Annotated in this window: 403 protein-coding genes, 7 tRNA genes and 11 pseudogenes (2 of these 421 running past the window's edge); 162 read left to right on the top strand and 259 right to left on the bottom strand. The window is 45.7% G+C overall.

What is annotated here, in order from left to right; all coding sequences use genetic code 11:
* The 3 genes from IPJ71_05920 to IPJ71_05930 form a co-directional block, all read right to left on the bottom strand.
* Positions 1–127: the 5' end (the start) of a hypothetical protein gene (locus tag IPJ71_05920; GenBank protein ID MBK7843221.1), read on the bottom strand. Its footprint begins 992 nt before the window's first position; only the first 127 of its 1,119 coding nucleotides appear in the window; its start codon is at positions 125–127; its stop codon lies beyond the left edge, outside the window.
* A gap of 107 nt (positions 128–234) precedes the next feature.
* Positions 235–936, bottom strand: coding sequence for a hypothetical protein (locus tag IPJ71_05925; protein ID MBK7843222.1), 702 nt, complete (start codon positions 934–936; stop codon positions 235–237).
* Between the two features lie 18 nt (positions 937–954).
* Entirely contained in the window at positions 955–2,385 is a 1,431-nt protein-coding gene (locus IPJ71_05930; protein ID MBK7843223.1) for a hypothetical protein, read from the bottom strand.
* Between the two features lie 225 nt (positions 2,386–2,610).
* On the opposite strand from IPJ71_05930, the gene IPJ71_05935 reads away from it, so the two are divergent.
* From IPJ71_05935 to IPJ71_05965, 7 genes are all read left to right on the top strand, one after another.
* Positions 2,611–2,823: a hypothetical protein gene (locus tag IPJ71_05935; GenBank protein MBK7843224.1), complete on the top strand. Its 213-nt coding sequence runs from the start codon at positions 2,611–2,613 to the stop codon at positions 2,821–2,823.
* Positions 2,824–2,925: 102 nt separating this feature from the next.
* On the top strand, positions 2,926–3,747 hold the full coding sequence (locus IPJ71_05940; protein MBK7843225.1) for a hypothetical protein: 822 nt from the start codon (positions 2,926–2,928) through the stop codon (positions 3,745–3,747).
* Between the two features lie 259 nt (positions 3,748–4,006).
* Entirely contained in the window at positions 4,007–5,359 is a 1,353-nt protein-coding gene (locus IPJ71_05945) for a S8 family serine peptidase (protein MBK7843226.1), read from the top strand.
* Between the two features lie 321 nt (positions 5,360–5,680).
* Positions 5,681–6,208 carry a hypothetical protein gene (locus tag IPJ71_05950; protein MBK7843227.1) on the top strand — a complete coding sequence of 176 codons (528 nt, stop codon included), beginning with the start codon at positions 5,681–5,683 and terminating at the stop codon, positions 6,206–6,208.
* Between the two features lie 5 nt (positions 6,209–6,213).
* Positions 6,214–7,317, top strand: coding sequence for a hypothetical protein (locus tag IPJ71_05955; protein ID MBK7843228.1), 1,104 nt, complete (start codon positions 6,214–6,216; stop codon positions 7,315–7,317).
* Entirely contained in the window at positions 7,314–8,861 is a 1,548-nt protein-coding gene (locus tag IPJ71_05960; GenBank protein MBK7843229.1) for a DUF1501 domain-containing protein, read from the top strand. The genes IPJ71_05955 and IPJ71_05960 overlap by 4 nt, the downstream gene beginning before the upstream one ends.
* An 18-nt stretch (positions 8,862–8,879) precedes the next feature.
* Positions 8,880–9,419: a hypothetical protein gene (locus tag IPJ71_05965; GenBank protein MBK7843230.1), complete on the top strand. Its 540-nt coding sequence runs from the start codon at positions 8,880–8,882 to the stop codon at positions 9,417–9,419.
* 147 nt (positions 9,420–9,566) lie between these two features.
* Here the strand turns inward: IPJ71_05965 and IPJ71_05970 are convergent, their stop codons facing one another.
* The gene (locus tag IPJ71_05970) at positions 9,567–10,466 is read right to left on the bottom strand and encodes a hypothetical protein (protein ID MBK7843231.1); all 900 of its coding nucleotides are present in this window, start codon (positions 10,464–10,466) and stop codon (positions 9,567–9,569) included.
* Positions 10,467–10,517: 51 nt separating this feature from the next.
* Between IPJ71_05970 and lnt the strand changes: the two genes are divergently transcribed.
* Both lnt and IPJ71_05980 read left to right on the top strand, forming a co-directional pair.
* On the top strand, positions 10,518–12,098 hold the full coding sequence (lnt, locus tag IPJ71_05975; GenBank protein ID MBK7843232.1) for an apolipoprotein N-acyltransferase: 1,581 nt from the start codon (positions 10,518–10,520) through the stop codon (positions 12,096–12,098).
* Positions 12,076–14,406: a Smr/MutS family protein gene (locus tag IPJ71_05980; protein MBK7843233.1), complete on the top strand. Its 2,331-nt coding sequence runs from the start codon at positions 12,076–12,078 to the stop codon at positions 14,404–14,406. The genes lnt and IPJ71_05980 overlap by 23 nt, the downstream gene beginning before the upstream one ends.
* Here the strand turns inward: IPJ71_05980 and IPJ71_05985 are convergent.
* Complete coding sequence (locus IPJ71_05985; GenBank protein MBK7843234.1) at positions 14,396–15,319, bottom strand: hypothetical protein; 924 nt, start codon at positions 15,317–15,319, stop codon at positions 14,396–14,398. The genes IPJ71_05980 and IPJ71_05985 overlap by 11 nt on opposite strands.
* Before the next feature lie 206 nt (positions 15,320–15,525).
* Here IPJ71_05985 and IPJ71_05990 point away from each other — a divergent pair, with 206 nt between their 5' ends.
* Positions 15,526–16,353 (top strand): hypothetical protein, encoded by an 828-nt coding sequence (locus IPJ71_05990; protein ID MBK7843235.1) that lies wholly within the window; start codon positions 15,526–15,528, stop codon positions 16,351–16,353.
* 21 nt (positions 16,354–16,374) lie between these two features.
* Here IPJ71_05990 and IPJ71_05995 read toward each other — a convergent pair whose 3' ends face one another.
* Entirely contained in the window at positions 16,375–17,274 is a 900-nt protein-coding gene (locus IPJ71_05995) for a peptidase (GenBank protein ID MBK7843236.1), read from the bottom strand.
* Positions 17,275–18,031: 757 nt separating this feature from the next.
* Here IPJ71_05995 and IPJ71_06000 point away from each other — a divergent pair.
* The 5 genes from IPJ71_06000 (at position 18,032) to IPJ71_06020 (ending at position 22,874) form a co-directional block, all read left to right on the top strand.
* On the top strand, positions 18,032–18,973 hold the full coding sequence (locus tag IPJ71_06000) for a hypothetical protein (GenBank protein ID MBK7843237.1): 942 nt from the start codon (positions 18,032–18,034) through the stop codon (positions 18,971–18,973).
* Positions 18,974–19,238: 265 nt separating this feature from the next.
* Complete coding sequence (locus tag IPJ71_06005; protein MBK7843238.1) at positions 19,239–20,261, top strand: hypothetical protein; 1,023 nt, start codon at positions 19,239–19,241, stop codon at positions 20,259–20,261.
* Positions 20,233–20,715 carry a hypothetical protein gene (locus tag IPJ71_06010; protein ID MBK7843239.1) on the top strand — a complete coding sequence of 161 codons (483 nt, stop codon included), beginning with the start codon at positions 20,233–20,235 and terminating at the stop codon, positions 20,713–20,715. Before IPJ71_06005 ends, IPJ71_06010 begins: the two co-directional genes overlap by 29 nt.
* A gap of 74 nt (positions 20,716–20,789) precedes the next feature.
* Entirely contained in the window at positions 20,790–21,191 is a 402-nt protein-coding gene (locus tag IPJ71_06015; protein MBK7843240.1) for a hypothetical protein, read from the top strand.
* A 120-nt stretch (positions 21,192–21,311) separates the two neighbouring features.
* Entirely contained in the window at positions 21,312–22,874 is a 1,563-nt protein-coding gene (locus tag IPJ71_06020; GenBank protein MBK7843241.1) for an Hsp20 family protein, read from the top strand.
* 5 nt (positions 22,875–22,879) lie between these two features.
* Here the strand turns inward: IPJ71_06020 and IPJ71_06025 are convergent, their stop codons facing one another.
* Complete coding sequence (locus IPJ71_06025) at positions 22,880–23,671, bottom strand: undecaprenyl-diphosphate phosphatase (GenBank protein ID MBK7843242.1); 792 nt, start codon at positions 23,669–23,671, stop codon at positions 22,880–22,882.
* A gap of 208 nt (positions 23,672–23,879) precedes the next feature.
* Between IPJ71_06025 and IPJ71_06030 the strand changes: the two genes are divergently transcribed.
* The 3 genes from IPJ71_06030 to IPJ71_06040 all read left to right on the top strand — a co-directional run bounded on the left by IPJ71_06030 (position 23,880) and on the right by IPJ71_06040 (position 25,776).
* Positions 23,880–24,611: a MotA/TolQ/ExbB proton channel family protein gene (locus IPJ71_06030; protein MBK7843243.1), complete on the top strand. Its 732-nt coding sequence runs from the start codon at positions 23,880–23,882 to the stop codon at positions 24,609–24,611.
* A 21-nt stretch (positions 24,612–24,632) separates the two neighbouring features.
* Positions 24,633–25,169 (top strand): biopolymer transporter ExbD, encoded by a 537-nt coding sequence (locus tag IPJ71_06035; GenBank protein MBK7843244.1) that lies wholly within the window; start codon positions 24,633–24,635, stop codon positions 25,167–25,169.
* An 88-nt stretch (positions 25,170–25,257) separates the two neighbouring features.
* Positions 25,258–25,776, top strand: coding sequence for a biopolymer transporter ExbD (locus IPJ71_06040; protein ID MBK7843245.1), 519 nt, complete (start codon positions 25,258–25,260; stop codon positions 25,774–25,776).
* Positions 25,777–25,781: 5 nt separating this feature from the next.
* On the opposite strand, the gene IPJ71_06045 is transcribed toward IPJ71_06040, so the two are convergent.
* From IPJ71_06045 to IPJ71_06055, 3 genes are all read right to left on the bottom strand, one after another.
* Entirely contained in the window at positions 25,782–26,021 is a 240-nt protein-coding gene (locus IPJ71_06045) for a hypothetical protein (protein MBK7843246.1), read from the bottom strand.
* A 166-nt stretch (positions 26,022–26,187) separates the two neighbouring features.
* Positions 26,188–26,505: a matrixin family metalloprotease gene (locus tag IPJ71_06050; protein MBK7843247.1), complete on the bottom strand. Its 318-nt coding sequence runs from the start codon at positions 26,503–26,505 to the stop codon at positions 26,188–26,190.
* 22 nt (positions 26,506–26,527) lie between these two features.
* Positions 26,528–26,809 (bottom strand): hypothetical protein, encoded by a 282-nt coding sequence (locus IPJ71_06055; protein ID MBK7843248.1) that lies wholly within the window; start codon positions 26,807–26,809, stop codon positions 26,528–26,530.
* A gap of 206 nt (positions 26,810–27,015) precedes the next feature.
* Here IPJ71_06055 and IPJ71_06060 point away from each other — a divergent pair, with 206 nt between their 5' ends.
* The gene (locus IPJ71_06060; GenBank protein ID MBK7843249.1) at positions 27,016–27,183 is read left to right on the top strand and encodes a hypothetical protein; all 168 of its coding nucleotides are present in this window, start codon (positions 27,016–27,018) and stop codon (positions 27,181–27,183) included.
* Positions 27,184–27,261: 78 nt separating this feature from the next.
* Here the strand turns inward: IPJ71_06060 and IPJ71_06065 are convergent, their stop codons facing one another.
* Both IPJ71_06065 and IPJ71_06070 read right to left on the bottom strand, forming a co-directional pair.
* Positions 27,262–27,720 carry a response regulator transcription factor gene (locus IPJ71_06065; GenBank protein MBK7843250.1) on the bottom strand — a complete coding sequence of 153 codons (459 nt, stop codon included), beginning with the start codon at positions 27,718–27,720 and terminating at the stop codon, positions 27,262–27,264.
* A gap of 53 nt (positions 27,721–27,773) precedes the next feature.
* Positions 27,774–27,962 (bottom strand): response regulator, encoded by a 189-nt coding sequence (locus IPJ71_06070; protein ID MBK7843251.1) that lies wholly within the window; start codon positions 27,960–27,962, stop codon positions 27,774–27,776.
* 304 nt (positions 27,963–28,266) lie between these two features.
* On the opposite strand from IPJ71_06070, the gene pruA reads away from it, so the two are divergent.
* Positions 28,267–31,230 (top strand): L-glutamate gamma-semialdehyde dehydrogenase, encoded by a 2,964-nt coding sequence (gene pruA, locus IPJ71_06075; protein MBK7843252.1) that lies wholly within the window; start codon positions 28,267–28,269, stop codon positions 31,228–31,230.
* Between the two features lie 9 nt (positions 31,231–31,239).
* Here the strand turns inward: pruA and IPJ71_06080 are convergent, their stop codons facing one another.
* From IPJ71_06080 to IPJ71_06090, 3 genes are all read right to left on the bottom strand, one after another.
* Positions 31,240–32,187 carry a rhomboid family intramembrane serine protease gene (locus tag IPJ71_06080; GenBank protein MBK7843253.1) on the bottom strand — a complete coding sequence of 316 codons (948 nt, stop codon included), beginning with the start codon at positions 32,185–32,187 and terminating at the stop codon, positions 31,240–31,242.
* Entirely contained in the window at positions 32,184–34,163 is a 1,980-nt protein-coding gene (locus IPJ71_06085) for an RDD family protein (protein MBK7843254.1), read from the bottom strand. Before IPJ71_06085 ends, IPJ71_06080 begins: the two co-directional genes overlap by 4 nt.
* Positions 34,164–34,268: 105 nt before the next feature.
* Positions 34,269–34,802: an FMN-binding protein gene (locus tag IPJ71_06090; GenBank protein MBK7843255.1), complete on the bottom strand. Its 534-nt coding sequence runs from the start codon at positions 34,800–34,802 to the stop codon at positions 34,269–34,271.
* Positions 34,803–35,426: 624 nt separating this feature from the next.
* Here IPJ71_06090 and IPJ71_06095 point away from each other — a divergent pair.
* Positions 35,427–36,392, top strand: coding sequence for a tetratricopeptide repeat protein (locus tag IPJ71_06095; protein ID MBK7843256.1), 966 nt, complete (start codon positions 35,427–35,429; stop codon positions 36,390–36,392).
* A 14-nt stretch (positions 36,393–36,406) separates the two neighbouring features.
* Here IPJ71_06095 and IPJ71_06100 read toward each other — a convergent pair whose 3' ends face one another.
* From IPJ71_06100 to IPJ71_06125, 6 genes are all read right to left on the bottom strand, one after another.
* On the bottom strand, positions 36,407–37,660 hold the full coding sequence (locus IPJ71_06100; GenBank protein MBK7843257.1) for a hypothetical protein: 1,254 nt from the start codon (positions 37,658–37,660) through the stop codon (positions 36,407–36,409).
* Between the two features lie 132 nt (positions 37,661–37,792).
* A complete protein-coding gene (locus IPJ71_06105; GenBank protein ID MBK7843258.1) occupies positions 37,793–38,224 on the bottom strand; it encodes a hypothetical protein in 432 nt (143 codons plus the stop codon).
* A gap of 265 nt (positions 38,225–38,489) precedes the next feature.
* Positions 38,490–39,725, bottom strand: a complete 1,236-nt coding sequence (locus IPJ71_06110) for a hypothetical protein (protein MBK7843259.1) — start codon at positions 39,723–39,725, stop codon at positions 38,490–38,492.
* Positions 39,726–40,047: 322 nt separating this feature from the next.
* Positions 40,048–40,500, bottom strand: a complete 453-nt coding sequence (locus IPJ71_06115; GenBank protein MBK7843260.1) for a hypothetical protein — start codon at positions 40,498–40,500, stop codon at positions 40,048–40,050.
* Between the two features lie 56 nt (positions 40,501–40,556).
* The gene (locus IPJ71_06120) at positions 40,557–40,811 is read right to left on the bottom strand and encodes a hypothetical protein (protein ID MBK7843261.1); all 255 of its coding nucleotides are present in this window, start codon (positions 40,809–40,811) and stop codon (positions 40,557–40,559) included.
* 21 nt (positions 40,812–40,832) lie between these two features.
* Positions 40,833–41,366 carry an NYN domain-containing protein gene (locus tag IPJ71_06125; protein ID MBK7843262.1) on the bottom strand — a complete coding sequence of 178 codons (534 nt, stop codon included), beginning with the start codon at positions 41,364–41,366 and terminating at the stop codon, positions 40,833–40,835.
* Positions 41,367–41,566: 200 nt separating this feature from the next.
* Here IPJ71_06125 and ptsP point away from each other — a divergent pair, with 200 nt between their 5' ends.
* Both ptsP and ptsG read left to right on the top strand, forming a co-directional pair.
* Positions 41,567–44,131, top strand: a complete 2,565-nt coding sequence (gene ptsP, locus IPJ71_06130; GenBank protein ID MBK7843263.1) for a phosphoenolpyruvate--protein phosphotransferase — start codon at positions 41,567–41,569, stop codon at positions 44,129–44,131.
* Between the two features lie 136 nt (positions 44,132–44,267).
* Positions 44,268–46,001: a PTS glucose transporter subunit IIBC gene (gene ptsG, locus IPJ71_06135; protein MBK7843264.1), complete on the top strand. Its 1,734-nt coding sequence runs from the start codon at positions 44,268–44,270 to the stop codon at positions 45,999–46,001.
* A 59-nt stretch (positions 46,002–46,060) separates the two neighbouring features.
* Here ptsG and IPJ71_06140 read toward each other — a convergent pair whose 3' ends face one another.
* Positions 46,061–47,251 carry a hypothetical protein gene (locus IPJ71_06140; GenBank protein ID MBK7843265.1) on the bottom strand — a complete coding sequence of 397 codons (1,191 nt, stop codon included), beginning with the start codon at positions 47,249–47,251 and terminating at the stop codon, positions 46,061–46,063.
* Entirely contained in the window at positions 47,238–47,624 is a 387-nt protein-coding gene (queF, locus tag IPJ71_06145; GenBank protein ID MBK7843266.1) for an NADPH-dependent 7-cyano-7-deazaguanine reductase QueF, read from the bottom strand. The genes IPJ71_06140 and queF overlap by 14 nt, the downstream gene beginning before the upstream one ends.
* A gap of 161 nt (positions 47,625–47,785) precedes the next feature.
* On the opposite strand from queF, the gene IPJ71_06150 reads away from it, so the two are divergent.
* Complete coding sequence (locus tag IPJ71_06150; protein MBK7843267.1) at positions 47,786–48,355, top strand: DUF2799 domain-containing protein; 570 nt, start codon at positions 47,786–47,788, stop codon at positions 48,353–48,355.
* Positions 48,356–48,411: 56 nt separating this feature from the next.
* Here the strand turns inward: IPJ71_06150 and IPJ71_06155 are convergent, their stop codons facing one another.
* A complete protein-coding gene (locus IPJ71_06155) occupies positions 48,412–49,173 on the bottom strand; it encodes an RNA methyltransferase (GenBank protein ID MBK7843268.1) in 762 nt (253 codons plus the stop codon).
* A 148-nt stretch (positions 49,174–49,321) separates the two neighbouring features.
* Between IPJ71_06155 and IPJ71_06160 the strand changes: the two genes are divergently transcribed.
* From IPJ71_06160 to IPJ71_06180, 5 genes are all read left to right on the top strand, one after another.
* A complete protein-coding gene (locus tag IPJ71_06160; GenBank protein MBK7843269.1) occupies positions 49,322–50,209 on the top strand; it encodes a glycosyltransferase in 888 nt (295 codons plus the stop codon).
* Between the two features lie 6 nt (positions 50,210–50,215).
* Complete coding sequence (locus tag IPJ71_06165) at positions 50,216–51,598, top strand: AarF/ABC1/UbiB kinase family protein (GenBank protein MBK7843270.1); 1,383 nt, start codon at positions 50,216–50,218, stop codon at positions 51,596–51,598.
* Between the two features lie 230 nt (positions 51,599–51,828).
* The gene (locus tag IPJ71_06170; protein ID MBK7843271.1) at positions 51,829–52,542 is read left to right on the top strand and encodes a DUF4097 family beta strand repeat protein; all 714 of its coding nucleotides are present in this window, start codon (positions 51,829–51,831) and stop codon (positions 52,540–52,542) included.
* Between the two features lie 343 nt (positions 52,543–52,885).
* A complete protein-coding gene (locus tag IPJ71_06175; protein ID MBK7843272.1) occupies positions 52,886–53,866 on the top strand; it encodes a hypothetical protein in 981 nt (326 codons plus the stop codon).
* Positions 53,867–54,235: 369 nt separating this feature from the next.
* On the top strand, positions 54,236–54,790 hold the full coding sequence (locus IPJ71_06180) for a hypothetical protein (protein ID MBK7843273.1): 555 nt from the start codon (positions 54,236–54,238) through the stop codon (positions 54,788–54,790).
* Between the two features lie 77 nt (positions 54,791–54,867).
* Here IPJ71_06180 and IPJ71_06185 read toward each other — a convergent pair whose 3' ends face one another.
* From IPJ71_06185 to IPJ71_06195, 3 genes are all read right to left on the bottom strand, one after another.
* Entirely contained in the window at positions 54,868–55,674 is an 807-nt protein-coding gene (locus IPJ71_06185) for a hypothetical protein (protein ID MBK7843274.1), read from the bottom strand.
* A gap of 186 nt (positions 55,675–55,860) precedes the next feature.
* Complete coding sequence (locus tag IPJ71_06190) at positions 55,861–57,006, bottom strand: acyl-CoA dehydrogenase family protein (protein ID MBK7843275.1); 1,146 nt, start codon at positions 57,004–57,006, stop codon at positions 55,861–55,863.
* Positions 57,007–57,104: 98 nt separating this feature from the next.
* Complete coding sequence (locus tag IPJ71_06195) at positions 57,105–59,336, bottom strand: vitamin B12-dependent ribonucleotide reductase (protein MBK7843276.1); 2,232 nt, start codon at positions 59,334–59,336, stop codon at positions 57,105–57,107.
* A 94-nt stretch (positions 59,337–59,430) separates the two neighbouring features.
* On the opposite strand from IPJ71_06195, the gene IPJ71_06200 reads away from it, so the two are divergent.
* The 4 genes from IPJ71_06200 (at position 59,431) to IPJ71_06215 (ending at position 64,650) form a co-directional block, all read left to right on the top strand.
* Positions 59,431–60,612: a cysteine desulfurase gene (locus IPJ71_06200; GenBank protein ID MBK7843277.1), complete on the top strand. Its 1,182-nt coding sequence runs from the start codon at positions 59,431–59,433 to the stop codon at positions 60,610–60,612.
* Positions 60,613–60,753: 141 nt separating this feature from the next.
* Complete coding sequence (locus IPJ71_06205; protein MBK7843278.1) at positions 60,754–61,080, top strand: iron-sulfur cluster assembly accessory protein; 327 nt, start codon at positions 60,754–60,756, stop codon at positions 61,078–61,080.
* A 524-nt stretch (positions 61,081–61,604) separates the two neighbouring features.
* Positions 61,605–61,958: a winged helix-turn-helix transcriptional regulator gene (locus tag IPJ71_06210; GenBank protein MBK7843279.1), complete on the top strand. Its 354-nt coding sequence runs from the start codon at positions 61,605–61,607 to the stop codon at positions 61,956–61,958.
* A gap of 247 nt (positions 61,959–62,205) precedes the next feature.
* Positions 62,206–64,650 (top strand): hypothetical protein, encoded by a 2,445-nt coding sequence (locus IPJ71_06215; protein MBK7843280.1) that lies wholly within the window; start codon positions 62,206–62,208, stop codon positions 64,648–64,650.
* Positions 64,651–64,804: 154 nt separating this feature from the next.
* Here the strand turns inward: IPJ71_06215 and IPJ71_06220 are convergent, their stop codons facing one another.
* The 8 genes from IPJ71_06220 to IPJ71_06255 form a co-directional block, all read right to left on the bottom strand.
* Positions 64,805–65,401: a 2Fe-2S iron-sulfur cluster binding domain-containing protein gene (locus IPJ71_06220; GenBank protein MBK7843281.1), complete on the bottom strand. Its 597-nt coding sequence runs from the start codon at positions 65,399–65,401 to the stop codon at positions 64,805–64,807.
* Entirely contained in the window at positions 65,398–66,624 is a 1,227-nt protein-coding gene (locus IPJ71_06225; GenBank protein MBK7843282.1) for a tyrosine--tRNA ligase, read from the bottom strand. The genes IPJ71_06220 and IPJ71_06225 overlap by 4 nt, the downstream gene beginning before the upstream one ends.
* A gap of 19 nt (positions 66,625–66,643) precedes the next feature.
* Entirely contained in the window at positions 66,644–68,227 is a 1,584-nt protein-coding gene (gene rny / locus IPJ71_06230; protein MBK7843283.1) for a ribonuclease Y, read from the bottom strand.
* Between the two features lie 16 nt (positions 68,228–68,243).
* Positions 68,244–68,849: a 5-formyltetrahydrofolate cyclo-ligase gene (locus IPJ71_06235; GenBank protein ID MBK7843284.1), complete on the bottom strand. Its 606-nt coding sequence runs from the start codon at positions 68,847–68,849 to the stop codon at positions 68,244–68,246.
* A gap of 207 nt (positions 68,850–69,056) precedes the next feature.
* On the bottom strand, positions 69,057–69,371 hold the full coding sequence (locus tag IPJ71_06240; GenBank protein ID MBK7843285.1) for a cell division protein ZapA: 315 nt from the start codon (positions 69,369–69,371) through the stop codon (positions 69,057–69,059).
* 114 nt (positions 69,372–69,485) lie between these two features.
* Complete coding sequence (locus IPJ71_06245) at positions 69,486–71,120, bottom strand: Na/Pi cotransporter family protein (protein MBK7843286.1); 1,635 nt, start codon at positions 71,118–71,120, stop codon at positions 69,486–69,488.
* Between the two features lie 207 nt (positions 71,121–71,327).
* On the bottom strand, positions 71,328–72,104 hold the full coding sequence (locus IPJ71_06250) for a hypothetical protein (protein ID MBK7843287.1): 777 nt from the start codon (positions 72,102–72,104) through the stop codon (positions 71,328–71,330).
* On the bottom strand, positions 72,065–72,673 hold the full coding sequence (locus IPJ71_06255; protein ID MBK7843288.1) for a hypothetical protein: 609 nt from the start codon (positions 72,671–72,673) through the stop codon (positions 72,065–72,067). The genes IPJ71_06250 and IPJ71_06255 overlap by 40 nt, the downstream gene beginning before the upstream one ends.
* Before the next feature lie 579 nt (positions 72,674–73,252).
* On the opposite strand from IPJ71_06255, the gene IPJ71_06260 reads away from it, so the two are divergent.
* Entirely contained in the window at positions 73,253–73,750 is a 498-nt protein-coding gene (locus IPJ71_06260; GenBank protein ID MBK7843289.1) for a hypothetical protein, read from the top strand.
* Positions 73,751–73,850: 100 nt separating this feature from the next.
* Here the strand turns inward: IPJ71_06260 and IPJ71_06265 are convergent, their stop codons facing one another.
* From IPJ71_06265 to IPJ71_06290, 6 genes and pseudogenes are all read right to left on the bottom strand, one after another.
* Positions 73,851–74,237: a hypothetical protein gene (locus IPJ71_06265; protein ID MBK7843290.1), complete on the bottom strand. Its 387-nt coding sequence runs from the start codon at positions 74,235–74,237 to the stop codon at positions 73,851–73,853.
* 477 nt (positions 74,238–74,714) lie between these two features.
* Complete coding sequence (gene ftsY, locus IPJ71_06270) at positions 74,715–75,782, bottom strand: signal recognition particle-docking protein FtsY (GenBank protein MBK7843291.1); 1,068 nt, start codon at positions 75,780–75,782, stop codon at positions 74,715–74,717.
* Positions 75,783–75,938: 156 nt separating this feature from the next.
* Entirely contained in the window at positions 75,939–79,556 is a 3,618-nt protein-coding gene (smc, locus tag IPJ71_06275; protein MBK7843292.1) for a chromosome segregation protein SMC, read from the bottom strand.
* Positions 79,553–82,271: pseudogene (locus IPJ71_06280) on the bottom strand (pyruvate, phosphate dikinase). Before IPJ71_06280 ends, smc begins: the two are co-directional and overlap by 4 nt.
* An 18-nt stretch (positions 82,272–82,289) precedes the next feature.
* Entirely contained in the window at positions 82,290–83,627 is a 1,338-nt protein-coding gene (locus IPJ71_06285; protein MBK7843293.1) for a glycine--tRNA ligase, read from the bottom strand.
* Positions 83,628–83,776: 149 nt separating this feature from the next.
* Positions 83,777–84,361, bottom strand: coding sequence for a hypothetical protein (locus tag IPJ71_06290; protein ID MBK7843294.1), 585 nt, complete (start codon positions 84,359–84,361; stop codon positions 83,777–83,779).
* Here IPJ71_06290 and IPJ71_06295 point away from each other — a divergent pair.
* Entirely contained in the window at positions 84,355–85,224 is an 870-nt protein-coding gene (locus IPJ71_06295; GenBank protein ID MBK7843295.1) for an Mrp/NBP35 family ATP-binding protein, read from the top strand. The genes IPJ71_06290 and IPJ71_06295 overlap by 7 nt on opposite strands.
* A 34-nt stretch (positions 85,225–85,258) precedes the next feature.
* On the opposite strand, the gene IPJ71_06300 is transcribed toward IPJ71_06295, so the two are convergent.
* The 11 genes from IPJ71_06300 to IPJ71_06350 all read right to left on the bottom strand — a co-directional run bounded on the left by IPJ71_06300 (position 85,259) and on the right by IPJ71_06350 (position 97,963).
* Positions 85,259–86,116 carry a hypothetical protein gene (locus IPJ71_06300; protein MBK7843296.1) on the bottom strand — a complete coding sequence of 286 codons (858 nt, stop codon included), beginning with the start codon at positions 86,114–86,116 and terminating at the stop codon, positions 85,259–85,261.
* 419 nt (positions 86,117–86,535) lie between these two features.
* On the bottom strand, positions 86,536–88,044 hold the full coding sequence (locus tag IPJ71_06305) for a LysM peptidoglycan-binding domain-containing protein (GenBank protein MBK7843297.1): 1,509 nt from the start codon (positions 88,042–88,044) through the stop codon (positions 86,536–86,538).
* A gap of 144 nt (positions 88,045–88,188) precedes the next feature.
* On the bottom strand, positions 88,189–90,132 hold the full coding sequence (locus IPJ71_06310; GenBank protein MBK7843298.1) for a transglycosylase SLT domain-containing protein: 1,944 nt from the start codon (positions 90,130–90,132) through the stop codon (positions 88,189–88,191).
* On the bottom strand, positions 90,113–90,475 hold the full coding sequence (locus IPJ71_06315; GenBank protein MBK7843299.1) for a hypothetical protein: 363 nt from the start codon (positions 90,473–90,475) through the stop codon (positions 90,113–90,115). The genes IPJ71_06310 and IPJ71_06315 overlap by 20 nt, the downstream gene beginning before the upstream one ends.
* The gene (locus IPJ71_06320) at positions 90,475–92,388 is read right to left on the bottom strand and encodes a protein BatD (GenBank protein MBK7843300.1); all 1,914 of its coding nucleotides are present in this window, start codon (positions 92,386–92,388) and stop codon (positions 90,475–90,477) included. The genes IPJ71_06315 and IPJ71_06320 overlap by 1 nt, the downstream gene beginning before the upstream one ends.
* A complete protein-coding gene (locus IPJ71_06325) occupies positions 92,372–93,115 on the bottom strand; it encodes a tetratricopeptide repeat protein (GenBank protein ID MBK7843301.1) in 744 nt (247 codons plus the stop codon). The genes IPJ71_06320 and IPJ71_06325 overlap by 17 nt, the downstream gene beginning before the upstream one ends.
* Positions 93,112–94,182 (bottom strand): VWA domain-containing protein, encoded by a 1,071-nt coding sequence (locus IPJ71_06330; GenBank protein ID MBK7843302.1) that lies wholly within the window; start codon positions 94,180–94,182, stop codon positions 93,112–93,114. Before IPJ71_06330 ends, IPJ71_06325 begins: the two co-directional genes overlap by 4 nt.
* Positions 94,182–95,186, bottom strand: coding sequence for a VWA domain-containing protein (locus IPJ71_06335; GenBank protein MBK7843303.1), 1,005 nt, complete (start codon positions 95,184–95,186; stop codon positions 94,182–94,184). Before IPJ71_06335 ends, IPJ71_06330 begins: the two co-directional genes overlap by 1 nt.
* Positions 95,183–96,100 carry a hypothetical protein gene (locus tag IPJ71_06340; protein MBK7843304.1) on the bottom strand — a complete coding sequence of 306 codons (918 nt, stop codon included), beginning with the start codon at positions 96,098–96,100 and terminating at the stop codon, positions 95,183–95,185. The genes IPJ71_06335 and IPJ71_06340 overlap by 4 nt, the downstream gene beginning before the upstream one ends.
* Positions 96,097–96,972 carry a DUF58 domain-containing protein gene (locus IPJ71_06345; GenBank protein ID MBK7843305.1) on the bottom strand — a complete coding sequence of 292 codons (876 nt, stop codon included), beginning with the start codon at positions 96,970–96,972 and terminating at the stop codon, positions 96,097–96,099. The genes IPJ71_06340 and IPJ71_06345 overlap by 4 nt, the downstream gene beginning before the upstream one ends.
* Before the next feature lies 1 nt (position 96,973).
* Positions 96,974–97,963: a MoxR family ATPase gene (locus IPJ71_06350; protein MBK7843306.1), complete on the bottom strand. Its 990-nt coding sequence runs from the start codon at positions 97,961–97,963 to the stop codon at positions 96,974–96,976.
* A 291-nt stretch (positions 97,964–98,254) separates the two neighbouring features.
* On the opposite strand from IPJ71_06350, the gene IPJ71_06355 reads away from it, so the two are divergent.
* From IPJ71_06355 to IPJ71_06375, 5 genes are all read left to right on the top strand, one after another.
* Positions 98,255–99,097, top strand: a complete 843-nt coding sequence (locus IPJ71_06355; protein ID MBK7843307.1) for a M48 family metalloprotease — start codon at positions 98,255–98,257, stop codon at positions 99,095–99,097.
* Positions 99,098–99,162: 65 nt separating this feature from the next.
* A complete protein-coding gene (locus IPJ71_06360; GenBank protein MBK7843308.1) occupies positions 99,163–99,438 on the top strand; it encodes a DUF1844 domain-containing protein in 276 nt (91 codons plus the stop codon).
* A 161-nt stretch (positions 99,439–99,599) separates the two neighbouring features.
* Positions 99,600–101,072 (top strand): Do family serine endopeptidase, encoded by a 1,473-nt coding sequence (locus tag IPJ71_06365; protein MBK7843309.1) that lies wholly within the window; start codon positions 99,600–99,602, stop codon positions 101,070–101,072.
* A gap of 326 nt (positions 101,073–101,398) precedes the next feature.
* On the top strand, positions 101,399–101,701 hold the full coding sequence (gene spoVG / locus IPJ71_06370; protein MBK7843310.1) for a septation regulator SpoVG: 303 nt from the start codon (positions 101,399–101,401) through the stop codon (positions 101,699–101,701).
* An 89-nt stretch (positions 101,702–101,790) separates the two neighbouring features.
* Positions 101,791–101,865 (top strand) — tRNA-Gln (locus tag IPJ71_06375).
* Positions 101,866–102,032: 167 nt separating this feature from the next.
* On the opposite strand, the pseudogene IPJ71_06380 reads toward IPJ71_06375, so the two are convergent.
* The 3 genes and pseudogenes from IPJ71_06380 to IPJ71_06390 all read right to left on the bottom strand — a co-directional run bounded on the left by IPJ71_06380 (position 102,033) and on the right by IPJ71_06390 (position 103,216).
* A pseudogene (locus IPJ71_06380) lies at positions 102,033–102,389 on the bottom strand (transposase).
* The gene (locus tag IPJ71_06385; protein MBK7843311.1) at positions 102,335–102,625 is read right to left on the bottom strand and encodes a transposase; all 291 of its coding nucleotides are present in this window, start codon (positions 102,623–102,625) and stop codon (positions 102,335–102,337) included. The pseudogene IPJ71_06380 and the gene IPJ71_06385 overlap by 55 nt, the downstream one beginning before the upstream one ends.
* Positions 102,626–102,637: 12 nt before the next feature.
* Entirely contained in the window at positions 102,638–103,216 is a 579-nt protein-coding gene (locus IPJ71_06390) for a transposase (protein ID MBK7843312.1), read from the bottom strand.
* A 77-nt stretch (positions 103,217–103,293) separates the two neighbouring features.
* On the opposite strand from IPJ71_06390, the gene IPJ71_06395 reads away from it, so the two are divergent.
* Positions 103,294–103,485 carry a hypothetical protein gene (locus tag IPJ71_06395; GenBank protein ID MBK7843313.1) on the top strand — a complete coding sequence of 64 codons (192 nt, stop codon included), beginning with the start codon at positions 103,294–103,296 and terminating at the stop codon, positions 103,483–103,485.
* 78 nt (positions 103,486–103,563) lie between these two features.
* Here the strand turns inward: IPJ71_06395 and IPJ71_06400 are convergent, their stop codons facing one another.
* Positions 103,564–105,147 carry a hypothetical protein gene (locus IPJ71_06400; protein ID MBK7843314.1) on the bottom strand — a complete coding sequence of 528 codons (1,584 nt, stop codon included), beginning with the start codon at positions 105,145–105,147 and terminating at the stop codon, positions 103,564–103,566.
* 339 nt (positions 105,148–105,486) lie between these two features.
* Between IPJ71_06400 and IPJ71_06405 the strand changes: the two genes are divergently transcribed.
* Positions 105,487–106,872 carry a radical SAM protein gene (locus IPJ71_06405; protein ID MBK7843315.1) on the top strand — a complete coding sequence of 462 codons (1,386 nt, stop codon included), beginning with the start codon at positions 105,487–105,489 and terminating at the stop codon, positions 106,870–106,872.
* A 472-nt stretch (positions 106,873–107,344) separates the two neighbouring features.
* Here the strand turns inward: IPJ71_06405 and IPJ71_06410 are convergent, their stop codons facing one another.
* A complete protein-coding gene (locus tag IPJ71_06410) occupies positions 107,345–108,931 on the bottom strand; it encodes a GMC family oxidoreductase (protein MBK7843316.1) in 1,587 nt (528 codons plus the stop codon).
* 143 nt (positions 108,932–109,074) lie between these two features.
* Complete coding sequence (locus IPJ71_06415; GenBank protein MBK7843317.1) at positions 109,075–111,645, bottom strand: erythromycin esterase family protein; 2,571 nt, start codon at positions 111,643–111,645, stop codon at positions 109,075–109,077.
* A 340-nt stretch (positions 111,646–111,985) separates the two neighbouring features.
* On the opposite strand from IPJ71_06415, the gene IPJ71_06420 reads away from it, so the two are divergent.
* Genes IPJ71_06420 through IPJ71_06430 form a run of 3 tightly spaced genes read left to right on the top strand, consistent with a single transcriptional unit; the run spans position 111,986 to position 114,696 of the window.
* Positions 111,986–112,495 (top strand): hypothetical protein, encoded by a 510-nt coding sequence (locus tag IPJ71_06420; protein ID MBK7843318.1) that lies wholly within the window; start codon positions 111,986–111,988, stop codon positions 112,493–112,495.
* Between the two features lie 51 nt (positions 112,496–112,546).
* Entirely contained in the window at positions 112,547–113,269 is a 723-nt protein-coding gene (locus tag IPJ71_06425; GenBank protein ID MBK7843319.1) for a lytic polysaccharide monooxygenase, read from the top strand.
* Between the two features lie 47 nt (positions 113,270–113,316).
* A complete protein-coding gene (locus IPJ71_06430) occupies positions 113,317–114,696 on the top strand; it encodes a TIGR01777 family protein (protein MBK7843320.1) in 1,380 nt (459 codons plus the stop codon).
* A 99-nt stretch (positions 114,697–114,795) separates the two neighbouring features.
* Here IPJ71_06430 and IPJ71_06435 read toward each other — a convergent pair whose 3' ends face one another.
* Complete coding sequence (locus tag IPJ71_06435; protein MBK7843321.1) at positions 114,796–114,948, bottom strand: hypothetical protein; 153 nt, start codon at positions 114,946–114,948, stop codon at positions 114,796–114,798.
* Between the two features lie 40 nt (positions 114,949–114,988).
* On the opposite strand from IPJ71_06435, the gene IPJ71_06440 reads away from it, so the two are divergent.
* Both IPJ71_06440 and IPJ71_06445 read left to right on the top strand, forming a co-directional pair.
* Complete coding sequence (locus IPJ71_06440) at positions 114,989–115,909, top strand: AraC family transcriptional regulator (GenBank protein ID MBK7843322.1); 921 nt, start codon at positions 114,989–114,991, stop codon at positions 115,907–115,909.
* Between the two features lie 71 nt (positions 115,910–115,980).
* Positions 115,981–116,223: a response regulator gene (locus tag IPJ71_06445; GenBank protein ID MBK7843323.1), complete on the top strand. Its 243-nt coding sequence runs from the start codon at positions 115,981–115,983 to the stop codon at positions 116,221–116,223.
* Between the two features lie 177 nt (positions 116,224–116,400).
* Here IPJ71_06445 and IPJ71_06450 read toward each other — a convergent pair whose 3' ends face one another.
* From IPJ71_06450 to ahpC, 4 genes are all read right to left on the bottom strand, one after another.
* A complete protein-coding gene (locus tag IPJ71_06450) occupies positions 116,401–116,682 on the bottom strand; it encodes a hypothetical protein (GenBank protein ID MBK7843324.1) in 282 nt (93 codons plus the stop codon).
* Positions 116,679–117,506 carry a prohibitin family protein gene (locus IPJ71_06455; protein MBK7843325.1) on the bottom strand — a complete coding sequence of 276 codons (828 nt, stop codon included), beginning with the start codon at positions 117,504–117,506 and terminating at the stop codon, positions 116,679–116,681. The genes IPJ71_06450 and IPJ71_06455 overlap by 4 nt, the downstream gene beginning before the upstream one ends.
* A gap of 163 nt (positions 117,507–117,669) precedes the next feature.
* Positions 117,670–119,235, bottom strand: a complete 1,566-nt coding sequence (gene ahpF, locus IPJ71_06460) for an alkyl hydroperoxide reductase subunit F (protein MBK7843326.1) — start codon at positions 119,233–119,235, stop codon at positions 117,670–117,672.
* A gap of 67 nt (positions 119,236–119,302) precedes the next feature.
* A complete protein-coding gene (gene ahpC / locus IPJ71_06465) occupies positions 119,303–119,869 on the bottom strand; it encodes a peroxiredoxin (GenBank protein MBK7843327.1) in 567 nt (188 codons plus the stop codon).
* 190 nt (positions 119,870–120,059) lie between these two features.
* Between ahpC and IPJ71_06470 the strand changes: the two genes are divergently transcribed.
* Entirely contained in the window at positions 120,060–121,022 is a 963-nt protein-coding gene (locus IPJ71_06470; GenBank protein ID MBK7843328.1) for a hydrogen peroxide-inducible genes activator, read from the top strand.
* Positions 121,023–121,062: 40 nt separating this feature from the next.
* Here IPJ71_06470 and IPJ71_06475 read toward each other — a convergent pair whose 3' ends face one another.
* From IPJ71_06475 to IPJ71_06485, 3 genes are all read right to left on the bottom strand, one after another.
* Positions 121,063–122,001, bottom strand: coding sequence for a hypothetical protein (locus tag IPJ71_06475; protein MBK7843329.1), 939 nt, complete (start codon positions 121,999–122,001; stop codon positions 121,063–121,065).
* A 268-nt stretch (positions 122,002–122,269) separates the two neighbouring features.
* Positions 122,270–123,586, bottom strand: coding sequence for an immunoglobulin domain-containing protein (locus tag IPJ71_06480; protein MBK7843330.1), 1,317 nt, complete (start codon positions 123,584–123,586; stop codon positions 122,270–122,272).
* 169 nt (positions 123,587–123,755) lie between these two features.
* On the bottom strand, positions 123,756–124,547 hold the full coding sequence (locus tag IPJ71_06485; protein ID MBK7843331.1) for a hypothetical protein: 792 nt from the start codon (positions 124,545–124,547) through the stop codon (positions 123,756–123,758).
* A 261-nt stretch (positions 124,548–124,808) separates the two neighbouring features.
* Here IPJ71_06485 and IPJ71_06490 point away from each other — a divergent pair, with 261 nt between their 5' ends.
* Together IPJ71_06490 and IPJ71_06495 are read left to right on the top strand one after the other, a co-directional pair.
* On the top strand, positions 124,809–125,711 hold the full coding sequence (locus tag IPJ71_06490) for a hypothetical protein (GenBank protein MBK7843332.1): 903 nt from the start codon (positions 124,809–124,811) through the stop codon (positions 125,709–125,711).
* A 46-nt stretch (positions 125,712–125,757) separates the two neighbouring features.
* Positions 125,758–126,708 (top strand): pyridoxal-phosphate dependent enzyme, encoded by a 951-nt coding sequence (locus IPJ71_06495; protein MBK7843333.1) that lies wholly within the window; start codon positions 125,758–125,760, stop codon positions 126,706–126,708.
* A 48-nt stretch (positions 126,709–126,756) separates the two neighbouring features.
* Here IPJ71_06495 and IPJ71_06500 read toward each other — a convergent pair whose 3' ends face one another.
* The 3 genes from IPJ71_06500 to IPJ71_06510 all read right to left on the bottom strand — a co-directional run bounded on the left by IPJ71_06500 (position 126,757) and on the right by IPJ71_06510 (position 131,277).
* Complete coding sequence (locus IPJ71_06500; GenBank protein MBK7843334.1) at positions 126,757–128,481, bottom strand: protease-like activity factor CPAF; 1,725 nt, start codon at positions 128,479–128,481, stop codon at positions 126,757–126,759.
* A 157-nt stretch (positions 128,482–128,638) separates the two neighbouring features.
* Positions 128,639–130,294: a S8 family serine peptidase gene (locus tag IPJ71_06505; GenBank protein ID MBK7843335.1), complete on the bottom strand. Its 1,656-nt coding sequence runs from the start codon at positions 130,292–130,294 to the stop codon at positions 128,639–128,641.
* A gap of 215 nt (positions 130,295–130,509) precedes the next feature.
* A complete protein-coding gene (locus tag IPJ71_06510) occupies positions 130,510–131,277 on the bottom strand; it encodes a hypothetical protein (GenBank protein MBK7843336.1) in 768 nt (255 codons plus the stop codon).
* 69 nt (positions 131,278–131,346) lie between these two features.
* Here IPJ71_06510 and IPJ71_06515 point away from each other — a divergent pair, with 69 nt between their 5' ends.
* Positions 131,347–132,087: a hypothetical protein gene (locus IPJ71_06515; GenBank protein MBK7843337.1), complete on the top strand. Its 741-nt coding sequence runs from the start codon at positions 131,347–131,349 to the stop codon at positions 132,085–132,087.
* A 40-nt stretch (positions 132,088–132,127) separates the two neighbouring features.
* On the opposite strand, the gene IPJ71_06520 is transcribed toward IPJ71_06515, so the two are convergent.
* Together IPJ71_06520 and IPJ71_06525 are read right to left on the bottom strand one after the other, a co-directional pair.
* Complete coding sequence (locus IPJ71_06520) at positions 132,128–132,817, bottom strand: PilZ domain-containing protein (protein ID MBK7843338.1); 690 nt, start codon at positions 132,815–132,817, stop codon at positions 132,128–132,130.
* An 18-nt stretch (positions 132,818–132,835) separates the two neighbouring features.
* Positions 132,836–134,194: a hypothetical protein gene (locus IPJ71_06525; protein ID MBK7843339.1), complete on the bottom strand. Its 1,359-nt coding sequence runs from the start codon at positions 134,192–134,194 to the stop codon at positions 132,836–132,838.
* A gap of 513 nt (positions 134,195–134,707) precedes the next feature.
* Between IPJ71_06525 and IPJ71_06530 the strand changes: the two genes are divergently transcribed.
* From IPJ71_06530 to rdgB, 3 genes are read left to right on the top strand one after another with little or no spacing between them, the layout of a single operon-like run.
* Entirely contained in the window at positions 134,708–135,511 is an 804-nt protein-coding gene (locus IPJ71_06530; protein MBK7843340.1) for an N-acetylmuramoyl-L-alanine amidase, read from the top strand.
* Positions 135,512–135,547: 36 nt separating this feature from the next.
* On the top strand, positions 135,548–136,270 hold the full coding sequence (gene rph / locus IPJ71_06535; protein MBK7843341.1) for a ribonuclease PH: 723 nt from the start codon (positions 135,548–135,550) through the stop codon (positions 136,268–136,270).
* 9 nt (positions 136,271–136,279) lie between these two features.
* Positions 136,280–136,879, top strand: coding sequence for an RdgB/HAM1 family non-canonical purine NTP pyrophosphatase (gene rdgB, locus IPJ71_06540; GenBank protein ID MBK7843342.1), 600 nt, complete (start codon positions 136,280–136,282; stop codon positions 136,877–136,879).
* Positions 136,880–136,957: 78 nt separating this feature from the next.
* Here rdgB and IPJ71_06545 read toward each other — a convergent pair whose 3' ends face one another.
* Complete coding sequence (locus IPJ71_06545) at positions 136,958–137,401, bottom strand: STAS domain-containing protein (protein MBK7843343.1); 444 nt, start codon at positions 137,399–137,401, stop codon at positions 136,958–136,960.
* Between the two features lie 101 nt (positions 137,402–137,502).
* On the opposite strand from IPJ71_06545, the gene IPJ71_06550 reads away from it, so the two are divergent.
* The 5 genes from IPJ71_06550 (at position 137,503) to IPJ71_06570 (ending at position 141,567) form a co-directional block, all read left to right on the top strand.
* Positions 137,503–138,450, top strand: coding sequence for a ribose-phosphate pyrophosphokinase (locus tag IPJ71_06550; protein ID MBK7843344.1), 948 nt, complete (start codon positions 137,503–137,505; stop codon positions 138,448–138,450).
* Positions 138,451–138,464: 14 nt separating this feature from the next.
* Positions 138,465–139,166 carry a 50S ribosomal protein L25 gene (locus tag IPJ71_06555; GenBank protein MBK7843345.1) on the top strand — a complete coding sequence of 234 codons (702 nt, stop codon included), beginning with the start codon at positions 138,465–138,467 and terminating at the stop codon, positions 139,164–139,166.
* 47 nt (positions 139,167–139,213) lie between these two features.
* Positions 139,214–139,777: an aminoacyl-tRNA hydrolase gene (locus IPJ71_06560; GenBank protein ID MBK7843346.1), complete on the top strand. Its 564-nt coding sequence runs from the start codon at positions 139,214–139,216 to the stop codon at positions 139,775–139,777.
* 17 nt (positions 139,778–139,794) lie between these two features.
* Positions 139,795–140,895: a redox-regulated ATPase YchF gene (gene ychF, locus IPJ71_06565; protein ID MBK7843347.1), complete on the top strand. Its 1,101-nt coding sequence runs from the start codon at positions 139,795–139,797 to the stop codon at positions 140,893–140,895.
* Between the two features lie 162 nt (positions 140,896–141,057).
* The gene (locus tag IPJ71_06570; protein ID MBK7843348.1) at positions 141,058–141,567 is read left to right on the top strand and encodes a hypothetical protein; all 510 of its coding nucleotides are present in this window, start codon (positions 141,058–141,060) and stop codon (positions 141,565–141,567) included.
* Between the two features lie 25 nt (positions 141,568–141,592).
* Here the strand turns inward: IPJ71_06570 and IPJ71_06575 are convergent, their stop codons facing one another.
* The 10 genes from IPJ71_06575 to IPJ71_06620 all read right to left on the bottom strand — a co-directional run bounded on the left by IPJ71_06575 (position 141,593) and on the right by IPJ71_06620 (position 166,673).
* Complete coding sequence (locus tag IPJ71_06575; protein ID MBK7843349.1) at positions 141,593–142,495, bottom strand: hypothetical protein; 903 nt, start codon at positions 142,493–142,495, stop codon at positions 141,593–141,595.
* 5 nt (positions 142,496–142,500) lie between these two features.
* Positions 142,501–144,600 carry a polyphosphate kinase 1 gene (gene ppk1, locus IPJ71_06580; GenBank protein MBK7843350.1) on the bottom strand — a complete coding sequence of 700 codons (2,100 nt, stop codon included), beginning with the start codon at positions 144,598–144,600 and terminating at the stop codon, positions 142,501–142,503.
* A gap of 124 nt (positions 144,601–144,724) precedes the next feature.
* Positions 144,725–146,197 (bottom strand): hypothetical protein, encoded by a 1,473-nt coding sequence (locus IPJ71_06585; protein MBK7843351.1) that lies wholly within the window; start codon positions 146,195–146,197, stop codon positions 144,725–144,727.
* Positions 146,198–146,216: 19 nt separating this feature from the next.
* Positions 146,217–147,722, bottom strand: coding sequence for a hypothetical protein (locus IPJ71_06590; GenBank protein ID MBK7843352.1), 1,506 nt, complete (start codon positions 147,720–147,722; stop codon positions 146,217–146,219).
* Between the two features lie 14 nt (positions 147,723–147,736).
* Entirely contained in the window at positions 147,737–149,242 is a 1,506-nt protein-coding gene (locus IPJ71_06595) for a VWA domain-containing protein (GenBank protein ID MBK7843353.1), read from the bottom strand.
* A gap of 21 nt (positions 149,243–149,263) precedes the next feature.
* The gene (locus tag IPJ71_06600; GenBank protein ID MBK7843354.1) at positions 149,264–149,851 is read right to left on the bottom strand and encodes a hypothetical protein; all 588 of its coding nucleotides are present in this window, start codon (positions 149,849–149,851) and stop codon (positions 149,264–149,266) included.
* A gap of 81 nt (positions 149,852–149,932) precedes the next feature.
* Positions 149,933–150,574, bottom strand: coding sequence for a hypothetical protein (locus tag IPJ71_06605; protein MBK7843355.1), 642 nt, complete (start codon positions 150,572–150,574; stop codon positions 149,933–149,935).
* 79 nt (positions 150,575–150,653) lie between these two features.
* Positions 150,654–156,800, bottom strand: coding sequence for a hypothetical protein (locus IPJ71_06610; GenBank protein MBK7843356.1), 6,147 nt, complete (start codon positions 156,798–156,800; stop codon positions 150,654–150,656).
* A gap of 22 nt (positions 156,801–156,822) precedes the next feature.
* Entirely contained in the window at positions 156,823–162,009 is a 5,187-nt protein-coding gene (locus IPJ71_06615; protein MBK7843357.1) for an FG-GAP repeat protein, read from the bottom strand.
* 11 nt (positions 162,010–162,020) lie between these two features.
* Positions 162,021–166,673, bottom strand: a complete 4,653-nt coding sequence (locus IPJ71_06620; protein ID MBK7843358.1) for an FG-GAP repeat protein — start codon at positions 166,671–166,673, stop codon at positions 162,021–162,023.
* A gap of 280 nt (positions 166,674–166,953) precedes the next feature.
* On the opposite strand from IPJ71_06620, the gene IPJ71_06625 reads away from it, so the two are divergent.
* Both IPJ71_06625 and IPJ71_06630 read left to right on the top strand, forming a co-directional pair.
* Positions 166,954–167,931: a hypothetical protein gene (locus IPJ71_06625; GenBank protein MBK7843359.1), complete on the top strand. Its 978-nt coding sequence runs from the start codon at positions 166,954–166,956 to the stop codon at positions 167,929–167,931.
* A gap of 74 nt (positions 167,932–168,005) precedes the next feature.
* Entirely contained in the window at positions 168,006–169,685 is a 1,680-nt protein-coding gene (locus IPJ71_06630; protein MBK7843360.1) for a hypothetical protein, read from the top strand.
* Between the two features lie 59 nt (positions 169,686–169,744).
* Here the strand turns inward: IPJ71_06630 and IPJ71_06635 are convergent, their stop codons facing one another.
* A complete protein-coding gene (locus IPJ71_06635) occupies positions 169,745–170,380 on the bottom strand; it encodes a hypothetical protein (GenBank protein MBK7843361.1) in 636 nt (211 codons plus the stop codon).
* A gap of 39 nt (positions 170,381–170,419) precedes the next feature.
* The gene (locus IPJ71_06640) at positions 170,420–171,271 is read right to left on the bottom strand and encodes a hypothetical protein (protein MBK7843362.1); all 852 of its coding nucleotides are present in this window, start codon (positions 171,269–171,271) and stop codon (positions 170,420–170,422) included.
* Positions 171,272–171,391: 120 nt separating this feature from the next.
* On the opposite strand from IPJ71_06640, the gene IPJ71_06645 reads away from it, so the two are divergent.
* The gene (locus IPJ71_06645) at positions 171,392–172,027 is read left to right on the top strand and encodes a hypothetical protein (protein ID MBK7843363.1); all 636 of its coding nucleotides are present in this window, start codon (positions 171,392–171,394) and stop codon (positions 172,025–172,027) included.
* On the opposite strand, the gene IPJ71_06650 is transcribed toward IPJ71_06645, so the two are convergent.
* On the bottom strand, positions 172,008–173,042 hold the full coding sequence (locus tag IPJ71_06650) for an OmpA family protein (GenBank protein ID MBK7843364.1): 1,035 nt from the start codon (positions 173,040–173,042) through the stop codon (positions 172,008–172,010). The two genes, IPJ71_06645 and IPJ71_06650, sit on opposite strands and share 20 nt — an antisense overlap.
* A complete protein-coding gene (locus IPJ71_06655) occupies positions 173,032–173,757 on the bottom strand; it encodes a MotA/TolQ/ExbB proton channel family protein (protein ID MBK7843365.1) in 726 nt (241 codons plus the stop codon). Before IPJ71_06655 ends, IPJ71_06650 begins: the two co-directional genes overlap by 11 nt.
* A 275-nt stretch (positions 173,758–174,032) precedes the next feature.
* Here IPJ71_06655 and IPJ71_06660 point away from each other — a divergent pair, with 275 nt between their 5' ends.
* Positions 174,033–174,764 (top strand): hypothetical protein, encoded by a 732-nt coding sequence (locus IPJ71_06660; protein ID MBK7843366.1) that lies wholly within the window; start codon positions 174,033–174,035, stop codon positions 174,762–174,764.
* On the opposite strand, the gene IPJ71_06665 is transcribed toward IPJ71_06660, so the two are convergent.
* Complete coding sequence (locus IPJ71_06665; protein MBK7843367.1) at positions 174,758–175,927, bottom strand: acyl-CoA dehydrogenase family protein; 1,170 nt, start codon at positions 175,925–175,927, stop codon at positions 174,758–174,760. The two genes, IPJ71_06660 and IPJ71_06665, sit on opposite strands and share 7 nt — an antisense overlap.
* Positions 175,928–176,058: 131 nt before the next feature.
* Here IPJ71_06665 and IPJ71_06670 point away from each other — a divergent pair, with 131 nt between their 5' ends.
* Together IPJ71_06670 and IPJ71_06675 are read left to right on the top strand one after the other, a co-directional pair.
* Positions 176,059–178,269: an MFS transporter gene (locus IPJ71_06670; protein ID MBK7843368.1), complete on the top strand. Its 2,211-nt coding sequence runs from the start codon at positions 176,059–176,061 to the stop codon at positions 178,267–178,269.
* Between the two features lie 318 nt (positions 178,270–178,587).
* Complete coding sequence (locus IPJ71_06675) at positions 178,588–179,304, top strand: ACP S-malonyltransferase (GenBank protein MBK7843369.1); 717 nt, start codon at positions 178,588–178,590, stop codon at positions 179,302–179,304.
* Between the two features lie 9 nt (positions 179,305–179,313).
* Here IPJ71_06675 and IPJ71_06680 read toward each other — a convergent pair whose 3' ends face one another.
* Together IPJ71_06680 and IPJ71_06685 are read right to left on the bottom strand one after the other, a co-directional pair.
* Entirely contained in the window at positions 179,314–181,221 is a 1,908-nt protein-coding gene (locus IPJ71_06680; GenBank protein MBK7843370.1) for a ferrous iron transporter B, read from the bottom strand.
* Positions 181,206–181,448 carry a FeoA domain-containing protein gene (locus IPJ71_06685; protein MBK7843371.1) on the bottom strand — a complete coding sequence of 81 codons (243 nt, stop codon included), beginning with the start codon at positions 181,446–181,448 and terminating at the stop codon, positions 181,206–181,208. Before IPJ71_06685 ends, IPJ71_06680 begins: the two co-directional genes overlap by 16 nt.
* A 253-nt stretch (positions 181,449–181,701) precedes the next feature.
* On the opposite strand from IPJ71_06685, the gene IPJ71_06690 reads away from it, so the two are divergent.
* The 3 genes from IPJ71_06690 to IPJ71_06700 are packed head-to-tail and all read left to right on the top strand — an operon-like array spanning position 181,702 to position 183,260.
* A complete protein-coding gene (locus IPJ71_06690) occupies positions 181,702–182,256 on the top strand; it encodes an FMN-binding protein (GenBank protein MBK7843372.1) in 555 nt (184 codons plus the stop codon).
* Positions 182,257–182,284: 28 nt separating this feature from the next.
* Complete coding sequence (locus IPJ71_06695) at positions 182,285–182,785, top strand: hypothetical protein (protein MBK7843373.1); 501 nt, start codon at positions 182,285–182,287, stop codon at positions 182,783–182,785.
* Positions 182,778–183,260: a hypothetical protein gene (locus tag IPJ71_06700; protein ID MBK7843374.1), complete on the top strand. Its 483-nt coding sequence runs from the start codon at positions 182,778–182,780 to the stop codon at positions 183,258–183,260. The genes IPJ71_06695 and IPJ71_06700 overlap by 8 nt, the downstream gene beginning before the upstream one ends.
* On the opposite strand, the gene IPJ71_06705 is transcribed toward IPJ71_06700, so the two are convergent.
* The 6 genes and pseudogenes from IPJ71_06705 to IPJ71_06730 all read right to left on the bottom strand — a co-directional run bounded on the left by IPJ71_06705 (position 183,198) and on the right by IPJ71_06730 (position 190,467).
* Positions 183,198–184,232 (bottom strand): FAD:protein FMN transferase, encoded by a 1,035-nt coding sequence (locus IPJ71_06705; GenBank protein MBK7843375.1) that lies wholly within the window; start codon positions 184,230–184,232, stop codon positions 183,198–183,200. The two genes, IPJ71_06700 and IPJ71_06705, sit on opposite strands and share 63 nt — an antisense overlap.
* A gap of 9 nt (positions 184,233–184,241) precedes the next feature.
* A complete protein-coding gene (locus IPJ71_06710) occupies positions 184,242–185,186 on the bottom strand; it encodes an ABC transporter permease (protein MBK7843376.1) in 945 nt (314 codons plus the stop codon).
* Positions 185,183–186,200 (bottom strand): annotated as a pseudogene (locus IPJ71_06715) (ABC transporter permease). The gene IPJ71_06710 and the pseudogene IPJ71_06715 overlap by 4 nt, the downstream one beginning before the upstream one ends.
* 86 nt (positions 186,201–186,286) lie before the next feature.
* Positions 186,287–187,564: a peptide ABC transporter substrate-binding protein gene (locus IPJ71_06720; protein MBK7843377.1), complete on the bottom strand. Its 1,278-nt coding sequence runs from the start codon at positions 187,562–187,564 to the stop codon at positions 186,287–186,289.
* Between the two features lie 31 nt (positions 187,565–187,595).
* The gene (locus tag IPJ71_06725) at positions 187,596–187,895 is read right to left on the bottom strand and encodes a hypothetical protein (GenBank protein ID MBK7843378.1); all 300 of its coding nucleotides are present in this window, start codon (positions 187,893–187,895) and stop codon (positions 187,596–187,598) included.
* A 91-nt stretch (positions 187,896–187,986) separates the two neighbouring features.
* The gene (locus IPJ71_06730) at positions 187,987–190,467 is read right to left on the bottom strand and encodes a transglycosylase SLT domain-containing protein (GenBank protein ID MBK7843379.1); all 2,481 of its coding nucleotides are present in this window, start codon (positions 190,465–190,467) and stop codon (positions 187,987–187,989) included.
* A gap of 228 nt (positions 190,468–190,695) precedes the next feature.
* On the opposite strand from IPJ71_06730, the gene radA reads away from it, so the two are divergent.
* Positions 190,696–192,165: a DNA repair protein RadA gene (gene radA / locus IPJ71_06735; GenBank protein ID MBK7843380.1), complete on the top strand. Its 1,470-nt coding sequence runs from the start codon at positions 190,696–190,698 to the stop codon at positions 192,163–192,165.
* Between the two features lie 8 nt (positions 192,166–192,173).
* On the opposite strand, the gene IPJ71_06740 is transcribed toward radA, so the two are convergent.
* The 10 genes from IPJ71_06740 to glpK all read right to left on the bottom strand — a co-directional run bounded on the left by IPJ71_06740 (position 192,174) and on the right by glpK (position 208,110).
* Positions 192,174–194,459 carry a hypothetical protein gene (locus IPJ71_06740; GenBank protein MBK7843381.1) on the bottom strand — a complete coding sequence of 762 codons (2,286 nt, stop codon included), beginning with the start codon at positions 194,457–194,459 and terminating at the stop codon, positions 192,174–192,176.
* Complete coding sequence (locus IPJ71_06745; protein MBK7843382.1) at positions 194,446–195,657, bottom strand: hypothetical protein; 1,212 nt, start codon at positions 195,655–195,657, stop codon at positions 194,446–194,448. The genes IPJ71_06740 and IPJ71_06745 overlap by 14 nt, the downstream gene beginning before the upstream one ends.
* A gap of 7 nt (positions 195,658–195,664) precedes the next feature.
* Positions 195,665–196,747: a phytanoyl-CoA dioxygenase family protein gene (locus IPJ71_06750; protein MBK7843383.1), complete on the bottom strand. Its 1,083-nt coding sequence runs from the start codon at positions 196,745–196,747 to the stop codon at positions 195,665–195,667.
* Positions 196,748–196,981: 234 nt separating this feature from the next.
* Positions 196,982–198,148: a hypothetical protein gene (locus tag IPJ71_06755; GenBank protein ID MBK7843384.1), complete on the bottom strand. Its 1,167-nt coding sequence runs from the start codon at positions 198,146–198,148 to the stop codon at positions 196,982–196,984.
* Positions 198,121–200,205 (bottom strand): hypothetical protein, encoded by a 2,085-nt coding sequence (locus IPJ71_06760; GenBank protein MBK7843385.1) that lies wholly within the window; start codon positions 200,203–200,205, stop codon positions 198,121–198,123. The genes IPJ71_06755 and IPJ71_06760 overlap by 28 nt, the downstream gene beginning before the upstream one ends.
* 42 nt (positions 200,206–200,247) lie before the next feature.
* Positions 200,248–201,843: a hypothetical protein gene (locus IPJ71_06765; GenBank protein ID MBK7843386.1), complete on the bottom strand. Its 1,596-nt coding sequence runs from the start codon at positions 201,841–201,843 to the stop codon at positions 200,248–200,250.
* 241 nt (positions 201,844–202,084) lie between these two features.
* Complete coding sequence (locus IPJ71_06770; protein ID MBK7843387.1) at positions 202,085–203,098, bottom strand: hypothetical protein; 1,014 nt, start codon at positions 203,096–203,098, stop codon at positions 202,085–202,087.
* A gap of 118 nt (positions 203,099–203,216) precedes the next feature.
* Positions 203,217–203,954 (bottom strand): hypothetical protein, encoded by a 738-nt coding sequence (locus IPJ71_06775; GenBank protein ID MBK7843388.1) that lies wholly within the window; start codon positions 203,952–203,954, stop codon positions 203,217–203,219.
* Positions 203,955–204,179: 225 nt separating this feature from the next.
* The gene (locus IPJ71_06780) at positions 204,180–206,483 is read right to left on the bottom strand and encodes a hypothetical protein (protein ID MBK7843389.1); all 2,304 of its coding nucleotides are present in this window, start codon (positions 206,481–206,483) and stop codon (positions 204,180–204,182) included.
* A 121-nt stretch (positions 206,484–206,604) separates the two neighbouring features.
* Positions 206,605–208,110: a glycerol kinase GlpK gene (gene glpK / locus IPJ71_06785; protein ID MBK7843390.1), complete on the bottom strand. Its 1,506-nt coding sequence runs from the start codon at positions 208,108–208,110 to the stop codon at positions 206,605–206,607.
* A 36-nt stretch (positions 208,111–208,146) separates the two neighbouring features.
* Between glpK and IPJ71_06790 the strand changes: the two genes are divergently transcribed.
* Together IPJ71_06790 and IPJ71_06795 are read left to right on the top strand one after the other, a co-directional pair.
* Positions 208,147–208,926: an acyltransferase family protein gene (locus tag IPJ71_06790; GenBank protein MBK7843391.1), complete on the top strand. Its 780-nt coding sequence runs from the start codon at positions 208,147–208,149 to the stop codon at positions 208,924–208,926.
* A gap of 101 nt (positions 208,927–209,027) precedes the next feature.
* On the top strand, positions 209,028–209,231 hold the full coding sequence (locus IPJ71_06795; GenBank protein MBK7843392.1) for a class III signal peptide-containing protein: 204 nt from the start codon (positions 209,028–209,030) through the stop codon (positions 209,229–209,231).
* A gap of 164 nt (positions 209,232–209,395) precedes the next feature.
* Here the strand turns inward: IPJ71_06795 and IPJ71_06800 are convergent, their stop codons facing one another.
* From IPJ71_06800 to IPJ71_06830, 7 genes are all read right to left on the bottom strand, one after another.
* A complete protein-coding gene (locus IPJ71_06800; GenBank protein MBK7843393.1) occupies positions 209,396–209,893 on the bottom strand; it encodes a CreA family protein in 498 nt (165 codons plus the stop codon).
* A 132-nt stretch (positions 209,894–210,025) separates the two neighbouring features.
* A complete protein-coding gene (locus IPJ71_06805) occupies positions 210,026–210,448 on the bottom strand; it encodes a hypothetical protein (GenBank protein MBK7843394.1) in 423 nt (140 codons plus the stop codon).
* Between the two features lie 103 nt (positions 210,449–210,551).
* Positions 210,552–211,766 (bottom strand): imidazolonepropionase, encoded by a 1,215-nt coding sequence (locus IPJ71_06810; protein MBK7843395.1) that lies wholly within the window; start codon positions 211,764–211,766, stop codon positions 210,552–210,554.
* A gap of 231 nt (positions 211,767–211,997) precedes the next feature.
* The gene (locus IPJ71_06815; GenBank protein MBK7843396.1) at positions 211,998–212,885 is read right to left on the bottom strand and encodes a hypothetical protein; all 888 of its coding nucleotides are present in this window, start codon (positions 212,883–212,885) and stop codon (positions 211,998–212,000) included.
* The gene (locus IPJ71_06820) at positions 212,864–213,583 is read right to left on the bottom strand and encodes a hypothetical protein (GenBank protein ID MBK7843397.1); all 720 of its coding nucleotides are present in this window, start codon (positions 213,581–213,583) and stop codon (positions 212,864–212,866) included. The genes IPJ71_06815 and IPJ71_06820 overlap by 22 nt, the downstream gene beginning before the upstream one ends.
* A gap of 864 nt (positions 213,584–214,447) precedes the next feature.
* Positions 214,448–215,221, bottom strand: coding sequence for a hypothetical protein (locus IPJ71_06825; GenBank protein ID MBK7843398.1), 774 nt, complete (start codon positions 215,219–215,221; stop codon positions 214,448–214,450).
* Positions 215,222–215,264: 43 nt separating this feature from the next.
* Positions 215,265–215,402: a hypothetical protein gene (locus IPJ71_06830; GenBank protein ID MBK7843399.1), complete on the bottom strand. Its 138-nt coding sequence runs from the start codon at positions 215,400–215,402 to the stop codon at positions 215,265–215,267.
* A 210-nt stretch (positions 215,403–215,612) separates the two neighbouring features.
* Between IPJ71_06830 and IPJ71_06835 the strand changes: the two genes are divergently transcribed.
* Together IPJ71_06835 and IPJ71_06840 are read left to right on the top strand one after the other, a co-directional pair.
* Positions 215,613–215,780 carry a hypothetical protein gene (locus IPJ71_06835; protein ID MBK7843400.1) on the top strand — a complete coding sequence of 56 codons (168 nt, stop codon included), beginning with the start codon at positions 215,613–215,615 and terminating at the stop codon, positions 215,778–215,780.
* Positions 215,781–216,127: 347 nt separating this feature from the next.
* A complete protein-coding gene (locus IPJ71_06840) occupies positions 216,128–216,592 on the top strand; it encodes an Hsp20/alpha crystallin family protein (GenBank protein ID MBK7843401.1) in 465 nt (154 codons plus the stop codon).
* A gap of 228 nt (positions 216,593–216,820) precedes the next feature.
* Here the strand turns inward: IPJ71_06840 and IPJ71_06845 are convergent, their stop codons facing one another.
* Complete coding sequence (locus tag IPJ71_06845) at positions 216,821–218,026, bottom strand: ammonium transporter (protein ID MBK7843402.1); 1,206 nt, start codon at positions 218,024–218,026, stop codon at positions 216,821–216,823.
* 407 nt (positions 218,027–218,433) lie between these two features.
* Between IPJ71_06845 and gltB the strand changes: the two genes are divergently transcribed.
* Together gltB and IPJ71_06855 are read left to right on the top strand one after the other, a co-directional pair.
* On the top strand, positions 218,434–223,008 hold the full coding sequence (gene gltB / locus IPJ71_06850; protein MBK7843403.1) for a glutamate synthase large subunit: 4,575 nt from the start codon (positions 218,434–218,436) through the stop codon (positions 223,006–223,008).
* The gene (locus IPJ71_06855; GenBank protein MBK7843404.1) at positions 223,001–224,443 is read left to right on the top strand and encodes a glutamate synthase subunit beta; all 1,443 of its coding nucleotides are present in this window, start codon (positions 223,001–223,003) and stop codon (positions 224,441–224,443) included. The genes gltB and IPJ71_06855 overlap by 8 nt, the downstream gene beginning before the upstream one ends.
* Here the strand turns inward: IPJ71_06855 and IPJ71_06860 are convergent.
* The 8 genes and pseudogenes from IPJ71_06860 to IPJ71_06895 form a co-directional block, all read right to left on the bottom strand.
* Positions 224,440–224,745 (bottom strand): hypothetical protein, encoded by a 306-nt coding sequence (locus IPJ71_06860; GenBank protein MBK7843405.1) that lies wholly within the window; start codon positions 224,743–224,745, stop codon positions 224,440–224,442. The genes IPJ71_06855 and IPJ71_06860 overlap by 4 nt on opposite strands.
* Positions 224,746–224,865: 120 nt before the next feature.
* A complete protein-coding gene (locus IPJ71_06865) occupies positions 224,866–225,729 on the bottom strand; it encodes a MipA/OmpV family protein (GenBank protein ID MBK7843406.1) in 864 nt (287 codons plus the stop codon).
* Entirely contained in the window at positions 225,720–227,369 is a 1,650-nt protein-coding gene (hutU, locus tag IPJ71_06870; protein MBK7843407.1) for a urocanate hydratase, read from the bottom strand. Before hutU ends, IPJ71_06865 begins: the two co-directional genes overlap by 10 nt.
* Positions 227,363–228,895, bottom strand: a complete 1,533-nt coding sequence (hutH, locus tag IPJ71_06875; protein ID MBK7843408.1) for a histidine ammonia-lyase — start codon at positions 228,893–228,895, stop codon at positions 227,363–227,365. The genes hutU and hutH overlap by 7 nt, the downstream gene beginning before the upstream one ends.
* Positions 228,885–229,338 (bottom strand): annotated as a pseudogene (locus IPJ71_06880) (ribulose-phosphate 3-epimerase). Before IPJ71_06880 ends, hutH begins: the two are co-directional and overlap by 11 nt.
* 10 nt (positions 229,339–229,348) lie before the next feature.
* Positions 229,349–230,299: a methionyl-tRNA formyltransferase gene (locus IPJ71_06885; protein ID MBK7843409.1), complete on the bottom strand. Its 951-nt coding sequence runs from the start codon at positions 230,297–230,299 to the stop codon at positions 229,349–229,351.
* Positions 230,296–230,889: a peptide deformylase gene (gene def / locus IPJ71_06890; protein ID MBK7843410.1), complete on the bottom strand. Its 594-nt coding sequence runs from the start codon at positions 230,887–230,889 to the stop codon at positions 230,296–230,298. Before def ends, IPJ71_06885 begins: the two co-directional genes overlap by 4 nt.
* A 119-nt stretch (positions 230,890–231,008) precedes the next feature.
* Positions 231,009–232,166 carry a hypothetical protein gene (locus tag IPJ71_06895; protein MBK7843411.1) on the bottom strand — a complete coding sequence of 386 codons (1,158 nt, stop codon included), beginning with the start codon at positions 232,164–232,166 and terminating at the stop codon, positions 231,009–231,011.
* 29 nt (positions 232,167–232,195) lie between these two features.
* Here IPJ71_06895 and IPJ71_06900 point away from each other — a divergent pair, with 29 nt between their 5' ends.
* From IPJ71_06900 to IPJ71_06910, 3 genes are all read left to right on the top strand, one after another.
* Complete coding sequence (locus tag IPJ71_06900) at positions 232,196–232,747, top strand: hypothetical protein (protein MBK7843412.1); 552 nt, start codon at positions 232,196–232,198, stop codon at positions 232,745–232,747.
* An 84-nt stretch (positions 232,748–232,831) separates the two neighbouring features.
* On the top strand, positions 232,832–233,941 hold the full coding sequence (locus tag IPJ71_06905; protein ID MBK7843413.1) for a hypothetical protein: 1,110 nt from the start codon (positions 232,832–232,834) through the stop codon (positions 233,939–233,941).
* A 114-nt stretch (positions 233,942–234,055) separates the two neighbouring features.
* Positions 234,056–236,968 (top strand): hypothetical protein, encoded by a 2,913-nt coding sequence (locus IPJ71_06910; GenBank protein ID MBK7843414.1) that lies wholly within the window; start codon positions 234,056–234,058, stop codon positions 236,966–236,968.
* 15 nt (positions 236,969–236,983) lie between these two features.
* Here IPJ71_06910 and aguB read toward each other — a convergent pair.
* The 3 genes and pseudogenes from aguB to lptG form a co-directional block, all read right to left on the bottom strand.
* A pseudogene (aguB, locus tag IPJ71_06915) lies at positions 236,984–237,840 on the bottom strand (N-carbamoylputrescine amidase).
* A gap of 68 nt (positions 237,841–237,908) precedes the next feature.
* Positions 237,909–238,990, bottom strand: a pseudogene (locus tag IPJ71_06920) (agmatine deiminase family protein).
* Positions 238,991–239,084: 94 nt separating this feature from the next.
* Positions 239,085–240,164, bottom strand: a complete 1,080-nt coding sequence (gene lptG, locus IPJ71_06925; protein MBK7843415.1) for an LPS export ABC transporter permease LptG — start codon at positions 240,162–240,164, stop codon at positions 239,085–239,087.
* A gap of 235 nt (positions 240,165–240,399) precedes the next feature.
* On the opposite strand from lptG, the gene IPJ71_06930 reads away from it, so the two are divergent.
* The 8 genes and pseudogenes from IPJ71_06930 to pepN all read left to right on the top strand — a co-directional run bounded on the left by IPJ71_06930 (position 240,400) and on the right by pepN (position 248,434).
* Positions 240,400–241,683 carry a response regulator gene (locus tag IPJ71_06930; protein ID MBK7843416.1) on the top strand — a complete coding sequence of 428 codons (1,284 nt, stop codon included), beginning with the start codon at positions 240,400–240,402 and terminating at the stop codon, positions 241,681–241,683.
* A 12-nt stretch (positions 241,684–241,695) separates the two neighbouring features.
* Positions 241,696–242,523, top strand: a pseudogene (gene nadC / locus IPJ71_06935) (carboxylating nicotinate-nucleotide diphosphorylase).
* A gap of 42 nt (positions 242,524–242,565) precedes the next feature.
* Positions 242,566–243,276, top strand: coding sequence for a hypothetical protein (locus IPJ71_06940; GenBank protein ID MBK7843417.1), 711 nt, complete (start codon positions 242,566–242,568; stop codon positions 243,274–243,276).
* Between the two features lie 24 nt (positions 243,277–243,300).
* The gene (locus tag IPJ71_06945; protein MBK7843418.1) at positions 243,301–243,852 is read left to right on the top strand and encodes a thioredoxin family protein; all 552 of its coding nucleotides are present in this window, start codon (positions 243,301–243,303) and stop codon (positions 243,850–243,852) included.
* Complete coding sequence (locus IPJ71_06950; GenBank protein MBK7843419.1) at positions 243,840–244,457, top strand: hypothetical protein; 618 nt, start codon at positions 243,840–243,842, stop codon at positions 244,455–244,457. Before IPJ71_06945 ends, IPJ71_06950 begins: the two co-directional genes overlap by 13 nt.
* A gap of 84 nt (positions 244,458–244,541) precedes the next feature.
* Positions 244,542–245,081 (top strand): hypothetical protein, encoded by a 540-nt coding sequence (locus IPJ71_06955; protein ID MBK7843420.1) that lies wholly within the window; start codon positions 244,542–244,544, stop codon positions 245,079–245,081.
* A gap of 62 nt (positions 245,082–245,143) precedes the next feature.
* A complete protein-coding gene (locus IPJ71_06960) occupies positions 245,144–245,692 on the top strand; it encodes an AraC family transcriptional regulator (protein MBK7843421.1) in 549 nt (182 codons plus the stop codon).
* A gap of 9 nt (positions 245,693–245,701) precedes the next feature.
* Positions 245,702–248,434: an aminopeptidase N gene (gene pepN, locus IPJ71_06965; GenBank protein ID MBK7843422.1), complete on the top strand. Its 2,733-nt coding sequence runs from the start codon at positions 245,702–245,704 to the stop codon at positions 248,432–248,434.
* 21 nt (positions 248,435–248,455) lie between these two features.
* On the opposite strand, the gene IPJ71_06970 is transcribed toward pepN, so the two are convergent.
* From IPJ71_06970 to IPJ71_06985, 4 genes are all read right to left on the bottom strand, one after another.
* Entirely contained in the window at positions 248,456–250,714 is a 2,259-nt protein-coding gene (locus IPJ71_06970) for an aconitate hydratase (protein ID MBK7843423.1), read from the bottom strand.
* A 78-nt stretch (positions 250,715–250,792) separates the two neighbouring features.
* Positions 250,793–251,959, bottom strand: a complete 1,167-nt coding sequence (locus IPJ71_06975; GenBank protein ID MBK7843424.1) for a DNA topoisomerase VI — start codon at positions 251,957–251,959, stop codon at positions 250,793–250,795.
* Positions 251,960–251,971: 12 nt separating this feature from the next.
* Positions 251,972–253,816, bottom strand: a complete 1,845-nt coding sequence (locus IPJ71_06980) for a DNA topoisomerase VI subunit B (GenBank protein MBK7843425.1) — start codon at positions 253,814–253,816, stop codon at positions 251,972–251,974.
* Between the two features lie 135 nt (positions 253,817–253,951).
* Complete coding sequence (locus IPJ71_06985) at positions 253,952–254,254, bottom strand: HNH endonuclease (protein ID MBK7843426.1); 303 nt, start codon at positions 254,252–254,254, stop codon at positions 253,952–253,954.
* Positions 254,255–254,509: 255 nt separating this feature from the next.
* On the opposite strand from IPJ71_06985, the gene IPJ71_06990 reads away from it, so the two are divergent.
* Together IPJ71_06990 and grxD are read left to right on the top strand one after the other, a co-directional pair.
* Positions 254,510–254,740: a BolA family transcriptional regulator gene (locus tag IPJ71_06990; GenBank protein ID MBK7843427.1), complete on the top strand. Its 231-nt coding sequence runs from the start codon at positions 254,510–254,512 to the stop codon at positions 254,738–254,740.
* Positions 254,741–254,754: 14 nt separating this feature from the next.
* The gene (gene grxD, locus IPJ71_06995; GenBank protein MBK7843428.1) at positions 254,755–255,099 is read left to right on the top strand and encodes a Grx4 family monothiol glutaredoxin; all 345 of its coding nucleotides are present in this window, start codon (positions 254,755–254,757) and stop codon (positions 255,097–255,099) included.
* Here the strand turns inward: grxD and IPJ71_07000 are convergent.
* Both IPJ71_07000 and IPJ71_07005 read right to left on the bottom strand, forming a co-directional pair.
* On the bottom strand, positions 255,059–255,838 hold the full coding sequence (locus IPJ71_07000; protein ID MBK7843429.1) for a hypothetical protein: 780 nt from the start codon (positions 255,836–255,838) through the stop codon (positions 255,059–255,061). The two genes, grxD and IPJ71_07000, sit on opposite strands and share 41 nt — an antisense overlap.
* Before the next feature lie 54 nt (positions 255,839–255,892).
* The gene (locus IPJ71_07005) at positions 255,893–256,072 is read right to left on the bottom strand and encodes a DUF2892 domain-containing protein (GenBank protein ID MBK7843430.1); all 180 of its coding nucleotides are present in this window, start codon (positions 256,070–256,072) and stop codon (positions 255,893–255,895) included.
* A 69-nt stretch (positions 256,073–256,141) separates the two neighbouring features.
* On the opposite strand from IPJ71_07005, the gene IPJ71_07010 reads away from it, so the two are divergent.
* From IPJ71_07010 to IPJ71_07035, 6 genes are all read left to right on the top strand, one after another.
* Positions 256,142–257,575 (top strand): MFS transporter, encoded by a 1,434-nt coding sequence (locus IPJ71_07010; GenBank protein ID MBK7843431.1) that lies wholly within the window; start codon positions 256,142–256,144, stop codon positions 257,573–257,575.
* A 281-nt stretch (positions 257,576–257,856) separates the two neighbouring features.
* Positions 257,857–258,564, top strand: a complete 708-nt coding sequence (locus tag IPJ71_07015; GenBank protein ID MBK7843432.1) for a response regulator — start codon at positions 257,857–257,859, stop codon at positions 258,562–258,564.
* A gap of 14 nt (positions 258,565–258,578) precedes the next feature.
* Positions 258,579–258,956, top strand: a complete 378-nt coding sequence (locus IPJ71_07020) for a response regulator (protein MBK7843433.1) — start codon at positions 258,579–258,581, stop codon at positions 258,954–258,956.
* Entirely contained in the window at positions 258,953–260,320 is a 1,368-nt protein-coding gene (locus IPJ71_07025) for a HAMP domain-containing histidine kinase (GenBank protein MBK7843434.1), read from the top strand. The genes IPJ71_07020 and IPJ71_07025 overlap by 4 nt, the downstream gene beginning before the upstream one ends.
* A complete protein-coding gene (locus IPJ71_07030; GenBank protein MBK7843435.1) occupies positions 260,317–260,664 on the top strand; it encodes an Hpt domain-containing protein in 348 nt (115 codons plus the stop codon). The genes IPJ71_07025 and IPJ71_07030 overlap by 4 nt, the downstream gene beginning before the upstream one ends.
* A 56-nt stretch (positions 260,665–260,720) precedes the next feature.
* Positions 260,721–262,106: an FAD-binding oxidoreductase gene (locus tag IPJ71_07035; GenBank protein ID MBK7843436.1), complete on the top strand. Its 1,386-nt coding sequence runs from the start codon at positions 260,721–260,723 to the stop codon at positions 262,104–262,106.
* Between the two features lie 25 nt (positions 262,107–262,131).
* On the opposite strand, the gene serA is transcribed toward IPJ71_07035, so the two are convergent.
* Entirely contained in the window at positions 262,132–263,352 is a 1,221-nt protein-coding gene (serA, locus tag IPJ71_07040) for a phosphoglycerate dehydrogenase (GenBank protein MBK7843437.1), read from the bottom strand.
* Between the two features lie 183 nt (positions 263,353–263,535).
* On the opposite strand from serA, the gene IPJ71_07045 reads away from it, so the two are divergent.
* The 5 genes from IPJ71_07045 (at position 263,536) to IPJ71_07065 (ending at position 269,565) form a co-directional block, all read left to right on the top strand.
* Positions 263,536–264,882: a sigma-54-dependent Fis family transcriptional regulator gene (locus IPJ71_07045; GenBank protein ID MBK7843438.1), complete on the top strand. Its 1,347-nt coding sequence runs from the start codon at positions 263,536–263,538 to the stop codon at positions 264,880–264,882.
* The gene (locus tag IPJ71_07050) at positions 264,879–265,805 is read left to right on the top strand and encodes a phosphatidate cytidylyltransferase (GenBank protein MBK7843439.1); all 927 of its coding nucleotides are present in this window, start codon (positions 264,879–264,881) and stop codon (positions 265,803–265,805) included. The genes IPJ71_07045 and IPJ71_07050 overlap by 4 nt, the downstream gene beginning before the upstream one ends.
* A complete protein-coding gene (locus IPJ71_07055) occupies positions 265,802–266,605 on the top strand; it encodes a 1-acyl-sn-glycerol-3-phosphate acyltransferase (protein ID MBK7843440.1) in 804 nt (267 codons plus the stop codon). The genes IPJ71_07050 and IPJ71_07055 overlap by 4 nt, the downstream gene beginning before the upstream one ends.
* Before the next feature lie 138 nt (positions 266,606–266,743).
* A complete protein-coding gene (locus IPJ71_07060; GenBank protein ID MBK7843441.1) occupies positions 266,744–268,543 on the top strand; it encodes a 2-oxoacid:acceptor oxidoreductase subunit alpha in 1,800 nt (599 codons plus the stop codon).
* A complete protein-coding gene (locus tag IPJ71_07065; protein ID MBK7843442.1) occupies positions 268,540–269,565 on the top strand; it encodes a 2-oxoacid:ferredoxin oxidoreductase subunit beta in 1,026 nt (341 codons plus the stop codon). Before IPJ71_07060 ends, IPJ71_07065 begins: the two co-directional genes overlap by 4 nt.
* Here IPJ71_07065 and IPJ71_07070 read toward each other — a convergent pair.
* Together IPJ71_07070 and folE are read right to left on the bottom strand one after the other, a co-directional pair.
* The gene (locus IPJ71_07070) at positions 269,562–270,497 is read right to left on the bottom strand and encodes a hemolysin III family protein (GenBank protein ID MBK7843443.1); all 936 of its coding nucleotides are present in this window, start codon (positions 270,495–270,497) and stop codon (positions 269,562–269,564) included. The genes IPJ71_07065 and IPJ71_07070 overlap by 4 nt on opposite strands.
* 111 nt (positions 270,498–270,608) lie before the next feature.
* Positions 270,609–271,271, bottom strand: a complete 663-nt coding sequence (gene folE / locus IPJ71_07075) for a GTP cyclohydrolase I FolE (protein ID MBK7843444.1) — start codon at positions 271,269–271,271, stop codon at positions 270,609–270,611.
* Positions 271,272–271,541: 270 nt separating this feature from the next.
* Here folE and nhaA point away from each other — a divergent pair, with 270 nt between their 5' ends.
* Entirely contained in the window at positions 271,542–272,954 is a 1,413-nt protein-coding gene (gene nhaA, locus IPJ71_07080; GenBank protein MBK7843445.1) for a Na+/H+ antiporter NhaA, read from the top strand.
* A gap of 74 nt (positions 272,955–273,028) precedes the next feature.
* Positions 273,029–273,105: transfer RNA gene (locus IPJ71_07085), tRNA-Arg, on the top strand.
* 49 nt (positions 273,106–273,154) lie between these two features.
* Here the strand turns inward: IPJ71_07085 and IPJ71_07090 are convergent.
* Genes IPJ71_07090 through IPJ71_07100 form a run of 3 tightly spaced genes read right to left on the bottom strand, consistent with a single transcriptional unit; the run spans position 273,155 to position 274,337 of the window.
* The gene (locus IPJ71_07090; GenBank protein MBK7843446.1) at positions 273,155–273,370 is read right to left on the bottom strand and encodes a transposase; all 216 of its coding nucleotides are present in this window, start codon (positions 273,368–273,370) and stop codon (positions 273,155–273,157) included.
* Between the two features lie 17 nt (positions 273,371–273,387).
* On the bottom strand, positions 273,388–273,636 hold the full coding sequence (locus tag IPJ71_07095; protein ID MBK7843447.1) for a transposase: 249 nt from the start codon (positions 273,634–273,636) through the stop codon (positions 273,388–273,390).
* Positions 273,603–274,337 carry a transposase gene (locus IPJ71_07100; GenBank protein MBK7843448.1) on the bottom strand — a complete coding sequence of 245 codons (735 nt, stop codon included), beginning with the start codon at positions 274,335–274,337 and terminating at the stop codon, positions 273,603–273,605. The genes IPJ71_07095 and IPJ71_07100 overlap by 34 nt, the downstream gene beginning before the upstream one ends.
* A 220-nt stretch (positions 274,338–274,557) precedes the next feature.
* On the opposite strand from IPJ71_07100, the gene IPJ71_07105 reads away from it, so the two are divergent.
* A complete protein-coding gene (locus tag IPJ71_07105) occupies positions 274,558–275,136 on the top strand; it encodes a nucleotidyltransferase domain-containing protein (protein MBK7843449.1) in 579 nt (192 codons plus the stop codon).
* Entirely contained in the window at positions 275,123–275,566 is a 444-nt protein-coding gene (locus IPJ71_07110) for a hypothetical protein (GenBank protein ID MBK7843450.1), read from the top strand. Before IPJ71_07105 ends, IPJ71_07110 begins: the two co-directional genes overlap by 14 nt.
* Before the next feature lie 353 nt (positions 275,567–275,919).
* On the opposite strand, the gene IPJ71_07115 is transcribed toward IPJ71_07110, so the two are convergent.
* Positions 275,920–276,891: an amidohydrolase family protein gene (locus IPJ71_07115; protein MBK7843451.1), complete on the bottom strand. Its 972-nt coding sequence runs from the start codon at positions 276,889–276,891 to the stop codon at positions 275,920–275,922.
* Between the two features lie 774 nt (positions 276,892–277,665).
* Between IPJ71_07115 and IPJ71_07120 the strand changes: the two genes are divergently transcribed.
* Genes IPJ71_07120 through IPJ71_07130 form a run of 3 tightly spaced genes read left to right on the top strand, consistent with a single transcriptional unit; the run spans position 277,666 to position 283,415 of the window.
* Positions 277,666–280,761, top strand: coding sequence for a hypothetical protein (locus IPJ71_07120; GenBank protein ID MBK7843452.1), 3,096 nt, complete (start codon positions 277,666–277,668; stop codon positions 280,759–280,761).
* On the top strand, positions 280,740–282,209 hold the full coding sequence (locus IPJ71_07125; protein MBK7843453.1) for a hypothetical protein: 1,470 nt from the start codon (positions 280,740–280,742) through the stop codon (positions 282,207–282,209). The genes IPJ71_07120 and IPJ71_07125 overlap by 22 nt, the downstream gene beginning before the upstream one ends.
* Positions 282,210–282,212: 3 nt before the next feature.
* On the top strand, positions 282,213–283,415 hold the full coding sequence (locus IPJ71_07130; protein MBK7843454.1) for a hypothetical protein: 1,203 nt from the start codon (positions 282,213–282,215) through the stop codon (positions 283,413–283,415).
* A gap of 156 nt (positions 283,416–283,571) precedes the next feature.
* On the opposite strand, the gene IPJ71_07135 is transcribed toward IPJ71_07130, so the two are convergent.
* The 5 genes from IPJ71_07135 to IPJ71_07155 form a co-directional block, all read right to left on the bottom strand.
* Complete coding sequence (locus IPJ71_07135) at positions 283,572–284,525, bottom strand: hypothetical protein (GenBank protein MBK7843455.1); 954 nt, start codon at positions 284,523–284,525, stop codon at positions 283,572–283,574.
* 25 nt (positions 284,526–284,550) lie between these two features.
* The gene (locus IPJ71_07140; GenBank protein MBK7843456.1) at positions 284,551–287,064 is read right to left on the bottom strand and encodes a homocysteine S-methyltransferase family protein; all 2,514 of its coding nucleotides are present in this window, start codon (positions 287,062–287,064) and stop codon (positions 284,551–284,553) included.
* Between the two features lie 106 nt (positions 287,065–287,170).
* Positions 287,171–288,652, bottom strand: a complete 1,482-nt coding sequence (locus IPJ71_07145; protein ID MBK7843457.1) for a DUF4445 domain-containing protein — start codon at positions 288,650–288,652, stop codon at positions 287,171–287,173.
* Positions 288,636–290,489 carry a bifunctional homocysteine S-methyltransferase/methylenetetrahydrofolate reductase gene (locus tag IPJ71_07150; GenBank protein MBK7843458.1) on the bottom strand — a complete coding sequence of 618 codons (1,854 nt, stop codon included), beginning with the start codon at positions 290,487–290,489 and terminating at the stop codon, positions 288,636–288,638. The genes IPJ71_07145 and IPJ71_07150 overlap by 17 nt, the downstream gene beginning before the upstream one ends.
* 39 nt (positions 290,490–290,528) lie before the next feature.
* Positions 290,529–291,926 carry a mannose-1-phosphate guanylyltransferase/mannose-6-phosphate isomerase gene (locus IPJ71_07155; protein MBK7843459.1) on the bottom strand — a complete coding sequence of 466 codons (1,398 nt, stop codon included), beginning with the start codon at positions 291,924–291,926 and terminating at the stop codon, positions 290,529–290,531.
* 248 nt (positions 291,927–292,174) lie between these two features.
* Here IPJ71_07155 and IPJ71_07160 point away from each other — a divergent pair, with 248 nt between their 5' ends.
* Entirely contained in the window at positions 292,175–293,269 is a 1,095-nt protein-coding gene (locus IPJ71_07160; protein ID MBK7843460.1) for a DegT/DnrJ/EryC1/StrS family aminotransferase, read from the top strand.
* Between the two features lie 16 nt (positions 293,270–293,285).
* On the opposite strand, the gene IPJ71_07165 is transcribed toward IPJ71_07160, so the two are convergent.
* The 8 genes from IPJ71_07165 to IPJ71_07200 form a co-directional block, all read right to left on the bottom strand.
* Positions 293,286–293,768, bottom strand: a complete 483-nt coding sequence (locus IPJ71_07165; GenBank protein ID MBK7843461.1) for a hypothetical protein — start codon at positions 293,766–293,768, stop codon at positions 293,286–293,288.
* Between the two features lie 264 nt (positions 293,769–294,032).
* The gene (locus tag IPJ71_07170; GenBank protein ID MBK7843462.1) at positions 294,033–294,281 is read right to left on the bottom strand and encodes a hypothetical protein; all 249 of its coding nucleotides are present in this window, start codon (positions 294,279–294,281) and stop codon (positions 294,033–294,035) included.
* Between the two features lie 11 nt (positions 294,282–294,292).
* Positions 294,293–297,295 (bottom strand): hypothetical protein, encoded by a 3,003-nt coding sequence (locus IPJ71_07175; GenBank protein MBK7843463.1) that lies wholly within the window; start codon positions 297,293–297,295, stop codon positions 294,293–294,295.
* 226 nt (positions 297,296–297,521) lie between these two features.
* On the bottom strand, positions 297,522–297,962 hold the full coding sequence (locus tag IPJ71_07180; protein MBK7843464.1) for a hypothetical protein: 441 nt from the start codon (positions 297,960–297,962) through the stop codon (positions 297,522–297,524).
* Between the two features lie 8 nt (positions 297,963–297,970).
* Positions 297,971–298,603 carry a hypothetical protein gene (locus tag IPJ71_07185; protein ID MBK7843465.1) on the bottom strand — a complete coding sequence of 211 codons (633 nt, stop codon included), beginning with the start codon at positions 298,601–298,603 and terminating at the stop codon, positions 297,971–297,973.
* 91 nt (positions 298,604–298,694) lie between these two features.
* Positions 298,695–300,653 carry a hypothetical protein gene (locus tag IPJ71_07190; protein ID MBK7843466.1) on the bottom strand — a complete coding sequence of 653 codons (1,959 nt, stop codon included), beginning with the start codon at positions 300,651–300,653 and terminating at the stop codon, positions 298,695–298,697.
* Between the two features lie 132 nt (positions 300,654–300,785).
* Entirely contained in the window at positions 300,786–301,361 is a 576-nt protein-coding gene (locus tag IPJ71_07195) for a hypothetical protein (protein MBK7843467.1), read from the bottom strand.
* A 64-nt stretch (positions 301,362–301,425) separates the two neighbouring features.
* Entirely contained in the window at positions 301,426–302,418 is a 993-nt protein-coding gene (locus IPJ71_07200; GenBank protein MBK7843468.1) for a hypothetical protein, read from the bottom strand.
* A 352-nt stretch (positions 302,419–302,770) separates the two neighbouring features.
* On the opposite strand from IPJ71_07200, the gene IPJ71_07205 reads away from it, so the two are divergent.
* On the top strand, positions 302,771–306,694 hold the full coding sequence (locus IPJ71_07205) for a DEAD/DEAH box helicase (GenBank protein MBK7843469.1): 3,924 nt from the start codon (positions 302,771–302,773) through the stop codon (positions 306,692–306,694).
* Between the two features lie 28 nt (positions 306,695–306,722).
* On the opposite strand, the gene IPJ71_07210 is transcribed toward IPJ71_07205, so the two are convergent.
* Positions 306,723–308,207: an O-antigen ligase family protein gene (locus IPJ71_07210; protein ID MBK7843470.1), complete on the bottom strand. Its 1,485-nt coding sequence runs from the start codon at positions 308,205–308,207 to the stop codon at positions 306,723–306,725.
* A gap of 44 nt (positions 308,208–308,251) precedes the next feature.
* A complete protein-coding gene (gene mtnA, locus IPJ71_07215; protein ID MBK7843471.1) occupies positions 308,252–309,253 on the bottom strand; it encodes an S-methyl-5-thioribose-1-phosphate isomerase in 1,002 nt (333 codons plus the stop codon).
* 848 nt (positions 309,254–310,101) lie between these two features.
* Here mtnA and IPJ71_07220 point away from each other — a divergent pair.
* From IPJ71_07220 to IPJ71_07230, 3 genes are read left to right on the top strand one after another with little or no spacing between them, the layout of a single operon-like run.
* Entirely contained in the window at positions 310,102–310,800 is a 699-nt protein-coding gene (locus tag IPJ71_07220) for an SIS domain-containing protein (GenBank protein MBK7843472.1), read from the top strand.
* Positions 310,797–311,672 carry a glycosyltransferase family 2 protein gene (locus IPJ71_07225; GenBank protein ID MBK7843473.1) on the top strand — a complete coding sequence of 292 codons (876 nt, stop codon included), beginning with the start codon at positions 310,797–310,799 and terminating at the stop codon, positions 311,670–311,672. Before IPJ71_07220 ends, IPJ71_07225 begins: the two co-directional genes overlap by 4 nt.
* 2 nt (positions 311,673–311,674) lie before the next feature.
* Positions 311,675–313,180, top strand: coding sequence for a hypothetical protein (locus IPJ71_07230; protein ID MBK7843474.1), 1,506 nt, complete (start codon positions 311,675–311,677; stop codon positions 313,178–313,180).
* Between the two features lie 99 nt (positions 313,181–313,279).
* Here IPJ71_07230 and IPJ71_07235 read toward each other — a convergent pair whose 3' ends face one another.
* Both IPJ71_07235 and IPJ71_07240 read right to left on the bottom strand, forming a co-directional pair.
* The gene (locus IPJ71_07235) at positions 313,280–313,837 is read right to left on the bottom strand and encodes a hypothetical protein (protein MBK7843475.1); all 558 of its coding nucleotides are present in this window, start codon (positions 313,835–313,837) and stop codon (positions 313,280–313,282) included.
* A 114-nt stretch (positions 313,838–313,951) separates the two neighbouring features.
* Positions 313,952–314,728, bottom strand: a complete 777-nt coding sequence (locus IPJ71_07240; protein MBK7843476.1) for an FkbM family methyltransferase — start codon at positions 314,726–314,728, stop codon at positions 313,952–313,954.
* Between the two features lie 204 nt (positions 314,729–314,932).
* On the opposite strand from IPJ71_07240, the gene IPJ71_07245 reads away from it, so the two are divergent.
* From IPJ71_07245 to IPJ71_07290, 10 genes are all read left to right on the top strand, one after another.
* Positions 314,933–315,991 (top strand): glycosyltransferase, encoded by a 1,059-nt coding sequence (locus IPJ71_07245; protein ID MBK7843477.1) that lies wholly within the window; start codon positions 314,933–314,935, stop codon positions 315,989–315,991.
* Positions 315,992–316,114: 123 nt separating this feature from the next.
* Positions 316,115–317,437, top strand: a complete 1,323-nt coding sequence (locus IPJ71_07250) for a glycosyltransferase family 4 protein (protein ID MBK7843478.1) — start codon at positions 316,115–316,117, stop codon at positions 317,435–317,437.
* Positions 317,438–317,678: 241 nt separating this feature from the next.
* Positions 317,679–318,506 carry a hypothetical protein gene (locus IPJ71_07255; GenBank protein MBK7843479.1) on the top strand — a complete coding sequence of 276 codons (828 nt, stop codon included), beginning with the start codon at positions 317,679–317,681 and terminating at the stop codon, positions 318,504–318,506.
* Positions 318,507–318,562: 56 nt separating this feature from the next.
* Entirely contained in the window at positions 318,563–319,165 is a 603-nt protein-coding gene (locus tag IPJ71_07260; protein ID MBK7843480.1) for a glycosyltransferase, read from the top strand.
* 1 nt (position 319,166) lies between these two features.
* The gene (locus tag IPJ71_07265) at positions 319,167–319,964 is read left to right on the top strand and encodes an ABC transporter permease (GenBank protein ID MBK7843481.1); all 798 of its coding nucleotides are present in this window, start codon (positions 319,167–319,169) and stop codon (positions 319,962–319,964) included.
* 1 nt (position 319,965) lies between these two features.
* Complete coding sequence (locus tag IPJ71_07270) at positions 319,966–320,739, top strand: ABC transporter ATP-binding protein (GenBank protein MBK7843482.1); 774 nt, start codon at positions 319,966–319,968, stop codon at positions 320,737–320,739.
* Between the two features lie 145 nt (positions 320,740–320,884).
* Positions 320,885–322,237: a glycosyltransferase gene (locus IPJ71_07275; GenBank protein MBK7843483.1), complete on the top strand. Its 1,353-nt coding sequence runs from the start codon at positions 320,885–320,887 to the stop codon at positions 322,235–322,237.
* Complete coding sequence (locus tag IPJ71_07280; GenBank protein ID MBK7843484.1) at positions 322,221–323,321, top strand: glycosyltransferase; 1,101 nt, start codon at positions 322,221–322,223, stop codon at positions 323,319–323,321. The genes IPJ71_07275 and IPJ71_07280 overlap by 17 nt, the downstream gene beginning before the upstream one ends.
* Positions 323,305–323,682: a hypothetical protein gene (locus IPJ71_07285; protein MBK7843485.1), complete on the top strand. Its 378-nt coding sequence runs from the start codon at positions 323,305–323,307 to the stop codon at positions 323,680–323,682. Before IPJ71_07280 ends, IPJ71_07285 begins: the two co-directional genes overlap by 17 nt.
* Entirely contained in the window at positions 323,657–324,637 is a 981-nt protein-coding gene (locus IPJ71_07290; GenBank protein MBK7843486.1) for a glycosyltransferase family 9 protein, read from the top strand. The genes IPJ71_07285 and IPJ71_07290 overlap by 26 nt, the downstream gene beginning before the upstream one ends.
* Before the next feature lie 15 nt (positions 324,638–324,652).
* Here the strand turns inward: IPJ71_07290 and IPJ71_07295 are convergent, their stop codons facing one another.
* Together IPJ71_07295 and IPJ71_07300 are read right to left on the bottom strand one after the other, a co-directional pair.
* Complete coding sequence (locus IPJ71_07295) at positions 324,653–325,639, bottom strand: glycosyltransferase family 2 protein (GenBank protein ID MBK7843487.1); 987 nt, start codon at positions 325,637–325,639, stop codon at positions 324,653–324,655.
* On the bottom strand, positions 325,639–326,751 hold the full coding sequence (locus IPJ71_07300) for a DegT/DnrJ/EryC1/StrS family aminotransferase (protein MBK7843488.1): 1,113 nt from the start codon (positions 326,749–326,751) through the stop codon (positions 325,639–325,641). The genes IPJ71_07295 and IPJ71_07300 overlap by 1 nt, the downstream gene beginning before the upstream one ends.
* A 98-nt stretch (positions 326,752–326,849) precedes the next feature.
* Between IPJ71_07300 and IPJ71_07305 the strand changes: the two genes are divergently transcribed.
* Both IPJ71_07305 and IPJ71_07310 read left to right on the top strand, forming a co-directional pair.
* On the top strand, positions 326,850–327,917 hold the full coding sequence (locus IPJ71_07305) for a Gfo/Idh/MocA family oxidoreductase (protein ID MBK7843489.1): 1,068 nt from the start codon (positions 326,850–326,852) through the stop codon (positions 327,915–327,917).
* On the top strand, positions 327,914–328,534 hold the full coding sequence (locus IPJ71_07310) for a transferase (GenBank protein MBK7843490.1): 621 nt from the start codon (positions 327,914–327,916) through the stop codon (positions 328,532–328,534). The genes IPJ71_07305 and IPJ71_07310 overlap by 4 nt, the downstream gene beginning before the upstream one ends.
* Here IPJ71_07310 and IPJ71_07315 read toward each other — a convergent pair.
* The 16 genes from IPJ71_07315 to IPJ71_07390 are packed head-to-tail and all read right to left on the bottom strand — an operon-like array spanning position 328,506 to position 345,809.
* A complete protein-coding gene (locus IPJ71_07315; GenBank protein ID MBK7843491.1) occupies positions 328,506–329,840 on the bottom strand; it encodes an oligosaccharide flippase family protein in 1,335 nt (444 codons plus the stop codon). The genes IPJ71_07310 and IPJ71_07315 overlap by 29 nt on opposite strands.
* A gap of 36 nt (positions 329,841–329,876) precedes the next feature.
* Positions 329,877–330,569 carry an acylneuraminate cytidylyltransferase family protein gene (locus IPJ71_07320; GenBank protein ID MBK7843492.1) on the bottom strand — a complete coding sequence of 231 codons (693 nt, stop codon included), beginning with the start codon at positions 330,567–330,569 and terminating at the stop codon, positions 329,877–329,879.
* On the bottom strand, positions 330,569–332,152 hold the full coding sequence (locus tag IPJ71_07325; GenBank protein MBK7843493.1) for a B12-binding domain-containing radical SAM protein: 1,584 nt from the start codon (positions 332,150–332,152) through the stop codon (positions 330,569–330,571). The genes IPJ71_07320 and IPJ71_07325 overlap by 1 nt, the downstream gene beginning before the upstream one ends.
* A 25-nt stretch (positions 332,153–332,177) precedes the next feature.
* On the bottom strand, positions 332,178–333,215 hold the full coding sequence (locus IPJ71_07330) for a DUF115 domain-containing protein (GenBank protein ID MBK7843494.1): 1,038 nt from the start codon (positions 333,213–333,215) through the stop codon (positions 332,178–332,180).
* Positions 333,178–333,414 carry a hypothetical protein gene (locus IPJ71_07335; GenBank protein MBK7843495.1) on the bottom strand — a complete coding sequence of 79 codons (237 nt, stop codon included), beginning with the start codon at positions 333,412–333,414 and terminating at the stop codon, positions 333,178–333,180. Before IPJ71_07335 ends, IPJ71_07330 begins: the two co-directional genes overlap by 38 nt.
* 50 nt (positions 333,415–333,464) lie before the next feature.
* Positions 333,465–334,133 carry a PIG-L family deacetylase gene (locus IPJ71_07340; protein ID MBK7843496.1) on the bottom strand — a complete coding sequence of 223 codons (669 nt, stop codon included), beginning with the start codon at positions 334,131–334,133 and terminating at the stop codon, positions 333,465–333,467.
* Positions 334,130–335,017, bottom strand: coding sequence for a formyl transferase (locus IPJ71_07345; GenBank protein ID MBK7843497.1), 888 nt, complete (start codon positions 335,015–335,017; stop codon positions 334,130–334,132). Before IPJ71_07345 ends, IPJ71_07340 begins: the two co-directional genes overlap by 4 nt.
* Positions 335,014–336,186 carry a UDP-N-acetylglucosamine 2-epimerase (hydrolyzing) gene (gene neuC / locus IPJ71_07350; GenBank protein ID MBK7843498.1) on the bottom strand — a complete coding sequence of 391 codons (1,173 nt, stop codon included), beginning with the start codon at positions 336,184–336,186 and terminating at the stop codon, positions 335,014–335,016. Before neuC ends, IPJ71_07345 begins: the two co-directional genes overlap by 4 nt.
* A 52-nt stretch (positions 336,187–336,238) precedes the next feature.
* Complete coding sequence (locus IPJ71_07355; GenBank protein MBK7843499.1) at positions 336,239–339,064, bottom strand: hypothetical protein; 2,826 nt, start codon at positions 339,062–339,064, stop codon at positions 336,239–336,241.
* Positions 339,065–339,079: 15 nt separating this feature from the next.
* Entirely contained in the window at positions 339,080–340,147 is a 1,068-nt protein-coding gene (locus tag IPJ71_07360; GenBank protein ID MBK7843500.1) for a nucleotidyltransferase family protein, read from the bottom strand.
* Complete coding sequence (locus IPJ71_07365) at positions 340,144–340,800, bottom strand: acetyltransferase (protein MBK7843501.1); 657 nt, start codon at positions 340,798–340,800, stop codon at positions 340,144–340,146. Before IPJ71_07365 ends, IPJ71_07360 begins: the two co-directional genes overlap by 4 nt.
* Positions 340,794–341,873 carry an N-acetylneuraminate synthase gene (gene neuB / locus IPJ71_07370; GenBank protein ID MBK7843502.1) on the bottom strand — a complete coding sequence of 360 codons (1,080 nt, stop codon included), beginning with the start codon at positions 341,871–341,873 and terminating at the stop codon, positions 340,794–340,796. The genes IPJ71_07365 and neuB overlap by 7 nt, the downstream gene beginning before the upstream one ends.
* A gap of 4 nt (positions 341,874–341,877) precedes the next feature.
* Positions 341,878–343,071 carry a LegC family aminotransferase gene (locus IPJ71_07375; protein MBK7843503.1) on the bottom strand — a complete coding sequence of 398 codons (1,194 nt, stop codon included), beginning with the start codon at positions 343,069–343,071 and terminating at the stop codon, positions 341,878–341,880.
* Positions 343,071–343,715, bottom strand: a complete 645-nt coding sequence (gene hisH / locus IPJ71_07380) for an imidazole glycerol phosphate synthase subunit HisH (GenBank protein MBK7843504.1) — start codon at positions 343,713–343,715, stop codon at positions 343,071–343,073. Before hisH (IPJ71_07380) ends, IPJ71_07375 begins: the two co-directional genes overlap by 1 nt.
* Positions 343,712–344,479 (bottom strand): imidazole glycerol phosphate synthase subunit HisF, encoded by a 768-nt coding sequence (gene hisF / locus IPJ71_07385; protein ID MBK7843505.1) that lies wholly within the window; start codon positions 344,477–344,479, stop codon positions 343,712–343,714. The genes hisH (IPJ71_07380) and hisF (IPJ71_07385) overlap by 4 nt, the downstream gene beginning before the upstream one ends.
* 10 nt (positions 344,480–344,489) lie before the next feature.
* A complete protein-coding gene (locus IPJ71_07390; protein MBK7843506.1) occupies positions 344,490–345,809 on the bottom strand; it encodes an N-acetyl sugar amidotransferase in 1,320 nt (439 codons plus the stop codon).
* A 308-nt stretch (positions 345,810–346,117) separates the two neighbouring features.
* On the opposite strand from IPJ71_07390, the gene IPJ71_07395 reads away from it, so the two are divergent.
* From IPJ71_07395 to IPJ71_07420, 6 genes are all read left to right on the top strand, one after another.
* Entirely contained in the window at positions 346,118–347,284 is a 1,167-nt protein-coding gene (locus IPJ71_07395) for an N-acetyl sugar amidotransferase (GenBank protein MBK7843507.1), read from the top strand.
* A 9-nt stretch (positions 347,285–347,293) separates the two neighbouring features.
* Entirely contained in the window at positions 347,294–347,911 is a 618-nt protein-coding gene (gene hisH, locus IPJ71_07400) for an imidazole glycerol phosphate synthase subunit HisH (GenBank protein ID MBK7843508.1), read from the top strand.
* Positions 347,912–348,673 carry an imidazole glycerol phosphate synthase subunit HisF gene (gene hisF / locus IPJ71_07405; GenBank protein ID MBK7843509.1) on the top strand — a complete coding sequence of 254 codons (762 nt, stop codon included), beginning with the start codon at positions 347,912–347,914 and terminating at the stop codon, positions 348,671–348,673.
* Positions 348,670–349,668: an SDR family oxidoreductase gene (locus IPJ71_07410; GenBank protein MBK7843510.1), complete on the top strand. Its 999-nt coding sequence runs from the start codon at positions 348,670–348,672 to the stop codon at positions 349,666–349,668. Before hisF (IPJ71_07405) ends, IPJ71_07410 begins: the two co-directional genes overlap by 4 nt.
* Before the next feature lies 1 nt (position 349,669).
* On the top strand, positions 349,670–351,142 hold the full coding sequence (locus tag IPJ71_07415) for a hypothetical protein (protein MBK7843511.1): 1,473 nt from the start codon (positions 349,670–349,672) through the stop codon (positions 351,140–351,142).
* A 380-nt stretch (positions 351,143–351,522) separates the two neighbouring features.
* A complete protein-coding gene (locus IPJ71_07420; protein MBK7843512.1) occupies positions 351,523–351,849 on the top strand; it encodes a hypothetical protein in 327 nt (108 codons plus the stop codon).
* Positions 351,850–351,857: 8 nt separating this feature from the next.
* Here the strand turns inward: IPJ71_07420 and IPJ71_07425 are convergent, their stop codons facing one another.
* Together IPJ71_07425 and gmd are read right to left on the bottom strand one after the other, a co-directional pair.
* Positions 351,858–352,775, bottom strand: a complete 918-nt coding sequence (locus IPJ71_07425; protein MBK7843513.1) for an NAD-dependent epimerase/dehydratase family protein — start codon at positions 352,773–352,775, stop codon at positions 351,858–351,860.
* A 2-nt stretch (positions 352,776–352,777) separates the two neighbouring features.
* Positions 352,778–353,752 carry a GDP-mannose 4,6-dehydratase gene (gmd, locus tag IPJ71_07430; protein MBK7843514.1) on the bottom strand — a complete coding sequence of 325 codons (975 nt, stop codon included), beginning with the start codon at positions 353,750–353,752 and terminating at the stop codon, positions 352,778–352,780.
* 609 nt (positions 353,753–354,361) lie between these two features.
* Here gmd and IPJ71_07435 point away from each other — a divergent pair.
* From IPJ71_07435 to IPJ71_07450, 4 genes are read left to right on the top strand one after another with little or no spacing between them, the layout of a single operon-like run.
* Positions 354,362–355,108, top strand: a complete 747-nt coding sequence (locus IPJ71_07435) for a glycosyltransferase (protein MBK7843515.1) — start codon at positions 354,362–354,364, stop codon at positions 355,106–355,108.
* Positions 355,080–356,342, top strand: a complete 1,263-nt coding sequence (locus IPJ71_07440) for a DegT/DnrJ/EryC1/StrS family aminotransferase (protein ID MBK7843516.1) — start codon at positions 355,080–355,082, stop codon at positions 356,340–356,342. Before IPJ71_07435 ends, IPJ71_07440 begins: the two co-directional genes overlap by 29 nt.
* 16 nt (positions 356,343–356,358) lie before the next feature.
* Positions 356,359–357,786 (top strand): glycosyltransferase family 39 protein, encoded by a 1,428-nt coding sequence (locus tag IPJ71_07445; protein MBK7843517.1) that lies wholly within the window; start codon positions 356,359–356,361, stop codon positions 357,784–357,786.
* Positions 357,779–358,849, top strand: coding sequence for a hypothetical protein (locus IPJ71_07450; protein MBK7843518.1), 1,071 nt, complete (start codon positions 357,779–357,781; stop codon positions 358,847–358,849). Before IPJ71_07445 ends, IPJ71_07450 begins: the two co-directional genes overlap by 8 nt.
* A 107-nt stretch (positions 358,850–358,956) precedes the next feature.
* Here IPJ71_07450 and IPJ71_07455 read toward each other — a convergent pair whose 3' ends face one another.
* The 3 genes from IPJ71_07455 to IPJ71_07465 are packed head-to-tail and all read right to left on the bottom strand — an operon-like array spanning position 358,957 to position 362,171.
* Positions 358,957–359,706 (bottom strand): glycosyltransferase, encoded by a 750-nt coding sequence (locus IPJ71_07455; GenBank protein ID MBK7843519.1) that lies wholly within the window; start codon positions 359,704–359,706, stop codon positions 358,957–358,959.
* A gap of 42 nt (positions 359,707–359,748) precedes the next feature.
* Entirely contained in the window at positions 359,749–360,735 is a 987-nt protein-coding gene (locus IPJ71_07460) for a GHMP kinase (protein MBK7843520.1), read from the bottom strand.
* The gene (locus tag IPJ71_07465; protein MBK7843521.1) at positions 360,732–362,171 is read right to left on the bottom strand and encodes an HAD-IIIA family hydrolase; all 1,440 of its coding nucleotides are present in this window, start codon (positions 362,169–362,171) and stop codon (positions 360,732–360,734) included. Before IPJ71_07465 ends, IPJ71_07460 begins: the two co-directional genes overlap by 4 nt.
* Positions 362,172–362,409: 238 nt before the next feature.
* Here IPJ71_07465 and IPJ71_07470 point away from each other — a divergent pair, with 238 nt between their 5' ends.
* The 5 genes from IPJ71_07470 (at position 362,410) to IPJ71_07490 (ending at position 366,960) form a co-directional block, all read left to right on the top strand.
* On the top strand, positions 362,410–363,489 hold the full coding sequence (locus IPJ71_07470) for an oligosaccharide flippase family protein (GenBank protein ID MBK7843522.1): 1,080 nt from the start codon (positions 362,410–362,412) through the stop codon (positions 363,487–363,489).
* 508 nt (positions 363,490–363,997) lie between these two features.
* Positions 363,998–364,330, top strand: a complete 333-nt coding sequence (locus IPJ71_07475; GenBank protein MBK7843523.1) for a helix-turn-helix transcriptional regulator — start codon at positions 363,998–364,000, stop codon at positions 364,328–364,330.
* Positions 364,317–365,567: a type II toxin-antitoxin system HipA family toxin gene (locus IPJ71_07480; GenBank protein ID MBK7843524.1), complete on the top strand. Its 1,251-nt coding sequence runs from the start codon at positions 364,317–364,319 to the stop codon at positions 365,565–365,567. The genes IPJ71_07475 and IPJ71_07480 overlap by 14 nt, the downstream gene beginning before the upstream one ends.
* 30 nt (positions 365,568–365,597) lie before the next feature.
* Entirely contained in the window at positions 365,598–365,837 is a 240-nt protein-coding gene (locus IPJ71_07485; protein MBK7843525.1) for a hypothetical protein, read from the top strand.
* 154 nt (positions 365,838–365,991) lie between these two features.
* Entirely contained in the window at positions 365,992–366,960 is a 969-nt protein-coding gene (locus IPJ71_07490) for a hypothetical protein (protein ID MBK7843526.1), read from the top strand.
* A 121-nt stretch (positions 366,961–367,081) separates the two neighbouring features.
* On the opposite strand, the gene IPJ71_07495 is transcribed toward IPJ71_07490, so the two are convergent.
* The gene (locus tag IPJ71_07495) at positions 367,082–368,488 is read right to left on the bottom strand and encodes an exopolysaccharide biosynthesis polyprenyl glycosylphosphotransferase (GenBank protein ID MBK7843527.1); all 1,407 of its coding nucleotides are present in this window, start codon (positions 368,486–368,488) and stop codon (positions 367,082–367,084) included.
* A gap of 181 nt (positions 368,489–368,669) precedes the next feature.
* On the opposite strand from IPJ71_07495, the gene IPJ71_07500 reads away from it, so the two are divergent.
* Entirely contained in the window at positions 368,670–368,984 is a 315-nt protein-coding gene (locus tag IPJ71_07500; protein ID MBK7843528.1) for a nucleotidyltransferase domain-containing protein, read from the top strand.
* On the top strand, positions 368,971–369,369 hold the full coding sequence (locus tag IPJ71_07505; GenBank protein ID MBK7843529.1) for a nucleotidyltransferase substrate binding protein: 399 nt from the start codon (positions 368,971–368,973) through the stop codon (positions 369,367–369,369). Before IPJ71_07500 ends, IPJ71_07505 begins: the two co-directional genes overlap by 14 nt.
* Here the strand turns inward: IPJ71_07505 and IPJ71_07510 are convergent.
* Complete coding sequence (locus IPJ71_07510; protein MBK7843530.1) at positions 369,359–369,520, bottom strand: hypothetical protein; 162 nt, start codon at positions 369,518–369,520, stop codon at positions 369,359–369,361. The genes IPJ71_07505 and IPJ71_07510 overlap by 11 nt on opposite strands.
* A 123-nt stretch (positions 369,521–369,643) precedes the next feature.
* Here IPJ71_07510 and IPJ71_07515 point away from each other — a divergent pair, with 123 nt between their 5' ends.
* The 7 genes from IPJ71_07515 to IPJ71_07545 all read left to right on the top strand — a co-directional run bounded on the left by IPJ71_07515 (position 369,644) and on the right by IPJ71_07545 (position 374,793).
* Entirely contained in the window at positions 369,644–370,039 is a 396-nt protein-coding gene (locus tag IPJ71_07515) for a nucleotidyltransferase substrate binding protein (protein MBK7843531.1), read from the top strand.
* The gene (locus IPJ71_07520; GenBank protein ID MBK7843532.1) at positions 370,036–370,353 is read left to right on the top strand and encodes a nucleotidyltransferase domain-containing protein; all 318 of its coding nucleotides are present in this window, start codon (positions 370,036–370,038) and stop codon (positions 370,351–370,353) included. The genes IPJ71_07515 and IPJ71_07520 overlap by 4 nt, the downstream gene beginning before the upstream one ends.
* 48 nt (positions 370,354–370,401) lie before the next feature.
* Positions 370,402–371,634: a hypothetical protein gene (locus tag IPJ71_07525; GenBank protein MBK7843533.1), complete on the top strand. Its 1,233-nt coding sequence runs from the start codon at positions 370,402–370,404 to the stop codon at positions 371,632–371,634.
* A 249-nt stretch (positions 371,635–371,883) separates the two neighbouring features.
* Positions 371,884–372,024 (top strand): hypothetical protein, encoded by a 141-nt coding sequence (locus IPJ71_07530; protein ID MBK7843534.1) that lies wholly within the window; start codon positions 371,884–371,886, stop codon positions 372,022–372,024.
* A 37-nt stretch (positions 372,025–372,061) separates the two neighbouring features.
* Positions 372,062–372,373: a hypothetical protein gene (locus IPJ71_07535; GenBank protein MBK7843535.1), complete on the top strand. Its 312-nt coding sequence runs from the start codon at positions 372,062–372,064 to the stop codon at positions 372,371–372,373.
* On the top strand, positions 372,357–372,776 hold the full coding sequence (locus IPJ71_07540; protein MBK7843536.1) for a DUF4143 domain-containing protein: 420 nt from the start codon (positions 372,357–372,359) through the stop codon (positions 372,774–372,776). The genes IPJ71_07535 and IPJ71_07540 overlap by 17 nt, the downstream gene beginning before the upstream one ends.
* Positions 372,777–373,488: 712 nt before the next feature.
* Positions 373,489–374,793, top strand: coding sequence for a hypothetical protein (locus IPJ71_07545; GenBank protein MBK7843537.1), 1,305 nt, complete (start codon positions 373,489–373,491; stop codon positions 374,791–374,793).
* Here the strand turns inward: IPJ71_07545 and IPJ71_07550 are convergent.
* Positions 374,770–375,573: a hypothetical protein gene (locus IPJ71_07550; GenBank protein MBK7843538.1), complete on the bottom strand. Its 804-nt coding sequence runs from the start codon at positions 375,571–375,573 to the stop codon at positions 374,770–374,772. The genes IPJ71_07545 and IPJ71_07550 overlap by 24 nt on opposite strands.
* Before the next feature lie 82 nt (positions 375,574–375,655).
* Positions 375,656–376,822 (bottom strand): hypothetical protein, encoded by a 1,167-nt coding sequence (locus IPJ71_07555; protein MBK7843539.1) that lies wholly within the window; start codon positions 376,820–376,822, stop codon positions 375,656–375,658.
* A gap of 78 nt (positions 376,823–376,900) precedes the next feature.
* Here IPJ71_07555 and IPJ71_07560 point away from each other — a divergent pair, with 78 nt between their 5' ends.
* The 4 genes from IPJ71_07560 (at position 376,901) to IPJ71_07575 (ending at position 380,411) form a co-directional block, all read left to right on the top strand.
* A complete protein-coding gene (locus IPJ71_07560) occupies positions 376,901–377,278 on the top strand; it encodes a hypothetical protein (protein ID MBK7843540.1) in 378 nt (125 codons plus the stop codon).
* Positions 377,279–377,330: 52 nt separating this feature from the next.
* Complete coding sequence (locus IPJ71_07565; protein ID MBK7843541.1) at positions 377,331–378,821, top strand: hypothetical protein; 1,491 nt, start codon at positions 377,331–377,333, stop codon at positions 378,819–378,821.
* Between the two features lie 12 nt (positions 378,822–378,833).
* On the top strand, positions 378,834–379,775 hold the full coding sequence (locus IPJ71_07570; GenBank protein MBK7843542.1) for a hypothetical protein: 942 nt from the start codon (positions 378,834–378,836) through the stop codon (positions 379,773–379,775).
* A gap of 240 nt (positions 379,776–380,015) precedes the next feature.
* On the top strand, positions 380,016–380,411 hold the full coding sequence (locus tag IPJ71_07575; GenBank protein ID MBK7843543.1) for a hypothetical protein: 396 nt from the start codon (positions 380,016–380,018) through the stop codon (positions 380,409–380,411).
* A gap of 51 nt (positions 380,412–380,462) precedes the next feature.
* On the opposite strand, the gene IPJ71_07580 is transcribed toward IPJ71_07575, so the two are convergent.
* The 4 genes from IPJ71_07580 to IPJ71_07595 form a co-directional block, all read right to left on the bottom strand.
* Complete coding sequence (locus IPJ71_07580) at positions 380,463–381,152, bottom strand: hypothetical protein (protein MBK7843544.1); 690 nt, start codon at positions 381,150–381,152, stop codon at positions 380,463–380,465.
* A 68-nt stretch (positions 381,153–381,220) separates the two neighbouring features.
* The gene (locus IPJ71_07585; GenBank protein MBK7843545.1) at positions 381,221–381,511 is read right to left on the bottom strand and encodes a hypothetical protein; all 291 of its coding nucleotides are present in this window, start codon (positions 381,509–381,511) and stop codon (positions 381,221–381,223) included.
* 131 nt (positions 381,512–381,642) lie between these two features.
* Complete coding sequence (locus tag IPJ71_07590; protein ID MBK7843546.1) at positions 381,643–385,578, bottom strand: AAA family ATPase; 3,936 nt, start codon at positions 385,576–385,578, stop codon at positions 381,643–381,645.
* A gap of 500 nt (positions 385,579–386,078) precedes the next feature.
* The gene (locus tag IPJ71_07595; GenBank protein ID MBK7843547.1) at positions 386,079–387,074 is read right to left on the bottom strand and encodes an NAD-dependent epimerase/dehydratase family protein; all 996 of its coding nucleotides are present in this window, start codon (positions 387,072–387,074) and stop codon (positions 386,079–386,081) included.
* Between the two features lie 305 nt (positions 387,075–387,379).
* Here IPJ71_07595 and IPJ71_07600 point away from each other — a divergent pair, with 305 nt between their 5' ends.
* The 3 genes from IPJ71_07600 (at position 387,380) to IPJ71_07610 (ending at position 390,457) form a co-directional block, all read left to right on the top strand.
* Complete coding sequence (locus IPJ71_07600) at positions 387,380–387,907, top strand: TIGR03546 family protein (GenBank protein MBK7843548.1); 528 nt, start codon at positions 387,380–387,382, stop codon at positions 387,905–387,907.
* A 64-nt stretch (positions 387,908–387,971) separates the two neighbouring features.
* The gene (locus IPJ71_07605; protein MBK7843549.1) at positions 387,972–389,942 is read left to right on the top strand and encodes a TIGR03545 family protein; all 1,971 of its coding nucleotides are present in this window, start codon (positions 387,972–387,974) and stop codon (positions 389,940–389,942) included.
* Positions 389,939–390,457: a GNAT family N-acetyltransferase gene (locus IPJ71_07610; protein MBK7843550.1), complete on the top strand. Its 519-nt coding sequence runs from the start codon at positions 389,939–389,941 to the stop codon at positions 390,455–390,457. Before IPJ71_07605 ends, IPJ71_07610 begins: the two co-directional genes overlap by 4 nt.
* A 10-nt stretch (positions 390,458–390,467) precedes the next feature.
* On the opposite strand, the gene IPJ71_07615 is transcribed toward IPJ71_07610, so the two are convergent.
* The 66 genes and pseudogenes from IPJ71_07615 to clpB all read right to left on the bottom strand — a co-directional run bounded on the left by IPJ71_07615 (position 390,468) and on the right by clpB (position 445,701).
* A complete protein-coding gene (locus IPJ71_07615) occupies positions 390,468–391,112 on the bottom strand; it encodes a TlpA family protein disulfide reductase (protein ID MBK7843551.1) in 645 nt (214 codons plus the stop codon).
* Between the two features lie 53 nt (positions 391,113–391,165).
* Positions 391,166–392,173, bottom strand: coding sequence for a hypothetical protein (locus IPJ71_07620; protein ID MBK7843552.1), 1,008 nt, complete (start codon positions 392,171–392,173; stop codon positions 391,166–391,168).
* Entirely contained in the window at positions 392,170–393,918 is a 1,749-nt protein-coding gene (locus IPJ71_07625) for a hypothetical protein (GenBank protein MBK7843553.1), read from the bottom strand. Before IPJ71_07625 ends, IPJ71_07620 begins: the two co-directional genes overlap by 4 nt.
* Complete coding sequence (locus tag IPJ71_07630) at positions 393,915–394,640, bottom strand: outer membrane beta-barrel domain-containing protein (protein ID MBK7843554.1); 726 nt, start codon at positions 394,638–394,640, stop codon at positions 393,915–393,917. Before IPJ71_07630 ends, IPJ71_07625 begins: the two co-directional genes overlap by 4 nt.
* 30 nt (positions 394,641–394,670) lie before the next feature.
* Entirely contained in the window at positions 394,671–395,495 is an 825-nt protein-coding gene (locus IPJ71_07635; protein ID MBK7843555.1) for a hypothetical protein, read from the bottom strand.
* Entirely contained in the window at positions 395,492–396,022 is a 531-nt protein-coding gene (locus tag IPJ71_07640; protein ID MBK7843556.1) for a hypothetical protein, read from the bottom strand. The genes IPJ71_07635 and IPJ71_07640 overlap by 4 nt, the downstream gene beginning before the upstream one ends.
* A 16-nt stretch (positions 396,023–396,038) precedes the next feature.
* On the bottom strand, positions 396,039–397,334 hold the full coding sequence (locus IPJ71_07645) for an AgmX/PglI C-terminal domain-containing protein (GenBank protein ID MBK7843557.1): 1,296 nt from the start codon (positions 397,332–397,334) through the stop codon (positions 396,039–396,041).
* Between the two features lie 63 nt (positions 397,335–397,397).
* Positions 397,398–397,718, bottom strand: coding sequence for a hypothetical protein (locus tag IPJ71_07650; GenBank protein ID MBK7843558.1), 321 nt, complete (start codon positions 397,716–397,718; stop codon positions 397,398–397,400).
* A gap of 2 nt (positions 397,719–397,720) precedes the next feature.
* Entirely contained in the window at positions 397,721–400,795 is a 3,075-nt protein-coding gene (locus IPJ71_07655) for a tetratricopeptide repeat protein (protein MBK7843559.1), read from the bottom strand.
* A 20-nt stretch (positions 400,796–400,815) separates the two neighbouring features.
* A complete protein-coding gene (locus IPJ71_07660) occupies positions 400,816–401,313 on the bottom strand; it encodes a biopolymer transporter ExbD (GenBank protein ID MBK7843560.1) in 498 nt (165 codons plus the stop codon).
* Positions 401,314–401,333: 20 nt separating this feature from the next.
* Entirely contained in the window at positions 401,334–401,789 is a 456-nt protein-coding gene (locus IPJ71_07665; protein ID MBK7843561.1) for a biopolymer transporter ExbD, read from the bottom strand.
* 54 nt (positions 401,790–401,843) lie between these two features.
* Positions 401,844–402,569, bottom strand: coding sequence for a MotA/TolQ/ExbB proton channel family protein (locus tag IPJ71_07670; protein ID MBK7843562.1), 726 nt, complete (start codon positions 402,567–402,569; stop codon positions 401,844–401,846).
* A 385-nt stretch (positions 402,570–402,954) separates the two neighbouring features.
* On the bottom strand, positions 402,955–403,458 hold the full coding sequence (rplQ, locus tag IPJ71_07675; protein ID MBK7843563.1) for a 50S ribosomal protein L17: 504 nt from the start codon (positions 403,456–403,458) through the stop codon (positions 402,955–402,957).
* 36 nt (positions 403,459–403,494) lie between these two features.
* Complete coding sequence (locus IPJ71_07680) at positions 403,495–404,553, bottom strand: DNA-directed RNA polymerase subunit alpha (GenBank protein ID MBK7843564.1); 1,059 nt, start codon at positions 404,551–404,553, stop codon at positions 403,495–403,497.
* A 78-nt stretch (positions 404,554–404,631) separates the two neighbouring features.
* Positions 404,632–405,042, bottom strand: a complete 411-nt coding sequence (gene rpsK / locus IPJ71_07685) for a 30S ribosomal protein S11 (protein ID MBK7843565.1) — start codon at positions 405,040–405,042, stop codon at positions 404,632–404,634.
* A 13-nt stretch (positions 405,043–405,055) separates the two neighbouring features.
* On the bottom strand, positions 405,056–405,430 hold the full coding sequence (rpsM, locus tag IPJ71_07690) for a 30S ribosomal protein S13 (protein MBK7843566.1): 375 nt from the start codon (positions 405,428–405,430) through the stop codon (positions 405,056–405,058).
* Between the two features lie 3 nt (positions 405,431–405,433).
* Positions 405,434–405,547, bottom strand: coding sequence for a 50S ribosomal protein L36 (gene rpmJ, locus IPJ71_07695; protein ID MBK7843567.1), 114 nt, complete (start codon positions 405,545–405,547; stop codon positions 405,434–405,436).
* A 155-nt stretch (positions 405,548–405,702) separates the two neighbouring features.
* Positions 405,703–406,347: an adenylate kinase gene (locus IPJ71_07700; protein MBK7843568.1), complete on the bottom strand. Its 645-nt coding sequence runs from the start codon at positions 406,345–406,347 to the stop codon at positions 405,703–405,705.
* Positions 406,344–407,672, bottom strand: coding sequence for a preprotein translocase subunit SecY (gene secY / locus IPJ71_07705; protein MBK7843569.1), 1,329 nt, complete (start codon positions 407,670–407,672; stop codon positions 406,344–406,346). Before secY ends, IPJ71_07700 begins: the two co-directional genes overlap by 4 nt.
* Entirely contained in the window at positions 407,672–408,106 is a 435-nt protein-coding gene (gene rplO / locus IPJ71_07710) for a 50S ribosomal protein L15 (protein ID MBK7843570.1), read from the bottom strand. The genes secY and rplO overlap by 1 nt, the downstream gene beginning before the upstream one ends.
* Before the next feature lies 1 nt (position 408,107).
* The gene (gene rpmD, locus IPJ71_07715) at positions 408,108–408,293 is read right to left on the bottom strand and encodes a 50S ribosomal protein L30 (protein MBK7843571.1); all 186 of its coding nucleotides are present in this window, start codon (positions 408,291–408,293) and stop codon (positions 408,108–408,110) included.
* Positions 408,294–408,349: 56 nt separating this feature from the next.
* Positions 408,350–408,805, bottom strand: coding sequence for a 30S ribosomal protein S5 (rpsE, locus tag IPJ71_07720; protein MBK7843572.1), 456 nt, complete (start codon positions 408,803–408,805; stop codon positions 408,350–408,352).
* An 11-nt stretch (positions 408,806–408,816) separates the two neighbouring features.
* Complete coding sequence (locus IPJ71_07725) at positions 408,817–409,203, bottom strand: 50S ribosomal protein L18 (protein ID MBK7843573.1); 387 nt, start codon at positions 409,201–409,203, stop codon at positions 408,817–408,819.
* 20 nt (positions 409,204–409,223) lie between these two features.
* Positions 409,224–409,769: a 50S ribosomal protein L6 gene (rplF, locus tag IPJ71_07730; GenBank protein ID MBK7843574.1), complete on the bottom strand. Its 546-nt coding sequence runs from the start codon at positions 409,767–409,769 to the stop codon at positions 409,224–409,226.
* Between the two features lie 12 nt (positions 409,770–409,781).
* Positions 409,782–410,171 carry a 30S ribosomal protein S8 gene (gene rpsH, locus IPJ71_07735; protein MBK7843575.1) on the bottom strand — a complete coding sequence of 130 codons (390 nt, stop codon included), beginning with the start codon at positions 410,169–410,171 and terminating at the stop codon, positions 409,782–409,784.
* A gap of 21 nt (positions 410,172–410,192) precedes the next feature.
* Entirely contained in the window at positions 410,193–410,735 is a 543-nt protein-coding gene (rplE, locus tag IPJ71_07740) for a 50S ribosomal protein L5 (GenBank protein MBK7843576.1), read from the bottom strand.
* 21 nt (positions 410,736–410,756) lie between these two features.
* Positions 410,757–411,125, bottom strand: a complete 369-nt coding sequence (gene rplN / locus IPJ71_07745; protein MBK7843577.1) for a 50S ribosomal protein L14 — start codon at positions 411,123–411,125, stop codon at positions 410,757–410,759.
* Positions 411,122–411,421: a 30S ribosomal protein S17 gene (gene rpsQ, locus IPJ71_07750; GenBank protein MBK7843578.1), complete on the bottom strand. Its 300-nt coding sequence runs from the start codon at positions 411,419–411,421 to the stop codon at positions 411,122–411,124. Before rpsQ ends, rplN begins: the two co-directional genes overlap by 4 nt.
* Before the next feature lie 10 nt (positions 411,422–411,431).
* Entirely contained in the window at positions 411,432–411,623 is a 192-nt protein-coding gene (gene rpmC, locus IPJ71_07755; GenBank protein MBK7843579.1) for a 50S ribosomal protein L29, read from the bottom strand.
* A 4-nt stretch (positions 411,624–411,627) separates the two neighbouring features.
* Positions 411,628–412,035, bottom strand: coding sequence for a 50S ribosomal protein L16 (rplP, locus tag IPJ71_07760; protein ID MBK7843580.1), 408 nt, complete (start codon positions 412,033–412,035; stop codon positions 411,628–411,630).
* A pseudogene (rpsC, locus tag IPJ71_07765) lies at positions 412,022–412,686 on the bottom strand (30S ribosomal protein S3). The gene rplP and the pseudogene rpsC overlap by 14 nt, the downstream one beginning before the upstream one ends.
* Before the next feature lie 18 nt (positions 412,687–412,704).
* Positions 412,705–413,037: a 50S ribosomal protein L22 gene (rplV, locus tag IPJ71_07770; protein MBK7843581.1), complete on the bottom strand. Its 333-nt coding sequence runs from the start codon at positions 413,035–413,037 to the stop codon at positions 412,705–412,707.
* 13 nt (positions 413,038–413,050) lie between these two features.
* Positions 413,051–413,335 (bottom strand): 30S ribosomal protein S19, encoded by a 285-nt coding sequence (gene rpsS, locus IPJ71_07775; protein ID MBK7843582.1) that lies wholly within the window; start codon positions 413,333–413,335, stop codon positions 413,051–413,053.
* Between the two features lie 14 nt (positions 413,336–413,349).
* Complete coding sequence (gene rplB, locus IPJ71_07780) at positions 413,350–414,174, bottom strand: 50S ribosomal protein L2 (GenBank protein ID MBK7843583.1); 825 nt, start codon at positions 414,172–414,174, stop codon at positions 413,350–413,352.
* Positions 414,175–414,176: 2 nt separating this feature from the next.
* Positions 414,177–414,455, bottom strand: coding sequence for a 50S ribosomal protein L23 (rplW, locus tag IPJ71_07785; GenBank protein MBK7843584.1), 279 nt, complete (start codon positions 414,453–414,455; stop codon positions 414,177–414,179).
* Positions 414,456–414,457: 2 nt separating this feature from the next.
* Positions 414,458–415,087, bottom strand: coding sequence for a 50S ribosomal protein L4 (gene rplD, locus IPJ71_07790; protein ID MBK7843585.1), 630 nt, complete (start codon positions 415,085–415,087; stop codon positions 414,458–414,460).
* Positions 415,088–415,089: 2 nt separating this feature from the next.
* The gene (gene rplC / locus IPJ71_07795) at positions 415,090–415,761 is read right to left on the bottom strand and encodes a 50S ribosomal protein L3 (GenBank protein MBK7843586.1); all 672 of its coding nucleotides are present in this window, start codon (positions 415,759–415,761) and stop codon (positions 415,090–415,092) included.
* 20 nt (positions 415,762–415,781) lie between these two features.
* A complete protein-coding gene (gene rpsJ / locus IPJ71_07800; GenBank protein MBK7843587.1) occupies positions 415,782–416,099 on the bottom strand; it encodes a 30S ribosomal protein S10 in 318 nt (105 codons plus the stop codon).
* Between the two features lie 255 nt (positions 416,100–416,354).
* Complete coding sequence (gene fusA, locus IPJ71_07805) at positions 416,355–418,448, bottom strand: elongation factor G (protein MBK7843588.1); 2,094 nt, start codon at positions 418,446–418,448, stop codon at positions 416,355–416,357.
* A 30-nt stretch (positions 418,449–418,478) separates the two neighbouring features.
* Positions 418,479–418,952 carry a 30S ribosomal protein S7 gene (gene rpsG / locus IPJ71_07810; GenBank protein ID MBK7843589.1) on the bottom strand — a complete coding sequence of 158 codons (474 nt, stop codon included), beginning with the start codon at positions 418,950–418,952 and terminating at the stop codon, positions 418,479–418,481.
* Positions 418,953–418,978: 26 nt separating this feature from the next.
* On the bottom strand, positions 418,979–419,353 hold the full coding sequence (locus IPJ71_07815) for a 30S ribosomal protein S12 (protein MBK7843590.1): 375 nt from the start codon (positions 419,351–419,353) through the stop codon (positions 418,979–418,981).
* 189 nt (positions 419,354–419,542) lie between these two features.
* Entirely contained in the window at positions 419,543–423,691 is a 4,149-nt protein-coding gene (rpoC, locus tag IPJ71_07820; GenBank protein ID MBK7843591.1) for a DNA-directed RNA polymerase subunit beta', read from the bottom strand.
* A 16-nt stretch (positions 423,692–423,707) separates the two neighbouring features.
* Positions 423,708–427,862 carry a DNA-directed RNA polymerase subunit beta gene (gene rpoB, locus IPJ71_07825; GenBank protein MBK7843592.1) on the bottom strand — a complete coding sequence of 1,385 codons (4,155 nt, stop codon included), beginning with the start codon at positions 427,860–427,862 and terminating at the stop codon, positions 423,708–423,710.
* Between the two features lie 114 nt (positions 427,863–427,976).
* Positions 427,977–428,351, bottom strand: a complete 375-nt coding sequence (rplL, locus tag IPJ71_07830) for a 50S ribosomal protein L7/L12 (protein MBK7843593.1) — start codon at positions 428,349–428,351, stop codon at positions 427,977–427,979.
* Positions 428,352–428,401: 50 nt separating this feature from the next.
* On the bottom strand, positions 428,402–428,929 hold the full coding sequence (locus IPJ71_07835; protein ID MBK7843594.1) for a 50S ribosomal protein L10: 528 nt from the start codon (positions 428,927–428,929) through the stop codon (positions 428,402–428,404).
* A gap of 206 nt (positions 428,930–429,135) precedes the next feature.
* Entirely contained in the window at positions 429,136–429,837 is a 702-nt protein-coding gene (locus tag IPJ71_07840; protein ID MBK7843595.1) for a 50S ribosomal protein L1, read from the bottom strand.
* A gap of 13 nt (positions 429,838–429,850) precedes the next feature.
* Positions 429,851–430,273, bottom strand: coding sequence for a 50S ribosomal protein L11 (gene rplK / locus IPJ71_07845; protein MBK7843596.1), 423 nt, complete (start codon positions 430,271–430,273; stop codon positions 429,851–429,853).
* A gap of 53 nt (positions 430,274–430,326) precedes the next feature.
* A complete protein-coding gene (gene nusG / locus IPJ71_07850) occupies positions 430,327–430,866 on the bottom strand; it encodes a transcription termination/antitermination protein NusG (GenBank protein ID MBK7843597.1) in 540 nt (179 codons plus the stop codon).
* Positions 430,867–430,879: 13 nt separating this feature from the next.
* A complete protein-coding gene (gene secE, locus IPJ71_07855; protein MBK7843598.1) occupies positions 430,880–431,257 on the bottom strand; it encodes a preprotein translocase subunit SecE in 378 nt (125 codons plus the stop codon).
* Positions 431,258–431,282: 25 nt separating this feature from the next.
* Positions 431,283–431,359 (bottom strand) — tRNA-Trp (locus IPJ71_07860).
* Between the two features lie 63 nt (positions 431,360–431,422).
* Positions 431,423–432,616, bottom strand: a complete 1,194-nt coding sequence (gene tuf, locus IPJ71_07865; GenBank protein ID MBK7843599.1) for an elongation factor Tu — start codon at positions 432,614–432,616, stop codon at positions 431,423–431,425.
* A gap of 203 nt (positions 432,617–432,819) precedes the next feature.
* Positions 432,820–432,894 (bottom strand) — tRNA-Thr (locus IPJ71_07870).
* Positions 432,895–432,901: 7 nt separating this feature from the next.
* Positions 432,902–432,978 (bottom strand) — tRNA-Gly (locus IPJ71_07875).
* Between the two features lie 40 nt (positions 432,979–433,018).
* A tRNA-Tyr gene (locus tag IPJ71_07880) sits at positions 433,019–433,104 on the bottom strand.
* A gap of 37 nt (positions 433,105–433,141) precedes the next feature.
* Positions 433,142–433,217, bottom strand: a tRNA-Thr gene (locus tag IPJ71_07885).
* A gap of 106 nt (positions 433,218–433,323) precedes the next feature.
* Positions 433,324–433,983: an RNA methyltransferase gene (locus tag IPJ71_07890; protein ID MBK7843600.1), complete on the bottom strand. Its 660-nt coding sequence runs from the start codon at positions 433,981–433,983 to the stop codon at positions 433,324–433,326.
* Between the two features lie 247 nt (positions 433,984–434,230).
* Positions 434,231–434,937, bottom strand: a pseudogene (gene pyrF / locus IPJ71_07895) (orotidine-5'-phosphate decarboxylase).
* Positions 434,922–436,379 (bottom strand): proline--tRNA ligase, encoded by a 1,458-nt coding sequence (locus IPJ71_07900; protein MBK7843601.1) that lies wholly within the window; start codon positions 436,377–436,379, stop codon positions 434,922–434,924. Before IPJ71_07900 ends, pyrF begins: the two are co-directional and overlap by 16 nt.
* The gene (locus IPJ71_07905; GenBank protein MBK7843602.1) at positions 436,297–436,677 is read right to left on the bottom strand and encodes a hypothetical protein; all 381 of its coding nucleotides are present in this window, start codon (positions 436,675–436,677) and stop codon (positions 436,297–436,299) included. The genes IPJ71_07900 and IPJ71_07905 overlap by 83 nt, the downstream gene beginning before the upstream one ends.
* Positions 436,678–436,715: 38 nt before the next feature.
* Complete coding sequence (locus IPJ71_07910; GenBank protein MBK7843603.1) at positions 436,716–438,077, bottom strand: sigma-54-dependent Fis family transcriptional regulator; 1,362 nt, start codon at positions 438,075–438,077, stop codon at positions 436,716–436,718.
* Complete coding sequence (locus IPJ71_07915) at positions 438,074–440,335, bottom strand: PAS domain-containing protein (GenBank protein ID MBK7843604.1); 2,262 nt, start codon at positions 440,333–440,335, stop codon at positions 438,074–438,076. The genes IPJ71_07910 and IPJ71_07915 overlap by 4 nt, the downstream gene beginning before the upstream one ends.
* A gap of 15 nt (positions 440,336–440,350) precedes the next feature.
* Positions 440,351–440,590 carry a hypothetical protein gene (locus IPJ71_07920; protein ID MBK7843605.1) on the bottom strand — a complete coding sequence of 80 codons (240 nt, stop codon included), beginning with the start codon at positions 440,588–440,590 and terminating at the stop codon, positions 440,351–440,353.
* A 12-nt stretch (positions 440,591–440,602) separates the two neighbouring features.
* Positions 440,603–441,088 (bottom strand): 6,7-dimethyl-8-ribityllumazine synthase, encoded by a 486-nt coding sequence (locus IPJ71_07925; protein ID MBK7843606.1) that lies wholly within the window; start codon positions 441,086–441,088, stop codon positions 440,603–440,605.
* Positions 441,085–442,281 (bottom strand): 3,4-dihydroxy-2-butanone-4-phosphate synthase, encoded by a 1,197-nt coding sequence (gene ribB / locus IPJ71_07930; protein ID MBK7843607.1) that lies wholly within the window; start codon positions 442,279–442,281, stop codon positions 441,085–441,087. The genes IPJ71_07925 and ribB overlap by 4 nt, the downstream gene beginning before the upstream one ends.
* A complete protein-coding gene (locus IPJ71_07935) occupies positions 442,278–442,910 on the bottom strand; it encodes a riboflavin synthase (GenBank protein MBK7843608.1) in 633 nt (210 codons plus the stop codon). Before IPJ71_07935 ends, ribB begins: the two co-directional genes overlap by 4 nt.
* Before the next feature lie 211 nt (positions 442,911–443,121).
* Entirely contained in the window at positions 443,122–445,701 is a 2,580-nt protein-coding gene (clpB, locus tag IPJ71_07940; GenBank protein ID MBK7843609.1) for an ATP-dependent chaperone ClpB, read from the bottom strand.
* A gap of 109 nt (positions 445,702–445,810) precedes the next feature.
* Between clpB and IPJ71_07945 the strand changes: the two genes are divergently transcribed.
* Both IPJ71_07945 and IPJ71_07950 read left to right on the top strand, forming a co-directional pair.
* Entirely contained in the window at positions 445,811–446,059 is a 249-nt protein-coding gene (locus IPJ71_07945; protein ID MBK7843610.1) for a hypothetical protein, read from the top strand.
* Positions 446,060–446,660: 601 nt separating this feature from the next.
* Positions 446,661–447,494: a flagellin FliC gene (locus tag IPJ71_07950; GenBank protein MBK7843611.1), complete on the top strand. Its 834-nt coding sequence runs from the start codon at positions 446,661–446,663 to the stop codon at positions 447,492–447,494.
* A 184-nt stretch (positions 447,495–447,678) separates the two neighbouring features.
* Here IPJ71_07950 and IPJ71_07955 read toward each other — a convergent pair whose 3' ends face one another.
* Together IPJ71_07955 and IPJ71_07960 are read right to left on the bottom strand one after the other, a co-directional pair.
* A complete protein-coding gene (locus IPJ71_07955) occupies positions 447,679–447,999 on the bottom strand; it encodes a hypothetical protein (GenBank protein MBK7843612.1) in 321 nt (106 codons plus the stop codon).
* A 360-nt stretch (positions 448,000–448,359) separates the two neighbouring features.
* The gene (locus IPJ71_07960; protein ID MBK7843613.1) at positions 448,360–449,427 is read right to left on the bottom strand and encodes a sigma-54-dependent Fis family transcriptional regulator; all 1,068 of its coding nucleotides are present in this window, start codon (positions 449,425–449,427) and stop codon (positions 448,360–448,362) included.
* A 192-nt stretch (positions 449,428–449,619) separates the two neighbouring features.
* Here IPJ71_07960 and IPJ71_07965 point away from each other — a divergent pair, with 192 nt between their 5' ends.
* From IPJ71_07965 to IPJ71_07980, 4 genes are all read left to right on the top strand, one after another.
* Positions 449,620–450,600 (top strand): tyrosine-type recombinase/integrase, encoded by a 981-nt coding sequence (locus tag IPJ71_07965; GenBank protein ID MBK7843614.1) that lies wholly within the window; start codon positions 449,620–449,622, stop codon positions 450,598–450,600.
* Between the two features lie 74 nt (positions 450,601–450,674).
* Positions 450,675–451,301, top strand: a complete 627-nt coding sequence (locus IPJ71_07970) for an HAD family hydrolase (GenBank protein MBK7843615.1) — start codon at positions 450,675–450,677, stop codon at positions 451,299–451,301.
* Positions 451,302–451,450: 149 nt separating this feature from the next.
* Positions 451,451–452,770 (top strand): FecR domain-containing protein, encoded by a 1,320-nt coding sequence (locus IPJ71_07975; protein ID MBK7843616.1) that lies wholly within the window; start codon positions 451,451–451,453, stop codon positions 452,768–452,770.
* A 212-nt stretch (positions 452,771–452,982) separates the two neighbouring features.
* Complete coding sequence (locus tag IPJ71_07980) at positions 452,983–455,142, top strand: hypothetical protein (protein MBK7843617.1); 2,160 nt, start codon at positions 452,983–452,985, stop codon at positions 455,140–455,142.
* Between the two features lie 41 nt (positions 455,143–455,183).
* Here the strand turns inward: IPJ71_07980 and IPJ71_07985 are convergent, their stop codons facing one another.
* From IPJ71_07985 to IPJ71_07995, 3 genes are read right to left on the bottom strand one after another with little or no spacing between them, the layout of a single operon-like run.
* Positions 455,184–455,603 carry a DNA repair protein RecO C-terminal domain-containing protein gene (locus IPJ71_07985; protein MBK7843618.1) on the bottom strand — a complete coding sequence of 140 codons (420 nt, stop codon included), beginning with the start codon at positions 455,601–455,603 and terminating at the stop codon, positions 455,184–455,186.
* On the bottom strand, positions 455,600–455,773 hold the full coding sequence (locus tag IPJ71_07990; GenBank protein ID MBK7843619.1) for a recombination protein O N-terminal domain-containing protein: 174 nt from the start codon (positions 455,771–455,773) through the stop codon (positions 455,600–455,602). The genes IPJ71_07985 and IPJ71_07990 overlap by 4 nt, the downstream gene beginning before the upstream one ends.
* Positions 455,770–456,759 (bottom strand): flippase-like domain-containing protein, encoded by a 990-nt coding sequence (locus IPJ71_07995; GenBank protein MBK7843620.1) that lies wholly within the window; start codon positions 456,757–456,759, stop codon positions 455,770–455,772. The genes IPJ71_07990 and IPJ71_07995 overlap by 4 nt, the downstream gene beginning before the upstream one ends.
* An 84-nt stretch (positions 456,760–456,843) precedes the next feature.
* Here IPJ71_07995 and IPJ71_08000 point away from each other — a divergent pair, with 84 nt between their 5' ends.
* Both IPJ71_08000 and IPJ71_08005 read left to right on the top strand, forming a co-directional pair.
* On the top strand, positions 456,844–458,148 hold the full coding sequence (locus IPJ71_08000; protein MBK7843621.1) for a UDP-glucose/GDP-mannose dehydrogenase family protein: 1,305 nt from the start codon (positions 456,844–456,846) through the stop codon (positions 458,146–458,148).
* Positions 458,149–458,237: 89 nt separating this feature from the next.
* Positions 458,238–458,825 carry a hypothetical protein gene (locus IPJ71_08005; protein MBK7843622.1) on the top strand — a complete coding sequence of 196 codons (588 nt, stop codon included), beginning with the start codon at positions 458,238–458,240 and terminating at the stop codon, positions 458,823–458,825.
* A gap of 58 nt (positions 458,826–458,883) precedes the next feature.
* Here IPJ71_08005 and IPJ71_08010 read toward each other — a convergent pair whose 3' ends face one another.
* The 3 genes and pseudogenes from IPJ71_08010 to nuoF form a co-directional block, all read right to left on the bottom strand.
* Complete coding sequence (locus IPJ71_08010) at positions 458,884–459,408, bottom strand: NADH-quinone oxidoreductase subunit I (protein MBK7843623.1); 525 nt, start codon at positions 459,406–459,408, stop codon at positions 458,884–458,886.
* A pseudogene (locus IPJ71_08015) lies at positions 459,405–460,964 on the bottom strand ((2Fe-2S)-binding protein). The gene IPJ71_08010 and the pseudogene IPJ71_08015 overlap by 4 nt, the downstream one beginning before the upstream one ends.
* Positions 460,951–461,373, bottom strand: a pseudogene (gene nuoF, locus IPJ71_08020) (NADH-quinone oxidoreductase subunit NuoF) (it continues 865 nt past the right edge of the window). The pseudogenes IPJ71_08015 and nuoF overlap by 14 nt, the downstream one beginning before the upstream one ends.

The raw sequence follows: 461,373 nt of genomic DNA on the forward strand, positions 1-461,373 counted from the left end.
TCAAAAGCCCTGAAAATTTGAGCAATCCCGACGATAGAAATTCACGACGAGTTGTAGGAACTCCATGACCTTCTAAAATTTTGAAATGACCTTCCTTGATTAGCTTTTCAATATCAGACTTCTTCACATCCCTCTCCTTGGTATGTATCCCCATTGCTCTTCGAACTTCATCTCTTCAATCTATCAAAACACATCACAAACATTTCGGAATTCCTCTTTTATAAAATTCCCCTTCTACAAGGTAAACGCATCCAAACTCGCTATCATCGCCGAGCACAAATAGAGCGCAACAACTTCAGTATCCTTCGCTGCTGTTCCTCCGGCGCTCACCGCCTCAGCTAGGGCAGATTGCAATATCTGAAGCTCAGCATCTGTCTCATTTCGCCCCCAAAATGAGCGCGCCAGTCGACGGATACTATCTGCGCGGCCAGCATTGCTAAAGTTTGTCGGACCGGAACTAAAATTAACTTGAACGTAAATCCTTCTGTCAGCAGCTGCCTTTGCCTTTTCTTGAACTATTAAATCGCTGCAAACTTCGCCCCCCACGGAAGCAAGTGCCATGACAATCGGAGCATTCACTGAATTTGCCCTGCCGTTCTCAGAAAATGTGGTTTTCTTAAGGTCGTACATAGCCACAGTGGCCGCACTAGGCACATCGACTCCGGCAACTGACATCATATTTTGTAGTACCTGCCCTGAATGCAGAACAGCCACAGTGCGAGCGCCTTCAACGATCTTGAGGTCACCGTTTGTATTCGACCCTTGCTGAGGAGGAGGATCCTCAATTTCCTCTTGGACGATTTGGGCCTTCGGCTTTTTATAATGGTGAATAAAGCTATTGTTACAGCCCATAGCGAACAAGACAAAAAATGTCCATACGTAGGTCTCGATTTGAAGATTCTGTCTCATTGTTTGCAGTTCTTCTCTACCTTCCATGATTATACTCCCTTTCCTCTACTGACCGAGACAGGAACCTTGAATGGCAATTCGCTCAAACAGCCACTTAAGATTGTATTTATTGTTCTCAAATGCCTCCGCAGTATCTGCAATCAGCTGACTCTCCTCAACCGTCGGATGCCGCTTACAAACTGAAGAATAAACTTTATTTACAATACATCGACTAAAGGCACGTGAATTTGAAACCATTGTTCCAAAGGATTTTATCCCCGAGCCTTGAATAGCGCCTCTCCATCCAAAGTATTTAAGATTCGATCCACGAACTGCCTGATTAACCCAAGATGCGTCTTTTGTTTCGTATCCATCCGGGAACACGTCCGCATTCGCATTGAGTTTATTTGAGACTCCAGTTGATGATCGTTTCATTTGATTTTCCCCGTTTCCTGCGGACAGGATCTGTCCGTACTTTACTCTGTTGTTCTCAAAATCTACTTGAGCAAAAGCACCTCTCAAAGGATCCATTCCGGTATGACATCCTTTGCAAGTCGTTTGATACTTGATATTTGAACCACCCGGATAGCGATCCACATCTCTTCCAATTCTGGCATCTGAAGAGGAGGTGTCCGCCCACTGCTCGATCGGCACGCACAAAAATTCCCGAAACGTGAATTCAACCAAGCGCCGATTTGTCCCCGCAACAGCGTGAGCGGCCAACCACCCGCGAGAGGTCAGTATCCCCGCCGGGTCGGGGTTGGCGACGGGAGTACCTTGGGGGCCAATCACCTGCTGCCCATCCACTCGTTGAATCACAGTTCCCAATGATAGACCCAAGCGATCAATTGCTTCGTAATGCAGGTTCGATAGCAACAGATCTCTAGCCACATCCTGCGGTACATTGGTAGCCAATGAAGCATCAGCTTTATAGTAAAAATTCCCACTCAACAGAAGGCGCGCATCAAGCTGATCACGAGTTGCGCCAACCACTGTTGCAACAAAATCAGTCAGGGGAGCTCTGAGGGTCTCCTCCCTCGTAGACATGAGAGCAGCGAAGTCCCTGGCTGTGATATCATAAAAACTCACTTCTTTAGTGATAAGAGCGGCGGCCTGACTGTCCATTTTATTTAACAATAGATCTTCTACTTCATCGAGAATCGGGTGGTCGATGGGAACGCGAACACCGGCCAAGCGGTGATACAATATAGCTGCCTTGAGGCGCGTAGAACTAATTGCCTCATTTGGCTTGGGAGTCACTTGTCCAAAAGACAGTCCGAATAGGCTCGCAGAGGCCAATTGAAAAAGTGAAGACAATGAAAGCTCGCCCGGGATATCTCTGTTCTCCAAATTTTGCGCCTGGACTTGAATGCATATGACGAATCCAGCAAAAGCCGTGCAAATTAGATGACGATGGCCATTCTCTCGATCTCTGCCTTTGCTTGAATCGATGCCTTCGCGATTTTCTATCTCTATCAAACGTCTGTTGCCTTCCATAGCAAACCTCTTTCATCCCTAATTTTTTTTGGACAAAAGGGTTTTCTTCCCGGTTGTCCATGTACAAAAGCCTGAGATGTACGCCTTTTATTAGTGCACATCTCAGTCCACCCCCAAATAAAAAATAAGAGGAAATGAAATGAAAGTAGCTAGACAGTGTCTGGAATCCATACAGAAAAAGCTTGGAATTTTAGAAATTCTCTGTCGATATTTTAGGCGATATCCTTGAAAGCGATCAACAACTGGGTACGCACTCGCTTTCGCGGCGACATCCTCGAGTTTATCGAAGACATCCCTTATGAAGAAACTCGCTCCTATGTTCGCCTCGTCCTTCGCAATCTCGTTTTTTACAGCCTCATCAATTCCGGAGGAAAGGCGATTTCATTCCCTGAATGGACACTGGCATTGAGCACTCCCTCGTCACAGAGAAGTCCATGAATCTTCTCGTTCAACCAAATGAGTTCATGAGACTTGTTTGCCTAAAAAGAGCACCTTAAGGTAGCCCTGCAATTTGGCATTATTTTTGAGTGATCCATAAGCATGATTTATTTTCCTGCTAAGAACATAAGCGGAGCTCTCCTTACTTTCTACATCCTGATCAATTCCCAAACAGCTTTTGGCATAGCACAATGTAGTCGAGTACTGATTGAGCTTGAAGGGAAAGAAACCCTAAATCACCACGATGACTTAATTTTTAACGAAAGCCCCAAGAGGATCATAACGTACTCTAAAAATTCGAAGGATTGGGTTGAAGCGAATTCTACTCAGCTCATTGAAGCATTTAGACTTATCAGGAAGGCAGAAAACTTCAGAGACAAACAGTGCAAAGGGAAGCGAGGAGCACGAGAATCTCTCCCCAAAGAGTGGGAGTCCAATGGCATAAGAGTCTCTTTATTTCAATCAAGATTTTTTAAGGTAGTTATTGGAGAAAAGGTTCTTTTTGTTAAACCTAAGAAGCTTAGCTACCTCAATCAATGGCACAATGGAGTTGATGAATTCATTTCGGCACATCGAGCTAGAAATTTGATAGAAACCGCCCCTGCGAATTTACAAGAGCTTAAATTTTATGAGCCCATTTTTGCATATGAAAGTAAGATTACGGGAAGAAAGTATATTGCATCATCCTTTATTGATTTGCAGATTTTGGCTACACATGAGGAAAATATTGATCTCCCCGAACATAGAGAAATCCTCAAGGTAAGTGATGAATTGTTGGCCTATCTAAATGCACATGAAAAGGCAGATGGGACAGGCATGGAATATGGTGATATGGGCTCAGCCAATATCTTGTATGACCCTTCATCGGGGCAAGCCACTTTAATTGATGTGAATAGGTTCCCAGATAGATCTGATTGCAATTGATATTTTATCTACGGAAAAGTCCCTCAACAGAGATCGAGAAATTTCTCATCTTCTAGAAACGGCGTGAAGAGTAACAGGCGGGGCTCTGTCTAAACTCTCGACAGTTCTCAGACAAATAACCAATTTCTTGATCCTATCTGCAAATAATTACTTCATAAAATCAGCGACTTAGTCGCCTGCCCGGACGGCACCAGCCTTGCTCTTACTCAAGTTAACGAAATGAAATAAACCTGTGCCCACATTTGGGAGAGAGCGCAACATGACAACCAAATTCAAATATTTGAGCTTCCTCACCCCGATTGTCATGCTCGTTTCAACCGGTCTTTACTTCCAAATTCAAGAGGTCCATCAAGCCGAAATGACAGATTCTCCAAGCAAATCAAGCCAGCGTCAAACCGAGCTTGGAAATGCCATTCAAAAAAAGAATCGAGCCTCAAAAACTGAGAAAAATCTCATGATGAATGACCAAGCCGTTGCCCAGAAGTGGGGAATTGACCTGACTCACGCAACAAAAGCTTGGGAGAAATTAAATGCCCGAGGCGAAGGGGTTGTGATTGCAGTAATTGATACGGGAATCGACACTCGGCATCCAGCTCTACAGTCCAACTTGTGGGTGAATGCCGGTGAAATCGGTTTTGATTCTAAGGGAAAAAGCAAATCATCTAACGGAATTGATGACGATAAGAATGGTTATGCGGATGATGTCCATGGTTGGAATTTTGTTAGCAATACAGCCGATCTCACCGACAATCATGGCCACGGCACTCATATAGCAGGAATCATCGCAGGAGAGGGAGGAGACAGCCAAAGTTTGTTTGGTGTGGCCCCCAAATCAAAAATAATGGCCCTTAAATACTATGATCCCGGCGCTCCCGGATTAAATAATTTAAAAAATACCGTTCTCGCTATCAAATATGCCATCGCGATGAAACAGAAAAATAATATTTCAAAATTAATAATTAACTACTCGGGTGGAGGATTAGAGCCTAGTTCCGAAGAGAAAGCAGCTGTGGAACTCGCTCAAAAAAATGGAATTTTATTTATCGCTGCGGCAGGAAATGAACGTTCAAATTCAGATCAAAAGCCCTATTTCCCCGCTGATTATGGTGTATCAAATATTATTTCTGTAACGGCTATTGACCGAGATCGCAATATATTACCTAGCAGCAATTTTGGCGCTCACAGCGTCGATCTTGCCGCTCCCGGAAATGATATCTATTCATCTCTGCCAAATGGACAGTATGGCTTCATGACTGGAACTTCTCAAGCCACTGCCTTTGTAACGGGAGTTGCAGCTCTCATCATGTCCTATAATCCTGACTTCAAGCCTGATCAAGTCCGTAAATATCTCACCCAAACCGGGGATCTTGATCCAAAACTCGAGGGAAAGACGATCTATCGTAAACGCCTAAATACCTACAACGCTCTTGTTACTCTCGACCAAGGAGTTGGTCTGACGGGAGTTATTGCTGAAAATTCTGTGAATATGAAACCCTTCCAATTTTCTGCAGATCCGCAGGCCCTCGAGGATGAAGTCAAAACAAAAAGACCCAGCGAACAGTTTGTAATTTCCGGTCGAGCAATTATGCAAAAAATTATTAAGTCCAATTGAGTTAATTCATTTTGATTTAATTCAATTTAATTCAATCAAATTCAATTTAATTCTGACATAATTCTATAGAGAGTTCGGATTGTCGTCTGTCTCAAATTGAAACATTTATTTCTCTAAATGAAATGAATCCAAGTGATCTCAAAAAAAGGCTAATCTCGCTAACCGATCTTGTTTTTGTCACTAGACGATTTCGTACACATTCTTCCTGTTGGTATGCGCCCCAATGAGGCCAATTTTGGCATGGTGGTTGCTTTTTAACCTATATAAAGACTGCCTATTGGGGAAATGGTGAATTAATTGCTGAAATCGTACGCACTTCTTTTGAGTTCAATTTTGGTACTGGGTTGTGGAAGGAATTTCCTTCCAAGGTCTTCTCAATCCACAAACGGAGAAAATGGCGTCCAATTCGAGCCTCCATTGGCGCCAAAATCATTTCTGATTGCACGCGCTGATGTGCGCCTCATTCCTTATAAGTCGATTGAATCGAAAATCAAGTATTTGATCGCCGACCTTCCTGCATCCGTTCTACAGCCCATGAGAGCCATTAATTTTCAAATGAGTGATTATGATTACTCCCAGGGGATCTCCCCCGAATCTTCCTGGGGAAGAACCAAAATGTCAGACTGGATGACTGCCCTGATGCCAATTTGTCAATCTGTCCAACTCCACCAACAGTACACCTTCCCAGCCCAAGCGATTGGCTTTATTGAGCGGGCTTATGGCCGAAATAAGTTGGCGACTGACGATCAACTCATAACCGAGGTCACAGCAATTGCAACCAATAACGACGAAAAAATCGAGCTCCTGTGTGTCATCGTTCTGAGCTCAGCAGAATTTGTAGGTCAATAATGAGAATGATCAATCTGATTGTCTATTTTTTCTCTCTGGCTCCGCTCATGGCCGCTGTTGAGTCTAGAGCTGAAGAGGCCAAGGTATATCCGAGCGAGGCCATTGCGTTCTATTTGAGGCAAGTATCCAGTACGATCATTGGAAGACCACTTAACCCTGAAGAAAAAAAGCTCATTGAAGAAAAGCGAATTGAGGCAGTCGCAGAGATTATTGACCAGTGGATGTCCTCTGGTTTTTTCATCACCTCTGTTCGATCAATGCTTGAAACTCAACTGTCCGTAAGCGGGAAGGCAAATGGAGTTAATTTTAGTCTTCCCGGAAATCTAGCAGCTTACCTAGCTCAAAATAAACTTCCTTACTCATCTATTCTCACAGCTGACTATTGCATCGGAGATGATGGAAAGAAAACTCCCTGCGATACAGGAGCCCCTTTTTCAGCAGGAGTGCTAACGACAAAAGCCTATATGGTAAATGGCAAGGGTCGATTTAATTTGCGGCGAGCTCGAAAAATGCTCAAGCAGTTTGCTTGCAAGCAGTATCCCTTGAACCGAACATTGCAAATTCCGATTTTGAAACAAGATTTAATCACAATGTTTCAGGATGATCAACCGCCAAACACGGGAGAACAATTCGGAAACGGTACGGCTTGCTATAGCTGTCACGCACAGTTTGGCGCTCATGCGCAATTCTATGTAAAATTTGATTCATTTGGAGTCTACCAGGCCTCCGCGACAGGAGCTCAGGATACAACTCCGGGAGTCGAGGCAGGTCGCTCGAAGAACAATCTCTACACGTCCCACCTCAATACATCTGCAAAGTCATCTGAGGAGTCTCAAATGTTTGGCCACAATGTGAGTAATCTCGCTGAGGCGGCCAAGGTGATGAGTGAAAGTCCCCTCTTCCTCCAGTGTGGAATTCGCAACGTACTTCAGTATTATTTGCGCCTTTTACAGAATGAAGCTGATGATATCAATGATGACCTCATTGAAACTATCCACCAAAAAGTATTGAGCGAATCCAAAGATCCGACGTTTCAACAGATCATAAAACAGGCTCTCATTCATCCATTGGTCATTGAATCAGTACTTAAGGCAGGGAGAGATAAATGAAATTTCCTCCGTTTGAGAACATGGCTCCAAATGATCGTCGCGATTTTCTGAAAGCACTGGGAACTGTTTTAGCACTTCCTTTTACTCCAAAGGCAGTGCAGGAAGGTATTTCAGAAATTCTTTTTGGCTCAACCTGCTATGCTCAAAGCTTTCCAGAGAACCAAGCTACTTATTTTATCGAGATAAATCTTCGGGATCAATTTGATATTGGCCACGCCATTGTACCACCAGGCATTGCAACACACCCAGGGCTTAAGCGAGGAAGTCTAGACAATCAAGTGGTTCTCTATGACAATCCCAGCAGCCTATTGAGCGCCGGGAATAGATTTTTCCTTACAACCGAAGGCCGAGCCCTTCAGCCATACCTGGACAATATTGCTGTGATCGATACTTGCGAGTTGGGAATTGGAGTCATTCACGGACATGAAGCCTCAAGTGCACTGCGCTCGCCGGGTCGCAGTTTTACTGCCGGCGCCAATCGAGCTCCTATGTTTAACTTAGACACTGCTGATGGAGATGGCGGAAACCAACAACATTACAGTGCTACACCGACCCCCGCTGTTCTCCACAACTATTATCAAAAGCAGCTCAACTCGCAAATTAAAAATGCAGTTGCATACAAGGGAGTGAGGCGACCTGATCACACGATCTACCATCATTCGGCAAATCTTTCCAACGCCCAACCCGATCGCTATCAGTCAACGGCGACCTTCTTGGCAGCTTTTAATGGTTTGACAAATACCACCGAAACGATTCTCTCAAAACACGGGGCGACTATTGCAAACCTACTAAAGAAAATTGACGAGAATTTTCTCGCAAGTTTGAAATACGGAGAACAGGCGAAGATCAATCATGGACAACAAATCACAGGTCTAGGAGTTGATCTCAAAAATCGTACAAATGTCACTCCGATTAACATTGCCCTATCTCCTGAAGAAGTTAGTTTTTGGAGCACGGGAATCACTGATATTCCTCGGGCAGATTATGGACCAAAAGCGCCTCTCTGGGAACAGACCGCTTATGCTACCAAACTGATTCAGAACAATGTGGTAAAGACAATTGCGCTCGAATATTGCTACATAGACGTTCACGAAGATCGCAATGAAACAATTTTGCGATCGCAGGCAACCCAATTTGCACTTCCACTGGCCAGAATGATTCAAGAACTTAAGAAAGTCGGAAAATTTGATAAAACCGTGATCGCTATTTATACAACAGACGGCAGTAGATCTCCAGCCAGCGAATCCTATGGAACCAACAGTAAAAATAGCGTTATTCTGGCAGGCGGTCGCATTCGAGGTGGTTATTACGGCGACGTAAAGGTTGCCGGTGATCTTGGAAACGGACATCAATTTAGCTATCACAAGCCAAATGAAGCAAATGGTGTGGCTGTTGCCGTTGGCGACACTGCTGGTGGAGGGCGCACTTCCGGAGCCAGTGTTTGGAAAACTGTCGCTAAGGCTCTTGGCATTTCTTCAACGCTTTATAACAGTTACACAGATGTGCAGAACGCCCCGAGTTTGGATTTTTTACTTCGTACCTAAAGTCAGGGGGAAGACCCGGTGCAAAGGACAAGATTAGTTATATTTATTTTGGGATGGATCGTTCTGAATATCTTTGTGTCTTGTGATGCTCATCACGAAGCACAACAACTGAAACTGACTAAGGAACAACTCCAGACCAAATCAATATCGATTCTTCAAAAAGAATGCGGGGCCTGTCATGAGAGGGGTTCGACTTTTAGCAGTTTTCAGAGTATTTCGAGCATTGAAGAAATGGAGCAACTCTCATTCTTAGTTCCTGGAAAACCCGCAGAGTCGCCCCTCTACACATCAATCACAACTGGGTATATGCCCCCAGGTTCAAAATTATTCATTGAGGATCAAAAGACACTGCAATTGTGGATCGAATCACTGGCAGGGGATGATCCCAATCCCTCCTATGATCCCACAAAAAATTTTGGCAAAATTTATGTTGGTGTTATCGAAGCCTATCAGTGTCTCAAATGTCACGCTCAAGGGGCAAAACAGATCTTTACAGTTACAAAAGTATATCCAATTACATCGTTCCTTTGGCTCCCGAATTCAGCCAACTCTACGTGACACTAAAAACTCCCGATGGCGCCGACCACACGGTCTCCAAAACAGATTTGGACGCCATTGAGCAATGGATTCTTGATGGAGCTTCGTTTCTTTAGCGAAAATCAAAAAGCAAGCTCCCGCCGCCTCGATACATCAAAATGAGAATTCTCATCTCTTGGCAAAGGCCAATGTAAAGAAGATGAGAGCAACCCCCACGCCGACCATATTTCTCCATGGCTCTAAAAATAAACCAACAGTGATAAGGATCACGCTTAAAAGAATAATAAAATTGGAGAGATTCCAAGAGTACCTATTCAGAACTGCCTTTTTCTCCCCCCTGATTGCCGCGGCCGACAACTGACTGAGAGCAAGAATTTGAGTTCGCATTTTATTTGCAGTCTCATCTCCCGAATAGGCCGCCAGTATTTTTCCATATTGCCGAGAGGCATAAACCAGATTTCTCTCGCCCTGACAGAGACGAATGAATTTTTGGTGGCATTCTTGATCATCATACTTATCAATCAGTGTTGCCCAATAGGCCCGGAGTTCCTTCGAAGCTGGAAAGCCCTGCTCTTCTTCATCACGTAGCTTCTGGAATGCTAAAAACTTCTGGACCAATATCCCACAATGAGGACACTCCTGAATTCCACGAATGATTGGAACCTTGCATTTGGGACAAGGATCCGTAGATAAATCAGGGCTCTTGTTTGCCGGCTTACCCAACAACGGAGGTCCCGGGCTTTTTTCAGCTGGAACTTCAGGCTCTACAGCCTCCTTCAAATCATGACGTGGCGCATTTTTTTGAATTTCAGATGGCGGTTTTGGCCCCTTTTCCTGCCACTCGAGCCGATTGCCAATGATCTCACCCGTCCGTCCCACCGATTCTGGAAAGGCCATCCAGAACTTGGTTTTGCAATGAATGCACTGAAACTTTGGCTTTGAATTCATGATCTCTTCCGGGTCAATTGCATAGAGCTTTAAGCATTCCGGACAACGAATCTTTATGGGACTATAGACACCTGGAGGCTGCGGCATATTTTCTGGAGATGATGGATAAAGGTTTTCCAACTGACGACCCCTTCCCTTTGGTGTAGATCTATACCTATGATTGGAAATATTATGGAAAAAATCAAATCATCACTGATTTTTTTTCGCCTACCCCTCTTAAGTGGTCTCCTTATCGGAGTGAGCTATATCCCCTTTCCTCCCTGGGCTGCGCTTTTTGGCCTCGTTCCTCTCTGGTACTTCTGGTGGCAAAATCCCAGACCTCGAATTGCTTTTTGGGGTGGATGCGTAACTTCCTTTGTTTTTACTCTGATTGGTTTCCACTGGGTTGCCCATACCTTCCATGAGTTTGGCCATATACCTTGGGTATTGTCCCTCTTAATCCTTCTACTTTTTTGTTTTTTGGGCCACCTCCATTTCGCCCTCGCTGGATGCTTGTGGGCCTTTTTGATCGGCTCTCACCGCTCACGAGTCTCTGTGAGGCTCATCCTACTGCTTCTTCCCGTATTGACAATTCTTTGTGAGCACTACTATCCAATGATTTTTGCTTGGAATTTCGGCTACACCTGGCTTTATTCTCGAGTCCCACTCTATCACACAGCAGAATGGATCGGTTTTTCAGGACTGAGCGCCTGGGTTATTTTCACCAATTTGGCCTTCTTCGTTGGACTTCTTCGTCTCAAATCGGCTCGGCCCTGGTGGCCCCCCATTGGCATAGCGGTGGGACTCTTTTGCGTCATGATTTTGGTCGGACTTGCCTTGGAAAAGCGGTTGCCGACACCCGACAAGAAAGTTGGAATACTGACAGTTCAGGCCAACATTGGAAATCTCGAAAAACAGTACGCTGAAAGGGGTTGGGGATTTCGTGACCATATAATCGACCGCTACACACAACTCAGCCTCAAGGGACTCGCTGCTTATCCTCGGGAGGAAATTGATTTTGCATTGTGGCCGGAAACGGCCTTCCCCGACCAAATTGTGCCGAGGTCACTTGAACGCGGGTACTCTGCTCGACTCACAGATTTTTTGAGGAAGAATTCGCTTGCCTTGGTAACGGGGGCCTACAGCGAAGATCTTATTCAACGAAAGCCAACCAATTCGCTTTTCTCTTTTACGGCAAATGGCAGCCTCACAAACCCACCTTACCACAAGACCTTGCTATTGGCTTTCGGAGAATACACTCCCTTCGGAGACATGTTCCCAGCTCTCAAGCGAGCACTCCCTCAAGTTTCAGATTTTGCCCGCGGATCGGGGCCCACTTTGCTTGAACAAAACGGAGTGCACCTGGGCGCCCAAATCTGTTACGAAGGGCTTTTCCCAGAATTCACTCAGGGGCTGGCCAATCTCGGGGCCCAAATAATTATCAACGTCACAAATGATTCTTGGTATGGAAAATCCTCTCAACCTCACCAACATCTCTATATGACGCTGGCTCGTGCCATCGAGTTTCGACGTCCGATCGTCCGTTCAACCAACACGGGCTTTACCACTGTTGCCCAGGCAAATGGTGAAATCATGGAGATCTCTCCCCTTCATCAGGAATGGTTTCACCTATTTCGAATACCTTATCGCGAATTTCCTTCTTCGACCTTTTTTCAGACGACAGGTATCTATCTGATTCCCACGATAATCTGGATACTTTTTTTTATTTCACTTGGAGGAATTTTTTACTGTGTCCGATTTAGAAACAATTGATTGGCAATACATCGTTGAACGATTGGAAAAATTAGCTACTTCAGAAGCTGGAAGGGCGGACCTGTCCCGAACGAGTCCCTTGGCAAGCCCAGCTTCAGCTCAAGAAAGCTTTCAAGTTATCAGCGAAGTTCAAAATATCATTGAGCAAGGACAACGTCCCTTTATGGAGAGCCTTGATCTGTATGCGACCTGGTTTCCTCGTCTCAAAAAAAATGCCACATTAAAAACTCTGGAACTGAAGGACGTCAGGCATTTTTGCATAGAAGCCATCGCCCTCAAGGAAATTCTTGAACCATTTCATGGTTCTTGGGTCACCCAGAAAAAATCTGAAATATTTGATGCTGAAAAACCACTTTCGGCTATTGATCAAATCATGACACCAGATGGAGATATTAAAACTGAAGCAAGTGAAGAGTTAGCAAGGCTCTATCGCGAAAAAAACCAACTCAGCCAAGAAATCCAAAATCTGTTAGACAGACTCGTCAAGCAACACGAACTCGAGGGAATCCTCCAGGATCGGTACGTGACAACCCGTGAGGGACGTTGGGTCCTGCCGGTCCGAAGTGGTATGCAGGGACGCTTTGAGGGAATTATTCACACTTCCAGCCAAAACAAACAGACTGTTTTTATGGAGCCCAAAGAAATTATCGCTCAAAACAATCGCATTCGCGAACTGGAAGTTGCGATAGAAGACGAGATTGAGAGGCTTTTGAGAAATCTCACTGATCTTCTTGCCAGCCTCGCCCTTGCAATTGATCAAACAAAAGGAATCATGGCTGAGTCCGATGTGAGGTTCGCTCAAGCCCACTTTGCGAACCAAATGCACGCTTCAGCTCCGCGATTTTCAGACAACTCCATTGAACTGGTTGAAGTACGACATCCTATGCTGGTTCTCAATAACGAAAATGTCGTCGCCAATTCCGTTCGCCTCAACCAAGCGGAACGAATTTTACTCCTCTCTGGACCCAATGCCGGCGGAAAAACTGTGCTTCTCAAGGCCATAGGTCTGGCCGCTCACATGGCTCGTTGCGGATTATTGATCTGTGCCGAACCCGGCTCAAAACTCCCGTTTTTTACCAAAGTCAATATTGCGGTTGGAGACTCCCAAAGCGTTGACTCTCATCTGAGTACTTTTGCCGCCCACATTAATATATTAAATGCTGCGACTCAAGCCGATGGCCTTAACCACCTTCTCCTGATTGATGAGATCTGTGGATCGACTGACCCCGAAGAAGGATCTGCACTTGCTCGCTCCTTTATCGAAACTTACTGCAAGAACTCTGTCTTTGGAGTGATCACATCTCACCTAGGTCCCTTGAAAACGGGTTGGAGTGAAGACAGTGGAGTCATTCACGGAAGTCTTGAATATGATAGCTCTACCAGCCAACCCACCTACCAGCTCATTATCGGGGTCCCCGGCCAATCACTCGCTATCCAAACAGCGCGTCGAGTGGGCGTGAATGAAGTTATTATAGAAAGAGCCCTCCAGTGCCTGAGTCCGGAGAGGAAAGCATTCCAGCAGCAACTGGAAAATCTTGAGTCCGCAAATTCCGAAATTGAAAGAATAAAAAAGCGGCTCCAAGATGAGTTTCGAGAAACTCAAAAATCAAAATCAAAATACGAAGCTCTCGTTCAGAAATTTCAGAGAGACCGAGAATCGATGCTAAGCCAGGCCCTCAAAAGAGCTGAACAAAAAGTAGAAAGAATGATTGAAGTTGCACAAATCGATCAGACTTTTAAAAAACATGAATCTCTTCAAAAAATAAAGAGCCACCTCCCCAATGTCATTAAAGCCACGGCGAATTCGACATCAATTCAACGAATCGAAAGTCCTGAAGAATTCTCCCGCAGGTTTCCTCCCGGTAGTCGAGTTTTCGTACAAAGTGTAGGTCGGGATGCAGTTATTCAGGGAGCTCCAAACGCCAAAGGGGAAGTTCCAATTCTTTCAAATTCGATGCGCTTGATGGTTCCCTGGCAATCGCTTCACATCCCTCAGCAAGCTCAGAATCCAACCGCCGATGTAATCAGAAAAACTGCTAAGTTCTCTTATTCAGCCAAAGATGGAGACCGCATCGTAGACCTACGCGGGCTGACTGTCGAAGAGGCTCTCAACCAACTTGAGCTCCAACTGGATACGGCTGCCTTAAATAAGGAGGAACGGGTGAAACTGGTTCATGGCCACGGCACTGACACTTTAAAAAGAGCCATTCGCAGCTATCTTTCTCGAAGCGTGTACATCAAAAAATGGAGTGCAGGAACTCAGAACTTAGGAGGCGATGGAGTCACTTGGGCCGAACTCAACGACTAGTAGCCTCATTGGACAAAAACTGGGGACTGAATTTTTCAGGATTGCAAGCTTCAGCTTTTATTTTAAATCCTTGCACGACAATCGGAGGCTCCACAATTTGACCGACCATGCAGGAAAACACTCTCAAAAAGCTATGTCCCATGAGCATGGCCTCTTTGTTGGCTACGCGCATAGCAACGACAGTGCCCTGGTCGATTGAAAAAAGCAATCGGCCGGATATTTCATTCTGAAACTTAACCTCTTTCATTTTTGCATCTATTATTGCGACCTCGCCGGATATTTCAAGTTCGGCGCATCGGCCTTTTCCGCATTGATGCAAACCCTTAAAAATGAGAGTCAGGTCAGCTCTCAATGGCACTCCGTTTTTCATGCTGATCCACTCGTGCTGAATCGTCCAAGTATCTCCTATAAGAACGGCCTCCCGAGACAACGGAACAGGAGGAACAAAAAAGACGCTGGTGGGGGGATAAAAGCCCGCCTGTAAAACCTCTCCCGATTCCTTGAGTTTGAATTCAATTAATTCGTTTAGCTCGGGAAATGCTAAGTCATGCAAATCAACCTGACCATCTTTCTCAATCGTCTCCGCATCGAAAACAATCACGCCGTCTGCTTGACTCTTGAAACGAGACTCCACCGTAAACGCGACAGCTTCTTCCTTGCGCCGAACGATCTGACCGTCTTCATGAGTCTCGGCGGTTGAGGCAGAATAGTACCAAGACTTCTCTTTTCGCCCCACCACACCTTTTAACTTGAGAGGAATGGGTTGCTTCTCTTGAAGGCCCCGAGGGCCTTCGCCGGCCGTATCGCCATTCTCCACAGAACCACCGCGAGGCAGGCTTGCGCAGCCAGCAAAAATCGTCACGCAACTGACCAGAACTGCTGCAAAAGCAAAGAAAGGCAATCGATTACACACGTTTAAGCTCCTATGAATGAGGCCAAACCGAGAGTATTCTGGCGATCGAAAGGGGTCAATCTGATTAGAAATCGGAGCGTCTCAAGATGAGACACCTAGTTATTCTATAACACATTGAAATTATTCGTTTATTTTAATTTTAGAGATGGCATCGACATTGCTTTTGTAATGCTTGAAAGTTGAAAGATTGAACTGAGGAGATAGAAATGCCTACGACAGATCAGAAGCACCAGGGACAAAAAAGATCCAATTTGAACTCCCCTCAACTGGCCTTGCTGGCTTCGCTCTTTGCTCTCTTTAGCACGACGTCCTGTGGCCCATCTAAGTCAGCCTTACCTGCTTCCAGCACCACTCAAGGAAGCCGCCTCCCAAGCACTCCTCCTACCAACGGTAACGCCGCCGTAGCCGACTGCAATGGAGCGACAAACGCCTCCCTTGAAATGGAATTCCAATTGAGCTCCTATTATATTCCAGGAACCGGTCAGGCCTCTATGGACTTGATTCGAATGAATTTCAGTCAAATTCCCGGTAAAATCATCACCTCCGATACCCATTATATTCAGTTCTTTCGATGGTATGAGGATACCCCAGGACAAAGAGTTCTCAACTCAGCACCGGTTAAATTCTATTTTCAAAGCAGAACCACCGGAAATCTAATTAATAGCGATGATCCTCAGGACAGAATCTCCAAAGCCATCATTCAGAATATGATCGTTAAGGAGAAGGACAGAGGGGGAGCCGCAGGAGTCTCGCTCAATAATTTCTTTCAGGCCTATATTGTACTTCTCACTGCCATGGACATTCAATTTGATGCAATGACAACAGCCCTTTACAACACAGACAAGGGAACCACGGCCATTGGCTGGCAGGATGCACTCATCCCTGGATTTCATTCCAACCCAAACACTTATGCGGCATCTCACTCGGCTCCAAGCCTGCAAGAGCTGCATCCAAACTGGGCCTCCCGGCAGTCCAATTTGTCCGAGCAGGATTATTTCAATAATACGGAAAAATTCTGTCAGAAATTTCTATAGAAATTGATAGATTTGCCCCTTTTAGTGGCTCGATTCCTGAACGACTTCTTCGGCCTGCAAATTCTCCCCGTGACGATAACGATCCACCAAGCTGCGATCTCGCGTTGGAAAAGAAAACAAAAGGGCATGACTATTGGAAGGTCCATCCTCTATCGTCACGACGATATACCACAGATCTGACTTGCCCCCTTCATCTGGATACTCCTTGATAAAATTGACAAGTAAATTTCCCGTGGAATCCGCAGAACGCCAGATTTCATCGGCCTCCTCAACTGTATTCTCGCGCAAATGGGCAAAAAGGACAAACTCACTTTCCCTTATGTCCTTATCTATACGCAACTTCTGCATCGCCTCATAAAGTCCCTTTGCCAAGTCGTCGTTCTCAGAGAGAGCATCTCCCTCTAGGGCGCCCATCGGTATATTTTGTAGAGACCGATCGTAGACCAATTCTCCCCGACAGTACTTTTCCACCAAATCAATATCCCGCGATGGAAAATGCAAGTAAACAAAACTCGGTATGTTGTTGGTGACGTAACATATGGCCACGTGAAATAAGAGCTCATCGTTTTTTTCAACAGCCCCTCTCTTGACCTTTTGAGAACCTTTAACTGGCTCTGAGAACTCCTTTATATAGACCATGAGGGTCTTTCCAGAGATTGTTTTCTTGTCCTCCCAGACCTCGTCGGGGGCTTCTAGAGTCAGGCTCAGGTTCTTTTCATAGGAAGAAAAATCACCTTCAGATATGTCGCGAGCGGGTTTCCTCAATTTAAAAAATTCAGTTTCAAGAAACCTGATCTCGCGGTGGAAGTGGTTATAGAGTTCATCCTCAGAACCAAATACCAAGCCCTGTTCCTCATCTATGATAATCTTGGATGCCGCCAGATCGGCACTAGCTGAACTCTGCCGACTGTGTTTGGACATGACACACCTTCCTCTCGCTGATCACTGAACTGCCTCATAATGAAACAGTCCCTTTTATACTCTACCCCCCCTGGGTGCCCACTTACTATTTTAGGGTTACCGACAATACATGTCAAATTCCCTGGTTTTCTCTTGCAAGGAATCGCGAAAACGAATGAAATCCAGATGAGAATCAACCATAGGAAGGTTGGCTTCCTATGCTTCCAGAAGAGACATCATTGGACGAAATTGAGACATTGTTAAACCAGTCTGTATGCGGTATCCACGCGCTTTTTGATCATCAGCGCATTGCCGAAATCATGAGAAAACCCACCGAAAATCTCGATTTTTTCCGGTTTTCTAACCTCGAAAAGATTCAAACGCTATTTTCTCGGTTTGCAGTTTGTCGAACATTTTTGGAGAGACAGCAATTTCTATTGCACCTGCCCACAGAGGACTACGAGACCTTCGTCCGGATCTACTTCCATATTCTCGAAAACACCGTGCTCGCTAGATCCAACTTTCGCCACTAGCCACTGGCCGAAGTGACCGCTCCTGATTCTGTAAAGAATCCTCACTCGGCTAGATCGCTAACACCTCTTGAATCTCTCATTTACGGGACTGACGAGCAAACCGCATGGTGCGATTGATTGAGTGATGATTATATTCAAAGAGACCACGATGTGATCGATTTTTTTGGTACTCCGATGACAGGTCCAGTTGTTGCAAAATAGCCACGACAGTTCCCTGAGTTTTTTTAAAATCAATGAGGATTTTTATGAACTTATTTTTCCCGTTTGCTGTCGTGGCTTCTTGGTCCATTTTCTTGACTCTTCCCTCCCAAGCCAAGGCAAGTCCGGGCTCGAAGCTCAGCTGTCGGACCAATCTCGCCCCCCCTTCTCGCAAGAGTCCCATTTCTGTTGCTCTTGATGCGCCGGCTTCAGATTCGGCCGCTCAAGCACTCTCTGCCCTCAATTCAATTAAAAACGAAATTTCACAGAGGAAGACGAGTGAAACAGGGACTGAGCCAAATGCCAGCAAACATGAAGACGCGCTTATCCACCTCAACGAGTTGACCCTTCAGATCGAACAGGCAATTCGGGATGAAAATGAAGGCAAAGACAGCCCTTCTACCATCCATTTTATCGTCGGCCAGGCAGCCATTGAAAAGATCCTTGGTCTAGCTCTAACAGAACAGATCAAAAGGAATCCCTCTGTCGTCAAATTACCTCAGCCCATCATTACCTCATTCTTAGCCCTATTGGGGATATGGACGGCTCAGGGAGAACAAATACTAGGCAAAATAAGCCAGTACGTTGATTTTCAGGGAATCGTAAATGATGGACTCACAATGATGTCGTCATCTCCCGTAGATCTTTCTATGCAGGGGTCAGCAACGCTCTTGGTATCGAGTTACGCAGTTGCAGCCACAGCTAACTTATTCTCAAAGTTTTTTCGCAATAAACGAGCCTCAAAAAATGATGTCGTTCAAAATCAAGATGATAAGGGTGGCAAGACCGGTCGCAGTCATGATTTTGAAATTTCACGCCATGTTTCGTTGAAGGCAGTAACAACGGATCAAGCACAAAATATTTCCGGATTGGACCTGTGGACAGTCACAAGCCGTGACCCATCAGATCTCAATGCTGAGCCTGAGCAACTCGATATTGTCCTTTTCTCAAAGGATGGGGAGCCCGCACTCGTTGTCATCAGAAAATAGCAAAATTCCTCTTTACCGGCCTTTTACCGGCCTTTTACCAGCCTTTTACAGAGCCAAAATTTGGCTCTTTCTCAAGAAGGCTGGAAATTTCTCCACGATTTGCATTTCTGCAGATCGACCAATGAGATCCTCTAATCCTTCCAAAGGACTCGAAAAACCCCGTTTCCCAGATAAATCCTTTCGCTGGCACTGAGCTTGAAGAAAGTTCTCTTTGATTGCGTTGGAGTTGGCTGAAATAGGACGCATTCATAACGAGGAATAATCGATGAGAGCTTTACGAAAGACAGAAGTCAAAGTGCCTTTGAACAAATACAGTCTTCAAGAATTTTGGGCGGCTCTTTTGTCAGTTCGCCTTGGAGGAGGTCCATCGGCCCATCCGATTGCTTCTTGGAGATTGATCCCCTCGCTCCTTCTCACGTGCTCAATGACACTGAACCTTTCTCCGGGGCTTCCGCTCAATGCCACTCTCAGTTATTTGGGTGCACCCGCCTCTGCTGAAGTTCACGCCGGCGAGCGCACTACTTTTGATGTTGATCTCGAATCCCTGACTGGCGTCTCAACTGAAACTCCCGTGGAAATCCCAACAGCCATAACGGCCGATACGGAAATTCAAATCGATTTGGGAAAGGGCAATCGAATCAGACTCAATGGTCCCGAGTCCTTTTTGAATGATCCCCAACATCCCCTGCGTCAACTGGATCCTGACACGCAAGAGAGATTTCTTGCACGAAGAGCCGCTTTCCTCACAAGAATGGCTGCCTTTTTGACAAGTGCAAAGGGTGGATTTGGTCTCTATAGCCTCAGTAAAAAAATCATCACCTACGTTCGACCAACTATTAAATCAAGCGTCGAATCCAGCGGGTCTCCGGAATTTCAAACTGGAGAATCGTCCGCCCAGGCTCTCACCCAAGCTCTTTCTGAGCCGAATGGAAGAATTCGAAAGAGAGAAAAACTACTTAAAATTGTTGACGCTCTTTTGTTTATGGATCCAGGGACATTTGCTAATGCCCATACCGTAGGCTTCAGAATTACCAAAGGCGGCATTGGTCTTGGTGGATTGGGTTTGAACGGTGGGAGCCTGATCGTTAAGGCCGCAGACAAGATCCCAGCATATTTTGGTGGCAAGTATGTTCGGGCTGCACTCTCGTCTGACATTGCCAAGAGAATCATGAACGCCGACATCGGAGGAGGAGGAGGACAAATAGGAATTGCGTTCAATTTTGGGTTTGAGTTTCAAAAAGGGAAATTTTGTCGCCCAGGTGTTCCCGTGGCGCGAAGCCTACGTTAATGCCTTAGGCGTTGCAGGGTATTTGGGGTTCAATATCAGGGCTGGTATATTCTTTGACGCAACCTCAGGACAGAGGACCGCTCGGACTGAATATGTGCTTGTGCCTCCCGGTCCTGGTTTTATGTCACAGGGAGAGGGTTTCTTCTCCGCAGGGTTTAATATTCCTCTTGCTGTTCCGGGAATTTTTCCTATATCAGAACTCATGGGCTATAAGGCCTCTGCCCAAGTTGGTGCATCCTTGCTGTCGCTTAAAATTCCATGGGATCTTGGCCTCTCGAGGATAACTCCCTTTTTCGCAAGGTTCATACCCGAAGATGGATGGAGAGTTCAAAGTGTTGAGAATTTTGGAAGGGAGATCTCCTCCTATTCAGGGCAACTGGCCAAAAAAGGGCGGGCGGCAGGAATACGCGTGTGTCAAAAACTCCTCGCTTCACGCAGAAGCAATGCTCCTTGATTTCGCGATCTTATCCACTTCCAAACAAATCAACCAAGACCCAGGAGTATTGAGATCGCTGAACTAAATAATTATTGGGACCAACCGATAAGCCAAAGGTGAAGGACCTGGCCTCGACCCTCTTGGTTTCATTGATTTTCATCATGACGTCACAGACATCGTCACGGGCATTGGGGGAATACCGTGCCTATGAACTTCGCCTCTATCGTCCCGATGATGGGACTGAGCGACTCATTCGCACGACCTTTGATGACATACAATATCCCACCTACTATCCCCTTCGACAAGGTGAGTTGATTGAAATCAAGAGATCTTGGCGCTGCTGGGGCAACACAGGAAATTTCAAACCCATTTGTCCAAATCGCCAAGAGACCAAGGACAAGGGGGATTCCGCTCCTAATCCTGGAAGCAACTCCATTGAAGACAGCTCAAGCTCACAACCAAAGACCAGTTCGGTCCCGCCACCCTCCGCGTGATTCTACAAAAGAAGTACAATCAATAAAATGAGGCATTGCTCTCACTGAGTTCGCTAGACATGGATTTCTAGTTTTGAAATCACAGACTATCTGACTCTGATTCCTAGGAAGGGGATCCAAATGAGTGCGGAAATCAACCGGGCACAATCCCGCTACAACCAAGACCTTCAGTATTTGCAAGATCAATATCGACGCCAGAGAGATCAAACAGTTGAACAAAACGAAGAGGATCTCAGTCGCTTGCGCGAGAACTACCAACAAAAGGCAGATGATCTGCGCCGAACAGGTGAAAGCACTGTGAACCACATTCGTAAAACCACAGATCAGACGATCACCGCCAATCGAGAAAATAGCGCTCGTGAAATTCAAAACGAAAGAACAAAAAGCCATAATACCTACGAAGAACTGCGAAAGCAGGCTCAAGTGCGTAAGACAGCCTTCAAGCAAGATCAAGAGACTTTAGAAAAAGCACATGCGAGAGATATCTCGGCCTCTCGCGCCCGTCGAGACGAGGTTCTTCATACAGAAGCTGAAAACACCCGAAATTTTCTCAAACGGGAAAATGCACAACGCCAACAGATCGAAAAGTCTACTGCCGAAGATCTACATCGCCTGCGTGAAAATACATCCAAACAAAAAAATGCGCTCGTGGAACACAACCGTGACGAGCAGAGAGACCTCAGTCGCCATCATCAAGCCCAGCTCGCCGAAGAACGACGTCGGGGCGAAGAGCAGTATCACACCTACTCAAGCCAAGAGAAGGAAAGAATCAAGGAACTTCGCAATCAAAATCAGGAAGTCTACGAAAATGAACGTTCAAAGGGAAATGAGCAACTGGATCGTCTGCGAAGCAAGCTGGATAACGAAGTGAGCGGGAAGCAGCGAGAGGGCGAGCAGCGCATTCAGGCCACAAAGGAAGAACAAACCGAAATATTTAAAAAAGAAAGAGAACGCCAAACTCAGGTAAAAGAACAAGTTCGCTCCGAATACGATAAGGAAGTCGCGATGATTCACCATCGGGGAGAAACTGAAGTTCAAAGGCAAAAAGACCACTTCCGAGAAAACATGGATAAAACCAAACAATCCCATGATGTTCAAATGAAGGAGCTTCAAACAAATCAGGACCAAGAAAAGAAAGAATCTCTCGCGCTCCATCGTCAGAATATGGAAAAAAACGATCAGCTGTTCCGACAAATGCGCAAGAATCAGGAGCTTGAATTCCGAGAGGCCTTCAACACCAACCAAGACAGAAATCGCCAAGTATTGGAAGCGCAAAAAGAGAGGCTCATTGATGAGCTGGACACGCAAAAAAAATCTGCCATGGAGTCCGTTGGGAAATACCAAAATAGACAAAACGACCCGTTTTATCACCTGCGCACTGCTAACTCTGTCTTGAAAGAAAATCCCTGGGCCTATGTCCTAGAAGTCAGCGTTCCAGAATCTCAAAAGAACGAAGTGGACGTAGTCGTAAAGGAGGACCGACTCATTATCTCTGGGAAGAGACGATTTCAAGACGAAGTGCACACTGACGGAAGACGAATGACAACAAACAATTATCAGACTTTCCGAGAAGAGGTTCCACTGAGTCACCCCTCTGTTGAAAAAGACGTCACTCGTGAGTATCAAGATGGCATTCTGAAGGTCTTGATTCCAAAAGCAGGAACAAAGGATTTCACTATCTAGTTAATTTAATGGGCCATCGCTATACCAAAATAACTCATGCCCAAAAACAATGACCCCAACAGGATCCGATACCACGCAAATTGGCTAAATCCAAATCTGCCGAGATAATAAATAAAAAAACGAATAGCGAGCAATCCGACTCCAAAAGAAACCATATTCCCCAAAATGATGACAGTAACTTGATCAGAAGTGATCGTCGGTGCAATTTTGATCAATTTTATAAAGGTCGCCCCCGTCAAAGTTGGAACAGCAAGAATAAATGAGAACTCAGCAGCACTCTTGCGGTCTAAACCTTGCCACAAACCACCCACAATGGTGGCTGCAGCCCTTGATACCCCAGGGATAAAAGCCACACATTGGGCCAAACCAATTAATAGGGCCTGCTTGTATGTAACATTCTCCTCATCTTTGGTTTCTGGGAGGGAAGTGGCGCCATTTCGCCTGTCAATCAACAAAAGAAAAACTCCTCCCAACAACAGGGACCAGGCCACAACATCCGTTCGATCCAAAATTCGGTCGATATGGTTCTTCACCAAGAGGCCGAGCACACCGGCCGGCAAAAAACCGATCAACAATTTCTTATAAAATTCGATAGATCGAAAGAATCGCCTCCAATAAAGAACTAAAACCGAAGCAATCGCACCAGATTGCACAATCACTGTGTAGTCCTTCACAAAGGACTCTCCGCTAATTCCCATTACATAAGAGGTAAGAATGATGTGCCCTGTGGAAGAAATCGGCAAAAACTCAGTCAGCCCTTCAACCACAGCTAAAAGTATTCCATGTCCTAAGTCCATTTGGAAAAGCTACCTTTTACCCAAAGCCTTGGCAAGCAAGTGCCGTGGAAAAGAATGGATCAGATTGAGATAGCATTGAGTTCGCTCAGCAGCGGGACAAGGCATCTGGTGTCAAAAAAATCGCCAAAAAATCTGTGTTTCAAGTCAAATCCTGGCTGAACCGATGGATCTAGGTATAAGGAACCGCACAGTCAGGGAGGTTGCTTCTGTGGAAGGCTTATTAAATTTCTTTGTGAATTACAAGATAGCTGACATTGCCATCGGTCTCATCGGCTTGTACGCTCTCACTCTTATTCTTGATCGATTTAAGGCTCTCTTTTTCGACTACGCATTGCCGGTTGGCCCCTTTATGAATCAAGTGTCGAAACTTATTCGAGAGGACAAGATCGACGAAGCCCTCACTTTTTGCGCTGCCAACGAAAAAAAGCCGCTGGCGCATGTCATCAAGAGGGTCTTAGAAAAATCTGATCGTGAAGACCATGCCATCGCGCAGTCTTTGGACATTGCAAGTTCAGAAATCGCTCCCAAACTTGTCAGAAGACTGGGCCAAGTTCAAATGGTGTCCAATGTCGTAACACTGGTTGGCCTTCTTGGAACCGTAATTGGTCTGATTGTGGCCTTTAAAGCCATCAGCTTTGCCGATGTTTCTCAAAAGCAAACGATTCTGGCTCAGGGAATCTCAATTGCAATGACGGCGACCGCTGCCGCCCTTATCGTCGCTATTCCCACAATGTTTGCGTACACTTTTTTATATGAAAAGCAGAATCGTCTTTTTTCACAAATTGATGAAAATTCGCAGAAGATAATGGAAATGCTGAGCGAGCGAGCCTATTCGCCCGTTCAAAACCAAAATATTTATCCAACTGATCTTCGCGGTGAGAAAATCACAAGCAAGGAAAAGACTCCACCTCCTCCGGGATCAGCTCCGAAGGCTTCATGAACTCCTTCAAGGAAGAGGCAGATGCGTATTCATAGAACCAGAAAAGCAGATGCAACCTACGATCTCAATTTGGCTCCCTTTCTTGATATTATTGTATCCATCATACCTATGCTCTTATTGAGCGTGGTCTTTGTTCAAATTCGCATGATCGAAACCTCAATTCCTCAGGTTGTGGCTCAAAAGATCAAAGAGCAGCAAGAGGATAAAAAACCTGCTGTATTTGTCTCTCTCAAGATCGAAAAGGGTGCCTTTGGCTACGTTGTATCTGACAACGGAAAGAAAAAAGAATTCGAAGTTGCCGGCAAAAATGGACTTCTGGATTACGATGGTCTGGCAAAAGCCTCCGCGAATCTAAAACGGCAGTACGTTGATATTTTTACGATTGATTTAATACCAGATGCAAATGTCACTTACGACGATCTCGTCAAAACACTCGACGTCGTTCGGCGTCTGCCCGCAAGCGAGGGAAAAGTGACGGTTAAGGATGAAAAGACGGGCCAAATGGCTGAAACCGATCTCATGTTTCCGAATGTGACCTTTGCAAACGTCGTAAAATGAGACTGAAAAGAAAGAGCGAATGGGACAAGGAAAACATCATGAGCGCGTCAGAAAAAATTCAATTGGCGGAAACTGAAAGGGGAATTTTATGGCAGGTGGAATAAAACGCCACATGGAAAAGCGACTCCCATCAACTTTTAAGATCCAAATCACTTCCATGGTTGATATGTTTGTTATCATTCTTGTTTTTTTGTTAAAAAGCTATTCAACTTCGCCCGTGAATATTACGCCCAACGCAGATTTGAGGCTGCCAACTTCAAATTCCCTTCAGGAACCAGTGGACGTCATTAAAATGGTTATATCAAAAAAAGGCGTGTTCATTGAGGATAAAAGAGTCGTCGAGTTTGATGCATCTGGCTCCTTGAGCAGCAAAGACATTGACGCCTCAGATCCTTCCTTCATTCCAGGTCTATTCAAAGAACTCGATGAAAAGGCCAAACAAACTCAAGATATTTCTAAGCAGAATGAAACTGTTGAATTCGATGGGCGCGTCCTCATGCAAGCAGATCGTGACATGCCTTACTCTCTGCTTCAGAAGGTCATGTACACATCAATGCTTGCTGGATATCCAAACGTAAAACTGGCCGTGGCTGCCAAGGATTTTTAACTTCTCTAGGACTTTTTGATCAATTCACTCACTTCAGTAACCATAAAATTCAAACGGCCATGAAGGTCTTCAATTTGAGAGAGATTTACCTTGAGCTGACTCAATACGTCCAGTGGCTCGGGACTGAGTCCTGCTAATTCATGATAAGCCGGGGACAAATAAGACGTGAGAGCGGTCGGCTCCGACCGAAACTGGATTCCTCCAAACACTACGGTTGCAATTTCCTGAGATTCTTTTACTCCCACTGGGACTCCTTCACAAATGCTTTCAAGAACATACTTCTTGCTGATATTTTCTTCGATCGTAACGATAGACTCTCAAAACCAGAACTTAAATTAACTTACAATGACAAAACATTCCCAAAAAACGGTACCAAATTGGAACTTTTTCACGATCCTTACTTCTTCACTCCTAGTACTCACAATGAATAGAGTCCAAATCCGTCTTTGACGGAACTCTTCTTAATGTCCCGCTTGCCAGCGTGGTTGCCATGACACTGGCTGCTGCTTCGTTGTGGGAAAGTCCCAAAACGTGGCCAAACTCATGCACCATAAGGGAGACCAGATCCACTCCAGAGAAAATTTCGCTCCCATCTCCATTATAAAATAGGAAATTTTGGGCATTGACGCGAATATCCGCTTCATAAATACGACTACCTGTCCAATATACCGTTGTTCTCGCTTGTTCAGTGCGACGGTCAGACTCCCATTGCCTAAGCCAATAGATCATTGAGGATCCATCCTTATTAGGCTCAGCAGGCCCTGATACGCCTGTCAGCTCGATCTGTAAGGAAGGGGTGCCCTAACCTGCGCGTCCATTCGTCAATGGCTGCCTCAATGGGTAAGACGCTCTGGGGCGGGACCGATGAATGCAAATGCAGTTTAACTGGCACCCTTCCCTTCCAAGAGACCCTCTGAGCCTCGCTATTTTGAACGAAGTTACAAGAGTCCTGAGGAGGAGGACGCTGACCACAGGCTTGAATAAACAAAATAAAGGCTATGAGAACGCCAATAGCTACGAATCGCCACTTCATCGGTCGAGACCTCCTGGAAACAGACATCGCAAGATTGAGGCCGTTTGTGGCAATTTCGAACTTTCTCTAACTATTTGATTTTAAAGTACTTTTCTAAGTTATAGAGGAACTGAAGTCATTTTCTTGTGTCTTCCCATTTTTGTCTCGGCCAGGAAGTTCGCCCTCGAAAGCTCTAACTACTTGATTTTAGATAGGTTCATATTTGTATGCGAGATGAACAGAGCCACCGGCAAGATATGGCACTTGCGCGCAAAGAGAACCAAAGATTTCCAGTGTCAAAACGCCACCAAATTGCTGGCATTGAATTTGCGATAGAACTCAGTCAGTCACTTCCGGCCCTCTGCCACAATCGTGGGACCTTGAAGGCCAAATAGCCCATCTGAAAGACCTAGCCTGGGGGGGAGCAAAGCTCCCCACCACCTGCCATTGGGATTTATCATGTACTTAAAGTATTAAGATTTTGTCCCTGCCGCTTCAAATGTCGAGTACCGATAACCAACGCCGCGCACAGTTTCAATTACAGGAGAAATCTCATACAATTTTTTTCGCAGTGAAGCCATATGCACGTCTATGGTTCTATCTGTTACATTGAGGTTTCCGAGAGCCGTCTCACGAAGTCGGTCTCTGGTCAAAACCTTGCCCTTCTGCTTGATCAGCTCAGTTAAGATTCGAAACTCTGTGAGTGTGAGATAAATCTCTTTGCCTTTTGCCGCGACCTTGTACGCCTGCAAGTCGATCTTCAGGTCGCCGTCCTCTAGCTTGTCAATTCCAGATTCTGTCTGAACACGTCTTAAAACGGCCCGAACGCGAGCTCCCAATTCTTCGGAAGAAAAAGGTTTTAAAATATAGTCGTCAGCTCCCAGCTCCAGCGCCTCCACTTTTTCATTTTCGTTGTCCAGACCAGTCAGCATGATGATCGGAAGGGTGCAATAATTCTTATTATGTCGGAGTATCTTAATGAGCTCTACCCACTCTTGCCCGGCAACGAATAATCCAAAATGATCAGGTTGGGAGAGAATGATTCTATCGTAGAAATAAGCTCATTTCCACTTTCAAGGGCCCTCACAGAAAATTCCTGACTTTCAAGAATCGCAACCAAACAGTCACGAATTTCTGATTCGTCATCTACTACAAGGATCCTTGGCAACGACATACAACCATCCTGTCCAACCAAAAAAAGAAATCACCAAACGGAAGCTCTCATCGAACGGGAGTTACCCCATCCCCGTATATCTACCTAACTATTCCTATTTAGACAATATGCGAAATAAAATACAAACCTAACAGATGACACGCTCCTTCATATACAGCAAGCAACCTATTGCGTTGCCTGCCTCATTTGGATTTTAAGGAAATTGAAAAAGGCTTGAAAATGCAGAATCGCCCGATCATAATCGCCCGCGGGGACCTGGGGCGAAATCAAATCTTCAGATTTAATGGGTGGGCGTATGAGTCAAATGCGTCATTTGGGCGAACGAGAAAAATATCAAATCAAAATTCAATCAAAAGGCGAATTGATCTTTCGCTCAATGGAGGGAGAGTCTTCCTCCATTTTCAACCGTGATTGGTGGTATGGCCGCATCATGGATTGGAGCATGAAGAACGAGCACTTCAAGACCCAGATGTTCCGTTTTGTCGACGTCTTACCCTATCTCCATTCTGGCTCAGAAGTAGCCCGCCATCTCAAAGAGTACTTCACGGCCAGCGAAGGTGAAGAGCTTCCTTCGATATTCAATGTTGGATTAGGAATGGGATCCTTGGCTCCTTCTCTGCTCGCAAATGCAGTCAGAAAAAATGTCACTCAAATGGCCAAAATGTTTATCACGGGAGAAACTCCGAAAGAGGCCCTGCCCGTGCTCAAAAAAGCACGCAAAAACAACCTCTGCTTTACCGTCGACCTCCTTGGCGAAGCAACCCTCTCTGAAAAAGAGGCCCTCGATTACCAGGGTCGCTACTTGGAACTTGTCTCTTGGCTCAGCAAAGACTCAGCGGATTGGACAAGCAATCCACACATTGATCAGGACGCGACGGGAGATTTACCGAAAGTAAATATCTCCGTAAAAATGACGGCACTCTATTCCCAGGTCTCTTCAAGAGCTTGGGAGCATTCGATCGAAATTGTCAAAGAGAGGCTCCGCCCTATTTTTCACATGGCCAGGGAACATGGTGTTTTTGTGAACATCGACATGGAGCAATTCGACCACAAAGATCTCACTTTAAAGATTTTTCGAGATCTTTTGATGGAGCCCGATTTCAAAAACTATCCTTTCTGGGGTATCGTCATCCAGGCTTATCTTCGGGACTCTCTTCACGACGTGCAGGAGTTGATCAGATTTGCGGACACGCGCGGAGTGCCCTTTACCATTCGTTTAGTCAAGGGAGCCTATTGGGATTTTGAAACTATACTCTCGAGGCAACGCAATTGGAATTCTCCGGTCTACTTGAATAAGAAGGAATCCGACTGGAACTATGAAAACTGCCTTCAGGTTCTTTTGGAAAATTACCCTTCGATTCGAGTGGCCATTGCCTCCCACAATGTTCGGTCCCTCGCGGCCGGCATGGTCATGGCAGAGGAACTTGGGCTGGATAAAAAAGCCATTGAGATACAAATGCTTTATGGCATGGCCGATCCAATAAAGCGAGCATGTTCGAAGATGGGTTATCGTGTGCGCGAATATGCAGCCGTCGGAGAACTCATTCCTGGAATGGCTTATTTGGTCAGAAGACTCCTCGAAAATACTTCCAACGAATCATTTCTCAAATCGAAATTTGCGGACAACCTGTCTTCAGAATTACTGTTGGCTAATCCCGCAGAAGACCTCATCAAAACAACGGGCACCGTCAACAGAGAAGAAGGCTTTTTTAACGAACCTCTTCTGGATTTTGGGATAGAGAAAAATCGCCATCACATGATGCAGTCAATTAAAGATCGAAAGCTACAGATTGGCGCAATTTTCCCCCTTCTCATTGACAACAAAGAAATCAAAACGGAGCGCTTCCTCAGCAGTACCAATCCTTCTCAACCAGATCAGATTGTCGGCCGGATTTGCGTCGCAGGAATTGCTGAAGCCGAAATGGCTATTCAGGGAGCCAAAGCCGCCTTTCGACTCTGGAGTAAGAGGAGTCCTGAAGAGAGAGCAATTTATCTTGAAAAATTGGCCTCGTTGATAATGAGAGATCGATTTGAGCTGGCGGCACTTGAAGTCCTCGAAGTCGGAAAGACTTGGACCGAGGCAGACGGGGATATCACAGAGGCTATCGATTTTTGTCGCTACTACGCAAAAGAAATGCGTCGATTAGGAAAGCCTTTTCGTGTCGGCAACGCCCCCGGCGAAATAAGCCTCTATCACTATATCCCGCGCGGCATTTCTCTCGTCATTGCGCCATGGAATTTCCCTCTGGCTATTCTGACCGGTATGGTGAGTGCTTCTCTCGTAACAGGAAATGCTGTTATCATGAAGCCTGCCGAGCAAAGTTCTGTTGTCGCGGCCGAGCTGATGAAACTCATGATCGAGGCCGGTCTTCCTCCGGGTGTCGTCCAATTTCTTCCCGGTTTTGGCGAAGAGATTGGAGAATACCTGACCGGACACAAGGACATTGATCTCATTGCGTTTACGGGTTCACAACAAGTTGGTTTGCACATTTTTAACAAAGCAAGCATTTGTCTTCCCGGACAAAAGGGACTTAAGAAATGCGTTATTGAAATGGGTGGAAAAAACGCGATCATCATCGATTCAGATGCTGATCTCGACGAAGCCGTAGGAGGCGTTCTCCATTCAGCTTTTGGCTTCCAAGGACAAAAGTGTTCTGCCTGTAGTCGAGTGATTGTGATCGAAGGTATCTACCAAAGATTTTTGGATCGGCTCATTGAGGCCACAAAGAGTTTTGTCGTGAATCATTCTGAGTTGTCCCATACCTTTATGGGGCCCGTGATCGATCAAGAATCACGAGACCGGATTTTACGAGTCATTGAAGAGGCAAAAACTCATTCAAAGCTCGCCTACCAAGGTGATACTCCCAGCGAAGGCTATTTTATTCCTCCCACCATTTTCACCGAAGTTGATCCCAAATCGGCCTTGGCAATGGATGAAATATTCGGCCCTGTCCTTTCAGTTATTCGCGCCAAAGATATCGAAGAGGCAATCGAGATCGCAAACGGCACTGTCTATGGCCTCACAGGTGGAGTCTATTCCCGCAGCCCCGCCCACATCGAGCGGGTACGTTCTGATCTGATGGTGGGGAATCTCTATATCAACCGTGGGATTACCGGAGCCATGGTGGACCGCCATCCCTTTGGAGGTTTTAAAATGTCAGGAATCGGCAGCAAAGCTGGGGGCCCTGATTATTTGCTGCAATTCTTGGAACCGCGAACCACAACGGAAAATACAATGCGCCGAGGCTTTGCACCCAAAGAAGTCTAAATCAGCGCATCAATTCTGAAGTTGAACTCGTAGCTTTCCGATAATGAGGAGAATTATGCCAATAAGAGCTCCGCTCATTTGCCCGCCGAGATGGGCCGTGTGAGCTATTCCACCAAATTCAGGCACAGACCCGAAATACCCGGCAAGGTCAGTGGCGAGCCAAAGAAAAAATATAATCCAAGCAGGGACATTGACGAAGCCCGAATAGCCCTTCACCGGAATAAACAACCAATAAAAGCACCGCACAGGAACTCGCCAGTGCAGCAAACAGACCAATGCCATCAAGCCACTCACCGCAGCACTTGCACCAATGAGGGGGGCGCCTGTCGCACCATTTATAAGCAAGAAGCTTGCAGCACCCATGACTCCAGATCCAAGATAGGTAATTAAAACGAGAAGTCCGCCAAAAAGAGTTTCGAGATAACAGCCAAATACGAATAGAAAAGCCATATTGAAAGCAAAGTGAGAAAATCCACTGTGCACAAATTGGTAATTGATCCAATATTTAAAACCAATGTGATCAGAATTCAAACCGAGAACAAAATTCGGATGGCCTTCCTGAATCTTCCTGAGCTCCGCAAACTTCTCGATCCACCATCCTCGAGCAACTTGATCCCCTTTAAAGGGATAACTGGGGCCTTCCTTTAGAAATTTGTCGCTACGAAGAGCGAGATTCCCCAACAACTTGGTTTTGTCTTCATCACCACTGAGTGATTTCAGCGATAGTGTCCTTAAAAGGGGGCTGTAAAACGCCTGGTTATCGTTGATAAATTCAGCGTAGAAATGACCCTGGGAAGAAATGTAGTATTCGTCCTCAAAGGCCTTATCGAGACTTTCTTGAGCCCTATTGAGGTCAGGCATCGTGGAGAACATAACCAAAACATTAAGCCCGAAAAGAATCCAGGTAATCGGACATTTTTGAAATCTAAGAATCCCGTAAAGGTAGGGAATTATCACTTGTTTTTAAACTCCTGGATGAGAGACCTGCTAACCAACTCAAATTGGCTCCCACTTGCGGGATGCCGACCTGTAGTCAGTTTTTCCTGACTCGGAAAAAGCTCTTTCATAAGAAGGTAAGCAGACTTCATCTCCCCTACCTTAAATCCCGCAACGATTATCTCCTCCCGCGTTTTTGAATCAATTCTGCCTCCATCGTCTTTGACGAGGGTCTGGCCGATTTCCCAAGAGCGGTCAAAATTCTTCAATCGATAGTAGTTGTTGAAAAGTCTCTCGCCACGCTTTCTCCAATGAGGAGTCAACACCTCGTGCTTCCATTCTGAATAAAGGGCCTCTAGATCAAATGAGCTTTGAGCCGAACTGGCCAAATAATGACGGGCTTCCTCACGATAATTCTCCGAGGCCTTTTTATCTTGTGCCAACTTCCAAAGTTCCCGTCGCCCTTCCTGAGCCGCACTTCCATGAATAAGCGTCAATGCCCCAATTAGCTGGCGTCCCTCCGGGAAAGATACTTCCCGTTTTAATTCATCATAAGACTTGCCCTTTGTATCATCGCATTCAAAATTCTTAATGTAGGTCAGCGCGATATCTCGATCAGCTAAATACTCATCTGATTTCTCTAGTATTTTGTTCATGATCAAGCAGCTTGAGCGGCTCACTCCCGCACAGTTTTCATCAATTTCTTCCTTGCACAACCAACTCGCAAGATCGATGCGATTTGCAGGACCCATGGTATTAATCGCAATATCTGCGGCCGCACGAGCCTCTTCTTTTCGGCTCAGATTCCAATAGGCTTTTGTCCTTTGAATTCCGACAAACGAACCCAAGGCAATGCTGGGGCCCATTTTGTCTAAAAATGAAAGGGCCATCTGGAAATTCTCACGTCGCATGAAATGTCTAACTGCCCAAGTCAAAATATAGGGTTCTTTTGTATGGTTTAACTCGTTGAAGAGATCATCAATTTTTGTCCAGTCCTCATCCATCCACATCTCCACAATGCGGCTCATTTTGCAACTATCAGATCTCATATCCAATTTGCAAACCTGGTCCAAATATCGATCCGATAACTCTGCACTATCGGAATAGACAAACGATTGAGCCAAGTAAGCCATTGGACTTTCAATTCCTTGCCTCACCAAAGAGTCTTCCACCTCAGACCTCAAGCAAGGAGCAGAAATCTCACCCGATGCAAAAAGCGCCATGGCCACACTCAGACGCTCAAGCGATTCACCCGAAGAAGAAGAGGAGGAGGGCCAATCTTCCATCGCCACACCAACAGCATCGCACAAGACTCTTTCAGACTTCAAAACTCCAAAGAGCGAATCTTCGCCTTTTGATCGCATATAAAGATCAATTGAACTGAAGCCCATAAACAGGGTTCCAAATACAGCTAATGCAGCGCCGACACCGTGTACAAACGAGGCTTCAATCATTCCGGGAGTTCTCACTCCTCCGCCCCTGGTTGTTACAACGACTGTATCAGAGATTCGATCGTGGAAAGGCCTTCTCTTTTCATTGGCAAAAACAGACAAATGAGGAACGAATAGGAAGACAGAATCTACAATCCAAAAAACAGAACGAAGCAGGGCCATTGAAAAGCTTGGATTTCGACGTTTCCACAGCCATTCTACTCGTAAACCCCAAAACATTTTTCCTAAAGTAGCGCCCCACAGACTGACCATGGCTGTCTGATAGGCAATGACCACACATGCTGATGTCACAAACAGGAGAAAAAGAAAAAAATAGAAATCTGTCTCATCCTGAAGAACCAGTGCCTTCATTATTCCCTGCTTAAAAGGTGCTCCAAGGACAGCAGATATCGGGAGAATCACCAAAACCAAATCAGTCACGACCGCAGCCAAACGATCCACAGGAGATGCCAAACAGAGGGGACGACGTCCGCCACGCCTCCCTTTACGACCATTCTCCGTCCTATTTTTTTCGGTCCCAGGTACCGATAAATCCTCAATGACCATGCAGTGACCTATCGGCTGTTTTTGGCCAATAACTAACCTCAGTTGTTCTGGACGAGAGGCACAGAAAAAAAATTGGCAGGAAGGGTTCGAAGGAGAAAAAAGGCTTTATTGGTCCTGTTCTGACTTGTGCACAGCAAAATTGAGAAGGCGATCCTGAAGATCAAGTTCAAAGGAAACCTCGGCAACCTTGCGATTTCCTGCAACCAAAGCGTATGTTTCCTGTGTCTTGCGACCACTCGAAGTGTGGTCCTTTAGTCTGGCTTCTTCGAACTCAGGGGCAATGAGTCCTCGATATTTATCGATAAAGTCTGCTCGATCCACCAGATACTTCGGTTGCTCAGACAAAGATACAAAACGAATGTTTTCCAATTTTCCATTTCTTATCTTCACGGCATACTTGCCTTCAAGCAGTCCAAACTGAAGTTGATCCTCAACCGAAGGCTTGGTTCCCACGCTCGCTGGTGCGCGAGAGCCCGATTCAATGAGCTGATTGGTCATCTGACGCTCCCAGGTCCAATCGCGACTCTTGGAACCATCAGTATCTCCAAGGCTTGCTATAGAACGAGAAGGACTAGAAGACCGCAAGGAACGAGAACTAGAATCCGATCCCGGCCGATCAAGGAGAACTTTATTTGCCATAGTGACCCCTAATACGATGGACACAATCGAAACCGAGGTTAAAATCTTTCTTCGATGTTGTTTCAACTCGAAATTGGAGGATTTCAGCGCAATCCCATTCTTCAACTCTTGGACTCGAGGTCTAATTGGTAGCTCTATGACTTTACCGCCCTGCTCTGACATCTGATATTCCTTCTTTTATCTCACTCGCTTATAATAGCATCTGGATTTCATAATTTGCGAAGGCCATGCCGCGGTTACGATCAATTCAGTGCACTAAAGTGACGAAAGCTTAGACGACTGCTCAACATTTATTGCCTCCCGTGCTTGGTTCAAAATGATACAAACTGTGGCAAAGGGCTTGAATCGACAGCTCTTTCTCATACCATTTCGGATCGGGACGCCATTTTGTGTACTCCACACAGAAAAATTTCATTAAACCTCGGCCAAAGGCCTATCTTTTCTTCTCAGCTGAGAAAAGGAGAGCTAAACTAAGTAATGCGTTTCCTTGATGATTCAAGATCTCGGCTAATTCAGAAAATTTCCATCTTCTTGTTTTTGTATTTCCTTTTGTTTTACCTCTCCTTTTTTTCTTTCCTGGGAAAGTACTCACCAAGTATAAGTCTGGCAGAAACAGAAGAATCCATGTCCATGCTTGAAGAAGAACTGAAAGCTGAACCAGACAACATTAGAATAAGATCTTCGCTGGCGCTTCAATATTCTAGGACTAAGGGTCACGAAATAAAGGTGATTGAACTTCTTAGCCCCTTTACTGATGAGCTTTCATTGAGTTCTCTCCTTCAGCTCGCAGTGGCCTACCAAAATGTCGAAAAATACACGGACGAAATAAGGGTCCTAAAGAAGGCTTTGGAAAGGGGTCCAAAGAGATATGACATACACTACAGAGTAGGCCTGGCCTATCTTAAAACTGAGAAATTCACCGAAGCCACAATCAGCATGAGAGACGCAATTAAAATTCAGAGACGATTTCGGCAAGCTTATGACTCTCTGCTTGATATTTTTCAGCGCACAAAAAACAACTATGAAAGTCGTAATATTCTACGTGACATGGTCAAGATATTTGGAAAGGATCCCCTTATCTACTCCCACCTTTGTCGGCTTGATTCGATCGATGGGTATCTTGAATCCGCAATAAAAGGATGTCGTAAAGCCATGAGTATCGATAGGGATTTTCCAGACAACTATGTCTACTTGGCCCAAAGCCTCATCGATAGCAAGGATGAAACAAGTGCTGGCAAGGTATTGATTCAAGCTGCGCGCCGATTTCAGAAATCGGAATTTGTCCAATGGGCCACAGGCGAGTATTATTTGCGTCAGAAAAACTACACGGGGGCGCAAACATATTTCTCTAAGGCTGTCTCGGCCGATGAAAAGTCATCACGTTCTTTGGCCGGATTAGCTGTCTGCCAATTCGAACAGGAAAATCACGAGGACGCCCTGGCAACCCTCTCAAAGGCCTGTGAAATCGACGAAAATGTGGTCGAAAAGATCAGAGAAGCTGCAGGAAAATTGCGACTGGCAAAGAAAGATGAACTCTCCCGTCGCTACACGAAACAAATTCAAGACTGCAAACGAAAAGTCAAAGATTAACAGCAAAGAAATTCTTACTGAACGCTTGCCTGCTCAATCCACGTGTCAAGACCACGAACGGCATCCTCCAGGTGGTAGCTGAGTATTCTGTCGGGCCATACCCCTCCCGCTTCGAGATTTATCTCATCGTGAGTGAGATACATAGCTTCAGGAACAGAGATACTATAGCCTCTAGGCAACGGAAATAAAAAATACCATATCGCGAGAACAACATCTCCCGCAGTCGGCTCTCCCCATACTCGGGAAAGGGCCCTCAGCTTAAAAGCGTAAGCGAAGATCTCAGAAACCGAACCCGTTTGAAAATTGGTCAAAACTGTTACTGGCCCCCGAAAGCAGCCATATCCCGGATAAGTAAAGAGCCCTACTTCTCCCGCCACGTCCAAGAGTCGGTGCTGATAGGCCTCGTCCATGTTGTCCTCAAATTCCAATTTCAATCCCTTATTTTTTCTCGGCTGGAGAAGGCGTCCAATCCTGGTTCTGTCACAAAAGAAGGGAGAGAGTGCGCGAAGAGCAGAAACAAATCCGCCGCCATGGTTCTCTCGAATATCAATTATCATTGCCTTGTATTGCGCCATCGCCTTCACAATTTTTAACCAGTCTTCCTTTTTAAAATAGGAATTCCGAAAGCTAGATATTTTCAAAAGTCCAACATCTTTTTTTGCAGGGGTTAATACAGGATTAAAATCGACATTGATTTCTGTCGGCTCCAAAAAAACTGAAAATCGCTTCTCACCACGACGAAGAACAAATGTTCCAGAAAATTGATTGAGTTGCCACTCTGAATAGACAGCCTCGCCTGCATATTCTTCAACAATATCTCCAGGAGCAATTCCGGCCCTGAGAGCCGCGCTACCTGGCAGCACCTCGATGACAACATATTTATCTTCAACTTGGCGAACACGGGTCCCATTCTCTCTCCCCTGACCCTCCCATAGAAGCCTATCCTCTGAAGGTGTATAAATTGCCGAATGAGAGATCCCAAGGCGGTAGAGCTGAGCCTGCAATCGGGACAGAACAGTATGGGTATCTTCGAGGTAGCCCATTTTCTGGGCCTCCGACCTACAGCCGTCCGCCCATTTCGCAAGTTCATCGGACTCATTGTAGAATTTCTCTTCAACCAGACTGCAAACATAAGAAATCATTTCGAGATGAAGGCTGTACTTCTCTGAATAGTAAGCGATACCCGCGAAGAGGGGTACCAGAAGAAAACCTGAGATCCATAAAATCCATGGTTGTCTTGTCAACATTCTTCCGATCACTTTTCTCACAAAAATCTCAAAGGCTCAATTGCACATCAGCCCGAATGTACCACCTCACCAAAAAAAAGACCGGACTTATCACTCCGGTCTTCTCGTTTTCAGGCTGATAAAGAGATATGAGAAAGGTCAAAACCCTTTCGTCTAAGCAACTCTTCTCCGTCTCGCAGCAGACGGATCAATATTGTATTGCTTTACTTTACGATACAAGGTGGCTCGGCCAATGCCCAAGGCCTTTGCTGCTTCAGTTAAGTTACCATTGAACTCATGAATGGCATTCTCAATTGCATGAGCTTCCATTTCATTGATTGTTTGTACTTTTCCGTTGTGATCCACGCGCTGACCTGGACCTGGGAAAGGAAGAATTTTCGCACCCACATCAATTGGCTTTGAACCAATCGCCAATGATGGCAGTTCTCCAGCAAGCTGCTGAAGAAAGCTAGCATCTCTCATTCCTTTCTGCCATTCCATATTCGTATAAACCTGAACAGTTAGACCGTTGCTCTGTCCAAAGGACTTCATCTTGTCAGTTGTCTCACGCTCGTCACACACAAGAATACACATTGTACGTACCATGCTCCTATACCTCCCAGTATATTGCCTCAAGGCAAGTCAAAAATCGACTCACAGAGTACCTATCGGCGGCCCACATTGAGAAATAAAGGAAAAAAATGCCTACCAGGGCTCAAAAAGCCATAAGGCCTTGATACACTTAGTGAAATAATTTGAGGCAGCATTTGTCCAGGTATTGGTCAACGAAGCCGCCTCAACTTGAATAATCTCCCCATCCTATTCTAAGAATTCGCGATGGGGATGAACAGGCGTTCTCTTTCAGGTTTTCCTATCGCAGAAACACAAAGTCGGGCATGGCGACACGAGCTTCCCAAGTTTTTGGGTCAATCTCGATCCATTCGGTGGTTGGAATCCTTGGCGGTGGCTCTAACTCTTCGTTTCCCGCTGACTCTACTTGCGAATCTTCTTCATCCACCGCAACAACTTCTGCTGGCTCCTCAGCAGTCTCGCCGCCTACTGCGCTCTTCTTGGTTCGCTTTTCAACAGCCTTATTGAATTGATCTTCTGAGAGTCTTTTTAAGGGCTGGACCTGGAATTCATTGTCAAGACGACCAGTTTTTGCTCCGTTTGAATCCAGTTGAGATTTCACAAACCGAATTTGGATCTCACCGCTATCATCTTTAATTAAAACCATAAGACCAACAGAATTGGTCCAAGAAAATTCCGGTTTCAAAAAAATCTCGCCGTTCTTCTGCACGACTCCGATACTCTTATCCTCTCCAGACAGTGGCTTTATCCCGTGATGAGCATCAACAGACGATTCATAAACAAAGAATTGCCCGTTCTGATCAATTCTAAAGAGAGGAGCTTCGTCCGAAATCTCAGACCCTGACAGGATTTCGTAAGGAGCTTCATACGGATTCACAACCACCCAATATCCCACAAAATCCATATCAAAGGCACCAGGAGCAGCAGTAGCCGAACTCGGGCCATCCACCGTACCTGTGTTTTTTGGATTCATTGCTTGAGTTCTCGCCGCTAAAGCCGCCTTGAATTCGTCCAGTTGGCCTGGCGTGAATCTCTTATAATAAAATTCCTTCTCCACCTTTTTCTGACTGCCCACCGGTGGCTCTCCTGAGTTTGACCACGACGACTCCGGACCAGTCTCAACGGCCTTGATACTATTGATATCTATTTTAGCTAATACGACTGAGATTGGACCAGACTCGTTGCTCTTTAAAACTTCCGGCGTTAAAAGAACCGCGCCGTCCGCCTGTACAACTCCAAATTTCTGGAATTCGTCCGTATCCCCATTGAACTGAAAAAGATCGCCATTTGAATCAATCCTAACGACGGGAGGCACGTCAGAGTCGTCTTCAGCGTCAGAGGCCTGTTCGGGAGAAGTTCCCTCTTTGGGAGCAGGAGCCCAGTACCCAACGAGGTCCTTATCAAAAGTCTTCTGTCCCTTATCCTTATGCACGGACTTGCTACAGCCAATCACTGACACCGCCGCTAGAGCCGCGGCCACTATGGGACCCAACCTCAAAATGCTTTTGCCGGCCATCTCTTCCTCCTAAAATTAAAAATTGGTAAAAAGATCGATACAAAGCAGAAACTAAAAAACCGAATTGGAAGTTTGCAAAAGGGAGGCCAGAGATAGAGCGCTCTGGGTACTGAAGGCACTCGATGCCGATGAAAAAAACACAGGCTTCACAATTAGTTACCTATATGACATCAATCCTATATTTATCATTTATACTAATGCATGAATTAACATGCGAGAGACTACGGGATTTGAGAAATAAGCCCGTATCCGAGAGCCAAGGAATCGCCCCCTAGCTCCTCTCACACCTGGACTGTTTGCAACAAACCAAGAAAAAAGTCTGTTACCTACGACCAGACTTTATCTTGATCTGCATCTTGGAAATCAAATGAACAGCCATTTTTTCCTGAACTTTACACATCTTGAGTTCATCGCGACGATAGGAGCACTGACTGGGCGTCAATGTACCGGTTTCAAGCTCCATCTCGTAATCCAGCTTGTTGGAACGAATTCCTTCCAACTCTTTGGTTTGCTGTTTGAAAAGCTTACTCACCCCACTCACTGGGGCAACATCCAACCACTCTTCTTTTGCTTTGTACCAAGCAAGCATTCGCAGAAAGCGAGCTTTGTTCTTGGCTAGAGTAAATGTGGGATACTGTTCCTCACGCAAGTCTAAAATATTTTCAATCTCGTCTAAAGCATGAAGGTCATCGTCTCTCACGACCTCGGCATCAGGAACCACCTTTAAAGAGAAATTCTTTTTCTCCTCCTGATTCAGATCCACTGAATTAAACATGCTGACCTCCTAAAAAAAATCCACAAGTCCACGAAACCACAGCAGTCAGATCTATCTCAAAAATTCAAATCGTTCAAGGCACTTAGCCCTATCGACTCATTATAATTGAACAAATACTTCCCGACACCTTGATCGACCACCTCACCACAGAAAGAACCGCGTGGGGAGAGTGAGGTAAGACCGCGAAAAACACCTTCACCAAGCGCAATCCAAAATGCGTTCTCTCCCACTATGCAAAGAACGAGCACAATTCCCTGTGCAAAACGACCAATCCGACTACGATCCAGGGCTTCATACACAATCCAGCCCAATTTTCCAACCGATCTTTCCTTTTAACCTTTTAACTGGTTCCGTTTCTTACGTGGGCCTTTCTTCTTTTCATCATCAAGGAGAAATTCCTCATCCAAGGGGTAGTATCGGTCGACGGCCTCCATCACTTCCTTTGAAGTTGCCTGTGGCCACGACCAAATCTCAGTCCGACAACCCCTTGATTTAAGGTACCAAATCAAAGGCAAAAAATCCTTATCGCCTCCCAGGATAATCGCGACGTCCATTTTGTCTGACATTGTCACTGCATCAATAACCAAAAAAGTGTCGGCATTCTTCGCAGGTCGACGAATCTCTCCACCCAAGCTCGCCCAAAAAGACTCGAAATCTGCCGAAATATCTTTGTATTCAGGCTTATAGTACAAAATACGAATAATTTCTCGGTCACCAACGCTATCCAATATCTTCTTGTAGTTGGTGAACCCTTCCATATGCTTAAGGCCACTCAGCTCAATATTTTCGGCATCGACAAAAATCCCCACGCGCTGAAAACAAAGCCTCTTTGTGTTTGGGCCCATCGTCTCGATCGGTTCTGCCAAAGCCATCTCCTTCATATCGGGTGGAAACCATTCCGCTTAGGCGCAATGCATTAGGATATCACCCGCCATTATACACAGCTTTCCATATAGGCTACCCATATTTTGTTATCTTTTTATTTTATTTCTCACCCATTATCCGCTAAACAGCCATCTGCATAATATTTCCGCATAGAGAAGCACAAGCAAAAAGGGTTGGGTAAATGGATACACTTGTTAATGCTGAACAGCAAAAAGGGGTTCTTGTCTTTAAATCACCATTTTCAGGATTTATCATTCCTCTTGAGGAAGTTCCTGATCCAGTGTTTGCCCAAAAAATGGTTGGCGATGGTTTGGCTATCGATCCAACCAGTGAGTTTTTGCTGGCACCCTTTGATGGTGAAGTCATACAAATTCACCCCGCTCATCATGCCCTGACCCTTCGACATGGTCCAACAAGTTTAGAGGCTTTGATCCACATTGGGCTGGATACTGTGCAGCTGAAAGGAGAAGGCTTCAAGGTTCATGTCAAGAAAGGGGATCATGTTAAGGCTGGGGATGTCCTCGTTAATTTTGATGCTGATGTCATATCTAGAAAGGCCCAAAGCCTCATCTCTCCTTTGATTCTTTTGCCAGGCGCCCAATCTTGGGATTTTGAAGTTCAATTTGGACCTGTTGAGGCCGGCGCTCCTGGATTTCTTGTCGTCCGCATAGATGAATCGAAAAATAGTCCGGTACCAGTCTTAAGTTACCAGAGTTCAAAAACAAAAGGCGAATATTTAACCTCCGAGATGGTGAAAATTCCGATCAGCGAGGGCATCCACGCAAGGCCTGCCTCCTTGATTTTACAGACGGCGAAGCGCTTTGAGGGAGAGATTTCTATCCACTGGGAAAACCGGCAAGCCAACTGTCGCTCCCTGGTGCAAATTTTGGAGCTTGCCATACCCGGCAACGCCCTGGTTCAGTTTCATGCCTCAGGTCCTGATGCCAAACAAGCACTGGAAGAATTGGCTCGGGTTACAAGAGAGCTGAAAGAAGTGCATGCGCCGGCTGACAATAAAGCTCCACAAACGGCTTCAACTTCTCGCCTCGAAGAGAACCAACTCGGTGGCGTTATCGCTGCCCCCGGAATAGCTGCTGGACAAGTCGTGGTGGTTCAACATGAAGCTCTCGAACCACACGAACAGGGCAGAGGAATAGAAGTTGAAACTTCAGCCCTTTATCAATCCATGAATAAAGTCCGTCGCGATCTGAAAGAGCTTGAGTTCGAAATGAAACAGAGGGCAGGATCTACACAAGCGGCCATTTTTACAGCGCACCAAGATATCTTGGATGATCCTCAAATTATTGAATCAATTGAAGAACAAATTCATTTAAATCGCTCGGCCGCATGGGCGGTGAATCAAGTTATTCAAGCTGAAGCAACCCGTCTGTCCATGTCCAACAATGAACTCATCGCAGCTCGAGCGAATGATCTTCTCGATGTCAATCGCCGATGGGTCGGCCAATTGATGGGCGAGAGTCTCTCCCTCCCAAAGATTCCGCCCAATTCAATTCTGATTGCCGACGATCTGACTCCTTCCGACACGGCATCTCTCGACCGCAGCTGTGTCTTGGGCTTCTGTACTCGGCGCGGCGGCTCAACTTCGCACGTGGCTATTCTGGCTCGGTCCCTGGATATTCCAGCCCTCGCAGCCATTGACCCTAGGGCCCTTCAGCTGACGAATGGAACCACTGTTTTACTCAATGCCAATGATGGATATTTGCAGCTCAATCCTCCTCAAGAACTCCTCGATCAAGTCAAAACAGAAACCAAAAACAAACTCCATCGGCGAATCGAAGAAGAGGCTCAAGCCAAACTGCCAGCTCTCACTACAGACAATCACAGAATCACTGTTTGGGCCAATTTTGCCAATCATGAAGAGGCCGATCACGCAGCTAATTTAGGTGCTGAGGGTGTTGGCCTTATGCGGTCTGAATTCCTCTTTCTCAACCGCGAAAATGCTCCCACCGAAGAAGAGCAATTTCAGATTTATACTCACATGACAAAGGAGATGGGACCAGAGCGCCCGGTAACGATTCGCACTTTAGACGTAGGAGGTGATAAGCCTCTCACCTATTGTCCCTTGCCCGATGAAGAAAATCCCTTCCTTGGAGAGCGCGGCATTCGTATGTTGCTAAGAGAACAAACTCTCCTGCGAACTCAGGTTCGGGCTGTCTTGAGAGCCTCAAAGTGGGGCCCTTTACGTCTTATGATCCCCATGATCACCAACCTCGAAGAAGTCCGGGAATCAAAGAGAATTATTCAAGAGGAGGCTGACTCCCTTCAAATTCCAATGATTCCGGTTGGAATCATGATTGAGGTGCCCGCAGCTGTCCTCATCGCCGATCACCTGGCCAAAGAAGTTGACTTTTTTTCAATAGGCACGAACGATTTGACTCAATATGTCTTAGCCATGGACAGAAATCACCAGGCACTCGCAAAACAAGTAGACGCCCTGCACCCTGCAGTATTAAAGATGATTCACCTAACCTCCCTTGCAGCTCATCGTGCCGGAATAGAAGTGGGCGTCTGTGGAGGCTTGGCCGGTGATGACTTTGGAATCCCGATTTTGCTTGGCTTGGGCATTGAGGAATTGAGTGTGAGTCTTCCATCCGTACCGGGAGTGAAGGCCCTCATCAGAGGACTCCATCTGGAAAAATGCAAAGACCTTGCTCTGAGAGCCATGGACATGGCTGATCCGACTGCGGTTCGAAATCTTGTGAAAAGTTGGAATTCGAGCTGCTAGTAACAGTTGGCTGATGAGCCTACTGGTTTAAAAAATTTGGTTCATGCAGTAGTTGAGGACAATAGTTCAGCTAATAATAATTATTTTATTTTTAATTTTAAAATTAATTTTAAAATTAAAAGAGAGGGTTAATCATATGATAAAAGAATTAAGGGAGCAGGGTTTTTCCCAACTTCAAAAGTTGGGAAAGGCGCTTATGTTACCAGTGGCAGTACTTCCCGCAGCTGGTTTGTTACTCGGTATTGGTGCGGCTCATTTTGATTGGCTTCCGATGATCGTTTCTCAGATCATGGAACAGGCCGGTGGAGCTATCTTTGGAAATCTCCCACTCATTTTTGCTGTTGGCGTCGCTCTTGGATATACCGAGAATGATGGTGTTTCGGCACTTGCTTCGGTGGTGGGGTTTGCCGTGTTGGTCGCAACGATGGGTGTGACTGCCAAAGCGATCGGGGTTGAAACTAAAATGATCATGGGAGTGCCTTCTATCGATACGGGCGTTTTTGGCGGCATCCTCATTGGATTAATTGCAGGCCTGCTCTTTAATCGATATTACCGCATTCAGCTGCCCTCCTATTTGGGATTTTTTTCGGGAAAAAGATTTGTTCCGATTGCAACATCTTTTGCTGCAGTGGCGGTCGGAGTTCTTCTTGCCTTCATCTGGCCACCGATTGGTTTAGGCATTAAGGCAGCATCGGATTTTGCGGCTAGCGGAAGTCCTGAATTTGCATTTTCGCTCTACGGCTTTGTTGAACGTGCTCTCATTCCGTTTGGTCTCCACCATATCTGGAATGTTCCCTTCTTTTTTGAGGTCGGAGAGTACATAAATCCGCAAACTGGAGCCGTGGTTAAGGGCGAAATTCACCGCTATTTAGCTGGTGATCCAACCGCTGGTAATATGGCGGGTGGCTACCTTTTTAAAATGTTTGGACTTCCTGCTGCGGCCATTGCAATTTGGAGAACAGCTCGTCCAGAAAATCGCGTCAAAGTCGGCAGCATTATGCTGAGTGCAGCACTCACTTCATTTCTGACTGGAATCACCGAACCTATTGAATTTACTTTTTTGTTTCTGGCTCCAATTCTCTATTTTATTCACGCGGTCCTTTGCTCCGGTGCCTACTTACTCATGATTCTACTGGGTATTAAGCACGGAATGACCTTCTCTCATGGATTCATTGATTACGTCGTTCTTTTTTCAAAATCTACGAATGGCTTATGGATTTGGGTCGTCGGAGCGGCTTGGGCTCTTCTCTACTACTCGATCTTTCACTATGCGATTGTTAAGTTTAATCTGCTCACCCCCGGACGAGAGATTGAAGAAGAAGACGCAGACCTGGCTAGTCAGGCAAGCAGCACAGAGGATAAAATGGCAGAGTCCTTAGTCTTCGCTTTTGGTGGAGCTAAAAATATTTCGTCTTTGGACGCTTGTATCACTCGACTGCGCGTAGGTGTCTCCGAAATCAGCAAAGTTAATCAGGCAGCTTTGAAAAAATTAGGAGCCACAGGAGTCGTGGTCGTTGGCAAAGGAGTTCAGGCCATTTTCGGAACACGTTCCGAAAATCTAAAAACTGACATGGAACAGTGGCTCAAAGCGAAGAAACCAAGCAACGGCTCAGGCTCATTGAACGAGGGCCAAAAATTTGAAGCCTGGATTGGTGCCCTTGGTGGCAAGGAAAATATATCTTCGATTGAATGTGTGGCTGGAAATAGGTTGCGCCTTTCACTCAAGGATAAATCATTTCTCAACGAAGAAGCTTTGGATAAAAGCGGATTGCGTGGCGTTATGAATTTGCAGGATGATCTGCTTCACTTGGTGGTGGGACAAGATGCTCCCCAAGTTGCAGACAAAATGAAGGCCCTAGTTTTCAACTGAAGAGATTAATTTTAAGTTTTTTTTCAGAAGCTCGCATGATGATCTCATGTGAGCTTGTTTTACTTTTCCTTGTATCGACTGAGTTCGGGAATGAGACGTCTTTCGTTTAGCACCAAAGATAAAGCGATATCCTCAGAGCTAACAATATTGAGATGAACGGCAAAATTCCAATAGCTCTGCATAGAAAGTTCAAGATCCGCTTCCCTTAAAGAATGAAACTTAACGAATTCTGCCAGAACCTGATCAGTTGTGTGCCCCTGATTGAAATAATAATTGACCAAGGTGTTAGCCACGAATGCGTGCCTGTCCCTTTCCTGCAATTCAAGATCGTCTGGAACTCCGCCTTTATTTTGAATATCCTCCAATTCACTTTGAACAGCGACTATCCATTTGGACCCAAATAACAAGAGTTCCCTAAAATTCAAAAGGTCAGGTCGACCGATCTCAGATGGGGCCTTTTCAGTTAACAAGACAAAGGCTCTTTCTTGAGATTCTCTAAAGCGCCTGACCAGAAAGCCATTAACTGCAAACCCGTAATCGCGCTCATTTTTTTTAATACCCAGCCCCATCGCAAACAGCGCAAGATCGGCTACAAGCTGATTGCGACTCAACTCACGGCTAAAGCCCCTTTTCTCAATCTGATTGATCAAAATTTCTACGAGTGATATATAGACTTCTGGATAAGATTGCCTTTTTTGTCCGATTTTTTCGTCGGAGAGACCCGCCAAACGCTCATTTCGCTTTCCCGTTACCTGCCACAAAGTATATTTCAAAATGAAATAATCCGTGACTTCATTTAACCACCTGACCGAATCCACAGCATTGGGATGCTCACGCAAGGCATTTATAATTTCAATTGCAGCTCTATCTGCGGATCCAACAAGGTCATCTGCCTGACTTGAGTCTTCCATTATTTCATCTACCAGGTCCTCCTGGTCCTCGCTTCCGATATGGGTGTATCTCCTCAAAGTCTTGACCTGAGGATCAAGATTCAGGACGAGCCCTTCCAAGCGATGCAATATTGGTGCGGGCAAGACGTTCTGCTTCTCCCCTGGGGTTGGCCGAGAAACAAGACTGACACATGAGCTTGGAAGCTTATCGTCGGGGGTTCTATCACCACCGCTCGCGAATGAAAATGGGATAGAAAAAGTAACAGAAACAGAAATTGAACCGGCAACAAACAAGCAGCCAAGTTTTGAAAACCGACCCCCAAGCACGTTTATAGATTTGAAAAAATCAAGTCTTGGCATGTTTGGCCGTTACGATTGTTTTGATGTTTCCTCGAACATTAAAGTCGCCCTTGACTTCAATTTCGAAGGGATCCAGAAGAACGATGAGATCGTCTAAAATTAGGTTCGTCACATCTTCATGGAAAACCTTCTTATTACGAAAGCTATTGATATAGAGCTTGAGAGACTTGAGTTCGACGCAAAATTTATCAGGTACGTAGCGAATATGGATAACAGCAAAATCCGGAAATCCGCTACGAGGACAAAGACAAGTAAATTCGGGGCAAGTAAAATCGATTTCATAGCGCCTCACTGGAGTCCTATTTTCAAATCTCTCCAAACACGCTTCTTCAATGGCCAATTCTCCGTACAACTTCGCGTCTTTCCCGTTCATCTTTTATGTCCTCTCAATGAATGGCGGCATCCTCGCCAAAGGATATCTTTTTCAAACTCACACCCAATTTCCAGACATGTGAGAAATATTTTGCCTAAATGGGTATTTAGGTTGCATTTTAATCAGCTCTTTTCTAATTTAATTGATGCATGAGGTCAAGCGTGGTCCGTACAAATCTCTTGAATATCTTGGTTCTGTTGTTTCCACTTTTCTTAGGGGGTCTCTCTTGTGCCATTCTAAATGACAGGAACGGACTTGATCGAGAGGCCTGTGCAAATTCGGACTGGTGGGAATTGGGCCGTCAGGATGGAACCCAGGGAGAACCGGTAGGCAAATATGATAAGCGGCTTTCCGAATGCCAGATGGAACCTGATAAGAGTCGTGAAAATCTGTATCTGAATGGTCGAAATGCGGGTTTAGCAGAATATTGCCAACCAAACAACGGCTTTGAAATCGGGCGCACAGGCCAATTCTATTTTTACGTTTGCCCTGTCGATACAGAAGTCGATTTCGTTTCCCACTATCGCATTGGACGAAGAGTCTACCAACTCGAGATCGCAAATAAAAACCTCAACAAAAATATTGAATCCCTCTTGGCGCGCATCAGAGAGATGCGACCGAGTGCTGTTCAACAGAGAGCTCAACTACGCGAACAAATAAGGTCCATGAAAAATTCGAGAGCGCAAAATGAAAAATCACTTGAGGAGCTTCGGTCGTCCATTGGGGGGTAAGTCCTCGATTCTGCTTTGACTTTGCCAATGCCCTGCCCCTGTCTTCAAGTTTCATTCTATTTTTCTCGTGTCTTTAACTCTTTGAGTAAGGCCTCTGGATTATCAAAGCTTCGTAAGGCATAGTTTGCGGCCAGTATTTGCTGTTCTCTTTCGCTAAGAAATGCTGGCCCGCCTTGGGCCTTTTTTTGGGCATAGTGAACATAAGAAAAAGTTAAAGAAGCAGCCACTGAGATATTAAAGCTTTGGGAAAAGCCCAGCATTGGAAGTACAAATCGGCCGTCCACAAGATCAAGCATCTGTTTGCTCACCCCCTCTTTCTCGTTGCCAAAAACAACCGCTGAGGGTTGGGTGAAGTCTATCTCTTCTATCGATACGCTCGCCTCCAGGTGAGTGGCATAGATTTTATACCCCCGCCCCTTCAGCCTCTGAACGCAAGACTCGACATCTGAAAATGGCTCCACTTGCAACCATTTGTCAGAACCTTTTGTCACTCGATTGGCTGCCTTAAATTTTGCATTGGCTACATCGATGATCTGAAAGCGATAGAATCCAAAAGCCTCGGCAGATCTCATGACAGCGCTGATATTTCCGCGGTCATAGATGTTCTCGAGCACTGGAACCAAGGCCTGGGAACGTCTTCGACAGACTTCCAATATTCTCTGTTGGCGTTCGACAGTGAGTCGGGAACCTAAGATCTGCCAGAGTTCAGCAGCCGTGTAAGGCGCCCCCCCAATCAGAAAAGGCTCTGATTCAAAGAAAGTCCTTCTTACCGAACGAGTGACCACGTCTTCAAGTTCTTCCTCTTCTGCTAAGCTCAATTTTGAGTCCTTCACCTCGAGACTTCCGCTCTATTCTGTTTTCTTGTGTTCTGTTCTGTTCACCCATATTAATTATTGCCGGAAGACCTTATGGCCCGTAGCCTTTGGTCACGGCTCGCATTAATACTGAAAAATGAGGGAGAAACCATTGAAAAATGTGATCAGCGTCATTATTCCGACATACAATCGGCTTCACACTCTCCCCAGAGCCATTGATTCTATTAGAAATCAGTCCTACCCTCATTGGGAACTTATTATTGTAGATGACGGATCCACTGACGGAACTGAGGATTGGATTCATCACCACCAGAAAGATCTCATTTCGAACGGAAAAGCTCGATACATACGAATTAACCGAGGCGGAGTGAGCCGGGCCCGTAATACCGGAATTGAACGATCTTGGGGAGAATGGCTGGCCTTTCTGGATTCTGATGATGAATGGCTACCCGAAAAGCTTTCAATGCAAATCAAGGTCGCGCAGTCAGGCTCTCAAGATTTGATTCTTCACGGTGAGGAGATTTGGGTCCGCCATGGCCGCCGGGTCAATCCTTGCAGACAACACAAAAAATTCGGCGGTCGAATATTTAGCAAGTGTGTGCCATTGTGTCTGATCTCCCCCTCCACAGTGATGATTCATCGGAGCATTTTCAATGAGGTGGGACTTTTTCGTGAAGATTTTCCCGTCTGTGAGGACTACGAGTTATGGCTCAGAATAACTTCGCAGTTCAATGTGAATTTTCTGGAAGAGCCTCTGATTATTAAATACGGAGGACACGATGATCAACTCTCAGGAAAGTTCAAAGCCATGGATTACTGGCGAACGAAAGCCCTCTTTCCATATCTAAGAAGCGCATATATCACTGAACCTGAAAAAAGGCAGGTCGCCCAATGCCTTGTTTCCAAAGCTTCCATTTTGCTGAGGGGTTACGAAAAGCACAAGAATTGGAAAAATTACGAAGAAATGCAACATTTTCGCGTCGTGGCCCAGGAATTTCTCGACAGTCCTTTTCTTGATACCGAGTCGGTGCTAGATTAGCGATCAATGGAATTCAAACCACCGCCTTCCCTGAAACGTGTTCCGAGCAACGTCCTTGATCGTGGTTTCAAGCTAGCAAAACTCACTGCCAAATTGAGCGTACGAGCTGTCGGACATTCCTTGGGAAAATGGACTCCGAATTGGATTCATGAAAAAGGTGATCCAGAATCTTTAAGAAGATACCTTGGCGCGCAGGCCTCTCTATTAACTAAGGAACTGGGCCAATTGAAAGGCTCCGTTATGAAGGCAGGCCAACTTCTCTCGACCTACGGTGAACATTTTTTACCACCCGAAGTAAACGAATTTCTAAAAACTTTGCAGTCTGAATCCACTCCGCTGGAATGGAGTGAAATTGAAAAAGTTTTAGAGCGAGAATTGGGACGGGAAAAACTCGATCTTTTGGAAATCGATCCAACGGCCTGGGCCGCCGCTTCGCTTGGCCAGGTTCATCGCGCAAAAATTCGGACAACTGGAGAAGAAGTAGCTCTCAAGATCCAGTATCCCGGGGTTGATCGGGCTATCGAAACAGACCTCTCTTTTTTACGAGTTATCTTCCAGATCACCGATATCTTTCCTACGGGCTTTCAAAGCCAGCCCATCATGAATGAAATTCGGCAAATGCTCACAAGAGAGCTTGATTACAATTTGGAATTCGCGGCGACAAAGTGGTTTCATCAAAAGTTGGAATCCGAGCCCTATATTCAGGTGCCGAAGGTGTACGAGAATTTCTCTACTGGATCGGTGCTCACAACAGAATTTATTGCTTCCCTTCCGGTCGACGACATCCAAGTTAGGTCTTGGCCGCAAAGTGTTCGAAACAAAATTGCCGAGCTGTTCTTAAAAGTTTACATGTGTGAATTGTTTGAGTGGGGTCGTATTCAGACTGATCCACATTTTGGAAATTATCGTTTGAGATTGTCTGAAAATGGACATCCCATATTGGTCCTTCTGGATTTTGGCGCTGTCCGAGAAATCTCTCCGGCTTTTCAAAGCTCTTATCATCTCATGGTAAGTGGAGCCATACATCGAAACGCAGACGATGTTCTTGCGGGAGGAAGTGCTCTCGGATTTATTCAACCCAAGGATCCACCCCAGCTTCGTCAACTTTTTGTTGATCTGTGTTTTCTCATTACGGAACCATTTATTGATCCATCCTGGAACAGCAATTCGCAAAGTTTCATGAACCTGAGCGGAGAATACAATTGGGGAATCAGTGATTTACCCCAGAGGGTTGCTCGACTCGGAGCCCAAATGGTGACCCAATTTCAATTTAGAACACCTCCCCAGGAAGTGATCTTCATTGATCGCAAACTGGGCGGTACTTTTACCTTTCTAAGCAATCTCAATGCTGTTCTCAATGCCCGACCGCTTGTGTCCCGTTACCTCTGAGTCATCTGTGAATCGTCCACCTTGGAAACCTCAAAGAAGCAGAGGAAAGTTCGAAAGCGCCCTGGGTCTTGACCCGAAGAATTTCATTCAGGCACTATGAAACAGTGGAGTTTGTAAGCATTTCGGAACTCGTCATTCAAAGTGCGCCAAATTCCGGATTGCTGAACTTTCCTGATCTATATTTTTAGGTCTCCCACCGACAGGTGGTAAACAAAAAAAAAGGGGTTGTCGTGAAAACATTAATAGTCGCAATGATCGCGCTGGGATTGTCCAGCCTAGCAAATGCCGATTCGAAGGAATTTGATCTAGGTGGCATTTCAGAAGTTGAAGTCAATAACTGTAGCGGCGATATTAGCATCACTGCCGTTAATTCAGGGAAAGCCGCTGTGACTGCGACCAAAAAGCAGTTTGGTGAGCACTGTCAACTGACAATCGATAAAAAGGGCAGAACCCTCTTTGTAGGAGTCGAAAAAACAGGCGTGTTTAAGGATGATTGCGAAGTTGATTTCGACATCACCGCACCAAAAACTGCAATGCTGGACCTGGATTCAGGCAGCGGTGATATCAAAGTCAAAGGAACCTCGGGCGATCTCAATTTCAATATTGGAAGCGGTGATATTGATGTAGACGCAGAAGTAAAAAAACTTGAAGGAAAAACTGGCAGCGGCGATGTATCTATTAAAGGTCTGACCGCTGGTGGAAACCTCAAGACAGGCAGTGGAGAAATAAATCTTGTCTATGATGTAGCTCCTTCTCTAGGTGAATTGGACATCAAAACTGGAAGTGGTGGAGCTGAAATTGTTTTTCCAAAAAACGCAAAGATCCGAGCTTCATTCATGGCTGGTAGCGGAGAGTTGATTAACGAACTTGGTGACACTCCTGACAGTAAATTCAAAATTTCTATGAAGGCTGGCTCAGGCAATTTGCACATTAAAAAGCAATGATTATTGTCTGGCGCTGTCTGCTTCGCAGAAGTGACTCCCCCATAGGCTGAGAAATATGTCGCGCCGAGATTTTTTTGCTCAATGCGGACATAAAGCCCCTGAATTTTCAGCCAGGGTCCGATCGCTGGGCAAACTCCTTTTGCTTCTTCCAATCCTCCATGAAACTGGTCTCGTTCACTTCTAGAGAACGAGCCAACTCTAGCCCCTACAAAAGCGGAATGCACTCCACCCAAATCTGCTGCGAAATCATGGCATAGCCTTTGCTCGGTAAATGAGCATAAAAGGGCAGGAGAGCATTGTGGAGAACGCCTTGAAGCTGGTACAACTAAATCGGTTAATAATTTTGACACTAACAGTCGCCATTTTTGCTAGTTTCAGCTCTGTCGGTGCCCACAATTGTCGCAATAGCTTAATTCCCTCGGCATCATCAACGCTCGAATTGGATGCATCAGAGATTGCGGCCCGATTTCCCCTCTATACGGCTTTAGCCAATGGAATGGTCAAAACCCCAGCTTCGCTTTTAAAATCCATAGCTATCGAGCACGGCAGCTCCCAGGATGAAGTAGGACGAGAAATTGAAAAAATATTAATGCGGTTCAATGATCCTGATCAAATTGCTCACATTCAGAGAGCCTCACTCGCTAGAACTCTGGAGAATCTGGGGGTTCAGCACACTGACGCTGATCCTTATGAAACGCTTTCCTCTTTAAGTAGGTTTAATCTAGCTGCCATGAGAAAGATTTTTGATCTCCCAAAGGGCATGGATAATCGGCCTTCCTTAGAATCCGCCGCACGAATTATCCATGCCAGAAGGACTTCTGGAGACATCACAACAAATGTTCTCAGTGCCACCAAGATAACAAACCTAGGTTTTCCCATGCCCGGCAATAGTATTCATCCATTCAATAGAGCGATACGATCTGGCGACAATGTCTTCTTCACCATGGAGTTCGAGGACTCAGCTCAAGGTGGCGAATACGGCACCTTTAAATTTTTTCTTAAGAAAGAATATGCTCAGCGTGGGTGGGTGGGTCCCGATGATATGGAGCCATCTAAATTATTGACCGCACTGGAGATGGTCAGCCCCGGAACTCAGCAACAGGTCCTCGCGGCTTACGAAATGCTAACAAATCGCCGAGGCATCACTCTTAAGGGAATTAATCAATTTAGTTTAAATTTGGATCAGGCCCTCTTGCAGGAAATATGGCAGCCACATCTCCATAATTTCTCCCGGCTCATTTTTACTTATCAGGATTTTTTGAGTTTGTGGGAGGCCTTACTTTTCAAGCAAGAAATCCTGGTTAGGGAAACACCGGAAGCATAGAGAAAGCCGCTTTCCCGAATATCAAGGACAGTAAGAAAATTGAACCTGAACAAATTAAAGAATATTTCTCCCATTTATCTCTGAATGAGAAATTGAGCCTGGCCCGAGTTGTCTTTAATATCCAATTTCCTTGGGTGTTGAGAGTGCCAGGAGTGACACCCCACTCTCAGCTCTACCGCACGCTCGACAAAAAGCCTTAACCAATTAGTTGTGGACTTAGAACCAATTTATTTGGTCTGGTCGGGCCAATGTTACAGAACCGTTCATAGCGTCTAGCAATTGCTCATGTTCTTTCGTTAGACAAGTGTCCACTCTGTTAATCAATATAAGCCACGGAGACTGGAATGAGAGTTGCATTTTCAATCAGGTATGGAGACATCGATCGCTCACCTCTTTATCATTTTGGGACTTGCGGCTGGAATTGCCAGTTGCAATGCTCCTGATTCTTCAACGGAAACCGCAGGCTCGCTTGTCAGGGAAAGTTTAGGTGTTTTAGGAACAGTAAAGGCCATTCACCTCACATCAGCAGGGCTTTCTAGCTCCATCTCCGAAGGATATTCTGAGGCTGAATTAGATTTTGACTCCGGAGTCGCAAGCTATCATCTCGCTTGTCCCGGGAAAGAATTCAGCGGACAAGCGCCGGTGCCAAGGGGACTGAAGGAATCGCTCCAACAGTTCCTATCTGAATCAGAGATCTGCAGAATCCGGTTTGGAGCTCCGCAAAACAGCGAACAGGTGGCATGCCTCGCAATGATGATACCAATGGCAGAAGCAGTTGTGCCCTCTGGAGAGGTTTTACCTCTCTTTCTCGCAGGCAATCCGATCTGTCAGCAGCCGATCAATTTTTTCTGCGATCCTGAAGTCGAAAAGGAATTTCAGGACTTGGCCAAAAAAGCGATTGCACTTTTACCGGCCTGCGACTAGGCCTTTTTGCGAATGCATCAAATAAAAAACCTGGGCACTGGTCGACCCGCGAGTTGATACTCCTTCTGATTTCAAGATCACTTGAGTTCAATAAATTTAATACCAGCTTGAGTCAGTTTTTTTACAAGTAAGGTTCGGTATTTTTCGACAAAATTAACACCTTCGTATTTCTTATAAGCAGGAGTCATCCTATGCTGAGCATGCAACAACTCATGAGAAGCCGTATCAAAAAATGTCATAGTTCCAGGGCCCGTCATAGGAATTGATACAACATAAAACTCTTCAGAGGGGCCACCAATGCGCTCAATAATGCGATCATAGACTGCTTTCTTAAAAGCACGTTCCTGAGCACTTAAGTCAGAGTCTTTGACCGTCGTAAAAAATCCTATCAGTTCTGCTCCCGGAGTATTAAACCCCCCTATGAAAGCCTGAATGTACTTTCCAGCCGGGTGATCATGGGAGACAACCGTTTGTTTTTTGACAGTTGAAAATCCCTCTGAAAAAATGGAAAATCTCCACATCGTGCCGTTGAGAATTTCGTGATGATAGGACATACACAAAAACACGTTTTTGGCCTCAGCTATTTGCACACACCTGATCTTTTGATCTGCAATTTTGGCAGTTTCCAAGTTAAAGGGTGCACCGTTAATATGCGCCAAGTAAGGGGCCTGGATTTCATTCATCAACTTCCTTGCTATCAACCTCAGGCCCTCGCCAGAGACAGGATAGAGGTCCTTGTCAAAATCAACTGCGATCTCAAAATTATGGCTACTTGCGTGAGCCTGCCTGGGGAGGTGTTCAATGCAGCCTTCAGAAGCCCCCGTTGACGCAAAAACAGCACCTGGAATCAGGCACAAAAGCGATAGAATAATACAAATTCTCATGATCTTCTCCTTTGCACACCTCGTCAGGCGGCAGAATGCCGCCATGTGTCTATCTGGCTGTTTTCAAAGTCAAGGAGTATCTCGCATGGTGAATCTCAATGTAATTTCTCCCAGTATTTCCAGAAGCAGGTCCGCTAACCAGCGCCTAGGCCTGCAGAGAAAGACCCAAATACTCGCCTCATTTCCTTATGTGGTTTCCAGTTTCGCCAAATCCCGGGTAATATTCTTTTGATGCGCCTCCAGAGTGCCCCCTCCGATTTCGAGGAGCTTAGCATCCCGCCAGAGGCGTTCGACGACATACTCACCGACATAACCATAACCACCCAAAACCTGCATCGCTCTGTCTGCTAGATTTTTACCCATCGTTGTCGCCACGAGTTTAACTCCATCAGAATCCAGACGATGCCCGTGGGAGGAAATGTCCATCATCCGAGCGGTATTGTAGACGTAAGTTTTAGCGGCCATATACTCAGCATAGGAATCACCAATATATTTTTGAATCTGGCCAAAAAAATTGAGGGATTTTCCAAATGCTTCTCGTTCTCTCGCGTATTTATTCATCACCTCAAGACTCCTTCTGCCAATTCCGAGGCTCATCGCGGCCAAAGTGAGTCGCTCAAGTTCCAGATTCTTCATCATATGAAGCATTGAATCCCCTTCAGAGCCGATCAATGCAGACACGGGAACGCGACAATCCTGAAAAACCAACTCTGCCGTATTGGATGCGCGCATGCCTGTTTTGTCTTTTATTTTTTGTCCGACGCTATAGCCAGAATGTGTTTTATCGACAATGAATGTGGACAAAAGAGCTCTGCCGTTTTTCTCACCCGTTTTGGCGTAGAGTAACACCACGTCAGCTGGGGTTCTCTCTTCATCAAGAGTCCCATTTGTGATCCACATCTTTCGTCCATTGATAATGTATTCATTCCCGCGCCGTTCTGCGGTGGTGAGCATTCCCATAACATCCGTTCCGACGTGTGGTTCTGACATCGCCATGCACCCCACCCACTCACCCGAGCAAAGCTTGGGCAGGTATTTCTCTGACTGTTCTTTAGATCCGTTTTGAGCCAGATTATTCACACAAAGCATGGCATGAGCCAGATAGGCCAGAGTAAATCCCGGATCAGAAGCAGACAGCTCTTCATGGACAATTGCGGCAGCCAAGGGATCCTGACCAGAACCACCAAATTTTTCATCAACTGTAATTCCCAAAAGACCTAATTCACCAAGCTTGCGAAAAAGACTGAGATTAAAAAGCTCCTTTCGATCGTGCTCCAAGGCTTGAGGCTCCACCTCTTTCTGGGCGAATTCTCTGACCATCTGTCTGAGCATGCTGTGTTCTTGCGTTGGATTAAACAGATCGAATTTGGAAAGCTCTGAACTTAAATGATCTGACACCTTATTCTCCCTCGGTTGATTGGCGTCAAATACTAGTGTGAGGAGCTTTTGGGGTCAATACAAACAAACGGACATAAGGGCTGAACAAATTTGCTCCCATCTCGATAAATGGAAATGGCCTTTAATCCTTTTTTCCAAGCCATAAGCAAAAGTCGGCCAATATCCTCGGTCGTCGCCCATTCAGGAAGATTCACTGTCTTTGATATCGCTCCACTGACAAAGGGCTGAACGGCCTCCATCATTTCCAGATGAGCTTCCGGACGCAAACCCAATTCCCCCTTTACAAAACTTGCACATTCGAAAATTTTTGTGTGTTCCGATTTTAAAATGGGAGCCTGTCCCAGGTGACCAAATTTAAGAACATAGTCTAAGATCTCCTGAGACTGAATCGTGCTGTAACCGAGCCTTCTCAGCGCAACGGGCAAAGCTTGATTGACTTGGCGAACGGCTCCTCCTCCCGCAAGAGTTTTCATTTTGACCAAGGCATACTCAGGTTCAATTCCGGTTGTATCGCAATCCATGAGTAGCCCGATAGTACCCGTGGGAGCGACTGCTGTCACCTGAGCATTGCGGATCCCCACCCTCTTTGCCTTCTCCAAAATTAAAGAGAACTTTTCGCTCAGACCCTCTCTCATATTTTTTGGAAGAATCGGTGACTTGAGCAATTTCTCTGCTGCTTCCTGATGTCGAGAAATCACATTGAGCACAGGCATTCTATTTTTACTGTATCCAACAAAGGCTCCCCTAACTTCGGCTAGGTTCACGCTCGTCGAAAGAGCTTCTGCTTGTATCCAAGCCGCAATTGCTCCTGCCCAAGAGCGCCCTTCCTTCGAATCATAAGCGAGTCCCATGCGCATGAGCAATCCACCAAGATTTGCAAAACCCAAACCCAGTGGGCGAAAATCTTGACTATTTATTACAATTTCAGGCGTTGGATAACTTGAATAACCCACCCATATCTCTTGGGCAGTAATGAACACGCGAACCGCCGATCTCAGACCTTCCAAGTCAAATACGCCAGTCGCCTCATTGAAAAATCTCGCCAAATTGAGAGAGGCCAAGTTGCAGCCAGAATCATCCAGAAACATAAACTCGGAGCAGGGATTGCTCGCTCGAATCGGACCGCTCGCAGGAACCGTGTGCCAGCTTTGAATGGTCGAATCGAATTGAATACCAGGATCACCACAATGCCAGATTGCTTTCAGAATCTCATCCCAAATATCTTGGGCCTCAAAAATTTCAATCACTTCGCCCGTGGTTCGAGATTTCGTCTCCCAATGCCCCTTGTTGAGAACCGCTTCCATAAAAGAATCTGTGACCCGCATTGAATTGTTCGAATTTTGCCCACTGATGGTGTGGTAAACCTCTCCGTCAAGGCCTCCTGAAAATCCGGCTTTCAAAAGTCCTCTGGCCTTTTCTTCTTCCCGATATTTCCAACGAATAAAATCCAATATTTCTGGGTGATCCACGTCCAAACAAACCATCTTAGCCGCTCGTCTTGTTACCCCGCCAGATTTTGTCGCTGCGGCGCCACGATCAAGGACGTCTAAAAACGCAAGTAATCCAGAACTGAAACCTCCACCAGCAAGTTCCTCTTGCTTGCCCCGCAAGGTCGAAAAATTGGTACCAGAACCAGAACCGTATTTGAAAATTCGGGCCTCCTTGAGAGCCAATTCAAAAATACTTGTCAGATCGTCCTTCACGCTCAGAATAAAACAAGCCGAAGATTGCGGACGCAGAAAAGCATCCTCTCCTTCTTTTACGCATCCCAAATCATCATCCCAATACCAAGTCTTCATTTGAGACTTGATTCCATAACAATGACTCAAGCCACAATTGAACCAAACGGGACTGTTAAATGATCCGAACTGATGAACAAGCAGGTGGCGAAGTTCATCGGCAAAAATCTGAGCAGAGTCATCGCTCTCCCACAGGTTTTGCTTTTCTCCTTCGAAGAGAAGAGTCGTCACAACTCGTTCAAACATGTGAATAACGGAGGTCTCTTTTCCTTCTGGACAAATGGAGCGAGGCACATCACGTTGGCGAAAATATTTGGATGCGGCAATGTCGGTGGCCATTTGACTCCAAAACTTGGGCACAGTGACCCCCGTCTGGTGAAAAAGAACTCGGCCTTGACTGTCATGGATCAAGCTATCTCTTTGTTCCCAGGTAACATTGGCATAATAAGGATCACGCCCCTGTTGGGTAAAATAACGTGAAAAATTTAATCCTTTTGCCCATTCACGGCCTGATTGATCACTCATTCCAAAGACTCTATAATTGAGTGACCTTGGACTCAATAATGCGATATGTCTTCGCTGGATTGGCATTGCCCTTTGATTTTTGGATGAAATCTCAATGAAGACAACGAAAAGACCCATCTATTTTGATTATAATGCGACGACCCCTTTGCACCCTTTGGCTTTCGAGGCCATGAGGCCCTATTTCACTGAAGAGTTCGGAAACCCGGCGAGTTTGAGCCATTCTTATGGATGGTCCGCAAACATGGCCGTAGAAAAAGCTCGTGAGCAGATTGCCTTAGCCCTCCATTGCCAACCCAAAGAGATTTATTTTACAAGCGGGGCTACTGAAAGTAACAATCTGGCCATACTTGGCCTTGCCACAAGACGAGGCGATCAGAACGACTCGGCACCCCACTTCATCACAAGCCAGGTTGAGCATAAGTCTGTTCTCGAAGTTTATCGATTTGCTCAAACACGCTTTGGAGCTGAGGTGACACTTGTTGATCCCGATCGCTTTGGACAGGTCTCCCTCAAAAGTATCCAAAGGGCAGTCAAACCAAACACACGCCTGATCTCTGTCATGATGGCAAATAATGAAATTGGAACCATCAATCCAATTGCCGAAATTGGACAGTGGGCGAAATCGCAAAATATCTTGTTTCACTCGGACTGCGCCCAATCCTTTGGAAAGCTCCCCATTCATGTTGAGGACATGGCCATTGATCTTTTAAGTCTCTCTGGTCATAAAATTTACGGCCCCAAGGGAGTGGGGGTTCTTTTTGTGCGATCTAAGAACCCCACTGTTGAACTTCTCCCTCTCCTGAGTGGAGGAACCCAAGAGCATGGAATTCGCCCTGGCACTCTCAACGTCCCGGGCATCGTTGGCCTCGGTGCCGCGACTGAGCTCGCCCTAAGCGGTATGGGTGCAGAATCTGAGCGTCTAAAGGTACTTCAAAAGCATCTGATCAGCGGTGTGCTCAACCAACTCCCCGAAGCCTCTCTCAATGGTCACCCCACAGAAAGGCTTGCGACCAATGTCAGTTTTTCATTTAGAGGCCTATCCGCCGACATATTTGCCCTTGGATTAAATGGACTCGCCCTCAGTGCCGGTTCGGCCTGCGCTTCAGGAACCTCCTCTCCGAGCCATGTCCTCAAAGCGATCGGGCACTCCGACCAATTGGCTCGAGCAACAGTGCGTCTTGGTTTGGGCCGCCTGACCACATTCGCAGATATCGAACTCGCAATCGATAAGATAGTCGAGATGGTGGTTAAAAATCGCCAGATTTCAATAGCTTAATCAGTAGATTTATGGGTAGCTCATGGGCGGGTTCACTGGTGTAGCTTTACTTCTGGCCACTCCCAAATCATATATGCTATAATTTGCCTTATTAGTTAGCCCAACAGAAGAGGGGCCTTTTCCCGCAGGATGGTGATGCTTATGATAACAGTAACAGAAAATGCAGCAAAGCGGATTGCTCAATTGAGAAGCGAAGACGGAGCTAAGGAGCAGGCCATGCTTCGCGTAAAAGTGAAGAAGGGTGGTTGCTCTGGTTTTTCTTACAAGATGGATTTTGATGAGCAGGTCGCCAATGGAGACAAAGTATTTGAGTATTTTAATGAAAAGATCATCGTCGATGGTGAAAGTCTGCTTTATCTAGTGGGCCTCAGCCTTGACTACAGCGGTGGACTAAATGGCAAGGGCTTTGTATTCAATAATCCAAACGCCACGAAGACCTGTGGATGCGGCACTTCGTTTGGAGTATAAATAGCGGTTTTGGTGGGACATCTTATTGCTGAAGTAGGCCCACAGAATTTTTGAATCACTTCAACCTACTTCAGTACAGCCAAAATAGGTGCGATAGCCACTCCGTTCTTCTTCCCGTTTCAATTCCTTAGTTTGTTTGATATTCATTTTTTGCAGCATGTAGCCATTTCAAGAGTGGCGGCAAAAGGCTTCGTGCCATTTGTCTTTCGCTTTCGGATATTTCTAGCTGGTCCAGACGAATAAGATGATCGAAACCCTTCCTCCTGAACTGAACTTTGGGGTGGGAAATATTGGGTTCTCGAAGGGGCATTCCGTTCAATACACTAGGTATCGATACTTCATATATTATCTATAAGATCAAATGGAGTGATTTTGAGGTCAACACCCCCCTGTTAAATATTATATATTATACAATTAGTTAAACGATAAATGATATCATTTCAATATTAATCAATATAATATTAATATTAATTGATATTAACTTTATACCGATTTCAATGTACACTTGATCCAGGAGCATTGATGTGGAAATAGCAAAATTATTTGGTAATTTAACAGCAACGCAAGCCCTTATGTTTCTCGCTCGATATGAAGAAGGGACCGCAAAAGAAATTTCTGATGCTTTTAAGGTTTCAAAAACGCAAATTTACCTTCAATTGGTCAAACTAGAAAGTGCGGGTATCCTGTCCAGCCGTCCAATGGGAAATCAAATCATTTACTATTTTAATCCCCGCTCTCCTATTAAAAATGAGCTTCGTGAATTGCTAGAAAAATATATCGAAACAAGTATGTCAAAAGATCAGTACAAAGACTTTTATCTTGTTCGTAGACGCGGACGTAGTCGTGGCAAAACTCTAGGAGGATCGTATGCCCGATAAAGACAAAATATCAGATTCGACTACAATTGCTGAATAGAGTTCCCCAAAGGAAGCCGCTTGGTTTTGAGCTAAGTCCGCAGATTCCTTGGGAGCAGATGTGGGTTTGCTTCCCTTCTGGCCTCTCAAAGAAATTATACATAAACGGTAACTTTTACATCACAGATTAGATGTCTTGGGGCAGGTTCTAATCTGACTTGCTTAAGACCAGTGGCTTTGCTACTTTCCGGCTTTTGACAAGGAGCGTAACGTGTGGACATTAAACTTTTTCTTGATCGTTCAGCGGGCTCTCTCCATGCTTATTTTTTGTGTGCCGATTTTTACTTTCCTTCCTTATGCAGCTGGTTCTAATAGCTTAGTTTTAAATGCTCGGAGTCTTGATCAAATACCAGTCGCTGAAGCCAAAGCAGGGTGTCGTCAGATATTGACCTATCCTATCCTTAGGTTTGTCAATTCCAACGGATTTAGAGATTGGTTTGAGAGAATTGATCAAGAATTCGCCTACAATCGACAGATCTCAGAAAACGAGGTAGCTGAATTACTTGAGCGATTTAAAAATTACTCTGAAGATATTGACAACCTCTTAGGCTCTCCTCAATTTACGGTGGCCCAAAAGCTCAAAGTGATCTTCTATAACCTGGCCTATCTTGCGAGGTGGGAAAATAAGTTTGTCGGATCCGACCAAAGTCGACGTCACCTGCGCCTTGCGGCTCATTTTTTTGAAAGTAATCCGGTTATCATTGATTTCATTGTTCGTCAGATACAATGGCTCCAGCAACCCGCTTTCATCAAACTGATTCTCAGAACCTATCGGCAGTTTGACGAATACCTTCAACATCGTGATGCTAAACCGCATCTGGACTACTTTGGAAGGTATAATGATCAATCAGATATTCCGATGGATGAAAGTCGATTTGATGTCAGTTCCTTTGAGAACCTGCTAACGGATCTCCTTCAGGCGCACAGGGGGCCAAAGGTCGTCGCTGAGACCATGATGCTGATTTATGGTATTTATTCTAGATCAGATTATTTTCAGGTGAGGAGACCCTTGCCATATAAGATGGCACCTGTCGAGGTTGCAGCGAAATCGTCTAAACCAAGTTCTCGAGTGCCAGACCACCTGCCGGGCGTTCATCTTCTTATTGAGGGTGTCCTTCAGCCTGCCCTTTTGAATCACAAAACGCACCCACTGATCACTTTATTTTTCATGCAAATCGAATTTGGCCTCTTTGGAAGCCTAGTTCAGCCTAACCACACTTTTAGTAGATATAATCCTCAGTTTGGCGCCGAAGAAGCAAAATCGAATTTTTCTTTGGTCTGGTTGAAGCTTCTCGAACAGATGCTTTTAAGTAATTCCGAGGTATCTGAGCAAGTAGATTTGATGTTGGACTTTTTACCCTCATCTGGTCCAACTCATCGAGTGACCTTAGATGAATTATTAGATAAGTTATTTTTGAAAAATTCCGATTTTGAAATTGCTGTCAAAGACGAGCTAACAGTCACTGCAACGAATCATGATGCTGTCATTGTGTCAGGCTTGCCCATACATTTAGCAAGAACTTTAATCATTTCTTCTCTCATTTTTCGAAGTAACCATGAATATCAATCTCAGCCGGAAAACCTGGGAAAGCGCATGCCCCAATCATTTCATCTTTTAAGAAGGGTCGATGGGGATGAGCAAAACGGTCAGGAGCTTTCTCTTGAAGAAGGTCGGGCCATTTTTGGTTTTGAGGCTCTGAGGGAAACCTTGGGAATTCTGAGACCAGTCCCAACAAGTGCAATTTTGGATGTTGGTGCTACCGAAAAGGAAATGGCCGCAATAGGATCGACGAGAGTGAATCGATCATCTGCCCCTTCAGCGAACTCGTCTGTTCCACGGGTCAAGATTAGGTGGGATCGGATAATCGAATTTCTGAAAAGACTCTCTCAAGAAGCTCCTTGGCCCTTTAATCATGTCTTGTTTATCTCTGATGCTTCGAAGGGCAAAAGGTCTCCATTGAGATTGTCACCACCCAACGGAAATTCCCCTGTGTATCCTAAAATCTCTCATGATTTCAAAAGGGCAGATTCTATATCTCCTATTCTGATAAAGGGTAATGAACTCTTGGCCAGCCTAAGGGAAGTGGGGATCTCCTGCTTTAAACTGACGAAGAGCAGGGACTCTGATCCTGAATCATCGGTCGATTCTGTGAGAGAAATTCATAGATTTAACCAGGTTGCCTTTGATTTGTCTACAGTCCTACAAAGTGGGATTGGTCGCATCCGCGATCAACTAAACGAAGTTTATCGATGGGCAATGGACATTGATAACGGAATAGTTCACCGAATAAATATCCTCAATCGCCCCTGGGAAAGGAAAGTCTCGGAAATTGATGTATCCGAATTCCGTCGGGTATTAGACCACTTGGCTGAAACTATGCAATCAACAACTCAAATTGAGAACTTATCAAGACAGTTAGCGAGCGTCCTCGATGAATTCAATTCACAAGGTACAGAGGGACCTTTGAGGCCTAATACCATGAGACAATTTGTGAAGGCCAATGAGAACCATTTAGCGGAGACAAGGAAAGTGTTTCAGAGAACTCGCGAAATGTATGACGTGATGACCGATATTCAAAACGCTTTGACCTTTTTTGAACCGGGAAGAGATGAATTGGAGAGGCTGAGGTCACGGATGTTTAAGATAGCGCCCTAATGATACAGACACCAATCTCGGAAGGGACTGGATTGCGGACAGTCCCACACCCTTATCGCTAGGAGACTCTTGTAGAATCAAGAACCTATTTTTTATACGAGTCATTTCCGGGCACTTCGTTTGGAGTTTAAAGATCCACTCCCTGCTGGATCCTTTATCGCCGCCGCCGTCGGCGCCGTTTGTTTGATGAGGGACGATCCGAATTTGACTGATTTTTTGATTTGTCCTCGGTCCTCTTTATCATGGCCTCCAATCGAGACTTAGAGTTACCTAAATTTGGTTCTCCTTTTTTTCCAACTTTGCCAACTGCGGGGCTATTGGGATTATTTAAATCCTCAGTTATGGCCTGAACAATATCATCGTCTTGCTGGATTAAATTTCCGGTTACGGCTTTAGAAACGACTCCTTCGTTTCGGAGGTCAACCTGAAATCGACGCGAGCCGGGAGGGCCTTCATGCTCTTTCTTTTCTTGTTCCGTCAAATCAACAGTGATATCGCCAAAACAGTAAAGCTGACAGGACAGGCGACGTTGGTCAATGAAGTGACCCGATCCAATCAAAGAGAGCTCCTTACTTGATGGAGGCAGCACATTGTACTCTCCCTCGACGAGTTTGACTCGACATTCGGCACAGTTGGGCACGCCGTTACAGATGGACTTAATGAAAATTCCATTCCGATGTGCGAGATCCATCACTGTTTGATTGGGCTGTATCTCGAGCTCGATGCCTTGAGGCAGAAATTTAACTTTCATTTTAACACCTGAACTTTAGCAAATTTCTTTCTGCCAACTTTTAAAATAAATTCATCGCCTGCAACAAGATCGATTTTCATTTGTGGATCTTCAATTTTCTCTCCACCCTTCTCGATGGCACGTCCCTGAATCAGCCGTCTCGCTTCGCTCGTCGATGTCACCAAATCAAGTTGCTTTAGCAAGTGACAAATCCATAGTCCCTTCTCGGCGGGCAACTTGAATTCGGGCATCTCGTCGGGTAGCCCCTTGTCCACAAAAATACGATTGAATTCCTCAACAGCCCTGTTTGCGTCCTGAAGAGAATGAAAACGAGAAACAAAAAAGTGAGCCAGCTCCACTTTGGCCTCCCTCGGATGCTTTTGTCCTGATCCCAGCATCTGCTTCAATTCATCCATCTCCCCGCTGGTTTTATCCGTCAGGAGTTCATAGTAACGAACCATCAATTCATCCGAAACGCGCATGGTTTTGCCAAACATCTCTCGAGGACTGTCCTCCACGGCAATGTAGTTATCCAGACTCTTTGACATTTTCTGAACCCCATCAAGGCCTTCAAGAATGGGCATGGTCAAAACACACTGGCTCTCAACTCCGTAAGACTTTTGCAAGTCCCGACCGACCAGAAGATTAAATTTTTGGTCAGTGCCTCCAAGTTCGACATCTGCTTTTAGCGCAACGGAATCATAACCTTGAACCAAGGGGTACAAAAATTCATGAATACAGATACTCTGATGGCTCTGAAATCGTTTTGAAAAATCATCTCTTTCCATCATTCGGGCTACCGTATATTGGCTGGAAAGTCGGATAAAATCGGCTGAAGTAAAATTATTCATCCAACGAGAATTGTAGTCCACAAGCGTTTTTTCAGGATCGAGGATCTTGAATACCTGTCGAGCATAGGTCTCTGCGTTCACTCTCACCTCTTCCATCGTGAGAGCAGGACGAGTCTCAACTTTGCCAGTGGGATCGCCTATCATCGCCGTAAAGTCACCAATCAAAAAAATGATCTCATGACCCAAATCTTGAAATTGCTTCATCTTGTTCATAAGCACGGTATGTCCAAGATGAAGATCAGGACGTGAAGGATCGAATCCTGCCTTAACCCTCAGGGGTCTATTTTCCTTTTCACAGCGAGTCAGTTTCTCCAAAAGCTCTTTTTCGGATATGAAATCAACCACTCCTCGACTGAGCTCTCTCACTTGCTCATTGGGACTTAACCGAGACATTGCAAACCCCTCTCAAATCCTATCTCGCGTGTTCAACCATGCGAGTTTCGCGAACAACCGTCACTTTGACCTGACCTGGATAGTTTAGCTCCCGCTCAATTTTACGTGCGATATCGCGACTGAGCATGATCGACTGCTCATCTGTTACTTTTGAACTGTCAACCAAAACCCTAATTTCTTTGCCCGACTGAATTGCGAAGGTACGGGAAACACCATCGAAGCTGTTTCCAATCGACTCAAGATCCTCAAGACGCCGAATGTAATTTTCCATCATATGGCGGCGGGCACCCGGTCTCGCCTTTGAAAGACTATTCGCTGCCTGAACCAAATGTGCCAGAATCGATTCTGGTTTTTCTTCGTCGTGGTGGGCACGAATCGCGTGACAAACCTGTTCCTTCTCACCATGGCGTTTTGCAAATTCAGCACCCACCATCGCATGACTTCCATCAACTGTGTGATCGATGGCTTTTCCAATATCATGCAAAAGGCCTGCGCGCCTTGCTAGTTTTTCATCATAACCAATTTCAGCCGCCATCATGCCTGCCACCATGGCAACTTCAATACTGTGTGCAAGCAGATTCTGAGTTTCGGTGTGGCGATATTTCAGACCACCCAAGAGATTGATGATACTCGCATGTAAGCCATGAACTCCAAGATCAAAACAAGCTTTCTCTCCGTCCTCTTTGATACTCGCAAACAGTTCACTTTTGACCTTGTCCACAACTTCTTCAATGCGAGCGGGATGCACTCGCCCATCTTCTATCAATTTTATCAAGGCCAAGCGAGCGACCTCTCTCCTGACCGAGTCAAAACTGGAAATAATCACAGCTTCAGGTGTCTCATCAATGATCAAATCCACCCCGCAGGCCGCCTCTAGCGCGCGAATATTGCGCCCTTCTCTACCGATAATCTTCCCCTTCATTTCATCACTTGTGAGCGGGACAGTCGCGACGGTTCGCTCAGCGGCGACCTCCCCTGCAAAGCGGGAAATGGCGACAGAAATCACCCGCTTCGCGTTGCGATGGGCTTCAGCTCGGGCGTCATCTTCGATTTTCTGAAGCTCACCCGAGATATTGTTTCTCACCTCGTCTTCAAGAGCCCGCCGAAGTTCGTCACGAGCTTGATCAGAACTCATATTTGCCACGCTCTCCAATTTTTCTCGCAGATCGTTAATCTGGTGTTGAGCCTTTTGCTCCAAATCTGCAATGCGAGATTGAGTGATCTGAATGCGTTCAGCCTTTTCGTCCAAATCGTGAATCTTATTTTCAAGAACTTCATTCTTTCGCTTATAGTCAGATTCCAGCCGAGCGTCCTTTTCTTTCAGCTGCCTTTCTATGCCCTCTGCTTTCTGCCTTTCTTTCTTGATGTCGTTTTCGACATTGCGTCGAGCCCGAGCTTCGAATTCTTTGGCCCTGCTGGCCGAATCTCTTTCTATTTTTATGGCTTGGTTCTTCGCTCTTTGAACAATTTTTTCAGCCTCTTTTTCCGTCTCCTGAATCTTGTTTTGACCAGTCATTTTGTAGAATAGGATCAAAGCACCTACTCCACCGACCAAACCCAAAACCAGACTCACAAATCCGGTAACAACAATTTCGGTTCCCATGACTCCAATTCCTTTCTCAGTCGACGCACTCCTGCATCGAATTTTCAGTCACAATCCAGTCCATCTTCACGTCACCGTCTCCATAAGGAAGTGGCTCCTGCGACAGCTGAACAGAAAAACAAATACCAATTTTTATTCTTGAAGCTTTACCAAGGGCCCGATCATAGAAACCCTTGCCATAACCTACTCTCCGTCCACACCGATCAAAACTAACTCCCGGCACTAAAATAAAATCACAATCATCTATTTGTACCAGCTCACATTTTTGTGGATCGGGCTCCTGAATACCAAATGGACCTGGCCTCCACATCATTGGATCCTTACCCAATTGGCCTTTTGGCACCCAAAAAGAAAGATTGGAGCCATCGACCGAGGGATAGGCAAACGAGCAATCCGGCAGGTCCTTCTGAAAACCATTGGGATCAGCCTCCTCTTTGAGAGGGCTGTAAGTCGCTATCAAATTTGGCCTTTGCTTATTCAAAAGATCCAGGACGTTCTTACTGATCGCCGAGTTAATTGAAAAAAGGCGGGCATGAGAATTCTTAACAAACTCAGCTCTCTGAGCCAGATACGCCTTGCGTACGGCTGTTTTCTTTATTTGCTCCAAGTTCCCTAACATCATCGCCTCGCACTTCGCGAGATCCAGACTGAACCTATCTAAAGCCTAATTATTTGAGAGAGAGGGGCGGGGATCCAGAACATAATTAAGTCAGTTGCAACAACCCGATCGATCAATCAATCGATCAATCAATCAATCAAAGATAAAATATATGTTGTCATTGCTTTCTCACCCATAAATCCAAACTTCGCTCTCCATCTTCCATTAAACTCAGTGATCCAACCCGGTCTGGGTTAATGGAGAAGACTCTAGACTGGTAAGAACTTCCTGAGCCTTGATTTCCAACCCATGCAGTTCTTCAAATGCAACTCGTTTGAGTAGAATCAGCTCTTCGGCAATATGTAAGGAGGCAAGCAACAGGGCATTTTGAAAGGACACATTCGCGTGCCCACCCATGGCTTCATTCACTTTTTCATCCACTAAGGCCACAAGCTTTGCGACCGTTTTGTCATCATGTGAAGAACGAAGCTTCAGAGGCAGTCCAGCAATCAACACCTCATATGTCCTCTTGGTTGCTTCTTCCATGATTTCTCCCACTCTCCCACTACCAGTCTTTTAGTTTTCTCCAGTAATATTGATAATATATAGCTAATAAAGGGTCAAACCTAAAGCGGTCCTTTAACAGAATTCGGCCTTTGGTCAGCGACGTGGCAGAGCGTTATAGGGATCCGCATCTTTGAGAAGGCCGTAGGCGTGATTTGAGACGATCCCAACAATGCGACGGAACTCGGTGAGGGCGTCCAAATGAATAGAACTTGTGTTAACGGAAGTATTACGGCCTTTGACGAGGCGTTCTATATTGGCTTCCCGAAAGCGTCGCTCCATTTGACGAATCTCTCGCTTGTGAAAAATGACCTTAGCAGCCAATTCCTTATCTTCTACCTGGAAGCAGCTAATCGACATCTCCACGGCCTTCACGACTTCCCTATGAATTTCCTGAATCTCTTTCCACCCTTCGCTCGTAAATTCCAATTTCAAGGTGTGCTTTTTGCGAGCCAAATCTAAGAGACTGTTGTCAACCACATCTGCCGCACTCTCCAAATCAGCCGAAAAATCAATTATTCGCATCATGTTTTTTTGTGCAACAATATCACCGTCTTCCATGTGTCTGACCAAAAACAGATTGATCTCGCGATTGAGCAGGTCAACCCGATCATCTCTCAAGCGAATATCGTGCTCGAGATCAGGGCTTTCATCCTTCAAAATTCGGCAGGAGTCTTTCACCATGCTCAATACGATATCTGCCATCCTTAAAACTTCACGCTCGGCATGAGCAACCGCAACGGAGGTGCTCTGATAGTTTCCCCGATCAAGGAATTTAACGGTGAATTCCTTTTCTGCTTCGGATGGGGGGAAGACCTTTTCGATAAGTCTGGATCCATGCTTGATAAAGGGATAAAAGACTGCGGCAGCTCCAACATTGAAAGCTGTATGAATATTTGCCAAATCCCTCTGCGGACTTTCTGATCCAAATAAATTGGCCAGTTGCTCTGTAAAGGGCAGAAACAACAAAACACTCACAATTTTGTAGAAACAATGGGCCCAGGCCACCTGGCGGCCCACATAGTTTCCTCCAAAGCTGGCAAGGAGGGCTGTCGCTGTCGTTCCAATGTTTGCTCCGTAGACCCAATACACGGCATCGACTAGACTGATTTGGCCTGAAACCGTCAAGGCCATTGCAAAACCGATCGTGACCGCACTGCTATGAACAATTCCCGTAAACGTCGCCGTTACTAGTAGCGCGAGGAAAGGATTCTCATTCAGACTTCTTAAAAAGGAGGAAAAGGTTTGCACATTCCTTAACTCCTGCGTTCCGAAGCCAATCATCTCAAGGCCAAAAAAAATCAAACCAAAGCCCATGGCTGTCGCCATCACTTGTTTAAGAATGCGATTTTTTGCGAGAAAAAAGATTGTAAAAGAGACGGCAAAAATGGGCAGACCATACTGGGCCACATTCAAGCTCAGCAGTTGCACTGTAAAAGTGGTTCCTACTGTCGACCCTAAGATGACGCTCATGACTTGCTGGAGGCCAAACACTCCCGCAGACCCGAGACCGACCAACATGGACGTCACGGCGCCCGAACTCTGAATAATTAAAGTCAGACCGATTCCAACCAACACTCCGAAAAAGGGGCGTTTAGAAAGACTCACGATCAAATCACGAGTTCGATTGGCCGCAAGTTTTTGCAAGTTCTCGCTGGCGAGATTCATCCCCAGCATAAAAAATGAGACACCAGAAAGGGTCAATAAAATAGAAGAATGCTGCGACATCATCGTTTTGAACCACTCAATGCCAAACGCTCAGCCCTCACCAAGGAACTTCTCTCTACTATATCAGATCTAAGAGTCGGAAAATTCTATTTAATTATGAAATAAAAATAAGGGGATAAAAACATGAAATCCACAACCGTGAAGGCAGGCCTGGAGCGCCTTTTCGCATTCCAGGACCTTATCATCGACATAAGATGCGTTGCGCCGTTCCTATCGCGAACATCGAGCGGACCCCATAATCAGAGGGATTCCAAGCGCAAACATGGAAGGTTTGTCAACGAACTGGCACTTAAGTCCTGACTTCTCGTCGCAAGGCCTTTCATAAGCCCCTGAGGTCACTGACAAGCGATGAGTCTCACGGTTTAAAAAGGGGCTGTACGTACCCGCTTTACGATCGAGAAACATAGGACAAGTTGCATTTTCACGAGATTTGAGAACACAGCGATGGGCTCCATCGGCTTGAATCTCGCAGCGCGGAATAGTTCTTTTTCTCAAATGAGAATCGAAACTATCAGAATACCACTCCATGCAAGAACGATCACCATTCGGGAAGGACTCCTCGGGGTTGCCCAGCGAAGGCTTGCACGTGCTGTCTGGATTTCGATGCCACATCATCTCAAGGACAATTTTATTAAAATGTGATTCGATTTCTTTCTTTTTTGATTCATTAAACTCATCCATGCATACAATTCTTAGATATTCGTCTATCGATACCGCAGGGTCCAGCTTTATAAATTTCGAAAAACGCGTTGTTTTAGCAACCTCTACTTTTCCTTTTTCATAAGTGACACCTAACCCAGCAGCTAATTTACCTAAGCTCCCACTGACAGAAAATCCATTTTGAGTATTGAACTCATTTGATAGGGAAATATCATAGGAGCAAAGTCCTACCATCTGTACCTCATCGGATACGTTGGGATAAGCGTGCATGGTAGAATGATCAAATCTCAGAATTTTATCTTCATCTTCGCTATTTGCCTGTCGCACCTTGGCCTGGTCTGATTTTTTGAGTGATCCGAAGAATCTGAGGCCACCAAAACAAATGTTGTTTTAACTGAATATCTATAGTTTTTATTCAGTCTCAGACCATAAGTTGTTCCAGTTACAAAAGGGATGGGTATAGTTGCCGAAGCATAAGCACTGATTCCCGAATAATCCTCCATTGATCGCTCTGTCCAAACTCGAGGGAAAGACGGGAAGGACAGTTCCTTTTCCTCATCTGACTTTTTTCCAGCTGCCTTCTCTTCTCCTCCCGAAAGATCAGGAGGAAGGTCATAGCTAAGAGCAGAATTAACAATACTGCGTCGAAACGTTTCAAACGAAGATACGTCACCTGGTCGCAATTTCGTTTGGTCAAACATCACGCTCTTGCCTGACATCGAAGCCTTCGAGGCTCTTTGCGCATCGGAGTTTCCGCCTGCTACCGGGGAGTCATTTCGCTTCTGGCCTTCGGCAAACTGTATCCAAAAAAATAGAACTAAAAACAGGCCAAGCACAATTGGTTGGCGATACCCTTCTTTGGAAAACTCTAACTTCTTCCTTGCTATAACAGTCATTGCTCTCCTCCATGTTGAGCTCAAATCACAATGGAATCCTAGAGCATTCGGGATGCCACCTTGCTCACCCGCTTAAACGCCAAGCCAGATAGATTTTATTGAAAATAGGAAATGGAGATGACAATTTCGGGCAGGTCATCTCGGCGTTCTAGGCCCCCAATTAAAACGCAGGATCATCTATTTATATGTCGATCGCCCCGAACATCATTGGTCGGCGTAGTTCGTTCTTGAGGGTTAAAAACGAAGCTTATGTAATCTCATTTGTGGGTATTCGGGATATATTCGCGATATGGTCATTACGGCTCATCTTGCTAAATCTGAAGCTTCGATATCGGTGGTGTAGAGTTCAATCTAAGGCTCTGATCGAAGCCTTACTCCATAGCACGGTATGAGAGACTGGAAGGTGCATTGTATGAAGGGATTTTGGCGGTTGGGGTAATAACGGCCTTGTTTGGGCTTATCAATACTTTGATTGCCATTACCCAGCTTCAGTTCCAAAATTTGTCGTATGCTCATAACAATTTACGATTTCTGTCACTCCTCGTTGACCACAGCCTCTCAAAACTATATTTTGTGCCAATGAAAGCCATTATATTTTTATTGTTATCTTGGTCTTGCGGAATCAGCGCATGGGCAAGTGTGATTCCTCTTCAATTCGGCTTAGACCGCCGAACCTGTCAGCAAGTCTTAAGTATAACCCATGAAAGTTTAACTGAGGATATAGAGAACAATGTGTCTGCATTCTTTCTGACTCACCAGCGAGTGGTGTCGCTCCTGATGAAGACAGTTGCGGAAGAACTCCGTACAAAGCTCGTCTCCGAGGGAGTTGGTTTTCAGTTGAATTTTGTCGGCGAGATCCCTCACCATCAGTTCGGAGAATTCTTATCCAGAACTGGAAGGGTCACCGAAATGGCAAACCTTTACCAGTGCCAAATCTACCAATTTGCAATCTCGACCACATACCTCGGGAATCGACGTCGTGTATACGTTGGTCAGAAATCGCTATTCGCTGTACATGATCCGGTGAATGGGCTCTTGGAAATTGTCGAAGGTGAGGACTTCCCTGTTTTTCAATGAACTTGTTTTTCAACAACAATTTCATCGATCCTTAAAATTTCCATTAGCCGAATCAGATGCTCTCTCAGGTACAAGGCCAGACTAAGAGGGGATATCAATTTCACTGTTGGTTCGGTTTGATCCAAACATTGCTTGTGTTGTTATGGGCAGGTTCTTCCCAGATGGGTACTGTGATATTATCGGCCGCAGGAGTGTCAACAATGAGATAAGCACCTGTATAGCTACCAGCCTGCGACACAGTAACAAAGATGGCTTTAATAACCCCCTCCACAAAAAACATCTCACCCATTCCTGGATAGGAAAAACTCATTACCGAATAACCTATTATATCTGGCAATTCCTGAGTTATGTGCGGTCGATTTCTGGCGATGAGGATAGAGAAATGTGCGTCTGGGTCAAGTGGTTGATAACCCCGCTCCCTCGCTCTGTTAAAAAACTCTTCAAAAACATGGTCAGGAGGGAAATCTTCAAATTTCTGAATACCCACAAAGCCCTGCAAAATCGAGTTGACAGCAGTTTTCCGTTTTTTAAGTTTGAATACAATGTTGTCCCCATCCCACTTAGCTCCAATGGGTGCCGCAATTTCTTGACCTTGAAAATATATGTAACCTATTCCATTTCGATAGGAATACTTCTAAAGTCTATAAAATCTCGGCCAGACCACTGGACGGCAGGTGTGCCTGATCTTTCGCCTGCCGGGATTTCAACTAGGGCGGATCGGCAATCTTTTTTTTGAGAATTTTCCGCAAATTCTTTAAGATGGCCCATTGATAATTCAGAGAAACCTGTCCATACAAGCATTCGCAATATGATGAAACAAGCTATTAGCAATTATTTCTCCTCCAGCTCTCAAGTTTTGGCCAATCAGGTTCCAGCAATAACTATTCCAGTTAGGTAAAGAGCCGTTTTTCGGCAGGGCTCCAAGAGGGAGGACTGAATAGTGCATAATTACAGAACCAGTGACTCAAAGAATGGAGTTCACAAACTCTTTGCTACAAAAAGGGCGCAAATCGTCAATTCCTTCACCAACGCCAATGAGGCGGATCGGGAGTTCCAATTCACAGGCAAGTCCTACAGCCACACCACCTTTGGCTGTCCCATCCATTTTTGTTAAGACCACCCCGGACAATTTGAGAATATCATGAAAGTTTCGCGCCTGAACGAGCGCGTTCTGTCCTGAGTTGGCATCCAGAACAAGCAAAATTTCATGGGGACCATCAGGAACAACTTTCTGAACCACTCGTTTCATCTTGTGCAACTCTTCCATGAGATTGGTCTGAGTGTGCAGGCGTCCTGCGGTATCAATGATCACAACATCGAAGCCTCTTGCTTTAGCCATCTGACAGGCATCAAAAGCCACAGCACTCGGATCCGTCGTTCCCGGAGGAGAGAAAATTTCAACCTGCGCCCTCTCGCTCCAAATTTTCAACTGCTCGCCGGCAGCAGCTCGAAAAGTGTCTCCTGCTGCAACCACAACTTTTTTTCCGCTTTTGGCCACAGCATTGGCGAGTTTACCGATTGTTGTTGTTTTTCCCACACCGTTGACACCAACAATCAGCCAAACAAGAGGCTTCGTCTCAATATTTCCAGTGAGATGAAGAACTCCACTCACATCCTCATTTGTTTTCGCCAATCTGGCCTCGCCATTCGTTGGCTCTTCATGCACAGAAGAAAATATCTTCAAAATTTCAGAACTCAGAGCCCTTCTCACAGCTTCTAAATCTGATTTCTGACCCTGACTCAAACTTTCATCCACAGCATCGAGCAACCTCTGTACGGTTTTTGGCCCTAAATCGCTCGTGTACAAAATTTCTTCTAGAGCCTCCCGGTCGTCAGCCGAAAGATCATGGTCTGCCGAAAACAACCCCTTTATGCGACCGAAGAGGTTTGCTCGCGTATTGGCTAGAGCCGAAGTGAGGTCCTTGGGAATTGGTATTGCCGCGGGCGCGGGTGGTGCGGACGCAGGCAATAATGGTGATGCGGACCCAGGCGCGGGCGCGGGTGCCGACGGGGTCGGTGCTGGAGCATCCAGTGTGCAGGTGCGGCGGGAGTTGAGGCTTCGGAAGTTAGACCTTCACCTTTTGAAGACTTTGTTTGTCGGTGGAGCGTCGAAAATAATATGAAAGGAAGGCGACAAGACCCGAAAGAGCCCCGCCTGCAACAAGCATCACAATTATGTCAGTATCCATTATACTTCAGCAACTCTCTCGGCCTCGTTTAAATTGACCGAGACCATTTTGGAGACTCCCTTTTCCTCCATGGTAACGCCGTACAATTTATCTGCCACCCTCATGGTGTGTTTGTTATGGGTGACCACAATAATCTGACTGCGCTTGGCCATCTCGCCAACCAAATCATTAAAACGATAGACGTTGGCATCATCCAAAGGCGCATCCACCTCATCCAAAAGGCAGTAAGGTGACGGTTTAACCAAGAAAATTGAAAAGATCAAGGACACCGCTGTCAGAGCTTTCTCACCGCCAGAAAGAAGACCCACGTTTTGAAGTTTTTTTCCAGGAGGCTTGGCCACTATATCAATTCCTTGTTCTCCGTGTTCGAGGTCTTCCACCATGACAAGGCGCGCCTCACCTCCGCCAAATAAAACAGGAAAAACTTTTACAAACCGCTCATTAACCAACTCAAAAGTGTCCCTAAATCGTCTCGAGCAAATCCGATTGATTCGGTCAATAACCTTGCGCAAACTCTCTTTCGCCTCTGTGAGATCCTGATGTTGCTGAGAGAGAAACCGATATCGCTCAGACAGCTCGTCATACTCTTCGATAGCAGACAAGTTGACTTCCCCAATCCTCTTTAACTTGTCCTTCAAATCCTCAAGTTCAGCTTCTGTTGTCGCCAAATCGCCCTCAATGTCAGCAAACTTAGAGGACTCCTCTGCCAAATTTAACTGATATCTTTCAAAAATCTGATCTAAGAGATAACGTTCCTTCATTCGATATTGTTCGAGTTTCAATTGGGCCTCATTGAGGCGTGCTTTGTTTTCGTTGATCGAATGCAAGGCCACAGAAAGTTTATCGCTGAGATCGCTTTCTTGAGCTGCAATTTCCTCATAGGAATTTGTGGCCAGCTTTAAATTCTCATGGATCACCTGCAATTCACTGATGACTCTTTCGAGCTGAAGTTTCTGCTCTTCTACCTTCAAGCTGTTCAAGGAAAGAGACTCAGTGCTTTTCTCTGATTCTTCTGACATTTGCGAGAGGTTCTGATTCACATCGAAAAGAGAATTGGAAACCATTTTGAGCTGATGACGAATTCCTTCCAGCTCTTGTTTTTTCGCGGCAGATTCAACTTTTAACTCAGTTACTTCCATCTGCAAACTGTCAATGCCTAACCGAGCATTTCTCAATTCTTCCGTTAGGGTTTCAACCTGACTTTCCAGATCTATTCGTTTTTCACGAGTTTCCTCGATCGATTCCTGTATTTCTTCTTCTCGCTCACGAAGAACTAAAAGCTGATTTTCATCTCGAGAGGACTCTTCTTGTTGTTTTCGCAGAGCGACCCGAGCATTGTTCAGCTCATTGTCTGCTCGCTCTAAGTCCTTTTTCAACTCCGCAACCGAGATTTCTTTTTCGTTCTGACGATTTTTTGAGCTCTCATAATCACTGCTGAGGCTTTTGATCTTGGCCTCTATTTTTTTCAAAACAATTTGGGCCAAAGACAATTTTCCTGCAAATTCCTCACGTCTGATCGAAAGTTCTTTTATTTCACGACGACGTTTGAGCACACCAGATTCGACATTTTCATTGGTCCCGCCCGTCAATATCCCTTCGTTCGTAAGTGTATCTCCATCCAAAGTGACAAAGCTTAGATTTGAATAATCTTTACGGAGAGCCATGGCATTGCGAATATTATCGACAACCACGACGTCCCGGAGAAAAGAAGAAACCTGCTTCTGAAAAGACGCTGGTACAACAACAACATCCGTGAGAAGAGCTTTGAATCCCTTTTCCTTCAGTAGATTTGTTTGATCCCACGAATCTGATTCCAATCCGGAGCTCATATCAAGAGCCACAAAGCTCGATCTCCCAGACTTTTTTTCTTTTAAATACTCAACAGCCGAGAGAGCCGATTGAGAATCCTGGGCCAATAGCATTTGCAACCGACTTCCAAGAGCGGCCTCCATCGCTAGCTCATATTCCTGGGGGACCTCGACGATTTCGACCATCGGTTGATACTGACTCTCAGAAATATCTCCATCTGCCACATCCTGAGATTCCAAACGCTGCCGTTGCCACAGCATGACTGATTTTACACCATCCTCAAAACCCTCAAAATTAGCGTGAAGATTCTCAAGACCGTAAAGTCGAGAGGAAACCTCATTGAGAGCATCCTTGAAAGATTCAACTTCAACTCGCTTTTCTTCAAACTGATCCTTTAAGACCACAAGATTTGTTTGAATTGTCTCCACGTCCCTGGCAACTTCCAGCTGCATCTGCTTTTCAGATTCAAGGGCCGCCGAAACCTTAGCCTGGCGCTCTTCAAACCCCGCACTTTTGCTGTTAAGTTCGGCAAGTACAGAACGACTGTTCTCGGCCTTGATTCCAACATCCTCAATCTGAGTCTGAACGGATAAGAGCTTCGCATTCATGTGAGATTCTGATTGTGAAACGGCGAGCATCTCACGACGAGTTTGCGTCAGTTCCTCATCCGCCTCTAACACACGTCTTTGCACTGTTTGATACTTTTCATTGCTCACGACGTATTTTTGATCAAGATCTGAAGAAATATGTGCCAGCTGGCTCTCTCTCTCCTCATAGGTCTTCTTTTCATTTTCCAGCGCTCTTTGCCTCGCCTGATATTGCTCTAAAATATTTCCCGTCATCTCCTTGTTGCGACGGGCCTGCTCAATCTCAAAACGCAATTCTCTTATTTCATTTTCAAGCAATTGGCTCTGCTCTTGTACTTTTTGCCGCTTCACTTGGAGAGCTTCGACATCGTTCTCCCTCTCCAACACCTCCAGTTTCATTTCTGCAAGTTCTGACTCCATTTCGCTGATCTCGGTCGTCACCGAAGTATCGCAGTCCTGAGCCTGGATATAGCCTTTTTGAGCTTGTTCTATATCGCCACGCAATTCTAAGAAGGCCTTCGACGTGACCCAAAGTTCCTTGTTTCGAATATCATTTTTGAGATTCCGATAACGCTCGGCCCTTTGGGCCTGCCGCTGCAAACTATCCAACTGACGCTTTTGTTCTCCGATAATATCTTGAAGACGCACCAAGTTTTGATCCGTCTGCGTGAGCTTTCGCTGAGACTCCCGTTTTCTAACTTTGAATTTTGTGATTCCAGCAGCTTCTTCAATAAGAGTTCGACGGTCTTCCGGCTTTGCCGTGATAATCTTGCCGATAGCCCCCTGCTCAATAATACTAAATCCCTTAGAACCAGCCCCCGTATCCATGAATATTTCTTGAGTGTCGCGCAGCCTGGCGGGCTCCTTATTAATTAGATACTCACTCTCTCCATTCCTATGCAATCGGCGCGTCACCATTATTTCACTAAATCGCGCGTACTTTGCGGGAAAGGGACCTCCGTCATTCTCAAGAGTTAAACTGACTTCAGCCAAACCAAGAGGCGCATAGCCCTCAGCGCCTGCAAAAATCACATCCTCCATCGAAGATCCGCGCAAATGTTTCGCCGACATCTCCCCCATCACCCAAACGAGGGCGTCAACAATGTTAGACTTACCACAGCCGTTCGGCCCCACGACTCCTGTAATTCCCGCATCAAAGTGAATAACCGTTCGATCCTTGAACGACTTAAAACCGACGATCTCTAATTTTTTGATTCTCAATGTTGGACCTTCCGTTGTTTGAGCGCCGCTTGCGCCGCTGCTAACCTTGCGATGGGAACTCGATAGGGTGAGCAACTAACGTAGTGTAGTCCCACGTTATGGAAGAATTCAATACTCGACGGATCCCCTCCGTGCTCCCCACAAACCCCCCAACTTAATATCTGGTCTGGTTTGAAGCCCCAATTCAACACCTTTTTGAACTAATTTTCCAACGCCCCCTACGTCAATCGAAGCAAATGGATCCTCTAAAAAGAGTCCCTCAGAGACGTAAGTGGCCAAAAACTTTCCGGAATCATCGCGAGAAAGACCTAAAGTTGTTTGCGTCAGGTCATTGGTTCCAAAGCTAAAAAATTCTGCACTGTGCGCAAGCTGATCGGCAATCAATGCGGCCCGCGGCAATTCAATCATCGTCCCAACGAGGTACTCAAAAACAACCCCATGATCCTCCTGGACTCTTTTCACGGTCCGATCTACCAGCTCACGCAGACGGGCCAACTCCCCTTCGGTAGCTACCAGAGGAATCATAATTTCTGGAGATAATTTCTGGCCACCTTTAATCACTTCAATGGCCGCCTCAGCAATGGCTCGAGCTTGCATCTCATAAATCTCTGGAAACGTAATGGCCAACCGACAGCCACGGTGACCAAGCATTGGATTTATTTCCGAAAGGGAACGCACCTTGGAACGGATCTTCGCAACATCCCATTTCAAACGCGCCGCCAACTCCGCAAGTTCATCCTCAGAATGGGGTAAAAATTCATGTAAGGGAGGATCAAGAAGGCGAATGGTCACTGGGTACCCATTCATCTCGCGAAATAAACCGAAAAAATCCTCGCGCTGCATAGGAGCCAGCCGATCGAGAGCGCGCACTCTCTCTGGGCGATCATCTGCCATAATCATTTCGCGCACGACATCGATACGGTCTGCACCAAAAAACATATGCTCGGTGCGACAAAGGCCAATGCCCTCAGCTCCGAACCTGCGGGCCGTCGCTGCATCCGTTCGAGTATCTGCATTTGCCCGAACTCCTAGACTTCGATAATCATCAGCCATTTTCATGATACGCTCAAAATATTTATCTAGGGTTGGAGGGAGCATTTTGACTTCACCAAGAAACACCTCTCCCGTGGAACCATCTAAAGTGATTGTTTCTCCCTCTTTTAACACGTAGCCCTTTATTCGCAATTCTCGTTTGACGTAATCGACCTCCGCCTCACCTGCCCCGGCCACACAACACTTGCCCATTCCGCGAGCCACGACAGCGGCATGAGAAGTCATTCCTCCGCGAGATGTCAATATTCCCTGAGCAGAAACCATTCCCTCAATGTCCTCGGGTGAAGTTTCAATTCGGACGAGAATCACCTTTTTTTGCTCTGCCGCAGCTCGAACGGCCTCCTCAGAGCTAAATACGATCGTGCCGACCGCACCGCCGGGGCTTGCCGGTAGGGCCCTTGTCAGCAAATTCCTTGGAGCGTTCGGATCGAGGGCCGGATGGAGGAGCTGATCTAAACTTTTCGGGTCTAATCTCAAAATGGCTTCCTCGGGACTGATCAGTTTTTCATCGATCATTTCGCAGGCACTGCGAAGAGCCGCCCGAGCGGTTCTCTTTCCGTTACGAGTTTGCAATATCCATAAAACGCCTCGCTCAATGGTAAACTCAATATCCTGCATATCTTTGTAGTGTTTTTCGAGTCTATCAAAAACGCCAGTGAGCTCCTGATAGGCTTTTGGCATAATTTCTTCTAAGGAGGGAAGGCTTGAATCTTTAGCGTCCTTCTTGGTAATAGGCTGGGGAGTGCGAATACCCGCTACCACATCTTCACCCTGGGCATTGACTAGAAATTCACCATAATAAACGGATTCTCCAGTCGAAGGATCTCGTGTGAACGCCACCCCCGTCGCAGAATCATCTCCCCGATTTCCAAATACCATCGACTGGATATTTACCGCCGTTCCCCAACTGGCCGGAATTCCGTGCAATTCACGATAGGTCTTAGCTCTTGGAGTATTCCAAGATTTGAATACAGCTGAGACAGCGCCCCAGAGTTGCTCTTTTGGATCCATAGGAAACTGCTGACTCGTAGTTTCAAGAATCTGTTTTTTAAACTTCGCTACCATGGACTTCAAATCATCAACACTCAAATCCGTGTCATTCAAATATTTCTTAGAGTCCTTGAGATCTTCCATAATGACTTCTAGATAAGAAGAATTCATGCCCATCACGACATCAGAGTACATCTGTAAAAAACGCCGGTAGGAGTCCCAGGCAAAACGCGCATTTCCAGATTGTTTCGCCAAGCCTTCAACGGCTTGATCATTGAGGCCCAAATTAAGGATAGTGTCCATCATTCCTGGCATACTGGCCCGCGCACCTGACCGCACACTCAGCAAGAGAGGATTGCTATTATCTCCAAATTTCTTTCCTATGATGTTTTCAACTTTTTTTAAAGCCTCTTCTGCCGCTTTTTTTACCTCATTTGGAAGGACTTCGCCTGCACGATGAAACACCTGGCAGATTTCTGTAGATATGGTGAATCCCGGCGGAACTGAAATGCCCAATGACGACATTTCAGCGAGATTCGCTCCTTTGCCACCAAGAATACTTTTCATTCCAGCATGACCATCGGTCTGAGTTTTCGAAAAAAAATAGATGTACTGACTGGGCAATTGATACTTCTCGGCAGAGACAGATGTCGATCTTTCCCGAACTTCCATAAGAGCCTCCAATGGAATTTAGTTAAAGTCCGCTAATTTTTGAGCCACATAGCGCTTCAGCTCTGACATTTTAACTCGATCCTGTTTCATGCTATCGCGATGACGAACCGTTACAGCTTCGTCCTCAATGCTTGTAAAATCCACGGTCACGCAAAGTGGAGTGCCAATCTCGTCTTGCCGACGATATCGCTTCCCAATACTCGCCGTTTCATCATAATCGACGTCCCAGTCAAGCGCCAACTCATCTCGCAAATCAGCGGCCATCTTTATAAGAGGCTCTTTTCTTGAGAGGGGCAGCAGGGCCACCTTTATCGGAGCAAGCTCCGGCTTAAAGCCCATGACCACACGAACATCTTCACGACCCTCCTCCACCACTTTTTCTTCTCGGTAGGCATCACAAAGTATCGCCAAACACAAACGATCACATCCCACTGCTGTTTCAATTACATAAGGTAAAAACTTTTCCTTTGATGCCTCATCAAAATACTCGAGTTTTTTATTTGAAAACTTCTGATGTTGACTCAGATCGAAATCGCCACGATTGTGCACGCCTTCAAGTTCCTGCCAACCAAACGGAAATTGATATTGCACATCGAAAGCCGCTTTCGCGTAGTGCGCAAGCTCGTCCGGGCCATGCTGCTTGTAACGCAAATTCTCTTCTCGAATGCCCATGTTCAGATAGAATTTCCAACGAATCTTCTTCCAGGCCTCAAACCACTCCTCGTCTGTTCCGGGTTTTACAAAAAATTGCATTTCCATCTGCTCGAACTCTCGAGTGCGAAAAGTGAAATTACCCGGTGTGATTTCATTGCGGAAGGATTTTCCAATTTGAGCGACACCAAAGGGGATCTTCTTGCGCATAGACGTGGCGACATTCTCAAAATTGACAAATATTCCTTGGGCCGTCTCTGGTCGCAAATAAACCGTGCTGCCTTCATCGGCCACAGGTCCCATATGAGTCTTGAACATAAGGTTGAATTGTCGAGACTCTGTCACATCAGCTGAACCACAGCGCGGGCACACGACTTTCCCATCCACAATTGATGAATCTTCACGAAAACGATTTTTACACTTCTTGCAGTCCACCAGAGGATCTGAGAACCCATCAATGTGCCCAGAGGCTTTCCAAACCGTGGGATGCATCAATATGGCCGAATCGAGGCCCACAATGTCATTTCTCCGGGTCATCGCGCGATACCAATGCAGCTTAAGGTTCAGTTTCAAGTTTGTACCGAGGGGACCGTAGTCCCAACATGAGTTCAAACCTCCGTAAATTTCACTGCTCTGAAATACAAATCCGCGACGCTTAGACAAGGAAACCAAAGTTGACAAATCTTTTAATAAAGTGGTTTGCATGAAATTCCTCAGAACGAAGAGAGAGGGGTTTATATTTTATCTGATTCGAGGTAACACCGACGACAAGAAAGAGTCAACAAAACGGCTTGATATCGGCTTGCCTAAGAGCCTTGAATTCCTTTTTAAAATGATCTTTATGTGGTGCGTAACTAAGAGCGCAGGTGTGCGAGAATAGACTGGTAAGCGGTATCAACAAAGACGCGCGACTCTTGGTCGACAAGTTTGAGACAGGATTGATAGGCTTCGTTGACCTTGTCGATCGGGCTTCCTGCTGGAAGACCCAAGACCTCGTAGGCATCCCAAGAGTGCCCATTGTAGTTAAAGATCACATTGAGAGATCTTCGTGGCGCAGATTCCTTTTCACCTGCGTTTGCCGGATCCGTCGATCTCTTGCTCGATCCCCCTATTCCTTCTGAATTCCCTGTGAGGCTCTTCGCATATTCTCCCGTGAGGGCTTTTCTACTCGAGTCCCCGCTGAGGGAAGCCATTCCCGAGCCCTCTGCCGAAGAAGCATGAGGGCCGCCTTGACCACTCCAACCCCGCTTCAGCGATAGCTTCATCCGAGAGCGAGGTCGGCGCCGTAATAGGTAAAAAAGCACCAAAATCAAAACCGCGCCATTTAAAATCAGGAATTCTTTGACCTTGGGATCCACATCCCTATTATTGGGTCGCCCAAAGTATTTTTCAAGTCCCAGTGGAAGAACCCTATCCGAAAGGAGCGACCCCCGTGACACAAAATCCATTTTCCCAACAAGCTGCAATTCCAGGCATTAAAAACGTCATTGCAGTGGGATCAGGCAAGGGTGGGGTCGGCAAAAGTACAGTCGCCATCAATATCGCCATTGCCTTAGGAAAGAACTACCAGGTGGGAATATTGGACGCAGATCTCTACGGTCCCAGCATCCCGAGGATGCTTGGTGCCATAAATCAAAAGCCGAGCATCGGCGAAAATGGAAAGATCCAGCCACTTCAACGATATGGACTAAAGGCTATGAGCATTGGTTTTCTCGTGGAGGAATCTCAGGCGCTCATTTGGAGGGGTCCCATGCTCTTCAAAGCAATGGACCAGTTTTTCCGAGATGTCGAATGGGGCAACCTAGACTACTTGATCATCGATCTCCCGCCGGGTACGGGTGATGTTGCTTTAACGGTGGCACAGAAAATTCCAGTCAATGGAGCCATCACTGTGTGCACTCCTCAGAATCTCGCTTTTGCGGACGCCAAAAAGGCTCTCGATATGTACGACAAAGTGAACATTCCACAGCTGGGACTCGTAGAGAATATGTCTTATTTGCTCGACCCCGAAACTCAGCAAAAAATCCAACTTTTTCCAAAAGGAGATCTTGATACATTTCTCTCCGTCAGGAAAATACCAAAGTTGGGTGAAATCCCTTTTCACCCCGACGTGGCTATCAGCTCTGAGGCCGGAGTCCCTCTGATGATCAGTCATCCTGATTCCCCAGAAGGATGTGTCTTTTCCTCCATTGCGGCCCATATTGCAAAGGATTTGCCTCCTCGAGGGACGACTCCAGACGATGATGCGATCAAGTCCAGGAAAGAAAAAGAGAGCCAACCGCATCAGGCCCCACTTTCTTGAAGTTTTTTCAAACAGCCAATTAAAACTCTATGATTCAACCACAGGCATCGAGACTGCCGGTTTTGTTACACAAAAGACTTTTTTTAATTTTGGAGCGGAATTTCTTCCATTCTTTTAGCTGACCTGCTGAGAAAGGCAAAGCAAAGCTGCGTGAATCGGCAGGAGTATCATCGAGCCACAAGTTTAGAATTTCCAATATTTGTCTGCGCAAAAATCCATAACCCGATTTTCTGACAACATTCAATACGAAGTGCTCAGGCTCAATCTTCAAAAAGAAACTCACTATACCGACATAGTAGATTGACAAATGGTTGGCCAAATACCTCTGATGTTCATTGCCATCCATATAGCAAAAGACATACTTTTGATAGTTGTCCCGCCAATCATGAGGCTTCATTTTTATCAATATTGAAACAAATTCAATGAGCAACTCATAATCTGTCTTCAGTTGTGGATCCAATTGAACTTTGATTTGGTTCGTTGCCAGCACACGCAAATCCTCCTTCGTGGTTCCCGTCGCCAAATCCTCTACCGCCGCATGGCGAATACTGGGGATGGGTCTCATTGCGTAGGTTATCTTAGATACGTCTGGTACCAAGCCAAACCCCAGACCTGGAAGTCTGGAAGCTGCGAAATCCAGGTGAGACTGGTCACCTGGAAAAGTGCCTGATCTGCCATAAATTTCGAAAATCTCGTTCTTACCAGTGACCAAAAGTTCTCCTGCTGATAGAACCTGTGCCCTTACGCCGTTAGGCAAGCGACGCAAGACTTCCTGCCAAAGTCCCTCGTGGGAACCAAAGTATCCATTCTGAAGATTTCCTTCGATCAATGAGTCTTTGAGATTGAACTCCGGAACAGTGAAGGCTCTGACCTGCCCTTCAATCTCAACCAAAATAAAGAGATGGCGACCGTAGCTAAGGTTCGGGTCTCCTTCAATGACGTATCGACCCCCAAAATCATGCGTAGAAGCGTTTGCAACAATGTCACCGAAAGAGCGATCTCTCTTCTCGATAGCCGAGGGAAAAGGGACACCTCCTCCCCCCTCTTATACTCGTCCGAATTTCGCCAGAAGAGGGAAACATCACAATTTTCCTACACCCAGCACTTGCCACGCCTAGGTCCCATAATCCCATCAGAAAGAAAAAAACAAATCTAAGCAAAGCTCGCTCCCAAGAAATCCAGCTAGCCAAAGTTTCAGCACCCGAATCAGATAAAGAAATCTTAATAAAATAACCCTTATTGGTGATTTATTAGCCCAAGTGCGTCAAAATGGGAAGAAAAATATGTGGGATCTCCGAAAAATGAAAACCCCTATTGCGGAATAACGAGCTCGCTCCCAATCATGATATTAGATCGATTGGACAGCTGGTTGGCCAGGGCAATTTTTGTGATATTCACACCATATTGACGGGCAATATTTGTGAGAGTTTCTCCACGACGAACAACATGCACGCGCCCCTTTTCAGCTTTTACGGCAATCTTTTGACCCACAAATACCACCCCTCGGCGGCTCAAATTATTCAATAGTTTCAAATTCTCAGTTGTCGTTCCGTACCTCTTGGCAACGAGATTCAGATTTTCACCCCGTTTCATCACGTGGTACTTGATGTCAGGGGTTAAAGAGTTGCTCTGGCCGCTCTTTTCCAAAGAAGCCGTATCGCGATGACTGAGGTAAACATCCGGCTCACGCTCGGGAACACGAATCCTCTGGCCAATGCGGAGAAGGCTTCGATTTGAAAAATCATTGAGACGACGAAGCGTTGCAACCGACGTGTGGTAGCGACGTGCTATAACAGAAAGAGAATCACCTCTTCGGATTCTATATCTGCCCGATTCTGAGGCAACAAATACAGGGGGAATCGAATCACTCAGATCAATCGCCGCCAAAGCCTTTTCCCGTGACCCAATGGGAACTCTCAGGGTCACTGTACTGCCCGGCTCAACGGGTACGTAATAGGTACGAAACATCGGATTCAATCGTTGAAGATCTTCATAGCTCGCTGACGACATCCCGCTTGCCAATTTTTGGAGACTTATGGGCTTCGTGATCTCAATTGTCTCGTATCCAAACTCGGCCTCATACGAAAGCTTGTGAAAACCATAATCCTCTGGATTTTTCGCAATGAGAGTGGCCGCGATAAATTTTGGCACGTAATTAGCTGTCTCGCGCGGCAGACGACGATTCTTGGAAAGCTCCCAAAAATCCCTTGTGTAGTGTCTCATCACAGCTCGCTTGACCCTGTTTTCTCCGGTGTTGTAAGAAGCAAGAGCGAGGTACCAATTTCCAAAAAGATTGTGAAGAGCTTTAAAATATCTACCCGCAGCCTGTGTTGAAAGAACGGGGTCCCGTCTTTCATCAACAAATGGGTCAATCCGCAATCCGTATATTTTACCGGTCTCTCGAATGAACTGCCAATACCCAACCGCTGCGGCATGGCTATTTGCTTTGTGACTAAACCCAGACTCAATCAAAGAAACATAAACGAGATCGTCTGGCAAACCCTGGCTACGCAACTCCGCCTTCATCATGGGCAGATACCTTGAAGATCGCTCCAGATAGGTTTCCATGTAGCGACGACCTCGACCCTGAAAATAATTAACCCATTTCTGAACCTGCTTATTTACTTCGATTGGAATATTCTCGACTTGAACAGGCGAGTCAGAAAGATTGTCGTTTGCACCCTTGATAACGGCGAGAGATTCTGGACTTTCACTCTCTGCAGATGAACTGTCATTTTTTACTTGAGGGGATTGAAAATGACCACAAGCAGTCAGGCCCACCCATGCCACTAAGACAAGACCCGTACTGCATTTTCGCATTCAGCCTCCCTTTAGTACCTCTGCACATGCATATGTATAAATTTAGCCCACCGGACTGAAAACCGCAACAAGACGTGGCGTCTTTGGGCCTAAGACGGAGGACCAAGGTCGCACTGTCTAACAAATTGACAGTTCCAGGTCAACCTATTGGATGGCTCCCTCCCAAATGGATTGAGATATTACGAGTTCGCGGGATTCTAACACTCGGTAGATCAAAAAATTGCGCATAACGGCCTTCACATAAAAACTTGTCTCAATCCAAGGCAGTTCATCAATCCAAAGGTCATCGAAAGGGTCTGCAGATCCACGCAAACTCAACTTGGCTAAGTCTTCCCGAAAAGCCATCCACTTTCTGAGGCGACCAATTCCAAGATTGTAACTGCCCAAGGCGAGCAGCAAATGTCCATCAAAGGCTCTGATCATTCTTCTCAAATAACTTGTCCCAAACATAATGTTCAATTCAGGAGAGAAGAGATCTTCTGGAAGCGAAAGCTTCTTTTTGTAATTGGTGTATTGGGCCGAATCTCGCGCGGTAATGGGCACAATTTGCATAAGTCCCACTGCGTTTGCAGGGCTCACAGCATCAGGGCGAAAAGAACTCTCCTGTTTGATCAACCCAAGAATCAAGGCCGAATCGAGTCCTTGTTTGGCAGCCATTTTCTTTACCAAAGATTGAAACTCGCGAGGAAAAGAAAGACCATAGAGCCCAGATCTCAAGAGCCCACGATCTTCCTCCCAGGCCTCATTCATCAAGGAAATGGCCCCGAAATGATCGAATGCCAAAGACATGAGCCTTGCTCTTACAACTTTTTCCTCTGGAGACTGCGGTGCAGGCAATAACCCAAGTTCTGCTTGGGCTTCCTTAAACCATCCCGCCTGCAACAGAACTTGAAATCTTTCCCAAGCCTGATATTCGACTTCGCTAAGCCAGAGCTGAATCTTGACTGGTCCCTTCGAATCAGGTTCAAAGCTCAGACGGTTTTCGTTTGTTTCAATTTTGGTTCTCAACCCATAATAAGTTAAAGGGAAACGATCGATCAAGATCTTGGCTTCCTGCGTAGCGCGTTCAGAATTGAATTTTTGAAGAGATCGGTACAGCCAATAGCGAGCCTGTAGCTCCCATTGCTTCCCCTTCGGAAGAGCCAACAACCGCTCAAACGAGGCCACGCCAGCCGGGTATTTTTGCTGACGAAGGTGGGTGAGACCCAGTCTGAAAAGGGCTTCAGCTGCGATATCTGTTCCGCCATGCTCCTGGATCAGTTTCTCGAAACTTTGTTCTGCTTTTTTATAATTACCCAAAAAAAAGGACGACTGGGCCAAAACGTAAAGAGGCGTCGCGGTTGACTTCCCCTTCATTTCGGACAGACTGGAGTCAGCAAGACGAAGACTTTCAAGGTAATAACCACGGCCAAAAAGATTTTTGGCCCATTCAGCCTGACGCCCACCATCCACTTTGTCTAATTGATCAAGAATTCTTTCTTTCAAAAGTCGAAGCTTAGTATCCGAATTGGAAATTACACTCGTCAGAACCTCAATGATTTTATCACTGGCCCAATCAGACCTTCGCCCTCCGGGAAATTTCTTGATCAATTTCACACAGTCCTCTACGGCAGCAAGAAAATCACCACCGCTCAAAGCAACCCCTATCCTCTGCTGAAGCTCTGTCTCCTCTTGAGAAACTTCAACAGTGAGATCAGAATTAGTTGCCGGCCCCTGTTGAGCAACCGTGACTTTGCTATCAGATTTGGATAAGACTCCCCGAAGGGATTCAATCCGTTGACGCATTTCTGGTTGCGGCAGAGCACGGTAACTTCTTCCAAAATAGTCGGCCGCTGCACTCAGATTTTGTTGAATAAACGCCAAATCTCCTGCTGACCGATAAAGTTGCGCCTGAGCTGCTTGATCAAGCCAAGACTTTTTCTGCATGATACGATCAATTGTATTCCATGCCTGACGTCGGTTGGATTTAAGTTGCTTACCCAGAAGGTGCAGAAGTGCTTTGACATAAGCTTGCCGAAGCTCATTCACCTGAGGGCCCTGTAAAAACCAATCAGAGTTTTTATCTATTTTATCGACAATGGAGCTCAAGGAAACAAGATGACCTTGATTTTTTTTCAGACAACTTCATGGCACAATTCAACTCTGTGATCGCCAACCAGGCTCGCAATCCCTGAGCAATCTTGTCGAGTTTGGCAGCTGTTCCCAAGCACCTCTCAGCATTATTTTTTTTATCTTCCTGTCTCAAGGTTATCAACAGACGAGCAACTGATGCTCCCCCCTTTGGAACTGGAGAATCATCGTAGTTCCACCTTGAGGCCGGTAAATCAAAGTCACTTGTCAGTATCACCTGGCGAAGATTTACTTGGGCCTCGCACAAAGCAACCGTGCAGACTGCAAAAAAGGCAAGCGTCCTACGGAAGGATTTTAACATCAAGCCTTACCTTTGTCGGATGCTGTTTCCTGAAGAGAAACAAGAGCAAGATCAAGAGTGTGGCTCAGAAGTTTATCTAATTCACTCACTGTCTTTCTGAGCTCTTTTTTATCCCTCAGCGATCCGGTCAATGCCTCTGGAGCAAATCCCAAGGCCTCTAGAGTATTCATGATCTTGCGGAGAGGAGCTTCCACCTCTCGGCGGACGCTTGGAGGGGCTTTCATGACAAGCTTTTCCAGTTCCTGATATCCTCCCCGCGATCCTGAAATTTCTCCCAAGATCAGATAAATGAGGTTGGTTCCTTCGACGCCAACTGAGCGCCAATCTCCCTTGTCCGCAAGCTTAGTGATGCGAAGAATCCTCTTCTTGTAAAGAGCACGCAAATCTCTGCCCTTTCGCCAAATACCAAATTGCATCATTGTCCAGAACCCCAGGGCAATGAATATCGCCAGATAAACAACAGGCCAAAATATCAGAGGCTGAAAAGGAAAGCCTCCGCCGCTCGCTTCCCATCCCAAAGCCAGTTCAGGCATTCCACTACGAGCTTCCTTCTCTTTTTCCTTCGCCTCTTCCTTTGATTCTCTTGGAGCCGAAGCAATGGTCTGATCGCCACTGCTCGGTGTTACGGTTAACAGAATCTCAGAAGTCCCCTTTTTGTAAAACTGCCCGGTATTGGGATCGAAAAGACTAAAGCTAAGAGCAGGTATGGTAACTGATCCTGCCTCCCGCGGGATCAATAAGACTTCAAATTCTTTATAACTCTGTCCGTTTTTAAAAAATTTTGATTCACTCTTTGTATCGTAAACTTCAATTGAAGAGGGAAGACCCAGCTTTGGCAGATCAATCAGCTTCGCATTGCCGCGACCATCAAACCTAACCTTCAATGTTACGGGTTGGTTAGCAGCAACCGTCTGCTCTGAAATCCCTCCCGTCACTTCAAATTGCCCGACAGCGCCCGTGTAATCAGCCGGTCGGCCCTCTGAGGGTACGGGTAAGACTTGAATTTCCACAGGTTTGCTGGCCTTCGTGTAAACATATTGACGACCAAATCCAAAGGTGGAGTCTGCCATGACTGAGCATTTTGCTTTGTATGGATCTATAACCGCTTTTCCTTGCTTGATAGGAAATAGGGCATAAGACACAAGCAAAGCCTTCTTATAAACCAAGCCATTGATCACCTCATCTTGCCACTCGAGGCGGGTCGCCAGATCAATCTCTTCTTTCCAAAATCCATTGAGAGATGGATATTGAAGCGTGTCGATATCACGGATCAGGCTACGCGTGTAAAGATACCACGAGGCAGTCACTTGCTGTCCCTCATAGACCTTCTTATTATCCACATCGACTTGAATAAAAAATGCTTCATCTGGGTTAATCGGTTGCGACTTGAATCCCGGCATCCGCCTGCGCAGCAATTGAGAGAATAGCTCGTCGGCATCATCTAAGGGATCAACGGGCTGCCCCGGAGGCGTTTGAGCCTTTGGCCGAGTGGGAACAGAACCCGCCTTCTTCACATCAATATCCAGAGACTTGGTTCTGTAGGAATTTCCATTCACAACGACCTCAACAGGATCGATTCGTTGTTTTCCCGTCGAATTGGGGGCTAGCATATAATTGAAAATCCGAGACTGTTGAACCTGAAACTGTCCATTGGCGTACGTGCTACTTGTCTCCGATGATGACCAGGAATTAATAAGATCAAGATTTTTAAAACTTGGCAGTCGGGGCTCCTCAACCGTTACGCTTCCCTTGCTCGATACCGAAATCATCAGGGTGAATGTATCCCCTTCCTCCATTGACTCTCGATCCACGGAGGCTGTGACGCTGACTCCTTCAGACGCGACTGCCCGAGCAAAATTCAACCCCGCCACAGCGAAGACAAACAGCAACCAGAATTTACCAATCTTTGCCATTCGGTGCCTCCTTTAATCCCTGTTCATTTTCTTCTGCACGAATTTTCTGCTCCTGATTTTTCAACTCTTCTAAAATAGCTTGAATTTGTTCCTTTGTTAAAGACCCTCCGCCAAGTTTCTGTTTTGTGGGCTTAGAGTTCTGATACTCTTGGTCCTCGCTCTGATCTCGCTTGTCTTTGCCTTTGTCTTTGTCTTTGTCTTTGTCTTTGCCTTGTCCCTCGCCCTTTTCTTTTCCGTTTGGATCTTCTTTTTGATCCTTCCCTTCTCCCTTTCCCTTGCCTTGGCCTTCTCCTTGCCAGAGCAGCTCTATATTTGTTTTTACTTCGACAGAATCGGGGCGAAGCTCCAGGGCATTTTGGTAGTTCTGAAGAGCCGCCTCAATCTGACCCTCTTGGGCCAAGGCAACGGCAGCATTAAAAAAACCGTAAAATTGCAATTCAGGATTCCTTTCAGCCAAACGAACCACCGTACCAAAAGCCTTCACTGCTTTTTCAGGTTCCTTATTGAGTAAAAAAGCCAAGCCCAAATTGAGTTGAACGTACAAATTAAATGGATCCTCAGCAAGAGCCGCCACAAAACTCTTGTAAGCCGGATAGCTATTTTCCTGTTTAAGACTAGCGACCCCCTGATTGTTGAGCTCGATGGCCTTCACGCTTAAATTTCTGGCAATGACCGCCGTTGCCGCCAAACACAAACAAAGAATGAATCCAACAACTAGACCTCTCATTGTTCAGCGACCTCGAATCGCCCTTTCCAAATCCGGCCCGAGCGACGGCGTTCGCTGATTGCCAATTCGATCAGCAAGAAAATTAATCCTGCGACAAGGAATCCCTGGTATTTCTCATCGTAATTTGTCACAATCGCAGAACCAAACTGCGACTTTTCAAGTTTCTGTATATCCTCATACAAAGCCCGGGGGGCGTTTCCTCCAAATGTGGCGTGATAAAAACTTCCCTTCCCTTCGCGGGCCAGCTCCTTCAAGGGTGTTCCTTTCGTTTGTGTGAGTATCACCTTTCCACTTTGATCCTTGCGATATCCACGAAGATTTCCAAATTCATCTCGCAGAGGAATTGGACCCCCCTTTTCTGTTCCCACTCCCAAAGAAAATATTCGGATGCCTTCATCAGCCAATTCCTTTGCTACTTTCAGAGCTCCTGGCTCTTGATCCTCGCCATCCGAAACAATCAGAATAGCTCGAGTCACCGATGAATCCTCATCTGCTTCAATTCCCCCGCGACGAAAAGCATCCTTTGCTTCTCTAAGAGCCTTGGCAAACTCAGTGCCTTGAGTTGAGACCGATTTAGGAGAAAGAGATTCAACAAACATCTTTATCGCCGACAAATCGGTGCTCACGGGAGATAGCACCACCGCCGAGCTCGCAAAAGCTATCAATCCGACGCGATCTCCGGACATCAGATCGAGAAGACGTCCCACCTCTTTCTTAGCCAATTCTAAACGGCTTGGTTTCACGTCCTCAGATTCCATGCTGTTGGACACATCAAAAAGAATGACGATCTCAATGCCCTCGCTTTTTACTTTCTGTCGTGACTGCCCAGCTTGGGGACGCGCCAACGCAAAGATAAAACAACCAATGGCAGAGAGCTCTAAAACGAGTTTCCAGCGACGCCGCAGGGTCGATACACTCGAGGTGAGAAAAGGGGCCAGTTTTGAACCCAGAGCCTTGGCTATTTTTCTGGTCTGAGCTCGAGTTAAGTAAATAGAAAAAACAAAAAATACCGGCAAAAGCCAGAGCAGTTGCAGAGCTGCGGGGTCAGCAAAACGATATTCGCTCATCAGGGCCCCCTTCTCAAAACAGTTCTACCTAAAAAGGAAGAAACAATGAGCAGCACCAAGCCCGCCTCTAAGTAGGGTGGATACAATTCTGAATATCTTGTGAACTCATTGACCTCAACTTTGGTTTTTTCCAATCGATCAATATCCTTAAATACATTCTCGAGAGCCTGACCATCAATAGCTCGATAATATTTTCCGCCAGTCTCCGAAGCCATTCGACCCAGGAGTTCATCATTAACGGCACTGTGTATGGGACGATAGCGTTTAACCTTTCCTCCCCTGCCATCATCAAGGTACACAGGCAACTGGGCCTGTCCGTCCCGACCCATCCCAATGCTGTAGGTCTTAATACCCAAGTCCCGGGCCAATTCAATTGCTGTCTGAGGATCAATTGTTCCGCTGTTATTTTCTCCATCTGTTAAAAATATAACAACTCGAGATTTTGCCGTGGAGTCCTTCAATCGGCCTACCGCATTGGCCAAGCCCACCCCGATGGCAGTTCCCATCTTGATGTTGCGCGAAGTCTGGACCTGCGCCAGATTATTCATGAGGAGAGGGTAGTCGAGTGTCATGGGCACCCGAGTGTAGGATTCCCCAGAAAACACAATCAGCCCAATGCGATCTGAAATCCGCCCTTTGATAAAATCATGGATCACTTTCTTCGAGGACTCCAAACGATTTTCCGGCTGCATGTCCTCTATCAGCATACTATCTGAAATATCTAGAACGATCATGATATCAATGCTCTCAACATTTCTCTTCATTTTTGTGTCACTCCTTTGAGGACGCGCCAATGCGACAACCACAAAGAGAAGACCAAACAGTTTCAGAACAGATGGAATGCCGACGAGCCGAGCCCGAAGTGTACCTCCAGCAGCCTTAAGAATTTTGATCGAGCTGAATTGGACTGACGGCCTCTGCCTCTTGCGCATGAACCATCTCCAAATAAAAATCAAAATTAGCGGAGCAAGAAAGCCAAAGGCCCAAGGAGATGCCCACGTCACTTCGAACCCCTTCCCGCCAATTGGTGCTCGATTCGGTCCGCCACCTGTCGAGTCATTTCCATCAATTGTTCCGCATCCACTCGCGAGACGGTGGTCGCCGATTTCGTCTTTCTCAATTCATTGAAGAGTCGACGCAAATCAGAGGCTGTTGTTTTATAAACCTGCTTGTAACGATACTTAATTTCGTTCATCACCGCCCGATCGCCCCACTCAAGAGCCGGCACCAGAAGTCGTCTCACCAGATAGAGTCGAAAAAGCTGATCCAAATCATACACAAAACTGTTTAAACTATCCGCTTGGTCCGGGCGCAGTTTTCGCAGCAGACCCCGTATCCCTTTATTCATTTCATTGAATGGAGAAAGAGCCGTCTTGTTGGTGGCTAGCTTTTCAAGCAAGCGTTTACGGGAGTAATATCGACGGCTCTGCCGCCAAATGAAGCCAAGAACAATTAAACCAAGCAGTACCCATACACCGTACAACCAAGGCGGATAGCCCATTTGAAAGGGTCCAAAAGGTGGCACCATCTGAGCCTGTGTTTTTCCTTCTAAAACAGATTTCACTTGCCACTCAATTTTGCTCATTTTCACTGTGTTTGTGCCATCAGAGAGAACAAGATCATCTCCCACATAATTTCCAGGTTTATATCCTGTTACCACCATTTGAATTTGATCGGGAGACTGAGTGACTACTTTCAAAGGGTAGAGGGAGTATTGCTGCTCTTGTTTACTAAATCGAATACTCGGTTGAGCTTTCCATTCGCCGACGGGCTCCCCACGACACGTGAGCAGGTACTTGCTTCCAACTGTAAAGGAGTCTAGCTTTGCCGCCCCCGCTTGAGAGGCCTCTTCAAGATTGCAATTCCAGATCGGAGCGTTTGCACTGTCAGAAGCCAAACTTTCCGGATTTGAATTCACCGTCGACTCCTTCTTTTGAAGAAGGCGATCAAGGGTTCGACAATATCCTCACCCGCTTTTAAATCAATCCGATCCACCTGGGCCCTCTTCAAAGCCAATTCCCGACTGCTTGTCTTTTCTTTTGAGGACTCCAAAAAAGCTTTCCGAAACGCAGGAGATGAGGTGTCCACGGTATAGATCTCACCAGATTCTGCGTCATGAAAATCAATGATTCCCATAGCTGGGATCTCCCTCTCAGCCGGATCCTGCACCACGGCTGCAACCGTGTCATGCTTGCGCCCCAACATTCGCAGAGGACCATCAAATCCTTCATCCATAAAATCGCTAAAGATAAAAATATGCGACTTCTTTTTTAGGACCCCTTGTAAAAACTCGAGAGCCACTTTGAGTCCTGTCCCCTGAGATTTGGGTTTAAAATAATACAAATCACTCATGATGCGATGAATGTGTCCCCGTCCTTTTTTAGGCGGAACATAGTGCTCCACCTGATCGCTAAACAAAAGCAAACCCACTGGGTCCTTGTTTTTGGCGGCAGAAAAACTGAGCAAGGCCGCCAAATGCGTCACGATTTCGCCCTTGAAATACTCCTTTGATCCAAAATTAACAGAACCGCTCACATCAACTGCCAACATGACTGTCATCTCACGCTCTTCATCAAATTTCTTGATAAAGGGCTTTCCCGCCCGCGCGGTGACGGGCCAGGAGATCGCGCGAACATCATCGCCCGGGACGTATTCGCGAAATTCTGAAAAAGTCATCCCCTGCCCACGAAAAGCAGAATGATATTCTCCGGCGAACAGATTATTCACGAGACGCCGTGTGCTCAGTTCAAGCAACTTCACTTTTTTAAGTATCTCTGGAGGTAAACTCAAACTAGGGCACCTCGATATGACTGAGCAGCTCCTTAATGATCTCTTCGGAACCGACTTCTTCGGCCTCAGCTTCGTAGGTTAAAATCAGTCGGTGGCGCAAAACATTGTAAGCAACGGCCTTAATGTCTTCAACTGTCACAAAGCCACGCCCCCTCAGAAACGCATGGGCTCTGCCGGCACGAGCCAAATTGATTGTCGCTCGCGGAGAAGCGCCTACCGCCAATAAGCTCTGAATGTGACCCAAACCATAATCGCTCGGGCTGCGAGTTGCCATGACCAATTCCACAATATAATTTTTCAATTTTTCGTCGACGTAAATGGAGTCAATTCTCTCTTTGGCTCTCATCAATTCTTCTCTTCCGATTACCGACTCAATCTGTGGTGAATGATCTGTCGACATTCTATCCAGAATCAAGGCCTCTTCTTCTTTTTTTGGATAGGTCACAATTACTTTGAACATAAATCGATCGAGTTGGGCTTCGGGCAGCGGATAAGTTCCTTCTTGTTCCAATGGATTTTGAGTTGCCAGAACCAGAAAAGGTCGCGCCAAAGGGTAGGTTTCGTCTCCAATCGTCACCTGCTTCTCAGCCATGGCTTCAAGCAGGGCACTCTGAACTTTCGCTGGAGCCCGATTGATTTCATCGGCCAAAACGATATTGGTAAAAATAGGTCCCTTTTTCGGCATAAACTCATTGGTCTTCATATTGAAAATCATCGTTCCAATGAGATCTGTAGGCAAAAGGTCGGGGGTGAATTGTATTCTTTGAAATTGCAAGGAAGTGGCTCGACCGATCGAGGAAATAACCAAGGTTTTTGCCAAGCCTGGCACACCCTCCAGCAAAACATGGCCTCCAGTTAAAAGACCCATAATTATGCTCTCGACCATTTCTCTCTGACCGACAATGATCTTGCCTACCTCGACGATAACTTTCTCGACAAATTTGCTTTCTTGTTTGATCGCTTCGTTTAGCGCCAGTATGTCCACTTGCACGGCGTGTCTCCTCTCCGCTGACCGACCAAAAATGTATCCCGTCCACGAAAAAGCGAAATATTCTCATGGCATGGGGCTCCCATTCTCACAGGATGATCACGGAGTGACAAGAAATTCTTGAAGTTTCTCATTGGGCGAACAGGATTTTCGCTATACACTTGCCATGAAGCAAATCAGTTGCCAGTTCGATTCTACTTGGCAATATTAGAACAATCCACGCAAGACGAGGAGCCAGAATGGGACCTCACTTCCTGAGAGATGTGGGCAGACCTTAGAGGCGGGAAAATAGAAATGAATGGATCGACCAAAACATGGTTTTTGCTCTCAGTGGTTTCGATATCTGTGATCTCAGCCTTTCATTCCTGGGCTGGCAGGCAAGGCCTGCTGTGGGGCGTTATCATCTCGCTCAGCGTAAATTGCCTGATCTACTTCTACAATGAGGTCCACCTTGGAAATGTCTTTCTGGGACAGTTGATCGAAGGTCAGAACCCTTGGGGTCTTTTAGACACTGTTCAAAAACTCGCAAAGACGGCCAGAATTCCCGTTCCAAAAGTGGTGGTGCTTGCCTCTCTTTCCCCTCAAGCCGTGGTGATGGGGCGAAGCTGGAATTCCGCTACTCTCTATTTGACTGAGGGCCTCCTCCGAACTCTCTCGGCTGATGAGAGAGAGGCGGTAATTGCCTACCAGATTTCTTGTATTAAAAAAATGGATACTCTTATCTTTACTTTTGCTTCTGCGATAGTAGGCGTGATTTTCACCTGCTCAAGAATAATCGATTTTTTGCTCCGTGGAATAATGGGGGCCAAAGCCGATCCAAATTCTCGACAGAATCACCTTTGCAGTTGGCTCTTCGCGCCCATAGCCACTGCAATTGTGAAAATTTCAATCGGTTCGAGTCGGTATCTCACCAATGATGCCATAGCAGCTTCCTGGCTCAAAGATCCAAAGGCCCTCGCCCAAGCTCTCTGGAAACTGGATTCTTATGCCTCTACAATGCCCTTGGCCGTTCCCCCCTCTACGGCGCCTCTCTTTGTGGTCAACCCCTTGACTGGACGTGGTTGGACTCGTTACTTTCATGTCCATCCAAGCGTTGAAAAACGAATTAGAAATATCATCGGATACTATCCAATTTAGTTTTCCGAGACGAATGAGATTTTAAAAATAGAAAAATAGAAAAATAGAAATATAGAAAGGGGAATATGGGCACAGAAATCAAACAAGACAACGCCAAGGGTTTGAAGGCGGACTTTTCAACTCTCATTCTTTCCATTGCCTCTTCTGCGGCCATGGCAATGGGTCTCACACCAGACCCCGCAGGGAATAAAACAGAAAAGAATCTTGAAATGGCCAGTTTTAATATTGACCTGCTCATCCTTCTCCAACAGAAGACAAAAAACAACCTGGATGCTGAAGAATCCCGCTTTCTTGAATCACTGATTCGTGATCTTCAGGTGAAATTTATACAAATTAAATAGAGAAAATTATCACAGTGTTCCCATCTTGACGACAACGAATGTCGGCATCAAACTGCCGGTACGTGTGAAGGAAATCCATCGATATGGTGGTCTGGCGTAGCGGTTGCTTTCGCGAGGGTTTCATTGCGTGTTTGAGAAACGACCATTGGGAGGTAGTTAGTATGCGTAGGACAAAGCAGAGATGGCTGATCATGGGAGCAATTTTTTTTGGCTTGTCATTGGCAGGGCTGATGGTCGGGTACTTGCCGACAGGAAATGCACAGCTTCCTAAATCACCGATTAGAGCCGGAGACCCCTTACCCGCCAATCTATTTATTGAACTCAATAAAGTGATCAATCCAACTGTCGTTAACATTTCTACCAGTCAAACTCCCCGTCAGACGGGAAGAAGAATGCCAGGATACCCAGATCCTTTTTTTGATCTCTTCCAGCAATTCATGGGCCCCGGCCCCTTTTATCAAGAACAACAGCCGCGCCAGTCCCTGGGAACAGGATTTGTCATTCGCGAAGACGGCTTGATCCTTACCAATAACCACGTCGTCGACAAAGCTGATGTCATCAAAGTCCAGCTCAACGAAAATGATAAGGAAACATACGATGCAAAAGTGATTGGAAAAGATGCCAGTACTGATGTTGCCTTGATCAAAATTGAAGCTAAAAAGAAACTTCCGGCTGCAAAATTAGGTTCAAGTGCAGATCTTCAGGTGGGTGAGTGGGTTGCCGCTTTTGGAAATCCTTTTGGACATGGGCACACAATCACCAAAGGCATTATCTCAGCCTTGGGACGAGAGATTGATGAGCTCAATCGATTTCCCTTTTTGCAGACAGACGCCAGCATCAATCCGGGTAATTCTGGTGGACCTCTGGTGAATTCCCTTGGGTTCGTGGTTGGAGTTAATACAGCTATAGACGCGCGTGCACAAGGGATAGGTTTTGCTATTCCAATTGACGATGTAAAATCCATTGTCTCCGTTCTTGAAAAAGATGGAAGTATCAAACGCGGCTTTCTTGGCGTCCTTATGCAAGATCTGGATAAGGAGTCAGCGAATTCTATCGGAATTGATCGGACCGACGGAGCTCTGTTGACTCAAATTATCCCCGAAAGCCCCGCACAAAAGGGAGGCCTTAAGCCTTACGACTTAGTCATTCAGATAAATGGAAAGAAAGTATCCAGTACACGCGATTTAAGTCGGAGCGTTTTGGGACTCAAGGCGGGAGACAAAGTCGAAGTGACTGTGGTTCGCGATAAGAAGGAAAAAAAGCTCCAAGTGACGATCGGCAAACATCCTGACGAGACAGATGAGGATCAGTTGGGCCAATCGATGAAGCGCTACAACGGTCAGAAGGCGCCCTTTGATTTGGGATTTAGAGTTGGTGATTACTCGAGGGAACTCGCCGCCGAACTTGGACTCCCCCTGCTCAGCGAACCTCGTCCCATCATTCTCGATGTGGAAAGAAACTCACTGGCCGCTGTATCGGGCTTGGCACCCGGGGACATCATCCTTGACGTGAATCGTCAGGAAGTGATCAAGGCTCGCGATGTACTGAAGACGCTCCGAAAAGACGGCATCAACGTCTTGCGGGTGCTGAAACAAAACCGAGTGGTATTGATTTATTTGAAGTCTCAGAAGTAAGAGAGAATTATGAAGAAGTAAGAAGCTCGTGCAGTCAGAGTACAGTACCGGCAGTACCGGCAGTACCGGCAGTCCCACTGTGCTCTGACTTTTTCGGCACCGCGACGACTCCGCGCGTTTTTCATTCCAAAGGCCGGCCGAGGTCCTAAGCTAGGTCCTAAATTGAGACATTCCCCAACTATTTTGGCCTGCTCAAGACTTTTGTCTTAAGTCTTTTGTTTGGTCTGCCGTAACTGTATGTAATGGGGAGTGCGTTGAAAAACTTGCTCCCCCTTTGACGCGTCTCAAGAGATGCATAAGAGACCCACACTGGGAAGGAGCAGATGATGAAAATCACCGATGTTAAGGTATTCCCCGTTAACGAAGAACGCCTCAAAGCCTACGTCACTATCACCATCGACGATTGTTTTGTTGTTCGAGACCTGAAAGTCATCAAGGGAAATGATGGCCTCTTTGTAGCCATGCCCAGCAAGCGGCGCAAAGACGGACAATTTAAAGACATTGCCCATCCACTCAATCAGGAAACCAGAAACGAAATCGAGAAGGCCATTTTTGATGAATTCGAGAGAGAAATTCGATCACTGGGCAGCAGCCTCGATGATTTGAACCAAGAAGACCACGAAGAATAGTCCTCGAATTCTGACCATATCTATTGGTTTTACCTTGATTTCCCGGCCTTTCTTGATACCTTACTGGGCTCAGTTTTCCCATTATCGATTGGGGTGTCGCCAAGTGGTAAGGCATCGGATTTTGATTCCGACATTCGCAGGTTCGATCCCTGCCACCCCATCCAATTTCAACCGCTTAACAGGCGGTTTTTTATTTTCTAGGGTCATCAGGAAAATCAAATAGTTGCGGTTCTACGGTTCTACGGTTCTACGGTTCTACGGTTCTACGGTTCTACGGTTCTACGGTTCTACGGTTCTACTCGGTTCATGGTGGGTAATTCAAAAAAGTCATTTAAGCACAAGCATTTAGGTATCTGAGTCTATACAATTTAAAACTTTTAACGCCGTAAGCCCTCTTCTGGATTAGCTTTGCGACGTTGTTAAAGCCTTCTGTTCTGGCATTGGTAATGCGGTTGACGAAGTAATTCAAGATTTCATTTCTCCATTTCATGAGGGTGCGCCTGAGGGTTTTTATTTCGGGGATTTGGCTTAAAGCCATTTGATCTGTAATTCGAATTAACACTTTGGCAGCTGTTCTGTTTCCTTTGATTCGGTAAAATCCATGGAGGGCTTCTTTGTAATGATAAATTTCTTTTAGCTGGGGATGAAGATTGAGCCATTCATAAAGGGCTCTTCGTTCATAGGACTCAAGCTTTTACCATTTCTAAGTAGGAGTTTTCGAAGGGGACTGGTTCTTTTGTCGCCAGTGACTTGTTTTCGGTAGCGATTAAGAGCTGGATTTAAAAGCCTGAGCACATGGAACTTATCAGCAATCATCTGGGAGTTAGGAAAAAACTCTCGAACAAAGCTTTTATAGCTATCTGACAAATCTAGAACGACGTTTTTTACATTTTCTCTACCAGGGATATGTTTAAGTTGTTCAATGAGTTGCCCCTTTTACTTTTCCATGAGCGAGTTCACGAACACGCTTATTGTTGTAATCAACGAGTACGGTTGCAAACTCTCTAAACCCATTGGCTCGAGAGAAAAGTGTTCATCTATGCCAATGGTTTTTGGCCACGGATAATTGATATGCCTCTTGAGGTTCGTCTCTAACCTCTCATAAAGAGTCTGATAGACCGTCCACGTTGAACATGCATAGGCCCTTCTGACCTTACTGAGATCCGTAAAGTTCTCACAGGCCCAAAGAACACCTCGTTTAAACCTCTCGGTGGTTCTTTTTCCTTTTCTGATTCCTTGAACTGGTTCGGTGAAAGGCTTTCGGCAGGTCTTACAATAGAATCTGCGTTTTAAAACATGGAGCCAGACTTGATTGCCGTGGATGGGAGCATCGTGTGCTTTGGCCCACCTTCGATCATAAACAGTCTTAGAAGGTGTCGCACACTTTGGACAGATTTCAAAGCTGGATACTTTTTCAACCTGTTTGTGCTTTCGGCCAGATCGATCTCTCCCAAATTTTAAAAGTTTTAATTCTGGTAATAATAGAAATTGTGATATTTTTTCGTGCTGAGGCATAAGTTCTTTTCCTTTCAAAGGTTTGAGTTGTCAGGCACCCAAATCTTAGCTTGAAAAAGTCTTAGGCCTCTTCTTTTTTGACTTACCGCATCCCACCTCCAACCGTGGAGAACCAAAATACCTCGGTCGATGGCGCCGCCATCGCCGAGGCTCGTCCGAACCTTCAGTCCGATTATGGCATCCAGGATAAGGTTGAGGACGAATGTTCCAAAAGTCAAAATTTACAAAATCAAAAATCGGAGGTGGCAATCAAAGAGCTGATGAACTAAGTTGTGAATCGTCTCGACCGAGAGAGTCATGTCCACGCAACTAAAAACTTCCGCAACTAAATTTGTTTATTTCGGGTTCTACGGTTCCATACCCCTACACTCCAATTGCAGACCTAAATTTTCAGCCAAGAATGGCAAGACACTCTTATCCCGTAAACTTTCAGAGCACAGATAGTTGCGAGCCTTATCCCTTCCCACATTAGACTGACCATCTTTTACTATAAAACCAAGAGCGGCGACGAAACTTCCCAAACGTGAGTCTTTGGGAGCAAGCGCCTTATAAACGTCCCAACCAACGACAAGACTCCACACCCCTAGAATGTTTGCATTTGCGATAAGCCAATCGGTGCTATTTCCGACTGACCACATCAAACACTCAGGAATTTTCTTACGCCAAAATTTTCCATCGTAAGTGGGTTCAATATCTAAGTCTCCGCAAAACGGTTTCGTAGGCACATTTGGACTTCCCAAATAGAGCGATTGAAAGTTCTCTCTATCCATCTCGCCAAGATGAACAAACTTCGACGTGAGATTAAATGGCGGATAACCCATTACTGTTCCCAGAGAGGGATCACTCAGCCAAGCTCCAGCGAAGTTGTGATTCCAGCCTAAAAAATGTCCCATCTCATGAAGCAAAAGCCACATAACCAAACCTTCTGGATCTGGCCTCAAGATTTGTGAATACTTGCCAATCCGTGAGAAACCCAACGCTGTCTGTATAAGAGTCGAAGGATTTTCTACTAACGCAAGCTCGCTGGCCGTCCCCAATCGGCGCGCGACTTGGCTTGAATCGTTGTAGAGATAAATAATTCCTCCCATGACTCTGCCTGTTCTCGGATCAGCCGTCACAGTGGATGTTCCATGTTCACCCGTCCATGTGAATTCTTCGCCGCCATGCCACTGGATACACAAAATGTTTTCCGTTAGGCAATCCGTGACATTTAGGTCCTGTTTCCCACCAAAGAAATAGTAGTTATGTCCAAAAAGTTGATTCCATTCACCAAGGGCTCTTTTCAAAACGTCGATAAATCGATTCGGAAAATTTGGATTTACAAGCACTCTCCGTGAACCAGTGCGAACGGGATGATTAAAGAAATAACGTGGTCCTGGAAACGGCCGAGTATCAATTCCGAAGAGAGCCTGGATCGACAAATCGCCAATCATTCTCTCATTGTTTGGGGTGAAACTAAGGCCCGGAAATATTTTTGATCCCACAAGGTATTTGGTCTCTATTTCCTCAATCTTGGTCGGCATCAGAACAAGAACGAATTGTCTTTCAGAAAAATTCAAAATAATTTTGTCTTCGCCGGAACGTGAAAGAGTGAATGCGTCAGCTCCAGATCTCACCCCCCAGACGAAAGGTTCCAAAGTAGGAGACTCAGAGAGGTTTACCGCACTGAACGTCCACTCGATAACGCCGCCCCGTTTCGGATCTGAGGGATTTTTAAAAATGGCTCTTTGATTGAGCGGCAATTCTTCCGAAAGTACCAGATCACCGTTTACTGATTCTACTTTCCAACTCTTGACCACAAGACCTGATGCCTCGCTGCCAGATGCATCGTAGGCAACTGACGTAATGTTTTTCCATTTTGCTAGGGAGGCTTTAACTTCCGAGGGCCACGTCCGAACTTCCGCCCAAGACCCTCGGCAACAAATCGACATAAAAATGAGTGTCAAAATTTGGCAAAAACGCATATCGCTGATCACTACTCTGCACTTGAGATCGTTTTAATTGCTCACGCTTGTTATAGGAATATGCTATTCAAAGTTTGTGCCCTTGGCTTCTTTCCGTGTCGAGGAAATACGTAAACACGAAGTTGCGTAGTCAATTGTAGTCACTCACATCACGATCCCAGTAAAATCAATGGCTTAGAGCGCCCCGCACAACCCCATCCAATTTAACCCGCTTTGTGCGGGTTTTTTTGTGCCTTCGATTAGATTTCATTGACTTTTTATTGGGCAAACCTGCAACTTGAAATTTGCAATAGGTGGGATTACTCGATGGCATCAAGCAGTTTGGTTTCAAAAGGTCTGATTTCGCTCGTCCATTTACCTCAGTGGTGCGTTGAACAGCCACCACTCGGAATCGCGTACTTGACTGGGTTTCTAGAAGCAAAAGGCTACCGCGTTCGTCAGGTCGATTACTCCGTTCGACTTTTTGCCGAATTGCCGGACGAGCAAAAGCATTTTCTTGATTCACACTTTCATCTGAACTGGATTCATGAACACAATTACCGAACGAAGGTGGTCCCGGTGATTGAGGCATGGCTTCAGCGCTGGGCTGAGGAGTTAGCGGCGACGGCCGATAGAATCGTTGGATTTACTGTTTTGACGACGTCAATGCTCTGCACCCTTGATGTGGTGGCGCGACTCAAGAAACTTCGGCCAGATTTGACGATTGTTTTGGGCGGACCACACTGCACACGTTATGAGGGTGGACCCGAGATGATCAAACACCCAGACGTGGACATGGTCGTTCCTGATGAGGGTGAAGAAACCTTTCATGATTATCTCCAAGCCATTGACGAAGGGCGACCCCTTGATAGCGTTAAGGGACTGCTCTTTAAGAGAGAAGGTCAGGTAATTGACACCGGAACGCGAGATTTGATTAAAGATATTAACGCACTTCCGATCCCCGTTTTCTCTGGATTTGATTTGCATCAGTACCGCTCACTCAGCCTGCCGCTCTTGGGAAGCCGTGGTTGCATTTATCGATGCAGTTTCTGTTCTGAGACTGTGTTGTGGAAGAAATTCCGCTATCGCTCTGGCGACAATATGTTCCTTGAATTCAAGCAGCACAGCGAGAACCTAGGGGTGCACGGATTTTATATTGTTGATTCGCTTATCAACGGCAACTTACGTGAGCTTGAGCGAATGTGTGATTTAATTATCGAATCGGGTTTGAAGGTTTGGTGGAGTGGAAAGGCCTCGTTCCGTCGGCATATGACCAAAGAGCTCTTAATGAAGATGGCAAAGGCAGGGTGTTTTGGTTTGGACTACGGACTTGAAAGCGGTTCACCGAAGGTCATTTCTGATATGAAGAAGGGTTTTGAAATTCCGGTCGCAGAACGCCTGATTCGCGAAACCAATGAGGTTGGAATTAAGGTGGGACTTTTCCTGCTTGCTGGATTTCCTACCGAGACTGAAGATAACTTCCAAGAGACACTCGATTCTTTGAAAGCTCAGGAATCTCATATCGATCATGTGACTGCTGGCTACGGCATGGGACTGCAAGCCGGCTCTGATGTGCAATTGCACCAAGAACAATATGGCATCTACTGGAAGGGCAATGATTGGTACTCGGAACACACGACTCCTGAAATTCGTCGGGATCGGGTCGAGCGCCTCCATAAGTACTGCAGCACCCTCAAATTCGGAGTCATGTGATGGCCCGAGTTTTCATTGAGGCACACATTTGAGAGGCGTCCCTGAAGCTCACCACGAATCTCCGCCACAATTAGATACTTGGATGGCTCTCTCAAAATCAACTCTTGTGTCCCAATTCGGCCCGCCTCTCTATTTGAAAGTTCAAATCAATCAGAAAAATTTGCTCTTGTATCCAATTTGATAAAGGACATTCTTAAATCGCCCCCGCTTTTGTCCGATAAGAACACAATGGTACTTGAACCACTCCCCCATGGCTATTGAACTCTCTTGGATTGCAGGCGGAGGCCTGACCTCAACCTATCTTATCAACTACCAAGTGGGGACAATTGCTCCCACTCATTGGGGTTCGGGTGATCTGGTCGACCGATAAAGAAATTGAGCCCAACTTATTGAAACTCGCTTAACATTTAGAAAGAACTATACAAAATACTTTGAACACGGCTAGGTTAGCCACATCAATTCATTGATTTTTTCATGGCTTGCGGGATCGCCACCCAGAATCAGGCACGAGCGACATCGCGTATTCTGAAATAGCAGTAATCGATAAACTGGGATTGACTCCTAGGTTGGCAGAAATCACCGATGCATCTAGCACATAAAAATTATCATAGCCATTGAGCTGAAACTTGTCGTTGATCACGCCAGTTTCTATTTCAGATCCCATCGGACAGCCTCCCAATATATGTGCGGTGGAGGGCAAATTATAGAACACCTCGTGAATGGCGTTCACGGAAAGTCCATTCACCTTTCTCGAAAATCTATGCATGACCTCTTGACCAACCTCGATATAAGTGGGAACAGCCAGACCTTTAGCCTCTCGCATTTTCATATTCCAACCAAAAATTGACTTTTCTAGAACCATTTTCATCGAGCTATCAATTGTCTGCATCACTAAAAAGAATACAGATGTTTCTGCAAATCTCCGAACGAAAAAATACCTCATCGCAGAGAGGGGGTTTGATAAAATCTGCGCCAAACATTTTAAGATTCGGACTGGAGCCGGCCCAGGTCCTGCGGCCAACACCCCTAGACGACCCATCAAACCGCTGCCGTTAGGATATTTGCAAATCTCAATAAATGTTTTGTCGTCGGGGTGAAAGACAGAGGAGATCGCCACGCCATTGTTCAGCTTACGATCAGCCAATGCTGTCCCACACAAAGACTCAGAATTGGTTCGAAGATCTCCACCCAAATGATCTGAAACTTTTGGCAGCGTTTGAAACTTATATTTTTGCTCTAACAATATCTTCATCGTTCCTAAAACGCCAGCTGAGAGAACAACACCTTTACTGCGAAAAATATCCGTCTTCCAAATTTTCCAACTGGTGCTTTTTCGAGTGTGAATCCAGTATTCATCGCCTTTAATCTCAATTTTAGTCACCAAAGTTTCAGCTCTGATTTGACAACCCTTCTTCTGTGCCAAATAAAGATAATTCAAATCCAAAGTGTTCTTGGCCAAATGCTGGCATCCTACCATGCAGCCCGCACATTGGGTGCAGGGCTTTCGCAATGGACCTTCGCCATCAAAATAGGGGTCAACTTGCTCATTTGATTCTGAAAAATAGACTCCGACCTCGACCGGAGCAAACGTGTGTCCCATTCCCAAATCTGTGGCGACTTCATGAAATATTTGATCTTCGACGTGCAACTTCGGAACAGGAACGGTTCCCAACATCTTTCTTGCCAAGGCAAAAAATGGCTTTAATTTTTCCTCCCAATCTCCGAATCGCACCCAAGAACCTTGTCGAAAAAACTCTTTATCGGGATACATATGGGTGTTGGCGTAAACAAGACTACCTCCCCCAACCCCAACTCCGCTCAAAATAAAAGCTTTGTTAAAAAAGTGAATTTGCTGAATCCCAAAGCATTTTAAGAGTGGCCACCAGAGATATTTTTTAATATGCCAATTGCTCTTTGCGAAATCCTCGGCCCTAAATCGTTTCCCCTTTTCCAAAACGAGAACAGAATATTTTTTTTCAATGAGTCTCAGTGAGCTCACACTCCCACCAAAGCCAGAGCCTATCACTATGTAATCAAAAATCGGATGACTATCGGCCATAGAGATTATTAAATCCCCTCACCCGATAGAAGATCAAGGCCTAAAATGTACAGGGTTTTACCCAACAAGCAGATAAAACCATATTGACCCATAACTGCAAAGCCCGCGTTAGTCCACGCAAAGACCAAGGATTTCCAAAACCCTCACCGTCCCGTCGGCCACGTTTCAGGAAGCAGTCCCTTTTCGTAAGCAACAGGCAAGGCCCTGAGCGGGCTTGTCCTATCAACGAACACAAAGGCATCATAACGATGAGAGAGCTCCGTCGGAACATAGTTTCTGCCATGAGATTCAAAAACGGGTTGATAAACAACCCCTACCGCTCGATGGCCTTTGCGTAAACTCAACGAGTCTTCACCGTTCATCACAACGTAAAATTGAGGGGCCTCTATTTGCTCAGATGCTTTGTGAAAGTAATCTTCATAGCTGCTGTTTACAGCTGGAGGAAGTTTCATGATTTCAGGTTTGGCTTCCCAAGCTCGCCCCGCCAAAACCTCTCCCTGATAGGTTCCAAAGCCTATCAATACCACGTTATCCATCCCATATCTCTCTCTGGCGAGCCCACCCAAATTGACGTATCCCTCTCTAACCATATCGGTTGCATGATAGTCGCCTATGTGAGTGTTATGGGCCCAAACAATGGCCTTCGCTCCTTCGCCGTGATAGCGCAAAAGCGCGTCCAAAGAATCCATCATGTGTTCATCACGAATATTCCAGGACTCAGCTCCCCCAATCATCATGGCCCGATAGTATTTTTCCGCGTTACGAACTATTTTGGCATTTTGCTGAACATCAAAAAGTTCATGTTCATATAGACGAGTTTCTTCAAGTCGAAGTCGTAAAATATCACGCAAACTCCGAGTTATTTCCTTTTCGCATCCTGCCGGCCACTTCATCAGGGATTTGGCATATTCCTTTTCATTTCGGCTATAAAAGTCGAAACAAGAATAGGATTCCAAAACACGCTTTTCCAATTCCGGGTCGAGTCTTTTTGCATGGGATCTGACTCGATCTAGAGACTCATAAAGTGAATAAACGTCAAGACCATAAAATCCTGCGCCACGACCCCTCATCCATTCAACCAGATCAGCCACTTGTTCATTAGCCCACATCCAAGTGGGCCACCTGTTAAAATCATGCATGACTTCCTCAGCACTTTTTCCGGCTCGTAGCTGAACATATTGATTGAGGCGATAGCAATCCGGCCAGTCTCCTTCAACGGCTACGAAACTGAAGCCATAATCTTCTATTAAATTTTGCGAAATAACTTTTCTAATTTGATAAAACTCCTCTGTGCCGTGGGTGGACTCACCGAGCATGACCACTCTGGCCTGGCTTATTTTTCTTAGGAGTGGGTGATAGCTTTCCTCCGAGGTTATGGAATGAGCCAGACTTGAAATCTTTTGCACGACAGCTTCATGAGGTTTTGCGGTGAGGTCGATACTTTCTTTGGTCAAAGTATTTAAAAACCAATCTCCCGCGTATTCGACGACCTCATCAATGGCCCCCGGCTCATCAAATAAATGCGTCGCCCCAGGAACAATGACCAACTCGCAATGCTTCAGATGTCTCTTGGCTTGTTGATTTAACTCAATAACAGCAAAATCACTTCCGCCGACGATAAGAAGTGTTGGACACTGAACCTGGCCTAAGGCTTCTTCTGCCAAATCAGGCCTGCCACCACGACTCACCACCGAAGAAATACTCCTCTCCTTGGAAGCCGCAACAAGAGCTGCGGCCGCCCCAGTGCTCGCACCAAAATAACCGATTGAAAGCGACTTCAATGTGGCATTATTTTGAATCCACTGAGTGGCGATTTGAAGCCTTTCACTCAACAGCGGAATGTTAAACACCTGAGACCGATCCTCCGCCTCTTTAAAGGTTAAAAGATCAAAAAGAAGAGTGGCGAAGCCCAATTTATTGAGGGCCTTTGCGACAAACTGGTTGCGTGGGCTTTTATGGGAACTGCCGCTTCCATGGGCGAAGATCACAACCCCCTTTGGTTCTCTGGGAACCGAGAGGTCACCAGACAGACTGAATTTTTGAACGGGAATCTTAACGGTCTTAGAACTTTCTTCTGCCTGAATCTTCCCAGCCAGAATATTGGTAACAACCTCATCAGTGACCTGTGTGAAATCTTCGTACCACTGCCCCACCGAAAAAAACGGCTCTGGAATTTGCAACACGACAATTTGGTCAACCTTGGTCTTAAACGAATCCACTGCGGATCGAGAAGCCACAGGCGCAGCGATTATGATCTTCTTGACTTCCCTGCGTTTTAAAAATTCAACGGCTGCATGCATGGTCATCCCCGTAGCCAAACCATCGTCTACCAGAATGATCGTTTTGCCCTTTACGGCTAACGGAGCACGTCCATTGCGCCATTTGCTTGTTTGCTCCATGATTTTCTTTCGGGTCTTCTCAGCCAAATCGTGAAGTTTCCTCTTTTCAAGACCAAGGAAAGAGATGGATTCTTGATTCCAAATTGGATGTTCGTCCTCAGATACTGCACCAATTGCAAATTCGGGCTGATCAGGCGCCCCAATTTTTTTAACTAACAAGACATCCAAAGGAAGTTTGAGTTCTTTTGCAATCTCCCAAGCGAGTGGGACACCCCCTCTTGGAAGTGCAAGAATGGATGCCTTTTTCCAATCTGCGTCTTTAAGTTTTTCAGCTAGTAACTGACCAGCAGTTTCGCGATCTTTTAAATTCTTCATAGACCACCCCGGTATCCCTTAATTCAAACACGCCGCCATCAACTCAAGGAGCAGATTTCATGCCATCAGCAAGTGCGGTAAATTCGTTCCCTATTCGATCTGAGGAACATCAAAGGATGCGGTGCGGGACATTTTGAGCAATTGAAAGTGGATCGAGTCCCAAAATGAATTCATTTATTGAATTGATGTAGTGATTTCGCATTCCCATTTTCCTTTTTTTATAAAACTCGTACCACCGCAGGCAATCATTCATTTTTGCTGTTCCAATCTGAGACAAAAATGGCAAGCCTCTTTGGCGGATTCTTATTACTGTGCGAGAATGTCAGGATGAGGGTCGTTCATGACGAAGGTATCTAGATGGCTGATTCTGATTGTAACAACAATTCCAATGCTTCTCAGTTTTCAGAATTGCGGAGATAGATATTTACCCAAGGTTCACATCGCTTCGCAAAAATCGGATATCAAGTTTTCAAAATTGAATGCTGTCAGAAAAGTCGAGGCCAATTGCCTTTCAGGCTCTTCCTACCTGTGTCGAATCAATCGTTATTCTCCAGGACTTGCCGATGGCCGCCGTGTCAATCACGTTTGTGTTTCAGTAGAGAATAATGAAGTTTGCGTTGATGGAGATGACTGGAGTTATGATTCGTCTGAGGCCCTCCAATTTTGTCCAGATTGCTCCGCTGCCGATGGCCTTCCTGGAGGACGATATGATTACGCAGAGATTGCCTGTTCCTTTGGAGATGAGGCGAAAATCTATTCGCGCGCAGAAAGCTCCGAGGCGAAGATCGAAGAGTACTTGAAAACGTCCGTAGAGCTGTGTCTATTTGAGGCAAGGCAACAAATACGTTAATTGTTGAGGTAAATACTTGAGCATTTGCCAGGAAACGACGAAGAGGCTATTGTGAGACTATTGTTATTTTTCTTTCTCTTCGCTCTTGCTCCCATCGACAGTCACGCACATGTGGCTCTGACATCTCCCACTCCACGACCCGGCACCACAGATAGCACGAAGACAGCTAACTCTACAACCAATCCCTGTGGCGGCGTTAACAGAGGGGCAAATTCAGTTACATTTGCGGCAGGATCTAATTTGACATTCTCATGGAGAGAAACAATCGAGCACCCTGGAAGATTCTTGGTGCAGTTCTCACCGGCGAATGATCAGTCCTTTGAACTTCCTGCCAACGAACTCTTTCGCAAAGAGGACACAGAGACCAGGGGAACCCATTCAGCGACCGTAAAGCTGCCAAATACAGCCTGCGAAGCCTGCACACTCAGGTTGGTTCAAGTAATGGATGACCAACCCGGAGAACTCTACGTCAATTGCGTGGACATTCGCTTGACCTCTTCATCTGAAACGGCTCCACCCAATTCGGGATCGCCAGAAAACACAAGCCAGGCCTCACAGGGGGGAAGCGATGGTGGAAAGACTAAAATGCCGGCTGGTTGCGCGCTCGCCTCGGGGCGACTCAATCAAATTGGAGACAATCGGCCAACCGGTGGGGGGCATTTCGGAAACCCATCTTGCGGCCTCATCACTCTTATGTTATGGACTTTGCCACTCCTCGCCTTGCTGATGCTGAAGGTGCAATCAAGAAGATTTCGATTCACACGTCAGCAGTAATACCGACTCTTGCACTTCAAAAAATATAAGAGTATGTAGTATGACTAATGAAAATTGGAAAACGGGTTCTCATCACCGGAGCCACTGGATTAGTCGGAGTCGAGCTTTCCAAGGCCTTGATTGCCGCGGGATATGATTTGGTTATTCTTGGACGGCGACAGGAAATGGAATTTAGGCAGTCCTTTACTCTGCCTTGCGAATACCATGTTTGGAACGATTCCTCTCTCACTTTACCTCCCAAGGAAGCACTCAATGTTGATTACGCCATCAACTTGATGGGCGAATCCATAGCCAAAGGACGGTGGACAAAATCACAAATGAAGCGAATTTGGGATTCAAGAGTCCCTTCAACGAAAAATCTCGTGACTGCACTCAACCAGCACACACCTCATCTATCAGCTTTCATCTCGGCTTCTGCGATTGGCTTTTATGGCGATCGGGGCGACGAAATCTTGTCAGAAAGCACTGGGCCTGCAGATGATTTTATGGCCCGCCTTTGCGTCGATTGGGAGGCGGCTTCAAGAAAAATTCAATCTCGTTGCGTTCAAATTCGCATTGGTCTCGTGTTGTCCAATAGGGGCGGAGCTTTGGCCCAATTGGCTCCCCTATTTGAGAATAATCTGGGAACAACAATCTCTGACGGGCAACATTGGCTCAGTTGGATTCACATCGACGATCTCGTAAATATTATTCTCTTCGCTTTAATAAATGAAGAAGCGAGAGGACCAATCAACGCTGTAAGTCCCAATCCTGTGACCAACGCAGAATTCACGAAAGAGCTTGCGCGTGCCTTAAAGACAAAGGCCCTTTTTAAAGCACCCTCATTTGCCCTTAAATTGGTTCTTGGTGAAATGGCCAAAGTCATACTTAGCAGTCAGAAGCTAACACCATCAGTCCTTACGAGCTTTGGATTCACGTTTGAATTTCCAGAAATCGCCGATGCACTCCAAAATTTGTACAGCTGGAAGCGTTCAAGGCATGATCGTTTGTTTCAGGCAGAACAATGGGTCCCAAAGTCCAGGGAGTTTGTCTTTGGTTTTTTTGCGGACGAGAGAAATCTGGAAGAATTGACTCCAGACTTCTTGGATTTTCATATTGTCGGAAAAACAACTGAGCAAATTTCAGAAGGAACTCAAATCGAATACAGGTTAAAAATACACGGAGTTTCAACTCGGTGGAAAGCCCAAATCACCTCTTGGCGTTTTGGGGAAGAGTTCAAGGATATCCAGATTGTGGGCCCATATAAGGTCTGGGAGCACAGGCATATGTTTTTTGATTTAGCCGGGGGCACTCTATTGAAAGATCAGGTTGTGTATCAGCTTCCGTTGGCGAAGATTGGCGGAAATATTTTAGGACCCCTCATAGCGCGAGATATTGTGAGAATATTTGAGTTTAGGAAGTTAAAAATAATTGAAAGTTTCAGATAGGTTTGATAGTTCAGATTCTGACCCGGACATTTCCGGCGTCTGTTCCCAAAAAAAATCGAATGGTGTGGCGAACTTCACTTTTTTGGAGACGAATGCCCACTAGGTTTGAGATACTCCTGCCATGAGCTCCGCCGACCAATTGTTTACCTTACTGTCGTTGTTTCTTTCCGCAGTTTTGATTCTGGTCCTTACTGCCGTACTGATCGGATCAAAGGTCCCACGGCTTTCCACAACTCTTTTGCTCTCGCTCATTTGCTGCCGATTCCTTTCCCAGCTTTCGATCACTATGTATGTGAATGAACCTCTTATTCTTCTGTGGCCAAGTCTTTATCGATCAGCCTATCCATTTGAATTGTCTTCCCCACCATTACTTTATCTTTATGTTTGCTCGCTAACTAAAAGTGCTTTTCGATTGAAGGACATTCATTGGTATCATGGCATTCCATTTCTCATCGGTTTGGCTTGGTACTTATTTGGCACTCTTATTCCACTTCAATTATCTCTTGATAAGTATCTCAGATACTTTGTCGGATTTATCCTGATGATTCCCTATTTGTGGAATACGAGGCAACTGATCACTGAAGTCAAAAATCAAGCAAAAAATCAAAGATCCAGTCTTGTTGAATTGCATTTACCATGGCTATATTTTTTGCTGAACGTCTGCTATCTCTCAACATTGCTCACTTTTTTTGATCTCTTGACGGGACCAGATATTCAACTCTGGATATACGGCGGAGGAATAACCAATCTCGCCCTTTTGGGTCTCACATACTATGGGCTTAAAGCCTCAGACTTTTTCGAGCTTGATGTCAAACCACCTCCTCACGACACTACTCAACTTAATTTAGAGGAGTTGACGTCACTGAGCTCAGCTCTGCTTAAGCTCTTAAAGGAAAACCATCTTTATCTCACGCCGCAGATTCGACTGGCCGATATCGCCTCCAGAATGGGAATAAAAAGCTACAAACTGTCTCAAGTGATCAATCAAGGGTTGAATACCAATTTCTATGACCTCATCAATGGCATGCGCATTGAGCATGCATTGCGTTTGATGCATGATCCAACGAATGACCATTTAAATCTACTCGGAATTTCCATGGATTGCGGATTTAATTCCAAATCGGTTTTTAATGACTATTTTAGGCGAAAAACGGGAATTACCCCTTCCAAATTTCGTCAGCTGAGGTCAAATTTGCCTGAATCCTTGAGTTAAGGCGACCGGACTGCCCAATACCGACGACTGCTACGAAAAAATTCATATACTGCCTTCACTAGGAGGCTAATGTGAAGACAGAAACTCAACACAAAATTCTACTGGTGGATGATGATCATCTGTTTTGTGAGATGGCTTCAGACCTGATTTTCCATTTTATTGGAGCCAGAGTGAGAGTGGCCCACAATGGAGCTGAAGCAGAGGACATCGTCAAAGATTGGTGCGCAGACGTAGTTATCACCGATACCAACATGCCAATTAAAAATGGAGTAGAACTCATTCGACAGGTACATTCAAATTACCCCAAATTGTGATATTTTCATTCTTTAACGGACTTAATGGCTCGTCAATCACCGCCAAAGATATCGAAGCACTTGGAGCCTTTATGGTTTTGAGTAAGTTCGAACTCTGCTCGCGATTACTGCCAGCACTGAAGCAAATTATTGACCTATAAAACAGATCTCATCACAACGAAACTTTCTCGCCTCCTACTATTTTGATTCGTCTGGAGTATTTGTCACGCTATGTGTGACGTCGCGGATGTGCTGGGCACCGAAGGATTGACTGTCACTTTGCTCCCTCGATAATTGCCTCCTTGATTTTACGACTCTCCATCCCGCAATGAACGCTGGCAAGAGAATCCACCAGTATCCACGAATTGCCAGAACGAGAAATTGAATCAATCGAAGAATAAGAGGAAAAAATCGAACGGAAATAAAAACAACCAAAGCCAATATCGCATATCGATAAATTCCGCTCCCTAGAGATTTCATCTGGATTTAAGCCCTTCTACAGGAAGTAAAATATTGGCCCCACTGCCCCCACCAACAACAAGAGGAGAAATTCCGTTCCATTTCTCAACGATCTGCAGTTGAACAAGCCCCGGATTTTCTTGGACGGCGCGCCCGCGAACCCGAATTGCCTCCGCCTCACCTTTTGCACGAATAACCGCCGTCTGAGCTTCAATCTCCGTCTTTACTTGAGTAAACTTCGCCTTTGCTGCCTCTTGCTCCTGAACCATTTTTGCTTCAATTGCCGTCTCAAGTTCTTTAGAAAGCGCCACATTCTGGATAACCACGTCCTCTATGACCAGGAGATCTCCCACTTTCTTTCGAGCGCCTTCAAGAGTTCTGGCCTTAATCTCCTCTCGCTTCTTCACAATCTGCTCGGCACTCTGCAAGGCGGTCACTTCCTTGAGCGCTTCGCTCACTCGAGGCGATATCAAACTATCGAAAGGATCGCCGTAGTAGTCACGAAAGACAGTCACTACCCCATTCTCAGGAATACGATAGAGAATCCTCAACTCGACATTGATCTGCTGAAGGTCAGATGAGTAGCATTCCGACTTCGCACTCACCGATTGCTGACGCACAGAAACCGGCATGACTGTCGTGACAAATGGAAGTTTAAATCCAAACCCCTCTGGAGCAAACACGGGAGAAACCTTTCCCATGGTAATCAGAATCCCTCGATGCCCCGGAGGAATGATAAATGTTCCGCTGATCATCAAAACAATCAGAACAACCAGAATAACAACAAGTTTAAATGAACCCAAATTGCCCTTTATGTTTCGATAGAACTCTTCTGCTGGATCCATGAAATTCCTCCGCTAATCAGTTGAAATGCATTCATAGACCATACTACAACGAAGAGGCAACAAGTTCTCTCTGATTGCTCATTCCTTCCAGGTTTTACTTACGTCACTGTCTATTTCAGTGTTTATAGTACCGGTTATTTTACTGGTTATTTTACTGTTCATCTCACTGTTTATGAATTCGATCTTCGTAGGCCGCCAGTGCCGTTTTGGCTCCCTCTCCCATGGCAATGATAATTTGCTTGTAGGGAGTTGTCGTCACATCTCCGGCAGCATAGATTCCAGGTACCGAAGTGCGACCCTTGCCATCTACGATCACTTCACCAAATTTGCTCAATTCTACCACATCTTTTAAAAACGCACTGTTCGGAACCAAGCCAATCTGAATAAAAATGCCATCAAGATCAATTTTCATCATCTCGTCTGATTTTCTATCCAAATATTCCATCGAATGCACTTTTTGGCCATCTCCCAAAATTTGATGGGACTTGGCATTGGTTATCACAGATACGTTAGGAAGGGATTTTAATTTTTCGATCAAAATATTGTCTGCTTTTAACTGGTCCATGTACTCTACCAATACGACTTCGCGCACGATTCCTGCAAGATCAATTGCAGCTTCAACTCCTGAATTACCCCCTCCGATAACAGCAACCTTTTTGCCCTTATAGAAGGGGCCGTCACAGTGAGGACAGAAAGCAACTCCTCGCCCAAGGTATTCTCGCTCTCCTGGTATGCCGAGCTCTCGCCATTTTGCCCCGGTCGCAACTATCACCGAATCACTTGAGAGAGTCTCGCCACTCTCTAATTGGATTTCCCTTTTCTCATTACTTTTAAGACCTCGAATTTTTCTATTCTCGAAAACTTGGATGGGATAAGAGGCCACATGTTGATTTAAATTTGCGGCCAATTGGGGACCTTCCGTATACGGAATCGATATGAGATTTTCAATCCCTTTGGTTTCCTGGACCTGACCGCCAAATTTGTCTGCTATTAAAGCTGTTTTAAGACCTTTTCGCACACTGTAAATGGCCGCGGAAACTCCCGCCGGACCTCCTCCGATCACAGTCATATCAAAGTGACCCAAATCCAAGTCGACGGACTCCTCTGCCGCCTCACTTATTCCAAATTCCTTCTCAAGTTTGGTTAACAAATCCAAAAGGCCAATTCTGCCTGAATGAATCAGTTTTCCATTGGATACAAGACTCGGAACTCCCTGAATGCCAATCGCATCGATCTCATCTTGAGCATAGGCACCATCTATGATTTCGTGACGAAAGTTCCCATGCAGCAGAGACATTTGATTGAGCGCCTGCACCACATCGGGACAATTTTCGCATGTCAGAGAAATATAGGACTTGATTGAAATAGGTCCCTTCAGTTTCTTAATTCGCTTGATCAAGATTGAATCTGGAAATTTCCCTTTCCCGTCGGCATTTAATATGGCCAGAACGAGAGTGCTGAACTCGTGACCGCCGGGAATCCCCCTAAAAGAAATTCCCGTGCGGTTTCCCTTATATGCCAGATGAAACTGTGGAACTCTGGACTGTCGTCCATCAGAGGGGACGCTTAGCTGAGACGAGACATTTGAACTGGTCGCAGCAACCCCATCCAGTAACTCAATCAATTGAGCCTGATCCTGATGAGAACTTGGCTCATACATGAGTTCCACCGATCCCTCAAGATCTGAAAAAAGGGATTTCAACTGCTCATTCAACTGGGTCTCTAACATAAGCGCCTCCTTCTCAGGCTCACTCAAACACCATTTGTCGTCATCTGTTCCAATTTTTCGAATCTATTTAGATTTTTCCAACGAGATTTAAGCCAGGCTTTAACGTTTTATCTCCGGGCTGCCACTTTGCTGGACAAACTTCGCCAGGATGACTTGCAACATACAAGGCCGCTCGAGTTTTTCTGACCAACTCATCAGCATTTCGACCGATACCGTTGTCTTGGACTTCCGCAAGCTTAATGTTTCCGTCTGGATCTACGAGAAATGTCCCACGATAGGCCAAACCAGCTTCTTCAATGTGCACGCCAAAGGCACGTGAAAGGTGACCTGTCGGATCAGCTAACATAGGGTATTTGATCTTTTTGATCGTTTCCGAAGCATCGTGCCAGGCCTTGTGAACAAAATGCGTATCAGTGCTGACCGAATAGACTTCTACACCCATCTCTTTTAATTGGCTGTATTTGTCAGCTAAATCGCCCAATTCGGTCGGACACACAAAAGTGAAATCAGCTGGGTAGAAAAAAAATATCGACCACTTACCAGTGAGATCAGCTTTGCTCACTGTTTTAAAACTATCATTGTGATAGGCTTGGACTGTGAAATCCGGAATTTTTGTATTGATTAGTGTGTTCATATTATCTCCTCTTTTGTCGTTTGTGGGCTCTGCACCCGATTTCATCTTTTTTCACAGTAAGCCAAAATCATGTGATTTGTAAAATCGATAAAATATATTTATTGATCGATTTTATCGATCGTGTTAAAAAAAGGGAAATAGAGGCTCCAAATAATTCTAGAACGTGCCAAATTGTCACAAGGAGTTATTCATCAAGTCAAAACTCAACTTTTCTTTGACGCAGCTCGAATATGTTCTTGCAGTTCATAGACTTGGACACTTTGGAAAAGCGGCAGAGGCTTGCCATGTCACTCAATCAACTCTCAGCATGCAAATTCAAAAGCTGGAGGAAGAGTTTGGGGTTGGCTTATTTGACAGAAGTTTAAAGCCATGTCTCCTCACTGAATCTGGAGAAAAACTCATTGAACAAATACAAACTGTTCTTTTTGAAGCAAGAAAGATCGTGGATTTAATCGGCTCGAGCCAAGCAGGTGCAACGAAGGGAAGCCTCAGTATTGGAATTATACCAACGGTGGCACCCTATCTTTTGCCACGTCTGTTGCCAACATTGGAAAAAAATTTTCCACATCTGGAGCTGCAAATTTCAGAGATGCAAACTCACCGCATAATCGAAGAGTTGGAACGCGACAGTCTCGACGTTGGCTTGCTCGCAACTCCCCTTGAAATATCAAAAATTCACGAGCAAATACTCTATTACGAGCCATTTTATGTCCTTTGTGGAAATAGCCACGAACTTAGTCAACGAAAACGAATCCGACAGGCAGAACTGAAGCTAAAAGATATCTGGTTACTCGCAGAGGGACACTGTTTGCGCAATCAAATTTTAGATGTCTGCACAATTAAGCAAGAAAGGGGATTCCGAATGAAGTACCGATTTGAAAGTGGAAGTCTTGAAACCCTGAAGCAATTGGTCGACTCCTATGGAGGATATACTTTGCTCCCCTTTCTCGCAACAGAATCAATTGGGCAAAATTCTCGAGTTATCCCCTTTGAACGCCCCATTCCTGCACGGGAAATCGGACTTGTCTATCGGCGGCAACACTACAAGACAAGCCTCATCGGATCCCTTACCAAAGGGATCTCTGATTGCCTTCCTTCCGATTTGAGAAAAATGCGTCAGAAGGATTTAGATGTCTTGCCCGTCGATCAGTAGGTAAATTGACGTAATCAATCACAGAAACTTTTCCCAGAAATCAATTGCACTGACTAAGAGTGACCGACGACACCGAAGCATCTGTATCCGTAAAATTCGCCTCTCCACAGGTTGTGGTGAAAGACAAACTCACCGTGCCACTCCGGCTACCCTCCAAGGTCGAAGACACCGACCCCGAGGTTGGATAACAGCAAGTTGAGGCCCTCCAAGTAACTGTGGTAAATGTGTGGGTCGCCTTATATTCGGCAAGGTTGTGATAATGAACACTTGTTCCAGAAACAACTCGATTGCCACCGCTCCTCGTCCCGGTAACTGTTAAACCAGATGACGTCAATGTGTGATTAAACCACGTACGCCCTCTTGGACCTACGAGAACCTTGTGAAGGCCATTGATGACCACAGTGCGAGTTCCACCACTATTTGAAATCGTGATTCCCGTGCCGGGAATAGAGGTGCCGTCATAGGTCGTGTGGGCGACTGTATCTGTAGTTAAAGTCGCTCCTGATGCAAAGGTCAAAACCTGACCTGAAGGTGATGTGCGAGTGACCGAGGTCCCGTTGGTCAAAGCAGTTGGCTGACTGCCATCACTGCAGAATCCTGCTGACCAAGCTTCGCTCCAGCCACCTGTGAGTGTCACAGTCCCAATTGTGCAGCCACCCCAAGAGATAGTGCTAACATTGCTGGAGCAAGTGCTTCTTGCCGCAGAAAATGTGCACGCGGACAATGGTCTCAACGCATCCTGAGGGTCAAGAAAATCCATCAATTGAAAATCGGTCGATAGTCCCTCTCCTGAAGTAAAGGAGGGAGAACTGGCACCTTCGGAGGCGGTCGATTGTTGTCCCGCCTCTGCCATCGCCGATTCAGAAATATTGGAGATCGCTTCGGCCCCGTCCGACGAGTCCGCCTCGTCCTTGGTACAGGAGAAGAGTGCAGTAATCATAAGCAAACAAGTAACTGCTCGAACAGAAGTTCTCACCATCTAAAAATCCTCACCGATTTATTAAAATTGTATAGGAATTATCTTCTGATCACTTTTGCGCATTCGCAAATTATTTTTGAAATTCAAGGCCTAAGGAGAGCTGAGCACTTGACTCTTTGAGAGCTGACATCCTTGGCTCTTGTTGACCACCTGGACTTTTGAAGACCACCCAGAACCCAGACCTTTCTTGAGTTCGGCTACCCCGAGAGGCCAACGAGAAAAATCTGAAATGTGGGAAAAGCGAGTGAGGTTCTTGGTTAAAATCTGATCACAAACAACGAGGGTCTTTATCGTAAACTTCGATCTCGCCGAATTGCAAATAAATGCCGCCCCCGCTGTCTGGTGACAATTCAATTGGGTTGATGAGAATACCAAAATAGCCGGATGTTCCAGCATAGCTCAGAGTGACTGGAGCACTTCCAGCGGGTTGAGTCGTATAAATGCCGAGTCTTTGCCAATTGTTAAATGTGTTATCCAGAGCACCGTAGATTTCATAACGAGCGGGAAAGCAATTTGGCTGCGTTCCATTTAAGCGGGGATATAATTTGACTGACTTCAAGTTTTTGGCTGCAGAAAATCGCGACTGAATCTGAAAGGCTCCTGGATTTGATCTCTCTGTCCTTGCCGAACTATACGCAGAATTGGGATTATTGTCGACGAGATTGCTAACTGGCCAACCAGCCAATACACTGTTAGCGATTGTATTGGAGGCGCCGAACTTGATCCCGGTGGCAACACAGTCCGTGACCGTGAGCTTAGCCGCACGACTAGATACACTTCCGACATTATTTTGAACAAGGACGCTATAAATGCCGGACATCGCTGGCGTCGCCCCGTACACCCTCAGTGTCGGTCCGGTTTCGTTTGCTATAGGAGCTCCCTGATAGTACCACTGATAAGTTGGGGCTGGATTTGCGGATACAGTGACCGCAAATGTGGCCGTCTGATTGGTATTGACAGTAACGTCACTTGGCTCTTGAGTCAGAATGGGCTGAAAGAAATTTGTCGCTGGGACGACACTCACAGCAATGGGGTTTGACAATTTTATCCCGCCGTACCCATCGGATATCGCTACGTGATAACTACCAGCTAAGCCAGGGTCAGTCGATGAAATACTCAATCCTGAATTTGTCTGCTGCGCAATTGACTGGGAATCTTTGTACCATTGATAGGTCAGCTGGTAGCCCTGAGCCAATACAGAGATCGTCAAGGGGCTCCCTTCTACAACTTGGATCGATGCTGGGCTCTGGGAAACTATTTTGATTTCCGAAGGACAAGGCGGATTGGTGCCTTTTCCACATACAGAAGACTGATCATTGCTTCCCCCTTTGAGGGAAGCATCCAAGGGTTTCGCACAAGAAAGGACAAACAATGACAATGACCCGATCGGAACAGCCATCGCAAGGGCTATCAATCGAATCAGACCAAGAATGAATTGAGTTGTTAAATTGGAGTGCAGACCCATTCCTTTCGTACTTTCCGTTGTGTTTGGCCTTGAGATTCTCAAAATATCCAATGCTTCAAGTTTGCCAAAACAAAATACCCTGCCTTCCAATGAGCAAATTTGGGCCCATTCAGAGCTCATATTAAATCATTGATTTTACGGGAGAAGGTAACCTCAACCGAGGCTGCCAATCGACGACAACCTAGCAAGCTGTTCAGGATTTTGACTCTTTTCGAGAATAACTTTGTTTCTAAATGAGACATATCATCCGGCCCCACCATTGGCCCCACCATAGGCCCTACCATTGGCCTTACCATTCAAGCAGCCACTTCTGGTAGGTCCCAGGCTCAGAGATCGACTCGATCATAAGTACCTGGTCTCGCGTTTCACCGTGGGGATGACAAACAATGTACACCCGCTTTCCATATCTTTCCAAGATGAGTTCAAAACTATTGCGAGGAATCCAATATGGCAGCTTTCCCTCGACCTGAATGGACTTCATAGAGACAGTAACAGTGTATGTAAGATGCTCGCTACCATCTATATTAATAATAACCTTATAGCGGCGCTTATACCGGGCAACTTCGCGTCTTTCTATCGTTTCTTGGTTGTCGACCTCGATCAATGACCCGACTTCAGTGCTTTCAGGAAATTCAAAAATATTTTCCCCAGGTATTTCAACTTTTCGCTCCCTTAAAATCGCCTCATTTTGAAAAGTGCCTGCCTCATCTTCTTTGTCTTCCAAAGTGTCGACTTGCGCCACAACTGTCTCCAAGGCTAAGGCCTCTTCATCCCCCTCACTCCCCTCTAGAGTTATCACTTGTTCACCATCCTCAGGATTTTCGACACTGCTCTCTTGATATCCTGGTGGCTTAGGGGGCACCACAGATTCTCGCGCTTTAGAAAGAGGTCGCATGGCGATAGCACAATCCGAAAGGGGAATCCAATCTTTGAACCCGCTTCGCCAGATCCAATACCCCGCGAGAGCCTCGGGTGCCATGATCTTGACAAAAGCACGGATCTGTAAAAGACTGAGTTCCTTGGTCAGACGCCTGATCGGAAGATAATACAGACACCATTCTCGATCATGAATCTCCTCCAACAACGGCCTCCTTTTTACTCTTAGTTGAAACCATACAATATATTCTGAGATACGATAGCACAAGGACCAAGCCCATCGCATACAAACGCACAAAAATGACATGAGGCCTTTAGAATCTTCTCACGGGGAACAAAATAGGGTCATGTTTCCATTTCTAGAATCCCTGCGGCGTGGCGTTGATTTGCAAGCATTAAGGGGTTGGTCGCCAATTGTGAAAGTGTTATTGTGGCTCGCCTTGGCAAACTTACCTACGGAGTCAAAATGAAATCACTGTGCGTTGCTATTGTTTTTATCCTGGTCATTTTCAATTCCGCATGGTCGGAAACGGTTTTTGTCGAACCGCTGGTAGGTTCGGGAGTAAGCGAAAGTGACCTGAAAACCATGAGTGAGCTTGTGCGAGTCTCCGCCTCTGAAATGGAGAACTATGAAGTCGTCGACACAGATCAGAATGGTGCTCAGATTACCTTAAAGGGAAAGGTTTTGAAGCTGGGAGAGTCGTACATCATCTCGCTGATGAAATACGTCAATGGACAAAAGGTTTTTGCCAGCAAAATGAAGGCAACTAACATGGAAGACATCGATAACGTGTCGTCGCGTCTTGTGCGTGCCGTCCTCACCGACGTACGCGTCGAGAAAGATGCCCGAGTCAGCGATCTCACTCAGACTGAGGCCAATGCGGGAACCCTGCGGAGAGAAGCCTTGAGACAGTGGGAAATTGGTTTCGGCCCCGCATTCCCAAGCGGGCTCAACTCGAGGGGAAGCGGAACCAACTGGCGATTTGGCTATGTTTGGGGAATTGATCCCCAAGTTGATTTGCGCTTTGGATGGGAATTTCTCAGCGTCAAAGACTATGGAGACGTCAACTATACAGATGCTCATATCGGACTCAATTATTATCTCAAAGACACAAATATCTCGCCCTACATAACTGGGGACGTCGGATATGGTGCGACAACTGCTCATCGAGATAACAACAACGCTTTTTTTGGCTCCAGTGACGACGCTTCGGGTTTCGTTCTCGGAATAGGAGGAGGAATCAAGTTTTTTCGAATCAGCAACGTCAACCTGGGCCTTCAACTTCGCTACTCACGGATTCTTGAAAAAACTAAACTCACCAAAGAAAGTCCCAGCGTGACAAACTTGAATCTTTCTGTTTATTTCTAGCTCCCAAGCCTATTGAAACTCTCTTTTGAACCGGAGGGACTCCTACATGTTGTTTGATAACGTTCTTGAAGCTATTGGACGAACCCCTTTGGTTCGACTCAATCGAATCACTTCATACTTAAAGTGCAATGTTTACGCAAAACTTGAATTTTTGAATCCTGGCGGATCGGTGAAAGATCGCATTGGATATCAGATGGTTCTCGACGCTGAAAAAAGCGGTAGAATAAAACCTGGGGATACGCTGATTGAAGCCACGAGTGGCAACACAGGCATCGGCATTGCCTTGGCAGGAGCTGTCAGGGGCTATAAGGTCATCATCACACTCCCTGAAAAAATGAGTCATGAGAAGGTTGTCACCCTGGCCGTATTGGGCGCAAAAATCATTCGTACCCCATCTCAGGCGGCTTCCGACGCACCTGAAAGTCACATAGGGGTCGCCAAGAAGTTGCAAAAAGAGATTCCGAACTCTCATATTCTTGACCAATACTCAAATCCCTCTAATTTTAATGCTCATTATCACGGTACTGCTCAAGAAATTCTCGATGATCTAAACGGTCAAGTGGACATGGTTGTCATGACAGCTGGAACGGGCGGCACAATCACGGGAGTTGCTAAGCGGCTGAAAGAGGCAAATCCAAATGTGAAGATCGTTGGCGTGGATCCCGTGGGTTCAATTCTGGCAGGCCCCGGCGAGCTCAAACCCTATTTGATCGAGGGCATTGGCTACGATTTCGTTCCCGAGGTCTTGCATCGTGAACTCGTTGATCTCTGGGTAAAATCAGAGGACAAGCCCTCGTTCCAATTGGCGCGTCGCTTGATTTGCGAGGAAGGTATCCTCTGCGGGGGATCCAGTGGGGCCGCTATGTTTGGAGTCTTGAAGGCGAGTGAATCCCTCAAAGAAAATCAAAATTGCGTTGTCATTATACCCGACGGTATCAGAAACTACATGACCAAATTCGTTGATGATAAGTGGATGAGGGAGCACGCTTTTCAGTAAACACGTGCAAAGCCTCATCCATCTTTTCCAAGACAATTATTGTCGTGCTTATTTTGCGACCAATAATTTTAGCTGCTCTAAGATTTTCTTTTTGTATGGCGCAAAACCATTCTTCATATCCTCAGCCGTCAGGGGATATTTCACGTCAGGTGTGACCCCCAGATTTTCGATTGGATTCAGGTCAACCCTTTCAGCAATGGATCCTGTGAATGAAAAACCGGCAACTCCCAAAAGATTGGGAAACTCAACCCCATTCACATAGCCTCCGGCCCCTGCCGTACGAACGCCCAGTAGGGTCGCACGGTGATTGTCTTGTAAAATAGCTGGAAAAAAATCACCTCCGGAAAAGTCAAATTCATTGATCAAGACAAGTATTGGCTTTGTGTAACTTCCTTCGGGATGAGGCATAATTTTGTCTATGCCCAAATAAAATGGTGAGCTCAAATGCACTCCCTGATTCCACTGCTCCACAATAAATTGCATGTATTCCTTAAAAAATTGGGAGAGCTGATAAGAAACGGGATATCCCCCTATGCTTGCTCCTAATACTTTTTTTGCTTCTTCTTCGTTTGATACTTTTTCGAGGCTCTTCAGGGTTTCCAGCGCATTTGCAACATCGGCTTGAGTAATGATCATTCGGTGCTTTGGAGTCAGCATCGGTTTGTTGGTCAGCATCGCCACCAAACTGTAAAGATAAAATACGGATCCACCAGGATTATTCAATTGGTCGATGACCATGGCATCTGTGCTTTCCTCCATCCGTTTAACGATGGATAGAAATTCCTTCACTTCATCATCTCCAGCCATGTATGAGGGAATGCGGACGTACCCGTAAATCCCCCCGCCCTCTGCTCTAAAGATGTAGGCGTGGAATTTATTTTCCTTTTCTGTCTGCCAAAATATCTGACCCAAAGAAGGAACAAAACTCTGCTTGGCTCCCAACATATGCGGATTTGTCTGATTCAAACTTTTTGAGGATCCGAGTCCCTTCAAAAAGGCGGGCACCATCTGCCAGCTGGCAAGAGAATGGGTTCCGCTAGGAGTCTCAAGGTTTTGAGAGTCCTGTGCTAAACTATTGTATTTGATTTTCTCTTCCTGATACTCCCAGGTCAGTTGATGAATGAGAGTCTGTACTTTTCCATCTTTATTTCGTGTCACTTCGAGTTCGACAGGCCCACGTGGAACCGCAATCCCTCTATTTGCCACGCGTCGGGTTAGGTACATCTCAGCAAGGACTTGGTCTGTTTCAAACACGTTTTGATCGATCTCTGTCAGGATTTGATTGCGTTCCTCGACAATCGGCTTGCCATTAAATCCCGTGATTTCATCCCCTACCAAAATGGGAAATGATTTCTCAGGAAGCTTATCTCGATCAATCCAAACGATAAAAAACTTCCCCTCGGCCGAGCGAATTTCGATTGGCAATGTGGCCCTTTCAGAGGCGTGAAACGAAATGCCAACATGATAATCTCTGGTGCTACCAACGAGTTTTCTTAAAATCCTTTGCGCACTCTTTATATTTAGATCGGAACCCAAACCAAGAACTGAAGCTCTCGCCTTATTCGCTTCATCCTCAATCCTCCACCCACTTTGCTTTGCCTTCCAATCCCGAGGCGCATAAGAAGAACTAAAAACGTTCTCGATAAACTCGATCGTACTTAACGTCTGCTTTTGATATATAGAGTCGGCGTGAAGCGCCTGCGACAAAACTGCGCTTAAAAAGAAAATCCCGGCCCCTATCTTTGATTTCCCATTCTTGATTGCCATTTCCATTTGCATAACTCCCCCAGAAGATAGTTGTGTTTGTCTCGCGAAGAAACAGTCAAAGTCCCCTCAATGTTGGCTTCTCATTTAAAAAGAGACAAAAAGTGGAAGCACAAAATCCTTTTCACGCTCCCACACAAAAACCACATCGACCCAACTAGAATCATCAAAACCCCGAACCCGTTGGCAAAAGAAATTCAATTCCCAGCGCCTTGTTGACCGCTGCTTGAGCGTCAATTAACCCAGATCCATTTTGATTGGCATCGTTCGGAGATAGCGCTTGAGCTGTCGACACGATAATCTCACGCACCTGATCGGGAGTGAGAGCTTTGTTAACCCCTCTTATAAGAGCCGCCACGCCCGCAACATGAGGAGAAGCCATAGATGTTCCCGCCATCTTTTCGAAATCGCTGGATCGAGAATGAAGGCTAACCGAGATAGGACCCTTTGCAGCAAGTTCAAGACCAGCTTCCTGCGTGATAGATGCGACAGGAATAGCAACACTGACTCCATCCCCTAGGCTCGCACCCAGAACTCCGGGTTGATTGTTATAAATGATAACACCAGTCGCTCCTGCTTGGAGGGCATTTTTCACTTTGTCTACAAAAGTAATTTCACCTCTCAAAATCAAAGCGATTTTGCCTTGTACAGAGAGACCACTGTAGTCTTCTGGTTTTCCAAGTCCAACAGGAATAAGTTCTCCAACCAATGGATCCACCTGAACGGCGGCACCCTGCACGGGCAAACTGTCAATGCGAACCATCCCCTGTCCATCACCAAGATCCACCTTCAGATCAGTTGTGACTCCTGATCCGCGCGGGACACTAGAGACAACGTTTACCCCTGGCGCCATCACATCTAATTCAGGACCCCAATTTGAAAAATCGGCTTTCACCAAATTTTCGTCAACCGCACCCACCGCAATATTTGAATCATAGGCCGCAGGAAAGGAAACCTGACCAACTCCGTCGTTTCCGGACGCACAAACCACAACAACACCCGCAAGTTTTGCTGCCTCATAAGCCCTCGCGCCAGCGGGCGAATCAAAAGGTCCGCCCAATGACAAGTTCATCACATCTACCTTTTCCTGTATGCCCCAGTTGATTCCACTCAAAATCGATATTGACGAGCACCCCTTTTTTGAGCAAACACGAGCAGATAAAAGCTGAGCCTCGGGGGCCACTCCGACCAAACCAGTCACTTTGCCATCCGCTAAGATCGTGCCCGCAACATGAGTTCCGTGGGAAATATTATCGTAGTAATCGTAGGGAGGCTCTGGCTCATCAACGTCAGAAAAATTCTGCCCTTTTTCAAACCGACTCGCAAGATCCGGATGGTCTCGATCTATTCCCGTGTCTAGAACTAACACTCTCGCTCCGCGGCCGGAATTAGCGCTGGTCCAAGCATCAGGTGCGCGAATGGCCTTTATCCCCCATGGTACTTCCACATGCTCCATCAATCCCGCAGTCATCACTGACTGAGGAAGGCCCTTGGGCGCTGGAATAAAAAATTCTTCTTCGATATCAGCAATTCCATGTTCGCCTTTGAGAGACACCAATGTCTGATCCGATTCGGACTCCACAACGACCATTTGGATTTTATCAAACAAGAGCTGAACACGAGCGCCCGATTGAGAAAACATCTGAAGCGCCGGAGAGTTGACTGGAACACCCAGTTGGGCCAGTTTGAGAGACTGATAGGCCAGAGGCGAGTCTATAGTAACAACAAAACGTTTTGCCGCGAAAGAAGTGGCCATCCCCCAAACTGCAAAGACCAAAACAAACAAACCTCTTAAGCCCCATTTCAACGCCGGAAGTGCCATAATCCCCCCCCCTTTTTTTAGAACTCGACCAACGGCCAGAATTCTTTGGTAATGAAAAATATTTATATAAGGATATATATTTTGCAAGAGATTTGGTTCCAAACTGGAACTTATTTTTTTATATCTGGTATCAAACAGTTTGTTGGATTCTTGAGATGGTCCGCCAGCGCGAAGAATTGTATTTCCGTTAATGATTCGATGGCTTGAAAAGCCTTTTAGCCACCATCTACATCCAATTCCAATTTGGAAATCTGAACCAAATACTCTGATTTCGTATCATCGCCGTCAGAGGACAACCACAAGGCCAACACCTCCTTGATCTCGGAAAACCGATGGTCCAACGCAAAATCACCGTCTTCAGGGAGGCGCCACAAAACTCTTTCTTCAATGAGGTCGCTGACTGGGTGTTTGCGATTTCTACCCAGAGAGCTGGCGATTTGAGTTGCCTTGAGAAAATAGATCTTGTCAATGCCTACCTCAGGAGGCGCAAGCTCATAGAGTTTAACAATCCAGTCCGCTGCCAACATTTTCTGGATAGGATTCAGCCTCTTTTGTCCTTTTAAGACAAATCCCACACGAACCTGATAATCGTCAGCCAACTGATCGCCCTGAGCAGTTCCTTTGGGAATATTAAGATGACCAGTCACCCGTCCCAAAATCCTCACTCCACGGACCTTTTGAACCTTCGGCAATGGATAAATCACCGGACTTGCAGACTGGCTGACTTTCATCTCAAGGCCGGAAGCGCTGAACATAACTTTGTTGCTAACAAGCTTTCGATATTTCAAAACCTGCCAGGCACCCTGCTCATTCAAAGGAATCATGAAACTAGCAAACAAAAAAAATGATGCAGCCAATGAACCGGCTTCAGACTTGGCACATTCACTTTTAATATCAATCACATCACTTATTTTGCCTCTAAGACGAGTATCCTTGGCACGAATTCTTGCCTTAAAAAGACTAAAAATTGAAAATGGAAACAAAGAATACCACCCTTTTAATTTGATGACAGGACTTCGGTGACTTCATATTCTAACTGCGGGGAGACCACAATGACAAGATGGTGGAACAAAACTGGAGGAATCGGCTACCACTACTTAGCCCTGCGATTTCGGCATAATCTTTGGCAGGAATATCTGAATTTTATCGAAGAATTTTTATTTTCAATTCAGTGGCTTTCATCAAACAAACCTAAGAAACTTTTACTGCTTGGTCCCAGCGCTGGGTACACGCTCCCAACCCTTTGGCTAAAGGAATTTACTGAGATCCTCGCTATCGACTTCGATCCCCTTGCACCGTTTCTATTTAAACGAATTCACGGTCCATTGCCCATTCTTTGGACAAGGGAAAACTTTTTTTCTGACTCCTCCGATGCCTGGAGAATTGATCGATTGCTTCGCCTTCGTCAGTCTTTTCCCGACCATCTCTGGTTTTTTACAAATTTAATTGGACAGCTACCGCTCACTCTGAAAAAAATGAGTCTCCATGAAGAAGACCAATGGTTTCATTGGCAACAGGATTGGCATCAGGTACTTCTCGAACGAAGCTGGGTTTCTCTCCACGATATTTTTTCAGTTCCTTTTGGGATCCGGTCAATCACTCCTTTTTCTCAAACATGGCAGACTGCAAGCAAAGAGGAATTGCTTCAGAATATTTTCAAAAAAAATGAAAAAGCAGTTGTAACGGACCATCTCACTCACGGACTACTCCCGCTTCACACAAGAAAGGAACTCGCGCTCTGGCGAATTCAACCTCATCAAACCCAAATAATCGAAGCTGTAACAAATGTCTGAGAGAAATGAGAGGCAATTCAAAAGTAATAGGAATCAAGCATCAAGCGACTGATAACCAAGCATGAAGACGTGATTGATCCGCCCTTTTTTTCAGAGGGGAAAGAGCGACTCGAAAGCGCTTCTGCGGAAGCTGATTTTCTACAATAGAGCAGGTCAACTGAACCGACTCGCCATTTCTCGGTTTGATAATGGTGATAGTGCAATACCCAAACACCCAATCGGGCAAAGGATCGATGAGCAACAGACCGCCTACAGAGACATCAACAGAGGTTGTTTCAAATTTTTTCCGGTTGCATTCTATCAAGATTTTATAGCTGCGTTTGATTCGCTGATGTGCACGCTGAACAAATTCGGCACCCTCAGATTCGACTGGTAAATCCGGTATCTCACCAATGGCTACCACCTCGGCGTTAGTTGAAATCTCCTCCGCGACATCATTGCCCTGGTACAGTCTTTTAATCTCAATAATACTCTGATCTTCACGATACTCTTCCGGAATCTCCGGAGGCGGCTGTTTCATCGAGCGCAAGGAAATCTTTAGAAGCTCTGGCAAAGTCGTGACTACCTTCCAATGCGCCCAATCCTCACGCCACACCAACCAATGCATGCGATCTGGGATTGGCAATCGAGACATCAGAATCCGCACCTCATCCCGAACGAGTCCCTCCAAAAGCTCCTCGCTCTCTGTATTGTAGAGACACCACAAATATTTTGAATCCTCATTAACCAAATGCTCTCCTTAGAACACTCAAAAGCAAGTCTTTGCCACAAAAGCTTCCTTCTTGCCTTTTATATGCACCTTCATCCAAACCCCGTTGTGTTGACTCACAACCAGTTCTTGACCTTGATGAACAGCTTGAACAACTCGTCCATTTGCCGATGCGGCATCTCTCAAATTACAGTCCTTGCTGAGGGACATTTTCTTTGAAGATGCTTCTTTTCGCGTTGTCGAAACCTTCATTCCATTATCCTGACGGGCGGCAATAGCATCATTTGCATTTTCTACAGCTACAGCACTCATTCTCGCTCGAGATTCAAGGGAAGCCGATTTGCGCTCTTGGCCGTGAGCCTTTTCCTTTCGAGTCCCCAGCTGAGCAAGCCTCTGGCGCTGACCTGCCTTAAGTTCATTAAGGTGAGCTTGAGCATCAGCGGCCCTTCCTTTAGCCTGATCCGCCTCAGCCTCTGCCATCCCTACCTCTTCCTCCTTCAATTCCAATTCCTTACGGAGCTTGCGCATCTGCAGTTCAGCCTTATTCACAATGCTATTTGATGCGTCCATCTGTTCCTTAAAGTGAGACTTTTTGGTTTCAGCATCGCGTGTCTCCTTTCTGAGTTTTTCTTCCGTCTGCCTTATTCTTGCGAGACTGCTTTTTTCGGCTAACTTGGACTCAGCCAAGTCCTTTTTTGCTTTTGTCACTGTTTCCTTTGTTTTTTGTATTTGATATTCTATCTCTCGAATCTGATTCATGTTCCCGCTCACTTTTTCGTTGATCATATTGCGGTCTCGCAATGTTTTATCTCTCGCGTCAATCATCTCAGCGTGTTGGTTTTTCTTATTTGCAATATCTTGATTTAATTTCTTGATCTGGGCCTCTGATCTCTGGATATCCTTTTGGTAGGCCTCTTTTTCCTGCCTGGCCGCAACAATTTTTTTATCGTATTCCGAAATTTGAGCTTCGGCATCTCGAGATTTGCTGCGCGCTCTCGCAATGGCCCCCTGAGCTTCCTCTTTAGCTTTGTCGGCGGCCTTCCTTTCATTTTCAGCCCGATTTCTGGAAGCCTTTGCCTCTTCAGTCGCGGCGTCCGACTCTTGGAGAGTGTCTTCCATTTCGGATTCGACATCATCCAGATCCGCAACCATAATGCCACGGGAATCAGAGGCTTCAACTTCGCTCACCATCATCATCGTCATCTGAAACAAGAGAAAGAGATGGACCCCCCCAAGACATGTGACTTTGATGAATGATTTAACTGACATTCCTCGATCTTTACATACCCCATGCCCTCCGCCATGCCCACAAATGGGAGCATCTCCCAAGAATGGGTCGAATCCAGATTTCAGAAATAAGCCACGCTTCAATGATGAATCATACCTTAGAGATGGCATTCCTCGTCCCCTCCCGCCTGGGATGTCTCTAACTTATCGGCAATTGGATAGAATATTGAAATGAATGGGCCTCGACCCCAACAAGTAAATGATGAATTTTATACATGTACCGGACCGCTTTTGGAACCTCTGTCAAAGAGCCTTTCAAACTGCTTACATATCAATAAATATCAAGTAATTACAATGGGTTAAATTAAAATAAGTTTCTTGGCTCACACCAGGCCGAGAACGCTGGACCATTTTGGCCTGTTAAATTTTCCATTAGAGATAATTTGGCGTTCTCAAATCAAAACAAATGGGTCCAGACCACAAGATCACTTGGCACTGACCTTGCTATAGAGGATGTGCATCCCCCCTTAGCGGCCTGGTCCCCCTCCTTACCCTCCAGGTCGCTATTTTTTTGTTCAAATCCCAAAAATGAGAATCCCCCGAAGGAGCGAACTCCATAGTCCTTTGCACTGAATCCCTTCTGGACCCTTTTCGGTTCACTGGAAACGACATAAACTGTGGCGGATGGCTCCAATAATTGTCTTTGTTTGGCGGGATAGATTCCTTCGACCCTTAGCAGCTATGTTGTCGGGAACTCTCCTCTTTCATTTGCCCTTCTCGCTTTGCTATGCTTCGGCTAAAATCATCATTGATCCTGGGCACGGAGGGCAGGACAAAGGGGCCGTTTTCAACGGCACAAAAGAGTCTGACCTCACCCTCCAGATATCCACCCGGCTCCATAGCCTTTTGCGTCAGCGCGGATTTGAAGTGGTCATGACAAGGGAAACAGACCGGCATGTCTCTCTCGCCGAGAGGGCCCGAATAGCAAGAGAACACGAGGGCCATCTGTTTTTGAGTATTCATACAAACTCCTCAGGAGACACCAAGGCACACGGCATGGAAGTGTATTTTGAGAATCAGCTTCCCGCGGACGAGGAATCCATGTTTCTCGCTAACAAAGAGAATAGTGACCTCAAACAAAAGGAAGAAACGGGGTGGCCGCTCCGACCTATCGCCGAAGCCGATCATCTGAGCGGAGATCTGCTCAATATTGTTCAGGACCTTCAGCGAAATTTTCGAATTCAAACCAGCTCCCAATTTGCCCTCCAATTGGCTGAGAATTGGCGAGGAAGGAAGCGCCCCGCAGAAAACACCGTTCATCAAGCCCCATTTTATGTCCTAAAAAACGTCAATATGACGAGTGCCCTTATTGAGGTTGGTTTCATCTCTAATATCAGCGAAGCAGAAGATCTCAAATCTGCGAGCTACCAAAATGAAATTGTCCGGGGAATTTTGCATGGAATCGAAGGTTTTACTCAAAAGAAATGATAGACAAATTGGCGGCCGAGGACCTAAGGTACCGCCATGCGTACAGATGGAAGAAAATTCTACGAACTCAGAAAAGTCACGATTGAGCCGGAGGTCCTCCGCTATGCGGAAGGAAGTGCTCGGATACAAATGGGTGAAACCGTTGTCCTATGCACCGCCACAGTAGAAGATGGAATCCCCAAGTGGTTGCAGGGTTCTGGGGCCGGGTGGATCACAGCAGAATATGGAATGCTCCCTCGAAGCACTCATACCCGCATCAACCGCGATAAAGCCCTCAACGGCGGTCGAACTCAGGAAATTTCCCGCCTCATTGGGAGAAGCCTTCGAAGTGCCGTCGATTTGAAGGCTCTTGGAGAAAGGCAGCTGACAATTGATTGCGATGTATTGCAGGCAGATGGAGGGACTCGGACTGCCGCTGTCACAGGCGGGTTTGTGGCTCTCGCTCTAGCTCTGAAGTTTATGAAAAATCAGGGTCTCATCAGTTCAATTCCGATCATTCATTACATCTCAGCCGTCAGCGTTGGGCTTCAAAATGGACAGGCGCTTTTGGATCTGAACTATGATGAGGACTCCACCATCCATACGGACATGAATTTTGTGATGACCCATTCTGGCAGCTTAGTTGAAATTCAGGGGACAGCTGAGGCTTGCACATTTACGCGAAAAGAACTTGATACAATGCTTGACCTGGCGACAAAGGCTTGCCGTGAATTGACGGAGTTCCAAAAGAATATTTTAGGCGACCTAGGGAAAGTTTGAGGCAGAATAATGGTCATTTGGGTTGCCACTGAAAACAAAGGAAAACTGAGTGAATTCAAACTGCTACTTGATCCACTCAAGTTGGATATACACTCGCAGTCAGAGCTCTCTTATTTTTCCCCGCCCCCTGAAAATGGGGACAGTTTTCTAGCCAATGCTCGAATAAAAACTCGAGCACTTAAAGCCTTAAAAAAGGAGTTTTGGGTTGTTGGCGAAGACTCTGGCCTTGAAGTAGAGGGACTCGGTAACCTGCCAGGAATTCATTCCGCCAGGTACGCAGGCCCAAAAGCGGGTGACCGAGAAAATGTCGCAAAGCTTTTGAAAATGATGGAGCTGCGGTCTTTTACCAATCGAAAAGCAAGATTTAAATGTGTCATGGTTGCCTATTCCCCCGATGGTCAGGAGCACGTCATGGAGGGACTCTTGCAGGGCGAACTTGCCAAAAAAGCCACCGGCACATCCGGATTTGGATATGATCCCGTCTTTATCCCAGAAGGGCAGACCAAAACCATCGCAGAACTTGGGCTTGCGTTCAAAAATCAAGTCTCTCACCGCGCCCAGGCGCTCCAGCAACTGGTGAAAATCCTCGAAGGCCCGACGACAGTTTAAACAGTCTTTTCCGCCTGATCACGGCAAGCCACACTATTTTTACTATTTTTTTGTTATTTTTGGGTATTTCGCTGCCATTTAGGAACTTGAAACATCGGTCTCTTCTGGTTCCCTTCTGACCAAAGATTCTCTCACAAATGGAACTGGCTCTCCGTCTGTTCGCTCCAAATCAGCCCAACTTCGAAATAATTTCATTTCTTCAAGGGAAGCGTAGATGTGAATTTGACGTTTGATTTTCTCCGAGGGAGCCAGCAGAGCCAGAGATCCTCCCAGTTTTCCGATCTGATCCGCAACGACGGCGAGATATTTTATACTTGGCAAACTGAGAAAAATTGCCTGCCTAAGATCAATAACCAAATAAAGCTCCCTCTTTTGGAGCAAATGATCTATCTGACTTTGCAATTTCCTAAAATTGACAGAGTCGACCCGATCACCGACCGAAATAACACTCCAATTAGCAGATTTTCGGATCTCAAAAGCAGACATGGGTTCATTATCGACGGCAGGCCGGGACAGTGTCAATCTGGAGACTTCTCGCCCAACCGAAGGCCAGAAAACGAAACACAGGATCAAGCGGATCCAACTGGACAAGGCCTCTTAACTAGGCTACAAAATCGGCATCTATGACAGACTTGAAGATTTTTTCTGGAACATCAAATCAGGACCTCGCGGGCAAGATAGCAAGCGAAGCAGGTGTAGAGCTTGGTCGTTGCGATATCAAGCGCTTTGCCGATGGTGAGATTCAGGTGGAAATCCACGAAAGTGTGAGGGGTTGCAACGTATTTTTCGTTCAGAGCACTTGCCCACCAGTAAATGAAAACTACATGGAGTTATTTATTGTCCTGGATGCCTTTCGAAGGGCATCGGCCAATGAGATCACCTCTGTGATGCCATATTATGGATATGCGCGCCAAGATCGTAAAGTTGCACCCCGCGCCCCAATATCGGCTAAATGTGTCGCCCAGCTGTTGAAAACGGCGGGAGCTGACCGTCTCGTTGTTGTGGATCTCCATTCCTCTCAAATTCAGGGTTTTTTTGATGGACCCTTTGACCACTTGTTTGCGATCCCTACCCTTGCACGAACATGGCGAGAGAAATTTGGAACGGGAGAAGAATTTGTGGTGGTCAGCCCTGACGCAGGTGGAGTTGAGCGAGCTCGTGCCTTTGCGAAACGGCTGGAGTGTTCTATTGCCATTGTTGACAAGCGCAGAACTGGGCCAAATGTTGCGAAAGCCGTCCACCTGATCGGTGACGTCAAAGGAAAAACAGCGATTGTCCTGGATGATATGATTGATACTGCTGGAACATTATGTCAAAGTGTTGACAGCCTGATTAAGAATGGTGCAAAAAGGGCGTTTGCCGTTGCGACTCATCCAGTCCTTTCTGGACCCGCTATCAGCAGAATTATGGAAAGTGGACTGGAGAAGGTTTTGGTAACGGATACGATTCCCTTGCGCCCTGAAGGGGTCGCATGCCCGAAAATAGAGGTGATTTCCGTTGCACCTTTGGTTGCTGAGGCGATTAAGAGAATTAATAGTAAAGATTCTGTAAGTGCTTTATTTGAAGTTTAGGAGAGACCTATAAAATGACATCACAACAATCCGTAGATATTAAAGTTTCTGGACGTAAGCCTGGCAAGGGCGCATCTCGATCCTTGCGAAGTTCAAAGTTGGTACCGGCCGTCGTGTACGGACCCAAAACAGGCAATCTGCCATTCTGTCTCTCCGAAGTTGAGGCAGAAAGATATTCAAAACATAGATTCGACAATATCATTTTCACCTTAAAATCGGACGACCCTAAGTTGAATAACTTGAAGGTCTTGCGGAAGGATTTTGCCGTTCACCCTCTTTCTCGGCGCCCCATTCATTTTGACTTTTATGCGATCGATTTAACTCAAGAAGTGACGATCAAGGTAGAATTGCGTTTTGACGGTAAACCACTTGGAGCAGCAGGAGGCGGCGTGCTCAACGTCATTCGTCGTGATGTGGAGATTCGATGTCTGCCGGGCAATATCCCCGACTCTCTTCCTGTTGATGTTTCAGGTCTTGGTCTGGGCGAGTCTATCCACGTATCTGACCTGAAACTCCCTCCAGATATTACTATTATCACAGACGGATCTGACACCCTCGCAACTTGCGCTGTCGTGAAAGAAGAAACTGCCCCTGCGGCCGCAGCAGGAGCCACAGAAGCGGCAGCGGGTGCTGTTCCCGCAGCTGGCGGAGCAGCAGCAACAGCAGCTCCTGCGGGCGGCGGTGGAAGTTCACAAGCTGGTGACAAGAAGGGCTAAAGAGCCCTCTTGTTGTTAGGCTGCAACTTTGATGGACATATGAATTCATGAAACTCATTGTGGGGCTGGGTAATCCCGGGGATAAATATAAGCTGACCCGGCACAATATAGGATTCATGGCGATTGACGCCATGACTCAGTCTTTCGGTGCAGATTCATATAAAAATGAACATAAATCATTGACCACCAGGATCTCTGTTAACTCCGAGGTTATCCTTTTGGCCAAACCGCAGACATTTATGAACCTCTCAGGGGAAGCCGTTCAATCTCTCATGGCTTATTACCGAATTGAAATTCAAGATTTGATGATTGCACATGATGAGATCGACCTTCAGTATGGAACCATGCGCTTCCAAACCCATCGCGGCCACGGCGGACACAACGGAATACGGAGTATTCATCAAACACTCGCGACCAACGAATACAAAAGGATCAGACTTGGCGTTGGCCGTCCACCACATGAACACATAGAAATAGCCGATTATGTTTTGCAGAACTTCAACTCCAGTGAAATGAATTTGCTTCCTGATTTTTTAAATTTGATTTGTGAAGGGGTTGAGTGTTCTATCAAGGATGGTTTTGAAAAGGCGGCGAGCCGCTATAACCGCTGAGCGGAAAGGACATCGTCATGGGTTTGCAAGTTGGAATCGTTGGGCTCCCGAACGTTGGAAAGAGCACTCTCTTCAATGCTCTCACGAGCGCTCAAGCGGAGGCGGCAAATTATCCTTTCTGCACCATCGATCCCAATGTTGGGGTTGTCGCAGTTCCAGATCCCCGCCTACCGAAAATTGCCGAAATTTTTAAATCTGAAAAAATTCTGCCGACGGCTATGGAATTTGTGGACATTGCAGGACTCGTAGCTGGAGCCAGCAAGGGAGAGGGCCTTGGTAATCAGTTCCTCGCCAACATTCGCCAGACAAATGCCATCCTCCACGTTGTTCGCTGTTTTGACGAATCAAATGTTATTCATGTGGCCGGAAGCGTGAATCCACTGCGCGACATCGAAACAATCAATACAGAACTGATGCTCGCCGATTTGGAGTCCGTTGAAAAGCGCCTCCAGAAAGTTGAGAAAACTGCTCGAACTTCAAAGGACAAGAAGATTTTGGCTGAAGCTAGCCTCGCTAGCAAGTTTCGTGGTGCACTAGCCGCAGGCAAAGCAGCCCGAACGGTTGAAGCCTCAGAAGATGAAAGCCCGCTCCGTCACGAATTTCATCTCCTGTCTGATAAACCCGTTCTCTATGTTTGTAATGTGGGAGAATCAGAAATCTCTGGACCAGACAGTCAGTGGGTCCAAGACGTGAGAAAGCATGCTGCTACCGAGCACAATCACGTCATTAAGATATGTAGCTCAATGGAAGCTGAAATTGCACAGCTTCCGGAAAGTGAGAGGGTGGAGTTTTTGGAATCCCTTGGAATCGAAGAACCAGGACTCCATCGTTTGATTCGAGAGTCTTATCATCTATTGGCCTTAAGCACCTATTTTACGGCTGGACCCAAGGAAACCCGCGCCTGGACCATTTCAATTGGAACCAAAGCACCCCAGGCTGCCGGCGTTATTCATACCGACTTTGAAAGAGGATTCATTCGGGCAGAAACTTACCATTGCAGCGACCTCTTTGCTCTTGGAACAGAGGCGGCCGTTAAGAATGCTGGAAAGTATCGCGTTGAGGGCAAGGACTATGTTGTCAAAGATGGTGACGTCTTGTTTTTTCGGTTCAATGTCTAAGTTATTGTCTAAGTAAATGTCTAAGTCCCTGATATCCACTTTTTAGATTCCCCTTCCCAGGTTCAGATATCACGATTTCTCATGGTTTTGGTCAGTGGTCCAGGCGACCTTGTGCCTCTATCAATCCAGAGGTTATGATATCTAAAACGGAGGTAATGAATTGTGTCCTCGATAGAGATTTCTTATGAGTTGGGCCCAAATCACCCAACAGCAAAAATTATAGGCAATATTGGTGAACGCATTGATTTGTACGGTATGCCCTTGTCTGGAATCGACGAACTTACAATTGATTTTAAAAAAGTTAACTATATTAACTCCATTGGAGTTAAAAATTGGATTAATTGGATCTCTCGCGTTCCCAAAAAACTGAAATTGAATCTCATCAATTGTATCCCAGCCGTGATAAACCAACTCAACAGTGTGACTGGTTTCATTCCTGCAAATGGAGTTGTCGAATCTTTTTTTATCCCCTACGCATGTGACAAATGTGGCCATGAAGAATTGAGTCTTGCTAAAAGAGGGACAAGCTACGAATATCCAGCCCTATCCAGGCCTCCAAAGCATTTGGTTCCAGAAAACATCGTTTGTCCAAAGTGCGGTGAAAAAATGGAGATGGACATGCTACCAATGCGCTATTTTTCGTTTCTTTCAGGTCCCAATCCACAAAGGTAGAATCTGAATTTCCTCTCTTGTTTTTCTATTGTGACCAGGATTTCAGATCGCAGAGCACACCGTCTTTGAGACCAACTGAAGGCATTTCCACTGAACCATATCCAAATCCAATCATGAATTCATAAACTATAATGGCAGCCGGCAAAATCACATCAGCCCGGTCTGGCTTCAGTCCCAATTCCTCTTGTCGCGACTTTATTGACATCGACTGAAGGAGAGTGATGAGCATCTCCAATTCGGAAAAGCTCATTCTCAGATGTGTGCGAATGCCCAAAAACTGGAAAGCCAGACGACCAAGGCAACGAGCGTTACCACCTGTCACGATTAAATCTTCTGATAATTTGGATTCAGAAAAACCATGGCGTCTGATAAACCCCCTCACCACCTGGCGAATTCGCCTTCGCATCTGTTCAAAATCGCGGTCAGGACTATAGTCTTTGATCAACCTCACCGTTCCCATTCGCAAACTATCAATAACGGTAACCTTTCCTTTTCGAGATAAAATCGTCTCAACACTTCCTCCACCAATATCAATAATCAGCGCATCCAACTTTCTCGAACCAAAGAAGCGAGATATCGCCATTTGCACCAGACGAGCCTCCTCTCGCCCGTTAATCACCTCAATTTTTATTTGGCTTGAAGTAAAAATTCGCATGATGAGATCTGATGCATTGCGAGCTTCCCTAAAAGCACTCGTTGCCACTGCCTTGTGTTGAATAACGCCGTAGAAATCCATTATTTTCCTGAATCTTTGAAAGGCCTGGATAAGCTCAGAGGCCGTTTTTCTCTTTATAGAGCCGGTTGAGAAAACATCTTTTCCAAGACGAATGGGAATTCGGACAACCTCAATCGCTCGAGGAGATTGTCCCCTTGCGCATTTCCCAATCACCATGCGAATGGCATTTGAACCTGTATCAATTCCCGCCACGAACACTAAAACTCCTCTTCTTCACTGAACTGATCTTTGGACCGAACTGCCAATCGCTGCCTTGCAAAGTCCATAAAAATTTTCTGGGAATTAACTTCAGGATCGGGATCTGAATTCGCGCGCAAAACATAAGTTCCGTCAGGAGACATATCCCAAGCCAGGCGAGTATCAGAAACTTGAGTTTTCAGAATACTCCATAACCGTTTCTTCAATTGAGGATCTTCAATCGGCGCAGCAACTTCCACTCGACGGAGCAGATTTCTCGACATCCAATCCCCGCTGCCAATATAAAATATTCCTTCTACTTCTTCAGCAGCTCCGGATCGAAAGTAAAAAATTCTCGCATGCTCCAAAAAGGGGCCAACTATCGAAATGATTCGAATTGTTTCACTGAGACCGGAAACTTGAGGTCGTAAACAGCAAAATCCGCGAACAATCAAAGTGATTGGCACGCCCTCTTTTGAGGACTCATAAAGGGCATCAATGACATCTCTGTCTTCCAGACTGTTCATCTTAGCTATGATTCCAGTTGGAAGGCCCTGTTTGGCGTTCTCACGCTCGCAGGCGATCAAGTCCAAAAATCGCTTTTTCATGGACACAGGGGAAACCAACAGTTTTTTATAATCAGACTTTAGACTGCGACCCGTAAGAAAGTGGAACACTTCGACTAACTCACTCGTTATCTCATGATTGCATGTGAACAACCCCAGATCTGTGTAGGCAGAAGCAGTTGTTGCGTTGTAATTTCCAGTTCCCACGTGGGCGTAAAGTCTAAAATCACCACTTTCTTGTCTGACTACCAGGGCTATCTTTGAGTGAATCTTAAGCCCCACCATTCCATAAATAACGTGGACCCCAGCTTTTTCGAGCTCCTGTGCCCACCGAATATTTCTCTCTTCATCAAAACGTGCCTTCAATTCAACAAGACAAACCACCTGTTTGCCTCGTTCCGCTGCCTCAATCAAAGTCTTGATAATTGAGCTGTCCTTGTCAGTTCGATACAATGTCATTTTTATCGTCACGACATTTGGATCCTCGGCCGCCGACTGCAAAAATTTTTCTACCGTAGCTGAAAAACTCTCATAGGGGTGATGTACCAAAATATCCCGGGACTTAATCACCTGAAAAACAGGGTTCTCTTCCTGTCCAAAATAAGGGGAAATAACTGGGCTCCATGGAGCAAATCTCAGTTCAGGAATATTGAGATCTGGCAAAGGATCAAAATCTCGAAAACGCAGCTCCAGAGGAAATGGCAAGATTTCATCATCAGAAATATCTAAATGCTCCTTCAAAAATCCAAGGAGAAATTCGTCCGGCTGTGGACCGTGCTCCAATCGAACAATTTCTGAAAATTTTCGGCTCTTTAACTCAGCCTGTATCAGATCCATCAGGTCTTCTGCGTCGTCCTCGTCTGTCTCAACATCAGCGTTTCTAGTTATTTTAAATGGCATGACCCTTTCGATCTGCATTTTTGGGAATAAATCTTGAAAATGAGCCGTGATGATATCGATAAGATGAATGAAAAAATACTCTCCCTTCACCCGTTTATCCTCAACAAAAACCCAGCCGGGGAGATACTTGGGAACCTTTACCCTCGCAAATAATTCTTCAGACTCGCCCGGTACTCGAATCACCGCAGCCAAAGAAGTCGACAAATTCGACAAGAGAGGAAACGGATGCCCCTGATCAACAATCATGGGAGTCACCACGGGAAAAATGCGCTTTTTGAAAAATTCCCGACACCAAGACTTTTGCTCGTTATCTAGCTCCTCCCAGGAAGACAAGTGAATGCGCTTTTCCTTCAACTGGGGCAAAATAGATGTTCTCAAGAGTACTTCGACCCGATCAAATAGACCCAGAACCTGAAAGCGAATATTTTCAAGTCGATCTTCGACCGATAATCCCGTGGAAAGAATTGGAATATTCGCAAGCTTCTTTTGCTGAAGACCTCCGACCCGTTTCATATAAAATTCGTTGAGGTTATTTTGAAAAATATTGAGAAAACGAACACGCTCAAGGAGAGGTGTTCTCTCGTCTTCTGCCTGAAAGAGAACTCTCTCATTAAACCTCAACCAACCAATGTCGCGATCTAAATACAATTCCATGCCTTGAACCCAATGTATATGATACTCGTACAATCTTTCAAAACAATCTTTCAAAACAAAGTCTTGATGCACATATTCAATCCAGGAGGGCCTCACTTCACGGGGACCTCACTTCACGGGAGCCTCACTCAGAGTCGCTGCAATCATAGGTGCGGTACTCGAAATCCTTCTGACTCTCACCCTGCCAAATCAAGAGATAGGAGGATCCTCCAAGATTTTGCCATATTAAGCGGGCTGGTCTGTCCCCTCCTTCCTCAAGGATTATTTGATCCTGCATTTTTTCAAGATCTATTCGAGAAATACGTATTAAGCCGGATGAAGTCTTTTCAGACTCCAAAATCATCACTTCCCTTTTTCCGCTCGATCCCTGAATGACTCTGGGATTTTCCTTGTCCTTTAACTCCAGAAGAGACTTTGGCCTTTTGTCATCTGGATCTAAACTAAAAATAATTGCTTTCCCAGTTGAACTCAGTAGCGATCTTAAAAAAACCATATAAATCCTCTTGGCCACCAAGTCCATCCGTTCGATTCGGGAATCAAAATTCTCACTCGATAACAAAGCCTGAGTTTCAAGAAGCGATCCAACTTTTCTCTCCCCGATCCAAAATTGCTTCGAAAACCCCTTTTCACCAGTCAATAGAACTTCCTCTCCGAGGACTGAAATATCTTCGAATCCCGTATGCCCGCTGTCTTTGCATTTGAATCCTTGAACGCCTTCATCCGATATCACCTGGATAAGATCGGCCTGCTTTGGAACATAGCGCTCACTTGGAAGACCTCGTGCTTTTCTCAAATCAAATGTACCAACAGTTCCCCTGTCTGGGTTCAGGTACACAATCTTCTCAACCTGATCGGTCACTATACCAAATTTGCTCTTCGCCCCGAAGTCCTCCCCACATTCACCAATAAAACTCAAGACTCTGGCGGCCTCAGATCGGCCTTGCTCGCTTGCGATCCCTACTGAGGAATCAGTCCTCATGAGAGACTCAGTCTTCGCCCCTCCCATTTTTGGGCTCCCTGAATGTCCCAAATCAAGAATCAGAAATGAATTTCGCCGTCCCCACTGAAGATTCCAGATCAAGTTAGAACTTCCAAAAGCTACGACTTTGCTGCTCTTTAACTCGCTCTTTATGCCGCTTGAATTAAGACAATATCTATCACCGGAAGGGGGACACAAGATATCCTTTCGTCTCGCCAGTGAGGTCGAAAGCTTCCATTGATTGTCAAAAACCAGTTGATGCTGAAGAAGTGCCAAATCATTTTCGGAGTAGGTCCACAGGGACATTTCGCCACCAAAATTTCCCCAAACTAAAAGTTGCTGAGAACTTGGTTTAAGGTCTCCAAATTGCAGCTGACCCTGACTTTTCAAGGAACAGAGCCTAGAGATTTTTGACTTTTTATCTGGCAATTTATTATCTGGCTTTTCCAAATATCGACTTTTCGTCTCAGGCCCAGTCCGCTCCTTGTTTGAGCTCAATCTGTTGAAGATATCAGGATATTTCTCCTTTAGTATGCCAACGAAAAGAGCCATCGCAACAATCAGCGACGCCCCCATTAAAATCCAGAACACTTTCGGTAACTTTCTATTCTTACTCATTGTATCTCTGCTCGAATATTTAAAAAATTGAAATTCCGGTCATAACCAAAAATCGAAGGTCTTTGTAAGAACTCGCGTCCCGAAAAATAAGATCTGAAGCGATATCAGATCTCAACTCAGCAAAAAATCCAAGTTTCTTGCGAAGAGGATGCTGATAGGTTGCCGTCACTGACATCAGAGTTCCGCTAAGATCAGAGGTAGGACTAGCTACAATACCAGTACCCAAGACCTCCGCGCGAAGAGAATAAACTGCCTCCTTCTGTCCCAGGTAATTCATTGCACTTATCAGACCCCAGCTAAAACCTGTTGATAACTCAGATCCCGAATCATAAAAAAATTGGCCCATGACAGCCATTAATTCAACATCCAGCTTTGTAGGAACTATTTGATATCGGGACCTCAACACAAAGGAATCTCGAGATTTGATTCTCACGTTGTCCTCTGAATCTCGAACATGAAATCCCCCCAAGCCAATATCGAATTGAGGGGTCAGTCGAGAACTATAATTAAATCCACCGCCCAAATCACCTTCACTGTTTGCGATCTCATTCCATCCATTAAATATGGTTCCAGAGATTTCAGAATAACTCCAAATTCGAGAATACATGATCCCTGTCAATCGTTGTGGCAATATGAGGCTGTCAACAAAACTAGGAGTGTAGAATCCTTTCAACAAGCCTTTTCCTTCACTCATATGCCAGGACCCTCGAAAACGGCCAGCAACAAATTCGCTCGTTGATGATCTCCCAATTTTTACATTTGCCTCAGAAAATAGATGCTCCAAGCTTGGCTCCGTGGGAGAACCGTCCATATTTCGCCATAGGACGCTAGCTCGCGATCCAGATTCTAATGAGACAAAATAGGAAAAATCATCTTGTGCAGAACTCTCCACGACAGCTTTGATCTGTCCCAATCCGAATCCATGATGCGGGACTCCAACATCAAGAGCTGAGAATTCGTTCTCCTCTCCGCTCACAAACGAATAAACGGCATCCATAAAAAAGCTAAATCTGTCCGACGATGACAGAGAATTAACAGAGGAACCAGCCTTAACTGAAGCACCCTTCTCTTCTGCGAGACGCTCGGCACTTAAGACATTTTCTGCAGGAGGTTGAGGTGTCTGGCTTGAAACCGCTCGCGACACTTGTGATTTGTCTTTCTGTTCAAATTGGTTCCCTGCCAACTCCCAAACATCCACTCCCTTCGTCGGCAATTTTTGGGCCAAAATTTTCACCTCATGACCCTTCCATGGAAGAATCAATTGTGCAGATCGCGAAGTACACTGCTTCAGTTTAGCCATGAGACGATGCCTCGAAAGCTCCGTCCTCTTTCGACAATCCAAATGCAAGATCTGCAAAGCTGTTGACTCGCACTGGCTGGTATTAACCAGTCCGCCAACCAAACTCACATCAAGGCAATCTTTCCCATGCTCCATCTTCAAACCAAATGCCTCAAAACTAAACCCTGCCACGAGAAATAAAAAAACGGATAAAAAATTTGGTTGAAATTTACGACAGCTCTTCAAGAAGATTCCCCAGGTCACTTGTTCTGAATTATGCTAGCATCTGGCTTAGCATCGGCACAACTTAAATCCCTAATCCCGCTTTCGGAACCGCTGATGCCCACATTTTTTAAAAAGCAAGATTTTTCAAGATAGAGCTTGTAGAAGCCATTCTTTAAGATCAAAGGAAAATTAGAAATATAGGGCCCCACCAAACTGTCCTTGGCATCGTAGACGTAGTAACCAACGGTTTTTGGATAATTGAGCTGCACAACACCCGCTGAGGCAACTTCATAATCATGAACTCCCTTAGGCACAACTAAAAAGGAAGGAATGATCTCGTCAAAGTAAGGCTTCTTAAATAAATGCAATTTATATTTACCTGTTTTAGCCAAATAGGCCTTGTCACTTTTGAAACGATGAATGACTTTTGCGTTCACGTCAAGCAGCTCAACATCCATGAGTCCCTTTACGAATTGCACATTTACCGTACCGCTCCCATCCACCCGCAGAGTGACCTTATTGTTAGCCTCGATCGTGAATTTTGGAAATCGATAGTAGGGATTGAGTGCAACTTCAGCATCATAAATTCCTGGAGGAACTCGAATTGACCACCGTGCCGTGAAAGATCTGAAAAAAACTCTCTTTCCGTCTTCCCAGCGATAAAGGTTAACCATTGCTGCAGGCTCCGGAGAGACGACCTGAAGATTATTTCCAGTTTTGATATGGTTAGAGATTTTCGAAACTGCATCAAACAGCTCCTCTTCGTTATTTGCTGTCGTACTAAAATTGCCCAGACATTTGACCTTTTCGTAATCCTTGGAACGAGGATCGAAGCCAATCCCCACAACAAATATTTTGATGTCCAGGTTTGGATTTTGTTCAACCTTTTTTGCCAATTTACAAGGATCACCTCCGCAGGTTTCCTTCCCATCTGTAAAAATGACGATTCTTTTAGGTCCGTCGTATTTTTTCAAGTCATCAATAGCTGCCTCCATGCTGTCATTGAGAGGGGTGCGACCGATTGGCATAATGACCCCCATCTTTCGTTCAATTTCTCCCATATTTCTTTCCTGAAAAGGGATGGCCAGATAATTATCCTTGCAATCGTTCCTGAGCTTAGATCCATAAACACGTGTCCCAACCATGGCTTTTTCCTTCCACTGGTCAATCAGATAGTGGGACAGAACCTTTTTTGTGATATACATCTTGGTCTTACTGCTATCCATCAACTGCCCCATAGAACCAGACTTATCCACAATCAATTCGACCTTCGGCAATTTGACCTCGGTCAAATCAGGACTCTGTTCTAAACTGACACTCGCTTCTGAATTCACCTCAATGTCTTCTTCGGACTGTGCGGGCGCATGATACTTGTCCTCGTCCGACAAAGTATTGGCGCGAATGAATTCAGGAGTGAGTCCTCTCCACTTGCGCGATTCAGGGTCTTTCCCTGCCCCCCTTGCCGAGCAGGGCACCAGGAACAATGAAGCAACCAAGAAAACTAAAATTAGAATAAGGTTCAAAAAAAAGGACAATCTCATTGATGCCAAACTCACGTTCTTCTACCTTGGGTTTAAAAATTTTCCCACATAATCATCAAATCTCAATCCAAAATTAAGCATCCAGTAGCTGTACTGTTCTTTGTATCGTCCTCCCTCTGGAATAGTATAAAATCCACCTTCTTCGCTTTTCGTGGGTCCACTGAAGGTGAGATCGTAGCTTCGCACCACGTACTTTCCTGAGACTATCCAGCGGCTGGCCATTGGCATCCATTTCAGATAGATCACACTTGTCGCTCCGATCGCATACTCAAAGGCTTTAGACCCACCAGAGGCCTCTCCTCGACTGATTGTAAGATCCGTCGCAGTGAGCGAAGGGACATAACCCGCCTCAACAGAAAGGTTCTGAAGAATAAGGGGAGGAAAATAGTGATCTGTTTTCCATAACTCGCTGCCAAAGCGAGCCTCTATTCGCAATCCAACACCGAATCCATTGTACTGAGACGAGATTAAAGCTTCGTCAGGATTGATTGTTTCAAACTTATCTGTCAAAGAGTAAAATCTAATGACGGGTCTCAATATCCCTGAATCATATCCGCGAAAACGATAATTAAAGCCAAATTGAGAGAAACTGTATGTGGATTCTCCCACATCTCGAAAATAAGTTGACGTTGGGAAAATGCCGGAAAAATTATTGTATTCGTAACCAAAATTCCAAAGAAATTCAAAGTATCAAGCGAAACTGATAGACTGAAAATCAAAGCTATTTGCTTTCTTATAGGCATTAGCTTGAGTTGAGGATGTAGGATAAACTGAACCGGACAGCCTACCAATCAGAAATTCGACGTAACCGGGTTCAGGGGGCAAAGGCACAGTTTCTGTTTCTAACGGAGATTCTAAAACGATTTCTTCATCTTTATCTGATGGCGACCAAGGTGGCGCCATGATAGTAATAAGATCACCCTTATATGGTGCTTTCATGATTGAAGCTGTGTTGAGTTCTACCACAACTTCCTGGCCCTTCTGTCCCACCACAGATCCAGAAGCCACAATATCAACCACATCCCCTTCAGGTCGCATAATCAATATATGAGTCCCCACTTTGTAGGTTGATTTGGGTGCAAGAAAGATCAAATACCCATCCTCATTGATTTTCTCGACATTTTCCAAATTATTCGTAATCTCTTTTGCTTTTTGCTCGTACTCAGCAATACCTGTTAGGACGGCACCGCCGCTCGGAGCTTCTGAAAGCTGAGGTTGCGCTTGAAGCTCAGAGGGCGGTTGAGGTTGCGCTTCTGCAAGCCAGGCACCTGAAACAAAAAATAAAATGGAGAGGACACGAAAGCTCCCCCAAGAGCTGGGTATTTTCGACATAGCTTATTGGATCACAATGAACCAATGAAGGAAACTCTTTAGTTTGCTCAGATTCCAAATTCAAAGGGCCGTCTTGTTCTCATCTCACCTTAAAAACAGTCGCACCCGAACGATTGACCAACAAAATGAGCCCACTGTCGGCAAGAAGCTGAACTGAATCAAACTTCTGAGAAGTGGGAAATTTATAAATAGCCATTCCATTTAGAGTATCTATCGCGTAGACTTGATTGCCATCTCTGCTGATACCAACAATCAATCCCGTATTTGGATTGTAGGCTATTCTAGCTCCAGACATGGGTAAATCTGTCGGTGAAGCCTCTATTTCATCGACTCCCACGAAGGTCAAATCACCAGGTCCCGGAACTGCAATTGAATCCTGAAGCTTCGCAATCCCACCCGTCCCCGCGAGATGAATATACACCCGCGAATTGGCCTGATCCACAACCATGTCAGAGGGCAAACTATCCTCGTGGCCAGGAATACCATCGAAGATATTCAGAACCGCAATGGGCGCGCCTGGACTTGCCCCGGAAAAAGTGGGAGCGATATCAAAGACCAACAAGTTATAAGTCTTGGTCACCTCGTCCCTCGTCACAGCATAAAGACGCGCCAAAGCAGTGTTGACCGCGAGCGATTGAATCTTGGACGTGGTTGTATAAAAAGCCGTGCTCGCACCGGAGTTTTTGTCCCAGAAAAGCTTATTGAGAGACAAATCGGCAAAGAAAAGATAAATCGATCCCGAATTCGTCAATCTGGCCCGTGGTAAGACTCCATAATCACCATCACCATTGTAGTGATTCTTTGTGCAAAGACCCGTGCATCTCTGGGCATTCGCAAGAGGAACCGGCAGAGTTCGATAATTGCCATACAAACGAACCGAATCAGTCGTCGCAGAGTATGGTCCCGCCCGAGTTACAAGTGGCGTCAGTAACAAATCAAAGGCTGTTGCAGATGTCATCTTGTAAGACATATTGCGAGTTCGATTTGCACTGCCCCAGGCAAGATCCTCATAGTAGTTCCAACTCCCCGTTGTCAGCAAGCCATTAACATATTGGAGAGACCAAGCAAAATTTTTGACTGTTGGACCAACTTGATATTTTCCAGCAAAGGCCAGATAGTCAATATCGTCTGCCCCAAATCTCGTGTGAACACTTGTCTCAGCATTCCACTCAACACCTGTCAGAACAGTCGGAGCTCGTGCAGTCACCAAACTGAAGCTTGATTCAGGAACGGGATAGGTGTTCAAAACCTGAGCGATCCAGCTGCCTGTTGCCACATAGTTGCCGTCAGTGACTTCAACTGTTACTCTGTGTTGACCAATCAACAAAGGACCTGTGCCATCGGGATCCACTGTTCCATCCAGATATCCAGGTCTGTAAGCAAACTCATCCCCCTCATCCGAAACGAGAGTGCCATCGACATACCAGCGATAAAATAACTGATCATTTAAGTTTGTATCTGAGCCCACTGCCTTAAAAGTGAAGGGCTCTCTCTCGTCGAGATAAACCACACTCACATTTGGCAGGCGAGAAAGAGTGGGAATCGCTTCTGTTGGCATCAAAGGATTCTGAACCTGCAAGAAGAAAAAGCTCGTATCATAGGCTCCTGTCACCTGATCAGTCACTCTCACCTGGATCCGGTGCCAGGTCAATGGATCAGCAGGATCAGTGACATCCGTTACCAGAGGATTCCAGGTGATCACTCCGCTGGAGTTAATGCAGACGCCGTTTGGCAGGGCACACGAGCGAGGTGCAACTTCAATGGAATAGGTCAAAGGATTCTTGAGAGAATTTTTCACGATTGTTTTGTAAGTAAATGAATTGGCCGTGAGACCAGCCGCCGTTTGAACCATAAAATGCTCAGGCTGATCGCTCACATCCAACCTTGGGCTGACCCAAAAGACAGGAGATGTAACTGTCAACTCAAGAGGAGTTGTCCCACTCAATCTCGACGACAAATCACCACTTCGTGCCAAATCTCCATTGTCCGTCACCATAATGGTAGGACGATGGACCCCAATTTGACCAGTTTGAGGACACCATTCCAGTCTGTAAGTATAATATATATAACCTCCAGATATACTTGGACCTGAAATTCGCGTCAATTTAGGAAGAGCCAAACTCTCGTTTAAGTTGATTTCACCGGCTCCAGAACGGCAGGCACTTGCTCCTACCCCCTTGTTGCCAGAGTAATTACTCAGATAGTTATATACCTCATCTTCCCACAAAAGTTGCGATGCATGACAATCATAGAGAGGCGATACCGGATTTCCATCGAATGAAGAGCCTGGATAATAGAGAAGATTGCTATTGCTGTCTTCGCAGCCAGTGAGACTGGTCACAAAACTACCACCTGTTGGAGTAGCCAAATCTTTATCCCGAACCTGGAAAGTGGTGGTGAAATAGGTATCTGCTTGAATATTGAATTTGTTGTTTGTGCCAATCGCCAATATTTCAGGAGAGTTGTTACGATTTACGGCCTTAACTAAATAATAGGAGTAAGCAGATTGGCGTACGGCCGGCTCGCTGATCGCATCATATGTTTGAACTTTGATGACGAAACCCTCTGAAGTCGAAAGAGCCTTCACTTCGGCATCGGTGGGAGTCCATTCGATCGCACCAGTTGTCTTAGCTCCCAATCCATTTGGAAAGGCCACATAGTTTTCAACTCTCACTGTGAGGCCTGCTGGTTTAGGGACCCAAGTGGATGTTTTCCTATCATAAACCTGGGTATGAAGACTATATCCCAAACGTTTATAATCATAGGTCGCATCCATATCCATCGAAAAAATCTGAAATTTAGAAAAACTCCCTTCGACAGCAGTTCCGAGATCAATCGGTGTGTTCTGATCAGCGCCTAACCCGGGCGGATTCCAATTTCCGTCAGTGAAGTACGGAGCATTGTTTATCTCCTTTACGTTAATGCTGAGCAAAACAGTCCTCACGTTTGAGCCGGCAGGAATGCTAAATCCTGAATCATTCACAGACACTTTGAATTGAAATGTCTTCGACACATCCAAGGCATCTGGGTTGTATCGCAGATAACAAAAGCGCGACTGATGATGGGTATATCCTGTCGTATCGCTACAAGGAGTGCAGCCAGAAGAAAAAGAACCTACCGAAGCAGCGGGATTCCGACAGAGCATAAAGGGACCAACGGGCGGAGTTGTACTCCCATCAGAAACAAGGCTCAAGGAGTAACGATCATCCAGGTCCTTAGCCAATAGTGTATTCGAAGTATTATCCGTGACAGAAATGGGCATTCCCAAAACTGCATTGCCCTCTAATACTTGCAAATAAGTAGGAGAGTAAAAACTGGGAGCATAATTGTAATCTGCATAGTTGGCACAATAATTAAAGTCTGAAAATGCCGCATTCGGATGTTTGTCCATCACTCGCTCGATCTGTACAGTTTTTGTCGCTTCACCTCCTGCAAAACTAACAGCTGAAACCAACCTATATTTTTTCAAATTGCTTGTTTGAAAAGTGTAGTTAGCTGGATCTAAATTGAGAACGCCAGACGGGTTTGTCCGGGTCACTCTTAGGTTTCCGTATCGATAGAACGAGGATAAATTTGTTACCGTCAACGAGGGAGGTGAGGGCAAAGTGCTTTTTACAATTGTAATCTCGTTAGCAAGGGCATCGGCTCCATCAAAACCGCGAATCGTCCAACAAAAGGAAGCGTCGTTTGCGGGCTCACCGTTTGCCTTATATTTATATATGATACCTCCCACTTCAGTATAATTGCTATCCACATTGGTCGTGACTAAGCTCGCATCAGGGAGCACCCCATGCTGAGTCAGGGACCCAACTGGAATTTTGAAATTGATTCGACGAATGTCGACATTCGCAACGGTGGTGCCGCCCGTTGGTATGAGAGCGTTGTTAACGACCTCATACTTCAGAGTGGAAACCGTCCCGCCAAGAAGAGCTTCATTTGTTCGCAAAATCAACCCCGAAGGAATGACAACAGGGACTACTGCGGGAGAAGGAAGAGTAAATGTGGCCTTTCCAAGCTCTGCATTGAGTAAACTTGGATTGGTAACTGTTACTCCCGGCACACTCAGGAGACCCGGATTCTCAATAATCTTTAGCGTGTTGGCCGCTGATGTGCGATTCAGAGGAGTCAACGGAATAACAACTGCATCAAGCGATGATTCCATGGTGACGGCAGCTGCAGTTTGATAATAGACACGAAATCCTGAGGCCACGTAGTCTGTCCAAAACTGAGTTCCGGCATTTATCGTTATGTCACTGCTTCCTGGGCCAGGTCGCTGCACGGTCACCGTCGAGGCATATGGGCTGGCCTCGTTGTTGCTAAAACATTGACTCATGGTCGAGAGCTTTGTTTCATATAGAAAATAGGCCTGTCCTGCTTTGCGTTTTAATACCACGGGTCCGAGTCCAGCTCCTGGATCGCAGGACTGCAAGTGAGGAAGGACTCGAGTGGGAATATTAATCGATTGGATCAAGGGAGGATCAAAATCTCCGTCGGTGTACGGAGCCGAAACTGCTGTTATAGGGCTTAGCGCCTGAACTGGATTTGTCAGCAGCGGAGTTGTTCCTGACTTACAAGGCACCTGATTGACGTCAGCAGCAGTCAAGGTAATTGTCTGAGGCGCCACCACGCCGCCATGATCATCGCTCAAAACAACAACAAAGTTGGCCGTTTTTCCCAAATGCGTTGGCCGCCAAACGAAATGAAAGGTCGTTCTTGATGGCGTAACCGTAGGAGCAGACTGAGTGACCGAAGAACCAAAGTTGCCAGTGACTGTGGCTGTAATGGTATCAGGTGGCGTGGTCGTAGGGTCCTCGTTATCTGGATCAATAACCGCAATATCAAAGCTAAAATCACCAGTACCCAAGGGATTCGCCATCAAACACTGATCGAATTCTATGGGTGTTGATTGATTTGGATTCGTCGGCACAATACCTCCTCCCAGTATGTAAGGAGGAGTGTTCACGTCCAGGACAGTGAGGTTAATTCCGCGCAGAGCCAAACCCTGTTTTCCGTCATCGAGGCGCAAATCAACAAAGGCGCTTCCTTTTTTCGCATCGGCGTTGTCTGGTGTCCACTCCAGTGTGACGGCACTACCAGTCACTGTGGCCGGTCCAACAATCCCATTGATTTTAACTGGCGATGAAAATCCCGTTGAATTCAAAGACCAAGTCAAATTGTCAAAATCTGGATCAACCCCAGTTAATCTGCAACTCCAGGTCGACTTTTCTCGAACTGTTGGAAGACAGGCGCCGCTGATCACAGGCTTGCGATTGAAATCTTGAATAGCAAGCTCCCAATCAATTGTTAGCACACGCCCGCCATCAGTTATAAGAACTTGCAGACCATAGTTATCCCCACCCCCATCAAAGGACCCGGGTGTCCATGAAAAATGCTGAGTGTCTGTGAGAATGATTTCGCCTTTCTGTTTCCAAACATAAAACAGCATATCTCCGTCAACATCTGTTGCTTCGGCATTAACTTCTAAAAGAGACTGCTCCTTTCCAGCTACGAGGCCAGGAGGTGTTGAAGTAAAAATATCTAAGACGGGAGGATTATTCGGAACGCCAAATGGAAAAGGCGCAGTCAAAACTTCACCCGTCGAATCAAAATTGAATTGAGCTCCAAGGCTCGCCAGCAAATTCAGGAACTCCAGGTTATTAGACAGGCCATTTTTATAGAACTTATAGAGTAAATCTGGATTCATCTCTTCGTTCAGGCCAAATGTCGTCAAGCGGTCCCGAGTAAATTTGTCGACATAATTCTGCAGAAGAGAGATTTGGTCTTTGCTATAAGCCTTAATAGATTTCTTGGGGTAATTGGCCAATATTTGATAGACAAGTGTTGATTGAAGAGATGGGTAAACGATTTTATCTTGGTCAGTCACAAGAGCGAATAACTCGGTATCGTGATAATCCATTCTGACCTGGATGACGTAAGGTCCCGTCAAGGTCATATTCTTTGGTGAAATAATTGAATGAACTTTTCCTCTCACGAGTCTGTCAGCTGAGAGCGGTGTAATGTCTAAAACAGTCTCTAAAACAGCATTGTCGTCCGTAGGAGATCGCAAAACAACTTCGTAAAGATCATCTGAATAATACAAAAATCGATCGACATTAAATTGTATTTGTCCGCCAGGAGGAATAACGATAGCATCACCCTCCTTCTTGCAACTAATGGCAAACGCCTGAGCCAAAAAAAGAAAAATCAATATCTTCAAACGTGCCACGTTCATCCCCTGTCAATGTCTGTCAATAAAAGAGAAAAAATCCCCCTAAATCGACGCCCTTCAAATCACCTTCCCCATCGTAGCCAGGTGTCACAATCATATAATCTGCAGAACTATCTCCGTTTACATCACCCAAGGACGATTTTTTTGAAAAAAAGATGGCCCCAGGAAGATCGAATTTTGGAACGATCATAAATGGCTTATAGCGACCTAGACTATCTGCGACAGAATTCAGATCGGGATATTCAGAGGTGAAAAGGCCACGTGAACTGCCAAAATAGATGACCCCTCTTCCGATATCATTATAATCTCTCGTCAGATCATCCCAGTTTCTGCCCCCTATCAAAATGTCGTCATAGCCATCCTTGTTAACATCCCCCAGGCCTTTTCTGGCGCCAAGGACATTGGCCCCATTCATATCCCCGGAGGCCGATCCCAAAACAAGAAACTTCTGCATCGGCAGTTTTGGACCGCCCGGAGTCTGACAATCACTCGCAAAGTTAATACTGGATATCTGCCCCGCATCTGTTGGATTCGACCATAGAAACTGGCGATTGAAGTTCGATTCATTTTGCGTCAACGACAGCATTCCTATTTCATTGTCTGCGCCACAAAGTGGCCCATAGTAAACATAGGCCAAACCAGGAGTTCCGTAACTTTGAGAGCCTTCGTTAGGAGTCGTAACAATGAGATCTTCATATCCATCCTTATTTAAATCACCTGCGACACTCATGAAGGATCCAAAAAGACGTCTCGTGCCGTTGGATGGATTAGACACCTCATAAGCTATTTGTGGCATCAAAGCTCTCAATTTTTGATTTCCAAGGATCTGAGTCCCCAAAGCTTTATCATCAACGGCCGGATTTGTGAGAGTGCTCGGACAAGATGCCAGAGAAGAATAACCCATGTAGTAGCTCGTTTCTGGGCCGGCAACAATACCCTCATCGGATCCCCCAAATACATAAATGCGCCCATAGTCCCGAAGGCTTGAACCTTGAAGACAGGTTAAGTCTTCAAATCCCATGGCTCCAACCAAAAGATCGTCATAGCCGTCGTTATCATGATCCATGACAACAATTCCAGACCCAAATAAATGCCCCAATTCGGCATAACCATAGTTCACGTTCTCAAAAATCGGATTGCGTAAAAATTGTCCCCTGCAGGACTTAGCAGTACCTGGCGAACAAGCCCGCTGGGATACGTTGGATTCAGAATCATATCCACTCACGGCGTAAGTGGAATTCGTCAATGAAAAATCTGTGCCTGGCGAGGCGAGGCCTCTCAGACTCGGCGTTTGCAATCCATTTGCCGAACCATATAAAACATAAACAATACCATGATTGGGGATAGCTGCACCTGTGCTGCATCTCGCATCGTTTGAGGCTGGTGCGGGATTGCAATGCCATCCGGCTCCCGCTCCAATTCCAAGAACATTCAACTCTGCAGGGGGCAGTTTGGGAGCTGCTATCGTATTCATCAAAGGGCTGGACGCCCGCGGGTTGGCAATCACCACGTCTTCAAACCCATCTCCGTTCAAATCACCATGAGCAAGCAGTTCATTTTCAATTGAAGTGTTGATCCCAGAACCTGAGCATCCAATGGAGTTGCATCCTACAGTGTTTTCTGAAATTCCTGGCATAAAAGACTGGGTTACGATCTGAGGATCGTTCACATCGGGAATCCAAGAGGGGTTGGACACAGCCTGAAGTCCGCCTCCAGTCCCGAAGTAAATGATAAGGGAGTTAGAGGTATCGATAAAGGCCACATCGTCAAAACTGTCACCATTCACATCGCCAGTGGGTAAAGCATAAGAGACCCAAAAGTCAGACACATTATTCGGCTTCAGAATTAGTTGCGGCAAACGAATACCAGGCTTCGTTGAACTAATGCTTTGATTAACAGCCGGATAGCAACTGCTCAGATTTTCACTTCCAGCAAGGAAAATTTTTGAAGGGTTATTGCGACAAAGTTCCGTCGTTACCAATCCCACCTTTGATCCATAGTAAACAATCGCATCCATAGTTCTAACACCAGCAGATGATATTCTGACCATGCGCCCAACAGCATCATCATAGCCATCCCCATTCAGATCTCCGACAATTTGAGTCTTGTAATAGAGATAATCGGACAATGTCGCCAGATCGTCGCTCAGCTTGACATCACTTTCAGACCGAATAGCCGGAAGAGTTGTCCCATTTGCTGTGTTGAAGAGGTGGATCATGCCAGCCCCTGGCCGATGGGCCTCATCTCCAGGAGCCCCAACCGCAATATCAATCAAAGACACCGAAGCTCCAAAATCGCCGTTAAAATTGCCCGAGGCAACGGAAGTCCCCAACCTGTCGTCGATGTCTCCCTGCTCGCTATAAAGCTTAGAAAAGACCGAAGTCACCCCAATATTTGGAGCACTTCGATAGACAAAGACAGCTCCTGAAGCTGCTCCTTTTGTGCTATCATTTGGTGCCCCTACGACAATATCTAAAAGTCCATCCCCCGAGATATCGGAGGCAACTAAAGCTCCGCCAGATGATCCCATCTGCGTACCAGCCGCGATGGAATCTGATCGCAGTACTGTGGGCGCGCAAGCCGCTTGATTGGCAACCAAAGCAAAGTTAGTAAAGTCAACACAAGCTGGATCGTTGATCCTGAAATCTCCATTTGGTCCGCTGTCCCCTCCGACAGCGACACCTTTAAAATCAAGGCCTTCAAAAAGTCTTCCACCGTTGCCAAAAAATTGCCACAAATGTCCGACGTCAGCATTGGTCGCATCACCGTAAGGTGCCGAAACAAGGACTTCAGCAAACCCATCACGATTCGGATCTTTAAAGGAAGTCAAAAGAGCGTTGTTCTCATCATACCTGGATGCATTTCCAGCAATCAGTACTGCTGCGCCAAACCCTACTGAGCTGGGAATTCTCGGAAATAAGATCCTAAAACTGGAGGAACTGGTGAGACAGGAGTAATGATCACGTTTCGAAATCATTCCTCTTTCCTGACAGGACCAATAATTGTTACGATAGGGTTTGTCCACGTCTCCTCCGGTAGGAAGAGATGACATTCCACGACCAAAATATAAAAATGAAATTCCGGTTGAGGTCGTCCCCTGGTTCATTCCCCAGGCGTTGGTCGGGTTGACATAGCTTCCGGCAGAACGAGTCCACCCTCCTCCGACCGGAGAAATCCCTTGGTTACCGTTGAATGGAAACAGCCCTACTTGAGGATTCGCATACGAAAAGCCAGGAGCTCCTACCACAAAATCCGATCCACCATAGGATTTACCGTTGGCATTTCTCACTCTGTAATAACCGTCCACGTCACCTCTTCCAGCAATGGAAGAGCCAAATCTCATATTTTGTTCAACAACTGGGGGAAATATTTTGAGCCAACGAAATCTCGCATCTGAGCCAGATGGAATTCCTGTTGCCGTCGGAGTTTCATAACCAATACCAAAGCGCGAACCAAAGTAGATCGCAACATAGCCAACATCGGAAACATAGCCCTGCCCGGCCGGTGCCGCCAGGTCTGCTTTTCCGTCCCAATCGCCGTAAGGGGCACCAATTCCGATATCGTCATATCCATCCCCATTGATGTCGCCCAAAAAAGCAACTGAATAGCCAAACAAATCCCCCGAGGAATAGGGATAAGTGCTCACAAATGCCCCACCTAGGACAGATGAGGGCCACAAGGAGTAATCGGGCCACAGCCTGACGGGCGAACACGTGGCATCCTCGGCCAGCCCATCACAGGTTTCCACGTTCTCAGGCATGTCTGACAAATGGGCCGATCTAGCCAAACCATTGCGTCCGCCAAAAAAGACATAACTTCGACCCACTCTGTACCCGCTATAGTATTCATAAGGAGCACCAACGATTAAATCTTCGCAAGAATATAGGCCCAACTTATCGCCATTTAAATTTCCTCCACTTGCGAGACTAAATCCAAATTGCGCATTACTTCCAAGATCGTCAAAAGTGATAACTTGAGGATCCTTTCCGGGATTAACAGGCTCGAGCACGGGAGGGATACTCGTCTTTAACTCATAGGTCGTATCTGGCTTTCTATAGGAATAATAGACGATAACTGCACCGGCAGTGCTGACACTCACTCCATATCCAGCCAAAGAAGCCTGGGACATACCAACAGCCAGATCAGCGTAGCCATCACAATTAAAGTCTCCGCTCGCCATCGCATTTCCAAGCTTTGCCATCCCGCCACCGACGCTGCTGATTGGGGGAGAGTCAATTTTAACAGATTGACCCTTTACATAAGTCGATAGGCCTGTGGCTTTATAAGTTTCATCGATTGTGCCATCGCTGTAATGCACTTCTAAACTCAAATTCTCCACGGGACCAGGATCCAATGAAACCCCGCTCATAATAAGAGTTCCAGCACCGATAAGTGGATCTGATACAAGGCTCCCATCCCGTTTTAAAACAGATGAATAATGTTCAGACCGAAATAACGAGTTAATGACTGGTGTTACTTTCACGAAGGGCAAAGTTCCGATGCTAATTGGATTTAAAAGATATGCAGGACTTGGAAACGAAGCGGGAGTCTGATGACTTAAGACAGCAGTCGTACGTTCAACGACTTTATCTGCATAAAGTGCATGAACAGAAAAGTAATATTTAGTCGCACCCGACAGCCCCTTAAACGTATAGTTCTGCGCACTGGTGCTCACATAGTTAGTTGTCCAGTTACTTGTGTTACTCGCTGAAGGAGCCGCATCTTTCGTATAAAATATTTGAAACTCAGCATTGTAGGAATAACTCCACTTGACGACGGGATTACCGTCCGGATCAACAGTGATTTCAGTTATACCTTTAAACACGGGCCAAGTCGTTGCTGAAATCTCTTTGTCTCCTCCCTGGGTCCCGCCCGCGGCACTTTCCCCTATGACCTTAAAGGAATAAGATTTCTCCGGGATCAAGGATCCGATAGTAGCTCCCTCAAAAACCTGCTCCACCAATGGCTCAGTTTGAAAATCCGAATAAACCTTGTATCTCATATAAGCAGCATTGTTGATCCAGTTTATTTTAATTGAATAAGGAGAAAGTGCTTCTACATCTCTGACTCCTGTAAAATCCTTGCTCACAGATCCACTTTTTACTCCGTCCTTACATGACCCGAGCAAAACACACACGAACGGCAAAAGCATCCGAGCGGGGAGTTTCGTGAGATAATTCATTTTAAACAAATCACGTTCAAACATATTAAGTCCCATTAATAAATGACGTAAATGATCCCCACAGAATAAGCCAATCCGCTCGGGTGAGTCCTTCCAAATCCTCCAAATAAAATATCCTCAACACCATCTCCATTTAAATCTCCAGAAGAATTTCCTGACATCCAGGTGTGCTCATATGCTTCTCTATTGGGAAGATAAAATTGAAAGGGATTACAAACACCACCCGAGCCCACATAGCATTGAGGAGAAGTTGAAGGTTGCACAAGGGCCTGGAGGCCCAAGTCAGATCCAAAATAGATGATGCCATAACCTGTTTCGCTCAAAGTCAATTCTTCGTTGTAATCGCCAGCAGCCACATTGACAAAAAGATCAAGAAATCCATCCTGGTTAAAATCTCCAGCCGAAGAGAGACCGTAGCCAAATCCATCGCCAGAGCTAACCGAAAGTGGTTGTAAAATTTGGGGCCAAGGTTGGGACGCATCTATATGAGGTTTGTTAAGTGGATTGGCAGGTGCCATTGTCCAATAGTCAGTGGCAACGAGTGTGCTGGGCCCATAAAACGCACCTTTGGTATCAACCAATCCGCCATAAAATACATAAACATATCCTGGTTCGGATCCAGGTGACGACACGCCCAGATCTGGAAAATCATCGCCGTTGATATCTCCCATCTGCGCCAGATTATATCCAAACTGGTGGCCCGCATAATAGGGAACCAAGGTCTGAAGAGACTTCGGACTCAGGCCTCTTGTTGTTCCCTTGAAAAGATAAACTCTTCCGGAATTGGCACTGTATTGGTTATCACCTACCAGAAGCTCATCGAACTCCTCTCCCTGAGATTCTTCAATTGAGGAAAACCCAAGAATACCAAACCCAAAGCCACTGGCATTTCCTTCGGGGCTTGCGATCAACTGAACTTTGCAAACGGGATCAACGCCACCCGCGCAAGGATCGACGGCCACAACATCGACAGTTGTCGTCCCCGAGCCAGTGTCAACGGTAACCCTGCCGCTAGATCGATTGGTTTGAGGACCGTTGGCCCCTCCGTAAACGACAGCCACAGATCCACTGTTCGTCGCTCCGTATAGACCGCTGATACCAGCTGCCGAAAGTGCCGCATTTTGATCTGAGGGTAGAGCAAAAGAATTAGTCATAGCGATTGCCATATCGCTATATCCATCGCCATTAAAATCACCATAACCAACCGACTGGTTGCTCGCATCATAAGTGCCGGTCACCGTAGGCAAACCAAAAACTTGATTAAACCGAAGCGTTACAGATGCGCCACCGACAACCTTGCCAAAAATCAGAGGATTTTTCCCGGTTGGCGAAATCTGCGGCACAGCAGAAGAAATCAACCCGGCAAAGGAACCGTAGAAAATATAGCTGCCGCTATTTCCTATGATCAAAATATCGTCATAGGCATCGCCATTGACGCTGCCAATTCGATGAAAACTAAATCCAAAACTTGAATCGTCCTCATAGCTAATCAATTTTGGACCCAAATCAATCGGAAACAAACTTGGAGCAGGAGTCGAAATGAGACCAGCAATCGAACCATAGAATAAAACCAGAGAAGTTTTCCCCTGCGATTCAAGGTAGGTCAAAACATCATCATACCCATCACCATTTATATCTCCAACAACCTTGGCTCTTTCAAATTTGTAATTCAATTCCTTGCTAAAATTAGGATTTATTTTTTTATCAACATTGTTGACGCTAGCTCCAAATGTACCGCTTGATAAAAACAGGAAGGCCGCGCCATTTCCTGCCACAATCTGGGAGTCCTGAGGGGCTGAGGAGATCACATCTCCCGTTCCATCACCATTAAAGTCACCGCCAACAATACCTCCCAACGAAAAGTATGCTCCCTTGTTGAGGTCACTGGGATACATCATCGATGGACCGAATGGGCTCACTCCACCCGAGTACCAGGTACAAGATGAAAGGCAGTTGCTCAAAGTATTGTCAGAGGCCTGTGTCTGAGTTACCTGAGACCCTCCGTCAATTCCAAACGTTGAAATATCAGCTCGATAAACGTAGATAGCCCCAGCATCGACAAGCGTTCCAGAGCCACCTGAGCTCAAAACATCTCGATAAGGTGCCCCGACCGCCAAAGATGGTATTCCTCGGCCAATATCTTCAAAATCATCGACCACTCCAAGAGTATAACCAAAATGCGAACTTGCTTGAGCAGGCGTGTTGTATAGCACCTGATGTTCACAATGCTTAAGTGGACCCGTCGTCACGTTGTTATTTTGCGGATTGCAAGGCACTGTATTTCGAGCCGTCACCTGATGTTTTTTTGAGGCGGACGCGAGAATTCCCTGAATTCCGCCCAAATCATGATTATCAGATTGAGGTGTCACATAATAGCCGTAGACAGATCCAGCGTTCGTAGCGCCTGATACGGTCGCATAAGGTGCGCCCACGAAAATCGCTCCTGTAATTGAGGGCAGCGGCGGCACGCTCCCCACGGCATTATCCAATGGGTAGCCATTCATGTTTTCAGCACCCACAAGACTTGAACCATATCTGGCATCGAGACCATATAGCTCAGAGGGAACAGTCTCCTCACAAGTCCAATCGTAAATTTTCTGTTTGTCTGGCTTTGTTCCATCAGAATTCAAAGGTAATTTTGCCTTGCAGGTGACAATAGATCCTTGATTATTCATTCTCAACGGGACTCCAATCACGAGGTCATCGCACTTGCCAAAATCAAAGCCGTAGCCGTCAAGTGGACCCAGAGGCCGATAACTGTACGCGCTAAGGCCTTTATTGCAGTTCCTGGAATTATAAGCTGTCGCGAGGGAACTGGAGAAGCTACTCTCGCCCGGCTCCCCATCAAAAACATTCCCGTCAATGAGAGATCCAGCGCCGATGTCGCTAGCTAAAATAAAGTCAAACGCCTTCGACGAAGATTGCGGATACAGGCCCTGACTCGATCCTCTCAAAACATAAACAACTCCCGTATTGCTTTGAACCGCTCCCACGGCAAGGTCATCGAATCCATCATTATTAAAGTCGCCAAAAGTCAGGGCCCTTCCAAATGAGCTCGTGCCACTGACGGACATTCTGACAGACCTGCAACTGTTGGAGACCGCATCGCAAGTGAGTTCATTAACACCGAAATTGTTGCTTCCAGAACCTGCCACCAATCCAGATGTCGGATCGCCAAATGCAACATATACCTGACTCAGAGAATCCGAAAAGGCAAGATCCTCACACTTTTTGATTTTTACCAAATTAGGGGTTCCTGCAAATGTTGAGAACAAGGAATCGCATTGGCCACCATAGGATGAAGCTCCATCACGATAAAAACAATCGCCATTGGCATTTCCAACAGACATATGTTCACCCAGTCGCGTCCCCGAAACAGTCACTGGAAAATAGATGAGTTGTGGATTCGGAAATGTGCCAGTGGCACTGGGCGCTGCTGAGGTATTGAGAGTTGGAGGGGGATCAACAATTCCTAAAACAGGATCCAAATAAGGTGGAGGATCATAAGTGTAATAAATGGCAACGCTTCCCATTGTATCAAAATGCTGCTGGCCAATAACAGGCGTGGAATCGGGTGCGCTCACCGCAAGATCGGAAAATCCATCACAGTTAAAGTCCCCCCGCGCCAGAACCTGACCGAAGCTCTGAAGCCCCTTTCCTCCGCCCAGTAAGGGAGGAGAAATCTCGTGAAAAGATGAGCTGGTCTTCATGTTTCTTATTGAACTAAATGCCCCTTCTGCCTGCCCCACCACAACCTCAGAGCGAGCCTGAGCGCCCGCTTGGTTTTTTATGACCGCATAATATTTATGGGGGCCCACAGTTATCGCGCTGAAGGATTTAAACGGCCCATTGCCAATGCGAGAAGCAATATTTTGATTGCTCGCTAATTCAAAAATGTCAGTGAGGTATGTCGAATCTCCACCAATTGCGGTAAACCAAGGATAATTTCCTGGAATTCCCGGATGCATAGAAATGCTCGGCAGATTATTCAAATCGCTGGAGGTCACCCCACATTGAGTCGAAGCTGCCACGGCGCTGCTATCTGAGGTCAAGGGTTCGGTAGTCCCGTCCAAGTAGACCGCCTGGACAAAGAAGCAATAGTTTGTCCCGCCCTTCAGGCCTGTCACAGAGGCAAGATTGCTTCCAGTCACTCTCAGAGCCGCAGAACTAAAATTCCAGGTATCAGTAAACTCCTTGTAAAACACATCGTAGCTGACTGAAGGATCAGTTAAAGTCCAGGTCAAGTTAATGCGAGTGGACGACTGCACAGACACAGAACCTGCTGATAGGCCAGTAAACGTATTGAATGTCCTTACCTCAGTAAAATTATCCAAACCCTCTTCCTCAAGTTCCAAGGCATTAAATCCCGTCACAGAAAATTGGTAGGTGTTCGCAGGCAACAAACCTGATACAGTTTTTTCTGAAAACTGCTCTGTGCTGATGGGTTGACTGACACCCGCTCGATAAACGCGAAATTCAGAATATCGGGAGGACTGGGTCCAGGTTAATTTGACAGCCGTAGGGCTCAGAACAATCGCTTTTTCAATTCCTGAGAAACTGGGAACGACAGTTCCAGACTGATAACCCACCTTCTTGCACCCGGTGGTTAACAGCCCAGCCAGAACTCCAGTGGCAGCAATGACAATGCGCCATGTGCCGAGATCTAAACAGCGAAAATACGTTCCCATGTTTAGCTTAAACCTCTATTTTATCTTCACAAGGGAGACTTAAATGCCCACCTTGACCTACAACAATCTATCGTCAGGTCCAAGGTCCAACTCAAGCCCCCGTTCTCAGATTAGATCACAATCACAAAAATGCCCTGATGATCGTCCAAGAATGATCCGAAATTGTGCCGCAAACGACAATTCTCAAAATTGAACGTCTCAACTAAAATCGAATTCATTTAAAAAGTCTTGAAAATATGTCGAAGAGATCTATGTATGGATTTTTTTGAATGAGGAATTAATGCCCAATTTTAACTCAAAAGCGATTGTGGTGGTATCTATTTCTATCTGTATTGGGGCTATTGCTGTCTATGGTTTGCGCCATCGATGGGCCACCAAGCAAGAATCCAAAAAGATTTCTGAATCTAAGCAGATGGAGCAAATTCAGTCAGAGATCATCAGAGATTTGAAACGCTCGTCTCAATCAGTTGAGGCACAGCTCGTCCAATCGGGGAATTGGAAAAAAATTGAAGAAAATCTCAATTCACAAAAAGGGAATCATTCAAACAAAATGGCGAAGGTCCTTAAGCACCTTGTCGATAGCTCAGAAATTGGGTTGGACAAGCAGGCGCAATTGCGAGAGCTTCTCACTCGATATCTGAGTCAGTTCTCAGCGAAGCCTGTCGGAAAAGAAGCCAGAACACTCAGACTGATATCTGAAGCACTTAAAAAATTGGGCCCCGCTTTACCTTCAGATCCCAGTCGGGCCAAACTGACAGAACTTGCCCTTGACAAGAGAAGTCAGTCAGAGACAATTATCGGGACACTTTCTCAGGAAATCCTGTTGTCTTGGGGTGAAACACCCAAGGAAATTATCGATATTGTATCCAGCGAATTGGTCAATGGCCCTTCTGAACGATCCCATCAATGGCTCAACCAAATCAATTTCCTCTCGTCAACTGAGAAAAAGAAAACTCTTCTCTGCCCCCTCAAAGATAAGTTTGAGAAAGTCGCTGAAAACCTGCAGCCATCTCTTTTAGCCATTTTGGCAAGGCAAACAAAACTATGTGGAGATATTTCCCATCTCATTAAGATGTCCTCCTCGAAACCAAGCGAGGAATGGATGGAAGCCTTTGCCTTGTCCGTCGAACAAACTTCGACCCAAGGCAAGTTTATAGTCGAGCTCCAGAAAGCCTCGGAGAAGACAGCAAACCCATTTCTCCGTGAAAAAATTCGAGGTCTTTTGGCTCAGAAAACGAAAGTGGAAATGAAAGAGTGAACCGAAGTCTTATAAAATTCTATCTTCACTTTCTAGTCTCCCTATCTGGTCTGTTTTCCTTTGCGCAATATTCGATGGCACAGAGCGAGTACATGGAAGAAGTCGCGACCTTAGAAAGCCTCTACGAAAGCAGAGCGCGGAGCATTCTGAATACCTTTTTGCGACCATCCGAATACACCGTTGTGATTTCTGCCGATATGCGAGCCGATAAAGACAAGATCAAAGCCTACCACGAAGAGGTCGAGCTCCAGTACCTTCCTGGAATGCCCATGGGAAATGACCCAAGCAATGTTCCGGCCAACAACCATCTCCATCAACTTAAGTCTAGTATTTTTGTTCATCTCATCATCAATTCAGCAATTCCTCCTGACAAAGAAAAGCTCATCGTCGAAGTCGTCAAATCAAAGCTTCATATGGACGAGTCAGCTGGTGATAAAATCACAGTTCAGCGTGCCGATTTTGTCACAGAAGAAGCTCAAAAATCTCCGACCCTACTTCCCGAACTATCCTGGAAGATGTGGACACTTATCATACTTATCTCTCTGCTTGCTCTAGCCGCAGTCATTTTCTGGATGTCTTCGAAACAAAAGGCTCAAGATGGGTCAAGCGCAAATCTATCCAAACCTCAAGCCTCCTTCGATCCGGACGATTTTGAGTCAAACGAAAAGGACGAGCTGGAGGACGCATCTCACACTGCGGAGGACTCGGCCCGACTTCAAACACTTTTCCGGCAAGACAAGACTCAAATTGTCACTCTAGCGGGAGAATATCCCTATCTCTGCGCCAGGGCCATTGCCGAGTTTGTCAGCGATGGAAATGAAAAGGACGTAATGATAACTTTTGACTCTATCGGCTGGGATACAGCTCGCAAATTATTTCACCACCTTTCTCCAAAAAATTGGGGCCAAGTGGGAGCTATCCTGACTGATCAGGAAACTGAACTCGGATTGGAAGAAAGAGCCAAAAGTGTAAAAAATGTGACCCGATTTCTTCTCTCACGAATTCTCTCAGAAGGTCTGCACGGCGATCAACAAAATCCATTTCAGTTTATATTCGATATGAAACCTGAAGAGAGAATACAGCTGCTCAAGGATGAATCTACCAAAAATTTAGCCGTCATGGGAATTTTCTCCACAGAGGACCAAATATCCGAGATTTTTGAATCTCAAGACCCCGTGAGAAAAAAGCAGATTATACTTGATATTGCCAAATTGAGTAACTTGCCAGAAAACGCTGTCCAGATGAGCGCAAAACGCCTTTCGGACAAAATGAGAACTCTCAAAGGAAATTCAGAAATCAGGGCCAACGGACCTATGGTGGCGGCAAGTCTGTTGCGCAACCTGGCACCAGAGACCGAAATGACCATTTTTGATGAGATCTGCAAGCTAGATCCTGAGTCAGCTGAGGCCATTCGCAGAGAGAGCATCCAGTTTGCCGATCTTCTGGCTTACCCCGAAGAGGCCATCAAAGCAGTGATAGAGCGCCTGAATTTGGATACTGTGGTTCAGGCCCTCAGTCAGTGGCCGCTTGAGTCTGCTCAAGCTCTGCTCCGAATGATGCCGTCCAAGCGAGCGCAATCCATCAGTAAAGACCTCAGTTATTTTTCAGATAAGACCTCTGTCAAACAGATCGCAAAGGCCCGTCGAGACATTTGCGTCGAGCTCGAAAAGGAACTCCAAACCCGCAGTCTACTCATGAAGGATATTTGGGCTGATATAGACAAATCTGTGGCAGAAAGAACCCAAGCAGCCTAGTCAATTGCGACCCATGTCAGCAAACACCAGCAGACATCAACTCACATCAAGTCAATTTTCTAGAATGCAGTTCCCTTCATCCCAACAAAAATTTGGATTCCAGAGTAGGATAAATTCATTCCATCTATATTGGGATTAGAGAGAAGGGAGGTCAAAAGGCTAAACCGACCTGTCAGCATCCAATCGGAAGTCATGGGTATTTCGACCCCAAAATTCATCTGACCATCAATGACGGCCGCATTAAAGCCCAATTGACTCACTCCCAAAGTGGTGGTGTCATTTATTGATAGATTGCTTAAACCAAAGATAAGTCCAACAAAAGGCGAGGGACCCCACACTCGACCCATAACTTGATTATCAAGCAAAATCTTTGACCCATTCAGGCCACGTGGATACCACCTCACTCCAAGACCAAGCCGAGTAAAGGGCATCGATCCGATCTCGCTTTCCAATATTTCCATAAATGACATTGTGATCGAGATTTCTGGACCGCTCACATTGAGATTGTAGTTGAACTCCAGGGTTGATTCGCTATCCAATTGGGGCGAGTAAATGACGCCCGTCGTATCCTGGACGTCAATTGATATTGAGCTATATCCAAGTGCCATATCAAAGTCAGACGTCAAGTGCGCCTGAGCCGTCAGACTGAAAAAAAGCCAAAATCCAAAAAGAGAAACAATATTTGAAAATGACACATTGCCATTTTGAATCCTAAAGCCCCTGGAATCAAGACCTCAATTTTTCTCTGCCTTCGTATTTTTTCTTTTATTTATATCCAGGACGGAGGACGGGGTTCTCAGATCGGCCGGAGGCGCGACAAGTGGACTGTCTCCCATTCTTTTGTAAACCTCGTTAAGGTATTTAAAGGCAATCTTATTGTAAGGATCAAGTTTGAGCGATCGCTCCCAGGCCGATCTCGCAGACGAATAGTCCTTTTGCAAATACTTAACTGACCCCTTCAACAGCCAGGCCTGAGAGACATATTCGTCCAACTCGATTGCTTTATCAATGAGAGCTATTGCCTTACCAAGTTGATTGCCTGCAATCGCCTGTTGAGCTTGAAACATGTATCCAATCACATTGTCATTTCGATCCCTATCAAATTTTGCAGGCCCCCCTTGAAAGCGAGCCGAGAATATTGCATCTTTGTATAAAACTGTTGTATTTTCTAAGAGTGCCACACGCAAATTGAGGTCAGAAATCTCTTCCTTTAGCTTCTCTATTTCTGCTTTCTTTTCATCGGATTTCGGCTGCCCTGGTGGTGGTTTGTCTTCATTGTCCTTTTTACCAGAATCAGCGCCTTTTTTTCCGTCAGAGTCTGTTCCGTCACTGAGCATGGGATCCAACTGGGCTGCTACGGTTAAACTCTCCCCCGGATTGACCCGAATCATGACCTCTTTTTCTTTGTAGTTTTGTTTTTCAAATACCAAGAAAAATACATCACCGAGCCCTGACTCCTCCTTTATTTGGGCGGGACTCAAGCCAACGAGCTTCTTTTCGTTCGACTTGATATCACGCAAATAGACCTTCGCTCCAGCGGGATAGGTTTTGATGAGATACTTTCCAGAACAACCAAGAATGCTCACGCAAAGGGCAAAGCCCGCCAGCATGCATCCGAATATTTCCTTTGGCATTCCCCTATTCTTCATGGAGATATAATCCTACCTTTGTAATTCTTCGGAATTTCGTCTAGAGTAGACAACAAGATGAAAGTACGATTCTTTGTTCTTGCTGCATTTGCTTTTTTGTTTCTTTCTTCGACAAGCATCAAGGCTCAAGTCCAGGTTCCAAATCTCCGTCTTAAAACAGGGATTTTTCTGACTTCTGTCTCTGCGGGAGATGCTGTTGAGAGCCAGCCCCTCAATAGCGCCTTAACCTTTCAACCAACGATCTTATGGGATTTGAATTCATTTGGTTCCCGAGTGGGAATTCACTATATTGGAGACTTTGACAGTGATTTCGGAATGATTCCAATTTCTGGATTAGGATTTAGCGGATATTTTTATCCCTACGGAATAAGCTCATCAAATCTCACGACAGATGACAACATCACGATTCAAAAGCACAAGACCAGCCCTTTTGTCTACGGCGGACTCACCCCTACCAATTTCAATTTAAATAAAACTGAAAGTGATGATCCCGACAATCCGATCACCTTCAGCTCCCTTGTTTTTGAGGTTTCACTCGGTATCGGGGTAGATTATCCACTCAGAGCCAATACACTGCTCTCGGTTGAGTTGGATCACCGCTTCGGATCAGCAGATGAAAATCAAGGTAAAACAGGAAATCTTCGCTATAGCGCGACGGGGATCATGTTTTCCTTTACAACGAGTTACTTTTAGTCTGAACCTCTTTTTCTATCTCTTTTGCTCGGTTCTCCATTTCCAAGACTTTGGCCTTTAGTTTTTCAATTTCTTGTTTTTCTCTTTCGGCCTTTTGAATCTCCTTCATTTTCATATTGGCTTCATTTAGCCGCGCCTGTGCCTGCTCGGCCCTCTTCTTCAAGTCCTCTGAAGTGAGCCCCTGAGTCCCGCCTTGACCGTCTAATATAAGCTCCCGGCTCTTTTCCTCTGGATCTTTCATTTCCTTCGACGAAAATTGCGGTGAATGCAAGGCCTTCGAAGCAGCGTCTACGTCATGTCCAAAATCAACATTGATGACCACGCGACGATTGATTTTCAGGTTTTCAGAAATAATCCGTCCTTCCTTATCCCGATTCGCCGCCAAGGGCAATGAAGAGCCATAGCCTTCCGCCTTCAACCGATCAGCTGGAAAGCCACCTGCCTCAAACTGCCTCACGACCCGACTTGAACGAGCCGCTGAAAGTTCCCAATTTGTCGGGAATAGTGCCGAAGATATCGGGACATCATCTGTGTGTCCCTCAACCGAGATTTTGTTAATCATCTTGTGCTTTTTTATGCTAGAAATAATCTTGCTTAAGACGGCAATGGAGTCCTGCCCAAGCTCTGCTGAACCTGAGGCAAAAAGCAGCTCGCTTTGAATATTCAGGATGATACTCGAGTCCTTTGCCTGAATGACAATTTCCTTTGGATCTACACCGGATTCCTGTGTGCTTTCTTCAATATCCTTCACGACTTCTCGAACGGCTGGATTTTCCTTTATCTGACCTCCAAAATAGGCGGCCACTTCCTTTCTGATCACCGTAAATTTATCCTTATCAATTTTTGAAAATGAGTAAAGGAGAACGAAAAAACCAAACAAGAGTGTCATCATGTCTGCATAACTGACCAGCCAATTTGACTCGTCATGCGTCAATTCCTTATGCCCTTCCTCGACCTCCGTCGAATGACGCTTGCGGTAGGTTGCAGGTTCCGACTTTAAGTTCTCAGGCTGCATTTTTCTCCTTTTGTCCATCCTGCAAAAGGTCTGCTTGTCTTAGTGCTGGGGCCAGAAATGATTTCAGATACTCCTCAATGTAGAGTGGATGCCTCTTTTCCTGAATGAGCAAAATTCCTTCCTTGATAATTTTTCTCAAAACCATATCTCCATCAGACACCTCTGCTAGGTTTTCACTGATTGGAATCAAAACTAAATTCGCTACGACGAGACCATAAAATGTCGCCACCAGAGCGGTTGCCATTGCTGGCCCAATATTGTCCTGAGCGTTTGGTTCTCCCAGGGTTTGCAAAAGTGAGATCATTCCAACTGTCGCTCCCAGCAGACCAAAGGCCGGTGGAAATCGCGAAATCGTGTGCCAAACTTTAATTTCCTGATCATCTCTCATCTTCTTTCCTTTTAAAGAATTCGTCATGATTTCATCGATTTCGACGGCAGAGAATCCGAATTCAATCATATATCGAATTCCATCCCTAAAAAACGGGTGAGCACTGCTGCTGATTTTCTCCACAGTCGCTTTCGGATTCAAACGGTAAAGGTCCGCTGTCTCAACAATTATTCTGATTTGCTCCAGGTAGTTGTTCCGAATATTTCCAAATAACTTTCGAAATACGATCTTGATAGCCATAATGAGTCGGCTGCTTCGAAACGAAAGAAAGGCGACAGCCACGGTTCCGCCAATGACAATGATCGCGCCGTGTTTATCGGCGAATATCACCGGTGACTTGGCCCCCGTAATGACAAAATACAAAACTGATAGCCCCGATAGTATTCCTAAAAGACCTGCAAAGTTCATGAATTAAGTCCTCCGGTAAATCATGAGCTTAATCGGTCGATCCGATACACAAATCAAGGAGTAGCTTCTCAAAACTAACAATATTGGTATGACCTAAACTTAGGTCTCAACTCCCCATTTGTCTCGTTTGATTACAACGAACTCATTCCGATAATACCTGATAGAAGAGTTCCCATGAAATCGGAAGAGGACATATGGAGATAAACCCAACCGCAATTTTTCTGGAAATCTCAAATCTACCAGCTGCCAAAATTTCAACGAATATCAACTTCAAGGTCTTGGCACTGACATATGCAGTTTGGACAATTTCAGGACTTCTTCTTATCATGTCATTCATAGAGCTCCGAGCCTATTATGAAAGGATGATCAGGTTTCGAAATGAATTCATGAGAGAGTCCGTTTATAAAATCAAAAGTCGGATAGCAACAATCTTTCAGCGGAAGAAAAGACCAAAAATCCAAGAATTCTCTCGGGCCGACTGGCTCCTATCAAGAAATGAACTGAAGAATCTGCAGATTCCATCCGCCCATTCAAAAAATGAAGGGACTAAGACAACTGCACTGGAATTAAGAAAATCCAGCCTGCCTCAACTCCTCAATAAGCTTCCATCCTCTGGCTTTCAGAATGACCTCATTCAGTTCTCCCTCCTTGAAATACTCGACTGGGTAAGAGAACTCGAAACTGAAACTGAAACTATCAGGGAAAATTTAGCTGCGGCAAACAAGGAAAAAGAGCAGCTCTCGAAAGAAGTAACAGGAATCAACAAGCTCTGGCAAAAGTCTCTTGATAAACTCGGTCATGCACAAGCGATTATGGAAGATTTAAAAATAGAAAACAAAAAACTCAAATCAAAATTAAATAAAGTCGCCACGCCACCAAAAAAAGGTAAAAACCGAAAAACACAGGCCGCAGATTCTTTCTATTGAATCGCCGAAAGGCCCGTAATTTCACGACCAACAATTAGCCTATGAATGTCCTCCGTGCCCTCATATGTATTCACAGTTTCAAGGTTTAACATGTGGCGAATAATTGGATATTCATCAATTGTCCCATTCGCACCCAACATGTCGCGAGCCTCGCGAGCAACTTCGAGAGCCATGCGACAGTTATTCATCTTGGCCAATGAGACTTGCCAATGTTTCATTTCCTTTTTTTCTTTGAGTCGGCCTAACTGCAAGACCAACAATTGCCCCTTGGTAATTTCCTGCACCATTTTGACCAATTTGGCTTGAGCAAGTTGAAAACCAGCCAGCGGCTTATTTTCAACGACAACTCTCTGCTTGGCGTAATTGAGCGCTTCATGATAACAGGCGTTCGCTGCGCCCAAAACTCCCCAGGCAATCCCGTACCGAGCCTGAGTGAGACATCCGAGCGCACCTTTAAGACCCTCAACATTCGGCAAAATGGCGCTTTCAGGCACAACGCAGTCCTTCATGTGCAACTCACTGGTCACACTGACCCTCAAAGCAAATTTACCTTTCATTCGTGTCGTAGAAAACCCCGGTGTCTTCGTTTCTACAATAAATCCGCGAACCACCCCGCCAAGCTTAGCCCAGACAACGGCAATATCAGCAACGCAACCATTCGTGATCCACATTTTGTTTCCGTTGAGTCGATAGCCTCCAGAAACCTTTTCAGCCCGAGTCAACATGCCACCTGGATTTGATCCCGCATCTGGCTCGGTCAAGCCAAAGCAGCCAATGAGTTCGGCCTTTGCCAATCGTGGGAGATATTTGTTTTTCTGCTCCTCAGAGCCGTAAGCAAAGATGGGATACATGACAAGAGCTCCCTGCACAGAGCAAAAGGAGCGCACCCCAGAGTCACCTCGCTCCAATTCCTGCATGACAAGACCGTATCCAACCTCACCTAGACCTGGACAGCCATAACCCTGAATATTTGCTCCCAACAGTCCCAATTCTCCAAACCGCGGAATCAAGTGAGAGGGAAAGTCTTCTTTTCTATTTGCTTCTTGCAATGTCGGGATCACCTCGTCAGAGACAAACTCGCGAACTGTGTCTCGAATCATCCGTTCTTCGTCGCTCAGAAGACCATCGATATCCATGTAATTAAGAGATTCATAGGCAGCCATAGCAAACTCCTCGTTGAGCTATTTAAAGGTATGCGATTTTATGAATAAAGTGAAAGTCTTTCTATGGACAAGTTGCATAACACCCGGCACAGCAGTACCGTTTAATAATCATTACATGAAGGATATCGCCTATGTACAACCGTGCTGAGATCATTGACAAAAATTTTGTTCGGTTGGTTCGACAAGGGAAGCTTCCCTTTTCTCCTCACCAGATAAGGCCTGAAAGTATCGGTCTCACCAAAACCGAAATAATGGACCTCTTTGAATCGCAGGTGATGAGTCGGCACCTGGACCTCCTCGCACGAATTTTGAAAAACCAAGGTTTGTGTTACTACACCATCGGGAGCGCAGGACACGAAGGCAATGCTGTCATTGGCAAAGTATTTCCCTATACCGACATGGCTTTTCTCCACTATCGCAGTGGAGCCCTTATGATCCAACGATCCAAACAGTTGCCCGGCACCACTCCCCTTTATGACCTGATGCTTTCCTTTGTCGCCTCAAGTGATGATCCTATCGCAGGGGGTCGGCACAAGGTGTTTGGAAGCAAACCCTTAAATATTCCGCCCCAAACAAGCACCATTGCCTCTCATCTCCCAAAGGCTGTGGGGGCCGCACTCTCAATCAAAAGGGCCTCCGATTTAGGCCTTAAGGGAAATCTGAAAGAAGATGGCCTTATTCTTTGCTCATTCGGCGATGCTTCGATCAATCACTCCTCGGCCGTTGGGGCTTTTAACACAGCGGCATGGATCTCGTTTCAAAAGATTCCCTTGCCCATTGTTTTTATCTGTGAGGACAACGGAATTGGAATCTCTGTGCCCACCCCCTTCAACTGGGTTCAAGAATCCTTTTGTCGTCGACCCTCATTTCAATATCTTCAATGTGATGGCCTGCATCTTCTGGATACCTTTAAGGTTGCAAAAGAAGCTGCCCTGCTGGCCCGAACTCGTCGTCAGCCTGTTTTTCTGCACATGAAAACCGTTCGTCTGATGGGTCATGCGGGATCAGACGTCGAAAGCACTTATCGAAGCTCCTCCGAAATTGAAGCAGCTGAGCAAAACGACCCTCTCCTTCATTCGGCAAAAATAATTATCGAAAATGGGATTGGATCTCCGGAGGATTTGATTTTAATTTATGAAAAAATTCGTGAACAGGTCAAATGGGTCAGCGAATCTGCTCTCAAACGACCCGTTTTGGAATCTCCGATCGAAGTGCGGTCAAGCCTCACGGCCTGTTCCGAAAGGAAAATCGCACCACCACTTCGCTCAGAGAAGGAGCGTTCCGGCCTCTTCGGTCGAGATTTTGACAAGCTCAGTCAACCCCTTCACCTTGCCAAACTGATCAACATCGGCCTGCATGATATCCTGTTGCAATACAATAACGCTCTCGTTTTTGGTGAAGACGTCGCCCAAAAAGGAGGAGTTTACAATGTAACGGATGGGCTCTTTAAAAAATTTGGTCCTCGTCGAGTTTTCAATTCCCCCCTGGACGAGACATCCATTCTAGGAACAGCTATTGGGCTGGCACACAATAATTTTTTGCCAATCTGTGAAATTCAATTTCTCGCCTACGTTCACAATGCCGAGGATCAAATCCGAGGTGAAGCCGCCACCCTCGCCTTCTTTTCTCAGGGCCAATACACCAATCCAATGGTCATTCGAATTGCGGGTTTGCCCTATCAGAAGGGATTTGGAGGCCACTTTCACAACGACAATTCTCTGGCCATTTTTCGGGATATTCCCGGACTCATTATAGCCGTTCCTTCAAATGGTGCCGATGCTGTAAAGATGTTGAGAACTTGTGTCAAAGAGGCTTACGAAAATGGCCGAGTTGTCATTTTTATTGAACCCATTGCACTATATATGACTCGCGATCTCCATACCGAAGGGGACAAACTGTGGGCCCATCCCTACCCAACCCAAGAAGAGATGATTCCTCTCGGTGAATTTAATATTTGGGGTGAGGGAAGGGATCTCCTCATACTGACCTACGGCAATGGCCATTACTATTCAAGACAAGCAGAAGATGAGCTCAAAACAAATTACGGAATTGTCTCCAAAATTCTCGATTTTCGATGGATCGCTCCGGTAAACTGGAAAAAAGTGGCAGAAGTTGCAGGTTCATATAAGAAGATACTGATTGTGGAGGAGTGCAGAAAAACTGGGAGTTTCAGTGAAGCCATTGTCACCGGTCTTGTTGAACATCTCAGTAGGATGCCTGAAATCAAAATCCTTGCAGCAGATGACTGCTTTATTCCTCTCGGCAAAATGGCAGCAGCCGGCTTACCGAAAAAGGATGAGATTCTTTCTGGGGCCCTCGATCTACTCGGCATTAAAAAATGAAATAATTGAGGTTTAAGATGAACATGGCAAAAAGAATTGTCGTCGTGTGTCCAGGACGAGGCAGCTATCTGAAGGAAACTCTCGGCTACTTAAAAACCCCATCGCGAAAGGCTGAATGGTTTCATTGAAGATCTCGATCAGAGACGGCTTGAAGATGGGCTATTAACAATCACAGAACTGGATTCATCAAGTCATTTTTCTCCCCAAATTCACACCAAAGGAGAAAACGCCTCGACTCTCATTTACGCTTGCTCCTATGCTGACTTCACCGCACTTGATCCTTCTCTCTATGAAACAGTCGCAATCGCTGGAAACTCCATGGGTTGGTATATCACCCTGGCGCTGGGAGAAGCGCTCGACCAGGCGGGGGCCTATCAAGTGATAAACACCATGGGATCCATGATGAAAGACAAGACGATCGGAGGCCAAATCATATATCCACTGATCAAAGAAAATTGGCAAAGAGATCCTTCTAAGGAGGAGCTCGTCCATCAGGTTCTTCGTGCCACAAAGGATTTGCCAGGAGTCGAAGTCCATCCGAGTATTTTTCTCGGGGGCTATTTGGTCTTTGGCGCCAACAGTGCGGGCCTGAATTATCTCATGAAATATCTCCCTCCCATTGAACACTTTCCTTTTCAACTTCTGAACCATGCGGCCTTTCATACGCCCTTGCTCAACGAGGTTTCAAAGCGAGCTCTAGAGATGATTCCTGAACATTTGTTTCATCCTCCAAAGCTGCCTCTCATTGATGGGCGCGGTCACATTTGGAAGGCCTATTCAACCGACGTCAAAGAACTCTGTCACTATACCCTTCATCAACAAGTCATTGAACCTTATTCCCTGACTGCGTCGATTGAAGTTGCCCTCAAGGAATACAATCCGGATCACCTTGTCTTACTTGGACCCGGGAATACACTTGGTGGAGCCATTGGGCAAATACTCGTCAATTTGCGATGGGAAGGGATTTTAGACAAGCAGTCTTTCACACAACGACAGAAAACCAATCCCATTTTGATCAGCCTCGGGATAAAATAATTTTTCCCACTAAGAAATCCCAAAGGCACGAAGTCCTTGAACCAAAGCGACGGCCAAAACATAAGCCACAATGTTAAAAACGACCAATTGCATGAGGGCAAAACGCCATCCGCCCGACTCACGAACGGCCACTCCGGTAGTCGATATGCACTGGAGTGCAATCATAAAAAACACAATAAGACCCAGCACCGATGAGATAGTAAAAACTGAAGATCCGTCGCTCATCTTCGCCTCAGACATCTGAGACAAAAGAGAACTTTGCATGGATTCCTCATCTCTATCGGCAATATTGAAAACAATTGCCAAACTCGAAACAAATACCTCTCGCGCGGCAAAAGCAGATATCAAGCCTACGCCAACCCGCCAATCAACTCCCATGGGAGAAAAAACAGGCTCAACAACCTGACCCGCCTGTCCAAAAAAACTCCTGTTTAACTTATCTGAATCACTTGCCACATCATAATGAGGAAAAGTGGTTCCTATCCAAACAACAATAGACAAAAGAAAAATAACGGGACCTGCTTGACGAATATAGTTTTTTGTTCGGCCATAGGCCTGACGCAAAACGGAGCCAAAAAGGGGACGACGATAAACAGGAAGTTCGAGACAAAATAGCGATTTTTCTCGAATTTTAATAAAGCGATTGGCGATTACGGCAGCGAATGCACCAACGAAAATGGAGCCAACGTAGATTCCTGCCAATACGAGGCCCGCCTTCCAGGCTGGGCTACCCCGAAAAACAAAAGTCAAAAGAAGGGAATACACCGGCAATCTTGCGCTGCAACTCATCAATGGAATAATAAATAACAAAAGCCAGCGTTCTCTCTTGCTGTTGACAGTTCGAGCCGCCATCATGGCTGGAACTGCACAGGCATATCCCGACAGCAAAGGGACAAAGGATCGACCACTCATCCCCAGCATTCGCAAAGGACGATCCATCAAAGTGGCAGAACGAGCCAGGTAACCAGAATCTTCAAGCAAAGCTATCCCCAGAAACAAAATGAAAATTTGAGGGACAAAAACTAAAACAGCCCCAAAGGAACTCACAAGTCCGTTGGCCATAAAATCAGACCACAGAGCTCCTGATCCGAGTTCACTAATAAGGTGGGAAAGCCAGCTAAATCCAGAGTCAACCAAGTCCATGACCGGAGTAGCGAACCAATAAATTGATGTAAACAAAAGAGACATAATCGCAAGAAACATGAAAAGACCCCAAAAAGGATGAAGAAGAACTCCATCAATTTTTCTTGTCCTTTCTGCGGCATCAAGCCCTCGATGAACGCGAGTGCGCCGAACATGCTTTCTTTCAAGAACTCGAGTTTCCCCTAAGACGCGCTCGATGTCCGCCGCTTTCCAGGGCTCAATGCGATGAGTGCGCTTCGTCCTAAGATTGCCTGATAAAACTCTCCGTGTTTCATCCACCAGGGTTTGAACACCGCCACCTAAGCGCCCATCAATCGGCACAACAACGCAATCCAAGTCAATTGCGAGGGCTTCCATGTCAATTTCGAGTCCCTTTTCGGAAAGTAAATCCATCATTGTGACAGCGACAATCACATGAAAACCTGAGGCTAAGAGCTGACGAGTCAGGAGCAATTGCCTCGAAAGATGAGTGGCATCGACAACGGATATAACCAATTTTACGGAGCCCCAGTTGAAATGATGCTGAAGAGCATTTAGGGTCACTTCCTCATCAGGTGATTTTGGAGAAAGGCTATAGACTCCTGGCGTGTCCATCAAATGGACCGGTTCTCCGTAGCGATCATGACTCATCCCCACAGAGTAATCGACCGTTGATCCAGGATAATTGACCGTATTGTAACGCAAACCCGTCAGCCAATTGAAGAGAGTCGTCTTCCCGCTATTGGGTGATCCAACCAAAGCGGCCGTTTCAAACAAATCTACAGATGAATGCATAGGACCTCTTCCTTGCGCAAAGCAACGGCGAGTCCTCTGACTTCAACCAAATAGGGGTCACCAAAAGGAGCTTGTCCCCTCAATACAATCGTTTCTCCGCGAACAATACCCAACTCCATCAGGCGGGAAACCAGAGATTCTTCACCCACCAAGCTTTTGATCGGAGCCGAAAAACCCTTGGTTTTTCCCACCAGTGTATCAAATTTCACTGTTTCGTCGAAGTCCATGAATTATCACCCCAAGAGATATCGGCATCAATGCCCTTCAGTGGCCTGAGCATTTCGCATGCTAAAATGGATACACCATCTCACTCTCTGCTGACAACAGAGACATCGTTAACGCCAAAATACCTCCTGATTCTCAGGTTTTTGCAAACCTATTGATAAGGCTCACAATATCCCATTGCCAGCCTCGGATCTATCAGGTAGTCGATCAACGGCAGGAGTCGCTCTGACCCAATTAAGAGGAGAGGAACGAAAGATGAGCCCAGGTCTGATTTCTCGTTTGTTGTTCGTCTCATTTCTTGGGACCCAGTGCTATCTGAATTGCCGTGCTCAAGTGCTCTTATCTCCAGAACAGGCCGCAAAAGCGGCCTTTCCAAAGTCCACTGCTGTAAATAAATTGAGTCTTGCTTTAACCGAAGATGAAAAAACTCGGGCCCAACAACTCGCACAAGCTCCCATTGAAGAGAATATTTTTACATTTTATGAAATCAAGGCCAAAGAAAAAATCCTGGGACATGCTGGGCTGCATTCAGCTAAGGTACGAACCAAAGATCAAACGGCCTTTGTCGCCATTGACCCAAAGGGCGCTATTGTCAGTGTCGAACTCATTGCCTTTTATGAGCATCCAGAATATTTGCCTCCAAAGGGCTGGAATCAAGTATTTGTTGGAAAAAACCTCAGGGCCAGTTTAAAATCTGGGCAAGATATACCAATTATAACGGGATCAACTTTGACAACGGAGCGACTCGCTCAAGCCGCTCGAATCATTCGTGGAATTTGGCAGGTTAAGCTTCAAAAGAAGAAAAAATGAAAGTTAGGAAATTGCCGTGCAGTTTTTAATGAATTCTGATCTTCGCCATAATTCCTACCTTAGAACTCTTCTGATTTTATTTCTTATTTTCACGTTCTTCTATTTGTCTCTCAATATCCAGCTGGAATACTCACGCCTGGGTCTCTTCCCGGAGCAAATTAGAAATAACCTGTTGGGAAATCCTGAGTCTTTTCTTCCCGCAAAAGATCTCGCTACTCTCTTTACCGATCTACACGTCAATTTATTTATCTATCCTCTGATGATCATGACAGTTGTTTCGATATTGGTCCATACGAAGATTTCCAATAAGGCAAAAACTCTTTGGATCATTGTTCCTTCTTTAGCTGTCCTGATCGAAATCTGCGGACTGTTAGGGACAAGGTTTGTCCATCCCTTTCTTGTTTGGATGAAGATTGTTGGTTTTTTTCTCTTTGAGATATCCATGTTCGTCATGTTGTTCAAAGTATTTGTCTATCTGATGGGTCGCCCAGACGAGCATAAGCCTAAGGATCATTTCCATCATGGCTAGACAGTATCATTTGATAATTGGAATTTATTCTCTTCTGATGATTTTGCATTTGGGAACTTCTTTTTTGTTGTTCGCAACAAAAATGGGATGGTCACTTCCATCTATACAAGAGTTTTACCTTGGCAAAGTCGAGCTCAATTCGCTTCCCAAGTCCACATCGGGATTGTTGGAAACCGCTGTTCCACATTTGGCCACTGTCGGGATCATCACTTTCGTCCTCGGCCATTTCCTGATTTTTATTCCACAAATCACTTCTGCGACAAAATGGATTTTAGGCCTCAGCTTTCCTCTCGCAGGCCTGTTAAATCTGGCTTCTGGCTTTTTTATTATTTATTTTGGTTCTGCATTTATTATTTTAAAGCTTCTCTCATTTTTCCTTTTTCAAGCAGCCTATGTCGCAATCCTCTGGATCTTAATTCGTGCGGCTCTTGTTGAAAGTAAAATCAACAACCCAAGGACTTCTATCAAGATTTGAGTCTATTCGACCATCTGAGAAGACAATATGATATCCCAGCCCCGGATGTGCGCGGAGAAACTGGCGCAGTCTCTTTAAAGGCATCACGGCGAGAGCTGTCGCCCAGGCATCCAAGTTGGTGTTGGTTTCATTTCCAAGCAAAGTTAAGCTGGACAGGTTCGAAACAGATCTCCCCGTTTTTGGATCAATCAAATGATGAAACACAGGAGCTCCAGAAAAACGACCATAGCCTCCACTCGTAGAAATCCCCACCTGAGGGCCTCTGACTCTCAACTCTGCAACGAATTTAGAATCACTCAAAGGATCATGGGGATCCTGGATTTTAATCAAACACTCACCAAAGCAACGGATATCACCGCTCAGACTTAGGCTTCCGTCCCGAAGTCCATCTTTTGCAAGGATCGCACTCGCTTTGTCGATGGCATAGCCCTTACCTATACCTCCAAAATCCAAGCCCAATCCCTTTTTCAAAATTCTAATTTCAGTCCCCTTGACTCGCACAAACTGAGAACCCGTCTGTCCCAAGGCAGTCCGAATGTCCTCAGAACCTGGGCGAGGAAGACTCCTGGAATTGAGGTGATTCAGATCTTGAAAATGATAGGCCCTCAGAGTGAGAGCCGCCAATGTCATATTGAAGGCTCCTCCGGTTTCTCTCTCAATTTCACGAGATTTTTGAATAAGATCCAAGAGATCTCGATGGGAATCTCTCAGAACTCCCTGTTGATTGAGCCGAGACACTTGAGAGTCCGACTTATAAACTGAAAGAATTCGATCAAGTTCCTCCATGACTCCGAATGCTTCGTCAATGCTTCGCGCACCTATGTGGCCCGATACGCTTATCCTTGCGATCGTTCCCATGATCTGCTTTTCCCGAAGAACGAAATCTGGCGGAGCTGACAGATGATAACAGGAGATTGTGGCTATCGAAATAAACCAAGCAAAAAGAAGAAGAGATATCATCTTCCGGCTCATTGCCACTCTCTAGCGACCCTTCATCTGTGGATCAAAAGCATCGCGAAGTCCATCTCCCAGAAGTTGAAAGGCAAGCATTGCCAAAAACAAGGCTAATCCAGGCCAAATCATCAGGTGAGGAAAAGTTTGCAACGAACGCCAGCCCTCATTTGCTAAGACACCCCAACTGGAAAACGGAGGTTGAAGACCCAGTCCAATAAAGCTGAGGAAACTTTCAAATAAAATATTGCTCGGTATTTGATAAGACAAAATAACAATAATTGGACCCAAAATATTAGGAACCACGTGCCGAAGCACAATCCCAGAACCGGAAGCTCCGAGAGCTCGGGCCGCTTCAACATAGGTCATCTCACGAACAAGAAGAACCTGGCCTCTTACCAATCGCGCGAGAGTCACCCACCCGACTACGCTCAGTGCCAAGACAATTCCAGTCAGCGCCTTCAATTCAGCATTTTCAAATATCTGAACACTGTCAAAGACAACTTTCACGAGAATTAAAAGGACAAGCGTTGGAATCGAGTAAAGAATATCCACCGACCGCATGAGAAAAGAATCGACCCTTCCTCCGAACCAACCAGAAACAGCTCCGACAAAGACCCCGATGACGAGAGAGGTTATCGCAGTGAATATTCCGACTGCCATTGACATTCTTGCTCCAAAAATAATCCGAGACAAAAGATCTCGACCAAGCGAATCCGTCCCCAGCCAATTATGGGTACTTGGGGCATGAAGAACTCTCGTCATATCTTGTTGAGCAAAAGGAAAAGGAGCTAATTCTTCTGCAAAAAGAGCAACGAGGCAGACAAAAAGGATGAAGTAAGCCGAGGCCACCGCCCCCTTGTTCTTTTTTAGACGTCTGTAGGACTCTCCCCACAAGCTTTGAGGTCTCCTGACCTTCTTTACAACAACAGAACTTGGAGAAGGAATCGTGTCCGCGGTGACAGTCTGATTCATGCGAGCTTTATCCTTGGATCAAAATAAGCGTACAAAAGATCCACAATCAAATTAGCAAGGACAAGAATGACAGAAAAGACCAGGGTGGTCCCCAGTATCAAAGGATAGTCACGATTGCTCACGCTCTGAATCAAATGAGGGGCCATTCCTGGAACTGCAAAAATCAATTCAATAATAAATGAACCAGTCAGAACACCCGCGGCGAGAGGTCCTGAAAAAGTCAAAACTGGGATCAGCGAATTCTTAAGAACATGCTTATAGAGGATGGCCATTTCGCTCAAACCCTTTGCTCGAGCTGTCCGAATATAATCGGAGCGAATCACATCCAATACACTCGAACGCGTCAATCGTGCAATCACTGCCGCCGGGCGAATACCTAAGGTCAGAATAGGCAGTATATAGTAACTCGGTCCTTCCCAAAGTGCGGGGGGCAAAAGCTGCCAATAAAAACAGAAAATCAAAATTAGAATCGGTGCGACAAGAAAGCTCGGCAAGGCAACGCCACTGATGGCCGTCATCATCGTCAACGTATCAGCCCAGGTATTGTGTTTCGAGGCCGCATAGACTCCAGCTGGAATTCCTATCATAAACGATAGAAGCAAAGCATAAAAGCCGAGCTGAACGGAATTAGGCAATGATTCGCTAATAATCTCATTGATCGGTCGACCTATGTATTTATAAGATTCGCCCAAATCTCCCTTCAATAACTTAAAAACGTAATCTCCATACTGCGCATACAAGGGGGCGTTCAGCATATACTTGGCTTCGATGTTCGCTTTGACCTCGGGCGGAAGAGCTTTTCCTGATCGAAAGGCCCCCTGGTACAATTCTCAATAACAGAAAGGTCAAAGTGGCAATCACCCACACCACAAAAACAGCCTCGGCCACACGTTTAAAAACATAAGCACTTAAACCTTGGGTCAAAGTGTAGTGAACAAAAGAGCCGAGCAAGAGAGTCCCGTCGATGATCCAAAGAGCTGTCGGAACTTCAAAGCCAAAAAAATTTAATGTCATGGTAATCATTAAGACAACAAGAAGTGGCAACCCCACCCACAGGGTCAAATTGAGATCCTGATCTCTTACATGCTGAAACCATTTAGTCACTTCAATGACACTCCCTTAAAGATAAATCTCTGAAGAGGGCCAAAAGGGTACCCAACAACTCTCGGAGAAAACAAGCCATGAGCTACTGCCGCATAAACTGGAACCACAGGCAGATCTTGTTCGGTCAAAATCTGCTGTGCTTGAAGATAGGCTTCATGACGGGCGTCCCGCGACTCTATTCCCACGGCCCTTCCAATAAGCTCATCAAATTTTTTATTTTTCCATCGAGTGTAATTGTTCTCCGAATAGGAAGTCATTAAATTAAGAAAATTGTCAGGATCTGGATAATCAGCCAACCAACCCATGCGAAAAATATGGGGAGGTTCAGTACGGAGATTTTTCAAGTAAACCTTCCATTCTTCGTTCTTCAGTTCAACGTCAATCCCGAGATTTCGCTTGAGTTGAGCCTGCACATTTTCGGCAATGCGCTTGTGATCTTCATTCGTATTAAATCCGATCTCGATCTTGGCCAACTTGCTTCGATCTTTAAATCCTGCCTTATCCAAAATCTCACGGGCCTTGATAGGATTAAAACCAATCCCCACTCCAGGGGCATAGCCGAACATTCCAGGGGGCACCCAACTCGTCAAAGGTACCTGCCCGCCGTCCAACATCTGAGTGATCTCCTTGCGGTCGATCGCATAGCAAACGGCCTTGCGGACCTCTGGGTTATCAAAAGGAGGCTTTCTTACGTTAAAACCGTAATAATAGATCGAGAGAATTCCAGTCTCGCGGTATTCAGGTCTCTTGCGAAGTTCACGCAATTCCGTCGAAGGGAGTTGTGTTTGGGCGTCAATCTTTCCCGCGTTAAAGAGATTAAGTGCCGTGGAGAGCTCATTGATCATATAGGCAAGAATATTTTTTATCTTCGCCTTCTCACCGTAATAGGCCTCGTTTCGCTCTAAAACAATAGCCTTGTCATGATCCCAAGTCCTAAGTGTATAGGCCCCCAAAGTGACGATATTTCCCGACTCCGTCCATTTGTCTCCATGCTTGGCAATGATATCTTTCCGAATAGGGTAAGTCGAATGGTGAGTCAAAAGATAGGGAAAATAAGATGTGGGGCTCGTGAGTTCAACTCTGATCTCTCCGGCATCTGTGACTTTCACTCCCACTTCGGAAAAGTCTTTGATTTTTCCTTCATTGAAGGCTCTGGCATTATTAATGCCGTAAAGAAAGTAAGCGTATTCTGAAGCCGTAGCAGGGGTGAGTAATCTTTCCCAACCATCCAAAACCTGTCGAGCCGTAAACTCCTGGCAGTCGGTCCATTTCACGCCAGAACGAACCTTGAAATACCATATCTGACTATTTTTTTCTGAAACGCCATTCGGTTGCCAACGCGGGAGTCAAGCTGAGATTTGGGTCTGCGAGATTGTATTCAACAAGTCCCTCCATGATATTGTCCTGAATCAACGCACTTGTCGTATCCCCAGATTTATTCCAGTCTAAGGATGGTGGTTCCGTTAGGATATTAATTCGTAAAGTTGATTTTAAATCGAGGCCATAATCACCATTCCTCTTCTTGGTACAGCCGCAAGCAAGGACAACGAAAAAGAAAATGAGAACGGAGAACAGGGCTGGCGAGCGATTCAAAAATGCGCGCATAAAGGCCTCCTTAATTGAAGGCCTGTTGTCCTGTCTTTGACTTATAAAGTCAAGATCCGGCAAATAGAGATCACCAAATAGTGAGTTCTAGCTAGAGAGTTTCCCAAGTTTCTCTTTGGGAGGGCCGGGTCACCTCCACCTTGATCGGCTGAACCAACCAGGTCAGTTTCGTTGTGGCTTTGGCATAGAGACTTTCATAGATGCCAAAGTCCCGAACGACTTTTTTTACATAACTTCGCGTCTCGATAAACGGTATATGCTCAATAAATTCGTCCATCTCAAGCCTTCCAAAATTGGCAAGCCAACCTTCGACACGATGAGGACCCGCATTATAGCTAGCGGCAGCAAGAGGAACCGAACCTCCAAATTTACTGAGCAATCGCTGAAGATATTTCGTCCCCAATCGCAAATTCACGTCCGGATCACCTAACCGTCGCTCGTTAAAGGTCTCATCACCAATAAGGCGAGCCACCTGCTTGGCGGTATTTGGCATCAGCTGCATCAGGCCCTTTGCTCCCACCGGCGAAACGACATCGTAGCGAAAGGAACTTTCGGTGCGCATGATTCCCCAAATGAACTCACTGGGCACATTAAAGGTCGTCGCGTATTTTTCAACAGAATCCTTGTAGGCTCTGGGATAGGCATACTCCCACAAATAGCGGCTGCCTTCAATTCCACGTTGAGAACGAATATTAGAAAAATTAACGACACTGATGTAGGATGACCGATGGTAAGATCTGATTTGCTCATAAGAAGCCATTAACATCTTCAGGTAATCTTGATTGCGGGTCCGACGTTCTATTTCAAATAACTCCCATCGAGCCCATTCACCCAGACCAACCTGAATAAGTAAAGTGGCCCTCTCAAATCTCAAGCGCAATTCAGGGTCGCGAAAGTCCGTGGCGACGACGGGCTTCTCATCATCCATCGAATTGGATCCTTCTTCTGCAGTCACAACCTCAGCAGCTTCTTCTTCTTCATTCGAGTCACCGTCCAAGCTCGTGTTCAAGCTTTCTTCGGATTCAGCCTCTTGAGCTTCCTCTCCCTCTCGCTTTCCGATGATCTCACCATTGACGTCGAGCTCTTCTTTGAGAGGTACAAGTCCATCCCCGTCCGGCATTATTCCCAAGTATGTAGAGGTAGGTCCTTCGGCGACTTTCCGAACCGTCTCCAGGTTCGAAATACTTTCTAAGCGATATTTGGCAGTAAGCGTGTAATAATCCAACATTGGATCTTTGGCGATCGATTCAAAGAGAGTCCTCGCCTCGGTGTACTTGTTCATTCGCAGAAGCGCCATGGCCTTCCAGTAATTAATTCTTTCAATGGCGATCTTGTTCCAATTGCGACGGGTTTGACGATTCTTTTTTTGATTCAAGATTCGATCAAAACCATTTAGGGCTCCAAGATAATCTCCCTTAAGATAGCGAATCCAACTCATGTGCCACTGAGAGTCCCAACTCAAGCCTGACCGCGGATATTCCTTCAAAAATTGCTCAAACTTACGAGAAGCTCCGTCATAATCTTGAAACTGATAACTCAAAAAGGCAGCTTGATAGAGCGCCTCACGTCCCGATCGAGATTTTGGACTTGATTCGTGTGCTCGATGAAAAGCCCCGACCGCAGTTTGATATTCTCCCGCTCTGGCTGCGGCCCTCCCTAACTGCATAAGATACGCAAAGTTCTTTTGGTATTTTTCATAATGTTTAATTAGGAGCTTCAAAGCCTCATCTACATAGCCATCATTTACCAAGAAATTGGCCAAAGTCATATCCACTGCATAGAGAGGAGCTTCACCAGTAGCTCGCTTCCTCAATGTTTCAAGTTCAGATCGAGCTCTGTCTGACTTCCCAGCCCACTGCAAACGACGAATTCGCTTTTGCTGATCTCCCGGCGTTGCGAGGCATCCGAGCTTTTTCCCGTCAAATGGTGACGAGGGCAAGTCGATTCCCCAGTCATCAATAATCCCGTGCTGCGGGTATTTGCTGTAGAGCCGCCGAGCCCAAGCACAAGCTCTCCACTTTCGTCCGATTTGCATCTCAACCTTCACCAGGCGCCACAAAATCTCGGGGTAGGCCTCAGAAGATCGCCAACGCCGCTCTAAATAGGCCAACTCAGGAAGAGCCTTACTCCACTTTCCCTGATCAATTAACATTTCGCTCATCTTAAATTTTGTCTCGTAGGCCAATTGACTGGGAGGACGAAGCTTCAAGAGGCGATCATATTCTCGCTGGGCTTCTTTGAATTCACGCTTAGCTTGAAGAGAAAGTCCCAAAAAATACCGCACGTAGTACTCGATGGAACTTGGAACAGTGAGAGCTTTTTCCAGATGGCTTTGTGCTTCGTTGTATTTTTGAAGCTCAAATGACAACACCCCGCGAACAAAAGAACTCAAGGCCATATCCGCGGGTGCCAAAGGGCCTTTTATTTGCGTGAGAGCCTTCTCCGCGGCCGAATAGTTTTTTTCTTCAATCAGAGTTCTTACCTTGGCGAATAAATTCTGCTGTCCTGAAGAGGGAATGACGGCAAATACCAACGGAGTGAGAATAACAACCGAGCCGATCCAATGGCGCAAGAATGCCTCCCGTAGCGGGCGCCGTGAGAGACAGCCCGTCCTTTATTTTATTAGACTTAGTCAGCATGTAAACCTGGACCCTCAAATTATTTGCGCATGGTCATTTTATGCTATGCGCTAATTGAGATACTAAATCGAAGAGACAAATAAAAATAGAGACTTTAAATTTTGTATGCAGTCCTAGCGGATGGTAGGGGTACAGACGAGTCAAAAATCTGGAGTTCAATTGTGGCTAAAAATAAATCCCTATTCGTCTGTCAGGAGTGCGGAGCACAACGCCAAAAGTGGGAGGGGCGCTGCAATGAATGCGGGGCCTGGAATTCGCTCGTCGAAGAAAAGGTCATTGCTCCCTTGGGCAAGGCATCGGGTCGAGGATGGACAATCGGAAACACCGAATCAGAATCTTCCATCTCGGGACTTCGGGCCTATCGCCTCAATGAAAGCTTCGATGAAGGAAAGGCAAAACGCCAATCTACCGGAATTGGAGAGCTCGACCGCGTCCTCGGTGGCGGGCTCGTTTCAGGAAGCTATACTTTGCTCGGAGGAGATCCTGGAATTGGTAAAAGCACCTTGCTCCTTCAAATGGCAGGAGGGCTAGCCAAAGAGGGGAGCCAGATTCTTTACGTATCGGGCGAAGAGAGCGTACCCCAAACGGCTTTGCGCGCTCGTCGACTCGGTATTCAATCAGAAAAAGTTGCCGTCGCGAGTGAGAGTCGACTTGAGCACATCATCGCACTCGCCCGCTCCCTTCAACCCGAGGTTCTTGTGGTCGATTCGATTCAGACCGTCTACCTCGCCGACATTCCATCCGCACCGGGATCTGTCTCTCAAGTGCGAGAGTGCGCAAGCCAGCTGATGAGTTTGGCGAAAAGCTCAAACATCGCTGTCCTCATTATTGGTCATGTTACCAAGGAAGGAAATATTGCAGGTCCAAAAACCTTGGAACACATGGTCGACACCGTCTTGTCATTTGAAGGGGATAACAACCACCAATTTCGTTTGCTCCGCGCCCTCAAAAATCGCTTTGGAGCTACAAATGAATTGGGCGTTTTTCAGATGGCGAGCCAAGGAATGACCGAAGTGACCAACCCCTCTGAGCTATTTCTAGAAGAGCGCGGCGCCAATCTCATTGGCTCGAGTGTGTTTACCGCAATGGAGGGCAGCCGCCCTCTCCTGTGCGAAGTCCAAGCGCTGGCCTCCTATTCTCCGATGGCCATGCCTCGCCGAACTTCTATTGGATTTGACTTAGCGAGAATCCATCTTCTTGTTGCAGTCCTAGACAAACATTTGAACTCTCACCTTCATCAAAATGATGTCTTCGTCAATATCGTGGGAGGTCTTAGGCTCACCGAGCCCGCTGCCGATCTCGCTGTTGCAGCAAGCCTGATCTCGTCGATGGGTCAACAGGAACTGGATCCGCGCACTTGTTTTTTTGGTGAAATTGGCCTCACAGGAGAGATCAGAGCAGCCAGCTTACCCGAAGAACGAATCCGTGAAGCCCTTAAATTAGGTTTCATGACCTTTGTCCTGCCAGAGTCAAATCGCAAACACGTCGCCCAGCAAATAAAAGAAAAAAAAGATCCGTTGACCACCTTTAAGTTCGTCAAGCACATCCGCGAACTGGAACGAGTCATAGGTAAGCGCACTCAAACGGCGCGAAAGGGTAAATTGCCCTTAGAAAACTGTCCCCCAAATTAAGCCACGCTTTACTTAGAATTTATAATCCGTTCAATTTCTTCAATCACAAGTGAATTTCCAGGCTCTTTGAGGAGAACTACTCGATCATTGCGAATGTTTTCAGAATAAGTTTCCAAATTGGCGAGAAAGGTGCGCAAACCGCTTTCTGTTATACTTGGCTCACTGATCCCAAACCTATTTTCTGCGATTATCCTTGCATTGAGTTGTTGCTCATAGATGGGTAACGGCAAGGCATAAACAGGTTTTCCTAAGTACATCGATTCCGACAAAAGAGTATGTCCAGCGGTTGAAACGATGCCGTGGGATGCGATCAGAATAGAATCAAACTTGGGATCTCCGTGACGGTAAAAGCGAACATTCTCAGTGTTGCCCGGCAACTCAAACCTTGCTGGCAGAAAAACATGGGCTTCAAAATTTTTTTCAGGAATTGTAGATGCAATGATTCGCATCCATTGACCAATTGGCTGATTGCCAATTTGCTGGGCTGTAACATACACGAGAATCGACGGTTTTGTGCTCTTTGGACTTCCTTTTGCCGCAATAATCTCTGGTCTGATCATAGGTGGCAAGATATCGACGTCTTGGTCCGTCTTTCCATGAGCAGGCTTGACATAAAAAAAAGAAACCGCAATTCTCTTTTTGGCAATTGGGAAAAACATGCTGAGACGTTCCACTTCGTCCAAATAGGTGGTACCAGCTAAATCGTCGGGAAACTGGCCCGCCAAGTATTTACTTTGTTGGTCCAAAGTAACCAATTTAGCTCGTTTTGCGTAAGCATACTGAGCGCTTACCAATTCGTAGTCACTGATCACCAAATCTGGATTGCCAAAACTCTTTGCTGCTTGGCTCATGGCTTCTGCGTTGATACGGTTGAAATCGACTTTGTTTTTATCTGACCGTGCCGTTTGCTCGAAATCGAGTCCACTCGATGTCCCAACATAATACGGATTCGCAACTTCAACTACTTTCAAGTTGGGATAATGAGGATATCGATTTCTAAAAAATGCAATACCCTCGCCATAAGTGAAAACCATGACTTGATCACCTTGATCCAAGAAATGCCGCAATACGGGTAGTTGTCGGCTTATGTGCCCATTTCCGATTCCACAAATCCCGAAAAGAATCTTCCTGGGCGTATCAGCAGCTTCAGGATTCGCCTTTCCCGGAGCGGTTGTGCGATGTTGCCTGCGAATAAAAGAGGTCACGCCGTTTAAAGAGGCGGTTACTTTATAGACGGGAATATTTTGAAGGCTCGAAAGCAGTTCCTTTGAAAGTCCAGCCCTGACATCCGCGCCAGTCGTGCCGTCGAAAATGGTTCTATCCCCATCGATTAAGATATCTTTTTTCTGCTTATCCATGAAAAAAGGATACAAGGTGTGAAGGGCGCTCGTGGCGCTCAACTGGGCGTAATCTTCAACACCGTCATTCAATCCCACAAGAAAAATTTTTTTGATTGGAACACGTGGCGATTTTGCGTAGAATTCGGATGGTAACTGAAATGCAAGCCGATCTCCGAACTGATGGGCATTCATTTTTTTAACGGCAGACCATCGCCCAATGTCTTGGGATCGAACAGTAATGGTTTTGGTTCCTGCGATGGCTTCCATCACTCCATTGCTACCAATGGTAATCAATGTCTTGTCACCAGAAAAGATTTTCTTTCCGTGATGGATTGCATGATTTAAAGCAAGAGATGTCTTACCCGATCCTGGTGCGCCAACAAGTAGAACGTATCCGTCTTTTTCATTTCCAATGCAGGCTGCATGGACTGGATAAATTCGATTGTTCAGCCATTCTTTGCGAGCAGCACCATATAAGAGATGTATGAAATCAGGGGGCAGTTTCGAGCCCCAGCGAGCAGAGATGGTCACTGCGCCTCTCTGTTGCTCCAATCGTATGCTCGAAGAATCAGCTTCAATATGGTTCAAAAAAAGATTTGGCCTACAAGTTCCTGAAGAACACTCTCTGAATCCTGGTAGATGCGCTGACAAATTCACCAAGTCTTCTCGAGTCAAATGAAGTGGGGTGTTGCTTTTAAATTCGACGGTAACACCGCCCCCCAAAGTCCAGGTCTTTCTCTCTAATATTTGCTCCTTGGACGACCCTGCAAACTCAATGGAACCACCTGATAGGAGTGCGCCACACTTGGCTGCAGAACCAGAGGTAGCACTTGGGGGTTGGCCTGCCGGCTCAATTGCGTGGGCAGAGCTCGCGAGAAAAGAAGATGCTGAAATGGCAGCGAACAGCCACAGACAGAAAACATTTTTGAGGGGGCTAAGTTTACCTTTTATCATGGTCTTGCACCCATTTCCTCACGATTTCAGCCAAGTCCTTAATTCCATTTTGGCCATATTCATCAACAAGCCTTTCAATTTTCAGACTCGACTGCGGGTGCAATGAGGACCTGACTTTCTCCGCCAAGACTTGGAGCAATCGTTCTTGATACTCACGACTCTCTAGGACCATGAGCATCTTGGATTTAATTTCTTTCATCACCGTTTCTTGTGGACGAAAATAATCAATCTCCGGCCCGTCAGTGAAATCATTCCAGTCTAGCGACCAATCCACCATATCTCGGCGTTTGAGCAGTTGAATTTGCTGTCCCTGTGAATCATTCGTCGGCGGTAGCCACACGACTGGAACGCCTGCCGAGGAAGCTTCAATTAAGTTGCCTAGTCCCGAGGTCATGAATGCTACGCGCACTTGTTCTAAATGATTTTGAATATGACCAGGGCTTAACGTCGCAGCATTCAAGCGCTTTGGCATTTCTTTTGCGAACTTTGGATTGGTTGCGACGATGATTTCTCCGGTTTGATCTGCGACAGCCAACGCACAGCTTTCGGCTAGGAGGTTCGAAAACTTGGACATGAGATCATTTGAAACAAAGGGGTTGCTCAATCCGCCCAGGTTGACAAGAACTGCTTGTTTTCGTTGATGCAAAGAACGCCGGTTCAAGGGCTGAACGATCGGTGCAACGACTGCCGTCTTTTCCGGAAAAAGAAAACGTGCGCCTTCAATTCTTTCTCTGACTCCCACAAAATCTTGTGCCACATAAAGATCCACATGCGCGGAGTTTTCAGGAAAGGGCTTCCAAAACCATGTGAGTGGATCGTAGACGCCCACCTTGTATCCTTCTTCCTGGGCGACGCGTGCGTATCGAAAATCCGAAGAGGTGAAAAAATGGGTGTACCGCGATAAAAGGCGGCGAAGATGTTCACGAATTTTGGAGTCAGAAGCCTGGTCTTCCAGCCTGACAATATCGTCATAAGGAAGAGAATTTTGAAGCGCCAGCGTGTGGCCTTCACCAAGGTAGCCCATGCGTTCCATATGAGGACGCAGTTCCAGAAATAATTGCGCAGTCGCTGCCGATGGGCCAAATCCAAAAGCCTCGGCATTCATGAGGAGTTTGCCGCATTGACCGTTTGCCCAGCAAAGAACGCTGGAAAGCAAAGCACAAAGAAAAACAAAGCTCGCTTGCGTTTTATTTTTCAATCCCGTTTTATTCATCGCCAAACCAACTGTCTAAACCGTAGAGCTTGCGTCCAAGCATAGTCAGTTTTTCCTCACTGTGTCGAAGGCTGAGTTCATGGCGAGGACTGGCTGTCGCTCGAAGCCCTGCATCGTGATTGTTCCAACCAATCCCTTCGCGGTAATATTTGAGCCTCAGATCCACGAGGATTGGATCATTCTGTGCCGGAGTAAAGGTCAATAGAGCCGCATATCGAGTTCCACTTGGGTTCCCTCGAAATCGGCTGTGAGTTGTCCGAGAATCCCAGATAACGATCTGCCCTTCTCTCAGTCTCAGCGCAACAAAAGGCAGCGCCTCTGTTCCCTGATATTCTACAAACCCAGCATTGGGTTTGGTCCACTGACTATATTCTTGAAAGCAAAGATGGGACTTAGGCACCAAAGCCAATGTGCCGGTGCCCTCATTCATATCGCGCAATGCGAGCATTGCTTGAACATTGAAAAATCCAGGGTGCTGAATTGGATTCTGGTCCACGTGCGGGGGAAGCGGCTTTTCGCCTTCGTTCGAGTTCCAATACATCACTCTGTCAAAAACGACCCAGAGCTCTTCTCTCCCAAAAATATCAGCGAAAACTTGATACAAAGATTGATTTTGACGCATTTGAGCCAATGCATCATCATGATAAAGGTCCATGAAGCCAAGCCGACGCGCTTGAGGAACAGCCTCTGCGACTTTATCCATAAGCTCAACGACCGCGTTGCGATTTTCGGCTTGCGAAACATGGTCCACAACGACGTATCCATTGTCTCTGAAAAAGCGGACTAAGCCTTGTTTGTCGGTCGGCTCAAACACTGCAGGGTCGATCACGCGAAGCGGATGAGTGCCAGTATTATCTCGATTGGGAATCGAATATTGGGACAGGTGGGGCAATATAAGTTCTGGCACGACGGGATCCGCCCTAGTTGAAAACTCGTGCGCTATCGCTACTTCAGGGACTCCCTCGCCAGACTGTCTCCTAGAAAGAAGATCACTGCATCTTGCGGCAGATTTGGTCGGAGCAGGTTTCTCAAGAGGAGTAGCAGCGAACACGACTGAACGAAAAGGAACAAACATAAGGATGGGGAGAAAACAGGATTTTTTCCAAGAAGGTGCCATAGATGTCGCACCGCTATTATATTTGACTCAGTATGTCAAGTATAATTCGAATTGAATGGGAATTCCGGTAAAAACTCTTAATTTTTCTCATGAATAAAATGGAATATTTGGGCTCAGATCGCACTCTCGACCATCCCCCTCCTTGAAGGGCTTTTATAGCTCTGAAAATCCCAGACATGGGCAAGACAGAATCTAGCGAAAAAGCTGACCCAAAATTGCTTTTCGACAACTGAGCTTGAGCTCGCCAACTCTTTCAGGATCATATCCAGCATTGATCATTCTCGCTCTGTGCTTCCCGATAGGCCCGAGACCATTCCCTATCGATTGGCGAAGTGCCCTTTGCTCAGCCTTTTGTGATTCCAATTCATCCGCAAAACCAGAATCCGTTTTATTCGCCTTTACCAAGCTTGCTGGATCGAGGAGAGTTCGCACCAAGTCCCGAAACATAAAGTAACTCTTGCGAGTCCTTGTCAAATATTTGGTGACGACTGCAGTTGTGTAACCCGCAAACAAAATAGATCCAGACACAAGTGCCGATCCCCAAGCTCCGTCTGTCATCCATCCCACAAAATCAAAAGGAACCATTGGAAGCACTTGCGGATGAAGAAGATTAAGTCCCATCATAGAGGCATAAAACACCAAGGCCAGATTTTCAGAAATCAATCTCTCGCGCCGCAAATCGCGGCTTTCCGTCGCAACTTTTTCAAGTTGAGTCGCGAAGTAATCAAGTAGATCATCAATTTTTTCGTTCTTATCTGCGTACCCAAATAGATCAAAGAGGCGAACAGCCATATTGCGGGTCACTTTTTCTCTATTCAAGCGATCAACAGGAAGGTAAAGAAACTTTCCATCCTTTGTCTTTCGAATTGAAAAGCCGGCCCGCAAATCGTTTAGAACCTCCAAAAAAGCATACTTAAAATTTTCTAGAACTCCGACCTTTCCGTCATATGTGTGGGTTGGATCAAAACTGTGGTGAATGAGAGAGGAATAGATGAGAGTCGCAAGAGAACCACGGCTCTGATTGTCTCTTTCTCCAAAAATAACTTCTTCGTAAATCCTCCCGACTTCTGGTTCAGTCAATGCCGACTCGCCTTCGGCCCCTCGGAGCGTCACATCACGCAAAAGGCCCATGGCGTGATCAATTGCAACGACGACCTTGATCACCGTTTCCTCGTTCATGGCTCCGGTAAAGGCATAGGCCTTTTCAACCTCATCCTGAACGACCCGCACTCTCGCAATATAGCCATCCAGTTCAGACGTTGTCTGAGCAAAGCCTGGAAATGCAACCAAGAATAGACCCAAAGTAAGAGCGACAAACTTCTTGGTCAACATCAATTGCAGTCGAAAAATTTGTTCCACGGCTTCCTCCCATACCAATTTTCAAATTTCTGAAGCCATCCACGTTCGTCGTAGCCGGGTTCAGCGTAAAACTCGATTTTCAAATCATCACTGTACATTTGAGGGTTCGCGTCCGCTTTTTCGCAGGTTTTAGCCCCGTTCAAACAGCCGTTCTCATAAAATGGTAAGCCCTGCTGAAGCATTGACACGTGAAATTCGTAGTGCTTTCCAGGGGTCGGATACAGATCAATTCCACCATCTCCCATAAAAAATCCGAGAAATTTTCCGATAAAACCAAAGGGGCGGTAAAAGCTCGGCACCCCTGATTGCTCGCCATCGAGTTGAATCACCAAACGATTTCCTTCGGCCTTTGTCAAAGAGGAGGTGGTATCCAGGACATCAGCAAACAACTTATCCCCTTCCAGAAAACAGGAATTCTTTTCAATGAGTCTTACCTTCAATAAGGTGTTCTTCCAAAAACCCAGATCTCTTGCTGTCAGTACTTCCTCTCCACTTGGATGATCCGTCGTGACAGCTCCCTCATCAAGATCTTTGAATTTCCGACTCTGTCGAGCTGCTGTGAGCATCATGTCATTGCTGCTATCTTCCAGCTGGACTTTGTAGGGTCGCAAGCGAACTTTGTGATCACCGTCCAAAAATTTTTCTGTCGCCCGAAGAGCTTCTTCTCGTCCCAATCTATCTAATGGAATGGCAAGCGCATTGGGAGCCTTTCGAAGGATCCGTTCCTCTGTTGCAATCCTTGCGTTGATCACAACAGGAGTGTTCATTCGACACTGAATCTCTGGTTGATCAAAACTCGCTCTGTATTTGTTCCAACCCTGATTTTCCATGCCTTTGCTTTCAAATTCAATTGATGGCTTCACCACACTCGCTCGACCAAGACTCCTTTTCTCCAGCGATTTGTCAATGCCACTCTCATGGTTGCCCTTGTTCAATAGCAGGTGGACAACTTCCCACTCCCCGGGAAGGAGATCGTATTTGTTTGGCAAAAGATCATGATAGCCAGGTTTTCCCGGAGCCCATTCGCCATTTGGCTTTTCATATTCGACGGAATAGCTGACAGGCTCGGTCGAGCAGTATTCCATCTCAAACTGCTCCTCTTCCCATTCACATTCATCAACTACCCGTTCATCACAAGTTGATTGATAGGACTCATCTCGATAGCCTACAACCTTATTTGAACAAGTCTCCGCCACAGCCTTTGGAAACAAAGAAAACTCTCGAATCCAGCTTCTGCGGTTTGACTTACCCGAGCCTGAGGAGGAACCACCAGACTTGGATCCGCCACCAGAAGACGCTCCGCCTCCGCCAGATTTTTGCTTTGAACCCTTATAACTATCGTAACTCTCTCGCTGTCGATTAGAATCCATTCTAGGTCCCGTCGACGGCCCCTGTTCTCTGCTGCGTCCCGAATCTTTGGCCCACGGATCAGATCTCTTTGTCGATGAGCCGTCTCCTGCCCCCCCTCCTGATCGAGGCTGACTCCCTAGACCGGAACCGGTTCCAGCTCCACCTGGTCCAAAACCAGAAGCAGGAGCCCCACTGAAATTCTCAGAGTCATCTTCATCTGTGCAGACCCGTCGTGTGATCGGAACTTGACGTGTCTTCGTGCAAGGAACGTGTCTCGTCCACACGCGACATCTATCCGGGTTTTTCCCCCGTTTTCGCACAAACCAAGACCAAGTTTCATAGGTCTTTATCTGACTCTGGCCGCTCCATTTTATGGGCTCGTCGCGAAGTCGAAGCTCCTGCATTTGCCGACGGGTAGTGAGAGCCCCCGAAGCATCAGATCTCTCTAAAACCGACCATTCATTCCAGAATGGGCTCTTCACCGGACGCCGGTCAAAATTAACCTGCGTCCCGCCACATAAGAGACGAGTCCCGCGAGCTTGACGAGAACGATCCAAAGGCAAAGGCCTGCCACATGCTCCAACAATTTCAGGTCCCGTGTGAAGCGTCTCTATTACTTGATATTGGGCCTCCGACAATTTTGTCAGAAAAAGTATTCCAAAAAAAAATGCGAGACGCCACGACAAGACCAGTTCCCTATTTCTCACTGTACGACCCTCATTTCAATAGGACTTAAGAATTCAACCAGCTTAGTGCCCACGCCTTCGGCTCGGTCCCGTCGATTTCTCTCCATTTGAACCGACCAACGAACTTGCCAATTGGGCCAATCGAATCTGCTCACGAATCTTGAACGCATTCTCAATCTTGGTTGACTGAGCGTTGGCCTCGTCATTCAGTGTAACAAATACCCCTTTGATTCCGGATTCAGGATTGCCTTGATAGCAATTGGAGTTTCCTCCCCCATTTTCTAGATTTGCCAGATGATCAAAAGCACAAACCCGCTTGTCGGTCGCGGCCTGATCCATCTCGGTTGCTGTCCAACGTTGATGATATCCAGCCACCAAAGCCTCAAGTCCCCCGCCAAGACTCAAATCAAGTTCTTCCTTTATATCTGCGGCAACGAGGGCCATGACCAAGACCAAACATTCAGCAGTAGGACGTTCGCCTTTCAAAAAAGTGACAAATGAATTCACCTTCGCAAGGAAAGAGGCATCTCCTGTCATGATTTTGGCGGCTCTTTCATCAACCGTTTCCATCACCTGACGAATGTTCTCTGCTGCATCCGCCAAGGTGCCGTCATCGACTTGACTCGGCCCCACCTCTTCCTTGAACTGAGTTAACTGATCACTCAGGACCAGATATTTATCAATATTGAAATAGCGCTTTTTATAGTTTGCTGGAATCAGTGCGCCAACTCTGATACCATATACTTTGCGAAGATAGGATCTCATCCAGAACGCATTGACGACGTTAGTGAAAGCCTCTTTCCTTGCTTCTTCGTCTCGTTCATCGCGAGGCCGATATTTTTCTGATTGCCCATAGTTTTTTATAAACTTCGCAATCAAGCCTTTTGTCAAATTGCCATGAGACTCTGCAGCCAGCTCAAACTCCTCTGATGGTGTAGTAAGAACTCGAACCTGAGCTTGTAACTGCCTCACCCGTTCTCCTGTCATCAGTGGAAAGTTCAAGACGGGATTGAGAGCAGTCCCTGAATTGGCTTCAATGATTTGTAAGCCCTCGGAATGAACGATCACAAAGGGATAGTTATTTGCAATTTTCTCTACCGCACTGACCCTTCCCATTACGGCTTCTGTGACCTTCGAAAAATCGATATTTCGAGGAGATGGAAGCTTATTGCTGACCTTTCCATCGTTAATCACGGCATCGGAAGGCAATGCACCTGAAACTGAAGCCAACAGCTGCAGATTTGTTTCAATGGCCAAACGGGCTTCCCTCACTCGGTTCAGAACTTCAAGAAACTCCTCTACCGAAACTCCCGCATTTGCACTTGTGACTTTGGAATAGGTCTTATCAGAAAGCTTTTTAAAATCATCCACGGCGAGTAGTTTATTGTAAGCATTGGCAGATTTTGTTAGCTCGCTCACAACACTGTCCAGGTATATCCTATCACTGTCCTGAACCTTACCCACTCTCTCAATCACTTCGCTCATCGCCTTGGATACATCGCGACTATTGATCTCATACTGTCCCGGCTGAGCCACAATAGGCGTGATTCCCACAAATGGAGCTCCGCTTCCTGCGGGTGCCTGCTGCGCCTGAGTGACGCAAACCATGAGAGCTAAACCAGATAAAGCCAAGCCTTGTGGAACCAAACCAAATTTCATGCTTTTTACCCCTGATACGAAATTTAAAAAGGATTAAGGTTAATTTTCGATCCTACTTCTCTAAAAAACTGAGGCTTTGCAAGGGTTACGATACTTTCGGCTAAATTAGAGGCTTTGGAGCCCCCAATTCCGGTGAATCTTGAAAAAAATATCCGGGTCAAATCAATTCGCAGGCGCTTCTTACAGGGTTGTCATTTGACAAAGCAGGACTCTCACGGACATTTCAAGAAATGGACCCATCTCAATGACGAAGGAGGGTGAGACTTCCGGCCTTGCGATAGCTGCCAGGATTCTCTCTTCGATAATACAGTCCAATGAGTTTTTGAAGTTGAGGAACAGAATAGAGTTGAAAAAATCCTTCACCCCCAAGAATCTCAATCAAGACACCACGTTGCCCATTGGGCAAGGACTTTAAATTACTCAAGTTTCCGTTGCTACGAGAATTTGAGAATATCTTTCCGTCTTTTGCCAGCTCAACTCTCGATTTTCCCACCAAAGTACCGCTCTCCAACCTACCAGAGAAAATCAGCTTTACCTCCCATTTTTCCTGTAAAGGAGAATCAAAAACCAATTCCCCCGAAAAGGTTCCTCGCAAGTCCCGAATTTGTTCCATATCCATTTCATTGGCATTCTTGAGAGAATCAAATAAATTGCCTAAGCTCACAGATTTCAAAAAGGTCTCAATCTCATTATCAGAGCGAAGCTCACTTAACACTTTTTCGGCTTCCAAAATTGATTTGGCTTCTGAAGATGATTTCAATTGGTTCGCAGACTGAATAGAAGTGGATTCCAAAGAATTTGGAGCTACCTCATCGGATTCGGTCAAATCAACTGGCGCTACCATATCCTTCCTCTTTCGACCCTGGCTCACCGTGCGGGCAAAGACCATCTGCTCCCCCGAAGTCTTGATGCCCAAGTCCACCAGGAAAAGAAGCATGATTTTGCCAAGGATTTCCTCAGCCTTGTAATAGCGATCTTTCTCACTTTTCAGTTTTAAATAATCACTGATATCGCTTTCGCTAAATTTGGCAAATTGGTCTGTAACTCGGTTCAAGGCCAGCAGCTTTTTTTGAACTGAAGATGCCTCCGTTTCGGCCAACTTATTTTCGGCCTCTAAAGATGAGTGACTACCAATTTTCTTTCCATGATTACCGCAACCTCCCAGGTAGTAGCCAAATACAAAGGCCATAGAAATAAGCGCCAAATAGAAGAGATGAAGCCGACCCAAAAAAACCTCTCCGTCACCTTTTACCAAGGCTGTCTACAAAGCTTTAATGAAAAGAATTGTGCGATATGATCCACTAGTCAATTCATTTAGTGGGAACACACGCTGAACTGATTTTGATGAGCCTGCAAATTTGGGCTTTCTTCTCTCACTGAAACTCCAAATCCCACCACACCTGAAACTCAGCGCAAGGACTTGAATTAATTCCTCCACTGCAACGGTTTCCCCCTCCATGACTTCGACCACTGGCTTTGTTTATTAACTCATTGCTCAACCGAGTGCCTCCCTCAAAAGGGGTTGGATTGGCGAGGGGATAATATTGAGACATGTAGTCAACCCCGTGGCAACTCGTGCACCGACTCAATAACATTGGTTTGATAGTTGATTCATAATAGGCTTGTCCAGCAGCTTTTGGAATGTAGGCCGCAAACCTGCGGGCCGAAGCCAAGGTAACTTGCCGACCAGGCCGAACACCGTAAACGTAAAGTTCAGCAACCACCCCCGTCCTAAATTGAGGAGGCAACTCAAACACAAAGAAATGGCCATTGTGCGAGCCTCCGCCAACGGAATTCGCAATCGTGGTCCCGGCCAATTCGCCTCCCTCATTCTTGGGCCCGTTCACAAAGAACTCGACTGTAAGAGTCGCCAAGTTATCTTGATTGTCTATTGCCCATCCAGAGACACGCCCAAAATCTGAAATAAAACTCACCTCTCCACTCAACTGCGCTGCTGTCTGAACACCCGCCCCATCTCCCGATTGATTCGAATCGGACGATTTACTCTTCTCAACCGAACCGACGTCGCCGCAATTGTTATATAAAAATAATATTGGAAATGTTAGAAAAATTAAACTCAGAATTCTCTTAATGATTTTCTTATTAGTCATTTGGAAATATCACTCCTCAATCCAGATTCATCTCAAGACTATTCCTATTTAAATTGTCTCCCAAAAATAGCCATAATAGAACAGAAGGAATTGAAATGCCCCACAATAAAACAGTTATTTCCCCCTTTTTGAGTCAATTGGATTCGCTTGTTGGTTTAGCTATTCAGGTTCGAATTTCATTTTGAATCAATTGAGGCATTGACCTATCTGCGCCATAGATGGCCCTTAAGCAATGTTCTTGAATTCTGCCAAGGCTTTTTCTAAGTTTTTAATTTCTTTTTGTGCTTCAACAAATTTGGTTCTCCAATCTTGCGACTCCTTCCTCAGATTCCATTCTCTCTCCTGAACTTTTTTTAGCTTGTGCTGTAAATCATCTGCTGACTGCTCTCCCGCTGTGACTTGACGATCAAGAAGACTGGCTCGTTCACTCATCGTTCTGTATTTATTCAAAGCCTCATTGGTTTTTCGTATATAGGTTTGGCGTTCCTGCCGAAGACTGTCTGTGAGCTGGGTTAGCTTGCCAACAGACGACTGGGACTGCTTCAACAAATTGCAATTCATTTCAAACTTTATCGCGATCGTTCTCATTTGCCTCTCTCGCTGGTCTTTGTCCTTCGCAAGCCTATCCATATCTTGGATCAAGCGCTTTGTCTCGGTCTTTGCCTCAAGTAATTTCGAATTAAGATTGATAATTGTTTTTTTCGTTTCGGATAATTCATTCTGCTTATTTTCATATTTTTGCAGGAGAGAGTTAAACTGTTCCTCCCTCAGCCTAGCTACCGATTCATTCCCTGTTCCCTTTCTGATGGCTTCAATCTCAAGCTTTGCCAAATTTATCTGATTACCTAAATCCGCGGCTCGTTCCTTGCCTGCCTCTTCTCCCAACTTGGCCAACTTCGAACTGCGATGAACATCTTCAAGGGTAGAATCAAAATCAATCTGAGACTGGAGAAGAGAATCAACTCGCTCTTCAAGAGCCTCAATCGTTTTGTGATTTTCACTGTTCGCAGATTCCAAATTCTCAGTGTATTCTCTTGTTCGACTCAAAATCAACTCCAGTTCCTCGCCCTTTTTTGTCATTGACTCAACGAGTGCCAATAGATTTTCATTCTGAACCTTCAAGATTTGATTTTCTGATTCGAGTTGCTTGAGATTTGATGCACTCTCATCAGTAGATAGCTCTGATTCTGTGGAATCAATTCCATTTGACAAATCGTCCTTGCTCTCAGTTTGATTGGGATGTTCTGAATTGAAAATCAAATTTGGATTTATTTGAACCTGTTCGTCAACGACAGAACGGCTGACAGTTTTATAATTGCTAAATAATGAAGTCGAGTTTTCAAAGAGTCCCTCATTGGCCTTTTCAATTTTTTTTATTTCATCATCTAAATCATTGGCAGCCAGAACTCCAGAGGGATCAAGACTCTTTTTTGTCTGAAGATGGAAAAGAAACCATTTGTCTCTGAGACTTCGATAGACCGATCGCACAGCTCCACTTTTGGCTTTCAAATCCTTTATAATTAGGCCTTGCTTAAGAATTTGATGTTGAAAATGCTTTACATCACTGCTGTTGCTTCGCATCAGCTCCTTTAACGTCAACATTTCTCGAAGGTAGGAAGGTACTTCTTCGTATCTTCCGACATTGGATTTTAAAGGAACGGCCTGGCCCAAGTGATTTTCTGCTCCCTCAATTGCCATGCCCAATAGCTGAGAAGCCAAGGATGAGGATAGATTCGTTGAAAATGGCTTTATTCGAGCGGCTTGCCTCTTTAGAAGCACAGTCGCCTCAGAACTGGAGATGCCATTCTGGTCTAAATCTCCGAGTTGACGTACTTCGGAACTGATTTTCTCCATCATTCGACTTAAGCCCTCAAACTCGCTATGCTTCTTGCTTACGCTAGAAATTCGAATCAGTCCGTCATCTATCACTTGAGTCACGCCCTTAATGCGCTTTTCGAACTCGTCCTGAACGAGAGATTCAGATGAAATTTTGATCAGTTCATCTGAAATTCGTAAAGTGACGTCCCCGATAACCAAGAGGTCCTCCTCCGGAACCTGATTGAGTCTTGTAAGATTCTCCTCAATATCATTTACCTTGCCCTTTAAGAACTGGATCAGATCTTCTTGTTCCTGCTCAAGGGAGCTCAGGGAGTTTGCCTTTGGTTCAGATGAAATCTCCGATTGAAGTGCTGTTAAACTGAATTCCTCAGGGTCCGGAATTCCATCTATATCCGGTTTTCCCTGTGATTTGATCAACTCCAAAATCCGTCGTCCGTCCGGGGACTTGAGAAAATCGTCAAGGTAAGAAAAGTAATTCTTCTTATCAGACTTAAGAACGAATACTTTCTGTATCGATCGTCCCTCTAGAAGAGCATATTTAGAGTCAGGAAAAATCTCGTTCCCATTCACCCACCGAACAATCCGATTAACACGTTCTAGCAAGATAAAGCAGTCAAACGGAATCACTTGCCCCGGACGAATCGAGGACGCCAATATTGGATAATAGTCCTGTGAATCAAATTCTGGCAACTCTAAGCACTCCAAGCAGTCAGGGTCTTGAAAACACATCGGAAACTTTGAATATGCCTTTTAGGTATTCAATTCGGGAAATTTAAATAGATGCCCCCAAGCGACAAATATGAGGGGAATTTCAAGATTCCGAATGGTACATGGCCCGACCAACGGCCTCATGCCAATGAGACAAGCGCTTGGATCTTTGCTTCTTGGTGAGGCTGGGGGTAAATTCCTGATCCGCTTTCCAAGCCGCTTTTATTTCATTCAAATCACTCCAAAAACCAATTCCCAGACCTGCCAAAAAAGCAGCACCAGCCGCCGTTGTCTCAATCAGGCTGGGACGTAAAATGACGCTACCTAAATAATCTGCCTGCAATTGCATCAGAAGATTATTAGCGCTTGCTCCCCCATCAACCCGAAGACCTTTGAGGCGACGACCAAGATCCTTCTCCATGGCTAATAAAATATCGACATTTTGGAGGGCCATTGATTCCAGAGTTGCTCGAGCCAAATGTGCTCGCTTTGTTCCACGAGTGAGTCCCGAAATAAGACCTCTGGCACGAGGATCCCAGTACGGAGCTCCAAGTCCAGTCAGAGCAGGGACAAACTCAACTCCATCGGAACTTTCCACTTGGCTTGCCAAAATTTCAACTTCACGACTATTCTCGATAAACTCAAGACCGTCTCTCAACCACTGCACCGCTGCTCCACAAATAAAAGCTCCACCCTCAAGAGCATAGGTGAGCTTCTTTTGGCCCTTTAACTGCCAGGCCACGGTCGTCAAAATTCCAGATTTGGACCTGATAGCTTTATCTCCGGTGTTCATTAAAAGAAAACTGCCCGTGCCAAAGGTGCATTTGGCTTCACCCGGAGTAAAACAGGTCTGGCCAAATAAGGCTGCTTGTTGGTCGCCGGCAATTCCCGAGATCGGAATCCCGTCGGGAAGTCCTGGACAATTTTTTGTGTAGCCAAAAATTCCAGACGAGGGAGAGATTTGAGGCAAAATGGCATCAGGAATAGAGAAAAGTTTCAGCAATTCGGTATCCCAACTTCCTTTGTGAATATTCATCAGTTGAGTTCGAGAAGCATTGGAAACATCCGTGCAATGGGATTGTCCGGAACTGAGACGCCACAAAAGAAACGAATCAATCGTTCCCCCTGCAAGTTGGCCCAAGCTTGCGCGCTTCCGAGCCTGACTGACTTCATCTAAAATCCAGCGAAATTTTGATGCTGAAAAATAGGGATCAACAACCAAGCCTGTTTTACCTTGAATAAGCTTGGCTTTTCCGTTCTTCTTAAGTTTTTCGCAAGATGCTGTGGTCCTGCGACATTGCCAGACAATGGCGTTATATATTGGTTTCTGAGTTTTTCGATCCCAGATCACCGCCGTCTCTCGCTGATTGGTTATTCCAATTCCGGCGATTTTCTGCCCTGAAATCTTGGCCAATTCCAATGTTTTGCGAATACTTGAAACCACTGAGAGCCATATTGCCTCGGGATCGTGCTCGACCCAACCCGGCCTAGGATAAATCTGCTCAAATTCCTCGTTGGTTTTTGCAAGACACTTCCCGTCCTGACCTATAATACTTACAGTTGTGCCGGTTGTTCCTTGATCGATGGACAAAATGTACTGTGTTGACATATGAGAACTCCACTCTCTCTAACATAGGTAGTCTCGATGAAAAAATCACCTAAAGATAATGCGAAAATTCAAATACCCCATTTCGGAATTAAGAATTTTCATCATGAAGCATTATTGTACCGCGTAATTCCTCGAATATTCCTTGATCTCTTGGCGAGATATTTCCGTCTGAAAGTTGAGGGGGGTGAAAATCTACCTCGCGATGGGAGGGCGATCATCTGTCCCAATCACTCTGGTTATGCCGGAATAGATGCACTTATTCTTGCGAATCAAATCCGCAAAAGTTCGGGCCGAACACCGAAAGTTTTAACCCACCATTTGTGGTTTCTTACCAAAAAGACAGCCGCCCCAGCGAACAAGCTTGGATTTATCGAAGCAACGGCAACCAACGGTATTCGGTGCTTACTCAAGAATCAGCTTGTCGTTCTTTTTCCTGAAGGTGAGTACGGAAACTTCAAGCCCACAAGCAAGGCTTACCGACTGCAAGAATTCAAGCGAGGATTTGTGCGAATGGCCCTTTTGACGAAGGCACCAATTATACCTGTCGTTGTGATTGGTGCTGAAGAAACTCACATCAATCTCTCACGCTTGCGCTTACCAAAGGCTCTACATGGCCTCGTTCTTCCCTTACCCCTGAATTTAATTCCGCTCCCAGCAAAATGGAAAATTAAATTCTTGGAACCGATCTACCTCCCCTATAAGGCAGAAGCTGCCGACAACAGAGAACTCGTCCATGATATCTGTCTTGATATCCAGGAACGTATGCAGAAAGCCATCAACAATGAACTCGCCAAACGAAAGTCCATTTTTCTTTAGTCATATTGTCTTATCATTTTATTTAAACTCCATTCCAAGGCAGAATTTCTCTTCCTCGGTTGAACCATTCAAGATTGAGACAGTTCATCCGATAAGCAACAATGACAGGCGCAGTTCAAAACAACCGGGGCCAAATCTTGGTGGAGTATATCCTCTTGATGGTCATTGTTGTTTCAGTCGCCCTTCTTATCACATCCTTCATGGTTAGTCGAAATTCGGATCGTCCGGGATTTCTGATTTCAAAGTGGTATCAAATCATTCAAGTAATCGGTGAAGACTCGGCCGACGACCTTAAAAAGCCATAAAAGTCCACCCTTTCATGGCGCAAATAGGGAGCTTCAGTGAAAGCCCGACATGGGACCCTTGAATCCAATCAAGCCGCCAGGCGAGACTCGGTGATGCCATAAAGAGTGGAGCCTATTTGCTATTTATTATCGTTTATCACTCATGATTTATCACTTATCATTTATCATCTGGATCTGGACCAAGGCTTGATTCTAACAGCAGAAAGAGAACTGCGAGGCGAGCCCTCGGTAATCCTTTTCGTATAGACCATGTAAACGACAGTTTGCCTTTTGAAATCAATAAATCTCTCGACATACATTTCCTTGAAAACCAGCGATCTTCGCTCAGAGAAAATCCTCTCAGAGGCGCCCAATTTATTCGCATCCGAAAGGTTGACCGGTCCCACCTGGACGCAAGAAATAGATGCATCCGACTGGTTATCGGCAACACCAACAGTACCCTCAAAGCCACCGGCCTGAGGCCTACTGATATAGCAACTGATACCTTTTATATCCGGATCATCAACGATCTCAACTGCAATCTTATCATTTGGAGTTACCCAATGAAAATCATAGCTGACTTTTCCAAGCTCCTCTGCGTGCACTAAGGACGCCGAACCACCCAACCCAAAAATAAGCGAAACTACCAAGATTTTTCTTACTGTTATCAATATGGATTTCATTTTTTACTCCCTGCTTTGATTCTGAAACACCAAGTTTCTCGGCCAGAAAATATTCGCCATGCAACTCAGCCTTGAGCCCCTATGCCTTTTTTAGAAATAAGTCAATTCAATTAGTTTTGGAGACAAGGCGACCTACACTGTCAGGGTAGGGCCCCCAGGCGCAAATATCCTCCAAGTATCAAAGATATCGGAAATTTCATCATATATTTTCTCAAATTCCTCATCAGGAATAAGACCACGAATTCCTACAACATCATCATCGCCCAGACGACTGCGACAGACCGTGCAAGGAGCCCTCTCAGGAAAAGAGGTATCAAATGCCTCTGAGGATGGATAAAGCATAACAAACAGATGTTTTCCTACCTGTCGATGCAGTTCCCTCGCCCTCTGATAGCCTTCCTTTAGCTCATTTTGCATCCGAAAATAAATTTTCAATGCGACGGCCTCTTGGTATTGCGCAAAATAAAGACGAATGGGACCATCGAAAATCGCAGCATTAAAGGCCGGTGAATAAAAATTGGACTGAGTCAAGCTGGTCACTGATTCGTTCATCATTTTTTCCATCCAATGAATAATGGTGAAAGTACCCCAAGACTATTCAAGGTTACTTCTCAAAAGCAAAACTTATTTAAGATATTTTAAGCTTTTTTCTATATCATCATCTGGAACTGAAGATTCTTTTTCCCTTTACCCAGGATTCAACCACAGGAAGATGACCCACCTGCATAAATAGGTCCTGCCAACGCCCGTCTATCAGTATGAGATCAGCAGATTTTTCGGCTTCAATTGATCCGCAGACATCGCCTAACCCCAAGGCTGCCGCTGCATTTACCGTGTAAGCTGCCAAGACTTCGGCTAAAGTCATTCGCATCTCTACGCGCGCAAGCACCCCGACCAAAGCCAAGTCCCAGCTTGGCGAGCTGCCAGGATTAAAATCCGTCGCCAGGGCCACTCTCGCCCCCGCATCCAGAAGGGCCCGTGCAGGCGGATAGGGCATGCGCAAATAAAAATCAGCGGTGGGCAGCAGAACACATACTGATTCAGATTTCGAAAGCTGCTTCACGTCTTCCGGCGAAATCTGCACCAAGTGATCCACTGATTGAGCTTCCAGTTCAGCCCCTAAGATACCTCCCCCTAAGCGCTGAAGCTGATCCATGTGCCCCGTCAAACCAAAACCCAATTCTTTGGCTGCCTCTAGATACCGTCTGCCCTGCTCAAGTCCAAAGAACCCTTTCTCAATAAAAATATCCGCTCGCTCGGCGAGTTTGCCTTTAATAACCGCAGGAAGCATTGATTCGATCACTTCGTCCAAATATTCATCACAACCAACAGCCCCCTCCGGAAGGGCATGAGGTCCAAGGAAAGTTCTGACCACACGAGGGCCTTTCACTTTGCCCGCGACACTGAGCATTTTAAGTTCAGTTTCCAAATCAAGCCCATATCCGCTCTTGATCTCCAAGGTTCCAACCCCTTGACAGATGAAAGCATCCACGCGCGGTTTAAGTAGTTCAATGAGCTCTCTCTCATCGGCAATGCGAGTGTGATGAACCGTGGACAGAATTCCCCCACCTCTCTGAAAGATTTCCTGATACGTCGCACCCTGCACCCGTTGCTCAAACTCATCCGCTCGGCTGCCCGCAAAAACACTGTGCGTGTGCGCTTCAACAAAAGCAGGAAGAACACTGAGGCCACTGCAGTCCACCTCCTCCAAACTTGCCTTTCCAGTCAGACTCCTAATCACGTGGCTCGACAGCTGTCGCTCAGGGCCCGCCCAACGAATTTCACCCGCTTCAACCACCACCGCCCCGTCTGAAATGATACCCAGATCCTTCGTTGTGGAGCGACGCCCCTTCTTTTCTGACACACCACTCATCGTCAAAAGCTCGTCGATACGGCGAAAAATCACAAATTGAGCCAAGCCTCACCCCCATTTGAAGGTCTGAACCGGTTAAAAACTGCAGAATCCCAATTGCTCTCTCACATCTCTAGTGTACGTGTGACTTCTGATGCAACAAGGAAATGGATCCAGAGAATGTTTTGAAGAATCGTTCGAATTCAGTACCAGGGCTCACTCTGGAATAACATAGCAGGAATCATTCAAAATCTAGCGAGCTGCATCTGCCCCGGATGAGCTTCTCGCCGGGTCGGAGTCACTCGAGGACTCTCCCACCTCTTTTTGTCGCTTTGCCAGTGCCGAGCAAGCAATGGTTTCCAGTGACTCATTCAACTCAAGTTTTCGGCAGTTTTTCTCGCCAAATCTTGCACCAACCCATTGAGCCTCTTCTGACCATTCAAAATCTACTTCCCAGCTATCCATAACGGCAATTGCATCAAGGCAGCGATCACTGGTCCAATTCTCCTCACAATCGGGTGTTTTGACAAAAGGTGACAAATAATGGGGGGCCGAACTCCAAACTCGTTGATCCTCAAATTCAGGCCGACGAGCGCGATTAGGCAACCATACTTCCCCGACTCCAGGCATCGAGCTCCTTTTGTACCATTTTTTCCAAAGCTTCGCAGCGTCCCTCCGAGAGACTTGCTTCCAGATGTACTGGCGCCAGTCTTTGATGCTCATCTCATCAAGTTCATCATCCCTCAGCGTTAGAAATAGATCCTTGAGGTACAAGTCAAATTCTGTTGCCGACTTGATTTTGGAGAGATCTGCGCCTTTCCGCAACGAAATCAGAGCACGGATTTTTTCGTCTGAAAAATACTCCAGCGTAAGCGAATCCCAAGCCTTAAGGTCGTCGGGAAGCTGAATATTTAGCCATTTTCCACTCAATGACTTTGCTCGATAGAATTTTGCGCCCGCGCGAGTGATATTTGAACCAACAAAACTATAGCCAGTCTCCTGCTTAAAGCGACACCCGGTAGCGGCACCTGCGATCAGATGGTAATATTTTGCAGGCAACGCAGAAAGTCCCTTGTTAGGAGCTTGCAGCCTACCAATTCTTGTTTTCAGATTTTCATTTATGTCGACGTCGAAACCCAATGATTTTGGAAGATATAACGCCGAGTTCGGCAGACAGCCGAATTCGACACGATTTGATTTTTTATTTCTTCCAACCATTCCGTAATGCCCGCTGGGCGATCCTGCCAAGATCTTTCAAAAAATTCTATAATTCGTGCTTGGCGCTGCTTCAATCGCGGAAAGGCGCTGTGGTGAGAACTCATCTGCGGCTTTTGGTTAATTGCATCATCGTGCCCGCACAGCTTAATGATCGCAATAGCCAAATTTGGGTTACTGTCAGTGATTTCCATCAATCTCGTCCAGACAAAGCCAGGTTCCTTATTTTTCCAGAAACCCTTTCCTGCTTCTTCATCAAGCGCAATTCGATAGCTTAATAGTCGATTGGGTCGGTCAAGCTGGGACTTAATTCGCAACAAATCCTCCTTCATAAGATCGAGATAGAACTCTGCAGCTATTTCAGCGATGCAGGAGTTTTCATCCAAGATTTTTTGGTTTCCGACCTCAAGACTTTCATTTGCGCCGGAATGGATCTGAGAAACTTCAGCTAAATAGGACGAAAGTGCTCTTTTAAGGTTCTTATCAGGAATGAGTTTGAGGTACCTATCATAGTAAGTGTGAAATCCCTGATCTTCGCTTTGTCCATATTCTTGATTAATTTTGAATTCCTCAGATGATAGTTCCCGCGATTCGGACTCCTTACGAGAAAACGAGTCAAGCATCGAAGAAAAATGAGTGCTGTTTGGTTTCAAAAGAAAAAGTAATAAAATGAAAGAACCTAAGATTCTATGGCGAGTCCACATTCCATTTTATCGGGAATCCTGCTTTACAAGTTAACTGATCAAGTACAAGACCTAGATATTTGTCTGATCCTTCGGCTTGGACAACTCGGCTCAAATAACTGAAGGTTCGATCAGATTGGCTTAGATGGGCACCGCATTTTTCCTATCCACGTATCTAAGAACTTTCCGATCAGTTTCCAAACATAGAGGCAAGAAACTCGATCCAGAGAATCTTTTGAAAAATGAGCGCAAGATTATCAATTTTTTCTAGTCAAGGACGGCGGCGAAGAAGGAGTGCAAGCAGCCGCATAAGTAGCCGGATCTTTCAATGATATTTTTAATGATTCTCTCAATGAAATTCGAAAACCAACTTGCACAGGCTCAATTGTTTTAAGCTCGGGCAAGAGTGGATCGGAGTATTTCACGGATCTGCTATAAGTTTCAAGGAATATCTCCACCAAGACAAAAATCAGAGACGAACCGCCAAAGTCTGCGAGAAATAATGGCCCGGCGACTACTCAATTAATCTGTCTGAAAGGTCTAGCAGTGATTTCAAGGTGCCCACGATTTGCTCTATGCAACTTCTGTGATTGGCAACAAGTGGACGAAGCAATTTTTAAGGCACTGATTAATTCTTCAAGTGGGGTGCGCACTGTATCCCCACGTCTGAAGCCATGGGCTTTGCGGCACGTGCGGTAACCAAGCATCCCTTCTCCAGGAAGCAAGGTCTTTTTGTACCGTTTCTTCCAAAGCTTCTCAGATTGCCTCTTAGAGACCCGCTTCCAGACGTACTCGCGCCAGTCTTTAATGACCAATTGCGTTTATAACAGGACCCATTTTCACTCGTAACACTACTGGCTCAAATTTCTCTATCTTTGTTTGTCGAACCCAATTCTTAACGCCGACAGGAGGGGCTTCTACCCATTCAATTTCTCCGAGATAGGTCAGCTCCCAAGGGAGTGCAATCATTTCAAACCTAGAATAAAAATTGAAGTCTGCGATCTTTCCAACTGCATGTTCAGCATATCTCACATCTTGTCGTGAAATTGTATGAGCCATTGGACCTCGCGGATGTGTGTGTAAAAGTTGAATTGAGACAGGTGCCTCTTTGAGAGCCCCGATGAGATTCACTAAATTAGCATCAAGAACCTCTTCTGAAATTCCGTCGGATGAGCCAGAAGTCATATAGTTGGATACAACAACCGATCCGTCTCTTTCTATCGCAACAAAAACTCCAACCTCTCGAAAGGTACTTAGCCAACCGTCACCTGACAAAGATTGAAGGGTATGTACGACCCCTTTGAAATAGGGTGGAAACGAGTTTAAATGCAATTCCTCTTGGACATAAGTACGTCCGTCGACCTCTATGGTTGCTCCGGAATATCTCTTCCTGGCATGCGTAATTTCAGAATTACCTTGTGACAATAGAGGTTTTAATCGCAGCAAATACGGACATGACATGGCGTCAATAACTTCAGTTGCAGGCACCCTTGTTGCCGAAAAAAGGACAACAAGTGTCAACGCCGTTGACAAAAAAAGAGCCAAATTTGACCGTTTCACCCCTATGAATTTCATCATCGTGGAATTCCCCAGCAAAAGTGGATAGTTTCTCAGGCGGCATTTAGTGTTGATTCATACTCCAAAGGACTCTGATAGCCAAGCGATGAATGCAATCTCTTTTTGTTGTGCCAATTTTCTCAGCTAAATCAACGGCTTCGGTCTTATACTCTTGTGAAAAAGCCCTTCTCTTTGAACTCATTGTTATCTCCTATCGGTTTGATTAAACCGCTCGAAGAAAACTGTCCACTATTATTGGGGAACTCTATCGTAATGCAATACAAATACCAGCCTAAATTCACGACATTTTCCCCGAATTGACTCATAGGAAATCGTACCGAAAGGGGTAGTTGCCTCGTGATGGGTGCACCTAGACCCCCGATTGAATCATAATCCCAGCACCGAGGAGGGCTTGAGTTTAAACGCATTCATGGTATTGAGTACGTTTTTCGTTGACGTAAGTTGCGCTGGATCAGCAGACAAGCCAGAAGAAGGCGTTATGAGAGAAATAAATTCTGATGAATGTGAAGTTAAGGAATTGATAGCTCATGCCCGTGCATCGGAAGCCTCCAAAGCATAGATTACTCCTTCGCAACACATCTTAAGTGTGAGCACTTCGCCTTGGCAAACGAGATTAAAGCTGGCCCAAGACTCTCATAGGTCGAGGAACTGTCTACTACGGCTGGCTTCTCATCAAGTCTCCTCCTCGAGCAATCCCGAGCTCCCCAATCAATCGCAAGGCAATATGACCAAGCTGGCGCCATCGAGACGAATCGCCAAAGTCTGCGAGAAGTAATGGCCCGACGACCACTCAATTAATCTGTCTGAGGGCTTTAAAATCGATTTCAAGGTGGCCCACGATTTGCTCCATGCATCCTCTGTGATCGCAACAACATGTGTGCATTACGCACAGGAGGAGATATACATATGAAAAATCCGCTTGCCACTTTACCAGAAAGATTCCGCCGACGGGTTCCAACAGCTATGAAGGCTCTGCTAGAAATTGAAAATGAGATGGATCGGGCTTTTCAGACCTCATCCCTTTGGCCGGAAGAGGTTGGTTCCTTCGACTTCTCTCCAGCCTGCGATTTTAAGGACACTGGCAAGGAGTATGTCATTAATTTTGATATCCCAGGCGTAAAAAGGGAAGATGTGAAAATTGAAATGGAAAACAGTAGACTTACCGTGAGCGGAGAGAGAAGTGTTCGCCGAGACGAGAAGGACGCAAGATATCTATTGTCTGAGTCTTGTTCTGGGTATTTCATGCGCTCATTTAGTTTGCCGAACCTGGTGGATGAGGGCCGAGTCGATGCCCAATATGCCGATGGCGTTTTAACTATCACAGTTCCTAAGATAGAGGCATCGAAGGCCAAACAAATCAAGATTCACTGATGGACTCCCCCCTTGACCTCTAAGTCTCAGTGCCTGCCACAGGACTAGAGAAGAAAAGAACGGGAGAGGAAATCAAAAGAGAAGAATTAAAAAAGCGGCGAAGCTTGAGGGTTAGGTTGAGGGTCAGCTCCGCCGCGGATAGATCAGGTCGCAAGTCACAGTGTTTAAATAAAGAAAGTGGACACAATTCAAGCGCGCAGCTTTCGAGCAAATTTGCTAAACTATAAACTAAAGGGCAAGTTGTTCGTTGTGCTGGTGAAGGTCCAAACCAAGTTTCTCTCCATCGACGGAGACTTCAAGATTCTCAATTAACCGAACCAATTTCAGTCCAATCCAGGTCATCACCAATACAAAAGCCACCACAACAAACAAGGCCCCTACATGTTTCAACAAAAGAGCAGAACTACCGTAAATCAGCCCACCCTCTTCTGCAAAAACTGCCGTGAGTAACATCCCGACGATTCCGCCCACTCCATGACACGGAAAAACATCCAAGGTGTCATCGATTCCCTTTTTTGCCCGCCAAATCACCACTGAATAGCTGATCGCCGATGCAATGGCCCCGATAAAGAGACTTGCTCCAAACGAAACATAGCCAGCTGCTGGAGTTATCGCCACCAATCCGACCACAGCGCCAACACAGGCACCGAGGCAACTTGGCTTTTTCCGCAGTTTCCAATCGAGAAGAACCCAAACTAACATCGCCGTCGCCGATGCCGTGTTTGTCGTCAAAAACGCCTGAACGGCTTGTCCATTGGCTGCCAGGGCCGAACCCGCATTAAAGCCAAACCATCCAAACCAAAGCATGCCCGTACCCAAAAGCACAAATGGAATATTTGAGGGCGCATGCGTCCTATCCTGACGTCCCCTCATCATCAGTGCAGCCACCAAAGCTGCAATTCCGGCCGAAATGTGCACGACCGTGCCTCCTGCAAAATCTAAGACGCCCCACTTTCGCAAGAAACCATCAGGGTGCCAGGCCCAGTGGGCGAGTGGAGTATAGATGAACAAACTGAAAAAAACGCAGAAGATAAGATACGATTTAAATCGAACTCTTTCCGCGAATGCCCCTGTAATAAGAGCTGGAGTGATGATTGCGAATTTCATCTGAAATAGAACAAATAAGGCGAAAGGAATTGTCGCTGCGAAAGTGGGATTGGGATGCACTCCCACATTTCGGAGCCCAAGGTAAGTGAACGGATTTCCAATCACCCCTCCGAGGCTTTCCCCAAACGCGAGACTAAATCCCACAACAACCCAAAGAACACTCACCAAACCCATTGAAACGAAACTTTGGAACATCGTGGAGATGAGATTTTTCTTCTTCACCATTCCACCGTAGAAAAAGGCAAGTCCCGGAGTCATCAAAAGAACCAAACCCGATGCAGTTAGCAACCATGCCGTATCACCAGCGTTGATTTCTTGGATTGGCATTGCAAGCCCCCTCGTATCATGCGATTCAAACACTCAGATAAATGATTGAGTATTTTCTAGATTCAAGATCCCTGTCAGAAACCATTATTCAAAATTAAAAAACTCGTCAACCCATCAATATAAAATAATTTGGAGAGAAAATTCGCTCGTACCAGATATTCACTAACAGAGGAAATTCTATTTCTGGGGCGATGCAAATTTGACTCTTGTGGAATCTCTAGATCTTTGGGATAAACATTTCTTCGGAACGAGAAAATGCAGCAAGTACTGCAGGGTTTCGAACAGTTGAGGGCTAGGAACTCCCAGGTCCTCCGGCCGCTAATATATAACGACAGTAAAATGAAAAGACAAGAACTCTCCATTAATTAACCATCATTCAAGGAGCTGGTAAATTGAGGAACCATGGAATGCCCAAACAGCAGGGTCTCTATGATCCAAGTCTAGAAAAGGGATCTTGCGGCGTAGGATTTATCGCGCAAATCAATGGCCAGAAATCCTCGGCAATTGTTCGTCAGGCTCTTGAGCTACTTAAAAATCTTGAACACCGAGGGGCAGAGGGCGCTGATGAAAAGTCAGGAGATGGAGCTGGAATTCTGTGCCAAATACCTCACGACTTTCTTGTCTCAGTCACTCATGGGATCGGAATTCAACTGCCTGCGCCTGGCCACTACGGCGTGGGAATGATGTTTCTCCCACGAGATGATTTTGAAAGAAGAACAGTTCGAAATATTGTTAAACAAGCCGTCGCTGAAGCCGGATTCAATTTTCTCGGATGGCGTTCCGTCCCTGTTGACGGAGAAACAATTGGCCCCTTAGCGCGGTCGTTTCAACCCCGGATCAGGCAATTTTTTGTCACGCACCCCCATGGTCCCGGTCCTTCCGAAACCTTTGAAAGACAACTATACCTCATCAGAAGACGGATTGAAAAAATGGTCGAAGAGGCGTGTCTGCATCCCTCGCAATGCGCCTACGTCCTGTCTTTGTCTGCCAACACTCTTATCTACAAGGGAATGCTCAAGCCGAGCCAACTCGATCAGTTTTTTCTTGATCTTAAGAATCCCTTATTTTGCTCTGCCCTCGCATTGGTACACTCGCGATTCAGCACCAACACCTTTCCTTCTTGGTCACTCGCTCAACCCTTTCGCCATCTTTGCCACAACGGCGAAATCAACACGCTCAAGGGCAACCGAAAGTGGATGAGAGCCCGTGAAGGCCGGTTCGCAAGCTCATCCTTGGGCGAAACTCATGTTCAAACTCTGCCTCTCCTCCACCCATCTGAAAGCGATTCGGCAAGTCTGGACCGCACTCTGGAACTGCTTTACCAAAACGGCCGAAGTCTCGCCCACGCTGGCCTGATGTTAATTCCTGATCCCTGGGAAAACCTTCGACAGCTCTCACCACAAGAATACGACTTTTATCGGTATCATTCTATGTTGATGGAGCCTTGGGACGGTCCTGCTGCTGTCTGTTTTACAAATGGTCGACAGATCGGAGCCAAACTTGATCGTAACGGTCTCCGACCTTTGCGGTATTTCAAAACAAAGGATGGACGAGTGATTCTCGCCTCCGAAGCGGGAGCTGTTCGTGAGGACGAAGATCTGATTGCTCACAAAGGTCGAGTCGCCCCGGGACAGATTCTCATTGTAGACACCGACAAGCAAAAAATATTCAATGATCGAGAGATTAGAACAGAACTTGCCCAAAAAGCTCCTTACGGCGACTGGCTCAAAGAGAGCGCTGTGCAACTAAAGCAAATCACAAGATTCGATCCTGAGCCGAGCAAGATCAGCAACAGACCTGCAAAACACGACACTGGGGATAAGAGCCAATTTGAAACCAATGAGTTCGCCAGACTCCAAGGTGCCTTTGGCTACACAAGAGAAGAAATCCAATCCGTTCTTTTGCCTATGGCTCGAGAGGGCAAAGAAGTTGTCTCTTCGATGGGAAATGACACTCCCCTTGCCATCCTCTCTGAGCAACCTCAATTGCTCTTTAATTATTTTCGCCAATCATTTGCGCAAGTCACAAATCCACCGATTGACCCTATTCGTGAAAATCAAGTGATGTCTCTCTTGTCGTGGATAGGCCCGCTGCCTTCTCTTTTATCAGAAGGCGTTGCTACAGGAATCAGAGTCGAGTGTCCCAGTCCTCTCCTGAACCAAGACGAACTCGAGAGCCTTCTGGGTTGGGAACATTCAGATTGGAAGATTTATCGCCTTTCACTGCTCTATAAAGCACAAAACGAAGACAGTTTAACTCATGCGCTCGATGACTTGATCCAAAAAGTGGATCAAATGGTTGCTGACGGCGTCACTTGTCTTGTTCTCAGTGACCGGGGACTTGATGCTCATCATTTGCCAATTCCAAGCCTACTCGCAGTAAGTGCCGTCCACCAGCACCTGATTCGTCAAAAGGCGCGTTCGCAAATTGATATTTTAATAGAGAGTGCAGAACCTCGAACCGTTCATCACGTGGCTTGCCTGTTGGGTTATGGGGCCAGTGGCGTAGTTCCCTATTTGGCTTTTGAAACTCTTCGCCAAGAGCTTCTGCTGGATTCAAAATCTAAAGAGTGGCATCAGGCTTTGGATCGATACCGACATGCAATTGATACTGGACTCCTCAAAATATTTTCAAGAATGGGTATCTCGACAGCTCAGTCCTATAAAGGTGCACAGATTTTTGAGATCATCGGAATCAGTCGCCGCGTTGTAGACACCCATTTTTCAGGATCTCTTTCTCGGTTGGACGGATTAGGCTTGCGTGAAATTCAGGAAGAAAGCAAACGTCGGCACGATCTTGCCTATACCACCCGCTTTGATTCTATTCCCGCTGGAAACGATATTCATTATAGACCCAAGGGAGAAGTACACAGTTGGCGACCTGAAGTAATAGAGAATTTGCAAGTTGCGGTTCGTACTGAGAGCAAAACAGCATATAAGAAGTATTCCGAGCTTCTGAACGAAGAATCTCAGCATCCCACCAACCTGAGAAATCTTCTCCGCCTGCGTTTTGTTCCAACACCTTTGCCCCTCAATAAAGTCGAATCGGCTGCGAGCATCGTCAAATGCTTCACGACGGGCGCGATGTCGCTTGGAGCGCTCAGCGAGGAAGTTCATCAAACGCTGGCCAAGACAATGAATCGACTTGGAGCCAAGAGTAATTCTGGGGAAGGAGGCGAAGATCCCCTTCGCTATCCGTCTTCGGGTCAAACTGAAAATTTGAACTCAGCTATCAAGCAAGTGGCTTCTGGGAGATTTGGAGTCACGGCAGCCTATTTGCGGAGCGCCCAAGAGATACAAATCAAAATGGCCCAAGGAGCAAAGCCGGGCGAGGGAGGACAGCTACCTGGCGACAAGGTCGATCGAACGATCGCTCGGTTGCGGCACGCCACGCCAGGTGTTCCGTTGATCTCTCCACCTCCCCACCACGATATTTATTCGATTGAGGATCTCAAGCAGCTCATCTTTGATTTGCGAAATCTGAATCCTAAGGCCGCCATATCTGTGAAACTCGTCTCGCAGGCCGGAGTGGGAACAGTCGCGGCCGGAGTTGCTAAAGCCTACGCCGATAAAATTCTCATTAGTGGTGATACAGGTGGAACTGGCGCAGCACCTCTCTCGTCAATTAAACATGTTGGAGGACCCTGGGAGATGGGTTTGGCCGAGACTCACCAAACGCTGGTTCTCAACGGAATGAGAGACAAAGTTCGGCTTGAATCAGATGGCCAAATGAGAACAGGCCGCGACATCGCGATCGCCTGCCTGTTGGGTGCTGACGAATTCGGTTTTTCAACAGCACCCCTTATTACTCAGGGCTGCTTGATGATGAAAAAATGTCATCTCAATACTTGTCCAGTCGGAATAGCCACTCAAGATCCAATTTTGCGCGAACGATTTAAAGGTTCCTCAGAGTATCTGATCCGATACTTCTTTTTTGTTGCTGAGGAAGTTCGGCAAATCATGGCTAAGATGGGATTTCGAACTCTCAAAGAAATGCGCGGACGAGTCGATCGCCTTGATTGGAACCAAAATCATCAGAATTGGAAGATCAAAACTTTGGACCTCTCGACTCTCTTACATCGAAGTCAAACCATCCATTCTTTTCCTAAACGGACCCATTCGCGTGTCGCACATCCTGATAAGGTATTGGATCGCGAACTCATTTCTCTGACTGAAAAATCCGTTGAACAAAATGAATCCATCTCTATTCGCATGAATATCAAAAATACCAATCTTTGCACCGGAACGCTACTCTCCGGCCATTTGGTTGAAAAATACGGAGCTTCAGGTCTGAGCGAAGATAGCATTCGCCTTCTGCTAAAGGGATCCGCCGGACAGAGTTTGGGGGCCTTCCTCATTCCAGGAATTTCGATACAGATCGAAGGTGAAGCCAACGATTACGCTGGAAAGGGACTTTGTGGTGGGAAAATCGCCATCTTCCCACCGGCTAACAGTCCTCTCTTGCCGTCTGAATCCATCATCGTCGGTAATACATCTCTCTACGGGGCGACATCTGGTGAGTTTTATGCCTATGGGCTTGCTGGAGAGCGTTTTGCCGTACGAAATAGTGGCGCCACCGCTGTCATTGAGGGAGTGGGAGATCATGGCTGTGAATACATGACGGGCGGAACTGTCGTCATTTTGGGTCCTGTGGGACGAAACTTTGCCGCAGGAGTGTCGGGCGGTCAAATTTTCGTCTGGGATCAAAGCAAAACGCTCTTGGACAATATAAATCCAGAAATGGTCACGGCTTTGCCACTTCACAATGACAAGCAAGAGCAGATTCTAAGGAAGATGATAGAAAAACACTATTCCTACACAAACAGCCATCGAGCTCATGAAATTTTAGAAAACTGGGAAATCAATCTGCCTCTCTTTTTTGCAGTCACTTGGCGCGGGGAAACTATGCCTCAAAAGAAATATTCGAGCACAACTTCAAAACTTGACATGACCAAACAGCCACTTGAGGTTCAACATGGGTGATATTCGAGGTTTTCTCAAATATCCGAGAAAGGGCCATACCTACCGACCGGTAGAGGAGCGAAAAAGGGATTGGAAAGAGGTGGAGGTCAAACCTCCGGCTGATAGCATTCAAAAACAAGCAGGCCGGTGCATGGACTGCGGTGTTCCCTTTTGCATGAGCCACAACGGTTGTCCGCTCGAGAACTTGATTCCTGAATGGAATAATCAGTTTCACGCGGGAGACACTCTTTCTGCTTGGCAGGCGCTGGAGGAGACAAATAATTTTCCAGAAATAACCGGACGTCTCTGCCCCGCACCCTGCGAAACATCATGTGTTGCTGGAAAAGACGGTGAACCCGTTACAATTCGGGCCATCGAACAAACTCTTGCCGATTTAGCGATAGCAAAAAACTGGATAAAGCCTTTACCACCAAAAAAGCGCTTTTCTCAAAATATTGCTCTGATCGGATCAGGCCCAGCGGGCTTGACTGCCGGCCAACAACTCAACCGCCTCGGATACAATGTCAGTATTTTCGAGAAATCCCCCCAGCCAGGTGGACTTCTTCGTTACGGCATTCTTAATTTTAAATATGAAAAATCAGGACTGGACGTGAGAATCCGCCAGTTGGAATCTGAGGGAATCAAATTTCGCTGTGGCATTGAAATTGGCAAGGATTTCTCAATTGACCAACTCACCTCCGAGTTTGATGTAATTGGCCTGACCATGGGAGCGGAACAGCCAAGAGATCTGATCATACCTGGTCGCGATCTCGGTGGAATTCATTTCGCCATGGAATTCTTAGTTCAGCAAAATATCCTCAACTCCGGAGAAAAACTGGCTCCCGACAAAATGATTTCTGCATTCAATAAAAACGTGATTGTCATCGGCGGAGGAGATACCGGCTCAGATTGCGTTGGGACCGCAATACGTCAGGGAGCAAAGAGCGTTCTTCAACTAGAGGTGCAACCTCGCCCCCCGCTTTTGCGGAGCACTGGGACCCCCTGGCCTCAGTGGCCCATGAAAATGAGAGTTTCACACGCTCACGAGGAAGGGGGAGAAAGACAGTGGTCGATTCTCACTCAGGAGTTTCTCGGCAATGACAAGGCTCAGGTCTCTGGACTGCGAATCATGGATGCAAAAACAGATGGAAGTGGCACCGAAATAACCAATTTGAGTTCTGAACTCAAAGCTGACTTGGTTTTAATTGCGATCGGCTTTAGTGGTCCTCGGCGACAAGGAATACTAGATAAAATAGGCATTGAGCTTGATGCACAAAACCGCCCCATCACAAATAAGACCTACCAAACATCAATTCCGCACATTTTTGCGGCAGGTGATGTTCGCCGAGGACAATCGCTGATCGTTTGGGCTATCGCTGAAGGCAGGAAAATGGCTGAAGCCATCGATACCTACCTCCAAACAGACGGAATAGATCGCCTGAGCCTGACTCGCTAAGGGCAGCTTTTCCCTGAACCTCTATTTTCTTTGGTTCGAACAGGCCAATCCGGAGCTCCCAAGTAGGGTGGTTCGACTATTTGCTGCCGTTCACGATGGAAAAGACGGTGAAATGCATTCCGTATGAGAGAATGATCTTCTTCTCTGTAAGCCTGTTGGCGATTGCGTGGATAATTAGAGCTATCAGTTCTATAAATCCAATCCCCATGTTCCTTACCGGAATGAGCAGCCGAGGCCTGTTTGGTTTGAAAAAATACAAAAATACTGGCGCAGAAAAAAAGCAAAAAAATCCCATTTCTCATTCAAAACCTCCAGAATCTACTATTATTTTGTACCCCGCCGGGACTGTAACCGTTCTCATTAAATAATGAAAGAGTGTCGATCTCATATTTTTAGTTCCTGAGAGTCGCGCACAGATAAACCTACATTCGTGTTCCAGCTCGGTCTTCCGACTCCAGGAGGCGATAACTAAAACCTAAGGCAAAGGTCAAATTAAGAGGATCCCTAAATAGGGGACTGTGATCATTTCTAGAAAAGCCAAAATAGTCCATTTTTACACCAACAAAAAACCTTGTGTCTTCTGTCATTTCACGTGAAGCACCGAGGGTCAAAGAGGTGCCTAAATAGCCCCCGTGTGCTTGAAAAGACGGACGATCAGGGCGCGAGTGTTCGGCCGGAACCTCATAAAAGTAATCCATCAACTGATCGCTTGCAAAAATCATTGAAAGGAGAATCGTTCCTTCCAAATCTTCATCAAAAATATTGCTATTGCGATATTCAAGCTCCGGTTGAAATAAATAACCTCGGTCATCAGCTCGTGTAAAATCAGTAGAAAATACGTAGCGAACAGGAAGATTAAAATTAAGCCGGTGTTTTCCTTGGTCGAAAATGTGTACTCTCAGTCGCGGCCCTACCTCTCCGATCCAATCAATGTCGGGCATTCCCCTTCGGGCCTGATTATCACCGCTATCGGCTGGGAATCCGGCTGAAGCACTCAGGTCAAATTCAACTTTTTCGCGATCCACGAGGCGCCCACGAATTCCACCCTCATCATCTGCCCTTAAAACCTTACCCCGATAAAAGACATAGGGAACCGCCAGGGCCCGCAATTTTCCCTGCTCTGCCGCTGGATAATCTGACATAAAAAAAGTGGCTCCGGCCAATCCAATCTCGTAGAGAGGCAACTGACTTTCATGATCACGTATATCTGCACTGCTATTGAAACAACAGACAAACAGCCAAACAGTGAAAGGGATTCGCCTTGAAAAAAAACGAATCAAATCCAAAAAGATTTCACTCCCCGTTCTCGTGCCATGGCAGCGGCATCATTGTAGCCCGCATCTATATGACGAAATAGTCCCATGGCCGGATCTGCGTTCAAGACTCGCTCCAAGCGCCGTGCCGCTGCAGCCGTTCCATCGGCGACAATCACCTGTCCCGCGTGAAGACTGTAGCCCATACCAACTCCACCACCCTGATGAAAACTCACCCAAGTTGCACCGCAAGCGGTGTTCACGAGGGCATTTAAAATCGGCCAATCGCCAACCATATCAGAGCCGTCCTTCATACCTTCTGTTTCACGGTTAGGACTCGCCACAGAACCGCAGTCAAGATGATCGCGACCAATCACAATTGGAGCTCTCACCTTTCCCGTCGCAACGAGTTCGTTAAACCTAAGACCTGCCAAAGATCTTTCGCCGTATTCAAGCCAACAAATGCGAGCCGGCAATCCCTGAAAAGCGATCCGCTTTTCTGCCATATCAAGCCAGCGCAAGAGATTTTTTTTGTGAGGAAACAATTCTCGAAGTGCATCATCTGTGACTTGAATATCTTTGGGATCGCCACTCAGCGCCACCCAACGAAAAGGTCCACTGCCCCGACAAAACAAGGGGCGAATATACTCAGGAACAAAACCGGGTATTTTGAATGCATCTTTCTCTCCACCCTCAAAAGCCACTGCCCTTATATTATTCCCATAGTCAAAGGTAACAGCTCCGCGCTTTTGCATCAAAAGCATTCCCTGCACATGAGCCACAATAGAGGCCTTTGCTTTTTCCAAATACAGTTGAGGATGAGATTTTCGCAATTGAGCGGCCTCAGAAATCGAGTGTCCCTCCGGAATATATCCGTTCAAGGGGTCATGAGCAGAAGTCTGATCGGTCAGGAGATCGGGTAGAAAACCTCGCTCATTTAACTCCCTGATCACCGTCGCCATGTTGCCCAATAGAGCCACACTTCTGGCAACTCCCTCTTTGCGATAGCGAGCCACACGCTCAAGCGCATCATCAATGCCTTCGGCCACTTCATCGATGTACCTTGTATCAAGTCGCTTTTGAATGCGAGCGGGATCAACCTCAACAGCAAGAACATTGGCACCAGCAAAAACGCCGGCGAGCGGTTGAGCACCACCCATTCCTCCAAGTCCTGCCGTCAGAATCGTTCGTCCTCGCAAATCACCAGAGAAATGCCTTCGCCCTGCTTCAACAAATGTTTCAAAAGTTCCCTGAACGATCCCCTGAGACCCAATATAAATCCATGATCCGGCCGTCATCTGCCCATACATCATGAGACCTTTTCTTTCGAGCTCGTCAAAAACCTCCCAAGTCGCCCATTTGGGCACGAGATTGGAGTTTGCTAAAAGCACCCTCGGCGCATCCTCATGGGTTTTGATCGTGCCAATCGGCTTTCCAGATTGGATGATGAGAGTCTCATCAGATTCTAACTCCTTCAAGGCCAGCAAAATGCGATCGTAAGACAGCCAATCCCGGGCTGCCTTGCCCCGCCCTCCGTAGACAATCAATTCATCAGGATACTCTGCCACCTCCGAATCAAGATTATTTTGAATCATTCGGTAAGCAGCTTCTTGCAACCAACCCTTACAATTCAGCTGAGATCCGTGAGGTGATCTGATGATACGCTTTACCATTCCAAAGCTCCCACACTTGACTGGATGCAATTGAGCAAACTTTCAGAGCGAATCAGTTTTTTGATCGCCTCGATATCTCGATAAAAAGCCCGATCAGTTTCGGCAAAGGGAACTTCCGATCGGATCAGCTCCAAAGCTCCCAAAACTCCTCCAGCTGGCTTTAAAGGCGCCAACAACTCCAAGCCCTGAGCTGCGCACAAAAACTCCATTGCCACAATATTTTCAGCATTGCGAATAATAGCCCCAAGTTTTCTGGCCGCGATCGTTCCCATGCTCACATGGTCTTCTTTATCGGCAGAGGTCGGAATGCTATCCACGCTCGCCGGATGTGAAAGAATTTTATTTTCGCTCACCAAAGAAGCTGCCGACACCTGGACGATCATCAGCCCGCTATTCAAGCCTCCCTTCGGAGCCAAAAATGCGGGAAGCCCGCTCAATGCTGGATTCATGAGCTTTTCAATTCGACACTCTGAAATACTGCACATTGCGCTCATGGCAATTCCCAAAAAATCAAGGGCAAAGGCAACTGGCTCACCATGAAAATTTCCACAAGACAAGACCTTGTCCTCATCGGCAAACACCAAGGGATTATCCGTGCTCGAATTTGCCTCTATCTCAAGAGTGCGACAAGTGCTTCGCAAAACATCTTTTGCCGCTCCATGGACCGCCGGTATGCAACGAAGGGAATATGCATCCTGAACTCGACTGCAATCGGCGTGAGCCTCCGCAATCGATGAGGTTGGGCCTAAAATTTTCGTTAAATTGCGGGCCGTTTTTGCCTCTCCAGGATGAAGACGTGTCGCCGCAATGAGAGGATCAAAGGCCTTTCGAGAGCCCTGAAGGGCCTCAAGTGACATGGCTCCTCCAAGATCAACCATCCAAGCCAAGCGCCGTCCCTCATAGCAATTCAAGAGGCCCACCGCCGTCATCACTTGACATCCATTGATCAGAGACAATCCCTCTTTGGCTTCTAACTCGAGAGGCTTAACCCCCCTTTTAGAGAGGTATCCCAGTGCTGCAAGCTTTTTTTTGCCATCCCATACTTCTCCCTCACCCATGAGAGCTAAGGCCAAGTGTGAAAGTGGAGCCAGATCCCCACTCGCTCCAACTGATCCCTGCTGTGGAATCACTGGAATAATATCTTGGTTCAAAAACTCCAGTAACTTTTCAACAACTTCAACACGAACACCGCTGTGGCCTCGAGCCAAAGCATTCGCTCTCAGCAGCATGATCGCACGCGACTCGGCTTTGGTGAACGGCTCACCCACTCCAACGCAATGAGAGCGAATCAAGTTTTTCTGTAACTGTATTGTATCTGACTTTGAAATCTGAACCCTGCTAAAAGCCCCAAATCCGGTGTTCACCCCATACATCACATCGCCCTGTTCGATGCGCTTATTGATATACCCACGTGAATTCAACATCCCCTGACGAGCCTTCTCTGCGAGAGTCACTTTTTCTATGGGCAAACTGTAGGCTATCTGCCAAACTTGATCGACAGTTATCTCCTCCCCATTAATTTCCATCAGATTTTGCCTCCTTCAAAGAAGCGATCGCCTTTTTATAATCATTTTTGAAGATATAGGAACCTGCCACCAAAACGTCAGCATCCCGGCAGGCTCGGGCCGTCTCAGCGTTGACTCCCCCATCAACCTCGATGAGCGCTGCCGATCCTATTCTGGTCAGTTCTTTGCGAACTCTGTCAATTTTAGAAGTCTGATCATGCATAAAACTCTGACCGCCAAAGCCGGGGTTGACCGTCATAACCAAAATCAAATCCACTTTTGGCAGCAATGGTAAATGTCACGGGCCTTAAGGACTTCACGACGGGTGCACCAATTGTTATGTTTGGAACAAAATGACCATCCATCACGTCGATGTGGATCCAATCGGCTCCGCATCTTTCTACCTTCTGTATTTCATCTCTCAATATTGAAAAATCAGCAGAAAGCAAGCTCGGTGCCACCAAAAATTCGTTCTTATGAGGATTCACCTAATTTTTCTCCAAGCGAAAAAGGGTAGCCACGCAGGTAGTCCTTGGCATTCATTTCGGAGCGAGATTCTGGCTGCACGATCAAAATCTGCAAAGCCCCGTCTCCGGAAGAAACGACAAATGAGTCAGCCTCAATTCCAATGACCTTTCCTGGAAGATCGTCTTTTGATTTTGGAATCACCCGTGATTTTATGAGTTTCAATTTCTTTCCTGCACGAACAGTATGAGCTCCAGGACCAAGAGCCAATCCGCGAATTCTATTATGGATTTCAACGGCCGGGAGGCGCCAATCAATTTGAGTTTCGGATTTTTCAATCTTTTTAGCGTAGGTAACCAAAGATTCTTCTTGCTTTAAGGGAACCAAGTTTCCTCGCAGGTAATCCATCAGCTCAACATGAAGCAAATCAGCTGCAAGGGGCTTCATTTTCTCATGGAGATCGAAAGCACTCCAGTCATCTTCGATATCAATAACTCTTCGACCCACAACGTCACCTGCATCCAGCTTCTTCACCATAACCTGAAGACAAACTCCCGTCTTGTGATCTCCGGCCATCACCGCACGCTGGATAGGAGCAGCTCCCCGCCACCGTGGCAAAAGACTCGTGTGAACATTCACCACAGAGCGCGGATAAAGATCCAAAAAAACTTGAGGCAAGATCTGTCCGAAGGCGACAACAACGGCCACTTCAGCTTTCCAGGACGAGATCGTTTCAATAATCTCATCCTCATTCACTTTTTCAGGCGTTAACACAGGAAGCTGATGGGAAAGAGCTAGTTCCTTCACCGGAGATGATTGAAGTTTCATTTTGCGCCCAGATTGACGATCGGGTTGAGTCACAACACCCACAAGCTTAAAGTGTTCATCCTTGATCATCGATCCCAGACAATACGCTGCAATGTCAGGGGTTCCTAAAAAAACGGTTCGAATGAGGCTCATCGGTAAACTACTTCTTCATCCTGCTCCTCGACTTTCTCCGGACGAGCTGGATAACCTGCCTTTTTTATCCGTGATTTGATACGGGCGGACTTGATCGGACTGAGGCGGTCGATAAACAATTTTCCATCAAGGTGGTCAATTTCATGTTGAATACAGATAGCGAGGAGCCCATCCACTTCAAGCTGAATTTTTTTCCCCTCTAAATTAAGCCCCTGAACGACGATCAGTTCTGCTCTCTGGACAGATTCATAGTAGGTTGGAACACTCAGACAGCCCTCATCGTAAGTTGTTTTCCCCACCTTCTTTATAATTTCAGGATTAAAAATAACAAATGGCTGAGAAACAGCCTGCTCCAGAGGAGACATGTCCTCAAGCTTGTAGCGTCCATTTTCTCTTGGTCGAGTATCAGCAACAAAAAGTCTCACAAGATGATTTACCTGAGGAGCAGCTAAGCCAATTCCAGAGGAAGCATACATAGTTTCAAACATGTCCTCGACGAGCTGTTTGAGGCTGGGCGTCACGGTCTTTACCGCCACCGACTTTTTACGAAGCCTCGGATCAGGAAATCTCAATACTTCCAGTTTTGCCATATGTTATCCTCAAACTCATAGGCTCTGCTTTTCAAAACGAAGGGCAAATAACCAACCGCCATTCTACCGCAAGAGGCTCACAAAAGAAAGACCACCTTTTCCTAGGAGGGGCTTTTCGCTCAATTCAGAGCCGAGAGACTCAATCCAACCGTCTGGGCAATGTTGCTGAAGTCGGGAGCCTGATCGTAGGCAGCACTTAAAGTGATGAATCCCAATCGAACCTCAACCCCCATCGTATAATGAAGGCGATTTTTAGAAAAATTTAGACGCGGTGGTTCTTGATAACCTCCGCCCCTCCAAACAAAGGCAATGTTTTTATTGTTAATGACCTGATATTCAAAGCCTCCGTGAATCACGACTTTCTGATCACTTTCAACTTGATCCGAGGGATCCGTACTTGATCCCCCCACATAAAAAGCCCTTTTTACGGGATAATATATATCCACATCTCCCACCCACATCAGTCGGCCTGTCAGTTTAACAGATCCTCCCAAAACCAATTTTGCAGGAACAACGACGTCATGAAACCATTCCTCAGAGGGCGTAATCTGAGTGTCAAGGCTCTCATCAAGGTTATAACGCCGTTCCGGAGAATAGGTCACACCCAACCCAATCTTCCTGTCATTGTTGTAGCGAAAGCCAAAAGTGAGGTAGAAAGCTTCTGCCTGAGATTCCAAATCCAATGGCATGGCCTCATCTTTGTAACCTAAAACCACTTTTTCCTGATGTCCTGTCATTCCAAAAGAAACGCTCTCCCAAAACCGCCACGAAATTGCCAAATCCCGGCTTTCTATTTTGAGAAGCTTAGTCACTCCGTTCGCCACAAAATTCGAAGAAAAGTCCAAATTGTAGGGTTGAGAATATCCTCCCCCAATTCCAAACGGACCCAAACGCAGGCCGAGAGAGGAAAACACAAAGTCATAAGGCAATCCGTCAAGCTGAGTGTCCCCATCAAAGTCCACCTCACGATTGACCACGCGATTCGTGGTTCCAGCAAGATCAAAAATCCATCGAGACATTGATAGCCCGGCCGGATTGTAAAGCACGGCCCCCGCATCGTCACTCAATCCAACCGCAGCTCCTCCCATCGCCAAAACTCTCGTTGTCCCTCCGGGAAACAATCCATAGGCCCCATAGGCCGCGTCCTGAGCAAGGGCTGTGTGCGAGCCAAACTGAATGGCCAGGTGTAGCAAAACAAGCACCACAATATGGAAGCAAAGCCCTGCCCACGATTCTCCGCACGTGGAAACAAAAAAATGACCGGTTCTAATGGACATCACCCCCCGCAGTCTCAATAATTAAAGCTATGATGGTTCGACATTGGACTCTAGTGTTTTTTGCTATTTTCCTGATGATTTCCCAAGAGAGTGCGGCGAACCTCGCTGTGGAACCCTACCTTGGATACAGTCGCTTTGAGTGGTCCACCGGCGGGTACTCCGATTCAAAGATGGGAACCGTATTGGGTGGAAAGGGCGGGCTTCAGCTAAACGGCGGCACGTTCGTAGGTCTCGATTTTCACCTCGGCGGCCCCTATTTGCTCGATACTTCAAACAGCGATAATGAATTCATGAATCGCATGTGGGGGGTGGGGGTGAGATTTGGAAAAAGCAAAACCCACCTGTGGCTCGGATATTACTCACTCAATGAGCTCACCGACATCAACGCAAATCTCAAATACTTGGGTCGAGCAATCAAAGCCAGCCTCGGGATAGAGTTCCAATCAAAACTCAGCCTCAATTTTGAATTTGTAAAACAGGAATTTGACCAAATTGAAGGGGGACAGATCTCTGCGGAAAATTTTAATCTGGACGTCACTCTCTTGATTCTTTCGATTAGCGCTCCTCTCGAATTGAAATAAAAAGCATAGAGTTTCGCTCGAATTTGGTTGGAAGGAATCACGAACTGGACTCGACTTTAAATCAACCCGCGTTAAAATGTCGGGATGCCTGCCTTTTGCAAAGCTCCACTTTTTTCGAAGAATCTTGAGTACTTGAATCTTGCTATTCCCTTTATTTGGTATCCTCTCATTGCCCTTGATCTATTCATTTTTCCCGGAGCGCTTGGTCTCCCAACCGGATCACAACAGAATACCTTGTGGGATTTCGTACGTAATATCATTTTTCTGAACAGTATTCATGCGTTGTTTCCCTACATCTTTCTCTTTCGGAGCGAAGAAATTAAAAACTGGATTCTACTCCAAGGTGGTGGGAAGTTTGGATTTTGGAGTAAATTGGTTGGCGTTCAGTCTTTTTTCTTTCTGTTCTTTTTCAAAATTCAAATAATATCTCATTGGGCAACGAATAGCTTGGCAGTAGAATTTATCGTTGCTGTGGTAACGATCGGCCTATTTAGTCACCATCCTCTGGCGCAAATCAGAGGAATCTCCAGGCTCTATGACATCAGAAATGAACCAACAGATCCTGTAGGGACTGTTAATCTTCGAAAAAGCCAAAAGAGAGAGAAATACCTATTTATTTTATACACCTGGGCATTCGTGCTTTTGATGGTAGTTTTATTCTCAAATTTGATTGGCCCAAACCGTTTTTTCTGGCTTCACTACGCCTTTCTATTTCTATTGCCTTTCTGCTTAGGAATAATCTTGAATTTTTTCAGTTATCCAAAGCCGTGGAATTACCTTAAGTTACTCTACCTTTTGAGATCTTTCGCTTTTCCACTCATTTTCTTATCTCCGGCAGCCAAAATGGTGATCGGCACATCTCACGGAATTGAATCCTTTTGTGTGTATCGCCATGTGAAAGAAAGATCTAAAAGCGGAAAACAATGGATGAATATAACGGCTTACAGTCTCTTTTCGTTCGTGCTCTTGGGACTTCTTTTCAATTATCGCAATCTCTCATTCTTGAACTGGCTGCGCATTGAGTCCGAGTTCACTTCAAGAGCCATCACTTCCCTCGGCTTAAGCTTTATTTTCACTCACTATTACATTGAAGCCATTTTGTATCGATTCAGAAAACCTGATTGCAGAGAGCATACCTTGCCTCTGTTGGTGAACCCGCCTACAAACCTGGTGAATGCACCCGCCCACTCTTAACTCCGGACAAGGAGGAGCCTTGACCAAAAGGCAGGTTAGCTTATCGAATTCAAATGTGACCCTCTCAACGATTCTCTGGTTTCGACCGAATGGAAATAGGTGAGGATTTTGGCAATGCATCTCAAAATGAACCAGTATCTGAAGGACGGAGTCCCTCGCCTTTTTCCTCTGCTCATCTGCGGTGTTTTTAGCGGTGCCTCTGGTGGTATTTTTGGTCGGGCCCAGGCGGATGGACCGCTTGAGACTCTTTCACAGGTTGCATACAAATTATCCGGAGGCGAATCCTGCTCTCTTGTCATCGAATCCAAAGCCCAGTTGGCTCTCTCCAAACTTGAACAGGAGTGCGAATCTCGAACTCCACCCATCGCAAGACTTAAATCAACTCTCGCTGAGATCACCAATCACTCCGTTCAATCCTCAGAAGACCGCTTCTTTGCCACTCTCGCAAATCAACACTCCCTCGAGCTTTCTTGTGCGGCCGATTTCGCCAAACAAGTTGCAGAAGGAGAAGAGATTTCGAATAAGAACATTCTCTCCTTTTTACCAGAACTGAGAAAGCACAAGCAGGCATTGGCTCAAAGCACTTCTGAACTCGCCAGCAGTCCCTCCATAACCAACAAAACTTGTCCCCTCAAGCTCAAAGAGCTATCAGAGATTCCAAACTCTTCACAAAAGATGATTTTCAATTCCAATACTGAACTTTGTCGTAATATCATTCGGCATCGATCCGCCTTCCAAGCAATTTTGAGCTCTGTGCCATTATCCGGTACTCCCGCCATCCAAAGTCTCATCAACAGATATATCAGTCTTCCTGATGGCGCCGATCTTGAGGCCTTGGAAAAATCCCTGGGACAGGAAATTCAAAAAGCCTATCGCTCGACCGAATCTCTCCTTCGCAGTGAGTCCTCAAGTCTATCAAATGCCGCGAAAAGAGGAGGTCAATCCTTTGATCGCTCTTCACGCAAATCCCTACTCAGCGATCCGGCAGTAACAGAAAAGGTAATTAATAGCAGCTCTGACAGAGAGACAATGAAGGCCCTCGCCTGTCACGCCGATGCGAGCTATGGGAGTGGAGCTGAAGCACTTGATGCCAGTGTGATGATCGGCTCATTTGTGATGAGCGGTGTCGCTGCAGTGGCAGTTCGTGGAGCATCCATTGCATCACGCATTGGTTCCGTCGCCCAATCCGCAAGAGCGGGTGGTTTCATATCAATCAATTCGGCAAGAGCTCTTCAAGTAGCAGCCCTGGCAATGGATTCAGAATTAGCCCTCACTCAAATAGATGGCGAGTGCTTGAGCAAGAACAGTCCAAAAATAGTCGACCTCAATTTAACGAATGACAAGGGCCAATGTGTGAGTGCCCCAACAGTGGGACAATTGAGGGCAGACAATTGTATTTTAACAGCAACGCTGGCAGCTCTTTCTTTTGGATTGGCTGTTCTTCCGGATCTTGGAAAACTTGGATCGAAGGCCTTGGGCCATACACAACTCTCCTCACCTGTCGCCCGCTCAGAGATTTCTGAGATGCTCAAGCGCGAGATCACCGAAAATGAAATGAATGCGATAGAAAAGGCACACTTGGAAGGAGCCGGTGAGATTGGAGAAAATGGAGGACCAGCCGGGGTCGGGAACTACACTTTTGGACAAAAGCGAAGGAAATCCAAGATCCTAAAAGAGGCGGGGCTGAGCGACTCCGAAATTCGTGTCCTCATGGAAAAGGGGCGGGTTGGATTCAGCCCCTCTGATGCGCGTCAGCTCTTTGCCCAGAGATATCTGAATCCGGAAAGTTCCACCCTGCCGAGACAAAGAGAATTTCGAGAGGTCTGGGCAGATACCAATAAATTGAACACCGCCATCTTTGAGAAGAGAGTTCTCTCGATTCCAATCGATGACAGTATGGTTGCAGCTCGTTTGATCTCAGAGAATCCAAACGGCACTCTGGTCGTTGAGCTCGTTGATGGCCAACGTCGAACGCTCGGAAGTCGCGATTTGCCTCTCGTTCGCTTTGCCAGCGATGATACGGCCGCACAATACAATAAATTGCGTTTGGAGAGCCTAAACAACCCAAATGCCATTGCCGAGGAAAGAAATATTCAATTGAGACGCGCAATGAGTCCGCGTTCTGATCTGAGCAATGAAACACTTCAGTTGCGAAGAGATTGGGTCTCGGGTGATCTCGGTAGGCAAGAAAACGGACCAAGGATCATCGACTTTGTTCCGGACGGAAAAAATCAAAAATACCCGGGAGTTTTAAGCAAGGTTTTTAATGACGGCCGAATTCAAGTGATGACACCAGACGGAAAATCACGAGTCCTCAGCGAATCAGAAATGGCATCACTCGAATATTCAAAGAACAAACAGAGTCCACTCTTCTCCCAGCCAAGACTTCAGCCAGGAAGATCCGCACAAGATTCCATACGCGGCCTGTTCCAAGACCAGCCCGGCGTCACCATAGGGCCAGGAAGTGGGAGGGCGATGTCCTACAGAACTGCGATGGATTCCTCTGGAAATCAGGTCGAATTCAATATTGTTCCCACGCCGGGCCTTCGCCAATCTGCTGCTAATTCGGGCCTCATCAAGGAATATACTGAACCCATTTCTGCCTCACAGCTGAAACCAGGAAACTACACCTACCTTTATACTCGGGATGGGAAATTTGTTATGGGAGAAGTTGATGATAGTTTTGAAATTGGGGTCAAGCACGTTGACCTGGCGAACGGCCGCGAGGGAGTCCTTGCTGGAGAACTGAGGGTCTTGCAAGATGGAAGCTATCGCTTCAACATCGAAAGCGGTGCCTTTACCCGTCAATTGATCAAAAAGCACAAAGTACCTGAGGCTGACTTGAAACGAAGAGCGCAGGAGACACTTGAATTTCACATGGGGCGACCAGGTGAGTACAGTCAAGGAACTTTTTTGTCAGGACGTACTCCTGATATCAAAAGGATAACCGATCTATGTCGCAAAAGGGATTTTTTTTCGTTCAATGAGGACGGCTGCTGTCGTGTCGCCAAAATTGGGTGCCACTGATGACTGAGCTCAATATCAAAAATCGACAAGCCTGCCATATAAATCAGGACGTCGATCTCGAAAAAATCCAAAGGAGGCTCGATTTCTCGCGACCTCCTCAAGGTCAAAGTGGCAAATATCGGACCTGATTCCTTTGCCCCCAATTCAGACACCTTGTTGCCTCTCTGATCACAGATAAACGAATGACCGTAAAATTCCTGACGAGGCTCCACTCCAATTCGATTGGCCGCTACAACCGGAATCACATTGCTCACGGCATGCCCAATCATGGCTCGCTGCCAGGGGTCCTTCGTGTCAAGCGCGGATTCCTCTGGCTCCGTGCCTATGGCCGTTGGGTAGAGCAAAATTTCTGCACCCATGAGGGTCATCGCTCGGGCGCATTCAGGAAACCACTGGTCCCAGCAGATTCCCACTCCCACTTGTGCATACTTTGTTGACCAGACCTTAAAGCCCGTATTGCCCGATCGAAAATAAAATTTCTCTTCGTAGCCGGGGCCATCAGGTATATGAGACTTGCGATAGACTCCCAATAAGCAGCCATCCGCATCGATCATCGCAAGACTATTATAGTAGCACTGATCTTCTCTTTCAAAAAATGAAACGGGAAGCACAACTCTCAACTCGCACGCCACCTCTTGAAAATGTCTTATCGTGGGATGATCCTTTACGGGTCTCGCCATTGCAAAAAATTTATCCTTTTCAAAGGTACAAAAATAGATATTTTCGAACAGCTCAGGCATCAAGATAATCTGGGCCCCCTTTTTTGCGGATTCCCTGACCATCCTGTCCATGACTTCGATATTTCGTTTCAAGTCGCTCGTAAATGCACTTTGTAAGGCAGCGACTGTTAGATTTCTTTTGCTCACCTTCATCTCCTGGCTAACTTCATTGAGTCAATGATCGAACTCTGTCGGCCCTCCCACAACTGACACAAATCCATTTAAATTGGTACCTGCTGGCTAATGCAATGAAAGGCTCCTCCACCATTTAAGATCGCATTTGCGCTCAATCCAATGGTCTGTCGGTCAGGAAAACAGGAACCAATTACTTTCACAGCCTCATCGTCCTGTGGACTGCCGTAGATAGGCACTATCACCCGCGTATTCGAAATATAAAAATTCAGGTAACTCGCCGGCATGGGACTTCCGTCCTTATTGTAAATTGCTCCGGGAGAAGGAACCTCAACAATCTCAAAACGCCGTCCCTTCGCGTCTCTCATTACTTGAAGATCTTGTTTGATCCGAAGGTAAACGGAGCTATTCGGATCTCCCTTCGATACTGCTTTTGTGCACAGTACAGCTCCAGGCGCTGAAAAGCGAGTGATGGTATCAATATGTCCGTCTGTGTGGTCATTGAGAAGTCCCTCGTTGAGCCAAAGCACTTTTTCAACCCCCAAAGCCGATTTCAACCCCAACTCAATCATTGCTTCCGTTAATCCCAGATTTCGATTCGGATTGAGTAGGCACTGGCGACTTGTCAGACATGTTCCTTCACCATCCACTTCGACAGAACCCCCTTCTAAAATCCAAGGGAAATTAAATTGCCGAATCTTGGCCCCGACCTGTTCGGCCAAACGCAACGCAACCTCAGTGTCATGAGGCAGAATATATTTTCTTCCCCAGCCGTTAAACGCAAATCTCACCGAGGCTCTCTCTCCCGATTTATTCATCAAAAAATTGGAGCTGTATCCCGCAGCCAAATGTCACCAAACGGTATCCGAAAAAAGCGAGCTGGCAAGTCACCCAAGGCCCTCCTCGCTTCAGCTTCCAATTGTTCGTCCGGAACCAAAATCCAGAGATTCTCGCCGTGAGCCACCCGAGTGACGGGATTGTAGTCGACAATGGTCCGGCAAAAAGCGACAAATTCCTCTTGCGCCAGAAGCAAATTCTCTTCCCAAAGCTCCCTGTGACTGGGCCATGCCAACCACACCGCTTCATGGGAATTCCACTCTCCAGGCTGATAGAAACCTTCAGTCTGTGGATTTGATTCAAGCTGGGAAGTAACAGACATGCATTTCTCCATTTTTTTGGATTTGGTTCATCCAACTCAAAGCGCCAATATAGCCTTAAATCAAGATTTTACTCAATGATCCACAAAAAAATGAAGCTTCTCAATCTTAACGTTTTGACTTAATCATTAAAACGCCTGCCACTGCTACCATAAGAAAATTAGGGACCCAAGCGGCAAACAATGGAGGAACGGCACCGTGTTGCCCCAGGGTCACAGAAGAACTATAGAGCGCCCAATAAAAAAATGTCAGTCCGATACAAAGAGAAACACTCAAAAAGGCCCCGCCCGAGCGCTGACGGCTCACACTGAACGGGATACCCATTAACGACATCACCAGGGCGGCAAATGGAAAGCTGGCCTTTGAATGAAAGTCAACTTCATAGCGAAGCGTGTCCAATCCCGCTTCCTTGTTCTTTTTTATAAACTGATTGAGGGAATTCAAACTCATTGTATCCGAGGAGTGTTCAGAGGATTGAAGATCAGCTACCTCCTCATTCATTTCAATGACCTTGCGATCGAAGGCCTTTGTCAGGGGAAAAGATGACTCCTCAGCAAACAGGGTGACCGTGCCATCTCGAAGTTCCCAAGTGGAACCCGACATATGGAGCGTCTTGGCTGCTATCAATTGAACGAGATTCCAATCCCCATCAAAATAATAAAGGCTCAGCCCCTGGGCCGACGAAGTCTCAGCGTTGAGAGTCTTTATATTAAATAGAACATTTTCAGAGCGATACCATATTTTATTTGTCTTAACGGTTGAATAAAGACCCGGCTTTTTTCTGATTTCAACGTAAAACACGTAATTTTTTTTCTGATTGAACTTTGGAAGGAGTCTATCTCCCACCCAGAAATTGAGACCCCCAATAACAATGACCATCGCTAAAATGGGAAGACTGATTCTCCACAAGCCCAAGCCCATAGAAAAAAAGGCGACCAACTCCTGCGTCCGATTCAATGAGGACAAGGTAAATACCGTGGCCAACAAACATGCGACCGGAGTCATTTGATAAATGATCGACGGAAGATAATAGCTGTAATAGTGAACCAAAACAGAAGTTGGCACCTCAAATCTCACGAGTGAGGAAAGAGAGTCAAAGGCCAAAAATAGGGTCGTAAAAACAATGATTCCACCTGCAAAAAAAAGGAGGAATTTTTTCGCAATATACCTATCTGCTAAACTGAGCATCTCACTCCTCGTTCAAGAATCCCTTGCTTGACTAGCCACTCCGTGATCGAGACGAAGACACTAAATAATTGGCTGCCGATTTAGCATCGAGGTCCTTTGGGACGAATAACGCGACTCAGCTTAGCATGCGCCACCTGGAGTTGACACAAAAACTTGGCCCCTTTCGACAGGAAGATATTAAAAATGAAATATGAGACCTCTTGACTCAAATGACTAAAAAGACTTAACTCATTGGATGGCTTTGCGCGTCTTACTTGCTGATGAGAGCAGTACAATAAAAAAGGTTTTTCAACTTGCCCTCCAGGATTATGCAGTTGAGGTTAAGTCAGTCAATCTGGGCATGGATGTCTTGGCTGTGGCCCAAAAATATAAGCCAGACGTCATTTTTGCAGATGTTCTTTTACAAAAGCAAAGTGGATATGATGTGTGCGAAGAGATCAAGCGCGATGCGCACCTCGCTCAGACACCCGTGGTCCTCATGTGGAGCGGGTTTATGGAACTTGATCAGGACAAGTTCGATGCTTCTGGGGCCAATGGTCGACTGGAAAAACCCTTTGATGTAAAGACGCTTCGCCAGTTGGTCCAAACCTTGGTTCCAAAGACAAAGTCACAAGACATGTCCCAGTATCTGCAGTTTCCGAAGCTTCCGGACATGCTTGAAAATAGTAAACCTCAATCGCCTCCCCCTAAGACGACATCGCCACCAAAAGGGGCTCGCCCAACTGCACCATCCTTTGTTCCGCCACCGCCTCCGGATATTCATTCTGAATCAAACTGGTCGATGGATGACTTTGCCACCGTACAAGAAGTAACGAGGTCGACTGTCGAACTCATCGGCCCAGCTAATGAGCCAAGCCCAGTTGAAAATCCAGGCGAGGGTTTTGAACGTGTCAATCTGAGCGGTCTCTCACGAGTGGCTTCGAACTCTGACGATAATTCTGATGGAGACCTGCTCATAGATTCTCCAGAAGACCAAGAGTCTTCATGGGCCCAGGAAAACTTGAAGCGGTTTAGGGTGTCTGTACCGGAGGATGAGGAGTCTTCTGAAATGCCCCAAATTGAATTCACTCAATCCGATGATCAATTTAATCAGCAAGAATCTTTTTACCAGGCTCCCTCAAAGAAATCTAGAACCAATACGCCACGGCTCAACGTAAATGATCCTCCCCCTGCACCTGCCCGTTTCTTTCAAGATCAGACAGGTTCTGTGCCCAAATTAGCGGATTCTCAAGGGTCCAAGGGATCGGCAGAAGAACACATAGAATTCGAGCTGGAACTAGAACCTGTCGATTCTCCAACCGATCAGGTGGAAAGTGATTTCTCTCCACCGGGAGGAAGTCCAAATTCTCGCCAAATCGAGCAAATCATCAAGTCTCAGATCGAAGAATTTATGCGTGAAAAGGCAAGCAAGTTTTTAGAAGAAGTTGCCTGGAAAGTTGTCCCTGAATTAGCTGAAAGAGTGATTGAAAGAGAACTCAAAAAACTTTTGGAAGAGTTTGAACCTCAACAATATCGCTAAAGTGAAAATATTGTGACCGCAATCGAACTTATTCGTGCCTCTCTCAAAGAAGATATTCCCGCCGGGGACATCACCACGGATTCGCTTGGAATCAAGGAAAAAGTCGGCCGGGCCCGTCTTGTTGCCAAGGAAGATCTCGTTTTGTCAGGTCGAGATTTTTTTTCGGTCACGATGAAGGAAATGAATTCCGAGCTGATGATTCATTGGCAATACGAGGAGGGTGCTTTTGTCCTCTCCGGGCAAACTCTCGCAAGTATCACCGGAAACCTGCTGCCTGTGCTCCAAGCTGAGCGCGTCGCCCTCAATTTCTTGGGACACTTCTCTGGAATTGCAACCTACACTCGATGTTTCGTTAAGGAGGTAGAGGGGACTCACTGCCAAATTCTGGATACCAGAAAAACTCTCCCCCTCTATCGAACCTGGGAGAAGCAAGCGGTCCTGCATGGCAGGGGCCATAATCACCGCATGAATCTAAGTGAAGCCGTACTGATCAAAGAGAACCATATCAGAGTCGCCGGGGGGCTTCGGGAAGCAATTACAAGAACAAGGGAAAAAACATCGAAGCCCATTGAAATTGAATGCTGCACTCTAGAAGAAGTGCTCGTCGCAGCCAACATGGGCGTTCAAAGAATCCTGCTCGATAACATGAGCAATGATCTCATGAGGGTAGCCCTGGAGAAAATTCCCAAATCAATAGAAGTTGAGGCCAGTGGGAATATGAGCCTGTAAAGAGTCAAATCGGTAGCCGAGCTTGGGGTCGATTTTATTAGTGTTGGCGCAATCACGCATTCTGCCCCTTGCGCTGATTTTAGTCTGCAATTTGACTGGAAGAATTCCTAAGGAGTGCCCTTGGCAAAGAGCAGGCCATGTGACATATTTGAAGTGAGCAAAGCATGGGCTCAATGCCAAAAGCAGCTTTATTGTTGTTTTTTAGAAGAGATTGAAAGCACAAATACCTTTGCGAAGGACCGCCTCCTTCCGCCGATCCAAGACCAGGGCTTGTACCTGGCCCGCCACCAGACGAAAGGTCGAGGAAGATCCGATAATTCTTGGAAAGACACAGGAACTGGAAATGCCCTTCTTTCAAGTTGGATATTTCGGCTCCCGCAGTCTCCCCAACATATTACCGGTCCACTGTTTGGATTGGCCTTGTTTCGATCTGCCCACAGGATATGGCCGAACTTAGAATTCAGTTTGAAGGCTCCAAATGATCTCTACCTTCGTGGAAATAAAATTGCGGGTTTGCTATTGGAAACGCTCAACGACAAAAATGAGTTTTATTTGATAGCTGGCCTTGGTTTCAACGTCTTTGATTGTCCACCTGAATGTCCCGAAGCGACTTGCCTCGCTCACTCTTTGGGCGGCCCTGACCATCCGGATCTAAACAAATGGTTTGATTTTCTCGATTGCCTGCGGACAAATTTTACATTGGCTTCCCATAGCTCATTCAGATCCTACCTTGTTCCAGAGGACCAGAATGACTTACAGATGGCTCTCAATCTTAATCCCAAATTAGCAAATCCAATTTCTGAAGTTCATCCTGATGGCAATATGTTGAGTGGTGGAAGCCTAATTAGGTGGACAGAACTATAGAGGATCATTACAAACGGAGGAAAAATGGCTTTAACCTACACTCCAACTCCCCAACTCGGACAGAGATGTCCTCGCTTTTCACTTAAAAGCCTTGATGGACACTCCTTCAATAACGATAGTTTCTCAGGGGCACAGGTTCTTGTGGTGCTCTTTATTTGCGGCCATTGTCCCTACGTTCAGGCGATCGAGCTACGACTCATTGACCTAGCCAGAGAACTCTCACCAAGGGGGGTTCAGTTCGTGGGTATCTGCTCAAACGATTGGATGGACCATCCCGAAGATAGTCCTGAAAACCTTCTTCTCCGCTGGAAGAACAAAAACTACTCTTTCCCGTATCTTATTGATCCCGATCAAAGAGCAGCAAATGACTTTGGGGCCGTTTGTACTCCTGATATTTTTGTGTATGACTCCGATCGTAAGTTGAGCTACAGGGGGCGATTCGATGATTCCTGGAAAGACCCAAACAAAGTCAAGAGACAAGAACTCAAGATGGCAATTGAAGATACCCTTGCAAAGAGAAGCCTGTCCGGCGAACAAATTCCCTCTATGGGTTGCTCGATAAAGTGGAAAACGTGATACGCGATAAAATATTAGGGGCTCTTACAGGCTTTCTTTTTCTGAGCGGGATATTAACGATCACATGGACGGTCTATGCAACCTGGTTGATCAAAAGGCAGTCTGTTTATCCTCCTGACCTGAAATGTGTATATACGACTAAAAACGATACCATGGGGACTTCTGAACTCGGTCACTTACTGACGAAAGGTCAAACGTATAAAGTACTGATGGGATACTACAGATGCAATGAAGTCTCCCGAGGAGATCTTGTGCTTTACCAATTTTCAGATGAGATTCTACCGGTAGTAAGAATTGTGCGTGGAATTCCAAACGACCAAATCGAAACAAGGGAAGTCTCAAAAGGCCTCTGGGAGATTCGAGTCAATTCAATCCCCACCCCAGGACCAGACGGGGGAAATTTTCAGCTCACAGAGCTCACTTCGCCTCCACCTTTAAATACCTTGATGAAATCCCGCAATGGAATCCTCAAAAGTGATGAGTATTTATTGATGACCCTTTTACCTCCAGGCTCAGACGATAGCCTCCGGCTTGGCCCCGCGCCCAAGTCTCGCCTCCGAGGAAAAGTACTAGTCAGACAGAGGATGATGTCCCAAAATAAATGAATATATTTCATAAGAACCCCCAACTGCAGGTAAGGCTTTCCGCAGCCATTGTTATCCTTGAACACCTGCTCTATAAGGATTCAAATGAAGAAGGCTCACCCGCATTTTCACTTCTTAGCAATTGTGTTTGTGGCTGTACTCCTAGCCCCGATCAGCTCTTTTACATTTCAACGGAAAACACCATTGGAGTGCTACGTACATGGCAGCGTAGCAGGAGATAGCTCCGAGTTTTATCGCTACGCCCAGGACACGTGGACCGGGGTCGGAGTCATCGTCTGCGATACGAGCAAGGGAGACCGAAAAAGCTTTTTTAGCACCCGTTTGACCTTGCGTTCTCTTGTCACTGGAGATGGTCCTGATGCGTCCGACCGAATGACATTAAAATCAGAGAGGATACGAACTGAAGATATCAATAATTTTTCTGACGAATTCAGGGTCAAGAATACCGAAGCTGGAACAAATAGAAATACAAAAGAGCAAAATCTGGATAGGTGGCAAATGGCAGTGGGAAATTCAAAATTGGATTTTCTCATGTCAGTTGAAGAGTCTACCGGACCCTCCGAATCACGGGCCTCAATGGAAAATGGAATCATGACCTTTGATAAGTTGCTCGAGATAAAATAATGGTCCTTAGTTCCAGAATTGTGCTTATTCTTATTGAAGTTTTTTCTTGAGTTGGAGAGAGCATGCTGAAATGGGTTTTCTTTTCTACGTTTGCAGCAATATTTGGCCTGGCAATCTATTTGTTTTTTTACCTCGGTGGTTACAAAACAGTCAAAATCAGCGAAATCAATTATCCTGAATTTCAGGCTATTTACCGAATTCATCGAGGCGCCTACCATAAAGTTGGACCTGTGATCGAAGATGTCGAAAATTGGGCCCGAAGCAACAATGTCTTGTGTAACAAAACCTTCGGAGAATATCTCGATAATCCAGGTAAAGTTGACGAAACTCGATTGCGCTCAAACCTGGGGTGTCTCGTTGACCGAAAAATAGATCCTCTTCCAAAGGACTATTTTTATCGGGTCTTCAGTCCCCACTTGGTAGTGAAAGCGGAATTCCAAGGAGCACCTTCAATTGGTCCCTTCAAGGTTTACCCGGCCGTCACCAAATACCTTTTGGCGAAGAGACTCAAATCATCAGCCCCTCCTATCGAAATTTACCAAAGCTTGCCTGACGGAAGTTTTCTGACGGAATTCATTTTTGCCTTAGATACGCTTGCCAACGAAAAGTAGGAGATTTTCATGTTTCGCTTTCTTTGCCCAATCACCCACACTGCTGTCGGCCTTTTGATTTTTTCAATCATTGGGTGTTCAACTCAAAAAACCGTAGAGTCCAGTGAGACTGCCAAGATTATTCAAGCTGAATTGGCCGAATCCAATCTCAGCCTGCAGGCGGCGATAAGTCGCGCACAGCATGTCAGTCAGGTCAGATACCAACTTGAATTCTCCCTTCCCGAGAAGGAATCCGAGTACAGCGGGACCAGCCAAATTCAATTCCATTTTTTACCTGGAGCCGCCGAACCCTTAAGAATAGATTTTTACGGTGGTAAAATCAAAAAGCTGAGTGTCAACGATGGGCCAGTCAATCCTGACTACAATGGTCGAGAACTCTTCATACCCTCGTCAACTTTGCGCGAAGGGGCGAACACCATAGAAATATCGTTCACAAAATCTTACGCTCGTGATGGTCGTGGGTTGGCGAGATTCGAAGATCCCGAAGACAAAAGGGTCTACACCTATTCAAACCTCGAACCATATGATGCCAATCGGGTTTTTCCTTGTTTTGACCAACCCGATCTCAAGGCAACCTATGCCATGAGGGTCACTGCGCCCAAGGCATGGCAAGTCATCAGCTCAGTTCGGGAATCAAGCGCAAAAGAGAATTCACCCCATTCGAAACTCTGGATATTCCCCGAAAGTGCTCGTTTTTCAACTTATGTTTGGTCCTTACATGCTGGTCCCTACAAAGTTTGGACATCATCTGCTGGAAATGTTCCATTGCGCCTTTTTGCCAGACAAAGCTTGGCTAAATATGTGAAGACTGAGGAATGGTTCCCGATCACTCAAAAGGGGCTTTCTTTTTTTAGCAGATATTTTGACTACCCCTATCCTTACGGAAAATATGACCAGTTGATCGTCCCCGAATTCAATGCAGGGGCCATGGAAAACGTCGGTGCCGTGACCTTCAACGAGAATTTTATTCGACGGGGACCTAAATCAGATCGAGAAAAGCTCGGACTGGCCGACACCATTCTACATGAAATGGCGCATATGTGGTTCGGCAACTTGGTGACCATGAAATGGTGGAATGATTTGTGGCTAAACGAAAGCTTTGCAACCTATATGTCTTATCTCGCTCTTTCGAAGGCCACAGATTTTAAACATCTCGCCTGGCGCACATTTCACGGAACAAAAAGTTGGGCCTATTGGGAAGACCAGCTGGTAACCACTCACCCGATTGAAGCGCAGGTACCTGACACTCGTCAGGCCTTTGCAAACTTTGACGGCATTACATATGGTAAGGGTGCGAGTGTTATCAAACAGATCTCATTTTTTATCGGTCCAGAGAAATTTCAGCAAGGCGTCCAGAAATATTTCAGAAAATATGCAAATGGCAATACGGAGTTAAAAGATTTCATGAATTCGCTGCGCGAGGCTTATGGAACAGACCTGAGTGCGTGGCAAAGGGAGTGGCTACAGACGGCATCGCTCAATACGGTTGAATCCACTCTCGTGTGTGACAAGAACAAAGTGAAAATGCTAAACATCGAACAGTCAGCTCCAAGCGACTATCCCTATCTCAGAAGTCACCGTTTTAAATTGGCCTTCTTTAACCCCAAAGTAAACGCCAGAAAATCAGGGGTTCATGCCGATCAGATCTTTTCAGTTTTGCTGAAAGACAAGCAAATTGCGGTGCCCGAAGCCGCTGGTAAACCATGTCCTCTCCTCGTCTATCCAAACTATGAAGATTATGGATACATGAAAATCAAACTGGACGAGCGCAGCCTTGCTGAACTTCCAAAACATATTCATGAGATCACAGATCCTTTTGATCGTCAGCTTTTTTGGAGCGCCCTCTGGGACATGGTTCGCGACGCCAATCTTAATCTGTACAAATTTGCTGACCTTGCCATTGAAAACCTGAACCAAGAAAAGGATCCCGATACCCTGAGAGATATCGTGAGATATCTTCTCGGACGAGGCTCAAACCAGGCCTCGGTTCTCTATTACCTGCCAAATTCAAGTCTCGGCGAAAAGAAAATCTACGATGCCTTCGCTCAAAAGATCGAAAGAGCAGTTTTTCGCCAACTTTTGATCGCTCATCCTTCTTCTGAAATTCAGAAGGTTTGGTTGGATAGCTTTATTCGATCGGCGCGAACGGAATTTGGCCTCTCAAAGTTAAAAGCACTTCTTGCAGGAGACTTGAAGCTCACAGGGCTCCCTATTGACCAAGACAAGCGATGGGACATCATCGAAGTGATGGCTTCACACAATTATTCTGAGCCTCTCCTCTTAATTGAAAAGGAGTCGGTCCGCGACCCTTCTTCTTCAGGAAAACAAAATCGGATGAATGCGCAGGCCTCGATCGCGACCTGGGAGGCAAAACAGCCCTGGCTCAATGAACTCACGAAAAAAAGAAGTGATTACAGCTTTGATCAACTGCGAAACATCATTTCAAGTCTCTTCCCCCGCCACCAGGTAGCCCTGAGAGAGCTTTACGCAAAAGATTTTTACCAAAATCTGGCTGTGATTTCAAAAGAACGAGATGGTTCTTTCGCAGAGGAATATGCTGAATTGGCCCCAAGCGAATGCTCATCTCAGGAAACATCGAGAATCTCAAATTTTCTGAGAGACCATGGTGCAGGCCTTCATCCTTCCGTCGAGAAAGCCTTGAAGGTCGCACGGCAGGAAGACGATCGCTGCCGCAAAATACAATCTCTCTTAAGGGATAAAACGCCAAATTTGAATTTTTGAATTCTAGCTGTTTATCCTCTGTTAAGCCTGCATCAAATTGAGAGCAGATCCGGCCTTAAACCATTTGATTTGCTCTGAGTTAAAGGAGTGCTTGAGTTCAATCACGTCCTTCTTCCCGTCCTGGTGAACCACTTCAAGCTGAAGATTTTTCCCAGGGGCAAAACTGGTTAGCCCAATGATCGCAAACCGGTCCTGCTCCTGTATTTTATCGTAATCAGCTGGATTTGCAAAAGTGAGAGCCAACATGCCTTGCTTTTTTAGATTCGTTTCGTGAATTCGAGCAAAGCTCTTTGCAATGACCGCAAGCCCTCCCAAATGTCGAGGAGACATGGCGGCATGCTCACGGCTTGAACCCTCCCCATAGTTCTCATCTCCAACTATGATCCAGTGACATCCCTTTTTCTTGTATGCTCGGGCAATTTTCGCGAATTCAAGATTTTCCTCTCCCGTAAGAACATTTTTCCCTTTCCCAATCGCACCACCAAAAGAATTGGTTGCTCCCAGCAGAAGATTATCTGAAATATTATCGAGGTGGCCTCGATATTTCAGCCAAGGTCCCGCTGGGCTGATGTGATCAGTCGTGCATTTTCCCTTTGCTTTCGCAAGCAGGAGCAGTCCCTCCAGATTCTTCCCGCTCCAAGGGGCAAAGGGCTGTAAGAGTTGTAGCCTATCTGATTTTGGAGAGACCTTTACCTCGATTCCCTTGCCGCGCGGTTTTTGGTAGCCTTCCGTATCAGCAACAAAGCCTTTGGACGGAAGCTCTGGCGCCTCAGGCGGACTCAATTTGATTTTCTTTCCAGAGGGAGTCTCCAATTCATCTGTTGCAGGATTAAAATCCAAACGACCAGCAAGGCCCATTGCCATTACGATTTCGGGACTTCCAATAAAAGACAGTGTCTCAGGATTTGAGTCATTACGAGCGCGAAAATTCCGATTAAAGCTTGAAACGATGGTGTTGGGCGTGCCCACTTTTACGTCGTCTCGCTTCCATTGCCCGATACAAGGGCCGCAGGCATTGGCCAATACAGTGGCTCCAGTCGACTCCAAAACTTCCATCTGTCCGTCGCGCTCAATCGTATTCTTAATCAAAGTTGAACCCGGAGAAACAAGGAAGGGTTGACTCATTTTTACTCCTGCGGCCAACGCCTGGCGAGCAACAAAAGTCGCCCGACCAATGTCCTCATACGAAGAGTTGGTACAGGACCCAATGAGTGCGGCAGAAAGCCTCGTTGGCCAACCGTTCTTTTTTGCCTGCTCTTTGAGGGAGCTCACTGGATGGGCTGCATCAGGTGAGTGCGGACCCACAAGGTGAGGCTCTAGCTTCGACAAATCAATCTCAATTATTTCATCGTAGTACTTCTCAAGATTCTTTAAAACCTCTGGATCTGCCGTCAAAATATCAGTATTCTGATCAGCAAGATCTGATAGCACTTTCCTTCCAGTTACTTTCAAGTAGGCGGCCATGCGCAAATCATAAGGAAAAACTGAACAGGTCGCGCCCAGCTCAGCTCCCATGTTGGCTATTGTTCCCTTGCCTGTGCAACTGATCGACTGACAGCCCTCGCCAAAATACTCAATCACTTTGTTCGTTCCACCCTTCACAGTCAGGATGCCGAGAAGTTTGAGAATAACATCCTTGGCCGAGGTCCACCCTGAGAGCTTTCCCTTCAGGTGAACTCCGACAATCCCAGGATTTTTCACTTCCCAGGCCAAGCCCGCCATCACGTCTGAGGCATCTGCTCCGCCAACTCCAACAGCCACCATTCCCAAGCCACCTGCATTCGGAGTGTGAGAATCTGTTCCCAACATCATTCCGCCTGGGAAAGCATAGTTTTCGAGAACCACCTGATGGATAATTCCAGCACCCGGCTTCCAAAATCCCAAGTTGTACCGAGAAGACACTGTCGCCAAGAAGTCAAAAACCTCTTCGTTCTCTCCCATCGCGGTTTTCATGTCCCGGTCTAACCCGTACTGGGCACGGATCAGATGATCACAATGAACTGTCGTTGGAACGGCAGCTTCATCTCTTCCTGCCAACATGAATTGCAAAAGTGCCATTTGGGCCGTTGCGTCCTGCATCGCCACCCGATCTGGATTCAGCAATAAAAAACTCTCACCTCTCGCAAGGTCCTGCGACTCTGGGTCCTGCAAATGTCCAAAAATAATTTTTTCAGTTAGAGTAAGAGGTCGGCCCAATCGCTTGCGAACTACCGCCAGTTTTTTGCGCGTGGTCTCATAAACCTTCTTTACCAATTCCGGAGTTGTTTCGATCATCGCCATAGCTGAATGTCTCCATGTTAAGTTTCAATCGAATACCTTCATACGTCATATCCACTGATCCACTGATCCACTGATCCACTATACGTAAGATCCATTCTGAATCTTCTCAAGAATAATCTTTTCCGGCATCAGCGGATCCTTCGGATTAACAGCAAACAAAGCTTGCTGCTCACAACGCTTCTTTTCTCTTGTCAGCCAGTTTAAGATTTTGACAAGTTTCTTGTTTCTCGGCGCTAAAAAGAAAGGATCATTTTGCAGCACGTCTCGGGCTTTCTTCAGAGATCTTGCTTCGCTCGCATCATTCTCCTTCACATCATAGCAGTCCAGATCATATCTTTCTACGTCCTCGGGCAGAACTCCAAGAAACCTTACATCTGGAGCCGAAAAATCAGAGTTTCGAATTAAACTCGCCGCAGAACCAGCCTTTAATGTACGAAAAATATTTTGCAAAGTGTAGGCATCAAGATCTCCGAAAAAATAAATGGGTATCTTCAACTGATCTTGAATAGCTTTGACCCAGCCACGAACTCCGTTGCTGGGAACCCCTTGAGCACCCACCACGATGCAATTGTTTCGCTTTGTGAATCCATTCGAAACCAAGGTGTTTGCGGTGCCTTCGGATTCTATCACCAAGCAAAAATCAATCTTTGATTTCGCTTTCAATTTAAAAGTTTGTGGGCGATTCTTCGGCTGAAAGGGTGTTGTTCCAAGGCCACTGAGATCAACCACAGCCTTTCCTCCATCCGAAAGGGTTTCTGTAACCACCAATTGCTTGGAATAGGTTTGGCCACCACGGTCGTTAGCGTAACAATTCATTTCTTCGCGATAGACCTCAAGCATATCGCAAATAAAGTCAATAATCGCATCGCTCTCGATCTGATCAGCGAAATCAAGAGGCTTCAAGAAGGCATCTGACTTCACGCTTCCTTTCGCCATGTAGTAAAGTTCGCGCTTAGTGTTCACCGCCCCGCTCTTGATATTGCCAAGGAGTATCTCAAGTAAAAAAATCGTCCGCGCCATTTTTTGAACCGAAGACACATTGAGCTCGGTTTTTACTTTTTTGTCTCCCGGCGTGAGAAAGCCAACCTTGGGGTTATAAAGCGAATTATCAAGTGCGCACTTGACAGCTTCCAGCACAGGCCTCCGTGAATGTTCCAGTTCTTTTAGCATCTGATCACAGAGGACCTTTGCCTCTTTATTGATATCCCTATCAAACTCCCGTATCTGAATTCGAGTCCCAGCCATAATTACTCCGTCCTACTTTTTTTTCGCAGGTTCAGCCTTTATTTTAGTTGTCGCCACTTTTTTAGAAGTCGAGGATCTCGCCTTTGCAACTTTCTTTGTCGTACCCCTCTGTTTGGTCTTAGAGTTATCGACGTCTTCAGAGGAAGAATTCATCTCGATTTCCTCTTCAACAAACTCTTCCCCCATGTCACCATCCTCACCAGCATCAGCGGCCTCGTCGCCTAATCCCAAACGATGAGCCTGCTTCGCTTTCAGCACCGAAAGTTTTCTTTCTGCAACCGCCAATTCGCTTTCTGCCACATCCGCATCTCGGCCAAGAAGTTTCTGAAGTCCATCTTGAGCATTCTTCTTTCGCTGCTGACTTGCTCCGCTGATTCGAACCAATCCGTCCACAAGAATAGGTCCAAACTTTTCGATATGCAGAATTTTTCTCTCGAGATCGGCAGCCTTATCTTCAGCTCGAATGTGGCGAGAGAGCTTTTGTCCCGCCTGCATCAACGTCCTTCGAATTTCCTCAACAAGCTCATCGCTTGCATCAATTGTCTCTTTGGAGGCGTTCTTAAATTTGATAAAGGGTGAAGTCACGCTCACGGCAAAAACAAAGGATCCGAGCGGCAGGGAGTTCTTTGCCTGCTGAAGGCCGTAGGCTCTCCAATTGACCGATTCGACCGCTTTGGTTATCGCGCAGGCTGCTTTGTCAAACTGCAGAGGCACTCGATTGGCGAACCTCAGGAGTTGAATCATCGAATCGTTGGCATCGGAAGGCTTATTCAGGAAACGGGCAATAGCGACCTCAACAACTGTCGGCTTAAAATCACATATTCTCGGTTTTCGGGTCACAACACTAAAAAAATCGACATCTCCCAATCGGTGAATACTTTTTGACAATCCCTCTTCTCCAACCGTCAACACGGATTTTGTCGAAGGGCTGACCAATTCAGTGTTCTGGACGACTTGAAAAACCTTTTTGAATTCATCTTCCTTGAAGGAACTAAGTCCGGAACTCAAAAGTCCTTTGGGCAAACCATTTTTCACGAAATCCTTGATCGTTGCATCAGTCACCCGAGAAAAGCCCTTTCTCAGAAAATTATCAAGTGAGATACGTCCGTAAAGATGAGCATGAGTAATGAACTCGCCCAACTTCATGGTGTGCGGATGAGGCAAGGTTGCCGCAGGTATGTGGGGAACTTCATCGGACACTCGCACCACATGAACCAAATCATTCTCCAACAGCTTGTAGTGAAGAGTCATATGTGGGTTGACCAGTGTTGTCCCATCAAGGTACGTGATCACTCCACCGTCTCCATTGAGTTGAACACGCCCATCAATTCGAAACTCAACTCGAGTCCCATGCGGCCTATCCCAATCAATCGTCTCTTTGTTCTTCACGATCCCCTTGTTACCCTTTATATCAACGTCAATCTGGGCTTTGGTTGCCTTTCGCATCTTTGCCGTTTTGCTGATAACCTGAACACCTGCCGCATTCGTCAACTGAGCCCAAGTCGTTGCGGCTGAAATTCCAATCCCCTGTTGGCCACGAGAACATTGTCCCCGACCGAATTTGGAAGAAGCGAGGTATTCACCGAAAACCTTGGCTAGATCTTCAGATTCTATTCCAGGTCCATTGTCTTCGACTATGATTTCAATTAGATCAGATGTCTTTGAAGAACCCTTATCGAGCCGATGAATAAAAACACTGAGCTCGGGAGCTATCCCGGCCTCCTCACAGGCGTCCAGGGCATTGTCAACAGCCTCCTTCAGAGTGGTTAAAACAGCTTTTGTTGGCGACGAAAAACCCACCTGCTGAAGATTTTTCGCAAAATATTCTGCGGTGCTACTTGTTGTGATCTTTGACACTGGCAATCTTCCTTTGGTTCGTAACAAGGAAAAAGTAACTTCTTCCCAGAACTACTTTAAGGGGAAAAGCCTGGTAATTTGCAAGGATAAAAAAATAATAGCCCCCCATTCATCGCGCAACGCAAAGCCAAAACTCTAATCCCCGGCGGGGTGCAACTCATTCTTTCGCACGAAATGCTCCCCGTGCAAATGGTATTTTTTATCTTGATTGCATTGAAGGCAGGCGGCGACAACATTTCTTCTCGTGGTCATGCCTCCTCGCACAATGGGAACTTTATGATCCATCGTCAGCTGCCGAGGAGCAAATGACTGCTCACAGTAATAGCAACGACCTCGGCCAACTTGTTGCCGCCACCATTGGCTCTGACGCAAATCTCGAGCCTTGGCACGTTCACGCTTTTGATGGCCCTCATCGGCCGGAGTGAAGAAAAAATCCATTGGCCCCCACCTACCACATTAATTGGCCCTTTCCCAGAACTATTGCGCTACGTATTATCAGAGGGCCCAAGATGTCAGCTACCCAGAGCCATCCGGCTCTCATCTTCTGCAAAATGGCGATTTTTGGAGACATTTTTTGGTGAAATTCTGAGGACTGCCTTGTCAAAAAGGAGAGAAGAGAGTTAAATGAAGGCTTTCTTGGCACATTGACGCGTTAGCACAATGTCAATTCTCAACTGCAGGAGGACTGAAACCATGACACTGGAGCAGATCGAGACACGTATTCGCCAGGCTTTCCCTGATGCCGACGTTGCCGTCTTTGACCTGACGGGCGGGGGTGACCACTGGGAGGTTCGCGTGGCTTCCTCCAGTTTTTCTGGAAAAACTCGAATTCGTCAGCACCAGTCTATTATGGATCTCTTTGCAAAGGAATTAAAATCAAACGAAGTTCACGCCCTTTCTATTAAAACTTTGATTAAAACCTAAACGGAGAACAAGAGATGAATGAACAGACCAAAGAGAGAATTGAAAACCTGCTCAATCAAAATAAAGTAGTCCTTTTTATGAAAGGAACTCCCCACTTTCCCATGTGCGGCTTTTCAGCAAGGGCCATTAGTATACTTCAGGATCTCAAAACAGATTTTGCTACTTGCAATATCCTCGAAGACGAAGAGATTCGCGCGGGAATAAAGGAATATGGCAACTGGCCAACCATACCGCAACTTTATATCAACAAAGAGTTGGTTGGTGGTAGCGACATCATGATGGAAATGTTTCAATCGGGTGAGCTTCTCCAGTTGCTCTCTACTCCGCAATCTGAGCCAACTCCGCAAGTACAGAGTTAAACAGAGTCTCCAAACCCTCTCTTTCCTTGTCGGTGGGCACGCGCTCACTGGTCAGGGCAGAAAGCACGTAAGTCAAGGAACGCTGGGCATTTACGACAAAGACCGATTCGAAACCAAACAGCCCGTGGGCCTCCAACACAAAGGAGCTCTCTGCCCGATCAGGAAAAACACCCTTAATTTTAAGGGATTTAACAAGAGAAGAACCAACTGAAACAGGGGTCAGTTCAAGGATCGCATCAACTGTTCCGTCTGGCCTGACGCTATGATCAAGGCTCAAATTATAGAAGCCTTTGCCATTGATCTTTTTTATGACGTCTTCAATGGACTCCGCATATTCGGTGAAGATGTCCTTTGGATTTGAAGTACGTATTGAAAGGCTCGCCTGACCAGAAGCAAAACTTTGTTGAGTCTTTTCATCCTGGTAAAGAGTCAAATCAATCAGAGACTCGCCGGGCCCAAGCGGAATCCCCTCCACCTCTGCCCAACTCCAAATCAGACCACCGCCGGTAACAAGCTCTTCTGTCCCATCCGGTGTCGGAACATTCTCCAGCTCTCCCCTTGTAATCCTGATATCAAAATGGCTTCTTCCATTTCGATTCAACTCTCTGCGAATATAACTGTTTGCCTTATAGAAGGTCGAAGGGTCAATGGGTCCGGCGGCCGCAGATAAAAAGACACAGGAACCCGAAAGTAAAATCGCAAAATAAGAAGTCCACTGAACAAAAAATCGCTGAAACATTCACACCCCCCCCGTGAAAAGTTGGGATACTATGCTTCATAACAAAAGGAAAAATCAACTCTCGCGAAAGGATTGAAGGAAAAAATAAATAGGGCAAAATCCCCAGGAAGCTGACGCCAAAAAATAAAAGCCCAGGTACGACCAAAAAGGACCACCCAGAAAAGACCAGGTCAAAAGGAAAACACCGAAAACGTATCTGAGAACCCGGTCCCAATAGAGCATATTTCTGCGCAAACCCGCCTCCCGTACCATTGGAGCTTTTAGCCCATTAGCCCATTAGCCCATTAGCCCATTAGCCCATCAGTGTTAACATTGGCAATATTTCACGTCTATATCAATATTCGTCATAATCGTCCCGCGTTTGCCTTTATTATTCCTTCAAGGGACGTAAATCTGTTGGCCCAAGCCAATCCTCTCTTTACAATATCTCCCATGTCGTTGCACCTTGCCTTAAACCACAAAAAATTCACTCCACTATTTTGGACCCAATTTCTGGGAGCCCTCAACGATAATTTTCTCAAAAATTCTTTGGTATTAATGATTACATTCAAGAATGTGCAAGTATTCGGATTGGGTGCGGGAGAGCTCGTTGCCCTGTCTGGTGGGATTTTTATCCTTCCCTTTTTTCTCTTTTCCACACATTCGGGCCAATTAGCCGATAAAATTGAGAAAACTCTTTTGATACGCGCCACTAAAATAGGGGAAATCCTCATCGTAACTCTTGCCGCAATTGGTTTCTATTTTGAATTCTACACAGGCCTTCTCTTTGTATTATTTCTCATGGGCGTTCATTCCACTTTTTTTGGGCCCGTAAAATACAGTATAATCCCGGATCTAGTTCCTCATACCCAGCTGACAGCAGCCAACGCCTATGTAGAGCTTGGCACCTTTATTGCCATTCTTGTTGGAACTATTGGAGGTGGATTGGCAATTAACTTCGGTGGCTCATTGTGGTTCATCATCACGGGGCTCATTTTTGTTGCGGTTTTAGGTCTGTGGGCGAGCACGAAGATACCTCCCGTTCGAGTTGGACAACCCGATCTCAAAATCAATCTGAATCCCTTCCCTACTATGTTTGCGTTTGGAAAAATTATTCGGGAACAGAAACTCATTTTTTGTTCCGTCCTTGGGATCTCCTGGTTTTGGTTTTTTGGAGCCGCTGTTTTAAGTCTCCTTCCTGTTTATGGAAAAGATTTTCTCGGAGCCGGACCCGCCGTCATCACCGCCTTTTTAGCAAGCTTCACGGTGGGAATTGGATTGGGCAGCATTGTCTGTGAAAAACTCTCCTCAAAGCGAGTCGAATTGAAACTCGTGCCGATTGGATCATTAGGTATTTCAGTATTTCTCACTGATCTTTTTTTTGTTTCGCCGTCTTGGACTGCTGATTCGAAAGCCCCATTGTCCCTTCTTCTCTTTTTCCAACATTTCGAGGCCTGGAGAATTTTTGGTGATTTTTTTCTCATGTCTGTTTTCAGCGGGCTTTTCATTGTCCCGCTCTATACTCTGATCCAGCAGCGAAGCAGATCCGAATCCAGGTCTCGGGTCATTGCTGGAAACAACATTCTCAATTCTGTATTTATGGTCACCTCAAGCCTACTGGTTATGTCCCTTCACCTTATGAATCTCAGCCTTCCTCAAATATTCCTCGTCCTGGCATTTCTCAATCTCCTATTTTCGATTTACATTTTTTCGATGGCTCCTGAATTCTTGCAAAGAGCGATTCAGAGGGAGGCCTAAAGGCGTCGCGTCGGAATCTCTTCTGTTCTTCTGTGTCCGCAAACGACACGCTGCTTTATCCTCGCGCAACATTTTCGCTAACTCCTCCTTTTCCCGTTTAAGAGTTCGTCACTTTGTGAATATTTTCTCTTTCTCCGCAGAGCTGATTTTGCCCCTCTATTAAGGTCGCAGTCACCCCTCTCACTTAAGCCCAGTTTGTCCGATGAATACAGTAGAAGGAAAGACAAAGGTCCCGATTAAGGACCCATGAACAAAGATTTCTCAGGCAAGGGAGAATAGCCTTGGGACGAATACTTGTGGTTGATGATGACAAAGACATCCTAAAGTTCACAACGGCCGTTCTCTCTTCTGCAGATCATGTTGTGGCAACGGCAGAAGAGGCCCTTGGTGCCATAGAACTCCTCAACACAGGCTACTTTGATTTGCTCCTAGCTGATGCCAATTTACCTTATTGCTCGGGATTTGATTTGGTGAGAACGCTCCGAAAAAATAAGCGTTTTGAACAACTCTCTATTGCTATGCTGTCCGGCAGAAGAGAGAAAAGAGACATTGAAAAGGGAATTCTCGCAGGAATTGACGACTACATCATCAAACCGATTGATGTTCTCATTTTTAGTAAGAAGGTGGAAAACTTACTTAATAACAGGGCTCCTGCTGAAATGCCGGAGTTGCAGATTCCGGCGGATAGCGAGTTCAAACAAACCTCGCTCATGATCGACGCCGACGTTGTCTCCATTTCAGAATTGGGAGTCACTGTGGTGTCTTCGCAGGAGCCAACACTTCATTCGGTCCTTGAAATTGGCAGCTCCATATTCTTTGAGATCGGCATTCCCTCTCCTCGTGGACGCGTTGTCAGAATAGAACGCCTCAAAGATCTTCGCAGATGGCAGATCAAGCTCAATTTTGTAGGGGCCGACGTTGGAATGTTGCAGAAAATTCGGGCTTGGATTTTCACGAAAGGTTCCTACCGCGACAAAGCCGCTGTTTAACTGGAGTAGCATTGATGAAAATTTTATTGGCTGAAGATGACCCTAACATTTCACTTATTGCCAAACTGGCCCTTGAGCAGTTAGGCGGCCATCAGGTCCACGTCGCAACCGACGGGAAGATGGCACTGGAAATGGCCCTCAGCTATGATTTTGATCTTATACTTCTGGATGAAATGATGCCCAAAATGAATGGATTATCTGTCTGCAGAAAATATCGTGAATCCCATGTCAACAAGGTTCCTGTCATTTTTCTAAGTGCCAAGTCGCAGGAGTCCGATATTACTGAGTTCAGAAACGAAGCATTGGGGTATATTCCAAAACCCTTTGACCCCTCCAGCTTGTGCCAAGACATCATGTCCCTGCTCAATCAAAGTGGAAAGGATATCCCATGAAATCTATTCGCTTTAGACTGCTATCGTTTACTATATTTGCAACTTCCATAATAGTTTATTTCGGAAATCTTTGCCTCACCTCATTTTATGAATACAAAAATGCGCAGGGAAGTCTTCGACAGAGTTTCGACTTGCAAGATCGCATTAAACTTCTAGATGTATGGAAATATCAACGTTCAGTGGTCGAAGAACTTCAAGCCATTCGAAGTACAATAGAACCAGAACATCGAATGACGAGCCTGAGTAACGTGATACAATCTTATGCTGACAAAAATCCGTCGGCTTTAAGTCGTCGAATCGATCATTTTATTCAGAATGAAACAGAATATAGAAAACATCAGCTGCCCCTCACCACTTACTTTGAAAGACGGATAGAGTATTTCTTCGTTGTCATTCTCTCCGTCATGTTCATCACTCTGCTGATCATCTACGCCTATATTCGCGAAACTGTTTTTAGGGAAATCGATTCCCTCTCCCGTAAAATGATCGACTTTCTGAATCAAAAGTACACCTACCAGTTCGCCTTACCCTCATCTAACGAAATGGGTGATCTGCAAGCGACATTCAACTCACTGGCTCAGAAAGTTCTTAGCCAAATGGATGAGTTGAAAACTCTGGACAGAGCCAAATCCGATTTTTTAAGCATCGCAAGCCATGAGTTGAGAACTCCCCTGACGTCAATCAAGGGTTCACTCAGTCTTCTAAAAACCGGCGTCGTCGGGTCTCTGAACGAAGCGTCGGGCAACTTGGTGAGAATTGCGGAAAGCGAGACCGATCGCCTCATTCGACTCATTAATGACTTGCTTGATTTGGCAAAAATTGATGCTCACCGCCTGCCTCTGACAAAAAAATGGTGCTCTCTTAACGAAGTCATCAAACCCACCCTAGAGGGCATTCAAGGGCTCGCTAAAACGGCGGGAGTTCGCCTGATGCACAATGAGCTCCCTCCGGTAGAAGCACTGATGGATCGCGATCGAATTCAGCAGGTTCTGACAAATCTGATTTCTAATGCAATTAAGTACAGCTCAAAAAATAGCTTGGTTCAGATAAACGCCGAAATAGATGGTTCCCAGCAGCTGGTTATATCTGTCCATGATCAAGGAAAGGGTATCGCACCCGAAGATCAAGATCTCATCTTTCAAAAATTCCGACAGGCCACCAATTCAGAAAACCCACTTGTCAAAGGAACCGGCTTAGGTCTAGCAATCGCGAAGGCCTTGGTCGAGGAACACCAAGGAATTATTGGCGTTCACTCAACGGCTAAAAAGGGAAGCACATTTTATTTTACACTTGGTGAATGGAGATTTATTCTGGATAAAGACGAGTCGACCGAGGAGCCTTTCTCAAATGGAGTGGCGGCATGACCAAATTCGATGATTTGATGAAGAATCTCCGTGTTGAATATCTGGAAAGTCTTCCCTCCAAACTCAATGAATTGGAGACTTCCCTCCGAAGCCGAAATTTAGAATGCTTGCGAGAAGATTTTCACAAGCTCAAGGGAACAGGAAAAACCTACGGCTTCCCAGAAATCTCGGAGTTGGGCGAAATGATAGAGCGCCTGCTTATTGAACAACCTCAAAATTTTGATCAAATTGTGCCGGAGGCCATAGAAATTCTAAAAGATATTCACAAAGAACGTCTGGCTTCACGCAGCTTTGACCTGCGAAGCGATGGACGATTTAACGAAATTCGAGCCTTATCTATTTAATTCAGTTTTGGATTGATAGTGATCGTGATATGACCTCCCGTCGGAGGTGAGAATTTATGTCCTTTTCTGATCTCAAGAATTTTTTAAGACCCGATCAAATGAGTCAAAGTCCACAGGACCTTGAAATTTACGGCAAAGACTGGACAAAGCACATCCTGACCAGATCCATCGGTGTTGTGTTCCCAACAAGCACAGAGCAAGTCCGAGACCTCGTTTTATGGGCACGGGAAAATAAAACAGCTTTGGTGCCATCGGGCGGCAGGACCGGCATGAGTGGGGCTGCAGTCGCCACAAAGAGCGAACTGATCGTCTCATTCGAAAAAATGAATAAGATCCTCGAATTTAACTCCATCGATTTGACCGTTCAGTGTCAAGCCGGTGTCATCACAGAGCAGCTTCAAAATTTTGCTAAAGAAAAGGGCTACTATTATCCGGTTGATTTTGCCGCACGGGGTTCCAGTCATGTTGGGGGGAACATCGCAACCAATGCGGGCGGGATCAAAGTTCTCCGCTACGGGTTAACCCGTAATTGGGTGGCTGGAATAAAGGTTGTGACCGGACAGGGACAAATTCTCAATTTGAACAACAGTTTGGTAAAAAATGCGACCGGATATGATTTAAGACAGCTCTTTATTGGCTCAGAGGGAACTTTGGGTTTTATCACGGAGGCCACATTTACGGTCACCCATTCACCTAAGGATCTGACTGTATTTTTGCTCGGAGTTGAAAACCTCGATAATGTCTTAAATATATTTCAAGCCTTTCGGCGTGAAATTCCTCTAACGGCCTACGAAATGTTCACAGACAAGGCTCTCGCTTGTGTTTTAAAACAAGGGCATTTGAAAAACCCATTGAGTGCGGCTTGTCCTTTTTATGTATTGATCGAATTTGAACACGAATCTGAGACGACAATGGACCAAGCCATGGGACTCTTCGAACTGTGTTTAGAAAAAAATTGGGTTGTGGATGGATCCGTTTCTCAGACAGCTCAACAGGCCAAGGATTTTTGGAGATTGCGCGAAGATATATCTGAATCGACAGCTCCTCATCAACCCTACAAGAACGATATTTCTGTTCGTGTCTCGGATGTGACGGCCTTTTTGACTGAACTCAATCAGCTCCTTACAACTGAGTATCCTGATTTCGAAGTCATCTGGTTTGGCCATATCGGAGACGGCAATCTTCATATCAATATTTTGAAGCCGCCTTCTCTCTCCTCTACTGAATTTCTCAACAAATGCCACAAGGTAGATCAGCACTTATTTGAAATGATCGCGCGCTTTAAAGGAAGCATTTCGGCTGAACACGGAGTCGGTTTGACGAAAAAGCCCTATCTGGAATACACACGAAGCGCCGAAGAAATTCAAATCATGAGAGAAATAAAAAAGGTTTTTGATCCGGATGGAATCATTAACCCTGGGAAAATCTTTGATCCTGCTTAAGAACGGCCTCTCATCAAAAGCATTGCTAAAAAAGAACGCGAGTCTTTATGGCGGTTGGAAGATGGCGAATCTCGTCAGCGACTCTTTCGGCTTCACCTTTTTCCATGTCCATAATCAAATATCCAATGTTGGGGTCCGTCGACAAATACTGAGCAAGAATATTTGCTCCATATTCAGAGACAATATTATTAATATCGCGCAAGACACCTGGAACATTTCGATGAACATTGATCAATCTCCGAACTCCTTTTGAAGGAGGAACTTCCAGGTTTGGAAAATTCACTGCACCAAAAGTAGAACCCAGACGCAAAAATTTAATGAGACTCTCGGCAACTTCCTCACCAATGGCCTTTTGAGCTTCCTCGGTGCTGCCCCCCACATGCGGCGTCAGAATCACGTTGTTCATTCCTTGCAATGGGCTCACAAATGGGACCTTATTTGAAGAAGGCTCCTCAGGAAAAACATCAATGGCCGCCCCAGCAAGATGACCAGACTTCAGAGCCTCCACCAAATCTTCGATGTGCACAACAGTGCCGCGACTCGCATTGAGAAGATAACTTCCCTTTTTCATTTTACTTAACTCTTTGGCCCCTAGCATATTTTGAGTGTAAGAAGTTTCAGGAACATGAAGAGTCACAAAATCAGATTGCTTAAGAAGCGTCTCAAGATTTTCAACCGATTGGGCGTTTCCAAGAGGAAGCTTCTTGATAATATCAAAAAATACAACTTTGAGTCCAATGGACTCTGCCATGATGCTCACCTGAGACCCAATGTGTCCGTATCCCACAATTCCAAGGGTTTTTCCGCGAACCTCACGAGAGCCATCAGCCGACTTCAGCCACTGTCCCTGGTGAGAGCCCTGACTGCGGTCACAAAGCTGGCGAGAGAGGGCAATCAGTTCACAAATGACGAGTTCTGCCACACTTCGAGTGTTACTGTATGGGGCATTAAATACCGGAAGTCCCTTTTGATTAGCTACTTCCACAGCAACTTGGTTGGTTCCAATGCAAAAGCAACCAATCGCAAACAGAGCTCCATGATTTTCGAGGACCTTTGGATTCAATTCTGTTTTTGAGCGAATACCCAGTGCTTGATAAGTACCTATCTTTGCACATAGCTCTTCCTCGCTCCAAGCTCCAGACATTCGGTCAACTTTGAATCCTGCTTCTTCAAGCTTTTCTTGAGCAGCGGGATGAATATTTTCAAGCAACAATACTTTGTATTGACTGATCGAAAGCCGAGGCATCATGAGATTGTTCTCCAAACCGAAAAGTTTTGTCGATTCTATCGCTTCACGCGGGGACATTCAATGTTGATTCCATAAAACCATGAAAAATAGTGATTCTTATAAGCAAAATCTGCCAAGAAGAGTTGTCTCAATGAGGACCACGATGTAGCTTAAAGTGCCGCATAATACCAGGGAGATAAGGTGTCAGAACCGCTACGACTGTTGCTCATCGATGACGATCCCTTGGTGGGAGATGCTGTCCGCATTCTCTTGCCTCGCCACTGGGTTGTAACTTTTCATGATAGACCAGAAGAGATTCCCTTTGGTTTTTTTCATGCAGCTATTGTTGACATTCATTTAACTGGGTCCGTCGAGTCTTCCGAAGGCTGCTCTGTGTTGGAGCAACTTCGCAATCGAGATCCGCATCTATCCTTGGTTGCAATGTCGGGAAATATCAATCGTCAGATCATGGAAAAATGTCTGCAACTCGGAGCCTCGCGATTTTTGGCAAAACCTCTTCATGCAAACGAGCTGCTCAATTGTTTGGATAAAATAGAGGCCTCCCTTCGGTTAAAAGGGAGGGTTCAACGCAAATCTAGCTCCGAATTGCGGTGGCTGGGCCGGTCAAAGCCCTCGAGGCTCGTGTTGGAGTCAATCGCCCGCCTTAAAGGAGAAAGTGGACCGATACTTATTTCAGGCGCCACCGGGACGGGAAAGGAAGTTGTTGCACGCCTTCTCCATGAACAGGAAGGACCTGGACGCCCATTTGTAGCAGTGAACATGGCTTCTTTGCCGGAACATCTTTTTGAGTCCGAATTTTTTGGGCATGTGAAGAATGCCTTCACAGGTGCCGATCATCCAAAGACGGGGCTTGCAGAAGCGGCCGAAGGAGGAGATCTCTTTCTTGATGAACTGGAGGCTCTTCCTCTGAGTCAACAAGCCAAGATGCTTCGATTTCTGGAAACGGGTGAAGTGAGGAAAGTGGGGTCTAACCAGGTTACTCGGGTAAACACGAGAGTTCTTTTGGCCACGAATGAATCCCTTGAAACACTTGTCAAAGAAAAAAGATTTCGTGATGACCTGATGTGGAGGCTCAAGGGAAAATGTATTCAGCTTCCGACATTATCCGAGCGGACCGATGATATTCAGCCTCTCGCAGAACATTTCCTTGCAACCACAGGAAATCGAATGAAAACTCTTAGCTCGGATGCCCTGGAAGCCTTGATTCTCTATGAATGGCCCGGAAACGTGCGTGAACTCAAACGTGTCTGCGAGCAACTACTCCTTGTTTGCCCTCTTCCGATCATTCGTGGCGAAGATGTAAAAAATATTTTACCAAAGGCAAAGGCTTCGTTGAGTGCCAGTCTTGGTTTACCGATCGAATTGGGTGAACTCTCTCAAATGCTGAGTCAATTCGAAAAGGCAGTTTTAGAAAAGGCCTTAACTGAGTATTCTGATCTCGGTGACCTCTGTAGAAAACTGGGTCTCTCGCGTTCTACGATTTACAAAAAACTTAAGGATCATCAAGTGCAATGGAGAAATTTGTGAGCCATACGAGCCTTTTTGATCATAGACTTTATCTGGAAACTGGTCTTCTCGTCATTGGACTTATTTCCATATTGGGAATCGGTTTGTTTTTTCTCAGAAAAAATTCAACTCATTTTCGAGCTGGTTGGGCAAGTGTTAAGAGTTGGTTCTTTTTAGCCCCTCTGATCCTCTTTGTTCTGGCCTTACCCTCTCCTTGGCCTCTGTTAGCTCTGACTCTCGTCTCGATTTCTAGTATCAAGGTTTTTTTTCAGATGTCGGGAATGTATCATAGAAGCTGGTTCGTTTGGATTTCCTATATTTTCACCCTTTTGTTGGGACTCACAATCTATCTCGGCGCCGATGAGATTTTTAATATTCTACCAATGATTTTTTTGGGAACGATTTGCTGGATACCTTTGCTGCGCAACAGTTACCAGCGTATGATCCAATACATTGCTTTGAGCCTCATGGCCTTCACTTTTTTTGGATGGTCCCTGATGCATTTGGGTCGGCTGCTCATGCTTGGCTCGGGTCCCTATATTGTTCTCTATCTTTACCTCCTCACCGAGATCAGTGAAAACGTTTCACTCTCCTCGGGTCGATTTTTTGGTAAAATAAAGCCCTTTGCGACAATATCTCCCCGGTTGACACTAGAGGGAGTCCTTATTTCTTTGATGGTCACCCTCCTCGTCGCCTGGGGCATGCGTCATCTTCTCCCAGACCGAAGTGAGCGATTCTGGATTGCAGCGGGACTCGCTGCGGCGGTTCTCGGTCGCTTTGGTGATCTTTTTCTCTCGGTGATTCGCCGCGACTTGGGCATTAGAGATACGGGTGTTTTCATTATAGGTCGTGGAGATATACTTGCGAGAGTGGATAAATTGATTTTTGTCGGGCCAATCTACTACTATCTCTATATTTTTCTTCAAAGACTCCCACATCCATGACTAAGCGAAACTGGAATTGGAACTATGAAAATGAGCAATGGACACAACTGCCCAGCCACCTCAAGCATTTGCCACTTTTCACCCGCCATTTTGACTTTACCAGCCTTATTTTTAGGGCACTGTGGGGATTTTTTTTAAAGGCTCTGGCCTTTCGCTTTTGGATTCGTCTCGAGGTCAGGGGAGATTTTCACAAGATTTACCAAGAACACCCGCGTCTCTTGGTAATTTCCAATCATGCGAGTCACCTCGATGCGGTGTCGATCGCTGCGGCGGTTCCATTCAAATACTGGCTTGATCTCTATATTTCGGCGGCCAAAGACTATTGGTTTGCAAATCCTGTTTTTACTTTTTTCTCCAAGCACTGCCTAGGAGCTATCCCGATCGATCGAAAGGATCGCAAAGGCGAGGCTCTAAAACTTTGCACAAATCTGTTGAATCGACTTGATCGGATTTGGCTGCTGTTATTTCCAGAAGGCACCCGGTCTCCGGATGGCTATATCCAGGATTTCAAAAGAGGAGTATCCGTCTTCTCCGAGAGAACGAACACTCCCATTCTATTTCTCTATCTCGAAGGAAATGCAGCCTTGATGCCAAAGGGGGCCGCTCTGCCTCGCCCGGGAAAACTCGTGGTCCACATTGGTCCCGTGCATCCTCCTGCGCCAATCCAAGAGATCGATGAACACTACCGAAAATGGGTACTCGAAATCAACCCCGAAGCCTACGGTCCAAACTTGAGTTCAGAGCAGCCTCATTTGATAACCGAGGGCATCAAAGACCGTACTCCTGATCCCAAAAAATGAGGGCTCAAGAATTGAAACTCCTCTGAACTTGATCCCACGCACCGTTTGCGTATATTGTAGGACTTTGCACTTATGGACAAGCCTCTCTAGCGAGGAGAAGTTATCTCCTACAACCTCTTAAACGAAAGATGATTTCAAATGGGCAGAATGATAAATGACTTTGTTCTTCACGTCGCCACATCTAATGGAAGCGGAAGTCAGAGCTCGAACAACACTCTGGTGAGAACTTTATTTCGCATGGGCATCCCAGTAACAGGAAAGAACCTCTTCCCATCAAACATTTCCGGACTTCCCACTTGGTTTACGATCCGCGCAAATCCTGAGGGCTTCACCGCCCGACGTGAAGAGAGCGATATCGTCATCGCTATGAATCCAACCACAGCAATTGAGGACCAAAAGAGCGTCATATCAGGTGGCCATTTTTTTCTTAATGATGAAATTCAGTTTCCTGAATCTTTGCGGCGGCAAGACATTAATTTTGTTAGTATCCCTTTTAAAAAGATTGTTGAACCACTCACTGAGTCAGGAAAACTCAAAAAACTTCTTGTCAACATGATCTATGTTGGCGTTGTCGCCGAGCTTCTTGAACTTGATTCCCAGGTACTAAATGATGTCGTCAATACTCTTTTTGCGGACAAAGCTGAAGTCATAGAGCTCAATACCAGATCAATAGCTGCTGGACGAAATTGGGCCAAAGAAAATTTGCAAATACAAGAATTCCCGATCAAAGCCAGAATTGTTCCTGGAGGCAACGAGAAGAAAATTTTAATAGACGGAAATTCTGCCTCAGCGCTGGGATGGCTGTTCGGAGGCTGCACAGTGGCAGCATGGTACCCGATCACGCCGTCATCCTCTTTGGTTGAGGCCTTTCAAAAATATGCGCACAAATACCGAGCAAGTGAAAACGGAAAGAGACGAGCCGCTATCGTTCAAGCGGAAGATGAATTGGCCTCGATATCTATGGTTCTTGGTGCTGGATGGGCAGGCGCTCGTGCTGTGACCGCGACCTCAGGACCTGGGCTTTCGTTGATGGCCGAAGCCGCGGGTCTCGCCTACTTTGCAGAAATCCCCTCAGTTATTTGGAACGTACAGAGGGGGGGACCTTCTACAGGATTGCCAACACGCACCCAACAGGCCGACCTCTCGGCTGCTCAAAACCTGTCTCACGGAGACACGCAACACATCGTCCTTTTGCCTGCTAATCCAAGTGAATGTTTTGAATTTGGACAAACGGGGTTCGATCTGGCTGAACGATTGCAAACTCTTGTTATTGTCTTAAGTGATTTGGATTTAGGAATGAATCTCTGGGTGAGCAATGAGTTCAGCTATCCACAAAAACCTTACGATCGTGGCAAGGTGTTAAGTCATGCGGATCTCGATCGCGTGGGGACCTTTGCTCGCTACCGAGATATTGACGGCGATGGAATTCCTCAGCGCACCCTTCCCGGAACCCACCATCCCCTTGCTGCCTATTTTACCAGGGGAACTGGACATGACGAGAAGTCAAACTACAGCGAAAATCCTCAGGTCTACGCGGCCATGCTGGACCGCTTGAAGGCAAAATTTGAAACGGCAAAGACACTTGTTCCAAGTCCAGTCATAGACAAAGATCCCAAAGCACAAGTGAGTCTGATTGCTTTTGGCTCGACTGATTTTGCCATATCTGAGGTCAGACGTTTACTCAAGGAAAAGCAAACTCCGACCAATTATCTGCGGTTGCGTGCTCTCCCAATGAGTGAGGATGTCGAGAAGTTTTTGATAGAGAGTAAACGTGTCTACATTATCGAACAAAATCGCGATGGTCAGTTGGCTCGGCTGATCAGGGAACAGTGGCCACAACACCATCATAAATTAATTTCTGTCCTTCAGTATGATGGGATGCCAATAACCCCTTTGAAAATTTTTAATCAAATTGCTCACCTGGAGAATCAATTATGAATTCGCTCAACTCCATTGGACTTTCAAGAACTGACTACTCCGGAAGCAAGTCAACGCTTTGTACAGGTTGCGGGCATGACAGTGTGACCAGCCACATCATTTCGGCCTTTTACAAGTCAGGAGTTGTTCCCTATCAAGTGGCGAAACTCTCTGGCATTGGCTGCTCGAGCAAAACACCAGCTTATTTTATGAACAAGGCTCATGGGTTTAATGCGATTCACGGCCGGATGGCTCCCGTCGCGACGGGAGTTAAGGTCGCAAATCCAAGTTTGGTCTGCATTGGCGTATCAGGAGATGGCGATACTGCAAGTATCGGTGTCGGGGGTTTTGTCCATTTGCTAAGACGAAATCTTCCTCTCATTTACATTGTCGAGAACAACGGTGTTTTTGGCTTAACAAAAGGGCAGTTTTCGGCCACCGCTGACAAAGGAAGCCGACATAAATCTGGAGAAAAAAATCCATTTTCAACAATCGATCTCTGTTCCATCGCAATCGATCTTGGCTGTTCCTTTGTGGCAAGGTCATTTTCTGGAGATGCGAAACAATTGGTCCCTCTCATTGAAGCGGCTATCCATCATCGAGGAACGGCCCTCATTGATGTCATTTCGCCTTGTATCACCTTTGCTAACCATGAAGGCTCTACAAAAAGTTACAGTTCCGTTCGAGAACACAATCACGTCTTGCAGGAGCTTGGTTTCATTCAGGCCTTTGAACAAATTAATGTTGATTACAATGAAGGCGAAACACAGATCGTGCAAATGCCAGATGGATCAAAACTTAGTTTGAAAAAGCTGAACTCCTCTGAGCACGACGTCAGGAATGCAAGTCAAGCAATTCATTTGCTCACTGAATCCAGAAATCGCGGAGAAATTCTCACCGGGATGTTTTATCTCGATGAAACTCATGAAAATCTGATTGAAACTCTTCAACTGGATGCCACAAAACCCCTGGCCTTAATGACCGAAAGGGAACTGAGGCCTCCGCCTGAGGCCCTCAAAGAGATCATGAGCGAATATCGCTAAAGCTTTTTCTGTTCAATTTGATGAAATGGTTTGGAAGCATTTTGATCTGCTTCTGCTTCGTCAAAGCTCCATAGCTCTTCATAGCTAAAGCTAAGACGAGTACTCTGTGGAGGCTGACGACTGTGAAATCTATCAGCAATTTTTTCTCGCAAGAGAACACGCATCTCATCGATTGATTTTGCCTCAACGCGAATCGATTCACCAATCGTCTCCGCAACGCAGTCTCCTTTTTCTGTGCATCTCACTCGAACAAGTAAATGCTTCACCAGAGGATGAGAGGCCCACCGATAGATGAAAAACCAATGCAAAGTTGCTCCAACAATAACAAACACATGAAATATCTCATGCGGTCCAACTACCCCAGGGATAAGGATTGGCCATTTGATAAATTCAAGAATTGCTCCAACCGAATAAGCAACGCCACCCCAAATCAAAAAGTGATAATTTTCTTTTCCAAAGATCTGAACAAAACGCCAACCCGTCATCACTCCTATCCAACCTAGCCCTAGGTAAAAAGTAAGACTCAACCAATCCGGAATTTCCTTAAAAAAAATAGTCTTGAGTACCAGCCCCGTAACGGCGATAGACCAGATGACAAGCAAAACCCCCCACCTCCAAAATCCTCGAAATAAAATAATGTGAATGGGAGTGAAAGTTCCCGCAACCAAAACCCAAATGGCCGCATGATCAAGACGCTGCAGGACCATCCGCGGGTATCCTCCCGGTTCGAGAAGGTGGTAAACTCCACTCATAGAAAAAAGAAAAACTAAAGAGCAAGAAAAGACCAGAAGACTTGATTGTCTCCAGAAATTTCCTCTGCCCCTTTTTAATAGAAAAAATGTGCCGACTAGCGAAGCAAAGGCAGCTAACAAATGAGACCAGCAGCTAAAAGGTTCGCTGAATCCCGGAATAGGAATGACGGCCATATCCATATCCTCCTCCTTATCCTTCTCCTTTTTTTATCTTTATCCTTACCTTTACCTTTTTCCAAAAAAAACTCGGTCCCTCTCAAATAATTTTCAATAAATTATTATAGACTGAGATCATGTCATGCAATTATTTGTATCGCAGTGACTCAAAAATTCTGACCTAGTTTCACTTTTGCATTTAAAATCACCGCGCAAGTCACAGGTCACTGTGACGCTACTCGAATCCTCTACACCTCGACTGGCCATACAGTGATGCTTAGCTGAAATGTGAACGGCCACATTCTTGGTATCGAGAACATAGGAAAGACAGTCGGCAATCTGTTTCGTCAAACGCTCCTGAACTTGAGGACGACGCGAAAAATATCTGGCAATCCGATTAATTTTAGAAAGTCCAATGACCCGATCCTTCGGAATATATGCAATCGTCGCATAACCATCAATGGTCTGAAAGTGATGTTCGCAGGTCGATTTGATTTCGATTCTTTGACCGACAATCATCTGATCATAGGCCATTTCATTGTCTATAACGGTTATTTTTGGAAAATTTTCGCTCCAAAGGCCTGAGAAAAGTTCGTCCACGTACATTCTGGCGACCCTCTGAGGAGTCTCTTTCAAGCTATCGTTGGCGAGGTCCAACCCCAAGATATCCATAATTTCCGCCACTTTTAGCGCAATCTTCTCGATCTTCTCGGCCCGGTTCAGCCCAGTGGATACCATGGGCGTGGGAGTTATTTGGGCCAGGATTTCATCAACTGTGTAAGTCTTTTCTGGAGCCATAAAATTAATTACCTCATAAGGAAATAAAGAGGAGCGGAATGTAGCAAAGTTAAAGTAGGGAAGAAAGAAAGAAGCTGTTTCACAAAATCGAAACGAGAGAAACAACAAACGATATAACGCATTACGTTATTATGTTTCAGACGGAATGCATTGATTAATGCTTCTCACGGATAGTAGAGATTGCAGGTGGCTTTTGAATATTTGAATCTCATAGAGAGCGGCTAAAATAGATCAAGAGAACTATGAACTGCACAGAAAGGTTTTTTTAGGATGACAGACAAATTGGGACACCGGCGCGCGCAGAAGATTGTTTCCACTATCCTCTCTCCGATCGAAAGGTTTCTCCAGTTTGAATCAGCCAGCGGAATCATTCTGATCCTTGTGACGATATTAACCATGATCTGGGCCAATTCTCCTTGGGCAGATGTTTATTTCCATTTGATTGAAACGCCTATCTCATTCCGGATTGGGAATTGGAACCTAGAATTGAGCCTCCATGCCTGGGTGAATGACGCCCTCATGGTCATTTTCTTTTTTGTCGTGGGACTTGAGATAAAAAGAGAATTGGTCATGGGTGAACTGGCTTCGCCGCGAAAGGCCGCCCTGCCCTTGTTCGCAGCTCTTGGAGGCATGCTATTCCCTGCCTTGATTTATAGCGCCTTCAATTTGAATGGGCCCGGTCACTCTGGATGGGGAATACCCATGGCCACGGACATAGCTTTTGCCGTGGGAATCCTTCTTCTCATGGGTAAAAAGGTACCCTTTCCTCTCAAAGTATTTCTATTGGCACTCGCGATAGCTGACGACCTCGGCGCTGTTTCGGTCATTGGCTTTTTTTACACCTCAGATGTTTCCCAAGTTTTTTTGTTTTTTGTGGCGCTTGGAATACTAACTGTTGCTTTCATTAAATACTTAGGAGTTCGTAAAATTCCTATTTATACCATCTTAGGAGTTCTGATTTGGTTTGCCATCCTCAGAAGCGGAATTCATGCCACTATCGCGGGAGTCATTCTGGGCCTTATGACTCCTGCGAAACCCTTCCTTCGCAAGAAAGAAGCTCCTGAGAAAATCAAAAAAATCGTTGATGATCTTGATAATTACCTAGAGGGAAAAGACACGGAGGGAAACAAAACTTCTCCGGTTTTGAGTCCCGCGACAGAGTATCTCGACGAGAAGACCAAAGGGATGCTGGAAAAGCTTCACCACCTTTCAAATGAGGCGCGCTCACCCCTGGATCGGTTGATTCACGTCCTGCATCCGATTGTGAGCTTTGCAATTATGCCTATTTTTGCCATTGTCAATACAGGCATCAGTTTGGCAGGCTTTGATTTTTCTTTGCTTTTGCAAAATCACATTAGCCTTGGCATTATTTTCGGACTCATGGTGGGAAAACCAATCGGAGTGATGCTTTTCTCCTGGTTTGCAGTTCGGATGAACCTGGCGCAACTACCTCGCGGTGTTACCTGGTATCACATAGCATGCGTGGGCTGTCTGGGAGGAATTGGATTTACCATGGCTTTGTTCATTAGCCATATTGCTTTAAAGACCCCTGATCTTGAAATTTACTCTAAGCTTGGCGTTCTTATCGGTTCATTCTTATCAGCTATCTTGGGTATGTCTCTTCTTGGATTAGCTAAAAATAGCCAATCTACAGATGTCAGTCCTGAGTTGGCGAGAGAATAGGGAGTGTTTTTTTCAAGTCCAAAGGTTTTGACAGAATGATGTTGTCCGTATATCGATAGATTGTCGTTTCTAAGGGTCGCGTAGCTCAGTTGGATAGAGCAACTGCCTTCTAAGCAGTAGGTCGCATGTTCGAGTCATGCCGCGATCACCATTATTTTCAGGCTCTTCTCTTTTTACTGTTGGTCTTTTCAAAATAACATTCAAGAACAGGCATTTAACGTTCTCAATCGGTAATTTTTAAAGCTCTTATACCCGCAAGCCCGTCTCTGGACAAGCTTTGCTGTCTTATTAAAGGCTTCAGTTCTAGCATTTGTCAGCCCTGTTGCAAAATAAACTAAGACCTCCTTTTTCCAAGACTCCAGTGTTTTCGCTAATTTTAAAAGCGTTGCGTGATTGGTTTGTTTGAGCTGGCTCAGGAGACGATAAAATCCCTTTACAGGGCGGCAACTCCCTTTGTGCGATAAAACTCGTAGAGTTTTTCTTTAAACCGGTAAATCATGTTTAATTCTGGATGCTTCTTTAGATAACTGTCCATATCACTTCGTAAGTAATAGTCGAGACGGATTCGATTTTTCAGAGTCAGCCTTTTCAAACTCAACTCCTTTCGATGCCCATGGATTTGTTTTTGCAGTTTCATAATGGTTGGGGTCAGCAGGCGCAGCACATGGAACTTATCTGCCACGATCTGTGCGTTTGGAAAAAACTCTCGTACAAATTTAGATAGGATGAAGACATATCCATCGCCACCCAGCGCACGTTTTCTCGGCCCGGTAAATGAGCTAGCTGTTTTAACAGCCCTTTTACATCCTTTCCCCGCACCATCTCAAAAAGACGTTTGTGGCACATATCTGTGAACACCGTTGCGTATTCGCAGTAACCTTTCCTTCGGGTAAAAAAATGCTCATCAATGCCAATTGCCGCCGGCCATGGATAATTGATCTTCTCTTTTACTTTTGTTTCCTGATGTTTATAAAATACCTTGTAAGTAAAACTCGACGAACATTGATACCTGGTTTGAATATCCTTAATACAACTAAACTGCTCACACATCTCGGCAATGAATTTCATAAATCGGCCCGTCGATCGTTGATTCTTATTAAAGCCCTCGATTTTCTCCGTGAAAGGCTTGCGACAACTCTTGCAGTAATAACGTTGCTTTATAATCTCAATGTATAAAGTCTCCGATCGTAATGGCTCGTCCCGGAGGCGTGTGCGGGCCCGGCCATAAAATGTCCTACTCTCAACGCCACACCGTGGACAAACTTCCTGCCGCGTTGGTATCGTCTCTGTTAACCAAATCGTACGTCCTGAATCCTGCCGAGACCCTAAAAATTTTAACTTCTTACTGGGTAAATAAAATGATAGATCTTTAACTATAGGCATAGCCGTTCTCCTTTCGAGAAAAGTGTTGTGGTAAACAAATTTCACCGAATAAAACGGTTATTGCCTATTCTCTTTTAATTTATTTTGACAACTCGCTTCCAACTTTTAAAGGGGAAGAACCTATCCTTTTAATATTCCCAGACTTTTCTCCAGTTTTCCAAAAACGCAACATTCCGATATGTATGCTTATAGCATACAATTGTATGCTATAAGCATACATATGAACTTACTTGCTCAAATTCTTTCTAGCCAAGTTCGCGCTGAAATATTTCGTCTCTTATTCAATAGAGAAGAAAGTTCTATTTATCTTCGGGATCTGGAACGAAAATCAGGCTTCTCTATCAGAACCATTCAAAATGAAATTACTCATCTTAAAGATCTCGATCTGATTAATTCAGAACGCGATGGAAACCGCATTTACTACTCCGCTAACTCAAATCACCCAATCTATCCGGAAATATGCGGGCTTGTTGAAAAAACATCTGGCATTAAGGAAAAACTCAAACAGATTTTATCTTCCCTCACTGGAATTCAGTGTGCCTTTATCTTTGGATCATTTGCGAAAGGCGAAGAAAAATCCCATAGCGACATTGATATCATCATCATTGGAGACATTGGTTTGCGTGCAATTTCTCCAGCCTTAAAATCAGTTACTGAACAAACTCAGAGAGAAATCAATCCTCATGTCTATTCCATGAAATCTTGGAAGCAAAGGTTGAATAAGAAAGATCATTTCATTCGTAGTATCATGAAGGACAAAAGGGTTTTCCTGATCGGAGATGAAAATGTCATTAGTTGACTGGGCCAAGAATGGCTGGCTTCGCACACATAAACCCAGTAAGGAAGAAATCCAAAATCTCCTTGAAATCGTTGAGCGCGATCTAAAGGATGCGTCTGTAAAAGGAATTTCTGACGATTGGAAGTTTGGTATTGCTTACAATGCCGCTCTTAAAATCTGCACCATTCTTCTCCATAGTTCTGGTTATAGACCAGAAAAAAATCTCGCCCACTACAGGACTCTTCAATCCATACAGCTTATTTTAGGCAAAGATCACTCAGATAGCGCTAGCTACCTGGAAACCTGCAGAAAAAAGCGCAATGAAACAGAGTATGACTTTGCCGGAACTGTCAGCGAAGAGGAAGCACACGAGCTGATCGATTTTTGCAAAGAACTCAAAACCGAAGCAATGGCTTGGTTAAAAAAGAACTACAAAAATTTGCTGAAGTAAGGTACCCGTGCACTGGCCGTGAATGAAATGGAAAATTTTTTTAGTAAGATCCGCCGACTAAGGCTTTCAAAAGTGGTGGTCAATGAATTCGGATTCTTTGCAGAAATTGAGGAGAGATCTCGAATCCTGACGAGCGAGGGCGAAATCTCCCCAAGAGAATTTTCCAGATGAACTCAGGAGTCCTGATTCGGTAATACACCGGCCTCCGCGATCCTATACCTAAGCATTTTGTATCAAATAGTGCTGTCACGAGAGCAAGAAGAAGAATTCTTCAGAAAACAGCCAGCAATCTGAAAACGAAGAGACGATTGTCTGATACTCTTGCTAAATAATGGTATCATCATCTACATTTACTATTTTACGCCTGATTTACTGGTATTCCCTAAGGTGCTTTCTGGCATGATTTTATTCAGCAGCCTTTGTGGATTCTGAAACAAAATTTTATCAATTTCATCTGCGGTAAAAACTTTCGATTTCTCAATATCTGAGTAGTAATCTTGGTAATTTTCTCGCCTTGGAGGAGTTCCTCCTATGCTATAATCCGAACCGTATACGACATTGCTCATTCCGAATTTTCGATAGGCCACGACCAATTCATTGTCGGAATATCCATGGTGATTTAGGGCTGTTGATGTATCAAGAAATAAATTGGAACGCTTACGAGCGGGAGTCAAAGCAAGTGCTTCAATAAATTTCGGGGAATAACCACTGTGACCTACAATAATTTGAACATCTGGAAATTTTGTTGAGATTTTTAGATAGGCTTCTGCTTCGGCTTTGAAGTCCTTCTCTTGAAGAAGACTTAAGGGATGAATAAGAACAACTTTAAGTGATGGGTTTGAATTCAGAATACTTTCCAGTTTTGAAAAATTAACAGGCACAGCAAGTGAATGGGTAGGTTCACGAAGCTTCAGACCAATCATACCTGTCTGTTTCAGGCAGCTCCGTATGACTTCTTCTCCATCTTCAGATTCCAAATTTCCTCCGCACAAACCAAGAAAACTCTCAGGATGCTGCTGGACAATTTGGCTTGTTCGAAGGTCAAACTCCTTTCTGTAATCTCTCCACTCTTGCTTTTCATGATCAAAAATTCGAGACTGTAGATATCCTGGAGAAATCAGTAGGGCTCTGCCGAACTGTTTAGAATTAAGAACAGCTTTTAAGTCTTCGGCGTTGTTTCCGGACTTAGCAGTTGGAGCAGAGTACAGATCGTAGTGCAGGTGAACATCCAGAGGCACTTTTCTTGTTGTTGTTGCGGCACTGGCATTAAATTGAAAAATGAGAAGAATCCAGCCAAGCACGCGCGAAAACCAAAGTTGTTTCACAGCACCTCCTCAAAAGATTGTAATGTCAGATCAACGACAAAGCACCTAAAGGACGGGTCCAATTTTGTGGAGCTCGACTTTTCGTGGGGTCGATCGAGCGACCCCACAAAATATTTGTTAAGTCAGAGCTTGTCTCAGATATTTCCGCCAATATGAAAATGCGAGAAAATAGTAATTACGGGGTAACAGTTCTTCTTTATCGCTGAATATTTCTATCACACTGTTCTCAGACAAGCGTGCTGTTAGGCTAGTGGGCCAATTGCTCGTTGTGCTGGTGAAGATCCAAACCAAGCCTCTCACCATCCGGTAAGACTTCAAGATAGTGAACATGAGACCTAAAAAACTTTGACTTTACAAGGACTTATCAAGTAGCTTGATGTTGGGGGGGGCTGCATGATTCATTTGGCTGGCTTTGCCTCCTCCAAAGCGGAAGATTGATTGTTTGAGTCGATCTGGAGTCAGCAGTTTTTACAGACGTCTGTAAGGAAAGCTGAACCAAATTGAGCTTATTAAAATTGGTCCACAATTCAGAGATGAATGCGCGGGCTCAAAAAAAAGCTATTGAGATTTTGAACTCCATTCCTTCGCAAAATTTGATTTTAGAAGCTTACCTTTTTGGTTCTGCTGTTGGCGGGAATTTCACGATCGTCACCAAACCTCTAGCATCAAGGATTTCTTTGAAGACAGTCGATTTCGATACTACATACGATATTGACAGTTCAAAGAACGCGATGTTAGGGGTCTTCCAGAACTCATTTCTTTCTGGGGGTGGAGGTGAATATTCGTTTCATTCTGGCTGCGTGTATTTTCTTAGTTTCTCTCCACTCGATAGGAAATGAATCTCCTCACAAGAAAATTCGTGACACTCGCGGACCTGAGTATTTACACCGTGCAATTGAACTGTTCCCCGAAATTTTGTTGAGTTCGGTTGATAACCGTTTGGATTTTGTTGGCTTTCTTGAAAAACGCGCCGAGCTAATCCAGAGAACCAAACCATTGATCACAAACCAAGATCGATCCCGTTCACTAAAAACCATAGTGATTGAAACTCAGGAAAATAAACTTACTCGGCTAAAGGTGATTGATCTTCAATTGTTTAAAGCAACTTCAGCTGATGAGGTCGCTTCTATTGGGGCTTCGTTGCAAATTAATTTGGAAACTCTGTTGAACCTAAGCAAAGGCGAAACTCTGCGCATCACGCTGGCCAAGCTCCTGAAGAATCATCCTGAAAAGGCCTCCTTGCTCAAGTTGCCTGACGAACAGTTATTGGACAAGCTGTCTCAAGAAGCGCAGATTCCGCCCAACACCTTAGCAGGCCTCCGGATTCGAAGAGAACTTGAAAATGAAGTGGTCACTCGACTTGTTCAAGTTCTTCGGGAAAGTAATCTGAAATCTATTCCTGAAAGGGCCTTGCGATCAACAATCCGAGATGTGCTGCAGTCTTTTCCCTCATATGAAGATATCTACAGCCTCGCTCTTAATATGTTGAGTGCGCTAGCGGCTAAGGAATTGAGCACTGCTGCAGTGACAGTCGAAGATTCAGTTCAATCGCGACAAGGACTGGTTCTCTACGAGTTGCCTGCTGACCTCGCGCTCATCAAGGGTCTGCTTGCTCGTGACTGTAGCTCCACGACTTGTATGGGCTATCCGATGAGCGCAAAGGAGAGAGTTTTTCTTGCTGTCGATCTAGCTACCGAGACACGACTCGGCATAGCTGTCGGAACCATGGTCAACCATCCTGAGCACCCAGACTTCTACCTTCACACCGTCAATGGACTTCGCTTGACCGCTTCTCATATAGAGTTGATTTTAAATGGTTTTTTTATGTCGAGACAGACTCTTGGATTCTCGAAACTACTTCTCCCCCCTCCAGATAAGATCGATGAAAACGTGAATTTTTTGAAAATTGCTGAAGTCCTGAAGCACTATTCAATCGGCGCAATGGATCAGCCCATTGACTTTATTGATGCTCCTTTGCGAAATGTCATCGAGGAGTTCTCGACTCGTTCTTACGACTCGATGACAGAGAACTCACTGGGCCGAAGCATTGAACCGACTGCTGACCCTACACTCAGCATTTCCGTTCACGACAGCAACCCGTATGCTGATGAGCCACCAAATATTCATGAGCTACAGCCAGAAATGTTTCGTCCCCTTCTCCTTGTTTTGGGGGCGTCGGGCGCAGAAGGCCCAGCTCAAGAACTTGCGAGACTCGTCGGATTTGAATACTCCAGCTTGTCGCCGATTTTCAATGCACTCAAAAATACTGAGAGAATTCCTCTCATGGAATATCGCCGGCAACGCAATCGCTTTCTTGACCAAGAGGATTTGTCGACCAGAAAAATTCTACTCAGCTTCCAACCTGGTGCCTTGCTTTCGCCAGATGCCTTTGCATTTGAAAATCTTGAGGAAATTGCGCCTATTTTAATTGGAAGAATCCATCAGATTTTTTTTCTTAATAACGACCCCACTCTGTTTGATTTGCTAAAAAAACTGGATGCACCTATCAGATTTAATCTGGCAAAATATATTCTATCCTCCTTGGAAAAATTTCGTTCCCCTTCGACCCAAGAGGAATTTCAAATTTTGGTGCAGAGAAAGCGTCTTCTTCAGGAATTGATTCCGTTTGTCGAATGGATCGAGTTCATCGACAAGCTCCTTGCAAGTGGCATGAGCCTCTCAAGCTGGTTGGATTTTGCCTTTGATTATCCCGATTCTGTAAGTCAGGATATCTCGAATGCAGTGGCCAATCATGTAAAAGGCAAGTCAGGGCTTTCTGAATTAATCGAACAGGGCCAGAAACACCTTGACGAGGTAGCGCGTCTCGCAAGCAACTACACAGAGATAGAACTCGCCGAGATTGCCAGACAAGAATGGTCGAGCCAAATCCTGAGCTTAGCGCTCAACATGGTCATCGAAAAAAGGCTCACCCCAGCCGAGATGGCCGAAGTGGCGATGATGCTTCATTTGCCTGACGCACAAGCTATTGTTCCCTATTTTCCTTTTCTGGTCCCCCATCTCAATATCGAATCTCTTGAGTTGCTGCTTAATTCTCCGCAAACAATAAGGACCGATACATCAGACGAGATACTCTTGAATCTGGCTTTAATTTCGTTGTCAGCGAAGATGAACTCCGCAAATGAATTCAGAGATTTCAAGCGTCGATTGTTCAAGCTTTTTATTAGAACTCCTTCACTAACGAGTTCACTCATTGATAGTGCAGGCGATCTTAGGAGTTCGGCCGATCTTCAAGATTGGGTCGAATTGCTTTGGTCTAGAATGGAGTTGCTCCCCTATTTTGACGAGAGACTTGTGATGAATTCTATTTCGAAGGTAACTGACGACAAGTTTGTAGCTTGGGTCAAGGAGCTCCTTGAAAATAAGCCGCAATTCTTAACCTCTCCGGCGGTCCAATCCCTAAGATTAAATTTGCTATTATTACAAACAAAGTCCGTTGATTCATTTGTAAGTCTCTTGGAAGTGGCACTCCAGACCGGGAGACCAATTGTCCGTTTGGGCGCCGTGGCACATCTTTCAAGAATCAGCTCCTCCGTGGAAGACACTCTTCGAGCTTTAGTCCTGCTCAAACCAGATCAAGGGTATTTTAATTTGGTCATGAATCACATCCACTCTTTAAATGATTTTGAGACTCTTCTATCATCCCACTTTCAGGGACAACCATTGAATCAGGTTGAACTCTTCAACTTGTTTTATCTCTTCCTCGTGACCCAAGAACCGCAGGGGCGTGGCCAATTCTCGGCGGAAAGTTTTTCCGTGCTCTTACGAAAATATGGGATAAGTGAAATGGCAGCCTATTTACCAGCCCTTGAAGATAAAAAAATGGGATCATGCATAAAAAGGCTTCTTTGACCGGCGACTCGGGGAGCGACCCTTACCTAGACATAGACATCATCAAGTTTTATGCTCGGATAACTGCCCAAATATTAAATTGCTTAAAAGGAATCATCTCGATGCTAATAAAATTGTCGCCAAAGAAATTGTCGCTTTTCATTGGACCTTTTTTGGGTGTCACAATGGCGATCGCCTGTCTGTTGGTAGGCCTTCGCGCTCAGGCTTGGGGTGAAAGGGGCCACCACCTCATTGGGCACACAGCCGCACTTCTCATGGAGAGTTTTTCCGACAAAGAAGCCAAGGATCGCGGTCTTCCCACTTTTTTCAAGGACCGCGCTCACCAATTTGGTCATCTCTCCAATCTTCCCGATATTTCTTGGAGAGAAACCACTCGGCAATCCAAAAGCGCGATGCTGGCCAACGGCCCCACTCACTTCATTGACCTGGAGCTTCTCGTTGGCTTGCCCACAAAAGATAACAAAGCCTCCTACCAAAAACTCTTGCTCGGTTTGCCCTCTGATTACTCAGAAGTTCTGGAGAAATTCGATGGAAAGCCAAATCCTATCTCCGCAAATACCGCCTCCCCTCAAGTCTTGCGGGTGTATTTTGACGTGGGCTCAGCGCCCTGGCGTGTCCGTGAACTCTTTGAAAAAATGGCTGCGGCCTTTGCCTGCGCGAAAGGAAAAGAAACCGGAGTTTCATCCCAATTGATCGACGAGAGACCAAAATGGCATCTGCCAATCATTTCTCAAGAGAAGCCGCCAAGCCTCGGTTTTAATTTTTACTCTTGCACCAAAGAACAGTCTCGACTTGAGGCGATCTCCGCAGCTTTGGCAATTGGAGGAGTCATGGGACATTTTGTGGGCGACCTCACACAACCCTATCACACAACGGTTAACTACGATGGCTGGGCCACCGGAAACGGAAAAGCACACGAGTACTTTGAAAGCACTGTCGTTGACAGTCTTGAGCTCTCAATTGAAAATCAGGTTTATAATCGTGCAAAGTCCTCTTCTCTCAAACACATCATCGAAAAAAACATTGGTGTTGACTGGAAGACCAAAGGAGCCGCCTCTTCCTTTGCCTTAGCCCTCGCGGCAAATTCCTGGAGTCGGCTTGACGAAGCCATTCGTATTGATAAAAAATATGCAATTATTCAAGCCATCTCGACCAAGGATTCTTCTGTTTCTCAGCAGAACGAAGCTAAAAATGGATTGCCCCCTTTGCGCCACCCTGCTTCTTCCCAAAAAGTGATCAAAGCATTTACCCCAATCTTAATTGAGCGCCTTGCAATCGGATCTCGAGCTTTGGCAAAAATTTGGTATCAGGCCTGGATCGAAGGCGGAAAACCCAACTTGGCTGATGTTCGTCCCACTTCCATTCCCTATATTTTAGATGTACCCTTCTTGTGGCCAACCTATGATGATGGGGCCTTGAAAAACCTTAGCTCCAAGAAGGATGAGTGATCTATGGCTATAAAATTTTTCATTCTTTCGGCCCTGCTTTTTCTCTGCCGAGTTACGACCACGTTGGCACAGGAAGTTCCCTACGCACTCCCTCAAAAAGCCAGAATTGATACGGGACCCGATGAAATTTCACCCGAGAAGGGAAATTCTGATCCTCTCAATAAGCAAACGAAACTCTTAGAGTCAAAAAAAATAAAGATAGCTGAAAATCAAGTCAATGAATTCGTCGGAGTGGTTCAGTTTGTTAAAGGCTCAGTGACCTGGTCAGGAACAGAACGCAAGGATCCCATTCAATTCAAAACTCTCTTCCGCTGGAATGAGAGTGCTTTCGTCGATCAAGATTCCTACATAAAATTTATTTCAAGAGGTCGCTGTACGGCGGTTGCCTACGGAAAATCACAGATTCAATCTCCACTGCCTTCTGCCGATAGCTCCTGGAATTTTAACGGAGGATCAGCCCGATGGATATGCGGACCCGATCAGTCGGATCATCTCCGCGTTGATGGACACGCTTTGAGCCTGAGCGATGCCGAAATCTTCTATCATCGCCTCCAACTTTACGTCTTGAGGGGAAGAGTCTTGTCTGAATCTGGAGAACTCCCCCCTGGAGCAACCTACGTTTGGGAAAAGCAGGGCTGGAAAGTAAAACACTCAAGCGAAGAAGCCTTCCTGAGCTGGAAACTCAACCAAGATTTAGAAGCTCCGAAAGAAAGCTACAAATTGACTCAACCTAAAAGGAAAGTCAGCAGCCGATGGTCTTTGGGGCCCTTAGGAGGAAACATCCAGTTCAACCACGCCAATTATCTCTTTGAGTTGGAGGACAATGAGAATCACGGGGCCCGTTTGCAAACTAACTTTAAGTTTGGTGAGAAGTCCTATTTGGTCGGTCTTAATTTCTATGAGTCGGACAAATCGGATAATGATGCAGGATCGAAATTTCATTCTGGACCTCCGTCGACATTTAATGTTTCCAATCGTCTTGAATCTTTCGTTCTTGATGTGGGACTGCGCTCCGAGTTTGAGCGCGAATGGGCTTGGTTTTTTCGTGCCGGAATTGGACATGATATTTTGGGAATGGATAGTTACGGCCCCAGCTTTAGTGTTCATCGTGACATTTCTTCTCTGAGCGGAAGACTCTCATTGGGGCTCGATCGAATATTTTTTTACAGAAACACTTGGCTGGGGTGGCTTGCTTATTTCAGCTGAGATCTATTTTCATCAAGCGCTTCGGTATCAAGGCACAAAAAAACGTGAGCAAGAGTACTTTTCAGGACCAGAGCCAACGGAATTGGACAGGGACAACGAAAAGTTCGCCCACAACGCTTGGGGTCTATTAGTTCATCTCGCGCCACTCGTTCAGTTTTAAAATTCTTCCTTAAGTCCGTTGAGGTCAAATGGGACCTCTTCGACGGCAGGCTTCCAATCATCTGGCGCGCCTAGGATCTTAACGGCCTCAGAAGATACAAACTCTCGATCATTTTTAACCAATAGAGAAGTTTGTTTGATCTCGTTGACAAGAGCTGGAGCTATCGCATTAACGATAAGAGGCTTCACCTCTTCTCTTTTCTCTCCCTCTGAGGAACCCTGTTTGCTCTTTTCACGAACTTGTTCGACGACAACCTGTTGACCAGAATTGACGAGAACACTTTGGCCCGTGTCGACCTGCTCAACTTGAACGGCCCCATTTAGAGTTGCCTGTTCAGTTATTTTTGTGTTGGGCTCAAAACTCAGATAGAAATCGGTTCCTCGAACTCCCGCAACGGCAGTGGCAGTCCTCATCCGAAATCGACTCTGTTTTTTTTCTGGTTCAGTCTTTTTAGCATCAGATTTTGAATCTGGGCCTGAACCTAAGCCTGAACCTGAATCTGCCCCTAATCCTGAACTTGAACCTGAGCCTGAATCTGAACCTGTGCCTGGATTAAACAATGTTCTGATTTTACCGTAGGCCAGATGTACCAGAGTCGGGCTGCCTGAATTACTCGCGTATTCCTCAATCGATATTCTGGTGTGTGGCCCCAGTGTCAACAGGACGTTGCCTTTCAATCGAACTTTCGCACGAGCAGATTGCAAAGTGACGATGATATCTTGGCAGTCCACAACTGCCTTTCCATTGGCCACGATCGCCTTGCGGACGGCGTCCGCTTTGCTTTCCGCTCCACCCTTCAGTCTGAGTATTTCCACCCTGCCTTTCGTCAATTCAATTCGCCCACAGTCGAGAGCCTCGGCGTGCACGGGAATAAAAAACATCGAACTCATCAAACAAACGGGAAAGAGAAAATAAAGGCCACGCAAACCATTTAAAGAAAATAGAATCACTCCGTCCTCCTTCGCTCTCGGTTTACTAAAGGGTCATATATCCTAGAGCTGAAAAAACTCGCTCCGTCTCTCCTACCAAAGTACCCACGTCCTCACAATGCCCGTCGGCCCCAATCTCGCGAGCAAAGTCAGAGGTCACTGGCGCACCTCCCACCATAACCCGAAAATCCAAGCCCCTGCGACGATTTTCTTCTACAAGTTGTTTCATTTGGACCATCGTTGTCGTCATCAATGCAGAGAGGGCGATAATTTGGGCCTTATTCTTCTCGGCCGCCAAAAAGATTTCATCCATGGCGACATTGCGACCCAGGTCGATCACTTGATAGCCAAAATTTTTCAACATGAGAATACAGATATTTTTTCCAATGTCATGAATGTCGCCCTTCACCGTCGCAAAGACAATCGTACCACGAGCTTCTCCACTCCCCCCGCTGGTTTTGAAAAAAGGCTCAAGAAGGGCCACTCCTAATTTCATTGCCTCAGCCGAAGCAACGAGGTGAGGAATAAATCTCTTTCGCTTCGCAAACAGATCTCCCAAGTACCTAATTCCAGGAGTCATGATCTCCAAAAACAAACTGAAAGATTCATCTGACCTCGTTTTTAGAAACTCCCTAATGTCAGTTTGTATTTTGTCTTTCTTCCCATCAACAATATCCCAAAAGATCTCCGTTTCAAGCGCATCAAGATCCAATTGCTTAACGAAATCGTCTCCTTCTTCAGACTTCGTCTGAAGGGGCTGAACCCCTGAAGAGGCAGAGTCGGTTCCCTCGCTGATTGGCTGAGACCACTTATCTAAATAATTTTCGACTGCGGCTCCCCTGGGACCAAATAGTTCAGCCGCCGCCACTCTGGTGGCTATCTGATTTTCAAGTACGTTCATGATGGCACTGTTCAGCCCTCTTTGCACCGCCATCATCAAATAGGATTGGTGAACAAATCTTCGGTTCGGCAATCCAAATGATGAGTTGCTCAAACCAAAAGTTGTCGCACAACCCAGTTCCTTTTGAATCAGCTCAATCGTTCTCAAACTTTCTCGAGCTCCTTCTCTCATTGCCGAAACAGTTAAGGCCAAAACATCAAAAACGACATCGTGCCGATTAAATCCCGCCTCTATTAGTCGATCCAAAATTTTTCGCGCATAGATCAGGCGATCTTCCGCTTTTTCAGGAACCATCGTCTCGGTGATCAAGGCGAGCATCGCTCCACCGGTGCGCTTTGCAATTGGAATCACTTCTTCAAGTTTTTCATCTTCAGCATTGATTGAGTTGAGAAGAGGTCTTCCGTAGTAAACTTCTCCCCCCATTTTGAGAGCCAATGAAAAGCTTGAATCAATCACCAAAGGCACTTCGACCGAATTCTGTAATGTCGTGATGACCTCTCTCATCATCTTTGGCTCGTCAATCAAAGGGACTCCCACATTGACATCCAGGCACTGAGCCCCATTTTGAATTTGCAGATGAGCATCGGCCAGTAGTGCTTCGATGTTTCCTTGCCGGATCATGTCGGCCACTTTTTTTCGTCCTGTGGGGTTGATTTTTTCGCCGATCATCACAAAGGGATGCTGAGGTCCGATTCCCACGGCCCGTGTTTTTGAGGCGATCAAAACACGTTGATCGTCAAGAGGTTGGCTCGCTCCAAAAACTCTGTCTCCCTGACTATCAACGTAGTGCCTGATAGCTTTAATATATTCTGGTGTTGTTCCACAACAGCCACCCAGTATTCTCGTCCCGCGCTCAAAAAACTGTGGAATGTATTCGGCCATTTGAACAGCATCCATCGGAAACACTGTCTCGCCATTTCTCAACTCTGGCATGCCCGCATTTGGCTGGATGGCGATTGGCAATCGACTCCAGACCTTCATTTTCTCGACCACCTTCAACATCGCCTGCGGACCTACCGAACAATTGGCACCAACTGCATCACAATGGTATCCCTCCGCTATCGCCACACATGCCTCAGGGCTAATTCCAGTGTCTGAAAAAGTATCCGTGTTAAATGTCATCAGACCAATCAGCGGGACTTTTAAACTGAGATCGCGCACGGCTGCCAATGCCGCTTTGAAATCCATCGAATCAAACATTGTCTCAACAACAATCAAGTCGACGCCTTCGTCGATCAAAACTCGAGCCTGTTCCCTAAAGATCTCAAAAACCTCATCAAAAGATCGCGATCCCGTCGGAAACACGGTATCCCCACAAGGACCCAAATCGCCCGCCACGAAACACCGCTCACCTCCCGCTCGTCGAGCGATCTCCACGGCCCTTGCATTGATATCAACAAGTTTCGAGTGAGCCCGATATTCGTCGAGGCGCCAGCGCGAAGCTCCAAAAGTATTTGTGATAAGAATATCTGCTCCAGCCTCAGCATACTCTTTTTGTACACCTTCAATCACTTTTGGATTTTCTAAATTCCAAAGATCAGGGGCGTGTCCGGGGGGGAGTCCCCTTTTCATGAGGAGAGCTCCCATCGACCCATCAAAAATCATCAATCGAGAATTCAAAGCCTTGCGAAATTCCTGGTAGCGTCCTTTTTGTATCAAAACTCTCTCCCTTACTTCAGATAAATTCAAACTTATTCAAGCACCATCACTTCAGTCCTTATGGGATGTAAATTCACTGCAAATTCACGGAAAATTCACGGCAAATTTACGGATGCAAATTCATGGATTCAATAAACATCGCTTGGAACTCATCTTTCAAAGCCAAATCGACCGGAGTCTTGACTTTATCGATCCAAGCAGCAAACTCTTCTTTTTCCTCATTAGAAGCCAGACCCCAAGCAATAGTTCCTTTTAAACTGGAATTGCCGATCGCTTCCATTTTCATATTTGGTAGGAGTCCCAGCTCAATGGCAGAATCTATCGGCAGATGTTCTCCAAACGAACCCGCCAAAATCAAACGCTCCGCTCTTTGACCGCCCTCTTTCATAATCAGCTCAACACCAGTCCGAATGGCTGATTTTGCTAACTGAAATTCTCGAATGTCGTCTTGATTCAAACCCAAGTCTGGATTCAACGAAATCTTCTTTGCATCGAGGATCTCTCCCTCCGTGTTAATCAAATTAGCTTTGAGAGCTTGGGCAACGGCCTGAATCAAAGCCGAGCCACAAATGCCGCGCGGGACGTCCTCATCTACCACATCAAATGTCCAAGCTTTCTCCTTCGGGTCATAAAGAGGATTGATGATTGCTCCCGACTCAGCCCTCATACCAATACTGATATTCGATCCCTCAAAAGCAGGTCCCGCAGGCGTACTTGAGATCAAGAGTTTTTCCCCAGTCCAAAAAATAATCTCAGAGTTGGTCCCAACGTCCAAAAGAATCCAAGAGGGTCTACTCATTTCGCCTTTCTTCCATAAGAAAAACAATCCCGCCCACAGATCCCCTCCCACAAAACTATTCAAAAGAGGTAGACTTGTCCAATCGCCCATACCCGCCAGATTTGTCTTTGCCTCTTCGAAGGAACAAGGTTGAAACGGAAAAACGGCCAAGCTATCGATCGACCACTGATGCAAAAACGAAATCATCGCTGAATTGCCAGCAACAAGACCCATATCAGAAAAATGATATTGCCCAGCCTCACTCTTGATTGTTTCCAAAAGTTTTTTGATTTGGCGAACCAAGCGATAGTGAAGCGGCTCAACGCCCAGTCTCTGGGCGTATTCGAGCCGAGTCATGACGTCGGCTCCCATAATCACCTGACTGTTCAAGCCCCGCACTCGACACCATTCTCCATTCTTATCTATCGCGGCCATTTCCAAGCCCGTTGTCCCCGCATCAAAAGCGATCCACCAATCTGAAACAGGAAGCCGCAAAACTTCAAGATGCTCTCCCACTTGATAAACCTGTGGAAATTCAATTTCCATTTGAGATTTTGGCCGAATTTGGCAACTCAATCGCCAACCATCTTGAAGAGCCGTTGCAGAAAAAGCTTTGCTATCTGCTCCGGACACGGGCGCCGTGCCTTTGACAACTTTCACTCGGCACTGACGACAAACACCCTTGCCTATGCAGCTCGAACGAATGGGCACCTCATGCGCGTACAATATATCGAGCAGCGTCGGTCCCGCGAGAGAGACCTTCATCTCCCATGTCTGCCCGCGAGAAAAAGCCTTAATTGGAAAGGGCATGAATCACATCCAAGGCAAAACCCACACGATTAAAAGGAGCGCTCACCTGAAAACCTGCCACCAGATTCTTTGCCTCGCTCATTGTCTTCATAGCGATGTCCATTCCTCTCTTCATCGATTCTCCCTTATCACCCTGAGCTTTCTCCATTTCACAAATCACCCAATCGGGAACCGACACTCCAGGTACCTCATTTTTTAAAAATTCAGCATTGCGCAGACTCACCAGAGGCCAGATACCCATAATTATGGGAATGGGTGAACCGCCCAATTGATCCATGAAGGTCAGATAGGCTTCAAGATCATAAATGGGCTGAGTGATCGCGTAATCGGCGCCCGCCTCAATTTTATATTTGTAACGATTGATTTCTAGTTCCCGATGGGATGCCGTTGGATTGAGTGCCACTCCAACACAGAACCGAGTCGCTGATCCCATACTCGCTCCCCCAAGATCAAGTCCGCTATTCATGCGCGAAGCGATGTGGGTCAATCCAATCGCATCAACATCATAAACTCCGGTTGCCCCCTTCATGTTTCCCAGTTTCGGAGGATCTCCAGTTACCAAGAGAAGGTTTCGTACTCCCGCCACATGACAGCCCAAAAGATCGCTCTGTAAACCAATAATGTTGCGATCGCGAGTGGTCAAATGAGGGATCGCTTCTATTCCTATTTCGCTTTGAATGTGAGCCGCCAGATGAAGAGAGCTCAAGCGAGCCACTGCACGCGCGCCATCCGGAATATTCACATATTTGACTCCACCCGCTTTGAGTTCGCGACAGTGTTCTAAAAAACTCCTGGTGTCAGCCCCTTTTGGCGGGATGATCTCGATCGAAAATACCTTCCGACCAGCCTTTAAATCTGCCCCTAATTCACTTCTCTCACCTAGATCCATCGGCTTTGCTGGCTGATCCACCAGTGGAAGCGAAAAATCAAAAGTGGGATTTTCCTTTCGCACATAGTTTGTCGCCATGCGAACCGCGTTCGTCAGAGCACGAATATGAAGAGAGTGCACTCCGCAGTGTCCCCCAACGAGGTTAGCTCCCTGCTGAATAAAGCGCTTACCATATTTTGCTAGATAGTCTGGATTACAAAGATAAATCCATTGATCATTGACGTATTTCGGCATTCCCGCATTGGGCTTGAGGCTAATCAATCGCTTTGTGAGTGGCCTTGTTCGATCAAGAGCCGTTAACATTCCGCTCGGACCCACCTCTCCGCAAAATCCCAAGACGTCCAGGTCATACTCTTCTGCGAGGCGAACCAAGTCTTCTGGAGTGCTTCCGTAGGAGGAACGCATGTCTTCATTTAAGCTCAAATGCGCAAACACAGGTTTATCGGAAACCTTCTTGATTGCGACGATGGCGGCCTCGAGATTTCTCAGGTTGTGAAATCCTTCAATTGTAAATCCATCCACCCCTGCCTCGTCGAGAGTGCGCGCAACTTCTTCATACAAAGCCACCGCTTCGAGATAGGCCGTGGGTCCCAATGGTTCAATCATGACAGGCAATGGTCCCATCAATCCGATCACGTAGGCCTCTTCACCGGCCACTTCTTGAGCAATTTTTACTGCAGCGTCGAGTATTTCCTTCTGCTGACCTTGCAATCCGTACTCAGTGAGCTTTGGTTTCGTCGCGTTAAAGGTATTTGTGGTCAGCAGCTCAGCTCCGGCTTTCTTAAAGTCAATCAATACCTCTTTGACAGCCTGAGGGTCCGTCAGGCAAAGCTCTTCGAAACTCCGATTGATGTAATAACCTCTCTCGTAGAGAGAGGTTGCCATCGCCCCGTCAAAAACAATTGGCTTTCCTGTCTGAAGATACTCCGATAAAGAAATACGTTTCAATTTTTTCGCCTCCCCTATTTTCTCATACTCAATTTTGCCTCAAATTCGACAATAGTCGTCCTGGTATCTCACAATGTCATCCTCACCAAAGTAACTGCCCGTTTGAACTTCAACAAAAATCATTGGCATTGAACCCACGTTGCCAATACGGTGCTTTGATCCAGCTGGAATATAAATAGATTCTCCCGCTTGGATTCGATGAGTTTTTTCGTCCAGAATGACTTCGGCCTCTCCAGACACAACAATCCAATGTTCATTGCGTTTTGCGTGGGATTGATAAGAAATCTTTGCTCCCGGATCAACTGTTATCCTTTTGGCTTTAAACTCCTTTTGGTCAGCCAATACCTCGAAGCCACCCCAAGGCCTAATTTCAAAAGGATGCTCCACTGCTTCTGGCAGGCCCGCCTTCTTGATTTGATCCAATAAATCTTTGACCTTCTGACTTTGTCCCTTCTTGCAGACAAGCAAGGCATCGGGAGTGTCGACGATAATTAAATTTTCGACCCCAATCAAGCCCACAACTTTTTCTTTGATTGAAAACACATAATTATTAACTGCATCCTGAGTATAGATAGACGCTGAAGACTCCGTTTTTGAGGCTCTCACTTCTTCATCCAAGCGGGCCAGCTCGTCCCAAGATCCCACATCACTCCAACCCATCGAGCAAGGAATACAAACCTGCTCCGTCAGCTTCTCCATGATTCCGTAATCCAAGCTAATCGACTCAATCATCGCATAATTGTATTTGGCGTTGCTCCAGTCGGGTTTTATTCCTGAGATTTTTTTCCAAACCAAGGGAAGGTGTTCTGCAAAATGAGAAATCATCACCGAAGCTCTAAAAACAAACATCCCCGCATTCCAAAAATGTCGCCCCGATTTCAGAAATTCCTCGGCGGTCGCCTGATTTGGCTTTTCACGAAAACCCAGAACACCTCGGGCCTGTAAATCATTCTTCGTCTTAACGACTCTCTCTTCGATTTCAATGTATCCATAGCCTGTTGAGGCCTCAGAAGGATAAATCCCGAGAGTCGCGACTTTTCCCTCTTTCGCGCACTCAATAGCCAATTCAACGGCTGATTGAAAACCCCTGGTATCGATGATGAGATGATCCGCTGGGAAAACTCCGACGATCTCGTCTTCTCTTCCCTGAGTTTTCAACCAATGACAAATCAAAGCCACGGCCGGAGCCGTGTTCTTTCCCATCGGTTCTGAAATCACGCAGTCGGCCCCCAAGCCCTCCTCGGCCAAGGTTCGAACAGAAAGTGAACGCATGGACTCAAGAGTCAAAATATAAGGGTTTCCAAAGGGTTTTAAACGTTGAATCGAGTTCCTCAAAAAACTCTGATCATAAAAGTCGCAAAACTGTTTTGGATAGGAGGCGCGCGAAACGGGCCATAAACGTGTTCCACTTCCACCAGACAAAATCACAGGAATCATATATTTTCAACCTCACACATGTTTAAATCGTTGCTCATTTAATCCCTAGGTATCAATGGTTTATCCTATGAAAATCAAGACCTTACAAGTATTCTTCGCAGATGTCGCCAATTGACCCCAATCTCTGACCGGACAGAGCAAGAGATGTGGACTGATCTGATCAGAACTTTCCCTCTTGCTTTGATTGTCCTGCTGTGAATATGTTAAGGGCCAATTCAATGCTTATCACCCAACGAAGGGATCGCACCATGTCCTTGCCGTTCATTGACCTCAAGGCCCAATACAATTCACTCAAAGATCAGATTGATGCTCGGATTCAGACAGTCCTCAATCACGGGCAGTATATTATGGGACCCGAAGTCGAAGAATGTGAAAAGGCTCTTCAAAACTTTCTTGGATGCCAATACGCAATCACCTGCGCAAGTGGAACGGACGCAGCCCTGATGTCCATGATGGCCCTCAATATTGGTCCCGGCGATGAAGTGATCACAACGGCATTCTCATTTATCGCGACGATTGAGACCATCGTGCTTGTGGGCGCGACCCCTGTTATGGTCGATATCGATCCCGCGACTTTTAACATGGATGTTCATCAAATCGAATCGGCTATCACAGAAAAAACGAAAGCGATTGTCCCTGTTTCACTTTATGGACAACCAGCCGACATGGATGAAATCAACTCGATCGCAGCAAAGCATCGACTTCACGTCATCGAAGATGCCGCACAGAGTTTTGGAGCTCCCTATAAGAGCAAACGCAGCGGAAACCTCTCTGAAATCGGGATCACAAGTTTTTTCCCTGCCAAACCTCTCGGCTGCTATGGCGACGGCGGAGCCATCTTTACAAACAACAGCGACTGGGCCGAAAAGCTGAAACGGATTCGCAATCACGGCCAGTCACAGCGATATCATCATCCCCTGGTCGGCTTGAATGGACGCCTCGATACCCTGCAGTGCGCTATTCTTTTGCCAAAGATTGAACGCTACCCTTGGGAAATCGAACAGCGTCAACGGATCGCAAAGAATTATTCCGAGGCCTTCTCCCAGATGGAACTCGCCATTCCTTTTGTCCGTGCTGATCGAGAGAGTGTCTGGGCTCAGTACACCTTGCGAGTTCCCCGGCGCGAGCAATTTCAAAAGCGCATGAATGAACTTGGAATTCCAACAGCTGTCCACTACCCTAGCACCATGGCGGACCAACCAGCCTATCAAAAGATTTCAAGGGTACACGATATCAGCGAGGCCCGAAAAGCCTCTCAACAAGTGGTGAGCCTCCCAATCTACCCAGATATGTCACCTCAGATACAGGATAAAATTATTGAATCTGTTCGTCAGAGCCTTTGAGGCTGACTGAAATTCATTAATAAGGCATGAGAAGATAGATAAATAAAATAAAGAAAATCGTGAGACTCGCCAAACTGTATTTGAGAACCTGATTGAATAAATCATTTTGATCCCTGCTCTGTATCTCCCGATCCAGGCGAGCATAAGCAGGATAGGAATTGTTCCAATAATCTATTCCTCGAGAAACCTGGCCGCCTGAGGATGAGTCCCAAAAATCAACGCCTCCAATGGTGTTCTTCACTTTCTGTGTGAGGGGAGAGTCCGCCAAGTAAAGATAGAGAACTTTTCCACGAGGTCCAAAAGGTCCTTCAATCCAAAAATGAGACATTCTCTTTGCTTCTCGGTAGAGGCGATAGGACCGGCCCCTTTTCCTTCGTATCGCAACCACACTCAGGCGAACGCCACGATTCAATATGTCCTGAAACGAGTAATATTTCCCCTTCATAAATGAAAACTTAGGTGAGCTCATACCAAACTGAGAAAGCAAACGAAGGGCCATCTCCTACTCAATAGGCGGTCTCGCAAACGCGTTGCCACCCCATGGGGTGTCTAAAACTTCGTCAATTGAAAGAGATATGAGGGCCCTGACGTTCTTTCCTTTTTGAACGTTCTTTCCCCTTTTTAAACGTAGGCCCAGGGTAAAACGGCTAATGAGGTAACCACACTTCCGCATGATTTTGAGGGCAAATAGGCCATGTCCTTTTGTCCATGGGCCTGCCATTTGAGACACCTTTATGGCTCGGTTAATTACCTCAGACAGAATCTATAGGTGCTCGATCAATAGCCTATGGCAATCAAGAGTTTCTGGATTTTCCGGAGGAACTAATTCTTCAAGTTCTTTGCGTTCATCATTTGATGTCTTTGAATTCTCTATTCGATTTTTAAGATAAGAGCGAATCAATCCAAGCAAAGTAATACTGAGAGAATGGTCTTGTTCGCTGAGAGATTCAATCTGATCTATCTTGAGGATCTTCGGAATGACTTCTCGAACTTCTGCGGGATTTCTACTCATAAGCAGTTTTATTATCTTTTGCGAGCCGCCTTGTACCTCAGAGCTGACAAAAGATGTTCGTTACCCTGGACACTTGAATCGCCTTGCATTGCATTCAAGCCTTCTTGGATAACCTCTTCTGGATCTTCCGAAATATAAGAAAGCGCTCGATCTACTAGATTATAGTAGTCTTCCGATTGCTTTGCCAGCCGACTGCCGTCCAGTAATCCGCGCACCACTGGAGCGATTACCGTGTGAGGCTTTTCAGATTGAAAAATGGAATCAAGGTGGGAGATCATTTCTGGTAAACTTCTTTTCAAAAATGCCTTGACCGCAACTTTGCGCACCTCAGAGTCGCTATGAGTAAGGCAAAACACAATAAAGCTCAAACTGCGAGGATCGGGGTCGTCCGAAACCGCCTCAATTAATGGATTTAAAACAGAATCACTCATGCGATTACTGAACCGCCGTGCCTTTTCGAGAATTTCATAATGACGGCTATCATGGAGAGGGATCCTTTTGTCCGCAAAAAGCGCCGATAAAACAGCTCCACGTACAGTCTTTGGGAAATCAAGCTGAAGCACTTGATCCAAATGAGACCAAATCTGAGCAATATCACTTTTCAAATATTCAGCGACAGCGGCCTTTCGCAAATCATTACCTGAATCCGCCATTGATCTTAAGATATACTTCATCGGAACTGGTCGACCTGATTCCCTCAGCCATACAAATACAGGATATATTGCCCGGGCAGAAGTGCCATCCGGGGGAAGAGAAAAGGCTCTTTCTACAACATGGTTCAAATCTGCAGGACTCAGTCTTGCATCTCTAACCAAAGCATTCAGATAAAAGTCGGTTCCTCCAAAATAATCGGTTCTCTGCTCAAACATTTGATCGAGAAAAGAGAGGATCGTATGGATTTCCCGCTTGAAAAGGATTTCAACTGCCTTAGCTTTGATCTTCTCATTCCAATTTTGTTTGAGCGTTTGTCGAATATTTTCTAAAGTTTCAGCCGTTTTTATGCCCTCGACGGCTTCTAGGTAGATAAATCTGGCTTGGCTTGATCCGGACCCTCGCTCACTGGACTCGAAAGTAGCAGTGAGCAATTCTGAATACCCGGGAACTCCTGGCGAAATTCGTCCTTTGTTTAGCAATGCATCGGAATAACGTGCAATATTACTCACTGATCCCTTGGAAAAAATCGTTTTGGAAAAACTTAAAGCCTCAGGTGTTTCTCGGTCAAGTACGGCTTCCACGATATAGGACTTTACATCTTCGCTTTTCGTTAAAACGAATATGTTTTCAAGGATATTCAAAAGTTGTGGGTCGTTCCTTTGCCTTAAGATATCAATAGCTGGAATTATAACTGCGGCTTGAGACTTGAATTCAAGAGATCGATTGAGGACAGATTCGTATTCATCACTGCCCTGTTGAAGCCTGCCATCCGTTAACAATCGGGACACGATCGGGCCTATGACCGAAATTGGATAATCCACGATCTCGAATACCCGACCTAATCCAGGCACAATTTGTCCAATGTCACGTTTCAGAAAAAGACTCACTGCTTTGGCTCGAATCCCTTCATCTGGATGACGTAGAGCCCGCGTGATGTGTGTTAAGGATCTGATATCGTAATAGCTCGCCAAGGCATCAAGCGCTGGGCCTGTAACAGCGGCAGATCCCTCGACAGCATATCGATAGTCCAGCCCCATTTTATGAAGCTTCTTGTACTCTGGACTACCCGGCTTAATTCGTCCGTCATTGAGAAGAGTTTGGAGAATTGGGCCGACAACAGAAATTGGTAAATTGAGGCGAAACACGCTCTCAAGATTGGAGAAAATATCGGCAATATCCAAGCTTAGAAATTTCTCGACAATAATTTTGCGCGATCTTTGATTTTGAATTGTGAATCTGGAAACCAGGTAGCGTATATACTCTCTATAAGAGTTAGGACGAGGAATGGTTCTATATTGTGGTTCAATCGGTGCCAACATGGTCGAAATATGCGCATCAACCGCGCGTCTTGCTTCTTTGTAATCATGCTGGACGACTTGACTAACATAGAATGCAGTATCATGTCCATACTGCCAAGCATTACTTGCTTGTGGATCAGGATCCTTATCTGTCAATATTGATCCAAACGAATCTTGCAGCTCAGGGTGCCTGATGATGGCACCACCAAAATCAACACTGCTTTCATAAACTGTTCCCTGTTTGCCTCCGAAGTCATCTGTATAGATAGTACGCGGAGTCTCAAGACCAGAGCTACCACGCCAATGAGCCTGCCTACCGACAATTCCAGATGGAACTTTTCGTCCTCCCTCCTTCAAAATATCGATATCAAGTGCGATGATAAAGTAGCTTTCTACAGTCTGAAAATACGTGCCATACTTGGCATTGTGAACATCGAAGGCTTTTTGAATTGCAACTTGCCTCGACACTTCTGCGATGGCTTCTCCCAAAGACATCATACCATCTCTGTGACCTAATATCCGGAGTTTATTTAAAGAATCCGTTTTGGTTTCACTGGCAGGGGCCGCTTGTATGCGCTGAAATTCACGCACTTGATTTTCAACTTCTTTCTGATTACTTGTTCCCGTACCCTTAAGATCTACCACACCAGCATTTGCTTCGCCTGCAGAGGACTCCAAACTTGAGGTTATGCCTGCAGGGGCCACGCTCGCTCGATAGTACTTATCGGGATGCGCAAAGATTTTTCGTTGCCCCAAGTCAGGAGAATACTCAGAAGTCCTAATCCCTCGGAGCAATAACTGCAATTCACTGAGATAGGCAAAACTCTCCACGATCCACAAATCGATTTGATCGTCCGTATAATGGCGCAGCTGTGGAAAATCCGACCTTAGTCGAAGATAATTCGCCCACGCAACTCTAGCGGCAGGGATTCGAAAGTGGGTTTGAAATCTCTTTTCGCTAAAATCATCGATTGATTTCGGACGTATGATTTCATTTGTGAGAGCATAGTTTGCCTTTATCGCGAGCACGGCAATTAAGGCTAACTTCAAGCACTTAAACACGCAGCTTCTCCTAAAGATTCAAAAAATCAGACGCAATATATTCAACTTGCATGCCAAGCCAACAGCGCACTCGTGCACATTTACTGCCGCATGAACAACTGGTTCTCTGCAGTTTCTTATCAAATTCTAAAAATTTTTCACTTTGGTCCCAAGTTCAGTCATTGCTGGGAAGGAACTGCCACTGAATGGATATTGCGGACATGGCCTGACTTTCGTTAATTGAAAATCATTTTCTTCCGTATTTTCGGCGAAAGTCCATGAAGTCATCATAAAAGGAATTCGCATCGAGCACACGATTGTAGCGAGGGCGCGGACCCCTTGGAATATACTCGCCCACAGATCCTCCTCCCTCATCTCCCTTAGCTCCTAAAAACAAAGCGGCATAGTGAGGTCTGCCATTTTTCAAAAGTGCCATGGCCGAGCCCGAAGCCCCGGGCATAGCGTCCGCATTGGTCATTAACACATTGGAGTTGGGCTCAAACTCGCGAGGGGCCGAAACAAGTTCAAAAGGATCACAGTTTTTATATGCGCGTCCTCGAACTTTGTCACCTTGAAAACCAACGGTCATAGCAGTCTTTGGCAGTTTGCTGCGATCTAATTTTTCAAAGGCCATGGGCTGAATCTGATGCTCGGGATCAATCGCAATTCCATCAACTTCCTGAGACACCGGCTTCTTCAGCTTGATAAATGCAACTTCGTCACGGTCACCCGCAATGTCCAGAAATTCAATTGCCTCAATATCGTATGCACGTCCCTCATAGGCTTTGTTTGGATCCTTTCTTTGGCCTGGAGGAACCCACACTTTGACAAAAACTTGAATTTATTGACATAATCTTTTGTGAGGCGACTTGTTTTATCATCCCAAAATACATGACCAACCGAAATCACCATGTCTTGATCAAGGACCAAATGCCCCGTCGCCATGCATCCTTCAACTTCAACATAGCGACCATCTTTTCGAGTCCCGACATGACAGTCACTTCCTCGATACGATATCATACCAACACCGTAGTATTGGGCATCAACTTCGTTCGGTTCCTCGTCGGCCTCCGGATAACTGAGAGGACAACGACTATCGCGGCCCATGAGGCTCGTTTGTATGACCTCGCCCAGACGCCAAACATCCTTGGTTAAGCCGGGTGCATTGCCGCATATGACTTTTCCTTGATCATCTATCACAAAGGGATCAGAATTTGGTTCGCCCAAAGCCATTGGGATGAGAACCAGCAAAAAGCCCAATACCCAAAGCCGAAGAAAGACGCAAACAAGGGGCCGATTTTTTTTTGAAGGAGACGATTTTAAGCACATTTTGATTCACCTATTCATTTTAACCCCGTAATGACGGGGAATGATTGATTGGTGAGCTAAAATCGTGCCAAGTTTAGCAGGCTTGACTCACTTATTCGCAACCATAAAAGCGCTTCTGTTTGCACATAATACGATAGCGATTACTTATTTTCTCAAAAATATTTTCGCTGGCCTTACCAATCGCAGCAGCGCCAGACTCAGACCCAGAGGGTCCGCGCCCGCTCGAATCCCGCTCTCCACCAGGAAGATACCTTTTCAGATCAAATTTCGTAAATGGATTGGCACTTCGTTTGTCTGATTCGCTCGGGGGACCGTTGTACCCCCCTCGAGTTTCAGTGGCCACTGCTCCCTCGCCAGAGCTGTAGCCCCCTCCTCCTCCGAGACCCTTCAAAACATCAGTGTCATAGCCAGGCCCCTGCCCTTGACCCCCTCCTCCGCCTGCGAGGGGAGATCCTCCTCCACCTTGCCCACCGGCAAAGCCACCCCCATTGTTCGGTATTTGATTCGCTCTTGCAGCTTCCCCCGCACCATTACCAAATTGAGGACCTTGCTGTTGAGCAGAAAGGTCCGTCACATTCAGATCGCTCCCATCCACACTTCTCACCCCAAAGTCTGGCCCACTAAAACCTCCTGCAGCTCCAGATGAATTATTGTTGCCCGTATTCAATCCCGCACAAAGCGGGTCAGAAGCTGCTGCCGGCCCTCGACAATTCACACAAATAGGATTCGAAGCGTTGACCGGATCATTGCAGTCTCCGTTGAACACTGGCTGCGGGTCAATATTGGGGTATTCTTCTTGAGCTGAAGCAACGTCTGAACAAAGACTGGCGAAGCCACTCGCGGCTGCAGATTGAGCAGCCTGCCCTCCCATCTGAGAAATATTTGCGTTAAATGCTTGGCAAGACCCCATCACTGCACCACCCAGTGCCATAGCCGAACGATATTCACTGACTAGACTTGTCCCGCATCTTTGGCCGCTTCCGCCATTGGCCTTCCAGGTTTTTTCAAGTTGATCACAAGCACTTATGACTTTTCGATACTTGTTTGAGAGCTCCTCGCAATTGCTTTCACAGGTGCTCTTATCCGAGTAACATTTCGCTCCCAAGGCAGTGTTTGCCGCAGCTCCACCAATGGCGAGAATCTTCATGAGCTCGCAACTTTTCTTAATTCCAGCCGTATCAGCTTTTCCGTCAGATCCGGTACTGGCTGTGCCTTGCATGGCGAACATACTCATGGCACCCATCGCTATTGAGCCCACGGCCGTGATTGTTCCAGCGCTAGGACCGCTCAGGCCTGTCACACACTGGACCGGATCATTGCAACAAATGCTCGCCTGCTTCTTTGCGAGACTGCAGTATTCTCTATCGGCCTCAATTTCAGATCGCTGAGGAAATCCCCAGGGGGCACCTGAAGCAGAGTCTCCAGCAGAGCCACTCCCATTTGATGTCTGATTGTTTTGGGTCGCTTGGAGCTCACTCCGGTCAACACCTCGGTCTCTTGCAGGGGAAGCCCCCTCTGATTCATTCGCGTAGGTGCCATCCTGACTTTGACCCTTGGTAGGCTTTCCAGTTTGGCTCCCTCCGCCAGTTTCCGCGCTCCGGCCGCTCGGTTGGTTCGCCCCGCCCGCACCTCCCGCAACACCGGTCCTTCTCCGATCATCACAGCCCATATCACACTCGACCCCATCTAAGGGCGCAGCCTTTTCGCTGCTCGTGCTGCCACTCCCATTGCTACTACCCGCAAGAAGGTTTCGGTCGATAGGTTGTGGAAAGACAGCTCTCTCCCAGTTGGGATTTCGTCCCTGCCAAAATTCGGAGTAAACAAACTGTTTAGAATAATCAATATTCGGTTGAGTGAGTTTAAATACGGGACGAAATTTTCCATTACTTCCGATAAACCCACAGTGGCCGTTGTAAAGGACGAACTCCACGGGACAGGAAAGCTCGGCTCCCGATCTCTGATGAAAGAGGAGAAAACAGGCGCATATCAAAATAGCTTCAATTCCAATCCGCGTCGTTCTCCTGACAGACCTCGAAATATTGCTTTTCAAATATTAAACCTCACAGCGACTTCAAAGCCTCTCAAGAAAAACGAGAGGAGCCACAAGTACTTATCGTCATGAGGAGGGTATCACTTTAGGACAAATGACCAGGTTCTGACTCCGACAAAAATCGACTCAATCTCAGGGCTGATCACCAACGAGATCATATTTCAGCCTGCAATTCACTGGTTTCGTCATTACGGAAGTTCCTAGCTTCGAAAGAAAAAATGAGAGAAAACCCTTAAACTCTGCCTCATACGAAGTCGCGGCCGTTTTAGTTACTTTCAATGTTTTGGGTAAGGCGTAAAGTTTCACCCAGCGGGGATCGCCCCCTCCATTGCCATGTTTTGAAACAAAGAGCGTATAAACGCCGCTTCTAAAATCCCTTATCACAACAAGTTGGGCACTCTCTTTCATCGTACGAGCGATCTCATCGTATTCGCCACGCAGAAGCTCGGCCGTCTGACCCACGGTAATAACCAAATCAAATTCGTACCCACCAGGGCCTGCGCTGTTTTCTACCAAGTTGGAGACTGGGATAAAACCTTCGAAGATCAGCCCATCTCTTGAAGAACAAGCCAGGTTGTCAACTCCTCCGCCTGCAAGGGCAATTGCGGAAAACCCGAAAAATGAAAAAAAGAACAAAAACGTAGGCCTGATTAATGTCATAATCACAAAATTCATCATGTAAATGGCATGAAGGAAGTTAAAGCTCACTGAATAATCGCTCCCTTCAAATTTGTAAAGGCCTCATTTTTCCAGTTTTTACAACTTGCCAAAATCACATTCTGGAGCGCAATGGAATCACTCGAGACCCCTTACAGATCTCGTCTCCCGAGACATCCAATGAACTCCTAAAGCTCACAAATTCGTTATAAAATTCCTTTGCATCAACAGCATAATTAAATTGATCTCTGCCATTAAAATTTACTTTGGGAGCATTTACAAATTCGCCCGCAAGAATAGCCGCCAAATGTGGCCTCCCCCTCTCGTCAAGAAGGGCGATGGACGATCCGGATGACCTTTCAACAAAGTCACCATCGGTCATCAGTAGGCCTCGCCGTCTTTCAGATGAAAGAAAACTGGGAGAAACCTCCGAAGTCTGATCAAAAAGTGAAAAGGGCTTGCAGTTCTTTTGGGCCCTCCACTTTTTGCCACGATGAAACCCCACAGTCATGGCAAAATTAGGAAAACTCTCCCTGCCGCGCCCGTCGAAAGCCAGTGGCTCAATCCAATGTTGGGGGTCCACGGGAATGCCATCGACAACCTCTGAGACTCGCTCATCCAGCTGAAGCAATGCAAAATCACGAAAATCACCCTCAACGCCACTTTTCGAACCAAAACAAATTCTTTTGATCCCAAAGGGTCGAAATTCATAAGGCCGATCAGGAGATTTTCTATTTTCCTCAGGAACCCACACTCTTACATAAAATTTATATTTGCGCCAATCACCGTAGACTCTGGTTACCGGGTTGCGAAAAATATGGGCGGCGGTGACCACCAAGTCTCTTCTTCCGACCAAATGACCTGTCCCCTTGTTACTATGTTGATTCTCGGTCGCTGTGGACGTGTAGGTTCTCGGCGCATAGAGAGCACCGACTCCATAAAATGCCTTTTCGATAGGCGTCGCCTGAGACCCATAAGAAAGTGGGCAACGATCATCAGTCCCCATAATGGCAGTTTGAATAAATCTGCCCTCTGAGTCCGATTCATCTATTTCTTCGCCAAAGGCATTGGAAAATCCGACTGCCAAGAACCCAATAACAACTACCAAACAGAATAGAATTTTCGATTTCCGGACTTTTTCCAACCTGAACAACAATTTCGATTCAATTTTTTCCTCGTTAAACATAGATAAGCCCTAACCAAAGATCTGCGGGTTTGCCACAACTGTGCCAGTCTCCCTTAGCAGAAGCTCAGTCCTCGGACCCAAAGCAGCGAAAAAATTCTTGACGGAGTTGCAATAATAACAAAGTACTTTCGATCCTTCATCGCCCAAATTCTTAGTAAAGTGATTGTTCTTTTTACAGATTTGAATTAGCCTGCTCGATCGGAGTCAATCGGGTTTTTTAATGAGTGAGACCAGAAGACGGGGTAGTATCTTGAGAAGTAACCAAAATCATTCGATGAAGTTTCAGAAACTGTCTCATTCAAAGGGAGTTCCGCCCGAAATGGCCGGTCTAACGGTTAAACTGCTCAGTGAGATGACCATCAATGAAATCAAGAAATTGATTGGAGAGGACTCGTTTTTTGCCTCTACCCAAATTATCAAAGGCCTATTTTCCGATTCCAAGGCTCTTTTTGGTGATCCGCTCTTCACGAATGAACTGAGAAATTCCTGCTATTGCCTCGGAAAGCGAACGCCCTCGTCTCAAGACTATTATTTGAGATTGTTTGATCGAGCCAATGCCGAGATATCGAGCTTAGAAATCTCAAGAACCGGGATCATTCAGTTTGAGAACCTAGATTCTGCCGTGGCCTTGATTTTTCTCTATTACGTCATCATTGATGAGGCGTTCTTTGGCGAAAAATCCGCAAGAATTGAAAGAATGAGAACTGTGCTCAGACTCCTCTTTCTCCGCCCGTCAGAGGTGAATACTGATTTGAATTCAGATTTGAATTCAGATTTTAATCCAGATACCAACACCGATGTTCCTGTGAAACTAATCCGCGTGATTCTCCAGTCAAATATATGGCTTTCAGAGAAAAAAAGCGCGCCGTCTGGCCCTGGTTCATCACCCATCATTGATTCTTTTGACATGGCTTCTTTGGCAGTGACTCATCATGGTCATGGTCAGCCACGAATTGCCGCTTTTAAAAGTAAAAAACTCATGAAAGCCATTCTCTTCGAGTTTTCTGATGGGAGTGTTTTTTCTCTGGCGAGCCTTTTTTATAGCCCCTACATTTGGCTCATGGAGAAAGAAGGACCTCTGCGAATTCTCTCTGAAAATCTGCCCGAATTAGGCTGGAAGCTCACCTGCCGATCTTCAGAATCTCAAAATCACGATGAGATGATCCTCCTTGGAAGCCTCAATCCGAAATTTCAAGACTACGGGGAACTGTCGACACGATCAGGTTTTGATGTGAACGCGAGGCGATTGTCTTTTTACAATTTAGCCCCGACCCTCAGTTCTGTCGATTTTTCGTTGAACCACCACCACGTTTGGCTCCAAGCCAATTTGGATTCAATTTATGATTCCCTGAGATCCGGTGAATTGAGCGTTCGTTTAGGACAAGAATTTGACTACCTGACGTTCAGCGATAGATTAAAAAGGCAAGGAATCAAGCTTGATCTTGATTTTAGCGAAGTGTTTATCAGTAAAAAGGATAGAATTCAGGCATATTTTGATGACGAAGCACCAAACGCCGCAAGGGTTTGTTTTGTGTCGAAAGATGATGAGGGTGAGGATTTTCCTTTAACGGGTCGGTTTATTCCACTCGTTCAAATTTTGGCGGGACTTCGCGACGGAATTTCTGGCTTTTTAGGTACAAGTTCGACAGACTTAGCAAGTCGCAATAGATTTACCCGATCAAGTGAATTGAAATTATATAAGCATTCGGGGTTTTTCCTTTTTCTTATTCTTGAGTACGCTCAATTTTTGGCACATCGAACAGAAGATTCAACCCCTGAAAAAAAATCTAATGATCAGAAACTTTTTATTAAACAACTCACTGCAAAGCTGGAAGCCGTCGGATTAAGAATTTTGGGAATTGCAAACGCCAGCGAGACCGGAAGACTTCAACTGGCAGATTTGGCCGGTCAAAAGTTTATTCGAAAATTAAAATCAACAGTCTCTGAACTTGTTGAAGAAAGCTCTTTTGTCGTCACTCGTGTGAGAAACGGAAAAGTTTTTGTTGTTGATCACAGTCAAAGTTTGTTTCAGTTTTTGGGAGTCTACGCAGATCAAATTTCTTCCCACTACCAAGGAAAGACCTTTGATCGCAGTAATTTTAAGGCTTTCAAGACCGAAATAGTATGGTGTAAATCCTATCCAAAATTCACTCCTGTTAGTGAAGATGAGTGGTCTCCTTTTATGCAGGATGGCTTCATCTTAAGCGTCAATATTTTAAAGGATGATGGACCTGTTGATCGCCTTCCTTTTTTCGCTGCTAATCCACAGGCTTGCTTTATTTCAGGTGTTCTTGTTGAAACCTTGTCACCAGAAGATCTCCAGACAAAATTTGAAATGCTTGAAAACAAAAACAACATCGATTGGTTTGAACTGAATCCTCAGGTTTATTTTAAAGGCGAGGAGATTCCCAGAGACAAAATGGTGAATTTTCTCCGCGATCCCGTGGTAGCCTACAAGGGCCGCTATTATTACATTCCACGAAAACAAATACCGAGCCTCAAGTGGCTCAATTATTTCTGGAATAAACTCTCTAATCAGTCAGAAACCATTGGATTTTCGAGAGGCGAGGGCGGGAACGTCAAATTTCAGAAATCAGAGATTCTCAATATGTTGGCTCTAAAACGGGCAGGAGTTCCCATTGAGGGAGGACCTCGGTGGCAACAAATCTGCGCCGAGTACGACCGCTTAGGCACTCACTCAGAGGCGGACACCTTGGGAATTCAAAATGTTCTCAAGAAAAATCTTCTGACAGAGCTCAAGCCCTTCCAACAAGATGGCGTCCAGTGGATGCTCCAACTTTATAAGCTTGGCTTAGGTGGCATCTTGGCTGACGACATGGGACTCGGCAAAACAGTTCAGACTATTGCTTTCTTTTCAATTTTGCGCGAACAGGGTCTACTTGGCCAAGCCTTGGTCGTGGTGCCCACTTCTCTTGTGCACAATTGGCACGAGGAATTTGAGAGATTCTCTCCTAAGACCCGGGTCGAGATATTTGATTCACGAAAGATCGACCAATATCTAAAAGAGTGGTCAGTATCGCGATCGGCGAAAAAGAAACCAGCACAGGAGCGAGTTATTATCTGTACTTATGGTTTGTTGACTGATCAAATCGATTTTTTTAATAAGTTCAAATGGTCGATTGGAATTTTCGATGAGGCACAAAATCTAAAAAACATCAACGCAAAGAGAACTGCGGCTTCTCGGCAATTGATCGCCGAACACAAATTTTGCCTGACGGGGACGCCGATGGAAAATCACCTTGGCGAGTTCTTTAGCCTCATGGATTTGTGTGTCCCAGGTGCGCTGGGGTCTTACGCCGATTACAGCAAACGATACGGATCCCTGAAAAAAGCAGAAATTAGCACGGAAGATATCGACTTTTTGAGAATGAAGATCAAACCTTTGGTCTTAAGAAGAACGAAGGAATTGGTGCTCAATGAGTTGCCTGAAAAAGTTGAAACTGTCATCCACATGGATTTCGATGCAAAACAGGAAAAAATCTATAAAGACATTGCCGTTTCATGGAACGACCGAATCAGAGAGCTCATCGACAGTGATGGGCTCCCAAAAAGTCAGCTCCAGATGCTGACGGCTCTTCTCCGCCTTCGACAAGTTTGCTCCTTTCCTCAGACGGTCCCAAACGTCAAGTATCAGCAGGATCCTCCCAAGTTAAAAGCTTTGATCGCCAACGTAAGCGAGCTTATCGAAAACGGTCACAGCGTGGTTGTTTTTACGAATTTTGTGACAACACTGGAATTGATCAAAAAGCGCTTTGATACCGAAGGCCTACCGGCCATGAGCTTTTCTGGAAAAGATGGAGCAAACAAGAGAAGAGAGATCCTCGCAAAATTCAACGAGTCCACCCAGGCCCAGATTTTAATGATGACGCTCAAGACTGGAGGAGTTGGCTTGAACTTGACCAAGGCTAACTATGTTTTTCATCTGGAACCTTGGTGGAACCCGGCAGCCGAAAATCAGGCCTCTGATCGTGTGCATCGAATCGGTCAGACGAGATCCGTCCAGATTTACCGCTACATCATGAGAAACTCAGTGGAAGAAAAAATTCAGGAACTGAAGAAAATCAAATCCAGCGCCTTTGCTGCGATGTTTTCAGAATCAGAGCGAGAGCTTTCGGAACAGAATACACTCTCAGGATCAAGTCTGTCTCGAGAGGACTTTGAGATGCTTTTGAGCTAGATCTTTTTTTGGCGCGACTCTGCTCGGACTAGACGATCTCCAGCTCTTTCTCGTAGCGCTGACGAAGGGCTACAAGCATGGCAAGAATAAAAACAAAGTTGTGGGTGACTTCTCCATCTGAAAAATTATTTTGAGTCAGACCTCCGACGTGAAGAGATATTTGTGCACCCAAAGCACCCAAGGCCAAAGCTCGGGCCCAAGTTTGATCGAGTGGAAGTTTGCGCCACAAACGCAGGGCCAGGAGAATAAAATATCCTATAAAAAACAAATAACAGCAGAGACCAAGAAGACCCGTTCCTGCAAGAAACTGCAGATAAACATTGTGGGCATGTCCCTTAAAGCCATCGGTGATTTCCATCTTCTCATAATACTCACCAATCCGACGCTCATTTTCTGTGTAGCCAATACCTAATAGGGGATAATCCTTAAAGATCTCCCAATTGGCTGCCCAAAGGGTGACTCGATCACGATTTTCAATGTTTTGAGTTCCAAAGATCGACACAACTCGCTCGCGCACCGGAGGAACAAAGGCCAGAGAAAGCCCGAGAACGATAGCTACGGCCAAAGCACCCCGATAGAATGCCCGGCGCCTCCAGAACCAAAGCATGACCATGACAGACACCGTGCCACTGATCCACACTCCTCTAATCAAGCTCAAGAAAAGACCAAGGCCAATCACGACAGCCACAAGTCTTAACCAGTTTTTTTGCTTTCGAGGCAAATCTGCCACAAAAATCAAACTGAGGACCACGCAAAACCACATGACAAACAAATGGGCGTAGGTCATTGGATTATTGAAAAAACCAGAGGCGCGAAAAATCTGAATTCCAGCCAAGTGCAATGAATGCACCTCTCGACCCGGCCGAATCAAATCGATTCCGGTAAAACTCTGCAAAATGCCATAAAGACTCACAATCAGAAGGACCGGGGTCAGCACCCGAATAAACAGGGCATTCAAAGTGGCATTCAAGGTGGGATTCAAAGTGGCATTCAAGGTGGGATTCAACAAAGTGGACTTCTCTGATGCCTCTGACTTGTCTGGGCTGCCTGACTTCTCTGATGCCTCTGACTTGTCTGGGCTGCCTGACTTCTCTGACTTCTCTGACTTCCCCTGATCTGACCTGTTCGCAAGCAGAGATTTCCAGGCCAAAGAATAGCCGTAAAGCAAAACAATCCATCTGAAGTTGCCGATGACGTAAAGTCTGTCGGTCTCACTGTTTCCGTTAACGTACACTCCCAGTGTGGCTATCAGCCACAGTCCCCAGAGCGCCCCATCGGGCCCAACAGAAATCTCCCGCAATCCGCAAAGAACATTATGAACACCATGAACTCTAAGAACTCTATGAACACCATCAACGCGCGCCTTGAAGTCACCGCCACTTTTTAACTTTAACAACAAAGGTCTCAGGCCAAAGAGGAGGAGAGCCACCAGGGCCGTCAACCATCCAAACAGTTCCATTCCCGCGATCGATACGGGAAGAAAAAACGAGAGCATTAGAACCAAGATTTTCATGAAAACTCCCCTTTTCCGTTTTGCATGCCCAAGCCGGACTTATTTCACCCCGGGCTTATCAAAGATTGCAGGCATCCTTTGAGTAACTCCTGCTGCGAAAAATACCCACAATCCATCACAAGGCCCGTTACCAATTCGACGGGAGTCACATCAAATGAGGGATTGTAGGCCGGTGAATTCATTGGTGCCCAAGTGACAGTTCCGAATGAGCCCATGGCACCTCGAACTTCATTGGGATTGCGCATTTCAATTTCTATTTCAGCGCCCTTTTGAGATTTCACATCCAGAGTAGTGAGTGGGGCCACCGGATAAAATGGAATTTTATGGAAATGGGCCAACACCGCAACGGAATAAGTCCCAATTTTATTAGCAAAATCACCATTGAGCGCGATTCGATCAGATCCAACGAATACTTTATCGATTCGTCCCTTCTGCATGAGCGAGCCCGCCATATTGTCACAAATGAGAGTATAGGGAATGCCAACTCTCTCCAACTCCCAGGCTGTGAGTCGACCTCCCTGGAGTAAAGGCCTCGTCTCGTCAACAAAGACATGGATTTTTTTACCTTGTGCGAACGCAGATTTAATCGCAGCCAGCGCCGTTCCAGATCCAGCGGTAGCAAGACTGCCGGTATTACAGTGCGTGAGAATGTTGTCTCCATCTTGGATCAGCTCGGCACCGATCGCTCCCATCTTATTGCAAAGCTCAACGTCTTCTTCGAGAATATTTTCGCCCGATTCCCCCCGAAGAACTCGGTCAATGGCATTCATCAGATTGACTGCTGTCGGTCGCGATTTGCGAATGCGAGCGGCCATTTCATTGAATACAGATGCAGGCTTCCCCTTCTGGCGCTCAAGTTCAAGAAAACTTGCCGCCACAACCCCGATCAGGGGTGCGCCCCTAACCCGAAGTGATTGAATGGCTTCGATCAAGCGATCAACATCCGAGATCTCTAACCATACTTCGTCTGCGGGCAAACGCGTTTGGTCGATGACATGAAGACGGTTATTCTTTAGCTTCAGCGAGAGAGATTCAAAATTTTTCATTGCTGCCATTCTTCCTATGAGTTGTTAATGCAAACAAGCCTTGGTTCTTGGCCTTGTCTTCTGGCCTTGTCTTCTGGCCTTGTCTTTTGGCCTTGTCTTCTGGCCTTGTCGTTTAGGCATGCCATTCATGCGTCCCTTTATCCATTCGTTTGATCCATTCGTTTGATCCTTGCCATATATGCATGCATTTTATTGGGAACTCCGAGCGAAGTCATGTTGGCATGCAACTCAGCAAAAACCTATCAAGGAATAATTCAAGAGCCTCTAAATTCCACGGAACTTTTCTTTGTGTAAAGGGGTATATATTATTTGGAAAACACCATTTCCACAAGCGAAGCCATGTTACCCTGCCTTCGGCCGCAAAGAATTCCCAATTTCAAGCCAGGACAAGTCGATGTCTTGAATACGATAAATAGGACATTTATTTGTCCTATTTACTCTTAATTCAGGACAAATATAGAACTGGAATGTCCTAATTAGAGCTATAATATATTCATATACTTATTGGATTGCTTAATCGCGTCGAAGATGAGTTTGAGCAGTCTCTCTTTTCACTCATTCAGCTTTCTTAACATCCGAGCATTTGAGGATGTGAATAGAAGAACCACCCTCCTTGTGGCGAACATTCCACTGATTAAAAAGAATCTAAAGCAACTTTCTGACTCTGGATCAAAAATGAAACAAACCGAAGGTTTGAGCCCGAGCCTAAGGTTTGAGACCAAACCGAATGACTCAGATAATCAAAATCACAAGATTGAGGCATCCCATGACAAACTTTGCACCATCCTATGAGACTCCTATTGCGCCATTCTATCAGAGTCCTGTTGCGCCATCCTATGAGACTCCTGTTGCGGCGTGGCCAGAACTTGGACCTCGGACTTCACATCACACAGGAGATCAACTATATCATTCCAATGAACATTCAAGATCCAAGGTATCTCAATCACATATTTGATGGAAATTCCGCTTCGGCCTATTTTTCTGACTATAAACGATCCCTTCATCTCGCGTTAGAGTCGGTCGACCTGAAGAAGGTCGATGAAACCTGTGAACTCATCCTGATGGCAAGTCGCGAAGGGAAAAAGCTTTTGCTGGCGGGCAACGGCGGTTCGGCGGGAATTTCAGATCACCTGAGTTGCGATTTAGGCAAAGGAACATTGAGTGAAAAGCAGCCTCCTATCAAGGTCATGTCACTGAGTGCCAACGGGCCTATTCTCACTGCTATTGCAAATGACTATGGCTACGATCAAATTTTTGCCACTCAGGTAGAGATGTATGGTGAAAGGGGCGATATTCTAATCACCATTTCCTCAAGTGGAAACAGTCCGAATATTATAAAAGCGCTTCATACTGCAAAGAAAAGGGGTCTTAAAACCATTGCATTAACTGGATTCACGGGGGGCAAATGCAAAGACCTCTGTGATATTTCGCTGCATTTTGAATTTAAAAACTACGGAATCGTCGAAGACTGCCATCAGATTGTGCTTCAATCGATAGGACAGTATCTCGCTAAAGTCCGCGACGAATTCCCAATGGCTAAACCTTGAATAACGGTCGCAACTTGGGTACCAATCGCAACTTGACTACCAATTCCAGCTTGAATAACGATCACGACCTAAATACCGGTCAAAGCTTGAATAACGATCGCAGCTTGAATACCAATCGCAATCGGCTCGTTTCCATCATTACGCCAGCCTATAATTCAGAGGCTTTTATCGAAGAAGCCATGCTGTCTGTGCAGGAACAAACCTACCCCTATTGGGAGATGCTCATTGTTTATGATGCAGGCACTACAGATAGCACTCCGGAATTAGTTCGAAAGCAGGCTGAAGGCGATTCGCGAATCCGTTTGATTCAGGTCCCAAGGGGAAGGGGCTTAGCCCTTTCACGAAATTATGCCATCGGCCAAGCTCAGGGACGCTACCTGGCATTTCTGGACAGTGATGACCTTTGGTTGAAGAACAAACTTGAGCTTCAGGTTAAAAATATGCGGGAGCACGGGCACGCTTTCACTTGTACGGGGTTTCGGCGCATCGACGTGAGTGGAGCCGAGCAGGGGCGCCTGATTGAGGTGCCACCTGAGATTAATTATCAGCGGCTCCTTCAACAAAATTGCATTGGTTGTCTCACCGCCATGCTCGATCTTGATCAAGTCGGGGCGGTGCAGTTTCAGGAAGCTAAGCACGAAGATTTTATTCTGTGGCTTGATCTCTTAAAACGGGGCTTTCTTTGCTACGGCATCAACGAAGATTTGGCGCGCTACCGCATCGTGGCCCACTCGCGCTCAGCCGATAAGTTTGAGAGTGTCCTAAACACTTGGCGCATCTACCGCGAAGTCGAAGGCCTCAGTTTGCCTCACGCCGCTCTCCGCATGTCCCAGTTCGCCGCCCGCAATCTAGCCAAATACAGGCGATTCTGATCATGGCGAATCGGGTCCGAGGTTTTTTTTTCGTGGGAATTCTGACAAGCTTAGTCCCCTACTTTATTTTGGCTTTCTTTTCTTATCCTTCAACTGACGACTTTGCCTACGCCACAAAGGTTTTAGATTTTGGCTTTTTGGCAGGACAAATTGAAACCTACAACACCTGGTCAGGAAGATATTTTGCAACCCTCTTATTGAGCTTCAATCCCGTCGCTCAAAAGTGGATATGGGGATTCCCTCTTCTTCCAATTGCCCTTCTTTTAGGTCTGTGGGGCTCTCTTTGGTATGCTCTCAATTCGGCCCTCCAAGCTGCAACTGATGCTGCTGCTGATCATACTGATCATGCTGATAATGCAGATAATGATCGCAGCCCTTCACTGCTCTCAAAAAAACAGATTTTTTGGCTTGCAACGACACTATTTTCTATCTTTCTTTCGCATATTCAGACGCCTGTTCAAGCTTTCTATTGGATGGCAGGCGCCGTGACTTACACCGTACCTCTCATTCTTGTGAGCTTCGCAGTAGGTCTTTTTTTCAAACTGTACCGCCAAGGAAAATTGTATTTTCGTCATTGGCTTGCCCTCTTGATATCTGCCACGATCATTGTGGGCTCCAATGAAACCATTATGTTGCAATGGATGGCGCTACTTTCTCTGCTGCTCTATTTCCTGTTTCGTAAATACCGAAAGGTCAATCTCGGATTGCTCGGAGTTTTCTTATTGAGTTTCATGGGTTCTCTCGTGGTCATTCTTGCCCCCGGAAACAAAGTGCGGACGAGTCACTTTCAAGATGCCCATCGTCCCTTTTATGCCATCTATCGAACGATTGGTGCCTGCATTGAGCATTCGGTTCAGTTCCTCAGTCTACCCCTGATTCTTTTATCCTTGGTTGTTCTTGGTTGGACTTTGCAAAATCGCGAAGCAGTTTTAGCTCGAATTCCAAGTCGCATGCCCAAGTGGCTAATCTTGGGATTTTTTTCTACAATGATGATCTCGGCCTTTTTTCCTTCTATGTGGGCGATGGGAGGCAATCCTCCCGAACGGGTTGATAATACGACCTATTTTTGGTTCCTCCTTTTCTGGCTCGTGACTTTGGTCATTTGGGTGGCGCAACACCCAGAGAGATATCAAGGCTGGCTGAAAAAGCGGCCCGAACTCTTTAAATCTGAGCGTCTTTTGTTTTTATCGGTACTCGCTCTTCTTCTGATTGATAATCATCGAATCGCATATTCAAATCTGTTTGTTGCTGAGGATTACCAGAAGGAATGGATGGCCCGTCAAGCGCAGAGCGAAAAAGCAGGCTTTGCAGGATTAAAAGGCACAGAAGGGCTAGAAGGGCTAGAAGGAAGAGACGGCCATGGCAAGATGAGGCTTGAATTTGCCCCTCTCAAAAATAAACCCAAAATCATTTTTAACGAAGACCTTAATGTCGATCCAACCCACTGGAACAATGAAGCCTGGTCCAAGTATTTTGGTTTGGCATCAGTCAGAACACTTGAGCAATGAGCTTTAGGCGCTAAGATATCCACTTTTAGTCGTTCAGTTCACCCAGTGCGTTCGCCACAAGTTTAATAATCATTTCAATTGATTTGGGATTCGAACCCATTACGACATAATCCTTTTTTCTAAAAATTGCTCGGCTAGCTTGCGTTCGCGAGCCCGACCGACTCGAAGAATTTCAACTGCCGACATCAGGTCATAAAATTCTTTATCCTTCAGCACGGCTTCTGCCAATTTAGGATAGAGTGGCTTAATCACCTGCCCTCGCTTTTTACCCAAAGAAGACGGCCAAACAAAAACGTCCTCGTCACCTTGAACCACCATTTTCTCGTGAGCTGGTGATGAAATACTGGTTGGCACTCCCACCGACAACGGTCCCAGCTGGACCGGGAACACATATTTGATCGCGTGAATCAATAGTTCAAGTGAGGCTGTCCGATTGGGACGTTTGCCGTGGACCAAGCCTGACTTTGCAAGGCGCTGAAGGCTCTTGGCAACCTCCCCTTGGCTAAGGCCCATTTCTTGGGCGACATCAACCTGACGCCAATCCTCTTCGCGTTTTGCGAGTAGCTTCACCAAGAGGGCCACATCTTGAGGTTTTAAAAAAGATGACTGCTGCATGCCCTTAGTATCGGCTAAATCCACAAAATATTCAATATTCAAATATGGAATAATGAATATATGTGTATTTTCAAATAATTAAGTCGTATTTTCAAAAGCCCTAACACCATCGCAAAGCGGGGGGCTTGCCAGTTGTGAGCAGTCTAGAATCAAATCTTATTTTTTCCAAAGTACAGTTCGATCTGAAAGCTCCTGACATTTAAACCCAAGTTCGAAAAAATATTTGGTCAGCCACTCCCATTTTGCTTCTTTTTCATGAGGTTGAAAATGCCACTCCATCACCACAAATTTAGCTCTACCAACAATATCGCGACTCGCGGCTAGGACATCATACTCTGCTCCTTCAATATCCATTTTGATGGCAAAATCCCCATGAGGGGCATATTTTGCGACAAGCCCAGGCAATGAAAACCCATCGACAGAGATGGCTTTCCCGGTAACGGCCTCTCCACCTTGAACCAAGGAGTGAGCATTGTTGTGATGGGCCAAAAATAATTCGACTTTTTGATCTTTGCTCGTCACGGCCCCTTGAATCACTTGGGTGCTCTTTCCGATGCCATTCCTTTTAATGTTGTCTTGGAGCAAGCTATAGTTTTCAGGATTAGGCTCCAAGACAATGACCTCAGCCTCAGGAAAAATTTGTTTGATCCAAACTGAAAAAACCCCGATGTGCCCGCCCAAATCAAAGATGCAACGGGGTGCAATAACCCCAGATTCGATGATCCCACGATACTCCCAGCCAAGGCCAACTGCCATGACCTCATTGAGATCGCGGGTATTCGGCCTCACCGCAAATTGACAACCATTGTCGAGTTCTACCCAGCGCTTCTGTTTTGAAGGAATTATTTTTGCCTGGTTAGGAAATACAATCCACCAGGGTTTCACTCTCGTGCTCCATTTTCCATACCGAACAAAGGACTCTACGATACCCATCTATCAACTCCCCGAATTAAAATATATTCGTTTCGACAGTCGTTGCTACAGTCAATGCCACAGCCATTGCTACAGCACATGGGACCCATCTGACCATCTCAATTTATTTAGTCAACCCCACAATTTGACAGCATATGAACTGTTTGACTCGAGCTTCGAATGACTACAGAATGGACCCCCACGTTTTGGATTTTGGAGAATTATTTGACAACCACACAACCAATAAGGATTCGCAAGATATCAACAACTCGCCGGGGATACGGAGGCAATATCTACGAACTATATTTAGAGGAGTTTTTGGAGGAATACGGAAATTTTGAGCGACTCGATTTGAGCTTTCAATCAAGCGGGTGGTTTCGCCTCTTTGAATTTCCAATCTACCTCTTTCGTCTGTTGTGCACCTCCCTTTTTACTCACGGATTTCTCATTCGAAATTCTCAGGCAGCCCTATTTCCACTAAAAAAAAAGGGTGGTCTGACGATTGTCTATCATATTGATGAAACCCTGAGCCCTCTCGCATCGAGGCTATACCAGCGGCTTATGGCCACCTGCTTTTTTTTCTTTTCCCGTAAAACTGATCCCATCGTGGTGATTGCTCAGTACTGGAAAGACTATTTCCTGAATAAGGGATTTACCAATGTTCACTTGGCATATTGTCCGTTTGATGTCTCCAAATATCAAACTTCTGAATCTGAGATTGAATCCTTTAAACAAAAATATGGGCTTGACTCCAAACCGTCCAAACCTCTTGTTTATATCGGAAACCCTCAACTGAAGAAGGGCACCCATCTAGCGTATGAAGCGCTAAAGAACGAGGGCTATGAGCTTGTTACGTCGGGCGAGGGACCTCTTATTTTGCCTGGAACAAAAAACCTATCTTTAAAATTCGACGATTATATCACTCTCCTCGCAGCCTGTGATGTTGTGGTCACCTTCTCTCAGTTTAAGGAAGGATGGTGCCGCGTGGCTCATGAGGCCATTCTGGTAGGCACTCCGGTTGTCGGATCCGGCAAGGGCGGCATGACAGAAATCCTTGAACAAACAGGGCAAATTGTTTGCCCTTCCACTTCATTGCTCAGGGACTCGGTCAAGCTGGCACTGGAGCGTGGGAAAATACTCAGCCCGAAAGCTCGAATATGGGCTCAGTCATTTGACATTGAGCGCTTCAGAAAAGAATGGCAATGCATCCTATGCGAACTCACCCCTAATCTGCCAAAATTTGGAAAAGCCCTTATGGCACTGGACCGCGAGACTCAGTTATGAGGCATTGCGGGATGATCCATTCAGACTCATTTTCAGCATACTTTTTACAATAGGCACTTTGACAGATTAGAAACCATGCGCCATCATTGGCAATCGCGATAGGCGTATAAATTAGGAAATTTCATGAGTCGTGTTTGGTTTGAGGTATCGAGCCTAGTAGGGTGGTCTGGCCCATTGACGGGAATGCAGAGAGTAACTGTATCCTTGATACTCGAGTATATAAAACTCGACTCAAATACTGGTCTCGTGACCTTCAATCCTGACACTAAATGTTTTTACGAAGTGCCAGAAAGCCTTGTTTTAGATCTGGCATCGGCGATTAAGGAAAAGAACCAGGGAAGCTTAAGGCGAAGCTGGAGATACCGCTTAAAATCATTTTTAAAAGGACAGATCCCTGAATCCTTGTTTCCCCTTTTGTCAGAAATTCGTAAAATCGTTCTCGGGTATTTAGGAGTTCTACAACGTTTCCTTCAGGGCCATATCCCTGAATTTTCCTCCCCATTTCGTTCGGGGGATAAGTTGATTGCTCTAGATGTCACATGGGGACGTCATAATTACATACCCTACCTGCCCTATTTCAAAGAAAAATTCGGACTCGAGTTTTTTCACTTGATACACGATATCATACCGATAAAATTTCCTCATTACTACGAGCAGCGTTTTAGCCCACATTTTCGCGAGCACATTCGTCAAGTTATTCAGTTGTCGACGGGGATACTTGTATATTCAGATAATTCTAAAAAAGATATTTACGAATGGTCGCGGCAAGAAGGCCTTAAACGACCACAAATTTCTCGCATTCATTTGGGATCAGACTTTGAATCTATTGCAGGAGCCAATGAGGTGTCTGAACTGGTCGGCAAGAAATACTGCCTTTACGTTTCCACCCTGGAAATCCGAAAAAATCATATTCTATTGCTTAAAGTTTGGAAACAATTAATTGAAAGCATGGGTGATCATGTACCTTTTTTAGTGTTTGCCGGCCGACGCGGATGGATGATTCAGGAGACTCTAGATTTCATAAAGGAAAACCCTAAACTCACCCAAAGGTTAATTTGGCTGCAAAATACCTCCGATAGTCAACTCGATTGGCTTTATCAAAATTGCTATTTCACTCTCTATCCTTCATCATATGAAGGCTGGGGTCTCCCCATTATTGAAAGTTTAGCAAGAGGCAAGCTTTGCCTCGCCTCCAGCACAGCCTCAATGCCTGAAGCTGGACAAAACTTCGTTATCTATTTTGATCCCAATTCTGAAGCGGATTGTAGAAAACAGATATTGCCCTTTATTTTGTCCCCCGAATTGGTAACTGAAAGAGAAAACTTTATTAAAATCAATTACCTCCAAACGCGCTGGTCCGAAACCGCAGCGGATCTTTATGACATTATAAGAATGAATCCCAATAGACCCACAGCGAGACTGGTTCCCTCAAAGGAAAGACTCTAAAGTAGCATGACCTTAAATAGAGAGCCCTATTGAGGAAATGACAAAAATCAACCTGCGAACTGTATTCATGCGCGTTAAATAAGTCTAGACAGATGGTTCCCCTATCCAAGTTACGCGAACAACCAAATGCATTTGCAAATGTTTTTCAAGTCCGCGATAGTAATTCCTGGCCAGCGTGAGACAACTAGAATATCTCTCTCAGGACTTGAATATGCTGGAGACCTCAGATGGGAAGTCACAAATGAGCTCATATATTTGGATAGATGTTACAACTTCATTTCGATGGGCTAAAAAACCGACCGGCATACCTCGCACCAGCAACGCAATTGCCTTCAGATGGGCTAACTTAAAACATCCAAAATTAAAATTTTGCATTTACAATCAAATTGACAGGTCCTTTTCAGAAATTGACAGATCAGAAGTCTTGCTTCACCTAGCCTCAGCAAAGTCAGACTCTCCAGAAAAATTCGATGCCTCAAGCTTGATCAGAACGATTTCTCAGGCAACAGCATCTGCTAAAACCCCTGAATTATCACTTCTGCGTTCAATTGTAAAAAAATTAATATTATCGCTGCCGCCAGATATACGGGAGGTTACAAGAGAACTTTTGCGAAATGGACTTGCACTGGTTAGATATACGACCTACCTTATAAAGTGGCTGTCTACCCAGTCACCCATTGTTCCCAATCAATTCAAGCGATGGGTTTCTCCTTTCGGAAAACTGACTAGTTTACGAAAGGCGCGAATCTCCAACAATGATTCCTTGGTCTCTTTAGGTTCCTGCTGGTCTGAAACTGGTTACATTGAAACCATAGATAAATTATCAAAAAATATCGATGTAAAATACGTTCCTCTTATTTATGATGTCATTCCTGTCATTTTTCCTCATTTTTTTGATATTGGATTTAGTGCAACCTTTAAAAAGTGGGCCTTGGAATCAATTAGGATTTCAAGTGGAATTCTTTGTATTTCCGAAAATACCAAGAAGGACATCCTCGATATCTCAAAAACCATGAATACTTGTTTCTCCAAAAGTGCTTCCTTTGCGTTTGGGAATGGATATTTCTGATTCAGCTCTAGTTGCTGACCAAATATCCGGATTCCGCAAGGCCATTCATTCTATGTGTGGGCACCCTTGAGGTCAGGAAAAATCATTGGCTTCTCTACCACGTTTGGCGCAAATTAAGCCTAGAGTTGGGAGAGAAGGCTCCAAATCTTGTTATTGCGGGACAACCGGGCTGGTTATCTGCCGATGTTATCCACCTCTTACGCTTCGACCCACTAATTGCCAACAAAGTAAAAATTTTTAACGATTTGGATGACAAGTCTATTTTATGGCTATATGAAAATTGCCTCTTTACTGTTTATCCTTCCTTTTATGAAGGGTGGGGGTTACCTGTGGCAGAGTCCCTTGCCTGCGGAAAATACTGTATCTCAAGTAATACGTCCTCTCTAAAGGAAATTGCAGGAGAACTCATTGATTATTGTGATCCAACAAGTATCGCCGCCTGGACAAAGGCCATCATAAACGCTCATAATGACCGCGAATACATTAAAAATAAAGAGGGCCAGATTAGGTTGAATTTTAGACTGCAAACTTGGGACGAAACGGCGAAAGAGGCACTTCAGTTTGTGATGTGTGCTTCGATGAATCCGCAGGCACCTGAAGAAGGGCTCAGGGCTGGTGCGGCTGAACTGCCAGGCGTTTCATTTGTCGAAAGTGTATGAGATGATTTTTGGTTCTTTTCTCCCACTCGGTGTAGACATCTTTTGTACCAAGAAAAAATTTCTAGTACTCAACCTAGTAAGTAGAAATTTAAAGCTTAAGTACCGAAGGTCAATACTTGGAATACTTTGGACCCTGCTAGTGCCTGCCGCCTCTGCAGCAACCTATTACCTGGTTTTTCAGTTTGTCATGAAAGTTCCAATTCCCAACTATTTGTTATTTATTATTTGCGGAATTTTGCCTTGGAATTTTTTATCTCAGAGCATTACCCAAGGAGTTGAGTCAATTGTCGCTAACTACCCGCTGTTGTCAAAGGCCCCTATCCCAGGGCAGGTGTTTACCTATACAGAGACAATCACATCGTGGGTAAACCTCATGCTTTCTACTCCGGTTGTACTAGCCATTGCCTTCGTCACTGGCGCTCCCATTGGATGGCAACTGGTTTTATACTTTCCTATGATGGTACTTTTATTCATCCAAGGCTACAGTCTCTCTTATATGTTCGCGGTACTTTTCGTTTATTTTAGAGATTTTCGCCACCTTAGTGGTATTTTCATTCAATTGTGGTTTTATGCAACACCCGTCCTTTACAGCCAAAATCTCATACCTCAAGATTATCGATGGATAGTTGCGATTAACCCCTGCGGATATATTTTCACGGTTCTTCATAAAATATGGGTTACCGGTGAATCTATAAATCTCTCGGAGGTATTTGGTGCCATTGGGTGGACTTGTTTTCTGTTTATTCTCGCCACTTTGATCTGTAGGCATTTTTCCAATTCATTGGTAGAAAAAATTTAGTATGGCCAAAAAAGAAAGCGTCATTACCATCACAAGTGTTTCTAAAACATTTTCCATTAAACACCAGAGGCCCAACAACATTAAATCTTTTCTGATTCAGCTGAGTCATTTCCAGTTCAGTTCCGGAACAGAGACGTCGATAACGGTGCTTAAAGATCTGTCTTTTACAATTTATGAAGGTGATTTCGTCGGCATAATGGGAAAAAATGGGGTTGGCAAGAGCACTATCCTAAAGATTATCACTGGAATTTATACGCCTACTACCGGTATGGTTTCCACAAGCAAAAAAATTGTTCCCCTGCTGGAACTTGGAGCTGGATTCCACCATGAGCTGACAGGATATGAAAACATTTTTCTAAATGCGGCAATACTAAATTTTGGTAAGAGAGAAATCCTTAGCAAGGTAGACGACATCATAGGATTTTCGGAACTTGGTGAGCATATACATCAGTGCGTTCGTAACTATTCGAGTGGGATGCTTATGAGGCTAGGCTTTAGTGTTGCGGTGCATCTTGATGCTGACGTTTTTATCTTCGATGAAATTCTAGCGGTTGGGGATTTAGGGTTTCAAAAAAAATGTCTGAATAAAATTCATGAACTTAACGAGAAATACAAAAAAACTATTATCCTAGTGACTCACAGTCCAGATCAAGTCCTCGTCCATTGCAATCGATGTATTATTTTGGACCACAGCGAGGTGACCTACGATGGCTCACCCAAGATAGGAACGCAAAAATACTTGAGTCTCACCGGATCAGCTCTCGCGCCACAATGATAAATTTACAAGAAAAACGGTGCTTAGTTATTCTGCTCTTCCTCTACTTTAAATACCGAAAAGTCTTCAATCCAGGAGATGTTTCCAATCTCGGCGCTATTTGGACTGAATCTCTGCGTATGTCGATAAGATATGTGAACTTTGCATGAAAAAATCGCTGTCAGGGAACACGGCACTAGATTTCGATTTGTTGATTGTCAGGGGAGATGTGGCATCCTTCACTGGATATTCCAATGCTTTAAGGACTCACGTTGAACTTCTGAAGCCATATTTTAAAAATATTCTGGGAGTTAATATTCATCCAACACTGGGAAAAAATGTAGTAGATCCGTCCTTTGAAGTCATATCCGATGAACGAGCCGATGCCGAGATGCTCGTATCAAATCGAAAGTCTATTCTCCTGAACTACTGCCTACCTACGGAGGCCAGGCGCAACCCGAATGCTCACAACATTTCCCTTTTTTATTGGGAGACCAACTGCCTCGATTCCAAAAGAAAATTTCCACTTTTTCTCAAGATGATGGACTCGATTTGGGCGCCATCTAGCTATATCTTCGAGTCAATAAAAAATTGGAATATTCAACGCCCCATAGCAGAAATCCGCTGGCCCTTTGCGGCGGGATTGAATCCCTCAGAATGCCTCAATCCTGGACCCAATGCCGCAATTTCTTTAGATGAAATCAACTCTTGTTTTCTTAAGCAGGTCACTTTGCCCATGAAAGTGAGCAGAAGAATCTGCGGATTCAACAATCCTCACTTTTGGTGGAATACAACTATAAAGCAATTCGAGAAAAATCGTTGTCTGACCCCTCTCTCGGAAGTTTTTCGTAATTCAAACCGCCCCTTTCTGTCGATTCTTATAAATGCACCGAGAAAGGGATTGCCGGTTTTATTAGCAGAATGGTTAAAGTTCAAATCTGTGACAAACGATAGATCTCCGCTTGTGATAAAAATTTCCAACATGAACGCTCAAGAGGGCAATCTTCCATTACTAGAGGGAATCTGGTCTTTGACTCATTCTATCAAGAAGCGCCTGAACTTTTACAAGTCCGACATTTTCGTCATCTTTGATCCGCTCACCGCTCACGATATTAACGCCCTTTATCGTTTGGCAAGAGCCTATATTTCTACTACTTTGGGAGAGGGTTTTGGTGGCACTATCGCGGAAGCTATCTCTGCCGGCTGTCCAGTCATTTCACCCAGACACACTTCTTTGACCAAAATGATCCCTCAGAACCACCCATTCATAATTGAATCCAAACCCATGTCCGTCTCACTGCAAGGGCAACCAAATATCTATCCGATATCATCGATTTGGCAGATTCCCGCCCCCGGCTCCCTTTCCAAAACTCTCATGCGCTTTGTTAAAACCGATCCTGAGGAACTGGCGTGTTCCGCGAGGAACATAACAACACAATTCAAGAACTATTGTGATATCGATTCTATGCGAGCGGCGCTGGAAGATGAGTTGAGGAGGATACGTGCACATTGGGATTGATATGAGCCCAGCCGTAATAAACAAAACGGCAATCCATCGTATTATTTTCGATACTCTTGTCCACCTGAAGAGCAGCCATCAATCAGTTAAGCCCAGGATCTGCGGAATTTCTTTACCATACGTAGCTATCAAGAAACGTCTCTTGCTTTCTCTCGTGCGACGCTGTCTGCAGTTCTTATTTTCTCACCCATTTCTTCTCTTCGTACTGCTGCCAATTGTGCGTATGCCAAGCCTAATGACAAAATACAGAACCATTTATTTTGACCCGCTCTACACTCTTTTTGAAGCACGAATAGATCATTCTACTGTTATAGTCTTGGATCTAACACCGATTACTACTCCAGAATTTCACCATCCCAATACCTGCCAACTCTACCGCTGGGCTTTCGCTCGACTATTAACTTCGAAGTGCCGCTTTGTTGCTATCAGTCAGAGTACACAGCAAGATCTATGGGTTAATTTTGGAATCGACCCTCACTTTGTGACCGTCATTCCACTCTACGCGCCACTTAACGGACCAATTGAAAAACCTATCAAGCCTAAAGACAGAGGAGACGATTATCTCCTTGTTGTCTCTAGCCAAGAATTAAGAAAGAATCTCAAAAATACCCTTCTCGCTTATCAGGAAGCAGACCTTTATAGAAAAGGAATTAAACTTAAAATCGTCGGTGGGCCTGGGTGGGGACACGGGGAGATTGCGGCTCTGGCACAAAATATTGCAGGAGTTGAACTTTTGGGATCTCTTACGGACAACCAGCTTCGTCTCTTATATATTCATTGTTTGGGGTTGGTTTTTGTTAGTTTTTGGGAAGGATTTGGTCTTCCTTATCTTGAAGCCATGCAATTTTCTAAGCCAATCCTTGCCTCAATAACAGGGGCGGCCCCTGAAGTATGTGGTAGACGCGTCTACTACGCCGATCCACATTCCGTTCATGAAATCTCTGAAAAGATGGTCCGACTTTCAAATATTGGTTCAAATGAAGTTTCGTATATGATGGAATCATACAAAGGTATTTTGGAAAAGTACTCAAAAAGCAAATACTTTGAGGCTCTGGAAAAGGTCATAGATGAGATATCGATCTAAAACCAAACACCTGATTCTGGCTATTTTAATGCCACATCAAGCGATTTCCCGTCTATTTCTTGTTAAGGGGACCTCTCTGGTGAAGAACTCAGAAGAGGTACCTGATTCATTTTCTCCCGACTTCTACCTGCTCGCTCTCAGCAAGGAACGGCACCGAGTTGTTAATTTTTTTTTGTTTAAAACTCCCTTACATTTATTTCTTTTTCCGTTCAAATTGATCTTGGCACCTTACTTGATTTTTCGTCTGATACTGATGAACCAAATGGTGGCTTGTTACATCAATGAACACCAACTTACCCATTTGGATAAATTACCAAAAGAACAAGGACCTGGTAATGAAAGTTGCTCTTGTAAAACCTGACCATATTGGTGATTTAGTTTTGTCGATCCCGGCCATCAGAGCTCTCATTCCACACTATGATATCACTCTTTATTGTAATCCAAGCACTCTATTTTTAGCTGAGTATCTGTTTCCTGAAATCAAAGTCAAAATCTTGAGATTCGCCCATTTGGATCGAACCCACAGAGTAGATCTAACTTCACCTGATCCGCAATTCGAGAAAGGAGATGTCACCGTATTTCTTCGCAAGGATTCCTATCTCGAAAATTTTGCGGACATGTACTGTGGAACTGATTACATTATGGTTGAACCAACAACCCACCAGCACGAAACTGAAATTCAAAAAAAAGCAGTCTGGCCATTGATTGGCAACTACAGTAGAACAAAGCACTTTCTGCCCAAAAAGTTCGAAAACTTCGACTTTGCTAAACCTGTAACATTAGGGTTATGCCCAGCAGCGGGGTTCTCTGGTAATGTGTGGCCATTTCACAATTGGGTCCAACTAGGAAAATTGTATCTTGAAACTGGAGCTCGATTGTTACTTATAGGAGGACTGAAAGAACAAAAGTTAATACAATCAATAAGATCTTACTTAGGTTCAAGCAAAATGGTTGAGCTCGCTATTGGAGACGGAGACATCAATGGGTTTCTTGCTCACGTAAGCGAGGCCGATTATATTATCGCTTCCGATTCTGGAACGGCTCATCTCTGTTCATTGGTCCGACCTATAGTTTCTATTTTTGGTCCGAGCCCCCCAAATCGTTTCGCTCCGTTTGGACGCTATAACCTAGTTCTATTCAAAGACTACTACTGCAGCCCTTGCCTTCAGCATGATAAAAAAAGAATTAATCACTGTATATCCAGGGAGTGTATTACGTCAATTTCACCCCATGCAGTGAATTTTTTTTTAACAAATGCGCCCTCCAAGAAACTCGAGTTCAAGGTCATACGCGGTGCGAGCCACCAGCGCTCTTAGCAAAACATCTCAAACCTACTTCGAGTGCCTTTCCTCAACCTGGTGACAATGTCCTAGGTCACTATCGAAAAGAATTGCAAACATCAAGAATTGCAAACCAGCGAGAATGACCATTAAGTCAAGAACCGCCCGCGGACCAGTAACCGCATTGCCTCCCCAAAACATCCAATCGAAAACGAGATAGCCACCAAAGAGGAGCCCCAATGGTAAAAATAAAAAAGAAAAATAAAAGAAAAACACCACAGGGTGAAAATCATAGAATAAATATTTGAAATTAAGCCTCCACAAAAAACCTCGGAGTAACATGGGGCTCACTCTCAGTGCATATTGGATACCCTTAATTTGAGATTGACGCTCTCCTTTGGTATAAATAGCTGTTCTTGGAACATCCCCTACTCGCATCCCATAAGCATTCAACCGAATAAGGAAGTCCATAGGGTAGCCGTACCTCTCCCAAGCCTTGTTCCAATTGATCGCACGCAAAGCCCTCGAATTGATTGCCGTGTATCCATCAACAACATCCATAACTTTATAATAACCAGAGGCAACTTTTGTTAATAAGGTAATAATCCAATTACCTATCAATCTCACCTTGGGCATTTTTTCAAGAGTATCCTGCCATTGAGTTGAAAAGAAGCGATTCCCTTTGGTGTAGTCATAGAGCCCATCAACGAGAGGATCCAGGAAACGCTCAACTTCAGAGAGATCCATCTGGTGGTCACCACCAATGACGACAGCGATATCAATACCAAGTTCAATCGTCTTTTGGTAACCTGAAATAATACCTCCGCCTGGCCCTTTATTTACCTCATGCCTTATCAAGATTATCCGAGGATCGTCCTGCGCTAGCCTCTCAACAACCTGTGCCTGATTGTCAGGACTCTTGTCATCGACGACAATAATCCGATCAAAAAGGGAGGGTACATTTCTAAGCGTTGGCTCGAGGAGTTTTTCCTCATTGTATGCCGGAATAACTAAAGAAACTTTTTTTTCTCGATACACTAGACATTGCCTCCTAACCAATCAACCAACGTCTCACAAATTTTTTTGACTTCCTGATCATTTATCGACTCGCAAATCGGGAGACTTATTACTTCTTCAGACATTCGCTCTGCTATTGGAAAGGAGCCTTTGCCATATCCAAGACTCTTAAGTGCAGGCTGCAAATGACAAGGTACTGGATAGTGGACCCCGGCTTGTATCCCATTCGATTGAAGGCCCTTTAATACCCCATTTCTGTCTTTCAAGCGAACAACAAACAGATGAAAGACGGCTTTAGCATTGGGCGCCTCCTCAAAAAAGAGCAATTCCGCTCCCAATTCACCAAGTGTCTCACGATACTTCAACGCGACTTTCCTTCTTCTCGAAGTCCATTCCTCAAGGTGAGGCAGCTTTACGTTCAAGAAAGCAGCTTGGAGGTTGCCCATTCTATAATTAAACCCCAAGGTATCGTGATAATATTTATCAATCCGCCCATGGTCAGCAATCTTTTTCATTTTTGATGCTAAATCCGCATCTTCTGTAACGACGATACCGCTGTCTCCCAATGCTCCCAAATTCTTTGAAGGAAACAAACTAAAGGCTCCCGCGTCGCCAAATGTTCCGACTCGACGACCTGCGACCTCGGCCAGGTGGGCCTGTGAGCAATCTTCAATTACAAAAAGGTCCCTTTCCTTCGCGATTGCCATCAGATCAGGCATATTTACAGGATATCCGTACATATGCACAGGCACAATGGCCCGTGTTCTTGGCCCGATTGCTTCCTTTACTTTCTCCAAGTCCAAATTTGGGCAGTTAGGTTCAACATCCACCAAAACAGGCCGAGCTCCCACCCCCATGATCGCTTCAATAGTTGCGATAAAGGTATGAGTAGACGTGATAACCTCATCACCAGGACCAATCCCAAGTGCCTCCAAGGCCAACAAGATGGCAGAAGTCCCGCTAGAACACCCGACTCCATAACCAGCCCCACAAAGCCTACTAAAATCTCGCTCAAAAGCGACGACCTCAGGTCCCTGTATGAACTGGCACTGACCAAGGACCCTCTTAAAGGCAGTCTCTAAATCAAAATTAAGACCGGCCATCTGCCGCTGCAGATTCATCAATGGAATCATTTTAAAACCTCCAACCTGACATTAACGCTGCCTACAAACTTACTGCTTGCATCAACATACTTCAATGAGTACAAAATCTCACTGCTTTAGGGGGCTCAATGTTAAAACCACTCAAATTTGGTCTTGTTGGCTGCGGAAGAATTGCAAGGAGACATGCTGACTTACTGAGTCAAGGCCTTGTCGAAGGAGCCACACTGGGAGCCGTGTGCGATCTGGATCGGGATCGTAGCTTTGGATTTGCGGAAAAGTATCGAGTTCCGTTTTACACTGATATGGCTGAAATGATGGATTCAGAGAACTTAGACGTCGTGTCAGTTTTGACCCCAAGTGGATACCATGCGGAGCATGTTATCAGATTAGCGGCATACAAGAAACCCATTGTCGTTGAAAAGCCTATGGCATTGCGTTTGTCGGATGCAGATCAAATGATCGAAGCTTGCGATCAAAATGGAATTAAACTTTTTGTTGTGAAGCAAAATAGATTTAATCAACCTATTGTTCGATTGAAAGATGCCGTCACATCAGGGCGATTCGGTAAACTTGTACTTGGCACAGTGAGAGTTCGCTGGTGCAGAACTCAAGAATATTATGATCAGGATCCTTGGAGGGGCACTTGGGGTCTTGATGGGGGAGTTCTCGCTAATCAAGCCAGTCATCATATCGATCTCTTAGAGTGGCTCCTTGGAGATGTTGAAAGTGTATTCGCCAAATCAGCAACAGCACTCGTCAATATCGAAACAGAGGATGTCGCCGTAGCCGTGCTCAAATTTCGCAACGGTGCGCTAGGCCTTATTGAGGCTACAACTGCGACAAGACCAAAAGATCTAGAGGGCTCCATATCGATTCTGGGAGAAAAGGGATCGGCTGAAATTGGGGGGTTCGCAGTCAATGAGACAATAACTTGGAATTTTAGAGATACCAAGCCTGATGAGCTTGAAAATCTCGCAAAAAGCAATGAAAACCCTCCGAATGTGTACGGTTTTGGCCATCAAACATATTTAAACCACGTAGTTTCTTGTATAAATACCGATGGATCTGCCCTTGTCGATGGCTTGGCAGGGAGAAAGAGTCTCGAAGTCATTAGCGCTCTTTATGAATCAATAGAGACTGGAAAGGAAGTCCGCCTTCGCTTCCGGCCTGACCGCTGCCGATTGGGCCTGACATGATTTCTCCGACTGCTATTATATACCCAGGTGTTGAACTAGGTAGAAACGTGATTGTTGAGGCATTCAGTATAGTTGGGCATCCTCTCCAAACGGGAGAAACCCCCACAACAATAATTGGGGATAATGCGATCATCCGTTCTCACACTGTTATCTATGCAGGTAATCAAATCGGGCGAAACTTTAGTTGTGGCCATAAAGTCAATATTCGAGAATCAAATATTTTTGGCGACGATGTCAGTATCGGAACACATTCTGTAGTCGAGCATCACACTGTCTTCGGTCATGGAGTACGCCTTCATTCAAACGTCTTTGTTCCCGAATATACAAAAATTCATGATCGGGCATGGCTGGGTCCAAATGTCGTATTGACCAATGCTAAATATCCACGATCAAAGAATGTGCTCAACGAGCTTAAAGGCCCGACCATCGGTGAAGAGGTCATAATAGGTGCCAACTCGACGATTCTTCCGGGAATTCACATCGGAAGACGAGCCCTAGTGGGGGCAGGAAGTGTTGTTACCAAAAATGCCGACGAAGAAACCGTTTTATTTGGAGCACCAGCAAAGATCATGAAAATGAGAAAAGAACTCACTTGCTACCAGAAGACTTCCTCTTAGTGGTAATCTTTTGAAATGCCAAAGAAAAAACTGCCCTGATATCGTAAAAAAGAAATCTCAAGCCATACCGCCATGGAACAGGCTGGACTCGTTGACTGAGTATCCAGGTAGCAATAAAACTTATAAAAAATGCAATACAAGTCGCCTGTGCAGCTCCCTTCGCTCCATTCAAGATGATCAAAAAATATGAAAGTCCCAGGTTAAGAACTCCCGTAAAAAAGGTCACCATTGCAAGATAGCCAGTTCTTTTCGCAAAAAATAGGAAATTAGCCACTAGAAAATACATCCCATAAAATGCGTTACCAAGGCAAAGCCAAAACACAAACTGAGATGCTTGCTCGTATTCGACAGGGACAAAAATAGACATAAGTGGAATCGCTATCAACCAGTAAAGAAGAGCCAGCAGAATCAGAGCCAAACCCCAAAGATAGCAATACCTTACAATCAAGTTACTAGCACTCCTCGAATTCTCTTGGAGCTTTTCATAAAGCCAGGGAAACCATGCCTGATTAAAGGAACCCGCAACCAATTTAATGGGAGCACTTACCTGGGAACCAACTTCGAAAAGGCCTGAAACTGAAGTACTTAGAATATTTGCAAGGAGCAGTCGGTCAGAAAAGCCGATGAGAGCGCCTCCAATAGCATGAGGAACAAGAGGCACCCCGAACGCCAGCGCATCGCGGAGATGATGGTTCGACCAGGTTGAACCTATCCAGCCATTTTTATAGATAATCGCCACGCCTAACAGGGAAAACACCATTGAAGTACCCAATTGAGAGAAAGCATATCCCTCCCAAGACCAGCCTTGTGAGATCACCAAATAAAGCGTCAATGAGGCCGACGAAAATGCTAGGAGAAGCAGAAAAGCACTGTACTTCTTAGTCTCCTTTGCGCTCTGAAGAAGAGCTAACACAATGTTTATCACACATTGAGTTCCAGAATTTAAGACAGCAATAAACGGCCAAAAACCAGGCAATTTTAGATAGCTCGCAACAGCATCGTAAAATACACCAAATAGTCCTAGCGAAATCAAACATGTAAACAGAGTTGCTACGATAGCAGTAAAAACATAGGACCGCAATTCGGGAGAACCTACTTCAAAGAATCTCCTAGAAACAGCTCCCTGGAAATTTAATCCAACCAGTGGAGTTAAAAATAATACGGCAACACCATACAACGAAAGCAAACCAAAATCGCTCGGTGACATATAATTGGTTAACAATGGTAAGAGAAGAAGAGGGAGACCATTCACCAAACCATTTGCAAAAGTATAGACCGCAGTCGTTCGTAGAATATTCCTAATCATCAAGAAATGTTCCAAAGATCAAAGAACATAGCCGTCTCAATCAGAGGCTCTCCCCTTTGCCAGTGTTTCAAAAACCATAAAATCAAATTCAGAATCAATATCTACCGACCTTTCAAAGGGCATAACATACGGAATACAGTCACTTGTCATGAGCCTCCTTTCAGCTAAAAGCGCGGAACAAGACACAACATAAACAGCGCCATTTAGAGCAAAAACCTCAGGCAAATCCTGTCTCCGGTGAATATCATTCCGCTCGATCAATGGTCTCAAATATCCTTCACTTGAAACCTGATACATCCAATAGGGACTTTTGCTAGGCTGGTTAACCGAAATGCAACTCCTCACCCCTCGATCCACACAGAGCCTAATTGCACAATCGATATCATCAGCTGATCTCAGTGGGGAGGTCGCTTGCAAAAGAACAACATAGTCATACCCTGGCAAGGATTCAACAGCATGAATAACTGGTTCTACTCCAGAAACATGGTCTTCTGAAAGTTCCGCAGGGCGAACGAAAGGAACCTCACAACCAAAGCGTTTCGCAGTGAAAATAATATCAGAATTCTCACTCGAAAGAATAGTCCTTGTCAAAAGCTTTGAGTTTCTTGCAACCTCTATTGTCCAGGAGATCAATGGACGCCCAAGCACTTCGCGAAGGTTCTTCCCAGGCACGCCCTTTGAACCACCACGAGCGATTATGACACCAAGAATTTTTTTACCCTGGTACATTAGATTGACGCTCTCTTCTCCTCCTCGATGGGAGCCTGAACTTTTTTTGAAATAAAATTAAAAGATTCTTCGTGCACTGCCACGGGCTCAATCGTCGAATCAGATTTGGCCCAATGCTTTTCTGCCTGATTCAGAAGACGGAGGTCTCGAAGATAGATTATTTGTTGTAATCCAATAAGATCCATTGCTGAGAACTTGTGAGATATGACTGCGGTTATAGAAGATGCATCTCCCAACTCGAGGATAAACTTTTCTAGATCTCCATCGTACTGATTTATAATAGATTTTTTGTAATTGTAATACCACTGGGATCCGGGATAAGGGGTCGCAAAATGAGGCTTAGCATACATTCCCATTTCGATCATTCCTTCTGCAGTCTCTCTAATTGTGGTAAAATCTTCTTCAGGGAAACCAATAATGACATTTGGAATTGGCTTAATACCCACTTCCAAACATTCTTTGATGGCCCTAAAATTAGCTTGGGCTGTAGATCCTTTGCCCAGTTTCTTAAGAATTTTTGGTGAAAAGCTTTCTATCCCATAGACGAGATGAGAGCAGCCCGCCTCATACATGGCCGCCAAAGATTTCTTATCTGCAAGGCCCGCATGAGAAGTTCCAGCCCAATGAACCCCTCGACAATTTTCATCATGAGGAACGCCATCCCTTCTACAAGTAGGTTGCAATCCTTCCTTAATCCAAAGTTCTGACAGCTCAAATAGCCACTTTTGTTTACTAAAGACGTGCATGGTCATCATGTTTTCGTCAATGAAGCTCGCAAAATCTATCCCATGCTTACTAACAAGGGTTTTAACCATTTCGACAATGTATCGAGGCGAATGATACCGAATATTTCTACCATAAGAAAATCGAACATCGTTTTCCCCTTTTTCGTCTGGCTCAATGACCATATCTCCAGTAGTTCCCAAGTGCCAACAATAGCGACACACCAGATTGCAACCCAAACTCCCGTTGATATCCATTCGCTTTTTTGAAGTAAAGATTTCTTCACTAAACAAACCTTGGGAGTTTTCAAAATAAATGTCCAGTGGCAAAAAATCCCATGCAGGATACGGCAAGCAATCGAGATCTAAAATATTCGGTCGCACTTTTGTTAAATGAGGATTTCCAGAACCATCTCTAAAACAAACGCCCAATGTTTCACTAAAATTATAATCCCTCGCATCTATCTTCTCGAGAACAACCGGAAAGGTAATAAATGCTTCACCCACAACGCCTAAGTCGATCTGCGGAATCCAGGTCATTATCTCGCGGGGCATAGAAGTCAGAACTCCACCGCCTAAGACTAAAAAAGATTTGGGTCTCTCTTCTTTGACAATCCGACAGATTCTCTTCACATGGCCATAAGTCGTAATTAATCCACCCACACCAATCACATCCCAGTCATCAGCGTTTATCACTTGCCTTAAAACCTCATCACCAACACGCCAAGCATTGGCATCAAAAATCTGCACTTGGTGTCCCTTTTTATCGGCTATCGCAGCCAACAGGGCAATCCCATACGGAATATGCTTTGGAACATCTTCTTCTCTCACTATAGGGTTAATCAATAATACCTTTGCCATGATCACCTTTCCTCGGTGTTTGAATTCAACTCAAAAAACCTTCCAAATCAGATATAACAATTCCTTCACCGAAGAGAGTTCGTCCCTCCGTACAATTGATTGTCCTAGATTCAGATTTCAAAACCATCGAGAGAAAATTGCACCGATACCAATAGTAGGTTGGATCAGTATAGTATTCCTGTCCATCAAAAGGAAATATCACTTGTTTAAAACAAGCAGCAATTTCCTTGTCTGACCCCAAATGCTTAATGTATTCATAGTAAAGTTGAGTATTCTCATAAGGAGTATCGGCATAGTATCCCATGTCCATCCCCACCATTCCTATTTCTGGAATTTTTAATATCGTACTGGCGAACACCCAAGCTGCTGATCCAACATTTCCGCCGGTATTCATACTCGGTAGCCGGTTCAGTTGAAAAAGACGACGGGTCAAACTGTTCTCAGATCCTGGATTATCCACTAAAGGGTTCCACCAAAATGCCTCAATCCCAGCCTCGTTGATTCTCGCCACAACATTCCGAGGTGCGGTCGAGGCTACGATAGCCCTTGTTTGCTTTCCATACTTATTAATCAATTCTATCGTGTCTGCATTCCTCTTGACCGCATTAGCTCTGAATTCAACATCTAAATCCTGTCGCAAAAAATAATCATCGTTCTTAGAATTTTCTTCAAGCTGGGGATCGCCAAACCATCTTACCATCCTGGTTACATGAGGATCAAGAGTCAGCACAAAATCTGGAATTAGCCCCTCTCTTAAGCAGGCTGACAATGATGCATCTATAGCAACAATCACGCCATCGAATTTTGATTCTCTTATTCTCTGGATTGACTTTCTTTTAAAAAGGCTTGGGCCCGCACTGATGACCAATCCACGTTTAGGATTTTTATTCTGAGGAAGTTTTACCTCCCTAATTGTTTTTTGAACCCTCGTAAACTCCAGGTTTTCCTCTGCATTCCTAAGAATCCCATTCTCGTGAAGCTGCCGACCACCTGACATGACCGATTGAAACACGGAGGAAAAGATGTCAGCCACGCTCAGAATCCTGGCTGGCTTCATTGTCATTAAATCCTTCTTCTAACTCTTTATCTCCGTCCCATTCCAAAGCCGTATCATCAATATAGACCATGCTCCCACAAATATTAGCCATAGCCCTTACTCTTAATCGATCCTTGATTGTCGTGCTGGCGTTACCATCGTCCGTTTCCTTCGTCGGCTCGACTTTATTCTTCACAGTAAAATTTCCCTTCAAAAAATCGCTCATTCCCCTGCTCCTCAAATTGATTTGTGACGAGTTAAAGAGTCTCACCAATATCACCAGATCTCTCTCAAAACAATAAAAGCCTCCGCCGCAGAGGCGCCAGAAGTGGCCCCACGTAAAAGCGCCAAAGCTCTTATGGATTTTTCACTGCGAGGAAATGGGTGCTCGGCTAGCTCACCCAAATAGAGCCGCATAATTTCAATTTTACGCTCCAAAAATTGACTAATATCAACGAAAAGATTCGGGCGAAATCCAGGATCCTCCGGACGCAAACCAAATTCTGTTTCGGAAAGGGTCTCATAGGCTCTAATTGAAGTAATAAATGGATTTCTAAACGATTTAGTTGCGGATAGAGAAGCATCAAATACGGCCGTATGATCACTGTGGGCGTCAAGACGATGAGGCACATAAACAATATTTGGCCTAATCGTTTGGATAACACGCGATATTTCGCCGACAATATCCTTCTTCGGGTATGTATCCAAAGCCATGGCATCAAATTTTCCCAAAACAACCTGAGAAAATCCATACTGGGCTGCCACTAGGTCTATTTCATGAGCACGTTCTGTGATCTTTTCACTGCTAAATCCATTATTGATGTTCATTCTGGAGATAATCAGCCAATTTACGCTGTCTCCAGCAGCTTTGTGTCGCAGCAGTGTCCCGCCGCAACCCAATGTTTCATCGTCTGGGTGCGGCGATATAACCAAAACAGATTTCATAAATAACTCCCCACCAAGGGCATGTGTTCAAACTCATGTGCAACAATCCTGATACCGCCATCGGCGCACTTTACAACGATTTCATTGTTATGAGTATTTAATACTTTTCCGGGTTCAATGTTTCCTGCGATTGTCTCCCCCACGATTTGAACTCTCCAGATTCGAACCATCTTGCCATTGAAAATGATATGAGCCCCAATGTATGGACGACTCAACGCTCGAGTCAAATTGTAGATTGACCGACAACTCATCCTCCAATCAATTTCACCATCTCTCTCGTTTCTCTTTCGCCAAGAATTCGCTTGAGAATTATCCTGCACAATACGCTCGAAATCTCCCGATCGAAGTCTTGGGGTAAACTCAGCGATTTGAGTCAATGCTACTTCGGTCACGCGTGAATACAAGTCAGCTGCAGTATCGCTGTCAAAAATGGGAATCAAATGTTGACTTAAGATATCACCGGAGTCGGCACCTTGATCCATGAAAAAAAATGTCGAAGCCGTCTGACTTAATCCCAACGAAAGAGCCCACACGAGAGGGTGTCTACCACGATTTTGTGGCAGACAAGCAGGATGGAATCCCACCACACCCAGCGGTGGTAAAATTAAAATTTCCAAATCCAACAAATGGCTCCAGCCAAAACAGTAAATTACCGTGGGCCCCGTTTTCTTGAGAAACTCCTCCATCTCACCCGATTTTGCCTTGTCAGCAAAAAAAACGGGGGTCCCTCTCGCCTGTGCAATAGGAGATAGATCTCGAAAATCAGAATTAAATTTTGACTGAGTCTTGGTGATTACACCGACTACCTCTACGTCATCTAGGTCATAAACCATCGAAAGGGCGCACTCACTAAACTCCACGCATCCTATAAATGCTATCCTCACAAACTAAACTCGATATCATAAAAGAATTTCATCAAAATCCCCTTTAGATCAACAGTCTTAATTTTCTCGATGATTTTTCTGCTTGTATCGCCGTCGCCATAGGGACTTCTGTAATCCTTTAAGCTCCCTTTAAACTGAACACTCATTCCCTTTTTTATAGCAGCAGTGATTTCTTCATTTTTTGCATCACATTGAATAATGCTTTCTCCCTGAATTCGTCCCCGCTGCCTTTCTCCAATATTTACAGTTGGAATTTGAAAAAAAGGAACCTCAATCAAACCACTTGATGAATTGCCAATAAAGACATCCACGAACTGGAGAACACTCAAAAAAAGATGCCGTCCCAAAGACGGGGTCAAATAAACCCTACCACCATTCTTGCTAGCATATTTTTCGAATTCCTCTATTAGCTCTCTTCCTTGCGCATCAGCGTTGGGATAAGTGATTATTAGGTTTGAATCAGGAAACTCATCCAATGACTTAAATAACTCCGAAGCCGCCTTTTTTTGGGAGCCTTTACTCAGTGTGACTGGATGATAGGTAATAAGGAAACTGGATTTTCCTAAATCAAATCCAATTCTTCTGACGACTTCATCCCTTGACAGCAAAACCGATCGCTTAATAGCCTCTACACCTGGTGCACCGAAGTTAAAAACGCGGTCGGGCTGCTCTCCTAACTGAATCACCCTCTTTCTATACGCCTCTGTGGCCACAAAGTGCAGTTGTGACATTTTGGTAATTGAATGCCTAATCGCCTCATCAACAAGTCCCTTAGTCAATTCGCCACCATGAATATGAGCTATAGGAACGTTTGCAACCATTGCTGCTTGAGCTGCAGCCAAAGATTCAAATCTATCCCCAAGCAATACAAGTAAATCGGGCTTAAGTCGCTTGAATAGGTCCGCAAATCCGATTGTTCCCAATCCAATAGACTTGGTAATTGAGCTCCAAGAATCCCCTGAAAGGAGGATTTCCAATTTATCCGCAATTGGAATACAATCCTCTTCTATTTCACGATAAGTCATACCAAACTCAGAAGATAAATGCATCCCCGTAACAACAAATTGAAGCTCTAGATCCGGATCATCTTCGATCCCCCTGAGCAGCCAATAAAGCAAACTATATTCCGATCGAGAACCCGACACTACACATATTTTTCTCACTGCCATATCATCTCTCTGCCTACTTGGCACCGAACCACGATTACCCAAACAGAAATTATTAAAACAACACTATTGACTCAATATCTAACCCGAGAGTCCTGGCGTCATCGCCCAATCCTGTCTTGGAAGGGACAAAAGTATTGGATTTAAGCATAAGACGAGTGAATTCCTTTATTGAATCCGGAAATTCAAATATCAATGATGTTCCCCTCTTCTCAATAAATCGAATCACACGATCATCAACCTTCACTTCTGGATTCAAGTTTCCAAATCCTTTATCTTGAAATTCAGGTTTCAGATAAGGATTCCACCCTCTAGTTCGAATCTCTAAAAAATGAGAAGGCTTTCTCACCTTAAAATCACCGTAAATCACTCCCTCACCTGTTGTCCAAATTTCATCTGTATGAAATTGCGCAATCCCGACTCTATGAGGATACACCGCCGGAAAGAGCTGATAGCTGATATTGCGAATATGTATTTTTCCAATACATTCAAGGTGTTCCTGTGTGAGGTTCTTAATCTCCATTTTGTTAAAAGGCTTTCCAGAACTGTCAAAAGGAAAAAGATATTCCATTTTATTGTTGTCAGCAAACCCCATCACTCGATTGCCACTCAAACGAAGATCTACATTTGATATATTTTCACATTTTGGATTATTTCGATTGGTCAATTCTATCGCTATTCCTTCCGATATATTACCTCTGTACATTCCTTGCGCAAAATTAAAAGCAAGAGACCGGCCATCGCCATCCAAAATCCATCGATCGGAAGTGGTTTTAGGCCAATAAACCAATCTTTCTTCCAAGCTTTTTCTATCAATATCGTAAAGGTACCAGTCCTGGTGAAGATTCACATAATTTCTCGGAGCCCACCGAGTGGCCTCCAGTCTCGAGGCAGCAAGATCAAAATGGCCAGATAACTTTAGAAAAGGCAATCGAGTCAACTCGAGGGGTATAGGCGAAAAAACCCGCGTATTATCCTTTCTATTCAAAACTAGTGGACTTAATGATAATGCAATATCCAGAGGATCGTTAATCACCGCAACAGATCGGTCAAAATAATAGCTCAGAGAAGCGACGACATCCATAAATGGGCTAGCTGGCTTTAAAATAAGCAGCAAATCACTTTTGTCCACTCTGTTCACTACTTGCTGCAAGGAACTCGCCAATCCCTTCATCTCACTGCTTTTAATTTGATTAAAATCGCGCTGCAATGATTGAACAGAGAGCCAAACCAGCGAGAATACCGCCACACCTGCTTTCCATTTTCCAGCTTCGATCCAACCCGAAAGAAAAACCGTGCCGACCAAAATAGTATAGGGAATCAATTCCATGATTTGATAGCGAAGGCAGTAGTATTGAAAAGCGACAAAATCCTGATGGTATCCGGCATAAAACCAGGAAAATGCAATTATGAAGAGAACGAAACCAAATAAAAGCGACCGCCTTCGAACAAAATCCCTCAGGGACCCAACAAACGCCAAAAAAAATAATGGCGTCAATAGGTCGATGATAACCGCCAAAGAGGACGTCTTCATTGATTCTAAAGCAGTCAGTCCTTTCAACCAATTTGCTCGATCAGAATTCGCAGACCCCGAACCAGGAAATTCCCAAAGCGAGTAAGCCTGGTAAGCATTTGCAATGAGGGCCAAAACCGCCAGAAAGAACACAGTTTCTTTGCATATGCGAACCAGTCTAAATCGCAAATTGGCATTTGCTCTAGCCATTCTTCGCATCATCAACCCTGAAAACACGATCGAAGTCAGACTTAGCGCCATGAAAGGTAACCAAACAGAAATGTCTGTGGTCTTCATAAATCCAAATAATGATCGATGTAATTCATAAAAATAGGGAAACGAAAAGAAATACCCATAGGCTATCGAACTTCCATCACTTGCCAAAATTCCTAAGAAGAAAACACTCCACCATTTAAATTTAATTGCAGATTCCTCAAAAATTGCAGCGACTACCCAAATCAAGAAAAAGAAGGGCATCCAAATAAACCCACTGATACGAGTGAGAAAATAACAACAGAAAAGTCCTAGCGAGAGAATCAGATAATAAACGAAGGAAGCCCCCCCGCCTCTGAATCGATACCCTCTTAACAAATAATAGACCCCTCCAGTGGTTAGAGCCAATGCCATGATTTCAGTTAAGGGATAATTAGAAAAATACACATGAGCGGGGTTTATAGCGATTAAAAATCCAGTCAAAAAAGAAGGCAAACGTTTGCCTCCCGTCAGCTCAAATGCAATCAAATATAAAAAGGCTATGCTAAGAAGGCTAAATAGGGTCAATGAATAGACCCGATTGGAATCACCAAAGATTTCTCCAAAAATCGCTAACCATGCGGGATGCAGGTGATAAAACTGAAATAGAAGTTCAGAGGAACCCTCTGCCTTAAAATAGACTCCAGGCCTTGCTATACCGCCATATTTGCCCCTAACCGTGTCCATCTTACTGTGGACTCTATTGAATAAGTCATAATATTCCGCTAGCTCGACGTTTTTAAACTCTTCTCTCACCGGATCAACCAGTGAGGTTGCACCTGTCCGACTCATAAATGCGGACGCAATAACATATACACCCTGGTCCTGCCCGCCCGTGACAAAAAGGGAAGGAGATGCCCTAAAAAAAATCGCTATCAGTAATATAACCAAAAGTTCAATCTTAAATTCTTCAGTTTTAAAAACGAATTTAAATTCATACTTGAATCGCAATATCCCTATTACGAATAAAAAGGCAACCAAACCTACACCGATTGAATGCAATCCACTAAACAGACCAAGACAGAGAAGTCCCAAAGCGGCAGCGCTCGTTAACACAAGCCAAATACAAAATAGATCGAGAGCCGATACAACTTTATAGAAACTTTTATCGTTCATCTGTCCGATCCATATTTAGCTTTGGTAATCGAAAACACCCTCAAAATCGCTATTAACACGCCGCAATTCCTCGTGTCGACCGATATCAGCCCAGTAACCTCGAATCGGGTAAGCTGCTGTCTTTACCTTTCGGTCGATGAACTGATGGAACAAAGTAGGCATGTCCAAATACTCATCCTTTGCTACCATGCCAACTGCGTCTGAACTCAATACGTAAATGCCAGCATTAACAAAAAAACTTTTTGTTGGTTTCTCGCTCATTTCAGTAATAAAATCATCTTCGACTCTAACGACGCCATAAGGCACTTGGACTTCGTATTTGCGCACGGCCATAGTTGCTATGGCTTTCTGAGCATCGTGAAACTCAAGAAGTGATCCAAAATCCAAGTTAGTTAGGACGTCGCCATTCATAACTATAAGCGGTCCGGGCGGAAGCTCAGGGAGTAGGGACAGAGAGCCTGCTGTCCCAAGCGGCTGCTTTTCATGTAAATATTCGATACTAACATTCCACCGGGAACCGTCGCCAAAATAGTCCCGAATCATATCAGCACGATAATTCACTGATACAAAAAATCGCCTGAAGCCAGATTTTGAAAACTGCTTAATAGTAGTCTCAAGCATGGGCTTGCCACCCACTTTAATGAGTGGCTTTGGACAGGAATCTGTCAATGGACTTAGTCGCGTGCCAAATCCTCCTGCCATGAGCACGACCCAACTTTCTTGAAAACCGTTAACCAATAGATCATCCATAAAAACGACATCCTGAATTTTTCCATCATCAGTCAGAATGGGAAGACACCTTACTTCCTTTTCCTTCATAAGGGCCATTAATCCGGCCGTCTTAATACGAACGCCAGCAGCAATTGGACGCGAGTGCATAATATTAGAAACGGGCTGGGCGAGTGTTGCACCCTTAATCAAAGAGCGACGCACGTCGCCATCGGTGACTGTTCCCATCAAACGATAATCAGAATCAACGACAAACCCTATTTGAATAGAGCTGCGATCAATTACTCTTAACGCGTCCAAAATGGTCATAGAAGGAGACAACATTGCCGCCTTCCAATCTTTAACCGATGTCATTTATTTTTCTCCGCTTCTCGAGCTTCTGCAGGCACCCCTAAAATAACCACATTGTCTGGGAAGGATTTAGTTACAACAGCACCCGCGCCAAGAAGACATCCCCTCCCAATCTGCACCCCTTGAATAATCGAAGCTCCCACCCCTACATGGGTGTTCATTCCGATAACGACACCTCCTGATATCACACATCCAGGCGCAATATGGCAGTGATCCCCGATCACGCAATCGTGATCGATAAGCGAACCTGTGTTCAAGATCACATTCCGCCCAATACTTGTCCCCGTCTGGACTACAACACCGGCTGCAATCTGGCAGCCTTCACCCAATACGACCTCTGAGTCCACAATTGCCTTTGAGTGTATGACTTTGAGGAACGAGTATCCTAGATCTTTAAAGCGCACAAAGCAATCCCGCCTTGCGGTGCTTACGCCCACTGAGCCAAGTCCATTTACTAAGGAAATCTCTTTTGGGGAATACTTTAAAACCTTACTTTCGCTGCCAATGATGTTTGCCCCTAAATGCACTTTCTCACCAATTCGTTTATCGTCTTTTTCTACACAGCCGAGGACCTTGATTCCCATTGAAAACAAGGCACTCAATATTACCCTGGCATGACCTCCAGCCCCCAAAACAATGACAGGCAGATCTACCATACAATCAACTCATCTTGTCCGTAGCTACGATCTGACTTCAAACCAATTAACTCATAAACACGAAACGGTGACACCCCCACACCTGGGCGCTTGAAACTCAGGTTATGCCATCCAAACTCCTCGCCTTTGTCAATGGGTCGAGAGGCCACTAGGCTCTTACGAATAACTGAGATGTTTGGTATCTCTTCAGGGCTTGGCACCTTTTTGCCCTCTCCCAATGCTTGACTCACCTGTCGTATGGACGTCACCATTTTTTCGAATTCATCAAATTCAAGAGATGCTTTATGATCGGGTCCCGAGAGATTTCTATCTAAAGTCACATGCTTTTCAATGACCAAAGCACCAAGAGCTACTGCCGCAATAGGGACAGCAATCCCCTGAGAATGATCAGACAGTCCCACGGGCAAGTTGAACTCATCTCGAAGGGTTTTCATTGCGTTCAGATTAATAGAAGAAAATGGCGCTGGATACTCCGAAGTGCAATGAAGCACAGTTACCATACGAGCCAAGGCATCCCGACCTAAATCAGATTCTAAAATTTTGCAGAACACAGCCAGTGATGGTTTCTCACTCTCCGGCGCCACCATCCCAAAAGCAAGAGCTCCCAAGGCCAATCTTACTTCTTCAAGATGACTCATACCGGTAGATAGGATAACTGGTTTCTGGCTCCTCCCGGCAGCCACAAGCAATGGAGCATTTGTGATCTCGCCCGAGGGAATCTTAATGCGATCGACTTCAATTTCGCGCACTAAGAACTCAAGTGCCTCTTCGTCAAAAGGCGTCGACAAAAATTCAACATCTAAATCGGAACAAATATCACGCAACAAAAAGTGCTCTTGACGAGACAATTCAAGAGCTTTCAGCATTTCAAATTGGTTCCCAGCAGCTCCCAAATTTAGTTTTTGATATTCCGCCTTCGGCGCATTTGCCGTCACCAGGTTTTCTGCCTTAAATGTCTGAAATTTAACCACGTCTGCCCCACATTCAGCAGCTCTCATGACGTGTTGCTTGGCCAATTCGAATGACCCATTATGGTTCACCCCAACTTCTGCAATGATCAGACAATTTTTCATGAGTTTAGTCCTTACTGGCTAACCGATTGTAAAGAAAAGCGCTACTCGGCAAACAAATGATCGCTCCCCTAACTTGGTTGGCCGTTTCCAATGGCATCTTAGGATATTCATCCAAAAATTTTAGTTCTGGCAATAGATTCCAAGCGGGACGCACCATTATCCGGTTTGCATGACACTTATCGATAATTACGTCCCTCAAGTACGATAAATTGTCATTCAGCTGAATAGAGTTGAGCCAATAATTACTTCTTCCAAAACTTGGCTCTCTAACAAACCGAACCCCAGGCACCCCACCAAATGCCCTCCCATACTTTTCCGCCAGTTTTCGTTTGGCGTCCAAAAAAAGTGGCAATTGCTTGATCTGAGCGCAGGCGAGCGCGGCATTAATGTTTGGCATGCGGTTATTAAAACCCATCTCATCATGAATGAATTCCCAAGGATGAGGTTTCTTGGCTGTGGTTGTCAAATGACGAGCCCGTTGCGCCAGCTCCCTTTCCTGAGTGAGAATAACGCCACCTCCTCCCGCTGTAATAATCTTATTACCATTAAAACTGATGGCTCCCAGCTTTCCCCAAGTGCCTGTATGGCGATCTTTGTAAAACGAGCCAAGAGACTCAGCCGCATCCTCAACGACCACTAGCTTCCAACGGTCAGCGAGCTCAAGCAGGCATGTTAAGTCCACTGAATGACCAAATGTGTGCATAGGAACGATCGCTCTAATTGGACGGTTAGTTTTTCGATTCCAGCATCTATCACCCCTCACTTGGCCAATATCTGAAAGATAGGATTCCAATTTCTGCAGATCAATTCCAAAAGCCTCTGAGTCGGAATCAACAAAATGAGGAATAGCCCGGCAATAAAGAACAGCATTTGCTGTCGCAACAAAGGTCAGAGCAGGGATTAATACTTCATCATTCTCCTCAATTCCGGCCAAGAGCAATGAAACGTGAAGAGCGCTAGTTCCGTTCACTACAGCGACAGCATAAGCGCTACCTGTGTAATCCCGGACAGCTTTTTCAAAACGATCCACGAATTCTCCAACAGATGAAACAAAAGTTGATCGAATACATTCACTCACCAACTCAATTTCATCCCCACAAAACCATGGTTCGTGGAGCCCAGCTCCGCTTGGGAACAAGGACACCAGTGTATCAACTATTCCATCAATAACTTCGTAATGGTGCTTTTGTTTTTCCATCATAAGCTCAAAAAATTATTGATCATCTTGAGACCCGCAGGACCGCTCCGTTCAGGATGAAACTGACATCCATAAACCTTCCCGATACCAACCGCAGCGACTATCTTATGCCCGCCGTAAACCGCATACGACATCACCTCACTCGGGTTGAGAACAAAAGCCGAATAGGAATGTAAAAAGTAAGCTGAAGTACCTCGATCAAGCCCACTTAAAATTGAGTTCTCCCATGTCCGTCCATCATCATTCGGCAAAAGTGAGTTCCATCCAATGTGAGGTATTTTAAGCGTTCGGCCGTTCGAATCCTGATTCATAATCTTTCGAACTTCGCCTTTTATTATGGCCAATCCCTCAAATCTACCAAACTCGAGGGATCGTTCGAACATCATTTGCATGCCCAAGCAAATTCCCAAAAATGGCTTACCTTGAGCGGCATATTGCTTTAATGGTTCAACCAATTCAAGGCTGATCAATCCATTCATTCCATTGTTAAAAGCCCCCACTCCTGGTAAAACCAAACGCTCAGACTGAAGTATTTCATCCGGATTGCTTGCAAACCTAACTTCAGCCCCTTGAGACTCGAACGCTCGTCTCACACTGAATAGATTTCCCAATCCATAATCTACTACGGTTACTTGCTTGCTCACGCTTGTCTCACTGGTATTCCCTCTTGTTTTGCGTAGTCACGAATATCTTTAAAATTGCCACGTCTATAATGGAGAAAATCAGCCATAGCGACAGATCCAATTCCTGAAAGGAAAGCTTCCCGAATGTGACCCAACTCTCCCATTCCACCACTAGCGATCACTGGGATCGTAACGGCATTGTTTACGTGCTTCAAGAGGTCAAGATCAAATCCCTTTCTAGTCCCTTCACGATCTACTGAAGTAAGAAGGATCTCGCCAGCCCCAAGCTCCTGTCCACGTTGCGCCCACTCGATGACATCAATCCCCGTACGTTCTCGGCCATTGTCAATAAAAACCTCCCATCGACCAGAGGCTATTCGCTTAGCCTCGATCGAAAGAACCATGCATTGGGATCCGTAGCGATGGGCCACATCGGAGATAATCGAAGGGTTTCGGACGGCCGCTGTATTGATGGCCACTTTATCAGCACCAGAACGCAAAATCATAGAAACGTCCTCAGTAGTCCTAATACCCCCACCCACGGTAAAAGGAATAAAAATATCACTTGCCGTTTTTCGGACGAGGTCAACGAGACTATTTCGATTATAAAGGCTGGCGACAGCGTCCATGTATAAAAGCTCGTCCGCACCTGAATCGTAATATTCCTTTGCAAACAGGTAAGGATCGCCTAACACCCTCAATCCTTCCAGCTGAATTCCCTTGATTAAATTTGGCGCCTTGACATCTAAACGGGCTATCAATCTAAGGGTTGGAAGAGTCTGCATCACACCCTCATTATTCATAAACTGTTTTACGAAGTCCCCACTGGCCTCCCTGATACTTCCATAAATGAGGCGATCTAAATTGATCTGCCAGTCTCATAAAATATTCCTGATCCATGATAGGTTGTTCAAACGCTTTCGATGCACGAGGAAATTCTCGTTCAGAAATGCTTAAATACCTGAATATCTCTTCACAAAAACGCTTCGGCCACTCCCCGTCAAACTTCTTCACTAAGGCGACCGCCTCTTCGCGACTAATCTCTCCTGAACGAATTTCCTGACTCGCATCATAGGTTGCTCTACCAATACCAAACTTGATAAAGGTCGTATAAAAATGAAAATCATCAATACGATCATCGATACTGTTGTATTTGCTATAGGTGCCTGGCGTTCTCTCTGGAGATGGTTCGAACCCTCCGTGTTCTACTGAATAATAATAACATCCCTGGGGATGCCATTTGAGGTAGTACCCAAGATAATGAACCTCAATCCCCTTCTCTCTCACTTTTTCTTGGTCAACAGGCATGTAGGGTTTTAGATCCAGATCATGCAACCCAAATTGGTCCTTCAGGTCCCTAACCGAAACACCGCTGATGAACATCTCCTCGGCGGGGCGATCATTTACAAAATAGGAATTGTCCCTAATTGCCCGCGAGGATTCTGCGTGTGGATTGCCATATTCAGCCTCATTTTCTCCATAAAATATCAATTGAATATTAAAAGCCTCAGCCGCCAATCTTGGCGCTAGAGCCTTTTGACCAATAATAAATGGCTGAAATGGATGAAATAATTTATCCACCGCAAGGCGAGTCAGTAGGCGATGTACCCTCCCGTTGGGAGTACAAAGGTAGTTATCAAAACCCGCATGTATCCAAGCTTGAAAATTCTTCCATCCCCATTCGGTATAGATGTGTGGAGCCCATGTCACGGTCAGTGGATGCATTCCATACTTTTCCTTCAGGACGTGGGAGGCATAAAAGCTATCCTTCCCGCCCGATCCTGGGACCAAACAATCGTAGGACCCATCTTCTTTTCTAAAACGATCACAAAGATCCCGCAATTCTCGATCACGGTCGGACCAATCAATGGTAATTTTTTTTTGAATTGCAACCCTGCAAGCATCACAAATCCCATCACTACCGATCTCAATCGTCCTTTTTTTAGATTCTGCAGTATGCATAAATTCGACCGCCGAATTAGGCCTCTGGTTTGAAATTACGCAATTTTTACAAAAACGTATCTCCCTCGGCAAACCATACTTCGCCTCAAGAGAACCCTCAGCCACTTCAAACTTTTCTAAATCAATCGTACCAGGACAGGGAATTATTGCCATTTTATGCCGAATCCTTTCAGTCGCTTCGCAGTGAACCCAACCACTTTGTGCTATAACACGACTCTATCAAATAGTTAGAGGAACTTACTCCGAATTATGAGATGCAGCAATATTCAAAAGACAAAATTAAGGTGAAAGTTCCTACCGGTTCGCAAGTTCCCTACTCCACAAGAAAGAAATAAAACTCATTGGTCAAAGTGCCACTGGTGCATAGCATAAAATGCTCATCCATTTTAGCAACGCACCCTCTCTCCTCAATAGCAACTCCTCGCCAATACAGGGTTGAGTTTGACCATCGGAAATAGAACATGCTAACTAGGATTCAATTTAATTTCTTTGGGGGTATTTTGAATCCCATCGTAACTTGTGTTCGTTGCCTGTGTGATACGACAATCTCATCTATCACCTTCGATGCCTCCGGGGTTTGCAACTTCTGCAAGAGCCACGATCGGGTTGCATCAAGATATCCGCTTGATTCCGATAACTTAGAACTTTCTAAATTGGTAGATGCAATCAAAAAAAGCGGATCTGGCAAAACATATGACTGTCTCGTTGGAGTGAGCGGTGGCACCGACAGTTCATTTACCCTGTGGTGGACAAAGCAGTTGGGACTAAAACCTCTGGCTGTTCACTTTGACAACGGGTGGAACACCGAACAGTCTGTCAGAAATATCAAGCGTATAACTGATAAACTCGATGTGGATCTCATTACCTACGTAGTGGAATGGGAAGAGTTCAAAGACTTGCAACTCTCTTTTTTAAAGGCAGCGGTTCCATGCATTGAAACGCCAACAGACGTTGCTATTCATTCGGTTCTATATCAAACTGCTGCGAAGGAAGGAATTCAGTACATTCTCGGAGGGCAGAGTTTTCGTACCGAAGGCACAGTTCCCCGTGAATGGTCATATTTGGACAGCACCTACATTCAGAGTGTTCACCGCAAATTTGGTAAAGTAGCTCTCCACTCCTATCCGCAGTTGTCTTTGCCAAAAATTTTCTATTATACGTTTATCAGAGGTATCCGAAATATTCCGTTACTTAACTACATAGAATACAACAAAATCGTTGCAAAAGAGAAGCTAAGAATAGAGTTTGACTGGTCCGATTATGGCGGGCACCACTACGAAAACATTTATTCCCAATTTGCGTTTGGATGGTACCTCCCTAGAAAATTTGGAATTGATAAAAGAAAGATATCTTTATCAGGCCCAGTACGCAGTGGACAGATGAGTCGCGAGGAAGCCGTCAGTAAACTTGAATTAGCCCCTCCGGTTAGCGATGACATCATCGGGTATGTAACTAACAAACTTGGCATCACTCAAACTCAATTTGATTCCTTCATGACCTTGCCGCCGAGATCTTTCAGGGACTATTTTACCAGCTATGATTTTTTGAAGCACCTTAGGATTCCTGTCAAAGTAGCTGTGAAAATGAAATTCTTTACTCCCGTTCTTTACGAAAAGTACTATGGTTGAGGCCAAAGAGTGATAACAATTGTTGATTTCGGAATGGGTAATTTGCGCTCAATTCAGAGCAAATTCGACATGATGAAAATACAAAATAAAATAGTAAGCAAATCCGAGGATCTCGCAGACGCAACAAAGATCATTTTGCCCGGCGTTGGGCATTTTAGGGCAGGAATAAACAATCTTAGAAGTCAGGACCTAATAGAGCCACTGAGTTGCAAGGTGATGGAAGAAAAAGTACCAATCTTGGGAATTTGTTTGGGAATGCAACTATTAGCTGAATATTCTGAAGAGGGAGATTGCGCGGGACTAGGTTGGATCAATGGAAATATTCGACGATTTTCTTTTGAAATGGATCCACAGTCTCCCCGAGTGCCTCATGTTGGCTGGAATCAAGTCCAATGGAAAAGGGAATCCATCCTTATGAAGGATATACCCGAGGAAAAGCGCTTCTATTTTACTCATTCCTTTTATTTTGAGACCTTTGATGAAAATTTGATTCTTGCGACCACGAACCACGGGATTACCTTCACTAGCGCTATTTCCTCAAATAATATTTACGGAACACAGTTTCATCCCGAGAAAAGCCATTTGACTGGGCTTAAGATCCTAGAGAACTTTGCGAGGCGAACTTAGATGGTACGCCCTAGAATTATTCCGGTTTTACTTTTAAAAGGTAAGGGACTCGTCAAAGGAATCCAATACAAAGACCACGCCTATGTTGGTGACCCAATAAATGCTATTCAGATTTTCAACAGTAAAGAAGCTGACGAGATATTATTTCTCGATATTACTGCAACTTCTGAAAATAGGTCTACCTCCCCAGAATTTATTCAGAGTATTGCTGACCAATGCCTGATGCCTTTCGGTATAGGAGGCGGCATCAGCAATATGACGCAAGTACAGTGCGCACTGAGGGCCGGGGCCGAAAAGGTATGCATTAACACGGCTGCTTTAGAGCGGCCTAAATTTATTAAGGAGATTGCAAGTCATTTTGGCTCTCAAAGTGTGATGGTCTCTATCGACTACAGAGTTGAAAACGGCGGGAAACTTTGCGTATACACACAATGTGGGAAAAGAAGATTTTCCGATGATTTAGTTGGCATTGCTAAACATGTTGAGGATATGGGAGCGGGAGAGATTGTCTTGACCTGTATTGACCGAGAAGGCACCGGTACAGGGTATGATTTAGAAACGCTCGGTCTAATTCGAAGGGTTTTGACGATTCCAATTATTGTGAATGGTGGAGCCGGCAACTATTCCCATTTCCGAGAAGCATTTAAGATCGGTAACGCGGATGCAGCTGCTGCCGGGAGCTTATTTCTATTTCATGGCCGGCGACGTGCAGTCCTTATTAGTTATCCCGAAAACAAGGAAATAGAGGAACTTACAAGATGAAGAAGATTCTTGTGACCGGTGCCGATGGATTTATCGGCTCACATCTTACTGAAAAACTGGTTTGTTGCGGATATTCCGTCCGTCCCTTTGTAATGTACAATTCAACCAACTCCTGGGGCTGGCTAGAAGCGTCTCCGCCTGAGGTAAAAAAGGAGCTAGACGTATTTGCCGGGGACATAAGGGACCCAAATGGGTTGCGGGAAGCAATGAAGGGCTGTAGCCAAGTTATTCACTTGGCAGCGCTTATAGCAATCCCGTACTCTTATCATTCGCCAGACACCTACATCGACACAAACATCAAAGGAACCCTCAATGTACTCCAGGCCGCTCGCGATTTGAATGTTGATAAGGTGCTTCATACCTCAACAAGTGAAGTTTACGGAACTGCGCGGTTTGTACCTATCAGTGAAGATCACCCTCTGCAGGGACAATCTCCCTATTCGGCCTCTAAAATTGGAGCTGACCATCTTGCCTTTTCATTTTTTTCTAGCTTCCAATTGCCGGTGACTATTGTCAGGCCATTCAATACTTATGGTCCCAGGCAATCAGCACGGGCCATCATACCTTCGGTTATAACTCAGTTATTGAGCGGTGCAAATAGCCTTTCCCTCGGCTCCTTAAGCCCAACTAGAGACTTCAACTACATCGCAGATACGATATCTGGTTTTTTAGCAGTATTGAAAGGTTCCGATACAGAGGGACAGGTGTTGAACCTGGGTAGCAATTTTGAAGTTTCAATATTTGATACAGTCCAATTGATAGCTCGAATTATGGAAACCGACATCACCATCCTAACTGACCAACAGCGGGTCCGTCCGGAAAACAGCGAGGTTAACCGCCTCTGGGCGGATAATACCAAGATCAAAAAAATCACCGGATGGGAGCCAGAGTACTCGGGACTGGGTGGATTTGAGATTGGACTCAGAAAAACCATCGAATGGCTGAGAGATCCATCAAATTTGCGACTTTATAAGCCGGAAAGGTATAACATATAAAGTGAAAGTCCATGAGTACATTAGGCTTTTGCAGTCCGCAGAAGATAAATTTCCTGTTTATGAATGGAAATGGCTCAACATTGACGTATGGCCGTTGTTGAAGGTCGGTTTGGCTTTTCATCTCGACGATCACGCTAAAACTTATAATTCTGCTTCGCTATTACACCACGGCGCCCAGATGCTTAAAGATAGGGTTAGCTCCTTCTTTGCCAAGCTAAAAGATGCAGAACATGAAGACACTTTTGAAACAAAAGCTGAAGTTGTTTTTTTATCCCTCACCGTTGAAAGAGGATTTAAAGTTCGAAACCATTGGTATAATCTTTACTGTGATCCCCTCATAGAAAAGTACAACAGCGAAGGCTATTCGACTCTTTTGCTAGAATCAGCTTTGAAGGGTAGATATCGCTATCCAAGGTATTCACCATCCGTATATGTTCAGCCCCAATTAAATATTTTGGCAGCGAAGTCCGTTCTCCGTGATTCGTCACCTGACTATTTCAAATGGCCAGAATTTCGATCCTTTGCTCAATTTATGGAACAAGAGGCTAAGGTCACAGAAGCCGAAATTCGATCGATCTTGAAGCGTCTCAACTTGGTTCGTAGATGGGCTGATTTCTTCAGACAAGTTTTCAGCAAAGTAGCCCCTAAACTAGGAATTGTGGTTTCCTATTATGGACCATTGGGGATGAGCTTTGTTCAGGCCTGTCACGAATCTGGCATCCCATGCGTGGACCTGCAGCACGGGGTGCAGGGTAACAACCACATAGCCTATGGCCGATGGCATAACATTCCTCAAAGAGGGTACTCCCTTCTGCCCTCAATTTTTTGGTGCTGGGATGATACCTCTAAGTCTAACATTGATAATTGGAGTTATTTTGCAGGAAAAAACCATCGTTCAGTTTTGGGGGGAAATCCCCTTATGTCTGAATTCGCCAATAGGAATTCATCGCTCACCAAATATTTTGATCCTTTGATAGATGAGGTTTTCAAAAGCTACCAAAATAATATTTTGATCACTCTTCAACCAGGAGAAATGAGTCAGATTTTAATTGATATCATTAAGGTGTCACCCTCCGATTGGCACTGGTGGATACGCCTTCATCCTACAAGTCAAAATCCTCCCTCTGAACTTATAGAATGTTTAGAAAGGCACGCCCCTGGCCGCTTCGATTGGCAAAACGCTAGCCGCTTGCCGCTTTATGCAATACTTAAGAAAATAAACGTCCACGTCACCAATTTCTCTTCCACAGTCCTTGAAGCTGAGAAGTTTGGCATCCAAACTGTATTGCTCCACAAAACAGGGGAGGAGTACTATCCGAATCAAATCAAAACCGGAACTGCAAGCCTAGCCCTGACCTCAGAACATGGCTTTTCGCTCATCAGTGATTTTCTTCGGCAGACAATTGGAAACATGAACGTTCCCGATCCATTCAATGCTACTGATCTATTTCTCGAGTCTTGGACTGCGGAGTAAAAGAAAATTTGAATAGTAACAATGTGGAATCGTGTTTTGATTCAAATCAAGACGTATTTAGTCATCTCCTTAATACTATCTTCATGATAAGCTAGCCTTGACTGGATTTTTCGCCGCCTGGCTGGAAGCTTTTGTAGTCCCAGGGGGTAACGTGTGAAGAGAGGTCTTCGCTTAGCAACCACAATTCTCTTCACATCTCTATTTCACTGCTCAGGCAAAATCAAAACTGAGGTCCAACCGTCAATTCGATTTTCCAATTATTCGGAAACATTTGATTTCCAGAAGCTTGAAAGTGGCATGCTCATACCTCCACAAGAATTCGGTTACTGGAATGCATAAGGCGAGACTTTCCAGCTGACCAAAGATAAAATACTTGTGCTTTGGACAAGGCTACACAATGGAGACGACCATGCCCCGGCCGCATTTTGGGTCGAGTTATCAAGTACGGCGATTCAGATTGCGCGGTATCGAATGCCCTTCAAGTCTTGGGTCCAATCGGAAACGACTACCATGCAGCCAATCCGAATATTGTTAAGGTTGGCAATCGCGTGGCCCTGTATTACATGGAGAAGTATCTGGGAGGAAATTTTCACGAGTTTCAATCACAAATTAAGCTCTTCTGGCTCAACTGGGACGAGAACTCAAGCCAATTGAGTTTCACATATGGAGGTTGCGTCACCTGCGATCTCCCCGAAGGATATTACTAACGGCCGGGTTAATAGGAAGTCGGATGACACGATTTTAATTTTTTGGAATGACAACCCATCACACTCCCACGGTCCGAGACGGCCTCTGTCCTATGCTCGATCAATTGATCGGGGAAACAGCTTTTGATTGAAGGCGTTTCATCCAAACGAACGCGCCCGGCATCTACTTCAAATACTATGCATTTTCCAAGCCTACTAGCCAGAGTTTGTGCTAGGCTGCGTAAGTTTCGTGACTGGCCACTGCAAATATTAAAAAGCCGAACGAAACTAGACTCAGAAAAGTTCGCCCCCGATTTAACAACCAATTCAAATGCCCTCACCAAATCAAACACAGAACCAATGTCCCTACGGACGTCCACATTCCCAACAGGGACCCTCACTTCCATGCTTTCGGACTGCATTAAAGCGTTGTAAACATGAGGGAGAAAAAAATCCCCGCCCTGAGACTTGTGGGAATGGTTGAACAGCCGCAGAATTGTTGCCCTGCCACCATATATTTCCATAAAATCCCGAATGGAATTCTCAGCATACAATTTAGAACGGCTATAAACATTGCCTGGTCTAACCGGAGATTCTTCAGTCAAGACAACTTCTGCATATCCTTTAACCGAGTCATAGACTTGAGCCGTACTCGCAAAGATGAAATGAGCCTTTGACTTGCACTTGAGCATTTGCTCCAACAGATTGGCCGTGCCAGCCAAATTGGTCTGAAATGTTTTTCCGGAATCCGCCTCGCAAATATGATATGCGCTGAGAGCAGCGAGATGCACAACAGCATCCCAATCCCCATTTTTAAGAGCAGCCGCCAAACCGCGAGAATCTAAGATATCCCCTTCAAACGGAAAAGCCGACCAACCAAGTTTTTCAAAGTGACGATTGAGACCTGATCCAACAAATCCGGAGGCTCCGGTCAAAAAAACCCTCACCCCTATACTCCCATCCTACTCTTGCCAACAAATGCAAGATCTGAATCCACCATCATATTGACGAGGGTATTAAAGCTAGTCTTTGGCTCCCACCCCAACTTTTGCTGGGCTTTGGCACTTGAACCGATCAGCAAGTCAACCTCAGCCGGACGATAAAACCGTTCATCGATCTTGACATACTTTTTATAATCAAGGTCTGCTCTTGTGAATGCGAGCTCCACGAACTCACGCACAGAGTGAGCCTCATCAGTTGAAACAACATAATCGCCAGGAGTATCCTGCTGCAGTATGAGCCACATGGCTTCGACATAGTCGCCAGCAAAACCCCAATCCCTTTTCGCATCAAGGTTTCCCAACCGCAACTCAGTTGCCAAACCATGCTTGATCAACGCCACATGGTAGGAAATTTTTCGAGTAACAAATTCAATTCCACGACGAGGAGATTCGTGATTAAACAAAATACCGCTGGACGCATGCATATCAAAAGACTCACGATAGTTGACAGTGATCCAGTGTCCATAAAGTTTCGCTACACCATAAGGTGATCGAGGATAAAATGGCGTAGCCTCACTCTGAGGCACTTCTTGCACCTTCCCAAACATCTCAGAACTAGATGCCTGATAGAAACGAGCCTTCGGGGCAACCCTTCTGACTGCTTCCAAGAGGCGAGTCACTCCTGTTGCAGTGAACTCTGCCGTGAGAACCGGCTGATGCCAGGAGGTTTGTACAAAGCTCTGTGCTGCCAAATTATAGATCTCATCAGGTTTCGATTCCTCCACTGCTGCTAGCAAGGAAGACTGATCTAAAAGGTCCCCAGACAAGAGCTCTATCTTATCCAAAATATGTGAAATCCGGTCGGTTACGATAGTGCTTGACCGACGTGTCAAACCGTAAACCTTGTAACCCTTTTCAAGCAAAAGCTCCGCAAGGTAAGACCCATCCTGTCCTGTTATTCCTGTAACCAACGCCTTTTTCATACCACAAGCCCTCTTCCCCATTTCGTTGGATAGTTCTTCCCACTTCTAGAAACAAGCAGGATGCCAGGAGTCGAATACCCGATGAAGCCGAAAAGATCGAGTAAATTTTGATCTTCCTAGTAGAATTATTTTGTATTTGAAACCGTCTCTCTTGGAGTTAGCAGATCTCAGCTCATCTTCAGTCCCATTCCCTCGATACATCTTCATTCCCACCAAAAATGGGAAATAAAGTTAAGCCACTAGCAATATAATTGCGCTCGCGTTCATTGAAGGCAAAGGCTAGATCCACCTCTCCGCGGCGGGTCAGGCAAGTTCGCTTGTCTAATATGCCTAAATTCCTACGCGGTGCTTAACTTCACTCCTCAAACTGACGAAAACGGAGAGGCGGCACCAAGAATTGTTAAAGATCAGGAGGATAATGAGAGCTTAGCATTCGAGTCACCAGCTTTGGGAAAATTATCCCAGCCATCCGCCCCAAATGGACAACCTCGGGATGATGCCATGCATTTTGAAAAATGTTGTTAAATCTCTTTGTCTATTGATGTATCCCGAATACCCAATTGGAAGCGGATGATCTAGCCACATCTTACGACCGAGACTGGTGTACAAATGATAGGAATTGTTATTCCCAGCTATAATGAGCACGACGGGCTTGTAGCTCTTTGCGAAAGTGTAAAAGCAACAGTCAAACAATCTCACATGATTGTCGTCGTCGATGATTCACCAAATCTAAAAACTGTTGACACCCTGAAAGATTTTAAACATCCAAAACTGATTGTCATCCACCGAAAAACAAAGGGAGGGCGCGGATCAGCGGTCATCGAAGGAATTGAAAAATGTGTCAATTTAGGCTGCACACAGATTGTAGAAATGGACGCTGACTTTTCTCACCCGACTGAAGAGTTGTCACTTCTGATGACTGAGGCGTCTCAACAAAGACTCGGACTCCTTATCGGCTCCAGATATCTACCACAAAGTCAGATTATTAATTGGCCATTGTCTCGTCGAATTTTTTCGCGATGTGCCAATTGGCTGGCGAGGCGAATCCTTGGGGTCCCCATTCACGATTACACCAACGGTTACCGTTGCTACTCGCGGGCCGCGGCCATTCACATCGTCAAAACCTGTGGCAAACTTGGAAAAGGCTTTATTGCCTTAAGTGAAATTTTAGTTAATCTCTATTTTTCCGGATTTACGGTAAGTGAGAGACCAACTGTTTTTCGAAATCGAGTGCGGGGCGAAAGCTCTGTTAATTTGACTGAAATCAGTGGGGCCCTGGTTGGACTCATGCGTATTTATGGACTCAAACGAAAGTTGCAGGCTCAGAATGAACAATTGGCAAGAAGCAATAGTTAAGGAATTTAAAGCTCGCCAAGCACTTCAGTTGGCAAATAGCGCTGAATTCCCTCTCATGGAAAACTGCTTTAACGAAGACGAGATCCTGGCCGGGGTTGAGGTCATGCTCTCCGGGCAGTTAACGATGGCCAAAAATGTCGTAGATTTTGAACAAGACTTTTGCCGCCGCACAGGCTCTCCATTTGCAGTGATGGTAAACTCTGGTTCTTCGGCGAACCTTCTCGCCGTAGCAGTCGCTATGAATCCCTTGCGAAAAGGATATCTGAAGACCGGTGATGAGATTCTCCTCCCTGCTGTCTGTTGGTCGACAAGTCTCTGGCCGCTCGTTCAGTTTGGCCTTAAACCTGTCTTTGTCGATGTGAATCCTCGAACACTCAATATGGATCTCAGCGATGCTGCCAAAAAAATCACCTCGAAAACCAGGGGTGTTTTCACGGTGCATATTCTTGGCAATTCTCCAGATATGGGCGCTCTTCAAAAGTTTGTTTCAGAACATGGCCTCATTCATATCGAAGACACTTGCGAATCTCTGGGCTCGACCCATAATGGTAAGTTCCTCGGAAATGTCGGAGACATGGGTTGCTATTCATTTTACTACTCCCATCACCTAACCACTGGTGAGGGCGGAATGGTCACCTGCAAGACTCAAGAAGATGCTGACTTGCTGCGATGCCTACGTGCACATGGTTGGACTCGAAACTTATCTAATCGCCAGGAGATCGAGAACAAGCATAGCGAAATTGATTCTCGATTTTTATTTGTTAATTCTGGATTTAATCTTCGCCCAACAGATGTCGCCGCAGCAATTGGTATCGTTCAGCTAAAGAAGATGGGAACGATGAATAGCAATCGCGTCAAGAATTATGAGAACCTGCGGCTGGCTTTGACGAACCATCCACATTGGAGAGGTCAGCTTGAGTTTATCGAACCAACCCCTGGCACCAAGCCTGTTTGGTTTGGATTTTGTGCGCTTTTAAATCAAAAATTTGCCAGTGATAAGAAAGAGTACCTGTCCGAACTTTCAAAATGTGGAATTGAAAACCGCCCGATTGTGAGCGGCAATTTTGTCAGGCAGCCAGCGCTCAAGCTTTATGGGCTCGAGCAGAATCCAGAAGACTTTCCGGGAGCAGAAGAAATCGATAAAAGAGGTTTCTTTATTGGACTACACACCACTCCCTTGAATGCAGAAAAGATTTTGCGCCTCGCCGATCTTCTTTTGAAACCTCTTTCTTAGGGAAGAGGGTGACTTCTTGCGCGTTTCTTGGTTTCGATATGTAAATCTCTGCCTCAGTCTTTCCTGGTTAGCCCTCGTCTATTTTTTTTTCGATCGGCACCCTTGGCCTTGGCCAGATGAGGCGCTCTACGCAGATATCGCTCAAAATTTTGTTGAGAGCGGCACAATGGGCATTTCTTTTTTTAAAGGATATTTTACCCAGATTGAGTCCCACCAGCACTTCTATCCTCCCTTTTATTTTTTGAGCTTGGCCTTATTGCTGATTATTTTTCCTCTTTCTCTTATAAGCTTAAGAGCCTTTTCTCTTTTTTGTTTGGTCGGAACCATTTTTTGGATTTGGAAAGCATTGAACCGGCAATTCAAGCCGATCTCATTTTTGGGGATGAGTCTCCTGATCCTATTTGACCCCGTCGTCTTGCGTGGCAGCCTGGTCGGTCGCATGGATACCCTTGGCGTCTTACTTATTCTAGGATCTTTGCTCACCCTGCATGTGGCCGAAAGGGATTCAAAAGGGAAAAAGAAAATCTATCATCTTCTTTTAACGGGGATCCTTGGCAGCCTTGCTTTCCTCACTCACCCAATGGCTTGGACCGCACCCGCAACATTAGGAATTTACTCTCTTTGGGCTCTTTATAAAAAATCTCTCACGATCCATGAGGTTTTATTGATTGCATCCTCCGGATTGATCGCATCAATGCCATATGTTGTTTGGGTCGCTCTTGATAAAGCTTATTTTTTTGAGCAATTCCAAGCCCAAGTGGCTCGTAAAGCTTTTGTATCGCCAAAAAGCATCTCTGAAGGAATGAGTTCTTACGAGGTTCTTTTCAAACAATACTCCCTGATCAAGCCTGCCGGAATATTTCTTGCGGTTCTATCTTGGAGCGGCCTCATTTGGTTTTCACTTAAGGATTTTAAAGCACTTAAGTTTGTCATAGCTCATCTCATCGCGGTGTGCCTGGCCTCTTACAGTCGCGAAATGTGGTATCCTCTTTATTTTATTTTGACGGGCTCAATAGGACTGCTTTATCTCTTAGATCGGTGCAAACCACAGGTCTCTTCATTTTTGATCTTGTCTCTTTTGATAATTTTTTCTTATTCTCACCTCAAGAAAATTGAAGAACTCAGAGGATTTAACTATGGACTCTATTGCGCTGAAATCGTGAAGATGGTTGGTGCCGAACAGAGGGTTTTCTTGGCCTCAGTACCAGATCCCTATTTTTGTTTTGCTTCAAAAAAGATTTCATTTGGGCAGTTCATTCCTGGTGCAATCCCCGTCAATGTCGAAAAAGCATTTAAGAAATTTGACGAATACAAAGTTTTTATTGGCGGAGAGGACTGGTTCGGCGAACACCTCAAAGAATATTTAACTGAGCGAGCTGGCCAATTTAAAAAACAAGAAGGTCACTTTGCGGGCTTTCCATTCAAGGTTTGGAAGCGTGAGTAGATTAAAAGTACCCGTATTGAAGCGCCGCTTCCTCCACATGGCAGTTCTCGCTGCCATTCTTGGGGCTGGAATTTTCTTGACATCTTATAGCCCAAATGTAAGGGGCACTCTTGTTGGGAAGTGGAACGATCACACCTCAAATATTTTATCTGCTCAAGTTTTTTGGAAAAAGGGATTTCGAATATACACAGAGCCCACTGAGGCTTTCAAACAACTGCTGGCCCCCCACTTCGATGAAATAGTGAGCCCAATCCTACCTCGCCACTACCCTCCGGGCCTTTGGATCATATTGTTTCCAATCACATTTGCAGAACAACATCAATGGATCAGCCTCGACCTCGCAAGTCGGCTGAGTCTCGCTCTTTATTTCCTATTTGCTTTAACGACGATTTGTTTAATTTTCCAACTTACGAGCGCCTACTGGGCCTCGCTCTCTTCGCGACTCGCACGGACAAGTTTGGCGGCTTTTACTATTTTGAGCGCTGTCGAGCTTGCAAGATGGGCCCTAAATGGAATGTACGACCCAGTCTCTGTCCTCCTTTTGCTTTTGTCGATAAAAGCCTATGAAAGGAGTCGATTCTCTCATGCGCTTGTCTATTATTCCTTAGCACTATTTTTTCATTTTCGCGCCTTGTGGTTGGCTCCTCTCTCGCTCTTTGCCTTCGTTAACTACTTCAGATCTAGTTCCGATACAGCATTCAAGACTATCCTGAATCCGAAAGTTATTTTTTCAGGAGTTCTTACTGTTTTAAGTCTGGTCAGTTTTGTTTTAGCGGCACCTGGTCTCAAAAATTTGCCAATTAACAATTATTTTTTTATGGGCCTTCCCTCCGAAATTCACTGGTGGAGATTCTCCCTTTTTATCCTAATGACTGTAATCGTGGGCGGTAATTGTTACAAAAGCGGAGGTTTTTTGGCATTGAGTTGTATCGCTTGGGCAAGTTTTATGTGGCTGCTCACCCTCTCATTCAACAATGGTACGTTCTTTTTCTTATACCCATCGCCACTCTTTTATTTTCTCAAAATTTCGAAACCCAACGTCGCGCCCAGGTTGTTAATCTGATCGCACTGTGGTGGGCAGGAACATGCATTTTGCTCATGCGAAATTCTCCATTTGAATTTCGATTCTTCCATGAAATTATTGATCTATTTATTTAACTCTGTATGGCACTATTTTTTCTTGGAATACATGCACTTTATATTCCATAACTCAGCAGGTGCCATTAAAAAATCACTCAGCCTGAGCTTTGAACCAGCAATGTCATGCCATTGATTCAAGGGAAGCTCGTGAATGATTGCAGAGCCTTTTTCTTTGTATTGTGGAGTCGTCATTATTCGAAACAATAGCTCGATATCAAAAAGCCAGCGAGACGTCAGAGGTTCTAAAAATATACTTTGTGCGATTTCTCTTCGAAAAATTTTTGCCCCACATTGGGTGTCGTAAACTGGGAGGCCTAGCACCAAACTCGCCAAAGTAGCAAATACTCTGCCGATATAGTGTCTGTACCAATGTCGCACAATATTGGCCCCAAGCCTTAGAATCCTCGCGCCCATGACTAGGCTGACCATGGGATTTTCCTCAATAATTCGCCGAAAAGATTTTATTTCAGAGAGAGGAGTTGCGAGATCCGCATCCCAAAACCCCAACCAATCACACTGAGTTTCCGAAAGTAGTTTTAATATTCCCTCACGTACGCTGGCGGCCTTGCCTAAGTTGTTCGGTCGATCAATAACCAGTGTTTGTTCTGGATACTTCTTAGAAATACCCTTAAGGACCGATCCCGTCTCGTCTCGACTGCCATCATTGACAAAACAAAATACCAGCTCGAAAGATTTATCTTCGTCGAGAAATTGGCTAAAGGATTTCACATCGAGGCGCTTCGCCTCATTAAAGCATGGAATCACCAATCCAATTTTCACGGCATCTCCCGTAAATGATTCACCCCTGAAGCTTCTGCCAGGTCACTGTTCGGCATAGATCACCTTCGAACCATCATTTTCAAAGCGAAACGGTCGATGGTCCATGCCATTGGCTTCAAGAACTTTGGCTATTTGCTCGCGCTTTTCAGGGGGACAGCAAACAAGCAAAAATCCACCTCCGCCGGCACCAAGTACCTTTCCACCAAAAGCTCCATTGTCCATTGCCAATTGGTATTGAGTATCAATGTCACTGCTCGACACTCCGCGAGCCATTCCTTTTTTTAAGACCCAGCCTTTATGAAGGAGATCTCCAAAGGCATCAAATCGACCCGCGTGAAGTGTCTCTCGCCCTTTCGAGACCAGCTCAACCATCTTCTTGAGGCGTTCAATTTTTTCAGGAAACATCATGTTTGCCTTTTGCTCACTCAAAATCGCAGAAGCCGGTCGATTTTTACCCGTGTAAAACAACATGAGGTGTTCTTGAAAAGCCTCATAATAATCTGGATTTAAAAATAAGGGCTCAACCTTTACTCGTTCATCGGCTGAGTATGAAATGACGTTAAGTCCGCCATATGCCGCCGCATACTGATCTTGCTTCCCGATTGGTTCTCCCAAATCTTGAATTTCGACCTCGCAGGCCTCACGTGCGATTTGCTCTTTTGTGACAAACCGACCTTGTCTCGAATACAAATTGTGCAAAACTCCCACCGTAAAGCAGGAAGAAGACCCCAACCCCGTCCCAGAAGGAATATCAGAAATCGAACTGACTTCTAGTCCACCTTTAATATCCAATCTCTCTATAACTCGCCGTAATATCGGGTGTTCAATTTTGGCGACTGAATCCACAGTCTCCGTTTTTGAATATTTCATACGGAATTGATTTCGCTCAAAAAAATCATGAGACGAGATGTACATGTACTTATTAATGGTCACACTTAGGGTCGCCCCGGGAGATTGCTGGTAAAACCCAGGGAGGTCGCTTCCGCCGCCTAAGAAGCTCATTCGAAAGGGAGTTTTGGTAATAATCACTTTTTCAACTCCCCGTTTGGAATACTCAAAATAAAATCAATGGCCTCGCTCAGTTGCACAAACGTTCGATCTGGTTTCTCATTTTTAAACTCACCGACTCTGCCCGGACCTTGAGCTAAGCCAAAACACATTCTCAACTCAGCGGCCCGTCCGGTACCGATGTCCCGCCAAGTATCGCCTACAATAAAAGATTTAGATAGGTCGATATTAAAAAATTGGGCCGCACGTTGAAGCATTCCAGGTGCGGGTTTACGGCAATCACAGAAGCACGCGTAGGCATTTTTTTCGCCTCCATCCTGCCCGTCGGGATGATGGGGACAAAAATAGATGGAGTCAAACCATGCTCCCTTTTCGCCTAAAATGAACTCCATCTTTTTGTGGAGTTCCCTGATTCCCTTTTCGGTCCCGAAGCCTTTTGCAACCAGTGGCTGGTTGGTGACCACAATGGCCAAATACCCAGACTTATTTATTCTTTTTAATGCATCCGCCACATCATCAAAAAGTTCTAACTTATTTGCGTCGTAAAGAAAATCAACGTGTTTACAAACAACTCCGTCACGATCTAAAAAAATGGCTGGACGAGGATTGCGACGATTGAGTTTCTTAATCTTGCCACTCAAATAATCCTCTTCTACGGCCAACAGACGATCAGGGCTTCCCATGTCTTTAAGGTACTCGGCCGAAGGATAAGCATAAAAACTCTCCTTTGAAACCAAATAGGGAAAAACGTCTCTCCCCAAATCCAAGGTTTTGCCATTGACCAAATAATTAAAAATGCGAGGGTTCAGCAAATACACGGCGGCATTCACTTGGTTATGATAAAAGCGACCCGGATCATGCGGCTTTCCATGAAACACCGATATTCGAAAATCATCTTCAAACTCCACAAGGTCGCTATCATGGGGATGGTCGTTTGGATGAACCATTAAAGTCGCGCAAGGATTCTGCTTCTGAAAATGAAAACGCCATAGAGATTCAATGTTCATATCAACCATGACATCCCCGTACACGACCAAAAATGGAAGAGATTCACCCTCAGGGAGCGGGAGGGGCAGCGGCCACGACGAAGCACTCTGACTTTCCTGACGAATTTGAGTCTCTGCTTCCTTCAATGCGCCCGCCGTACCAAGTGGCTCACTCTCCACACAATAGGAAATTCTCAACCCCCATCTGTCACCATTTCCGCAAAAGCTTTCGATATCTTTATGCAGGTGACCAGTTAGGATAATAACCTCTTTGAGACCCTCTCTCGCCAGCCACTCTAGCTGATGCTCTATGATCGGTTTACCACCGATAGGAACCAATACTTTGGGGAGCTTCTGAGTTAATGGTCCAAGACGTGAACCTTTCCCACCTGCCAATATGACTGCCTTCAAATGAATACCACTTTCTACCAAAGACCAAATAACCAAATGACCAAATGACCAAATGACCAAAGACGGCCTAAATTAATTCTTAGGCACAATTTTGACAAGTTGTGTGATTTGGTTGCAGAGCGCAAATTGAAAAAATATCTGATCCGCCTCAGACCAGCGGAACAGTAAGAGGCACGAGCTGTCTATTTTTTGGAATAAGCCTGCTGATAAAGTTCCTGTACAAAGCATTCCTTGTTGAACGATATTGAGATCCCGTATTATGACTAGTTAACCACCAAATTAAAGGTGAAAAGGCTGAATGAGCAACCAAAGCGAGCAAATTCCTGCTCCTGATCATCCAACGGATCGCAGTCTCGTGACACGAAAAATTGCGATTGGGGGAGTGTGGGCCTTTTTAGGTCGTATTGGCTCAGTTCTGCTCGTTGTAGCCGTTAATGGCCTCGCATCCCGACTGCTTTCACGCGAAGAAATGGGTGCTTATTTTATATGTCTGAGTTTTGTTGCTATTCTGAGCATTCTTGCTCAAGTGGGATTGAACCACAGCATCGTTAAGCTACTCGCGTCAGAGATGGCATTGGATAGAGCTGACAAGGCGAAGGCGCATATTCTTGCGGCCTTTAAGCTCGTTTTATTGTTGTCCTTGGGAATTGTTTTTTTATTTAGCAGTTCCCTCACGAAAGACTTTATCTATCGGTTTTTCAGTTCGAACCTGTTAAAAAATGAATTGGGTTGGGTTTCCCTTTGGGCTGTACTTTATTCCTTTCAAACACTCCTCGCAGAGATTTGGAGGGGACTCCAAAAAATTGATCATGCGACGGTATTTGGAGGTCTCTCCACCCAGTTTTTTACTTTAGCTTTTTTAGGCATATTAATTTTTCTCGGCCACTCAACCCATCTCCACGGTGTCGTTCTTATATCCATTTGCTCAATTTTTATTTCGATTCTGCTCAGTTTGTTATTGATGCTTCCACTGCTTGCCGAATTTGGAAAAGTAAGTCTCACTTCAACCAGGGAACTCATCGGCTTTTCATGGCCTTTTTTGTTTACCTCTATCACTTTATTTATGTTAAGCCAGGCTGATCTTTGGCTCGTCGGCTTTTTAAGCCCAGAAGCTGAGGTTGCCTACTACGGAGCGGCTGTCAGAATTACCCTTTTAACCACCATGCCACTCGCAATCGTAAATGCCGTCATCCCTCCTTTTTTGGCTGAAAGACACACCATCGGTGACAAACAAGGAATGGAAACCATCCTTCGCAGCTCCGCTCTCATCGCATTCCTCCCGGCTTTGCTTTTGTTCGTGATTTATTGGTTTTTTGGAGCGCAATTGCTTGAACTTGTGTTTGGCCTTGCTACGGCCAAGGCGCCCCGATACTTTTGATTTTAACTGGAGGCTATCTTGTTCACATTCTAGCCGGCTCTCCTGGATTCACGCTGATGATGACAGGCAACCAGAAGCCGATGATGATCATCACAATCACCGCAGCGATGAGTATGCTTCTCGTCGGTTACCTAGCGGGAAAAGCCATTGGCCCAATTGGAGTTGCCTGGGGGAGTTTTTTTCGGCCTCACTCTCCAAACACTTGGCATGTGGACATTCACAAAACTGCGACTCGGCGTTTGGACCCACCCCAAATTTGGTCGCATCTTTTTATTACGTGAAATCCTGCAGGGTCTCTTAATTTCCCGTTTACGTTAGTTGGGATAGAAAAAGGATATCTATCTGTTTTGACTAGATAAATTAATTTAATGCTCTACGCAAAACCTAACTTGAGGCTCATCCCTTATTTTGTTCACAAAGGCAGCAGGGAGCTGCTTGGTGTTTATATTGTTCTATGTATAGATCATATGATATGATATGATCCATATAAAGACCAAAAGAGGTACGCATGCCTTTAAATAGACGGACTTACTCGAAGGTTACAAGGACAGCACTGGAGCTATTCGGCCAGCACATCTGCTTGGAACGAAAAGCTAAGAAAATGACCGCTCAGGAGCTTGCCGATCGAGCCGGGATTTCTCGGGGCTTGCTGCATAGGATTGAGCAGGGAAATCCCACTTGCGAAATTGGCGTGGCTTTTGAGTTGGCAGCGATCTTGGGAGTCCGACTATTTGATGCTGATGAAACGAACATAACCGCTAAATTGGAGCGGATTAAGGATAAAGTGGCCTTACTCCCCAAACCTACCACGACGACCAAGGACTTTAATGATGCCTTCTAAAAATCCTAAAGAAGCCTTCGTGTGGATTTGGTTGCCAGGGAAGACTTCGCCCGTCGTGGCTGGGAGGCTGGTTGTCACGACTAACGGCATTTACGAATTTAACTATGGACAATCGTACTTAGATTCCAAAGATGCGATTGCCATATTTAATGACGAATTGCCGCTAAAGAATGGAATTCAATACCCACTGACTGGTTTGTCGATTCCAGGCTGTCTGAGAGACGCGGCTCCCGATGCATGGGGAAGGCGAGTTATTATCAACCAAATATTTGGAAGAGCAACAAGAGATATCGACATTGATCGACTCGACGAACTGACTTATTTGCTCAATTCAGGCAGTGATCGTATCGGTGCCTTAGACTTCCAATCGTCGGCTGATAATTATATTCCGCGCCTCTCCGAAGGCGCGACTCTTGAAGAGCTCCTGAGTGCAGCCGAAAAAGTTGAAGCTGGTGAAGCACTGACCCCTCAATTAGGGCAAGCCTTGCTTCATGGCAGTTCGATTGGAGGCGCTCGACCAAAAGCCCAGATCGAAGAGACGACTAAAAAATACATCGCCAAGTTTTCATCTTCGACCGATATTTTTAGCCTTGTTAAAGCGGAATTCATCGCCATGCGTTTGGCCGAGAAAGTTGGATTAAATGTAGCTCCTGTTAGGTTAGAGAGTGTTATGGGCAAGGACGTTCTTTTGGTCCTTCGTTTTGATCGACGCCGTCGAGGAAATTTGTGGGAAAGACGAGCGATGGTTTCGGCCTTAACTATTTTAAGACTCGATGAGATGATGGCAAGATACGCAAGCTATGTGGATTTGGCCGAAAAGATCAGGCACCAATTTACCGCCCCTAAGGCTACGCTAAAAGAACTATTCGGCCGATTGGTTTTTAATATTATTTGTGGCAACACCGATGACCATGCTCGCAACCATGCCGCTTTTTGGGATGGAACCCAACTAACACTAACCCCAGCATATGATATTTGTCCCCAAATCCGGATCGCCAATGAAGCTTCCCAAGCGATGAAAATTCATGGCAACTCCAGTGCCAGCCAACTGGCCTTAGCAAAAAAAAGCCATAGTTCCTTTTTGCTATCAGAAAAAGACGCCAAAAAAATCATCGAGCACCAAATAGCTACCGTAAGAGAAAATTGGGAATCTGTTTGCGAAGAATCAAAAATAAACCAAGTAGACAAAAACCTTCTGGCCAATAGAATCTTTTTAAACCCCTTCATTTTCGAGTAGGTGCCAGGTGTTTTTAAAACTCTCAAATTTATGGTAAAGAATGAAAAAGGCTATGGCAACGTCACCTTCAACGCCAAGGCCGTCAAAGACGCATACTCAAAAGCGAAGACGAAACGGAAGCATCCAACCAGCGTGAATTTGCCTGAAGAGGTCATCACTGAAGGTCTCGCCAAGCGAAAAAAAAGGGCGCGTAGAAGCCAGGGCAAGGTAGGGAGGACTTCATTTTGGTGTTGTCCCTGCTCAAGCTTGATTTTGTTGCCAAGTAACTGAATGAGGACTTGCTCCCTTGCCCCATTCACTTATTTCCCTAGCCCCCAACCAGTTGCTCCGATTGCCCCATTCAGTTGTTCCCTTGACTGCATTGATGCATTGACGTTGATAGGCCCCGCATGCTACGGGAGACTCACTATTTTGAGGAAATCTTATGTTTCGCTTAATTCTTATGGCTGCGCTAAGTCTTCTTCCTTCTGCCACACTGGGCGCCCAGGCCGGCGACAGACCTCCAACAAATGAGACTGGGCCTTGCGCGAAGACCCTCGCAAAAGGTGAAGCCGCGTCGAAGGACCTGTATGAAGCTGCGCCGCTGGCCGTGTATGAGGCCGCTCTGCGGGCCCTGGAAGCGCTCAACGCCGAAGCAGAATCTCAGCTTGGCGTGGCTTCCGATACGGCTAAAGAAAAAAATCAGACTCTCTTGATCAAAGCCCTGAGAGATAGGGCCAACGAGGTTTTGTCGGCCTCTGAATATCCATCCAACGACCAAAGAAGAGGGAATCAACAAACAGAGGTTCCACAAATCGTTTTGACGGCATTTGAATTGGCCAGAAAACTCGAATTTCTTCAATCGCAGCTCTCTCCGCACCGCTTGGGCAGCACATGGTTGCAAACCATTGTCCCTATTGATATTCCTCGATCTGTCCTTTACGAAAGAAATGATTCCTCAGACACCCCATCACCTGTTCGCCGAATTGAAATTCTTGCGGCAAAGGAACTGCTCCTATATCGAGGTCGGGAGCTCGTTAGCACTCTCTACGGAGCTGTTTACCTTTTAAGCTACAAGGAAGGCGACGATAGAACTCCTCTGTCTATTGCGGGCTCGGATCGCAAGCGATTGGCATTTCGCAGAGTTAACATTCCAGCCAAACCATCCTCTCAACGCGCAAAACTGTTGCGTATCACTGAATTATCGAAGTCTCTTTGGGAAGGAATTCCTGAACCATCCGAAGGACGAGAAGTTCAGGTTATTTTGATCTCGGATTCAGTTAAAACAGCAATCCCTCTCGCAGCTACCACCGCCGCAACCTCTCGCAGTAAGGCTGGGACGAGAGAAGAAGAGGGAGCAGATGACTTTCCGGATTTCTTCTGGAATTTTGTGAAGGAACCGCTACCATACTAAATGCTAAACCGCCAAACGAGTGAGGCAGTGCGCCCCACATAAAAAGCGTCGCGCCATGTGAACGCCATGTGAACTACGTCCGTCGCACGCAGCAGAGCCAACCTCGAGAGGCTGTGGTGCTTCAGCGTCCCTTGCCAAACATAACTACTGTTGCAGTTTTAAGGATCACCAATAAATCAAGCAAGATTGAATAGTTTTTTATGTAAAAGAGCTCGTATTGGAGTTTCTCTTTCGCGTCTTCGACTGTGGCTCCGTAAGGATACATGACCTGAGCCCAACCGCTAAGACCCGGACGAACGAGGTGACGAAAATTATAATAGGGAATTTTGTTGATGAGATCTTTGATAAACTCGGGCCTCTCTGGTCTTGGGCCGATAAAACTCATGTCACCACGAAAAATGTTCCATATTTGAGGTAATTCATCAATGCGGGCCGCGCGCATAAATCGACCCCAGGAGGTCACGCGAGCATCGCTTTTCTGAGCCCACTTAGCACCGTCCTTTTCGGCGTCAATTCTCATCGAACGAAACTTGTAAATTGTGAACCCATCGCCATTGAGTCCACAGCGTTCTTGAGTGTATATGACAGGGCCTCCACTTGTGATCCAAACCACAAACGCAGAAAAAGCCATTAGCGGAAATCCCAAAATCAATATGACACCCGCGCAGAAAATATCGCCCACACGCTTGAGTCGAAGACCGATGGGATTGTGGAGAAGATGAAATCCCTGACTTAAAGCAAACCAACTCCCCTCTAGATAATAGACCGGCACTTTTCGCCAGACTATTTCGTAAAAATCTGAGAGATCATAAATATGAGTTCCGTGAAACCGAGCGCTCATCAATTGACCAACCAAATCTTCTGGAATCCGCTGACCGGTGGCAATCACAATGCCGCGCCATTCCTCCTGGAGACGCGAAGAAACCTCAGCCCATGTTCCCTTCACATATTTTTCAAAATATTTTTCAAAACCCCGATCGCCCACAAACTCTGCTTCAAAATCAGACGGCTGTTCGGTCAAACACACCAACTGAACATCATGAGAAGACTTCTCGTAATCGTGCAAAAAATGTTGAAGGTAATCTCGCGTGCCGATCACAAGCCAGCGGGATTTTTGCTCAAGACCCTTCACTCGCGCGTGCAGAATCACTCGCCACACACCAGACCAAATCGCAAAAATAACGTAAGCGCCGAGCAAAACACCTCGGCCGGTGAGGCCACCAAAACCCTTCACTCCAAATAAGTAGGCGCCCAAAATAACTGTCGCACCCGAAATCGCAAGAGCCAGTGTCAATCGCAAAAGATCTCGAAAAAAGTGCAACCTGTCTTGGAGTTTGTAGACATCAAAGATGTACATCAAAATAAGAGTCAAAAGCAGGCAAGGAGACAACTTCACGAGAAGTTCCGGACCGACCCAGCCTCCCAAACGAAGATAATAGGCCGCCTGAAAAGCCGCGTAAAATCCAAAACAATCAAGAGCAAGAAGTACCAGCTTATAAAATGGGGCAGGTGAAAATCGATTGGACATATTGCAGCTATTCTTACCCCAACTCCAGAGAGAGCGCCAGGCCGACCACTTGGAGACTTCCGCCCTTGGACGCCAGGCGTCCAAGCAAGAGTCCAATAGGCTGAATGAGCCCAAGGAGCCAACAAGTGCAGAGTCCAGAGGAACTTGCTACCCCAGGATTGAAGGAGTAAGTTAGCTCGATATGGATAGTAAAAATTGTTATCCTAAAAGCAATGATCCGATCCTTGCGGCCATCATCCAAAAATTCGACCATCGAATTTCTAAGGGAAAGCTTTTCCTCTTTGGTTCGAGAGCAAGAGGAGATTTTCGCGACAGGTCAGATTATGACCTTGCCGTCGCAGATGCATTAGATGACGAATTCAATTACTTCTTGATGGACATGACTGAACCAGATTTTACGCTTTTGAAAATTGACGTAGTTAATCAAGCCCATTTATCAGACGATTTCAAGAATGTGATCGCACGAGAGGGAACCCTACTTTATGAAAAGCCATAAATTTTCAAATTTTTCGATTGCGCTCTCAGCCCTGGAAGAAGCTTGCAAAGAACCCATTGTAAATGATCGCGATGTTGCTGGAATAATAAAGTCCTTTGAATTTGCCTATGAGCTATCTTGGAATGCTCTGAAGGAAATTTTGGCAGATCAAGGCATCTCCACGACAACTCCGCGAGATGTCTTTGCAAAGGCCTACCAAAATCAGTTCATCCACACAGACTCTGAGTGGATTGAGCTCATGAACGATCGAAATCGGACTTCGCATACCTATGACAAAGGATTTGCACGGCAAATGGTTGAACGCATAAAGCTCAGTCATCTTCCCCTGCTCCTGAAGCTGAAGGAAGACCTGTCTAATTTTGGAAAACAAGGACCTAAGACATGATTCCTGGATTGTGCGTTTTGGAAACCGAAACCGAAACCGAAACCGAAACCGAAACTGAAACTGAAACTGAAACCGAAACTGAAACCACACCTCCAGAGCACTCTGATTCCAGCTCTCCCTGTGCCCCCAACATAGAGATTGCGCCACGCACAGGAACCCCCTATAATTTGAAATAATTTGAAAACTTGTTAAAAGGCATTCAAATTGAGTCACTGAGCCTTGGGGCCAAGGCTCGGATCTAGATGAATGTGAAATTTAATTTTATGGAGACAAAGTGAACCTTACTCCGCCAGAACTTTCATTAGCACCTCTCAAGAACGCTATCTCTTCTTTAAAACGCTCTTTGGAGCAGCCAAAAGATGAGTATACGAGGGATTCTTCAATACAAAGATTTGAATACACCTTTGAGCTCTCTTGGAAAACTCTTAAAAGGTACTTCTCTTGGAACCAAAGCCTTGATGAATCGAATATTAGAAATCTCTTTAGAGAAGCCGGAAAGCAAAGCTTGATTCAATCGGTGGAACAGTGGTTTGGGTTTCACAGAAGTCGAAATAAAACGAGCCATATTTACTCTGAAAAAGTGGCTGAAGAGGTTTATGAAACAGCAAAGGAATTTTTACCAGAGGTCGAATTCCTTCAGTCCCAACTTGAAAAGGTCCTGAAGTCGTGAGGCCCCCCATCGTCGGTCTCAAGAATGAAGAGTGGTCTTTCATTGAGCGGAATCTTGAAAGATTTCTGCCCAAGGGAAGTACCGTTTATCTCTTCGGGAGCCGCTACCGAGGGGACCACAAACTTTATTCAGATTTGGATATGAGCATCCACACACAAAAAGAGGCAAAATTAAATCGTGCCTGGCTTGGCGCCCTTGAAGATATTTTCGCCGATAGTGATATTCCATACAAAATTGATCTTTCGGACTTTGACTCACTTGACGAAAAATTCCAGGAACACATTAGGAACAACTCCACACAGATTTCTATTTAGAGATTGGCACAGGGCTTGCTACAAACTTCCTCTTTGCGGAGGACTCACATGGATTTTAAAGGAAAACTCACTGTTGTCACAACATGCATGAGCCTTGTCTTTTTTTGCGGGGAGTTCAGCCACGCCGAGAACAGAAAGGAATCTTGCCCCAAAGCAGCCAAAAGCATTGATTCCAGCCTTGAATTGATGCTGAACTCTCCCTCCGAATTTGCTCATACGTACGCAACTGGCTATTACCCAAAATTGACCAAGGGGCCAAAAATTGGAATCATAGGCGACAGCGTTGCGACCGGCGCTATTGCGAGTCCCAACATCGAGGCAACATTCTCCAGCCTCATCAGCCAGGCGCTCATTAAAAACACATTCGATTTGATTAGCTATGGCAGAACCAACAGTCCGGGGCGGCCTTTGAGCGATACCTTTGTTGATTCTCATCTCCTCTCTTTTGGACAAATCATAGGACATACTTTAGGGGCCGGGCGCGATCAAATAATCAATCTTGCCGAGGATGGTCAGCGAATTGAGAAGATGATTGTTCAGCTACAGCATTTGATGGGCGCTCTTAATGATCGGTTTGGACACCTCCAACTTCCCGAACTTGTCTTTTCATCTTTCAATGCCAACAATATGTGCCACCCAAGCATCTTTGAGAAATCGGCAGAAGAACTAAAGCAAGAGTACGTGAATCATTTAAGAAATTCCTACGAAGCCATTTCCAAGATGGTCCCAGCGACACTTGGAACCGACTTCTTTGTTATTGCGAATTTAGATGCTGTTAAAGTTCTTACGAGCCAGGAAATTTTGAACAAAACAGTGAATATTTCAACTGAACAACGGAGCTGTTTAGACCTTCGCAAGCCCTATTTAGAGATGAATCTGAGTGCAAGAAAGAACAATGACCCTCAGACTATTTCTGATAAATGGGCAAACGAAATTTTTGAGAAGACCGCGAAGGGCTTGATTGGTATGTGTCCGGCAATATTGGGGGTGGATATCACTGACAGCAAAAAGATTCAGCACTTAAAAGATATCTATAGATCCTACCTTGAAGCTCAGGCCGAAGTTGCCTCAGAATATCAGCCTCGGCTATTCAAGTTTGGAATTCGACTGCATTTCATAGATGCCGCAAGCAAAATCGAGTTCCTGTCTCAGGATGTCGGCAACGATTGTTTTCACCCCAATTTTATGGGTCAGATTAAAATCGCCGCGACTATTTTGAAGTCACGATCAGAGCTCTTTCAGAATATTCAAGATCAGTATCAGCATAGCCCCGAAAATTAAATGGTCTCGTGTGAGTGAGACCTAAAGTTTATCTCAGTTTGTCGAGAAAGCTATTACGAGGCAGTCCCTATCTCAGCCCCTTCACGAATTGTACAATTGAGGGCATTTCGACTTTTTCGGTCTGAAAACCGAACTGAACTTGACTTTTTCGGCTTTCAGACCGAAAAAGTTAAAATGGACAGATATTTAAAGACGGCTCTTCTCTAAGATCTTTCTAAAAAAATTGTGATCATCACAGGGCCACGGCAAGTGGGAAAAACAACTTTGTCCAAGGCTCTACTGAGAGATTTTGATTATTACAATTATGACAACCCTCAAGATCGCAAAAAAATTCATCAAGGGCCATTTCGACACTCGAACCGCTATCCATCCGATTTTGGTCACTGGTAGCGCCCGTATCGACACTTATTAAAAAGTTGGAGATTCGTTGGCTGGGCGATACTACCAATTCCGACTTCTTCCCTTAGACGTGAAGGAACTTGTAGAAATCTCTCATGCGGATCCTCAGAAGGCTTTAGAGTCAAGTTTTCAGCTAAGTGGATTTCCCGAACCTCATTTATCAAACGATGTTCGTGAATACAGGAGATGGAGGAACTCTCATCTCGATATCATTTTGCGACAAGATCTACTCGAGAGCGGTTCCATTAAAAGTATACGATCAATAGAACTATTGGTGGAACTCATGGCCGAACGAGTTGGAAAATTCCTATGTATTTTTCAAGGTGTCCCCCTATTCTAAAAAAATAAATCGTGCCGTTAGCAAGGCTCCCAAATACTATTTTTTCGATATTCCAAGAGTCGTCACTGAAGAGGCTCGATTTGAGAACCTCGTTGCTCTCTCCATTTACAAAGAAATTCTCTATCGTAAAGATGTTTTGGGTGAAGATTATTCCCTACATTTCCTCAGAAACAAGAATCAAAGCGAAGTGGATTTCCTGATCTGTCACGAGAAACGTCCTTTGATGATGGTTGAAGTCAAACTTTCGGATAAGAACCTCGAAAATTCTTTTCACATTTTCGAAAAGGGACTTGGGGTACTACCGAAAATAATACTTGTTAAAAACCTCTACCGCAATTTCAATCTAAAAACCGGCATTCAGGTAGTGAAAGCCAGTAGATGGTTGGAAAAAATGGATTTTTAGAAATTCACAATTTGAAGCGCAGAAATTCACTATTTGAAGTGCCTACTTGCTTAACACAATTCGCAGCCGGCACTTCTTCAAATTGTAATAGGATAAACAATTTTTGATTGGATACTGCATTAGCTTCATAGTTCGACACTGGACAATAAACGCATGCCAACCTAGTGGTCCAATGAGAATGGCAGGTCCATTTTTCCCAACTGTAGAAGCTGTCATGGTATCAATAAGACTGACGGCCCGGTGCCATCTCCATAGCTTCCGATAGTCTCGATACGAGACATGGCTTAGAACTAAAAGGCAATGAGGATCTCTATCTTCAATAATATTCAACGTTCAGAATGGGTCCTGAATTCCAGCCCACTCAATGCCGTCAAAAAGTCGGCCACAAAAGACAGAGCTATTTCCTTGTCAACGATTAAGCCAACTTGAGTCAATTCCTTCTGTAATAACACACGATAGGAAGATACTTGTTGCCTGACAACTATCTTGACGAATGTTAACTTCTCAAATGTCTCTAGTTATTTATATTCACCAAAAACAGCAGCTTAGACGGCATATGGTCTGGCATATCCCATGCACTGGTAATCCCTGAATTCAAACCAAGTATGGGAAATTGGCGCTTTTTTGAATTTTAAAATTATTCTGCTTAGCCGTGCTTTGATTTTTCTTAGGATGGAATCGCAGGAACGGAATAGGGTGGGAGGGGATACCAATGAACTTTTATAAGATGCAGTCAGATCGCATGAGCAAAATACTCAGCAAATATCGAAAAGCACGAGTTGTCCAGGGCGCCGGCCTACTTCTGGCTGCCGGTGCAATCTCGATTTTCTATTCGAATTGTGGCAACCTTAATGCTTCAAAAAATAGCGAATCACCCTCTTCCTTGATCAATAATGGGGAAACAATCAACAATGGATCACTTCTTGGAAATATTGGATCTGTTATTGGGAATGTGGAACGCCTGGTTGACACCGGATCGACTCTTGTTCTCAGCGGCTGGGCCTGTGAGGTGGGAAGTAATACCTCCGCCGTTCTTGAGATAGGTGCAGGCGATGGATCAATAGGCACAACGACGGCCGACCTCGTTCGCGAAGAAGGCGTAAAGACAGCTTGTCAGTCGACTAGCAATAATCATGGATTCTCTTTCGAAATTTCCGGTCCTTATCGCAACGTATATGCAGGTAAAGAACCGTACGTAAAGCTCAACGGAATCGCCATACCTTCGGAACCCAACTTAATAATAACAGCTGTGCCACCAGAGCCCGTGACTCCAACATTGGTTGGCTATTTGGACAGTGTCACTTACCAAAGCAATGGCTCTGCCACTGCGATTGGTTGGGCTTGCGTCACAGGACAAAATGAACCTGTCAATATAAGTATCCTGTCAAACGTGGGTGACCTGGCTGTTTCAGGCGTCGCGAATGAGCCAGCGGGGCTTGGTGTTCAGGCCGCCTGCGGAAGTTCTACGATAAATCATGGATTTACCATCCATATCCCTTCCGCTGTTGTTCTAGGTTTTGATGGATCGATGGTGATTGCGCGTGGTTCATCAGGAAGCTTAACTGCACTCCTCAAGGGCGAGTTTCCAGTAGAGAAAATTCTAACCGAACGACCGGTTCTTCCCTTCACTGCTGAAATGTCTCCAGCATGGACCGGCCCAGGAGGAAGTACCTGGAATCATAAAGCCACCCTTATTTCTGCAGAATTCGGCAGGGCTGCCTTTTCTATTTATTCAGCTTCATCAAATAGCGGATTCATTCCCTCCTTTCTTGAACAGAGAAATGACATTACAATTACGACGAACGGCTGCCATGACGTCGGACAATCGAACAGAACATCGGCCGCCACCGGTGAAGCTTATGTGGTCACAGTGCGGGTTTGCTTTACAAAAGTGAGTAACGATAATACCTATTGGGACATCAGCTTTACTCACCGGGCCCTCAATACGACAACCAACCTTGATGGAGGAGAAAGCGCCAGTCACGGTACGATCTCACTTCGTCCTCCACGAAATTGATGAACTCGCTGTGCCGATATCAGCAAGCCTGATATCGGCTTGATGTCCGGTCGCCTTGTCCATCGCCTTGTCCAATTCAATGTCATTTTGCGCCCGATCAACAAAGGAAAGTGGCGCGAAAGCCGCTAAACTCTTGGGCAAAAGGCGAACGCCAAGACCCAGAGACCGAGATCGGACATGGGGTTCTTCATATCTCGATGTGACTAATATGGATTGAGCTGCGATCCCAGTTTCCTCAATGAGGTCCAGACCATCTCCAGACTCACCTAGAAATTCAAAATCAATCAAGTAAACACAATTAAGATCGCGATGCTCCAAAATCCACTTCATAGCCACAGCCTTTGAATCGAGACTCACATGCTGAACACTTGAATGCTGAGCGTTTGAGTTCTGAGCGTTTGAGTACTGAGCGTTTGAGTGTTGAGAACTTGAGTCCCGAGCCTTTGAGCGCTGAGGCTGTGAGCGTCCGGCACTTGAAAGACGCATAGCCCAGATCTGGTGAATGGAGGGGTCGTCATCGACCGAAACCACGACCGCTCCCTCAGGCACTTCTACGCAACGAGCAAACCAAAGGGGCTCCTCAGCACACGGAAGCAAAAGTGTCACGATCGTCCCTACTCCCTCTCGCGAATGAATTGAAAACTCCCCACCCGCCCGCAGGATCGTTTGGCGGGCATGTTGAATTCCCAATCCCGTTCCGTTCCCGAATCGCTCAACGGGGCTCTCGCCGCTTGTTGGCTGAGCCTGGCGTCCTCCGATCCCCAATATTTGATCGCTCATCAGCTGCCCGTGCGCCCGTATTCTCTCCAAGACCTCAGAACTTACCCCTCCCCTGATCAGAAATAATAAATCGCACCAACCCTTATCGGAGAATATTGACGAACTGCGGTTGCACGGCCCACAACCCACCCATCGACCGACGGGAGGTGGAAACGGGGGTGGGGACGGGTGCCTCGACCGAATTGTTGATAAGATTTGAAATCACACGAGATAACTCAATGGAGCTGATGGCCACAAAAAATCCAAAACCATCACTCAATTCCTGATGAATTTCCAAATTAGAATTTTCGGAAAATTGAAGGGCGCTTCTCGCGTACAACAGAATCAAGGAGATCCGCATCAACACCGGCTCTGAGAGCCTTGGAGCTTCCATTTCTTTGGTCGCGACCACTGCTGGCCCCTCGCCCTCATTCCCCGACCTTCTTCCCTTCCCGAGGCTTCCGAGGTTCCTGAAGATATTTCCTCTCAAATCATCTGGCGCTCCACAGGAAGAAATGCCGAAATCCTGAATTTTGCTTTTGTTCAACAGATCATTGGCGATATCGTTGATCCTCTGAGTGGCTTTGCGAATCAAATGCCTCTGTTCCTCGAGCATATCGGGCCATCCCTGCAAAGTGCTCACCGCTAAATTGAGAGCAGAAAGGGGAGACCTAATATCGTGAGAAACCTGAGCCGAAAGCGAAGTCAACGTCTGTGCGGCCTCAAGCCTGAGCTGAGCCAATTGATCATTCTGCCGGCTTCTCAAATTTTGAACAAAGTAGATGGTGCCAAAAAAAATCAGCCCCCCAAGGCGCATCGCCCATAAGCCCCATAAAAATACGATCTGGTTGCGAGTCGAAAAACTCACGACAAAAAGATCATTGTTAATCGCGCGAACCTTCGCTGAGAACCGACCACCACTCAGTAACCATGAATTCTGTATACAGTTCCCACGAAAACTCAAATCAAGCAAAACGCGACGATGAGGTTCAACTTGTTCCACCATCGGACATTGTATTGTCGCGAGACTTTCCAAATCTCCTACGGAGCGCAACAAATATTCAAAATCCGAAGAAAATAAGTCTGAACGAAATTGAGATTGAAGAGCTCGAGATAATTCAAGTCCATGATTGTTCTGAATGAAGAAAAATACAAACTGACAAACAATGATCCAGATCAACATGACTATCGCTGGAACGCCAATACAGACAAGCTTTTTATGGCTTGTGTATAAATTAAAAACTTTTTCAATCTTGGCTAAAAAACGCATAAAAATAAAGAAGTGAGAAAAATTTTATGATAGGAGTGCCTCAAGTTTGTTACACCTCAATCTGATAGGAGACGTCAAGTGCAGACATTGAGAACCTCAGTGGCCATTTTCATCTTAGCCTATTGTCTGGTCGCCCTCGGTGAGCCGAGCTCCGTTTACAAAGTCAAATCTGATTTTTCACTGCATTCAAAACTGTCCGACCATTCCGGACGATTTAGTGTACCAGCGCAATGTGAGATGCCAGGACAATTTGAATACCACCAACAAACAAGGAAGACTCCCCTTGAATCAGGAATTTTTGTCTCGGTTCAGAAAATTGGGAAAACTCAGAGAGCGACGATCACTTCTCATGACGAAATGGCCTTTATTGATCTCGGCTGTCTTGATTGTGACGTGCACCAATTGGACCCCTCCTCCACGCAACGGTCACCGAAAAATGACTTTTTCTTCTGCTGAGATGGATTCTCAAGAGAGCAATCATCTCAATTATATATTTCACCGTCCAAAGATGGCGCCTGAAGTGAGTTTTTCTCTGGCTCCATCTCACAGCGATTCATTTGAAAATCAGACGATTTTAAACGCCCTGGTTGGAACGCTTGTAAAATATGATGTCTCAGGGAGAATAGAACCCTATCTTGCGTCCTCTTGGTCGAAATCAAATAATGGTCGACGCTGGGAATTTTCGCTTCATGATCATCTTGAATGCGAAGATGGCACTCCAATTACCGCCAAATCCTACGTCCTTAAACTTCAACAGCAACTCAGGACATATGCAAAAAGTGGAAGGCTGATGGTTTTTGACCAACTCGAAGGTTGGCTTGAATTTACGAAAGGCAGAGCTTCTTCAATTCTCGGCCTAAAGACTTCTGGAGAGAATAGCATTATTTTTGAATTTACCAGGGAGCAACATGAACTTCTTGAATTTCTGAGAATGCCCTATTTTGGTTTTTGGTGTGACCGAAATTTTGTTGACGGCAAGTTTAGAGACGACAACAAATTTACGTCCTCCGGTTCCTATCTGTTGCGGTCGAATGACAATGGCCGACGACTTCTCATCGAGAAAAATCAAAAATGGTTCTCTGTTTCAAAGTCCTCACCCGATGTGATTAGCTTTTCTGCTAAAGACATTGATGAAACTATTGTCAACAACTCTAGAACGATCGTACGTCTAGGAGCCTCAGTTCCAGATTTTCCTTCAAATCATATTGGAAGTGCCTTTCATAAAGTCAGAACGGCACCGTTTCTCCTCACGGCTTTTGTTCTAAGCCCTTTAACTCCTTCCGGCTTTTTTAAAAGCAAAAGGAATCGACAAATACTTCAGAGTCGTCTGCAAAGGACGAGTTTTCCGGATTGGGTCTCCCAAAATGCGATCTACCCATCGGCGTCGTTTTACTCCCATTTGCCCTCCATCGAGAGACAGAATCCACGCCCGCCTCCATTCACTCATTTCATTAACGACGAATATCTTTATTCTGACCAGAAAATAATCGTAAGCCTTCCCAATAGACTCGGTTCTCTTGTATGCAATTACATTCAGACCTTGGCCAAGGAGCTGCTTTCGGGCATTCCAGACAACAGAATTGTCTTTGAAACTGTAGACAGCAGCGACCCAATAACCTTCAATAAATTGATATCAAATAGGGCATTTGATATTCGTGTTTCTACTGTCGATATAGGTGGAAATATCACAAACTCGATCATCGACATGATGTTTTGCACGAAATTGGGAGTGAGCTTTCCAGATCCGTCCGGACGTATTTGCGAGCTTGTCACAAAGTACAAGGAATTTAGTCGTGAAGCAGATGAGGAATACATTCAAAAATTCAATCAAGTTTTAACTGAGGACGCCTTTGTCCTGCCATTGTTTCACAGTGGCCTGACATCTCTTTTTTCTGAAGATATTGATCCCGAGACGATTCCCAGCGGTACGACCCACCCAAGATTTGAGGACTTTAGATTCATAAATGGAAAAGTAAAATATAGCACAGAAACTTTGTGAAGGATTCACCCCATGGAGGCTGCCAAAAATCTCCTTTCAATTCTGCGAGAACTAGATGACTCCTACAGGGAGATTACTGAGCAGGCGCTTATCGATTCGGAGGGTTCGCTCATTGGGTGGCGCTCCTACGTTCTTGACCATAATCTGGATCCAATCGGGGGAGGCACCTCGCCAGATCGTCTGAAAGCGCGACGTATTGCCGTCGCAGAATTCATCGAGCGAAGAACCGTGGCCCAAGTCTTTGGAAATTCAATTCAAAAAAAATGCTTTAAACTTGATGTTGTCCCCACGACAAGCGGTTTTGCTGCTGGATTTGATCGCGAAGCGACCCGATTTCGATCTATTTGCGAAGGCATCGAAAGATGGGCCTGGTCCTGCTGGATAGACCAAGGTTTTCTCATGCCAGAAATTTCGCTCCCAGAACTCACGCCCTTGGGCCGTTTCCATACGAAGCCATTTTTGCAATTAAGAGCCTATCAGCGCCAATTTAAAGTCCAAGACAAAGTCAAAGACGCAAGCCCATTTCAATTCCCACCCCGCAGTCGGGATTGTGTCCAGCATTGTGTCCAACATGGTATTTTTGTTTTTAGCGTTTTATTGGGATTGACTGAACAGGGCGTCTTCGCCGGATCCCGAGTGACATCTCCTGAAGATGATTTGTGGACACATGCTGCAATCGAGGCCTGGAGAAACCACAATAATTTTTACCTCGCTCACTTGAGTCACCCAAATCCCCTCGGTTCCGACTGGCTGGAGAAGCGAGTTCTTTACTTTGGAAAAAATAAACGAGAGGCCCTGAGGCAAATTGGCCAAGCCAAGAAATCATCCTGGCCGCCCCTACAATTTGACATCTCAAAGGGCATAGAGCCCTTTCCCGGCATCTTCCTTTGGCGAACGCTTTGCCTTGATTGTCGGCCCTGGCACGAAGGACCAGATCATCGCTTTGTCTATTGAAAATAGTGACACGGAGACAAAACCCAGGTGCAGTTAAATTATGAATTTCATAAATCTTTATAAGTCTATCCCATTCCTTCTTTTCTCATGTCTGGCCTCCGCATCTCCCAGTTTAGACGAATTAAATCACTTTTTTGAAAATGATAGTTTTCACTCGTCTTTTAGAATAGGAGATCAAGTTATCCTGGTAACCAAGAGCTGCTTGGCTAGCCAATGTGAGCCTTAGAATACCAATACGTTGTGGACGCTGTAAGTGGAGGTCAAGCGACAATCATCACTCGCCAAAAAGAGGGAGCTGAAATCTCACGCGCTCTCCTCACCGAAAGTGAATGGAGTCAAAATGCACACAATCGAGTACTCATAAAAATCAAGATCATGGAGAGCTACGGATTTCAAACTTCTATTCAGAGTATTGAGCCTGCCTCAAAGACCTTGAGAGTCAACGGACAACCAAGGCAACTTGAAACTCGCATAGTCAAACTGCTTGGACAGAATGCCCTCGGAATGAAATTGAATGTTAGGATGGAAGTCACAGCTGGCCTCGGCGGGATCGCTCAAATCCTCAGTTTGTCCGAAACCAAGGGATTGGGCGTCGATTCTTTTGAGATTCAAGAAGCCAATCCAAGCCATCATTAAAAAAAAATGCAAGTTGCCAGAAAAGAGATGGCTCAGTTTTTGACAAGAATCTCACTTGACTGCTCCTCTCGGCTTCGAGTTCGTTTTTGGCTTTCCTAAGGATGTCCCCATAGAAAAATCCTGAAGTTTGGAATATTTAGTAAAGGTAGACTTCATATTATCCAAATCCTCCTTCCACCACGTGGCCTTGCCGGACTCATCGCTCTTTTTCCAGTATTGATACCGAGATCCATAATAGATGTTTTTTATAACAGGATTATAATCGTCATACTTAAATAGCATTTTCTTTTTCCATTCCTCCAGCGTCACTGGACTTCTAAATAGGGAAGGATCAAATACCATGATTCTGACTTCTCCATTTGGTTGCTTGACATAGGTTACGGGAGCCACATGCCATGCCCAATTCACGATTGGATATTTTTTGCTCGAGGTTTTGACCTGCAAATGTCCCTCAATGAACACTTTGCCCATTTCAATATTTTTTGTTTCAGCTATTTTAGTCATGGCGGTGGCCCGCGCGTAGCATCCGTCGATGGGATATTTGTATGGAATTTTCCCATCGCGAGCAAACTCATCAAAGATTTTTTTTGCCTCTGAATAATCGAGAACCGAAACCTTGATTCCGCGCGGATCCCCTTTCTTCTGGCCGAAGGAGTTTTCAATTTCTCTTTCCTCAAAATCACCAGCCAGAGAAATGAGGGAAACAAATAAAACAAGAAAACCGACTCTTCTCAGATTCACCCCCCCTTTTCCTCCCATTTCTTTTAGAATTTCAAAAACCTCAGCAAGCCTTTTGAGAACGCATGCCCTTATCTCTTAGGGTCCTCAATGCTCATGATTTTTGCCGTCACGGCATCGACATGAACAACGAGAGATGCCTTAAGCCTCACACATTTATCCAGAAAATTTCGAATCTGCGTGGATGAATCCAGGACCTTGGGAAAACGGTAAAAGGCAGAATGGCGAGAAAATGCAATAAAAAATTCCTTCTCGGTTTCATGAAACTCATCGATGGCCTCGTTCAACACAAGAATTTCACCATTAGGATCTTTCTCGTAGCCTTTAAAACTGGAGGCCTGAGTCTTTGGACTAAAAAACATGAAACAAAAAAACAAAATTAGAAAAACTTTCCCAACTTTTATCAAGTCTCTACTCCTCTCTCTCGGATGGAGGTTTGATCCTGTCCACGCCCACGCCAACGTCCACGTTAACGTCCACGGTTTTTAAAGGCCTACTGAGCCTTCTTCAAAACTGCGCTTCGGCATGTTCCCCCACCGGCAGTAGCATTCGTCTTCTCAAAAACTGGAAGATCGGGTGGCAACGCAACTTCTGAAACCTCCATTTCCTTATGTTGTTTAAGAATTGAAGAAATGTCAGCAACACTTTCTGGAGTCGAAATTCCGGGAAGAAGTTCTGGGACCAAAGTCGAGGGCGAATGAATGAAGGGACTCAACCTCGCTCGCAAAGCCGTGCCTGTCCACCTTCTCAAGGGATTCCTGTATTCAGGAGAACCCTCAGCAAAAACTTGGTGAGTTTCATAAAATTTGTCGAGATCCTCCCTTTCCATTGTAAGCTTCTCCAGTAACTGGGATCCCAGTGGAATGACCAGGTTGTCCAAGTTTGCCAAAAGAGCTCTCCTTGCAAGTTCCCTTCCTTCGGCCATCCATTGATTGACTTCTCTAGACAATAGTTTCTTTCGCTCTTCGGGAAGTCCAGCGATATAAGACTCCATCGATACATTTGGGTCGCTCGGCATCGTTTGTGGCCCCCATTTTTTTGAAAGACCCCATCTCAGTATGGCCGTCTGGGCAAGGCTGGTGGCTCGTTCCAAGTCATTGCTCTTACCGGCGTCCCCGCTTCCTCCCTTCGTCAAAAGAGACTGAGCCACATCTCCTCCAAACTTAGCGGCGATTTCTCTCAAGACGACCGCTCTGGAAAAAGTCAACTCCTTCGTAGGATTATTTACGGCCTCTCCCAGAAAATAGACAATCTGCTCTCCTATCTCTGTAACACCCGGTTTTAACGTTATTCTCTTGTGGGAGCGTGTATTTCCAAACAAGACTTTTCTCACCACCTCATGTCCGGCTTCGTGAAAGGCGGTCAAGACTTCATCAACTTGAAGTCTCGTTGGGATATCTGGCGTTTCCTTTCCTTTTAGAGTCAACCAGAGGGTCTTTGATGGAAGAACCCCCGTACCTCTATCAAACTTTCCAGAATCAGAATCCGTCCTGTTTGGCTCTCCAAAAATATCCACCCTTAAATGTAGAATTCTGACATCCTCGTTAAAAGTATCTCTTGTCATTCCTGTCACGGGATCAAAATCAAGAACGACCTTCGAACCAGTCGAAACCAAGTTATGATGAAGAAGCTCACGCAATCGAGCTCCGAAGTCCTGTTTGACAAAAAGATCAATTGAACTGCCTTGCTCCTCTATTCTGTACCCATTGTCCTCAAAGGCTTCTATGATTCGAAGGAATGATTCCTTATTTCTGAATTGAACATACCAACCCCTTCGATCTGACTGCGGCTTGAGCCTTTCAATCTCCTCCATCATTTTTAATTGAAAAAGACCTCGGATGGCCTTGAAATTGAGCGGACCATAAAAGAAGATATTTTGAAACCCCACTCGCCTGAGAAAAGCGGGGGTCAGGAATCTCTCAAGCAATCTTCGACGTTTTTCGGGATCTTTCATCATCATTTCATGAATATCCTGGAAAGCCGCCTGACGGTTGATATCAGGAATGTTCGTTGGAACTGCCCCGTAAAAGCCTTCTCCAACATTTCCCGTCATGACAAAAGTCACGTGAGTCATCACTCGCGGTTCTCCGTCCGTGAAAGTTCTCACAACCGGCTCAGCCAGAATATCATAGAGAGAGGGCAAAACGGTGAGTGCATTTTTAGCGTTGACTATTTCATCTAAGATGACAACCAACCTGCCATTGCTTCGATCATAAACCTTCATGAATTCGGAAGAAACAGAATTACCTAACGAATCACGCATACCCAAGATTCTTGCTTTGACGTCACTCACTGACTGTATCTGAGAGCAATCGATCGTTTTTGGCTCAACTCCTAAGATTTTTGCAATTTCCTTTCCCGTCTGAGTCTTTCCGTTGCCAGGAGGTCCCACAAACATGAAAATAGTGGCAGGTGAAGTCGCTGTGTCTGGAGTGAGTCCTCCTGTTCGACTTTCTTCTGCGGTTAACAATGCCGTCCCCAATCTATCGACAACCCTTTCAATTCCAAAGACTCTTTGGTTCAGGAGACCTGGGATTTTAAGAAGCTCTCGAATTCTGGCGTCCGAAATCGGTTCTTTTGGCTTATCAATTTCAGTCACTGTGATTCTCAGGCGAAATTCCTGAGCGGGTCTATTTTGATCTCTGTCAGGCGGACTTCCATTTTCATTTTCATTTTCGTTTGCTGTTAATTTAAACAGCAAATCAAATGTCCGATCTGGATTTTCCTCGACGTCGAGGTGAATTGCTCTTGGATGATCAGAAACTTCAATCCTCCCACTTCGAAAAGCCTCCGTCAAAGTTCGCTTAACCAAATCGGCGATCCGACTGTTAATAGGGGAGGCATTGTTCTCTGCTACGTAGTGATACTCCTGCAAAAATCTAACGAGTTTCTCGGACCACTGAAGAGAGAATTTTCCAAATGCGCCACCGGCGCTCAGGCTTTCACTCAATTCTTGCAGTCTTTGTCTCACAATCTCTTGAAGGGTTTCAGGTCCCAGAGGACGCATCCGCACAAGTGAATCATCTGGAAAACTATTTAATAGGCTTTGCGAAAATCCTCGATTTTCGCCTTGTTGGTGCACATTGACTGGCCCATGACTGGCCGCCAAATCCTTTCGAATACGAGCGGGATCGTTCCCCACGGCCCTCCACTTCTCCATCATTTGATCAAAACTGAGAGGTCGACCATCCCTATCCCCGTTTACAGTTGTGGATATGATGAAAGTGATCGGCACAGAGATCGATGAAAGCTCAGGCGTTGGATTGTTCAACTGAAATATTCCTGTATCTAGGGCTTGTGCCAGAAAGGCGTCCTTCATGTCAGAGGACCAATTTTGAAAACCATCAAGAAAAACAATCCCCCGCTCCGGTACCGTTTTGGGATCCCAGTTCTGATCTTCCTCCAAGTAGGTTTCCGTATTTCCACCAAGGAAGATTCTCTTCTTGACCTGATAGCGCCCGCCAGAGTGCTCCGCTAAAAAAGCCAAGAAATGAGGAAATTTGCCAGCGCCCTCATGGCCTACGACAGCCCCCATCACTTGCCAAAGATCTGCATGTCTTTTCAAGATAGGAACGCGAAACATATGTTTTTCATGAGCGCCTTCGTAACCATGAAGAACATCCGTGTAGGCTTTCGCAATTGTTTCCTTCCCCGTTCCATCAGGCCCCACGAGAACCACGACTTTGGGCTTCTTGCGCCGACCATAAATAAGAAGCTCACTTTCGGCATTCACCAAGGCCTGCACGGCTTCAGGCTGCCCCTTTATTCGTTCCTTCAGAGCCTTTTCCAAGCTATCCAATCGGTCTAAAACAAGCTTGTGGGCCGGCACCTCGGGCGTGACTGCCCTGTCGTCCCCAGAAGATTCAGGCGCAAGTTCCTGCGAAAAAGCCTCACTCGTCTCAGGCTTTGCCGCTGCGGAGGGCAATCTCGTGCGTCGTTCATTTACTGAATTTAATATTCTATCGAAGCGCTCTGGGAGACCCTTCAAGATATCGTCCGTTTGTGCTTGTAGAAGCTCGTTCGTGGCTTCCCTTAGATCAAAGATTCTGTTGGTATTGTGAACAGTCGCCAAATCTTCAATTGCATCTACCAGTCGATTTAAAACATCAAAAATATCTGGACGCCCGCTGGTGGTCTCGGCATCTCCACCTTTGTCTAACCGCTCTAATTCTACGAGATAACGATCACAGAGAGCCACAAAACTCTCCGAGTAGCGGAATTGCTTGAGATCATTTATTGCTTCTACCAGCGAACTTGAATCTAGATTTGGCCGGTTACTTCCACTCACTGTATTCAAAATTTCTCTGTATTTATTTGGCACCTCGGCACGAACAGAACAAGGGTAGAATAAATATCCAACAAAAATCGAGGTGATCTGGATGAAAATCATAAAGTTTCCGGCAAGTCCGACTGAGGTAACTGAAGTCATAGATACTCTTTTCAATATTTTTAAAAATTAGCCAAAAAATCCGAGGAGCAGCCCGCTAATTTTGCAAGAGCAGTGCCACGCGGGTTCAAAGCCTGAAAAAATATCTGATGATTTAAAATTTTTTTCCAAAACCCATGTGAGAGCACCTTCCATTTTGGCCAATGTACCAACGCCGATTTGAGTCTTCTCTTCCTGAAGCACATCCTCTTCATTTTTGAAAAGCTCCTTTATTGCAGGTACATACAGAATCATCAGGTCTGGATACCAGAAAGTCACATCAGGACAACGACGAAAAAGAAGTCAATCAATCCCGCATCGGATCGACATTCATTTTGGGCGATCGCAAAAAAAAATATTTTTTGCCTTTGGCCCCTCAGCAATAACGCGATCTTTTGCTGGTTATAAGGCAAGGGCCGTGACTCGATACATCATCATCAATACCACATGTTGTTTTTACATCTTGTCACTTTTTTTGAAAGAGGGCATTTCTGGCTCTCTTGTCACTGATCACCGAGATTGTCGAACAGGCCGATGAGACCGTCAGAAAGGCGAAGTCTGGGATTAAATCCCAACTCCTTCCGAGCCAATTCGTAGCTTCCGCAAGATCTGTAAATATCTCCATCGCGAAAGCGACCGTAATGTATCTCGGGTCTTGGAGCCTGAGGGAGCCTTTTACTCCAAAGGCTCACGAGCCCTTCCGCAAGCGAACTCAAGGTCGTTTCCTCACCACTGCAGATATTATAGCTCTTACCAAACGCACTTTGCCGGGTGACGGTGGCTCCCAAAATATTTGCCGCCACCACGTCATCCACATGACAAAAATCCCGCGTAGTGGTTCCGTCTCCGTGAATCAAAATTGGATCACCTTTGCGAAGGGCTTCAATCCATTTTGGAATGACCGCTGCATAGGCCCCTTGCGGGTCCTGCCTCGGCCCATAAACATTAAAATATCTCAGACCAAGCGTTTCCATTTCATAGTGACGATGAAATTGCGCGGCATATAACTCGTCAACGAATTTTGTCACGGCATAGGGCGAAAGCAACTGCCCCAAATCACCTTCTGACTTAATCGCGGTGGGATTATCTCCGTAAACAGCACTGCTAGAAGCATAAACCACGCGCTTAACACCCTCATTCCTGGCTGAATTCAAAATATTCAGAAAGCCTGTTACGTTCGTATCATGGACGCAATGTGGGTTTTCGATACTCAGGGGTACCGACGCAACTGCCGCCTGATGAAGAACGACATGAACGCCCCTCAGGGCCCTTTCCATCATTCTCACATTGCCGACGTCATCACAGATAAATGAGAAACTCTTCTGTTGGCCGTTAGTTAGGCGACCCAACACCTGCTGGAGGTTCTCCCACCTGCCGGTAGAAAGATTGTCAACTCCGACCACTTTTTGGTTTTCGCCGAGAAGTCGTCCCACTAGGTGGGAACCAATAAATCCCGCCGCTCCCGTAACTAACCATGTCCTTCTATCCATTCTCTCCATCTGACGACTTACCTCTTTCAAGCCCACAACCTACACCCATCAAGCTGGAGATTCCATACCCCCTTTTCTGAATGCGTCGCATCTCGTGCCTTTCCCCCATCGATCCGGTTACTCCCATTAACTCTGTTCAGTTCTTGGCCAAAAAAAGGATAGAAGGATAGATTTGACTCGGAAGGAGAATACCGGAAAAATGATGCACAAACGAAACGGAACAAAACGACGCTGGGGTGGACTGAATTGAGCCGAGCCGAGTTGGACCGAAGAAGCAGTCTATAACTTTAGGAAAAATAAATAGGAACAAAGATATGGGATTAATCCTTAAACAGGTCTTTCAATTCATTAAACTCTTGAATTCTGAAAACGGAACCAATCAAATTGCAGCAGGTCTCGCTGCCGGATTCATTTTGGGAATGACTCCCGCGCTATCTCTTCAAACGCTTTTCGTCTTTGTTTGCATCTTCCTTTTTAGAATTCAAGCGGGAGCTGCAATGGTTTCTGCTGGATTTTTTTCGTTTGCGGGCTATCTCCTTGATCCTGTTTTTGACCTGGTTGGAAGGAAGGTTCTCGAGTTGTCACAACTCCAGGAGACATTTGTTTTTTTATACAATCTTCCCATTGTTCCCTTCACTCGGTTCAATAATTCCATCGTCATGGGCTCTGGTGTTTTTACGATCGTCGCCAGTCCCTTTGTTTTTGTGATCGCCCGTATGTTAGTTTTGAAATATCAAAAGGTCATTTTGGAGCGGTTTAAAAACACCAAGATTTGGAAGGGCGTTCAGGCTACTGCACTTTACAAGTGGTATTTCAAATACGACCAGCTTTACGGAGCCTGAGGCTGACATCGATTCCTTCTTTCATTGATAAGTGGACAAACGACTCAAAACAAGGACAACCAAATTGAGCTCATCGAAGACACCAGAAAAAGAGAAAGATAAAGCGAAAAAAGTGAAAGGGCCCGTGAGATGGGAAGCCGTCGTTCCGGTTACAGTTATATGTGTCTGTGCTGGATTGTATTTTTCCTTCCTGTTCGATAGCCATCTTCGCTACTTGATCGAATATACGGGAACCCATGTTCATGGGGCCGAGGTGAATGTTGGCCGAGTGAAAACCAGTTTTTTAGGTGGAAGCTTTCGTCTTTCTGAATTGCAGATCACTGACAAAGAGGATCCTTCTCGAAATATTGTCTCTATCGGAGAAATTCGCTTTGGTTTCCTGTGGGACGCCCTGTTACGCGCAAAATTCGTTGTCGAAGAAGCCTCTATTGTTGATATCCAGGCATTCTCTCCCCGAATGAGGCCCGGAAAGATTCTTCCTATCGAAGTCAGTGTCAAGGACGGGAAATCACCAGCCCTGGCAAAGCTTGAGAGTGGAATTATCGATCAAACCAAAAAGGAATTTGAAGGAAATCTTCTGAGTGATTTGGCCAATATCATTGAAGGAGCCGATCCAACCGCTCAAATTAAAAATCTTGAATCTAATCTTAAATCGAGCCTGAAGATCAAAGAACTGGAGACCAGTCTCAAAGAGAAGCAAGCCCTATGGGACGCACGTATCAAAGCGCTCCCAAAAAGTGAAGTGCTTAAAGATTTTGAAGCGAGAGTTAAGGCCATCAAAGTTGACACCAAAGATCCTGTCAAATTTGCCGCCTCCATCGGAGAAATCCAATCTCTTGTCAAAGAGGCCGATCAAAAGATAAAATCTGTCAAAGAAACAAGTGATGGCGTTAGCAACGATTTAAAAACCATCGACACAGCATTTAAAGACCTCGATCAGGTCATTAAGCAAGATATCCAGGACTTAGAAAAACATTTCAAGATCCCTCAGATCGACGTGGGTGATTTCTCAAAAAAATTATTTGGAAAGATGTTTGCGAATAAGCTCGTAACCATTCAAAAATACATGACGGTGGCCCGCGAATACCTACCTCCCCAGAAAACTGAAGAACAAAAGAAAGCTTCAGCTGATGAACAAATTGTCCCTCGCCCGCGAAGTGATGGCAAAACCTACCGTTTTCCTGTCACTCGAGGCTACCCTCTGTTTTGGCTAAAAAAGGCCAGCATTAATTCTGAACCCAGCCAAAGCAACGAATACAGTGGACGAGTGAGAGGTGAACTCCTTGATTTGACTTCGGACCCCGCCCAGATTGGAAAACCCACCGTAATCAACTTTGAAGGCGATTTTCCAAAGCAAATGCTCATGGGCCTCGTAACAAAAATTACCTTGGATCATACGACAGATAAGCCTAAAGAATCAATGCAGGCAAGCATAGCTTCCTTTCCAGTCCAACCTCAAAAATTTTCAGACAGCCTGGAAGTTAAGCTTGTACTCACTCAAGCCAAAGGAAGTTCTGATCTCAATGCTGTTCTCGAAGATGAAGAACTCAAAATCGCAGTTAAGAATAACTTTGCTGATCTAAAATATGATATCGAAGCCAGATCAAAAATGGTCCATGAGATTCTGACAAATGTAACCTCTGGAATACCCGTCATAACACTCGACGCAAGTGCCACTGGAAATTGGAAGAAGCTCAATTTAGGACTGCGATCAAATTTGGGTGATGAAATTGCCAAAGGTTTTAAGAAGCAACTGGACGAAAAGATTGAACAGGCCAGAGCCAAAATAAAGGCGCTTATAGACGAAAAAATCGCGGGGGAGCGAGCCAAATTTACCGCTGAACTAGACAAGGTCAAAGCACAGGTCAATAAGGAAATCGAAAAGGTCAATAGCGAGGTCAATAGGGCCAAAAAGGACGCTGAAGACCACCTTACTGGAAGCAAAAAGTCCGCTGAGAACGGACAAAAGAAAAAGGTTGAAGAAGCAGGAAAAAAGGTCATTGAGGATTTGAAGAAGAAGATAAAATTTAAATGAGAATCCATATTCGAGATGCAGACAGATCTAATTTCAATGAGATTGACCTCCTGATTGGCCGGGCCATGGAGGCGGTTCTCGAAACAATTCCCGAGTTCAACAGCGATCCAAAGCTCGCTCGCGAGGTGTTTCCTGATTTTACCTACGAAAAGACAAAAGGCATCATCCTGGGGTCAGACTCTACTGATCGGCATCATCGGATTCTAGTCGCCTCTGATGAACACGAAGAACTTATAGGACATTCAGTTTTTTCTATCAAAACCGATTCTGACAACTTGGCTTACGGAAGTTTTTTTAGTCACTACCTCACACCGGAACATCGTCGTTTTGGAATTGCTTCACGATTGTTAGCTTCGGCCGAAGAATGGATGGTGGCCCTGGGAGCCAAGTATGCGAAGGCCCAGGCACACGTTAAAAATATAAAAGCACAGAACTTATTTCGTAAATGCGGCTATCAGGTAACGGGGTCTCTCATCGGTCGCTGGCCCTATTATGAGCTAAAGAAAAATTGGTAGAGATCCTTTTTCACGTCTCGCCCACTTCTGACTCTTCAACCTCTTCGCCTTCCTCAGTATCGGTATCCGTACCCTCTTTTATCTTTGGATTTCTCAGTTCAACCAATTCCTTAAAAAAAGAAATGGCCTGTGGGCCATCCCACTTGTCCACGCCTGCTATTTTTCGGATCACTTTATTTTGATATCCCAATATATATGACTCTGGGAGAATCTCGGTGCCGTAAAGTCCCGCCACTCTCTGCGACTTGTCCCACATAATTTTGATATTCGGATCCTTCGCGTCAAAGGCCTTAATGAACGCCTGAAGTGCTTCGAGGCTGTGGTCGGCGCTGATCGCAAGCAAAACAACGTCTCCTTTCATTTCCTTGATCAAGTGAACCAAGGACGGAAACTCCTGAACGCAAGGTTCGCACCATGAGGCCCAAAAGCTCAGAATAACAATTTTGTCCTTGAAATCAGAGAGCTCTACACGATTTCCGTCAATATCCTCGATGCTAAAATCAGGGACTCCCTCCGCTTCCATCTCGTTCAATTTCTGAGTTCCGGGAGGAGGGCGCGATCCTTGAGTAAGAAAGTCCTGGTATTTCCACCACCCCAGCCACATAATGCCGGCCGCAAAAGCAACAGCAATCATTCCATTTAATCCGTGTCTCATTTTACCCTCTCCTCGAACTTAAGCTAAAGTCTGTTGCGGCAATCGGGCCTGAATTATTTTGGAGCCTCCAAGAGGGCGGGTATAAATCCGATTTCTAAATCCGTTCCGGGGGATTGTTCTTCAAGTTCAATTCCGGCCCCTAGATTGATTCCAACTCTTTCAGGATCATAACTCCAACCCCGCTTTAAATCCTCGGGGATGTCCTGTTTACCATAGCGAATCCGGATCGTCGAGACCACAGGAAGTTGCTTCAAAGGAATAAACATTCCCACTTTCTTAACGAGGTCGTCCCCGATTGCCCCCAAGCGGTCACCAAAATCGGGAGCACAAAGACTAAAAGAAAGCCCCTTGGTCATGTGCAAAAACTCTTCAATGCTCAATGGCTTCATTGCTGGATCATCCCTCTGACAGATATCATCGGCCGAGGGCACTATCACTCCATAAGTGATGAGCTTATCCTTGTCCCAGCTTTTTAGATTCATCAAAAACTGATAGAGCGCGTCGGCTCTCATCGAACTTTGATCAGCTGCATCTGTTACAAATACCAGGGCTAAAAAGGCTTGACTGCGATAGAAGGATCGATTGGCTCCGCTGAGATTTGGCTCAGAAAGAGCCAGTAGAGTCGGGTAAAAAACGCTTTCTGTCCCGGAACCACTGGTCCCGACAAGGAGGTTATTCCCTAGTCTGACCAATCCATCGGGAGTGCTTCGCTCAACAAAATTTGGAGTCCCTTGCAAGACTCCCGCATCGCCGTATTCGAAGTCAGTCGTGGTCACTCCAATGTGGTAGTCAAGAATCTGAGTCCTTGAAAGACCCTTTGTGAAAAGATCGATGTTAGACGACAAATTCCTCTGGTGCGTCGACATACTTCCTGAGCTATCGACCACAAAAAGGATATCCACCTGAGGCTTAAAGATCAGTTTGATGTCTCCAATCCTATTTTTGACTTCCACGGCTGGATCAGGTCGAGGGATGAGAAACTCATTGGCAGGAGGAGAACACCCGCTTACCACCGAGACCCAGAGGGCCGAAAAAAATGAGAAGCGAAATATCATGTTCAACGGGATCCTCCACGTGAGGCCAGACAACCCTTCTTGATGTTCACTTTATAATTGGTCAACTCATCGAACCATGTTTCGCCCTCAAATGGATATTTTACCGCGTGCTTCGCCTGACTCCCGGTCGAACCCAATTTAGCCAGGTCATCGCTCCTGTGCTTATCTTGATCCTGTATTTTCAAATTTGCTTTAATAATTCGATCGGCCCTTTCTATCTGCTGAATAACCTCCGCATCTACAATTTGCATCTTTTGCAAAATCCTCTGAATTTCGCTTACTTCTTCGCTCGCCAAGTCTTTAATACGAGCATAGGTTGCGCTTTTTGCACTCTGTAACTTCTGTTCCGCTAGCTTTTTAAGATCCTCCAATCGGGCCTGGAAACCAACCTGATCGCTTCCTCCGGTCAAAGACCGGGAATAAAGATCTCCTGCTAACTGAGATTCTTTTTCAAGAGCCTTCTGTGCTTGCACGAGATCAAAGAGAACCTCGTCACGACTCACGTAACTAGGTATTCTGCCTGCCGAGGGCCCCAAACTAAGCAATCGAACCCTTCCTTTTCTCAATTCGGTCATCAGCTTTTCGATATCAGGCGATTGACCCGTTTCCTTCAACGACATCATGATCTGTGCTCTGACTTTAAATCTTTTCCTAAATTCATTGATTGTATTCACAACTTCCGGATAGTCGCAAACTTTGAGAAAAGCCAATGCTCTCAAAAATATTGTCTCAGGACCGACCTGAGGAGCAAAATCCTTATGCATCAAGGTCTGGGTTACAGCCAAGGTATTCTGTGGCTCTCCCTTTCGAATATAGGACCAAGCCATCTCCTCTTGAGCCGTATACCAGTATTCGCTCTGCATGGGTATTTTGGAGTAGTAGCTGATGGCGGGACCCAGATAACCTTGCTGATAAAGCAGCCGAGCTGCGGTGACATTTTGTATATCTTCAGAAATCAGCTGACTCTTATCCTTCATTAAATGGGACAACACCTTTGCCGCTTTGGCAACATCCCCAACCAGCGAAAGGCCGAGTGCCATCTGCCACTCAAGCCAAGAACGCTCACGACTACCAACTCCAGTTTTTCTCAACAATTCAAATATTTTTCCTGTATCCGCCAAATCATGCATTTGTCGACTACGTACCTGGATCTCTGTTGCGACATCAAAGACAGACGTCCATTCGTCGCTCCAATTCACTTTAACTAGATTCCAAACAGGACTGCCAGCAGGAACCAAAAGCTTCCAAAGTTTTATAAGATCAGAGTGAATTTCATTTGGCTTTTCAATATCCATTAGATTTTGAAGACCATTCACCTCCAATTGGTTCTTAAACAAAAGAAATGCGTACAGAGCTCGCCCGGAAGACGTTTTTCGAAAATCACTTGTTTCAAAGGCCGGCCACCACTGATAAATCGCTTTCTCATATTGATTCTTGTCTAGAAAAGAAAGAAAGATATTTTGTTCAGCCGTGAGATTTCCCAATTCCTTTCGCAGAGAGGTGGTCCACTCATGCTGTTCTTGAAAGAGAGCATCATCCGGCTCTGCACCAAGAATATTCAAAAGCTCCTCTTGTTCAGTTGAATTGCCGACGCGTGCGCCTCGTTCCTTGGTCCCAGTCACCGTGGCATTCGGAGTCGAGGACGCAGTCGCAGTAACAGACGCAGACGCAGACGCAGACGCAGACGCAGACGCAGACGCAAGCATCAAGACCAGAGAGAGTTCAGTCAACCAAAAATGCTTCCTATTCATAACAAATACCCAAGCCCAAAATTTGCAACCATCAACTTCATATTTGCCGCCCCAGCCAATCTCTCGCTCTCATAATTGAGATAGCGTAGTTCCAACCGACTGGTAAGGTGTTGAGAAAACCAAAAACCAAAACCACCACCGGCTGTTACCGCCGCCGTGTTACCTGATTTCAATTCAATTTCGCCGTATCCAGCCAGAACATAAAAATCGAAATGAACGATTCCAATACCAAAGAAATTAAACTTTCCGTAGATAGGATAATAGTTGATGACCCCTTGATAGGACTGCTTAGGCCAATCCAATTCAGGAATGTAACCAAATTGGCTTATTAAGTGCTTTCCCTCTGAGGCCAATTCATTCATATAGTAGGAATACTTGAATCCTAAAGACCATCTCGGATTAAAATGAAAACTGTAGTCGAGGCCTGCATACTGACTATTTAAATAGGCATCTCCCCCCACGACATTGCCATATCCAAACTGAAATTCATTTCTCAAGTGTCGATTGACGATACGATTTTGAACAATTTCAATTTTAGTGTCAGGGTTGAGTGCCTTAGCTTGTTCCAAAAGAACCTTGTTTCCACCCAGAGAATTAAAATCCTCCATCAGATCGGCGATGCTCGTGTTCATGATAGCGAACGAAGTCAAACCTAGAATGATCTGAGATATTCTCTTTCTTTGCATTTTTATCCGTTCCATTTTTTCATCCGTTCCATCCATTCCATTTATGTCATCCCCTCCAACCTAAGGCTATTTCAGCACAACTGGGTCTTTGACAATTTCAACATGCCTCACAAATTCGCTGACTTCAAAATCGGAGGGCCGATAGGCATTTCGATTGATCACCCGAAAAGCAATCGGATACCTACCCAAGTCTGCTCTGACATCTAATTTGACTTCTAAGGATGTGAGTCGTGCCGAGGGAAGGGTAGGCGTAGGATCATTCGGTGGAGTCTCCTGCGATTTCGGCGGCTGCCAAGTCATGGTGCACTGGTATCTCCAGCTTTTATCTCTCACACACTTGCATTCAGCTGTCCCAGGCATCAGCGGATGACAATTTTCCTTGATCTCCACGGGATCAAGAACTCCATCTCCTTCGGGCTGCGCCCGAAAGCCAAGTGCCCCTATCGGAGCATAGACATCGAAGTTAATCACCGTTCGCTCGTTTTCTTTAACCTGCAAAATTGCATCTGGCCAAGTCGTGAGGGCCCTTGGGACTTTTGAAATAATAGGTAATGATACAAGGCGCGGTTTACTCGGCACGCCGCCCTCCGCAGATGGACGACCAAATCGAGAAGTGGCGATGAGACCAAAGCTAAAGAGATCTCGTCCCCCCGTTAGCTCCTTATCTCTTGCGTCTACAATTAAGCTATAAATCCAAACATTGGGATCATATTTTGGGTCCTTAGGGTCCATCCGAACTGGGTTTGGTTTCGATGTTGTTGAATTGGCCAGTCTTATCAAAGATGATCCGTCTCGCAATGTATTTTCAATTTGCACAAAAGTGAGATGAGGCTCTCGAAAGATGAACAAAGTACCATCACTCGAATCGAGATCGCGCACAGTGACCGTCATTTTTGCATTGTCCCTTCGATCACCTCCACTGGAGTATCTACCGAGATGATCTCCGGGCGTTCCACATTTCTCTGAACGAACAGGGGTATCTTGCGTATCATCGACAGGACTGGAGATCTCAGCGTGCTGATTTGTACCACCAGTTCATATATTGACATGTAGTCATTCCCAATCACAACATCCGCCTCAGGCGTCCAGACCATTATTCCAGTACCCTGATCGTAGCTTGCCCCTTTGGGGAGATTTTTGATTTCAATCTCAAAGGTTTCATTTGGAAATCCAAGGATAGTGCCACTGATTTTCAAAACACCTTCCTGATTCTCTACAAAATTTGGAATTTCTGGCTCTATCTCAAGCCTCATGGCCTCACGAGAAATAGGGTTTCGATCCTCTCTTGGTTTATCGCTTGGTGGAATGCCTTGCCTCACATTTTCAGGTTGCTTTGCAAGCGGATCTTGAGTCGTTCCTCCGCTGCAGCCAAAAAGAAAAAATACAATGCTGAAACTGAACAATATCACTCTCTGCATAACCATCCTCTTGAACTCAGCCCTGGCCGGTCCTACGCAATAGGAAGGGGTATGATACTTTGACCTCAACTCCCCCCTCGGGTAACGGAAATTTCCATGTTTTCAAACGAAGCAGAATGCAATCTTCAACGATCTTTGAATTGAGCGATGTGCTCCCTATGTCCGCGATTTTTACCAAACCACTTGTTCCAATAATGAAATTTATGGCCACTCTTCCCGAAAGCTTTGGATCACCCTGCAATCCCTGCTCGTAACAAAATCGGACTTGTCCCATATTTTTTTGAATCACCGCCGAGATCATCTCACTATCGAGACCGCCTTGAATGATTGCCTCTCTTCCCAAAGGAACAGGAGCGCCTCCGGCCGAACCGATCATGGTATTTTGTCCATATCCGTCTTTGCCTCCGCCTTTACCTTTGGTTCCATAACTACTGGTCCCATCTCCGTTCGCTCCATAGAGAGCGATTTGGCCCCCTCCGTCTTGACCTCCACCCTTGCCGGTCGAGCCGATCCCATCGGTCCCGATGCCTCCCGAGCCATAAATATTTCCTCCACCACCTAGAGGTGCCGACAAAATCCCTCGACCATAGAGTGTTGTCTGAACTCCTCCACTGCTCGCCGTTCCTCCCCCTCGCCCTGGGCCCGGAGAGGTTTTGATAGCCCCCAAGTTCACTCCACCAAACTGCTTTTGACCTGTGCCTGTCAAAGTTCCCAATACTCCGAGAGCACCCATACGCTTGATCCCACCACCGCTCCCGCCTCCACCTATGAGAGGCCCGCCTGAAGATTTCCCAAATGAATGCGGCAAGGCTTGTCTCGGTGATACCACCAGAGGTTTAGCAGGCTCTGGCTGTTCCACCACTTGAGGTTTCTCTTTGATTAGTTTGACGACATGTTCCACTGTTGGCGCCTCAGCTGGTTGAGGAATCTCCCGAGGCATTGATAACGACAAAAAAATCAATCCACCAATACCGACTGTCGACATTGCAAGACTCCGCCACCAGTGTCGACTTCCATCCTCCTCGACTATTTTGATATTTGATTCATGGCTGGATACATGAGGAACGAGTGCCAAGCGACCAATTCCTTCTATCTCAATCGGTGTCTGTTCAAGCTGAGTGCGAGAAAATTCATCACGGATAATTGTATATTCGATGCCTTCCTGATCTAGCCACCTTAGATCTGGATGGATTTCAATGCGGTTGGTATCGTGCCGAAAAACGAGAACAGCTGATTCACTCTCCCAGTCAAGAGTTCGAACAACTCGACCCATTTCATTCTCTAAAATCAACCGCCGATAAGTTTCCTGCATCACATCTCCAAAACCTAAAGATTTAAACCTTTGTGTCGCTACACATCTGATCAAAAAATGCCACTAATAACGGCTTGCACTCCTCTTGATTCTATCCTTGAAATCCTTGCGTATCACCAATAGTGAATCCAAGACTTTATCTTCCTCCACCGTCGCAACAGCTTCATCTGAAAAATGATATGTTCCCTGTACCAATAAGTCTTCAAAACTAAGACTTGTTGATAATTTATCCGAATTTTTATTGCCTTCCTGCTTTTCAATTTTCCTTACTTTCTCATCTTTCACTTTTGCTTCCATACCAACAGACGAGAGCTGACCACATGCGAACCCAATCATGAATAGAAAAACAAAAATCAGTCGTCCCCTCAAGAAAATTTGTCCCATCCTCACTCCCTCTTTGTAGACACCTGTGGCGAATCCGAAAGCTGGGCCAGGCGCCTCTCCAAATATCCGACCATTTCTTCCTTTCCCATCTTTCTTTCTAGAACAAGCAGCTTTTCAAGTGGATCACGATCAAACGGATTGTCTCTCACCAAGCTTCTCGCCCCCTCCAGTTCCACCAAAGATGGCAATGCAACTTTATTTGGATTCGGTAGCGACGTGTATAGTTCCTCCAGAGACTTCTTCATTGAATCAGGTGCCACGGCAGCCACCATTTTTAGTTCCGACAAATATCTGTCTCTCTGAATTCCTACCTGACTCGACAATTTTTCTCGAAATCCTGCAAGTAAATCTTCATGACTCCAAAATTCCGCAAACTTTGTGGTCAATTCAGATCCTCTGATTTGATGAGGAGCTGCCTGTTGAGAAAGTAATTGCAAATACTCTGTCTGCTGTTGCTCATTCATTCCAGACGGAACCGGAAGAGCCAGAATATCTGAATAGATTCGATTTGATTCTTGACCTAACAAACCAACTGTCAACATCTGGCTGGTCCAATCTTCCTTGGCCATTGCCTCCTTCAACATAACTTCTAACTTATTTAACATCGCCATGCGATCTTTTAGGGTACGTGCAAGAACTGCGTCGTTCTTGAAGCTGAGCGAATGAAGCTGAATTTTATCCTTTATGGCATTGTATCGTGCAAGATAGTCTTCGCGCCAAATAGACTTAGCTGATTCCGTTTTTGATAACACATCACCCGACAGACGCTTCAGAGCCCCAAGACGATCACCAAACTTAACATAAATCTCGTACTGTAGCTGCGCATAGGCCTCACTATCTGCTTTCAATATTGGTGCAAATTCATCAAATACCTTCTGCGAATAATTTGATTCCCTCACCAACCTAACAGCGAGACCAAATCGCCTCGCCGGGTCCTTTGTCAGATGTAAAAACTCCTGATAATAAGGTTTTGATTCGACTCCAACAAGATCAGCATACATCGCCAACTTTAGAAATTGCTCTTCTAAATTCTCCGAGCTCTTCATCTTTTCAGAAACCTTCAGTGCAGTCTTAAAATCAAGTTTAAGTTCGGCAAGCCAAGCTTGACTTGCCAAAGCCACCTGAAGGTCCTTTTCGTTGATCGATTTGATGGAAATTAGCTTTTCGATAGCAGCAGAAATCTGAGAAAGATCTCGCAATTTCTCAGCGTAGATCAATTTGGTTTTGTAATATGAAATCAATTCAGGATCTTTGGCTCCTTGGATTTTGAAGCGGTCAAGAATTCTCCAAGCTTTTTGTATCTTATTTAAATCGACCAACCGATCCGACTCTGCCACGGCCTGGTTGAGCACTGATCGCCGTGCCAAATCTTCGTATTCGTTCGCTTTGTCTTTAAATATTTTGGAGAATTCCAACGCCCATTTCTCTACCTCTCCATCTCTTTTTAAAATAACGAGAGAATCCATCGCAAGGTCAGCAGCCTGAATTTTTATTTCTAATGACTGATTTTCAGGCATCAGCGCAACATCGTGCAAGGCGAGGGCAGCATTTGTATAGTCCGCCTTTTTATACAAACGATGAGCTTTATGATAGCTAACTTCTACCCACTTGCTCCGTTCCTTACTTTTACGGACATAGTTGTCAAAAGAATAATCAAGAAGTTCGTCGCTTCCTGACTTCTCTCCAACTTCGATTTGACTCAAAAGTAATTTTTCATAACTTGGCATCTCAGTCATGTAGTTAGGCTCTGTCGTTAACCGAAGCATAGCTGCGCGATCAAAAAAATTCATCGCCTTTTTCCAATCTTTTCTCTGTTGGGCAAGCAGGGCCGCCCACACCACCATATCAAGGTCACTATTGAAGACCTCCAAATATTTTTCGTAGGCCGTTAATAAATCAGAGCCCGGATTGATTTTTTCCTCGCGATTCCAGTCAACCACATAGTTCTTAGTTCTCTGTTTGAGTTCTTTGCAACTGCCATCGACGCAGTTTCCAATCTGCCTCCAAAGGTTCATCGCCTTTTCGAATTGCTGTATCGATTCATCTCTGTGATTTTGAATTGATTCCAACTGTGCCAAACGAACATGGCCCTCTAAGCGCTTCACAGGATCCGACTGCTTATTCAAAAGAAATTTCCAAACACCGGCACTTTGACTCGCCTGTCCCAACCTTTCCAACTCGTTGGCGAGAAAAGTGACATTTTCAACTCGCGCGCTCTCGGGGCTTTGATTGTAAATCATCTCAATGTCAGCCATCGTCGTCCCCTTGCGGGAAACAAAGGTCGCTAAATCTCTCGAAACCTCCTCTTGAAATTGCTTATCGATGGAGATGATTCCGTCCTTTCTTGATTCCGACCGAGTCAGTAAATTAGGTGACTGTAATATGTCCTCTAGAATTTTCTTCGCGGTATCAAGCTCGCCCATATTGAAATGACACCATGCTTGTCGATACCTGACATATCCTCGATTTGCGAAGTCCTTGAAATTCAGGGCTTCCTCGTAATACTTGAGTGCCTCTTTGAACTGACGTCTTCTGTACATCAAATCTCCCTGAGAATTCTGGGCCTCCGCCAAGATTTCAGGATTTTTGTCCGTCTCAATGATCTTTCGATAGAGATCGAATGCCTTATTGGATTCCCCGTTTAACTCGTAAAGGTGACCCATTTGTGATAAAACTCTGCTCCGTCTGTCCTCCGAAAGTTTATTTACAACCTCAGAATAATAGCCGATGGCCCTCTCTCTCTCCCGATTTCCCGAACCGCAATCTGTACAGCCCTTGGCTGCTTCCTCATTTGACAAATGACGGGCCTTTTCTGCCAAGAGATCAGCCAAACGCAAAGTTACTGGAATCTTTGACTCGTCTTCTGGAGGAAGATTGAGATACACCTTTTCAAATTTCCCAATAAGAAGATCTGTCGTTCCAGAATCTTGTGCCTTCGACTTGTACTCAGAGGAAGGTGCCAGCGTGGACGCAGCACTTGGAACAACAGAAATTGATCGATCTGAGGCCATAGCGGATATTGACAGAGAAAAAAGATGAAATCCCAGAGCGACTGTCGTCACAATATGAATATTCAACACACCCAACCCCATTTCAGCTATTTAGCTAGTACAGCAAATCTCACTTCGCCAAATCCGGACTGAGCTCCAGCCAAAATAATCTGACTCAACTCATGATATGGTACGCGACGATCCGCTTGAACGGTCAGGGATGGCTCAACATTTTGATCATTTCCGGATGAAGCGAAAACTTGCTTTCGAATTCCAATGAGAATTTTTATCAAGTTTTTGATGGTCACCTCTTTGTCCTCAACAAATATCTTTCCAGAATCTAACTTAATCAGCGTTGTTCTCTTTAGTTCATCGGAAAGGCTTGCGGGCGGCAGCTCCATGTTTTTTGATAAACTGAGAACCTCACCTGACTTCGAGAAGCTAGCCAATAAGAAAATCACCAGAATTGAGAAGGCGTCGACAAGTGAGGTAATCATGAGGCCCGCAACTAAACTTTTTCGATTCTTGCCCTCTTTGGGAGAAATATTGGAGGCCGCTCTAATCGGGCTCGACATTGCTGTTTGCTGGATCACACTTCGAACCATTGCTTCGCCTCCATTTTCCCTCAAAGAGGAGCTATACCTAAATCAACCAAACCCACCTTCTTGCAGAGATCCATTAGAGCTATGATTTGCTCAAAAACAGAATTGACCCTGGGTTGAATCAGCACCGTTTTCAGCTCCGGAACAACGTCCTTCAGAATGCCCAATTGGCGCTCAACTGCCTCGAGGTTTAAAAAGCCGTCTATCCCCTCAACACGTGTTTTCTCAAATTTCCCTGACACCTTCCCCGCGTCCTTGAGAAGAAAAGTTAATCCACCATCCTCTTCCATGTGCGCCCAAACAACTGGAACCTTCTTCGTTTCGGCCAATGACTGACCGCCAATGGCATGCTTAACATTCATGGAACCAATGTTTATCAGAGTGGCCGAGAGCAAGAGCGAGCAAATCAAAGCGGATAAGAGCGAGATAAAGGGAATCAGATTTAACTCAAAATCAAGATCCTTCTTGTCCCTGGCCATGCTAAATCCCCCGACAAACGCGAATATTAAGATGAATATCCAAATTCCAAAAAACTAAGCGTCGATTGTGTTGTCGACAATCTTCTCAGTTGCTGAGCGATGTTTGGTCCGTGTGGCCGTTCTGCGCACTTCCACAGGTTCATAAGCAAAGCTCAGCCAATTGTAGATTTTAAGACCCGCCTGATTTAAATCTTCGCTCAAAGCACTGGCTCGATTTGATAAAATTGCGTACATGATCAAAGTTGGAATTGCCATCACGAGTCCATAGGCAGTCGCATTCATCGCCTCTGAAATTCCAGAAGAGAGAACTGCTGTCTTTTCTGGACCAGCCTTGTCGCCCACTGCAGAAAAGGAAGTTATCATCCCCGTAACCGTCCCCAAAAGTCCTGTGAGCGTGCCCACATTTGCCAACATCGGAAGAAAGGAGGTCCGCTTCTCAATCCGAGCGTTCTCTGCTAATAGCGCCTCGTCCATCTTTCCCTGAATCTCATCCCTGCCTCCGAGATTCATTGCAGCCTGAAGCCCATTCAGCACAGCTCCCGCCAAAGGCTGTTGGGCCAGCTCCCTCTCGGCCAACTGACATGCCTCACTGAGCTGACCTCGCCGAATCAGGGATTCAAATCCAGCTGCAAAAGCCCTCTGGTTGCTCTTTCTTCGAAAATAGAGATAGCTCACTCGCTCAATGATAATCGCGGTCGCAGCCACTTGAACCGCCAAAATCAGCCACATCCAAGTGCCGCCCTGTACAAATGCTTCTGAAATACCTGCAAAGAATTTCATCGCCACTCCCCAAACAAGTTTAATGTTTATGATCTGTGGCTGTGCTCCCTAAGATCGCACAAATCTCCCCCCTCAAACCCAGTTCCCACAGGCCCCCATTTGTTCAATTATGGGTATTGAATTTTTTTCTCGTCAAGGTCTTGTTGAGAAATGTACTGCGTCTTAAAAAATAAGCTTCACAATCAGTTCATTTTTTTTAATCAGCATTTTTTAAACGCACGGCGTTTATTCATGTAAGAAAGGATAGGTCATCACATCCGTAGAGGAACGGGATAGACAGATTTGTCCCAGTATTAATATCACTATTCGGTATTTATTTTTCAGTACTTAGAATCGGTCCCCTTTAGCGGCAGACCGATCGAGTGAGACCCAAACAAAAAGTCTGTTAGAGGCCCCGATTCACTCGCCTTGCAGTTCCTTGAAGCCTTCGGCTCACTTTTCTCGCCTTCTTTACCGACTTCGCAACCCGTCTTGAGCGCTCTCTGCTACCAGCATCACCCTTCACAACTTCAGCTGAAGTTGCCTCAGGAAGCTCGAAATCTACGAACTGAATATATGCCATTTCCGCCTTATCTCCAGCACGAGACCCTAACTTGATGATCCTCGTGTACCCTCCAGGCCGAGTCTTAAATCGAACTGACAGATCACCCACGATCGTCTTCACAGCCTCCTCATTAGGATAACGTGATAGCAACAATCGCCGTGAATAAAGTGTGCCGCCCTTGCCTATCGTAATCGCCCTCTCGACGTGGCGCCGAAGTTCCTTTGCTTTTGGCAAGGTAGTCTTGATCCTACCGTGTTTAACTAAACTCGAAACTAAACCTCTCAATAGTGCAATCCGAGGTCCTTGTTTACGCCCAAAAGTATGCTTATCAACATTATGTCTCATCTCTTACTCCGAAAAAAATTTACCCCAGCCTTACAATTACGCAACTGGAGCCCGTGGACCGCCACTGGCTGGAGCAGCTGGCGGCTTTGGAGGACTGTTTGGATCCCATCCAACTGGCGGCCACCCGTCAATCTTCATTCCCAGGCCCAACCCCATGGTTGTCAATATTTCCTTAATCTCATTCAATGATTTGCGACCAAAGTTCTTGGTCTTCAACATCTCAGCTTCGCTCTTACACACCAACTCGCCAATATACCTAATATTAGCGTTCTTCAAACAGTTGGCACTCCGAACCGACAACTCTAAGTCATCAACCGACCTAAATAAATTATCATTCAATTGAGACGAGAGCACTTCTATCTGCTCGCTCACTGGCTCAATATTCTCATCAAAGGTAACAAAGACCTGCAACTGCTCTTTTAGAATCTTTGATCCAAGAGCAACCGCCTCCTCTGGCTTCAAAGAACCATCGGTCCAGACTTCGAAACTCAAAGAATCATAGTCTGTCCGCTGGCCAACTCGGGCTGCTGATACACTGTAGTTTACCCGACGAATCGGACTATGAATGGCGTCGACAGAAATGAAACCCAAGGGCAAATCCTTACCGGCCTCCCCTGCCTCCCGATAACCACGTTCATAACTAATAACTAATTCAGCTTCAAACTTTGCGTCCCTTCCAAGAGTAGCAATGTGCTGTTCTGGATTCAAAACCTCGACTTGTTCATTAAATTCGATGTCGGCGGCAGTTACCACTCCTGGCCCCTGCTTAACCACACGCACCGTCTTTGGCTCGGCATCAAACTGTCGAAATCGAACCTCCTTTAGATTCAAAATAATATCAGTCACGTCTTCCAAAACCTCTGGAATTGTACTGAACTCATGAAGAACTCCCTCAAACCGAACGGCTGACACCGCAGAACCCATCATGGAACTGAGCAACACCCTCCTCAGCGAATTCCCCAGAGTCACACCATAGCCTCTCTCGAGGGGCCGAATCACGAACTTACCGTAGCTGTCGCTTAAGCTCTCCTTATCGACTTCAAATCCCGCGGGCTTAATTAGATCGCGCCAAAATTTAAAATAATGCGGTTGCATATCGAGTTCACCCACAGCCAAACCTACCTTTCTCTAAACATCTTCAAAAAATAGCAAAGATGTCCCAACGAAACCAATCTAAATTCTTCTTCTTTTCGGAGGACGACATCCATTATGCGGAACTGGAGTTATATCACGCAAGGAAGAAACTCTCAAACCGCTCGCAGCAATGGCCCGAACAGCGGGTTCGCGACCAGCTCCAGGACCCTTAATGAAAACATCAACGGACTTCATCCCCGCATCCACTGCCTTCTTAGAAGCCTCCTGAGCCGCCATCTGGGCCGCAAATGGAGTGCCTTTTCGACTTCCCTTGAAACCAAGCATACCCGCTGTGGACCAACAAACTACATTGCCAACACCATCGGTGATAGTGACCACTGTATTCCCGAATCCCGCGGTAACATAACAACGACCACTGGGGACATTCCTCTTGATCTTTTTTCGAGGTGCAGATCCCTGTGTTTGATTTTGCTGTTGATTCGTTGCCATCTATAATACCTCTTTAAACTATTTTTTTCTTGTTTGCGACCGTCTTCTTAGGACCCTTTCGAGTGCGAGCATTCTGCCGAGTGCTCTGTCCTCGAACCGGCAATCCCTTCTTATGGCGAATCCCACGGTAGCAGCCAAGATCCATCAATCGCTTGATCGACATTCCTACTTCACGCCGCAGATCCCCTTCAACTTTGAAGCTAGAATCCATGATAGATCGGAGTTTTGCCAAATGCTCGTCCGTCAGGTCATCAGTCCTTAACCTAATATCAAAGCCCGACTTCTCCATGATCTTCGCAGCTCTTACGCGGCCAATTCCATAAACATAAGTCAAGGCCACTTCCAGCCTCTTCCCTCTTGGTAAATCGACACCAGCAATACGCGCCATCTTTTATCCCTGTCTCTGCTTGTGCTTGGGATTATCACAAATAATTCTGATAACTCCCTTACGTTTTATGATCTTGCACTTCTTGCAAATCTTTTTTACTGAAGCTCTAACTTTCATCACGCACCTCATCTAGTGCTATCAAGCTATACTCTTAACCACCTAATATCTATAACCAATCCAAAAACATTCCAAATCATCGGCCGCATCATCGGAAAACCAGAGCGCTGAAGCTAGCACCATGGCTCCAATGAGTCCAGGAAAAACCAATAAAATCAAGCGTTCAAAACGCTCTCGATCCGAGAAAAAACCTCGGCCGCTGTTCCTACACCGTTCACAATGCAAAGTTTCCCCGCATTTTCATAGTAGGCCTTTAAGGGTCGAGTACTCTCTTCGTAAGCTTCTATCCGAGTTTGAATAACTGCAGGTTTGTCATCCTCTCGTTGATAGATTTCCTTACCACCACACTCATCGCAAACGCCGTTCTCCTTGGGCCGCTTTGCAGCTACGTGATAGACTGCACCGCACGACCGACAAATTCTTCGACCTGTTAACCTCTCCATGAGCAAGGTCATCGGAATCTCAAGAAACACCGCCCTATCAATAAACAAATTATGATTCCTCAGCATCGCTTCAAGCGACTCTGCTTGATCCACTGTTCGCGGAAAGCCATCCAAAACAAAACTCTTCCCATGAAGGCGAATGAACTCCTCTTCAACCATCCCAACCACGATCGTATCAGGAACCAGTTTTCCCTGATCCATGTACTTCTTTGCTTCCATGCCAAGGCTACTTTTTGCCTTGATCGCGAGCCTAAACAAATCGCCCGTCGATATGTGATGCATTCCGTGCTGACTCGTCAAAAGCGCTGACTGGGTTCCCTTCCCAGCCCCCGGGGCCCCGAAGAGAAGAATGTTCAATATTGCACCCTCCGACTCCGTATCTTAACGCCCTTCATAATTCCTTCATATTTAGCGGTTAACAAATGAGATTGAATCTGCTGACTCGTATCTATCGCCACACCAACTAAGATAAGCAAACTCGTTCCACCAAAAAAGAATGGAAGACTGACTTTACTGGCCAAAATCGTTGGCATAATGCAAACCAGGCTCAAATAGGCAGAGCCACTCACTGTCAATCTATCTAAAACCTTCTTGATGTAGTCAGCTGTGCTCTTTCCTGCTCGAATACCGGGAACGAAACCACCGTATTTTTTTAAATTGTCAGCCACTTCGGTCGGATTAAACACAATCTCAGTGTAGAAAAAACAGAAGAACACGATCAGACCCACGAAAACAACATTGTAGATAGCGCCCGAAGGAGTGAGGCTTTGCTGGATATTTTGCATCCAGGGCTTGTCCACAAACTGCGCCACTGTGGCTGGAAACATCAACAAACTTGATGCAAAAATCGGAGGTATCACTCCCGAAAAATTGACCTTCAGAGGAAGATGACTCGCTTGCTGCTGCATGGCCTGTCTTCCTCCACCCCGTTGAGAATACTGGATTGGTATCCTTCTTTGTCCCACTTCCATAAACACAATAGCTGCAATAACGGCAATCATCCCAACCAGTAGAGCCAGAACGACAACACCACTCATATCCCCATTGGAAACCATTTCCCACAATTTAACTGTCCCATTGGGAACACCCGCTGCAATTCCAGAAAAAATAATTAAACTGGCACCATTGCCAATGCCCTTTTCAGTGATCTGCTCTCCCAACCACATGATAAAACAGGTACCGGCCGTCAAAGTCACGATTGTCACAAGCTTAAAAGAAAGAAACCCCAATCCAAATAGCGGAGTCATCACAAGAGGTGCGCCCCCGGGGCTATTCGAATTGCTTAGCCAAGAAGCCATGGCGTACCCCTGTACGATGGCCAGCGCTATCGTCCCATATCTCGTGTACTGATTCAATTTCTTGCGTCCGTGTTCTCCTTCCTTCTTTAGAGACTCCAAAAAAGGAACAGCTGTCTGCAGCAGCTGGAAAATAATAGACGCCGAGATATAAGGCATGATGCCCAGAGCAAATATACTGAACTTCTCCAAAGCACCACCGGTAAATGTGTTGAAGAGTCCAAAAATACCCCCGCTTTTTGATTGAAAGAACGCCAGCACGGCAGCTCCGTCAACTCCTGGAGTTGGAACCGACACACCCAATCGGTAAACCGCCAGCATGCCAAGAGTAAATAGTATACGCTTCCGGAGTTCTGCCGGAATCGCCAAGTTCTGTGGTGTCGACACTAGATGACCTCGATTTTTCCACCTGCTGATTCAATAGCAGCTTTAGCTTTTTCACTTACCTTATGCGCCTTAATAGTCAAAGGCTTCTTCAAATCGCCCCGCGCCAAAATCTTAACCAAGCCCTTGCCCACTAGGCCAGCTAATTTTAGCGTTTCTGGCGTCACATCACCATCGAAACGATTCAACTGCTCCAAATTTACGACTTGGTAAACTGTCTTGAAGGTCGCGTTCGTAAACCCGAATTTGGGTAAACGCCGAGCCATTGGAGACTGACCTCCCTCAAATCCGCGTCGCACTGTTCCGCCAGTGCGAGCCTTTTGCCCTTTATGACCCTTCGTTGCCGTACCACCTTTTCCCGAACCTCTACCACGGCCAATCCTCTTGCTATTGTGAGTTGATCCGCGCTTTGGTCTTAATGAGCCAAGAATTCCCATTCTATTTCTCCACTTTCACATCTAGGAGATGCTGAACCTTAAATATCTGACCCCTATTCGCATCGTTATCAGGAACAACCACTTCCTGGTTGATTTTCCTGAGCCCAAGACAGCGAACAGTATCCCTCTGATCTCTCGGAGTCCCAATTAAACTTCTCTTCAATTTCACACGAAAGGCCTTAGCCATTTTAATGTCCTTTTCTCAAATTCCCTAATTCCAGCACTATCAAATTCCTGGCGAACTTATTGCTGCCGTTGGTTCAACAGCTGCAGCAGACCATCGAGCGTCGCCCTGACCGCATTATGAGCATTTCTTGTTCCAATGCACTTTGTCAAAATATCCTTGATACCCACAGACTCCAAAACAGCCCTAACCGGCCCACCAGCGATAACCCCAGTACCTGGCGCGGCTGGGATCATGATGACCTTCGCAGCTCCAAAAGTCCCAATAACCTCATGGGGAATCGTTCGTCCGTCCTTCAAATTCACCTGCTTTAAAGCCTTTTTCGCTGTGCGACTGGCTTTTCCAATTGCCTCTGGAACTTCCCCGGCTTTGCCAGTACCAAATCCAACTTCACCATGACCATTTCCAGTCACAACGAGAGCTGAAAACGAAAAGCGCCGCCCACCCTTGACCACCTTGGCCACACGATTAATCGCGACAACTCTCTCTTGAAGCTCTCCGCCTTGATTTTCCACTCAAAATCTCCTTAAAAGTTAAGCCCAGCTTCACGTGCCGCTTCGGCCAATGCCTGTATCCGTCCGTGGTAAAGATAACCGCTTCGGTCAAAAACCACGTCCTTAATATTTTTAGCCAAGGCCTGCTTAGCAATTTCAGCACCAACTGCCTTTGCAGCATCCTTATTTGTTTTGGCTTCCTTCGTTTTCTTCTCCAAAGCCACCTTGAGCGTTGATGCCGAAACAATCACAGCTCCAGTCGCATCGTCTATCAACTGCGCATAAATATTACGCGTGCTCTTAAACACAGCAAACCGAGGCCTTTGAGCTGTTCCGATAATCTTCTTACGAATGCGCGCCCTCAACTTTATGCGCTTCACAACTTTTTCCGCAGTTTTTTTCCGAAATTTAATACGAATCACGGCCGTCCATCCTTACTTTATTTTTTACCAGCTGACTTACCAGCCTTACGACGAATTTGCTCATCTGCATACTTAACACCCTTACCAAGGTAAGGCTCCGGCGGTCGAAAACTGCGTATCTTTGCAGCCACTTGCCCAACCTTGCCTCGGTCCGGACCACTCACCATCAATGTCGTATTCTTCTCGACCTTGATGTCAATTCCATCGGGAATTGGATACTTTATTGGGTGACTATATCCCAAGTTGAGCTCCAACAACTTTCCGCTAACTGCCGCACGATAGCCGACTCCATTTAAAGTCAACTCTCGGCTCCAGCCCTTTGAAACGCCTGTCACGGCATTCTGAACCAATGCACGATAAAGACCGTGGAAGGCTCGACTACGAGGTTCATCATTCACTCGATTAAAAATCACCTGATTGCCATCGACCTTTGCAGATATGATATTTCTCATCGGCACAGTCAGGCTACTCTTAGCACCCTTTACGACGACCTCGTTCTTAGAAGTGACACTTACCTGAACACCACTCTCGAAATAAACTGGAGACCTACCTATACGTGACATAACTACACCCTATTACCAAATCTGGCACAATAATTCGCCACCAATATTCATCTTAACGGCATCATCGCCGCTCACGATTCCCCTATTCGTACTCAACAGTACCAAACCAAATCCAGATCGCACCTTCGGGATTTCATCCGAGCGCACATAAAATCGGCGCCCTGGACGACTCACTCGAGAAATGCTTCCCATCGCGTGTTTGCCATTCGGCAGATACTTCAAATAGACCCGCATAACTCCCTGACGACCATCCTTAGCTACTTTAAAGCTTCGAATATACCCGTTCTCCTGAAGTACCTGAGCAAGCCCCACACGCATATTAGAGCTTGGCACGTCCACCTTTTCATGTGCTGCCGAACCTGCATTTCGAATTCGTGTTAGAAAATCACCGATCGTGTCCATTCAATTCATCTCCTCAACAAGTTATCTCTTCCTAAAAGGCATCCCCAAGCTTTCCAATAAGGCTCTTCCCTCAGTATCATTATTTGCAGAAGTACAAATAGTGATATTCATTCCTCGAATCTTATCCACCTTATCGTAATCTATCTCGGGAAATACGATCTGCTCTTTCAATCCCATGTTATAGTTCCCTCGACCATCGAAACCACGAGGAGAAAGTCCCCGAAAATCTCTTACCTTGGGAATCGAAACATGTACCAAACGCTCCAAAAATGCCCACATTCTCTCTCGACGCAAAGTCACCCGCACACCGAGAGGAATATTCTCGCGCAGTTTAAAGTTCGCTATCGACTTCTTTGACTTCGTAATCACAGCTCTCTGACCAGCAATGTTTGTCATGTCCTCAACTAGAGCATCGAGAATCTTTGGATTCTTAACTGCATCGCCCGTGGTAACGTTCAATACAATTTTGCTCAACCGCGGTACTTGCATGACATTCTTCTTTCCCAACTGCTTCTGAAGCGCGGGACTGATATCTACCTTATAAGTTTCTTCTAGCGACTTCACAGCCACACTCCTCTTCGTTAATCAAAGTACTTCTGGGGCCAGTGATACTATCTTCAAAAACTGCTTAGCACGAAGCTCCCGGGCAACAGGACCAAATATACGTGTCCCAACCGGCTCCTTCTGGGCATTAATCAACACAGCTGAATTCTCATCAAACCGGATATAACTGCCATCAGCCCGACGAATCTTGTGTATTGTCCGCACTATGACCGCCTTAGCAACATCACCCTTCTTCACTTTGGAGTTTGGAAGAGCCTCTTTAACCGACACAACCACGATATCGCCCACCGATGCGTAACGCCGCTTCGATCCGCCCAGCACCTTTATGCACTGCACTTCACGCGCGCCAGAATTATCCGCAACTCTGAGCCTTGACTGCATTTGTATCATACAGTCACCGCCAATTGGTTTCGATTTCGTTCGACAATATCGACCAACTTCCAACGCTTCGTTCTGCTGATCGGGCGCGACTCAACGATCCGAACAATATCGCCCAACTTAGCTTCATTCTTCTCGTCATGAGCCTTAAATACAGAGGTTCTCCGAATAAACTTCCCGTACTTCTCGTGTCGAACTGTCCGGCTCGTCTCCACTGAAATTGTCTTGTGCATTTTATCGCTGACGACCTTACCGATAACTTCACTTTTTCGGCGTCGCGTATCCACCTGTGTTTCAACTCCACTCATCGTCATCACCTCACTGAGCCAACTTGATATTTAATGCCGTCCGAACTCGAGCGATATCTCGGCGCAGAATGCGTATAGACACCGGACTAGCAACCTGGCCCAAGGAATGCTTCATCTTAAGACTAAAATGCTCATCACGCATCTGCCCCAACCGCTTTCGCAACTCTTCCACTGTCAAATCACGTATGTCAGCAAATTTCACAAAACTACTCCCGAGCTAAAAAGCGTGTTTTAAAAGGCAACTTATGTGCGGCCAATCTAAATGCCTCAGCTGCCTGCTCACGCGTCACACCGTTAATCTCAAACAACAAACGCCCTGGCTTTATCACCGCGACCCAATACTCCGGATTGCCCTTTCCAGATCCCATCCGAGTCTCAGCCGCCTTCTTCGTTACGGGCCTATCAGGATAAACCCTCAGCCACATGTTTCCGCCCCGCTTAACGGAACGACTGATTGCTATGCGACTCGCTTCGAGCTGTCGAGCACTCAACCGCCCCGACTCCGTTGCCATCAAGCCAAAGTCTCCAAAAGCGATATCATTCCCACGAGTTGCAAATCCCTTATAGCGCCCCCGAAACTGCTTTCTCCATTTAACTCTCTTAGGACTTAACACGACCAGCCTCCTCAATCTCTCGGGCCGACAGAACATCTCCTCGATAGATCCATACTTTAACGCCGATCAAGCCGTAACCCGTCAGAGCTTCTGCCGTCCCATAGTCAATGTCGGCGCGAAGTGTATGCAACGGAACGCTCTTCTCGTTGTACCATTCCGTACGAGCGATCTCAGCCCCGTCCAATCGGCCCGCCACCATGATCTTAATTCCTCGAACACCACTCCGAACCGAAGCTGCAAGTGCCTTCTTTAGAGCACGGCGCCACGATATGCGCTTTTCCAACTGCAAAGCAATATTTTCTGCTACCAACTGAGCATCAAGATCCGGCTTACGAACTTCCTGAATATTCAAAAAAACTTCATTTGGCGTAAGTCGCTGAATGTCTGCCTTCAGCGAATCAATTCCGGTTCCCTTTTTCCAATCACCACACCAGGTCGCGCAGTCATGATAATTATCTTAATTTTATTAGCTGCCCGCTCCATTTCAATCTTCGACACGCCTGCGTGTTTCAACTTATCTTTGATGTATTTACGCAGCTTAAAATCCTCATGGAGATTAACTGTGTACTGAGGCCCCTTCGCAAACCAACGCGAGTCCCAAGTTCTGATAACACCAACCCTTAAACCGATCGGATTAACCTTCTGTCCCACCGAATCCGCCTTCCTTAATTACTTCTCACCCAAAATCAGGTTTATATGACTTAACTTCTTCTTTACCTGAAAGGCACGCCCTTGAGCCCGAGGACGAAACCTCTTCATCGAAGGCCCTTCATCAACATAAACTGTCTTCACATAGAGATTATCGACATCAATAACCTCTTTATTCTCAGCATTAGCTACAGCTGACTCAATTAATTTCTTCATCAGACCAGCCGTCTTCTTTTTCATAAACACAAGAATCCGAACAGCTTCATTCAAATCTTTCCCGCGAATCTCATCCGCTACAAGTCGAGCCTTCTGAGCCCCTACTCGAGCAAATCGCAAACTTGCCTTCACTTCCATGATAATCCTCTACTTACTTTTTCACCGGAGCCTGAGCTTTTTTCTCAGAATGTCCGTGGAATGTTCTAGTTGCGGAAAACTCCCCTAGCTTATGTCCGATCATATTTTCGTTCACATAAACTGGAACAAATTTCTTCCCATTATGTACAGCAAAAGTAAGACCCACGGCCTCAGGAAGAATTGTCGAACGCCGCGACCACGTTTTTATGACTCTCTTATCACCACTACCTACCGCCTTTTCAATCTTCTTAATCAGGTGGTAATCAATAAACGGACCTTTTTTAACTGACCTTGCCACAATCTGCTCCTCAATTACTTCTGATACCGACGTTTAACAATCATCGCGCTAGTCCTCTTATTATTTCGAGTCCTATACCCTTTGCATGGCTGGCCCCAAGGTGTAACAGGATGATGACCCTTACCCACACCTTCACCTCCGCCGAGAGGATGATCCACAGGATTCATGGCCATTCCTCGAACTCCCGGCCGCTTTCCTAGCCAGCGGTTTCTGCCGGCCTTTCCAATTTTCAAATTTTCATTGTCCGTGTTTCCGACCTGGCCAACCGTTGCCTTGCACTCAGCCAGGACCTTACGTACCTCACCAGAAGGCAATCTAATCTGACAATATTTCCCCAACTTAGCAACCAATGTCGCTTCAGCACCGGCACCGCGTGCCATCTGCCCACCCTTACCAGGTCTCATTTCGACATTATGAATAATTGTTCCAACGGGTATTTTGCTGAGAGGCAAGGCATTACCCGGCTTGATATCTGCATCCGAGGAGGAAACAACAAGACTTCCAACAGTCAGTCCCACTGGCGCCAAAATATAGGACTTTGTACCATCCTGATAAACGATTAGTGCTATTCGACAAGTGCGGTTCGGATCATATTCGATCGCCGCCACCGTTGCCGGGATATTCTCCTTTGCACGCTTAAAATCAATAACACGATATCGCCGTTTATGGCCGCCACCCTTGTGACGCATCGTAATCATTCCCGTGTTATTCCTTGCAGCCTTTCGATTTAAAGGCTCGAGAAGTGACTTTTCTGGATATGATTTCGTTATTTCATTAAAATCGAAACCAGAACTATTTCTACGCCCAGGACTACGAGGCCTAAAAATTTTCATTCCCATCTCTATGCTCCCTCAAACAATGTGATTTTCTGGCCTGGAGAAAGCTTGACCAAGGCCTTTTTCCAATACTGAACCCGTCCCTGTCCAAGCTTAGTGCGCCGGGCTCGACCCCTGCATACCGCCGTTCTAACGGAATCAACTTTCACTCTAAAGGCCTTCTCCACCGCTTGGCGAATCTGAGCTTTTGTGGAGACTTTATCCACCTCAAAAACGTAAACACCAGTCTCATTCAAACGGCTATTTTTCTCCGTTACAATTGGTCTCTTAATCAAATGATACATAGTTAGCTCTCCAAGCCACAGCGAGCAGCGATTTTAGATACCGCATCCTGAGTAATAATGGCGTAATCATGCTTGAGAAGGTCAAATACATTAAGCCCCTCTGGCCCATAATAGAGAGCCTTCGGAAGATTACGTGCAGCTCGAGAGAAAGCTTCGTCCTTATGCCCAGAGATTAACACGAGCTTTTCGACCCCAAACTCTTTGAGCCGCTTTGCCAGTTCATTTGTTTTTCCTGCGGCTGAAGTCATATCCTCAACTACAGTCAAACGGCCCTCTTTCAGCAAAAACGAAAGTGCCGAACGAAGTCCAATCTGCTTCACTTTCTTTGGCAAAGTATAAGAGTAGTCACGTGGAGTTGGACCAAAAAGGATCCCCCCACCTGGCATCAAAGGAGAGCGGCTCGAACCCTGCCGGGCATTCCCGGTACCCTTTTGCTTAAAAGGCTTCTTACCACCGCCACTCACCTCGCTACGAGTCTTGGCCTTATGAGTCCCTTGACGGCGACTTGCCAACTGCCACTTCACGACCTCGTGCAAGATATCCTTCCGAATCGGCGCTTCAAACACAGATGGAGCAAGCTCCACAGTTCCGACCTTTTTCCTATTCCAGTTCACTACTTCTACTGTTGCCATATTTAAACTTTCACCAACTTAACAATTGAATTGCGAGCCCCCGGCACAGCACCCTTAACCATAAGGACACCCTTCTCAGGAATTACTTCAACAACCTTCATATTCATCGTTGTTGCCGTTTCGTTACCAAAATGCCCGGCCATTCGTTTTCCGGGCATAACACGAGCTGGCTCTTTGTTATTTCCTATCGATCCCGGTCTACGGTGAGTCGTCGATCCGTGCGAAGCTGGGCCACCGGCGAAATGCCAGCGCTTGACAACACCGGCAAAACCACGCCCCTTAGAAAGACCTGTCACCTTTATAATATCTCCAGTCACCAAACTAGAAATATCAACCTTTTGACCAACTTCGACCCCCTCAGGGAGAGCCTGACGCACCTCTCGAACATACTGAGCGCCATTCTCAAATCCGCTTTTGCTTAAATGTCCGGCTTGCGCCTTAGTGCGTCTAGAAACACGCTTAGGAGTACAGGCTATTTGGATAGCCTCGTAGCCATCTTTTTCTTTCGTCTTTAACTGGGACACTACCCAGGGACGATACTCAAGAACTGTAACTGGCACCGCTTGTCCCTCATGAAACAATGTCGACATCCCAAGTTTAAAGGCATAAAGGCCACCGAGTTTCACGGTTTTTCCTTTTTCCTGTTCATTTGTTTTTTCGCCTTCGTCGCTCATCATTTAACTCCGTTTTACGTTTACTCAGCTGAGAGCTTGATCTCTACATCAACACCGGCAGACAAATCTAATTTCATCAATTGATCAATTGTCTGCTGCGTAGGTTCAAGAATATCAAGCAGACGTTTGTGTGTTCGAATTTCAAATTGCTCGCGAGATTTTTTGTCAACGTGAGGCGAGCGCAAAACGGTGTAACGATTTATCCCCGTTGGCAGAGGAATCGGGCCGGCAACGCGTGCACCCGTTCTGCGTGCCGTGTCGACAATCTCTCGAGTGGATTGATCTAACAGCTTGTGATCGAAGGCTCTCAATCGAATACGAATTTTTTGACTCTGCATAACTCTCTCGCTTGGCTGAAGACTCAACAAACTAATGTTTGAAAAGACAAAAAAACCACGTACCCAGAAGTCATCCTTTTTCCAGTATCGCTTCGAACCTAATTGATTTCAGCGACTTAGAACAGTAAGACCCAAGAAATACGGGGCTGCAAGTCGGCGAGTATGCATTCTGCTCGGAGTCCTTGTCAAAGAAAATAAAGAGAAATGTTCAATGTGTTCTGGCAAGGGTGCTCTCTTACAGAATGGGGACAGTTATTATTTGCCTAATCCCTGAAGAATTTCCTTCTCCACCTTTGGAGGAACAGGAGAATATTGCTCGAATTCCATGCTGAAGCTAGCTCTACCCTGGCTTAAGGACCTCAGGTCCGTCGCATAGCCAAAGAGTGACATCAGTGGAGCTTCGGCCCGAATGATTTGGCACCCCGCTCTTGGTACAATGCTGTGAACTTTGCCACGACGCGAATTGAGATCACCAATAACATTTCCTACAAAATCGTCTGGCGTGATGATTTCCAATCGAAAAATTGGTTCCAGGATTTGAGATTTGACTACTCTTAGTGCCTCCCTAAAGGCGTTTGCCGCAGCTACTCGAAAGGCCATCTCCGTGGATTCCTTGTCTCTGAGTTCAGCGGCGTCGAAAACAACGCGAACGTCAACGAGCTGATAGCCAGCAATAACACCAACTTCTGCGGCGTCGCGAGTTCCTTTTTCAACGGCTTGAAGCAGATTTTTTGGAAAATCCTTGGCCATTGAATGAGAGAAAGCAAATCCTTGGCCGCCGTCCTGAGGTTCGATTTTTAGGTGCACCTTGCCGAATTGGTGCTGCCCTCCGATTTCGCGGTCAAAAACACCCTCTCCCGAGCCACGCGACAAGATGGTCTCCCGAAACGCCACTTGAGGTTTACCCACATTGGCCTGAATTTTGTGTTCTCTCAAAAGTCGATCAACTAAAATCTCAAGATGGAGCTCGCCCATCCCTGAAAGCAGTATTTGGCCGGTTTCCAAGTCTGTCTTAACTCGGCAAGAGGGATCCTCTCGCTGCAGGCGAGCCAAGGCATCCATCATCTTCTCCTGATCGGACGTCGTCCGAGCTTCGATCGCAACAGCGATCACCGGCTCCGGAAACTGGATCGACTCCAAAACAACTGGATGTCGAAAATCGCACAAGGTGTCACCTGTGATAGTCAGTTTGAGACCAATAATTGCTCCAATGTCGCCCGCTTTAAGAGTGCTCACTTCCTCTCGGGAATTTGCATGCAACCTCACTATTCGCTGGATGCGCTCCTTCTTATTTTCCCTTGGGTTTAGCAAAGCCATTCCCTGTTTTATTTCGCCAGAATACACGCGCACGAAGGTCATCGAACCCGCAAAGGCATCTGAAGCAACCTTAAAGGCCAAAGAGGCCACAGGCTCATCGAAACCTGTCTTGCAGACTATCAGCTTGTTTTCATTGTCAGGATCAAAACCCTCTATAGCTGGCACGTCCAGAGGACTTGGCAAAAACGCTATAACGGCATCCAAAAGTGGTTGGACACCCTTGTTTCTGAAGGCAGAACCACAAAGGACAGGCACGGCCCTCAAGCCGATAGTTCCCCTCCGCAAGGCGTCCTTCAGCTCAGCTTCTGTGATTTCTTGTGCTTCCAAGTATTTTTCAGTCAATGATTCGTCAATTTCTGCGATTTGTTCAACCATCTGATCTCGCAAGACAGAGGCCTGACTTCTCAGATCAGCTGGAATCTCTTCGACAAGGTAAGACTCCCCCAAACCTCCGTCCCTCCAGATGAGTGCCTTCATCGAAAACAAATCAACGATCCCCTGAAACTTATCCTCGCAACCTATTGGCATTTGTATCGCGATGGGATTTCCACCGAGTCTTTGCCGAATGGTGCCAAGGCTCATAGAAAAATCCGCGCCTACTCTGTCCATTTTATTGATAAAGCAAATCCTTGGGACTCTATATTTATCTGCTTGTCTCCAAACAGTTTCCGACTGTGGTTCAACACCGTTGACCCCGTCAAACACAGCAATGGCCCCATCCAAGACGCGAAGAGATCTCTCTACTTCGATCGTAAAATCGACGTGCCCCGGAGTATCGATGATATTGATTCGATGACTTGCCCAGAAGCAAGTCGTGGCAGCGGCTGTAATCGTGATCCCACGCTCTTGCTCTTGTTCCATCCAATCCATGGTGGCATCACCATCATGGACCTCTCCGATTTTATGACTTTTTCCGGTGTAAAACAGAATTCGCTCGGTTGTCGTGGTTTTCCCGGCATCAATATGAGCCATGATGCCGATATTTCGGGTATACCTAAGATCCTCGACCTTTTGTGGCTCTCTCTCTCGCATGTTTTGTTTGTATCTCTTCCTAGCAGAAACCTACCAGTTATAGTGAGAGAATGCTTTATTGGCCTCCGCCATTCGATGCACATCATCCTTCTTTTTGATGGCATTGCCGCGGTTATTATATGCTTCATTAAATTCTGCAGCCAAACGCAGAGCCATCGTCTTTTCGCCGCGCTCACGGGCATACTCAACTATCCACCGCATAGAAAGTGTCGCTCGGCGAGAAGGGCGAACGTCAACGGGCACCTGATAAGTGGCACCACCAACACGACGAGAGCGAACTTCCAGAGAAGGTTTGCAATTTTCAACCGCCTTCTTGAAGACTGTCAGGGGCTCCTCTCCAGAGATCTTATTTCGCAGCTCCTCTAAAGCAGAATATAAAATTCCCTGAGCCGTACTTTTATTCCCACTGTCCATCAATTTATTTACAAACTTTGAAACGAGAATATCGTTGTACACTGGATCTGGAGCTACTTCGCGCTTATAACTGCTTTTGCGACGTGACATATCTTGAGTCTTCCTTATTTTTAATTTTAAGCTTTAGGCCGTTTTGCGCCGTACTTAGACCGGCTCTGTTTTCTGTTTGCTACTCCTTGGGTATCTAAAACACCGCGAACGATGTGGTAACGAACCCCAGGAAGGTCCTTAACCCTGCCTCCCCGAATAAGTACCACCGAGTGCTCCTGCAAATTGTGGCCAACCCCAGGAATATAGGAGTTCACCTCGAATCCGTTCGAAAGGCGGACACGAGCCACCTTACGGAGGGCCGAGTTCGGCTTTTTTGGAGTTGTAGTGAAAACCCGAGTGCATACTCCCCGCCGTTGAGGACAGCTGGTCAATGCTGGAGACTTGGATTTGTTCTTCTGAGCTCTTCGCTCACCGCGAATCAACTGATTAATCGTTGGCATCTGTACCTCTAAAAACCATCAAATGGAATAGCCCTGTTATTCTAATTATTTAGGTCTCATTCAATAACACAAAGGCTTTCCCGTAACAAAACCCGAAAGCTACCGAAACTCGACCTCATCCGTCAACCGAAATTACCTAAACACCACTAAATTCAGAGAGAAACATCAACATTGACTCTTCTCCCGCTGCTATGAATTCAAACTCATTGCACGAATCGACGACATTCCAGGCATACCACCGGGAAGAGAGGAGGATACTGAGTCATTGGCCCTGTCATCAACGATAACCTTCCATCGCTTGTAAGATGATATGCCCGTACCCGCAGGGATAAGGCGGCCCATGATAATATTCTCTTTCAATCCACGTAGCAGATCTGTCTTACCGTTAACTGCCGCGTCCGTTAATACCTTTGTTGTTTCCTGGAACGATGCCGCAGAAATCCACGACTCTGTGCTTAGCGAAACCTTGGTTATTCCAAGCAAGAGAGGATCAGCAATCGCCGGCTGTCCACCGACACCAATCACACGGCTATTTTCCTTTTCAAATTGATACTTCTCAACTTGCTCTCCCACTAAGAAACAAGAATCACCCGGATCAGTTACTTCAACCTTTCTCATCATCTGGCGAACGATCACCTCAATGTGTTTATCATTTATTCCGACACCCTGAAGTCGATAAACTTCCTGGATTTCATTCACAAGATAAGCTGCAAGCTCTTTGTCTCCTAAGACTCTCAAGATATCGTGAGGATTTGTAGGTCCATCCATTAACGCCTCACCAGCCTTGAGGAATTCGCCTTCGCGAACAGCAACGTGCTTCCCTTTGGGAATTAAATATTCCTTTTGTTCACCGATCTCAGGAGTCACGATCACACGTTGCTTTCCCTTGACGTCCTTTCCAAACGTGACGTACCCGTCAATTTCGGAAATAATCGCGCTTTCCTTGGGTTTGCGAGCTTCAAACAATTCAGCCACACGGGGTAAACCTCCCGTGATATCACGGGTTTTTGTTGTCTCCCGATGGATTTTGGCGACCACATCGCCGGCATGAATGTCCTCTCCATCCGTCACAAGGAGCTGAGCTCCTACGGGTATGACATAACGAGCTGGAATATTTCTGCCTGGCAAGTTGAGTGATTCGCCCTTAGGGCCCATCAGATAGACAGTCGGCTTGTTGTCACCAGACTTAGAATCCGTGATCACTTTTGTGGCAAAGCCCGTCACTGGGTCGACTTGTTCGGCCATAGTGACACCCTCTTCGATATCCTGAAATTTAATCGTTGCGCTAATATCTGCAATGATCGGATTTGAATAAGGATCCCACTCAGCAAGAACGTCGCCCTTCTTGATCACATCGCCTTCTTTGAAGTTCATCACTGAACCATAGACAAGCTTAAACTTCTCACGCTCACGCCCTGAATCGTCCACAATAATCGCATCACCATTGCGATTCATAACTGTGAGAAGTTTCTTTCGATTCTCAACAACCTGAACTCCCTCTATTTTGAGCCTTCCATCATAGCGAGCGGTATGAACCGATTGCTCTACGGCACGAGATGCAGTACCCCCCAAATGGAATGTTCTCATCGTCAGCTGAGTTCCTGGCTCCCCAATGGATTGGGCTGCGATAATTCCTGTTGCCTCACCCAGATTAACTGTAGCGCCACGAGCCAGATCACGACCGTAACACTTCACGCAAATTCCACGTTGTGTTCGACAAGTGAGCACAGATCGAATCTTTACGCTCTCTAATCCCGCATCCTCAATTTTTTTGACGATATCCTCAGTCAACTCTTCGCTGGCATTGGCAATAACTTCGTCCGTATAAGGGTCAACGATATCTTCTAGCGCAACCCTACCGAGAATCCTGTCACCCAAAGGTTGGATCACCTCGCCGCCCTCCAAAAGAGGCCGAACTGTCATTCCATCTGTTGTTCCACAATCGATTTCCGTTGTAATCACGTCCTGAGCCACGTCAACGAGACGGCGAGTCAGATACCCTGAGTTCGCAGTTTTAAGGGCCGTATCCGCCAAACCTTTACGTGCTCCGTGAGTCGAAATGAAGTACTGAAGAACAGTCAATCCCTCGCGGAAGTTGGCTGTGATCGGCGTCTCAATAATCTCGCCTGAAGGTTTTGCCATCAATCCTCGCATACCTGCCAACTGACGAATTTGCGCTGCAGAGCCTCGGGCTCCGGAGTCCGCCATCACAAAGATAGGATTGAAACTCGCGCTCTCAACTTCTTTGCCATCAACTTCAAATTTCTCTTTTTCCAAATTGGCCATCATCTCCTTGGCTACTTTGTCGCCGGCTTGGGCCCAAATATCGACGACCTTATTGTATCGCTCACCATCAGTGATCAAACCTTCGTCGTACTGCTGCCGAATCTCTGACACAGCTTGCTCCGCATCCTTGAGAATTGGCGTTTTACCTTTGGGGATCACAAGATCATCAATGCAAATTGATATTCCAGCTAGCGTCGAATATCTGAAACCCATCTCCATAATTCTATCTGCCAGAATGACGGTCGATTTTGCACCAGACATCCTAAAAGACTTATCAATCAATTCAGCAATAGCCTTCTTGTTCATCACACGGTTGACAAGTGAGAACGGCACACCCTTTGGCAATATATCAGACAAGATAGCGCGACCAACAGTTGTCTCTTCCACCTTACCCAAAATACGACTTTTGATTGCGGCCTGAAGATCAACAATACCAGTATCAAATGCGTAAAGCACATCCTGAACATTGCTGAAGATCTTACCAGTTCCCTTTGCTCCCGGCTTACTTCGCGTCATCCAATATATTCCCAAAACAATATCCTGTGATGGATTGATAATTGGCTTACCGTTAGCTGGGCTGAGAACGTTGTTTGTTGACATCATTAAGACTCGGGCCTCAACCTGAGCCTCAACTGAGAGCGGCACGTGCACAGCCATCTGATCACCATCGAAATCTGCATTAAAAGCCGTACACACCAAGGGATGAAGTTGAATGGCCTTTCCTTCATGCAGAACTGGTTCGAAAGCCTGTATTCCGAGCCGGTGGAGCGTGGGTGCTCGATTCAAAAGTACAGGATGCTCCTTCACACAGTCCGAAAGAATATCCCATACCTCGACTGTTTCTTGTTCAACTAACTTCTTTGCCTGCTTAATCGTGCTCGCTAAGCCACGCTCCTCAAGTTTGTTGTAAACAAATGGTTTAAACAATTCGAGAGCCATTTTCTTGGGCAGGCCACACTGGTGAAGTTTCAATGTAGGACCTACGACGATAACGGAACGACCTGAGTAGTCGACACGCTTTCCTAGAAGATTTTGCCGAAAACGCCCCTGTTTTCCTTTGAGCATATCGCTCAAGGATCGGAGCGGACGCTTATTCGGTCCCGTAAAAGTCTTCCCTCGTCGACCATTATCCAAAAGCGCATCGACTGATTCCTGAAGCATTCGCTTTTCGTTGCGAATAATAATGTCGGGCGCATTTAACTCTTGAAGGCGCTTAAGTCGATTATTTCGATTGATCACCCGACGATAGAGGTCATTCAGGTCAGAAGTCGCAAATCGACCTCCATCCAATGGCACAAGTGGGCGCAGGTCTGGAGGAATCACCGGAAGCGACTCCAACATCATCCATTCGGGATGATTTGTAGATCCCTTGAAGGCCTCGACAACTTTCAGTCTTTTTGTCAGCTTTTTGATTTGAGCGTCTGACTTCGTCTCCTTCATGTCCAGACGAAGTTTCCGGGACAAATAGTCAGAATCGACCTTACGAAGCATTTCTCGAACTGCTTCTCCGCCCATTCCAGCTTTGAAATTTGGACCAAATTCGTTCAATGCGTTCTGATATGCCTCTTCAGACAAAATCTGATACTCCTCAAGACTTGTGTCCTGCGGATCAAGAACAACATAGGCCTCACAGTAGAGGATTCTTTCCACCTCTTTGAGCGAAAGATCTAAGAGATTTCCGATGCGGCTTGGAAGGGAACGCAAAAACCAAATGTGCGCGACTGGCGTTGCCAACTCGATGTGGCCCATTCTCTCTCGACGGACCTTGCTCTGAGTGACCTCTACTCCACACTTTTCACAAATAACCCCACGATATTTCATTCTCTTGTATTTGCCGCAGAGGCATTCATAATCCTTTATAGGCCCGAAAATTTTGGCACAAAAAAGACCATCCCGCTCCGGCTTAAAGGTCCGATAGTTTATCGTCTCAGGCTTCTTCACCTCTCCATGAGACCACTCCCGAATCATCTCAGGAGAGGCCAAAGAAATACGAACAGAATCAAACGAGAGCGGATCTTTTGGTTTATCAAAAAAATTCAATAAGTCTTTCAAGGTTCAATCCCTTTCCTTACTGCTCAACAGTATTGTGGGGTTTTTCAGTCAATATGTCGGATTCAATGAGCTCAACATTGAGCGCTAAACTCTGCAACTCTTTCACCAATACATTGAAAGATTCAGGTAGGCCAGGTTCCAAAACGTTCTCGCCTTTCACGATACTTTCGTACATTCGTGTACGGCCAGCAACGTCATCTGACTTCACTGTTAGAAATTCTTGAAGTGAGTAGGCCGCCCCGTAAGCTTCAATTGCCCACACTTCCATCTCTCCAAGTCGCTGACCTCCGAACTGAGCTTTTCCTCCCAAAGGCTGTTGTGACACCAAAGAGTAGGGTCCAATAGATCGAGCGTGAATCTTCTCTTCAACAAGATGGTGAAGTTTCAGCATATACATGACACCCACGGTGACTGGAGTCTGAAAAGGCTCTCCAGATCTTCCATCAAACAAAACTGTTTGACCGTTGAGCGGCAGATTGGCCTTCTCCAAAAAGTCCTTAACATCCTTTTCCTTTGCGCCATCAAAAACGGGGGTAGCCACGTGCACTCCACGAGTCAGCCTCTTCGTCATTTTTCTCAACGAAGCCTCATCCGCCTCATCTATTTTGCGGGTAATCTCAGGTAACTCATAGATTTTCTTTAGAGCCGTACGAGCCTTTTCGGCGCTTTGGTTGTATTGCTCGATCGCCTCTCCGATTTGAGTCCCGAGAGAATGCGCCGCCCATCCTAAATGCACTTCAAGGATCTGCCCAATATTCATCCTTGAAGGTACTCCGAGGGGATTAAGAACCATGTCCACTGGAGTTCCATCCGCCAAGAACGGCATGTCTTCTTCAGGCAAAACCTTCGATACAACACCCTTATTCCCGTGACGACCTGCGAACTTATCGCCGACCTGAAGTTTTCGTTTAATGGCAATATAAACCTTAACCATCTTGATCACACCGGGAGGCAGCTCATCACCCTTTTTGAGACGATCGATCTTCTCGTTAAAGACCATCTTAATAGCCTCAAGTTGATTACGAGCTGAATCCACCGTCCGGGTGCACTGATATTCAATCTCGGTCTCTAGGGGAATATACGCTAACAACTCGAATGGAATCGTCTCCAGATCCTCATTTGTGATCTCTTGTCCCTTGGAAAGAAGTTTGACGGACCCATCTTCGTTGAGCAGAACTCCCGTCGTCTTCTTCCCTACCAAAAGACTCTTTAACTTATCGAGAGCGTTCAAACGAATCACGTTCTGCTCGACATCAAAATCCTTTTCCAATTTCTTTCGCTTGTCCTCGATAATTAACTGAAGACGCTCGTCTCGGTCTGCGCCCTCGCGGCTGTAAACCTGCGCATCAATGACCGTTCCAAACACCCCTGAAGGAACACGCAAAGAGGTGTCGCGAACATCTCCTGCTTTCTCTCCGAAAATCGCGCGAAGAAGTTTCTCTTCTGGGGAAAGCTGAGTTTCGCCCTTCGGAGTTACTTTCCCAACCAGAATATCGCCGGGCCCCACTTCGGCCCCAATTCGAATAATTCCGCTCGTATCAAGGTCTTTCAGCGCTTCGTCGCCAACATTGGCTATATCCCGCGTGATTTCTTCCTTGCCGAGCTTTGTGTCTCGAGCCACGCACTCGAATTCTTCGATGTGAATTGAGGTATAAGTATCTTCCTTTAGAAGCTTTTCCGATATCAAAATAGAATCTTCAAAGTTGTAGCCCATCCAGGGAGTAAACGCGACAACGATGTTCTGCCCAAGCGCCAATTCACCCAACTCAGTAGAAGGCCCATCAGCTATGACATCCCCACGCTTTACCCGGTCGCCAGAATTCACAATTGGCTTCTGATTGAAACAAGTATTTTGATTGGTTCTTTGATACTTGGTCAAATTATAAATATCAACGTTTGCACCGAGTTCTCCGCCTTTAGCAAAACGGCGAACCACAATACGACCAGCATCAACACCCTCAACAATACCATCATTCGTGCACACGACACTTGTTCCGGAGTCCCGTGCCACGTAGTGCTCGACCCCTGTACCAACAAGAGGAGCTCGCGCCCTCAAGAGCGGCACGGCCTGCCTCTGCATGTTGGAACCCATGAGCGCACGATTGGCATCATCATGTTCGAGAAATGGAATAAGAGAAGCCGCAATAGAAACTAGCTGGCTTGGAGAAACGTCCATCAAACTCACTTTGTCTTTTTCTACGAGTTCGTACTCACCATTAACTCGCACTGTATAATTCTCGCCGAATACAGTCTGCGGTCCGGTAAAAGCTCCAGCCTGAGCAACAAAATGACCTTGTTCCTCGAGAGCCGACATATACGAAATATCTTTTGAAACCTCTCCATTTTCAACTTTCCGATAGGGCGTCTCGATAAATCCGTAGTTATTGATTCTAGCATAGGTCGCCAGTGAGGCAATCAATCCAATATTGGGTCCCTCTGGAGTTTCAATCGGACAGATTCGCCCATAATGGGTCGGATGAACGTCACGAACCTCAAATCCAGCTCGGTCTCGAGTCAGACCGCCCGGTCCCAGTGCCGATAGTCGACGTTTGTGAGTGATTTCAGAAAGTGGATTTGTTTGATCCATAAACTGAGACAGTTGACTGGAACCAAAAAACTCCTTCACAACCGCATTCACAGGTTTGGCATTGACGAGGTCATGAGGCATCATCGACTCTACATCCTGCAAACTCATGCGCTCACGGATTGCTCTTTCCATCCGAACTAAGCCTATGCGATATTGATTTTCGAGAAGCTCTCCAACTGACCGCACTCGACGATTACCAAGGTGATCAATATCATCGATTCGACCCTGACCATTTTTTAATTCAACTAAAGTCTGAACAACGCTGAGAATGTCCTTCTTCGTGAGTGTGCGATGGTCTACCGGACACTCTTCAAAAGGAATACTAAATCGATGATTAATTTTCAACCGCCCCACTTCGCTAAGATCGTAGGTCTCAGGATCAAAAAACAGCCTTCTAAATAGGTTTTCCGAGGCTTCCCCAGTCGGAGGTTCTCCCGGACGCAAGCGTTTATAGATTTCAAGTAGTGATTCTTCGCGAGTGACAACCTTATCGATCAAAAGGGTGTTGCGCAAAAATGGACCAACAGCAAGACCATCAAAAAAGATCATCTTAAAGTTGGCTATGCCGGCCTCATGAGCCCGATCGAGGATGTCCACTGACATTTCATTGTTCGCATCAGCAATAATCTCACCAGTTGACTCATCGATAATGGGTTTGGCAATAACCTTAGCCTCTAGATCCTCGCGAGAAATTTCAATCTCAGTGATCTTCATCTGCTGAACTTTTTTCACTGCCGCACGAATAATCCGGCGCCCTGCCTTGACCAAAACCTCACCCGATTTTGGATCAATGATATCGGACAGAGCCCTTTGCCCAGCCATCTTCTCGATGTCCAGGCCCCTGTAGTACTTGCCGTCTTTGGCTCTGCGAACATCCACCAAATCGTAGAACATCTCGAGTAGATTTTCCGTTGTGTAACCCAAAGCCTTTAGCAATACTGTCACAGGAAATTTACGACGACGATCAATGCGAACGTAGATGAGATCTTTTTGGTCAAATTCAAAATCGAGCCAAGACCCACGATAGGGGATAACACGGGCTGAATAGATAAATTTTGCATTTGCACTATTCTTTCCGCCATCATGGTCGAAAAAGACACCGGGCGAACGATGAAGCTGACTTACAACAACTCGCTCCGTACCGTTGATAATAAATGAACCGTTAGCGGTCATCAGGGGAATTTCGCCCAAATAAACCTCTTGTTCCTTCACATCACGAATACTGCGCGCCTCCGTCTCTTCATCCACATCAAAAACAATAAGCCTCAGTGTCACCTTTATCGGCGCCGCATAGGTCATTCCCCGCTGACGACACTCATCTACGTCGTACTTTGGGGGCTCTAGAGTATAGGATACAAACTCTAAGCTGGCCGTGTTGTTAAAATCTGAAATGGGAAATACAGACTTAAATACTCCATTAAGTCCTGCCATGTCGCGTCGATCAGGATCGACATCCTTCTGTAAAAATTCCTCATAGGATTTCTTTTGAAGTTCAATTAGATTGGGAATATCAATCAGGCCCTGGGTCCTAGCATAACTACGTCTCATCCGCACGTTAGATGCTGTTATTGGCGTGTTGCCCATTCATTCTCCTTCTTTCTTCTCGACCAAAACTAAACGATCTCTCTGCCCCTGGATCTACACCTTCATCGTGACAGAGTTCAGCTGAACTCTGTCACTGTCTCATGTAAAACTTAGCTACTTCACTTCAACCGTGGCACCAGCTTTGACTAGTGCCTCTTTGATTTTATTGGCTTCATCTTTAGAAATGCCCTCCTTGACAGCCTTAGGAGCTCCTTCAACTAGGTCTTTTGCTTCTTTCAAACCAAGACCTGTCAGAGCGCGCACTTCCTTAATCACATTGATTTTATTGGCGCCAGCATTTGCAAGAATCACGTCAAATTCCGTTTTTTCTTCAGCAGCTGCCGCTCCAGGACCGGCCGCTACCGCAATAGCTGCAGGAGCTGCAGCGCTTACGCCCCACTTGTCCTCTAAAGTTTTAATCATCTCAGCCAATTCAATCACTGGCATATTCGACAAGAAATCGACTACTTCTTCTTTATTCAGTGCCATTCTATCCTCCAAAAAAATTCATTCAATTCATGAAATAAAAAAAATTAACTCTACTCACTTCGTTTATCGTTATAGGCGCTCAACACACGCGCAAATCCACCAGGCACAGCTTCCAAAGTTCTGACGAACTTTGCCATCGGAGCCTGTAACGTACCCAACAATTGTGCACGTAACTGGTCTTTTGATGGCAAGGTGGCCAAATACTTAATTTTGGCCTCGTCTAGAGCTTTGCCATCCATAACACCCGACTTGACCTGAAGCTCCTCCACCTTTTTTGCAAACTCAGCAAGCAATTTGGCCGAAGCCGATGCGTCCTCGTAAGCAAAAACAATGGCGTTGGTACCTACAAACTCGTCTTTTAATGCAGACTGCGATTGTGGGTGATCCATTAGGGCTCTACGTGCCAACGTGTTACGAACCACCCTCATCTCAGACTTGACGGGGTACAGCTGCTTGCGCAAATCCGTAACCTTTTCAACGGACATTCCCTTGAAATCGATTAGGAACGCAGCTTTGGCTCTGGTGAACCGCTCAGATATTTGAGAGATTTCCTGCGCCTTTTCGGCTTTGGTCATCATACGGTTCTATTCTCCCTTCCATTTGTTTAGGCCGCACATCAGTTAACAAAGAGAGGCCCAGCACATCATGCTCCATTGACCTTCACTCGCTTGTCTAGGCAGGAAAGGGATATCCCAATTAAGCCGTAGCTCCCACTGTCTCTGACTGCGAACGGTTTATAATAAATTTCTCAACTCAACTCATTTCAACTCAACTCAAAATAAATCTACACCAATGCCTGCGTCTCAGGCACATCCATGCGAACACCCGGTCCCATCGTAGATGAAACAGTAATTCCACGCAAATAATTACCCTTGCTGGAAGCGGGCTTAGACTTCAATAAAGTCTGCATAAAGGCCACGTAATTTTCTCGCAAATTATCAACTCCCATAGCCTTCCTGCCAATGGATGCGTGAACAATGCCAGCCTTATCGACTCTAAATGCCAACTTTCCCTTTTTCTCAGCAGTCACTGCGGCACCAACTGCCATAGTTACCGTTCCTACCTTTGGATTTGGCATCAAACCTCTTGGCCCCAGAACCTTGGCAACCTTGGAAACCGTAGCCATCATGTCGGGAGTCGCCAAGCATTTATCAAACTCAAGCCACCCCCCTTGAATCTTCTCAACCAAGTCCTCTGCTCCCACAAAGTCAGCACCTGCATCCTTGGCCTCTTGCTCTTTAGCGCCTTTGGCAAAAACGACCACTCGAACAGTTTTTCCAAGGCCATGAGGCAAAGATACCGCTCCCCGAACTTGTTGATCTGACTGTTTGGGATCAACCCCCAACCTAACAGCAACATCAATGGATTCATCAAATTTTGCCTTGGCTGTATCGACAACCAGCTTAAACGCCTCTGCCATTGTGTAGCGAAAAGCGGGATCAACCTTTTTCCTAGATTCGTTATAAATTTTTCCTCTTTTGGACATCACTCACCTCCGCCTATTTAACTTCTAAGCCCATGCTCTTCGCCGTTCCAATAATTTGAGACATCGCAGAATCAACTGTCATGCAGTTCAAGTCTGGTATTTTTATCTCAGCGATTTCTTTAATCTGAGCCATGGTTACATTCCCAACCTTTTCCTTTTGTGGCATCTTTGATCCGCTCGTCAACTTGGCTGCCTTTTTCAAAAGAACGGAAACGGGGGGGGTTTTAGTGATAAAACTAAAAGACCGGTCCTGGTATACCGTAATAATGACAGGGATAACTGTATCACCGGATTTCTGTGTTTTCGCATTAAACTGCTTACAGAACTCCATGATGTTAACCCCGTGCTGTCCGAGCGCCGGTCCAACGGGAGGAGCCGGATTGGCTTTCCCTGCCGGAATCTGCAACTTAATTTGGCCTGTAACTTTTTTTGCCATCTTCCCGCTCCTGCATTTGAGGATTGTTAATAAAATACTCTCATCTAATTCTATCAGGCCTTCTCAACCTGAATGTAATCCAATTCAACCGGAGTTGGGCGACCAAAAATACTGACCAGCACTTTGACCTTGCCTTTCTCCTCATTCACTTCTTCGATCGTCCCGTTAAAATTACTAAAAGGACCATCGATAACTGTCACAGACTCACCGGGATCAAAGGAAACTCTCGGCTTTGCTTTTTCAACGCCTGTCTCAATTTGACGAGCGATCCGAAGCACTTCAGCCTCTGGAACTTCGGGAGGACGAAGGCTCTTTGAACTACCTCCGACAAACCCAGTGACCTTTGCTGACCCCTTTACCAAATGCCAAGTTTCATCATTCAGGCTCATATTCACAAAGATATACCCAGGAAAAAATTTGCGCGAACGAGTCGCCTTCTTTCCCTTAACCAATTCAACAACATTTTCCGATGGGATAAGTATCTCACCAAAGAGTTCTGCCATCGCCAAATCCTTAATTCGCTTTTCAATTGAGGCCTTGGCAGTTGCTTCGCACCCGGTATGGGTATTGACTATGTACCACTTCTTATCCACTTCTAGTTCCCCATCAGTTAAGAATCATTTTGATCAAGTTTCCTGCAACAAAATCAAACACGCCCAAAAGGATGCCCGAAATCACCAACATAACGCAGGTTACAATTGTCATCGCTGTCGTGTCCCGCCGTGAGGGCCACACAACCTTGCGGATCTCAACGACCACCTCGTCGCCCCACAACAATACTTTCTTATTGAACTGCAAAAAAAGAAAAGTCAAAAGTCCGACCCCGATGGGCAAACCATGAGACACGAGGTCTATAGACCTTATTCGTGCCACCGCCCCAAATGATGCAGCCAGTGATTCCATCACCACGTCAACGACGAGGGCGACAACAAATGCCATCACAATAAAGGAGACAGATAGTACCTTTTTATTTTGCTTTTCCACATTCCACCGCCATGCTCTCATCATTTGGCAGGGTAGGTAGGATTCGAACCTACAACCTACGGATTTGGAGTCCGCCGCTCTACCAATTAGAGCTACTACCCTCCGAAAACATTTAGGGACCCTCTTCAAAAGGTCCCTAAATGCACACTTCAATTTATTAAAAAACTACTCAACGACTTCAGTCACCACACCTGCACCAACAGTTCGGCCACCTTCGCGAATCGCAAAACGAAGTTCCTTCTCCATCGCGATAGGGCCAATCAATTCAACGTTCATTTCAACTCGGTCGCCTGGCATCACCATTTCGGTTCCAGCTTTAAGAGTAACAACTCCAGTCACGTCAGTCGTTCTGAAGTAGAACTGAGGACGGTAGCCGTTAAAGAATGGAGTGTGCCGACCTCCCTCTTCCTTCGTCAAAATATAGGCTTCACACTTAAATTTTTTGTGCGGAGTGATCGTGCCTGGAATAGCAAGAACTTGGCCTCGCTCCACATCTTCCTTCTTCGTACCGCGAAGGAGAAGACCCGCATTATCACCAGCACGTCCCTCATCTAGAATCTTACGAAACATTTCGATTCCAGTAATGGTCGTCTTAGAGGTAGGGCGAAGGCCAATAATCTCGACCTCGTCTCCCACTTTTGCAATTCCGCGCTCAATTCGACCAGTGACCACTGTTCCTCGACCAGAAATAGAAAACACATCTTCGATGGGCATCAAAAATGGCTTCTCTGTCAATCGCTGAGGCTCTGGAATATAGCGATCAACCTCCTCGAGAAGTTTGATGACCGAAGGAGCCCCAATTTCGCTTTTATCACCCTCAAGGGCTTTTAAGGCGGAGCCTTTTACAATTGGGATATCATCTCCAGGGAATTCATACTTTGCGAGAAGCTCCCGAATTTCGAGCTCAACGAGCTCCAAAAGCTCAGCATCGTCAACCATGTCAACTTTATTCATGAAGACCACGATAGCGGGAACTCCCACCTGACGAGCAAGAAGAATATGCTCGCGGGTTTGAGGCATCGGACCGTCAGCAGCAGAAACCACTAAAATGGCCCCGTCCATCTGCGCAGCTCCCGTGATCATGTTTTTAACATAGTCAGCGTGGCCGGGGCAATCGACGTGGGCATAGTGGCGTTTGGCGCTCTCATACTCCACGTGTGAAGTAGAGATGGTAATACCACGCTCTCTCTCCTCTGGAGCCTTGTCGATCTGATCGAACGCAATGGCCGAACCTTTTCCGTATGCTTCTGACATCACTTTGGTAATCGCTGCTGTCAGAGTCGTTTTACCGTGGTCGACGTGACCGATGGTACCGATATTTACGTGCGGCTTATTCCGCTCAAATTTTTCTTTGGACATTTTAAGATCTCCTCCTGGTTCCAGAATTTTTGCATGAAAAACTCAAGTTATCTCCAAAAAATACAAACTTCTTATCTTTAAGGCATCTGTCTTTATGTTTAATTTTAAAAATACTCTCACATCTTGCTGTTTCTTTTTTGTCCTCTGTCTCATCTGCTCTCTCAACGCCCTTCAATTCAAGCCCGTCTCTCACCATCACACAGTGGAGCCCATGGTGAGACTCGAACTCACGACCTCACCCTTACCAAGGGTGTGCTCTACCCCTGAGCCACATGGGCGAAAAGTTGGAGCGGGAGACGGGTCTCGAACCCGCAACCCTCAGCTTGGAAGGCTGATACTCTAGCCAATTGAGCTACTCCCGCTCGCCGATCACCCGTTCAAATCCGAACTTGCAACCGAAGCTGGTGGAGAGGGTAGGATTCGAACCTACGTAGACGTAAGCCAACGGATTTACAGTCCGTCCCCTTTAGCCACTCGGGCACCTCTCCCAAAACATTATCAAAGTAACATGAACTCCCAAAAAATTGGAGCTGAGTATGGGACTCGAACCCGCAACCTGCTGATTACAAATCAGCTGCTCTACCAATTGAGCTAACCCAGCTTCCTTGCAGCACAAATAACTATCTAGCACTAAAATTGCAAGAATAAGAGATATTTATGACACATAAGCGCCATATCTACTTGAAAAAACGGACCCCCGTCAAAGGTTATTTACTTAATATTTTGGAGCTTTTTTGCTGTCTGCATATTTCTCCCATCGCCAAGGATGCAGCAACGCTTGCGTTATAACTGTGCCCCTTGTTGACCTGACTAATGCTGACAAATTGGTCACATTCGCCTCTCAATGAAGACCTTATCCCTCGTCCCTCTGATCCAATGACAAGAGCTACCTTTTCAGAAAAGGAGGTTTCCCATAGATCTGTGGAGGCCTTTTCATCTAGGCCATATATCCAAAATCCCTTTTCCTTCAAGATAGTTAGTGCTCTTTGAAGACTGGCCTGAACCAGCACGGGAACATGCTCTGCTCCCCCAGAAGCAATTTTTGTGACTACAGGAGTCAAGTCGGATGCTCTGTTTTGGGAAGTCAATACGCATTCAGCTCCCATCAGCCATGCCGTTCGGAGAATCGCGCCAAGATTTTGGGGATCTTCAAGTTCATCAAGCACCACAATAAGAGATCGGGATTTCTCCGAAAGGGAGTCCCAATCCAACTCAGGCCCCGTCAAAACACGGCAAGCAACGCCTTGATGTCCGGCGCCAAATAGCCCAAAAGACTTGAGCGGAGGGGTATGGAGAGCCAGGCCATGGGCCTTTCCCAATTCAATGATTTCTGCGATAGCACGCTCTTGAACACTCTCTGCCTTGATCCAAAGCTCCCTCGACCCCCTCGGGTCTTACCTTTAAGACTTCCTTGACGGAGTGGATCCCGATAACCCATCGGCCAGGCCGCCTTAAAATGCTTTCGCTGCTTCCGTTCGATCGAGATTTCGGTCCCTGAGAAGAGGGCCTGCCCAATTCAACCGGTTTCGCCCTTTGAAAGCTCTTAGAGCGACGAGATTCAAAACCTTTGGTTCGAGATTTATTTTTCGGTCTCTTCACAAAATCTCCGATTCTTCATTCTGTAATCACTGCCTCATAAAATTGCTTGGCAGCTGCTCTCGGATCCTTAGCATCCACAATCGGTCGACCCACCACCAAGGCTGTTGCTCCTGCCTGCATGGCTTCTCTTGGTCCCATAATTCTCTTTTGATCATCCGTCTTGCCATCTTGAAAGCGAATTCCTGGAGTAAACACAAACGCGCCCGGAAATTTTGATTTCATCAGTGACACTTCATGCGAAGAACAGACAAGCCCCGCCAGACCACAGTCCACAGAAAGCTTTGCTAAAGACTCCACCTGTTGAGCAATGGGCTGCGCTTGCGCATTTGGAGGCAAATCCTCCTGATTAAAACTAGTCAAAACGGTTACCGCTAATAAGCGAAACGGCCTCTGTCTGTTGAGTTCCTTCTCCAATTTTGCGAGCTCGGTCAAGGCCACCCTACCCGCTTGTGCATGAATCGAAACAAAGTAGCTCCCCCGTCAAAAGCAGCTCGAACGGCATGAATCATCGTATTGGGAATATCAAAATACTTGTTATCAACAAAGACATGACCGTACTTTGCAAGCTCAGAAATAAACGAGGCCCCATAGCGAAAACAAAGGCGCGGTCCAATTTTAAACCCACCGACGTAAGGTTCAACATTCTGAGCAAGATGCAAAGCCTCTTTATCGTCGTCGACATCAAGAGCGACAAAAATGGGTGAGTTCAATTTACGGAACATGAGCGCCAACCTTTTTCTCTCAACCAGTTTTGCACATAGAGACACACTTCGCCCAGAGGCTTTTTAGTGACCAACTTTGTGCTTCTATCGACGACTTCTATCTCTCCCGACTGGAGACCGCGCGCGCCAATCGTCAGACGCAAAGGCATACCCAAAAGATCGGCATCCTTGAACTTAACTCCTGGGCGTTCATCCCTGTCATCAAAGAAAACATCTACTCCAGCGCTGAGAAGTTCCAAATAAATCTTATCTGCTACTTCAACGACGAGGGGATCTCCGATGTCTAGCTGACAAATGTGAACATGATAGGGAGCGATCGAAACGGGCCAAATAATTCCATCCTTATCGTGCTTTTGCTCTATAACGGCCTGAACTGTTCGAGAAATACCAATTCCATAACAGCCCATTTCAATTGGAGCTAACTTGCCCTCTGTGTTCAAATAACTGGCACCCATTGCCTTTGAATACTTCGTACCCAGATAAAAAATATGGCCCACTTCAATACCCCGACAAGACTTCAAAGTTCCTTGACCCTGAGGCGCGAGATCACCCTCTTTTGCCATTCGCAAATCACCCACTTGAGTGACCTCGAAATCACGTCCATGATTGACGCAACGAAGATGTCTCTCTTCTTGATTCGCCCCTACGATGTAATTCCGCAATTTCTCTACACCTTTATCCATGTAAATTGGGATTTTCAGCCCGACGGGACCGCAAGATCCGGGCCGAGCACCAGATACAAGTCTCACCTCTTCATCATTTAATAGAGGTGGAGGATTACTCAGTCCAAGCAAATTCTTTATCTTTATCGGATTGGCCTCATCAATCCCGCGCAACAGAACGGCAATTGGCATCATCTCCGCTGAAAGACCGTCGTTCACCGAGAAAAATAAAGTCTTGACCAGCTGATTTTCCGGAACTTTAGTTAGCATGGACAGATCCGATATGCTTCTCACACCTGGAGTTTCGAAGATCTCCTTCGGACGAGGCGGCTCGACGCTTGGTTGAGACTCAGCTCTATCTGCGGCTGGGCAAATTTCGATGTTAGCAGCAAAATCACCTTCACTCGCAACCAACAACTGGTCTTCTCCGCTATCTGCTAAAATCTGAAACTCGTGAGAAAGACTGCCTCCAATATTGCCCGTATCAGCCTCCACTATCCGAAAATTGACACCCAACCGAGAAAAGATTGCCTGATAAACTCCATACATGACTTCATAGCTTTTCTTCGCATGACCTTCGGTTAAATCGAAGCTGTAGGCATCCTTCATAATAAATTCACGTCCACGAAGAAGCCCAAATCGTGGACGAATTTCGTCGCGAAACTTGGTTTGAATTTGAAAGAGTGTCACGGGTAGATCACGATAACTCTTTACATCCTTTCGAACATAATCCGTGATCGCCTCTTCGTGCGTTGCCCCCCAAACAAAAATCGTGACCATTGCGATTATTGAATTTTAGCAATCCCTCGCCCATTTCCGTCCAACGCTTTGTCTCTTCCCACAGTTCCCGCGGGTGAACCATCGGCATTAGCAGTTCAACAGCTCCGCATCTGCTGTGTTCTTCTCTCACAATTTGTTCAAACTTTCGAATAGACTTCAATGCCATGGGACCATAAGTGAAAATCCCGGGCGCCAATTTTTTAATGAATCCACCCCTAAGCATCAATTTGTGGCTTGGAATCTCAGCATCTGCTGGTGTTTCTTTGCTAGTAAATATAAAACATTTCGACCACTTCATCTCTGTTCACCCCACGCTAATCAATTTTATTTCATGACTCAAATGTCAATCCCATAGGATTTAATTTTTCGGTGCAAATAACTTCGTTCCAGCCCAATTACCTCGGCCGTCTTACTGATATTTCCCTTGTTCTCACTGATCCGCTTAAGGAGAAATTCCTTCTCAAAACGGGCCCGTGCTTCGCGGAAGGTATTGACTTCTGAACCATCCAGATTTTCTGCTCGCTCAATCATGCCTGCAAAACGAAGATCATGAACTTCGACAAAATCGCCAGGAGTCAAAATATAGATTCGTTCGATAAAATTTCTCAGTTCCCTGACGTTGCCAGGCCAGGCGTAAGCTTGCATTTTCTCTAGTGTCCTCTCAGAGAAAATCTTCCGTCGATGACCTCCTTGGGCGGCAATTTGATCTCCAAAATGCAGAATAAGGCCAGGAATATCCTCCCTCCTTTCACGTAAGGGGGGTACCATAAACGGAATCACATTAAGTCGATAATAGAGGTCTTCTCGAAATCGACCCTCTCGAATTTCTTCTTCCAAATTTTTATTGGTGGCAGCAACAACACGAACATCTGCCTCGATGGTCTCATTTCCACCAACGCGATGAAATTTCCTCTCCTGAAGAATCCTTAAAATTTTAGCTTGGGCATCTAGATTCATATCTGCAATCTCATCAAGAAATAGGGTCCCCCCATTTGCCAGATCGAATTTTCCCTTTCTCGTTACTTCAGCCCCCGTGAAAGCTCCTTTTTCGTATCCGAAAAGTTCACTTTCAACCAAATCCTTCGGAATAGCGGCGCAATTCACTTCAACAAGCGGCCTTCCAGCACGTTTGCTCAAATAATGAATATTCTGGGCTACCAGCTCCTTACCAGTGCCATTCTCCCCTCCTATCAATATCCACGAATCAGATGGGGCCACTCTTGCAATCATGTCCTTAAGAATGACTATCCCCTTGCTCTCGCCAATGATTGCGATATTCTTGCGCAACCGATTCAAGAGGAGTCCTTTTTCGCTCTTCTCTGTCTCATAAGACAAAATATTTTTGATGATAATCAGAATTTTATCGATAGACAGTGGTTTCTCCACAAAATCCCATGCTCCGAGCTTGGTAGCCCGAACAGCTGTTTCGATCGTTCCATGACCTGACATAATTATATATTGAGAGCCTGGAAATTGATCTCGAGCTCGCTTCAAAACCTCAAGACCATCCAACTCACCCGGCATCCAAATATCGAGCAAAACCACAGCCGGTTTGAATTCGCCAATAGCTTGAATTCCACTCAATCCGTCCTTTGCCGTTTCAACCTGATACCCCTCATCCCTCAAGGAGGCGGATAACACCGTACAAATCGCATTTTCGTCATCAATAATCAAAATCCTGTGGGATGCCTTTTTCATATTTGCTTAACCTCTTTATTAAGAACTAGCTTTATCATCGGATGAGGCATTTCCAAGTCCTCCACCGGCAATTCGATGACTATTCTTGTTCCTCTCGGGGGATTTGGTAGAGCACGAATAAATCCGTTGTGATCTTCAATGGTTCGTTTAACGATAGCCAATCCCAATCCAGTTCCTTGACCTTTTGTGGTGACATAAGGTTCAAAAATACGATCACGCACCTGACGATTGATTCCCTCACCATTGTCGACCACAGAGATTCTCACTAATCTCAACACAGAATCGAACTCTGTCGTCACCTCCACCCTCGGATGAGTGAGACGTTCAGTTGCTGAGAGAGCATTATCTACCAGATTGGTAATAACCCGCTTCAATTGGTCGGGATCAAAACGAAATTTTGGCAATTTTAAGTCTGGGAAAAAGTGAAGGATATCTCCCCTATCTCCTGTCTTAAAAAGGATCAGAGAATCTTGAATAACTCGATTGAGGTCTCCAGCTACCGGCTGTGACTTTGGCATTCTCGCAAAACTGCTGAATTCGTTCACTAAATTCTTAATCCCATCCACTTGCTCAATAATCATATGAATGGATTCTGAAAAGGCGGGATCTGCAATTTCATGGGCAAACTTCTTGTTGAGCCTCTGCGCGGCCAGTTTAATTGGCGTCAATGGATTCTTGATCTCATGAGCAATCCTCCTGGCGACTTCAGTCCATGCGGCTGATCTTTGGGCACTTAAAACCGGAGTCAAATCATCAAAAACCAATACCTTGCCCAGTTCACGCTGATTATCGTCATATAAAATCGATAGAGTCACCTGCAAGGGAATGGATCTTTCTTTCACATTTATTCGCACTTCCTTCTGTATGCTTGCGGCCTTGTGCTTCTTCATTGTACGAAGCAGCTCATCAAAAATCCCATAGTACTCGACGCTGAGAATATCCTTTGCCTTTCTGCCCACTATTTTTGCAGAATCAACCTCCAAAAGTCGCTCCGCGTGTCTGTTGACCATGGTCACGATACCGCTCTCATCAACCGAAACAACCCCCGTGCTTGCATTTGAAAGAACGACCTCAATATATTTAGAATGCTCATCAATACGCTCCAGCGCTTCCTGCAGCGTCCGATTCGTCTGAAGAACCTCCTTTTCCGATGCTTCGATCTGTCGAGTCATCGAGTTAAAACTTGTGATCAGATGGTTCATCTCGGCTGAACCCGATGCGACCTCTACCAGGCGATAATCGCCCTTGGCCAATCTCCGTGTCGCATCCCCTAATTCTTCCAGCGGGACCGAAAGCTGGCGGGCCAAATAAAACCCAAACCAAGTCGCCGCCAAGAGAATCACCAAAGTCATGAGTATCAAGACGATGAGATAAATTGATTTTATAGGGTATTCAATGGGATTCAGATCTCGAAAATCCTCGTAGGCAACCATAATATCGTCCATCCGAGATAGAAGAGACATTGGAATATAGCTCGATACAACCAGCGCTCCGCGACCTGCTCGCATCGGGACTATGACCCGAACTAAATTCCCCTCGGCAAACTGATGAATTGTACTGCCTTCATGTCTCTGGCTAATTCCCTTTTGCAAAAATTCAAGGGATGCTCTTGGAATTTGCGGAATAAGCTCACCTTTCGCTACTTCTAGAGTTCTTTCAGAAAACAATTGAGGGTAATATTCTACGGCATCAAGCTGATAGAGCCGACGCAGCTTTTTCAGCCGAGCCGGTATTTTGTCATCAGATACCTGATCGAGATCGGCGACAATTTCATTAGCGAAATGATAGTTCTTTCTTTTAGCCGTTAAAACGTAAGCATTCGTCACTTCAAGAGCGCTTTTTAACACACTCGAAATCTTTTCATTAAACCACTTATCGAAGCTGCTATTGATATAAAATACTGAAATCAAAAACATCAGCATGGTTGGGATCGAACTAAATCCAACAAATGCTGCAATCAATTTACCCTTTAAAGAACCGCCATCGCCATCGCTCCGTCGTTCAGCAAAAACTTTGACGATATTTCTGAATATGAGGAACAAAAGAAGCAAAAGAATGACGATATTAAAATTGACTAAGCCAAAGAAAAATATCGAATGAATAAATGGCAGAGTTTGACTGTATCCAAAAAGCTGGACCTCTATCCAAGTTAAGAATAAAAAGAGAAGCCCTAGAGGGAAAAGGGCAATGACTTCCCTTCTCCTCCGTTTAAGCTCCTTAGAATCCTTTAATAGTTCTGTTGTTCCGTCCTCATTCATTTAGGATTTTGGAGGCTACTGAAGGCGAGAATACATGTCTTTTCCAACCTGAAAAGCCGGTCCACCCTTTTTGATAAGTTCTAAGCACATGGCCTTTGCTTCGTCCATATTAAGACAACAATCGTGGTCGTTATCAAGTCCAGACTGAAAAACTGCACGCTGCAAAAGCAATTTGGCATTGTACTCACTTACCCTCGATGCCAATTGGTTGTAAAAATCGTTGATCGTGACACTGGACATGGGATTTTCAGACATCTCGGTCTCCTTTTATCTTCTGGTTGGGTTATTCGATTTTATTAAATTAAAAAGATCAATCATTTCAACGACAACCTCAGCTGCTTCCGCTCCTTTATTTCCCATCGCGCCCCCCGCACGATCTAATGCCTGCTCCTCATTTTCCGTGGTCAGCACACCGAATCCCACAGGCTTCTTATATTTTAATTGTAAATGAGAGCAGCCCCTCTCCACCCCAGCGCAAACATAATCGTAATGTGACGTCTCCCCCCGAATCACAGCTCCCAGAGCAACCACCCCGTGGCAGCCATTTCTCAATAGGACTTGCACAGCCAATGGAATCTCAAGAGCTCCCGGAACTCTCACGGAGACTATCTGCCGGGATGCAAAGCCAAGCGACAAAAGCCGGTCCAGCGCACCCTTTTCCAGTAATTCTGTGACATTAAAATTGAACTTCGCCGTTACAATTCCTATTTTAAGCATCTCATCGACCACGAGACGACCCTGCAAAAAACTCATCTCAGACACTCACTTCTTTCGACAATTGGAAGCACCTGTGCAAATTCTCTCAAAGGACTATCTCCAACATTCAAATCTATCGATTCAACTATTTTCAGGCCATATCCTCCCAGGCCCACCATTTTTTGCGGATGGTTTGTAATGAGCCTAATCTCCTTTACCCCCAATGACCTGAGTATCTGCGCGCCTACACCATAATCCCTTTGATCTTTTAAAATCCTTTTGGAATCAAATCGCGAGTCTTTTCCCTTTTGGGCGAGAAAAGAGAATTCATTGACTCGTTGAGCCAATCTGTCTTCAGTACACTCCGTCCGCAGATAGACGAGTGCTCCAGCTCCCTCGCGGTCAATCAAACGGAGAGCGGATCTGATAAAATCACCGCTTCTTGAATGCAAACTCCCAAAAACGTCACCTAAAACGTTCTCCGTCTGAACTCTTACCAAAGCGGGCGTTCGAGCGCTCAGTTCACCCTTAACCAGAGCGAGATGTTCTCGGCCATCAAGCTGATTGCGAAAAATCCGAACTTCAAATCCTTCACCAAAACTCGAAGGCAAGGGGCTCCGAGATTGCTCAACAACAAACATTTCATTTTCAATCCGATACTCAATGAGGCTTTCTATCGTACCGATCTTAATGCCGTGCCTATTTGAAAATTCAATCAGGTCATCACGCCTGGCCATTGTCCCATCAGAATTCATAATCTCGCAGATGACAGCCGCTGGATTGAGTCCGGCCAAGCGAGTTATGTCTACACTTGCCTCCGTGTGCCCAGCCCTCTTTAAAACTCCGCCCTCCTGCGCCCTAATCGGAAAAATATGACCGGGAACCACCACATCAGATGCTCGCGCCAAAGGATTTGAAGCCACTCGAATTGTATGTGATCTGTCAGCAGCAGAAATACCTGTGGTCACTCCATTCGCTGCTTCAATCGATAGAGTAAATGCGGTCTGATTAGCAGCTCCATTCCGATCCTCTTTTACCATCAAAGGCAAATCCAACCTCTGGACCTGGTCTCCAGTCATTGCCAAACAGATAAGTCCACGCGCCTCTGTGGCCATAAAATTAATTTTTTCTGGAGTTACCCCATCAGCGGCAAGGATCAGATCTCCCTCGTTCTCACGATCCTCATCATCAATCAGAATGACCATCTTGCCAGCGCGCACGTCCGCTAATAGTTCTTCAATCGCATTCATAGCAGGTCCCCCTTCCGTGACAACTCCTCCGAACAGAAACCTCGAACAGTCTCAACCAATCCCTTTGCTAAGTTATCCGCCTCAACACTCACTCTATCACCCTCTTGGAGAGACCCCAAATTGGTACTCCTCAATGTCTCAGGAATCAAACAAACTTCAATCGTTCCAAAAGAATCAACTTGATTGATCGTGAGACTGACTCCATTCACTGCGAGACTCCCCTTTTTCCAAAAATAGGGTCTCAATTGCTGAGGAACCCTCAGTCGGACTTTTGAACACTCGCCTGCTCGCTCAATAGCAGCAACTTCTCCTAAAACGTCCACATGCCCGGTCACCAGATGCCCATGAACTCTGTCTCCAAAACTCAGCGATCTCTCAAGATTCACTGCCCGACCTAGCAAGCTTTTCTCATCCCACTGAGTTACCTGCAAAGTCTCTGCCGCTAAGGCCACAACGATCTTTTCAGAGTCGCAAGATTCAATTGTTAAGCAAACGCCGTCCACGCTGATGCTGTCGCCCACGGATAGCTGATTAAATTGACCCGGTCTCCTTATATGAACTTCAAGCACTCCCTGACGGGGAACAACCTTCAGGACAGGCGATTGGCACTCCACAATTCCCGAAAACATAGGCTCCGATTCCAGCCAACACAAGCAGACGTGTTAAACCGCTAACAAATAGGAAACAATTACAGGACGAACAAGCTTGGATCCTTTAGACCCTTAGACCCTCAGACCCATAGATCCCTTAGACCCGTGGCCCCGCGGATCCGAAAACTACTCTGAGCGGAAGTATTCGTCAAGACTTCTAAACCCGGAACCGCATGAGAAATCACGATACTCAGCTTTCTGCAAATCCACCAAACTCAAGGTTTAAATCGTTCGCCGTGATTTTGAGATGGGTTTCAGGTCTCAATTTGCCAGAAATCAAAAGTTTGGAGAGCACATTCAAAACCTCGGACTGTATCACCCGACGCAAGGGACGCGCTCCGTAGTGAGGATCAAACCCCTTTCTCGCTAAATACCGAAGTGCGCTAGGGTCAAATTCCAGCTCGATGTGTTTGTCCTTTAGCCTTTCCTTGACCTCAGAAAGTTGGATTTCAACGATACCGCCCAGTTGTTCTTCCGACAGGCTATTGAAAATAACTATTTCATCTATGCGATTCAGAAACTCAGGCCTAAAATGAACCCGAAGGGCCTCTTTCGCAGCGTCTTCTCTTTCCTTTGTCGTCAATTTGCTATCCGCGATGAATTGCGATCCAACATTGGAGGTCATAATCAAGACCGTGTTGCGAAAATCCACGACCCGACCCTGACCATCCGTCAATCGCCCATCGTCCATAATTTGAAGGAAAACATTAAATACCTCGGGATGAGCTTTTTCAATCTCATCAAACAAGATGATGCTGTAAGGACGGCGACGCACTTTCTCAGTCAACTGTCCCCCTTCCTCATAGCCAACGTATCCGGGAGGGGCCCCAATGAGCCGGGATACAGAATGCTTCTCCATGTATTCAGTCATATCAATTCGAACCAATGCCTCTTGAGTATCAAATAGAAATTCAGCTAAGGCCTTGGCTGTCTCCGTCTTTCCAACCCCTGTTGGCCCAAGAAAGAAAAACGATCCGATGGGTCGATGAGGATCAGAAATCTCGGCCCGAGCCCGCCTGATAGCATCCGATACCACGACGAGGGCTTGATCCTGACCCACAACCTTCTGACGCAAAAGACTTTCCATCTGCAGAAGTCTTTCTGAATCAGACTGCAACATCTTGCTGACTGGAACCCCCGTCCACTTTGACACTACCTCCGCTATTTCTTCAGGTCCGACTTCCTCTTTTAGCATCCTCGTCTCGCTGGAACTTTTGGTCGTGTCCTCCGCGTAGGTTAAAAGTCGCTTCTCAAGTTCTGGAAGCCGACCGTACTTCAGCTCAGCAGCTCTCTCCAGGTTTCCTTCCCGCTCTGCCCTTTCGACCTCAACCCTCATTCGCTCTATTTCCTCCTTCGTTCCCTTCAAACCGCCTATTTCACCCTTTTCCTTTTCCCATTGAGACTTGAGCTTCTGCAATTCAGTCGATAGACCTCTGAGTTCAGATTCAATATTTGACAGTCTATCCCTCGCCCCCTTCTCCTTCTCCTTCTTTAAAGCCTCCCGTTCAATCTGCAATTGCATCATCTTTCGCTCTATTTCATCTATTTCTGAGGGAACCGAATTGATTTCGATACTGAGCTTACTTGCGGCTTCATCCATCAGATCGATGGCTTTGTCAGGCAAAAAACGGCCCGTGATATAGCGATGGGAAAGTTTCACAGCATTCACTATCGCAGCATCTGTGATTCTCACACCATGATGCACTTCGTACTTTTCTTTGAGTCCACGCAAGATCGTGATGGCATCTTGAACGCTGGGTTCTGCTACCAACACATTCTGAAACCTTCTTTCAAGGGCCTTATCTTTTTCGATGTATTGTCGATATTCATCAAGGGTCGTGGCGCCAATGCACCGAAGCTCCCCACGCGCCAATGCAGGCTTGAGAATCTGTCCGGCATCCATGGCACCGTCCGCCTTTCCGGCTCCCACTAAAGTGTGAAGTTCGTCGATAAATAGAATAATCTGGCCATTGCTACCAGTCACCTCCTTGACAACGGCTTTCAAGCGATCTTCAAATTCTCCACGGTACTTGGCTCCCGCAACCAGTGCCCCCAAATCAAGAGACATCAATTTTTTTCCGATCAAAACACTTGGCACGTCCTGATTGATAATCCGCAAGGCGAGCCCCTCGGCAATGGCCGTCTTACCCACACCTGGCTCACCAATAAGAACTGGATTATTCTTCGTCCGCCGTGAAAGCACTTGCACCACCCGACGAATCTCTTCATCCCGCCCAACGACCGGATCCAGCTTTCCGGCCTCAGCGAGCTCAGTGAGGTCCCGCGCATATTTCCTTAAAACGTCAAATTTAGTCTCCGGTGAATCATCTGTTACACGCTGACTTCCTCGACTCATCTTTAATGCCTCCATAAATTGTTTGGCATCAACGCCAAACTTCCTCAATACATCTTTCAGAATCTGATTCCCCGACTTTAATGCAGCCAACATAAAGTGTTCGGTTGAGATGAAATCATCATTCATCCCCTTGGCCTCAGACTCAGCAGACTTAAATATTTTCACCAACTCCGAACTTGCTTGAACTCGCAAGTTCTCTCCCGACACCTTTGGGAGGCGGTCTATTTGCGCCCCGACCTCACGAACCAAAGGATCTAATTTTAGCTTCATTCCGTCCGTTAAGACCCGCGGAACGATCCCATCCGCCTGAGAGAGGATAGCCTTTAGTAAGTGCCAGGGCTCCACCGAAGGATTCTGGTTGGATTCGGCAAGCTCAGCCGCGTCCTGCATCGCCTGCTGGCTCATATTTGTCATTTTTTCGATATCGCCCACGTTTCACCCCTTTTTTGATTACAACAACCCCACCGCGAGACTAGACTAGCACCACCCACCAAAAAATGTGCGTTGAAAAGGAGATTTGTCAATGTCTGGCCTAATTGCAAGTCGGCGTGTCCACCCCGGTCGCAAATCAATTATATTAGACCCCGTCAATCCAACGGAGTTTCGATCACTCAATTTTACCTATTGCTGCGAGCAGTGTGTTCACCTAGACGGTGACGAAAATATCTGCACCTTTGGGCATGATTTCAATATCCACAGCCGCAATGCTCAGCTTCGGTCCTATGAATTATCCGGTAAAATGGCCTTCTGTCGATTTCTTGAGATTGATTAGACACTAATTGAGTATGTGTTGTGTGTGCATTCATTTTTATTCGTCACGAGGAGACATCCTACTCAAAGGTCGTGAGAACACTCGATTTCAATAGGGAGTACTTCTCAAAATCCGTTGGAGTTATCACGCAAACATTTTTTTCACGATGACTCTTATCACCCCAGCCACTGCCTATCTGACGCTCCGAAAGGCTTGTCCAGAGCCTATTTTGAGCTTGCCTTTAGATCTGTTTTCACCGCTTAAGTCTTAGGACCTCGATCATTCAAAAGCCCAATCTTAGTTGCAGCATCTCGAAAATAGTCTCTCGTCCTGTCAAGAATCCGATATCAGTCCCGAATAGCTACGCAGTGGAAGGGGTGATGCTTTTTGGTCGCCCTTGTGTTTAAGGGGTTAACGGATTAACCAGGGAACACTGGTCGCGTTCTCTTGATATGTGAATTCGAAAGGAGGTCCATCAAGGATGAAATGAAGTACAAGGAAAACTTATAGACAATAAGTTTATTGGTACAATACCAAACCCCAAGGCTAGGAAGCCGAACCCCTTAAAAAGGGGAAATTCAACAAGGAGGAAATTAATGAAATTAAATGGAGGATAGTTAAAATGGGATTTCGTGTTTCAACAAATATTGCGGCGATCAACGCCCAAAGGAATTTACTGAATAGTCAAATGCACATTAACGACAGCATGAACAAACTGGCTTCGGGGAGCCGAATCAATAAAGCAGCGGACGATGCCGCTGGTTTGGCCATTTCCGAAAACATAAAGGCTCAGGTAAGGTCGGCCCGCCAAGCAAATCGCAACGCAAATGATGGTATTTCAATGGTCCAAACGGCTGAGGGAGGCCTCAATGAGATTGGAAACATCATTGTTCGCCTTCGGGAATTGGGGATCCAAGCGGCATCCGACACGGTAGGGGACACTGAAAGGTCCTTCATTGACAAGGAAGTTCAGCAGCTCAAAAGTGAGGTTCAAAGGATCGCTTCGGTGACCACATGGGGTACGACCAAGCTTTTAGATGGTACAACGCCCACTTTTGACTACCAAGTTGGACTTTACAATGACGATTTTGAAGATCGCATTTCCTTCAGCTCTGAAGAAAATGTGGCCACTCTCGATGCGCTTGGCCTTGCTGGTTTGGACTACAACACCAAAGCAGGAGCTCAAGAATCCCTTGGACTTCTCGATAGTTCTCAAACTAGCGTGAACGGAATGCGCGCAAACCTTGGCGCTCTGCAAAATCGATTGCTATCAACGGTCCAAAATCTCCTTGTAGCTGAGGAAAACATGTCGGCTGCCAACAGTCGCATCAGAGATACAGATGTTGCTGAAGCCTCATCGGAGATGACCAGAAACGGCATCCTTCTTCAAGCTGCGACAGCGACCCTCGCTCAAGCAAACCAAGTCAATTCCACCGCTCTGAAATTGATTGGTTAATCAGACTCATTGGCAATAATCAAAAGACCAGTTGTCCCGGGCCTCCGTGCTCGGGACATTTTTTTGTGGCAATAAAAAAAAGGGCTAGGCAAGCCTTTTAATTGCCAGTACCATTTCGATAGCGACGGAATTGGAGATCAGCCCCGGTGGTTGATCATGTTTGAATAAATGGGAACGATGGGGGTTATCTCATGGCCAAAAAGAAAAAAGCGACAAAGAAATCAGTAACGAAAAAGGCAACAAAAAAAGCCACAAAGAAAGCAACTGCTAAGAAAGCCACGAAAAAAGCGACGGTTAAAACAACCACAAAAACTGCAACTAAAAAGGCAGCAACAAAAAAAGCCACAAAGAAGGCAACTGCTAAGAAAGCCACGAAAAAAGCGACGGTTAAAACAACCACAAAAACTGCAACTAAAAAGGCAGCAACAAAAAAAGCGGCGGTAAGCAAACCTTCCGCAGCGAAAGTCATCAAACCAAAAAGCGCAAAGCCAAAGGCACCCAGCATTCACGACATTGCTAGTTCTCCAGCAAATGCTCCTGCAGGGACCAATCCCTTTCGCGGACCGACAGGCGATAAATCACCAGGTTCAAAAACAGAATTTGAATCGATGGAGGGAGACTTTAATCCCAAGGAAGATTTTGCTGAGATGACGTAAGTAATTTTGACGATATCGACGATGATGACGATGATGAAGAACTGGAAGGCGACGACGAAGGTTATTTCTAACCTAGAAATAACTCTCTCCTAGGTAAGAGACTAGCTAAATAAATCAGTCAGAAAAACAAAAAAGCGAGTTATTAAAACTCGCTTTTTTTATGGCTTTTTTGCTTTATACAAAAAAAAGCACATCTGTTGTTTATGATACTAGAATTTTGGCGTGGGTATCATCGGCTTTGTATGAACAGCATACCGATCAAATTCACCATATTCATGCAACTTATTGTAGAGAGTCTTGATGGTAATCCCCAAAGCGTTCGCTGCCTGAGTCTTATTTCCATCAAAATAGTTAAGAGCCTTCAAAATATACCGCTTTTCCAATTCATGGAGAGTCATTGTTGGATCGTAGTCATCAATGATAATTTTATGGTCTGGATTGCGGACATTTTCCGGAAGATCGCCCGGCATAATGATATGACCTTCCGCCAAAATCTGCAATCTCTCGCACACGTTCTGAAGCTCACGAATATTACCCGGCCAATCGTAGCGCATCAAAATTTTAATGGCATCTTCGCTCATCTGACGACCACGATTGAGATATCCGTGAGGACTTTTCGCAAGAAAATACTCCACCAAAAATGGAATATCCTCTTTCCTTCGGCGCAAAGGTGGAGAATGTAACATGATCGTGTTGATACGATAAAAGAGGTCCTCGCGAAAATTTCCACGCATGACTTCCTTATCCAATTCCTTGTTGGTGGCACTCACCAAACGAATGTCCACTCGAATTGGTTCCTTACCACCCACTCGATAAATCTCACCTTCTTGAAGGAAGCGCAAAAGCTTGGCCTGAATCCCCGGACTCAACTCACCTATTTCATCCAAAAAAAGTGTTCCACCATTGGCCACTTCGGCGAGTCCAATTTTTCGCGTGTAGGCTCCCGTAAACGCGCCCTTTTCATGGCCAAAAAGCTCACTCTCTAAAAGAGTTTCACGTAAGGCTCCACAGTTAATTGCAACAAAGGGTTTATTTTTACGAAGACTTTTTTCGTGGAGAGCGTGAGCAATCAGCTCCTTGCCCGTGCCACTTTCTCCGAGGACAAGAACTGTCGCATTAGATGGAGCCACCCTCTCCACCATGCGAATGAGATGGCGCATGACTTCTGATTTGTAAACGATTCGCTTGTCTTCTATAATTTTATTTGGAGTTTTAACGCCGGGTAAAACCTGGTTATCGCTGGGAGGAAGAAATGACGAACTATCAATTCCTGACATACGTACAGCCCCTTGGTTTACTTATTTGATGGAACTACTTCTACTCGCCTACGCGAAAACTTACTCGCTTATTTCATTGTCACGTAGCGTATAACACAGCGTGTTCTAACAAACGGCGCTTTCTCATGCAAGTTATTTTTGCAATGCATCATGAATTAATTATAACTAAATGAAAGGATTGGGTTTTTTGAAGTGAGTAAAGTGGTCATTTTACCAATTTATACGGCCCATTTCCTAAAAAATCTTCATTTCATAGAAAATTCCTCCCTACTAACCATCAAATCATACGCACTCGACCTTTTTCAGGCCTACGGTGCTCTGGGGGTTCCTCACTACATCTGGAATATTGAGAAAAAACAATTTGATACGCGCCAAACTGCCGAGCCATCCTTGAAAAATGTCGGCTCCACAGAGGATCAAATACTGCGAGCTTCCATCAATGCGCAAGGCCAGTGGTCTCATTTGTCTCCGGCAAGTCGACAGAGAAAAAGTGCCACACTAAAGAGCTTTCTGAGATTTCTCTTTCGCGAAAACCTGACAACTCGTGACCTTTCCTCACAGATCGCTCTTCCGAGGATACCAAGAAAGATTCCCCATTTTATCTCCGTGGATGAGGTTATCACCGTGATCAAAGCAACTGCCACAGCTGACGAGAAGAAATCCGGGCCGGGCCTGACTCCATCTTCCAAAGTTCAGTCCCATCAAACAAGGACTCTCATCCTCCTTTTGTATGGCGGGGGGCTCAGGATTAGCGAAGCCTATCATCTTACCTGGTCAAACGTAAAGGTCGATCAAGGGACACTTCTGATCGCAGGTAAAGGGGGACGGGAAAGACAAGTGGCTATTCCCCGAATTGTAATGGAGGAGCTGAAGTCTCTCCCGCGCCTGGGAAAATACGTTTTTGGCGCAACTCCTCTTAGCACTCGCAAGGCTTACTCCCTTGTCAAAAAGGCCGGGATGAACGCAGGACTCATAAAAAGCCTAAATCCCCACGCCCTGAGACACAGTTATGCCACTCACCTGCTCAACGGCGGCATGGATATCCGAATTCTCCAGGACCTTCTGGGTCACCAATCGCTGAATACCACCGAAAAATATCTCCATGTTAGTCTGGAACAATTGGCCAGAACAATGGAAGCTCATCATCCTTTCGGTGAGGACCCAGAAGTTTAGAATAGAAGAGTGGAAATGAGCAGCTCAATAGCCGAGTCGAGGCCTTGAGTTCAAGCATTGAGCGCGCTCAAAAAATGCAAAGAGCTCAAAGAACTCAAAGAGTTGACAAAACACTCAACTCCATCTATGATAAGACAGACAAGGAACCCAAAATGAAGAAAAGAGCTGTATTTTTTGACCGTGATGGCACTCTTATCGTTGATAAATTATACTTGAATGATCCAGAACAAATTGAGTACCTACCAAAAGTTTTCGATAGCCTCAGAAAACTAAGAGACGCTGGATACGTTTTTTTTGTTGCAACTAATCAGAGCGGAGTTGCACGAGGCATTGTACAGATCGAAAAATTAAGAGAAATTCATCGCGTGATGCGGGCCGATTTCTCCCGGGAGGGAATTGATTTTCTCTCTTTTCATGATGCGCCCTACATGACTGACACTGACCACTTCATGAGAAAACCGAATCCGGGGATGCTTCTTGAAGGGGCAAGCTTCTACAATATTGATCTCGCGAGAAGTTGGATGGTTGGAGATCGCATGACCGACGTCGAAGCCGGTCATCGTGCGGGAACTCGATCTATTTTGCTTGGTGGCCTGGAGTCTCCATCTGAATCAGCTTATTCTCACCCTGAGGCTCATGTCTTCTCACTCTCTTGTGTTGCCGATGCCATTTTGAGGCATTCTTCGGGGAAACCTGCCTAGGGCGAAGAAGACCCTCCCTTCTTTTCTGATAATGTAAAAATAAATTCATGAAATGATTCATTCAGGGAACCCCATTTTAGTCCTCGACCAAATAGTCCGAATATCAGAGGTAGCCGCGCTTTAATGTTAAGATTTTCGAGGGAGGCCACATGGCTAAGTTTCCCATTAAGATACTCTGTCTCGTCTTTTTTGCGATTCACCTCTTACTTGGCGCAGAATCCAGAGCCGCCCAGGTTCATGGCATCCTCACCGTGGTTAAAGGAAATGTTTCAATAAAATCTGGAAAGACAGGAAAAGACGAAAAAGCAAAGATTGGGATGAAGGTATTCCCTAAAGACTCCATACTAACTCAAGCCGATTCTCGGGCCAAGATTGTGATGGTAGACAAAAATGAAATTAATGTGTCTCCCAGCTCAAACATTGTTATCGATAGCTACGAATTCGATCCCGCCAAAGACAACAAGAAAGTCTTAATAGATGTTATCTATGGAAAAGTTCGTGCGAAGGTCGAGCAAAAATATGACGGCGAGAACAATAAGTTTCAGGTAAAAACGCCCTCTGCCGTAGCGGGAGTTCGAGGAACTGACTTCTTTACTTCATTTAATCAAGTCACGAACTCCTCAAAGGTTGTTACCTTCAAAGGAGAAGTCGCTTTTGGACTTCCAGGACCAGGAGGAACTATTCTCAATCCTGTTTCCGTGAGGGTTGGCGAGTTCACGGCGAACACAGGAAACAATCCGCCAGCTCCTGCGGTGCCAATGCCCAAGGCAGAACTTGCTCAGTTTGACAAGGAGACAAAGGCAGATGCTCCTGACAGAGAGAAACAAGCTGGGCCTGGCGGAGGGAGCAACCAGCCAGAAAAGGATAAGAAGGACCAACAGAAAAAAGACGAAGGCGGAAACAAGGGCCAAGGCAGTGATCAAAAGAAGGACGAAGGTGGGAACAAAAGCCCAGACAGTGATCAAAAAAAGGACCAAGGCGGGAACAAAGGCCAAGGCAATAATAAAGAAGGCCGTGGCAATGATGGCCCCAGAAATGAACAAGGTGAAAAGGGATCTGAACAATCAAAAAATGAGCCTGGCAGCAACCCAAAAAATGGCACTGGTGCCGCCAGAGGCCCAGACGCTCGACCGGATGGAACATCGGGTCCTTCCGGACCAGGGTCAGGCCCTGGGTCAGGTCCTGAATTTGCCGGTGGACCTCCAACTCCAGGCATGGGTGGGGATCCAAAGCGCGACCCATCTGGAATGATGCCGATGCCCATGGAAGGCACTGGGATGATGAGGCCTGAAGACTTTGCCTCAGCACCAAACATGCCTGCTTTTGTTGGGATGATGCCACCTCCGCCCATGATGCCATTCATGCCACCTCCAATGCCTGGATCAAATATCATTTGTGAGTTCTGCCGTGAGGTCATTCAGGATGGGGCAACGCGCCTGTTTATCCGTGTGACCCAAGGTTCGCAATGAAATGTGCACAGAGGTAGAATTGCCCTTAGGGGCAGGTAAAGTACCAAGACTGAATTTTTAGCCCTGCCTTCGACGAGCAAATCAATTCCCCTTCCCTAAAGGAGGGGTTTTCCTCTTTAATTCTCTCAGTCCTTTCTCAGAAGGCCAACCTCAGATAAAATTTGATGGTAAATCCCACTCCTTTTTTAACAACTCTACCTGGGAGAGCAGCGGTGAACAGTCAAAAATTGATTCGATTTTGTTTGGGGCTTGGTCTGATGACTGGCTTTTTCTGTTTTGAGAGCCGAGCTGCAGAAAAGGAAAATCCGCCATCCCCAGTTAAGTCACCGCAAGCGCCTTCCTCCCCTCCAAATTCAAAAGCTCAAAATCTGAGGATTTATTACGCTTCCTCTACTTGGAACCAAAGCAGCACTGTCCCAGACTCTGCCTTCTTGTTTTTCCGCGATGCAAAGACCGGAAAAGTGGCAAAAATTGTGATCGAAGAGACCGAACCAGATTCAAGCACGTTTCGGGGCAATTTTTCTATCAGTTGGACCTCAATTGAATCTCTTGATCCAGAGGTCTACATCCCTCCTGAAGGGATGCGAGAAGATTCGAAGGATACCTTGGCTAAGTTTTACCAATTGCTAAACAGCAAAAAAGCAGCGAGCAAGCCCCTGGTCTTTCGCACATCGCCAGAAGGACAACAAATTCTTGATGTTTATGACACTCCAGAACAGGCCCAACAGGCAAAAGAAGCCTTTGAACGTGAGGCTGAGCTGGCTCGTCAAGCTGAAGCCACGAAAAAAGCTTTGTCCAAGCCCATACCCGATAAGGCTGCCATTGAAGCCAGCAAAATGGCCGAACGACAGACTGCCCTCGATCTGCTGGCTCAGGAAGGCGCAAAACGGGAGGCAGACAGAGTTCGCCTGGAGCAAATTGAAAAACAAAGGACAGAAGAGAGAATGAGACAACAAAAATTGCTCAGCGAACAGGAGAGAGAGAAGCGCCTTGAAAAGGCAAAGCAATTTGCAGAAGCAGCTCTCGATTCCTATCGATTAGGTCAATTCATACCGGCTGAGGAAAATTTTCGCAAATCGGTAGAATTGGATCCCGAAAACAAGGCCTACTACTTTAAATATGCGATTACTCTCTATCGAAATGAAAAGTTCAATGAAGCCCTGGTTGTGATGAACCTCGCAAAAACTTCTACAGATCTTGATCTCGAAAAAGAATACTACATGGGTTTGATTCACTTTCGTCTCAAGGAGCTTGATTCGGCTCTTAAGAAATTTGCTCAGGTCCAACAAGCAAATCATCCTGAATTGTCGGTGAGCGCCGGATTCTATCGCGGAGTGATCCTGTTTAACCAAGAAAAATTTGAGGAGGCAAAACTCCCATTTGAATGGGTCATTGATCATTCAAATGACTCTTCTTTGGACAGTCGATCCGAGGAATATCTTGAAAAAATCGCCCAATTGATAGTTTATAAAAAAAATCAGGCCAAAAGGTTTCTGTTCAATGCCACGATTGGAGCCATGTACGACAGCAATGTCTTGCTGGCTCCAGACAACGTGAGTTCCCAGGGGTCAACAACAGAAGAGGCCGACTATCGCTCAATTGCTAGCGGAGGAGTTGAATACAGAATTCTAAATGGAAAAATCCATGAATTCTCAGGCAAATTGGCTTCGTCCTACATACGCTCCTCGAAAAGTGATCTCTCCATCGCCGATCCCTGGCAAAATACAATCACTCTTCCCTACGTTTACAAGGGCATGCTTGCAGGAAAGGGATACCGCCTGACAGTAACGCCAGGTTATGAAGCTCTCAATATGTCAGTTGAAACAGATGGTCCCCAGGAGAATATTCTCAATTCCATGATTATGACCGTCGACAATACATTCATCATGAGTGAACAATGGCATGCTTCTTACATTTTGGATGCCCGCCAAGATGATTCCCTCTTGGATAGTTCGACTGGTGATGCCGATGCCGATGCAACTAAGCTCTCACTCAAGACCTCTCAAACCTTCTTCAAAGACAAAACACTTCGAAAAGCTGTCATCCTCAACCTTGGCTTAGTCAACAATGCAGCAGCGGGAAAAGATAAAACATATTTGCGGGTAGAGGGGGGCGCGACCTACGTGGCACCGGCCCGAAAAGACGATTCGTGGAATCTCGGCCTCGCTGTCTACAACCTCAACTACCCCGATGCCTCGAGTTTGCGAAAAGACACCAATATGTCTCTCACCGCTGGATATGGACACCCCTTCAATGAATGGGCCCTCGGTAACCTCAGTTTCAACTACACGAACAACCAGTCAAACGTCTCCACAAACCAATACAGTAAATTCTCAGTCATGGCGACCGGCACGTTCAATTGGGGTTGGTGAACCTGAATCCTGAATCCTGAATCCTGAATCTTGAAGTAAGCTCACTGAAAATAAGCTTCCAAAAAGTGACGAGCCTCGCGTTTGACAAGGAGAAACTCCTCCTCGTTCAAATTGATCTGTTCATGATCTCGAATCGAGAACCCAATGAGAAAGGCTCCTTCGCCCTGACGATCAAGAACACCTTGTTGGTGTAGGAGTTTGAGCTCAAAGAGGAGCTTTAAGTACCTCGTCTTTTGCGAAGACTGAAGCGCATGGAGACTATTGCCAAGTAAATCAAACAACTCACAATTATCTGAAATGGCCTCTTTTGAAACTTTAGAGACCAACTGCAAAAGATAAATTCCCATTTCAAGACGATCATAATCTGCGCGGATTCCATTGAAACACTCAACCAAGTGAGCCTCTTCTAACCAATGAAGAGCATCCTGATCATCAAATGAATGTCTCTCTCGATAACTCATCTGAACGTAATTGAGGGGCTCCAGAACTCCGCCCCAAATCGTCGACGGCTCCGCATGGCACCCTTAGCCATCAAGTTCACGCGACACCCATCACGATTCAGAGCGTGCACGATTAAGTTGGACTCTCCCTGCTTAATAGTACGTAAAATGATCGCCCGCTCATTTTTCAAGCCGAAGTGGCCTCATCTAGAATTTTTGGCCTCTTTCTCTGAGCGTAAATAAATGCTCCAATCAGACTCCAAGAGAGGGTGCCAATCTGAAAAACGGTAATGACTGTCTGTCCCACCGTGGTCTCACTCCCGGTAAACATACGAAATAAAACCAAGAAAGCCACTTGGCCCACACCAATTCCGGCAGGGCTGATCGGCAAAGCCATGACGATAAATCCCAGGGGAACCGCAAAAAAATAGGTTGCGAGAGGTACGCTCTCGCCCAGAGCGAATCCAATGTAAGCCATATATCCTATCGCAATCATCTGTCCTATGAGACTGATCGCGACTGTCAGAATCACCGTCCTGAGGTTCTTACCATAGGAATGCAGTGCCTCATAAAATCTGTTCAGAAAATCTCCTCCCGGCAATCCCTGACTCCAACGAAGCAGGGGATTTTTGGTTTTCACCGTAGAGGATAAAATCAATCCCAACACAATTGTCATTAGCAAGATCAGCAACAGACTCGAAAAAAAGATGTTTCGCAAAGCCATTCGGTGCCACACATTTTCGAAATTTAACAACATGGTGATAACAGCCAGAAGAATCATCGCGTAAAGTCCCACGATTCTGTCCATCATCACTGTTGTTGCCGCAGCCATCCTTCGTTTTGGGTGATCTTGAGCCACATAGTAGGCTTTGACCACATCTCCCCCGACCGCCCCGGGCACGGCAAAATTAAAAAAAAGTCCCACCAAAGTGAGAGGAAAAGTAACGACAAAGCTAGCCGGCAACTCCTGCGAGGCGAGCAACAATGACCAGCGATAATTGTTGATATAGATATTTAAAAAAAGCAAAGTTAAGGCGATGCAAACATGCACGGGAGTGAGAAGCTGACCTAAGGAGGAAAGATCAAGAAGACCCTTGTTGATCATCCAAGCGATGAGGCCCACCGCAACGCCAAACTTCAAAAGTTTTGTTAAGAAAGCCTTGGTCTGGGTCTCCATTGCGCTCCCTTTGAGAAAAGTTGACAGGTCCCCGCATTTGACCCATTACTACTTTGGTTTCAATCACTTGCCAAGGGGAGAACCATGGAGATTGCGATCATTGGAACCGGTTACGTGGGCCTGGTAGCTGGAGTCTGTTTTGCTGATGCTGGGCATCAAGTAACCTGTATCGACTCCAATCGAGAGAAAATCGCGACTCTTTTAGAGGGCAAATTGCCGTTTTTCGAACCTGGCTTGGGTGACTTGTTTCACAGAAACTACAAACGAATGAAGTTTGTATTTGAGGTGGGAGAGGCCTCAAGCAAAGCCGAGATCCTATTTGTGGCGGTCGGCACCCCAGAGGAAGAGGATGGCAGTGCTGACCTGTCTTTCACTTTTGAGGTATTGAAACAGATTTGCCAGGCCCCTCAAAAACCAAAAATTGTCGTTCTCAAAAGCACTGTGCCCGTTGGCACAGCTCAACGGGCACAGGCCTTTTGCGACGCCCATTCAGCAAGTGCTATTGAGATAGTGAGCAATCCAGAGTTTTTGAAACAGGGAGGCGCAGTTGATGATTTTATGAATCCTGATCGGGTCGTTATCGGTTGCCGAAGCGAAGAGGCAAAAATAACTTTGGAAAGGCTCTATGAACCGTTCTTGAAAAATGGCAATCCCATCATGTTTATGGATAATTCCTCGGCCGAGATGACCAAATATGCTGCCAATTCCTTTCTTGCTTTGAAAATAAGCTTCATCAATGAACTGGCCCTCCTCTCAGATAAGGTCGGAGCGGATATCAATCAGGTGAGAAGGGGCTTTTCTTCTGACAGCCGAATAAATCCAGCCTTTTTCGAGCCCGGAATTGGCTATGGCGGCAGCTGCTTTCCCAAGGACCTCCGTGCGCTCCTACACACAGGGCGTGAGCACAAATTGGAAATGAAATTGCTTAAAGCTGCTGACGAAGTGAATGAAAGGCAAAAATCGGTTTTGGTCCAAAGACTTAAGCATCGTCTCGAGGACCTTAACGAGAGGCGTATTGCCATTTGGGGACTTAGTTTTAAGCCAAACACCGATGATGTCCGCCGGGCCCCCTCCCTCAGCATTATTGAAGAGCTTGTGCGACTGGGTGCAAGCGTCTCGGCCTTTGATCCTGTCGCAATGAAAAATGCCAAACTCGCATGCAAGGTATTTTTTGAGGCCGCTGAATCGGCTCAGGATGCCGCCAGAGGATCTGACGCTTTGCTTCTCATTACAGAATGGAATGAGTTCAAAAGCGTCGATCTAAAAGAATTAAGGTCACTTTTAAAAATCCCCCTGATTTTTGATGGACGCAATATATTTGATCCGACAAAAATGAAGAAACTCGGCATTGAATACTATGGAATAGGACGTCAGTCTTTGGACCACTGAACCAGACTTAAGGCTAAGTTCGCTCCATTTTGTTGAGACCTCTTAACGCAAAAACTAAACTCTCAGCTGAACTTATAAAGGAGATCATCATGCAGAAACAAACAAAGAACTTCCTCGCCTCTTCTCTGATTTTTCTATTGTCTCTCATGGCTTACACACCCAAAGTCCAGGCGCTTGTACAGATTCGGGCAAACTACGGTTTACAAACAGTCAGCCCCGATCAGGTCGGGGCATTTCCAACTCTTTCTAAACTGACGGGGTTTGGAGGCGATCTCATTATCTCACCTCCCCTCTTCCCGTTAGCGTTTGGAATTCGACATGAAATCATGAAAGCCGAGGAATCAAATAGCTACGGAAAATTTAATCTCGATCTGACGCGAACCTCTGGACTGATCTCATTCCGACTGATTGATACTTTGATTTTTCTGGGAGCAATTGGAACTATCGGTGTTTCTCATAGCGGAGATCAAACCTTTGAAGTTATTGGAGTCGGAACCACCACCACCAAGAATGACATCAGTGGGTCCTATTCCGTCGGAGTCGAAGGTGGCATTAAGCTCGTGGGTTTTCTCGTGGGAGCTGAAGTCGGATATATGGGACTGAAGATTGGAGGGAGTGGGACTGAACAAAAACTCGATGGAGCTTACACAAAAGTCCATCTTGGTCTTGATTTCTAAGAAGGCGTTTTTTGAAAAGAGCCTCTTCAGATGAGAGGCTCTCCTCTTTGATCACTTCTCATATTCCAAATTTGTGGCGTTCCTCATCATCAACTCGGCTGATGATTCCACCTCTCAATTGAGGTCGATAAGCCAGTTGCTGGATATCATAAATAAAAGAAGAACCATTTAATCCCGCCGTTTGCCACTCAGGTCCCATTCTGACAGCATCAACCGGACAAGCCTCCTCACAAAAACCACAGAATACGCACCTCAAAATGTCAATTTCGTACTTCACAGGGTATTTTTCTACTGTGGGGTCCTCATGTTCAGCTGCTTGAATTGAAATACACTGTGCTGGGCAATTCGTTGCACACAACATGCAGGCTGTGCATCTCAAAGAGCCGTCCTTTTTGACGGTCAGCACGTGATTGCCCTTAAATCGCGGACTGTATTCGTAAACTTCCTCGGGATAATTGATCGTCGGCATTGCCTTTTTGTGAAAGAGATTTCTGATCATATATTTCAAAGTGAGCCAAAGCCCTCCGAAAATCCCAGGAATATACCAATGAGACAAAGCCCCCGGTTTTCTCACGATACTCATAACGGACCTCGTTGGTGGACGAAGAAGTTGGTCTTTTTCCAATTCAGCCCATCCTCATCCTGTTTGATGACTTCTTTCCTTCCAGACAAGAAAGTGACAACCTCAACCAAGGACAGTGCCTCAGGAACAATTGATGCGATTTTTTTGACAGACTGTACTTTGCCATTCGCATTGACATAGCTTCCGTCTTTCTCAAAAAAACTCTTCACTGGAATCTGCCACGTCGGCGTACTTGTCCGATTCAAAGCCTCACATTTCGCTGGCGAAAGCCACAACAGTTGCTTGACTTGACTGAACATCTCAATTTTCTTATCTAAATCAGAAAAAACTCCAGGATTTTCAGGACCAGCAACGACCAACATATCAATCTCTTTATTCTTCAACTTCCGCTCTAAATCCTGCCACTTGCCCATGAGCTTTTCTCGCGCGAGGAGCTGCTGAAGTCCCTTTGTGTTGGGATTACGGTCACCTCGAAAAAGAATTCCGTCAAATTCCTCCATTTTTTCAGGATTATTGACCCAATGGTAAATCTCTCGAGAACCTAAGTCCGCCAAAAAGTAGTTAAGAAGTGCAGAGTATTCTTCCTGACTGTACTGGCCAGTCAAAACAAGAGCTACCTTACCTGGAAAATTCGCCTGTATCGCCTGACGAATCATGACTCCAAACTCTCCGAGAACTTTAGCTGTGGACGTTTCAACCTTCGTGTGAGCACCATCCTTGACAACGACATATTCAAGGCGTGAAGGCCTGTTTAAATGTTTATAAATGTCGCGTCCCTGATCACACATCCAATAACCATTCACTTCAGGATTGTATTCGGGCTTCACCCTGAACAACCCCTCCTCGTTATAATAAATTTTGACATTGCAGCCAGTGGAACACCCCGTGCAGATGCTCTTTCCGTTCTTTAGATACCAAACCCTTTGCCTGAAACGAAAATCCTTAGCCGTCAGTGCCCCAACTGGACAAATATCAACCGTATTAAGTGAATAATTATTATTGAGGGGTTTATCCTCAAAAGTTCCAATTTCGGCCCTGTCACCACGATTGAAGATTCCTAGTTCATTTGTCTTCGTCACCTCAGAAGTGAATCGCACGCAACGCGAGCAAAGAATACATCTCTCAGAATCAAGAACGACCTTCTCCCCTAGGCTAACCACTTTGTGCTTTTTTACTTTCCGCTCGGCCATCTCAGGAGTGTATTTGCCAAATTCCATGTATTGATCTTGCAATCCACACTCCCCTGCCTGATCACAGATCGGACAGTCAAGTGGATGGTTAATCAAATGAAAATCAAGCCCCCAACGTACCGCCTCTTTCACCTTTTCTGATCGATTTGTCGCAACCATACCTTCGGTCACAGCGGTGTTGCAGGCTATCTGTAAGCGTGGGTTACCCTCTATCTCTACCATACACAATCGGCAAACACCGCAACACTCAGAGCAGGATGCCAGCAGTAGTGAGCAATGCTCGCATCTGCCTGCTTTGAAGGCCTCGATCAACTTAGAACCCTCTTTTACTTCAATTTCAATTCCATTAATTTTACATTTGGGCATGGAGTGAACCTCTTACTTTCGAACGCCCTTCTCGGACATAAAATTCAAATTCGTCCCGAAATTTATTAACAAAGCTGATCGCGGGCATCGCCGCCGCATCACTCAAAGCGCAAATTGTTCGACCCATCATCTGTTGTGACACTCTCAATACAAGATCAATGTCTTGCAACCGACCCTCACCACTCACAATACTATTCACAATCTTATGTAGCCAGCCAGTTCCCTCACGGCATGGAGTGCACTGACCACAAGATTCGTGATGGTAAAAGTGCATAATGACTTTGAGCAGATCAACCATGCAGTTTGAATCATCGATGACGATGACGGCACCTGAACCTAACATTGATCCCATGCCTTGCAGACATTCGTAGTCCATGGTTGCCCGCTGCGCTTCCTCAGCCGTTAGCAC

Source organism: Bdellovibrionales bacterium (assembly GCA_016714165.1).
Classification (GTDB): domain Bacteria; phylum Bdellovibrionota; class Bdellovibrionia; order Bdellovibrionales; family UBA1609; genus JADJVA01.

What these genes read in the sequence shown, in the direction of transcription:
- IPJ71_07660 (MBK7843560.1), bottom strand. Translation starts at nt 401,313, where the DNA reads ATGGTTCGAAGTGTGATCCAGCAAACAGCAATGTCGAGCCCGATTAGA.
- IPJ71_07060 (MBK7843441.1), top strand. Translation starts at nt 266,744, where the DNA reads ATGGGCAGAATGATAAATGACTTTGTTCTTCACGTCGCCACATCTAAT.
- IPJ71_07945 (MBK7843610.1), top strand. Translation starts at nt 445,811, where the DNA reads ATGTCTGGCCTAATTGCAAGTCGGCGTGTCCACCCCGGTCGCAAATCA.
- IPJ71_06825 (MBK7843398.1), bottom strand. Translation starts at nt 215,221, where the DNA reads ATGATGAAATTCATAGGGGTGAAACGGTCAAATTTGGCTCTTTTTTTG.
- hutH (MBK7843408.1), bottom strand. Translation starts at nt 228,895, where the DNA reads ATGGAAATTAATGGGGAGGAGATAACTGTCGATCAAGTTTGGCAGATA.
- IPJ71_07375 (MBK7843503.1), bottom strand. Translation starts at nt 343,071, where the DNA reads ATGGAAAAACAAAAGCACCATTACGAAGTTATTGATGGAATAGTTGAT.
- IPJ71_07305 (MBK7843489.1), top strand. Translation starts at nt 326,850, where the DNA reads ATGTTAAAACCACTCAAATTTGGTCTTGTTGGCTGCGGAAGAATTGCA.
- IPJ71_06660 (MBK7843366.1), top strand. Translation starts at nt 174,033, where the DNA reads ATGGAGATAAACCCAACCGCAATTTTTCTGGAAATCTCAAATCTACCA.
- IPJ71_07480 (MBK7843524.1), top strand. Translation starts at nt 364,317, where the DNA reads ATGATGCCTTCTAAAAATCCTAAAGAAGCCTTCGTGTGGATTTGGTTG.
- mtnA (MBK7843471.1), bottom strand. Translation starts at nt 309,253, where the DNA reads ATGAAAAATTTTGAATCTCTCTCGCTGAAGCTAAAGAATAACCGTCTT.
- IPJ71_07355 (MBK7843499.1), bottom strand. Translation starts at nt 339,064, where the DNA reads ATGAACGATAAAAGTTTCTATAAAGTTGTATCGGCTCTCGATCTATTT.
- IPJ71_06685 (MBK7843371.1), bottom strand. Translation starts at nt 181,448, where the DNA reads ATGGACTTCGACGAAACAGTGAAATTTGATACACTGGTGGGAAAAACC.
- IPJ71_06025 (MBK7843242.1), bottom strand. Translation starts at nt 23,671, where the DNA reads ATGGACTTAGGACATGGAATACTTTTAGCTGTGGTTGAAGGGCTGACT.
- rny (MBK7843283.1), bottom strand. Translation starts at nt 68,227, where the DNA reads ATGGGAACCGAAATTGTTGTTACCGGATTTGTGAGTCTGGTTTTGGGT.
- IPJ71_07320 (MBK7843492.1), bottom strand. Translation starts at nt 330,569, where the DNA reads ATGTACCAGGGTAAAAAAATTCTTGGTGTCATAATCGCTCGTGGTGGT.
- IPJ71_06645 (MBK7843363.1), top strand. Translation starts at nt 171,392, where the DNA reads ATGAAAGTACGATTCTTTGTTCTTGCTGCATTTGCTTTTTTGTTTCTT.
- IPJ71_06405 (MBK7843315.1), top strand. Translation starts at nt 105,487, where the DNA reads ATGGCATCAAGCAGTTTGGTTTCAAAAGGTCTGATTTCGCTCGTCCAT.
- rplD (MBK7843585.1), bottom strand. Translation starts at nt 415,087, where the DNA reads ATGGCAACAGTAGAAGTAGTGAACTGGAATAGGAAAAAGGTCGGAACT.
- IPJ71_07505 (MBK7843529.1), top strand. Translation starts at nt 368,971, where the DNA reads ATGAAAAGCCATAAATTTTCAAATTTTTCGATTGCGCTCTCAGCCCTG.
- IPJ71_06050 (MBK7843247.1), bottom strand. Translation starts at nt 26,505, where the DNA reads ATGATCTATTGGCTTAGGCAATGGGAGTCTGACCGTCGCACTGAACAA.
- rplC (MBK7843586.1), bottom strand. Translation starts at nt 415,761, where the DNA reads ATGAGCGACGAAGGCGAAAAAACAAATGAACAGGAAAAAGGAAAAACC.
- IPJ71_06200 (MBK7843277.1), top strand. Translation starts at nt 59,431, where the DNA reads ATGAAGACAACGAAAAGACCCATCTATTTTGATTATAATGCGACGACC.
- IPJ71_06740 (MBK7843381.1), bottom strand. Translation starts at nt 194,459, where the DNA reads ATGATAAAAGGTAAACTTAGCCCCCTCAAAAATGTTTTCTGTCTGTGG.
- IPJ71_06400 (MBK7843314.1), bottom strand. Translation starts at nt 105,147, where the DNA reads ATGTCGATTTGTTGCCGAGGGTCTTGGGCGGAAGTTCGGACGTGGCCC.
- IPJ71_07915 (MBK7843604.1), bottom strand. Translation starts at nt 440,335, where the DNA reads ATGAATGAGGACGGAACAACAGAACTATTAAAGGATTCTAAGGAGCTT.
- IPJ71_06435 (MBK7843321.1), bottom strand. Translation starts at nt 114,948, where the DNA reads ATGAGCGAGAGCAAAAGAGTTGTGGAAAGCCGTGGGACCTTTGATCCG.
- IPJ71_07340 (MBK7843496.1), bottom strand. Translation starts at nt 334,133, where the DNA reads ATGAAATCTGTTTTGGTTATATCGCCGCACCCAGACGATGAAACATTG.
- folE (MBK7843444.1), bottom strand. Translation starts at nt 271,271, where the DNA reads ATGGCTCCAGAAAAGACTTACACAGTTGATGAAATCCTGGCCCAAATA.
- IPJ71_07470 (MBK7843522.1), top strand. Translation starts at nt 362,410, where the DNA reads ATGAGCAACCAAAGCGAGCAAATTCCTGCTCCTGATCATCCAACGGAT.
- IPJ71_06085 (MBK7843254.1), bottom strand. Translation starts at nt 34,163, where the DNA reads ATGGTCATTGAGGATTTATCGGTACCTGGGACCGAAAAAAATAGGACG.
- IPJ71_06515 (MBK7843337.1), top strand. Translation starts at nt 131,347, where the DNA reads ATGACAAGATGGTGGAACAAAACTGGAGGAATCGGCTACCACTACTTA.
- IPJ71_07265 (MBK7843481.1), top strand. Translation starts at nt 319,167, where the DNA reads ATGATTTTTGGTTCTTTTCTCCCACTCGGTGTAGACATCTTTTGTACC.
- IPJ71_06725 (MBK7843378.1), bottom strand. Translation starts at nt 187,895, where the DNA reads ATGCGCGCATTTTTGAATCGCTCGCCAGCCCTGTTCTCCGTTCTCATT.
- rplB (MBK7843583.1), bottom strand. Translation starts at nt 414,174, where the DNA reads ATGGGAATGAAAATTTTTAGGCCTCGTAGTCCTGGGCGTAGAAATAGT.
- IPJ71_06225 (MBK7843282.1), bottom strand. Translation starts at nt 66,624, where the DNA reads ATGTCTCGGTTAAGTCCCAATGAGCAAGTGAGAGAGCTCAGTCGAGGA.
- IPJ71_06005 (MBK7843238.1), top strand. Translation starts at nt 19,239, where the DNA reads ATGAGAGCTTTACGAAAGACAGAAGTCAAAGTGCCTTTGAACAAATAC.
- ychF (MBK7843347.1), top strand. Translation starts at nt 139,795, where the DNA reads ATGGGTTTGCAAGTTGGAATCGTTGGGCTCCCGAACGTTGGAAAGAGC.
- IPJ71_08010 (MBK7843623.1), bottom strand. Translation starts at nt 459,408, where the DNA reads ATGAGTATCGTGAGAAAACCGGGGGCTTTGTCTCATTGGTATATTCCT.
- rplQ (MBK7843563.1), bottom strand. Translation starts at nt 403,458, where the DNA reads ATGAGACATAATGTTGATAAGCATACTTTTGGGCGTAAACAAGGACCT.
- IPJ71_06710 (MBK7843376.1), bottom strand. Translation starts at nt 185,186, where the DNA reads ATGAATCAGACTGTCACCGCGGACACGATTCCTTCTCCAAGTTCTGTT.
- IPJ71_06750 (MBK7843383.1), bottom strand. Translation starts at nt 196,747, where the DNA reads ATGTTTGTTCCTTTTCGTTCAGTCGTGTTCGCTGCTACTCCTCTTGAG.
- IPJ71_06700 (MBK7843374.1), top strand. Translation starts at nt 182,778, where the DNA reads ATGGCTAGACAGTATCATTTGATAATTGGAATTTATTCTCTTCTGATG.
- rplW (MBK7843584.1), bottom strand. Translation starts at nt 414,455, where the DNA reads ATGTATCATTTGATTAAGAGACCAATTGTAACGGAGAAAAATAGCCGT.
- IPJ71_06190 (MBK7843275.1), bottom strand. Translation starts at nt 57,006, where the DNA reads ATGCTCAGACAGATGGTCAGAGAATTCGCCCAGAAAGAGGTGGAGCCT.
- IPJ71_06505 (MBK7843335.1), bottom strand. Translation starts at nt 130,294, where the DNA reads ATGGCACTTCCGGCGTTGAAATGGGGCTTAAGAGGTTTGTTTGTTTTG.
- IPJ71_06060 (MBK7843249.1), top strand. Translation starts at nt 27,016, where the DNA reads ATGCGAGATGAACAGAGCCACCGGCAAGATATGGCACTTGCGCGCAAA.
- IPJ71_06360 (MBK7843308.1), top strand. Translation starts at nt 99,163, where the DNA reads ATGGGCACAGAAATCAAACAAGACAACGCCAAGGGTTTGAAGGCGGAC.
- IPJ71_07230 (MBK7843474.1), top strand. Translation starts at nt 311,675, where the DNA reads ATGGCGAATCGGGTCCGAGGTTTTTTTTTCGTGGGAATTCTGACAAGC.
- IPJ71_06885 (MBK7843409.1), bottom strand. Translation starts at nt 230,299, where the DNA reads ATGAGCCTCATTCGAACCGTTTTTTTAGGAACCCCTGACATTGCAGCG.
- IPJ71_07935 (MBK7843608.1), bottom strand. Translation starts at nt 442,910, where the DNA reads ATGTTTTCGGGAATTGTGGAGTGCCAATCGCCTGTCCTGAAGGTTGTT.
- IPJ71_07550 (MBK7843538.1), bottom strand. Translation starts at nt 375,573, where the DNA reads ATGAGCGATCAAATATTGGGGATCGGAGGACGCCAGGCTCAGCCAACA.
- IPJ71_07815 (MBK7843590.1), bottom strand. Translation starts at nt 419,353, where the DNA reads ATGCCAACGATTAATCAGTTGATTCGCGGTGAGCGAAGAGCTCAGAAG.
- IPJ71_06695 (MBK7843373.1), top strand. Translation starts at nt 182,285, where the DNA reads ATGAATTCTGATCTTCGCCATAATTCCTACCTTAGAACTCTTCTGATT.
- IPJ71_07500 (MBK7843528.1), top strand. Translation starts at nt 368,670, where the DNA reads ATGGATAGTAAAAATTGTTATCCTAAAAGCAATGATCCGATCCTTGCG.
- IPJ71_07070 (MBK7843443.1), bottom strand. Translation starts at nt 270,497, where the DNA reads ATGGATATGGCCGTCATTCCTATTCCGGGATTCAGCGAACCTTTTAGC.
- IPJ71_06065 (MBK7843250.1), bottom strand. Translation starts at nt 27,720, where the DNA reads ATGCTGACTGGTCTGGACAACGAAAATGAAAAAGTGGAGGCGCTGGAG.
- IPJ71_07595 (MBK7843547.1), bottom strand. Translation starts at nt 387,074, where the DNA reads ATGGAGAGAATGGATAGAAGGACATGGTTAGTTACGGGAGCGGCGGGA.
- tuf (MBK7843599.1), bottom strand. Translation starts at nt 432,616, where the DNA reads ATGTCCAAAGAAAAATTTGAGCGGAATAAGCCGCACGTAAATATCGGT.
- IPJ71_07240 (MBK7843476.1), bottom strand. Translation starts at nt 314,728, where the DNA reads ATGGGTATCGTAGAGTCCTTTGTTCGGTATGGAAAATGGAGCACGAGA.
- IPJ71_06775 (MBK7843388.1), bottom strand. Translation starts at nt 203,954, where the DNA reads ATGACTAATAAGAAAATCATTAAGAGAATTCTGAGTTTAATTTTTCTA.
- IPJ71_07125 (MBK7843453.1), top strand. Translation starts at nt 280,740, where the DNA reads ATGCATAAAAAGGCTTCTTTGACCGGCGACTCGGGGAGCGACCCTTAC.
- IPJ71_07670 (MBK7843562.1), bottom strand. Translation starts at nt 402,569, where the DNA reads ATGAAATTCTTTGCAGGTATTTCAGAAGCATTTGTACAGGGCGGCACT.
- IPJ71_07410 (MBK7843510.1), top strand. Translation starts at nt 348,670, where the DNA reads ATGAAGAAGATTCTTGTGACCGGTGCCGATGGATTTATCGGCTCACAT.
- IPJ71_06945 (MBK7843418.1), top strand. Translation starts at nt 243,301, where the DNA reads ATGGCTTTAACCTACACTCCAACTCCCCAACTCGGACAGAGATGTCCT.
- IPJ71_06415 (MBK7843317.1), bottom strand. Translation starts at nt 111,645, where the DNA reads ATGAAGAATTTAAAAGATCGCGAAACTGCTGGTCAGTTACTAGCTGAA.
- IPJ71_07205 (MBK7843469.1), top strand. Translation starts at nt 302,771, where the DNA reads ATGAAGTTTCAGAAACTGTCTCATTCAAAGGGAGTTCCGCCCGAAATG.
- IPJ71_06810 (MBK7843395.1), bottom strand. Translation starts at nt 211,766, where the DNA reads ATGAGTGGTGTGTCAGAAAAGAAGGGGCGTCGCTCCACAACGAAGGAT.
- IPJ71_07900 (MBK7843601.1), bottom strand. Translation starts at nt 436,379, where the DNA reads ATGGTCACGATTTTTGTTTGGGGGGCAACGCACGAAGAGGCGATCACG.
- IPJ71_07835 (MBK7843594.1), bottom strand. Translation starts at nt 428,929, where the DNA reads ATGATGACCAAAGCCGAAAAGGCGCAGGAAATCTCTCAAATATCTGAG.
- IPJ71_06475 (MBK7843329.1), bottom strand. Translation starts at nt 122,001, where the DNA reads ATGGTGAGAACTTCTGTTCGAGCAGTTACTTGTTTGCTTATGATTACT.
- rpsJ (MBK7843587.1), bottom strand. Translation starts at nt 416,099, where the DNA reads ATGCAGAGTCAAAAAATTCGTATTCGATTGAGAGCCTTCGATCACAAG.
- gltB (MBK7843403.1), top strand. Translation starts at nt 218,434, where the DNA reads ATGCCCAAACAGCAGGGTCTCTATGATCCAAGTCTAGAAAAGGGATCT.
- IPJ71_06055 (MBK7843248.1), bottom strand. Translation starts at nt 26,809, where the DNA reads ATGAAGTGGCGATTCGTAGCTATTGGCGTTCTCATAGCCTTTATTTTG.
- ptsP (MBK7843263.1), top strand. Translation starts at nt 41,567, where the DNA reads ATGGATACACTTGTTAATGCTGAACAGCAAAAAGGGGTTCTTGTCTTT.
- IPJ71_06670 (MBK7843368.1), top strand. Translation starts at nt 176,059, where the DNA reads ATGTACAACCGTGCTGAGATCATTGACAAAAATTTTGTTCGGTTGGTT.
- IPJ71_07160 (MBK7843460.1), top strand. Translation starts at nt 292,175, where the DNA reads ATGTCCTTGCCGTTCATTGACCTCAAGGCCCAATACAATTCACTCAAA.
- IPJ71_08005 (MBK7843622.1), top strand. Translation starts at nt 458,238, where the DNA reads ATGCAGAAACAAACAAAGAACTTCCTCGCCTCTTCTCTGATTTTTCTA.
- glpK (MBK7843390.1), bottom strand. Translation starts at nt 208,110, where the DNA reads ATGTCAACACAGTACATTTTGTCCATCGATCAAGGAACAACCGGCACA.
- IPJ71_07170 (MBK7843462.1), bottom strand. Translation starts at nt 294,281, where the DNA reads ATGAGTAGAAATCCCGCAGAAGTTCGAGAAGTCATTCCGAAGATCCTC.
- IPJ71_07255 (MBK7843479.1), top strand. Translation starts at nt 317,679, where the DNA reads ATGAGCTCATATATTTGGATAGATGTTACAACTTCATTTCGATGGGCT.
- IPJ71_06220 (MBK7843281.1), bottom strand. Translation starts at nt 65,401, where the DNA reads ATGAAAGTTAAATTTCTGCCTCAAGGCATCGAGCTCGAGATACAGCCC.
- IPJ71_07995 (MBK7843620.1), bottom strand. Translation starts at nt 456,759, where the DNA reads ATGGAGACCCAGACCAAGGCTTTCTTAACAAAACTTTTGAAGTTTGGC.
- IPJ71_06560 (MBK7843346.1), top strand. Translation starts at nt 139,214, where the DNA reads ATGAAACTCATTGTGGGGCTGGGTAATCCCGGGGATAAATATAAGCTG.
- IPJ71_06630 (MBK7843360.1), top strand. Translation starts at nt 168,006, where the DNA reads ATGGCACAGAGCGAGTACATGGAAGAAGTCGCGACCTTAGAAAGCCTC.
- IPJ71_06625 (MBK7843359.1), top strand. Translation starts at nt 166,954, where the DNA reads ATGCCCAATTTTAACTCAAAAGCGATTGTGGTGGTATCTATTTCTATC.
- IPJ71_06205 (MBK7843278.1), top strand. Translation starts at nt 60,754, where the DNA reads ATGATAACAGTAACAGAAAATGCAGCAAAGCGGATTGCTCAATTGAGA.
- IPJ71_06285 (MBK7843293.1), bottom strand. Translation starts at nt 83,627, where the DNA reads ATGCAAACCACTTTATTAAAAGATTTGTCAACTTTGGTTTCCTTGTCT.
- IPJ71_08000 (MBK7843621.1), top strand. Translation starts at nt 456,844, where the DNA reads ATGGAGATTGCGATCATTGGAACCGGTTACGTGGGCCTGGTAGCTGGA.
- IPJ71_07975 (MBK7843616.1), top strand. Translation starts at nt 451,451, where the DNA reads ATGGCTAAGTTTCCCATTAAGATACTCTGTCTCGTCTTTTTTGCGATT.
- IPJ71_06110 (MBK7843259.1), bottom strand. Translation starts at nt 39,725, where the DNA reads ATGGCCGGCAAAAGCATTTTGAGGTTGGGTCCCATAGTGGCCGCGGCT.
- IPJ71_06195 (MBK7843276.1), bottom strand. Translation starts at nt 59,336, where the DNA reads ATGAGTGATCAATCAGGCCGTGAATGGGCAAAAGGATTAAATTTTTCA.
- IPJ71_05925 (MBK7843222.1), bottom strand. Translation starts at nt 936, where the DNA reads ATGGAAGGTAGAGAAGAACTGCAAACAATGAGACAGAATCTTCAAATC.
- IPJ71_06355 (MBK7843307.1), top strand. Translation starts at nt 98,255, where the DNA reads ATGAATGGATCGACCAAAACATGGTTTTTGCTCTCAGTGGTTTCGATA.
- IPJ71_06410 (MBK7843316.1), bottom strand. Translation starts at nt 108,931, where the DNA reads ATGGCCGATAGTCATCCGATTTTTGATTACATAGTGATAGGCTCTGGC.
- IPJ71_07250 (MBK7843478.1), top strand. Translation starts at nt 316,115, where the DNA reads ATGAGTCGTGTTTGGTTTGAGGTATCGAGCCTAGTAGGGTGGTCTGGC.
- IPJ71_07545 (MBK7843537.1), top strand. Translation starts at nt 373,489, where the DNA reads ATGAACTTTTATAAGATGCAGTCAGATCGCATGAGCAAAATACTCAGC.
- IPJ71_07365 (MBK7843501.1), bottom strand. Translation starts at nt 340,800, where the DNA reads ATGGTAGATCTGCCTGTCATTGTTTTGGGGGCTGGAGGTCATGCCAGG.
- rplK (MBK7843596.1), bottom strand. Translation starts at nt 430,273, where the DNA reads ATGGCAAAAAAAGTTACAGGCCAAATTAAGTTGCAGATTCCGGCAGGG.
- IPJ71_07065 (MBK7843442.1), top strand. Translation starts at nt 268,540, where the DNA reads ATGAATTCGCTCAACTCCATTGGACTTTCAAGAACTGACTACTCCGGA.
- rph (MBK7843341.1), top strand. Translation starts at nt 135,548, where the DNA reads ATGCGTACAGATGGAAGAAAATTCTACGAACTCAGAAAAGTCACGATT.
- IPJ71_07490 (MBK7843526.1), top strand. Translation starts at nt 365,992, where the DNA reads ATGTTTCGCTTAATTCTTATGGCTGCGCTAAGTCTTCTTCCTTCTGCC.
- IPJ71_06185 (MBK7843274.1), bottom strand. Translation starts at nt 55,674, where the DNA reads ATGAGAATTTGTATTATTCTATCGCTTTTGTGCCTGATTCCAGGTGCT.
- IPJ71_07100 (MBK7843448.1), bottom strand. Translation starts at nt 274,337, where the DNA reads ATGCCTATAGTTAAAGATCTATCATTTTATTTACCCAGTAAGAAGTTA.
- IPJ71_06365 (MBK7843309.1), top strand. Translation starts at nt 99,600, where the DNA reads ATGCGTAGGACAAAGCAGAGATGGCTGATCATGGGAGCAATTTTTTTT.
- IPJ71_07285 (MBK7843485.1), top strand. Translation starts at nt 323,305, where the DNA reads ATGAGATATCGATCTAAAACCAAACACCTGATTCTGGCTATTTTAATG.
- IPJ71_06325 (MBK7843301.1), bottom strand. Translation starts at nt 93,115, where the DNA reads ATGAGAGGTCTAGTTGTTGGATTCATTCTTTGTTTGTGTTTGGCGGCA.
- IPJ71_07210 (MBK7843470.1), bottom strand. Translation starts at nt 308,207, where the DNA reads ATGAAAATCTTGGTTCTAATGCTCTCGTTTTTTCTTCCCGTATCGATC.
- IPJ71_06140 (MBK7843265.1), bottom strand. Translation starts at nt 47,251, where the DNA reads ATGCCAAGACTTGATTTTTTCAAATCTATAAACGTGCTTGGGGGTCGG.
- rplV (MBK7843581.1), bottom strand. Translation starts at nt 413,037, where the DNA reads ATGGAAGTGAAGGCAAGTTTGCGATTTGCTCGAGTAGGGGCTCAGAAG.
- IPJ71_06805 (MBK7843394.1), bottom strand. Translation starts at nt 210,448, where the DNA reads ATGATGAACGAATCAGTGACCAGCTTGACTCAGTCCAATTTTTATTCA.
- IPJ71_06970 (MBK7843423.1), bottom strand. Translation starts at nt 250,714, where the DNA reads ATGGCGATGATCGAAACAACTCCGGAATTGGTAAAGAAGGTTTATGAG.
- grxD (MBK7843428.1), top strand. Translation starts at nt 254,755, where the DNA reads ATGAATGAACAGACCAAAGAGAGAATTGAAAACCTGCTCAATCAAAAT.
- IPJ71_06895 (MBK7843411.1), bottom strand. Translation starts at nt 232,166, where the DNA reads ATGTCCATTAGAACCGGTCATTTTTTTGTTTCCACGTGCGGAGAATCG.
- rpsG (MBK7843589.1), bottom strand. Translation starts at nt 418,952, where the DNA reads ATGTCACGTCGCAAAAGCAGTTATAAGCGCGAAGTAGCTCCAGATCCA.
- IPJ71_06035 (MBK7843244.1), top strand. Translation starts at nt 24,633, where the DNA reads ATGCGTATTCATAGAACCAGAAAAGCAGATGCAACCTACGATCTCAAT.
- IPJ71_05995 (MBK7843236.1), bottom strand. Translation starts at nt 17,274, where the DNA reads ATGTCCAAACACAGTCGGCAGAGTTCAGCTAGTGCCGATCTGGCGGCA.
- neuC (MBK7843498.1), bottom strand. Translation starts at nt 336,186, where the DNA reads ATGGCAGTGAGAAAAATATGTGTAGTGTCGGGTTCTCGATCGGAATAT.
- IPJ71_06455 (MBK7843325.1), bottom strand. Translation starts at nt 117,506, where the DNA reads ATGGATCCAGCAGAAGAGTTCTATCGAAACATAAAGGGCAATTTGGGT.
- IPJ71_06840 (MBK7843401.1), top strand. Translation starts at nt 216,128, where the DNA reads ATGAAAAATCCGCTTGCCACTTTACCAGAAAGATTCCGCCGACGGGTT.
- rplF (MBK7843574.1), bottom strand. Translation starts at nt 409,769, where the DNA reads ATGTCACGTATAGGTAGGTCTCCAGTTTATTTCGAGAGTGGTGTTCAG.
- IPJ71_06305 (MBK7843297.1), bottom strand. Translation starts at nt 88,044, where the DNA reads ATGCGAAAATGCAGTACGGGTCTTGTCTTAGTGGCATGGGTGGGCCTG.
- IPJ71_07435 (MBK7843515.1), top strand. Translation starts at nt 354,362, where the DNA reads ATGATAGGAATTGTTATTCCCAGCTATAATGAGCACGACGGGCTTGTA.
- IPJ71_07155 (MBK7843459.1), bottom strand. Translation starts at nt 291,926, where the DNA reads ATGATTCCTGTGATTTTGTCTGGTGGAAGTGGAACACGTTTATGGCCC.
- IPJ71_07275 (MBK7843483.1), top strand. Translation starts at nt 320,885, where the DNA reads ATGAAAAAATCGCTGTCAGGGAACACGGCACTAGATTTCGATTTGTTG.
- ptsG (MBK7843264.1), top strand. Translation starts at nt 44,268, where the DNA reads ATGATAAAAGAATTAAGGGAGCAGGGTTTTTCCCAACTTCAAAAGTTG.
- IPJ71_07310 (MBK7843490.1), top strand. Translation starts at nt 327,914, where the DNA reads ATGATTTCTCCGACTGCTATTATATACCCAGGTGTTGAACTAGGTAGA.
- IPJ71_06235 (MBK7843284.1), bottom strand. Translation starts at nt 68,849, where the DNA reads ATGATGTTAGGGAACTTGGAGCAAATAAAGAAAACAGCCGTACGCAAG.
- IPJ71_07525 (MBK7843533.1), top strand. Translation starts at nt 370,402, where the DNA reads ATGGATTTTAAAGGAAAACTCACTGTTGTCACAACATGCATGAGCCTT.
- IPJ71_07680 (MBK7843564.1), bottom strand. Translation starts at nt 404,553, where the DNA reads ATGCAACCGCATTATTTTAAATTTTGGCGCGATCTAATTAAGCCCGCG.
- neuB (MBK7843502.1), bottom strand. Translation starts at nt 341,873, where the DNA reads ATGAAAAATTGTCTGATCATTGCAGAAGTTGGGGTGAACCATAATGGG.
- IPJ71_07645 (MBK7843557.1), bottom strand. Translation starts at nt 397,334, where the DNA reads ATGCAGGAAACTTATCGGCGGTTGATTTTAGAGAATGAAATGGGTCGA.
- IPJ71_07630 (MBK7843554.1), bottom strand. Translation starts at nt 394,640, where the DNA reads ATGGATGGAACGGATGAAAAAATGGAACGGATAAAAATGCAAAGAAAG.
- IPJ71_06620 (MBK7843358.1), bottom strand. Translation starts at nt 166,673, where the DNA reads ATGGGAACGTATTTTCGCTGTTTAGATCTCGGCACATGGCGCATTGTC.
- ahpC (MBK7843327.1), bottom strand. Translation starts at nt 119,869, where the DNA reads ATGAACACACTAATCAATACAAAAATTCCGGATTTCACAGTCCAAGCC.
- IPJ71_07565 (MBK7843541.1), top strand. Translation starts at nt 377,331, where the DNA reads ATGGCGCCTGAAGTGAGTTTTTCTCTGGCTCCATCTCACAGCGATTCA.
- rplL (MBK7843593.1), bottom strand. Translation starts at nt 428,351, where the DNA reads ATGGCACTGAATAAAGAAGAAGTAGTCGATTTCTTGTCGAATATGCCA.
- IPJ71_06255 (MBK7843288.1), bottom strand. Translation starts at nt 72,673, where the DNA reads ATGACTGTTATAGCAAGGAAGAAGTTAGAGTTTTCCAAAGAAGGGTAT.
- IPJ71_07330 (MBK7843494.1), bottom strand. Translation starts at nt 333,215, where the DNA reads ATGACAATGAAGCCAGCCAGGATTCTGAGCGTGGCTGACATCTTTTCC.
- IPJ71_06240 (MBK7843285.1), bottom strand. Translation starts at nt 69,371, where the DNA reads ATGGAAGAAGCAACCAAGAGGACATATGAGGTGTTGATTGCTGGACTG.
- IPJ71_07325 (MBK7843493.1), bottom strand. Translation starts at nt 332,152, where the DNA reads ATGGCAAAGGTATTATTGATTAACCCTATAGTGAGAGAAGAAGATGTT.
- serA (MBK7843437.1), bottom strand. Translation starts at nt 263,352, where the DNA reads ATGCCTCGGCTTTCGATCAGTCAATACAAAGTATTGTTGCTTGAAAAT.
- IPJ71_05960 (MBK7843229.1), top strand. Translation starts at nt 7,314, where the DNA reads ATGAAATTTCCTCCGTTTGAGAACATGGCTCCAAATGATCGTCGCGAT.
- IPJ71_07495 (MBK7843527.1), bottom strand. Translation starts at nt 368,488, where the DNA reads ATGTCCAATCGATTTTCACCTGCCCCATTTTATAAGCTGGTACTTCTT.
- IPJ71_05940 (MBK7843225.1), top strand. Translation starts at nt 2,926, where the DNA reads ATGATTTATTTTCCTGCTAAGAACATAAGCGGAGCTCTCCTTACTTTC.
- IPJ71_06260 (MBK7843289.1), top strand. Translation starts at nt 73,253, where the DNA reads ATGAAAGCCATTATATTTTTATTGTTATCTTGGTCTTGCGGAATCAGC.
- IPJ71_07300 (MBK7843488.1), bottom strand. Translation starts at nt 326,751, where the DNA reads ATGATTCCATTGATGAATCTGCAGCGGCAGATGGCCGGTCTTAATTTT.
- hisF (MBK7843509.1), top strand. Translation starts at nt 347,912, where the DNA reads ATGGTACGCCCTAGAATTATTCCGGTTTTACTTTTAAAAGGTAAGGGA.
- IPJ71_06450 (MBK7843324.1), bottom strand. Translation starts at nt 116,682, where the DNA reads ATGAAATCTCTAGGGAGCGGAATTTATCGATATGCGATATTGGCTTTG.
- IPJ71_06165 (MBK7843270.1), top strand. Translation starts at nt 50,216, where the DNA reads ATGGAATTCAAACCACCGCCTTCCCTGAAACGTGTTCCGAGCAACGTC.
- IPJ71_06480 (MBK7843330.1), bottom strand. Translation starts at nt 123,586, where the DNA reads ATGAGCTCTGAATGGGCCCAAATTTGCTCATTGGAAGGCAGGGTATTT.
- IPJ71_06675 (MBK7843369.1), top strand. Translation starts at nt 178,588, where the DNA reads ATGGGTTGGTATATCACCCTGGCGCTGGGAGAAGCGCTCGACCAGGCG.
- IPJ71_07000 (MBK7843429.1), bottom strand. Translation starts at nt 255,838, where the DNA reads ATGTTTCAGCGATTTTTTGTTCAGTGGACTTCTTATTTTGCGATTTTA.
- IPJ71_07950 (MBK7843611.1), top strand. Translation starts at nt 446,661, where the DNA reads ATGGGATTTCGTGTTTCAACAAATATTGCGGCGATCAACGCCCAAAGG.
- ahpF (MBK7843326.1), bottom strand. Translation starts at nt 119,235, where the DNA reads ATGTTAGAGACCCAGTTGAATGAGCAGTTGAAATCCCTTTTTTCAGAT.
- IPJ71_07640 (MBK7843556.1), bottom strand. Translation starts at nt 396,022, where the DNA reads ATGCAGAGAGTGATATTGTTCAGTTTCAGCATTGTATTTTTTCTTTTT.
- IPJ71_07145 (MBK7843457.1), bottom strand. Translation starts at nt 288,652, where the DNA reads ATGCCCTTTCCAATTAAGGCTTTTTCTCGCGGGCAGACATGGGAGATG.
- IPJ71_07335 (MBK7843495.1), bottom strand. Translation starts at nt 333,414, where the DNA reads ATGAGCGATTTTTTGAAGGGAAATTTTACTGTGAAGAATAAAGTCGAG.
- IPJ71_06500 (MBK7843334.1), bottom strand. Translation starts at nt 128,481, where the DNA reads ATGGAAATGGCAATCAAGAATGGGAAATCAAAGATAGGGGCCGGGATT.
- IPJ71_07025 (MBK7843434.1), top strand. Translation starts at nt 258,953, where the DNA reads ATGAAATCTATTCGCTTTAGACTGCTATCGTTTACTATATTTGCAACT.
- IPJ71_06615 (MBK7843357.1), bottom strand. Translation starts at nt 162,009, where the DNA reads ATGTTTGAACGTGATTTGTTTAAAATGAATTATCTCACGAAACTCCCC.
- lnt (MBK7843232.1), top strand. Translation starts at nt 10,518, where the DNA reads ATGGAAAAAATCAAATCATCACTGATTTTTTTTCGCCTACCCCTCTTA.
- IPJ71_06040 (MBK7843245.1), top strand. Translation starts at nt 25,258, where the DNA reads ATGGCAGGTGGAATAAAACGCCACATGGAAAAGCGACTCCCATCAACT.
- IPJ71_05955 (MBK7843228.1), top strand. Translation starts at nt 6,214, where the DNA reads ATGATCAATCTGATTGTCTATTTTTTCTCTCTGGCTCCGCTCATGGCC.
- IPJ71_07185 (MBK7843465.1), bottom strand. Translation starts at nt 298,603, where the DNA reads ATGTGCTTAAAATCGTCTCCTTCAAAAAAAAATCGGCCCCTTGTTTGC.
- IPJ71_07625 (MBK7843553.1), bottom strand. Translation starts at nt 393,918, where the DNA reads ATGAATAGGAAGCATTTTTGGTTGACTGAACTCTCTCTGGTCTTGATG.
- IPJ71_07985 (MBK7843618.1), bottom strand. Translation starts at nt 455,603, where the DNA reads ATGAGTTATCGAGAGAGACATTCATTTGATGATCAGGATGCTCTTCAT.
- IPJ71_06530 (MBK7843340.1), top strand. Translation starts at nt 134,708, where the DNA reads ATGGCTCCAATAATTGTCTTTGTTTGGCGGGATAGATTCCTTCGACCC.
- IPJ71_07955 (MBK7843612.1), bottom strand. Translation starts at nt 447,999, where the DNA reads ATGCTGGGTGCCTTTGGCTTTGCGCTTTTTGGTTTGATGACTTTCGCT.
- IPJ71_06390 (MBK7843312.1), bottom strand. Translation starts at nt 103,216, where the DNA reads ATGCCTCAGCACGAAAAAATATCACAATTTCTATTATTACCAGAATTA.
- IPJ71_07665 (MBK7843561.1), bottom strand. Translation starts at nt 401,789, where the DNA reads ATGGCCAGGGACAAGAAGGATCTTGATTTTGAGTTAAATCTGATTCCC.
- IPJ71_07970 (MBK7843615.1), top strand. Translation starts at nt 450,675, where the DNA reads ATGCAAAGAGCTCAAAGAACTCAAAGAGTTGACAAAACACTCAACTCC.
- IPJ71_07030 (MBK7843435.1), top strand. Translation starts at nt 260,317, where the DNA reads ATGACCAAATTCGATGATTTGATGAAGAATCTCCGTGTTGAATATCTG.
- IPJ71_06555 (MBK7843345.1), top strand. Translation starts at nt 138,465, where the DNA reads ATGACATCACAACAATCCGTAGATATTAAAGTTTCTGGACGTAAGCCT.
- pepN (MBK7843422.1), top strand. Translation starts at nt 245,702, where the DNA reads ATGTTTCGCTTTCTTTGCCCAATCACCCACACTGCTGTCGGCCTTTTG.
- IPJ71_07650 (MBK7843558.1), bottom strand. Translation starts at nt 397,718, where the DNA reads ATGGGACAAATTTTCTTGAGGGGACGACTGATTTTTGTTTTTCTATTC.
- IPJ71_06680 (MBK7843370.1), bottom strand. Translation starts at nt 181,221, where the DNA reads ATGCATTCATCTGTAGATTTGTTTGAAACGGCCGCTTTGGTTGGATCA.
- IPJ71_06820 (MBK7843397.1), bottom strand. Translation starts at nt 213,583, where the DNA reads ATGCTTGACTCGTTTTCTCGTAAGGAGTCCGAATCGCGGGAACTATCA.
- IPJ71_06990 (MBK7843427.1), top strand. Translation starts at nt 254,510, where the DNA reads ATGACACTGGAGCAGATCGAGACACGTATTCGCCAGGCTTTCCCTGAT.
- IPJ71_06910 (MBK7843414.1), top strand. Translation starts at nt 234,056, where the DNA reads ATGCATCTCAAAATGAACCAGTATCTGAAGGACGGAGTCCCTCGCCTT.
- ppk1 (MBK7843350.1), bottom strand. Translation starts at nt 144,600, where the DNA reads ATGGAATTGTATTTAGATCGCGACATTGGTTGGTTGAGGTTTAATGAG.
- IPJ71_07315 (MBK7843491.1), bottom strand. Translation starts at nt 329,840, where the DNA reads ATGATTAGGAATATTCTACGAACGACTGCGGTCTATACTTTTGCAAAT.
- IPJ71_07635 (MBK7843555.1), bottom strand. Translation starts at nt 395,495, where the DNA reads ATGACGGTCACTGTGCGCGATCTCGATTCGAGTGATGGTACTTTGTTC.
- IPJ71_06550 (MBK7843344.1), top strand. Translation starts at nt 137,503, where the DNA reads ATGACAGACTTGAAGATTTTTTCTGGAACATCAAATCAGGACCTCGCG.
- IPJ71_05990 (MBK7843235.1), top strand. Translation starts at nt 15,526, where the DNA reads ATGCCTACGACAGATCAGAAGCACCAGGGACAAAAAAGATCCAATTTG.
- IPJ71_06855 (MBK7843404.1), top strand. Translation starts at nt 223,001, where the DNA reads ATGGGTGATATTCGAGGTTTTCTCAAATATCCGAGAAAGGGCCATACC.
- IPJ71_07920 (MBK7843605.1), bottom strand. Translation starts at nt 440,590, where the DNA reads ATGTCTGAAAATCCCATGTCCAGTGTCACGATCAACGATTTTTACAAC.
- IPJ71_07590 (MBK7843546.1), bottom strand. Translation starts at nt 385,578, where the DNA reads ATGACTTCAGTTACCTCAGTCGGACTTGCCGGAAACTTTATGATTTTC.
- IPJ71_06605 (MBK7843355.1), bottom strand. Translation starts at nt 150,574, where the DNA reads ATGTCGAAAATACCCAGCTCTTGGGGGAGCTTTCGTGTCCTCTCCATT.
- IPJ71_07610 (MBK7843550.1), top strand. Translation starts at nt 389,939, where the DNA reads ATGAGAATCCATATTCGAGATGCAGACAGATCTAATTTCAATGAGATT.
- IPJ71_07905 (MBK7843602.1), bottom strand. Translation starts at nt 436,677, where the DNA reads ATGAAGTGGTCGAAATGTTTTATATTTACTAGCAAAGAAACACCAGCA.
- IPJ71_07395 (MBK7843507.1), top strand. Translation starts at nt 346,118, where the DNA reads ATGCTAACTAGGATTCAATTTAATTTCTTTGGGGGTATTTTGAATCCC.
- IPJ71_07570 (MBK7843542.1), top strand. Translation starts at nt 378,834, where the DNA reads ATGGAGGCTGCCAAAAATCTCCTTTCAATTCTGCGAGAACTAGATGAC.
- IPJ71_06330 (MBK7843302.1), bottom strand. Translation starts at nt 94,182, where the DNA reads ATGAGCGAATATCGTTTTGCTGACCCCGCAGCTCTGCAACTGCTCTGG.
- spoVG (MBK7843310.1), top strand. Translation starts at nt 101,399, where the DNA reads ATGAAAATCACCGATGTTAAGGTATTCCCCGTTAACGAAGAACGCCTC.
- queF (MBK7843266.1), bottom strand. Translation starts at nt 47,624, where the DNA reads ATGAACGGGAAAGACGCGAAGTTGTACGGAGAATTGGCCATTGAAGAA.
- IPJ71_06650 (MBK7843364.1), bottom strand. Translation starts at nt 173,042, where the DNA reads ATGCAGCCTGAGAACTTAAAGTCGGAACCTGCAACCTACCGCAAGCGT.
- IPJ71_06765 (MBK7843386.1), bottom strand. Translation starts at nt 201,843, where the DNA reads ATGAAATTTGGTTTGGTTCCACAAGGCTTGGCTTTATCTGGTTTAGCT.
- pruA (MBK7843252.1), top strand. Translation starts at nt 28,267, where the DNA reads ATGCGTCATTTGGGCGAACGAGAAAAATATCAAATCAAAATTCAATCA.
- IPJ71_06900 (MBK7843412.1), top strand. Translation starts at nt 232,196, where the DNA reads ATGATGGTTCGACATTGGACTCTAGTGTTTTTTGCTATTTTCCTGATG.
- IPJ71_06800 (MBK7843393.1), bottom strand. Translation starts at nt 209,893, where the DNA reads ATGAAATCCATATTGATAACAGTAAGAAAAATCTTGGTAGTTTCGCTT.
- IPJ71_07440 (MBK7843516.1), top strand. Translation starts at nt 355,080, where the DNA reads ATGAACAATTGGCAAGAAGCAATAGTTAAGGAATTTAAAGCTCGCCAA.
- IPJ71_07840 (MBK7843595.1), bottom strand. Translation starts at nt 429,837, where the DNA reads ATGTCCAAAAGAGGAAAAATTTATAACGAATCTAGGAAAAAGGTTGAT.
- IPJ71_06830 (MBK7843399.1), bottom strand. Translation starts at nt 215,402, where the DNA reads ATGAGTTCAAAGAGAAGGGCTTTTTCACAAGAGTATAAGACCGAAGCC.
- IPJ71_07020 (MBK7843433.1), top strand. Translation starts at nt 258,579, where the DNA reads ATGAAAATTTTATTGGCTGAAGATGACCCTAACATTTCACTTATTGCC.
- IPJ71_06985 (MBK7843426.1), bottom strand. Translation starts at nt 254,254, where the DNA reads ATGGATTTTTTCTTCACTCCGGCCGATGAGGGCCATCAAAAGCGTGAA.
- IPJ71_06690 (MBK7843372.1), top strand. Translation starts at nt 181,702, where the DNA reads ATGAGCCCAGGTCTGATTTCTCGTTTGTTGTTCGTCTCATTTCTTGGG.
- IPJ71_06585 (MBK7843351.1), bottom strand. Translation starts at nt 146,197, where the DNA reads ATGAGTAAGAATAGAAAGTTACCGAAAGTGTTCTGGATTTTAATGGGG.
- IPJ71_06105 (MBK7843258.1), bottom strand. Translation starts at nt 38,224, where the DNA reads ATGGTACGTACAATGTGTATTCTTGTGTGTGACGAGCGTGAGACAACT.
- IPJ71_06930 (MBK7843416.1), top strand. Translation starts at nt 240,400, where the DNA reads ATGGCTTTGCGCGTCTTACTTGCTGATGAGAGCAGTACAATAAAAAAG.
- IPJ71_07110 (MBK7843450.1), top strand. Translation starts at nt 275,123, where the DNA reads ATGTCATTAGTTGACTGGGCCAAGAATGGCTGGCTTCGCACACATAAA.
- IPJ71_07600 (MBK7843548.1), top strand. Translation starts at nt 387,380, where the DNA reads ATGGGATTAATCCTTAAACAGGTCTTTCAATTCATTAAACTCTTGAAT.
- IPJ71_07055 (MBK7843440.1), top strand. Translation starts at nt 265,802, where the DNA reads ATGACTAAGCGAAACTGGAATTGGAACTATGAAAATGAGCAATGGACA.
- IPJ71_06070 (MBK7843251.1), bottom strand. Translation starts at nt 27,962, where the DNA reads ATGTCGTTGCCAAGGATCCTTGTAGTAGATGACGAATCAGAAATTCGT.
- IPJ71_06960 (MBK7843421.1), top strand. Translation starts at nt 245,144, where the DNA reads ATGCTGAAATGGGTTTTCTTTTCTACGTTTGCAGCAATATTTGGCCTG.
- IPJ71_07035 (MBK7843436.1), top strand. Translation starts at nt 260,721, where the DNA reads ATGTCCTTTTCTGATCTCAAGAATTTTTTAAGACCCGATCAAATGAGT.
- IPJ71_06490 (MBK7843332.1), top strand. Translation starts at nt 124,809, where the DNA reads ATGAAATCACTGTGCGTTGCTATTGTTTTTATCCTGGTCATTTTCAAT.
- IPJ71_06795 (MBK7843392.1), top strand. Translation starts at nt 209,028, where the DNA reads ATGACAGGCGCAGTTCAAAACAACCGGGGCCAAATCTTGGTGGAGTAT.
- rdgB (MBK7843342.1), top strand. Translation starts at nt 136,280, where the DNA reads ATGGTCATTTGGGTTGCCACTGAAAACAAAGGAAAACTGAGTGAATTC.
- IPJ71_06665 (MBK7843367.1), bottom strand. Translation starts at nt 175,927, where the DNA reads ATGGCTGCCTATGAATCTCTTAATTACATGGATATCGATGGTCTTCTG.
- clpB (MBK7843609.1), bottom strand. Translation starts at nt 445,701, where the DNA reads ATGACAAATATGAGCCAGCAGGCGATGCAGGACGCGGCTGAGCTTGCC.
- rpsH (MBK7843575.1), bottom strand. Translation starts at nt 410,171, where the DNA reads ATGGACACGATCGGTGATTTTCTAACACGAATTCGAAATGCAGGTTCG.
- IPJ71_06020 (MBK7843241.1), top strand. Translation starts at nt 21,312, where the DNA reads ATGAGTGCGGAAATCAACCGGGCACAATCCCGCTACAACCAAGACCTT.
- IPJ71_06095 (MBK7843256.1), top strand. Translation starts at nt 35,427, where the DNA reads ATGTCCATGCTTGAAGAAGAACTGAAAGCTGAACCAGACAACATTAGA.
- rplN (MBK7843577.1), bottom strand. Translation starts at nt 411,125, where the DNA reads ATGATACAAATGCAGTCAAGGCTCAGAGTTGCGGATAATTCTGGCGCG.
- IPJ71_07960 (MBK7843613.1), bottom strand. Translation starts at nt 449,427, where the DNA reads ATGTCAGGAATTGATAGTTCGTCATTTCTTCCTCCCAGCGATAACCAG.
- IPJ71_07585 (MBK7843545.1), bottom strand. Translation starts at nt 381,511, where the DNA reads ATGTTTTTTAGTCCAAAGACTCAGGCCTCCAGTTTTAAAGGCTACGAG.
- rpmD (MBK7843571.1), bottom strand. Translation starts at nt 408,293, where the DNA reads ATGGCTAAGGCCTTTCGTGTGAAATTGAAGAGAAGTTTAATTGGGACT.
- IPJ71_07555 (MBK7843539.1), bottom strand. Translation starts at nt 376,822, where the DNA reads ATGCGTTTTTTAGCCAAGATTGAAAAAGTTTTTAATTTATACACAAGC.
- IPJ71_07485 (MBK7843525.1), top strand. Translation starts at nt 365,598, where the DNA reads ATGGTAAAGAATGAAAAAGGCTATGGCAACGTCACCTTCAACGCCAAG.
- IPJ71_06525 (MBK7843339.1), bottom strand. Translation starts at nt 134,194, where the DNA reads ATGCCATCTCTAAGGTATGATTCATCATTGAAGCGTGGCTTATTTCTG.
- IPJ71_06790 (MBK7843391.1), top strand. Translation starts at nt 208,147, where the DNA reads ATGAAAAAATCACCTAAAGATAATGCGAAAATTCAAATACCCCATTTC.
- ribB (MBK7843607.1), bottom strand. Translation starts at nt 442,281, where the DNA reads ATGAATGCGATTGAAGAACTATTAGCGGACGTGCGCGCTGGCAAGATG.
- nhaA (MBK7843445.1), top strand. Translation starts at nt 271,542, where the DNA reads ATGACAGACAAATTGGGACACCGGCGCGCGCAGAAGATTGTTTCCACT.
- IPJ71_06905 (MBK7843413.1), top strand. Translation starts at nt 232,832, where the DNA reads ATGCCTGCCTTTTGCAAAGCTCCACTTTTTTCGAAGAATCTTGAGTAC.
- hisF (MBK7843505.1), bottom strand. Translation starts at nt 344,479, where the DNA reads ATGCAGACTCTTCCAACCCTTAGATTGATAGCCCGTTTAGATGTCAAG.
- rpsK (MBK7843565.1), bottom strand. Translation starts at nt 405,042, where the DNA reads ATGGCAACGAATCAACAGCAAAATCAAACACAGGGATCTGCACCTCGA.
- IPJ71_06955 (MBK7843420.1), top strand. Translation starts at nt 244,542, where the DNA reads ATGAAGAAGGCTCACCCGCATTTTCACTTCTTAGCAATTGTGTTTGTG.
- IPJ71_07270 (MBK7843482.1), top strand. Translation starts at nt 319,966, where the DNA reads ATGGCCAAAAAAGAAAGCGTCATTACCATCACAAGTGTTTCTAAAACA.
- rpmJ (MBK7843567.1), bottom strand. Translation starts at nt 405,547, where the DNA reads ATGAAAGTTAGAGCTTCAGTAAAAAAGATTTGCAAGAAGTGCAAGATC.
- IPJ71_06705 (MBK7843375.1), bottom strand. Translation starts at nt 184,232, where the DNA reads ATGAGCCGGAAGATGATATCTCTTCTTCTTTTTGCTTGGTTTATTTCG.
- IPJ71_06860 (MBK7843405.1), bottom strand. Translation starts at nt 224,745, where the DNA reads ATGAGAAATGGGATTTTTTTGCTTTTTTTCTGCGCCAGTATTTTTGTA.
- rpsM (MBK7843566.1), bottom strand. Translation starts at nt 405,430, where the DNA reads ATGGCGCGTATTGCTGGTGTCGATTTACCAAGAGGGAAGAGGCTGGAA.
- IPJ71_06975 (MBK7843424.1), bottom strand. Translation starts at nt 251,959, where the DNA reads ATGGCTGGGACTCGAATTCAGATACGGGAGTTTGATAGGGATATCAAT.
- IPJ71_07165 (MBK7843461.1), bottom strand. Translation starts at nt 293,768, where the DNA reads ATGGCCCTTCGTTTGCTTTCTCAGTTTGGTATGAGCTCACCTAAGTTT.
- IPJ71_07475 (MBK7843523.1), top strand. Translation starts at nt 363,998, where the DNA reads ATGCCTTTAAATAGACGGACTTACTCGAAGGTTACAAGGACAGCACTG.
- IPJ71_07105 (MBK7843449.1), top strand. Translation starts at nt 274,558, where the DNA reads ATGAACTTACTTGCTCAAATTCTTTCTAGCCAAGTTCGCGCTGAAATA.
- fusA (MBK7843588.1), bottom strand. Translation starts at nt 418,448, where the DNA reads ATGCGAGAGAGAGAGCCACAAAAGGTCGAGGATCTTAGGTATACCCGA.
- IPJ71_06420 (MBK7843318.1), top strand. Translation starts at nt 111,986, where the DNA reads ATGACGAAGGTATCTAGATGGCTGATTCTGATTGTAACAACAATTCCA.
- def (MBK7843410.1), bottom strand. Translation starts at nt 230,889, where the DNA reads ATGGCAAAACTGGAAGTATTGAGATTTCCTGATCCGAGGCTTCGTAAA.
- IPJ71_06430 (MBK7843320.1), top strand. Translation starts at nt 113,317, where the DNA reads ATGAAAATTGGAAAACGGGTTCTCATCACCGGAGCCACTGGATTAGTC.
- IPJ71_05930 (MBK7843223.1), bottom strand. Translation starts at nt 2,385, where the DNA reads ATGGAAGGCAACAGACGTTTGATAGAGATAGAAAATCGCGAAGGCATC.
- IPJ71_06000 (MBK7843237.1), top strand. Translation starts at nt 18,032, where the DNA reads ATGAACTTATTTTTCCCGTTTGCTGTCGTGGCTTCTTGGTCCATTTTC.
- IPJ71_07130 (MBK7843454.1), top strand. Translation starts at nt 282,213, where the DNA reads ATGGCTATAAAATTTTTCATTCTTTCGGCCCTGCTTTTTCTCTGCCGA.
- IPJ71_07910 (MBK7843603.1), bottom strand. Translation starts at nt 438,077, where the DNA reads ATGAAAAAGGCATCCCACAGGATTTTGATTATTGATGACGAAAATGCG.
- IPJ71_07360 (MBK7843500.1), bottom strand. Translation starts at nt 340,147, where the DNA reads ATGACATCGGTTAAAGATTGGAAGGCGGCAATGTTGTCTCCTTCTATG.
- lptG (MBK7843415.1), bottom strand. Translation starts at nt 240,164, where the DNA reads ATGCTCAGTTTAGCAGATAGGTATATTGCGAAAAAATTCCTCCTTTTT.
- gmd (MBK7843514.1), bottom strand. Translation starts at nt 353,752, where the DNA reads ATGAAAAAGGCGTTGGTTACAGGAATAACAGGACAGGATGGGTCTTAC.
- IPJ71_07290 (MBK7843486.1), top strand. Translation starts at nt 323,657, where the DNA reads ATGAAAGTTGCTCTTGTAAAACCTGACCATATTGGTGATTTAGTTTTG.
- rpsQ (MBK7843578.1), bottom strand. Translation starts at nt 411,421, where the DNA reads ATGAGTGGAGTTGAAACACAGGTGGATACGCGACGCCGAAAAAGTGAA.
- hutU (MBK7843407.1), bottom strand. Translation starts at nt 227,369, where the DNA reads ATGGTAAAGCGTATCATCAGATCACCTCACGGATCTCAGCTGAATTGT.
- IPJ71_06495 (MBK7843333.1), top strand. Translation starts at nt 125,758, where the DNA reads ATGTTGTTTGATAACGTTCTTGAAGCTATTGGACGAACCCCTTTGGTT.
- rpoB (MBK7843592.1), bottom strand. Translation starts at nt 427,862, where the DNA reads ATGGGCAACACGCCAATAACAGCATCTAACGTGCGGATGAGACGTAGT.
- rplO (MBK7843570.1), bottom strand. Translation starts at nt 408,106, where the DNA reads ATGGGAATTCTTGGCTCATTAAGACCAAAGCGCGGATCAACTCACAAT.
- IPJ71_06090 (MBK7843255.1), bottom strand. Translation starts at nt 34,802, where the DNA reads ATGGCAAATAAAGTTCTCCTTGATCGGCCGGGATCGGATTCTAGTTCT.
- IPJ71_05945 (MBK7843226.1), top strand. Translation starts at nt 4,007, where the DNA reads ATGACAACCAAATTCAAATATTTGAGCTTCCTCACCCCGATTGTCATG.
- IPJ71_06115 (MBK7843260.1), bottom strand. Translation starts at nt 40,500, where the DNA reads ATGTTTAATTCAGTGGATCTGAATCAGGAGGAGAAAAAGAATTTCTCT.
- IPJ71_06845 (MBK7843402.1), bottom strand. Translation starts at nt 218,026, where the DNA reads ATGCCAATCCAAGAAATCAACGCTGGTGATACGGCATGGTTGCTAACT.
- IPJ71_07615 (MBK7843551.1), bottom strand. Translation starts at nt 391,112, where the DNA reads ATGAGACACGGATTAAATGGAATGATTGCTGTTGCTTTTGCGGCCGGC.
- IPJ71_06180 (MBK7843273.1), top strand. Translation starts at nt 54,236, where the DNA reads ATGGAGACATCGATCGCTCACCTCTTTATCATTTTGGGACTTGCGGCT.
- IPJ71_07390 (MBK7843506.1), bottom strand. Translation starts at nt 345,809, where the DNA reads ATGGCAATAATTCCCTGTCCTGGTACGATTGATTTAGAAAAGTTTGAA.
- IPJ71_06245 (MBK7843286.1), bottom strand. Translation starts at nt 71,120, where the DNA reads ATGATGTCGCAGCATTCTTCTATTTTATTGACCCTTTCTGGTGTCTCA.
- IPJ71_07925 (MBK7843606.1), bottom strand. Translation starts at nt 441,088, where the DNA reads ATGAGTTTTTTGCAGGGTCGTCTCGTGGTCGATGAGATGCTTAAAATA.
- IPJ71_06320 (MBK7843300.1), bottom strand. Translation starts at nt 92,388, where the DNA reads ATGGCAAAGATTGGTAAATTCTGGTTGCTGTTTGTCTTCGCTGTGGCG.
- IPJ71_06595 (MBK7843353.1), bottom strand. Translation starts at nt 149,242, where the DNA reads ATGAGATTGTCCTTTTTTTTGAACCTTATTCTAATTTTAGTTTTCTTG.
- IPJ71_06315 (MBK7843299.1), bottom strand. Translation starts at nt 90,475, where the DNA reads ATGTTAAAATCCTTCCGTAGGACGCTTGCCTTTTTTGCAGTCTGCACG.